Origin of the sequence: Aeromicrobium marinum DSM 15272, from assembly GCF_000160775.2 — a bacterium.
Classification (GTDB): domain Bacteria; phylum Actinomycetota; class Actinomycetes; order Propionibacteriales; family Nocardioidaceae; genus Aeromicrobium; species Aeromicrobium marinum.
The window spans coordinates 1,030,323-1,483,118 of the sequence record NZ_CM001024.1 but is presented as its reverse complement, the minus strand read 5'-3'; the positions used below and the strand labels follow the sequence as shown (position 1 = coordinate 1,483,118).

The 452,796-nt window shown below is 70.9% G+C and carries 430 protein-coding genes, 2 tRNA genes, 3 rRNA genes, 4 pseudogenes and 2 riboswitches (2 of these 441 running past the window's edge); of the genes and pseudogenes, 218 read left to right on the top strand and 221 right to left on the bottom strand.

Features of this window, described 5'->3' with window-relative positions:
• The 12 genes and pseudogenes from mraY to HMPREF0063_RS07520 form a co-directional block, all read left to right on the top strand.
• On the top strand, positions 1–98 hold the 3' end of the coding sequence (mraY, locus tag HMPREF0063_RS07575; protein ID WP_007078075.1) for a phospho-N-acetylmuramoyl-pentapeptide-transferase. The gene continues 967 nt to the left of window position 1, outside the view; 98 of the gene's 1,065 nt are visible here — the last part of the coding sequence; its start codon lies beyond the left edge, outside the window; the stop codon is at positions 96–98.
• Positions 80–1,567 (top strand): UDP-N-acetylmuramoyl-L-alanine--D-glutamate ligase, encoded by a 1,488-nt coding sequence (murD, locus tag HMPREF0063_RS07570; RefSeq protein WP_007078074.1) that lies wholly within the window; start codon positions 80–82, stop codon positions 1,565–1,567. The genes mraY and murD overlap by 19 nt, the downstream gene beginning before the upstream one ends.
• A 4-nt stretch (positions 1,568–1,571) precedes the next feature.
• Complete coding sequence (gene ftsW, locus HMPREF0063_RS07565) at positions 1,572–2,777, top strand: putative lipid II flippase FtsW (RefSeq protein ID WP_007078073.1); 1,206 nt, start codon at positions 1,572–1,574, stop codon at positions 2,775–2,777.
• Between the two features lie 3 nt (positions 2,778–2,780).
• Positions 2,781–3,884 (top strand): undecaprenyldiphospho-muramoylpentapeptide beta-N-acetylglucosaminyltransferase, encoded by a 1,104-nt coding sequence (gene murG / locus HMPREF0063_RS07560; RefSeq protein ID WP_007078072.1) that lies wholly within the window; start codon positions 2,781–2,783, stop codon positions 3,882–3,884.
• Positions 3,881–5,284 carry a UDP-N-acetylmuramate--L-alanine ligase gene (murC, locus tag HMPREF0063_RS07555; RefSeq protein ID WP_007078071.1) on the top strand — a complete coding sequence of 468 codons (1,404 nt, stop codon included), beginning with the start codon at positions 3,881–3,883 and terminating at the stop codon, positions 5,282–5,284. Before murG ends, murC begins: the two co-directional genes overlap by 4 nt.
• A gap of 24 nt (positions 5,285–5,308) precedes the next feature.
• Entirely contained in the window at positions 5,309–6,034 is a 726-nt protein-coding gene (locus HMPREF0063_RS07550) for a cell division protein FtsQ/DivIB (RefSeq protein ID WP_007078070.1), read from the top strand.
• A gap of 152 nt (positions 6,035–6,186) precedes the next feature.
• Positions 6,187–7,164, top strand: a pseudogene (ftsZ, locus tag HMPREF0063_RS07545) (cell division protein FtsZ); the annotation flags it as partial.
• A 174-nt stretch (positions 7,165–7,338) separates the two neighbouring features.
• Positions 7,339–7,986, top strand: a complete 648-nt coding sequence (locus HMPREF0063_RS07540; RefSeq protein WP_007078068.1) for a purine nucleoside phosphorylase YfiH/LACC1 family protein — start codon at positions 7,339–7,341, stop codon at positions 7,984–7,986.
• Positions 7,983–8,687, top strand: coding sequence for a YggS family pyridoxal phosphate-dependent enzyme (locus HMPREF0063_RS07535; RefSeq protein ID WP_007078067.1), 705 nt, complete (start codon positions 7,983–7,985; stop codon positions 8,685–8,687). The genes HMPREF0063_RS07540 and HMPREF0063_RS07535 overlap by 4 nt, the downstream gene beginning before the upstream one ends.
• A gap of 60 nt (positions 8,688–8,747) precedes the next feature.
• On the top strand, positions 8,748–9,215 hold the full coding sequence (locus tag HMPREF0063_RS07530; protein ID WP_040320178.1) for a cell division protein SepF: 468 nt from the start codon (positions 8,748–8,750) through the stop codon (positions 9,213–9,215).
• A 5-nt stretch (positions 9,216–9,220) separates the two neighbouring features.
• Entirely contained in the window at positions 9,221–9,511 is a 291-nt protein-coding gene (locus HMPREF0063_RS07525; protein ID WP_007078065.1) for a YggT family protein, read from the top strand.
• A 106-nt stretch (positions 9,512–9,617) separates the two neighbouring features.
• Positions 9,618–10,406, top strand: coding sequence for a DivIVA domain-containing protein (locus HMPREF0063_RS07520; RefSeq protein ID WP_007078064.1), 789 nt, complete (start codon positions 9,618–9,620; stop codon positions 10,404–10,406).
• A gap of 75 nt (positions 10,407–10,481) precedes the next feature.
• On the opposite strand, the gene ileS is transcribed toward HMPREF0063_RS07520, so the two are convergent.
• Positions 10,482–13,637, bottom strand: a complete 3,156-nt coding sequence (gene ileS, locus HMPREF0063_RS07515; protein ID WP_007078063.1) for an isoleucine--tRNA ligase — start codon at positions 13,635–13,637, stop codon at positions 10,482–10,484.
• A 60-nt stretch (positions 13,638–13,697) separates the two neighbouring features.
• On the opposite strand from ileS, the gene HMPREF0063_RS07510 reads away from it, so the two are divergent.
• The 8 genes from HMPREF0063_RS07510 to HMPREF0063_RS07475 all read left to right on the top strand — a co-directional run bounded on the left by HMPREF0063_RS07510 (position 13,698) and on the right by HMPREF0063_RS07475 (position 20,959).
• Positions 13,698–14,099, top strand: coding sequence for a TraR/DksA family transcriptional regulator (locus HMPREF0063_RS07510; RefSeq protein WP_007078062.1), 402 nt, complete (start codon positions 13,698–13,700; stop codon positions 14,097–14,099).
• 95 nt (positions 14,100–14,194) lie between these two features.
• Complete coding sequence (gene lspA / locus HMPREF0063_RS07505; RefSeq protein ID WP_007078061.1) at positions 14,195–14,665, top strand: signal peptidase II; 471 nt, start codon at positions 14,195–14,197, stop codon at positions 14,663–14,665.
• On the top strand, positions 14,662–15,603 hold the full coding sequence (locus HMPREF0063_RS07500; protein ID WP_007078060.1) for an RluA family pseudouridine synthase: 942 nt from the start codon (positions 14,662–14,664) through the stop codon (positions 15,601–15,603). The genes lspA and HMPREF0063_RS07500 overlap by 4 nt, the downstream gene beginning before the upstream one ends.
• 159 nt (positions 15,604–15,762) lie before the next feature.
• Complete coding sequence (locus HMPREF0063_RS15750; protein ID WP_050760925.1) at positions 15,763–16,737, top strand: PDDEXK family nuclease; 975 nt, start codon at positions 15,763–15,765, stop codon at positions 16,735–16,737.
• Between the two features lie 130 nt (positions 16,738–16,867).
• Positions 16,868–18,091 carry a pyridoxal phosphate-dependent aminotransferase gene (locus HMPREF0063_RS07490; RefSeq protein ID WP_007078058.1) on the top strand — a complete coding sequence of 408 codons (1,224 nt, stop codon included), beginning with the start codon at positions 16,868–16,870 and terminating at the stop codon, positions 18,089–18,091.
• A gap of 6 nt (positions 18,092–18,097) precedes the next feature.
• Positions 18,098–19,051 (top strand): FUSC family protein, encoded by a 954-nt coding sequence (locus tag HMPREF0063_RS07485; protein WP_040320177.1) that lies wholly within the window; start codon positions 18,098–18,100, stop codon positions 19,049–19,051.
• 91 nt (positions 19,052–19,142) lie between these two features.
• The gene (locus HMPREF0063_RS07480; RefSeq protein ID WP_040320176.1) at positions 19,143–20,120 is read left to right on the top strand and encodes a daunorubicin resistance protein DrrA family ABC transporter ATP-binding protein; all 978 of its coding nucleotides are present in this window, start codon (positions 19,143–19,145) and stop codon (positions 20,118–20,120) included.
• The gene (locus HMPREF0063_RS07475; protein WP_007078056.1) at positions 20,117–20,959 is read left to right on the top strand and encodes an ABC transporter permease; all 843 of its coding nucleotides are present in this window, start codon (positions 20,117–20,119) and stop codon (positions 20,957–20,959) included. Before HMPREF0063_RS07480 ends, HMPREF0063_RS07475 begins: the two co-directional genes overlap by 4 nt.
• 23 nt (positions 20,960–20,982) lie before the next feature.
• On the opposite strand, the gene HMPREF0063_RS07470 is transcribed toward HMPREF0063_RS07475, so the two are convergent.
• Positions 20,983–21,396, bottom strand: coding sequence for an iron chaperone (locus HMPREF0063_RS07470; protein WP_007078055.1), 414 nt, complete (start codon positions 21,394–21,396; stop codon positions 20,983–20,985).
• Positions 21,397–21,508: 112 nt separating this feature from the next.
• On the opposite strand from HMPREF0063_RS07470, the gene dnaE reads away from it, so the two are divergent.
• Positions 21,509–25,036, top strand: coding sequence for a DNA polymerase III subunit alpha (gene dnaE, locus HMPREF0063_RS07465; RefSeq protein WP_007078054.1), 3,528 nt, complete (start codon positions 21,509–21,511; stop codon positions 25,034–25,036).
• Entirely contained in the window at positions 25,033–25,560 is a 528-nt protein-coding gene (locus tag HMPREF0063_RS07460; protein ID WP_040320175.1) for a hypothetical protein, read from the top strand. The genes dnaE and HMPREF0063_RS07460 overlap by 4 nt, the downstream gene beginning before the upstream one ends.
• Here HMPREF0063_RS07460 and ybaK read toward each other — a convergent pair.
• Complete coding sequence (ybaK, locus tag HMPREF0063_RS07455; protein WP_040320174.1) at positions 25,504–25,977, bottom strand: Cys-tRNA(Pro) deacylase; 474 nt, start codon at positions 25,975–25,977, stop codon at positions 25,504–25,506. The genes HMPREF0063_RS07460 and ybaK overlap by 57 nt on opposite strands.
• 33 nt (positions 25,978–26,010) lie before the next feature.
• Here ybaK and hisD point away from each other — a divergent pair, with 33 nt between their 5' ends.
• The 5 genes from hisD (at position 26,011) to priA (ending at position 30,522) form a co-directional block, all read left to right on the top strand.
• The gene (hisD, locus tag HMPREF0063_RS07450) at positions 26,011–27,315 is read left to right on the top strand and encodes a histidinol dehydrogenase (RefSeq protein WP_040320173.1); all 1,305 of its coding nucleotides are present in this window, start codon (positions 26,011–26,013) and stop codon (positions 27,313–27,315) included.
• Positions 27,312–28,391 (top strand): histidinol-phosphate transaminase, encoded by a 1,080-nt coding sequence (locus HMPREF0063_RS07445; RefSeq protein ID WP_040320172.1) that lies wholly within the window; start codon positions 27,312–27,314, stop codon positions 28,389–28,391. Before hisD ends, HMPREF0063_RS07445 begins: the two co-directional genes overlap by 4 nt.
• Positions 28,388–28,987 (top strand): imidazoleglycerol-phosphate dehydratase HisB, encoded by a 600-nt coding sequence (gene hisB, locus HMPREF0063_RS07440; protein WP_007078050.1) that lies wholly within the window; start codon positions 28,388–28,390, stop codon positions 28,985–28,987. Before HMPREF0063_RS07445 ends, hisB begins: the two co-directional genes overlap by 4 nt.
• Positions 28,988–28,991: 4 nt before the next feature.
• Entirely contained in the window at positions 28,992–29,624 is a 633-nt protein-coding gene (hisH, locus tag HMPREF0063_RS07435; RefSeq protein ID WP_007078049.1) for an imidazole glycerol phosphate synthase subunit HisH, read from the top strand.
• A gap of 172 nt (positions 29,625–29,796) precedes the next feature.
• Positions 29,797–30,522: a bifunctional 1-(5-phosphoribosyl)-5-((5-phosphoribosylamino)methylideneamino)imidazole-4-carboxamide isomerase/phosphoribosylanthranilate isomerase PriA gene (gene priA / locus HMPREF0063_RS07430; protein ID WP_007078048.1), complete on the top strand. Its 726-nt coding sequence runs from the start codon at positions 29,797–29,799 to the stop codon at positions 30,520–30,522.
• Positions 30,523–30,537: 15 nt separating this feature from the next.
• On the opposite strand, the gene HMPREF0063_RS16570 is transcribed toward priA, so the two are convergent.
• Positions 30,538–31,164, bottom strand: a complete 627-nt coding sequence (locus tag HMPREF0063_RS16570; RefSeq protein WP_007078047.1) for a hypothetical protein — start codon at positions 31,162–31,164, stop codon at positions 30,538–30,540.
• An 82-nt stretch (positions 31,165–31,246) separates the two neighbouring features.
• On the opposite strand from HMPREF0063_RS16570, the gene hisF reads away from it, so the two are divergent.
• The 11 genes from hisF to HMPREF0063_RS07370 all read left to right on the top strand — a co-directional run bounded on the left by hisF (position 31,247) and on the right by HMPREF0063_RS07370 (position 40,751).
• Positions 31,247–32,008, top strand: a complete 762-nt coding sequence (gene hisF / locus HMPREF0063_RS07420; RefSeq protein ID WP_007078046.1) for an imidazole glycerol phosphate synthase subunit HisF — start codon at positions 31,247–31,249, stop codon at positions 32,006–32,008.
• Positions 31,998–33,818 carry an ABC transporter ATP-binding protein gene (locus HMPREF0063_RS07415; RefSeq protein ID WP_007078045.1) on the top strand — a complete coding sequence of 607 codons (1,821 nt, stop codon included), beginning with the start codon at positions 31,998–32,000 and terminating at the stop codon, positions 33,816–33,818. Before hisF ends, HMPREF0063_RS07415 begins: the two co-directional genes overlap by 11 nt.
• Positions 33,811–35,619, top strand: coding sequence for an ABC transporter ATP-binding protein (locus tag HMPREF0063_RS07410; RefSeq protein ID WP_007078044.1), 1,809 nt, complete (start codon positions 33,811–33,813; stop codon positions 35,617–35,619). Before HMPREF0063_RS07415 ends, HMPREF0063_RS07410 begins: the two co-directional genes overlap by 8 nt.
• Before the next feature lie 41 nt (positions 35,620–35,660).
• Entirely contained in the window at positions 35,661–35,999 is a 339-nt protein-coding gene (gene hisI / locus HMPREF0063_RS07405) for a phosphoribosyl-AMP cyclohydrolase (protein WP_211208763.1), read from the top strand.
• Positions 35,996–36,559, top strand: a complete 564-nt coding sequence (locus HMPREF0063_RS07400) for a Trp biosynthesis-associated membrane protein (protein ID WP_040320171.1) — start codon at positions 35,996–35,998, stop codon at positions 36,557–36,559. Before hisI ends, HMPREF0063_RS07400 begins: the two co-directional genes overlap by 4 nt.
• A gap of 209 nt (positions 36,560–36,768) precedes the next feature.
• Positions 36,769–37,959: a glycosyltransferase family 4 protein gene (locus HMPREF0063_RS07395; protein WP_007078041.1), complete on the top strand. Its 1,191-nt coding sequence runs from the start codon at positions 36,769–36,771 to the stop codon at positions 37,957–37,959.
• A gap of 4 nt (positions 37,960–37,963) precedes the next feature.
• Positions 37,964–38,743, top strand: a complete 780-nt coding sequence (locus HMPREF0063_RS07390; RefSeq protein ID WP_040320170.1) for a Rossmann-fold NAD(P)-binding domain-containing protein — start codon at positions 37,964–37,966, stop codon at positions 38,741–38,743.
• Entirely contained in the window at positions 38,743–39,480 is a 738-nt protein-coding gene (locus HMPREF0063_RS07385) for a sugar transferase (protein ID WP_007078040.1), read from the top strand. The genes HMPREF0063_RS07390 and HMPREF0063_RS07385 overlap by 1 nt, the downstream gene beginning before the upstream one ends.
• Positions 39,481–39,533: 53 nt before the next feature.
• Positions 39,534–39,731: an HGxxPAAW family protein gene (locus tag HMPREF0063_RS07380; RefSeq protein WP_007078039.1), complete on the top strand. Its 198-nt coding sequence runs from the start codon at positions 39,534–39,536 to the stop codon at positions 39,729–39,731.
• 19 nt (positions 39,732–39,750) lie between these two features.
• Positions 39,751–40,311, top strand: coding sequence for an RDD family protein (locus HMPREF0063_RS07375; protein ID WP_007078038.1), 561 nt, complete (start codon positions 39,751–39,753; stop codon positions 40,309–40,311).
• Positions 40,308–40,751, top strand: coding sequence for a DUF2752 domain-containing protein (locus HMPREF0063_RS07370; RefSeq protein WP_007078037.1), 444 nt, complete (start codon positions 40,308–40,310; stop codon positions 40,749–40,751). Before HMPREF0063_RS07375 ends, HMPREF0063_RS07370 begins: the two co-directional genes overlap by 4 nt.
• Positions 40,752–40,760: 9 nt before the next feature.
• Here the strand turns inward: HMPREF0063_RS07370 and HMPREF0063_RS07365 are convergent, their stop codons facing one another.
• Positions 40,761–41,162: a DUF4190 domain-containing protein gene (locus tag HMPREF0063_RS07365; RefSeq protein ID WP_083788881.1), complete on the bottom strand. Its 402-nt coding sequence runs from the start codon at positions 41,160–41,162 to the stop codon at positions 40,761–40,763.
• A gap of 103 nt (positions 41,163–41,265) precedes the next feature.
• Here HMPREF0063_RS07365 and trpC point away from each other — a divergent pair, with 103 nt between their 5' ends.
• From trpC to galE, 6 genes are read left to right on the top strand one after another with little or no spacing between them, the layout of a single operon-like run.
• Positions 41,266–42,072: an indole-3-glycerol phosphate synthase TrpC gene (gene trpC / locus HMPREF0063_RS07360; RefSeq protein ID WP_007078035.1), complete on the top strand. Its 807-nt coding sequence runs from the start codon at positions 41,266–41,268 to the stop codon at positions 42,070–42,072.
• Positions 42,073–42,080: 8 nt separating this feature from the next.
• Positions 42,081–43,292, top strand: a complete 1,212-nt coding sequence (gene trpB, locus HMPREF0063_RS07355; protein ID WP_007078034.1) for a tryptophan synthase subunit beta — start codon at positions 42,081–42,083, stop codon at positions 43,290–43,292.
• Positions 43,289–44,086, top strand: coding sequence for a tryptophan synthase subunit alpha (trpA, locus tag HMPREF0063_RS07350; protein WP_007078033.1), 798 nt, complete (start codon positions 43,289–43,291; stop codon positions 44,084–44,086). The genes trpB and trpA overlap by 4 nt, the downstream gene beginning before the upstream one ends.
• Entirely contained in the window at positions 44,083–44,931 is an 849-nt protein-coding gene (gene lgt / locus HMPREF0063_RS07345) for a prolipoprotein diacylglyceryl transferase (protein WP_007078032.1), read from the top strand. The genes trpA and lgt overlap by 4 nt, the downstream gene beginning before the upstream one ends.
• A gap of 10 nt (positions 44,932–44,941) precedes the next feature.
• Positions 44,942–46,888, top strand: a complete 1,947-nt coding sequence (locus HMPREF0063_RS07340; RefSeq protein WP_007078031.1) for an ATP-dependent DNA helicase — start codon at positions 44,942–44,944, stop codon at positions 46,886–46,888.
• 9 nt (positions 46,889–46,897) lie between these two features.
• Positions 46,898–47,848, top strand: coding sequence for a UDP-glucose 4-epimerase GalE (gene galE, locus HMPREF0063_RS07335; protein ID WP_040320169.1), 951 nt, complete (start codon positions 46,898–46,900; stop codon positions 47,846–47,848).
• A gap of 168 nt (positions 47,849–48,016) precedes the next feature.
• On the opposite strand, the gene lexA is transcribed toward galE, so the two are convergent.
• Positions 48,017–48,754: a transcriptional repressor LexA gene (lexA, locus tag HMPREF0063_RS07330; protein WP_040320168.1), complete on the bottom strand. Its 738-nt coding sequence runs from the start codon at positions 48,752–48,754 to the stop codon at positions 48,017–48,019.
• 83 nt (positions 48,755–48,837) lie between these two features.
• Here lexA and HMPREF0063_RS16210 point away from each other — a divergent pair, with 83 nt between their 5' ends.
• Positions 48,838–49,680, top strand: coding sequence for an SDR family NAD(P)-dependent oxidoreductase (locus HMPREF0063_RS16210; protein ID WP_007078027.1), 843 nt, complete (start codon positions 48,838–48,840; stop codon positions 49,678–49,680).
• Here the strand turns inward: HMPREF0063_RS16210 and HMPREF0063_RS07325 are convergent.
• Positions 49,583–50,518, bottom strand: a complete 936-nt coding sequence (locus HMPREF0063_RS07325) for a YihY/virulence factor BrkB family protein (RefSeq protein WP_007078026.1) — start codon at positions 50,516–50,518, stop codon at positions 49,583–49,585. The two genes, HMPREF0063_RS16210 and HMPREF0063_RS07325, sit on opposite strands and share 98 nt — an antisense overlap.
• A gap of 294 nt (positions 50,519–50,812) precedes the next feature.
• Here HMPREF0063_RS07325 and HMPREF0063_RS07320 point away from each other — a divergent pair, with 294 nt between their 5' ends.
• Positions 50,813–51,229, top strand: a complete 417-nt coding sequence (locus tag HMPREF0063_RS07320; protein ID WP_007078025.1) for a LysM peptidoglycan-binding domain-containing protein — start codon at positions 50,813–50,815, stop codon at positions 51,227–51,229.
• Positions 51,230–51,380: 151 nt separating this feature from the next.
• Here the strand turns inward: HMPREF0063_RS07320 and HMPREF0063_RS07315 are convergent, their stop codons facing one another.
• From HMPREF0063_RS07315 to HMPREF0063_RS07300, 4 genes are all read right to left on the bottom strand, one after another.
• Positions 51,381–51,818: a hypothetical protein gene (locus HMPREF0063_RS07315; RefSeq protein WP_040320167.1), complete on the bottom strand. Its 438-nt coding sequence runs from the start codon at positions 51,816–51,818 to the stop codon at positions 51,381–51,383.
• 266 nt (positions 51,819–52,084) lie between these two features.
• Positions 52,085–52,594 (bottom strand): DUF6318 family protein, encoded by a 510-nt coding sequence (locus HMPREF0063_RS15745; RefSeq protein ID WP_211208762.1) that lies wholly within the window; start codon positions 52,592–52,594, stop codon positions 52,085–52,087.
• A gap of 119 nt (positions 52,595–52,713) precedes the next feature.
• A complete protein-coding gene (locus HMPREF0063_RS07305; protein ID WP_007078022.1) occupies positions 52,714–53,973 on the bottom strand; it encodes an alkaline phosphatase family protein in 1,260 nt (419 codons plus the stop codon).
• The gene (locus HMPREF0063_RS07300) at positions 53,970–55,544 is read right to left on the bottom strand and encodes an alkaline phosphatase D family protein (RefSeq protein WP_007078021.1); all 1,575 of its coding nucleotides are present in this window, start codon (positions 55,542–55,544) and stop codon (positions 53,970–53,972) included. Before HMPREF0063_RS07300 ends, HMPREF0063_RS07305 begins: the two co-directional genes overlap by 4 nt.
• Positions 55,545–55,639: 95 nt before the next feature.
• Between HMPREF0063_RS07300 and HMPREF0063_RS07295 the strand changes: the two genes are divergently transcribed.
• On the top strand, positions 55,640–56,323 hold the full coding sequence (locus HMPREF0063_RS07295; protein ID WP_007078020.1) for a type 1 glutamine amidotransferase: 684 nt from the start codon (positions 55,640–55,642) through the stop codon (positions 56,321–56,323).
• A gap of 557 nt (positions 56,324–56,880) precedes the next feature.
• Positions 56,881–57,885 (top strand): esterase/lipase family protein, encoded by a 1,005-nt coding sequence (locus tag HMPREF0063_RS07290; RefSeq protein WP_156794062.1) that lies wholly within the window; start codon positions 56,881–56,883, stop codon positions 57,883–57,885.
• Positions 57,886–57,948: 63 nt separating this feature from the next.
• Here HMPREF0063_RS07290 and HMPREF0063_RS07285 read toward each other — a convergent pair whose 3' ends face one another.
• The 3 genes from HMPREF0063_RS07285 to HMPREF0063_RS07275 all read right to left on the bottom strand — a co-directional run bounded on the left by HMPREF0063_RS07285 (position 57,949) and on the right by HMPREF0063_RS07275 (position 59,920).
• Entirely contained in the window at positions 57,949–58,518 is a 570-nt protein-coding gene (locus HMPREF0063_RS07285) for a Dps family protein (RefSeq protein ID WP_007078018.1), read from the bottom strand.
• A 94-nt stretch (positions 58,519–58,612) separates the two neighbouring features.
• Positions 58,613–59,452, bottom strand: a complete 840-nt coding sequence (locus HMPREF0063_RS07280) for a hypothetical protein (protein WP_007078017.1) — start codon at positions 59,450–59,452, stop codon at positions 58,613–58,615.
• Between the two features lie 45 nt (positions 59,453–59,497).
• Positions 59,498–59,920 (bottom strand): VOC family protein, encoded by a 423-nt coding sequence (locus HMPREF0063_RS07275; RefSeq protein WP_007078016.1) that lies wholly within the window; start codon positions 59,918–59,920, stop codon positions 59,498–59,500.
• A gap of 278 nt (positions 59,921–60,198) precedes the next feature.
• Between HMPREF0063_RS07275 and nrdR the strand changes: the two genes are divergently transcribed.
• The 3 genes from nrdR to HMPREF0063_RS07260 all read left to right on the top strand — a co-directional run bounded on the left by nrdR (position 60,199) and on the right by HMPREF0063_RS07260 (position 65,060).
• Positions 60,199–60,699, top strand: a complete 501-nt coding sequence (nrdR, locus tag HMPREF0063_RS07270) for a transcriptional regulator NrdR (RefSeq protein ID WP_007078015.1) — start codon at positions 60,199–60,201, stop codon at positions 60,697–60,699.
• A 70-nt stretch (positions 60,700–60,769) separates the two neighbouring features.
• Complete coding sequence (locus HMPREF0063_RS07265) at positions 60,770–63,682, top strand: vitamin B12-dependent ribonucleotide reductase (protein ID WP_007078014.1); 2,913 nt, start codon at positions 60,770–60,772, stop codon at positions 63,680–63,682.
• 91 nt (positions 63,683–63,773) lie between these two features.
• Complete coding sequence (locus HMPREF0063_RS07260; RefSeq protein ID WP_007078013.1) at positions 63,774–65,060, top strand: DNA cytosine methyltransferase; 1,287 nt, start codon at positions 63,774–63,776, stop codon at positions 65,058–65,060.
• On the opposite strand, the gene vsr is transcribed toward HMPREF0063_RS07260, so the two are convergent.
• Genes vsr through HMPREF0063_RS16780 form a run of 6 tightly spaced genes read right to left on the bottom strand, consistent with a single transcriptional unit; the run spans position 65,057 to position 68,967 of the window.
• On the bottom strand, positions 65,057–65,431 hold the full coding sequence (gene vsr / locus HMPREF0063_RS07255) for a DNA mismatch endonuclease Vsr (RefSeq protein ID WP_040320166.1): 375 nt from the start codon (positions 65,429–65,431) through the stop codon (positions 65,057–65,059). The two genes, HMPREF0063_RS07260 and vsr, sit on opposite strands and share 4 nt — an antisense overlap.
• Positions 65,432–65,481: 50 nt before the next feature.
• Positions 65,482–66,813: a hypothetical protein gene (locus tag HMPREF0063_RS07250; RefSeq protein ID WP_156794061.1), complete on the bottom strand. Its 1,332-nt coding sequence runs from the start codon at positions 66,811–66,813 to the stop codon at positions 65,482–65,484.
• Positions 66,814–66,841: 28 nt separating this feature from the next.
• Positions 66,842–67,609: a hypothetical protein gene (locus HMPREF0063_RS07245; protein ID WP_007078010.1), complete on the bottom strand. Its 768-nt coding sequence runs from the start codon at positions 67,607–67,609 to the stop codon at positions 66,842–66,844.
• A 7-nt stretch (positions 67,610–67,616) separates the two neighbouring features.
• Positions 67,617–68,072: a hypothetical protein gene (locus HMPREF0063_RS07240; RefSeq protein WP_007078009.1), complete on the bottom strand. Its 456-nt coding sequence runs from the start codon at positions 68,070–68,072 to the stop codon at positions 67,617–67,619.
• Positions 68,069–68,710 (bottom strand): ADP-ribosylation factor-like protein, encoded by a 642-nt coding sequence (locus HMPREF0063_RS16785; protein WP_169309973.1) that lies wholly within the window; start codon positions 68,708–68,710, stop codon positions 68,069–68,071. Before HMPREF0063_RS16785 ends, HMPREF0063_RS07240 begins: the two co-directional genes overlap by 4 nt.
• Positions 68,711–68,730: 20 nt before the next feature.
• The gene (locus HMPREF0063_RS16780; protein WP_007078007.1) at positions 68,731–68,967 is read right to left on the bottom strand and encodes a hypothetical protein; all 237 of its coding nucleotides are present in this window, start codon (positions 68,965–68,967) and stop codon (positions 68,731–68,733) included.
• Positions 68,968–69,071: 104 nt separating this feature from the next.
• On the opposite strand from HMPREF0063_RS16780, the gene HMPREF0063_RS07225 reads away from it, so the two are divergent.
• The 4 genes and pseudogenes from HMPREF0063_RS07225 to HMPREF0063_RS17320 all read left to right on the top strand — a co-directional run.
• The gene (locus HMPREF0063_RS07225) at positions 69,072–70,613 is read left to right on the top strand and encodes an ATP-binding protein (RefSeq protein WP_007078006.1); all 1,542 of its coding nucleotides are present in this window, start codon (positions 69,072–69,074) and stop codon (positions 70,611–70,613) included.
• A 275-nt stretch (positions 70,614–70,888) separates the two neighbouring features.
• Positions 70,889–72,835: a Z1 domain-containing protein gene (locus HMPREF0063_RS07220; protein WP_169309972.1), complete on the top strand. Its 1,947-nt coding sequence runs from the start codon at positions 70,889–70,891 to the stop codon at positions 72,833–72,835.
• A complete protein-coding gene (locus tag HMPREF0063_RS07215) occupies positions 72,832–73,800 on the top strand; it encodes a PD-(D/E)XK motif protein (RefSeq protein WP_007078004.1) in 969 nt (322 codons plus the stop codon). Before HMPREF0063_RS07220 ends, HMPREF0063_RS07215 begins: the two co-directional genes overlap by 4 nt.
• A 39-nt stretch (positions 73,801–73,839) precedes the next feature.
• A pseudogene (locus HMPREF0063_RS17320) lies at positions 73,840–75,096 on the top strand (NERD domain-containing protein); the annotation flags it as partial.
• A gap of 11 nt (positions 75,097–75,107) precedes the next feature.
• Here HMPREF0063_RS17320 and HMPREF0063_RS17315 read toward each other — a convergent pair.
• The 4 genes from HMPREF0063_RS17315 to HMPREF0063_RS07195 are packed head-to-tail and all read right to left on the bottom strand — an operon-like array spanning position 75,108 to position 78,874.
• Complete coding sequence (locus HMPREF0063_RS17315; protein WP_425358306.1) at positions 75,108–75,875, bottom strand: AAA family ATPase; 768 nt, start codon at positions 75,873–75,875, stop codon at positions 75,108–75,110.
• Positions 75,872–76,990, bottom strand: a complete 1,119-nt coding sequence (locus tag HMPREF0063_RS07205) for a metallophosphoesterase family protein (RefSeq protein WP_040320165.1) — start codon at positions 76,988–76,990, stop codon at positions 75,872–75,874. The genes HMPREF0063_RS17315 and HMPREF0063_RS07205 overlap by 4 nt, the downstream gene beginning before the upstream one ends.
• 55 nt (positions 76,991–77,045) lie before the next feature.
• Complete coding sequence (locus HMPREF0063_RS07200) at positions 77,046–77,570, bottom strand: hypothetical protein (protein WP_007078001.1); 525 nt, start codon at positions 77,568–77,570, stop codon at positions 77,046–77,048.
• Positions 77,567–78,874, bottom strand: coding sequence for a vWA domain-containing protein (locus HMPREF0063_RS07195; RefSeq protein WP_007078000.1), 1,308 nt, complete (start codon positions 78,872–78,874; stop codon positions 77,567–77,569). Before HMPREF0063_RS07195 ends, HMPREF0063_RS07200 begins: the two co-directional genes overlap by 4 nt.
• Before the next feature lie 74 nt (positions 78,875–78,948).
• Between HMPREF0063_RS07195 and HMPREF0063_RS07190 the strand changes: the two genes are divergently transcribed.
• The 6 genes from HMPREF0063_RS07190 (at position 78,949) to HMPREF0063_RS16945 (ending at position 84,025) form a co-directional block, all read left to right on the top strand.
• The gene (locus HMPREF0063_RS07190; RefSeq protein ID WP_156794058.1) at positions 78,949–79,437 is read left to right on the top strand and encodes a helix-turn-helix domain-containing protein; all 489 of its coding nucleotides are present in this window, start codon (positions 78,949–78,951) and stop codon (positions 79,435–79,437) included.
• A gap of 92 nt (positions 79,438–79,529) precedes the next feature.
• The gene (locus HMPREF0063_RS07185) at positions 79,530–80,708 is read left to right on the top strand and encodes a T3SS (YopN, CesT) and YbjN peptide-binding chaperone 1 (RefSeq protein ID WP_007077998.1); all 1,179 of its coding nucleotides are present in this window, start codon (positions 79,530–79,532) and stop codon (positions 80,706–80,708) included.
• A 74-nt stretch (positions 80,709–80,782) separates the two neighbouring features.
• On the top strand, positions 80,783–82,438 hold the full coding sequence (locus tag HMPREF0063_RS07180) for an NERD domain-containing protein (RefSeq protein WP_211208760.1): 1,656 nt from the start codon (positions 80,783–80,785) through the stop codon (positions 82,436–82,438).
• A gap of 41 nt (positions 82,439–82,479) precedes the next feature.
• Positions 82,480–82,911, top strand: coding sequence for a MarR family winged helix-turn-helix transcriptional regulator (locus HMPREF0063_RS07175; RefSeq protein ID WP_007077996.1), 432 nt, complete (start codon positions 82,480–82,482; stop codon positions 82,909–82,911).
• Positions 82,912–82,956: 45 nt separating this feature from the next.
• Positions 82,957–83,379, top strand: a complete 423-nt coding sequence (locus HMPREF0063_RS07170; RefSeq protein WP_007077995.1) for an organic hydroperoxide resistance protein — start codon at positions 82,957–82,959, stop codon at positions 83,377–83,379.
• 73 nt (positions 83,380–83,452) lie between these two features.
• Positions 83,453–84,025: a hypothetical protein gene (locus tag HMPREF0063_RS16945; RefSeq protein WP_211208849.1), complete on the top strand. Its 573-nt coding sequence runs from the start codon at positions 83,453–83,455 to the stop codon at positions 84,023–84,025.
• A 15-nt stretch (positions 84,026–84,040) separates the two neighbouring features.
• On the opposite strand, the gene HMPREF0063_RS07160 is transcribed toward HMPREF0063_RS16945, so the two are convergent.
• A complete protein-coding gene (locus tag HMPREF0063_RS07160; RefSeq protein WP_007077994.1) occupies positions 84,041–84,451 on the bottom strand; it encodes a hypothetical protein in 411 nt (136 codons plus the stop codon).
• 305 nt (positions 84,452–84,756) lie between these two features.
• Between HMPREF0063_RS07160 and HMPREF0063_RS07155 the strand changes: the two genes are divergently transcribed.
• The gene (locus HMPREF0063_RS07155) at positions 84,757–85,035 is read left to right on the top strand and encodes a DUF4212 domain-containing protein (protein WP_007077993.1); all 279 of its coding nucleotides are present in this window, start codon (positions 84,757–84,759) and stop codon (positions 85,033–85,035) included.
• Positions 85,032–86,741, top strand: a complete 1,710-nt coding sequence (locus HMPREF0063_RS07150) for a sodium:solute symporter family protein (protein ID WP_007077992.1) — start codon at positions 85,032–85,034, stop codon at positions 86,739–86,741. The genes HMPREF0063_RS07155 and HMPREF0063_RS07150 overlap by 4 nt, the downstream gene beginning before the upstream one ends.
• An 18-nt stretch (positions 86,742–86,759) precedes the next feature.
• Here the strand turns inward: HMPREF0063_RS07150 and HMPREF0063_RS07145 are convergent, their stop codons facing one another.
• The gene (locus HMPREF0063_RS07145; protein WP_040320163.1) at positions 86,760–87,554 is read right to left on the bottom strand and encodes a hypothetical protein; all 795 of its coding nucleotides are present in this window, start codon (positions 87,552–87,554) and stop codon (positions 86,760–86,762) included.
• On the opposite strand from HMPREF0063_RS07145, the gene HMPREF0063_RS15740 reads away from it, so the two are divergent.
• Together HMPREF0063_RS15740 and HMPREF0063_RS15735 are read left to right on the top strand one after the other, a co-directional pair.
• On the top strand, positions 87,553–88,503 hold the full coding sequence (locus tag HMPREF0063_RS15740; protein WP_050760923.1) for an FhaA domain-containing protein: 951 nt from the start codon (positions 87,553–87,555) through the stop codon (positions 88,501–88,503). The genes HMPREF0063_RS07145 and HMPREF0063_RS15740 overlap by 2 nt on opposite strands.
• A 58-nt stretch (positions 88,504–88,561) precedes the next feature.
• The gene (locus HMPREF0063_RS15735) at positions 88,562–90,100 is read left to right on the top strand and encodes a serine/threonine-protein kinase (RefSeq protein WP_007077989.1); all 1,539 of its coding nucleotides are present in this window, start codon (positions 88,562–88,564) and stop codon (positions 90,098–90,100) included.
• A 3-nt stretch (positions 90,101–90,103) separates the two neighbouring features.
• Here HMPREF0063_RS15735 and HMPREF0063_RS07130 read toward each other — a convergent pair whose 3' ends face one another.
• The gene (locus HMPREF0063_RS07130) at positions 90,104–90,679 is read right to left on the bottom strand and encodes a dual specificity protein phosphatase family protein (protein WP_007077988.1); all 576 of its coding nucleotides are present in this window, start codon (positions 90,677–90,679) and stop codon (positions 90,104–90,106) included.
• Positions 90,680–91,253: 574 nt separating this feature from the next.
• Here HMPREF0063_RS07130 and HMPREF0063_RS07125 point away from each other — a divergent pair.
• On the top strand, positions 91,254–92,456 hold the full coding sequence (locus HMPREF0063_RS07125) for an HNH endonuclease signature motif containing protein (protein ID WP_007077986.1): 1,203 nt from the start codon (positions 91,254–91,256) through the stop codon (positions 92,454–92,456).
• A 13-nt stretch (positions 92,457–92,469) separates the two neighbouring features.
• Here HMPREF0063_RS07125 and HMPREF0063_RS17310 read toward each other — a convergent pair whose 3' ends face one another.
• From HMPREF0063_RS17310 to HMPREF0063_RS07100, 6 genes are all read right to left on the bottom strand, one after another.
• Positions 92,470–92,796 (bottom strand): DUF3253 domain-containing protein, encoded by a 327-nt coding sequence (locus tag HMPREF0063_RS17310; protein ID WP_211208804.1) that lies wholly within the window; start codon positions 92,794–92,796, stop codon positions 92,470–92,472.
• A gap of 38 nt (positions 92,797–92,834) precedes the next feature.
• A complete protein-coding gene (locus HMPREF0063_RS07120; RefSeq protein ID WP_007077984.1) occupies positions 92,835–93,158 on the bottom strand; it encodes a putative quinol monooxygenase in 324 nt (107 codons plus the stop codon).
• A gap of 93 nt (positions 93,159–93,251) precedes the next feature.
• Complete coding sequence (locus tag HMPREF0063_RS07115) at positions 93,252–95,147, bottom strand: hypothetical protein (RefSeq protein ID WP_007077983.1); 1,896 nt, start codon at positions 95,145–95,147, stop codon at positions 93,252–93,254.
• Between the two features lie 119 nt (positions 95,148–95,266).
• The gene (locus HMPREF0063_RS07110) at positions 95,267–97,420 is read right to left on the bottom strand and encodes a DEAD/DEAH box helicase (protein WP_007077982.1); all 2,154 of its coding nucleotides are present in this window, start codon (positions 97,418–97,420) and stop codon (positions 95,267–95,269) included.
• A gap of 7 nt (positions 97,421–97,427) precedes the next feature.
• Entirely contained in the window at positions 97,428–98,153 is a 726-nt protein-coding gene (locus HMPREF0063_RS07105) for an esterase/lipase family protein (RefSeq protein WP_040320161.1), read from the bottom strand.
• Positions 98,154–98,163: 10 nt separating this feature from the next.
• Positions 98,164–100,767 carry a DEAD/DEAH box helicase gene (locus HMPREF0063_RS07100; protein WP_007077980.1) on the bottom strand — a complete coding sequence of 868 codons (2,604 nt, stop codon included), beginning with the start codon at positions 100,765–100,767 and terminating at the stop codon, positions 98,164–98,166.
• Positions 100,768–100,846: 79 nt separating this feature from the next.
• Here HMPREF0063_RS07100 and HMPREF0063_RS07095 point away from each other — a divergent pair, with 79 nt between their 5' ends.
• From HMPREF0063_RS07095 to HMPREF0063_RS07085, 3 genes are read left to right on the top strand one after another with little or no spacing between them, the layout of a single operon-like run.
• Positions 100,847–101,650: a dioxygenase family protein gene (locus HMPREF0063_RS07095; protein ID WP_007077979.1), complete on the top strand. Its 804-nt coding sequence runs from the start codon at positions 100,847–100,849 to the stop codon at positions 101,648–101,650.
• 19 nt (positions 101,651–101,669) lie between these two features.
• The gene (locus HMPREF0063_RS07090; protein WP_007077978.1) at positions 101,670–102,458 is read left to right on the top strand and encodes an MBL fold metallo-hydrolase; all 789 of its coding nucleotides are present in this window, start codon (positions 101,670–101,672) and stop codon (positions 102,456–102,458) included.
• Between the two features lie 43 nt (positions 102,459–102,501).
• Positions 102,502–102,918: a (deoxy)nucleoside triphosphate pyrophosphohydrolase gene (locus tag HMPREF0063_RS07085; protein WP_007077977.1), complete on the top strand. Its 417-nt coding sequence runs from the start codon at positions 102,502–102,504 to the stop codon at positions 102,916–102,918.
• An 8-nt stretch (positions 102,919–102,926) separates the two neighbouring features.
• On the opposite strand, the gene HMPREF0063_RS07080 is transcribed toward HMPREF0063_RS07085, so the two are convergent.
• Complete coding sequence (locus HMPREF0063_RS07080; protein ID WP_007077976.1) at positions 102,927–103,301, bottom strand: thioredoxin family protein; 375 nt, start codon at positions 103,299–103,301, stop codon at positions 102,927–102,929.
• A gap of 56 nt (positions 103,302–103,357) precedes the next feature.
• On the opposite strand from HMPREF0063_RS07080, the gene HMPREF0063_RS07075 reads away from it, so the two are divergent.
• Together HMPREF0063_RS07075 and HMPREF0063_RS07070 are read left to right on the top strand one after the other, a co-directional pair.
• Positions 103,358–104,467: a PQQ-dependent sugar dehydrogenase gene (locus tag HMPREF0063_RS07075; RefSeq protein WP_007077975.1), complete on the top strand. Its 1,110-nt coding sequence runs from the start codon at positions 103,358–103,360 to the stop codon at positions 104,465–104,467.
• 100 nt (positions 104,468–104,567) lie between these two features.
• A complete protein-coding gene (locus HMPREF0063_RS07070; protein ID WP_007077974.1) occupies positions 104,568–104,753 on the top strand; it encodes a hypothetical protein in 186 nt (61 codons plus the stop codon).
• Positions 104,754–104,817: 64 nt separating this feature from the next.
• On the opposite strand, the gene cspE is transcribed toward HMPREF0063_RS07070, so the two are convergent.
• On the bottom strand, positions 104,818–105,021 hold the full coding sequence (cspE, locus tag HMPREF0063_RS07065) for a transcription antiterminator/RNA stability regulator CspE (protein WP_007077973.1): 204 nt from the start codon (positions 105,019–105,021) through the stop codon (positions 104,818–104,820).
• 363 nt (positions 105,022–105,384) lie between these two features.
• Between cspE and HMPREF0063_RS07060 the strand changes: the two genes are divergently transcribed.
• Complete coding sequence (locus tag HMPREF0063_RS07060; protein WP_007077972.1) at positions 105,385–107,769, top strand: immune inhibitor A domain-containing protein; 2,385 nt, start codon at positions 105,385–105,387, stop codon at positions 107,767–107,769.
• A 4-nt stretch (positions 107,770–107,773) separates the two neighbouring features.
• On the opposite strand, the gene HMPREF0063_RS07055 is transcribed toward HMPREF0063_RS07060, so the two are convergent.
• Positions 107,774–108,589 (bottom strand): exodeoxyribonuclease III, encoded by an 816-nt coding sequence (locus tag HMPREF0063_RS07055; RefSeq protein WP_156794055.1) that lies wholly within the window; start codon positions 108,587–108,589, stop codon positions 107,774–107,776.
• Positions 108,590–108,743: 154 nt separating this feature from the next.
• Between HMPREF0063_RS07055 and HMPREF0063_RS07050 the strand changes: the two genes are divergently transcribed.
• Complete coding sequence (locus HMPREF0063_RS07050; RefSeq protein ID WP_007077970.1) at positions 108,744–109,202, top strand: hypothetical protein; 459 nt, start codon at positions 108,744–108,746, stop codon at positions 109,200–109,202.
• A 2-nt stretch (positions 109,203–109,204) separates the two neighbouring features.
• Here HMPREF0063_RS07050 and HMPREF0063_RS07045 read toward each other — a convergent pair whose 3' ends face one another.
• Positions 109,205–110,452, bottom strand: a complete 1,248-nt coding sequence (locus tag HMPREF0063_RS07045) for a geranylgeranyl reductase family protein (protein ID WP_007077969.1) — start codon at positions 110,450–110,452, stop codon at positions 109,205–109,207.
• Positions 110,453–110,526: 74 nt separating this feature from the next.
• Here HMPREF0063_RS07045 and HMPREF0063_RS07040 point away from each other — a divergent pair, with 74 nt between their 5' ends.
• Complete coding sequence (locus HMPREF0063_RS07040; RefSeq protein WP_007077968.1) at positions 110,527–111,240, top strand: queuosine precursor transporter; 714 nt, start codon at positions 110,527–110,529, stop codon at positions 111,238–111,240.
• Here HMPREF0063_RS07040 and tgt read toward each other — a convergent pair.
• Genes tgt through HMPREF0063_RS07025 form a run of 3 tightly spaced genes read right to left on the bottom strand, consistent with a single transcriptional unit; the run spans position 111,234 to position 113,541 of the window.
• Entirely contained in the window at positions 111,234–112,436 is a 1,203-nt protein-coding gene (gene tgt, locus HMPREF0063_RS07035) for a tRNA guanosine(34) transglycosylase Tgt (RefSeq protein ID WP_007077967.1), read from the bottom strand. The genes HMPREF0063_RS07040 and tgt overlap by 7 nt on opposite strands.
• 4 nt (positions 112,437–112,440) lie before the next feature.
• Entirely contained in the window at positions 112,441–113,106 is a 666-nt protein-coding gene (locus HMPREF0063_RS07030) for a M50 family metallopeptidase (RefSeq protein ID WP_007077966.1), read from the bottom strand.
• A gap of 9 nt (positions 113,107–113,115) precedes the next feature.
• Positions 113,116–113,541: a tetratricopeptide repeat protein gene (locus tag HMPREF0063_RS07025; protein ID WP_007077965.1), complete on the bottom strand. Its 426-nt coding sequence runs from the start codon at positions 113,539–113,541 to the stop codon at positions 113,116–113,118.
• A 93-nt stretch (positions 113,542–113,634) separates the two neighbouring features.
• Here HMPREF0063_RS07025 and HMPREF0063_RS07020 point away from each other — a divergent pair, with 93 nt between their 5' ends.
• Complete coding sequence (locus HMPREF0063_RS07020; protein ID WP_040320157.1) at positions 113,635–114,807, top strand: DNA recombination protein RmuC; 1,173 nt, start codon at positions 113,635–113,637, stop codon at positions 114,805–114,807.
• Here the strand turns inward: HMPREF0063_RS07020 and HMPREF0063_RS07015 are convergent.
• Genes HMPREF0063_RS07015 through HMPREF0063_RS07000 form a run of 4 tightly spaced genes read right to left on the bottom strand, consistent with a single transcriptional unit; the run spans position 114,779 to position 119,133 of the window.
• Positions 114,779–115,351, bottom strand: coding sequence for a DUF998 domain-containing protein (locus HMPREF0063_RS07015; RefSeq protein WP_007077963.1), 573 nt, complete (start codon positions 115,349–115,351; stop codon positions 114,779–114,781). The two genes, HMPREF0063_RS07020 and HMPREF0063_RS07015, sit on opposite strands and share 29 nt — an antisense overlap.
• Before the next feature lie 50 nt (positions 115,352–115,401).
• The gene (locus HMPREF0063_RS07010; RefSeq protein ID WP_007077962.1) at positions 115,402–116,550 is read right to left on the bottom strand and encodes a cystathionine gamma-synthase; all 1,149 of its coding nucleotides are present in this window, start codon (positions 116,548–116,550) and stop codon (positions 115,402–115,404) included.
• On the bottom strand, positions 116,547–117,923 hold the full coding sequence (locus tag HMPREF0063_RS07005; protein WP_007077961.1) for a cystathionine beta-synthase: 1,377 nt from the start codon (positions 117,921–117,923) through the stop codon (positions 116,547–116,549). Before HMPREF0063_RS07005 ends, HMPREF0063_RS07010 begins: the two co-directional genes overlap by 4 nt.
• Positions 117,924–117,927: 4 nt before the next feature.
• Positions 117,928–119,133 carry a hypothetical protein gene (locus HMPREF0063_RS07000; RefSeq protein ID WP_007077960.1) on the bottom strand — a complete coding sequence of 402 codons (1,206 nt, stop codon included), beginning with the start codon at positions 119,131–119,133 and terminating at the stop codon, positions 117,928–117,930.
• 52 nt (positions 119,134–119,185) lie between these two features.
• On the opposite strand from HMPREF0063_RS07000, the gene HMPREF0063_RS06995 reads away from it, so the two are divergent.
• Entirely contained in the window at positions 119,186–120,763 is a 1,578-nt protein-coding gene (locus tag HMPREF0063_RS06995) for a hypothetical protein (RefSeq protein WP_007077959.1), read from the top strand.
• Here the strand turns inward: HMPREF0063_RS06995 and HMPREF0063_RS06990 are convergent.
• Genes HMPREF0063_RS06990 through HMPREF0063_RS06980 form a run of 3 tightly spaced genes read right to left on the bottom strand, consistent with a single transcriptional unit; the run spans position 120,735 to position 124,118 of the window.
• Positions 120,735–122,012, bottom strand: coding sequence for a DUF6716 putative glycosyltransferase (locus tag HMPREF0063_RS06990; RefSeq protein WP_007077958.1), 1,278 nt, complete (start codon positions 122,010–122,012; stop codon positions 120,735–120,737). The genes HMPREF0063_RS06995 and HMPREF0063_RS06990 overlap by 29 nt on opposite strands.
• The gene (locus HMPREF0063_RS06985; RefSeq protein ID WP_007077957.1) at positions 122,009–122,896 is read right to left on the bottom strand and encodes an N-acetylneuraminate synthase family protein; all 888 of its coding nucleotides are present in this window, start codon (positions 122,894–122,896) and stop codon (positions 122,009–122,011) included. Before HMPREF0063_RS06985 ends, HMPREF0063_RS06990 begins: the two co-directional genes overlap by 4 nt.
• Positions 122,889–124,118: an acylneuraminate cytidylyltransferase gene (locus HMPREF0063_RS06980; RefSeq protein ID WP_050760921.1), complete on the bottom strand. Its 1,230-nt coding sequence runs from the start codon at positions 124,116–124,118 to the stop codon at positions 122,889–122,891. Before HMPREF0063_RS06980 ends, HMPREF0063_RS06985 begins: the two co-directional genes overlap by 8 nt.
• A 227-nt stretch (positions 124,119–124,345) precedes the next feature.
• On the opposite strand from HMPREF0063_RS06980, the gene HMPREF0063_RS06975 reads away from it, so the two are divergent.
• The 6 genes from HMPREF0063_RS06975 (at position 124,346) to HMPREF0063_RS06950 (ending at position 132,514) form a co-directional block, all read left to right on the top strand.
• Positions 124,346–125,542, top strand: coding sequence for a DUF6716 putative glycosyltransferase (locus HMPREF0063_RS06975; RefSeq protein ID WP_007077954.1), 1,197 nt, complete (start codon positions 124,346–124,348; stop codon positions 125,540–125,542).
• Positions 125,543–125,683: 141 nt separating this feature from the next.
• A complete protein-coding gene (locus tag HMPREF0063_RS06970) occupies positions 125,684–126,211 on the top strand; it encodes a hypothetical protein (protein WP_050760920.1) in 528 nt (175 codons plus the stop codon).
• Positions 126,208–128,343, top strand: coding sequence for a YhgE/Pip domain-containing protein (locus HMPREF0063_RS06965; RefSeq protein WP_007077953.1), 2,136 nt, complete (start codon positions 126,208–126,210; stop codon positions 128,341–128,343). Before HMPREF0063_RS06970 ends, HMPREF0063_RS06965 begins: the two co-directional genes overlap by 4 nt.
• A gap of 42 nt (positions 128,344–128,385) precedes the next feature.
• Positions 128,386–129,645, top strand: a complete 1,260-nt coding sequence (locus HMPREF0063_RS06960) for a M18 family aminopeptidase (protein ID WP_007077952.1) — start codon at positions 128,386–128,388, stop codon at positions 129,643–129,645.
• A gap of 184 nt (positions 129,646–129,829) precedes the next feature.
• Complete coding sequence (rpsA, locus tag HMPREF0063_RS06955; RefSeq protein WP_007077951.1) at positions 129,830–131,299, top strand: 30S ribosomal protein S1; 1,470 nt, start codon at positions 129,830–129,832, stop codon at positions 131,297–131,299.
• A 258-nt stretch (positions 131,300–131,557) separates the two neighbouring features.
• Complete coding sequence (locus HMPREF0063_RS06950; protein WP_040320156.1) at positions 131,558–132,514, top strand: helix-turn-helix domain-containing protein; 957 nt, start codon at positions 131,558–131,560, stop codon at positions 132,512–132,514.
• A gap of 96 nt (positions 132,515–132,610) precedes the next feature.
• Here HMPREF0063_RS06950 and HMPREF0063_RS06945 read toward each other — a convergent pair whose 3' ends face one another.
• Positions 132,611–133,927, bottom strand: coding sequence for a class I adenylate-forming enzyme family protein (locus tag HMPREF0063_RS06945; RefSeq protein ID WP_007077949.1), 1,317 nt, complete (start codon positions 133,925–133,927; stop codon positions 132,611–132,613).
• Positions 133,928–134,054: 127 nt separating this feature from the next.
• Between HMPREF0063_RS06945 and HMPREF0063_RS15730 the strand changes: the two genes are divergently transcribed.
• Together HMPREF0063_RS15730 and coaE are read left to right on the top strand one after the other, a co-directional pair.
• Positions 134,055–134,864: an SH3 domain-containing protein gene (locus tag HMPREF0063_RS15730; protein ID WP_007077948.1), complete on the top strand. Its 810-nt coding sequence runs from the start codon at positions 134,055–134,057 to the stop codon at positions 134,862–134,864.
• Complete coding sequence (gene coaE, locus HMPREF0063_RS06935) at positions 134,861–135,463, top strand: dephospho-CoA kinase (RefSeq protein ID WP_007077947.1); 603 nt, start codon at positions 134,861–134,863, stop codon at positions 135,461–135,463. The genes HMPREF0063_RS15730 and coaE overlap by 4 nt, the downstream gene beginning before the upstream one ends.
• Here the strand turns inward: coaE and HMPREF0063_RS06930 are convergent.
• The 3 genes from HMPREF0063_RS06930 to HMPREF0063_RS06920 form a co-directional block, all read right to left on the bottom strand.
• The gene (locus HMPREF0063_RS06930) at positions 135,460–136,422 is read right to left on the bottom strand and encodes a sigma-70 family RNA polymerase sigma factor (protein WP_007077946.1); all 963 of its coding nucleotides are present in this window, start codon (positions 136,420–136,422) and stop codon (positions 135,460–135,462) included. The genes coaE and HMPREF0063_RS06930 overlap by 4 nt on opposite strands.
• Positions 136,423–136,523: 101 nt before the next feature.
• Positions 136,524–138,644, bottom strand: coding sequence for a S9 family peptidase (locus HMPREF0063_RS06925; RefSeq protein ID WP_007077945.1), 2,121 nt, complete (start codon positions 138,642–138,644; stop codon positions 136,524–136,526).
• Positions 138,641–139,951, bottom strand: coding sequence for a DNA polymerase IV (locus HMPREF0063_RS06920; RefSeq protein ID WP_007077944.1), 1,311 nt, complete (start codon positions 139,949–139,951; stop codon positions 138,641–138,643). Before HMPREF0063_RS06920 ends, HMPREF0063_RS06925 begins: the two co-directional genes overlap by 4 nt.
• 86 nt (positions 139,952–140,037) lie before the next feature.
• Here HMPREF0063_RS06920 and HMPREF0063_RS06915 point away from each other — a divergent pair, with 86 nt between their 5' ends.
• The 3 genes from HMPREF0063_RS06915 to HMPREF0063_RS06905 all read left to right on the top strand — a co-directional run bounded on the left by HMPREF0063_RS06915 (position 140,038) and on the right by HMPREF0063_RS06905 (position 143,988).
• Positions 140,038–141,003: a DUF4192 domain-containing protein gene (locus HMPREF0063_RS06915; RefSeq protein WP_007077943.1), complete on the top strand. Its 966-nt coding sequence runs from the start codon at positions 140,038–140,040 to the stop codon at positions 141,001–141,003.
• A 9-nt stretch (positions 141,004–141,012) separates the two neighbouring features.
• On the top strand, positions 141,013–142,494 hold the full coding sequence (locus HMPREF0063_RS06910) for a glutamate-cysteine ligase family protein (protein WP_007077942.1): 1,482 nt from the start codon (positions 141,013–141,015) through the stop codon (positions 142,492–142,494).
• A 222-nt stretch (positions 142,495–142,716) separates the two neighbouring features.
• Positions 142,717–143,988 carry an RNA polymerase sigma factor gene (locus HMPREF0063_RS06905; protein ID WP_169309971.1) on the top strand — a complete coding sequence of 424 codons (1,272 nt, stop codon included), beginning with the start codon at positions 142,717–142,719 and terminating at the stop codon, positions 143,986–143,988.
• 82 nt (positions 143,989–144,070) lie between these two features.
• Here HMPREF0063_RS06905 and HMPREF0063_RS06900 read toward each other — a convergent pair whose 3' ends face one another.
• Positions 144,071–144,298 (bottom strand): DUF7455 domain-containing protein, encoded by a 228-nt coding sequence (locus HMPREF0063_RS06900; protein WP_007077940.1) that lies wholly within the window; start codon positions 144,296–144,298, stop codon positions 144,071–144,073.
• Between the two features lie 157 nt (positions 144,299–144,455).
• On the opposite strand from HMPREF0063_RS06900, the gene HMPREF0063_RS06895 reads away from it, so the two are divergent.
• The gene (locus tag HMPREF0063_RS06895) at positions 144,456–146,528 is read left to right on the top strand and encodes a DNA gyrase/topoisomerase IV subunit B (protein WP_007077939.1); all 2,073 of its coding nucleotides are present in this window, start codon (positions 144,456–144,458) and stop codon (positions 146,526–146,528) included.
• 6 nt (positions 146,529–146,534) lie between these two features.
• Here HMPREF0063_RS06895 and HMPREF0063_RS06890 read toward each other — a convergent pair whose 3' ends face one another.
• Genes HMPREF0063_RS06890 through HMPREF0063_RS06875 form a run of 4 tightly spaced genes read right to left on the bottom strand, consistent with a single transcriptional unit; the run spans position 146,535 to position 151,943 of the window.
• Positions 146,535–147,029: a beta-class carbonic anhydrase gene (locus tag HMPREF0063_RS06890; protein ID WP_007077938.1), complete on the bottom strand. Its 495-nt coding sequence runs from the start codon at positions 147,027–147,029 to the stop codon at positions 146,535–146,537.
• Between the two features lie 9 nt (positions 147,030–147,038).
• Entirely contained in the window at positions 147,039–148,760 is a 1,722-nt protein-coding gene (locus tag HMPREF0063_RS06885) for an MFS transporter (RefSeq protein WP_007077937.1), read from the bottom strand.
• Positions 148,757–149,470 (bottom strand): LppX_LprAFG lipoprotein, encoded by a 714-nt coding sequence (locus tag HMPREF0063_RS06880; protein ID WP_040320154.1) that lies wholly within the window; start codon positions 149,468–149,470, stop codon positions 148,757–148,759. Before HMPREF0063_RS06880 ends, HMPREF0063_RS06885 begins: the two co-directional genes overlap by 4 nt.
• A 4-nt stretch (positions 149,471–149,474) precedes the next feature.
• Complete coding sequence (locus tag HMPREF0063_RS06875; RefSeq protein ID WP_007077936.1) at positions 149,475–151,943, bottom strand: DNA gyrase/topoisomerase IV subunit A; 2,469 nt, start codon at positions 151,941–151,943, stop codon at positions 149,475–149,477.
• A 139-nt stretch (positions 151,944–152,082) separates the two neighbouring features.
• Here HMPREF0063_RS06875 and HMPREF0063_RS06870 point away from each other — a divergent pair, with 139 nt between their 5' ends.
• The 4 genes from HMPREF0063_RS06870 (at position 152,083) to HMPREF0063_RS06855 (ending at position 157,781) form a co-directional block, all read left to right on the top strand.
• Entirely contained in the window at positions 152,083–154,794 is a 2,712-nt protein-coding gene (locus tag HMPREF0063_RS06870; RefSeq protein ID WP_007077935.1) for a bifunctional acetate--CoA ligase family protein/GNAT family N-acetyltransferase, read from the top strand.
• A gap of 76 nt (positions 154,795–154,870) precedes the next feature.
• The gene (locus tag HMPREF0063_RS06865) at positions 154,871–155,449 is read left to right on the top strand and encodes a DUF5998 family protein (RefSeq protein ID WP_007077934.1); all 579 of its coding nucleotides are present in this window, start codon (positions 154,871–154,873) and stop codon (positions 155,447–155,449) included.
• Positions 155,446–156,546 (top strand): alkaline phosphatase family protein, encoded by a 1,101-nt coding sequence (locus HMPREF0063_RS06860; protein WP_007077933.1) that lies wholly within the window; start codon positions 155,446–155,448, stop codon positions 156,544–156,546. Before HMPREF0063_RS06865 ends, HMPREF0063_RS06860 begins: the two co-directional genes overlap by 4 nt.
• Before the next feature lie 35 nt (positions 156,547–156,581).
• The gene (locus tag HMPREF0063_RS06855) at positions 156,582–157,781 is read left to right on the top strand and encodes a cation:proton antiporter domain-containing protein (protein ID WP_007077932.1); all 1,200 of its coding nucleotides are present in this window, start codon (positions 156,582–156,584) and stop codon (positions 157,779–157,781) included.
• On the opposite strand, the gene HMPREF0063_RS06850 is transcribed toward HMPREF0063_RS06855, so the two are convergent.
• Entirely contained in the window at positions 157,760–158,536 is a 777-nt protein-coding gene (locus HMPREF0063_RS06850; protein ID WP_083788871.1) for a hypothetical protein, read from the bottom strand. The two genes, HMPREF0063_RS06855 and HMPREF0063_RS06850, sit on opposite strands and share 22 nt — an antisense overlap.
• 197 nt (positions 158,537–158,733) lie before the next feature.
• On the opposite strand from HMPREF0063_RS06850, the gene HMPREF0063_RS06845 reads away from it, so the two are divergent.
• On the top strand, positions 158,734–159,387 hold the full coding sequence (locus HMPREF0063_RS06845) for a thymidine kinase (RefSeq protein WP_007077930.1): 654 nt from the start codon (positions 158,734–158,736) through the stop codon (positions 159,385–159,387).
• 12 nt (positions 159,388–159,399) lie between these two features.
• Here the strand turns inward: HMPREF0063_RS06845 and sepH are convergent, their stop codons facing one another.
• Complete coding sequence (gene sepH / locus HMPREF0063_RS15725; protein ID WP_007077929.1) at positions 159,400–160,341, bottom strand: septation protein SepH; 942 nt, start codon at positions 160,339–160,341, stop codon at positions 159,400–159,402.
• Between the two features lie 100 nt (positions 160,342–160,441).
• Here sepH and HMPREF0063_RS06835 point away from each other — a divergent pair, with 100 nt between their 5' ends.
• Positions 160,442–161,062 (top strand): trimeric intracellular cation channel family protein, encoded by a 621-nt coding sequence (locus tag HMPREF0063_RS06835; RefSeq protein ID WP_007077928.1) that lies wholly within the window; start codon positions 160,442–160,444, stop codon positions 161,060–161,062.
• Positions 161,063–161,065: 3 nt separating this feature from the next.
• On the opposite strand, the gene HMPREF0063_RS06830 is transcribed toward HMPREF0063_RS06835, so the two are convergent.
• Both HMPREF0063_RS06830 and HMPREF0063_RS06825 read right to left on the bottom strand, forming a co-directional pair.
• The gene (locus HMPREF0063_RS06830; RefSeq protein WP_007077927.1) at positions 161,066–164,509 is read right to left on the bottom strand and encodes a bifunctional proline dehydrogenase/L-glutamate gamma-semialdehyde dehydrogenase; all 3,444 of its coding nucleotides are present in this window, start codon (positions 164,507–164,509) and stop codon (positions 161,066–161,068) included.
• Positions 164,506–165,732 (bottom strand): MFS transporter, encoded by a 1,227-nt coding sequence (locus HMPREF0063_RS06825; RefSeq protein WP_007077926.1) that lies wholly within the window; start codon positions 165,730–165,732, stop codon positions 164,506–164,508. Before HMPREF0063_RS06825 ends, HMPREF0063_RS06830 begins: the two co-directional genes overlap by 4 nt.
• 49 nt (positions 165,733–165,781) lie before the next feature.
• On the opposite strand from HMPREF0063_RS06825, the gene HMPREF0063_RS06820 reads away from it, so the two are divergent.
• The 3 genes from HMPREF0063_RS06820 to HMPREF0063_RS06810 all read left to right on the top strand — a co-directional run bounded on the left by HMPREF0063_RS06820 (position 165,782) and on the right by HMPREF0063_RS06810 (position 168,048).
• Complete coding sequence (locus tag HMPREF0063_RS06820; protein WP_007077925.1) at positions 165,782–166,822, top strand: ferrochelatase; 1,041 nt, start codon at positions 165,782–165,784, stop codon at positions 166,820–166,822.
• A complete protein-coding gene (locus HMPREF0063_RS06815; RefSeq protein ID WP_040320629.1) occupies positions 166,819–167,610 on the top strand; it encodes an inositol monophosphatase family protein in 792 nt (263 codons plus the stop codon). Before HMPREF0063_RS06820 ends, HMPREF0063_RS06815 begins: the two co-directional genes overlap by 4 nt.
• Before the next feature lie 138 nt (positions 167,611–167,748).
• Positions 167,749–168,048: a DUF4193 domain-containing protein gene (locus HMPREF0063_RS06810; RefSeq protein ID WP_007077923.1), complete on the top strand. Its 300-nt coding sequence runs from the start codon at positions 167,749–167,751 to the stop codon at positions 168,046–168,048.
• Positions 168,049–168,066: 18 nt separating this feature from the next.
• Here HMPREF0063_RS06810 and HMPREF0063_RS15720 read toward each other — a convergent pair whose 3' ends face one another.
• Positions 168,067–168,405, bottom strand: a complete 339-nt coding sequence (locus HMPREF0063_RS15720) for a DUF4235 domain-containing protein (protein ID WP_169309970.1) — start codon at positions 168,403–168,405, stop codon at positions 168,067–168,069.
• Between the two features lie 2 nt (positions 168,406–168,407).
• Complete coding sequence (locus tag HMPREF0063_RS06800) at positions 168,408–168,920, bottom strand: DUF3093 domain-containing protein (RefSeq protein WP_007077921.1); 513 nt, start codon at positions 168,918–168,920, stop codon at positions 168,408–168,410.
• Positions 168,921–168,974: 54 nt separating this feature from the next.
• Here HMPREF0063_RS06800 and dut point away from each other — a divergent pair, with 54 nt between their 5' ends.
• The 5 genes from dut to HMPREF0063_RS06770 are packed head-to-tail and all read left to right on the top strand — an operon-like array spanning position 168,975 to position 171,571.
• Positions 168,975–169,463 carry a dUTP diphosphatase gene (gene dut / locus HMPREF0063_RS06795; protein WP_007077920.1) on the top strand — a complete coding sequence of 163 codons (489 nt, stop codon included), beginning with the start codon at positions 168,975–168,977 and terminating at the stop codon, positions 169,461–169,463.
• Positions 169,435–170,097 (top strand): DUF3710 domain-containing protein, encoded by a 663-nt coding sequence (locus tag HMPREF0063_RS06790; RefSeq protein WP_007077919.1) that lies wholly within the window; start codon positions 169,435–169,437, stop codon positions 170,095–170,097. The genes dut and HMPREF0063_RS06790 overlap by 29 nt, the downstream gene beginning before the upstream one ends.
• Positions 170,098–170,106: 9 nt before the next feature.
• Positions 170,107–170,448, top strand: coding sequence for a single stranded DNA-binding domain-containing protein (locus tag HMPREF0063_RS16940; protein ID WP_007077918.1), 342 nt, complete (start codon positions 170,107–170,109; stop codon positions 170,446–170,448).
• A complete protein-coding gene (locus tag HMPREF0063_RS06775; RefSeq protein ID WP_007077917.1) occupies positions 170,441–171,094 on the top strand; it encodes a DUF3159 domain-containing protein in 654 nt (217 codons plus the stop codon). Before HMPREF0063_RS16940 ends, HMPREF0063_RS06775 begins: the two co-directional genes overlap by 8 nt.
• A 9-nt stretch (positions 171,095–171,103) precedes the next feature.
• Positions 171,104–171,571, top strand: a complete 468-nt coding sequence (locus HMPREF0063_RS06770; RefSeq protein WP_007077916.1) for a YflT domain-containing protein — start codon at positions 171,104–171,106, stop codon at positions 171,569–171,571.
• On the opposite strand, the gene HMPREF0063_RS06765 is transcribed toward HMPREF0063_RS06770, so the two are convergent.
• Together HMPREF0063_RS06765 and HMPREF0063_RS06760 are read right to left on the bottom strand one after the other, a co-directional pair.
• Positions 171,555–172,217: a potassium channel family protein gene (locus HMPREF0063_RS06765; protein WP_007077915.1), complete on the bottom strand. Its 663-nt coding sequence runs from the start codon at positions 172,215–172,217 to the stop codon at positions 171,555–171,557. The genes HMPREF0063_RS06770 and HMPREF0063_RS06765 overlap by 17 nt on opposite strands.
• Positions 172,217–172,864, bottom strand: coding sequence for a potassium channel family protein (locus HMPREF0063_RS06760; protein ID WP_342610519.1), 648 nt, complete (start codon positions 172,862–172,864; stop codon positions 172,217–172,219). Before HMPREF0063_RS06760 ends, HMPREF0063_RS06765 begins: the two co-directional genes overlap by 1 nt.
• A gap of 65 nt (positions 172,865–172,929) precedes the next feature.
• On the opposite strand from HMPREF0063_RS06760, the gene HMPREF0063_RS06755 reads away from it, so the two are divergent.
• Positions 172,930–174,135 (top strand): class I SAM-dependent RNA methyltransferase, encoded by a 1,206-nt coding sequence (locus HMPREF0063_RS06755; protein ID WP_007077913.1) that lies wholly within the window; start codon positions 172,930–172,932, stop codon positions 174,133–174,135.
• 215 nt (positions 174,136–174,350) lie between these two features.
• Here the strand turns inward: HMPREF0063_RS06755 and HMPREF0063_RS06750 are convergent, their stop codons facing one another.
• Both HMPREF0063_RS06750 and HMPREF0063_RS06745 read right to left on the bottom strand, forming a co-directional pair.
• On the bottom strand, positions 174,351–175,121 hold the full coding sequence (locus HMPREF0063_RS06750; protein WP_050760918.1) for a tyrosine-type recombinase/integrase: 771 nt from the start codon (positions 175,119–175,121) through the stop codon (positions 174,351–174,353).
• Between the two features lie 50 nt (positions 175,122–175,171).
• Positions 175,172–176,167, bottom strand: coding sequence for an ISL3 family transposase (locus HMPREF0063_RS06745; protein ID WP_007077911.1), 996 nt, complete (start codon positions 176,165–176,167; stop codon positions 175,172–175,174).
• Between the two features lie 88 nt (positions 176,168–176,255).
• Between HMPREF0063_RS06745 and HMPREF0063_RS06740 the strand changes: the two genes are divergently transcribed.
• On the top strand, positions 176,256–177,500 hold the full coding sequence (locus HMPREF0063_RS06740) for an IS256 family transposase (protein WP_040320622.1): 1,245 nt from the start codon (positions 176,256–176,258) through the stop codon (positions 177,498–177,500).
• Positions 177,501–177,528: 28 nt separating this feature from the next.
• Here HMPREF0063_RS06740 and HMPREF0063_RS06735 read toward each other — a convergent pair whose 3' ends face one another.
• Positions 177,529–177,894: a transposase family protein gene (locus HMPREF0063_RS06735; RefSeq protein ID WP_007077909.1), complete on the bottom strand. Its 366-nt coding sequence runs from the start codon at positions 177,892–177,894 to the stop codon at positions 177,529–177,531.
• Positions 177,895–178,267: 373 nt separating this feature from the next.
• Between HMPREF0063_RS06735 and HMPREF0063_RS06730 the strand changes: the two genes are divergently transcribed.
• From HMPREF0063_RS06730 to HMPREF0063_RS16555, 4 genes are all read left to right on the top strand, one after another.
• A complete protein-coding gene (locus tag HMPREF0063_RS06730) occupies positions 178,268–178,558 on the top strand; it encodes a transposase (RefSeq protein ID WP_040320621.1) in 291 nt (96 codons plus the stop codon).
• A 2-nt stretch (positions 178,559–178,560) separates the two neighbouring features.
• A complete protein-coding gene (locus HMPREF0063_RS06725; protein WP_245527746.1) occupies positions 178,561–179,448 on the top strand; it encodes an IS3 family transposase in 888 nt (295 codons plus the stop codon).
• Positions 179,449–179,543: 95 nt separating this feature from the next.
• A complete protein-coding gene (locus HMPREF0063_RS06720) occupies positions 179,544–180,689 on the top strand; it encodes an IS110 family RNA-guided transposase (protein ID WP_040320152.1) in 1,146 nt (381 codons plus the stop codon).
• A gap of 5 nt (positions 180,690–180,694) precedes the next feature.
• On the top strand, positions 180,695–180,919 hold the full coding sequence (locus tag HMPREF0063_RS16555) for an integrase core domain-containing protein (protein WP_007077903.1): 225 nt from the start codon (positions 180,695–180,697) through the stop codon (positions 180,917–180,919).
• A 430-nt stretch (positions 180,920–181,349) separates the two neighbouring features.
• Here HMPREF0063_RS16555 and HMPREF0063_RS06705 read toward each other — a convergent pair.
• A pseudogene (locus tag HMPREF0063_RS06705) lies at positions 181,350–182,530 on the bottom strand (IS256 family transposase).
• A 157-nt stretch (positions 182,531–182,687) separates the two neighbouring features.
• Positions 182,688–183,800: a helix-turn-helix domain-containing protein gene (locus HMPREF0063_RS06700; RefSeq protein WP_245527745.1), complete on the bottom strand. Its 1,113-nt coding sequence runs from the start codon at positions 183,798–183,800 to the stop codon at positions 182,688–182,690.
• Positions 183,801–183,811: 11 nt separating this feature from the next.
• Between HMPREF0063_RS06700 and HMPREF0063_RS06695 the strand changes: the two genes are divergently transcribed.
• From HMPREF0063_RS06695 to HMPREF0063_RS06680, 4 genes and pseudogenes are all read left to right on the top strand, one after another.
• Entirely contained in the window at positions 183,812–184,132 is a 321-nt protein-coding gene (locus tag HMPREF0063_RS06695) for a 2Fe-2S iron-sulfur cluster-binding protein (RefSeq protein WP_007077899.1), read from the top strand.
• A 22-nt stretch (positions 184,133–184,154) separates the two neighbouring features.
• Positions 184,155–185,540, top strand: a pseudogene (locus HMPREF0063_RS06690) (cytochrome P450); the annotation flags it as partial.
• An 11-nt stretch (positions 185,541–185,551) separates the two neighbouring features.
• Positions 185,552–186,754: an NAD(P)/FAD-dependent oxidoreductase gene (locus HMPREF0063_RS06685; RefSeq protein ID WP_007077897.1), complete on the top strand. Its 1,203-nt coding sequence runs from the start codon at positions 185,552–185,554 to the stop codon at positions 186,752–186,754.
• Between the two features lie 84 nt (positions 186,755–186,838).
• Positions 186,839–188,467, top strand: coding sequence for a long-chain fatty acid--CoA ligase (locus tag HMPREF0063_RS06680; protein ID WP_007077896.1), 1,629 nt, complete (start codon positions 186,839–186,841; stop codon positions 188,465–188,467).
• A 527-nt stretch (positions 188,468–188,994) separates the two neighbouring features.
• Here HMPREF0063_RS06680 and HMPREF0063_RS06675 read toward each other — a convergent pair.
• Complete coding sequence (locus tag HMPREF0063_RS06675) at positions 188,995–190,191, bottom strand: PucR family transcriptional regulator (RefSeq protein ID WP_040320150.1); 1,197 nt, start codon at positions 190,189–190,191, stop codon at positions 188,995–188,997.
• A 347-nt stretch (positions 190,192–190,538) separates the two neighbouring features.
• On the opposite strand from HMPREF0063_RS06675, the gene HMPREF0063_RS06670 reads away from it, so the two are divergent.
• From HMPREF0063_RS06670 to HMPREF0063_RS06660, 3 genes are read left to right on the top strand one after another with little or no spacing between them, the layout of a single operon-like run.
• On the top strand, positions 190,539–190,979 hold the full coding sequence (locus HMPREF0063_RS06670; protein WP_245527743.1) for an ABC transporter permease: 441 nt from the start codon (positions 190,539–190,541) through the stop codon (positions 190,977–190,979).
• On the top strand, positions 190,976–192,484 hold the full coding sequence (locus tag HMPREF0063_RS06665) for an aldehyde dehydrogenase family protein (RefSeq protein WP_007077892.1): 1,509 nt from the start codon (positions 190,976–190,978) through the stop codon (positions 192,482–192,484). Before HMPREF0063_RS06670 ends, HMPREF0063_RS06665 begins: the two co-directional genes overlap by 4 nt.
• A gap of 14 nt (positions 192,485–192,498) precedes the next feature.
• Positions 192,499–193,326 carry an SDR family oxidoreductase gene (locus tag HMPREF0063_RS06660; RefSeq protein WP_040320149.1) on the top strand — a complete coding sequence of 276 codons (828 nt, stop codon included), beginning with the start codon at positions 192,499–192,501 and terminating at the stop codon, positions 193,324–193,326.
• Positions 193,327–193,431: 105 nt separating this feature from the next.
• Here the strand turns inward: HMPREF0063_RS06660 and HMPREF0063_RS06655 are convergent, their stop codons facing one another.
• The 3 genes from HMPREF0063_RS06655 to HMPREF0063_RS06645 all read right to left on the bottom strand — a co-directional run bounded on the left by HMPREF0063_RS06655 (position 193,432) and on the right by HMPREF0063_RS06645 (position 196,931).
• Positions 193,432–195,126, bottom strand: coding sequence for an FAD-dependent oxidoreductase (locus tag HMPREF0063_RS06655; protein WP_007077890.1), 1,695 nt, complete (start codon positions 195,124–195,126; stop codon positions 193,432–193,434).
• Between the two features lie 91 nt (positions 195,127–195,217).
• Positions 195,218–195,409: a WS/DGAT domain-containing protein gene (locus tag HMPREF0063_RS06650; protein ID WP_040320148.1), complete on the bottom strand. Its 192-nt coding sequence runs from the start codon at positions 195,407–195,409 to the stop codon at positions 195,218–195,220.
• A gap of 376 nt (positions 195,410–195,785) precedes the next feature.
• On the bottom strand, positions 195,786–196,931 hold the full coding sequence (locus HMPREF0063_RS06645) for an acyl-CoA dehydrogenase family protein (protein ID WP_007077888.1): 1,146 nt from the start codon (positions 196,929–196,931) through the stop codon (positions 195,786–195,788).
• Between the two features lie 157 nt (positions 196,932–197,088).
• Between HMPREF0063_RS06645 and HMPREF0063_RS06640 the strand changes: the two genes are divergently transcribed.
• On the top strand, positions 197,089–197,745 hold the full coding sequence (locus HMPREF0063_RS06640) for a TetR/AcrR family transcriptional regulator (RefSeq protein WP_245527742.1): 657 nt from the start codon (positions 197,089–197,091) through the stop codon (positions 197,743–197,745).
• A gap of 1 nt (position 197,746) precedes the next feature.
• Here HMPREF0063_RS06640 and HMPREF0063_RS06635 read toward each other — a convergent pair whose 3' ends face one another.
• The gene (locus HMPREF0063_RS06635; protein ID WP_007077886.1) at positions 197,747–198,316 is read right to left on the bottom strand and encodes a PaaI family thioesterase; all 570 of its coding nucleotides are present in this window, start codon (positions 198,314–198,316) and stop codon (positions 197,747–197,749) included.
• A gap of 101 nt (positions 198,317–198,417) precedes the next feature.
• On the opposite strand from HMPREF0063_RS06635, the gene HMPREF0063_RS06630 reads away from it, so the two are divergent.
• A complete protein-coding gene (locus HMPREF0063_RS06630; protein WP_211208758.1) occupies positions 198,418–199,125 on the top strand; it encodes a lysophospholipid acyltransferase family protein in 708 nt (235 codons plus the stop codon).
• A 9-nt stretch (positions 199,126–199,134) separates the two neighbouring features.
• On the opposite strand, the gene HMPREF0063_RS06625 is transcribed toward HMPREF0063_RS06630, so the two are convergent.
• Together HMPREF0063_RS06625 and HMPREF0063_RS06620 are read right to left on the bottom strand one after the other, a co-directional pair.
• The gene (locus tag HMPREF0063_RS06625) at positions 199,135–199,806 is read right to left on the bottom strand and encodes a transglutaminase-like domain-containing protein (protein ID WP_007077884.1); all 672 of its coding nucleotides are present in this window, start codon (positions 199,804–199,806) and stop codon (positions 199,135–199,137) included.
• On the bottom strand, positions 199,803–200,882 hold the full coding sequence (locus HMPREF0063_RS06620; protein ID WP_007077883.1) for a BtrH N-terminal domain-containing protein: 1,080 nt from the start codon (positions 200,880–200,882) through the stop codon (positions 199,803–199,805). The genes HMPREF0063_RS06625 and HMPREF0063_RS06620 overlap by 4 nt, the downstream gene beginning before the upstream one ends.
• Positions 200,883–201,007: 125 nt before the next feature.
• Between HMPREF0063_RS06620 and HMPREF0063_RS06615 the strand changes: the two genes are divergently transcribed.
• Positions 201,008–201,628 (top strand): TetR/AcrR family transcriptional regulator, encoded by a 621-nt coding sequence (locus HMPREF0063_RS06615; RefSeq protein WP_211208757.1) that lies wholly within the window; start codon positions 201,008–201,010, stop codon positions 201,626–201,628.
• A gap of 406 nt (positions 201,629–202,034) precedes the next feature.
• On the opposite strand, the gene HMPREF0063_RS06610 is transcribed toward HMPREF0063_RS06615, so the two are convergent.
• The 4 genes from HMPREF0063_RS06610 to HMPREF0063_RS06595 all read right to left on the bottom strand — a co-directional run bounded on the left by HMPREF0063_RS06610 (position 202,035) and on the right by HMPREF0063_RS06595 (position 205,117).
• Positions 202,035–203,411, bottom strand: a complete 1,377-nt coding sequence (locus HMPREF0063_RS06610; RefSeq protein WP_040320146.1) for an IS1380 family transposase — start codon at positions 203,409–203,411, stop codon at positions 202,035–202,037.
• 365 nt (positions 203,412–203,776) lie between these two features.
• On the bottom strand, positions 203,777–204,052 hold the full coding sequence (locus tag HMPREF0063_RS06605) for a helix-turn-helix transcriptional regulator (RefSeq protein WP_083788865.1): 276 nt from the start codon (positions 204,050–204,052) through the stop codon (positions 203,777–203,779).
• Positions 204,053–204,470: 418 nt separating this feature from the next.
• On the bottom strand, positions 204,471–204,833 hold the full coding sequence (locus HMPREF0063_RS06600) for a hypothetical protein (RefSeq protein ID WP_007077879.1): 363 nt from the start codon (positions 204,831–204,833) through the stop codon (positions 204,471–204,473).
• On the bottom strand, positions 204,830–205,117 hold the full coding sequence (locus tag HMPREF0063_RS06595; RefSeq protein ID WP_007077878.1) for a ribbon-helix-helix domain-containing protein: 288 nt from the start codon (positions 205,115–205,117) through the stop codon (positions 204,830–204,832). Before HMPREF0063_RS06595 ends, HMPREF0063_RS06600 begins: the two co-directional genes overlap by 4 nt.
• Before the next feature lie 476 nt (positions 205,118–205,593).
• On the opposite strand from HMPREF0063_RS06595, the gene HMPREF0063_RS06590 reads away from it, so the two are divergent.
• The 6 genes from HMPREF0063_RS06590 to HMPREF0063_RS06565 all read left to right on the top strand — a co-directional run bounded on the left by HMPREF0063_RS06590 (position 205,594) and on the right by HMPREF0063_RS06565 (position 213,445).
• Positions 205,594–206,289 (top strand): RDD family protein, encoded by a 696-nt coding sequence (locus tag HMPREF0063_RS06590; RefSeq protein ID WP_007077876.1) that lies wholly within the window; start codon positions 205,594–205,596, stop codon positions 206,287–206,289.
• Positions 206,290–206,408: 119 nt separating this feature from the next.
• Entirely contained in the window at positions 206,409–209,081 is a 2,673-nt protein-coding gene (acnA, locus tag HMPREF0063_RS06585; protein ID WP_007077875.1) for an aconitate hydratase AcnA, read from the top strand.
• Between the two features lie 112 nt (positions 209,082–209,193).
• The gene (locus HMPREF0063_RS06580; RefSeq protein WP_007077874.1) at positions 209,194–209,721 is read left to right on the top strand and encodes a flavin reductase family protein; all 528 of its coding nucleotides are present in this window, start codon (positions 209,194–209,196) and stop codon (positions 209,719–209,721) included.
• Positions 209,722–209,730: 9 nt separating this feature from the next.
• A complete protein-coding gene (gene dxs / locus HMPREF0063_RS06575; protein ID WP_007077873.1) occupies positions 209,731–211,641 on the top strand; it encodes a 1-deoxy-D-xylulose-5-phosphate synthase in 1,911 nt (636 codons plus the stop codon).
• A gap of 79 nt (positions 211,642–211,720) precedes the next feature.
• Positions 211,721–212,560: a PAC2 family protein gene (locus HMPREF0063_RS06570; RefSeq protein WP_050760917.1), complete on the top strand. Its 840-nt coding sequence runs from the start codon at positions 211,721–211,723 to the stop codon at positions 212,558–212,560.
• 21 nt (positions 212,561–212,581) lie between these two features.
• On the top strand, positions 212,582–213,445 hold the full coding sequence (locus tag HMPREF0063_RS06565) for an acyl-CoA thioesterase (RefSeq protein ID WP_007077871.1): 864 nt from the start codon (positions 212,582–212,584) through the stop codon (positions 213,443–213,445).
• On the opposite strand, the gene HMPREF0063_RS06560 is transcribed toward HMPREF0063_RS06565, so the two are convergent.
• The 3 genes from HMPREF0063_RS06560 to HMPREF0063_RS06550 are packed head-to-tail and all read right to left on the bottom strand — an operon-like array spanning position 213,426 to position 217,677.
• Entirely contained in the window at positions 213,426–215,396 is a 1,971-nt protein-coding gene (locus tag HMPREF0063_RS06560; protein WP_007077870.1) for a CocE/NonD family hydrolase, read from the bottom strand. The two genes, HMPREF0063_RS06565 and HMPREF0063_RS06560, sit on opposite strands and share 20 nt — an antisense overlap.
• 56 nt (positions 215,397–215,452) lie before the next feature.
• On the bottom strand, positions 215,453–216,334 hold the full coding sequence (locus HMPREF0063_RS06555) for a MaoC family dehydratase (protein WP_007077869.1): 882 nt from the start codon (positions 216,332–216,334) through the stop codon (positions 215,453–215,455).
• Complete coding sequence (locus tag HMPREF0063_RS06550) at positions 216,331–217,677, bottom strand: 3-oxoacyl-ACP reductase (RefSeq protein WP_007077868.1); 1,347 nt, start codon at positions 217,675–217,677, stop codon at positions 216,331–216,333. Before HMPREF0063_RS06550 ends, HMPREF0063_RS06555 begins: the two co-directional genes overlap by 4 nt.
• Positions 217,678–217,827: 150 nt before the next feature.
• Between HMPREF0063_RS06550 and HMPREF0063_RS06545 the strand changes: the two genes are divergently transcribed.
• Positions 217,828–219,210 carry an acetyl-CoA C-acetyltransferase gene (locus HMPREF0063_RS06545; RefSeq protein ID WP_007077867.1) on the top strand — a complete coding sequence of 461 codons (1,383 nt, stop codon included), beginning with the start codon at positions 217,828–217,830 and terminating at the stop codon, positions 219,208–219,210.
• On the opposite strand, the gene HMPREF0063_RS06540 is transcribed toward HMPREF0063_RS06545, so the two are convergent.
• Positions 219,197–219,865, bottom strand: coding sequence for a TetR/AcrR family transcriptional regulator (locus HMPREF0063_RS06540; RefSeq protein WP_007077866.1), 669 nt, complete (start codon positions 219,863–219,865; stop codon positions 219,197–219,199). The genes HMPREF0063_RS06545 and HMPREF0063_RS06540 overlap by 14 nt on opposite strands.
• Before the next feature lie 48 nt (positions 219,866–219,913).
• On the opposite strand from HMPREF0063_RS06540, the gene uvrB reads away from it, so the two are divergent.
• Positions 219,914–221,998: an excinuclease ABC subunit UvrB gene (gene uvrB, locus HMPREF0063_RS06535; RefSeq protein ID WP_007077865.1), complete on the top strand. Its 2,085-nt coding sequence runs from the start codon at positions 219,914–219,916 to the stop codon at positions 221,996–221,998.
• 3 nt (positions 221,999–222,001) lie between these two features.
• On the opposite strand, the gene HMPREF0063_RS06530 is transcribed toward uvrB, so the two are convergent.
• Positions 222,002–222,982 carry a TerC family protein gene (locus HMPREF0063_RS06530; protein WP_007077864.1) on the bottom strand — a complete coding sequence of 327 codons (981 nt, stop codon included), beginning with the start codon at positions 222,980–222,982 and terminating at the stop codon, positions 222,002–222,004.
• Between the two features lie 188 nt (positions 222,983–223,170).
• Positions 223,171–224,601, bottom strand: a complete 1,431-nt coding sequence (locus HMPREF0063_RS06525) for an APC family permease (protein WP_007077863.1) — start codon at positions 224,599–224,601, stop codon at positions 223,171–223,173.
• A gap of 98 nt (positions 224,602–224,699) precedes the next feature.
• Here HMPREF0063_RS06525 and HMPREF0063_RS06520 point away from each other — a divergent pair, with 98 nt between their 5' ends.
• Positions 224,700–226,001, top strand: a complete 1,302-nt coding sequence (locus HMPREF0063_RS06520; protein WP_007077862.1) for a cytochrome P450 — start codon at positions 224,700–224,702, stop codon at positions 225,999–226,001.
• Between the two features lie 13 nt (positions 226,002–226,014).
• On the opposite strand, the gene HMPREF0063_RS06515 is transcribed toward HMPREF0063_RS06520, so the two are convergent.
• Together HMPREF0063_RS06515 and HMPREF0063_RS06510 are read right to left on the bottom strand one after the other, a co-directional pair.
• A complete protein-coding gene (locus tag HMPREF0063_RS06515) occupies positions 226,015–226,398 on the bottom strand; it encodes an outer membrane protein assembly factor BamD (protein WP_007077861.1) in 384 nt (127 codons plus the stop codon).
• Between the two features lie 20 nt (positions 226,399–226,418).
• Positions 226,419–227,024, bottom strand: a complete 606-nt coding sequence (locus tag HMPREF0063_RS06510) for an MBL fold metallo-hydrolase (protein ID WP_007077860.1) — start codon at positions 227,022–227,024, stop codon at positions 226,419–226,421.
• 74 nt (positions 227,025–227,098) lie between these two features.
• Between HMPREF0063_RS06510 and uvrA the strand changes: the two genes are divergently transcribed.
• The 10 genes from uvrA to HMPREF0063_RS06460 all read left to right on the top strand — a co-directional run bounded on the left by uvrA (position 227,099) and on the right by HMPREF0063_RS06460 (position 238,387).
• The gene (gene uvrA / locus HMPREF0063_RS06505) at positions 227,099–229,981 is read left to right on the top strand and encodes an excinuclease ABC subunit UvrA (RefSeq protein ID WP_007077859.1); all 2,883 of its coding nucleotides are present in this window, start codon (positions 227,099–227,101) and stop codon (positions 229,979–229,981) included.
• A 9-nt stretch (positions 229,982–229,990) separates the two neighbouring features.
• Positions 229,991–231,937, top strand: a complete 1,947-nt coding sequence (gene uvrC, locus HMPREF0063_RS06500) for an excinuclease ABC subunit UvrC (RefSeq protein WP_007077858.1) — start codon at positions 229,991–229,993, stop codon at positions 231,935–231,937.
• Complete coding sequence (rapZ, locus tag HMPREF0063_RS06495; protein ID WP_007077857.1) at positions 231,938–232,801, top strand: RNase adapter RapZ; 864 nt, start codon at positions 231,938–231,940, stop codon at positions 232,799–232,801.
• Complete coding sequence (locus tag HMPREF0063_RS06490; RefSeq protein WP_007077856.1) at positions 232,798–233,724, top strand: gluconeogenesis factor YvcK family protein; 927 nt, start codon at positions 232,798–232,800, stop codon at positions 233,722–233,724. The genes rapZ and HMPREF0063_RS06490 overlap by 4 nt, the downstream gene beginning before the upstream one ends.
• A gap of 10 nt (positions 233,725–233,734) precedes the next feature.
• Positions 233,735–234,712, top strand: a complete 978-nt coding sequence (gene whiA, locus HMPREF0063_RS06485) for a DNA-binding protein WhiA (RefSeq protein WP_040320609.1) — start codon at positions 233,735–233,737, stop codon at positions 234,710–234,712.
• A gap of 64 nt (positions 234,713–234,776) precedes the next feature.
• Entirely contained in the window at positions 234,777–235,781 is a 1,005-nt protein-coding gene (gap, locus tag HMPREF0063_RS06480) for a type I glyceraldehyde-3-phosphate dehydrogenase (RefSeq protein WP_007077854.1), read from the top strand.
• Between the two features lie 18 nt (positions 235,782–235,799).
• The gene (locus HMPREF0063_RS06475; protein WP_007077853.1) at positions 235,800–236,996 is read left to right on the top strand and encodes a phosphoglycerate kinase; all 1,197 of its coding nucleotides are present in this window, start codon (positions 235,800–235,802) and stop codon (positions 236,994–236,996) included.
• Complete coding sequence (tpiA, locus tag HMPREF0063_RS06470; RefSeq protein ID WP_007077852.1) at positions 236,993–237,784, top strand: triose-phosphate isomerase; 792 nt, start codon at positions 236,993–236,995, stop codon at positions 237,782–237,784. Before HMPREF0063_RS06475 ends, tpiA begins: the two co-directional genes overlap by 4 nt.
• A gap of 13 nt (positions 237,785–237,797) precedes the next feature.
• Positions 237,798–238,034: a preprotein translocase subunit SecG gene (secG, locus tag HMPREF0063_RS06465; RefSeq protein ID WP_007077851.1), complete on the top strand. Its 237-nt coding sequence runs from the start codon at positions 237,798–237,800 to the stop codon at positions 238,032–238,034.
• Complete coding sequence (locus HMPREF0063_RS06460) at positions 238,034–238,387, top strand: RNA polymerase-binding protein RbpA (protein WP_007077850.1); 354 nt, start codon at positions 238,034–238,036, stop codon at positions 238,385–238,387. Before secG ends, HMPREF0063_RS06460 begins: the two co-directional genes overlap by 1 nt.
• Here the strand turns inward: HMPREF0063_RS06460 and pgl are convergent.
• The 6 genes from pgl to tkt are packed head-to-tail and all read right to left on the bottom strand — an operon-like array spanning position 238,384 to position 246,271.
• Positions 238,384–239,055, bottom strand: a complete 672-nt coding sequence (pgl, locus tag HMPREF0063_RS06455; RefSeq protein WP_007077849.1) for a 6-phosphogluconolactonase — start codon at positions 239,053–239,055, stop codon at positions 238,384–238,386. The genes HMPREF0063_RS06460 and pgl overlap by 4 nt on opposite strands.
• Complete coding sequence (locus HMPREF0063_RS06450) at positions 239,052–239,948, bottom strand: glucose-6-phosphate dehydrogenase assembly protein OpcA (RefSeq protein ID WP_007077848.1); 897 nt, start codon at positions 239,946–239,948, stop codon at positions 239,052–239,054. Before HMPREF0063_RS06450 ends, pgl begins: the two co-directional genes overlap by 4 nt.
• Positions 239,948–241,465 (bottom strand): glucose-6-phosphate dehydrogenase, encoded by a 1,518-nt coding sequence (zwf, locus tag HMPREF0063_RS06445; protein ID WP_007077847.1) that lies wholly within the window; start codon positions 241,463–241,465, stop codon positions 239,948–239,950. Before zwf ends, HMPREF0063_RS06450 begins: the two co-directional genes overlap by 1 nt.
• The gene (locus tag HMPREF0063_RS17080) at positions 241,462–243,030 is read right to left on the bottom strand and encodes a glucose-6-phosphate isomerase (RefSeq protein WP_007077846.1); all 1,569 of its coding nucleotides are present in this window, start codon (positions 243,028–243,030) and stop codon (positions 241,462–241,464) included. The genes zwf and HMPREF0063_RS17080 overlap by 4 nt, the downstream gene beginning before the upstream one ends.
• Before the next feature lie 2 nt (positions 243,031–243,032).
• Complete coding sequence (gene tal / locus HMPREF0063_RS06435) at positions 243,033–244,115, bottom strand: transaldolase (RefSeq protein WP_040320144.1); 1,083 nt, start codon at positions 244,113–244,115, stop codon at positions 243,033–243,035.
• Positions 244,112–246,271 (bottom strand): transketolase, encoded by a 2,160-nt coding sequence (tkt, locus tag HMPREF0063_RS06430; protein WP_007077844.1) that lies wholly within the window; start codon positions 246,269–246,271, stop codon positions 244,112–244,114. Before tkt ends, tal begins: the two co-directional genes overlap by 4 nt.
• Before the next feature lie 80 nt (positions 246,272–246,351).
• Here tkt and HMPREF0063_RS06425 point away from each other — a divergent pair, with 80 nt between their 5' ends.
• On the top strand, positions 246,352–247,290 hold the full coding sequence (locus HMPREF0063_RS06425; RefSeq protein ID WP_007077843.1) for a heme o synthase: 939 nt from the start codon (positions 246,352–246,354) through the stop codon (positions 247,288–247,290).
• Here HMPREF0063_RS06425 and HMPREF0063_RS15710 read toward each other — a convergent pair.
• The 4 genes from HMPREF0063_RS15710 to HMPREF0063_RS06405 are packed head-to-tail and all read right to left on the bottom strand — an operon-like array spanning position 247,280 to position 250,503.
• On the bottom strand, positions 247,280–247,930 hold the full coding sequence (locus HMPREF0063_RS15710; RefSeq protein ID WP_425358305.1) for a DUF6989 domain-containing protein: 651 nt from the start codon (positions 247,928–247,930) through the stop codon (positions 247,280–247,282). The genes HMPREF0063_RS06425 and HMPREF0063_RS15710 overlap by 11 nt on opposite strands.
• 7 nt (positions 247,931–247,937) lie before the next feature.
• Entirely contained in the window at positions 247,938–248,828 is an 891-nt protein-coding gene (locus HMPREF0063_RS06415; protein ID WP_007077842.1) for a COX15/CtaA family protein, read from the bottom strand.
• Positions 248,819–249,592, bottom strand: coding sequence for an ABC transporter permease (locus HMPREF0063_RS06410; protein ID WP_007077841.1), 774 nt, complete (start codon positions 249,590–249,592; stop codon positions 248,819–248,821). The genes HMPREF0063_RS06415 and HMPREF0063_RS06410 overlap by 10 nt, the downstream gene beginning before the upstream one ends.
• On the bottom strand, positions 249,589–250,503 hold the full coding sequence (locus tag HMPREF0063_RS06405) for an ABC transporter ATP-binding protein (RefSeq protein ID WP_007077840.1): 915 nt from the start codon (positions 250,501–250,503) through the stop codon (positions 249,589–249,591). Before HMPREF0063_RS06405 ends, HMPREF0063_RS06410 begins: the two co-directional genes overlap by 4 nt.
• Positions 250,504–250,554: 51 nt before the next feature.
• On the opposite strand from HMPREF0063_RS06405, the gene HMPREF0063_RS06400 reads away from it, so the two are divergent.
• Together HMPREF0063_RS06400 and HMPREF0063_RS06395 are read left to right on the top strand one after the other, a co-directional pair.
• Entirely contained in the window at positions 250,555–251,610 is a 1,056-nt protein-coding gene (locus HMPREF0063_RS06400; protein ID WP_007077839.1) for an ATP-dependent DNA ligase, read from the top strand.
• A complete protein-coding gene (locus HMPREF0063_RS06395; RefSeq protein WP_007077838.1) occupies positions 251,607–252,407 on the top strand; it encodes an oxygenase MpaB family protein in 801 nt (266 codons plus the stop codon). The genes HMPREF0063_RS06400 and HMPREF0063_RS06395 overlap by 4 nt, the downstream gene beginning before the upstream one ends.
• Here HMPREF0063_RS06395 and HMPREF0063_RS06390 read toward each other — a convergent pair.
• The 3 genes from HMPREF0063_RS06390 to HMPREF0063_RS06380 all read right to left on the bottom strand — a co-directional run bounded on the left by HMPREF0063_RS06390 (position 252,404) and on the right by HMPREF0063_RS06380 (position 256,415).
• Complete coding sequence (locus HMPREF0063_RS06390) at positions 252,404–253,840, bottom strand: alpha/beta hydrolase family protein (protein WP_007077837.1); 1,437 nt, start codon at positions 253,838–253,840, stop codon at positions 252,404–252,406. The two genes, HMPREF0063_RS06395 and HMPREF0063_RS06390, sit on opposite strands and share 4 nt — an antisense overlap.
• 159 nt (positions 253,841–253,999) lie before the next feature.
• Positions 254,000–255,292 (bottom strand): HNH endonuclease, encoded by a 1,293-nt coding sequence (locus HMPREF0063_RS06385; protein ID WP_007077835.1) that lies wholly within the window; start codon positions 255,290–255,292, stop codon positions 254,000–254,002.
• Positions 255,293–255,362: 70 nt separating this feature from the next.
• Complete coding sequence (locus HMPREF0063_RS06380) at positions 255,363–256,415, bottom strand: DNA polymerase domain-containing protein (protein ID WP_007077834.1); 1,053 nt, start codon at positions 256,413–256,415, stop codon at positions 255,363–255,365.
• 48 nt (positions 256,416–256,463) lie between these two features.
• Here HMPREF0063_RS06380 and HMPREF0063_RS06375 point away from each other — a divergent pair, with 48 nt between their 5' ends.
• The 10 genes from HMPREF0063_RS06375 to HMPREF0063_RS06330 all read left to right on the top strand — a co-directional run bounded on the left by HMPREF0063_RS06375 (position 256,464) and on the right by HMPREF0063_RS06330 (position 266,383).
• Positions 256,464–257,708, top strand: coding sequence for a DUF2786 domain-containing protein (locus HMPREF0063_RS06375; RefSeq protein WP_007077833.1), 1,245 nt, complete (start codon positions 256,464–256,466; stop codon positions 257,706–257,708).
• Between the two features lie 57 nt (positions 257,709–257,765).
• A complete protein-coding gene (locus tag HMPREF0063_RS06370; protein WP_007077832.1) occupies positions 257,766–258,470 on the top strand; it encodes a helix-turn-helix transcriptional regulator in 705 nt (234 codons plus the stop codon).
• The gene (gene sufB / locus HMPREF0063_RS06365) at positions 258,467–259,921 is read left to right on the top strand and encodes a Fe-S cluster assembly protein SufB (protein WP_007077831.1); all 1,455 of its coding nucleotides are present in this window, start codon (positions 258,467–258,469) and stop codon (positions 259,919–259,921) included. Before HMPREF0063_RS06370 ends, sufB begins: the two co-directional genes overlap by 4 nt.
• Positions 259,918–261,057 carry a Fe-S cluster assembly protein SufD gene (sufD, locus tag HMPREF0063_RS06360; RefSeq protein ID WP_007077830.1) on the top strand — a complete coding sequence of 380 codons (1,140 nt, stop codon included), beginning with the start codon at positions 259,918–259,920 and terminating at the stop codon, positions 261,055–261,057. Before sufB ends, sufD begins: the two co-directional genes overlap by 4 nt.
• The gene (locus HMPREF0063_RS06355; RefSeq protein WP_007077829.1) at positions 261,050–261,385 is read left to right on the top strand and encodes a non-heme iron oxygenase ferredoxin subunit; all 336 of its coding nucleotides are present in this window, start codon (positions 261,050–261,052) and stop codon (positions 261,383–261,385) included. The genes sufD and HMPREF0063_RS06355 overlap by 8 nt, the downstream gene beginning before the upstream one ends.
• Before the next feature lies 1 nt (position 261,386).
• Complete coding sequence (gene sufC, locus HMPREF0063_RS06350) at positions 261,387–262,145, top strand: Fe-S cluster assembly ATPase SufC (RefSeq protein ID WP_007077828.1); 759 nt, start codon at positions 261,387–261,389, stop codon at positions 262,143–262,145.
• 5 nt (positions 262,146–262,150) lie between these two features.
• Positions 262,151–263,389, top strand: a complete 1,239-nt coding sequence (locus HMPREF0063_RS06345; protein ID WP_007077827.1) for a cysteine desulfurase — start codon at positions 262,151–262,153, stop codon at positions 263,387–263,389.
• A 25-nt stretch (positions 263,390–263,414) separates the two neighbouring features.
• Positions 263,415–263,876, top strand: coding sequence for a Fe-S cluster assembly sulfur transfer protein SufU (sufU, locus tag HMPREF0063_RS06340; RefSeq protein WP_040320142.1), 462 nt, complete (start codon positions 263,415–263,417; stop codon positions 263,874–263,876).
• Positions 263,873–264,235, top strand: coding sequence for a metal-sulfur cluster assembly factor (locus tag HMPREF0063_RS06335; protein WP_007077825.1), 363 nt, complete (start codon positions 263,873–263,875; stop codon positions 264,233–264,235). The genes sufU and HMPREF0063_RS06335 overlap by 4 nt, the downstream gene beginning before the upstream one ends.
• A gap of 549 nt (positions 264,236–264,784) precedes the next feature.
• Positions 264,785–266,383 (top strand): ABC-F family ATP-binding cassette domain-containing protein, encoded by a 1,599-nt coding sequence (locus HMPREF0063_RS06330; RefSeq protein ID WP_007077823.1) that lies wholly within the window; start codon positions 264,785–264,787, stop codon positions 266,381–266,383.
• On the opposite strand, the gene HMPREF0063_RS06325 is transcribed toward HMPREF0063_RS06330, so the two are convergent.
• The gene (locus tag HMPREF0063_RS06325) at positions 266,356–267,138 is read right to left on the bottom strand and encodes an SURF1 family cytochrome oxidase biogenesis protein (RefSeq protein ID WP_050760915.1); all 783 of its coding nucleotides are present in this window, start codon (positions 267,136–267,138) and stop codon (positions 266,356–266,358) included. The genes HMPREF0063_RS06330 and HMPREF0063_RS06325 overlap by 28 nt on opposite strands.
• Positions 267,139–267,206: 68 nt before the next feature.
• On the opposite strand from HMPREF0063_RS06325, the gene moaA reads away from it, so the two are divergent.
• A complete protein-coding gene (gene moaA, locus HMPREF0063_RS06320; RefSeq protein WP_007077821.1) occupies positions 267,207–268,193 on the top strand; it encodes a GTP 3',8-cyclase MoaA in 987 nt (328 codons plus the stop codon).
• Between the two features lie 3 nt (positions 268,194–268,196).
• On the opposite strand, the gene HMPREF0063_RS06315 is transcribed toward moaA, so the two are convergent.
• Both HMPREF0063_RS06315 and HMPREF0063_RS06310 read right to left on the bottom strand, forming a co-directional pair.
• Positions 268,197–268,409, bottom strand: a complete 213-nt coding sequence (locus HMPREF0063_RS06315; protein WP_007077820.1) for a hypothetical protein — start codon at positions 268,407–268,409, stop codon at positions 268,197–268,199.
• Between the two features lie 10 nt (positions 268,410–268,419).
• Positions 268,420–268,731, bottom strand: a complete 312-nt coding sequence (locus HMPREF0063_RS06310; RefSeq protein WP_007077819.1) for a DUF3099 domain-containing protein — start codon at positions 268,729–268,731, stop codon at positions 268,420–268,422.
• Between the two features lie 33 nt (positions 268,732–268,764).
• Between HMPREF0063_RS06310 and HMPREF0063_RS06305 the strand changes: the two genes are divergently transcribed.
• Entirely contained in the window at positions 268,765–268,980 is a 216-nt protein-coding gene (locus tag HMPREF0063_RS06305) for a dodecin (RefSeq protein ID WP_007077818.1), read from the top strand.
• A 171-nt stretch (positions 268,981–269,151) separates the two neighbouring features.
• On the opposite strand, the gene serB is transcribed toward HMPREF0063_RS06305, so the two are convergent.
• A complete protein-coding gene (gene serB, locus HMPREF0063_RS06300; protein ID WP_050760914.1) occupies positions 269,152–270,375 on the bottom strand; it encodes a phosphoserine phosphatase SerB in 1,224 nt (407 codons plus the stop codon).
• A 59-nt stretch (positions 270,376–270,434) separates the two neighbouring features.
• On the opposite strand from serB, the gene HMPREF0063_RS06295 reads away from it, so the two are divergent.
• From HMPREF0063_RS06295 to HMPREF0063_RS06285, 3 genes are read left to right on the top strand one after another with little or no spacing between them, the layout of a single operon-like run.
• On the top strand, positions 270,435–271,256 hold the full coding sequence (locus tag HMPREF0063_RS06295; protein ID WP_007077816.1) for an ABC transporter ATP-binding protein: 822 nt from the start codon (positions 270,435–270,437) through the stop codon (positions 271,254–271,256).
• A complete protein-coding gene (locus HMPREF0063_RS06290) occupies positions 271,253–271,705 on the top strand; it encodes an NfeD family protein (RefSeq protein WP_007077815.1) in 453 nt (150 codons plus the stop codon). Before HMPREF0063_RS06295 ends, HMPREF0063_RS06290 begins: the two co-directional genes overlap by 4 nt.
• The gene (locus HMPREF0063_RS06285; protein WP_007077814.1) at positions 271,705–272,766 is read left to right on the top strand and encodes an SPFH domain-containing protein; all 1,062 of its coding nucleotides are present in this window, start codon (positions 271,705–271,707) and stop codon (positions 272,764–272,766) included. Before HMPREF0063_RS06290 ends, HMPREF0063_RS06285 begins: the two co-directional genes overlap by 1 nt.
• A 22-nt stretch (positions 272,767–272,788) precedes the next feature.
• Here the strand turns inward: HMPREF0063_RS06285 and HMPREF0063_RS06280 are convergent, their stop codons facing one another.
• The gene (locus HMPREF0063_RS06280; RefSeq protein ID WP_007077813.1) at positions 272,789–273,316 is read right to left on the bottom strand and encodes a YbhB/YbcL family Raf kinase inhibitor-like protein; all 528 of its coding nucleotides are present in this window, start codon (positions 273,314–273,316) and stop codon (positions 272,789–272,791) included.
• Between the two features lie 18 nt (positions 273,317–273,334).
• On the opposite strand from HMPREF0063_RS06280, the gene HMPREF0063_RS06275 reads away from it, so the two are divergent.
• Both HMPREF0063_RS06275 and HMPREF0063_RS06270 read left to right on the top strand, forming a co-directional pair.
• A complete protein-coding gene (locus HMPREF0063_RS06275) occupies positions 273,335–274,147 on the top strand; it encodes a TrmH family RNA methyltransferase (RefSeq protein ID WP_007077812.1) in 813 nt (270 codons plus the stop codon).
• On the top strand, positions 274,144–274,719 hold the full coding sequence (locus HMPREF0063_RS06270; RefSeq protein ID WP_007077811.1) for a 1-acyl-sn-glycerol-3-phosphate acyltransferase: 576 nt from the start codon (positions 274,144–274,146) through the stop codon (positions 274,717–274,719). Before HMPREF0063_RS06275 ends, HMPREF0063_RS06270 begins: the two co-directional genes overlap by 4 nt.
• 256 nt (positions 274,720–274,975) lie before the next feature.
• Here HMPREF0063_RS06270 and def read toward each other — a convergent pair whose 3' ends face one another.
• Positions 274,976–275,587: a peptide deformylase gene (gene def, locus HMPREF0063_RS06265; protein WP_007077810.1), complete on the bottom strand. Its 612-nt coding sequence runs from the start codon at positions 275,585–275,587 to the stop codon at positions 274,976–274,978.
• A 188-nt stretch (positions 275,588–275,775) separates the two neighbouring features.
• On the opposite strand from def, the gene HMPREF0063_RS06260 reads away from it, so the two are divergent.
• From HMPREF0063_RS06260 to HMPREF0063_RS06250, 3 genes are all read left to right on the top strand, one after another.
• Positions 275,776–277,089, top strand: coding sequence for an acyl-CoA dehydrogenase family protein (locus HMPREF0063_RS06260; RefSeq protein ID WP_007077809.1), 1,314 nt, complete (start codon positions 275,776–275,778; stop codon positions 277,087–277,089).
• Positions 277,090–277,103: 14 nt separating this feature from the next.
• Positions 277,104–278,318 (top strand): acyl-CoA dehydrogenase family protein, encoded by a 1,215-nt coding sequence (locus HMPREF0063_RS06255; RefSeq protein ID WP_007077808.1) that lies wholly within the window; start codon positions 277,104–277,106, stop codon positions 278,316–278,318.
• A gap of 71 nt (positions 278,319–278,389) precedes the next feature.
• Positions 278,390–278,836: a MarR family winged helix-turn-helix transcriptional regulator gene (locus HMPREF0063_RS06250; protein ID WP_007077807.1), complete on the top strand. Its 447-nt coding sequence runs from the start codon at positions 278,390–278,392 to the stop codon at positions 278,834–278,836.
• Between the two features lie 3 nt (positions 278,837–278,839).
• Here the strand turns inward: HMPREF0063_RS06250 and HMPREF0063_RS06245 are convergent, their stop codons facing one another.
• Positions 278,840–279,886, bottom strand: coding sequence for a zinc-dependent alcohol dehydrogenase family protein (locus HMPREF0063_RS06245; protein ID WP_040320140.1), 1,047 nt, complete (start codon positions 279,884–279,886; stop codon positions 278,840–278,842).
• Between the two features lie 43 nt (positions 279,887–279,929).
• On the opposite strand from HMPREF0063_RS06245, the gene HMPREF0063_RS06240 reads away from it, so the two are divergent.
• Positions 279,930–280,292: an FKBP-type peptidyl-prolyl cis-trans isomerase gene (locus tag HMPREF0063_RS06240; protein WP_007077805.1), complete on the top strand. Its 363-nt coding sequence runs from the start codon at positions 279,930–279,932 to the stop codon at positions 280,290–280,292.
• A gap of 509 nt (positions 280,293–280,801) precedes the next feature.
• Here HMPREF0063_RS06240 and hrpA read toward each other — a convergent pair.
• Genes hrpA through ypfJ form a run of 3 tightly spaced genes read right to left on the bottom strand, consistent with a single transcriptional unit; the run spans position 280,802 to position 286,032 of the window.
• The gene (gene hrpA / locus HMPREF0063_RS06235) at positions 280,802–284,401 is read right to left on the bottom strand and encodes an ATP-dependent RNA helicase HrpA (protein ID WP_007077803.1); all 3,600 of its coding nucleotides are present in this window, start codon (positions 284,399–284,401) and stop codon (positions 280,802–280,804) included.
• Complete coding sequence (locus HMPREF0063_RS06230) at positions 284,398–285,129, bottom strand: CPBP family intramembrane glutamic endopeptidase (RefSeq protein ID WP_007077802.1); 732 nt, start codon at positions 285,127–285,129, stop codon at positions 284,398–284,400. The genes hrpA and HMPREF0063_RS06230 overlap by 4 nt, the downstream gene beginning before the upstream one ends.
• 3 nt (positions 285,130–285,132) lie before the next feature.
• The gene (ypfJ, locus tag HMPREF0063_RS06225) at positions 285,133–286,032 is read right to left on the bottom strand and encodes a KPN_02809 family neutral zinc metallopeptidase (RefSeq protein ID WP_007077801.1); all 900 of its coding nucleotides are present in this window, start codon (positions 286,030–286,032) and stop codon (positions 285,133–285,135) included.
• Positions 286,033–286,082: 50 nt separating this feature from the next.
• On the opposite strand from ypfJ, the gene HMPREF0063_RS06220 reads away from it, so the two are divergent.
• The 5 genes from HMPREF0063_RS06220 to HMPREF0063_RS06200 all read left to right on the top strand — a co-directional run bounded on the left by HMPREF0063_RS06220 (position 286,083) and on the right by HMPREF0063_RS06200 (position 293,328).
• Positions 286,083–287,369, top strand: coding sequence for a DUF445 domain-containing protein (locus tag HMPREF0063_RS06220; protein ID WP_245527740.1), 1,287 nt, complete (start codon positions 286,083–286,085; stop codon positions 287,367–287,369).
• 81 nt (positions 287,370–287,450) lie between these two features.
• Positions 287,451–287,535, top strand: a tRNA-Leu gene (locus tag HMPREF0063_RS06215).
• A 121-nt stretch (positions 287,536–287,656) separates the two neighbouring features.
• The gene (locus HMPREF0063_RS06210; RefSeq protein ID WP_007077799.1) at positions 287,657–289,042 is read left to right on the top strand and encodes a MoxR family ATPase; all 1,386 of its coding nucleotides are present in this window, start codon (positions 287,657–287,659) and stop codon (positions 289,040–289,042) included.
• Positions 289,035–291,083 (top strand): vWA domain-containing protein, encoded by a 2,049-nt coding sequence (locus tag HMPREF0063_RS06205; protein WP_007077798.1) that lies wholly within the window; start codon positions 289,035–289,037, stop codon positions 291,081–291,083. The genes HMPREF0063_RS06210 and HMPREF0063_RS06205 overlap by 8 nt, the downstream gene beginning before the upstream one ends.
• A gap of 124 nt (positions 291,084–291,207) precedes the next feature.
• Positions 291,208–293,328, top strand: coding sequence for a DEAD/DEAH box helicase (locus HMPREF0063_RS06200; protein ID WP_040320138.1), 2,121 nt, complete (start codon positions 291,208–291,210; stop codon positions 293,326–293,328).
• 15 nt (positions 293,329–293,343) lie between these two features.
• Here the strand turns inward: HMPREF0063_RS06200 and HMPREF0063_RS06195 are convergent, their stop codons facing one another.
• The 3 genes from HMPREF0063_RS06195 to HMPREF0063_RS06185 are packed head-to-tail and all read right to left on the bottom strand — an operon-like array spanning position 293,344 to position 297,280.
• On the bottom strand, positions 293,344–294,948 hold the full coding sequence (locus HMPREF0063_RS06195) for a sensor histidine kinase (RefSeq protein ID WP_007077796.1): 1,605 nt from the start codon (positions 294,946–294,948) through the stop codon (positions 293,344–293,346).
• A gap of 25 nt (positions 294,949–294,973) precedes the next feature.
• A complete protein-coding gene (locus HMPREF0063_RS06190; protein ID WP_007077795.1) occupies positions 294,974–296,386 on the bottom strand; it encodes a VWA domain-containing protein in 1,413 nt (470 codons plus the stop codon).
• A gap of 6 nt (positions 296,387–296,392) precedes the next feature.
• On the bottom strand, positions 296,393–297,280 hold the full coding sequence (locus HMPREF0063_RS06185) for an AAA family ATPase (protein WP_007077794.1): 888 nt from the start codon (positions 297,278–297,280) through the stop codon (positions 296,393–296,395).
• A 59-nt stretch (positions 297,281–297,339) separates the two neighbouring features.
• On the opposite strand from HMPREF0063_RS06185, the gene HMPREF0063_RS06180 reads away from it, so the two are divergent.
• Together HMPREF0063_RS06180 and HMPREF0063_RS06175 are read left to right on the top strand one after the other, a co-directional pair.
• Entirely contained in the window at positions 297,340–297,735 is a 396-nt protein-coding gene (locus tag HMPREF0063_RS06180; protein ID WP_007077793.1) for an SRPBCC family protein, read from the top strand.
• Positions 297,736–297,757: 22 nt separating this feature from the next.
• Positions 297,758–299,053, top strand: coding sequence for a M20/M25/M40 family metallo-hydrolase (locus HMPREF0063_RS06175; protein ID WP_007077792.1), 1,296 nt, complete (start codon positions 297,758–297,760; stop codon positions 299,051–299,053).
• An 11-nt stretch (positions 299,054–299,064) separates the two neighbouring features.
• On the opposite strand, the gene HMPREF0063_RS06170 is transcribed toward HMPREF0063_RS06175, so the two are convergent.
• On the bottom strand, positions 299,065–299,253 hold the full coding sequence (locus tag HMPREF0063_RS06170; protein WP_040320137.1) for a DUF5703 family protein: 189 nt from the start codon (positions 299,251–299,253) through the stop codon (positions 299,065–299,067).
• Between the two features lie 2 nt (positions 299,254–299,255).
• A complete protein-coding gene (locus HMPREF0063_RS06165; RefSeq protein ID WP_007077790.1) occupies positions 299,256–300,230 on the bottom strand; it encodes an aldo/keto reductase in 975 nt (324 codons plus the stop codon).
• A 48-nt stretch (positions 300,231–300,278) separates the two neighbouring features.
• Between HMPREF0063_RS06165 and HMPREF0063_RS06160 the strand changes: the two genes are divergently transcribed.
• Complete coding sequence (locus HMPREF0063_RS06160) at positions 300,279–301,112, top strand: undecaprenyl-diphosphate phosphatase (RefSeq protein WP_007077789.1); 834 nt, start codon at positions 300,279–300,281, stop codon at positions 301,110–301,112.
• 1 nt (position 301,113) lies between these two features.
• Here HMPREF0063_RS06160 and corA read toward each other — a convergent pair whose 3' ends face one another.
• Positions 301,114–302,073, bottom strand: coding sequence for a magnesium/cobalt transporter CorA (gene corA / locus HMPREF0063_RS06155; RefSeq protein WP_007077788.1), 960 nt, complete (start codon positions 302,071–302,073; stop codon positions 301,114–301,116).
• A gap of 61 nt (positions 302,074–302,134) precedes the next feature.
• Here corA and mshC point away from each other — a divergent pair, with 61 nt between their 5' ends.
• Together mshC and HMPREF0063_RS06145 are read left to right on the top strand one after the other, a co-directional pair.
• Positions 302,135–303,373, top strand: a complete 1,239-nt coding sequence (mshC, locus tag HMPREF0063_RS06150) for a cysteine--1-D-myo-inosityl 2-amino-2-deoxy-alpha-D-glucopyranoside ligase (RefSeq protein ID WP_007077787.1) — start codon at positions 302,135–302,137, stop codon at positions 303,371–303,373.
• A gap of 140 nt (positions 303,374–303,513) precedes the next feature.
• Positions 303,514–303,912 carry a hypothetical protein gene (locus tag HMPREF0063_RS06145; RefSeq protein WP_007077786.1) on the top strand — a complete coding sequence of 133 codons (399 nt, stop codon included), beginning with the start codon at positions 303,514–303,516 and terminating at the stop codon, positions 303,910–303,912.
• Here the strand turns inward: HMPREF0063_RS06145 and HMPREF0063_RS06140 are convergent.
• From HMPREF0063_RS06140 to metH, 4 genes are all read right to left on the bottom strand, one after another.
• Positions 303,909–304,775 carry an FHA domain-containing protein gene (locus HMPREF0063_RS06140; protein WP_007077785.1) on the bottom strand — a complete coding sequence of 289 codons (867 nt, stop codon included), beginning with the start codon at positions 304,773–304,775 and terminating at the stop codon, positions 303,909–303,911. The two genes, HMPREF0063_RS06145 and HMPREF0063_RS06140, sit on opposite strands and share 4 nt — an antisense overlap.
• A gap of 1 nt (position 304,776) precedes the next feature.
• Positions 304,777–305,022: a hypothetical protein gene (locus HMPREF0063_RS06135; RefSeq protein ID WP_007077784.1), complete on the bottom strand. Its 246-nt coding sequence runs from the start codon at positions 305,020–305,022 to the stop codon at positions 304,777–304,779.
• Between the two features lie 639 nt (positions 305,023–305,661).
• Positions 305,662–306,516, bottom strand: a complete 855-nt coding sequence (locus HMPREF0063_RS06130) for a PAC2 family protein (protein ID WP_007077782.1) — start codon at positions 306,514–306,516, stop codon at positions 305,662–305,664.
• 19 nt (positions 306,517–306,535) lie between these two features.
• A complete protein-coding gene (metH, locus tag HMPREF0063_RS06125; protein WP_156794188.1) occupies positions 306,536–310,285 on the bottom strand; it encodes a methionine synthase in 3,750 nt (1,249 codons plus the stop codon).
• A gap of 279 nt (positions 310,286–310,564) precedes the next feature.
• Between metH and HMPREF0063_RS15705 the strand changes: the two genes are divergently transcribed.
• A complete protein-coding gene (locus HMPREF0063_RS15705) occupies positions 310,565–311,548 on the top strand; it encodes a variant leucine-rich repeat-containing protein (RefSeq protein WP_050760913.1) in 984 nt (327 codons plus the stop codon).
• Between the two features lie 18 nt (positions 311,549–311,566).
• Positions 311,567–312,208, top strand: a complete 642-nt coding sequence (locus HMPREF0063_RS06115; RefSeq protein WP_007077780.1) for an HAD family hydrolase — start codon at positions 311,567–311,569, stop codon at positions 312,206–312,208.
• Here the strand turns inward: HMPREF0063_RS06115 and HMPREF0063_RS06110 are convergent.
• A complete protein-coding gene (locus HMPREF0063_RS06110; protein ID WP_007077779.1) occupies positions 312,161–313,057 on the bottom strand; it encodes a RecB family exonuclease in 897 nt (298 codons plus the stop codon). The genes HMPREF0063_RS06115 and HMPREF0063_RS06110 overlap by 48 nt on opposite strands.
• Positions 313,058–313,114: 57 nt before the next feature.
• On the opposite strand from HMPREF0063_RS06110, the gene HMPREF0063_RS06105 reads away from it, so the two are divergent.
• The 17 genes from HMPREF0063_RS06105 to HMPREF0063_RS06025 all read left to right on the top strand — a co-directional run bounded on the left by HMPREF0063_RS06105 (position 313,115) and on the right by HMPREF0063_RS06025 (position 330,664).
• Entirely contained in the window at positions 313,115–314,068 is a 954-nt protein-coding gene (locus HMPREF0063_RS06105) for a M50 family metallopeptidase (protein ID WP_007077778.1), read from the top strand.
• An 8-nt stretch (positions 314,069–314,076) separates the two neighbouring features.
• Complete coding sequence (locus HMPREF0063_RS06100; RefSeq protein WP_050761006.1) at positions 314,077–314,970, top strand: tRNA (adenine-N1)-methyltransferase; 894 nt, start codon at positions 314,077–314,079, stop codon at positions 314,968–314,970.
• Positions 314,971–315,046: 76 nt separating this feature from the next.
• A complete protein-coding gene (gene arc, locus HMPREF0063_RS06095; RefSeq protein WP_007077776.1) occupies positions 315,047–316,813 on the top strand; it encodes a proteasome ATPase in 1,767 nt (588 codons plus the stop codon).
• Positions 316,814–316,854: 41 nt separating this feature from the next.
• Positions 316,855–317,280, top strand: coding sequence for a GNAT family N-acetyltransferase (locus HMPREF0063_RS06090; protein WP_007077775.1), 426 nt, complete (start codon positions 316,855–316,857; stop codon positions 317,278–317,280).
• Complete coding sequence (locus HMPREF0063_RS06085; RefSeq protein ID WP_040320135.1) at positions 317,277–318,302, top strand: DUF418 domain-containing protein; 1,026 nt, start codon at positions 317,277–317,279, stop codon at positions 318,300–318,302. Before HMPREF0063_RS06090 ends, HMPREF0063_RS06085 begins: the two co-directional genes overlap by 4 nt.
• A complete protein-coding gene (dop, locus tag HMPREF0063_RS06080; RefSeq protein WP_007077773.1) occupies positions 318,299–319,801 on the top strand; it encodes a depupylase/deamidase Dop in 1,503 nt (500 codons plus the stop codon). The genes HMPREF0063_RS06085 and dop overlap by 4 nt, the downstream gene beginning before the upstream one ends.
• A 40-nt stretch (positions 319,802–319,841) precedes the next feature.
• Positions 319,842–320,036, top strand: a complete 195-nt coding sequence (locus HMPREF0063_RS06075; protein ID WP_007077772.1) for a ubiquitin-like protein Pup — start codon at positions 319,842–319,844, stop codon at positions 320,034–320,036.
• Entirely contained in the window at positions 320,036–320,848 is an 813-nt protein-coding gene (gene prcB / locus HMPREF0063_RS06070) for a proteasome subunit beta (protein WP_007077771.1), read from the top strand. The genes HMPREF0063_RS06075 and prcB overlap by 1 nt, the downstream gene beginning before the upstream one ends.
• Positions 320,849–320,859: 11 nt before the next feature.
• On the top strand, positions 320,860–321,555 hold the full coding sequence (prcA, locus tag HMPREF0063_RS06065; RefSeq protein WP_007077770.1) for a proteasome subunit alpha: 696 nt from the start codon (positions 320,860–320,862) through the stop codon (positions 321,553–321,555).
• 46 nt (positions 321,556–321,601) lie between these two features.
• Positions 321,602–322,963, top strand: coding sequence for a Pup--protein ligase (gene pafA / locus HMPREF0063_RS06060; RefSeq protein ID WP_007077769.1), 1,362 nt, complete (start codon positions 321,602–321,604; stop codon positions 322,961–322,963).
• A gap of 71 nt (positions 322,964–323,034) precedes the next feature.
• The gene (locus HMPREF0063_RS06055; RefSeq protein WP_007077768.1) at positions 323,035–324,006 is read left to right on the top strand and encodes an FKBP-type peptidyl-prolyl cis-trans isomerase; all 972 of its coding nucleotides are present in this window, start codon (positions 323,035–323,037) and stop codon (positions 324,004–324,006) included.
• 12 nt (positions 324,007–324,018) lie between these two features.
• Positions 324,019–324,978 (top strand): helix-turn-helix transcriptional regulator, encoded by a 960-nt coding sequence (locus HMPREF0063_RS06050; RefSeq protein WP_007077767.1) that lies wholly within the window; start codon positions 324,019–324,021, stop codon positions 324,976–324,978.
• Positions 324,975–325,940 (top strand): helix-turn-helix transcriptional regulator, encoded by a 966-nt coding sequence (locus HMPREF0063_RS06045; RefSeq protein WP_007077766.1) that lies wholly within the window; start codon positions 324,975–324,977, stop codon positions 325,938–325,940. The genes HMPREF0063_RS06050 and HMPREF0063_RS06045 overlap by 4 nt, the downstream gene beginning before the upstream one ends.
• Positions 325,941–325,948: 8 nt before the next feature.
• Positions 325,949–326,206 (top strand): Sec-independent protein translocase subunit TatA, encoded by a 258-nt coding sequence (tatA, locus tag HMPREF0063_RS06040; protein ID WP_007077765.1) that lies wholly within the window; start codon positions 325,949–325,951, stop codon positions 326,204–326,206.
• Positions 326,207–326,262: 56 nt separating this feature from the next.
• Complete coding sequence (tatC, locus tag HMPREF0063_RS06035; RefSeq protein ID WP_040320133.1) at positions 326,263–327,036, top strand: twin-arginine translocase subunit TatC; 774 nt, start codon at positions 326,263–326,265, stop codon at positions 327,034–327,036.
• 13 nt (positions 327,037–327,049) lie between these two features.
• Entirely contained in the window at positions 327,050–327,934 is an 885-nt protein-coding gene (locus tag HMPREF0063_RS06030; RefSeq protein ID WP_040320132.1) for a YegS/Rv2252/BmrU family lipid kinase, read from the top strand.
• 9 nt (positions 327,935–327,943) lie between these two features.
• On the top strand, positions 327,944–330,664 hold the full coding sequence (locus HMPREF0063_RS06025) for a DEAD/DEAH box helicase (protein ID WP_007077762.1): 2,721 nt from the start codon (positions 327,944–327,946) through the stop codon (positions 330,662–330,664).
• Here the strand turns inward: HMPREF0063_RS06025 and HMPREF0063_RS06020 are convergent.
• A complete protein-coding gene (locus HMPREF0063_RS06020; RefSeq protein ID WP_007077761.1) occupies positions 330,643–331,566 on the bottom strand; it encodes a 5'-3' exonuclease in 924 nt (307 codons plus the stop codon). The genes HMPREF0063_RS06025 and HMPREF0063_RS06020 overlap by 22 nt on opposite strands.
• Positions 331,567–331,595: 29 nt before the next feature.
• Between HMPREF0063_RS06020 and HMPREF0063_RS06015 the strand changes: the two genes are divergently transcribed.
• From HMPREF0063_RS06015 to HMPREF0063_RS06005, 3 genes are read left to right on the top strand one after another with little or no spacing between them, the layout of a single operon-like run.
• Positions 331,596–332,681: a M24 family metallopeptidase gene (locus HMPREF0063_RS06015; RefSeq protein WP_007077760.1), complete on the top strand. Its 1,086-nt coding sequence runs from the start codon at positions 331,596–331,598 to the stop codon at positions 332,679–332,681.
• Positions 332,678–334,177, top strand: coding sequence for an apolipoprotein N-acyltransferase (gene lnt / locus HMPREF0063_RS06010; protein WP_156794049.1), 1,500 nt, complete (start codon positions 332,678–332,680; stop codon positions 334,175–334,177). Before HMPREF0063_RS06015 ends, lnt begins: the two co-directional genes overlap by 4 nt.
• Positions 334,174–334,908 (top strand): polyprenol monophosphomannose synthase, encoded by a 735-nt coding sequence (locus HMPREF0063_RS06005; RefSeq protein WP_007077758.1) that lies wholly within the window; start codon positions 334,174–334,176, stop codon positions 334,906–334,908. Before lnt ends, HMPREF0063_RS06005 begins: the two co-directional genes overlap by 4 nt.
• 13 nt (positions 334,909–334,921) lie before the next feature.
• On the opposite strand, the gene HMPREF0063_RS06000 is transcribed toward HMPREF0063_RS06005, so the two are convergent.
• The 6 genes from HMPREF0063_RS06000 to HMPREF0063_RS05975 all read right to left on the bottom strand — a co-directional run bounded on the left by HMPREF0063_RS06000 (position 334,922) and on the right by HMPREF0063_RS05975 (position 340,708).
• On the bottom strand, positions 334,922–335,299 hold the full coding sequence (locus HMPREF0063_RS06000; RefSeq protein WP_007077757.1) for an RNA polymerase-binding protein RbpA: 378 nt from the start codon (positions 335,297–335,299) through the stop codon (positions 334,922–334,924).
• Positions 335,300–335,375: 76 nt separating this feature from the next.
• Positions 335,376–336,698: an MFS transporter gene (locus HMPREF0063_RS05995; protein WP_040320593.1), complete on the bottom strand. Its 1,323-nt coding sequence runs from the start codon at positions 336,696–336,698 to the stop codon at positions 335,376–335,378.
• Positions 336,695–337,483: a glycerophosphodiester phosphodiesterase family protein gene (locus HMPREF0063_RS05990; RefSeq protein ID WP_007077755.1), complete on the bottom strand. Its 789-nt coding sequence runs from the start codon at positions 337,481–337,483 to the stop codon at positions 336,695–336,697. The genes HMPREF0063_RS05995 and HMPREF0063_RS05990 overlap by 4 nt, the downstream gene beginning before the upstream one ends.
• Before the next feature lie 48 nt (positions 337,484–337,531).
• Entirely contained in the window at positions 337,532–339,067 is a 1,536-nt protein-coding gene (locus HMPREF0063_RS05985; RefSeq protein ID WP_007077754.1) for a UDP-N-acetylglucosamine 1-carboxyvinyltransferase, read from the bottom strand.
• A gap of 37 nt (positions 339,068–339,104) precedes the next feature.
• Positions 339,105–340,061 carry a DMT family transporter gene (locus HMPREF0063_RS05980; RefSeq protein WP_007077753.1) on the bottom strand — a complete coding sequence of 319 codons (957 nt, stop codon included), beginning with the start codon at positions 340,059–340,061 and terminating at the stop codon, positions 339,105–339,107.
• Positions 340,058–340,708 (bottom strand): MBL fold metallo-hydrolase, encoded by a 651-nt coding sequence (locus HMPREF0063_RS05975; RefSeq protein WP_007077752.1) that lies wholly within the window; start codon positions 340,706–340,708, stop codon positions 340,058–340,060. The genes HMPREF0063_RS05980 and HMPREF0063_RS05975 overlap by 4 nt, the downstream gene beginning before the upstream one ends.
• A gap of 141 nt (positions 340,709–340,849) precedes the next feature.
• Between HMPREF0063_RS05975 and HMPREF0063_RS05970 the strand changes: the two genes are divergently transcribed.
• Positions 340,850–341,737: an alpha/beta hydrolase gene (locus HMPREF0063_RS05970; RefSeq protein ID WP_050760912.1), complete on the top strand. Its 888-nt coding sequence runs from the start codon at positions 340,850–340,852 to the stop codon at positions 341,735–341,737.
• Here the strand turns inward: HMPREF0063_RS05970 and HMPREF0063_RS05965 are convergent.
• On the bottom strand, positions 341,717–342,127 hold the full coding sequence (locus HMPREF0063_RS05965) for a DoxX family protein (RefSeq protein ID WP_007077750.1): 411 nt from the start codon (positions 342,125–342,127) through the stop codon (positions 341,717–341,719). The genes HMPREF0063_RS05970 and HMPREF0063_RS05965 overlap by 21 nt on opposite strands.
• A 41-nt stretch (positions 342,128–342,168) precedes the next feature.
• On the opposite strand from HMPREF0063_RS05965, the gene HMPREF0063_RS05960 reads away from it, so the two are divergent.
• A complete protein-coding gene (locus HMPREF0063_RS05960) occupies positions 342,169–342,957 on the top strand; it encodes an alpha/beta fold hydrolase (RefSeq protein WP_007077749.1) in 789 nt (262 codons plus the stop codon).
• Between the two features lie 114 nt (positions 342,958–343,071).
• A complete protein-coding gene (locus HMPREF0063_RS05955) occupies positions 343,072–344,955 on the top strand; it encodes a hypothetical protein (RefSeq protein ID WP_007077748.1) in 1,884 nt (627 codons plus the stop codon).
• Here HMPREF0063_RS05955 and HMPREF0063_RS05950 read toward each other — a convergent pair.
• The 3 genes from HMPREF0063_RS05950 to HMPREF0063_RS15700 all read right to left on the bottom strand — a co-directional run bounded on the left by HMPREF0063_RS05950 (position 344,949) and on the right by HMPREF0063_RS15700 (position 347,901).
• Entirely contained in the window at positions 344,949–345,341 is a 393-nt protein-coding gene (locus HMPREF0063_RS05950; RefSeq protein ID WP_007077747.1) for a low affinity iron permease family protein, read from the bottom strand. The genes HMPREF0063_RS05955 and HMPREF0063_RS05950 overlap by 7 nt on opposite strands.
• A 77-nt stretch (positions 345,342–345,418) precedes the next feature.
• Positions 345,419–345,997, bottom strand: coding sequence for an isochorismatase family protein (locus HMPREF0063_RS05945; RefSeq protein ID WP_007077746.1), 579 nt, complete (start codon positions 345,995–345,997; stop codon positions 345,419–345,421).
• Entirely contained in the window at positions 345,994–347,901 is a 1,908-nt protein-coding gene (locus tag HMPREF0063_RS15700; protein ID WP_007077745.1) for a glycosyltransferase family 2 protein, read from the bottom strand. Before HMPREF0063_RS15700 ends, HMPREF0063_RS05945 begins: the two co-directional genes overlap by 4 nt.
• Before the next feature lie 154 nt (positions 347,902–348,055).
• Here HMPREF0063_RS15700 and HMPREF0063_RS05935 point away from each other — a divergent pair, with 154 nt between their 5' ends.
• Positions 348,056–348,607, top strand: a complete 552-nt coding sequence (locus HMPREF0063_RS05935) for a DnaJ family domain-containing protein (protein ID WP_007077744.1) — start codon at positions 348,056–348,058, stop codon at positions 348,605–348,607.
• Positions 348,608–348,611: 4 nt separating this feature from the next.
• The gene (locus HMPREF0063_RS05930; RefSeq protein WP_007077743.1) at positions 348,612–349,535 is read left to right on the top strand and encodes a DNA-3-methyladenine glycosylase family protein; all 924 of its coding nucleotides are present in this window, start codon (positions 348,612–348,614) and stop codon (positions 349,533–349,535) included.
• On the opposite strand, the gene HMPREF0063_RS05925 is transcribed toward HMPREF0063_RS05930, so the two are convergent.
• Complete coding sequence (locus HMPREF0063_RS05925; RefSeq protein WP_007077742.1) at positions 349,509–350,099, bottom strand: rhomboid family intramembrane serine protease; 591 nt, start codon at positions 350,097–350,099, stop codon at positions 349,509–349,511. The two genes, HMPREF0063_RS05930 and HMPREF0063_RS05925, sit on opposite strands and share 27 nt — an antisense overlap.
• A complete protein-coding gene (locus HMPREF0063_RS05920) occupies positions 350,099–350,722 on the bottom strand; it encodes an L-threonylcarbamoyladenylate synthase (RefSeq protein ID WP_007077741.1) in 624 nt (207 codons plus the stop codon). Before HMPREF0063_RS05920 ends, HMPREF0063_RS05925 begins: the two co-directional genes overlap by 1 nt.
• Positions 350,723–350,829: 107 nt before the next feature.
• On the opposite strand from HMPREF0063_RS05920, the gene HMPREF0063_RS05915 reads away from it, so the two are divergent.
• Genes HMPREF0063_RS05915 through cobA form a run of 4 tightly spaced genes read left to right on the top strand, consistent with a single transcriptional unit; the run spans position 350,830 to position 355,018 of the window.
• A complete protein-coding gene (locus tag HMPREF0063_RS05915) occupies positions 350,830–351,621 on the top strand; it encodes a phosphoadenylyl-sulfate reductase (protein ID WP_007077740.1) in 792 nt (263 codons plus the stop codon).
• A gap of 17 nt (positions 351,622–351,638) precedes the next feature.
• The gene (cysD, locus tag HMPREF0063_RS05910; RefSeq protein ID WP_040320131.1) at positions 351,639–352,550 is read left to right on the top strand and encodes a sulfate adenylyltransferase subunit CysD; all 912 of its coding nucleotides are present in this window, start codon (positions 351,639–351,641) and stop codon (positions 352,548–352,550) included.
• A complete protein-coding gene (locus tag HMPREF0063_RS05905; RefSeq protein WP_007077738.1) occupies positions 352,550–353,830 on the top strand; it encodes a sulfate adenylyltransferase subunit 1 in 1,281 nt (426 codons plus the stop codon). Before cysD ends, HMPREF0063_RS05905 begins: the two co-directional genes overlap by 1 nt.
• 3 nt (positions 353,831–353,833) lie before the next feature.
• Complete coding sequence (gene cobA / locus HMPREF0063_RS05900; RefSeq protein ID WP_007077737.1) at positions 353,834–355,018, top strand: uroporphyrinogen-III C-methyltransferase; 1,185 nt, start codon at positions 353,834–353,836, stop codon at positions 355,016–355,018.
• Here the strand turns inward: cobA and HMPREF0063_RS15695 are convergent, their stop codons facing one another.
• From HMPREF0063_RS15695 to HMPREF0063_RS05880, 4 genes are read right to left on the bottom strand one after another with little or no spacing between them, the layout of a single operon-like run.
• On the bottom strand, positions 355,019–355,471 hold the full coding sequence (locus tag HMPREF0063_RS15695) for an SRPBCC family protein (protein ID WP_007077736.1): 453 nt from the start codon (positions 355,469–355,471) through the stop codon (positions 355,019–355,021). It abuts the gene before it with no gap.
• Complete coding sequence (locus tag HMPREF0063_RS05890; RefSeq protein WP_007077735.1) at positions 355,468–355,851, bottom strand: hypothetical protein; 384 nt, start codon at positions 355,849–355,851, stop codon at positions 355,468–355,470. The genes HMPREF0063_RS15695 and HMPREF0063_RS05890 overlap by 4 nt, the downstream gene beginning before the upstream one ends.
• Positions 355,844–356,209: a hypothetical protein gene (locus HMPREF0063_RS05885; protein WP_007077734.1), complete on the bottom strand. Its 366-nt coding sequence runs from the start codon at positions 356,207–356,209 to the stop codon at positions 355,844–355,846. Before HMPREF0063_RS05885 ends, HMPREF0063_RS05890 begins: the two co-directional genes overlap by 8 nt.
• Entirely contained in the window at positions 356,206–356,889 is a 684-nt protein-coding gene (locus HMPREF0063_RS05880) for an alpha/beta hydrolase (protein WP_007077733.1), read from the bottom strand. Before HMPREF0063_RS05880 ends, HMPREF0063_RS05885 begins: the two co-directional genes overlap by 4 nt.
• Positions 356,890–357,048: 159 nt before the next feature.
• Here HMPREF0063_RS05880 and sigK point away from each other — a divergent pair, with 159 nt between their 5' ends.
• Genes sigK through HMPREF0063_RS05865 form a run of 3 tightly spaced genes read left to right on the top strand, consistent with a single transcriptional unit; the run spans position 357,049 to position 359,103 of the window.
• Complete coding sequence (gene sigK / locus HMPREF0063_RS05875) at positions 357,049–357,642, top strand: ECF RNA polymerase sigma factor SigK (RefSeq protein WP_245527739.1); 594 nt, start codon at positions 357,049–357,051, stop codon at positions 357,640–357,642.
• On the top strand, positions 357,639–358,334 hold the full coding sequence (locus tag HMPREF0063_RS15690) for an anti-sigma factor (RefSeq protein WP_007077731.1): 696 nt from the start codon (positions 357,639–357,641) through the stop codon (positions 358,332–358,334). Before sigK ends, HMPREF0063_RS15690 begins: the two co-directional genes overlap by 4 nt.
• 46 nt (positions 358,335–358,380) lie before the next feature.
• The gene (locus HMPREF0063_RS05865) at positions 358,381–359,103 is read left to right on the top strand and encodes an alpha/beta fold hydrolase (RefSeq protein WP_007077730.1); all 723 of its coding nucleotides are present in this window, start codon (positions 358,381–358,383) and stop codon (positions 359,101–359,103) included.
• On the opposite strand, the gene gcvP is transcribed toward HMPREF0063_RS05865, so the two are convergent.
• The 10 genes from gcvP to clsA form a co-directional block, all read right to left on the bottom strand.
• Positions 359,090–361,861 carry an aminomethyl-transferring glycine dehydrogenase gene (gene gcvP, locus HMPREF0063_RS05860; RefSeq protein WP_245527753.1) on the bottom strand — a complete coding sequence of 924 codons (2,772 nt, stop codon included), beginning with the start codon at positions 361,859–361,861 and terminating at the stop codon, positions 359,090–359,092. The genes HMPREF0063_RS05865 and gcvP overlap by 14 nt on opposite strands.
• Positions 361,862–361,986: 125 nt before the next feature.
• Positions 361,987–362,081, bottom strand: a riboswitch (glycine riboswitch).
• Between the two features lie 14 nt (positions 362,082–362,095).
• Positions 362,096–362,680 (bottom strand): MerR family transcriptional regulator, encoded by a 585-nt coding sequence (locus HMPREF0063_RS05855; RefSeq protein ID WP_007077728.1) that lies wholly within the window; start codon positions 362,678–362,680, stop codon positions 362,096–362,098.
• Between the two features lie 339 nt (positions 362,681–363,019).
• Positions 363,020–363,481 (bottom strand): bifunctional nuclease family protein, encoded by a 462-nt coding sequence (locus HMPREF0063_RS05850; protein WP_007077726.1) that lies wholly within the window; start codon positions 363,479–363,481, stop codon positions 363,020–363,022.
• Between the two features lie 5 nt (positions 363,482–363,486).
• Positions 363,487–364,185, bottom strand: coding sequence for a transcriptional regulator FtsR (gene ftsR / locus HMPREF0063_RS05845; protein ID WP_007077725.1), 699 nt, complete (start codon positions 364,183–364,185; stop codon positions 363,487–363,489).
• Positions 364,182–364,625 carry an FHA domain-containing protein gene (locus HMPREF0063_RS05840; protein WP_007077724.1) on the bottom strand — a complete coding sequence of 148 codons (444 nt, stop codon included), beginning with the start codon at positions 364,623–364,625 and terminating at the stop codon, positions 364,182–364,184. Before HMPREF0063_RS05840 ends, ftsR begins: the two co-directional genes overlap by 4 nt.
• A 73-nt stretch (positions 364,626–364,698) precedes the next feature.
• The gene (gcvH, locus tag HMPREF0063_RS05835) at positions 364,699–365,076 is read right to left on the bottom strand and encodes a glycine cleavage system protein GcvH (protein ID WP_007077723.1); all 378 of its coding nucleotides are present in this window, start codon (positions 365,074–365,076) and stop codon (positions 364,699–364,701) included.
• 57 nt (positions 365,077–365,133) lie between these two features.
• Positions 365,134–365,853, bottom strand: a complete 720-nt coding sequence (locus HMPREF0063_RS05830; RefSeq protein ID WP_007077722.1) for a DUF881 domain-containing protein — start codon at positions 365,851–365,853, stop codon at positions 365,134–365,136.
• Positions 365,846–366,178, bottom strand: coding sequence for a small basic family protein (locus HMPREF0063_RS05825; RefSeq protein WP_007077721.1), 333 nt, complete (start codon positions 366,176–366,178; stop codon positions 365,846–365,848). Before HMPREF0063_RS05825 ends, HMPREF0063_RS05830 begins: the two co-directional genes overlap by 8 nt.
• Positions 366,175–366,984, bottom strand: coding sequence for a DUF881 domain-containing protein (locus HMPREF0063_RS15685; RefSeq protein ID WP_007077720.1), 810 nt, complete (start codon positions 366,982–366,984; stop codon positions 366,175–366,177). The genes HMPREF0063_RS05825 and HMPREF0063_RS15685 overlap by 4 nt, the downstream gene beginning before the upstream one ends.
• 10 nt (positions 366,985–366,994) lie before the next feature.
• On the bottom strand, positions 366,995–367,579 hold the full coding sequence (clsA, locus tag HMPREF0063_RS05815; protein ID WP_007077719.1) for a cardiolipin synthase ClsA: 585 nt from the start codon (positions 367,577–367,579) through the stop codon (positions 366,995–366,997).
• A 207-nt stretch (positions 367,580–367,786) separates the two neighbouring features.
• Between clsA and HMPREF0063_RS05810 the strand changes: the two genes are divergently transcribed.
• From HMPREF0063_RS05810 to HMPREF0063_RS05795, 4 genes are all read left to right on the top strand, one after another.
• Complete coding sequence (locus HMPREF0063_RS05810; RefSeq protein WP_007077718.1) at positions 367,787–368,404, top strand: superoxide dismutase; 618 nt, start codon at positions 367,787–367,789, stop codon at positions 368,402–368,404.
• 130 nt (positions 368,405–368,534) lie between these two features.
• Entirely contained in the window at positions 368,535–369,560 is a 1,026-nt protein-coding gene (locus HMPREF0063_RS05805; protein WP_007077717.1) for an iron ABC transporter substrate-binding protein, read from the top strand.
• A gap of 125 nt (positions 369,561–369,685) precedes the next feature.
• The gene (locus HMPREF0063_RS05800) at positions 369,686–371,095 is read left to right on the top strand and encodes an ABC transporter permease (RefSeq protein ID WP_007077716.1); all 1,410 of its coding nucleotides are present in this window, start codon (positions 369,686–369,688) and stop codon (positions 371,093–371,095) included.
• Positions 371,092–372,102: an ABC transporter ATP-binding protein gene (locus tag HMPREF0063_RS05795; protein ID WP_007077715.1), complete on the top strand. Its 1,011-nt coding sequence runs from the start codon at positions 371,092–371,094 to the stop codon at positions 372,100–372,102. Before HMPREF0063_RS05800 ends, HMPREF0063_RS05795 begins: the two co-directional genes overlap by 4 nt.
• A 3-nt stretch (positions 372,103–372,105) precedes the next feature.
• Here HMPREF0063_RS05795 and HMPREF0063_RS05790 read toward each other — a convergent pair whose 3' ends face one another.
• The 4 genes from HMPREF0063_RS05790 to HMPREF0063_RS15680 are packed head-to-tail and all read right to left on the bottom strand — an operon-like array spanning position 372,106 to position 375,824.
• Positions 372,106–374,064 carry a bifunctional copper resistance protein CopD/cytochrome c oxidase assembly protein gene (locus HMPREF0063_RS05790; RefSeq protein WP_007077714.1) on the bottom strand — a complete coding sequence of 653 codons (1,959 nt, stop codon included), beginning with the start codon at positions 374,062–374,064 and terminating at the stop codon, positions 372,106–372,108.
• Positions 374,061–374,603 (bottom strand): copper resistance CopC family protein, encoded by a 543-nt coding sequence (locus HMPREF0063_RS05785; protein WP_007077713.1) that lies wholly within the window; start codon positions 374,601–374,603, stop codon positions 374,061–374,063. Before HMPREF0063_RS05785 ends, HMPREF0063_RS05790 begins: the two co-directional genes overlap by 4 nt.
• Entirely contained in the window at positions 374,596–375,282 is a 687-nt protein-coding gene (locus HMPREF0063_RS05780; protein ID WP_007077712.1) for a YcnI family protein, read from the bottom strand. Before HMPREF0063_RS05780 ends, HMPREF0063_RS05785 begins: the two co-directional genes overlap by 8 nt.
• Positions 375,283–375,320: 38 nt before the next feature.
• On the bottom strand, positions 375,321–375,824 hold the full coding sequence (locus tag HMPREF0063_RS15680; protein ID WP_007077711.1) for a hypothetical protein: 504 nt from the start codon (positions 375,822–375,824) through the stop codon (positions 375,321–375,323).
• A gap of 70 nt (positions 375,825–375,894) precedes the next feature.
• Here HMPREF0063_RS15680 and rocD point away from each other — a divergent pair, with 70 nt between their 5' ends.
• Both rocD and HMPREF0063_RS05765 read left to right on the top strand, forming a co-directional pair.
• On the top strand, positions 375,895–377,118 hold the full coding sequence (rocD, locus tag HMPREF0063_RS05770; RefSeq protein WP_007077710.1) for an ornithine--oxo-acid transaminase: 1,224 nt from the start codon (positions 375,895–375,897) through the stop codon (positions 377,116–377,118).
• Positions 377,119–377,134: 16 nt separating this feature from the next.
• Positions 377,135–377,557, top strand: coding sequence for a hypothetical protein (locus HMPREF0063_RS05765; RefSeq protein WP_007077709.1), 423 nt, complete (start codon positions 377,135–377,137; stop codon positions 377,555–377,557).
• 4 nt (positions 377,558–377,561) lie between these two features.
• On the opposite strand, the gene HMPREF0063_RS05760 is transcribed toward HMPREF0063_RS05765, so the two are convergent.
• Together HMPREF0063_RS05760 and HMPREF0063_RS05755 are read right to left on the bottom strand one after the other, a co-directional pair.
• Entirely contained in the window at positions 377,562–378,368 is an 807-nt protein-coding gene (locus HMPREF0063_RS05760; RefSeq protein WP_007077708.1) for a spermidine synthase, read from the bottom strand.
• Positions 378,369–378,375: 7 nt separating this feature from the next.
• Positions 378,376–378,606: an RNA-binding S4 domain-containing protein gene (locus tag HMPREF0063_RS05755; RefSeq protein WP_007077707.1), complete on the bottom strand. Its 231-nt coding sequence runs from the start codon at positions 378,604–378,606 to the stop codon at positions 378,376–378,378.
• A gap of 24 nt (positions 378,607–378,630) precedes the next feature.
• Here HMPREF0063_RS05755 and HMPREF0063_RS05750 point away from each other — a divergent pair, with 24 nt between their 5' ends.
• Entirely contained in the window at positions 378,631–378,999 is a 369-nt protein-coding gene (locus HMPREF0063_RS05750) for an RNA-binding S4 domain-containing protein (protein WP_007077706.1), read from the top strand.
• A gap of 2 nt (positions 379,000–379,001) precedes the next feature.
• Here HMPREF0063_RS05750 and HMPREF0063_RS05745 read toward each other — a convergent pair whose 3' ends face one another.
• From HMPREF0063_RS05745 to HMPREF0063_RS05715, 7 genes are all read right to left on the bottom strand, one after another.
• A complete protein-coding gene (locus HMPREF0063_RS05745; RefSeq protein ID WP_040320578.1) occupies positions 379,002–380,171 on the bottom strand; it encodes a glycosyltransferase family 4 protein in 1,170 nt (389 codons plus the stop codon).
• 88 nt (positions 380,172–380,259) lie between these two features.
• On the bottom strand, positions 380,260–380,841 hold the full coding sequence (locus tag HMPREF0063_RS05740) for an LOG family protein (protein ID WP_007077704.1): 582 nt from the start codon (positions 380,839–380,841) through the stop codon (positions 380,260–380,262).
• Positions 380,838–381,617: an inositol monophosphatase family protein gene (locus HMPREF0063_RS05735; RefSeq protein WP_007077703.1), complete on the bottom strand. Its 780-nt coding sequence runs from the start codon at positions 381,615–381,617 to the stop codon at positions 380,838–380,840. Before HMPREF0063_RS05735 ends, HMPREF0063_RS05740 begins: the two co-directional genes overlap by 4 nt.
• A 31-nt stretch (positions 381,618–381,648) precedes the next feature.
• Positions 381,649–382,491 (bottom strand): amino acid ABC transporter permease, encoded by an 843-nt coding sequence (locus tag HMPREF0063_RS05730; RefSeq protein WP_040320577.1) that lies wholly within the window; start codon positions 382,489–382,491, stop codon positions 381,649–381,651.
• Positions 382,488–383,135 (bottom strand): amino acid ABC transporter permease, encoded by a 648-nt coding sequence (locus HMPREF0063_RS05725; RefSeq protein ID WP_007077701.1) that lies wholly within the window; start codon positions 383,133–383,135, stop codon positions 382,488–382,490. The genes HMPREF0063_RS05730 and HMPREF0063_RS05725 overlap by 4 nt, the downstream gene beginning before the upstream one ends.
• A 72-nt stretch (positions 383,136–383,207) precedes the next feature.
• Positions 383,208–384,089 carry a glutamate ABC transporter substrate-binding protein gene (locus tag HMPREF0063_RS05720; RefSeq protein ID WP_007077700.1) on the bottom strand — a complete coding sequence of 294 codons (882 nt, stop codon included), beginning with the start codon at positions 384,087–384,089 and terminating at the stop codon, positions 383,208–383,210.
• 43 nt (positions 384,090–384,132) lie between these two features.
• A complete protein-coding gene (locus tag HMPREF0063_RS05715) occupies positions 384,133–384,861 on the bottom strand; it encodes an amino acid ABC transporter ATP-binding protein (protein ID WP_156794185.1) in 729 nt (242 codons plus the stop codon).
• 146 nt (positions 384,862–385,007) lie between these two features.
• On the opposite strand from HMPREF0063_RS05715, the gene HMPREF0063_RS05710 reads away from it, so the two are divergent.
• From HMPREF0063_RS05710 to HMPREF0063_RS05700, 3 genes are all read left to right on the top strand, one after another.
• Complete coding sequence (locus tag HMPREF0063_RS05710) at positions 385,008–386,054, top strand: GNAT family N-acetyltransferase (protein WP_007077698.1); 1,047 nt, start codon at positions 385,008–385,010, stop codon at positions 386,052–386,054.
• A 183-nt stretch (positions 386,055–386,237) separates the two neighbouring features.
• Positions 386,238–387,260, top strand: a complete 1,023-nt coding sequence (locus HMPREF0063_RS05705; protein ID WP_040320576.1) for an alpha/beta hydrolase — start codon at positions 386,238–386,240, stop codon at positions 387,258–387,260.
• 141 nt (positions 387,261–387,401) lie between these two features.
• On the top strand, positions 387,402–388,577 hold the full coding sequence (locus tag HMPREF0063_RS05700; protein ID WP_007077696.1) for an IS481 family transposase: 1,176 nt from the start codon (positions 387,402–387,404) through the stop codon (positions 388,575–388,577).
• A gap of 62 nt (positions 388,578–388,639) precedes the next feature.
• Here HMPREF0063_RS05700 and HMPREF0063_RS05695 read toward each other — a convergent pair.
• From HMPREF0063_RS05695 to tyrS, 27 genes are all read right to left on the bottom strand, one after another.
• A tRNA-Pro gene (locus tag HMPREF0063_RS05695) sits at positions 388,640–388,713 on the bottom strand.
• A gap of 17 nt (positions 388,714–388,730) precedes the next feature.
• Positions 388,731–389,582, bottom strand: a complete 852-nt coding sequence (locus HMPREF0063_RS05690; protein ID WP_007077695.1) for a pseudouridine synthase — start codon at positions 389,580–389,582, stop codon at positions 388,731–388,733.
• Positions 389,583–389,682: 100 nt separating this feature from the next.
• Positions 389,683–391,035: a ribosome biogenesis GTPase Der gene (gene der / locus HMPREF0063_RS05685; protein WP_007077694.1), complete on the bottom strand. Its 1,353-nt coding sequence runs from the start codon at positions 391,033–391,035 to the stop codon at positions 389,683–389,685.
• Positions 391,022–391,723: a lysophospholipid acyltransferase family protein gene (locus tag HMPREF0063_RS05680; RefSeq protein WP_007077693.1), complete on the bottom strand. Its 702-nt coding sequence runs from the start codon at positions 391,721–391,723 to the stop codon at positions 391,022–391,024. Before HMPREF0063_RS05680 ends, der begins: the two co-directional genes overlap by 14 nt.
• Entirely contained in the window at positions 391,720–392,388 is a 669-nt protein-coding gene (gene cmk / locus HMPREF0063_RS05675) for a (d)CMP kinase (RefSeq protein WP_007077692.1), read from the bottom strand. The genes HMPREF0063_RS05680 and cmk overlap by 4 nt, the downstream gene beginning before the upstream one ends.
• Before the next feature lie 8 nt (positions 392,389–392,396).
• Entirely contained in the window at positions 392,397–393,473 is a 1,077-nt protein-coding gene (locus tag HMPREF0063_RS05670; protein ID WP_007077691.1) for a prephenate dehydrogenase, read from the bottom strand.
• Entirely contained in the window at positions 393,470–394,213 is a 744-nt protein-coding gene (locus HMPREF0063_RS05665) for a pseudouridine synthase (RefSeq protein ID WP_007077690.1), read from the bottom strand. Before HMPREF0063_RS05665 ends, HMPREF0063_RS05670 begins: the two co-directional genes overlap by 4 nt.
• Positions 394,206–394,850, bottom strand: coding sequence for an SMC-Scp complex subunit ScpB (scpB, locus tag HMPREF0063_RS05660; protein WP_007077689.1), 645 nt, complete (start codon positions 394,848–394,850; stop codon positions 394,206–394,208). Before scpB ends, HMPREF0063_RS05665 begins: the two co-directional genes overlap by 8 nt.
• On the bottom strand, positions 394,843–395,739 hold the full coding sequence (locus HMPREF0063_RS05655; RefSeq protein ID WP_007077688.1) for a segregation and condensation protein A: 897 nt from the start codon (positions 395,737–395,739) through the stop codon (positions 394,843–394,845). Before HMPREF0063_RS05655 ends, scpB begins: the two co-directional genes overlap by 8 nt.
• Before the next feature lie 5 nt (positions 395,740–395,744).
• Positions 395,745–396,113, bottom strand: coding sequence for a hypothetical protein (locus HMPREF0063_RS17265; protein ID WP_040320128.1), 369 nt, complete (start codon positions 396,111–396,113; stop codon positions 395,745–395,747).
• Positions 396,098–396,943: a ParA family protein gene (locus tag HMPREF0063_RS05645; RefSeq protein WP_083788977.1), complete on the bottom strand. Its 846-nt coding sequence runs from the start codon at positions 396,941–396,943 to the stop codon at positions 396,098–396,100. The genes HMPREF0063_RS17265 and HMPREF0063_RS05645 overlap by 16 nt, the downstream gene beginning before the upstream one ends.
• A gap of 45 nt (positions 396,944–396,988) precedes the next feature.
• A complete protein-coding gene (locus tag HMPREF0063_RS05640; RefSeq protein WP_007077685.1) occupies positions 396,989–397,921 on the bottom strand; it encodes a site-specific tyrosine recombinase XerD in 933 nt (310 codons plus the stop codon).
• The gene (locus HMPREF0063_RS05635) at positions 397,918–398,541 is read right to left on the bottom strand and encodes an NUDIX domain-containing protein (protein WP_007077684.1); all 624 of its coding nucleotides are present in this window, start codon (positions 398,539–398,541) and stop codon (positions 397,918–397,920) included. Before HMPREF0063_RS05635 ends, HMPREF0063_RS05640 begins: the two co-directional genes overlap by 4 nt.
• A complete protein-coding gene (locus HMPREF0063_RS05630) occupies positions 398,538–400,208 on the bottom strand; it encodes a CTP synthase (RefSeq protein ID WP_007077683.1) in 1,671 nt (556 codons plus the stop codon). Before HMPREF0063_RS05630 ends, HMPREF0063_RS05635 begins: the two co-directional genes overlap by 4 nt.
• Before the next feature lie 102 nt (positions 400,209–400,310).
• Positions 400,311–401,180 carry a copper transporter gene (locus HMPREF0063_RS05625; protein ID WP_007077681.1) on the bottom strand — a complete coding sequence of 290 codons (870 nt, stop codon included), beginning with the start codon at positions 401,178–401,180 and terminating at the stop codon, positions 400,311–400,313.
• Positions 401,177–402,361 (bottom strand): putative cytokinetic ring protein SteA, encoded by a 1,185-nt coding sequence (gene steA / locus HMPREF0063_RS05620; protein ID WP_040320570.1) that lies wholly within the window; start codon positions 402,359–402,361, stop codon positions 401,177–401,179. The genes HMPREF0063_RS05625 and steA overlap by 4 nt, the downstream gene beginning before the upstream one ends.
• A 56-nt stretch (positions 402,362–402,417) precedes the next feature.
• A complete protein-coding gene (recN, locus tag HMPREF0063_RS05615; protein ID WP_007077679.1) occupies positions 402,418–404,112 on the bottom strand; it encodes a DNA repair protein RecN in 1,695 nt (564 codons plus the stop codon).
• On the bottom strand, positions 404,112–405,029 hold the full coding sequence (locus tag HMPREF0063_RS05610; RefSeq protein WP_007077678.1) for an NAD kinase: 918 nt from the start codon (positions 405,027–405,029) through the stop codon (positions 404,112–404,114). The genes recN and HMPREF0063_RS05610 overlap by 1 nt, the downstream gene beginning before the upstream one ends.
• Complete coding sequence (locus tag HMPREF0063_RS05605; protein ID WP_007077677.1) at positions 405,026–405,841, bottom strand: TlyA family RNA methyltransferase; 816 nt, start codon at positions 405,839–405,841, stop codon at positions 405,026–405,028. The genes HMPREF0063_RS05610 and HMPREF0063_RS05605 overlap by 4 nt, the downstream gene beginning before the upstream one ends.
• On the bottom strand, positions 405,838–406,089 hold the full coding sequence (locus tag HMPREF0063_RS05600) for a hypothetical protein (RefSeq protein WP_007077676.1): 252 nt from the start codon (positions 406,087–406,089) through the stop codon (positions 405,838–405,840). Before HMPREF0063_RS05600 ends, HMPREF0063_RS05605 begins: the two co-directional genes overlap by 4 nt.
• Entirely contained in the window at positions 406,086–407,102 is a 1,017-nt protein-coding gene (locus HMPREF0063_RS05595) for an HAD-IIA family hydrolase (RefSeq protein WP_040320126.1), read from the bottom strand. The genes HMPREF0063_RS05600 and HMPREF0063_RS05595 overlap by 4 nt, the downstream gene beginning before the upstream one ends.
• A gap of 10 nt (positions 407,103–407,112) precedes the next feature.
• On the bottom strand, positions 407,113–407,439 hold the full coding sequence (locus HMPREF0063_RS05590; protein WP_007077674.1) for a single-stranded DNA-binding protein: 327 nt from the start codon (positions 407,437–407,439) through the stop codon (positions 407,113–407,115).
• 82 nt (positions 407,440–407,521) lie between these two features.
• Positions 407,522–408,418: a tetratricopeptide repeat protein gene (locus HMPREF0063_RS05585; protein WP_007077673.1), complete on the bottom strand. Its 897-nt coding sequence runs from the start codon at positions 408,416–408,418 to the stop codon at positions 407,522–407,524.
• A gap of 80 nt (positions 408,419–408,498) precedes the next feature.
• Positions 408,499–408,615, bottom strand: a 5S ribosomal RNA gene (rrf, locus tag HMPREF0063_RS05580).
• Between the two features lie 108 nt (positions 408,616–408,723).
• Positions 408,724–411,827: ribosomal RNA gene (locus tag HMPREF0063_RS05575) — 23S ribosomal RNA — on the bottom strand.
• 342 nt (positions 411,828–412,169) lie between these two features.
• Positions 412,170–413,688, bottom strand: a 16S ribosomal RNA gene (locus tag HMPREF0063_RS05570).
• Together the 16S, 23S and 5S rRNA genes form the textbook arrangement of a ribosomal RNA operon.
• 477 nt (positions 413,689–414,165) lie before the next feature.
• Positions 414,166–415,422, bottom strand: a complete 1,257-nt coding sequence (tyrS, locus tag HMPREF0063_RS05565; RefSeq protein ID WP_007077672.1) for a tyrosine--tRNA ligase — start codon at positions 415,420–415,422, stop codon at positions 414,166–414,168.
• An 86-nt stretch (positions 415,423–415,508) separates the two neighbouring features.
• On the opposite strand from tyrS, the gene HMPREF0063_RS05560 reads away from it, so the two are divergent.
• Positions 415,509–416,156 carry a DsbA family oxidoreductase gene (locus tag HMPREF0063_RS05560; RefSeq protein ID WP_040320125.1) on the top strand — a complete coding sequence of 216 codons (648 nt, stop codon included), beginning with the start codon at positions 415,509–415,511 and terminating at the stop codon, positions 416,154–416,156.
• Positions 416,157–416,217: 61 nt separating this feature from the next.
• Here the strand turns inward: HMPREF0063_RS05560 and HMPREF0063_RS05555 are convergent, their stop codons facing one another.
• A complete protein-coding gene (locus HMPREF0063_RS05555; RefSeq protein WP_007077670.1) occupies positions 416,218–416,811 on the bottom strand; it encodes a DNA-3-methyladenine glycosylase in 594 nt (197 codons plus the stop codon).
• A gap of 9 nt (positions 416,812–416,820) precedes the next feature.
• On the opposite strand from HMPREF0063_RS05555, the gene HMPREF0063_RS16775 reads away from it, so the two are divergent.
• A complete protein-coding gene (locus HMPREF0063_RS16775) occupies positions 416,821–417,372 on the top strand; it encodes a 4'-phosphopantetheinyl transferase family protein (RefSeq protein ID WP_169309957.1) in 552 nt (183 codons plus the stop codon).
• Here HMPREF0063_RS16775 and HMPREF0063_RS05540 read toward each other — a convergent pair.
• The 17 genes from HMPREF0063_RS05540 to infC form a co-directional block, all read right to left on the bottom strand.
• Positions 417,290–418,609: a M1 family metallopeptidase gene (locus tag HMPREF0063_RS05540; RefSeq protein ID WP_007077668.1), complete on the bottom strand. Its 1,320-nt coding sequence runs from the start codon at positions 418,607–418,609 to the stop codon at positions 417,290–417,292. The two genes, HMPREF0063_RS16775 and HMPREF0063_RS05540, sit on opposite strands and share 83 nt — an antisense overlap.
• Positions 418,606–422,469, bottom strand: coding sequence for a Pls/PosA family non-ribosomal peptide synthetase (locus HMPREF0063_RS05535; RefSeq protein WP_007077667.1), 3,864 nt, complete (start codon positions 422,467–422,469; stop codon positions 418,606–418,608). Before HMPREF0063_RS05535 ends, HMPREF0063_RS05540 begins: the two co-directional genes overlap by 4 nt.
• A gap of 48 nt (positions 422,470–422,517) precedes the next feature.
• Entirely contained in the window at positions 422,518–423,915 is a 1,398-nt protein-coding gene (argH, locus tag HMPREF0063_RS05530) for an argininosuccinate lyase (RefSeq protein ID WP_007077666.1), read from the bottom strand.
• A complete protein-coding gene (locus HMPREF0063_RS05525; RefSeq protein ID WP_156794047.1) occupies positions 423,912–424,427 on the bottom strand; it encodes an arginine repressor in 516 nt (171 codons plus the stop codon). The genes argH and HMPREF0063_RS05525 overlap by 4 nt, the downstream gene beginning before the upstream one ends.
• Entirely contained in the window at positions 424,424–425,365 is a 942-nt protein-coding gene (gene argF / locus HMPREF0063_RS05520; RefSeq protein WP_007077664.1) for an ornithine carbamoyltransferase, read from the bottom strand. Before argF ends, HMPREF0063_RS05525 begins: the two co-directional genes overlap by 4 nt.
• Positions 425,362–426,570 (bottom strand): acetylornithine transaminase, encoded by a 1,209-nt coding sequence (locus HMPREF0063_RS05515; RefSeq protein WP_007077663.1) that lies wholly within the window; start codon positions 426,568–426,570, stop codon positions 425,362–425,364. The genes argF and HMPREF0063_RS05515 overlap by 4 nt, the downstream gene beginning before the upstream one ends.
• The gene (argB, locus tag HMPREF0063_RS05510) at positions 426,567–427,559 is read right to left on the bottom strand and encodes an acetylglutamate kinase (protein ID WP_007077662.1); all 993 of its coding nucleotides are present in this window, start codon (positions 427,557–427,559) and stop codon (positions 426,567–426,569) included. The genes HMPREF0063_RS05515 and argB overlap by 4 nt, the downstream gene beginning before the upstream one ends.
• Positions 427,556–428,722, bottom strand: coding sequence for a bifunctional glutamate N-acetyltransferase/amino-acid acetyltransferase ArgJ (gene argJ, locus HMPREF0063_RS05505; protein WP_007077661.1), 1,167 nt, complete (start codon positions 428,720–428,722; stop codon positions 427,556–427,558). The genes argB and argJ overlap by 4 nt, the downstream gene beginning before the upstream one ends.
• A gap of 43 nt (positions 428,723–428,765) precedes the next feature.
• Positions 428,766–429,812, bottom strand: coding sequence for an N-acetyl-gamma-glutamyl-phosphate reductase (argC, locus tag HMPREF0063_RS05500; protein ID WP_007077660.1), 1,047 nt, complete (start codon positions 429,810–429,812; stop codon positions 428,766–428,768).
• 50 nt (positions 429,813–429,862) lie between these two features.
• The gene (gene argG, locus HMPREF0063_RS05495) at positions 429,863–431,311 is read right to left on the bottom strand and encodes an argininosuccinate synthase (RefSeq protein ID WP_007077659.1); all 1,449 of its coding nucleotides are present in this window, start codon (positions 431,309–431,311) and stop codon (positions 429,863–429,865) included.
• Between the two features lie 60 nt (positions 431,312–431,371).
• Entirely contained in the window at positions 431,372–433,855 is a 2,484-nt protein-coding gene (gene pheT / locus HMPREF0063_RS05490; RefSeq protein WP_007077658.1) for a phenylalanine--tRNA ligase subunit beta, read from the bottom strand.
• Entirely contained in the window at positions 433,855–434,958 is a 1,104-nt protein-coding gene (pheS, locus tag HMPREF0063_RS05485) for a phenylalanine--tRNA ligase subunit alpha (protein ID WP_007077657.1), read from the bottom strand. The genes pheT and pheS overlap by 1 nt, the downstream gene beginning before the upstream one ends.
• Before the next feature lie 71 nt (positions 434,959–435,029).
• Entirely contained in the window at positions 435,030–436,076 is a 1,047-nt protein-coding gene (locus HMPREF0063_RS05480) for a sensor histidine kinase (protein WP_007077656.1), read from the bottom strand.
• A gap of 35 nt (positions 436,077–436,111) precedes the next feature.
• Complete coding sequence (locus HMPREF0063_RS05475) at positions 436,112–436,936, bottom strand: TrmH family RNA methyltransferase (RefSeq protein ID WP_007077655.1); 825 nt, start codon at positions 436,934–436,936, stop codon at positions 436,112–436,114.
• A 17-nt stretch (positions 436,937–436,953) separates the two neighbouring features.
• A complete protein-coding gene (gene rplT, locus HMPREF0063_RS05470; RefSeq protein ID WP_007077654.1) occupies positions 436,954–437,346 on the bottom strand; it encodes a 50S ribosomal protein L20 in 393 nt (130 codons plus the stop codon).
• Positions 437,347–437,382: 36 nt separating this feature from the next.
• The gene (rpmI, locus tag HMPREF0063_RS05465; protein WP_007077653.1) at positions 437,383–437,577 is read right to left on the bottom strand and encodes a 50S ribosomal protein L35; all 195 of its coding nucleotides are present in this window, start codon (positions 437,575–437,577) and stop codon (positions 437,383–437,385) included.
• Positions 437,578–438,255: a translation initiation factor IF-3 gene (gene infC, locus HMPREF0063_RS05460; protein WP_007077652.1), complete on the bottom strand. Its 678-nt coding sequence runs from the start codon at positions 438,253–438,255 to the stop codon at positions 437,578–437,580.
• Between the two features lie 299 nt (positions 438,256–438,554).
• Here infC and HMPREF0063_RS05455 point away from each other — a divergent pair, with 299 nt between their 5' ends.
• Positions 438,555–439,538 carry an ACT domain-containing protein gene (locus HMPREF0063_RS05455; protein WP_040320121.1) on the top strand — a complete coding sequence of 328 codons (984 nt, stop codon included), beginning with the start codon at positions 438,555–438,557 and terminating at the stop codon, positions 439,536–439,538.
• Here the strand turns inward: HMPREF0063_RS05455 and HMPREF0063_RS05450 are convergent.
• The 14 genes from HMPREF0063_RS05450 to coaBC form a co-directional block, all read right to left on the bottom strand.
• The gene (locus HMPREF0063_RS05450; RefSeq protein WP_007077651.1) at positions 439,516–440,004 is read right to left on the bottom strand and encodes an SseB family protein; all 489 of its coding nucleotides are present in this window, start codon (positions 440,002–440,004) and stop codon (positions 439,516–439,518) included. The two genes, HMPREF0063_RS05455 and HMPREF0063_RS05450, sit on opposite strands and share 23 nt — an antisense overlap.
• Positions 440,001–440,426: a PH domain-containing protein gene (locus HMPREF0063_RS05445; protein WP_050760909.1), complete on the bottom strand. Its 426-nt coding sequence runs from the start codon at positions 440,424–440,426 to the stop codon at positions 440,001–440,003. Before HMPREF0063_RS05445 ends, HMPREF0063_RS05450 begins: the two co-directional genes overlap by 4 nt.
• Complete coding sequence (hisG, locus tag HMPREF0063_RS05440; protein WP_007077649.1) at positions 440,414–441,259, bottom strand: ATP phosphoribosyltransferase; 846 nt, start codon at positions 441,257–441,259, stop codon at positions 440,414–440,416. The genes HMPREF0063_RS05445 and hisG overlap by 13 nt, the downstream gene beginning before the upstream one ends.
• A gap of 60 nt (positions 441,260–441,319) precedes the next feature.
• Complete coding sequence (locus HMPREF0063_RS05435) at positions 441,320–441,583, bottom strand: phosphoribosyl-ATP diphosphatase (RefSeq protein ID WP_007077648.1); 264 nt, start codon at positions 441,581–441,583, stop codon at positions 441,320–441,322.
• 11 nt (positions 441,584–441,594) lie between these two features.
• Positions 441,595–442,068 (bottom strand): 6,7-dimethyl-8-ribityllumazine synthase, encoded by a 474-nt coding sequence (ribH, locus tag HMPREF0063_RS05430; protein WP_007077647.1) that lies wholly within the window; start codon positions 442,066–442,068, stop codon positions 441,595–441,597.
• A 46-nt stretch (positions 442,069–442,114) separates the two neighbouring features.
• Positions 442,115–443,341, bottom strand: a complete 1,227-nt coding sequence (locus HMPREF0063_RS05425; RefSeq protein WP_007077646.1) for a bifunctional 3,4-dihydroxy-2-butanone-4-phosphate synthase/GTP cyclohydrolase II — start codon at positions 443,339–443,341, stop codon at positions 442,115–442,117.
• Entirely contained in the window at positions 443,338–443,973 is a 636-nt protein-coding gene (locus HMPREF0063_RS05420) for a riboflavin synthase (RefSeq protein WP_007077645.1), read from the bottom strand. Before HMPREF0063_RS05420 ends, HMPREF0063_RS05425 begins: the two co-directional genes overlap by 4 nt.
• Positions 443,973–445,007 (bottom strand): bifunctional diaminohydroxyphosphoribosylaminopyrimidine deaminase/5-amino-6-(5-phosphoribosylamino)uracil reductase RibD, encoded by a 1,035-nt coding sequence (gene ribD, locus HMPREF0063_RS05415; RefSeq protein ID WP_007077644.1) that lies wholly within the window; start codon positions 445,005–445,007, stop codon positions 443,973–443,975. Before ribD ends, HMPREF0063_RS05420 begins: the two co-directional genes overlap by 1 nt.
• Positions 445,008–445,077: 70 nt before the next feature.
• Positions 445,078–445,206: riboswitch (FMN riboswitch) on the bottom strand.
• A 173-nt stretch (positions 445,207–445,379) separates the two neighbouring features.
• Complete coding sequence (gene rpe / locus HMPREF0063_RS05410; RefSeq protein WP_007077643.1) at positions 445,380–446,045, bottom strand: ribulose-phosphate 3-epimerase; 666 nt, start codon at positions 446,043–446,045, stop codon at positions 445,380–445,382.
• A gap of 60 nt (positions 446,046–446,105) precedes the next feature.
• On the bottom strand, positions 446,106–447,392 hold the full coding sequence (locus tag HMPREF0063_RS05405) for an RsmB/NOP family class I SAM-dependent RNA methyltransferase (RefSeq protein WP_007077642.1): 1,287 nt from the start codon (positions 447,390–447,392) through the stop codon (positions 446,106–446,108).
• The gene (gene fmt, locus HMPREF0063_RS05400; protein WP_007077641.1) at positions 447,389–448,312 is read right to left on the bottom strand and encodes a methionyl-tRNA formyltransferase; all 924 of its coding nucleotides are present in this window, start codon (positions 448,310–448,312) and stop codon (positions 447,389–447,391) included. Before fmt ends, HMPREF0063_RS05405 begins: the two co-directional genes overlap by 4 nt.
• 32 nt (positions 448,313–448,344) lie before the next feature.
• The gene (locus tag HMPREF0063_RS05395; protein WP_007077640.1) at positions 448,345–450,267 is read right to left on the bottom strand and encodes a primosomal protein N' family DNA-binding protein; all 1,923 of its coding nucleotides are present in this window, start codon (positions 450,265–450,267) and stop codon (positions 448,345–448,347) included.
• Between the two features lie 90 nt (positions 450,268–450,357).
• Entirely contained in the window at positions 450,358–451,545 is a 1,188-nt protein-coding gene (metK, locus tag HMPREF0063_RS05390; protein ID WP_007077639.1) for a methionine adenosyltransferase, read from the bottom strand.
• Between the two features lie 64 nt (positions 451,546–451,609).
• A protein-coding gene (coaBC, locus tag HMPREF0063_RS05385) for a bifunctional phosphopantothenoylcysteine decarboxylase/phosphopantothenate--cysteine ligase CoaBC (protein WP_007077638.1) crosses the window boundary here: on the bottom strand, positions 451,610–452,796 show its 3' portion. It continues 16 nt past the right edge of the window; the window shows 1,187 of its 1,203 coding nt (coding positions 17–1,203); the start codon falls outside the window, past its right edge — the gene reads right to left on this strand; it ends in the stop codon at positions 451,610–451,612.

Sequence of the window (452,796 nt, the reverse complement as noted above, 5' to 3'; positions counted from 1 at the left end):
CCGAGATCACGATCGTGGTCCGGTTCTGGCTCATCAGCGCGCTCTGCGTCGCGACCGGCCTGGGCATCTTCTACTGGGAATGGGTCTCCGGCCTGTGACCGGGAGCGCGTCCTCAGGACCCGACCCGACCACCCTGGGGCGGGAGTCCTGGGAGGGGGTCCGTGCGGTCGTGGCCGGTCTCGGCGTGAGCGGGTACGCCGCGGCGGACACCCTGCTGTTCCTCGGTGCCGACGTGACCGTGGTCGACGACGTCGAGCCGCAGGGCGCCGCCGCCGAGAAGGCCACGCTGCTGGAGATCCTGGGTGCAGACATCCGCACGGGTGCCGGATCGTCGTCGTCGCTCCCCACCGGTCCCTCCGCGCCGACGCTGGTCGTGACGTCGCCCGGCTGGTCGCCCTCGACGCCGATCCTGGTCGAGGCCGCCGGTCGCGGCCTGCCGGTGTGGAGCGAGGTCGAGCTCGCCTGGCGGCTGCGGGGCGAGGACGCGGCACCGTGGCTCGGCGTGACCGGCACCAACGGCAAGACCACGACGGTGCAGATGCTCGACGCCATCCTGCGGGCCGACGGTCTGCGCAGTGCCGCCGTCGGCAACGTCGGGCGTCCGGTCCTCGAGGCCGTCATGGATCCGGAGCCGTACGACGTGCTGGCGGTCGAGCTGTCCAGCTACCAGCTGCACTGGTCGTCCTCGCTGTCGTGCCGCGCCAGCACCGTCCTGAACGTCGCGCCGGACCACCTGGACTGGCACGGGTCCCACGTGGCCTACGCCGCGGCGAAGGGGCGCATCTACCAGCACGCCCAGGTCGCGTGCGTGTACAACGTGCAGGACCCTGCCACCGAGCAGCTCGTGGTCGACGCCGAGGTGGTCGAGGGGTGCCGGGCGATCGGCTTCACCCTCGGTCTGCCCGGTCCCGGCATGATCGGCCTGGTCGAGGACGTCATGGCCGACCGGGCGTTCGTCGTCGACCGGCAGTCCAACGCCGCCGAGCTCGGCACCCTCGCCGACCTTGCCACGCCGGCCGGTCCGGCCGCACCGCACGTGGTGGCCGACGCCCTGGCGGCCGCGGCGCTCGCGCGGGCCCACGGGGTGTCCCAGCGGGCCGTCCGCGACGGCCTGCGCGGCTTCAGCCCCGACGCCCACCGCATCGCCGACGTCGCGACCATCGACGCGATCCGGTACGTCGACGACTCCAAGGCCACCAACCCGGCGGCGGCGCTCGCCTCGCTGCGGTCCTTCGACCACGTCGTCTGGATCGCCGGGGGACTGGCGAAGGGTGCCACCTTCGACGACCTCGTCGGCACGGCCCGCGAGCACCTGCGCGGCGTCGTGCTCATCGGCACCGACCGCGACGTGGTGCGCGACGCGCTGCGCCGACACGCGCCGGAGGTGCCGGTGATCGAGGTCCTCAACGGCGAGACTGATCTCATGGACCGGGTCGTCGACGCAGCGACGTCGCTCGCGCGCAGCGGCGACGTGGTGCTGCTGGCGCCCGGGTGCGCGTCGATGGACCAGTTCCGCGACTACGCCCACCGCGGGGACGCCTTCGCCGACGCCGTCCGCCGGCGGTGACGGCGTGACCACCGCCGCCGAGCGTCGCCCCGCGCTGGTCGAGGCCGCCCGTCGGACCCTCGACCGCCCGCTGGCCTCGTACCAGCTCGTGCTGGGCACCGGTGCCCTGCTGGTCGGGCTCGGGCTGGTCATGGTCCTCAGCGCCAGCTCGGTGCTGGCCTACCGCACCTACGACAACTCCTACGCGATCGTCATGCGGCAGGGACTGTTCGCGACCCTCGGGCTGGTCGGCGCCGTCGTCGCCGCGAAGATGCCGCTGCACGTCGTCAAGCGGCTCTCCGGGCTGGCGCTGGTCGGGGTGGTCGCGCTCATCGGACTGACCCTGGTGCCGGGCATCGGGGTCGAGGTCGGCGGCAACCGCAACTGGCTGCCGCTGCCGGGCGGTTTCCAGCTGCAGCCGTCGGAGTTCGCCAAGCTGGCCCTGGTCATCTGGATCGCGACCATCTACGCGGGCCGGCAGAAGCGGCTGCGGTCCAAGCGGTCGACCCGGGCGATGATGCTGCCCGTCGTGCCGATCGCCGGCGGCGTGGCGCTGCTCATCGTCGCCCAGAAGGACCTCGGCACGGCCCTGGTGCTGTTCTCGATCCTCGCCGGCCTGCTGTGGTCGGTGGGTCTGCCCGGTCGTCACCTCGCCGCGGTGTTCACCGCGCTGGGGGTGGGTCTGGTCTTCTTCGTGGCGACCGCGCCGCACCGGGTGTCGCGCATGTTGAGCTTCCTCAACCCCATGGCCGACCCCGAACAGGCCGGGTACCAGTCGATCCACTCCATGATGGCGCTGGCGACCGGCGGGTTCTGGGGGGTCGGTCTGGGCGGCAGTCGGCAGAAGTGGGGTTCGCTGCCCAACGCCCACACCGACTTCGTCATGTCCGTCGTCGGCGAGGAGCTGGGCCTGTTCGGGTCCTTCGTCGTGCTGGCGCTCTTCGTGCTGCTGGCGGTCGCGGGCATCCGCATCGCGATGCGCACCACGGACCCGTTCGCCCACTACGTCGCGATCGGCATCACGATCTGGCTCAGCGTGCAGGCCATCATCAACATCGGCATGGTGCTGGGCCTCCTGCCGGTCATCGGCATCCCGCTGCCGTTCATGTCCTACGGCGGGTCGAGCCTGCTGGTCACCATGGTCGCGCTCGGTCTGCTGGCCAACTGCGCCCTCACCGAACCCGGGGCGCGCCGCGCCCTCGCGGCCGGCCGGCGTCCCCGGAGGCGATGAGCCGTGCGCGTCCTGCTGGCCGGCGGCGGTACCGCCGGACACACGTCACCGCTGCTCGCCACCGCCGAGGTGCTGAGCGAGCGGGGTGCCGAGATCACCTGCCTGGGCACCCCCCGAGGGCTCGAGGTCACGCTCATCCCGCGGGCCGGGTACCCGCTCGAGCTGGTGCCGCCGGTCCCGCTGCCGCGCCGACCCGGCGCCGACCTGGCCAAGGTCCCCGTGCGACTGCGGCGCACCGTGGCCGCCGCGACCGACGTCGTCGACCGGGTCCGGCCCGACGTCGTGGTCGGGTTCGGCGGCTACGTCTCGGTGCCGGCGTACCTGGCGGCCCGCCGACGGGGGGTGCCCATCGTGGTGCACGAGGGCAACGCCCGTGCGGGCATCGCCAACCGCCTCGGAGCCCGGTTCACCCCGCACGTCGCGACGAGCTTTCCCGGCACCGACCTGCCCGGCGCCGACTGCATCGGACTCCCGATCCGGCGGCAGATCTCGGGGCTGGACCGTGCCGCCCTGCGGGCGGAGGGACGCCGGCACTTCGGCCTCGACCCCGATCGTCCGACGCTGCTGGTCACCGGTGGTTCGCAGGGCGCCCGGCGCATCAACCTCGCCGTGTCCGGAGCGGCGCGTGACCTCGCGGCCGCCGGCATCCAGGTGCTGCACGCGGCGGGCCGCACCGAGGAGGCCGACCCGAACCGTCGCGACGGCGACCCCCCGTACGTGGTCACCGACTTCATCGACCGCATCGACCTGGCCTACGCCGCGGCCGACTTCATCGTGTGTCGCTCCGGCGCCAACACCGTCACCGAGGTCGCCGCCACCGGACTGCCGGCCGCCTTCGTCCCGCTGCCGATCGGCAACGGTGAACAGGCGCTGAACGCCCATCCGGTGGTCCAGGCCGGGGGAGCGCTGCTGATCGACGACGCGGCCTTCACCTCCGCCTGGGTCGACCAGGCGGTCGTCCCGCTCCTGCTGGACCCCGACCGGTTGCAGCACATGGGACGCGCCGCGGCCGACCTGCTGCCGCGCGACGCCGACGAACGACTGGCCGACCTGGTCGAGGTCGCGGCGGCCGCCGGTCCCCGCCGCCCACGCAGGGGGCCCGGGTGAGGATCGCCGTCCCGTCGACGATCGAGCCGCCGGAGGAGCTCGGCGCCGTGCACTTCGTCGGGCTGGGCGGTGCGGGCCTGTCCGCGATCGCCCGGCTGATGCTCGCGCGTGGTGTGCCGGTCAGCGGCAGCGACGCCCAGCCGTCGGCCGTGCTCGACGCGCTCGCCCGGGACGGCGCGGTGACGCACGTGGGTCACCACGCCGACCACCTGGGCGGGGTCAGCACGGTCATCGCGTCGACCGCGGTGCGCGACGACAACCCCGAGATCGTGGAGGCGCTGCGACGCGGCCTGAGGCTGTGGCCCCGGTCGGCGGGTCTCCGCTCGGTCATGGACGGGCACACCACGGTGGCCGTCGCCGGGACGCACGGCAAGACCACCACGACCGCGATGCTGACCTGTGCGTTGGTCGGGGCCGGCGTCGACCCGTCGTTCGCGATCGGTGCCGAGGTCGCCAGTCTGGGCGCCAACGCCCGGCGGGGCACCGGAGAGGTGCTGGTGGCCGAGGCCGACGAGAGTGACGGGGCCTTCCTCGTCTACCACCCCGCTGCGGCGGTCGTCACCAACGTCGACGCCGACCACCTCGACACGTGGGGCACCGAGGAGGCCTACGCCGCGGCGTTCACCGAGTTCATCGGCACCGTCGCCGAGTTCGTGGTGCTGAGTGCCGACGACCCGGGGGCCCGGGCCCTGGCGGCCCCGGCCGCCGAGCGCGGACTGGAGGTCCTGCTCGCCGGCTTCGCCGACGACGCGGAGGTCCGCGGCACCGACGTCGTCGTGGACGGCACCCGCTCGACGTTCACGGCCTGGCGTGGCCGCGAACGGCTGGGGCCGGTCGAGCTGGCCGTCCCCGGCGACCACTACGTCCAGGACGCCCTGATGGCTCTGGCCGCGGGCCTGCGGCTGGGCGCCGACCCGCACGGGCTGGTGGCCGGCCTGGCCACCTACACCGGGGCCCACCGACGCATGCAGCCGCTCGGCGAGGTCGCGGGGGTGCGGGTCTACGACTCCTATGCCCACCACCCGACGGAGATCCGTGCCGACCTGGCCGCGGCCCGCCAGGTCGCCGGCGACGACCGCCTCGTCGTGGCCTTCCAGCCGCACCTGGTCAGCCGTACCCGGATCTTCGGCGCCGCGATGGGCGCCGAGCTGTCCGCCGCCGACCTGGTCGTCGTGGCCGATCTCTACCTCGCCCGGGAGGACCCCGACCCGCAGGTCGGTGCGGAGCTCGTCGCCGACGCGGTCGTGGGCGTCCCGGTGCTGCTCGGCGGGGCGGTCGCCGACCTGCCGGCCCTCCTGCTCGACCACCTGCGTCCCGGCGACCTGCTGCTGACGCTCGGTGCCGGCGACATCACGACGGCCGGCCCGGTCGTCCTCGACCTGCTCCGCGCCCGCGCATGAGGAACAGGGCATGAGGATCGTCACGTGAGCACCGAGCGGTTCGCCCGTCGCCGGCGCAGCGAACGGCTGCGCCTGGCTCGCCGGGTCGTGCTGGCGCTCTCCGCCACGGTGGCGGTCGGCGCCCTGGTGTGGGTGGTGTGGTTCTCCTCGTGGCTGGCCGTGTCGTCGGTCGAGGTCGAGGGGACCAGCGCCCTCGACCCGGCCGAGGTCGAGGCTGCCGCACAGGTGCCGCAGGGGCGCCCGCTCGCCCGGGTCGACGTCACCGGGGTCGAGGAGCGGGTGCGCGCGCTGCCGCTGGTGGAGTCGGTCGACGTCGGTCGTTCCTGGCCCCGCACGATCACGGTCGAGGTGGTCGAACGCACCGCGGTGGCCTGGATCATGGCCGACGGTGCCATCCGTGGGGTCGACCGGTTCGGTGCGGTGTTCCGCGACTATCCCGAACCACCGCCCGTCACGGCCGTCGAGGTGTCCACCGACGATCCCCGGCGGCGTCAGCAGGCCCTGGAGAGCCTGGGGTCGGTGCTCGCGGAGCTGCGATCGGCCGACCCGGGGCTGGTCGGGCAGATCGCGTCCGCCTCGGCCGAGAGCCAGGACTCCGTGACGTTCCGGTTGGTGGACGGTCGGACGGTCCGGTGGGGCAGCGCGGAGGCCGGGGAGGACAAGCTCACCGTGCTCACGGCCCTGCTCGCCAGCGTGCAGGCCAGCGAGTACGACGTCAGTGCTCCCGAGCAGCCCACGACGCGCGGCTGATCCGCGCCGGTTGCTCGCCCCGGCCCGGCGTGTCGGGGCCGCAGGGTGGGTCGTCGCCCGTACCGTTCTCAGTGGAGCAGGTTGACATAACTATAACCCTCTACCTCAGGGTCATAGTTCGAGCACTCGGAAGCAGTCGGAAGGACGCAGCCATGGCTGTCCAGAACTATCTCGCCGTGATCAAGGTCGTCGGCATCGGTGGTGGCGGCGTCAACGCCGTCAACCGGATGATCGAGGTCGGCCTCAAGGGGGTCGAGTTCATCGCGATCAACACCGACGCGCAGGCGCTGCTGATGAGCGACGCCGACGTGAAGCTCGACGTCGGTCGCGACTCCACCCGCGGTCTGGGCGCCGGCGCCAACCCCGACATCGGCAAGCGTGCGGCCGAGGACCACGCCGAGGAGATCGAGGCCGCCATCAAGGGCGCCGACATGGTCTTCGTCACCGCCGGCGAGGGCGGCGGCACCGGCACCGGCGGTGCCCCGGTCGTGGCCCGCATCGCGCGGTCGCTCGGCGCTCTCACCATCGGTGTGGTCACCCGCCCGTTCAAGTTCGAGGGCCGCAACCGCTCCAACCAGGCCGACGTGGGCATCCAGGCGCTGCGCGACGAGGTCGACACGCTCATCGTCATCCCGAACGACCGACTGCTCTCCATCAGCGATCCCAACGTCAGCCTGCTCGACTCCTTCCGTCAGGCCGACCAGGTGCTCCACCAGGGTGTCTCCGGCATCACCGACCTCATCACCACCCCGGGCCTGATCAACCTCGACTTCGCCGACGTCAAGTCGGTCATGTCCGACGCCGGCTCGGCGCTGATGGGCATCGGTTCGGCCCGGGGCGACTCCCGGGCGGCCGTGGCCGCCGAGATGGCGGTGTCCAGCCCGCTGCTCGAGGCGTCCATCGAGGGGGCCCGCGGCGTGCTGCTGTCGATCGCCGGCGGTTCGGACCTCGGGCTGTTCGAGATCAACGAGGCCGCGGGTCTGGTCAGCGACGCGGTCCACCCCGACGCCAACATCATCTTCGGTGCGGTCATCGACGACGCCCTGGGCGACGAGGTCCGGGTCACCGTCATCGCCGCGGGGTTCGACGGCGGCGAGCCGAAGGTCCGTGACGCCTCGCAGCCGGCCCTGCTGCGCGACCAGAGCCCGACGGCCCCCGAGTCCACCCCCGGAGCCACCTACCTGCCGCCGGACCCGCACCTCGACGGGGCACGTCCGCCCGCGGTCGACGCGCCCCGGCCGACGCTCGAGCCGATGCCCGTGGAGTACGGCGACGACCTCGACGTGCCCGACTTCCTGCGCTGAGTGTTCGCCCGGCGTGTCACCCACGGCGCGGTCGAGGTGGTCGTCACCGACCGGGAGCTCGACCTGGTCGACCAGGGGGACCGGCAGCGGCTGGCCTCCGCGCTGGGCCTGCGGTCCCTCGTGAGGATGCGGCAGGTGCACGGCGCCGAGGTCGCCTGGGCCGATGGCGCGGGTGACGAGATCGACGCGGTCGACGCCCTCCTGGGGTCCGAGCGCGACCGGGGACTGCTCGTGCGGGTGGCCGACTGCGTGCCCGTGGTGATCGCCGCGCCGTCGGAGGGTCTGCTCGGCGTCGTCCACGCCGGCCGCAGCGGCGTGGTCTCCGGGGTCGTCCCGGCCGCGATCGGTGCGCTGCGCGAGCGCGGGGCGTCAGCGGTCCATGCCTGGGTCGGCCCGCACGTCTGCGGTCGCTGCTACGAGCTGCCCGCGGCCCTGGCCGACGAGGTCGCCGCGGCCGTCCCCGCGACCCGTTCCACCACCAGCTGGGGCACGCCGGCGGCCGACCTGGGAGCCGGCGTCGTGGACCAGCTGAACCGGGCCCGTGCCACGGTCCACGACCTGTCGGCCTGCACCCTGGAGGACGACCGGTACTTCTCGCACCGCCGGGGCGATGCCGGCCGGTTCGGCATGGTGGCGGTGCGCCGATGAGTCGGCGCGAGGAGCTGGCCGCCGGTCTGCGGGCCGTCGAGGCGCGCATCGACGCCGCGTGCGCCGGGGCCGGGCGGCGTCGGGCCGACATCACCCTGGTCGTCGTCACCAAGACCCACCCGGCGTCCGACGTCGAGATCCTGGCCGACCTCGGTGTCCGGCACGTGGGCGAGAACCGGCACCCCGAGGCGGGCCGCAAGGCCGAGGAGGTCGCGGCCGACCTCACCTGGCACTTCCTCGGTGCGGTGCAGACCAACAAGGCGGGAGCCGTGACGCGATACGCCGATGTCGTGCACAGCGTCGACCGGCCCAAGCTGGTCGCCTCGTTGTCCCGCGGGGCCGTCGCCGCCGGCCGCGAGCTCGGAGCGCTGGTGCAGGTCGACCTCGGACCGGCCCACGGGCAGGAGTCCGACGGCCGCTCCGGCGCCCTCCCCGCAGAGGTCGAGCGGCTCGCCGCGCTGGTCGCCGACGCCGAGGGCCTGCGTCTGGACGGGGTGATGACCGTGGCCCCCCTGGGGGTGCCGGCGCTCGGGGTCTTCGACGACCTGCGCGAGATCGCCGAGGCGGTGCGACGCGACCACCCCGGTGCCACGACGATCTCGGCGGGCATGAGTGCCGACCTCGAGCAGGCCGTCGCCGCCGGTGCGACACACCTGCGTGTCGGGCGCTCGATACTCGGCGAACGGCCGGCACTCGGGTAATCTCACTGGTGTCATTCAGACACCGGCAGGACCACGCAGCGGTAGGAACAAGGGGCACTCATGGCTGGCGCAATGCGGAAGATGGGCGAGTACCTCGGCCTGGTCGAGCAGGCCGACTACGACGAGATCCTCGACGACGAGCCCGCGCCCGCGGCGCGTGAGCAGCGCACGCCGTCGGTCGTGCGTCCGGCGACGGTCGCCAGCATCGACGAGCGCCGGCGCCCCGCCCCGCGCACCGCCGGTCGCGACCTCTCACGGATCGAGACCGTCACGCCGCGCACGTACAACGACGCGCGGGCGGTGGGCGAGAACTTCCGGGCCGGTGTGCCCGTCATCATGAACCTCTCCGAGATCGAGGTCGATGACGCCAAGCGCCTCGTCGACTTCGCCGCCGGGCTGGTTTTTGCGGTGCATGGTTCCATTACCCGGGTCACCGACAAGGTGTTCCTGCTCAGCCCCGAGAACGTCCTGGTCTCCGACGAGGACAAGCAGCGCATCGCGGGCGGCAGTTTCTACGACCAGAACTGAGATCCATGGCCGGCGTCGCTTCTGCGATCAACTCTGTCCTGTGGGTGGCGATCGTGCTGCTCCTGGCCCGGTTCGTCATCGACTGGGTGCAGCTCCTGGCTCGCAACTGGCGACCCAGCGGTTTCGTGGCGGTGCTGTGCGAGGGCATCTACATGGTCACCGACCCGCCGCTGCGTGCCATCCGGCGGGTGATCCCGCCGGTGCGTCTGGGTGGGGTCGCGCTCGACCTGTCGCCCTTGGTGCTGCTGATCGGGATCCAGATCCTGATGGCCGTCGTCACCGCAACGATGACGTGAGCGACACGCGGCAGCACCACCGGTACTCCTGTGGCAGGTGTGAGCGGCGACGGAGTACGGTGGGCCCGGTAATCAATCGACTTTTCTCCAACCACGAGGTGAACTCATGCCCCTGACGCCCGAGGACGTGCGCAACAAGCGATTCACGCCCGTCCGCCTCCGCGAGGGTTACGACATGGGCGAGGTCGACCAGTTCCTCGACGAGGTCGAGGCCGAGCTCGAGCGCCTCACGGTCGAGAACGACGAGCTGCGGGCCAAGGTGGCGGCTGCCTCCACCGGTGAGCCGACCGGTCTGATCCCCTCCCTGGCCCAGCAGGCCCCGGCCGCGCCGGTCGTCGAACGCGCACCGGAGCCCGAGCCGGAGCCCGAGCCCGAGCCGGAGCCGGTCGCCAAGGCCCCCGAGCCCGAGCCGGTCCGCGCCACGCCGACGGTCGCCGACGCGTCCTCCGCTGCCGCCCGCCTGCTCGAGATCGCCTCCACCAACGCCGACCAGCTGATGGAAGCGGCCAAGGAGGAGGCCGACCGCATCGTCGGTGAGGCCAAGGTCAAGGCCGAGCGACTCACCACCGAGGCGCGCGGCAAGGCCGACCGGGTCGAGACCGACGCCCGCATCCGGTCGCAGAAGCTCGACGACGAGACCAAGGAGCGTCGCGAGCAGGCGATCGCCACCATCGAGCGGGAGCGCTACGAGCTCCAGCGCGAGGTCGAGCACCTGCGCGCCTACGAGCGCGAGTACCGCGCGCGGCTCAAGAACTACTTCCAGAGCCAGCTCGAGCAGCTCAGCAGCGCGCAGACCTCACCGGAGTCCGAGGCCCCGGCAGCAGGAGGTTCCAGCCACGCCGCCGACCCGGCCCCGCGCCGGTTGCGGTCGCTGCTGGGCGACGAGGACGTCTGAGCCGAGCACGCTGCACGTCTCGCACGAGGGGGCCCGATCCGTCACGGATCGGGCCCCTTCTGCGTGCCGGACCGACTACTGCCGGGTGAGGCTGAAGGCGAAACCGAGCTCCTCGTCGTGGAACGCGTGATCACCGTCCAGCCGGTGCACGTCGGTGGCCAGCACCTCGTCGGCGATCAGGTCGAGGTGGGTCCCGACGGCGTCGGCCACCGGCTCCCCACCGGTCCAGGCCAGCGAGATCCGGTCGGTGATGTCGAAGCCCGACGCCTTGCGCGCCTCCTGCACGGCGCGGATGATCTCGCGAGCCCGGCCCGCCCGACGCAGCTCGTCGTCCAGCTCCAGGTCCAGTGCGACCGTCTCACCCTGGTCGTTCACCACCGACCAGCCCTCCCGGGGGCGCTCGGACACGATCACGTCGTCGGGGCCGACCTCGACGTCCTCGCCCTCCACGGTGACGGTGGCGGTGCCGTGGGCGGCCAGGTCGGCGGCGAGCGCGGCGGCGTCGGCCGCCTCCACCGCGGCAGCGACCAGCGGCGTGCGGGGGCCGAACCGCCGGCCGAGTGACCGGAAGTTGCCCTTGGCCGTGTGGTCGACGACGTCGCCGCCCGCCTCGGCCAGCGAGGCGAGCTCGCCGATGTTCAGCTCGTCGCAGACCTGGGCCCGCAGCTCGTCGCCGAGCCGGGAGTGGGCCGTGGACGCCACGAGGGCCCGGCGCAGGGGCTGACGGGTGCGCACCTTCGCCTCGGCGCGGGCGGCGCGACCGAGCTCGGTCACGCGGCGGGCCAGGTCGACCCGGTCGGCCAGACCGTCGACGATCAAGGAGGTGTCGGCGACGGGCCAGGCGGCCAGGTGCACCGACGCGGCCGCGTCGGGGTCGGTGGGTCGCACCACGTCCTGCCACACCCGCTCGGTCACGAACGGCACCAGGGGCGCCATCAGCCGGGTCAGCACGTCGATCGTCTCGTGCAGGGTGGCGAACGCGGCGACGTCGCCGCGCCAGAAGCGACGACGTGAGCGCCGCACGTACCAGTTCGACACGTCGTCGACGAACCTCGCCAGCCGTGCGCCGGCGTCGGCGGTGTCGAAGCGCTCGAGGGCGGCGGTGACGTCCAGCGTCAGCTGGTGCAGCTCGGAGACCACCCAGCGGTCGAGGACCTCACGGTCGGCGACCGCGGGGACCTCGCCGGACGCCGGTGACCATCCCTCGGCCCGGGCGTACAGGGTCTGGAACGCGACCGTGTTCCAGTAGGTCAGCAGCACCTTGCGGACGATCTCGGTGAGCGCGGTGTGGCCGATGCGGCGGGCCGACCAGGCCGACCCCGAGCACGCCATGAACCACCGCAGGGCATCGGCGCCGTGCTCGTCCATCAACGGCATCGGCGGCAGGATGTTGCCCAGGTGCTTGCTCATCTTGCGGCCGTCCTCGGCCAGGATGTGGCCGAGGCAGACGACGTTCTCGTACGAGCTGCGGTCGAAGACCAGGGTGCCGACCGCCATCAGCGAGTAGAACCAGCCACGCGTCTGGTCGATCGCCTCGCAGATGTACTGCGCGGGGTAGGCGCGTTCGAACTTCTCGGCCGACCCGGGCGCGTGCGGGTACCCCCACTGGGCGAACGGCATGGCTCCGGAGTCGAACCACGCGTCGATCACCTCGGGCACCCGGCGGTAGGTGCCGGGGGTGCCGTCCACGGTGAAGGTGACCTCGTCGATGGCCGGCCGGTGGGGATCCAGGTCGGCCAGGTCGCGGCCCGTGAGGTCCGAGAGCTGGGTCAGCGACTCCACGCACACCACGTCGGTGGGGTCGGCGTCGTTGCGCCAGATCGGCAGGGGTGTGCCCCAGTAGCGGCTGCGCGACAACGACCAGTCGATGTTGTTGTCCAACCAGTCGCCGAACCGTCCGTGCTTGATCGTCGACGGGTACCAGGCCGTGTTCTCGTTCTCCTCGAGCAGCCGGTCCTTGACCGCCGTCGTGCGGATGTACCAGGCCGGCAGCGCGTAGTACATCAGCGGCGTGTGGCAGCGCCAGCAGTGCGGGTACGAGTGCTCGTAGTCGAGCCGGCGGAACAGCAGTCCGCGCTCGACCAGATCGGCGACGAGGGCGTCGTCGGCGACCTTGAAGAAGGCCCCGCCCACCATCGGCACGTCGGCGGCGAAGTGCCCGTCGGGGCCGATCGGGTTGACGACCGGCAGGCCGTAGGCCCTCGACACGGCCATGTCGTCGGCGCCGAACGCGGGGGACTGGTGCACCAGTCCGGTGCCGTCGTCGGTGGTCACGTAGTCGGCGAGCACGACGAAGTGCGCGGCCGGCTCGACGGGGAACTCCACGAGGTCGAACGGGCGGCGGTACGTCCACCGTTCCATCGCTCGGCCCTGGATCCGGTCGACGACCGTCCACCCCTCACCGAGCGCGGCCTCGAGGAGGTCCTCGGCCACGACGACCCGGTCGTCTCCGTGCGTGGCGACCACGTAGGTCACCTCCGGCTGTACGGCCACGGCGGTGTTCGAGACCAGGGTCCACGGGGTCGTGGTCCACACCAGCAGGTCGGTCCCCTCCCACGGGCCCGAGGTGAGGGGGAAGCGCACGTACACCGACGGGTCGACGATGGTCTCGTAGCCCTGCGCGAGCTCGTGGTCGGACAGGGTCGTGCCGCAGCGGGGGCAGTACGGGGCGACGCGGTGGTCCTCCGTCAGCAGGCCCTTGGCGTGGATCTGCGCCAGGGCCCACCAGACGCTCTGCACGTACTCGGTGTCCATCGTCCGGTACGGGTGGGCCATGTCGGTCCAGTAGCCCAGCCGGTCGGTCATCTGCTCGAACAGGTCGACGTTGCGCAGCACCGACTCGCGGCACCGGGCGTTGAACTCGGCCACCCCGTAGGCCTCGATGTCGGGCTTGCCGCCGAGCCCGAGCTCCTTCTCGACCGCGATCTCGACCGGCAGCCCGTGGCAGTCCCAGCCGGCCTTGCGCTCGACGTGGTGGCCCTGCATGGTCTTGAACCGGGGGAACACGTCCTTGAAGACGCGGGCCTCGGCGTGGTGGGTGCCCGGGGTGCCGTTGGCGGTCGGTGGTCCCTCGTAGAACGTCCACCGGGGGGCGTCTCGGGTGGCCTCCAACGTGGCCGCGAACGTGCCCTCGGACCGCCAGAGGTCGAGGACGCCCTGCTCCAGGGCGGGCAGGTCGATCTGCGCCGGAACGGCGCGGTAGGAGCGGGGGTCGGCAGGTGCGTGGGTCACACGCTCGATCCTACGGCGGGCGGAGTTGCTTCCGGGGGCCGACCGGTCTACTGTCCCCGCATGCCGAAGACCACGCTCGTCGTCCGCGCCGACGAGGACCCCTGGACCCCCGCCGAGCTGGCCGAGGTCCGTACCGAGCTGCAGGCCGACCTGGCCCGCCTGCACCTGGAGCTCGACCAGACCGCCCGTGACCTGCAGGACCTGCTGCGTGACGGGGTCGACGGCGCGGGCAACGACCAGGCCGACGTCGGCTCCAAGGGGCTGGAGCGTGATGCCGAGATGTCGCTCGCGGCCAACCAGCGCGAGCTGCTGCACCAGACCGAGAAGGCGCTCGACCGCCTCGAGCACGGCACCTACGGCCAGTGCGAGATCTGCGGGGAGCCGATCGGCAAGATGCGGTTGATGGCCTTCCCGCGCGCCACCCAGTGCATGACGTGCAAGCGGCGCGAGGAACGTCGCTGAACGCTCACCAGCCGGACGAGGGACCACCGGACGAGGGACGACCCGGTTCCGGGACTCCCGACGGTGCCGCGGCCGCGCGCAGCCGGGTCGGTCCCGTGTTCGTGGTCGGCGTGCTCCTCGCGTGGGGCATCGATCAGGTCACCAAGGTGCTGGCCGTCGAGCGGCTCGCCGACGCCGACCCGATCGTGCTGGTGCCGGAGGTCCTGTCGTTGACCTTCCTGCGCAATCCCGGCGCTGCGTTCGGGATGGGCGCCTCCATGACGGTCGTCCTCAGCCTGGTCGCGGTCGGTGTCGTGGTGTTCGTGGTCAAGCTGTCGGCCGAGCTGCGTGACCGCACGTGGGCCGTGGCGCTCGGACTGCTGCTGGCCGGTGCGGTCGGCAACCTCACCGACCGGATCTTCCGGGAGCCCGGTCCCTTGCGTGGGCACGTGGTCGACTTCATCGACTACGGCGGCTTCTTCGTCGGCAACATCGCCGACATCTACCTCACCGTGGCGGCCGCGGTCATCATCGTGCGCTCGCTGCAGGGCGTGGGCCTCGACGGCACCCGGGAGCAGGCGAGGTGAGCGGGCGTCCGGCCGGCGAGCACAAGGTCATCTCCGTCCCCGAGGGCCTGGACGGCGAGCGGGTCGATGTCGCGCTCGCCCGGCTGACCGGTCTGTCCCGGTCCCGGGCCAGCGAGCTGGTGGCCGACGGACACGTGCTGCTCGACGGGCATCGGCCGGCCAAGTCCGAGCGGGTGCTGTTCGGGGCGGTGCTCGAGGCGACGATTCCTGCGCCGCCGGTCGTCGAGGTCGTGCCCATCCCGGTCGACGCCCTCTCGATCGTCCACGAGGACGACGACATCGTGGTGGTCGACAAGCCGGTCGGGGTCGCGGCCCACCCGGGTGTCGGCTGGACCGGCCCGACGGTGCTCGGCGCGCTGGCCGCCCGCGGCTACCGCATCTCGACCTCCGGCGCACCGGAGCGTCAGGGCATCGTGCACCGGCTCGACGTGGGCACGAGCGGTCTGATGGCCGTGGCCAAGTCCGAGCACGCCTACACGGTGCTCAAGCAGGCGTTCCGCGACCGGGTCGTCGACAAGACGTACCACTCGCTCGTGCAGGGCCATCCCGACCCGCACACCGGCACGATCGACGCCCCCATCGCGCGGCACCCCAAGCACGACTTCAAGTTCACCGTGCGGGCCGACGGCCGGGCCAGCGTGACCCACTACGCGACCCTCGAGGCCCACCGGTACGCCTCCCTGCTGACGATCAAGCTCGAGACCGGTCGCACGCACCAGATCCGCGTGCACATGGCGGCGATCAAGCACCCGTGCGTGGGCGACCCGCTCTACGGCGCGGACCCGACGCTGGCCGCGCGGGTGGGGTTGGAGCGCCAGTGGCTGCACGCCCTGGGTCTCGGCTTCGACCACCCCCGCACGGGCGAACGGGTCGACTTCGCGTCGACCTACCCGGCCGACCTGCAGGCCGCGCTCGACACGGTCCGCGACCTCGACTGACCCCACCTCCCGCTGACCCCACCTCCCGCTGACCCCACCTCCCCGCTGGGAGTGACGTTTCTGCCCTGAAATCGGCCGATCCGGGGCCGAAACGTCACTCCCAGCGGGGGCTGTGGACAGGAACGGGCCGGAGACGGCCGGCTCGGCGACCATCGCGGGATGGATCCGTGGACCGCATCGATGAGGACGTCCGACGCGCTGGCGGCGGGGTGGTCGGCCAAGGCCCTGCGGGGACCGGCCTGGCAACGGCAGGCCCACGGGGTCGTCCGACCGGCAGGCTCAGGGGGCGATCCCACGATCGAGCGGATCGCCGCCGTGCGGCCGCTCCTCACCGGTGCGTGCGCGATCGGCGGATGGGCGTCGCTGCGGATCCAGGGCAACGAGTGGTTCACCGGTTCAGGACACGACCGGACCGTCCGACGGGTGCTGGTGCACTGCCCGGCGGGTGCGCAGCTGCGGCCGACCCGCGGAGTCGAACCGTGTCGGGCAGGCTTGTACCCCGACGAGTTCCTCGACCTTGACGGGTGGCCGGTATCGACGATGGCCCGAGCGGTGTACGACGAGATGCGGACCGCCCGCGACTTCCGCGAGGCGGTGGTCGCCCTTGACATGGTGCTGAGCACGACCCACGGAGCGCCCCGCACCACGCTCGACCGGGTGGACGCGGTCGTCGCGTCGCACCGCAAGACCCGAGGCATCGTCCAGGCGCGGCGCGCCCTCGGCTGGGCCTCCTGTCGGTCGGCGAGTCCGTGGGAGACCCGGACCAGACTCGTCGCTCGGATCGACGCGGGGATTCCTGCCCTGAGGGTGAACGCACCGTTGTTCGGACCGGGTGGCGAGCTGCTCGGGGTCGCCGACCTGCTCGAGCCCGAGTCCGGTCTGGTGATCGAGAGCGACGGTGCCCACCACCGCGAGGCAGTTCCGCACGCGGAGGACAACGCCCGGGAGGAGAGATTCGAGGACCACGGTCTGGTCGTGGCCCGGGTGTCGGCGCTCGATCACCGTGACCGGTGGTCGCTCGCCGGGCGTCTGGTCACCGCGTGGATGCGGGCCCGACGGACCCGTGCAGCGAGCTGGACGCTCGACGAACCCGTGTGGTGGGGCGACTGGGAGCCCGGCCGTCGCTGGCGCTGACCTCGCCTTCCCGCTGGGAGTGACGTTTCGGCCCTGAAATCGACTGATCTGGGGCCGAAACGTCACTCCCAGCGGGGAGGCGGACGGGGACGAGCGCGTCGCGAGCGGGCGGGGTGGGAGAATCGTCCGCATGAGCCCGTCCGTGCGCCAGTCCGAGAAGTTGAGGGATGTCCTGTACGACATCCGCGGACCCGTCAGTGCGCGAGCCGCCCGGCTGGAGGCCGAGGGCCACCGGATCCTCAAGCTCAACATCGGCAACCCGCAGCCGTTCGGCTTCGACGCGCCCGCCGAGATCCTGCAGGACGTCATCGCGGCCCTGCCCGGGTCGGCCGGCTACTCCGACTCCCGGGGCATCCAGTCCGCCCGTCGGGCGGTGGTCCACCACTACCAGCTGCAGGACGGGTTCCCGCAGATCGACATCGACGACGTGTGGATCGGCAACGGCGTCTCCGAGCTGATCCAGATCGCGTTGCAGGCGCTGCTCGACAACGGCGACGAGGTCCTCATCCCCGTCCCGGACTACCCGCTGTGGACCGCGGTCACCAACCTGGCCGGCGGCCGGCCCGTGCACTACCGCTGCGACGAGTCGAACGAGTGGAATCCCGACATCGCCGACCTCGAGGCCAAGATCACCGACCGCACCAAGGTGATCGTCGTCATCAACCCGAACAACCCGACCGGCGCGGTGTACTCACGCGAGACCCTGACCAAGATCGCCGAGCTCGCGCGCAAGCACGACCTCGTCCTCATGGCCGACGAGATCTACGACAAGATCCTCTACGGCGACGCCGAGCACATCCCGATGGCCAGCATCGCCCCCGACGTGCTGACCCTGACCTTCAACGGCCTCTCCAAGGCCTACCGGGTCTGCGGCTACCGGGCGGGGTGGTTGGTCGTCACGGGGCCCCTGGAGCGCGCCCGTGACTACCTCGAGGGCATCACCCTGCTCGCCTCGATGAGGTTGTGTCCCAATGTGCCGGCGCAGAACGCGATCCAGGTGGCGCTGGGCGGCTACCAGTCGATCAACGAGCTGATCCTGCCCGGTGGGCGTCTGCTGGAGCAGCGCGACACCGCCGTCGCCGAGCTGCGCAAGATCCCCGGCGTCAGCGTGGTCGAACCCCGCGGGGCCCTGTACGTGTTCCCCCGGCTCGACCCCGAGGTGTACCCGATCAAGGACGACCAGCAGCTGGCCCTCGACCTGCTGGAGGCCGAGAAGATCCTCATCACCCAGGGCACCGGCTTCAACTGGCCCGACCCCGACCACCTGCGCATCGTGACCCTGCCGTGGGCCCGCGACCTGTCCGACGCGATCGGCCGGCTCGGCCACTTCCTCAGCACCTACCGCCAGGTCTGAACCGCCGTGATCCTGCCGCCGCGCGCCGCGCTGCGACCGGCGGGGGTGCTGCTCGGCGTCGGCGTGGTCGCGCTCGGGGCCGCCACCGCGACGGGTGGCCGTGGTGCGGCGCTCGGCGTGCTCGTCGGACTGGTGGCCGGTCTTCCCCCTGCGGTCGTCCGCCTGCCGTGGTCGCACCGGTCGGTCCTGATGGCCGCCACGGTCGCCCTGGCGGTGGCGGGGGTGGCCGCCCACCAGCAGGCCCTGCCGGCCGCCGGTCTGGCGGGTCTGGCCGGCCTCGCGCAGATTCCGTCCTCCCGCGCCTCGGCGGGGATCGGCTCGATGCTGCCGGTGGTGGTGGTCGTGACCGCGACGGTCGGGCCGTTGCCCGGCGATCCGGGCGCGCCCTTCGTCGTCGGACTGGTGGCCGGGCTGCTGACCGTGGTCGCCGTCCTGGCCGCGCTGGGGCTGCAGGGACCGGCGCAGCCCGTCGGGATGCAGGTCGCTCGGCGCCATGCGGTGGTCGTGGCCGTCGCCGTGGCCGCCACGACCTACGGTGTGGTCGCGGCTGACGTGTCGCACGGGTACTGGGCCGTGCTGGTGCTGGCCACCGTCGTCAGGCCGTCCGGGGACGAGACGACCCGCCAGCTCCGTGACCGTGTCTCCGGCACGGTGCTGGGTCTGGCCGCGGCCGTGGCGGTCGTGCTGGTCGTGCCCGGTCCGGCGGCCGTCGTGCTGGGTCTCGTGTCGGCGGTGCCGATGGTGGGATGGGCGATGGTGCAGGACACGCGCCGGGCCGCGATCTTCGCCGTGCCCACGGTCGTCCTCGTCGCCTCGTCGGGGCTGCTCGGCCCCTCGGTGGGGCTGGCCGCCGATCGCCTCGTCACCACGGCGGCGGCTGCCGTCGTCGCGATCGCGGCGGCTCTGGCGCTGCACCGCGGGGACCGACGACGTCCCGCGGCGCCGGCCGATGCGTCATGATCAGCCGATCGGCCGATGGATTCTGTCGGCGGAGTACGACAAGGTGCTTGCTGAACGTTCCGGTGGGGACAAACAGAAGGGTTGTCACGTCATGGCTGACATGATCCGGGCCACGGGCCTGGTCAAGCGCTACAAGGAGGTCGAGGCCCTCAAGGGGCTCGACCTGGTGGTACCCGAGGGCAAGGTGCTCGGGCTGCTCGGTCCCAACGGTGCGGGCAAGACCACGGCCGTCCGCATCCTCGCGACCCTGCTCAAGGCTGACGGCGGGTCCGCCGAGGTGGCGGGGGTCGACGTCGCGTCCGACCCGATGGGCGTGCGGTCACGCATCGGTCTGTCGGGCCAGTACGCGGCGGTCGACGAGAACCTGACCGGCTACGAGAACCTCGAGATGGTCGGCCGGTTGTACGGCATGCGCAAGGACCGGGCATCGGCCCGGGCCCGCGACCTGCTGGAGCGGTTCGACCTGGCCGATGCCGGCGACCGCCCGTCCAAGACCTACTCCGGCGGCATGCGCCGGCGGCTCGACCTGGCGGGTGCGCTGGTCAACGAGCCGGCCGTGCTGATCCTCGACGAGCCCACCACGGGCCTCGATCCGCGCAGCCGGCAGCAGATGTGGACCGTCATCCGCGACCTGGTGTCGTCGGGGTCCACGGTGCTGCTCACCACGCAGTACCTGGAGGAGGCCGACGTGCTCGCCGACGACATCGTCGTCATCGACCACGGCCGGGCCATTGCCCGGGGCACGGCCGACGAGCTGAAGTCCCAGACCGGGGGCGAGCGCATCGAGGTCGTCGTCGCCGACCCGGCACGACGGGACGAAACGGCCGCCATCCTGGCCCGCGTCGCCCACGGCGAGGTGCAGGCCACCGAGACCGGCCGCGGCCTGACCGCAGCGGTCGAGGGCGACGGTGCCGGCCGACTGCTGGCGGTGCTCGAGGGCCTGCGCGACGGCAAGATCGACGTCCTCGACGTCGGGCTGCGGCGACCCACCCTCGACGACGTGTTCCTGACCCTGACCGGTCGTCCCACCGAGGACGCCGACGCCCAGACCGAGGAGGTGTCGTCATGACGTCGACGCTGAGCTCCACCACCGAGACCCCCGCGGCGCCCGGGTCGCTGACCCGGGTCGTCACCGACGGCTGGGTCCTGGCCAAGCGCAACGTCATCAAGATCATCCGGGTCCCCGAGATCCTGGTGTTCGTGCTGATCAGCCCGATCATGTTCGTGCTGCTGTTCGCGTTCGTGTTCGGCGGCGCCATCGACCCGGGTGACGGGTCCAACTACCGCGAGTTCCTCATCGGCGGCATCTTCGCCCAGACGGTCGTCTTCGGCGCCACGTTTACCGGCGCCGGCCTGGCCGAGGACATCAGCAAGGGCATCATCGACCGGTTCCGGTCGCTGCCCATGTCGCAGTCGGCGGTGCTGGTCGGGCGCACCACGTCCGACATCGTCTACAACGTGCTGTCGCTCATCATCATGGCCCTCACCGGCCTGCTGGTCGGCTGGCGAGTCCGCGACGGCGTGATCGACATGGTGTCTGGCTTCCTGTTGCTGCTGCTGTTCGCCTACGCCGTCAGCTGGATCATGGCGTGGGTCGGGCTGCTGGTGCCGAGCGTCGAGGTCATCAACAACGCCTCGTTCATCGTCATCATGCCGCTGACCTTCGTCTCCAACGCCTTCGTGCCGACGGACAACTTCAACAGCTTTCTCCGTCCGTTCGTGGAGTGGAACCCGGTGTCGGCCCTGACCCAGGCGGCCCGCGAGCTGTTCGGCAACACGGGGGCGTCGACCTCCGACGCGTGGTCGATGCAGAACCCCGTGCTCTACACGCTGCTGTGGGTCGTGATCATCCTGGTCGTCTTCGTGCCGCTGTCGATCCGGCAGTACAAGGTCGCCAGCAGCCGCTGAGAGGTCGGCCGAGGAGGCCGCGGTCAGCGTCGCTCGCGCTTGCGGGCGGCGTAGGCCGCGGCCTCACCCAGCCGGAACACCGCGATGTCGTGGACCAGCGCGGTGGGCAGGGGCTCGTCGAGCGAGAACCGGATCGCCGTGCGCGCCACGGCGTGCGGCTGCAGGGCCTCGGCGAACCGCGTCAGCACCGGGCCGGGCGGGAACACGTGCAGCGCGGTCCAGTCGTCGTGGCCGGAGAACTGCACCACCACGACGCCGTGCTGGCGGTAGGCGGGCAGGCCATGGCTCAGCACCTCCTCGGCGTCCGGCAGCGCCGCCCGCAGCGTCGCCCGCATCTGCACCAGCCGCGGTGCGACGTCGTAGGACGGCATCGCGGTGATGTAGTCCTCGACCGTCTCGGGGGCCGGCGGTCCGTCGTCGTTCCGGTCGGTGTCCATCACTCCAGTATGGGCGCGCCGGGGCACCCGGCGTGCCGCCCGAACCCGTCGGACCCCTCGCGTAGGCTGGGGTCCTTCCCCGACCGACCCGCCTGAGGAGGCCTCTGTCGCGATGCCGAGTGACTCGTCCTTCGTGCACCTGCACGTCCACACCGAGTACTCGATGCTCGACGGTGCCTCCCTTCTCGACGGTCTGTTCGAGCGCACCGCCGAGCTGGGCATGCCCGCGATCGCCATGACCGACCACGGCAACCTGCACGGCGCGTACGACTTCTACAGCAAGGCACGCGCGCACGGGGTCAAGCCGATCATCGGTCTCGAGGCGTACCTCACGCCCAACACGCACCGCTCGGAGAAGAAGCGGGTGCAGTGGAACAAGGGCGGCGACGACGACGTCGCCGGTGGTGGCGCCTACACCCACATGACGCTGCTGGCCGAGAGCACCGAGGGCATGCACAACCTGTTCCGGCTCAGCTCGCGCTCCAGCCTCGAGGGGCAGTACTACAAGCCACGTGCCGACCGCGAGCTGCTGCACACCTACGCGAAGGGACTCATTGGCACGACGGGCTGCCCGTCGGGCGAGATCCAGACCTGGCTGCGCATCGGCAACTACGAGAAGGCGCGGGAGTCCGCCGCGGAGTTCCAGGACATCTTCGGCAGGGAGAACTTCTTCCTCGAGCTGATGGACCACGGCCTCGACATCGAGACCCGGGTCCGCGACGGCCTGATGCGACTCAAGCGTGACCTCGCCCTGCCGGCCATCGCCACCAACGACTCGCACTACACCCATCCCGAGGACGCCGACGCCCACGACGCGCTGATCTGCGTGTCCTCGGGCAAGACCATCAGCGACCCGAACCGGCTCAAGTTCGACGGTGGTGGCTACTACATCAAGTCCGCCGCCGAGATGCGCTCGCTGTGGGAGGACAAGCACGAGATGCCCGAGGCGTGCGACAACACGCTGCTGATCGCCGAGCGCTGCCAGGTCGAGTTCACCGAGTCCAACGGTGGCTACATGGCGCGGGCCGACGTGCCGGCCGGTCACACCGAGGAGTCCTGGTTCGTCGAGGAGGTCTGGCGCGGCATCCACGCCCGCTACGGCGAGACCGTGTCCGACGAGGTGCGCGAGCGCACCGAGATGGAGCTGCAGGTCGTCCGCGACAAGGGCTACTGCGGCTACTACCTGGTGGTCGCCGACTTCATCGGCTGGGCGAAGGACAACGGCATCCGGGTCGGCCCCGGACGCGGATCCGGCGCCGGGTCCATCGCCGCCTACGCGCTGCGCATCACCGATCTCTGCCCCCTGACCCACGGCCTGATCTTCGAGCGGTTCCTCAACCCCGAGCGTCCGTCGATGCCCGACTTCGACATCGACTTCGACGAGCGCCGGCGCGCCGAGGTGATCCGCTACGTCAGCGAGAAGTACGGCTCCGAGCGGGTCGCCATGATCGCGACGTTCGGTCGGCTGAAGTCCAAGGCCGCCATCAAGGACGCCAACCGGGTGCTCGACTTCCCGTTCGCGATGGGCGAGAAGATCACCAAGGCGCTGCCCGCCGACGTCATGGGCAAGGGGGTGCCGCTGCCCGCGCTGTTCGACGACAAGCACTCCCGCTACGGCGACGGCAAGGACTTCCGCGACCTGCACGCCGCCGACGCCGAGGTCCGCAAGATCTACGACACCGCGCTCGGGCTGGAGGGGCAGATCCGCCAGTGGGGCGTCCACGCGGCCGGCGTCATCATGAGCAGCGAGCCGCTCATCGACATCGTCCCGATCATGAAGCGCGAGCAGGACGGCGCGATCATCACCCAGTTCGACTACCCGATGTGCGAGTCGCTCGGGCTGGTCAAGATGGACTTCCTCGGTCTGCGCAACCTCACCGTGCTCGACGACGCGGTGTCCAACATCAGGTCCAACCGCGGGGTCGACCTGGTGCTGGAGGACCTGACCTTCGACGACCCCGAGGCGTACGCCCTGCTCGGCCGGGGCGACACCCTGGGCGTGTTCCAGCTCGACGGCGGGCCCATGCGGGCGTTGCTGCGGCAGATGCAGCCCGACAACTTCGAGGACATCTCGGCCGTCATCGCGCTGTACCGGCCCGGACCCATGGGTGCCAACAGCCACGTCAACTACGCGCTGCGCAAGACCGGCAAGCAGCCGATCGACTACATCCACCCCGAGCTGACCGAGGCGCTCAAGCCCATCCTCGGCACCACCTACGGCCTGATCGTGTACCAGGAGCAGGTGATGTCGATCGCGCAGGAGCTGGCCGGCTTCACCCTCGGACAGGCCGACAACCTGCGACGCGCGATGGGCAAGAAGAAGCGCGAGGTGCTCGAGAAGGAGTTCGTCGGTTTCGAGGCCGGCATGATGGAGCGCGGCTACTCCAAGGGCGCCATCAAGACCCTGTGGGACATCCTCGTCCCGTTCGCCGACTACGCGTTCAACAAGGCGCACTCGGCCGCCTACGGCGTCATCAGCTACTGGACCGCCTACCTGAAGGCCCGGTACCCCGCGGAGTACATGGCGGCGCTGCTCACCAGCACGCGCGGCGACAAGGACAAGTCCGCCATCTACCTGGGGGAGTGCCGGCGGCTCGGCATCCAGGTGCTGCCGCCCGACGTCAACGACTCGATCGGCACGTTCGCGTCGGTCGGTGAGGACATCCGGTTCGGCCTGTCGGCCATCCGCAACGTCGGTGACAACGTGGTGGCCGGCATCGTCGAGGGTCGCCAGGCAGGCGCCTACACCGACTTCCCCGACTTCCTCGACAAGGTCCCGCTGCACGTGTGCAACAAGCGCATGCTCGACTCCCTCATCAAGTCGGGCGCCTTCGACTCCCTGGGCCACCGGCGCCGTGCCCTCACCACGATCGCCGACGAGGCCGTCGACGCCTACGTCGACCTCAAGCGCAACGCCGCGATCGGTCAGGACTCGCTGTTCGACGGTCTCGACGACGCGTCCAGCGGGATCACCATCTCGGTGCCCGACCAGATGCCGGAGTGGGAGAAGACCCAGCTGCTGGCCTTCGAACGCGACATGCTCGGTCTGTACGTGTCCGACCATCCGCTGCGCGGACTCGAGCACGTGCTGCGCGCCAGCAGCGACTGCTCCCTGGGCGAGTTGATGGTCGACACCGAACGCGCCGACGGGTCCACCGTCACCATCTGCGGGCTCATCACCGGCGTGTCCCGCCGGATGTCCAAGAAGGGCGACACCTGGGCGTCCATCACGGTCGAGGACCTCGAGGGCGGTGTCGAGGTGATGGTGTTCCCTGCCGCGTACGCGCTGGCCTCGCCGGTGCTGGTCAACGACACAGTCGTCGTCGTCAAGTCGCGGATCCGTCGTCGCGACGAGGGCCTGGAGCTGATGGGCCTGGAGGTGACCCTGCCGTCGATGAGCACCAGCGGCTCCGAGGCACCCGTGGCGGTCAGCATGCCGGTGGCCCGCTGCACGGCCGACACGATCGCGCGGTTCAAGCAGGTGCTGGCCGCGCACCCCGGGGCGTCGGAGGTCCACCTGCGGCTCACCGGCACCGGCCCCACCAAGGTGATGCGGCTGGACCGGGCCTACCGGGTGTCGGCGTCGTCGGCGTTGATCGCCGACCTCAAGGAGCTCCTCGGACCGAGCTGCGTCGCATGAGGCGCCTGGTGCTCGTGGCCGTGGTGGCGGCGATCGTCGGGGTTGCGGCCGGTGGCGTGTGGGCGGCGGTCGCGGAACCGGCCGACTGGACGGTCACCGAGCGCGGTCTCGCGATGGGCGAGGACGCTGCCCGTGAGCTCTTCGGCGTCGTCGTCGCCTTCATGGTGGTGGGCCTGGTCGCGTCGACGCTGTTCGGTGTCGTCGCCGGTCTGGTCATTCGCGCAGGACGCTTCGGCGGACAGGCGACCGCCCTGGTGGCCACCGGGGTGCTGGCCACCGGTGCGGGTCTGCTGGCGTGGCAGCTCGGCCAGGCGTGGGGACCGCCCGACCCGGCGGCGGTCACCGGTGTCGGGGTCGGGGACCTCGTGCCCGCCGAGCTCGTGGTCGACACCTGGGCAGCCTTCCTGGTGTGGCCGGTCGGGGCGTTCGCGGGAGTCTTCCTCGTCGCGCTCTCCGCCCGTGGGACGTCAGCGGGCGATCGCGGCCAGGACCCCGTCGGTCAGGCGGACCAGGTCGTCGGCTGACACCTCCACGTCCAGGCCTCGTCGTCCGCCGGAGACGAAGATCGTGTCCCACTGCTGCAGCGACTCGTCCAGCACCGTCGGCAGTCGCCGCTTCTGGCCGACCGGCGAGATGCCGCCGGTCACGAAGCCGGTGACCCGTTCGGCGTCGACAGGGTCGGCCAGCTGGGCCTTCTTGGATCCGAGGGCCGCCGCGAGGGCCTTGAGGTCCAGCGACCGGCTCACGGGCACGACGCCGACGGCCCGCGACGAGTCGAGCGCGACGACCAAGGTCTTGAACACCCGGTCCGGCTCGACCTGCAGCGCCCGGGCCGCCTCGAGCCCGTACGAGGTGGCGCGCGGGTCGTGCGCGTAGGTGTGCAGGACGAAGTCCACGCCGGCTCGGCGCAGTGCCTCGGTCGCAGGGGTGCCGGTGGCCACGGGGCGAGCGTAGTGGCTCCGTAGACTGGGTCCGTGATGCGACGACTCGACCTCCGGGACACTTCCGTGGACTACCGCGACATCGTCCCGCGGGCCGAGGTCGACGTGGAGCAGGCGTTGGCCGTGGTCGTCCCGCTGTGCGACGACGTCCGCACCCGCGGCGAGGCCGCGGTGCTCGACGCGGGGGAGCGTTTCGACGGCGTCCGGCCCGACGCCCTGCGGGTGCCCGAGGACGAGCTGCGACGCGCCCTGGCGGACCTCGATCCCGCGGTCCGTGCCGCGTTGGAGGAGTCCGTCGCCCGCCTGCGACGCACCTGCGCGGCCGAGCTGGAGGAGTCGGTGACCACCGTCGTCGCCGACGGTGCCACCGTCGAGCGGCGGATCGTGCCGATGGACCGCGTTGGCCTGTACGTGCCCGGTGGTCTGGCGCCGCTCGTCTCGACGGTGCTGATGAACGCGGTGCCCGCACAGGTGGCCGGCGTCCGCGAGATCGCGCTGGCCAGTCCGCCCCAGGCGGCCTTCGGTGGCCTGCCCCACCCGACGATCCTCGGAGCGTGTGCCCTGCTCGGCCTGACCGAGGTGTACGCGGCCGGTGGCGCCCAGGCGCTCGCGATGCTGGCGTACGGCACGGTCTCGACCGGCGGCGACGTCGAGCCGGTCAACCTGATCACCGGTCCGGGCAACATCTACGTCGCCGCCGCCAAGCGTCATTTGCAGGGCACCGTGGCGATCGACTCCGAGGCGGGCCCCACCGAGATCGCGATCATCGCCGACGTCACCGCCGATGCCGCGTTCGTGGCGGCCGACCTCATCAGCCAGGCCGAGCACGATCCGATGGCTGCCAGCGTGCTGGTCACCGACAGCGAGGACTTCGCCGCCCGCGTCGACGTGGAGCTCGAGAAGCAGGTGCCGGCGACGACGCACACCGAGCGCATCCGCACCGCCCTCGACGGACCGCAGTCGGCCACCGTGCTGGTGCGCGACATCGAGCAGGCCATCGACGTGGCGAACGCGTACGCCGCGGAGCACCTCGAGATCCAGACCGCGGACGCCGCCGGCGTCGCCGCGCGCATCACCAACGCCGGTGCGATCTTCGTGGGGGCCTTCACCCCGGTGTCGCTGGGCGACTACGCAGCCGGCTCCAACCACGTGCTCCCCACGGCCGGGTGCGCCTGTCACTCCTCAGGGCTGTCGGTGCGGGCCTTCTGCAAGAACATGCACGTCGTGACCTACGACGAGGCGGCACTGCGCGAGGTCGGCGGGCACGTCGTGACCCTCGCGGCGGCGGAGGACCTGCCCGGCCACGGTGAGGCCGTCGCCGTCAGGCTCGCCCGGTGAGCGCACCCTCCTGGGTGCCGCTGCGTGACGAGCTGCGTCACGAGGTGCCCTACGGCGCACCGCAGCTCGACGTCCCGGTGCAGCTCAACGTCAACGAGAACCCGTACGGTCCCAGCGCCGAGACCGCGCGGGACATCGCCGACGCGGTCCACGCCGTGGCCACCTCGCTCAACCGGTACCCCGACCGGGAGGCGACGGTCCTGCGGACGGCTCTGGCCGACTACCTCGGCCACGGTCTCGGCCCCGACCGGGTGTGGGCGGCCAACGGGTCCAACGAGGTCATGCAGCAGATCCTGCAGGCGTTCGGCGGTCCGGGCCGCACGGCGTTGTCGTTCGCGCCGACCTACTCGATGTACCCCGAGTACGCGCGCAACACCCACACCCGGTGGGTGTCCGGACGCCGCGACGACGACTTCGGCATCGACGTCGGTGCCGCGCTCGACCTGATCGCCGACGAGCAGCCGGACGTGGTGGTGCTGACCTCGCCCAACAACCCCACCGGCACGGCGCTCGACCCCGCGCACGCCCGCGACGTGCTGGAGGCGGCGCCGGGTGTCGTCGTCGTCGACGAGGCGTATGCGGAGTTCCGCCGCGCCGGCACCCCCACCGCCCTGGAGCTGCTGGACGAGTTCCCGCGGCTGCTGGTCACCCGCACCATGAGCAAGGCGTTCGCGCTGGCCGGGGGCCGGCTCGGCTACGTCGCCGGGCACGCCGCCATGATCGACGCGCTGCGCATCGTCCGCCTGCCCTACCACCTGTCGGCGGTCACCCAGGCGGCCGCCACGGCCGCCCTGGCTCACGCGGACGAGCTGCTCGCCCGGGTCGACGACCTGCGCCGGGGCCGTGACGAGCTTGCGGCCCGCCTGACCGCCGGCGGGTTCACGGTGGCCGAGTCCGACGCGAACTTCGTGCTGTTCGGCCGATTCGACGACCGCCACGCCGTGTGGCAGGGTCTGCTCGACCGCGGAGTCCTGATCCGCGAGACTGGACCCGACGGATGGTTGCGCGTGTCGGTCGGCACCCCGACCGAGATGGACGCGTTCCACAGAGCCCTGGAAGAGGTGACGCAGCGATGAGCCGCAGCGCACGCATCGAGCGGAAGACCTCGGAGTCGCACGTCGTCGTCGAGGTCGACCTCGACGGCACCGGCCGCCACGACATCTCCACCGGGGTGGGCTTCTACGACCACATGCTGACGGCGCTGGCCCGGCACTCGTTGATCGACCTCACGGTGCGGTCCGAGGGCGACCTGCACATCGACGCCCACCACACCGTCGAGGACACCGCCATCTGCATCGGCGAGGCCCTGCGCGAGGCGTTGGGCGACAAGGCCGGCATCCGTCGCTACGGCAACGCCACCGTGCCGCTGGACGAGGCGATCGCCACCGCGGTCGTCGACGTGTCGGGCCGTCCGTACTTCGTGCACTCCGGCGAGCCCGAGCGGCAGATCACGGTGGTCATCGGCGGTTCCTACAGCGGATCGCTGACGTCGCACGTGTTCGAGTCGATCGCCCACCACGCCGGCATCACGCTGCACGTGACGCTGCTGGCCGGGCGCGACCCGCACCACGTCGCGGAGGCGCAGTACAAGGCGCTGGCGCGTGCCCTGCGCGAGGCGATCGCGCTGGACCCGCGCGAGACGGGCATCCCGTCCACCAAGGGCGCGCTGTAGTCGCGTGACGACCACCGTCGCGGTCCTGGACTACGGCTCGGGCAACCTGCGGTCGGCCGTGCGCGCGGTCGAACGTGCCGGTGCCGAGGTCGTCCTGACGTCCGATCCTGCCGTCGCGCAGGAGGTGGACGGTCTGCTGGTGCCCGGCGTCGGTGCGTTCGAGGCGTGCATGACCGGTCTGCGCGAGGTCGACGGGGTGCGCATCATCGAGCGCCGGTTGATCGCGTCACGGCCGGTGCTCGGCATCTGCGTCGGCATGCAGATCCTGTTCGGCGAGGGCATCGAGCACGGCGTGCGGTCCGAGGGGTGCGGCGAGTGGCCCGGCACGGTCGAGCGGCTGCAGGCGCCGGTGGTGCCGCACATGGGTTGGAACACCGTCGAGCCGGGCGCGGGCTCGGTGATGTTCGCCGGGGTCGAGGCCGAGCGCTTCTACTTCGTGCACTCCTACGGGGTGCGCGACTGGGTGCTCAGCCAGCCGCCGGCGTTCCCGGAGCCGTCCGTCACCTGGACGGCGTACGCCGGCGACCGGTTCGTGTCGGCCGTCGAGCACGGTCCGTTGTGGGCGACGCAGTTCCATCCCGAGAAGTCCGGCGACGCGGGCCGCCGCCTGCTGGAGAACTGGATCGCCACCCTCTGACCCCCCCCTCCCGTCAGGGCGGTGGATTCGCGACCGAATGGGCCCCGGCGGTGTCAGGGTGACCGAAAGAGGCCTCATACGGTCGCCAACCCACCGCCCGGACCTTTCGGTCGCGAATCCACCGCCGCGAGGGGGAGGTGGGGGTGGGGGAGCGGGTCGGTACGATCGCCCGGTGACTCTCGAACTCCTGCCCGCCGTCGACGTCGCCGAGGGGCAGGCCGTGCGCCTGGTCCAGGGTGAGCTCGGCAGCGAGACCTCCTACGGTTCCCCGCTCGACGCAGCCCTGCAGTGGCAGACCGACGGGGCCGAGTGGATCCACCTGGTCGACCTGGACGCGGCTTTCGGCAAGGGCTCCAACCGCGAGCTCCTCGCCGAGGTCGTCGGCCGCCTCGACGTGCAGGTCGAGCTGTCCGGTGGCATCCGCGACGACGCCTCGCTGGAGGCCGCGCTGGCCACCGGGTGCCGTCGGGTCAACCTCGGCACGGCAGCGCTGGAGAACCCCGAGTGGTGCCGCAAGGTCGTCGGCGAGCACGGTGACCGCATCGCCGTCGGTCTCGACGTGCGGGGTCGTACCCTCGCCGCCCGCGGGTGGACCGAGGAGGGTGGCGACCTGTTCGAGGTGCTGGAGCGGCTGGAGCGCGACGGGTGCGCCCGGTACGTGGTCACCGACGTGACCAAGGACGGCACCCTGCAGGGCCCGAACCTCGACCTGCTGCGTCAGGTCACGGAGGTCACCGGCAAGCCGGTCGTCGCCTCCGGCGGCGTCTCGAGCCTCGACGACCTGCGCGCCATCGCCGCACTCGCCGGCACCGGCGTCGAGGGCGCGATCGTCGGCAAGGCCCTCTACGCAGGGGCCTTCACCCTGCCCGAGGCGCTGGCCGCCGTCGCGGCGGTCTGACCCGACGACGACCGGTCAGCAGCCGGATCGGATCAGCCTCGGCTGCTCGCCGCGGGTGACCTCCATGAAGGTCACGGTGTAGGCCAGGTCCATGAGGGACGGGTCGACGTCGAACAGGAACCCGATCCACGCGTCACCGTCCTGCACGTACACGCCCGTCTGTCCGAACCCGGCCGCCGCCGGCTCGGTGGCGCGGTCACCGTAGGCCGCGACGATGTCGCGGTGGGTCGACCCGACCCGGATGCCGGTGTCGGTCGCCAGGGTCGTGTCGCCCAGGACCCCCATGCTGATGATCGTGCCGTCGGCAGAGGACAGCACGTCGACCAGCCCGGTGTACGGCTCTGCCCACGCGAGCGGCCGCACCCCCTCGCACCCCTCCGGCGGGGGCACGTCGACCTCGAACAGGCCGGTGGCAGCGGCCTCGGCCTGGGTCATCCCCACCTCGACCGGACCCACCCGGCCGGGCGCGAGCTCGAGGGGGGCGGTCGGCGGCGACGGCGACGGCGTCGGACTCGGTGTCGGTGCCGGTGTCGTTGCCGTGGGGCTGGCCGTCGGGGTCGGAGTGGGAGCCGGGTCGTCCGGGTCGGACCCGCACGCGGTCAGGACGAGGGCAAGGACCGGGGCGAGCAGCAGGATGCGCATGTCTCGATGGTGGACCACGCAGGCCCCCACGGACAGGGCGACACACGGTCCGCCGCACGGACGGTCCGAGTAGGCTCTCGGGGTGAGTCTCGCCGTCCGTGTCATCCCCTGCCTGGACGTCGACCAGGGGCGCGTCGTCAAGGGGGTCAACTTCACCCGGCTGCGCGACGCGGGCGACCCGGTCGAGATGGCCACGGTCTACGACGCCGAGGGCGCCGACGAGCTGACCTTCCTCGACATCACCGCCTCGTCCGGCGGCCGGGAGACGACGTTCGACGTCGTGGGCCGGACCGCCGAGCAGGTGTTCATCCCCCTCACCGTCGGCGGCGGGGTGCGCACCACCGACGACGTCGACCGGCTCCTCCGGGCCGGCGCCGACAAGGTCGGGATCAACACCGCGGCCATCGCGAGGCCCGACGTCATCGCCGAGATCGCGCACCGGTTCGGCAACCAGGTCCTCGTGCTCAGCGTCGACGCGCGGCGGAGCGAGAGCCAGCCCAGCGGCTTCGAGGTGACCACCCACGGGGGCCGGCAGTCGACCGGGCTGGACGCCGTCGAGTGGGCGCGCCGGGCCACCGAGCTCGGTGCGGGGGAGATCCTGCTGAACTCCATGGACGCCGACGGCACGAAGAAAGGCTTCGACCTGGAAATGATTCGGGCAGTCCGCAGCGTTGTACAGGTGCCGCTGATCGCCAGCGGTGGCGCCGGCCGGCTGGAGCACTTCCCTCCCGCCGTCGAGGCGGGCGCCGACGCCGTCCTCGCCGCCAGTGTCTTCCACTTCGGGGACCTCACCATCGGAGCAGTGAAGAACACCTTGCGCGCCGCCGGCCACGATGTCCGCTGAACCCGCCCTGGACTCCCTCGGAGCCACCGACGACTCCCGCCTGACCCGGCGGGGGCTCGCCGTCATGCGCGTGGGCATCGACCGCGAACGCGGCATGTTCGCGCTCGCCGTGTTCTTCTCCGCCCTGTTCGGCGCCACCACCGTCGCCGACGCCTGGGTGCTCGGCTGGGCCACCGACGAGGTGATCCGGCCCTCCTTCGCCGACGGCGAGATCGTCACCGGGGCCCTGTGGACCGGCGTCGCGCTGTTCATGGCCGTGGCGGTGCTGCGCATGGTCGCCGTCGTGGGCCGCCGCCTGATCGGCGGCATCGTGTTCTTCCGCCTCGTCCGCGGCGACCGACGTGCCGTCACCCGCAAGTACCTCGACCTGCCGCTCGCCTGGCACCAGTCGCACCCCACGGGCCAGCTGCTGTCGAACGCCAACGCCGACGTCGAGGCGACGTGGGGCGTGTTCATGGCGCTGCCGATGGCGATCGGGGTGATCGCGATGCTGGTCGTCGCGATCATCACGATGCTCGCCGCCGACCCGGTGCTGACCCTCGTCGGCCTGGTCGTGTTCCCGCTGCTGTTCGCGGTCAACATCGTCTACCAGCGGTGGCAGGGTCCCCGCATGGCGCGGGCGCAGAGCCTGCGCGGTGACGTGTCCGCGGTCGCCCACGAGTCGTTCGACGGCGCGATGGTCGTCAAGTCGCTCGGCCGCGAGGAGGAGGAGACCGCCCGGTTCGCGGCGGCCAGCGAGCGCCTCCGCGACGCCAACATCGGGGTGGGTCGCATCCGTGCGGTGTTCGACCCGATGCTCGAGGCGCTGCCCAGCATCGGGGTGCTCCTGGTGCTGCTGATCGGCGTCGGCCGGGTCGAGTCGGGGGCGACCGCTCCGGGCGACGTGGTCCAGGTCGCCTTCCTGTTCACGATCGTCGCGATGCCGGTCCGCGCGATCGGATGGGTGCTCGGCGAGCTGCCGCGCAGCGTGGTGGGCTGGAGCCGCATCCGCCGGGTCCTCGACGACCCGGCCTCCATGGCGTACGGCACGCAGCACCTGCCCGGCGACGCCGCGGTCCGTCTGCGCGTCGACGACCTGTGCTTCGTGCACCCCGACGCCGAGCTGCCGGTGCTCAGCGACGTCACCTTCGAGGTGCCGCCGGGCTCGGTCACCGCGGTCGTGGGCTCCACGGGCAGCGGCAAGAGCACCTTGGTCTCGCTCGTCACCCGCCTCGTGGACCCGGCCGACGGGCACGTGCGGCTCGACGACACCGAGGTGCTCGACCTCAGCCACGCCGCCCTGGCGGACGCCGTGGCGCTCGTCCCGCAGTCGACGTTCCTGTTCGACGACTCGGTGCGTTCCAACGTGACCCTGGGGGCCGAGGTCCCGGACGAGGAGGTCTGGGCGGCCCTGCAGACGGTGCAGGCCGATCGCTTCGTGTCGGCGTTGCCGGCCGGTCTCGACACCGAGCTGGGCGAGCGCGGCACGAGCCTGTCCGGTGGTCAGCGTCAGCGCCTCGCGCTCGCTCGGGCGCTCGTCCGCCGGCCACGGTTGCTGGTGATGGATGACGCCACGAGCGCGCTCGACCCCGAGGTCGAGCAGCGCATCCTGCGGGCGCTCGCCGAACGGTCTGCCGGCGGCGACGGCCCGAGCGTGCTCGTGGTGGCCTACCGCAAGGCGACGATCGCTCTGGCCGACGAGGTCGTGCACCTCGACGGGGGCCGGATCGTCGACCGCGGCACCCATGCCGAGCTGGTGGACCGGTCGGTCCGGTACCGCGACCTCGTCAACGCCTACGACCAGGCCCGCGAGGAGGTCGACCATGAGTGAACCCACGCCGGAGCAGGCACCGGCCCGCGAAGGCAGCATGGCGGTCATCCGGCGCGGACTGGCGCTGAGCCCGGCCATCACCGACGGCCTGCGACTCACGTTGTTCCTCGCCGTGCTGAGCACGGCCGGGTCGTCGGTCGTCCCGATCGTCGTCCAGCGGGCGGTCGACTCCGGGCTCGGCGACGCCGGCGGCATCGACTCCGGACGGATCGCCGCCTACGTCGGCATCACCGCCGTCGTGCTGGGGCTGACCGCCTGGGCGGGCTACCTGTCGAAGTACCGGATCTTCGCCTCGACCGAACGCGGACTGACCCAGCTGCGGGTGCGGGCGTTCCGGCACGTCCACGACCTGTCGATGCTGACCCAGAACACGCAGCGGCGAGGGTCGTTGGTCTCACGCGTCACGTCCGACATCGACCAGGTGTCCCTGTTCCTGCAGTTCACGGGCATGATCATGATCATCAGCCTCGCGCAGATGCTGGTGGCCACGCTCGTCATGGCGTTCCTGTCCTGGCAGCTAACCCTGGTCGTGCTGGGTTCCTTCATCCCGCTCGTGCTGGCGCTCCGGTACTTCGCCGCGGCGATGTCCCGCGCCTACGACATCGTCCGGGCCTCCGTCGCCGACCTGCTGTCGACGATCGCCGAGCCCGTGGTGGGCGCCTCGGTCGTGCGGTCCTACGCCGTCGAGCGGCGCACGCAGCAGCGCATCGACGACTCGATCGCCGGCAACTACACGGCCAACGTGAGGGCCCAGACGATCGTCGCGACGACCTTCGCCTCGGCCATCCTCGTCGGGGGTGTCGCCAATGCCGCCGTCCTGGGCATCGGCCTCTACCTCGGGCTGCTCGGCGATCTCACGATGGGCACGGTGATCGCCTTCATCTTCCTCATCACGTTGTTCGTGGGGCCGGCGCAGATGGCCACGCAGGTCATCACGGACGCGCAGAACGCGGTGGCGTCCTGGCGCCGGGTCATCGAGCTGCTGGAGACGCCCGCCGACGTCGTCGACCCCGGAGCCGCCGGTCAGCCGTTGCCGGGCGGCGACCTCGGGGCCCGGTTCGACCACGTCGGCTTCGCCTACCCCGACGGTCCGCCGGTGCTGGTCGACGTCGACGTCACGATCGCGCCCCGCCAGCGGGTCGCGGTGGTCGGCGAGACCGGCTCGGGCAAGACCACGTTCGCCAAGGTCCTGACCCGCCTGATGGACCCCACCCAGGGGTCGGTCGCGCTGGGCCGGGGCGACACCTGGACCGACGTGTCCGAGGTGCCCTTCGCCGACCTGCGCCGGCACGTCGTGATGGTGCCGCAGGAGGGCTTCCTCTTCGACGCCACCCTGGCCGACAACCTGCGGTACGGCCGCCGGGACGCCACCGACGAGGAGCTGGTCGAGGTCATCGCGAACCTCGGGCTGGTCGACTGGTTCGCCGCCCTCCCGCAGGGACTGCACACCCGCGTCGGTCAGCGGGGCGAGGGCCTGTCGGCGGGGGAGCGGCAGCTCGTCGCGCTCGTGCGCTCGGCCCTGGCCGACCCGTCGTTCCTGGTCCTCGACGAGGCGACCAGTGCCGTCGACCCGCAGACCGAGCTGCGCGCGACCCGGGCGCTGGACCGGCTGCTCGACGGTCGCACCAGCGTCACGATCGCGCACCGGATGTCGACGGCCGAGAACGCCGACCGGGTCCTGGTCTTCGACGCCGGTCGCCTGGTCGAGGACGGCACCCACGCGGAGCTGGTCGACGCCGGTGGCGTGTACAGCCGGCTGCACACCAGCTGGGTCGCGCAGGCAGCCCTCGGGGCCTCCTAGTGGCGGCCGTGGACCCGCCGGTCCGTGGGAGGATCGACGGCGTGACCTCACTCGACCCGGCGGTGGCCGCCCGACTCAAGACCGATGCCGACGGTCTGGTCGCTGCCGTCGTGCAGGACGTCGACAGCCGCGCCGTGCTGATGGTCGGGTGGATGGATCCCGAGGCGCTGCACCGCACCCTCACCACCGGGCGAGCCACGTTCTGGAGCCGCAGTCGCGGTGAGTACTGGGTGAAGGGCGAGACCTCCGGCCACACCCTCGCCGTCCACGAGGTCCGCCTGGACTGCGACGGCGACACCGTCCTGGTCGTCGCCTCGCCGGCCGGCCCCACCTGTCACACCGGCGCCACGACGTGTTTCGACGCCGATCGGCTGCTGTGAACGCCCGGAGGCTGTACGGCCCGGTGGTCCTCGGACTGGTCCTCACCGGCGGGGGCGCCTGGCTCGCCGCCCGCCGGCCCTGGAGCACCACGGTGGTCGGTGACGGTGATGCCGTGGGCAGCACCTTCACCCTCGCCGGCTCGGAGACCGTTCCGGTGGTCGGCGCGCTGGCGTTGGTCGTGGCCGCCGCGGCGCTCGGGGTGCTGTCGACGTCCGGGTGGGTGCGGCGGGTGGTCGGGCTGGTGGTCGTCGCAGCGGCCGCCGGAGGAGCCGCGAGCACGTTCGCCGGCCCCGACGCGCTGGTCGAGGAGCGTCTGCAGACCGTCGCGGCCTTCACCACCGGAGATCCCGTCGTGACCGACCCGACGGCGTGGCCGTGGGTCACCGCCGTGGCCTTCGTGGCGGCCGCGGTGCTGGGGGTGCTGGTGGTCCTGCACGGCCATCGGTGGCCCGCGATGAGCAGCCGGTACGACCGCACCGACGCCGTCGCGCGACCGGTCGAACCGACGGGTACCGACCTGTGGAAGGCCCTCGACGACGGGCGCGACCCGACGCTCTGACCGACGCTTTGTTACGCGGCGAGTCGTCTTGATGACGCGTGAACACGTTTCGTCCTGATGAAGAGTTGGGGTCGCGGGCCGAACTCGCCCCGCCGTCGGCTGGTGCCGTGACAGCATGGTTGCTGCGACGGCGGGGACCGTAACTCGCGGTGACCGATCTCGTTACTCAAGTTGCGGAAGTGATGACGGCCGAATAAGGGGCAAGTTGTATGCGGATGTTGGTCCACGACTTCAGCGGGCACCCGTTCCAGGTGCAGCTGAGTCGGGAACTCTCCCGTCGTGGCCATGACGTCGTCCACTCCTCCTGTGCGGGCTACGTCTCCGGCAAGGGCCACCTCGTGGCCGGGCCCGACGAGTCGCTGACGTTCGAGACCGTCGGCGACGGTGTCGTCCTCGCGAAGGACCAGTTCCTCAAGCGTCTCCTGCAGGAGGTGCGCCTCGGGTTCGAGCTGGTGCGTCACGTCCGGCGGGTCCGTCCCGACGTCGCCCTGATGTCGAACGTGCAGATCCCGACCCTCACGATCTTCGCCCTCGCCATGATGGTGACCCGCACGCCGTGGGTCCTGTGGCACCAGGACGTCTACTCCGTGGCCATGCGGTCGTTCGCCGGCGCCAAGCTGTCGCGCTCGTTCCGGTACGTGGCGGGCGGTGTCGCCGTCGCGGAGCGGTGGTGCTCGCGCCGGTCGTCCGCCGTCGTCGCGATCGCGGACTCCTTCGTCGAGGTCCACCGTCAGTGGGGCACCGCCGACAAGGTCACCGTCATCCCGAACTGGGCGCCCCTCGACGAGATCGTCCCCCGGGAGCGCAAGAACGACTGGTCGGTCGAGCACCGCCTCGACGACACCCTCACCCTGCTCTACTCCGGCACCCTCGGGCTGAAGCACGACCCGGCGCTGCTCGTCTCGGTCGCACGCCGCGTCCGCGAGGCCGGCCGCGACGTCCGCCTGGTCGTGGTCAACGAGGGTCCCGCGGTCGAGGTCATTCGCGCCGAGGCCGCCCGCCACGACGTGCCGGTCACGCTGCTGCCGTTCCAGCCGTACGAACGACTCCCTGAGGTGCTCGCCAGCGGCGACGTGCTGGTGGTGCTGTTGGACCAGCAGGCCGGCGCCTTCTCGGTGCCGTCCAAGACGCTGTCGTACCTGTGCGCGGGCCGGCCGATCCTGGGCCTGATGCCGGCGGAGAACCTGGCGGCCGACCTGGTCGCCGGCGTCGGCGGCGGCGTGTTCGCGCCCGCCGAGACCGCGATGGACGACGCCGCCACGTGGGTCGCGGAGCTGCTCGGCGACCCGGAGCGCCGCGAGCGCATCGGCGCCGATGCTCGAGCCCTCGCCGAACGTGAGTTCGCGCTGTCCGACTGCGCCGACCGCTTCGAGCGCATCCTCACCGCGAGCGGACGGTAGGACCATGGACAGCCGGCCGACCCTCGACGTGGACGCCACCCCCTCGGCCCCGCAGGGCTCCGACGGAGTCACGGCTCCCACGACGGTCACCGTCGTCGTCGGACCCCGGACGCGCCTCGGCGCCGCGGTGGCCGCCCGTGCCGCGGCCGCCGGATCCGCGGTGCACCTGCTCGCCCGTGACCGCGCCGAGGCCGGCGAGCTGGCCGTGGGCGGCTCGTCCGTCGTCGTCGCGGGTGACACCCTCGACCTTCCCGCCGGTGCGGCGCTGCGGGTCGTGGTCTGTGCCCTCGGTCCCGTGCACCCCGGCTCCCCGGCCGTCGCCGACGTCTCCGACGCGGTCCGCCGTGACGTCGACACCGTCCAGCGACTGATCGACGCCGCGCACGGGTCGCCCGTGCACGTGGTGCTCGTGTCGTCCATCATCGCCGTCGCGCCCGACGAGTCGCGTCGGTCGTACGGGGGATGGAAGGCCGTGGTCGAGGCCGAGCTGCGTCGCATCGTCGGGCAGCACCCGGGCGCCGGCCTGTCGGTCGTGTACCCGGGCCGGATCAGCGACAGCACCGGCCGGTCGTTGCTGCACACCACGTACACCCGTCTGGCGGCGGCCATCGACGCGCTGCTCGACGGTCCACCGACCTCCCGGGTGGCGGGCCTCGACGCCCGCCTCTGGCTGCTGGTGCACGGCCTCGTCGTCGCCGCCGGCTCCCTGTTCCCCGGTCGTGCCGTTCGTCGTGGCCACGACCGATCCCTGCCTGACTCGACGAGTGAGAGGCGACCGGCCTGATGAAGATGAAACGTGCCCTGGACCTGGTGCTGGTGCTGTGCGGCGCCATCGTGTGGGTGCCGGTCCTCACCGTCGCGGCCCTCGCGGTGCTGATCGGCACGGGGCGGCCGGTGCTGTACCGGTCGATGCGTCGCATCGACGACGGCCAGGTGGTCCGGATCGTCAAGTTCCGCACGATGGTCAAGAACGCCGAGAAGCTCGTCAACCGCGACGTCGTGCCGGTCGAGAACCAGGTCCGGTTCCTCAACATCCCGGCGGACTCGCCGCTGTACACCTCGGTCGGCCGGCTGCTCGAGCGGTGCGGCATCACCGAGCTGCCGCAGTTCGTCCACGTGATCCGTGGGCAGATGAGCATCATCGGCAACCGCCCGCTGCCCGAGAACGTCATGCGCTGCCTGCGTGAGGAGTACGCCGACGCCGACGACCGGTTCCTCACCAAGGCCGGGCTCACCGGCCCCGCCCAGCTGGTCGGTCGTGACGTGCTCACCGACGCCGAGCGGCTGCGGCTCGAGGGTGCGTACTGCCGTGCGTGCATCCAGGGCTACTCCGTCCGCCTCGACCTGGCGATCCTGCTCGCGACCGTCGGCATCGTCATCGGCATCAAGAAGGGCCTGGACTACCAGGGTGTCCTCGACCTGATCGAGCGGCACTCCCGCCGGCGCCGCACCGTGGAGATCCGTCGTGCCGAGCGGGCGCTCCCCGCGACGGTCGACGCCGCGGAGGTCGCCGGTCAGTGACCGGTTCCTGACGGTAGGCTGGGACCGCACCCCCGAACCTCAGGAGCCCTCGCATGTCGCACGGATCGTCGCCCGCGTCCTGGACCGCTGTCATCGTCGCCCTCGTCGGCACCACGATCGGCGGGATCGCCCTGATCCCCGACCCCAACTGGGTCCTGTTCACCATCGGCACCGTGATCGCCCTGCTCGCGGCGCCGCTCGGCAAGATCATGTCCTCGGCCGGATTCGGCCAGGACCGCTCCACCCACTGACCTGTTGAAGGGGGCCGACATGTCGGACCAGTACCCGCAGTACCCGCAGTACCCGAACGACCCGAACGCCAGCACCCCGTACCCCGGGGCGCAGCCCGCTCCGGCCGGTGCGGGTCCGGTGTACGCCGGCTGGTGGATCCGCGTCGGTGCCTCGGTCATCGACGGCCTGATCGCCGTGGCCGTGGCGATCGTCCCGGTCGTGGTGGGTCTCGTCATGGCCTTCAGCGACCTCGAGATCGACCCCGTGACCGACGAGGCCACCGGCACGGTCGACCCGTTGGGCATCCTCGTGCTGGTCATCGGTGGCCTGGTGTTCTTCGGCTTCGACATCTGGAACCGTGGCGTCCGCATCGGCACGCGCGGTCAGAGCCTGGGCAAGCAGCTCGTCGGTGTCCGCACCCTGCGCGCCGACACCGGCGCGGTGCTCGGCGGCGGGATGGGCTTCCTGCGCTGGCTGGTGGCGTTCGGCTTCGGGTTCATCCCGTTCGGTCAGCTCGTCGACGTGCTGTGGCCCCTGTTCGACCCCCGCAAGCAGACCCTGCACGACAAGGTCATGAGCTCGGTGTCCGTCCGGTCGTGACCACCGCCCCGACGGGAGCGTCGGTCCGGCCGGCCGAACGGTCGCGGGCCGCGCTCCTGCGGGCGCCGGTGCTCCTGGGGGCCGGTGGCCTGCTGGGCGCGGCGGCCCTGCACGTGCGTGATCCGCACGAGTCGGGATCGTGGGGGTACTGCCCGTTCCTGCTGCTCACCGGGCTGCCGTGCCCGGGGTGCGGAGGCATGCGGGCCGTCAACGACCTCACCCACGGTGACGTGGTCGGGGCGCTCGGCAGCAACGCGATGGCCGTCGCCCTGGTGGCCTTCCTCGCGATCTCGTGGCTGGTGTGGACCGCCCGCCGGGCCCGTGGCCACGACGTCCCCCTGGTTCCCGTCAGGCCGCGCGGCGCGACGGTCGCCTTCGTCGTCGTGCTGGCGTTCGGGGTGTTCCGGTTGACCCCGTGGGGCGTCGGCCTGCAGCCCTGAACGGCGCGCTCAGTCCAGCGAGAAGTCGAGCGTCAGCACACCGGTGGAGTACAGGACGATGCTGACCAGCGAGAGCACGATCGAGATGCTCCCGAGCACGACACCTGCGGTCGCCATGCCGCTGCCGTCCTGCCGACCGCCGGACGCGGTGATCTCGTTCCGCGCCAGGCTTCCGAGCACCAGGGCCGGGATGCCGGCGAACAGCCCGCAGCAGATGAGGCCGACGATGCCCAGGATCATCGACCACAACGCCTTGCCGTTGGTCTCCGGCACGGCGGCGGGAGGCTGCGGCGGGTGGCCGCCGGGTGGGGGATGTCCGCCCGGCGGCGGAGGGGTCGATCCGTGGTGCGGCGGCGTGCCGCCGTAGGGGTCGTGGTCCCCGGTGCCCGGGGGCGGCTCGTTCGTCGTCATGTCCCGAGCATAGAGAGGCGCGACGGCCGGACGAGACCCGTGTTCGGGTGCCCTCACCCCGGGTCTACTCTGGATCAGAAGCGTTCATCGGTCAGGAGGTGTCATGTCCGTTCTCGACGAGATCCTCGAGGGTGCCGCCCTCGACCTCGAGCGGCGCATGGCCGAGACGTCCCTCGACCAGCTCAAGGAGCAGGCCGCCCGCCAGCCCGAGTCCCTGGACCCCATGCCGGCCTTCCGCGCCGACGGTGTCTCGGTCATCGCCGAGGTCAAGCGGTCCAGCCCCAGCAAGGGCGCCCTGGCCACCATCAAGGACCCGGCCGCCCTGGCGTGCGACTACGCCGCCGGCGGTGCGGCCGCGATCAGCGTGCTCACCGAGGAGCGACGCTTCGGCGGCACGCTCGACGACCTGCGGGCCGTGCGTCACCGCGTCGACGTGCCGGTGCTGCGCAAGGACTTCATCACCACCTCGTACCAGCTGTGGGAGGCGCGCGCCGCGGGCGCCGACCTGGCCCTGCTGATCGTCGCGGCGCTGCCACAGAACGCACTCGAGAGCCTGGTCGAGCGGGCCCGCTCGATCGGCCTCACCCCGTTGGTCGAGGTGCACGACGCCGACGAGATCGCCCGTGCGCTCGACGCCGGCGCCGACCTGATCGGCGTCAACGCCCGCAACCTCAAGACCCTCGAGGTCGACCGCGACACCTTCGCCCGGGTCGCCGACCTGATCCCCGACCACGTGGTCCGGATCGCGGAGTCCGGGGTCCGGGGCCCCCACGACGTCATCGAGTACGCCAAGCACGGCGCGCACGTCGTGCTCGTCGGTGAGACGCTGGTCCGGGACGCCGACCCGCGCGCGTCGGTGGCCGACCTCGTCGCGGCGGGCGCCCACCCCGCCCTGCACCATCGGAGCTGAACCACCCCATGAACTACTCCCAGCCGGACGCGTCCGGCCACTTCGGCCGGTTCGGCGGGCGCTTCATGCCCGAGGCGCTCGTGGGTCCGCTCGAGGAGCTCGCCCAGGCGTGGGTCGAGGCCCAGGCCGATCCCACGTTCACCACCGAGCTGGCCCGGATGATGCGCGAGTACGCCAACGTCCCGAGCCCGCTGTACGAGGCCAGCCGGTTCTCCGAGGCCGCCGGTGCCCGGATCCTGCTCAAGCGTGAGGACCTCAACCACACCGGGGCCCACAAGATCCGCAACGTCATGGGCCAGGCGCTGCTGGCGAAGCGGATCGGCAAGCCCCGGGCGATCGCCGAGACGGGGGCCGGTCAGCACGGCGTCGCGTCGGCCACCGCCTGCGCGTACCTCGACCTCGACTGCGTCGTGTACATGGGAGAGGTCGACACCGAGCGGCAGGCACTCAACGTCGCCCGCATGCGGATGCTGGGCGCCGAGGTCGTCTCGGTCACCACCGGCAGCCGCACCCTGAAGGACGCGATCAACGAGGCGCTGCGCGACTGGGTCAGCAGCGTCGACCACACCTCGTACCTGTTCGGCACCGCCGCCGGACCCCACCCCTTCCCGACGATGGTGCGCGACCTCGCCCGCGGGATCGGTGACGAGGCCCGCGAGCAGGTGCTGGCACTCGACGGCCGCCTGCCCGACGCCGCCGTCGCCTGCGTGGGCGGAGGGTCCAACGCCATCGGCCTGTTCACCGCCTTCGTCGACGACGCCGACGTGCGCCTCGTGGGTGTCGAGGCCGGCGGGGACGGTGTCGAGACCGGCCGGCACGCCGCGACCATCGGCGGGGGTGAGGTCGGGGTGCTGCACGGTGCCCGCTCCTTCCTGCTGCAGGACGCCGACGGGCAGACCGCTGAGTCGCACTCCATCTCGGCCGGCCTCGACTACCCCGGCGTCGGCCCCGAGCACTCGCACCTGGCCGACATCGGGCGGGCGAAGTACATCGCCGCCACGGACGCCCAGGCCATGAGCGCCTTCGATCTGCTGTGCAAGACCGAGGGCATCATCCCGGCCATCGAGTCGGCCCACGCGCTGGCCGGCGCCCTGACCCTGGCGCAGGAGCTCGGTCCCGACGCCACGATCCTGGTCAACCTGTCGGGCCGTGGCGACAAGGACGTCCACACCGCGGCCGAGTACTTCGGTCTGCTCGACGAGCCCGCCGGGTCGGCATGACGTCGATCGACGACCTGTTCGAGCGCACCCGTGCCGAGAACCGGGCCGCGCTGGTCGGTTACCTGCCCGCCGGGTTCCCCACCAAGGAGACGTCGATCGCGGCGATCCGCGCGATGATCGACGGCGGGGTGGACCTCGTCGAGGTCGGCCTGCCCTACAGCGACCCGGTCATGGACGGACCGACGATCCAGGCCGCCGCCGAGATCGCGCTCGCCGCGGGCAGCCGGACGGCAGACGTCTTCGACGTCGTGGCCGCCTCGGCCGCGACCGGCACCCCCACCGTCGTCATGACCTACTGGAACCTGGTGGAGCGCTACGGCGTCGACCGGTTCGCCGACGAGCTGGCCGCTGCCGGTGGTGCCGGCATGATCACGCCCGACCTGATCCCCGACGAGGGGGCCGAGTGGGACGCCGCGTCCCGCGCCCACGGCCTGGACCGCGTCTACCTCGTGGCGCCGTCGTCGACCGACGCGAGGCTCGCGATGACGGCCGAGGCCGCCAGCGGGTTCATCTACGCCACCGCCGTCATGGGCGTCACGGGCCAGCGCCAGCAGACGTCGAGCCTCGCGCCGGCACTCGTGGCACGCCTGCGTGAGGTCACCGACAAGCCGGTCGGCGTCGGCCTGGGGGTCAGCAACGGCGCCCAGGCCCGCGAGATCGCCGCCTACGCCGACGCCGTGATCGTCGGCTCCGCGATCGTGCGGTGCCTGCTGGACGCCCCCGACGAGGCCAGCGGCATCGCCGCCGTGCGAGAGCTGGCCGCCGACCTGCGTGACGGAGTGGAGCGAGCATGACCCCCCAGACCCTCGTCCAGTCGATCCCCAGCCCCTCCTCGGGCGTCTGGGAGATCGGCCCGTTCCCGCTGCGGGCCTACGCGCTGGGCATCATCATCGGGGCCCTGCTGGCCATCTGGATCGGTGAGCGCCGGTTCCAGGCGCGCGGCGGCAAGGACGGCGTCATCAGCGACGTCGCCATCTGGGCCATCCCGTTCGGCATCGTCGGCGCCCGCATCTACCACGTGGCGACCGACCCCCAGCTGTACTTCGGCGACGGCCAGAGCGCGGTCGACGCGCTGAAGATCTGGCAGGGCGGCCTGGGCATCTGGGGCGCGGTGGCCGGCGGCGCCCTCGGCGCCTACATCGCGGCCCGCCGGGCGGGCGTCTCGTTCGCCGCCGTGGCCGACGCGATCGCGCCCGGTCTGCTGGTCGCGCAGGCCGTGGGCCGGCTCGGCAACTACTTCAACCAGGAGCTGTTCGGCCGCCCGACCGAGCTGCCGTGGGCGCTGGAGATCGACCCCGAGAACCGCCCGGCCGGATTCCTGGAGTTCGCGACCTTCCACCCCACGTTCCTGTACGAGCTGCTGTGGAACCTGGCCGCAGCCCTGCTGCTGGTGCTCATCGACCGTCGGGTGAGGCTCACGGGCGGGCGGGCGTTCGCGCTGTACGTGATGTTCTACACCGCCGGCCGGTTCTGGATCGAGATGCTGCGCATCGACACCGTCAACGAGATCGGGCCGTTCCGCCTCAACGTGTGGACGTCGATCGTGGTGTTCGTGCTGGCTGCGGCGTTCTTCTGGTGGTCACGCCGCCGGGGTGCACCTGTGGACCGGTCCGAGCCGTCGACGACCCCGGCCGACTAGCCTGACGCGCATGCCCGAAGCGCCCTCCCACCCGGCTCCCACGGTGGCTGCGGTGCTCGCCGCCGCCGTCGACTCCCTCGGCGGAACCCCCCGCGACGGCCAGCAGCGGATGGCCGAGGAGATCGCCGGAGCGTTCACCGACGGCCGTCACCTGCTGGTGCAGGCCGGCACCGGCACCGGCAAGTCGTTGGCCTACCTCGTGCCGAGCCTGCTGCACGACCAGCGGGTCGTCATCGCGACGGCCACCCTCGGCCTGCAGCACCAGCTGGTCGAACGCGACATCCCGGCGCTGAAGGAGGCCGCCCGCGCCACCCTGGACGAGGTGCCGCACCACGCGGTCGTGAAAGGCCGGGCCAACTACGCCTGCCTGCACCGGGTGCGCGAGGGCGCCCCGGACGACCAAGGGGTGCTGATCGAGGTGCCCGAGGGCACGCTGGGCGCCGAGGTCGTCGAGCTGCGGTCGTGGGCCGAGCAGCAGGCCGCCGACGGGCACACCGGCGACAAGGACGCGGCTCCGCCGCACAGCGACCCGGCGTGGCGACAGGTCAGCGTCACCCATCGCGAGTGCCTCGGAGCCTCCCGGTGCGCGTACGCGGGCGAGTGCTTCGCCGAGCTGGCCAAGGAGGACGCACACCGAGCCCAGGTGGTGGTGACCAACCACGCGATGCTCGCGATCGACGCCATCGACGGCGTGCCGATGCTGCCGGAGTACGACACCGTGGTGATCGACGAGGCCCACGAGCTGACCGCCCGGGTGACGCAGGCGTCCACCGACGAGCTCGATCCCGGCCTGGTCGAGCGAGCTGCCCGCCGGGCCCGCTCGCACGTCACCGAGGACACCGCGGCCGACGACCTCAGTGATGCCTCGGAGTCGTTGTCCGACGTGCTGACCCGCACCGAGCCGGGCCGCATCGACAGCCTTCCGCAGCCGCTGGCCGAGGTGCTCGCGTTCGTGCGCGACACCGCCCGGGCCTGCCTGTCGGCGTTCACCAAGGAGACCGGCGGCACCGAGCCGGATCCGGGACGCCAGCAGGCGAGAGGCCTGGTCGACGACGTCCGGCGGATCGCGGAGCGGATGATCGCCGCGGGCGACACCCAGGTGGTGTGGAGCAGCGACGGTCGTGGCGGCCCCCGGCTGCACGTGGCGCCGATCGACGTCGCGGCCAGCCTGCGGGACAAGCTGTTCGCCGACCGCACCGTGGTGCTCACCAGCGCCACCCTGACCGTGGGTGGGGGGTTCGACCCGGTGGCCCGCAGCCTGGGGCTCGCCCCCGGCGGCGACGACTGGACGGGGGTCGACGTCGGGTCGCCGTTCGACTACGCCCGGCAGGGCATGCTGTACGTCGCCAAGCATCTGCCGCCGCCGGCGCGCGACGGCCTGGGGGAGGCGCAGATCGCCGAGATCACCGAGCTCATCGAGGCCTCGGGCGGCCGCACGCTGGGCCTCTTCTCGTCCCGCCGTGCCGCAGAGACGGCCGCCGAGGCGGTGCGGGAGCGGCTGCCCGACCTCGACATCTGGTGCCAGGGCGATGCCCAGCTCAGCGAGCTGGCCCGGCGCTTCGTCGCCGAGCCGAGCACCTGCCTGTTCGGCACCCTGAGCCTGTGGCAGGGCATCGACGTGCCCGGCGACACCTGTCAGCTGGTCATCATCGACAAGATCCCGTTCCCGCGGCCCGACGACCCGCTGATGAGCGCCCGGCAGCGGTTGGTCGAGAAGGGCGGCGGCAACGGCTTCATGGCGGTGGCGGCGTCGCACGCCGCCCTGCTGCTCGCGCAGGGCGCGGGCCGGCTGATCCGGCGCACCACCGACAAGGGCGTGGTGGCCGTGCTCGACCCCCGGCTCGTGACGGCGCGGTACGGCTCCTTCCTCGCGGCATCGCTGCCGACCATGTGGCGCACGACCGACCGCGACGTGGTGCTGTCGGCACTGCGGCGCCTCGACGCCGACGCTGGCTAGGGTGGCGTGATGAGCATCCTGGTCACCGGCGGCGCCGGCTACATCGGTTCGCACGTCGTCAGGGCCCTGGGGCTGGCCGGCATGGACTGCGTCGTGATCGACGACCTCTCCAGCGGGCACGCGGAGTTCGTGCCGGACGAGGTGCCGCTGGTGCAGGCGAGCCTGCTCGATGCCGCCGCCATCACCCGGGCGATGACCGACCACTCCGTGGAGGCCGTGATCCACCTGGCCGGCTTCAAGTACGCCGGTGTCTCGGTCGACCGTCCGCTGCACACCTACCAGCAGAACGTGCAGGGCACGGTGCTGCTGCTGGAGGCGATGGAGGCCAACGGCGTCGACGCGTTGGTGTTCTCCTCCAGCGCAGCGGTGTTCGGCACGCCCGACGTGGAGCTGGTCACCGAGGACACCCCGACCCGGCCGGAGTCCCCGTACGGGGAGAGCAAGCTGATCGGCGAGTGGCTGATCGCCGACGTGGGCCGGTCATCGGGTCTGCGGCACACCTCGTTGCGGTACTTCAACGTGGTCGGGTCGGCCGTGCCGGAGCTGTACGACACCAGCCCGCACAACCTGTTCCCGCTGGTGATCAAGGCGTTGCGGGAGGGCCGCACCCCTCGCATCAACGGCACCGACTACCCCACGCCCGACGGCACGTGCGTGCGCGACTACATCCACGTGGCCGACCTGGCCGAGGCGCACGTGGTCGCGGCCCGGCGCCTGGTGGAGGGCGAGACCCTCGAGGCGGTCTACAACCTGGGCAGCGGGTCGGGCGTGTCGGTGCGCGAGATCATGGACGCCGCGGCCGCCGCGACGGGCATCGACTTCGAACCCGAGATCGGGCCGGCCCGGCCGGGCGACCCGGCCCGGATCGTGGCCACCGGCGAGCAGGCGGCCCGCGACCTGGGTTGGGAGAACCGGCACACGGTGCACCAGATGTTCGCCAGCGCCTGGAACGCCGGCTGACCGCTGGAGGTTTGTGGTTTCGAGGGCGCTCGTTCCTCGCGCCACCTCAACCACCGAGCAGGCCGACCACTCGGTGGTTGAGGTGCGAGCGTGCGAGCCTCGAAACCACCGACGCGACCACTCGGTGGTTGAGGTGCGAGCCTGCGAGCCTCGAAACCCCCGACCGGCCTACACGCGGCGCAGGACCGCGGTGACCTTGCCGAGGATCGTGGCGTGGGTGCCGTCGATGGGGGAGTAGTCGTCGTTGTGCGGCAGCAGCCACACCTGACCGTCCTTGCGCTGGAACGTCTTGACGGTGGCCTCACCGTCGAGCATGGCGGCGACGATCTCGCCGTTCTCGGCGACCGGCTGCTGGCGGATGACGACGTAGTCACCGCTGCAGATGGCCGCGTCGATCATGGAGTCGCCGGACACCTCGAGCAGGAACAGCGTGCCGTCGCCCACGAGCGACTTCGGCAGCGGGAAGATCTCCTCGACGCGCTCCTCGGCGAGGATCGGACCACCGGCGGCGATGCGTCCCACGATCGGGACGTAGGTCGCCTCGGGGTGGGCGTCGTCGATCCCGGTCTCGTCGTACGAGGACGCGGAGGCGCTGCTGACGGCATGGCGTGCCGCGCCGCCGTCGGGCAGGAAGATCTCCATGGCGCGAGGGCGGAACGGATCGCGGCGGATGTGCCCCATCTTCTCCAGCTGCTTGAGCTGGTGCGACACCGACGAGGTGCTGACCAGCCCCACCGCCTGCCCGATCTCGCGCATGCTCGGCGGGTAGCCCCGCTTCTCGACCTCGTCGCGCAGGAACTCCAGGACCCGGCGCTGCCGCGCGGTGAGCCCGTTGGCGTCGGCGGGACCGTCGGGGAGCTCGGTGACCGCGGCGTCGGTTCCGGGGGTGTTCTGCTCGTCGCTCATGCCCACAGGCTAGTACCGAAGGTGCGTTCGATCAAACACATGTTCGAGCGTGTCGCGGGGACTCGTCCACTAGGGTGACGGCCATGCCTCGCCCTCTCGTCACCCCGTCCCAGCCCCGGTCCGCCCTCGTGACGGGCGCCGCGCGGGGCATCGGCCGGGCCGTGGCCGCCGAGCTGGTGACCCGCGGCTACCAGGTGGTGGTCACCGACGTCGACGCTGCCGACGCCGCACGGACGGCGGCCGAGATCGGCGCGGTGGAGGGGTTCGCCCTCGACGTCACCGACGAGCAGGCCAACCGTGCCGCGGCGGCCCGCACGGCAGCGATCGCGCCTCTGGGCGCCTGGGTGTGCAACGCCGGCGTGCTGTTCGAGGGCGACCTGGTCGATCTCACGTCCGACCAGATCCGGCTGCAGTTCGACGTCAACGTCCTGGGGGTGGCCTGGGGTGTGCGGGCGGCCGCCGAGGTGTTCCGGCAGCAGGCGGCGAGCGGCGTGACCGGGGGAGAGATCGGCATCCTGGCCTCCCTCAGCGCCCACGCCCCGGTGCCCGGCCTGAGCGCCTACGCGGCCACCAAGGCCGCGGTGCTGTCGCTGGCGACCTCGTTGGCGACCGAGCTGTTGCCCGACGGGATCGGCGTGCACGCGGTATGTCCCGACGGGGTGGCCACGGCGATGGTCGACGGCATGGTGCCCGGTGGCGGCGCTCGTCAGGCGCTCGCCGGCGGCGTGATGCTGACGCCCGAGAAGGTCGCGACCTCGCTGGTCGACATGTTCGGGACCAAGCGGGTCTACCGGACGTTGCCGGCGTGGCGCGGCGTGCTCGGCCGGCTCATGTCGACGATGCCCGGGCCCGCTCGACCGCTGGATCGTCTGTCCCGTCGGATCGGTGCGCACCGGCTGCGGCGGGCGGAACGCCGGGGTCACTGAGGTCGTCCTCGGACTCCAGCACCGCTTCCTCGCGGACCGACTCGATCGAGGCGCCCAGCAGCATCGCGAACAGCCCGGCCCACAACCACAGCAGCAGGATCACCACGCCGGCCAGCGCGCCGTAGGTCTCGCCGTAGCTGCCGAAGTTGTCGACGTAGAGCGAGAACCCGAGCGACACGACCAGCCACAGCGCTGCCGCGACCACCACGCCACGGTTCACCAGGGGAGTGGCTTGTTCGTCGGTGCGGTCGGGGGCGAGCCGGAACAGCACGCCGACGCCGACGACCAGGGCGCCCAGCAGCATCGCCCACCGTCCGGCCTCGAGCGCGATGCGCAGACCGGGCACGTCGATCAGGGCGTCCAGCACGGCCGGCGCGACGGCGACGAGGGTGATCGTGACGACGAAGAACAGCAGCGCGCCGGCGGTGAGTCCGAGGGAGAGCAGCTTGCGCTTGATGAAGCTGCGGGTCTCGGGGAACCCGAACATCTCGTTGACGGCCGTCACCAGGTTGCCGACGCCGCCGCTCGCGCTGTACAGCGCGAGCACGACGGCCAGTGCCAGACCGAACCCGAGCGACCCGCCGGAGCTGTCGGCGAGCGACTCCATCTGACCGGTGATGAGGGAGGCGGCATCGGCGGGCAGGGCGTCGCCGACGGCCTGGGTGTGCCGGGTCAGGGTCTCCGGCGAGACGACGAGGCCGTAGGTCAGGATCCCCGCGATCATCGCCGGGAACAGTGACAGGAAGGCGTAGAACGCCACCCCGGCCGCCAGCAGGGACGCCTGTCGCGACGACGCCTGCTTCCACGCGGTGGTCAGGATGCTTCGCAGTTCTCCCATGCATCGACCGTACCCATCGACGTGCTCCTGCACCGCTCGGTGAGCCCGAACCGTGTGGTGTGGACCACAAGTTTCGGGCATCGCTGCAGGTCAGACGGCATGCAGTACGGCTCTAGAAAGTTTGTTCGATCCACCTCTTCACTTTTGTCGGTGGTGTCCCGTACTGTCGTTCACGTGTTCGATCGAACGCGTGTTCGTGCCTCTTGATCCTTCATCGGACCAGGTCGGATGACACGCGGGCCGTGTTCGGCCGAGCACGCCACTCTTCGTCTCACTTCCCCCACGGAGGCCACCATGAGCAGCATCCACGCCGAACTCCCGTTCACCTTCCGGCCGGCGCGTGCCCACGACGCACCGCGCCAGGAGCGGCACCTGCGGGCGGTCGCCCAGGTCCAGCCGGCGGCCCCCGCCGAGCTGCGGCTGACCCGCCGGGGCCGGGTCGCGGTCGTGCTGGCCGCCCTCATGGTCATCGCGGCCCTGGCCGTCACCTTCGGGTCGTCCACGGCGGCCACCGATGCCTCCGGTCGCATCGTCGAGACCACCATGATCACGGTGCAGCCGGGCCAGACCATGTGGAGCATCGCGGCGGCGGCCAACCCCTCGGGCGACGTGCGCGACACCATCGACGACATCGTCCGGCTCAACTCCCTGCCCAACGCCTCGGGTCTGCAGATGGGCACGTCCCTCGCGGTCCCGGTCTACGGCGACTGATCCTCGCGGTCCCGGCCCGGGTGGGGAAGCCCGCACGGGACCGCCAGGTACCTCCGCAGCCCCGGACTCGACCCGAGTCCGGGGCTGCCCCACGTCCGACGCCCGGGCGGTAGGTGAGCAACCGATCCGCTCGAGTGGCGGTAGGTGCGGCTCAGGGGCGGACGAGGACCGGGGCTGCCTCGGCGACCTGCAGCGACGTGGCCGGGCCGGCCGCGGTGATTGGCGCGGACAGCGTCTGCCACGCACCACCGTTCACCCGATAGGTGACCCGGTACGTGACGTCGACGCTGGCCTGCACGGCATCAGCCGCCCGCCGGTAGCGGTGCGTGACGTCGGCCGCCGGCCAGGGCCGTCCAGGTCCAGCCGTCGAGCTGCTCGTGCCGTCTCCGTGGTTCCACCGGTACTGCGCGGGGGTTGCGACGAGGTCGACGGTGAAGCCCAGCAGCGACACCGTCCGCTCGAAGTCGGCCGGCACGGTGTGCAGGATCGTGTCGGCATTCACGAGGGTCCGGGTGCCGGGCTGGATCTGCACCGTCAGCGCCGGGAGCCCGACCTCCCGGACGGCCCGCTCGACATCCGCAGGCGTCACCTCCGGCTCGTCCGCCTCATCGTCGCGCGGGATCGTGAAGCAACGCTGCGTGCCTGCTTCCGGCAAACAGTTGGCGTCGACCGGCTGCGGTGGAGGGTTCGGCCTAGCAATTGGCTGGAAGGGCCCTTCGCGGGGCCCCAGGCCTTCGGATTCTTGGACGCCTTCTAGTTGAACGGCTGGGTGGGTCGTTCCAGGCGTCACGTCGATTCCGCTCTCGCCAAGAGCGGCCGTTCCGCCTTGGAGGGCGAGGATTAGGAGCACCGAGATCACTTCGGATCTCCCAAGAACAGCTGGGTCGTGGACCAACCGGCGTCAGTTAGCACTGCTCCGAACGTGAGTCGTTCGGATGTTCGTGACGTGGCCTCGGGTTCCGAGCTTGATGTGGCTGTGTATTGGCCCTCGTTGATCTGCACGTCTGTGCTGGCCAAGGTCTCGATGCCGTCGTCTCGAATGGTGATCGTGCCAAGGCTCCAAGCACCTCCGGATATGGCGCCGCCGTCGGCGTAGGTGTTTCGGAAGAGTTCGACATATCGAGCGCATCCTTCGCAACTCGGATCCGTCAACTCCTCCAGTTCGTCGACATCCCCCGTCACCGCCGCGTAGTTGAGCACGTCGACGTAGTAGGTCACGAACGCTGCCGCACCCTCGACGGTGTTCTCCCGTGCCTGGTCGGGCATCGGCGGGGGAGTCGCCGTCGACGAGGGCGTCGGCTCGGGTTCTCGCGGCACCGGGTCGTCGCCCCCGCACCCACCGATGAGGATCAGTCCACTGATCACCGTCGCCACTGCTCGCCACATGGTTCCCCCGAACGCCCGCTGGCTGTTGCCCGCGAACATAGCGGTGCCGGGGCCGTCCTGTCAGCCCCCGACCACCGCCTGTGGACGAGGGCAGTGCCTCAGAGGCGGCTGACGCCGTCGTACCCGCCGGGAGGCGCACCGAGGCCGAAGACCTGACCGACGGTCGGGGCGACGTCCATCGTCGTGGCCGGAGCGCTCAGCACCGCGGGCGAGATCTTGCCGCCGGCGATGAAGAACGGGATCGGCGACGTGGCCGGGTGGCCGTGGTTGCCGGGGATCGGGTTGTCGATCAGGCTCGGGTCGGAGAAGCGCCAGCCGGCCTTGCAGAACACGACCAGGTCGCCCACGTTCGGGCCCAGCCGCAGCTCCTCGGGCAGGTGCACCGACAGCACGCCGGTGGTCTCGAGCGCGACCCGCCTGGCCTCGGTCATCGACGCGGCCTTGCCCGACGCCGGCCCGATGTAGGTCAGCAGGTCGGCGCCGCCGTTGTCGGCGAACGCGAACTGTCCGTCCAGCAAAGGGTTGCCCTTGAAGGCGCCGTTGAGGGTGACGACCTTGTTCAGGTCGCTCCAGTCCATCGAGTGGTCGGCCAGCACGACCAGCGTCGTGTCCTTCCACCGGCCCAGCAGCTTCAGCCAGTTCACGAACGACCAGATCTGCGCGTCGGTGGAGGCCAGCGCCAGCTTGCGGGTCAGCTGCAGGGAGGTGCCGGTGAGGTCGGCGTGACCGAGCCGGTCGATGTCGCCGAGGTTGCAGAACACCATGTCGGGATCCGCGGTCAGCACCATCGTGCGCAGCGCGCTCATCGTGAAGACGTCGAGCGCGTGGTTGGTGATCGGCAGCAGCGGGAACGGCTCCCACCGGTAGGTGGCCCGGGTGCCGAAGATCTCGAACAGGTAGTCCTTGCTGAGCACCGTGCCGGTCTTCTTGCCGGCCTGGTTGAGCCGCTCGATGACCGTCGGGAAGACCAGGTCCTCGGGACGGTTCATCTCCCGCACCTCGCCGAGGGCCGGGTCGTAGATCTCGTTGGCCGGCACGCCGGTGCGGTCGGGCCGCACGCCGGTCATCATCATCGTGTGGTTGGGGATGGTCTCCAGGATCGGCAGCGCGCGGGCGTTGGGGAACCAGCGGCCGCTCGTCTTCAGCTCCTGCAGGCGCGGCATGTAGCCGCCGAAACCGATCTCGTCAGGGCGCGCGCCGTCGATGACGAGCACGTACACGCGCTTCTTCGCGCCGATCGGGCCCAGGAGCGCGTTGGCCCACGGGGCACCCGACGCGCCGGAGATGACGACCGCGCCTCCGCCTGCCGCAGCAGCGCGGATGAAGGTCCTGCGCCCGAGTCCGCCGACGCCGCTCATGCCGCACCTCCCACGGTCGGTGCAGAGACTTTCTGGACGCGTTGGGTCCCTGCCTCGACGGAGTACGACGTCGACCAGGCGGCGGTGGCCTGCGGGTCGGCGCGGTCACTGATGACGTACCAGTCCATCTGCAGCCTGGACGGCGTCACCTCCAGCACCGAGTAGCCGTGGCTGTCGAAGTCGAGGTACTTGATGTGCCGGTTGGCGGTCTTGATCGCGGTCTCCACGCCCACCGACACCGACCGCGGCGGGGCCCCGACGATGTCCTTGAGGTTGTTGCTGGTGACCGACGAGCACACCAGTTCGGTGCCGATGTTGGTCGAGAACGGCGCCAGACCCGGGTTGACCGGCAGCTCGCACGCCCACCCGGAGTGGATGTCGCCGGTGAGGAAGACGGTGTTGATGATGCCGTGGTCGGCGAGGAACTCCAGCACGCGGCGGCGCTCGACGGTGTAGCCGTCCCACTGGTCGGTGTTGTACGCCTGGCCCTCCACGGGCAGCAGCCCGGCGAAGTCCACCAGGGCGTCGCGCACCTGGTTGGGCAGCGGGGGGAACAGCACCGGCGTGATCATCACGGGGTTGCCGATCAGCTTCCACTGGGCGTCGGACTCCACCAGCCCGGACTCCAGCCAGCCCAGCTGCTCGTCGCCGGCGATCTTGCGGTTCGGCGCGTCGGGGATGGGGGTGAAGTCGAACGCGCCGCCAGGGGCGGAGCGGTAGGTGCGCAGGTCCAGCATCGACAGGTCGGCGAGCTGGCCGAACCGGAACCGCCGGTACAGCTGGTAGCCGTCGCCGATGGCCGACGTGCCCGACATGCGCACGGGCATCCACTCGTCGTAGGCGCGGAAGGCGGCCTGACGGCGGGCCTCCCAGTCACCCTCGGTGGCCGGGTCGTGGTTCTCGGCGCCGCCGATGAACGCGTCGTTGGCGGTCTCGTGGTCGTCCCAGGTGCAGATGAAGGCCGCCGAGGCGTGCAGCGTCTGCAGGTCGGGGTCGGACTTGTAGGTGGCGTGTCGCTGCCGGTAGTCGTCGAGCACGAGGATCTCGTGCTCGGGCTGCTGCGGTCGCACGACGACGTTGCCCTGACCGAGGCCGTACTCGCCGTTGGCGTACTCGTAGATGTAGTCGCCGAGGTGGATCACGGCGTCGAGCTGCTGACCGGCCAGGTGGCGGTAGGCGCTGAAGAAGCCGGCCTGGTAGTTCGCGCACGACACCACGCCGAACCGCAGCTTGCCGGTGGCGGTCTCGTCGGCGGGCGCGGTGCGGGTGCGGCCGATGGGGGAGTTCTGCCCGTCGGCCACGAACCGGTACCAGTAGGTGGTGCCGGGGGCGAGGTCGGTCGCGTCCACCTTGACCGTGTGGTCGCGGTCGGTGCCGGTGGTCACGGTCCCGGACTTCACGATCGAGCTGAACGCCTGCGAGGTGGCGACCTGCCACGTCACGGAGGTGTCGGGGCCGACCCCTGATCCGGGGAGCGCTTCGGGCGTCGGGGTGACCCGGGTCCACAGGACGACCGAGGTGGGCAAGGGGTCACCGGAGGCCACACCGTGGCCGAACATGATCTGCGTCACACATCGTTAACGACGCATGCGTCCCGGGGTGACGCAACGGATGCCGAACGTTGGGTGACGGCTCGGTTCGCCCGATCGTCGGGGAGACTGGGCGCATGCTGGTCCACGTCGTCTCCGACGCCACCGATCGTGAGGGCGGCCACGTCACGGCGAGGTTGCGGGCCCTCGGCGCGGATCTCGTCGACCTCGACCGCGACGGCCTGCCCGAGCCGGCCGAGTGGGTGCCCGGCGACCTGCTGCTCCTGCTCGGTTCCGAGCGGTCCGCCCATGATCCGGCCCACGTGCACCCGGTCGTGGCCGAGTCACGGCTGGTGCGCGCGTCGCTCGCAGCGGGGGTGCCGGTGATGGGCATCTGCTACGGAGCTCAGCTGATCGCCCGGGCCCTCGGCGGCACGTCGTGGGCGATGGACGCTCCCGAACTGGGCTGGCAGCGCATCGACACCCTCGACGACGAGCTGTGCCCGCGCGGGCCGTGGGGTCAGTTCCACCACGACACGTTCGCGCCGCCGCAGACCGCCCGGGTCCTGGGGTCCACGTGGCACGGTCCGCAGTGCTTCGTCGACGAGACTCGTGGTGCGCGGGTCATCGCCTGGCAGTTCCATCCCGAGGTGACGCCGGAGACCTACGCCCGCTGGGTCGAGGACTCCGCGGCCAAGGTCCGAGCCGCGGGCGTCGACCCGGCGGCGTTGGTGCGTCAGGCGAAGGAGTTCGAGCACACCTCGCGGACGGCCGCCACGGCACTCGTCGACGCCGCCCTGCGCTACCTGACGGTCCACTGACCCTTCCCCGCGCACCCTCGCAAGCTCGCGCAGCCTCGGTGGTTGAGGTGCTGCGAGGAACGAGCAGCCTCGAAACCACACCCCTGGTCGCCAGGGCGAGGAACGAGCAGCCTCGAAACCACACCCTTGGTCGCCAGGGAGCGCAGCGACCGTGACGGCGGAGCCCGAGGCGACCCACTCACGCGAGGTTCGCCTCGCTGCGCTCACGTCCGCTCGTTCCTCGCGGACTGGCGAACGGATGCATCGCGGTCGCCAGGGAGCGGAGCGACCGTGAGGGCGAGGAACGAGCCCGAGGCGACCCACTCACCTGGGGTTCGCCTCGCTGCGCTCACGTCCGCTCGTTCCTCGCGGACTGGCGAACGCAACCCGTGCGGTCGCCAGGGAGCGGAGCGACCGTGAGGGCGAGGAACGAGCCCGAGGCGACCCACTTACGCAAGGTTTGCCTCGCTGCGCTCACGCCCTCGTTCCTCGGGCTGGCGAACGTCAGGGCGACTCCGCTCACGTGACCCCGGTCACGGGTGGTCGTTGATCAGGTGATCGTCGACCCGGAGGACCTCATGACGCGCAGCACCCCGATCCGCCCCCGTCCCACGCGCCGGTGGGCGGCCGCAGCCGGCCTGCTGGTCGCCGCGACGCTGGCCGCACCGACGGCCGCCGTCGGCTCGGAGTCCTCCGACGGGACCCCGCCGCTCACCGTGCCCGCGGCGACGGCCGCCGCGGCGATGAGCTGTCACGGCAACCTCGCTGCCGGATCGCAGGCTCCCGTGCTGTTCCTGCACGGCACCACCTCGACGTCGAAGGCCAACTGGTCGTGGAACTGGGCCAAGGCCATGAAGTCCGCCGGGCGCGCCTACTGCCTGCTGGACTCGCCGAACGGCGCCACCGGCGACATCCAGGTGTCGGCCGAGTACGTGGTGCACGCGATCCGCACGATGCGCGCCCGCGCCGGCCGGCCGATCAGCATTGTCGGCCACAGCCAGGGCGGCATGGTGGGCCGGTGGGCGCTGAAGTACTGGCCCGACACCCGCGCGATGGTCGACGACTACGTCGGCCTGTCGAGCTCCAACCACGGCTCGACGTCCGGGGTGGGCCTGTGCCTGATCCAGGGCGGCTGCTCGGCGGCGAACTGGCAGCAGAGTGCCGGGTCGAACTTCCTCGCCGCGCTCAACGACGGCCCCGAGACGTTTCCGGGCATCGACTACACGGTCATCGGCACCCGCTACGACGAGATCGTCGCCCCGCCGACGCCGTCGTTCCTGGAGCCGGCGCCGAACGTGACGAACACGATGGTGCAGGACCTGTGCCCCCTGCAGATCGTGGAGCACTTCGGCATGGCCTACGACAACGCGGCCTGGCTGATCGGCATCGACGCGTTGACGAACCCGGGTCCCGCGCAGCTCGACCGGGTGTCGCGGGCGACCTGCTTGCGGCCGACCATGCCGTCGGTCAACCTGCTCACCTTCGGCCTCGACGTCGTGTCGGCGCTGGGGGTCACGGCGAAGAACACGATCGGCGCAGAGACCGTCCCGGCCGAGCCCGAGCTGCGCGACTACGCCCGGTAGTGCCTCCACGTACGGAAGCCCGCCACCCTGCGTGAGGGGGCGGGCTTCCGAGCATGAGGTGGGTCAGTCGGTGACGTCGGCCGCTTCACCCGCGGCGTCGGCGGCAGCCTGCTCGCTCTCGGCACCGTCGGTGGACAGGCCACCGGTGGTGCTCTCGAGGTGGGCGCGGATGAACCACTGGAACAGCTCGAGGCTGCTGATCTGCGCGATGAGCAGGTCCTCGGTGATCGGGTCGAGGTCGGCGGTGGCCGCCTGCGCCTTGCGGTGGTCCCCGATGAGCTGGGTGTAGACCATCTCGAGGGCGCCGAGGTGTTCATTGGTGGTGCCGCGGGCGATCGAGTAGTCGTCCCAGCTGCGGCCGGCCACGATGGAACCGGGGGTGCCCAGCGGGGGAGACCCGAGGGTGGCGATGCGCTCGGCCGTCTCGTCGACGAAACCGCGCACCTCCTCGACCTGCGGGTCGATCATCTCGTGCACGGCGATGAAGTGGGGACCCACGACATTCCAGTGGACGTGCTTGAGGGTGAGAGCCAGGTCGTTGAGGGCGTGCAGGCGCTCCTGCAGGATGCCCGCGACCTTCTCGCCCTCAGCCTGGCTGAGACCGGGAACGGTGAAACGGGGAGAAGTAGTCATAGTTCGAACGTACTACCCACTTCGGACGACGCAAATCAGCGAAGCGCGAGATCGTGCCGAAGATGTACCAGCCTCAGGGGGCAGGGCAGCAGGCTCAGGACGAACTCCCGCAGGCCTCGGCCACCGACTCCTCCAGCGGGCGGTTGTCGACCTCGCGCGGCTCCAGCTCCTCGGTGGACGTGAGGCGCTCGATCAGCGCGGTGACGAGGGTGACGTCGCCATCGGGGTCCTCGGCCGGGGTGATGACGCCGTCCCGCGCCAGGACGCAGGGGTCGTGGCCGTAGACGTCGGTTGTGAATCCCCACGAGTAGGAGCCGAGACCACCGAACAGCTCGGTGGTGCCGATCGCCGCGCTCCGCACGATCACCACGGGACGCGCTGCGTCGGCCCCGCCCAGGTCGACCACGGCGACCGTCTCGAGGCGTGCCATGGTGGCGAACTCGGTGGGCTCGGCCGCCCAGCGGGCGCTGACGATCCGCATCGGCCCGGTCGGTTGGGTGTCGGCGGCGAAGTGGTCGACGAACTCCTGCGTGTACGGAAGATCGGAGTCGAACTGCTCGAACCCGGCGATGTAGTTCTGCATTGCCGGCGGCACGCCGGCTGCGAGGTGCTGGGGCAGCACGTCCCCGTTCGGGGGCGAGTCCCACCACCGCTCGTCGTGGGCGTCGACCGCGAGGTCCAGCGCCCACTGGCTGTTCGCGAGGAACACCGTCGGATCGACGTCTGCCGGCGGCACGGGCGGGTCGACGCTGGTCGGATCGACCTCCGGTAGGTCCCGCAGCTCTGCGACCGCCTCGGCGAAGGGCCCGCTCGCCGCCGCGAGGTCGTCGGCCCCGCCGGAGGATGGGACGCCGGCGGGTTCGTCGTCCGACGAGCAGGCGGCTGCCGTCAGGACCAAGCAGGCGACAGCGACGGCGATGGAGAGGCGGTTCATGGTTCCCCCGAACGATGGATGCTGCGGTGGCGCGAGCCTACGCGCTCACTCCTGTGCTGCGGCTCCGTTGACCAACCAGGTGATGCCGAACTTGTCGTCGAGGATTCCGAACGGGTCGCCCCACGGCGCGACGTGGAACGGTTCCTTGACCTCGCCGCCCTCGGCCAGGGCGGCGAAGGTGCCGCTCAGGTCGTTGGCGGGATCGGTGGTGCTGAGACACACCGAGACCGTCGTGCCGGCGGTCGGATCGGGCATGCCCGGGGGAGTGTCGGAGGCCATCAGCACCAGGCCGGCGTCGGTGGTCAGCTGACCGTGCATGATCCGGTCGGCGATGGCCGGATCGTCGCTCATGCCGGAGTCGCCGAACGTCAGGAGCTCCAGAGACCCGCCGAGGGCGTCGCGGTAGAACTCCAGCGCCTCACGGGCCGTGTCGTGCAGGTGCAGGTAGGGGTTCAGGTTCATGCTCATGGGCTCATCATGCTGCGTGTCGCGGGTCACGTACAGCCCCTGACCTGCACTGATGCGCCGAACCGGCAGAACTGTCAGATCAGGCTGGCAGAGTGCTTGCACCGGGCCGACCGGCAGCGTACGGTTGCCCCTACATGTAGTACTTACATGCATGTAGTTCTCCACATCTAGTGCACAGGTGCACGGCGGTACTCCACAGGAATCCGCGGTCGTCCACCGGGTACGCACAGGTTTCCCACAGTTTCATCCACCTCACCACCGCCTCGAGGAGGTCCGCCATGCACTGTCCCTTCTGCCAGCACACCGACACCCGGGTGCTCGACAGCCGGGTCGCCGACGAGGGCGGATCCATCCGTCGCCGCCGGGCCTGCTCGGCGTGCGAGAAGCGGTTCACCACCACCGAGCAGATGCAGCTCATGGTCCTCAAGCGGTCCGGCACCACCGAGCCGTTCGTGCGCGACAAGGCCATCGCCGGCGTCGCCAAGGCATGCAAGGGCCGTCCGGTCTCCACCGACGACCTCGCCCGCCTCGGTCAGTCCGTCGAGCACACGCTGCGGGCCTCGGGCTGCCCCGAGATCGAGGCGCACCAGGTCGGTCTGGCCATCCTCGAGCCGCTCAAGGCACTCGACGAGGTCGCCTACCTGCGGTTCGCGAGCGTCTACAAGGCGTTCGACTCCGCCGACGACTTCGCCGCCGAGATCGCCACCCTCATGGCCAGCGCCGCCGACGGCGAGCTGGCCGAGCACACCGCCCGCACGGGCGATCAGCACCAGAACTGAACACCCCGCACCACCCAGAACGCACACAGCACCGCCACCACCGCACGCCACATCACACAGGAGCAGTTCCATGACGGAAACGGTCAACGGACCCACCGGGTCCTCCCGCAAGGCAGGCGCACGCAAGGGTCTGTCCCTGCAGCGCGTCTACACCACCGAGGGCGTGCACCCGTACGACGCCGTCACGTGGGAGCGCCGCGACGTCGTGCAGACCAACTGGAAGACCGGCGAGCACGTCTTCGAGCAGCGTGGCGTGGAGTTCCCCGACTTCTGGAGCGTCAACGCCTCCACGATCGTCACCACCAAGTACTTCCGCGGCGCCGTCGGCACCCCCGAGCGTGAGCAGAGCCTGCGCCAGCTGCTCGACCGGGTCGTGCTCACCTACACCCAGGCCGGCCGCGACCACGGCTACTTCACCACCGAGGCCGACGCCGAGGTGTTCGAGCACGAGCTGACCCACATGCTGCTGCACCAGGTGTTCAGCTTCAACAGCCCGGTGTGGTTCAACGTGGGCACGTCCAGCCCGCAGCAGGTGTCGGCGTGCTTCATCCTCGCGGTCGACGACTCGATGGACTCGATCCTCAACTGGTACCGCGAGGAGGGTCTGATCTTCAAGGGTGGCTCCGGTGCGGGCCTCAACCTGTCGCGCATCCGTTCGTCCAAGGAGCTGCTCCGCTCCTCCGGCGGCACGGCGTCCGGTCCGGTCTCGTTCATGCGCGGTGCGGACGCGTCGGCGGGCACCATCAAGTCCGGCGGCGCCACGCGTCGCGCGGCCAAGATGGTCGTGCTCGACGTCGACCACCCCGACATCGCCGAGTTCGTGGCCACCAAGGCGCGCGAGGAGGACAAGATCCGCGTCCTGCGCGACGCCGGCTACGACATGGATCTCGGCGGCGCCGACATCACCAGCGTGCAGTACCAGAACGCCAACAACTCGATCCGCGTCAACGACGAGTTCATGCGCGCGGTCGAGGACGGCACCGAGTTCGGCCTGCGCGGCCGGATGACCGGTGAGGTCATCGAGACCGTCGACGCCCGCAGCCTGTGGAACGACATCGCCGAGGCCGCGTGGGCGTGCGCCGACCCGGGCATCCAGTACGACGGCACGATCAACGACTGGCACACCTCGCCCGAGGCCGGCCGCATCACCGCGTCCAACCCGTGCAGCGAGTACATGCACCTGGACAACTCCAGCTGCAACCTGGCCAGCCTGAACCTGCTGAAGTTCCTCAAGGACGACGGCTCGTTCGACACCGAGACCTTCGTCAAGGCCGTCGAGTTCATCATCACCGCGATGGACATCAGCATCTGCTTCGCCGACTTCCCGACCGAGGCGATCGGCGACACCACGCGCGCCTACCGCCAGCTGGGCATCGGCTTCGCCAACCTCGGCGCGCTGCTCATGGCGTCGGGCCTGGCGTACGACTCCGACGGTGGCCGCGCGCTGGCCGGCGCCATCACCTCGCTGATGACCGGCACGTCTTTCCGCCGTTCGGCCGAGCTGGCCGGTGTGGTCGGCCCGTACGACGGCTTCGCGCAGAACGCGTCGGCGCACGAGCGGGTCATGCGCAAGCACCAGGCCGCCAACGACGAGATCCGCACGCTGCACTCGATGGACATCGCGGTGCACCGTGAGGCCGCCAAGCAGTGGGCCGACAACCTCAAGATCGGCGAGAAGAACGGCTGGCGCAACAGCCAGGCGTCGGTGCTGGCGCCCACGGGCACCATCGGCTTCATGATGGACTGCGACACCACGGGCATCGAGCCGGACTTCAGCCTGGTCAAGTTCAAGAAGCTCGTCGGTGGCGGCTCGATGCAGATCGTCAACCAGACGATCCCCGCGGCCCTGAAGAAGCTCGGCTACGCCGGCGAGACCATCGAGGCGATCGTCGAGTACATCGCCGAGAACGGTCACGTGGTCGACGCGCCGGGCCTGAAGACCGAGCACTACGAGGTCTTCGACACCGCGATGGGCCAGCGCTCCATCAAGCCGATGGGCCACGTGCACATGATGGCCGCGTGCCAGCCGTTCCTGTCCGGCGCGATCAGCAAGACGGTCAACCTGCCGGAGTCCGCCTCGGTCGAGGAGATCAAGGACGTCTACTTCCAGGGCTGGAAGCTCGGCCTCAAGGCGCTCGCGGTGTACCGCGACAACTGCAAGGTCGGTCAGCCGCTCAGCGACGGCAAGGAGGCCAAGTCCTCGGGTGACACCAAGGTCGAGGTCAAGGAAGTCATCGTCGAGAAGCCGATCCGCCGCAAGATGCCGCGCTCGCGCCAGGCCATCACCACATCGTTCGCCGTGGGCGGCGCCAAGGGCTACATGACCTCGGGCGCGCTCGAGGACGGTTCGCTCGGCGAGATCTTCCTCAAGCTGGGCAAGCAGGGCTCGACCCTCGCCGGCATGATGGACGCCTTCAGCATCGCGATCAGCATCTCGTTGCAGTACGGCGTGCCGCTCGAGACCTTCGTGCAGAAGTTCACCAACATGAAGTTCGAGCCGGCCGGTCTGACCGACGACCCGGACGTCCGCATGAGCCAGTCGATCATGGACTACACGTTCCGTCGCCTGGCCCTGGACTACCTGGACTTCGAGGCCCGTTCGGCGCTCGGCATCCACTCGGCCGAGGAGCGTCAGCGCTACCTCGACACGGGCAGCCACCAGCCGACGATCTCCGACGGCACCACGGCAGCCGAGCTCATCTCCGACGATGTGGTCGCCAGGGAGCGCAGCGACCGTGAGGGCGAAGCCCGAGGCGACGACTCCGCGGTCGCCAGGGAGCGAAGCGACCGTGAGGACGAAGTCCGAGGCGACGCAGGCGCCAAGCCCGCCCCCGCCACCGCCCACACCAGCGCCGAGCTGATGGAGGCCATCACCGGCGCCGCCGTCGACTCCCCGCTGTGCATGACCTGCGGCACCAAGATGCGCCCCGCCGGCTCCTGCCACGTGTGCGAGGGCTGCGGCAGCACCAGCGGCTGCAGCTGAGCGAGCCGTGTCGGCGGACGGTCCTCCCGGACCGTCCGCCGACACGCGTTCAATCCCGTCCGATGTCCGACCGCGCGAATAGGCTTCGAACATGAGCTCGAGCACTCCGAGATTCACCTTCATCGACTTGTTCGCCGGGATCGGCGGGTTCCACGCCGCCCTCTCCGAGCTGGGCGGAGAGTGCGTCTACGCGTCTGAGATCGATGAGGCAGCCGCGAAGATCTATCAGCACAACTGGAACATGCCGGTGGCTGGCGACATCGTGCCGGAGACCGATCCGGTCGTGAAGGTTCCGCCGCACGACGTCCTGGCTGCGGGGTTCCCGTGTCAGCCGTTCTCCAAGTCTGGCTTCCAGCGAGGCATGGACGAGGCGCGCGGCACTCTCTTCTGGAACATCCTGCGGATCCTGGAGGAGCACCGTCCGTCGATCGTGCTGCTCGAGAACGTCCGCAATATTGCTGGGCCCCGCCACACCCACGAGTGGGACGTCATCATCAGCTCGCTGAGGGATCTCGGCTACCAAGTCAGTTCGACCCCGGCCGTCTTCTCCCCGCATCTGCTCCCGCCGTGGATGGGTGGCAGTCCGCAGATCCGTGAACGCGTCTTCATCGTCGGCACCTACGTCGGCGATGATCGTGCTCAGGACGAGATCGAGCCAGTGGTGGTGAACCGACCGATCGAGGGCTGGAACCCGCAGGACTGGAAGCTGTCGGACATCCTCCAGGACGAGAGCGAGATCGCCGATCGCGCCAACTACGACCTGACGGCCACCGAGCAGCACTGGGTCCACGTCTGGTCCGAGTTCGTACTGCGGCTTCGTGCTGCCGGCGTGGAGAAGCTCCCGGGGTTCCCGGTGTGGGTAGATGCCTTCATCCATTCCGACGATCTGGTGATCTCACCGGAACTTCCTGCATGGAAGAAGAACTTCCTCCGCAAGAACGCCGAGTTCTACACGGAGCACTCAGCCATCCTCGACCCCTGGTTGGAAGAGTTTGACGACCTGGCAGACCTTCCTGCGTCGCGCCGGAAGTTCGAGTGGCAGGCGCAGGATTCTGCTTCCCTAGAGGACTGCATCATGCACTTCCGCCCGTCCGGCATCCGCGTCAAGCGGCCGACCTACGTACCTGCCCTGGTCGCCATCACCCAGACGACGATCCTCGGCAAGCCTCTTCGCCGCATCACTCCTCGCGAGGCGGCCCGTCTGCAAGGGCTGCCGGACTGGTTCGATTTCCCTGGTCAGCCGGATGCACTCACCTACAAGCAACTTGGCAACGGCGTCAACGTTGGCGTCGTGTCCCACGTCGCGCGTGCTCAGATGGAGCGCTCGGGCGATCAATGGGCCAGTGTGCTCGAGGCTGCTTCGAAAAACACCGACTAGTCAGGCCGCCGGACGAGTAGTTCGATCCGGTCCGCAGCCTCCGCCGGGTCCTCGTGCTCCCAGACCCGGATCACAGTCCACCCGTGTCGTGTGAGTAGCTCGTTGGTGTTGGCGTCGCGGTCGCGATTCCGCTGGACCTTCCACTCCCACCATTCGCGATTGGTGATGGGCTGGGTGTGGTGTTCCGGACAGCCGTGCCAGAAACAGCCGTCCACGAACACAGCCACTCTGGCTCTGGTGAATGCGACGTCGATGCGACGGCGCCGGTTGCCGGGCACATGTTTCTGCACCCGGTAGCGAAGTTCGCGACGGTGCAGCTCTCGACGTAGCGCGAGTTCGGGCGCCGTGTCTGCCCGCGCGAGCTTCGACATCCGTCGGGAGAACTTTCCACCCGGGGAGACCCGACCGGGTTCCTCACCGCTCATCTGACCGGCAGTGGCAGGTGTGCGACGTGGAACCGGGTGCCCTCGGCCTTTGCCGTCTGGAGCACGTACTTGGGCCTGCGCGGCGATCCGTCTGTCTGGCGCCCCTGCGACATGACGGTCACCAGCCCTTCCTCCTTCGCGAGCTCGAACGATCGGCCGTCCTCGAAGAAGAAGGCGTCCAACCGGGCGGGGACGAAGGCGACCTTTGAGCGTCGTTCGTACGCCGCAGGACGTGATCGCGGCTTCGGAGGTCTACCGTTGGCAACCCGAAATTCTCGCTGCCACTCTCGGAACTCACCGTCATCCAGGACGGTGGTCCCTTCGAGCACGAGCAGACCGAACCCTCTGGTCTTCAGACAGGTGTCGATCGCCTCACAGGCGTTGAGGATGGCCGCTGGTGAGTCGTCGCCGTGGCACTTCAGGTCCCAGATCTCACCGAGGCTGTAGTCGAAGACCGTGTTTTCCACGGTGGTGGGGCCGCCGCCAAAGCCATTGACAAGGGCAGGGAGAGCGATGTGCTCGAAGTAGAAGCCTCGCCACTCGTCCTGGGCCCAGTGCCTCGATTCCGCCGCATGCATCTCCTCGACGCTCCTGCGTCCGTCCATTCGCACAGGTACGGCGTCAGCCACCACAGCAAGAAGTGCCTGCGCCTCCTTGGCGGGGGAGGAGAACATCCCACCGACGACGGGAGAATCAGCCTTGAGCCTGCGTTCGGCTCCGATCAGGACACGGTTGAGACCCTCGAGCGTGATGGTGCTGCCGGTCGACCAGCACGAGTCGTCCCATGACCCTCCGAGGTGATTGACGAGAGCCTCCGCCAGACGGGGCTTGTCGAGGGTGACGTCAACGGGCGCACCCAGGCCGTCGGCCAGGTCGGTGAGGACGGACTTCCTCTCCTTGCTGCCCGGACCGAGGGTCTGCGGGGGACCGTCGGTCAGCGAGCTGATGCGGGTGACAGCCTCGAGCTTGCTCCGGGCAGGGACCGGATGCCGTGAGGAGCTCCCTTGCGAGAGCGTCTCGCGCCGCTTCACCTCTCGGTGCGTGCCGCTGAGCAGCCTGTTCAGCCCGACCAGCGTGATGGTGTGGCCGGCAGACCAGCAGTCAGGTGTCCATGCCATGCCGAGAAGGGTCGAGATCTGTCGCGCGAGCTCGGGCTTGTCTGCGTCGGTGTCGACCGTCAGACCCAGCGCTGCGGCCAGGTTGACCAGCAAGGTCTTCCGTTCCTTGCTGCCCGGACCCAGGCCCTCTGGAGGCGCACCGACCAACGCGCTGAGACGAGTCACCGCCTCCAACTTGCTGTCAGCCGGGACGAAGTCGTTGACACTCACGATCCGGAGCACATCACACCGTGGCTACTCAAGAAACGTCAGCGCCGAACTCGATCTCGTATGTGAAGGTGACGCTAGTCCGGCGCACCTCGGAGGAGCGGAACTTTCCGCCTGCTTTGGCCAGAAGGTGTCGTGCCTCGATCACGGCATCGATGGTGCGGCTGGCCTCCTGCGTCATGTTCACCTTGACGGTCCTTTTCCTGAGCGTGTTCGTGGGGTGCGCGCGCGCGACTACCAGCTGATGCAGGGCGATGTCGTCGTCGAGTCCCGCACGTTCCAGGAGATCCCGGGCCGTCTCAATGTCTGGTGCCGCGCTACCCGTGAGCTCATCGATGATGCTGGCGGACGCCACGAACGATTCGAGCCGCTTCCGGTTCCCCTCGCCCTTCAAACTGCCCCGCGGGACGACGAGACCAGCTTCGACCCGCATCTCGAGGTTGTGCTTCTCGTCGCGGGCCGAGATCACCGAGACCTTGGAGGCACCGAGAACTTGGCAGAGCTGGACGATGAGGTGCGACTTCCTGATGCCGATCTGGTCCTCGGCGTCGTCGATCCTGAAGTAGGAAAGCGGATTGAATGGGTTCTGGACGAGGACAGCCCCGGCCTCCAGCAACCCTCGTCGTTGCAGGTCAAGGACGAGCTGCCCGGCACTACGTTCGGGCTGGCTCGAGACGAAAGCGACATCGCCGTTCCTGGTGACCTCGGAGGTTTCCTCAAAGTCGACCTGTTCGTAGTCCTGAGGACTACGAACAATGATGATGCGCCGTTCCTCAGGACGGTCCGGAAGTGTGGTCAAGGTTCTCTCATCTCCGTAGCTGGAACTTGAGCCAGTCGACAATCCGCTGAACTACTCCGCCCCGCGACGGCGTCACCTGCCTGGTGATGGAGTTGTACCGCGGGACGGGGGCCGTGAGCAGTCCCTCGACATCGGCGGCGGCGACCCGCACGTGGGAGGCGTCGCAGATCACCTCGAGAGCCGTCGTGAGCACAGAGATGGGGACATCTGTCCGAGCAACCAGGGCGATCCGAAGGTCAGTGGGTCGGGCGGAGGGGACGGTCTCCACCACAGGCACCTCAGCGACGCGGAAGTCTGCGCGGTGCGTGCTGGTGGAGGAGGCCTCGAACAGGAAGTCCTCTGCCACCCGGCGTGCACCGCGTTCACTTGCAGAGACCAGCCGCCCGTCGAGGACCACGATGGTGTCGGCGCGGGGGTCAGCAGGCTGCAACGACAAGATGTACGCCGGCTTCTGGGCGCTCATTTGAGAGCTGTACGGATGGTGATGATCGCTCTCGACTGGTCGGCGTGCTTCAACAAGTTTGCTGCTACGAGGTCCTTTGCTCCGACCAGCTTGAAGAGCGTCTTCACCCGCACGTGGTTGAGCAGGTGCTCGTATGTCTCAGAGGTCTGCGGCTCGGCCATGTCCGCGTGGCTCACGACCAGGACAGTGCGCCGCTTGAAGTCCAATCCGCCGTAGAAGTTTGCTGCGGATCTGGCCGTCTCGTACCCGTCGTCGGTGAGCACGGCCTCGGCCGAAATGGCGAACACGACGAGGTTGGCGGCCTTGGCAGCCGACTTCCACTGCTTCCTGGAACTAGGGTCCCCTGACACGTCGTGGATGGTGAGAGCCACTTCGTGCTTGCCCAGTCGAGTCGTTGAGTGCTCCGTCTCGAGAAAGTTTGTGGGGCGGACGACATCGGGGACCCGGCCGTTGACGAGCAGCTGCACCAGCGACGACTTGCCTGACCCACGCGGACCGAGAATGGCCACGGTCTTCTGCTGAGCGGGCTTCTTCTTGCCGCTGTTCTTGCTCGCGTTCCTCTTCTTGTTCTTCTCGTTCTCGTCGTACAGCAACTTTGCGACGGCCACACCGATGGTGACCACGGGCGGGGCAAGCAAGATCAAAGGGAACGGCATACCTACTTCACCCCAGGGAAGGTCTGTCGAATGATGTCGACCAGCTGCTGGGCATGTGCCTGGTCGAGCTGGACCGACTGACTCACCTTGCCGGAGATGGCACGGCCGTCCGAGCCGTAGGTGTCCAGCTGCAGGATCCGCTCGCCGTCGGCCTGGAAGCTGCGCCACCCGCAGTCCGTCTCCTGGTGAAGAGAAATCCGGTCGGCCGACACGTGTTGCATGCTCCGCAGCCTCGCCATGATGTGATCCTAACCACTGGTCGTCGTGCATCCTGAGCGTTTGCCACGACGTGGAAGGCTCCTCGGAATATGCTACATGCATAGAACTGCTCAGAACGGAGAACATGTCGGACGACAGCATCAGCATCAGGCCGGGCGTGGGGATGCTCAACCTCTTCCCGCACATGAAATATCAGCCCTGGTACGCGCTGGGAGAGCTGGTCGACAACGCCATCCAGAGCTACGTTGCCAACCGCGACGCTTTGCGCGACGTCGAGGGCCCCGAATACCAGCTGAGGATCGACATCGAGATCGACAGGGCCGACGGTGGTTCGATCAGCGTCCGCGACAACGCAGCGGGCATCTCCGGCGTGGACTGGCCTCGAGCATTTCGGGTGGCAGACCCGCCTGCCGACCAGAGCGGCCTGTCGCAGTTCGGGGTCGGCATGAAGGCAGCGTGCTGCTGGTTCGCCCGACGGTGGTCGGTGCGGTCAACCAACCTGGGGGAGCGGACCACCCGCAAGGTGGATTTCGACGTACCTGCGATCGTCGAGTCGCGCAACGAGAGCCTCGACGTCGAGGAGACGGCGGAGGCCGCGGAGGTGCATTTCACCGAGGTCCGGATGGAAGGCCTCTACCGAGTTCCGCAGACGAAGACCTTGGGCAAGATCAAGGAGTACCTGGGCGGCATCTACCGTCAGTTCATCCGCAATGGCGACGTGCTCATCACGTTCAACGGTGAGCCGCTGGTGTTCGCTGAACCTCCGATTCTCGAGGCGCCCGACTGGCGGACACCTGATGGGGACGATCATGTCTGGCGCAAGGAGGTCGACCTGCGGCTCGCGTCAGGCCGACGTGTCCAGGGTTTCGTCGGGATCCGCGAAAAGGGCGCCACCGCCACCGCTGGCATCGCCCTGTTCTACCGAAACAAGGTCGTCACCGGAGCCGGCGAGGAGACCTACCGGCCGGAAGTCATCTTTGGCCGGTCCAACAGCTTCCGGTCGCAGCGAGTCTTCGGCGAGATGCACATGGACGACTTCAACGTGACCTACACCAAGGACGCCCTCGTCTGGTACGAGGAGGAGGACGAGTTCCTCGCCGAGCTCAAGGCCGAGCTTGACCGGGAACCTCAGCCGATCTTGAGACAGGCCGAGAACTACCGGTCGCGCAAGCCTGTCATCGTCCCGACCGATGAGGCACAGCGCATTCTCGACACGATCGTCAAGACCTTCGAGCAGGCTCCGGACATCAACTATTCACCGCATCCGGTCGTAGAGTTTCCCCCCAGCGCGGAATCGGACGGAATCCCCGAGCCGCTCTCGTCGACCGAGGTCATGCAGGTCGACCGCGAGCTCACCATCGACGTGGTGGGCAAGCGGTGGAAGGTGACCTTCCAGCTTGTCGCCGACGAGGCCAACCACGACTGGCTCTCGGTGTCAGAGCTGGGCGGTGTAGAACCAGCCGTGACGATCAAGGTGAACCAGGCGCACCCCTTTATGCGGGCCTACTGCGAGCTGCCGGGAGATCAGCTCGAGCCGGTCTGGCGGGTGGCCATCGCGATGGGTCTTGGCCAGGCCATCGCTCGAAGCAGTGGAGCCAGCATGCCGGGACTGGTGACGAAGAACGCGAACGTAGTCCTCCGCAACTACCTCTCGACGAAGGCGTGACCGACATGACCGATGACCAACAACACGTCGAAGTTGTCCCCGCCGCTGCGGCCGACCCACTGGCCTCGTGGGCGCCGACGATCGGACCCGAGACGACCTCACTGGTCCAGACCGCGCTGTCGGACGACGCCACACGCGCCCAGGTCCTGACCCAGACGCGGTCGATCCTCGCGAGGTGCGTGGATCCCGCCTCGGGGCAAGCGCAACCGAGGACTGGCCTGGTCGTCGGATATGTGCAGAGCGGCAAGACGCTGTCCTTCACGACTCTGACTGCCATGGCGCGGGACAACGGGTTCCCGCTCGTGATTCTGCTCGCCGGCACGAAGATCAGCCTGCACAGCCAGACGGCGGACCGACTGGTGAAGGACCTGCGAGTTGAGCGCGACGGCGGTCTGAGCCCGTGGTTCCTTCTGAGGAACCCTGACGCGACCTCGCTTCGCGCGAACGAGATCGCCACGCACGTCAAGGCCATGACCAATCCCAAGACACCCGAGATGTTCCGGCGCACCACGGTGGTCACGGTCATGAAGAACACCACCCGCCTGACGAACGTCCGCGACCTGCTGGCTCTGCTCGGCAACTACGGGGTGCCGATCGAATCACTGCCGGTGCTGGTCATCGACGATGAAGCCGACCAGGCCGGAATGAATGCCGGCCGCGTCGTCGACGGGGTCAAGGAAGAGACAGCGACCTACGCATCGATCCTTGGTCTGCGGGACGCGGCACCGAACAGCTCGTACGTGATGTACACGGCCACTCCCCAGGCTCCGTTGCTCATCAGCCTGGCGGATGCCTTGTCCCCGGATCATGTCAACGTGCTCTCCCCGGGTCTGGGCTACACGGGCGGCAAGTACTTCTTTGACGACCACCGTGGGTCCTTCGTGCGCACCATGAACGACGCAGAGGTAGCAGACGCGTTGGACTCGGCCGCCGCGGAGCCGCCGGAGCCGCTCAAGAGCGCCTTCGCCACCTTCTTCCTCGCCAAGGCGATGCTGCCCCACGAGCAGATGGTCTCGATGCTCGTGCACCCGTCGCACGGCGTCGAGATGCACACCATCTACGGACAGTTCGTCGAGACGCTGCGGTCCAGCTGGGCCGACCTGCTCGCGAGCCGGAGCATCGACCGCGACGAGCTGGTCGACGCCTACTTCCGTCCCGCGTACGACGACCTTGTGTCCACTGCCCAGCGCGAGGTCCCGCCGCTCGACGAGCTGCTGGAGTCGATCCACTGGTGGATGGGAGCCACCCAGGTTCGGGTGATCAACTCTGATCCGACGAACGCCGACGACCTCAACTGGGCGACGGCGCCGGCATGGATCGTGATCGGTGGTAACAAGCTCGACCGCGGATTCACGATCGAGGGGCTGGCCGTCACCTTCATGCCGAGAGGTGTTGGTGTGGGCAACGCCGACACCATCCAGCAGCGAGCGCGCTTCTTCGGCTACAAGGCGAGCTACGGCGACCTGTGTCGGGCGTGGCTGCCCGTGAGCCTGGCCGACTCCTACGAGCACTACGTCGAGCACGAGGAGCACCTGCGAGCCGAGCTCAAGAAGGCCGAGCTGGCCGGGATGAGCCTGAAGGACTGGACCCGCCAGATGCTGTTGGATCCGACGTTCAAAGCCACCCGCAAGGCCGTCATCGAGCTCCCGTACCTGCACAGCCGCTTCCGCGGCGGGACGTGGAACGCGGTCGACCGGATCGGGGACCTCGGAGCCATGGCTGGTGTCAACCGCGATCGGCTCCACCGTTTCAACGCGCAGCACGGCGGGGACGTGGTCGACGATCCACGGGACCAGCGGACCACCGAGTACCGGAACCAGGTGTACGAGACCTCCCTGGCGGCGGTCGTCGACGAGCTGCTGATCGACTGGCAGGGCACAGTCGAGGACCAGGTCCTGGTCCAGCAGCTGTGCCTGGTGCTGAAGGCGCGGCTGGATGACCGGCCGAACCTGGGGGCTCAGATCTACCTGATGGACGGTCTGCGCGAACGTTCGCGGTCACTGGCGAGTGACGGCGCCGCGGTGTCGAACCTCCAGCAGGGCAAGGCGCCCAACGGCCCCTACCAGGGCGACCGGGAGTTCTTCTCCGACGAGCTCTTCAGCCTGCAGGTGCACAACGTGACAGGCAAGAGCGGTCCGGCGTGGAACGCCATTGGCCTGAACTTCCGACTGCCGCACGATCTTGCTGGCGGCGCGCTGATTCAGCTCGACGGGGATCTATGACGACGGGGCAGGAGCTGGTCGCCGCGCTCCAGTCGATCAGGTCCAGCGCGGAGCAGGGCTTCGACGTGGTCGACGTTCCCAGCGCGCCCGGGTTCAAGATCGGTCGCGACGTGGACAACGCCGTGGTGCTCCTGACCCCAGCGGACACCAACCCCGAACCGCCGACGCAGCTGTGGCGGTTGTCGCTCGACCCCAGCATCACGCTGGCGGTGCGGTTCGCCGATGGAACCGTCGAGCAGGGGAGCTTCGGCTTGATGCGGCTGCGGCTCGGGGAGGCAGAGTACCTGGAGCCGTTCCTCCACGTCGTCGCCAACCTGGTCGAGGTCATCGGGCCCGACCCTGCACCGGGCGAGGTGAGCATCGCCATGCGTCGCCTCGTCCACCTCTTCGATGCCAGCCCCAACCCGCGCGGCAGCGTGCTCGGCCTGTGGGGTGAGCTGTTCGTCCTGTGCGCGAGCCGCGACCTGCCGGCGACCATCGATGCCTGGCACGCCAGCATCGACGACGCATTCGACTTCGCGGCCAACGGCAGCAGGCTCGAGGTCAAGACGACCACCAAGTCCGAGCGGCGACACATCTTCTCGCTCCACCAGCTGCTGCCAGTTGTCGGAGCCACGGTTACGATCGCGTCGATCATGACCACGGAGACCGCCGCGGGCACGTCCGTCGACGACCTCATCAAGCGCGTCAAGAGCCTGCTCGCAGCAGATCCAGTCCGCCAGATGCGGGTCCACGAGGTGGTCGCCGAGACTCTCGGGGCCGAGTGGGCCCGCCACGTGTCACACCGGTTCGACGAGGAGCAGGCCGCCGAGAGCCTGGCCTTCTTCTCCGCGAGCGACGTCCCGCGCGTGGGCGAGGTGCCACCCCAGGTCACCGGAGTCAGCTTCACCGCAGACTGCAGCGGTGTCAAGGTCGAAACGAGCCCGCACGGCCTCGCTGCGTTGATATCGTCACAGGACGCCTGACGGCGACAGGATCGATGACTTCACACGGGCGGGGGAACGGTGCGGGCTGACTCAGGTCGTTGGACCGAGGTCACCCCGTCGCGGTTCGTCCACGAGCGCGAAGGCCTGGAGTTCGTCCGAGACAACCTCCCGTCGTCGGAGCCCTACCACGCGTGGTCCAACTTCGAGTTCATCGACAAGGACGGCCGGCAGTACGAGGTCGACCTGCTGGTCCTGGGGCCCGCCGGCCTGCACCTCGTGGAACTCAAGGCATGGGCCGGGCGGATCACCGGCAACGACTACGACTGGCTTGAGCACAACCCCGGGCTTGCCCACCCAAAGCGACGCGGCAACCCCTTGGGCCTCACCAGCACGAAGGCCAAGGCGCTGAAGGAGTGGCTCGAACGGGCCGCGAAGAGGCTCGGGCACAACGTCGAGATCCCCTTCGTGCACGAGTCACTGTTCCTCCACGGCGCGGCGGTTGACGCGCGTGGCCTCCCGGAGAACGTTCGCCAGCTGGTGTTCGGGCGCGACGACGCCACGAACAACGGCATGCGGCGGATCGTCGTCGACCGCCTTGGCATGCCGCCGCGGCGTGGCGGCCCGCTCGGGTCGCCGCAGCGCAAGTCGCTCGAACGGCTGCTGACCGAGATCGGCCTCCGCCGACGCTCCCGCGAGATCAAGGTCGGCCAGTGGGTGCTGGACGACGAGCAGCTCGGTTCGGGCTGGGGCTGGGTGGACCACCGGGCTCATCACGCCACGTTCGGCGACCAACGTGCACGAGTTCGCCGGTGGTTCGTGCCCGAGGGCTCCGGCGCCGGCGAGGTGGCACTGGTCCAGCAGGCGGCACGCCGTGAGTACGAGCAGCTGTACGGACTGAGCCACCCGGGCCTCGTGGCACCGACGGAGTACCACGAGATGGAGGGCGCGGCGGCAGGCCTGGTGTTTAAGGACGTCGAGGGCGCAGTCCCGCTCAGCACCTGGGTGGACGGCGACGGTGCCGCCGCGACCATCGAGGTCCGGCTGCATGTTGTCCGCGAGCTCGCCGAGGTCATCCGGTACGCCCATGGCCACGGACTGGCCCACCGCGGTCTGGACCCGTCGTCGGTCTCCGTCTGCCCGCAGGCGTCAGGCATGCCCCGGGTTCTGGTGCGCGACTGGCAGAGCGCGGGGTCTGCCGATGCGGCGTCGAGCACCACCACCCATCACGCTCGTGATCTCGCAGACCACGCTGCGGAGTCTGACCGTGTGTATGCCGCGCCCGAGGTGCTGCGCGGGATGACGGTCGACCGCCGACTCGCCGACGTGTTCTCCGTCGGCGCGCTGTCCTACCTCGTCATCACTGGGAAGGCTCCCGCCGCTGACGAAGCGAGCCTGCGGGCCAGGCTCGAGTCAGACGAGGGCCTGATGCTGTCCGCCGACGTCGACTCACCACTCGAAGCGCTGGAGGACGCCGTGTGGAGCGCGACCTGCCCGCGGGTCCACGAACGCTGCGCCGGCATCGACCAGTACCTCACCGAGCTGGACCAGGTCCTCAACGACATCACCAGCCCGCCGGAGGACAGCGGACTCGTCGACCCAGTGGAGGCGGTCCCCGGCGATCTGGTGGCGGACGACATGATTGTCGTCCGCCGGCTGGGTGAGGGCTCGACCTCGATCGCCCTGCTGGTCGAGCGGGAGGACGGACAGCAGGCGGTGCTGAAGGCCGCCCGCGACGACAACAAGGCTGAGCGACTCAAGGAAGAGGCCGCTACGCTCGAGCGGGTGCCGCCGTCCAACCTGGTGGCCCGCCTGATGGAACCTGTGCTCGATATTGGCGGACGCACGTCCCTGCTGATCGAGCTGGCAGGAGAGCAGTCGCTGTCGGCCGAGATCTCCCGGCACGGGCCGGCGTCGACGTGGGTGGGCTTGACCGCCTTCACCTGCCGGTGGCCCGAGCTGGACTTGAACTCGCGGATCAGCCCCAGCGCCTCAGGGATCGAGCTCTTGCCCACCTCGTTGGGGCCGCACACCAGGGTGACGCCGGTGTCGGCGAACTCGACCGTCGACTCGGTGATGCCGCGGTAGTTCGTGAGGGTCACACGGTGCAGCCTCATGCGGCACCTCCGCTGAGCCGGTAGAGCAGGCCGAGCGCGTCGCGGGCGGCCTGACCGCCCGCGCCCTCGGTGCGACCGGCCTCGGCCAGCTCGTCGACGGCGTCCTTGGCCCAGCCGGTGAGCCCGAGGTCGCCGACCTCGCCGTCGGCCGGCAGCACGGCCACGTCGGTGTGGCGGTCCCAGTGCTCGATGCTGCCGAACAGATTGCCGTGGTGCTCCAGCCGCAGGTCGAGCCGGGCCTTGTCCTGCAGGCTCAGCGTGCCGGTCAACCGCAGCTTGACGGCCCGGCGCTCCGGATGGGGGAGCGCCGTGAGCCGGGCGTCGAGGTCGTCGACGTCGGCGCGGGAGCTCAGCTCGGCCTCGACGACGTCGAACGCCCACTGCCCCACGTCGTGAGTGGTGACGACCGGGTCGCCGTCGCCGAGCTCGACGACCAGCACGTGGCCGGGGTCCTGCTCGCGATGGCGGGTGACCTCGGGGGTGCCGGGGTACCAGGTGTGGGCCGCGACCTGGCGGCGCGAGTGGTGGTCGCCCAGCACGCAGAAGTCGATGCGGCCAGCGGCCGCAGCAGCCTCGACGTCGGCGACCTTCACCGACTTCAGATCGCCGGAGTCGGCCGTCCAGTCGGCGCCGTGGCCGACGACGATCCGCACGCGGGTCGCGTCGGGATCGACGCCGGCGATGGCGTCGTTCACCAGATCCGACAGCGGGGCCTTGCTGAACCACGGCGCCGCGACGACGTCGACGCCGTCGGCGACCTCGAGCAGCCCGGGTTCGGTGAAGACGTGCACGTTGCCGGGGCGCTGGCGCTCGAACTCCTCGGACAGGTAGATCGACCCGGCATCGAGGGGGTCGTGGTTGCCGGGCAGCAGCCACACCGGCACGGGCATCTCGCCCATGGCGGTCAGCGCACGCGCGACCACCGTGCGGTCGAGCTGGTTGGACTCGAACACGTCGCCGGCCACGACCACGAACTGCGCACCCTCGGCCGCAGCGATCTCGCCGATGCGTCGGATTGCGTCGATGCGGGCCTGGCGGTAGCGGTCGCGCGCCTCGGCGGGCAGGAAGTGGGCCGTCATGCCGAGCTGCCAGTCGGCGGTGGCGAGGAACTTCACCCCGGTCATGCTAGGCGCCGATCCCGGTGCGGTCCGGGAGACGAGGCCGGGCCGCTCACGTCGTCTCCAGCTCACGGGTCAGCAGCGACATCTCGACCAAGGACAGGGTCGTGGACGCGGACTGCCACTGGGGGCTGAAGTCCAACGCATCAACGTCGCAGTCGTCGTCGGAGAAGACGCAGTCGTTCCACTGGGTCCCCACCGCCGCGTACTCGACCATGGCCGCGTCGAGATGGTCGACGACGTCCGTCCCGCACTGGGCGTCGACCGACGGCATCTGGCGTGCCGCGATCGAGGCCGCCCGCACCAGCGTGCCGTACTCGTTCAGGTTGACGCCGACGCTCACCGCACCGTCAACGGCCTGGACCGCCTGCAGGTAGGGCTGGGTGCCGGCCGCACAGGCCTCGTACGCCGCCCGTTCCGCGACCTCCTTGGCGATGCGGTCGGCCTTGCGCTCGGCGCGGCGTTCGTCGCGCTCCGCCTGCTCGCGGCGGTCCTCGACGACCAGCCAGCCGGCGGTGGCGCCGCCGCCCACCAGGACGACGGCTGCGGCCAGGGCCGCGACATGCTTGCGCTTCATGAAGTTCCTCGATCTCGGGACGGGGGAGTGGGACGGTTGCGGTCACGGTTGCGCGACATGCGGGCGCTGCCCATGACCTCGAGCTTGGCGATGCGGCTCTGGTCCTCCCAGGCCCCGTCGCGGGCCTGCTGCCACAGCCGCTGGGCGGAGCGGTCGACGTCGAGCAGCTCGTCCCACCGATTGCGGGGGATGAGCTCCTGCCAGCGGCTGAGGAACCGGGAGATGTTGGCCACGATCCGGCCGACCTCGTCGGTGTCACCGGCCTGCATCGCGGCCACGGCGGCCCGCTTGCGACGCAGCGCCCGCTGGAGCACCACCTCGGCCGTCACGTCGCGGTCGACCTGCGGGTGGGGATCGCCGGGGCGGGCCACCCGCGCCCACACCGAGGTGCTGGCGGAGTGCTCGGTCAGGTCGTCGGCGAACACCCAGTCCAGGTGCACCTTGGCGACCTTGCGACGCCCGGGTCGGCTCACAGTGTGCGGGCTGACTTGCAGCACCAGCGAGCGCGAGTCGCCCGGGCGCAGGCCACCGATCGTCACCTGACTGCCGTCGCCGGCGGCGTGTACGGCGACGTCGTTGACGACCTGCAGTCCGGCCATCGAGCTGCCCGGCACGATCGTCAGGCGGCACTGGAGAAAGCGCTGGGCCGCGAGGTCGCCGCACTCGGCCGTGATGGCGCCGACGGCGGTGTCGGCCTCCTCGGCGAAGTGCTGCTCCCCGGTGCCGCCCCGGGACACGGCACCGAGGAGAGTCTCGTCGTAGCCCAGCCCCATGCCGAGGGTCGACGTGGTGACCCCTCGATCGAGGTGGCGGGCGGTGAACGTCTGCAGGGCGTCGGGATCGACGACCCCCTGGTTGGCGTGGCCGTCACTGATGAGCAGCACCCGGGCGTCCCCGTCGAGCAGGGTCGCCTGCCGGAGTCCCTCGATCAGGCCGCCGGCGAGGTCGGTGCTGCCGCCGGGGCGGACCGCGTCGACGGCGCGCAGCACCGCGGCGGGGTCGGTGACCGGTCCGGCGTTCACGGCCACCTCGACGTGCTGATCGAAGGTGACGAGCCCGAAGCTGTCGCTCGGCGACAGCGCCTCCACCACCTGGCGCAGGGCGCGCTTGGCGTGGTCCAGGCGGGCGCCCGACATCGAGCCGCTGCGGTCCAGGACGACGACCAGGCGGGTCGGCAGAGCGTCCTCACGCGTCGGCAGGGCGGGGGCCTCCACGTCGACCAGCACGTAGGCGTCGTCGTGGCTGCCGAGGTTCTCGGCCATCCACCCGTACTGGTCCTGGTTCAAGCGCGTCGTGATCCTCATGACGACCCCTTTCCGGTAGGCTATGCCGTGAGCATAATGCTCGGCACGGACAGAATGATGCAAGGAGCATAATTGTGTCAAGTGAGAGATCCTTCGGACGCGTCGTCGTGGAGTACCGCAAGCGCCGGGGCATGACCCGGTCACAGCTGGCCGAGCGCTCCGAGCTGTCGTACCCGTACGTGTCGCAGATCGAGACCGGGCTGCGCAAGCCGTCGCGCAAGGCGGCCGCCAAGATCGCCGAGGCCCTGGGCATGAGCCCGATGGAGCTGGAGGCTGCCATTCCGCGGGACGAGGACGACCCGGAGGAGGTGCTGCAGGCACAGCGATTTTCGGACAACCTGATCGACGGAGTCCGGATGGGCGGCGTGGCCTCGAGCCTGTCCGCCGAGGTGTCCGGAGCGCCGCCCCGACGCAGTCGGCTGTCCACGCGCGAGGACCTCATCTGTCAGCTGGTCGACCTGGTGGAGGAGTTCGACGCCGACCACCGGCTCGACGTCCTCGCCGAGGTCCAGAAGCGCGCGATGGAGCGCATCATGTCCGAACGGCAACAGCGCCGGCCCTGACCGACATCCGCCCAGAAGTTATGCATCAGGCATTGATTTGTCGGCGATGCCCTCTAGGCTGAGCGCATCAGCGGACGAGCCGGAGGTGCGACATGGACGAGTCGGAGCAGGTGGAGGAGAGGTCCTCCCGCGGATCGGGCGTCGACGACGCGGTGGAGACCGCGTGGCGCGCGTTCCGCCGGGCGCTGGCCGACGGTCTCGCTGCGGGACGGGACAGTGACGTGGAGCTGCGGCCCGAGGCCGAGGTCGACTGCACGGTCCTGCAGATCACCCGTGGTGACGACGGGCTCGAGCTGTGGTGGCGCGGCGACGACGACGTCGAGGAGCCGTACGACCTCGACGGCCGGGCCGACCTGGTGCTGCTCGACCTGGGTTTCGAGTGGCTGTCCGACACGTCCGTGCTGATCGTGCCCGAGCGTGAGGTCGACCGGCTGGCACACGCCGCGAGCGTGGTGCTGCGCGACCTGTGGCAGGTCGTCCACCCCGCGTTCGTGCAGGTCACCGGCCTCGACCTCGGTCTCGGCGGGATGCCGGAACCGGACGCCGAGGAGCCGGCGCTCCCGGCCATCGTGCGTCCCAGCACGATGGCCGACCTCACGTACTGGGTCGACCTCGCGCTGGGGGAGGAGTTCGGCCATCCGCCCCACAAGAACCGCGACGGCCACATCCCGGTCCGGGGCGAGGACGGCGCAGCCGTCTGGATCACGGTGCGCAGCCGCCGCTCGGTCGAGGTGTGGACGATCCTCGCCACCGAGGTCGGCTTCGGCAAGGCGCACCGCGCCGTCGACCGGCTCTCGCGCCGGCACCCCCAGGTCCGGTTCTTCCTCGACGCCGACACCCTGATCGCGTCCGCGTCGGTGTCGGCCCAGCCGTTCGTGCCCGAGCAGCTGGTGGGGGCGATGAACGGCATGCTGCGGATCAGCCGGGGGCACGCAGGCCTGCGGCACGAGCTGCTGCGCAAGCGGCGGCGTCGCGAGGCCGCAGAGCACCCGGACACCGATCTGATGCTTCTCTTCTCCAGCATCTGGACCAACGACGTCGATGCGGACCGCCTGGCCCTGCGCCTCTCGGGCAGCGACATCCCTCGGTTGCGCCGATGGGCGACACTCGCCGACGCGATGGCGCTCACTGCTGCCGATGCCCAGCGACCGAGCCGTGCGGAGTCGGTCATCGACGCGCGCGAGAGGTCGGCGCGCAAGTGGCGCCGGGTCGCGCGGGTCTGCCGCAGGGTCGCCAACCAGGAGCTCGCTCGCCGGCGGCCGGCGTCGTGACCGGCGGACACGCGACGGTCGGCCCGCGGTGTTGCGGCGCCGATCCGTCCACCCGCGGTGCGAGGATCTGAGCCATGAGTGGACCGATGTTGTGGCCCCAGGACCCGAACTTCGTGAACGCCACGGAACGGCGCGTCTGGACCGCACTGCGCGACCAGCTCGGGCCGCGCGACCTGCTCATCGCCAACCAGGCCTTCACCACCCGCGCCCGGGACCACGAGCTGGACATCGCGGTGGTGCTCGACGGCTCCGGGGTGGTCGTGGTCGAGGTCAAGGGAGGCTCGGTCTGGTGCGAGGACGGGCACTGGTGGCAGGCGCACCGCGGGGGCGACCACCGGATCGACCCGGTCGGCCAGGCCAAGACGGTCAAGCACGTCCTGCGCGACTGGGTCGAGGAGTCGTCGGCGTGGATGGGCCGCCGGCGCATCCGGTGGGCTCACGCGGTCGCCTTCCCGCACTCCGAGTTCGACCGCAGATTCGGCACCCCCGACTGCAGCCGCGACATGGTGATCGACCGCGACGACCTGGGCGAGATCGCCACCCGGCTCCGCAACCTGCTGGCCGTGCAGGACTCCGGCTACCGCGTGCCGGACCCCTCGGACGCCCTGGCGATCCACGACGCCCTGGCCGGCCGCTTCACGCCGAAGCGGCTCACCAGCGCCACGATCGAGGAGGCCGTCGCGCACCGCGACGAGCTGGTCGAGCGGCTCAGCGCCGAGCAGGCCAACATCCTCGACGCCACGCAGGCCCTCACCCGGGTCGAGGTGCGTGGGGGAGCCGGCAGTGGCAAGACCTGGCTGGCGGTCGAGCAGGCCCGTCGGCTGGCGGCCTCCGGTCTGCGGGTCGCCCTCCTGTCGTACACGCGCGGACTCAGTGAGTGGATGCGCCGCCGGGTGTCGACCTTCGTCCCGACGGACCGCCCCGCCTACGTCGGCACCTTCCACGACATCGGGGCGATGTGGGGCCACCAGGTCGACCGCGACAACAACGACCAGCACTTCTGGGAGGTCGAGCTCCCGGCGACCCTGCTCGACCTCGCCGGCCGGCAGCCGGTCGCGGAGCTGTTCGACGCGATCGTGATCGACGAGGCGCAGGACTTCGCCGACGACTGGTGGCCGGTGGTGCTGGAGGCGCTCAAGTACGAGGACGACCGGCTCTACGTCTACTCCGACGAGGGCCAGCGGATCTTCCAGCGGTTCGGCAAGCTGCCGGGCGGGCTCGTGCCGCTCGTGCTCGACCGCAACCTGCGCAACACCAAGGAGATCGGCGAGGCCTTCGAGCCCATGGTGCCCAACCGCATGCGGCTGGGCACCGAGTCCGGGCCGGCGGTGCGGTTCGTGCCGTGCGCCCGCGAGGACGCGTCGTCCATCGCCGACGACGAGGTCGAACGGCTGCTCGACGAGGGGTGGCAGCCCTCCGACCTCGCGCTGCTCACCACGCAGTCGCGCCACCAGGAGCAGCTCAACCGCCTCGAGCAGGGGCAGGACGCCTACTGGGCGTCGTTCTGGGACACCGACCAGGTCTTCTACGGCACCGTCCTGGGGTTCAAGGGGCTGGAGCGGCCGGCGGTCGTCGTCGCCGTCAACGACACCGCCGACCTGGCCCGCGCGAAGGAGCGGCTGTACGTCGGGCTCTCGCGCGCCCGTGACCACCTCGTGGTGTGCGGCGATCCGGAGATGATCGAGCGCTTCGGCGGTCCCGAGGTGCTGCGGCGGCTGCAGGGGGAGTAGTCGGGGTTGTGCACAACCAAGTTGTGTGCAACGGTTGTGACATGACCACGGTACGACTCGACGACCAGCTGTGCTTCGCGCTGCACGCGGCCTCGCGGGCGCTGACCGGCGCCTACCGCGAGCCGCTCACCCGGCTCGGTCTGACGTACCCGCAGTACCTCGTGCTGATGGCGCTGTGGGAGTCCGACGGGCCGTCCGTCACGGAGCTCGGGCTGCGGCTCAAGCTCGACAGCGGCACCCTGTCGCCGCTGCTGAAGCGGATGCAGGTGCAGGGGCTGGTCGAGCGGCGCCCGTCGGCCGCCGACGAACGCCGCGTCCACGTGCACCTCACGGCTGCCGGCCGCGAGCTCGGCGACCACGCCGAGAGCGTGCAGCAGTGCCTGGTCGAGACGATCGACCTCGACGACTCCGAGTTCGCCACCCTGCTGACCCTCGCGCGCCGCGTCGCGTCGCTCGACCACACCAGCGCCTGACCCACCCCTTTCCTGCACGATCCATCCACCACCAGGAGGAACACCATGGATGCCCTGTACACCGCCGAAGCCCTCGCCACCGGAGGCGGCCGCGACGGCCACGTCCGCACCAACGACGGCCAGCTCGACCTCGACCTCGCCGTCCCGAAGGACATGGGCGGCGCCGGGGGAGCGGCCAACCCCGAGCTGCTCTTCGCGGCCGGCTACGCCGCGTGCTTCCACGGCGCGCTGCAGGCCGTCGCCCGCTCCGAGAAGGCCACCCTGGGTGACTCCTCGGTCGGCGCGAAGGTCAGCATCGGCTCCGACGGCAAGGGCGGCTTCGAGCTGGCCGTGACCCTCGAGGTCGTCATCCCGGACCTGCCGCACGACGAGGCGCAGGCGCTGGCCGACAAGGCCCACCAGGTGTGCCCGTACTCGAACGCGACCCGCGGCAACATCGAGGTGAACGTGGTCGTCTCCGACGACTGAACCTCGCTCCACCTGACGACACCACACCTGCACCGGCAGGTGTGGTGTCGTCGTCGGTGGGTACCGTGCGGACATGCGCATCCTTCGCCACCCCGTCAAGAAGCTCACCCTCGCCGCGGCCTTCGCCGGCGGCTACGTGCTCGGTGCCAAGGCCGGGCGTGAACGGTACGAGGAGATCGTGCGGCTCGCGCAGCAGGCCAAGGCCGACCCGCGCGTGCAGCAGGCCGCCGACCGCGCCGAGGACCTCGCTCGTGAGGCCGCCGCCAAGGTCTCGGACGACCCCCGCGTCGAGGACGTCGTCGACACGGTGAAGGGCGCCGCCGAGGACGCCGCGGAGAAGGCCACCGACACGGTCGAGCAGGCCAAGCGCACCGCCGCCGCCCGTGTCGAGGACGCCAAGTCCAAGGCCACCCAGACGGTCGAGGAAGCGACCGATCAGGCGTCGAAGAAGGCCGACGAGGCGAAGGCGAAGGCGGCCGCCCCGAAGAAGGCCCGGGCGCGCCCCGCCCCGAAGGCCGAGGTCAACCCGTTGCTGGCCGACGAGCACGTCGAGACCGCCGAGGAGGTCGTCTTCAGCTCCGGCCCCGACGTGGAGGAGTCGATCGACGAACGGATCGACCCCGAGACCGGCGACGCCAAGGGCTGAGCCCCCGCGGGGTCGTCAGGCCTCGCGCGCCAGCTGCACGGCGGCGACGCCGGCCAGCACGCCACCGCCCAGCACCAGCACGATGCCCGGACCGGGCATCCAGCCGCCGAAGCCGACGGTGTCGACGATGCGGGCCAGCTGCCAGACCGGCAGGGCGACGGCGACCCCGGCCACGATCGCGGCCTGCAGAGCGGCGAGCCGGCGCAGCGGCAGCAGCGCCCCGCCCAGGCCCAGCATCGCGGCGTAGAAGGTCCAGATGCCGGGGCCCCCGGCGCCGGAGAGGTTGCCCAGCTGGGTGCTCACCCACGGCATGAACGACCCCACCATCACCAGGGCCGTCGCCGCGCCGAGACGCTTGCGTCCGGGGTGGATCGGCTGTCGGGTGGTGGTCCGGGTCGACGCTCCGGTCAGTCCGCTGCTGCTCATGATCCGACGATAACCGCCCTCGCCGCCGGGTCAGGGGGCTTGCGAGGTGCGCAGGGCCGTTCGTCGTCCGACGGTCGGTCGGTGGGGCGCGACGGGCGGTCGGTCGGCGGCGACGAGCGGTCGAACGGCAGGCTTTCGTGGACCCTTGGGGCGGTCCGTGAGCCGCTGGTCGAGCCATCCGCGCCGTTCACAGACCCGTGTGATCCAGGCCACGTTTCTACCTTGACCGGGTTGCTGCCCGCTTGCTTGGTTCATCCTGGCGGCCGTCTCGTCCGCTCGCTTGCTGACAACGATCGGAGCAATTCATGGATGAAGCGTCGCGCCAGGAGTACTGGCGCAGCAACCTCAGGCTGATGGCGGTCCTGCTGACCATCTGGGCGCTCGTGTCGTTCGGGGCCGGGATCTTCCTCGCCGACGCGCTGAACAACGTCGAGATCGCCGGGTTCCCACTCGGCTTCTGGTTCGCCAACCAGGGCTCGATCCTCGTCTTCCTCGGGCTGATCGCCGTCTACGTCTGGCGGATGGACAAGCTCGACGCGAAGTACGGCATCGAGGAAGAGGACGCGGAGGTTCACCACTCATGACCGAGATCCAAGCGTGGACCCTCGTCTTCGTCGTCGCGACGTTCGCCGTCTACATCTACGTCGCCTACTCCAGCCGGGTGTCGGACACGGCCGGCTTCTACGTGGCCGGTGGCGGCATCCCGGCTCCGGCCAACGGTGCCGCGATCGCCGCCGACTGGATGAGCGCAGCGTCGTTCATCTCGATGGCCGGCCTCATCGCCCTGACCTACAACGGCTACTCCGGGTCGGCGTTCCTCATGGGCTGGACCGGCGGCTACGTGCTGCTGGCGATGCTGCTGGCGCCGTACCTGCGCAAGTTCGGCAAGTACACCGTGCCGGACTTCGTGGGTGACCGTTACAACGAGTCGGCCCGTCTGATCGCGGTCGTCGCCGCGATCGTCATCTCCCTCGTGTACGTCGTCGGCCAGATGGCCGGCGTCGGCGTGGTGTTCAGCCGGTTCCTGGCCGTCGACACCTCGGTCGGCGTGCTGATCGGCATGGCGATCGTGTTCTTCTACGCCGTGCTCGGCGGCATGAAGGGCATCACCTGGACCCAGGTGTGCCAGTACTCCGTGCTGATCGTGGCCTACCTGATCCCGGCCGTGGCGATCTCGACCCAGCTGACCGACATCCCGGTCCCGCAGATCGGCTTCGGCCAGATCCTGACCGAGCTCGAGGCACTGCAGAGCGAGCTCGGGTTCGGCGAGTACACCTCGGCGCTGACCGGCAACAGCCAGCTCAACATGTTCCTGCTGACGGCGACGCTGATGTTCGGCACGGCCGGCCTGCCGCACGTGATCGTGCGGTTCTACACCGCCAAGAGCGTGCGGGCGGCCCGGTACTCGGCGCTGTGGGCGTTGTTCTTCATCGCGCTGCTCTACACGACGGCCCCCACCGTCGCGGCGTTCTCGAAGTTCAACATCCTGAGCGACTCCCAGGCGGGAACGTTGGCCGACCAGTCGTGGTTCGAGACCTGGACCAACGCCGGGCTGGTCACCGGCCTCGACGGTGGAGCCGTCACCGACCTCAATGGCAACGGGGCGATCGACTTCGCCGGTGGGGCCGGCAACGAGGTGCTGATCAACAACGACATCCTCGTGCTCGCCTCGCCGGAGATCGCGGGACTGCCGGCGCCGATCGTCGGACTCGTGGCAGCCGGTGCACTGGCAGCGGCGCTGTCGACCGCCTCCGGTCTGCTCCTGGTGATCTCGTCGTCGGTCGCCAACGACGTCTACCACAAGCGGATCAACCCGCTGGCGGACGAGAAGAAGCAGCTGGTGGTGGCGCGGATCTCGATGGCCGTCGCGGTGCTGGTGGCCGGCTGGCTGGGCATCAACCCGCCCGGGTTCGCAGGCCAGGTGGTCGCCTTGGCCTTCGGTCTGGCGGCGGCCAGCTTCTTCCCGATGCTCGTGCTGGGCATCTTCTGGAAGAAGTGCACCGCTGCCGGTGCGGCATCGGGCATGGCCGTCGGCCTGGTCGTCACGATGGCGTACTTCATCTGGACGCTGCCGAGCGAGTCCGCGCCCATCTTCCTGGGCAACGACCCGCTCTACGACATCGCCCCGGTGGGCTTCGGAGCGATCGGCATGGCGTTGAACTTCATCGTCACCGTGGTCGTCTCGCAGTTCACCAAGGAGCCGTCGGCGATCATGCAGGCCGTGGTCGAGGAGGTGCGCTACCCGGGCAAGAGCGAGCTCATCGTGAAGCACGCGGAGGGCGAGATCTGAGCCCACCCGTGCGGTGACTCAGTCGCCCAGCTGCCGGCGGAGTTCCTCGAGCACGTGCTCGGGGAACTCCGCCGTGCGGCGGCAGCGCTCCACGAGGTACACGATCTTGTTGAGGCGGGCGCCGGGCAGCTCCAGGGTCCTGGCCTCCAGGGCAGGCCGCAGCACGTTGCGGTCGAACGTCCCGTCGCTGGGCTCGTCGACACCGCGCCACTGCGCGAAGGCGGCCTTCAGCCGGCCGTGGGACACCACGCCGTGGTCCGGCGAGAGCGCCACCGCGATCGCCGCGACCAGCCAGCTGTCGTCGTGCTGGAGCGAGTCGACGCCCAGCTGCACCGTCCCGGAATCGGCCCGGGGGCTCGGGAGCCGGTCGAAGTGTGCCGTCACGCACACCTGCAGGTCCGGGTAGCGCAGGTCGATCCGAGTGCCGCTCTCGGTCAACGAGATGCTCTGACCCGGCGCCGGGCTCGTCACGTCGCCGTGCGGCGGCGTCAGCTCGACCACGGCACCGTTGGCCCGCTGTCCGCGGTGCACGACGGGCTGGCCGGCGGTGGCGCGCACGACGAGGGCGGGGTCGCTCACGTACGGCAGTCGCAGCATCAGGAAGGTCGAGCCGTCGGTCTCCACCGTCTGCACGGGCTCGGCCTCGGGCAGGTTCATCCGGCGCACCACGACGAACGTGCCGCCCGGATCGAGCGAGGCGGTGCCGGACCGGGTGCCGGCCGACCAGGTGATGCGCAGCACCGGACCTCCTCCGTGGAACGTGTTCCGCCGCGCCTCGACGTGGGCGCGCTCGGACTCCGAGGATGATGTCATGACCAGCACCCTCTCCGGACTCCTGACCAGTCTGATCGGCCTGCTCGTGTTCGTCGCCGTCGTGGCGGTGGCCCTGCGGGTCGCGCAGAGCGTCTTCGGCACGGACACCAAGAAGGCCGCGGCGACCGAGGTCGCTGCCAAGCTGGTGTCGTACCCCACCGGATCGGCCGGCGTGCTGCGTCGCCGCTTCGTGCGGGCACTCACCGGTCAGCACGTCATCATGCCCAGCGGCGAACGGTTGGCCTTCAGCGAGCTGACCGTGCGACTGGCCCCGGAGGACGTGGACCGTCTCGACCCCGACGGCGACCTCGACCGGCTGGGTGCCGACGGGGCGACGGTCTACCTCGCGCATTCCCGTCGCGAGGGGTGGGCCGTGCCGGACGAGGTGACCGTCACCGTGCAGGTCGACCCCGGACTCCGGGCCGGATGGGTGCCGCCGGCCCGTGGGACCCGCTCCGCCCGCGCGTCGGACCGTCCTCCGCGCGGGTTCGGCTGGGACGTCATGGTCGGCCCCGGACCCGACCCCGACGTGGCGGCTGCCCGGCCGCGGCCCCGCCCGGCGGACCACACGGCGCGGTTCCCGGCGGACTCCACCGTCGCCGTTGCAGGGGTTCTGCGACTGCGCCGGGGTGACGACGTCGTCTCGGTCCCGGCCGGAGTCGACGCCGTGCTGGGGCGCCACGCCGCGAGCCCGCTGGTGCTCGACGACCCCGAGGTCTCCTACCGCCACGCGGCCGTGCGCCTGCGGAGCGGGGACTGGCAGGTCAAAGACCTCGGCAGCACCAACGGCACGACCGTCGACGGCGAACGGGTCGGCGACGGGCAGTGGACGACCCTCCGCGACGGCGCCGAGCTGCGGCTCGCCGGGGTGCGCGTCACGGCCACGACGACACCCTCGAGCGACGCGCAGGGGACGGTCCATGTCGAGGGCCTCACCACGCGCCGGTGACAATGGCTGGACGGGCCGCACCACCGCGACCCGTCCGGTGACCGGGAGGAGCAGCGCGATGTCCGACCCGTCGGTCACGTCACCCGTGCCCGGGGTCGCCGACGCCCGCTTCGAGCTGCTGGCCCGGATCGGTGCGGGCAACCACGGCGTGGTGTTCCGGGCGAGGGACCGCCAGCTGGGTCGCGAGGTCGCCGTCAAGCGGTTCTCGCACGTCCTCACCGACGACCCGCGCGCCATGCGCCGCATCACTCGCGAGGTCGAGACCCTGGCCCGGGTCTCACACCCCAACGTCGTCACCGTCCACGACCTGGTGAACCTCACCGACGGCGACGGTGAGGTGACCCCGCAGCTGGTGATGGAGCTGGTCGAGGGCACCTCCCTGCGCCAGCTGCTCGCCGACCGTGGGCCGAGTCCGAGGTCGGTGCTGGTCGTACGTGGCGTGCTCGAGGGACTCGTGGCCTGCCACGCCGCCGACATCCTGCACCTCGACATCAAACCGGCCAACGTGCTGGTCACCCCCACCGGTGGCGTGAAGATCGTCGACTTCGGCATCGCCCGGGCGGCGTCCGACGCCACCGCCACGATCGCCGGGACCCCGCCGTACATGGCTCCCGAACAGTCCGACGGGCGCGCCGACGAGCGCAGCGACATCTACTCGGTCGGCTGCCTGCTGTACGAGTGCCTGACCGGTCGGTCGCCGTTCGAGGGCACCATGTCGGCGCAGCTGATGGCGCACCGCCACGATCCGCGGCCCGATCCACGGGCGTTCGCCCCGAACGTCGGGGCCGAGCTGGCTGCGGTGGTCATGCGGGCGATGGCGATCGACCCCGCCGACCGCTACGGCGACGTGCGGCAGATGCTCGCCGCGGTGACGGCGGTCGGTGTGCCGGCGGCCGGGCCTCCGCCGATGCCGACCGGCCCCGCGCCGGACGACGTGCGGACCGGCCACGTCGCGCCCGTGCCGGCGCCCGCTCCGTCACCCCCGCCGTACCCGTCGCCGGTGCAGGCGTCCCCCGTGACCCGGTGGAGCAAGCTCGGCACCTACGGCGCCGGTCTGGCCGTGTGCGCGTTCGTCGTCGCGCTCGTGCCCGGGCTGGTGTGGGGCCTGTCATGGATCGTTCCGGGGGAGTACCGGCCGGGTGCGTGGTCGGACGCCAACGGCACCGCCTGGTGGTTGCTCGCCGTGGCCGTCGCACTGCTGGTCCTGCGGCGCAGGGACGGCTTCGTGACCGACCTCGGTGGGCCCGCCGTCGGTGCGACGAGAACCGGGAGGGTGCTGGCCGACGACGCCGGACGCAGCATCCGGGCGGCTGCGAGAGCGGCAGCTGCCGGCTCGCTGCCGATGCTGTTCCCCGTCTATGTGTGGGCGCTGGCGCTGGCGGTCGGTGCGGCCGGGCTGACCTTCCCGTCCGACGTGTTCGGGACCGCGGGCGGGATCTTCTGGGTGCTGCTGCCGGTGGCTGCCGCCGTGCTGCTGGTGCGGGGCGCGGGCCGCATCCGCTTCCGCCTCGGGTCGCTGGTCCTGTCGGTGCTCTACTTCGGTGCAGCGGCCGCGGCCGTGGTGTTCTTCCTGGCGTACCCGGGCTTCAGCGGCTGAGACTCAGCGCCCCATCACGTGCCGGAGGGACACGGGGTGCCGGCGGCGCCACTCGGTCAGCGCGGCCCGCTCGTCACGGCGTTGTGCCGCAGGAGTCCCGGTCCGCTCGTGGTGCCACCGCAGCGCCTGCTCGGCGTAGAAGGTGTGGGCGATCAGTCGGGCGCTGCGGATCCGACCGATCGCCTCGACCGGGTCCCATCCCTCGGCCAGCAACAGGGCGAAGCCGAGTGAGGGCCCGCGGTTGACCCCGGCATGACAGTGGGTGAGGACGACGGCGGCAGGGTCGAGCAGAGCGGTCTGCAGGTGCTCGACCGCCTCGTCGAACCACTCGTCCGGAACCTCCTGGCCGGCGTCGTCCATGGGGTGGTTGAGGTAGTCGACCGCCGGGTGTCGGCGCCACCGGACCGCGTCGTCGAGCTCGGACCGGCAGTCGACCACGTGGGTCAGGCCGTGCTCGACCAGCTCGTCGGCCTGCTGACGCGCGAGGTCGGAGCGGTGGATCGACAGGTCACCACCGATCCACACCCGATCGGTCACCGCACTCACGGTGGCGAACTCGAAGCTCGGTCGATCGGCCATGCCCGATGGTAGGCCGTGGCGGCGCGTCGCGATGCGGTCGCCAGGGAGCGCAGCGACCGTGAGGGCGAGGGACGAGCCCGAGGCGGACAGTCACGTGGGGTTCGCCTCGCTTCGCTCACGCCCTCGCAAGCTCGGGCTGGCGAACACCTGGTCGCGACGGCGCGGTGGTTGAGGTGCTGCAAGGAACGGGCAGCCTCGAAACCACGCCCCTCATGGTCGCCAGGGAGCGGAGCGAGCGTGAGGGCGGAGCCCGAGGCGACGCTCACGCTGGGTTCGCCCCGCTGCGCTTACGCCCTCGCAGGCTCGGGCTGGCGAACGCGTGGTGGCGTGTTCTCGGTGGTTGAGGTGCTGCGAGGAACGAGCAGCCTCGAGACCACGCCCCCTCTGGTCGCCAGGGAGCGGAGCGAGCGTGAGGGCGGAGCCCGAGGCGGCGGGTGGCGCAAGGTTCGCCTCGCTTCGCTCACGCCCTCGCAGGCTCGGGCTGGCGAACACCTGGTCGCGACCCTGAGCGGGACCTGATGGCCGGGTTTGCGGGCAGAAAGTGGGTGTCAGTGGTGACGTCTAGGTTGGATGTATGGACATCGGGGAGCGTGAGGCGGCGGGGCATCTGACCGTGCTGGCGCGGGCCCGCGCCCGTGCCGAGGCCTCCGAATGGGTCGCGATGCTGCGGTTCCGTGACACCGAGTGTGTGCGGGTGCGGGAGCTGGACGGGGTGGTGCGGCAGCGGGTCGAGCGCGACGGCGTGGTGTGGTCCATCGGTCAGGCGTTGGGGTTGTCCGAGTCCCAGGTGATGAACCGGTTCGCGGTCGCTGATCGGGTGGTCGAGGACGCACCATCGGTGTGGGCGGCGTTTCGTGCCGGGATGGTCGATGGTGCCCGGGTCCGCGAGATCGGTCTGACCCTGGACAAGCTGGTCCGCACCGAGTCGAAGGCCCGCCTGGACGCGAAGGTCGTCGCCTACGCATCCGGTCACACGGTGGCGGAGTTGCGGGCGTGGTTGCGGCGGTTCGTCCGCCGGGTCGAGGGCGACCTCGCGGTCGAACGTGCGGAGGAGGAGCGCAAGCACCGGTGTGTGGAGGTCCGCCACACCGATGACGGGATGGCGTGGTTGACCGCGTACCTGCCGTCCCACGTTGCTGCTGCGATCGACAAGCGCCTGACGAAGGAAGCCATCGCGTTCGGTGCTGACGACCCGCGGACGAAGGCCCAACGCCGTGCGGACCTGTTCGCGGCGTGGCTGACCACCAACGAGTCCGGTCAGGCGGCCATGGGTGCTGATGTTGCGGTCACGGTCACCGCCGACATCCTCGCCGGTGCCCGTGCGGGGTTCGCCGAGGCGGCCGACGGGTCGTGGGGTGTTCCCGCACAGTGGATCACCGACCTGGCGCTGAACCTGGCCGAGCACGGTGGGGCGTTCTGGCACCGGATGGTGTTGCACCCGGTGACCGGGGACGTGCTGGCTCATGAGTACCACGGCCGCTACGCCCCCGAGATCCTCGCCAAAGCGATCAGGTTCCGCGACGGGGTCTGCCAGGCCCCCGGATGCCTGGTACCGGCTGACCGGTGTGACCTGGACCACCGCAGACCCTGGCCCGCAGGGGACACCTCGGGCGACAACATGTGGGCGCTGTGCCGGCGGCACCACTCGATGAAGGGCCACGGGGTCCTGCGCTGGGTCCTGCCGCACGAACCCGACCCACCACCAGTCACCAGGTACCTGACCTCCGAGATCTACCTCCCCATCACCACCCACCTCGAATACGTCCCCGCCGCCTGACCGCGGGGGTGCGTCACGGCGTCCTGCGGATACGGATCGGACCCTTCGCGGTGGACGGGTCGACCACGTGGCCGGCCTGGGTGATCTGGACCCTTCCGGCCTCGACGAGTCGTCGGGCTGCGCGTCGAGCCGGTTCCATCAGCTCGCGCCACTGCTCCCCGCCGACCTGGCGTGCCGCCTCGGAGGGGCAGATGGTCGCGTCGTCGGCCCGGGCGTCGAGCAGGGTGAGGATGGATGCCTCGAGTGCCCGGTCGGTGGGCGAGACACCTCGCCTGCGGCACGCCGCGCTGCAGTACCGGACGTCGGCCCAGTCGCGCTCCCACTTCTTGCGCCACGAGATGGTGCGCCCGCACGCCGTGCAGATCTTGTCCGGCGGGCTCAGTCGACGCTCATCTCACCCATGAGGTTCCAGCCGTCCTGGCCGATCTCCTCGCTCACGATGCGCGGGGTCGCGGCCAGAGCCTGGGGGAGGGTCGCCATGGCGGTGGCGAAGTGCTCGCTGTTCACGTGGGCGCCGCCGGCCTCCCCGTCACGGAACGCCTCGACGAGCACGAACTCGTTCGGGTCCTCGACGCTGCGGGACCACTCGAACCACAGGTTGCCCGGCTCGGCGCGGGTCGCCTCGGTGAACGGGGTGGCGAGGTCGATCCAACGGTCGGACCAGTCGGGCCTGACCTGGAACTTGGCGACGATGAAGATCATGCGACCCATCCTGACAGACCGGGGCGAGCCCGCAACGCCGACGGCCGGGCAGGTCCCGAAGGACCCACCCGGCCGCCGAGCGGTCGTGCGGTGTCAGGCCAGCGCGTCGAGCGGCAGGAAGCCGACGATCTGGTCCAGCAGGTCGGCGACGACCGGCAGGGTGGTCACCTCGGACGTGACCTGGTCGACCAGGTCACTGACCGACGCGTTCAGCTCTGCGGCGGCAGCGTTCGGCTCCGACAGCGGGTCGAGCAGCGTGCCCAGGCCCACCGGCAGCGGGTTGTCGAACAGCGCCACACCCGTACCGAGCAGGAAGTTGACGACCAGGCAGCCCTGTCCGAGAGGCGACTCGCTCGCCGACCAGGTGCCGGTGCCGAGGTACTCCATCGTCCTCGGCTCCGTGGTGTTGATGCCGCTGAGGAACGGCTGCACCCACACCGGGTACCCGTTGGGCTCGTTGGTCGCCGTGTCGACACCGATCGGCGCGGTGGCCACGTTGGCCAGGGCGTCGTCGTTGAACCGACCCTTGATCAGGTAGAGCGGCCCGCCCACGAGGGCTCCGAGGGGGCCGACCTGCGGCACCTCCGGCAGCAGGTCGGACTTGGTGACCGTGTACCCGTTGTCCTCGTTCGGGGTGAACCGGTCGACCTCGTCGCCGGAGCTCGCCGAGTTGGCGACGCACGCCCCGCCGCTGAGGCGCAGCGAGGAGTACAGGTGCAGGAAGACGCCGGCCTGGGCCGTGGCCCCGGTCGAGATCTGCAGGCCACCGGGGGCCGACGACGGGTCGATCTGCAGACCGTTCAGCAGGCTCAAGGACGTGCGTGCCTGACCGTTGCCCACACTGACCTCGGTCGCCAGGATCGAGGCGAGGTCGATGCCCTGGGCGGCTGCGCCGGCAGCCAGCTGGGCGAGCAGGTCACCGTAGACCGAGTCGTTGACCGTACCCAGGGAGAACAGTGCCCGGGTGCTGCCGTCGACCGTCGCGGTGGCCACGAAGGCCTTGGTGTCCAGGTCGAACACGCCGAACACGTTGTCGCGGTCACCTGCGGTGGACGGCTTGTTGATGACCATGACGCGCGGCGTGCAGCCCGAGGCCGGGTCGCACGGGACAGCCGTGGCCGGGAGGCACGAGCTCGGGTCACCGGCGCAGGCGGCCGGATCGCTGGGCAGGGCGAACCCGCCGGACGGCAGGCCGTAGAAGGTCTGCCGCGAGCCGGTGCCCTGGTAGACCGCCGCCGACTTCTGGCCGATCGAGAAGGTGAACTCCGCGGGCACGATGTTGGCCGAGACCGCACCGGCCCCGAGGATGTCGGTGAAGTTCGCCTGCCACGGCCGGTAGTCGAAGGTCTGCGTGATGACCTGGTCGCCGGGGGCCGGGGCGGCGTTGGTGAAGCCGCCGGCACCGTTGGAGACCGGCGTGCCCGTGGCGCAGCCGCCGAACAGGCCCGTCTTGACCTTGTTGGTGTGGGTCGTGGTGACGGTGTAGATGCCGGCCGGCTGGCCGGTGAGGTCCAGCGTCGTCTTCAGCCCGTGGAACGCGCCCGCGTCGGGGAAGTCACCCCGGTAGTTCGTCGACGACGGCCCCGGGTTGTCCGTGCGGGGCTGGTTGGTCGGCGAGGTCAGGAAGGCGCCGAGGCTCGTGTCGCGGACCGGACTCGTGAGATCGGTCAGCGTGACGCCGCCGGGTCCGGTGACCTTGAGCGTGGTGCGGGGCGAGTTGCCGTTCGGCTGGTCGCCGCGGCAGGCCGTGAGGCCCAGTGCGACCGCAGCCGCGCTCTGCGGTGCGAAGGCCGCGCCCGAGCTGCCGCGGTAGAAGGTCATCGCGGTGCGGTCGACGTCGACCGTGACCGAGCTGCTGCGCACGACCGGCGGGTCGCCGGCCTCGGCGGGGGAGACGGTGGTGGCGGCAGAGGCGCCCCCCGTCGCGACGGACAGGGAGGCTGCCACCAGGGTGGCGGCCACCATGCCGGGGAAGATCGTCCTTCTCATGAACTGTGCTCCTTGGGTCTCCCCTCCCAGCAACGGAACCTAGGGCCACGGGATCGAGGTCCGTGACCTTTGTCACGAGAACCATCCGAAAGGACCACCCTTGCAGGCGGGAACGCCGCCTAGCGGCGCAGGCGCAGCAGCTGTTCGAGGTCCTCGTCGCTGAGCTCGGTGAGGGCGGTCTCGCCGGTGTTGATGACGGCGTCGGCCAGGGCCCGCTTGCGCTCGATGAGGTCGGCGATGCCGTCCTCGACGGTGCCGCCGACGGTGAGGCGGTGCACCTGCACCGGCTTGGTCTGGCCGATGCGGTGGGCGCGGTCGGTGGCCTGGTCCTCGACCGCGGGGTTCCACCACCGGTCGTAGTGGATGACGTGGTCGGCGGCGGTCAGGTTGAGGCCCGTGCCGCCGGCGCGCAGCGACAGCAGCAGCACGGGCAGGTCGCCGGCCTGGAACTCGTCGACCATGCGCTGCCGCTGGCCGACCGGTAGGGACCCGTGGAGGAACCGGTGGGACACCTCGCGCTCGGTCCAGTGGTCGACCAGCAGCTCGCCCATGCGGACGTACTGGGTGAACACCAGGGCGCGGCCGTCCTCGGCGACGATCGTGTCGACGAGGTCGTCGAGCACGTCGAGCTTGGCCGACGCGCCCCGGTGCTCGACGAGGGCGGGGTGGTCGCACACCTGCTTGCACCGCGTGATCAGCGCCAGCACCTGGCCGCGGCGCTGCATCGAGGTGGACTCCCGCACGCGCTGCATGCCGGCCGCCACGGTCTGCTCGTACAGACGGGCCTGGGCGGACCCGAAGGTCACCGCCAGGTCGGTGACCGTCTTGGGCGGCAGGTCCGGCGCGATGCCCGGATCGGTCTTGCGCCGGCGCAGCACCAGCGGACGCACGAGCGTGGCGAGCTCGTCGGCGGCGATCTGGCTGCCCGCCTCGACCGGTTGCGCGAACTGCCGGCGGAACGCGGCCCGGGTCCCCAGCAGCCCGGGCGTGGTCCAGTCGAGGATCGACCACAGCTCCTCGAGGTCGTTCTCGACCGGCGTGCCGGTGAGCGCGACCCGGACCAGTGAGGGGAGCGACCGCACGGCGGTGGACGTGGCGGCCCGTGAGTTCTTGACGTGCTGGGCCTCGTCGGCCACGACCATGCCCCACGGCGTCCCGGCCAGGGTCTGCACGTCGGCGCGCAGGGTGCCGAACGTGGTGAGCACGACCGCCCCGGCAGGAATCTCGGCCAGGGTGCGGCCCGGTCCGTGGAAGGTGCGGACCTCGACCGTCGGTGCGAACCTGGCGAGCTCGCGCGACCAGTTCCCCAGGACCGAAGCGGGACACACGACGAGGGTCGGTCGGGTGGTCACCGCCGCCGATCGGTGCAGGTGCAGGGCGATCAGCTGGACGGTCTTGCCCAGGCCCATGTCGTCGGCGAGGCAGCCGCCCAGGCCCAACGACGTGACCAGCTCGAGCCAGCGGAATCCCTCGGCCTGGTACGGCCGCAGCGTGGCCTGCAACCCCGCGGGCACCGGGACCGGGGCGAGGTCGGTGGCACCGGTGAGCCGGTCGCGGACGCGGTCGAGCCAGTCGTCGAGCTCGACGGGAACGGTCCGACCCGCGACCCGGACCCGGCGGGTGGCCAGGGCGCGGAGCGCCTCGACGGCGGTGACCTCGGCCCCCTCGCCGACGCAGTGTGCGGCGAGCTCGGCCGGGTCGATCTGCACCGGCCGGCCCAGGACCTCCACGACGCCTCCGCCCGCAGCACGGATGCGGTCGAGGTCGGCAGGGGTCAGCGGCTCGCCCTCGAGCGTGGCCCGCCACCGGACCGTGAACGTGGCGCCGGGACCGAACCCGGCTGCGTCGTCGCCACCGTGCAGCACGGCGGCGAGGTCCAGCTCGCGGACGACGTCGGTGATGTGGTCGACCGAGACCGACCGCAGTGCCAGCTGGGTGACCACGAGGCCGTCCGCCAGGGCCAGGTGCTCGTCGCGGGTGATCCCGACCGCGGGGTCGTCGAGATGCCGGGCCACCCGGTCGGCGGCCGGCCACCACCGGGCGAGCGCCTGGATGCGCTCGAGCACGTCACGCCGGGTGGTGGCCAGGGGATGGTCGCGGTCGGCGTAGGCGTCGGCGGCCGGGACCTCGTCGGGGCCGACGAGCACCCGCACCTGCGGCCCGGACGGGCCGTCGTCGACGGCCAGACGGACCGGGGTGCCCTCGACGCGTGCCGGCACGCGACGGTGGACGATGCCGTCCCACAGGCTCAGCTGCGGGTCGGAGTCGGTCACCCGTCGATCATGCCGCGCGGCTGAGACAGTCGCGGTGGAGCCGGTCGGCGACGACCCGGAAGACGTCGAGGTCGAAGCCCATGGCGAGATGCGCGGCCCGGACGTGGACGTTCTCGGCGTCGGGGCCCTCGTCCTCGTCCCGCACGCGGCAGGCCGATCCGTCGAGCACGCCGTCGGTGAGGCTGTAGACGGCCGTCATGGGGACGTCGAGAGGCATCGCGTGCCGGGCGGCGCCCTCGTCGGTGAGGTCGTCGGCGACCGCGGGGTTGAGCAGGCGGAACCAGCGGATGATCCACGCGGCACCGTCGCGCCCCCGGATGGGCGTGCCGAGCGTGACGACTCGGCGGACCAGCTCGGGCCGCCGCCGGGCCAGCTCGCGGGCGTACACCCCGCCGAGGCTCCACCCGATCACCGTGATCGGCCCGTCCGCCGCGAGGGTCTCGGCGTGCGCCTCCAGCACCGGCTCGTCCTCGGGCCGGATGCCCAGGTTGAGCCCCAGGCCCCATCCGGCGGTGCGGTAGCCCAGCTCGTCGAGGTACCGGCGCAACGGCAGCGTGGTCGCGTCGCCGGCGGTGAACCCGGGGATGACCAGCACGGTGTGGCCGTCGCCGCGGGGGCTGGTGCGGGTGACCTCCCCGGCGCCCCGCGCCAGGCCGAGCAGCGTCACCGGCATCGCGGCCAGCTCCAGGGCCAGTCCGACGGGTCCGGGACTCCACGGGATGCTCACGTTCACGGCGTCGATCCTAGGCGCGCAGGCGCACGAGGCGGGCCAGATCGGTGTCACTGAGCTCGGTGAGCGCCATCTCACCGGCGTTGACGACTGCGTCGGCCAGGGCCCGCTTGCTGGCGATCAGCTCGGCGATGGACTCCTCGATGGTGCCTTCGCTCATGAGCCGGTGCACCTGGACGGACTTGGTCTGGCCGATGCGGTGGGCGCGGTCGGTGGCCTGGTCCTCGACCGCGGGGTTCCACCACCGGTCGTAGTGGATGACGTGGTCGGCTCGGGTCAGGTTGAGCCCGGTGCCGGCCGCCTTGAGCGAGAGCACGAACACGGGCGCCTCGCCGGCGCTGAACTGCTGCACCATCCGCTCCCGACGGGGGATCGGGGTCCCGCCGTGCAGGTAGAAGTGGTCGATGCCTCGGTCGGCGAGGTGGCGCGAGAGCAGGTGGCCCATCCGGGCGTACTGGGTGAACACGAGCGCCGCGCCGTCCTCGGCGACGATCTCGGGCAGCAGGTCGTCGAGCAGCAGCAGCTTGCCCGAGCGGCCCGTCAGCCGGCCCTCGGTCTCCCGCAGGAACTGGCCGGGGTGGTTGCAGATCTGCTTGAGCTGGGTCAGCAGCTTGATGATGAGGCCGCGTCGGTGGATGCCTGACGCCGACTCGATCTGCGCCATCGTCGCGCGCACGGTGGCCTCGTAGAGCCCGACCTGTTCGCGGGTGAGGTTCGCCCGGTGGTCGGTCTCGAACTTCGGGGGCAGCTCGGGCGCGATCCCGGGGTCGGACTTGCGCCGGCGCAGCACGAAGGGGCGGATCAGGCCGGAGAGCTCGGCGGCCAGCTGCGGGTCGCGGCCGGACTCGATCGGGCGCGACCACTGGTGCCGGAACTCCTCGGGCCCGCCGAGCAGGCCGGGGGTGGTCCAGTCGAGGATGGCCCAGAGCTCGCCGAGGTTGTTCTCCACCGGGGTGCCGGTGAGTGCCAGCCGCGCGGCGGCGTCGATGGAGCGCAGGGCCTGCGCCGCCCGCGAGCGCGGGTTCTTGACGTTCTGGGCCTCGTCGGCCACGAGCAGTCCCCAGCGCTGCTCGGCCAGGTCAGCGGCCGACGACCGCATCGTGGCGTAGGTGGTGATGACGAACCCGTGGGTCAGCCCGTCCAGCGACCGGGTGGGGCCGTGGAAGCGGCGCACCGGCTCGCCCGGCGCGAACCGGGCGATCTCGCGCTCCCAGTTGCCCAGCACCGACGCCGGGCAGACGACGAGGGTCGGTGCCGGCGTGACGGTGACCCGCTGCAGGTGCAGCGCGATCAGCATGACCGTCTTGCCCAGGCCCATGTCGTCGGCGAGGCACCCACCCAGACCCAGGCCGACCAGCTGACTCATCCACCGCAGACCCTGCAGCTGGTAGTCGCGCAACGTCCCCTGGAGGTCGGCCGGCTGCCGGTCCGGCAGCAGGTCGCGATCGGCGACGGCCAGTCGCCGGCGGACGTCGTCGAGCCACCCGACGGTGTCGACGTCGGTCAGCTCGCCGTCGATCTCCAGCCGGCCGGTGATCGCGGCCCGCAGGGCCTCGGCCTGGCTGACACCGCGGTGACGCTGGTCGAGGGCGCGGCGGATCCGCGCCCGGTCGACCATGACCCACCGGTCGCGCAACCGCAGGAGTCCCCGGTGCTCGGACGCGAGGAGGTCGAGCTCGGCCTCGCTGAGCACGTCGTCACCGAGGGCCACCTGCCAGTCGAACCGGAACAGCTGGCCCGAGGTGAACGCGGCCGGTCGGTCGTGGCCCGACCAGGTGCGATCCGCCGGGTGCTCGTCGTCCGGACCGGGCTCGAGCCCCACCACACCGCGCGTGTCGAGGTCGCGGACGAGCTCGGCGGGCCAGCGGATCTCGACCCGGTTGGCCATCAGGTTGGTGGTGAGCGCGGGATCGCCGAGGGCCGAGAGCTCGTCGGTGGAGACGGTCGTGGCGCCGCGGGAGTGCGGGTCGGCCAGCCGCGCCGCCGGGGCCCATCGCTGGCCGAGCCGCTCCAGCATCGCGAGCGTGGGCGTCCTGGCGTCGACGACGATGGGTCGTTCCGGACCGGCGAACAGGTCGGCGGCGTCGAACGGGGCAGCGGCCGCGGCCCGCGGCCGGATGCGCAGCCGGACCACGCCCGACTCGGCATCGGTCGGCTCGTCGAGGAAGGTGACGACCAGGGTGAAGCCGAACTCCGTCTCGGTCCGCCGGGGCCGGATGCCGGGCTCGTCGCCCTGCGGGGTCAGGGCGACCGCGGGTGCGTCGACGGCGAGGGCCTTGAGGAACGCGAACACGTGGCGCTGGCCGGTGGCTGCGTCAGGCCCGATCGCTGCGCCCGCGGCGCGCAGCTGGTCGAGGTCCGAGCCGCCCGGTGCGCCCAGCCGGCCGGTGGCCATCAGGCGCAGGGCCAGGATCGCCGGGGTCGCCCACGCGCGGGCCGACGGATCCGCCGACATGGCCCGGATGCCGTGGCTCAGGGCACCCACCGCGTCCTGGGCGCTGGCCTCGTGCGGACCGTCGGGGGAGTGGAACACGAACCGGGAGTCGCCGGGCGACTCGGCCTCCCGGAACTCGACCCGATGTCTCAGCAGCGCGCGCAGGTCCGTGCGGGTGGGCATCCGTCCATGGTGACGCATGGCCGGTCACGCCGGTGCTCCGGATGGTATGGTTGAACCCTCAACTAGATGGGATCCGCTCGTGAGACACCTCGAGGCGCGGCTGCGCCCCAGCCCCCGGATGCCGGTCCTGTTCATCGGGCACGGCAACCCCATGCACGCCATCTCCGACAACGCCTTCACGCGGCAGTGGGCCGCGCTCGGTGCCGAGCTGCCACCCGCGCAGGCCATCGTGGTCATCAGTGCCCACTGGCAGACGCCGGGCAGCACCCGGGTCACCGACGCCCCCCGCAACCGCGTGATCTACGACTTCGGCGGGTTCCCCGACGAGCTCTCGCAGGTCCGGTACGACTCGGCCGGCGACCCCGAGGTCGCGCGCATCCTGACGCACCACCTCGCGGAGTACGAGGCGCAGCTGGATGCGCAGTGGGGCCTGGACCATGGGACCTGGTCGGTGCTCACCCACCTCGCGCCCGCGCCCCAGGTCCCGGTCCTGCAGATCAGCATCGACGCCGCCATGCCGCTGCCGGCGCTGCACGACCTGTACGCACGGCTGCGCGACCTGCGACACCGTGGGGTGCTGTTCATCGGCAGCGGCAACATCGTGCACGCCCTCGGACGGGTGCGGTGGGAGGGCGGTGGCCCGTGGGACTGGGCCGAGGAGTTCGACGCGGTCACGGCGGAGGCGATCGCCGAACGCCGGGTGGACCTGCTCACCGATCCGTTCGGGCACTGGCCTTCTGCCCGGATCGCGGTGCCGACCGACGACCACTACCGCCCCATGATCGCCGCCCTGAGCCTGCTGGAACCGGGGGAGGAGACCCGCTTCTTCAACGAGCAGATCGATCTGGGCTCGATCGGGATGAGGTCCTTCGTCACGGCGTGAACCCTGAGAGGATCGCCGCATGACCGACACGCGCATCACCCACATCGGCGGTCCGACGACCCTCATCGAGACCGGCGGGTGGCGGATCCTCACCGACCCGACCTTCGACCCGCCGGGGCGCCGCTACTTCTTCGGGTGGGGGACCACGTCGCGCAAGCTCGTCGGACCCGCGCTGGAGCCGGGGGACCTCGGGCCGATCGACGCCGTGCTCGTCAGCCACCACCACCACGGCGACAACCTCGACCCGACCGGCCGCGAGCACCTCGACCGGTGGGGCACCGTCTGCACGACGGTCAAGGGCGCACGGGCCCTCGGTGGGGGCGCGGTCGGCCTGGCGCCGTGGGAGACGACGACCCTGTCGGCGCCCGGCAAGGACGACGTCACCGTCACCGCCACCCCGTGCCGCCACGGTCCCGTCGGCAGCGACCCGATCACCGGGCCGGTCATCGGGTTCGCCCTGGCGTGGCCGGGCCAGGAGCACGGAAGCCTGTGGGTCACCGGCGACACGGTCCTGTACGACGGTCTGCGTGCCGTGCCGGAGCGGCTCGACATCGGCACCGTGGTGCTGCACCTCGGCTCGGTCCGGTTCCGGTACCTCTCGGGCTGGCTCCGGTACACGATGGACGCCCGCGAGGGCGTGGAGCTGCTCGACCTCGTCCAGCCGCGTCACGTGGTCCCCGTGCACTACGAGGGATGGTCACACTTCCAGCAGGGTCGCGGACCGGCCGAGGCCGAGCTGGCGTCCTCGGCCCACGCGGACCGGGTGGTGTGGCTGGGCCCCGGGGAGGCCTGCGACCTGTCCGTCTGACGGCCCACCAGCGGCAGGTCCCCCGGCTCGGTACGGTGTGGCCATGCCGGGCCCCGCGAGACGCAGACTCGTGGTCGGAGCCGTGATCGTGGACGACCTCGACGCGCCGACCCGGCTCCTCGCCGCCCGCCGACTCTCCGGACCGTCGCCGGTGGCCGGCCGGTGGGAGTTCCCGGGCGGCAAGGTCGAGCCCGGGGAGTCGCCCCAGGAGGCGCTGGTGCGTGAGCTGCGCGAGGAGCTCGGCTTCACGGCGCGACTCGGTCGCGAGGTGCTCAACCCCGAGGCGGCCACCTGGCCGATCGCCGAACGGTTCGAGATGCGGATCTGGTTCGCGGTGCCGGCCGACGGTGTGCCGACCCTCGGTGAGGTGCACAGCGAGATCCGCTGGCTGGCGTGCGACCGCATCGGCATGCTGGACTGGCTCGACGCCGACGTGGCCGTGCTGCCGCACCTGTTCTGAGCCGGGGCTCAGCCCTCCTGCTCGGCCTCCGCGGCCGCCACCTTGGCGCGCACGTCGTCCATGTCGAGGTCGCGCACGGCCTGGATCACGTTCTCCAGCGCGGGTGCGGCCAGGGCGCCGGGCTGCGCGTAGACCAGGACGCCGTCGCGGAACGCCATCAGGGTCGGGATCGACGTGATCTGCGCCGCCTGGGCGAGCTGCTGCTCGGCCTCGGTGTCGATCTTGCCGAAGACCACGTCGTCGTGCTGCTCGCTGGCGGCCTCGAAGACGGGCGCGAACTGCCGACACGGTCCGCACCACGACGCCCACCAGTCGATGAGGGTGATGCCCTCGCCGGACAGCGTCTGGTCGATGTTCTCGTGGGTCAGGGTGATGGTGCTCATGGGAAGGTCCAGCGATCGGGCTGGCGGCATTATTCCCCCCTTGACAGGATCGGGACATGATCGAACGACGCACCCTGATCACCGGCGGCCTCGGCCTGGTCGCGCTCGCGGCCTGTGGCGGAGGGGAGGACGCGCCCAGCCCCGGCGCCTTCTCGTCCGACGTGCCGACCACGCCGACGACCGAACCCCCGATCGACCCACGGATCGCGGGCACCGTCGCGTCCGGTCTCAACGTGCCGTGGGGCATCGCCTTCACCGCCGGCGGCGCCGCCTTCGTCTCCCAGCGCGACACCGGGGTGATCGTGCGCATCGACGGCGAGTCCGAGGGTGCGGCCGTCGAGCCGGTGGGCGAGGTGCCGGGAGTGGCGCTGACCCCGGGGTCGGGCGAGGGCGGACTGCTGGGCCTGGCGGTCGACCCGGCCGACGACGACGTCCTCTTCGCCTACTTCACGACCGCGCAGGACAACCGCATCGTCCGGTTCGACCTGTCGGGCGGCACCCTGGGCAGCCCGACGCCGATCCTGACCGGCATCCCCAAGGCGAACACCCACGGAGGCGGCCGGTTGCTGTTCGACGCCGACGGTCACCTGCTGGTCGCCAGCGGCGACGCGCAGCAGGCCCCGCAGGCGCAGAACCCGGACTCGCCGCTCGGCAAGATCCTGCGCATCGACACCGAGGGCCGCCCCGCGCCGGGCAACCCGGACGGCACCGCGGTGTGGTCCCTGGGTCACCGCAACGTCCAGGGCCTCGCCTTCGACGCCGACGGGCGGCTGTGGGTCAGCGAGTTCGGCCAGAACACCTTCGACGAGCTCAACCTGATCCGACCCGGCGGTAACTACGGCTGGCCCGAGGTCGAGGGCACCGGCGGGACGGGCGACCAGATCGACCCGGCCGTCACCTGGGCGACCGAGGACTGCTCACCGGCGGGCCTGGGCATCACGCGGTCGACCGCCTTCGTGGCGGCCCTGCGCGGGCGGTGCGTGTGGGCGGTGCCGCTGCAGGGTGAGCTGGCCGGCGAGCCGCAGCGACTCTTCGCCGGCGAGCTCGGTCGGGTCCGCAACGCCACCGTGACGCCCGGCGGGGACCTGTGGATCTCGACCAGCAACACCGACGGCCGTGGGGATCCAAGCGGTGAGGACGACCGGATCCTGCGCGTCACGCTCTGAGCGAGGGGTGCCGAACACTACCGGCGCGTAGGGGTTCACCCGTGCCGAACATGAGGGTAACCTCAGGTTCGTACCAGCCGTCGACCCCGAAGGACCTGACATGGACGAGAGCGACTTCCAGATCACCCGCGGCGACGTGACCCTGGCGGCCGACCGCTGCGGCGCCCGGCACGCGAACCCCCGGACCGTGACGCACCCGTCGGTTCGTCGCGTCGCCGACCTGTCCTACCTGTCCGGGGCCGGCGAGTTCGGCGAGCACGCCTGGGACGAGGGCGGCCACGCCTGACCCCGGCCCGACGACAGGAGGCCCCGTCCGCGATGCGGACGGGGCCTCCTGGGGTTCAGCTGGGTCAGAGCGGACGGATGTTCGCGGCCTGCAGACCCTTCTGGCCCTGCTCGACGTCGAACTCGACCTTCTGGTTCTCGTTCAGCGAGCGGTAGCCCGAGGACTGGATCGCGGTGAAGTGCGCGAACACGTCCTCGGAGCCGTCGTCGGGGGCGATGAAGCCGAAGCCCTTGTCGGCGTTGAACCACTTGACGGTTCCGGTAGCCATACCTGTTTCTCCTTCGAGCGAAGACCGACGTGGCCCTTCCACGGCGGCGGTCGCAACGTTCACGTTCACCCGAAAGCACCACCAGCGCCTCACGGCACCCGAGATTTCCCACGGCCAAACATTCACACCAATGCAACTGCGTCAAGCCTAGACGACGAACCCCGCCTCCGGGGAGGGCGCCGGCGGGGTCGGTCCGTGAATGTTGTGTGACGTCGCCCCCTGCCGGCATGGTTCGGACGAACTAGTTCGTCATGACCAGATGGACCGCAAAGTCAAGACTGTCGTTCACCCAAAAATCTCCTTACGTTGTGGATCGGCACCCACGAGACCCGTCGGGTGCGACCTATCAGGGGGATACACCACATGTTGCGAGTGATCTCAGGCCTAGCAGGCCTCGGGCTCGTCGTCTCGCTGGGCCTGACCCAGGCGAGCGCGAGCACCCCGGTCTCCGGACCGCCCACCACGGCGGCCGGCGACCGCGACCAGCACGACCTCCCACATCCGCTGGAGGACAAGCGTCAGGCCCTGCGTGAGGCCGCGGTCGCCGCCGTGGTCTCCGGCGACGCCCGGCCCGAGCAGCGCGGCGGCAGCACCGTCGTCAAGGTCGGTGAGGCCGCGCGGCCCGCCGATGCCGCACTGAGCGCCAACGAGAACGCGCCACGGGCCCAGCGGTCGCGCGCTGCGGGCGCCCGTCGGGTCGACCAGTACGTCGAGCTCACCCAGGAGCGCGCCGACAAGGTGTTCGTCATCCTGGCCGAGTTCGGCGACGAACGGCACCCGGACTTCCCCGACGGCGACACCGACCCCGGCACGGCCGGTCCCGAGCGGTTCGACGGCCCCCTGCACGACACGATCGCCGAGCCGGACCGGTCGGTGAACAACTCCACGGTCTGGCAGCCCAGCTACGACCGGGCCCACTACGAGCAGCTGTACTTCGGGACCGACCGGGAGTCGGTCAAGACCTACTACGAGAAGCAGTCGTCGGGTCGTTACACGATCGACGGGCAGGTCTCGGACTGGGTCAAGGTCCCGTTCAACACCGCACGCTACGGGCGCGAGGACGCCACCACCTGGAACCTCATCGCCGACGCGGTCGAGGTGTGGTTGGCCGATCAGCAGGCAGCCGGTCGGACCCCCGAGCAGATCGCGGCCGACCTGGCCGCCTACGACGTGTACGACCGGTACGACTTCGACGGCGACGGCGTCTTCGAGGAGCCCGACGGCTACATCGACCACTTCCAGATCGTCCACGCCGGTCCCGGCGAGGAGGACGGCGACCCGTCGTACGGCGAAGACGCCATCTGGTCGCACCGCTGGTACGCCTTCCTCACCGACGCCGGACTGACCGGACCGGCCGACAACCGGCTCGGCGGCACCCAGATCGGCGACACCGGCCTGTGGATCGGTGACTACACGGTGCAGCCTGAGAACGGCGGGCTGTCGGTGTTCGTGCACGAGTACGGCCACGACCTGGGTCTGCCCGACGCCTACGACACGTCCGGTGGCGGCGACAACAGCAACGAGTACTGGACCCTGATGGCGCAGAGCCGGCTCGGAGCCGAGGGCGAGGCGCTCGGCGAGCGGGCAGGCGACCTCGGCGCGTGGGAGAAGCTGCAGCTCGGCTGGCTCGACTACGCGGTCGTGCAGCCGAAGGACTCGCAGATCCTCGAGCTCGGTCCCCAGCAGTACAACACCGACAAGCCGCAGGCGGCCGTGATGCCGTTGCCCGCCAAGGAGGTCACGCGCGACAACGGGGCGCCGGCGACGGGGGAGCTCCAGTTCTTCTCGGGGTCCGGGGACGACCTGGCGAACGCGATGTCCACGTCGGTCGACCTCACCGCGGCGTCGTCGGCCACTCTCACCGCGAGGATCCGCTACGAGATCGAGGTCGGCTACGACTACGCCTACGTGCAGGCGTCGACCGACGGCGGGGCGACGTGGACGGCGCTCGACGGCACCATCGACGGGCAGCCGATCGGCCTCGACACGTCGGGACGTCCCGGCATCGACGGTGAGCAGGCGTCCTGGGCGGACCTCGTCGTCCCGCTCGACGCCTATGCCGGCCAGCAGGTGGACCTCCGGGTCCACTACAAGACCGACGGAGGACTCGCCCTGCCCGGGCTGTTCCTCGACGACGTGACGGTCTCGGCCGACGGCGAGCCCGTGCTCACCGACGGTGCGGAGACAGGTGGCGAGGCGTGGGTCCTCGACGGGTTCGAGATCGTCGGAGCCACGTCGACCGAGGAGTTCGACCACTTCTACATCGCCGGCAACCGGACGTACGTCGACTACGACCAGTACCTGCGGACGGGGCCGTACAACTTCGGGTTCGCCGACACCCGACCGGACTGGGTCGAGCACTACGCCTACCAGCAGGGGCTCCTGATCTCGTACTGGGACACCTCGGTGGCCGACAACAACACCAGCCAGCACCCCGGCACCGGCCGCAACCTGATCATCGACTCCCGTCCGGAGCCGATCGTCAACCAGGCCACCGGCGCGCCGTGGCGTGCTCGCATCCAGGTGTACGACGCCCCGTTCTCGACCAAGGGCGCCGACTCGATGACCCTGCACACGAACGGGGTGCCCTCGCTGATCCGCGGTGAGGCACCGGAGCAGCTGTTCGACGACACCGATCCGTACTGGTTCGCCGCCCTGCCCAACCACGGGGTCAAGCTGCCGGGCGTGGGAGTGAAGATCCGGGTCCTGCAGGAGAGGGGAACCTCCGTGCGCGTCCGCTTCTACTAGGGGTTCAGAGCGCGTAGTCGACCACGAGCGGAGCGTGGTCGGACCAGCGTTCGGCCCAGCTCTCGGCCCGGTCCACCGCGGCGGTCGTCGCCGCGGTGGCCAGGTCCGGGGTCGCGATCTGGTGGTCGATGCGCCAGCCGGTGTCGTTGTCGAAGGCCTGGCCGCGCATCGACCACCAGGTGTAGGGGCCGTCGACGTCGCCCGCGAGGCGACGTGGCACATCGACCCAGCCCAGCTCGTCGAACCAGCGGTCGAAGTGGGCCCGCTCCTCGGGCAGGAACCCGGCCTTCTTCAGGTTGCCCTTGGCGTTGCGGATGTCGCGGGGGGTGTGCGCGACGTTGAGGTCGCCGGTGAGGAGTCCGTGCGTGCCGGAGGCGGAGATCTCGGCCATCCGGGCGCCGGTCCGTTCCAGGAACCGGTACTTCTCGTCCTGACGAGGGGTGCCCGCCTCGCCGGAGTGCACGTAGGCCGAGACCACGGTGAGGACCGATCCGTCCGCCAGCGGCACGTCGGCCTCGATCCACCGGCCCGAGTCGTCGAAGAACGCGTCGCCGTTGCCGACCCGGACGGCCACGGGCTCGACCCGGCTCAGCACCGCGACGCCGGCGCGGCCCTTGGCCGCCGCCTCGGTGTGCGCGACGTGGTAGCCGGTGCCGGCGAGCAGCTCGCGCACGAGGGCGTCGGGGGCGCGGACCTCCTGCAGGGTCACGACGTCGGCGTCGCGACCGGCGAGCCACTCGGCCAGGCCGCTGGTCTGACCCCGTGACTTGTTCCAGGCGGCGCGGACGCCGTTGACGTTGACGGTGGCGATGCGGAGCACGGCGTCCACCCTAAGGGGGGCCCGGAGGCGACTACTCAGGTGCCACGGGCGACTACTCAGTCCGGCCGGGATGCCGCAGAAGCCGCCCGCCGGCGCCTGCGCTTGGTAGGTTCGGAACGCACTCTCATCCGGCTCTCAGGAAACAGGTACTCACGTGGACTTCAAGGCATTGGGCAAGTTCGAGCAGGGCGCACTCGTCGCCGGCGGTGTGTCGCTGATCCTCAGCTTCTTCGACCGCTACCTGCGGATCAGCTTCGACACCGGCATCTCCGGCATCGGCGGCACCTTCGGCTCCAACGCGTGGACGAGCTACGCGACGCTCGGCATGCTGCTGATCGTCGCGGCGACGGCCGTCGTCGCCGTCAAGGCCTTCGCGGCCACATCGCTGCCCGACGGGGTGCCGTGGAACCTCGTCGCGTTCGCCACGGCGACCCTCGGCACGATCCTCATCGTCCTGCGCGCGATCACCGCCGGTGACGGCGTGGGCCCGGGCTGGTCGGGCTACCTGCTGTTCCTCAGCACGATCGCCCTCAGCGTCATGACCTTCCTGTCGTTCCGGGCCTCCGGCGAGAAGGTGCCGGAGATCAAGAAGGACACCCCGCCGGCTGCCTGACGTCAGCTGGTGAACGGGGGCCGGTCGTCGAGTCGCACCGACAGACGGCCGGCCCACCGCCACGCCCGGGCGACGACGTCCCGGTCGTCCTCGGTGATCAGGTTGCCCATGACGCGCAGGGCCACGGTCATGAGGGCGGTCGAGCGCATGCCGACCGGCCCCGCCGCCGGCAGCAGCCGGGGCACGGTGAGCAGACCGGCCAGGCGACGGGCGATCGAGAACGCCTCGCCGTAGTGGGTCGTGAGCAGGTGCGGCCACGCGACGTCCAGCCGTGACTCGTGCGCCAGGAGCTCCGCGCCGACGCGGCCGGTCTCCAGGCCGTAGTCGATGCCCTCGCCGTTGAGCGGGTTGACGCAGCCGGCGGCGTCGCCGACCAGGATCCAGTTGGGCCCGGCGACGCCCGACACCGCTCCGCCCATCGGCAGGAGCGCGCTGGTGGGGGCGCGCAGCTCGTCGGCGAGATCCCACTCGGTGCGCCGCAGGGTCGCGTAGTACTCCATGAGGGGCCGGATCTGCAGGTCCGCCGGGCGCTTGGCCGTGGCGAGTGCGCCGACGCCGAGGTTCACCTCACCGTCGCCCAGGGGGAAGATCCAGCCGTACCCGGGCAGCAGCTCGTGGTCCTCGCCCCTCAGCTCCAGGTGCGACGAGATCCAGGGATCGTCGCTGCGGGTGGACTTGACGTAGGAGCGGCCCGCGACCCCGTAGGCGGTGTCGCGGTGCCACTCGCGGCCGAGCACCCGGCCGAGCGAGGACCGGACACCGTCGGCGACGACGAGCCGGTCGCAGGCGATGGTGTGCGGTTCGCGCTGCTTGCCGACCACGAAGTGCACGGCCGTGACCCGACCGGAGGCATCGCGGTCGACGTCCGTGGCCCGCGCCAGGTCGGCGGGGACGGCACCGGCGTCCAGGGCCACCTGGCGGATCTTCGCGTCGAGCTCGGTGCGGGGGACCGCCGAGCCGTGGTCGGGCAGCGATCCGCCGGGCCACGGCAGGAGCAGCTCGACGCCGAACCCGGCGGCCCGCAGCCCGCGGTTGCGCGTGTGCGACCGGGTCCAGTCACCCAGACCGAGCCGGTCCAGCTCCGCGATCGCGCGAGGGGTGAGGCCGTCGCCGCAGGTCTTGTCGCGGGGGAAGGCGGCGGCATCGGCCAGCACGACGTCGAGGCCGGCCCGGGCGGCCCACGCGGCGGCCGCCGCACCGGCAGGCCCGGCGCCGACGACGAGGACGTCGGTGCGGGTGGGCAGGCTCATGCCCCGATTCTCCCAGACGGTCCCGATCCCCGCCGTGCGCGGGCGAGGCGTCGGGGCCGTGGGATGATCGGCCCATGAGTTCTCAGGCAACCTCACCAAAACCTGACGTCCGGTTCGCGTCCCGCGGTTCGAGCCACTTCGACGTCCTGCTCGCCGTCTTCTGCGTCGTCCTGGTGGTGTCGAACATCGCCGCCACCAAGGGCATCGAGTTCGGGGTCGGGTCGTTCGACCTCGGATCGGTGCAGATCCTGCCGATCGTCACCGACGGCGGCGCGATCCTGTTCCCGTTGGCCTACATCCTCGGCGACGTGATCTCCGAGGTGTACGGGTTCCGGGCGGCCCGCCGGGCGATCTTCACCGGTTTCGCGATGGCCCTGCTCGCGGCGGGCACCTTCTGGCTGGTCGAGCGGGCGCCCGCGGCCGCGTTCTACGAGAACCAGACCGCGTTCGAGAGCGTCGCCGGGCCGGTCGGGCAGATCGTGCTCGCCAGCGTCGTGGGCTACGTCGTCGGTCAGCTCCTCAACTCGTGGGTGCTGGTGCGGATGAAGGCCCGGACGGCCGAGCGGGGGCTGGTCGCCCGGCTCGCGACCTCCACCGGCGTGGGTGAGGTGGCCGACACCTTCCTGTTCTGCGCCATCGCCGCCAGCGCGATCGGCATCACCTCGACCGGCGTGTTCTGGAACTACTTCGTGGTCGGGGTGATCTACAAGATCGGTGTCGAGCTGCTGGTCATGCCGCTCACCATCAGCCTGATCGCGTGGCTCAAGCGCCGCGAACCCAGCTACTGACCGCGGCGCGGGTAGTACCGGGCCAGCGTCTCGGCCTTCAGGTCGGCGTACGTGCCGTCCGCGACGGCCTCGCGGATGCGGTCGACCAGTCGGACGATGAAGCGTTCGTTGTGGATCGTGCCGAGGGTGTTGCCGATGAACTCGTCGGTCTTGAACAGGTGGTGCAGGTACGCGCGGGAGTAGTGGGCGCAGGTGTAGCAGTCGCACTCGGCGTCGATCGGGTCGAAGTTGCGCTTGTTCGCCGCCACCTTGAGGTTGAACTGCCCGTCGGAGCCGTACATGCGTGACGACCGGGCGACCCGGGACGGTCCGACGCAGTCGAAGGTGTCGCACCCGGCCTCGACGGCGGTGAACAGGTCGTCCGGTTCGCCGATGCCGAGCAGGTGGCGGGGACGGTCGTCGGGCAGCTCCTCGGTGACCCACCCGATGATCGTGCCGAGGTTCTCCTTCTCCATCGCCCCACCGATGCCGAAGCCGTCGAACCCGAGCGGCACGAGGTCGCGGGCGGCCTGCCGGCGCAGGTCCTCGTACTGCGCGCCCTGCACGACCCCGAACAGCGCCTGGTAGGGCTTGCCGACCCGCTCCTCGGTGAGCCGGCGGTGCTCCTCGACACAGCGGACGGCCCACGCCTGGGTGCGGGCGAGTGCCTCCTCCTGGTAGCCGCGGGTGTTCATGAGGGTCGTGAGCTCGTCGAACGCGAAGATCACGTCGGCGCCGAGCTCGTGCTGGATCCGCATCGAGATCTCGGGGGTGAACCGGTGCCGGCTGCCGTCGAGGTGGCTCTTGAACGTCACGCCGTCGTCGTCGACGTGGGCGAGCCGCTCCTTGCCGGGCGCGATCACCTCGTCGGAGGTGACGCCGGTGGCGTCCATGGCCAGCGTCTTCTTGAACCCGGCGCCCAGACTCATCACCTGGAACCCGCCGGAGTCGGTGAAGGTCGGACCGGGCCAGTTCATGAACCGTCCCAGTCCGCCGGCTTCGTCGACCACGTCCGACCCCGGCTGCAGGTACAGGTGGTAGGCGTTGGCCAGCAGGGCCTGGGCGCCCAGCTCCCGCATCTGCTCGGGCAGCACCGCCTTGACGGTGGCGCGCGTGCCGACGGGGACGAAGGCGGGCGTCCGGACCTCGCCGTGCGGGGTGGTCAGCGTGCCGGTGCGGGCGCGGCTGTCGTTCGCGGTGTGGTGGACGGTGAACACCGGTTCATCCAACCACCCCGGCGGCGACGCCGACCGCGGCCAGGCCGGGCACCAGCAGCAGCGCGTTCCACACCCCGGCCGGCAGGCGGGTGAGTCGGGCGAGGACGTCGGCGTCGGTCGTGCGGGAGCGGCGACGTCGCCGGTGGCCCCACAGCTCGACGACGGTGCGGGGTCCGGCCAGCAGCAGGAACCACGCCAGCACCAGCACCACCGGTTCGCGGACCTCTACGGTCGCGTACCTCACCAGCGCGACGACGGCGCCGCCCGCGACGACCACGACGAGGAGCCCGAACAGGTTGCGGACGTGCACGACGACCGCGACCAGCGTGCCGAGCGCGATCCACAGGGCCAGGTCGACCCGGCCCGTGCCGACCGCCAGGGCGAGGGCGAGGCCGACGACCGACGGTGCGGGGTAGCCGGCCGCCGCGGTCGCGATCATGCCGGGTCCGCGCGGTCGTCCCCGCGAGACGGTCAGACCCGAGGTGTCGGCGTGCAGCCGGATGCCGGTGAGCCGGCGTCCGGTCAGCACGGCGACGGCAGCGTGACCGGTCTCGTGGACGAGGGTCGCGGCGTGCCGGGTCCAGTGCCACAGGCCGGGCACCAGCACCAGGGCTGCGGCCAGCAGGACGGCGGCCAGCTGCGGACCGTCGAGACCGTCGGGCAGCGTCATCCCGCGAGTCTAGGAGGACCCTCCGCGCAGCCGGTCGCCCAGAACCAGCCCGCCGAAGGTGGGGTCCGGACCAGCACCGACCAGCTCGACCCGCGTCGCGTCGCGACCGGACGCGCCGAGTGCTCCGGCGATCCGGTGCTGCGTCGCGCCCTCGGCGTGCCGACTCTGCCGGTCGAGGCTGAGCCCGAGCGCCGTGCGGGCCCACGCGCTGGTGGGCTCGAGCTCGACGAGGCGGCGGAAGGCGTCCTCGGCGAGGGTGAGGTGGGCGGCGGCGAAGTGGGCGCGGCCCAGCAGCTCCCAGGCGCCGGCGTGGTCGGGGGAGGCCGTGGTGACGTGCTCCAGCAGGCGGACGGCCTCGCGCGGGCGGCGGGACGCCACCAGCTCCTCGGCGCGGCGGTAGGCGTCGTAGGCGTCCGGCGTCGTGTGGTCGGTCATCGTGCCTCCTCGGGGTGGTCGACGACCTCAACATCTCGAGGCACGCAGATGTTCCTCCACGGAACTGTCGGTGCCGGCGACGACCATGGACCCATGGATCCCGTGCTCGTCCTGCTCCTCGGCCTGCTGGTCGGCCTCGGCCTCGGGGCGGTGGTCGGCTGGTTGTTCGGCCGTTCCGCAGGCTCGGCCCCTGCCGACGCCGCGCTCGACCTGGTGGCCGCGCGGACCTCTGCGGCAGCGCTGCGCGAGCAGCTGGAGCACCAGCGCGAGGAGCTCGGTCGTCGCGCGGCTGACGACCGGTCCGAGAGCCAGGTGCTGCAGGCCCTGGCCCCCGTCACCGAGACGCTGCGCACGATGCAGGCCAAGGTCGCCGACCTCGAGCAGCAACGGCACACCCAGCACGGCGAGCTGCAGGAACAGATCCTGGCCACCCGCGCGAGCGCCGAGCAGTCGCGCGCCGCCGCCGCCCACCTGGCCGCGGCGCTGAGCAACAACTCCACCCGCGGCGTGTGGGGCGAGGCCCAGCTGCGGTCGCTGGTGGAGTCGGCCGGGCTGCTCGACCGGGTCGACTTCACGATGCAGACCACGATCACCGCGGAGTCCGGCAGCCGTCGTCCCGACATGGTGCTGCGGTTGCCCGGCGGCAAGTCGATCGCGGTCGACGCCAAGGTCCCGTACAGCGCCTACATGCAGGCCCACGACCTGGACGGGTCCGGCGACCCCGATGCCGCCGACCGCCGTTCGGCCCTCCTGTCCCGGCACGCCGGTCAGGTGCGGGGGCACGTCGACGCGCTGGCGAGCAAGACCTACTGGAGCGGCCTCGACGCCAGCCCCGAGTTCACCATCGCCTTCATCCCCACCGAGCCGCTGCTGGCCGCCGCCCTGGCCCAGGACCCGACCCTGCTGGACCACGCCTTCGCGCAACGTGTCGCGCTGGCGTCACCGGTCAGTCTCTGGGCGGTGCTCAAGACGGTCGCCTTCACCTGGCAGCAGGACGTGCTCACCGAGGACGCCAAGCAGCTGTTCGACCTCGGCAAGCAGCTGCACTCGCGGCTGTCGACGATGGCCGAGCATGCCGACAAGCTGCGCCGGTCGATCGAGGGCACGGTCAGCAGCTACAACCAGTTCGCCTCGTCGCTGGAGTCCCGCGTGCTGGTCACGGCCCGCAAGCTGGACGGCCTCGACGAGTCGCGGGTCATCGGTACCCCCGGCGTCATCGAGACCTCGCCGAGACCGCTCACCGCACCTGAGCTCGTGCCCGAGTGAGCGCCACCACGGCGACCCAGACGTAGCCGGGCCACAGCGCCAGCCGCTCGGTCGCACCGATCGCCCACGAGCCGTCGACCGCGACCGTGCCGACGAAGGCCGCCACGCCGATCGCCGACAGCGCCGCCACCGCCGTGGTGGCGTGCGCGAGGCGGGGCTGCGACGCGACCAGGCTGCGGCCCATGAACGCCAGGGCCAGCGGCTGGGCGAGGAAGATCGGCAGGGCCACCAGGCCGTGGAGTGCGCCGTTCTCGTTGACCGTCACCAGGCCGACGCCCACCGAGCCGGCACCCGAGACGCACCACAGCGCCACGGCGGTCGTGCCTGCCCGCCCGGGGAGGTGGCGCCGGGCGAACAGCAGCGCGCCGAGCGCGAGGGTGCAGCCGAACCAGATGAACGCCGGGTTCATGACCGGGTGGCCGGGGGAGCACAGCAGGTCACCCCGGACGGTACGGCACGCGGTGTTGCCGAGGTCGCTGATCGTGCTGCCGACGAACGAGTAGTCCGCCGAGGCCCGCAGGCCCACCAGCACCTCGACGAGCACGTACAGGGGCTGCAGGGTCCAGGCCAGGACCCCCGCGCGCGTCGACGGACTCAGGTCAGGGCCTGCTCGAGATCGGCGAGCAGGTCGGCGGTGTCCTCGATGCCGACCGACAGCCGCACCAGGTCGTCGGGCACCTCCAGGGCCGATCCGGCGGTGGACGCGTGGGTCATCGCGCCGGGGTGCTCGATCAACGACTCGATGCCTCCCAGACTCTCGGCCAGGGTGAAGACCTCGGTCCGGCGGCAGAGGTCCAGGGCGGCCTCGCGGCCCCCGGCGAGCCGCAACGACACCATCCCGCCGAACCGGCGCATCTGGCGCGCCGCGACCGCGTGGCCGGGGTGCTCCGGCAGGCCCGGGTACAGCACGGAGGCGACCGCCCGGTGCCCCTGCAGGAGGTCGACGACCGCCTCGGCGTTGGTGCAGTGCTGCTCCATGCGGACCGCGAGCGTCTTGGCGCCGCGCAGCGTCAGGAAGGCGTCGAACGGCCCGGGGACCCCACCGGCACCGTTCTGCAGGAAGGCGAACGCGGCGTCGAGCTCGGGGTCGTCGGTGACCAGGACGCCGCCGACCACGTCGGAGTGCCCGCCGATGTACTTGGTGGTGGAGTGCAGGACGACATCGGCTCCCAGCGCGAGCGGCTGCTGCAGGTACGGGGACGCGAAGGTGTTGTCGACGACCAGGCGGATGCCGGCCCGGCGGGTCACCTCGGCGAGCGCCTCGACGTCACCGATGTTCAGCAGCGGGTTGGTGGGGGTCTCGATCCACACCGCACGGGTCGTCGGCGTGAGAGCCGCCCGCACCGCGTCGACGTCTCCCACCGCCACGGGAGTGTGGGTGACGCCCCACTGGCTGAAGACCTTGTCGACCAGCCGGAAGGTCCCCCCGTACGCGTCGTCCGGGATCACCAGGTGGTCCCCGGGGCGCAGCAGGCTGCGCAGGGCACAGTCGGTGGCGGCCATCCCGGAGGAGAACGCGCGCCCGTGCGCGCCGCCTTCGAGAGCGGCCAGATTGGCCTCGAGCGCCGTCCGGGTGGGGTTGCCGGTGCGGGCGTACTCGTAGCCGCCGCGCATGCCGCCGACGCCGTCCTGGGCGAAGGTGGAGCTGGCGTAGATCGGCACGTTGACCGCGCCGGTCAGCGGGTCCGGCTCGTGGCCGGCGTGGATGGCGCGGGTCGCGAAACCGCGTCGACGCTCGCTCATACGTGCACCCCCAACAGGTCGTGACGGGTCAGGACGCCCAGCGGCTTGCCGTCCTCGACCACCATGACCGCGTCGCTGTCGCGCAGCATCGTGATCGCGGTGTCGAGGTCCTCGCCGGAGCCGAGCAGCGGTAGCGCCGGCTCCATGTGCGCCGAGACCGGGTCGGTCAGGGAGGCGCGACCCTCGAACACCGCACCGAGCAGAACCCGCTCGCTGACGCTGCCCGCCACCTCGCCGATGACGACCGGCGGCTCGGGGCCGACGACCGGCATCTGCGACACCCCGTACTCGTGCAGGATGCCGATCGCGTCGCGGATCGTCTCCTGCGGGTGGGTGTGGACCAGGGCGGGGATGTCGCCGGACTTGCGGCGCAGGATCTCGCCGACCGAGGGCCGGTCGGTGCTGCCGTCGAGCGGCTCGCGCAGGAATCCGTACGAGCTCATCCACTCGTCGTTGAAGATCTTCGACAGGTAGCCGCGGCCGCCGTCGGGCAGCAGCACGACCACGACGGCGTCGGGACCCTCCCGCTCGGCGACCTGCAGGGCCGCCACGGCTGCCATGCCGCAGGAGCCACCCACGAGGAGGCCCTCCTCGCGGGCCAGCCGGCGGGTCATGTCGAAGGAGTCGGCGTCCGAGACGGCGATGATCTCGTCGGGCACGTCCGGGTCGTAGGCGCTGGGCCAGAAGTCCTCACCCACCCCCTCGACCAGGTACGGCCGCCCGCTCCCCCCGGAGTACACCGAGCCCTCCGGGTCGACACCGACGACGGTGACCCGTCCGTCCGAGACCTCCTTGAGGTAGCGGCCGACCCCCGTGATCGTGCCTCCCGTCCCGACCCCGGCGACGAAGTGCGTCACCGTCCCGTCGGTGTCGGCCCAGATCTCTGGGCCCGTGGTCTCGTAGTGGCTCTGCGGTCCGGCCGGGTTGGAGTACTGGTCGGGCTTCCACCCGCCGTCGGTCTCGCGCACCAGCCGGTCCGAGACGTTGTAGTAGCTGTCGGGGTGTTCCGGCGGCACGGCCGTGGGACACACCACGACCTCCGCGCCGTAGGCCATCATCGTGTTGCGCTTGTCGAGGCTCACCTTGTCGGGGCACACGAAGATGCAGTGGTAGCCGCGCTGCTGGGCCACGAGCGCCAGCCCCACACCCGTGTTGCCCGACGTCGGCTCGATGATCGTGCCTCCGGGCCGCAGGGCGCCGGACTTCTCGGCGTCGTCGACCATCTTGACGGCGATCCGGTCCTTGGCGCTGCCGCCGGGGTTCAGGTACTCGATCTTGGCGGCGACGAGCCCGGACCCGGGGGAGGGGACGTGGTTCAGACGCACCAGCGGGGTGCCGCCGATGAGGTCGACCACGTGGTTGGCGATGCGCATGTCGTCATTGTTGCACCGGCGCGGGCGTGCTCGTCCGGCTCGGTGCGAGCAGCAGGAAGGTCGCCAGCGCCGCGGCCACGACCGCCACGGTGACGACCAGCCCGTTCAGACCGACACCCGTGCCGTAGGCCACGACGAGGATGACGGCGACGGCGGCCCACACCGGCAGGGAGATCCCGTGGGCGTGCCGCGCGAGGGCGTCGAACACCAGCAGGTGCACGACCGCCAGGCACGATCCGGCGAGCGCGAACAGCCACAACCGGTCGGCGACCGCCTCGTAGCGGTCACCGCCGACCAGCACCAGCGCGAGCCGGGGCAGCAGCGCCGTGGCGAGGGTGGCGAGGGCACCGAGACCCGCCACGAGACCGACCGCCACCCACCGGGCCCGGGTCGTCGTGGCCCGGGCGAGAGCCGGGTACACGACGACACTGATGAACTGGGGGAAGAACAGCGCGGCCTTGGCGAGGATGACTCCTGCGGCGTACAGCCCGCTGTCCTCGCGTTCGAGGATCGTCCGGGCGACGATCGCGTCGAGGTTGCTGAGCACGAAGTACGCCAGCAGTGCCTGGGCCGCCAGCAGGGTCTCGCGCAGGAAGGGGCGGTGGTCGGTCCGTCCGGTCGAGCCGCCCCGCAGCAACGACCCGGCCGCCAGCAGCGGCAGCCAGGCGCCGAGCGCCACCCCGGTCATCGCGGCGGTGACGCTGGGATCGACCAGCAGTGCCCCGACGCCTCCGACCAGCCGGCCGAGCCCTCCGGTCAGGTAGACGACGGTGAGCATGCCCCACCGCTCACTGCCCTGCGCGATGCCCATCTGGGCTCCCATCAGGGTCAGCGGGACCAGCGCGGCGCCGCACATCAGCGCGGGCCAGACCGAGTCCAGCCGCAGGGCCGGGGTGAGGGCCAGCGTCACGAGGCCGACCCCGAGGCCGGTGAGCACGGCGAGGACCACCGCGACCCGGGCGACGCCCCCGACGACCACGGACGTGTCGCCGCCGGCGACCGCGAGTCGTCGGGCGGAGGACGCCTGCAGGGCCAGGGACACGACCGTGCCGACCAGCAGGACGGCGAGCAGCGCGGTCAGCGCTCCGAGGTCGCTCACGTCGAGCAGCCGGGCGCCCGCGAGGGTGAACCCGTACACGGCGACGTTCATCCCGATCATCCCCGTCGCCACGAGGGTGCCGCTGGAGAGCAGCTGGCGCACGAGTCTCACCGGATCACCCTATGCGCGGTCCGGGCAGGTCGCCCGCGGCTAGGGTGGCCCGATGGCACGCCTGTGGGACCTGGTCGTCGTCCAGTGGTGCGTGGTGCTGGCGCTGCTGGTCGGGCTTCCGTGGTCGATGTCCGGCTACCTGCTGACCGGGCGGATGGTGTGGGTGCCCCGTCCCGAGGTGCGTCGAGCCGACCTCTGGGGCGCCGGTGAGACCCAGCTGCGGGCCCTGCCGTCCGACGCCCTCGCGGCGCTCGCCGGCACCGCGATCGACCCGATGGTCGTGCAGCGCGTCGTCCTGTGGGCGGCGTTGGCACTCGCGGGCCTCGGCGCGGCGCGGCTGGTCCGCGACCTGGGGGTGGGTCCGATGCTGGCGACGGCGACGCTCGCCGTCTGGAACCCCTACGTCGCCGAGCTGCTGGTCACCGGTCGCTGGCCGGAGCTGGTCGCCTACGCCGGGCTGCCGTGGATCGTCGTGGCCGTCCGGCACCCGACCGGTGTCCGCTGGGCCGTGCTCACCCTCGCCCTCGCCGCCGCGGCGCTCACACCGGCCACCGGGATCGTCGGCCTGCTGCTCGCCGTCGCCGCGGGGGCCGGCCGGGCGGGGGTCTTCCGTCCCCTCGTGCTCGCCACCGTGCTCAACGCCCCGTGGGTCGTGGTCGCCGTGCTCGCCGACCGGTACCCGCGGACGCCCGACCTCGACATCGGCACCGAGGCGCCCGGCCCGGTCACGGCGCTGCTCGTGGTCGTCGGGGTCGTGGGGCTCGTCGGGGCGGTGCGGCTGGTGCGCACCGACCTGCCGCTGGTCCGGGCGCTGGGTGGTGCGGCCGTCGTCGGCGCCCTGATCGCGTCGGTGGACGCCCTCGCCGCGGGAGCGGTCTCCGACGCCGTCGACGTGTTCGGTCCCGCGGTCCTCCTGCAGGACGCCGGGATGTTCCTGGTCCTGGCCGTGCCGTTCTGCCTGGTGGCGTTCGGCCACGGGGTGGGGTGGCTGACCCGGCTGGTCGAGGAGCGTGTCGTCGACCACCGATGGGCGGTCGCACCGGCGGTCATCGCCGTCGCGTTGCCGTTGGCCGCGCTGCCGGCGCTGTTCGACGGTGTCGACGACCGGGTCGAGCCCGTGGAGTACCCGGCCGACTGGACGGCGGCGCGGGTCGCCGTGGCGGCGTCGCCGGTCGACGGGGACATCCTCGTGCTGCCGTTCTCGGCCCTGCGGGAGCACGAGTGGAACGCCGGACGGACCGTGGTGGACCCGGCAGGCCTGTTCTTCGACCGGGTCACCCTCACGCCGACGACCGGTGTGCCGGCCGCGGACGCCGTCCGTGCGTTGCTGGAGGCGGGTGCACCGGCAGCGGAGTTCGCCGCGGCGGGGATCGGCATCGTGGTGCTCGACCCTGCCGCGGCTCCTGCCGTCGGCGGCCCGGAGCCGGTCCTGCTGACCGGCGCCAGGGAGGTCCCCACGGGCGAGGTCGGCCTGCGGGTCTTCGAGCTCGACGGCGCGACGCCGGCGGACCGTACGGAGGACCGCGAGGTGCTGTGGGCCGCGTGGGGTCTGGCCGGGGCGTTCGTGCTGGTCGCGCTGCTGCGCGTGGTGGGCGCCTCGTTCAGCCGGCTCCGGTCGGCACGGGTCTGAACCGCCGGCTGATCATCCAGCGCGACCGCGCGACCTTCAGGGACACCCACACGACGGCGTGCTCACCCAGGCCCTGCCACGTCGACCGCTCCTGGCTGAAGGCCAGGTTGCGGTAGAACATCAGCTTGGCCCGGTGGACGAGGGTGTCGGCCTCCACGACCAGGGGCGCGAGCCCCTCGGCCGATCGGAGCCGTACCAGGTCCTGCAGGTCGTCCAGCCAGGTCGCCGCCGTGGCCGGGTGGAAGTAGTTGTCGTCCAGCCACTGCGGGTCCGGCGTGCGGAAGCGTCCGGCGACCAGCTCGTCGCCGGACTGCAGCACCCCGCTGCCCTCGAAGACCAGGTTGATCTGTCGCGCGTCGACGCCGAAGTCGTCCAGGGCCAGCACGGGCACACCCATCGCGACGGCCTCCAGCAGGGCCGTCGAGCTCACGGTGACCAGCCCCGTCGCACGGCGGAGGTGGTCGGACATCGGGCCCGACTCCAGCAGCAGGTTGGGCGGCAGCGGCCCGTCCTCGGCAGCGAGGTCGACCATCAGGTCGTCGTACGGATGCTGCTCGTCGTGGGTCTGTGCCTCCCCGGGCCGGGCCCGGACCTTCACCACGACCCGCAGCCGCGGATGGGCGACCGCCGTGTCGGCCAGACGCCGCAGCAGGTGCATCCGTTCGGCGCGGGTCGACGGCACCATCGCCTGCGCCGCGAACACGATGCTGTCGCGGGGGACGGTGTCATCACCTGCTCGTGCGGTCGGGCCGTCGTGCAGGAACGGCAGGGTTGCGAGCGTGAAGCGGTGGCGCAGGCCCAGTCCGGCTGCGGCGACCTCGAAGTCGCGGACCTCGCGGCGGCTGTGCAGGACGAACAGATCGGCACCGCGGCGGAAGCCGAGCCCGAACGGCAGGACCGGGACAGCGATCCCCGGGAGTCCGCTGACGACCACCGGCCGCCTGGGCCCGGCGGGCATCGCCAGCTCGACGGCCGCCTGCACCGCGAGCCCCCGAGCGGCCGCGACGAACACGTCGGGCTCCTCGGCGAGCAGCTCCCGCAGACGGTCGAGGCTGACCCGCTCGAGGTCGTCCGGGCCGAAGCGGGTCCCGGCCAGGGCTTCCACGACCTGACGGTGCGAGGGCTCGGCCGTGCCGCGGGCCATCACCAGTCGGACGTCCCACGTCGGCGGGAGCCGGCCGGCGAGCGCGGCCCCCCACTTGACGTACGAGTCGGAGTCGACCAGGACGACGGCCCGCGGCCCGCTCACGTGGCGGGGGTCGCCACCGGCCGGCGCAGCCGCTTCATCGGCGCCTCCTCGCCGGGCATGATGCGCTTGACGCCGTCGCCGAAGGCCATCTCGAGGATCCGGATGTCGCGCACCAGGCTCATGAACCCGTGCGGCTCCAGGCTCGCGGCCTGGTCCGAGCCCCACATGGTGCGGTCCAAGGTGATGTGGCGCTCGACCGCGCACGCCCCCATCGCCACCGCCGCGAGCGAGATCTGCAGGCCGGGTTCGTGACCGGAGTACCCCACCGGGACGCCGTAGCGCTCCTGCAGGGTGTGGATCATCCGCAGGTTCGCCTCCTGCGCGGGCAGCGGGTAGGTCGACGTCGCGTGCATCAGCACGAGCCGGTCGGTCGAGAGGATCTCGACGGCGATGTCGATCTGCTCGATCGTGCTCATGCCGGTCGACAGCACGATCGGCTTGCCGGTGGCGGCGAGCGCGCGCAGCAGGTCGAGGTCGGTCACCGAGGCCGAGGCCACCTTGTGCGTCGGCACGCCGAGGTCCTCGAGGAAGTCGACCGAGGGGACGTCCCACGGCGACGCGAACCACGCGACACCCTTGCTGCGGGCGTACTCGTCGATCTCGCGGTACTGCTCCTGCTCGAACTCGACCCGGTACCGGTAGGCCAGGTAGGTCATCTCGCCCCACGGTGTCTCGCGGATCGTGTCGCGCATCGCCGGAGGGGTCGAGATCTCCGGGGTCCGCTTCTGGAACTTGACCGCCTGTGCCCCCGCGAGCGCCGCGACGTCGATCAGCTTCTTGGCGACCTCGATGTCGCCGTTGTGGTTGATGCCGATCTCGCCGATCACGTACGTCGGGCGCTTGGGCCCGACGATCTCCTCACCGATCAGTTGCCATTCAGCCATGGTTGCGTCCCTCTCTGGTGCTGCTCTCGTGTGACGTGGTCCCCGCGAGCACGCGGTCGGCGAGCTCGCGGACGACTCCGTCGCCACCATGGCGTCGGAGCACGATGTGGGCTGCGTGCAACGCAGCGGGATGGGCGTCGGCGACGGCGACCGGCCACCCGACCAGACGCAGGCAGCCGATGTCGTTGACGTCGTTGCCGAGGTAGGCGATGTCCGACAGCGCGATGCCGTTCTCGGCCGCCCAGGCGCGCAGGGCCGTGGGCTTGTCGTCGCAGCCGTGGATGACGTCGACACCGAGCTTGGCGGCCCGGGCCGCGACGACGCCGTTGGTCTCGCTCGACAGGATCAGCATCGCGATGCCGGCCTTGCGCAGCATCGACACCCCCATGCCGTCGGAGCGGTTGACGGTGACCGACTCGACCCCGAACTCGTCGACCGTGACCCGGTCGCTGGTGTGCACCCCGTCGAAGTCGGTGACGACGGCGCGGGCCCGCAGCGGTGTCGGCCGGTGTGCCTCGCGGTGGGCGAGCACCAGCTCGGCCAGTCGCAGGTCGTCGGGCGTGTCGATCTCCAGCGCGTCGGCGGCGTCGACCTCGACCATCCGGACGCGACCGAAGAAGCGGTGACCGTGCTCGAGGAAGCCCCGGGTCCGCAGGACGTAGAACGCACCGGTCTCGACGAACTCGGCCTCACGGTCCTGACGGCGCGCGCGGGTCGTGGTGTCGTGGTTGACGCCCACCGGTCCGTCGGGGCCGTCGCGCCACAGGTGGGCGTGGGAGCGGGCGACGCTGAACGCCACGTCGCACTCGCCGGTGCGCACCAGGGCGATCGCGCGGTCGACGTCGGCAGGGGTGATGAACGGGCTGGTGGCCTGGACGAACACCGTCACGTCGGGGACGGAGCCGTAGCTGCCCAGCTCGTCGAGAGCGTGTCGCAGGGCCGACTCCGAGCTGGCGCTGTCGCCGGCCAGGTGCCGGGGACGTTCGATGACCAGGGCGCCGTAGCCGCGACCCGCGTCGGCGATCTCCTCGTCGTCGGTCGAGACGATCACCGCGTCGATGCCGCCCACCTCGCGCAGGGTGCGGACGGCACGCCCGACCAAGGGTTCACCGCCCAGTTCACGCAAGTTCTTGCGGGGGACGCCCTTGGAGCCGCCCCGGGCCGGGATGATGGCGCAGACCCCGCGCCGGACCGCGGCCGGCGGCTCCTGACCGGAGGGCACGGGAGGGTGTGCCGGTGCCAGCTGGCTCAACGGGACTCCTCATCGACGTGCTGCGGTGGGCAGGTGCGTTCCCGGGGGACGCTAGGCACGGATCGCGACCCGGTGGTGAACGAGATGACAATGGCGTCCGAACGTCTGGGGGGCCGTCGGGCGTCGATCGGAGAACTTCGGGTGAACGACGCCGTCCGCGCTGGAACGGCAGGACGACGGCGTCCTACGGTGACCCGGTGACCGTCTCGGGGAAGCCGCCGCAGGTGCTGCTGGTGGCGGCGTTCGACAGCCAGCTGAAGTGGTGCGCACCGCTGCGCACGGCCCTGGAGTCGCGCGGCATGGTCTGCACCACCGTCGCGCCCAGCGACGTGTCGTCGGCGTTGTCCGACCAGCAGGTCGCCGACGCGGGTTTCGCGGCGGTGGAGCCCATGAGCTGGGCCGCGATCGTGCGGGCCGCGGCCGGCAGCGACGTCGTGGTGTGCTCGCTGGCCGGGCCCCTGGTGCAGCGCCTCTGCCGGGACCTGGCCGCCCTGCCGCTGCCCGCGCCCGGTCCGGTGCTGGTGTCGGGGTGGGTCGGGATCATCATCGAGAAGATCACGGCCGGGTACCTCGACCGCGCCGGCACCGACGTGGTGGCGGTGAACTCCGGGGCCGACCTGGCGCACTTCTCGCAGGTCGCGGCGGCGCTGGGGTTCCCCGACGACCACCTGCTCCTGGCCGGCCTGCCGTTCCTGTCCACCGCGCCGGCCCCGGTGCGCCGGTCCGGGCCGCCGCGCACCGTCCTGTGGGCCGACCAGCCGACCGTCCCGACGTCCAAGGCCGAGCGGCGCTACGTCTACGAGCGGCTGATCGACTACGCGCGACGCCATCCGGACCGCGAGGTCCTGCTGAAGCCGCGGCACCGACCGGGGGAGGACACCTTCCACCGCATGAAGCACCATCCGGCGGACCTGCTGGCCGGCGTCGACCTGCCGCCCAACCTGCGCCTGGACTACACGCCGATCACGACGCTGCTCGAGCGGGTGGACCTGCTGCTCACGGTCTCGTCGACGGCGTGCCTGGAGGCGGTGGACCGTGGCGTCCGGGTGGCGCTCGTGGCCGATCTCGGGGTGCACGAGCGGTACGGCAACCAGGTGCTGATCGACAGCGGGCTGCTGCGCACCTTCGAACAGGTCGGCGACGACGACCTCGGCACGGTGTCGCCGGCCTGGCGCGAGAGCTACTTCGCCGGCCGGGACCGCCCACCGGCGGAGGTGGTGGTGGACCGGGTCGAGAAGCTGCTCGCCAGCGAGGAGCGACCGTCGCGGGCCGTCTGGGACAGCTCGTACGTGCGGGGCGTGTGGGCGGCCCGCGCCGCGGTGGGAGGGTCCGACGGGCCGCCGCGGCGCTCGCGTCCGGTCCGCCTGCTGATCCGCCTGGCCCGCCGGTTCTGACCCGCCGGTCGGCCGACACCGGATCGACACCTTGTCACCCGGAGTTACCGCCGGTGGTGACCCTTCTGCGTGCTCTCCTGTGTCCGGAGGGTTGCCGCGGAGTTTCACACCTAGGGAGGGTGTGACACGCGGATCACACACATGAGGGAAAACATCGGAGCCGGTGCCGCCTTGGCACTGGTCGCCGCAGGCACGGTCCTGCTCGGCGAAATGCTCGGTCTCGAGCTCACATCGGTCGCGCTGCTCGGCGTGGCCCTCGGCGGGGCCGTCGGGCTCGTGCCGGACCGGTCGCACACCGAGCGCGTGCTCGGCTTCGTGGCCGGCCTGCTGGTCGCCTGGGCGGGGTACGGCGCCCGCGCGGGCGTCCTGCCCGACAGCGACCTCGGTCGGGCCGTGGCCCTGGCCGGAGTCGTCCTGGCCGTGACGGTCGTGACCGTCGTCTCGGCCGGTCGCCTGCCGCTGTGGAGCCTGCTGACGGGCGTCGCCGCCCTGGCCGGTGCCTACGAGTTCACGTTCACGGCGAACACGCCGCTGTTCACCACCGAGTCGGTCAGCGCGGTCACGGCCGTCCTGCTGGCCGCAGCCGTCGGCACCGTCGCCACCGGCCTCACCGTGGGACGCGACGCGTCCGACCGGTCCGACCACCGCGCCCAGGAGGTCGCCCGATGAACAGCACCACGCCCCGCCGCCTCGCCTGGAGCATCGGCACCACGGCCTGCCTCGTGCTCGCCGCCTCCGCGGCACCGGCCACGGTCGCCGGCGCCTTCGCCGCCGACAGCATCGACGGCGACGTCGCCGTCACCAGCACCGAGACCGTCTCGGTCCGCATGGACGCGTCGGGCACCGTCGTCAACGCCCGCGTCTACGAACAGCTCGTGCTGTCGGGGCGCGGATCGGTCGACATCAGCAACCCGGTCCCCGGCGGACTGCGCAACCTCGACGGCTTCGGCGGCTGGGAGGTCCGCGACGGCGTCCAGCGCGTCACCGCCGACGTCTCGGGCACCCAGCGCTACCGGTCGGTCGCGGACTACGACGGCGACCTTCCGGTCGAGATCGACGTGGACTACCGCCTCGACGGCAAGGACGTCGACGCATCGGACCTGGTCGGCGCGTCCGGCGACCTGGAGGTCTCGTACTCGGTGCGCAACATGACCGCCGAGCAGCAGGAGGTCGTCTTCCTCGACGGCTCGGGCCAGGAGCAGACGCGTCTGCAGGCGGTCGTGATCCCGATGGTCGGTTCGCTCACCACGACCCTGCCCTCGAACTTCACTGAGGTGCGGTCCGCCGAGGCCAACGCGGCCGGTGACGGCAAGGGCGGCACGTCGCTCTCGTTCACCATGACGCTGTTCCCGCCGATCGGGTCCGACCGCGCGACCTTCGGCTACACCGCACGGATCAAGGACGGCGTCCTGCCGGACGCCAACATCTCGCTGCTGCCGGTCAACCCGCTGGAGAGCCCGTCGTTCTCCGGCGGTGCCGACAGCTACGCCGCCGGTGCCGCGACCGGCGCCGACCTGACCGCCGGCGCCACCACGATCGACGGCAACCTGCTGAAGATCCGCGACGGGGCCGCCGACCTGGTCGCCGGCCTGCTCCAGCTGCGCGACGGTGCGGGCGAGCTCAACGCCGGCCTCGCCGGCACGGCCGCACCGGGGGCCCAGGCCCTCGCAGCGGGCGCGGTGAAGCTGCGCGACGGTGCCGGTCAGCTCAGTGCAGGCACCGGCGACCTGACGGCCGGGGCGAACAAGCTCAACGCCGGCGCCGGGGCCCTGGCGCAGGGCCTGAAGGACGCGGGCGCCAAGGCGCCGGCGCTCCTCGGCGGGCTCGAGGAGCTCAAGGCCGGCCTGACCCTGGTCGACAACGGTCTGACCACGCTCAACGGACAGGTCGTCCCGGGTGCCGGCCAGATCAACACCGGGGCGACGCAGCTGCTCGGTGCCCTCGACGCCCAGCTGCTCGCCGGGCTCGACGGTGCACTCGGTGCGCTCGCCGCGGCCGGTGCGTCGGCCGCGGACCTGCCGGACTCGCTCGAGAAGGCCACCATCCAGGGCAACGTCGCCGGGGCCGTGGGCGCCATCACCCAGGTGCGTGGCGGACTCGACACCACCGTGCGCGGCGGTCTCACCCAGATCCAGGGCGGGTCGGCCCAGATCAGGGACGGGGTCGACGCGCAGACGTCCGCGGGAGCGGCGGCGACCGACGGCACGCTGAAGAACGGCCTCGCCCGGCTGCTCGGCGGGGTGGGGCTGCTGCAGACCGGCGGCAACGACCTGCTGGCAGGACTCGGTCAGCTGTCGGCGGGCGCCAACCAGCTGTCGGCCGGAACGGGCGACCTCGCCGCAGGTGCCGGCAAGCTCGATGCCGGCGCGGGCACGCTCGCCGCAGGCACGGGTGACCTCTCGTCCGGCGCCGGACGTCTGGCCGACGGTCTCGGCGACGCCGCTGATGGTTCGGGACGGCTGGCCGACGGTCTCGCCACCGCGGCCGGGAGCGCTCCGGCGCTGCCGGAGGGCGCCCAGACCCTCTCGGACCAGGGCACGTCACAGCTGATCAACGTGGGCAACGCGACCGCGATGGACTACGGCCTGAAGTACGCGCTGATCGAGGCGAGTGCTGCACGGGCGGGGTCGGCCCAGCCGTTCGGTGCCCCCGAGGGGGCGACGGCGCTCGCCGCCTGGCGGATGACGCTGGCCGGTGAGTCGGGCGAGGGCTCGGCCAACGTCACCCGCGGCATCGCCGCCGCGGTGCTGATCGCCGCGGGGCTCGGTGTCGCCGCCCTGCGTCGGCGGCCGACGGCCTGACCGATCCGGGACCAACCGTGCGGCCGGCCCTAGGCTGGCCGCATGGTTGATCCCGCCCAGGACCTGTGTCGCTTCGTCGATGCGTCGCCCAGCCCGTTCCACGTCTGTTCGACCGTGGCGGACGAGCTGACCGCGGCCGGGTGGCAGCTGCTCGACGAGCGGGAGCCGTGGCCGGCCGCGTCCGGCCGGTACCTCGTCGTCCGCGGCGGCTCGCTGGTGGCGTGGTCGACCGAGTCGTCCACCGGGCCGGCGGACGCGTTCCGCATCGTCGGCGGCCACACCGACAGCCCCAACCTGCGGCTGAAGCAGCACCCCGACCGCGGCTTCGACGGGCTCGGCGTCGTGGCGCTCGAGCCCTACGGCGGAGCCTGGCTGCACACGTGGCTCGACCGTGATCTGGGCCTCTCCGGGCGCCTCGCGCTGCGGGACGGCACCACCCGCCTGGTGCACGTCGACGACCCGGTGCTGCGCGTGCCGTCCCTGGCCATCCACCTGTCCGCCGCGCGCCGGGAGATCGAGGTCGACCCCCAACGGCATCTCGACGCGATCTGGTCGGGCGCCCGGCACCGGGGCGACGTCGTCGCGTGGGTGGCGGGGACGGTCGGCGTCGACCGTGCCGACGTGCTCGGCTTCGAGCTGATGGCGCACGACACGCAGCCGAGCCGGCTCGTCGGGGCCGACCGCGAGTTCGTGGCCGCGCCGCGCCTCGACAACCAGGTCACCTGCTTCGCGGGGATGCGCGCGCTGACCGCGACCGCGCCGGTGCAGGGCATCCGGCCCGTGCTCGCCCTGTTCGACCACGAGGAGGTCGGCAGCACCTCGGAGCGTGGTGCCCAGTCCGACCTCCTGGCCACCGTGCTCGAGCGCATCGTGCTGGCCGCCGGTGGCACGCGGGACGACTACCACCGCGCCGTGGCCGCGTCGGTGTGCGCGTCGGGCGACATGGCCCACGCCACCCATCCCAACCACGCGGACCGGCACGAGCCGCAGCACCGGATCACCGCCGGCGGGGGACCGGTGCTGAAGATCAACCAGAACCTGCGCTACGCCACCGACGCGCGTGGCTCGGCGGCCTTCGCGCTGGCCTGCGAGTCCGCCGGCGTCCCGCTCCAGACGTACCTGCACCGGGCCGACCTGCCGTGCGGGTCCACCATCGGCCCCCTCAGTGCGGCCCGCACCGGCATCACGACGGTCGACGTGGGAGCGCCGCAGTGGGCCATGCACTCGGTGCGCGAACAGATGGCCGCCGCGGACGTCGACCTCTACACCCGTGCGCTGACGGCGTTCCTCGCTCCGACGTGACCGTCCGCCCCGGGTTCACGGCGTCGACCGCCGGACGTTAGTCTGGTAGGTGCGCTGGTGACCTGTGCGTGTCTCGGACCGAGCAGGCGCGTGCTCGCACTGTCCGTCGATTCCTCGGCGGGCTGCGATCCAAGGGGAATCGGCCGTCACAACTCATCCATCCATCCATCGGAGCCCATCCTTCATGACTTCCAGCATCGCAACTCCTTCTGCGGCACCGCAGGTTGCGGTCAATGACATCGGCAGCGCTGAGGACTTCCTCGCCGCCATTGACAAGACCATCAAGTACTTCAACGACGGCGACATCGTCGACGGCACGATCGTCAAGATCGACCGCGACGAGGTCCTGCTCGACATCGGCTACAAGACCGAGGGCGTCATCCCCTCGCGCGAGCTGAGCATCAAGCACGACATCGACCCCAACGAGGTCGTCGCCCTGGGCGACACCGTCGAGGCCCTCGTCCTCCAGAAGGAGGACAAGGAAGGCCGTCTGATCCTGTCCAAGAAGCGCGCGCAGTACGAGCGCGCCTGGGGCGACATCGAGAAGATCAAGGCCGAGGACGGCGTGGTCGAGGGAACGGTCATCGAGGTCGTCAAGGGCGGCCTCATCATGGACATCGGGCTCCGTGGATTCCTCCCCGCCTCGCTGGTCGAGATGCGTCGTGTGCGCGACCTCGACCCGTACATCGGTCAGAAGATCGAGGCCAAGATCATCGAGCTCGACAAGAACCGCAACAACGTGGTCCTGTCGCGCCGTGCCTGGCTCGAGCAGACCCAGTCGGCGGTCCGTCAGAACTTCCTCACCGAGCTGAAGAAGGGCCAGGTCCGCAAGGGCGTCATCTCGTCCATCGTCAACTTCGGTGCCTTCGTCGACCTCGGCGGCGTGGACGGACTCGTCCACGTGTCGGAGCTGTCATGGAAGCACATCGACCACCCGAACGAGGTCGTCCAGGTCGGCGACGAGGTCACCGTCGAGGTGCTCGACGTCGACATGGACCGCGAGCGCGTCTCGCTGTCGCTCAAGGCGACGCAGGAGGATCCGTGGCAGCACTTCGCCCGGACCCACCAGATCGGCCAGATCGTGCCCGGCAAGGTCACCAAGCTGGTCCCGTTCGGTGCGTTCGTGCGGGTCGAGGAGGGCATCGAGGGCCTGGTGCACATCTCCGAGCTGGCCGAGCGTCACGTCGAGATCCCCGAGCAGGTCGTGCAGATCGGCGACAGCGTCATGGTCAAGATCATCGACATCGACCTGGAGCGTCGTCGCATCTCGCTGTCGCTCAAGCAGGCCAACGAGACCGAGGCCGCCGTCGCCGACGACTTCGACCCGACGCTGTACGGCATGACGTCGTCCTACGACGAGCAGGGCAACTACATCTACCCCGACGGCTTCGATCCCGAGACCGGCGAGTGGCAGGACGGCTTCGAGGAGGCGCGTGCCACCTGGGAGAAGCAGTACGCCGAGGCGCACGAGCGCTGGGAGGCCCACAAGAAGCAGATCGCCGACTCCGAGAAGGCGAGCATCGAGGCCTCGGAGGCGTCGAACTACTCCTCGGAGGCTGCCGCTGACGAGGGCGCCGACTCGGCCGGAGCCGGCTCGCTGGCCTCCGACGAGGCCCTGCAGGCCCTGCGGGAGAAGCTGACCGGCGGCGAGTGACCTCTCGCTGATCGATCGACCTGGACCCCCCGGCCTCGGCCGGGGGGTTCAGTCGTCCCAGGCGTGGCTGCGCGGGCCGGGACGCGAGCCGAGGCCGTCGTGACGGATCGTGGCACCGAGGGGGACGAGGACGGCGAGGAGCAGGAACAGCAGGAGCAGAATCATGGCAGTAATTCTTCGCCACGCGGGTTCCTGCCACCAGAGGCAGGAATGCCATGGTTGATGGATATTCTGCCAAGGCTGTGTCATGGTGAGGGCATGACGACTGTCGCGGTGATCGTGTCCGACGGCCTCGAGCCGTTCGGCCTGGGCGTCCTGGCCGAGGTGTGGGGCGAGGGCTACCACCCCGAGGACGAGAACCCGGTGTTCGACTTCCGCGTCTGCACCGAACGACCGGGGGCCGTCGCCACCGAGTACGGGTTCGAGATCGTCGTGCGGCACGACCTGGCGTCGGTGGCCGACGCGGACGTCGTGGCCGTGGCCGCGAAGCGCGACCGCCGGCGGGAGGAGCCGGCCGTCTCGCAGGTGCTGCGGGAGGCGCACGACCGGGGGGCGGTCATCATCGCCTCGTGCAGCGCGGTGTTCACCCTCGGCGACGCCGGTCTGCTCGACGGCCGCCGGTCGACCACCCACTGGAGGTACGGCGCCGAGCTGCAGGAGGCCTTCCCCCGGACCACGGTCGACACCGACGTGCTCTACATCGACGACGGTGACGTGGTGACCGGGGCGGGATCGGCAGCGGGCATCGACGCCAACCTCCACCTGATGCGCCGCCTGCACGGCTCACGCACGGCCGCCACGGCCGCCCGCCGCATCGTCGTGCCGCCGCACCGCGACGGCGGGCAGGCGCAGTTCATCCGCACGCCGCTCGGGCTGACCGAGTGCGACACGCTCGGTCCGTTGCTGGCCTGGGCCGGTGAGCGGCTCCACGAGCCCCTGCCCGTCGAGCGACTGGCGGCGCAGGCCCACATGTCGGCCCGGACCTTCGCCCGTCGCTTCCGCGACGAGACGGGCACCACGCCGCTGCAGTGGCTCACCTCCCAGCGGGTGGCACTCGCCGAGGAGCTGCTCGAGAACTCCGACCTGTCGATCGAGCAGATCGCGCACCGGGTCGGGTTCGGCAACGCCGCGACGCTGCGCCACCACTTCGCCGGCTCGCGTGGCACGTCGCCGCAGGCGTACCGGCGCAGCTTCGGCTGTCTCGACGCCTCCTGACCCGCCTCACCTTCCCGCTGGCAGTGACGTTTCTGCCCTGAATCGGGCGAATTCGGGGCCGAAACGTCACTGCCAGCGCGGAGGTGACGGAGTCGCTCAGGCGAGGTCGGTGCGGCGGACCTTGCCGGTCGCGGTGCGGGGCAGCGCGGGGACCTGCCCGTACTCCTTCGGACGCTTGGCCGGGGCCAGGTGCTCCTCGGCCGCCTGTCGCAGCTGCTGCTCGTCGGCGTCGCCGACCCACACCGCGCACACCCGCTGGCCCCAGCGGTCGTCGGGCCGGCCGAAGACGGCGATCTCGACGACCCCCGGAACCGTCTCCAGCACGGCCTCGACCTCGGCCGGGTACACGTTCACCCCGCCGCTGATGACCAGGTCGGTGCGCCGCGCGTCGAGGTACACGTAGCCGTCCTCGACCCGGCCGAGGTCGCCGACGGTGAAGGCGGGACCGTCCGGGGTATCCCGCCACGCCGCCGCGGTCTTCTCCCGGTCCTCCCAATAGGTGAAACGTGCCCACGGCGGGACGGCGCACCACAGCAGCCCGTCGTCGTCGACGGTGATCGTGCGGCCCGGTCGCGGCCGACCGAGGGTCCCCGGGCGTGCGTGCCACTCCGCGGCGCTGCACGCGGTGAACTGCCCCTCGGTGGAGCCGTAGAACTCCCACACGGTCTGTCGCCCGAAGGTCTCGTGCGCGCGTCGCCTGATCGCGTCCGGGCACGGTGCGCCGGCGTGTGCCACGAGCCGGAACGACGACGGGTCGAGGCGCGTCCCGGTCGCGTCCTCGTGGGCGAAGAGCCGCTGCAGGTGCGCGGGAACGCAGAACATGGTCGTGGGGCGGACCGCGGAGACGGCGGCGACCATTGCGCCCGGCTCGAACCGCGGCAGCACCGCGACGGATCCGCCGGCCAGCAGGGTGCCGGTGGCGAACCGCAGGGGAGCGGAGTGGTGCAGCGGCGACACCACCAGGTTGACGTCCTGGTCCGAGAACCCCCAGAGGTCACGCTCCTCCAGACCGGCCGCCGCCGCGGCCGGACCGTCGAGGAGGCCCGACCAGACCCCCTTGGGTCGGCCGGTCGTGCCGGAGGTGAAGTGCATCGGGCGGCAGCGTGGCCAGGGGTCCAGGTCGACCTCGGCGGTCCCGTCGAGCGCGGTCAGTCCGGCGTCGTCGTCGAGGACCAGGGCAGGACGCACGTCCGAGACGATCGCCTCCCGCTCCGAGGAGGTCAGGCGGGTGTCGAGCGGGACCGGCACCACACCGGAGCGACAGGCCGCCAGCACGAGGTCGACCATCAGCGGGGAGCCGGGGACCGCCACGACGACCCGGTCGCCGGTACCGACCCCGGCCGACCGCAGGCCGGCCGCGAGCCGCCGCTGCCGCGCCTCGCTCGTCGCGGCGTCATGGATCTGCGGCTCCACGGGTCACCTCCGGGTGAGATCGGTCACAGGCCCCCGCCTGTGGGTTGCGCCGAGGCGGATCGACGGCCGCCAGTATGCTTCACTCGTTGGTCGGTACGACGTCCCCCACCGCGAAGCAGGTATTTCTGTGGCTTCCAGCCACCGCAGTCCCCAGCCCGCCTTCTGGCGCCTCCAGCTCTCCCGGGCTCTCCTGCCGACCCTGGGCCTCGGCGCGCTCGCCGTGGCCTCGGCCGCGGTGGTGGTGCAGAGCCCCGAGCTGCCCGAGGCCGCGCCCACGTCGACTTTGGTCCGCACGGTCTCCGAGCCGGTCGAGGTCAGCCGTAGCGGTGAGCGCCCCCAGCTCGAGAGCGATGTCGTCGCCGCCCAGAAGATCCAGGGCCAGCTGTTCGTCCGGGGACTGACCGACGTGCGTGCGGGGGCCGCGGCCGACTCGCCGAGTCTCGCGCAGGTCGACGTCGGCCAGACCGTCGACGTGACCGGTGTCGTCGAGGGCGAGTGGACCCAGGTCATGCACAACGGCCTGCCGCGGTGGGTAGCCACCGCGACGTTGTCGGCCACCGAGCCGCTGGGCACCGCACCGTGCGCCGCCGGGTCCGCCGTCGAGCGCGGCCTGCAGCCCGACACCGTCAAGGTGTACCGCGCCGTGTGCGCACGGTTCCCGCAGATCGGCCGCTACGGCGGCCGCGGGGGCGGCGGGGAGCATGCCACCGGTCGTGCCCTCGACATCATGGTCAGCAGCGACGTCGGCACCCAGATCGCCGACTTCGTGCGGGCCAATGCCCGCGAGCTCGGCGTCAGCCAGGTCATCTGGCGTCAGCGCATCTGGACCCAGCAGCTGGCCGGCGGCGGGTGGCGTCCGATGAGCGACCGGGGCAGCGCGACGGCGAACCACTACGACCACGTGCACGTCACGACCTACGGCAACGCCGCGTCGTGAGGCTGCGGGTCGGACTGACCGGCGGCATCGGCTCGGGCAAGAGCACGGTCTCGCGCCTGTTGGCCGACCGCGGCGCTGTGGTGGTCGACTACGACCTGCTGGCGCGTGAGGTCGTCGAGCCGGGCTCGCCCGCCCTGACCCGGATCGCCGAGCGGTTCGGCGCCGACGTGCTCGCCGCCGACGGCACCCTCGACCGGCCGGCCCTCGGCTCCGTCGTGTTCGCCGACGCTGCCGCCCGCCGCGACCTGGAAGCCATCACGCACCCCGCGATCCGCGACCTGGCGGCGCTCCGCGAGGCGCAGGCCCCCGCTGACGCGGTCGTGGTGCACGACAACCCCCTCCTGGTCGAGATGGGCGCCCACGTCGCCTGCGACGTCGTCGTGGTCGTCGACCTGCCGGTCGAGGTCCAGCTGCGACGGCTCGTGGAGCTGCGGGGCATGACCGAGTCCGAGGCCCGCGCGCGCATCGCCGCACAGGCGTCGCGGGACGACAGAGCCGCTGTCGCCGACCACCTGGTCGACAACAGCGGCTCCGAGGCGGAGCTGGTCGCCACAGTCGGGGGTCTGTGGGACCGGCTCACGCTCGAGGGCGGCTCCTAGGCCGCCAGGTCCGGATCGGCGACCCGCCGCAGCTTGGCGAGCGCCTCCCGCTCGAGCTGGCGCACCCGCTCGGCGGAGATGCCGTGCCGCTTGCCGATGTCGGCGAGCTTCTGCTGGCGGCCGTCGAGCAGCCCGTAGCGGGCCCGCACGATGTCGGCCTCGCGCTCGCCCAGGTGGTCGATCAGCTGGGCGATCATGCCGCGGGTGGCGTCGGACATCATCGACGAGTCCGGGCCGGGGGCGGTCTCGCGGGCGATCAGGTCGCCCAGCGAGGTGTCGCCGTCCTCGTCGACCGGCGTGTCGAGGCTGACGTGGTCACGGCCCCACGAGAGCAGGTCGATGACGCGGTCGACGTCCATGCCGAGCTCGGCGGAGATCTCGGCCGGCTCGGGGTCGTAGCCCAGGGTGCGTTCGAGATTGCGCCGGGCGGCGGTGACCTGGTTGAGCTCCTCGACCACGTGCACGGGGAGGCGCACGACCCGGGCCTGCTGGGCGATGCCGCGCGTGATCGCCTGGCGGACCCACCAGGTGGCGTAGGTGGAGAACTTGAAGCCCTTGACGTAGTCGAACTTCTCGACCGCGCGGATCAGACCGGTGTTGCCCTCCTGCACCAGGTCCAGCATCGGCATCGCCGACCGGCCGTACTTGCGCGCGATGGACACCACGAGGCGCAGGTTGGCCTGGATGAACTCCTGCAGCGCCCGCTCGCCCTCGGCGGCGATCCACTCCAGCTCCTCGGCCGTGGCACGCTTCGGCGCCCCGCCCTTGGCACGGCCGACGCGGCCGGTGTCGAGCAGGTGGCGCGCGAACAGCCCGGCCTCGATGGTCTTGGACAGCTCGACCTCGCGGCCGGCGTCGAGCAGGGGGGTGCGGGCGATCTCGGCCAGGTACATCCCGACGCTGTCCCGGCCCTCGCCGTCGCGTGAGCGGGGGTGCGTGGACGTGGTGCTGTTGCTCATGAAGCGCCTCCCAGCGTTGTCTCTGTACGGGGTCAACGCGTCGCAGAGGCCGGGGATTCCGCTCTCAGACGTTTCTTAGCACGCCGGTCCAAGCGACTGGGCTACGCCGCCCCGGCGGTGTCGATGATCCACGCCAGCTCGAAGGCCCGCTCATGCCAGGAGGCGTAGCGACCGCTGACGCCGCCGTGACCGGCGTGCATCTCGGTCTTCAGCAGGACCGGCGCGGACCCGGTGGCCGTCTCGCGCAGCCGCGCGACCCACTTGGTGGGTTCGACGACGTGCACACGGGTGTCGTGCAGGCTGGTGACCGCGAGGATCGAGGGGTAGGCGGTCGCCCGGATGTTCTCGTACGGCGTGTACGACTTCATGTACGCGTACACCTCGGGGTCGGCCAACGGGTTGCCCCACTCGTCCCACTCGATCACCGTCAGCGGCAGCGACGGGTCGAGGATGGTGGTCAGCGCGTCGACGAACGGCACGTTGGCCAGGATGCCGCAGAACGCCTCGGGGGCGAGGTTCGCCACGGCCCCCATCAGCAGGCCACCGGCGCTGCCGCCCTCGGCGACCAGGCGATCGGCGGCCGTCCACCCCTCGTCCACGAGGTGCCGGGCGGCGGCCACGAAGTCGGTGAAGGTGTTGCGCTTGTGGCCGAGCTTGCCGTCGTCGTACCAGGCGCGGCCCATCTCGCCCCCGCCGCGTACGTGCGCCACGGCGAACACGAAGCCACGGTCGAGCAGGGACAGGCGCATCGCCGACATCGCCGGGTCGATGCTGATCTCGTAGGCGCCGTACCCGTAGAGCAGACCCGGCGCCGTCCCGTCGCGCGGCGTGTCGGCCCGGGCGACGACGGAGACCGGCACCTGCGTGCCGTCCGGGGCGGTGGCCCAGGTGCGGTGCTGCACGTAGTCGGCGGGGTCGTAGTCGCCGAGCACGGTGGCCTGCTTGAGCAGCACGGTCTCGAAGGTGTCGGGGTCGAGGTCGTACACCGTCGACGGCGTGACGAAGGACCCGAACCCGATCCGCACCAGCGGCTGGTCCCACTCGGCGTTGCCGCCCACCCCGCACGAGAACAGCTCCTCGGCGAACTCGACCTCGCGCAACGGGCCGAAGCCCTCGTCGGTGATCGCCAGCACGCCGATGCGGGTCATGGCGGCCCGGCGGTAGGACACGAAGAGGTGACGGGCGAACACGTCGACGTCCTCCAGTCGCAGGGAGGGGTCCGCACCCACGACGACCGTGCCCTGGGCGGCGCGGGTCAGCTCGCCGGCCAGCGCGAGGGCCATGGGCACCGACACCAGCTCGAAGTCGGCGGCCCCGTCGTTGTGCAGGACCAGCAGCACGTCGGCGTCGCCCACCACGGCGTGCTCGACGGAGTACTCGACCCCGTCCCGCCGGGGCATCACCACCCGGAACTCACCCTCCGGGTCATCGGCGGGGAGCAGCCGGGCCTCGCTCGTGATCTTCGACGACGACCCGATCACGAGGTACTTCTCGGACTGGGTGCGGCCCACGCCGGTGAAGTACCGCTCGTCGGGCTCCTCGTGGACCAGGGTGTCGTCGCCGGTGTCCCCGAGGCGGTGCCGCCAGACCTGGTGGGGACGCCACGCGTCGTCGACCGTGGAGTAGAACAGGTGGGTGGCACCGGCCGACCACGTGGCGCCCGCGGCGGCCCCGACGATCTCGTCGGGCAGGACCTCGCCGGTGTGCAGGTCCTTGACCCGGATCGTGTACCGCTCGTCGCCGGTGACGTCGACCGACCACGCGAGGTAGCGGTCGTCGTCGCTGAGACTGAACGCTCCGAGCGAGAAGAACTCGTGCCCCTCGGCCTCGACGTTGGAGTCCAGCAGCACCTCCTCGTCCGGGATCGTGGTGCCGGCGTCGAGGACCGGGGGAGTCCAGTCGGCCGGGTCGGCGATCGGACAGCGGGCGCGGATCCCGTACTGCTGGCCCTCGACCGTGCGGGTGTAGTACCACCAAGCGCCGTGGCGGACCGGCACCGACAGGTCGGTCTCCTGCGTGCGGGCCTTGATCTCGTCGAAGATCGTCTGCCGCAGGTCGGCGAGGTGGACGGTCCGGTCGGCGGTGTGCTCGTTCTCGGCCTCGAGGTGGGCCAGCACCTCGGGGTCCTCGATGTCACGGAGCCACTCGTAGTCGTCGACCACGTCGTCGCCGTGGTGGCTGCGGACGACCGGACGGCGGGGCGCGACGGGGGGCTGGGTCATGCCCCGACCGTATCGCCGTGCCCCCGAGCCAGCGCGGGGTCGTCGGCCCGGAAGGTGTGCACCGGCCCGGGCCCGGTGAACCGCGTCTCGAACCGCACGGTCACCCGCCCGAGCCCGGCGCCCCACACCCACCCGTCGCCGTGCGTGGTGTGGTGGACGTCGACGCCGGGCAACCAGCCGTGCTCCCCGTGGCGCCGCTCCTCGCGGCTCGGACCGGGATCCGGCTCGGGTTCGGGCTCGTCCGGCGCGAAGAGGTCCTCCTGGACCCAGTCGGCGAGACCGCTGACCCCGACGCCGATCAGTCGCACGCCACCGCCGAGGTCCTCGGCGTCGAGCAGCGCCCGGGCGGTCGAGGCCAGCAGCCGGGCCTGGTCGGTCGGACCCGCCAGGGTCGTCGACCGGGTGTGGGTGGAGAAGTCGTGCATGCGCACCTTCAGGGTGACGGTGCGGCCCGAGAGCCCGTGGCGACGCAGCTTCGCCGCGACCCCACGGGCCATCGTGTCGGCCACCGCCTCCAGCCGGGCGCGGTCGGTCACGTCGGTCTCGAAGGTGTCCTCGACGCTGACGGACTTCACCTCGCGGTCGGCGACCACCGGCCGGTCGTCCTGCGCGCGGGTCAACCGGTACAGGGAGCGGCCTGCGGCCTGACCGAGCAGCCGCACCAGCTCGTCGACCTCGTGCCGGCGGGCGTCCTCGACCGTCACGATGCCCACCCGCCGGAGCCGCTCGCCGGTGGCCGGACCGACGCCGGGGATCGCCGTGACCTGCATCGGCCCCAGGACGTCCAGCTCGGTGCCTGGCTCGACGAGGTACACGCCGTCGGGCTTGCGGATCTCACTGGCGATCTTGGCCATGAGCTTCGACGACGCCACCCCCGCGGACGCCGTGAGGCCGCCGGTCAGCTCACGGATGTCGCGGCGGATCTGCTCGACCGTGTCCAGGACGCCGGCGGGGTCGAAGTCCTCACCGGCGGCGAGGTCCACGAAGGCCTCGTCGAACGACAGCGGCTCCACCAGGGGGGACGCCTCCCGCAACCGGCCCATCACCTGGTCGCTGGCCCGCTGGTACGCGTCGAACCGCCCGGCGAGGAACGCCGCGTGCGGGCACCGGGACCTGGCCTCGGCCGTGCTCATCGCGGACCGCACCCCGTGCACCCGCGCCTCGTAGGAGGCGGTCGCCACGACGCCGCGTCCGCCGACACCGCCGACGACCACCGGCCGTCCGCGCAGCGACGGCTTGTCCCGCTGCTCCACCGCCGCGAAGAAGGCGTCGAGATCCAGGTGCAGGATCGACGCGGTGGACCTCATCGGCCCATTGTCCACACCGGCGCGGGGGTCCACAGCCCGCTGCCGGCCGTTGCCGGGGCCGGCGGTCGGGCGGTTGCGTGGTCGGCATGAGCGAACCGTCGACGACCTACACCGCACACGACGTCCCCGACCTGCTCGCGGCGCTGCCGACGATGTTCGGGTTCACGCCCGAGGAGTCGTTCGTCGCGATCGCGACGTCGGGACCGCGACGACGTCTCGGGTTCCGGATGCGGCACGACATCCCGGCGCCCGAGGGGGTCGGCTCGTCCGCCGCCCTGATCCTGCGGCACCTCCACCACCAGCCGGCCGACGGGGTGATCCTGCTGGCGGTCACGGAGCAGGTCGAGGTCGCGGCGGCGCTGATGCACCGGGTCGTGGTGGGGCTCGACCCGCGGATCCAGCCGGTCGTCGTGGCCTGGGCGGACGGTGATCGGTACTGGGAGCCGGGTCCGGACTGCCCCCGTGAGGGCATCGCCTACCGCAGCTCCCGGCACCACCTGTCGGTCGTCGCCGCGATCGCCGCCGGCCAGGAGATCCTGCCCGACCGGCAGGCTCTGGTCGACCGCTTCGCCGCCTGCGACGGCGAGGTGTTCGACCGGATGGTCGCGGTCACCGAGCGGGTCATGGCCGACGACCTGCCGCTGGTCGGCGACGACCCGGACCTGGTGTCGGCCGCGCTTCCGCTGATCGACCCCGTCGTGGCGCACGCCCTCGACCGGGCCGACCGCCTGAGCGACGTTGACTGTGCGCGCCTGGGACTGTGGGTGTCGTCGATCGTGGTCCGCGACGAGCTGTGGGGCCGCATCGACCACGACGGCGCTCGGGACTGGCTGCGGATCTGGACCGACGTCGCGGGGCGCGTCGTGCCACCCTTCGAGCCGGCCGTGCTGTGCCTGGCCTCGTTCTCGGCGTGGCTGGTCGGCGACGGGGCGCAGGCCCTCATCGCGGCGGAACGGGCGCTCGAGGCCGATCCGGAGTACTCGATGGCCGGGCTGATGATCGACCTGTTGCAGGGTGGTGTGCCCCCGTCGGCGTGGACCGGTTGGTCCTAGAGTGGGCTGATGGGCCAGGACGTCGACGACCGTGAGTTCACCGGCGAGGACCGCACCCGCTACCGCGCGAAGGTGCGGCGCTGCCTCGACGTGTTCGCCCGGATGCTGACCGAGCGGGACTTCTCCGTCGGTCGCCCGCAGGTGGGCATCGAGATCGAGTTCAACCTCGTTGACGAGCACGGTGACCCGGCGATGAAGAACGTGGAGGCGCTGGCGGCCATCGCCGACGACGACTTCCAGACCGAGCTGGGTCTGTTCAACATCGAGATCAACATCCCGCCGAGCCGGATCGCCGGGGACGGCCTGGCCCGACTGGAGTCCACCGTCCGGGCCGACCTCAACGAGGCGCAGGCCAAGGCCGGTCAGGTCGGTGCCGGTCTGGTCATGATCGGCATCCTGCCCAGCATCCGCGAGCAGCACTTCAACCGTGGCGTCATCTCGGCCAACCCGCGCTACCACCTGCTGTCCGACCAGATCGTGGCCGCGCGGGGTGAGGACATCGAGATCGTCATCGACGGGGTCGACCGGCTCGCCACCACCTCGGACACGATCATCCCGGAGGCGGCGTGCACCAGCACGCAGCTGCACCTGCAGGTCGACCCCGAGGACTTCGCGGCCACGTGGAACGCGGCCCAGGCGATCGCCGGCGTGCAGACGGCGGTGGGAGCGAACTCGCCGTTCCTGCTGGGCCGCCAGCTCTGGCACGAGACGCGCATCCCGTTGTTCCAGCAGGCGACCGACACCCGCAGTGACGAGCTGAAGTCCCAGGGGGTCCGCCCCCGGGTGTTCTTCGGTGAGCGGTGGATCACGTCGGTCTTCGACCTGTTCGAGGAGAACGTGCGCTACTTCCCGGCCCTCCTGCCGATCGTCGACGACGAGGACCCGGTGGACGTCCTGGAGGCGGGCGGACTCCCGACCCTCGGCGAGCTGCGGCTCCACAACGGCACGGTCTACCGGTGGAACCGTCCGATCTACGACATCGCGGACGGCCGCCCCCACCTGCGCATCGAGAACCGCCTGCTCCCGGCCGGCCCCACCGTCGTCGACACGATGGCCAACGCCGCCCTCTTCTACGGGCTGGTCAAGACGTTGTCGGCGGGGGAGCGGCCGGTGTGGTCCCAGCTCAGCTTCGGTGCCGCGGAGGAGAACTTCCACCACGCGGCCCGGTCGGGACTCGGGGCCGACGTCTACTGGCCGGGGGTCGGCACGGTGTCGGTCGGGGAGCTGACCCTGCGCCACCTGTTGCCGCTGGCCGCTGCCGGTCTCGACGAGCTCGGCGTCGACGCCGACGTCGGCGGACGGCTGCTCGACATCATCGAACAGCGCTGCGTCACAGGACGCAACGGGGCCACGTGGCAGATCGCTGAGTTCGACCACCACCTCCGGGTGTCGGGGGACCGGACAGCGGCGATGCGGGCCACGACCCTGGCCTACGAGTCGTTGATGCACGGGGGCGAACCGGTCCACACCTGGGCGGTCAGCGGCCGCTGAGGGTGCGGTGGCAGGTGGTCAGGCAGCCTCTGGCACACTGGTCGCAGAGGTTGACCACAGGCCTCTTTGTTGCGCCCTTCGACCGAACGGGAGGTTGACGTGCCGAGTACTCCCACGCCCGCGTCAGCGATTCGTGCGGTCGGCAGGCTGATCCCCAAGGGACGCAAGGACACCCCGCCGGCACCTGTCCCCGCCGCTCCCCGTTCTACCCCGGAAGAGACCGTGACCCAGGCCCCCTCGACGAAGAAGACCCCCGCCGCCAAGAAGGCGCCCGCACAGAAGACGGCGGCAGCCGCCAAGAAGGCGCCCGCGAAGAAGGCGGCCGCGGCCAAGAAGGCCCCCGCGAAGAAGGCGCCCGCGAAGAAGGCTCCGGCCAAGAAGGCCGCCGCGGCCGAGACCACGATCGAGGTCGTGGCGCCCGCGGTCGACGCCCAGGGCAAGAAGATCCTGCCCGACATCCCCGACGAGGTCTTCGAGAAGGACCTCAAGACCGACCCCACGCTCAAGGAGGACGAGTCCTCGGCCTTCACGCTGTCCGCGGCCGACGAGTCCGACGAGCCCGTGCAGCAGGTCATGGTCGCGGGTGCGACCGCCGACCCGGTCAAGGACTACCTGAAGCAGATCGGCAAGGTCTCCCTGCTGACCGCGGGCGAGGAGGTCGAGCTGGCCAAGCGCATCGAGGCCGGACTGTTCGCCGAGGAGAAGCTCGCCAAGGGTGGACGCATCTCGCCGAAGATGCGCGAGGAGCTGGACTGGATCGTCGTCGACGGTCGTCGGGCCAAGAACCACCTGCTGGAGGCCAACCTGCGGCTCGTCGTCTCGCTGGCCAAGCGGTACACCGGTCGCGGCATGCTCTTCCTGGACCTCATCCAGGAGGGCAACCTCGGCCTGATCCGGGCGGTCGAGAAGTTCGACTACACCAAGGGCTTCAAGTTCTCCACCTACGCCACGTGGTGGATCCGCCAGGCGATCACGCGCGCCATGGCCGACCAGGCACGGACGATCCGTATCCCGGTCCACATGGTCGAGGTCATCAACAAGCTCGCCCGGGTGCAGCGTCAGATGCTGCAGGACCTGGGTCGCGAGCCCACCCCCGACGAGCTCGCCAAGGAGCTCGACATGACGCCCGAGAAGGTCGTCGAGGTCCAGAAGTACGGCCGCGAGCCGATCAGCCTCCACACGCCGCTCGGCGAGGACGGCGACAGCGAGTTCGGCGACTTGATCGAGGACTCCGAGGCGATCGTCCCCGCCGATGCGGTGTCGTTCACGCTGCTGCAGGAGCAGCTGCACGCGGTGCTCGACACCCTCAGCGAGCGCGAGTCCGGCGTGGTGTCGATGCGGTTCGGCCTGACCGACGGCCAGCCCAAGACGCTCGACGAGATCGGCAAGGTCTACGGCGTGACCCGTGAGCGGATCCGCCAGATCGAGTCCAAGACCATGAGCAAGCTGCGTCACCCGTCGCGCTCGCAGGTGCTGCGCGACTACCTGGACTGAGTCACATCCCGCCGCACGACGAAGCCCCCGGACCGCATCGGTCCGGGGGCTTCGTCGTACTGTCTCAGATCTCGGTGCCGGCTCAGATCTCGTCGTTGTGAGCCGTGGCGGGCGTCGACGCGAGCTTGCCGGACTCGTCGTGGATCGTCACCGCGACGTCGCGCAGCTTGTCCTCGTGGGCTCGGGCGTGGTGGGCGCAGAACAGCAGCTCTGCACCGCCGGTCAGTTCGACGCGTACGTAGGCCTGGGCCCCGCACCGGTCACACCGGTCGGTGGCGGTCAAGGCCGGGCGTTCAGCGAGAGTCGTCACGGTGGCCTGCTTTCCTCGGTCTGGTCGAACCTTTCGGCGTGTTCAACATCCAACCACGGGGGGCTATTCCTCGCCGGTGGAGGTGACACATCCCATACATACTCGCGGGCGGCTCCAAACCGGCGAAGGCGCGCTCGGCGCCGCGTGTCACGTCCCCGTGAATTCTGCCGCCGCCGATAGGCTGGGCGGACCCGCAGGACCGCCGCAGGAGGACCCCATCAGCACGTACGACGCCCGCAACCTTCTCGTGCTCGAGGGCCTGGAGGCGGTGCGCAAGCGTCCCGGCATGTACATCGGATCCACCGACACCCGCGGGTTGATGCACTGCGTCTGGGAGATCATCGACAACGCGGTCGACGAGGCGCTCGGCGGGCACTGCCACCACATCCGCGTCGTGCTCCACGCCGACGGGTCGGTGGAGGTGCACGACGACGGGCGCGGCATCCCGGTCGACACCGAGCGCAAGACCGGCCTGACCGGCGTCGAGGTCGTCTTCACCAAGCTGCACGCCGGCGGCAAGTTCGGTGGCGGCTCCTACGTGGCGACCGGCGGCCTGCACGGTGTCGGCGCGTCGGTGGTCAACGCGCTCTCCGAGCGGCTGGAGGTCGAGGTCGACAAGGGTGGCGCGACCTGGGCGATGGCCTTCACCCGCGGCGCCCCTGAGGGCCCGCTGACCAAGATCGGCAAGGTCGCCAAGACCCGCACCGGCACGCGGATCCGCTACTGGGCCGACCCGCAGATCTTCATCAAGGGGGCCGAGTTCTCGTACACCGACCTGGTCACCAGGTCCCGGCAGACGTCGTTCCTCGTGCCCGGTCTCGAGATCGTGATCCGCGACGAGCGCACCGACGAGGTGCGGGAGGAGACCTTCCTGCACTCCGGTGGCATCGCGGAGTTCACCGAGTTCCTCGCGACCGACGAACCGGTCACGCCGGTGCTGCGGCTGCAGGGCGAGGACACCTTCACCGAGACCGTGCCGGTGCTGGACGAGCTCGGCCACATGAGCCCGCAGGACGTCGAACGCTCCCTCGGCGTCGACGTGGCGCTGCGCTGGGGGACCGGCTACGAGACCGACGTGCGGTCGTTCGTCAACATCATCTCGACCCCCAAGGGCGGCACCCACGTCCAAGGATTCGAGCGCGGCATGACCCGCACCTTCAACGACGTGCTGAAGACCACCCGGCTGCTGAAGTCCGGGGACCAGGACGTCACGAAGGACGACGTCCTGGAGGGCCTGACCGCCGTCGTCACGGTCCGCCTCGCCGAACCCCAGTTCGAGGGCCAGACCAAGGAGGTGCTCGGGACCCCGGCGGTCACCAAGATCGTCAACCAGGTCGTCTCGCGGGAGCTGAAGACCTTCCTCGCGTCCACGAAGGCCGCCGACAAGGCCAAGGCGCGCCTCGTGATGGAGAAGGTCGTGGCCGCGTCGAAGACCCGGCTGATGGCGCGGCAGCAGCGCGACACCCAGCGTCGCAAGAACGCCCTGGAGTCCAGCGCCCTGCCCGCCAAGCTGGCCGACTGCCGCTCCGGCGACGTCGACCGGTCCGAGCTGTTCATCGTCGAGGGTGACTCGGCGCTGGGTACGGCCAAGTCGGCCCGCGACTCCGGCTTCCAGGCCCTGCTGCCCGTGCGCGGCAAGATCCTCAACGTCCAGAAGGCCAGCATCGGCGACATGCTCAAGAACGCCGAGTGCTCGTCGATCATCCAGGTGGTCGGCGCGGGGTCGGGCCGGACCTTCGACCTCGACGCCGCGCGTTACGGACGCATCATCTTCATGGCGGACGCCGACTCCGACGGTGCCCACATCCGTTGCCTGCTCGCGACCCTGTTCTTCCGGTACATGCGACCTCTCGTGGAGGCCGGACGGGTCTACACCGCCGTGCCGCCGCTGCACCGCATTGAGCTGTCCGCGCCGAAGAAGGGCCAGGACAAGTACGTCTACACCTACTCCGACGCCGAGCTGCAGCGGACCCTCGCCCAGCTGACCAAGAAGGGTGCGCGGTGGAAGGACCCCGTGCAGCGGTACAAGGGCCTGGGCGAGATGGATGCCGACCAGCTGGCCGAGACGACGATGGACCCGCGCCACCGCACCCTGCGCCGACTGACCGTCGACGACGCCGAGGAGGCCAGCGCGGTCTTCGAACTGCTGATGGGCAACGAGGTGGCCCCCCGCAAGGAGTTCATCGTGCAGGGTGCCTACGATTTCGACGCCGACCGCATCGACGCCTGAGCCCGTTCACTCGACCGGCGAGAGCAGTCCTGAGTCGACGTCGTAGAGGAACCCGCCCACGGCGACGTCTGGGCGGACCAACGGGTGGCTGCGCACCCGTTGGACGTCCGCGCGGATCGTCGCGTGCTGGTCGTCGACGGCACCCAGGCTCATCCACGACGCGTCGGTACCGGCCGCACGGCCGAGCCGGGCCTTCAGCTCGTCCTCGCTGGCCGACGCCATGGCGCACCGGGTGTGCTCGATGATCATCACGCGGTCGACCTGCAGCAGGTTGACGCCCAGCACGATCGCGACCAACGCCTGGTCGGTGACCCGGCCGCCGGGATTGCGCAGGATCTTCGCGTCGCCGGGTGACAGACCGATCATGCCAAGCGGATCGATGCGGGAGTCCATGCAGGTCACCATCGCGACGCCGGCCCGGGCGATGCCGTCGAAGCCGGCGAGGTCGAAGGTCTCGGCGAAGGAACGGTTGGCGGCGAGGAGGTCGTCGAAGTCAGCCATGGCGGCAGATTAGCGGGCGGGTTCGCGCACCGGACGCAGGAGTACCACGGCGAGCAGCGCCGCGAGCGTCGCGCACACCGCCGCGCCCAGGAACACGGCGTGCAGCTGGGCGATCCCCGCGTCGCGCAGCGCGTCGCGATAGGCGGCGCAGGCTGCCGCGGCACCGCCGCACAGCTGCTCGGCGCTCGGCACGTCGTCGGAGGCCGCGTAGAAGGCCCGCAGGCCGATCGTGGTGAGCGCCGAGATGCCGATCAGCATGCCGACCATCCGGGCCACGACCAGCAGGGCGCTCGCGAGCCCGTGCACCGCCGCCTCGGTGTGGTCGAGCAGGACCGCGTTCACCGGGGCGATCGCCAGACCGAACCCGAGACCGCAGACGACCAGGGACACCGTCTCCAGCGGGCTCTCGAGCGAGGTCGCGTCCCACGTCGCCATGTGGGCGAAGGCGGCGGCGCTCCCCACCATGCCGGCGGCCGTCACGACGTGGGCCGGGACGCGCCGCAGCAACAGTCCGCCGAGGACGGCGCCGACCGGCAGGGCCACGAGGAACCGGACCAGCACCAGCGCGGCGTCCAGCTGGGAGTCCGGGTACACCGTCAGGCGGGCGAAGAACGGGATGTCCACGAGCGCGGCGATCAGGGCGGAGCCGACGAGGAAGGAGACCACCAGCGCACCCCACGCCGGGCGTGCGGCCAGCGCACCCCGCGGGACGAGCGGCTCCGGCGCCCGGCGTTGGCGCAGGACGAATCCGACCAGGGCCGCCACCGCGACCGGCACGAGCCACGGCGCGGCGGGGGAGAGGGCGTCGGTCTCGGGCTCGGCGGACGCGAAGGTGACGATGACGGCGCCCAGCGCGACCGTCAGGAGGGCGGCCCCGACCAGGTCGGTCTGTCGGGCCAGGCCGAGCCAGCCCCTCCAGTCCAGCAGCGGTCGGGTCGCCCACACCTGGCGTGCGACGAACGCGGCGAGCAGGACGTAGAGCGCGAGCGCCAGCGGCGTCGCCCACCGTGACTCCCCGGCGACGGGCAGGAAGGCCAGCCCCGAGGTGACGCCCGTGGTCAGTCGGTCCGGCTCCACCATGACCACGAGCAGGACGACGAGCGAGAGCGAGGCCAACCCGATCCCGACGGGGTCCCGCACGCGCGCCGGTGCGGCGACCGGCTCCACGGACCGCAGCTGCAGCAGGGCGGCGCCGAGCACCAGACCGACGGCTGCGTTGAGCCAGAAGATGTCCCGCCAGTCACCCACGGAGAGCACGACGGCACCGTAGAGGGGTCCCAGCACGCTGCCGAGCTCCTGCACCGCGCCGACCACCCCGAGGGGCAGGCCGCGCCGCTCCGGCGGCCAGATGTCGGCCACGAGCGCCAGCGTCGGCGGGATGAGGCCGCCGCCGCCGATGCCCTGGATGAGACGTCCGACCACGATCGAGTCGAGGTCGTACGCCGCCGCCGTCACGAGCGAGCCCAGGGCGAACACCACGAGCGACCCCAGCAGCACCGGGATGCGCCCGCGCAGGTCGGAGATGCGTCCGATGAGCGGGAGCACCGCCACGTAGCCGAGGAGGAAGCCGGAGATGATCGGCGCGGCGCGCTGCAGCTGGTCGACGGCCAGTCCGCTGGAGCTCATCATGTCCGGCAGGGCCAGGACGACGACATAGGTGTCGGCCGCGGCGAAGCCGATGGCGACCGCGGCGAGGGCCAGCAGGGCGCGAGGCGCCGTGCCGGGGGTCACGACCCGCCGGGCCGTCCGGGTGCGGTGATGTCGGCCGGCTCGTCGGAGGCCTGGAGGGTGATCGTGTAGGTCACGTCGCCCGCGCCGGGGTAGAACGGACCGCTGATCGTGGCGTCCCTCAGCTCGTCGTCGTCGGACAGCCGGAACGTGACGTCGAAGGTGCCGTCGGGGTCCGCCGACGGCAGGAACCGGGCGATGACCTCACCCGACAGCGTGCCGGAGATCGACGTGAGGACGTCCTCGCCGTCGCGGGACCGGTCGGTCCCGGTGATCGTGACCTCGGTCAGCACCGAGGCGAGCCCGCCGCCGGCGGTGCCGACGAGGTTGGCGGGATCCGGGGCGCCGAGGGTCTCGGGGTCGATCGAGAGGAACACGGGGGAGAAGCCGGTCTTGGCGAAGACCTCGCCGCCGGTCGCGACGACCTCGGCGTCCAGGCTCGCGCCGCCGGTGACCACCGTGACGTCGCCCTCGAAGGCGGGCGAGTGGTTGCCGAAGCCCTTGGCCGACTTCAGGCCCGTGACGCCGGTCGGGAGGGCGTCGGTCGAGATCGACACGTCGAGCCGCTCGGCGTCGTCGAGGACCTGCTGGGCCGCGGCGAGCCGCTCCGCGAGGCCCGAGGTGTCGACCCCGGACTCCTCGGTGTCCCCACCGCCGCTGCACGCGGTGACGACGAGGGCGGCGAGGACGGCGATGATCAGTCGGATGCGCACCGGTTCAGTCTCGCACGGAGGCCGGCTCGAGGGGCGCCACGCCGGGAGGCCCCGCCACCGCGAGCAGCGGCTGCGGCACGGGGACGCCTGAACCGTCCCGTCGATCGCTCACCGGCGGCAGGTCCACGGGTGACCCGCTGCTGGCGCAGCCCCGCGGCTCGCCGTCGCCGACCCACGCGAGGATCACGGCGTCCTCGCCCTTCAGCAGCCGGTGGCAGCGCACACCCCCGGTGGCTCGGCCCTTCGGCGGATACAGCTCGAACGGACTGACCTTGGCGCTGCCGGCCTGGGTGCCCGGCAGGGCCGAGGCGCTGCCGGACACCGTCACCACGTGGGCGGTGCCGGGGGCGGCGACGGCCCCGAAGGCCACGACGGAGGCGCCCGGTGCCAGCTTGACGCCGGCGACACCGCCGCCACCACGCCCCTGAGGGCGGACCGCGTCGGCGCCGAAGTGCAGCAGCTGCGCGTCCGAGGTGACGAAGGCGAGCTGTTCGGTGCCGGTGACCAGCGGTACCGCACCGACCACGGCGTCCCCGTCGGCCAGGCCGATGAGGTCCCACTCGTCGCGGTTGCTGAGGTGGTCGGGCTTGACCCGCTTGACGACTCCCTGCCGGGTGCCGAGGGCCAGGCCGGGCACGTCCTCGGCGAAGGTCATGAGGGCGAGGGGGCGGTCGTCGAGCTGGACGACCTCGGACACCGGGACGCCTCCCTGCAGCGACGGCGCGCCCGCGGTGGCGGGCAGGGCCGGCAGGTCGAGCACACCGATCCGGCGGACCCGCCCTCCGGCGGTGACCACACCGATCTCCCCGCGGGCCGTCGTGCGGACGGCCGACACGATCACGTCGTGCTTGGCGCGACCCCCGTCGGTGCCGATCGGCCGGTCGTCGCTGGTGCGGGCGAGCAGCCCGGTCGACGACAGCAGCGCCCAGCACGGGTCGTCGGCCACCTCGACCGGCGTGGCCGCGGTGACCGTCTGACCCGCCGACTCCAGCAGGATCGTGCGGCGGGGGGTGCCGAAGGTGGCCGCCATCTCGGCGAGCTCGTCGCCCACGACACCGCGCAGCACCGTCTCGTCGCCGAGGATCGCGTCGAGCGCCTCGATGGTGCGACGCAGCTCCTCCATCTCGCTCTCGACGACGATGCGGTCGTAGCGGGTGAGCCGGCCGAGGGTCAGGTTGAGGATGTACTCGGCCTGGGGCTCCGACAGGTCGAACACCGACCTCAGCCGGTCCTTGGCCTCCCCGCGGTTCTCGCTGCTGCGGATGAGCTGGATGACCTCGTCGATGTCGACCAGCGCCAGGAGCAGCCCCTCCAGCAGGTGCAGCCGGTCAGCCGCCATGGCCCGCCGGAACGTGCTGCGGCGACGCACCACGTCGTAGCGGTGCTCGAGGTACACGTCGAGCATCTGACGCAGGCCCAGCGTCCGGGGCTGGCCGTCGACGAGGGCGACGGCGTTGATGCCGAACGACGTCTCCATCGGTGTGAAGCGGTACAGCTGCTCCAGGATCGCCTCGGGGACGAAGCCGTTCTTGACCTCGATGACGATGGAGAGTCCCGAGTGCCGGTCGGTGAGGTTCTTCAGGTCGGCGATGCCCTGCAGCTTCTTGGACTGCACGAGCTTCTTGACGGCCTCGATGACCTTCTCGGGGCCGACGTTGTACGGCAGCTCGCTGATGACGATGCCCTTGCGCCGTCCGACCTGCTCGACCCGCGCGGTGGCGCGCATCTTGAACGAGCCGTTGCCGGTGGCGTAGGCGTCGCGCACGCCGTCGAGCCCGACGATCTTGCCGCCGGTGGGCAGGTCCGGACCCGGGATGAAGCGCATGAGGTCGTCGAGGTCGGCCTCGGGGTGCCCGATCAGGTGGCGCAACGCCTGGACGACCTCGACGAGGTTGTGCGGGGCGATGTTCGTGGCCATGCCCACGGCGATGCCGGAGGCACCGTTGACCAGCAGGTTCGGCAGGGAGGCCGGCAGCACCACCGGCTCGGTCTCGCGGCCGTCGTAGTTGGGGCGGAAGTCGACGGTGTCCTCGTCGATCGAGGCGGTCATGGCCTGGGCGGCCGGGTCCATCCGGCACTCGGTGTACCGCATCGCGGCCGGCGGGTCGTCGGGGGAGCCGAAGTTGCCGTGCCCGTCGATGAGCGGCACGCGCATCGACCACGGTTGCACCAGGCGGACGAGGGCGTCGTAGATGGCACTGTCACCGTGCGGGTGCAACCGACCCATGACGTCGCCGACCGGTCGGGCGCTCTTGACGTGACCGCGGTCGGGCCGCAGGCCCATGTCGTCCATCATGAACAGGATGCGTCGCTGGACGGGCTTGAGCCCGTCGCGGGCGTCGGGCAGGGCGCGGGAGTAGATGACCGAGTACGAGTACTCCAGGAAGCTCGCGCGCATCTCCTCACGGATGTCGGTGTCGACGATGTGCTCGTCGAACTCCTCGACCGGTTCCGTCCGCGTGCCTCGAGCCATGTCGTCCTTCCCGTCCCTTCCTCGACCGACGTCTCCCGGTGCCCGGTCCCCGTCGCCCCAGCATTCTCGCTGGTCAGGCCCGCGGACCCGTGCTGCCACGCCGTCCTCCGGCCGGCGCCCCACCCGCTAGGTTGGACCCGTGACGGACGACGCCCCGACCGACGACGTGCACCCGGTGCGCGACTGGGAGGCCGACGTCCTGCTCCGGGACGGCCGGGTCGCCCAGCTCCGGCCGATCGTGCCGGCCGACGCCGACGACTTCGTGGCCTTCTACGACCGGGTCTCGGCCGAGTCGAAGTACTTCCGGTTCTTCGCGCCGTACCCCACCTTGACGAACCGCGACGTCAAGCGGTTCACCGAGGTCGACCACGACCGGCGGGTGGCGTTCGTCGTGACCCTCCACGGGCAGATCATCGCCGTCGGTCGCTACGACGCCGTGTCCGACGAGGAGGCCGAGATCGCCTTCCTCGTCGAGGACGCGCACCAGGGCCGTGGCATCGGCCAGCTGTTGCTCGAGCACCTGGCCCAGGCCGGTCGCGAGCGCGGGCTCCAGCGGTTCCACGCCGACGTGCTGCCGTCCAACGTCCGCATGCTGCAGGTGTTCCGCGAGATGGGCTACACGTTGCGGGCCGAGCTCGCCGACGGGGTCCAGCAGCTGTTCTTCGAGCTCGACGCCACCGACACCTCGGTGGGCGTCATGCGGGCGCGTGAGCAGCGCGCCGAGGCGGCCTCCATCGAGCGGATCTTCAACGCCACCAGCATCGCCGTGGTCGGCGCGAGCCGGCGGGCCGACTCGATCGGCCAGGCGATGGTGCGCAACCTCGTCCTCGGCGACTTCTCCGGCGCGGTGTACGCCGTCAACAGCAGCGCCGAGGCCGTGTCGGGTCTCCCGGCGTACAAGACCGTGCAGGACATCCCCGGCGAGGTCGACGTCGCGATCGTGGCGGTGCCGGCCGAGTCCGTCGCCGACGTGGTCCTCGACTGCGCCGCCAAGGGCGTGCACGGGCTAGTCGTCATCTCCGCCGGATTCGCCGAGGAAGGGGTCGAGGGTCGCCGCCGCCAGCGGGCCCTGGTCGGACTCAGTCGTTCCTACGGACTCCGGCTGATCGGGCCCAACTGCCTCGGGGTCATCAACACGGCTCCGGGCGTGCAGCTCAACGCCTCGCTGTCACCGGCGATGCCGCCGCAGGGTCGCGTCGGGTTCTTCTGCCAGTCCGGTGCGCTGGGCACGGCGATCCTGGAGTCGGTGTCCCGGCGCGGTCTGGGGCTGTCCACCTTCGTCTCGGCGGGCAACCGCGCGGACGTCTCGGGCAACGACCTGCTGCAGTACTGGCAGGAGGACGACAGCACCGAGGTCGTCCTGCTGTACCTGGAGTCCATCGGCAACCCCCGCAAGTTCTCGCGCATCGCCCGGCGGGTCTCGTCGACCAAGCCGATCGTCGCGGTCAAGTCCGGACGGTCGACGCAGGGCGTCCCGGTGGGCCACACGGTGCGCCGCACCTCGGCGCCCCAGTCGGCCGTCGACGCGATGTTCCGTCAGGCCGGCGTGATCCAGGTCGACACCCTCGACGAGATGTTCGACGTCGCGCAGGTGCTGGCCCACCAGCCGCTGCCGCGGGGCAACCGGATCTCGATCGTCGGCAACTCCGACGCGATGGCGCTGCTGGTGGCCGACGCGGGCGCGGCGGCCGGGCTCAAGGTCGCCACACCGGTGTCCCTGGGAGCCACCGCCGGTGCCGACGACTTCGAGGCCGCCATCGAGAGCGCTCTGGCGCACCCCCAAGTCGACGCGCTCGTGGTGGTCTACATCCCGCCCCTCAACACCACGGGGGAGGAGGTCGCCGACGTCCTGGCCGCCATCGGGGAGCAGTCGGACAAGCCGATCGTGTCGACCTTCCTCGGCAGCGAGGGTGTTCCCGAGCTCCTGCGGGTGCCCGACCTCGCCGGCGGGTCCGCCGGCCGTGGTTCGGTGCCGTCGTACTCGGCCCCGGAGTCCGCCGTGCGTGCGCTCGCCAGGGTGGTCAACTACGCCGAGTGGGCGGCCCGCGAGCACGGGGAGTTCCCCTCGGGGCAGGAGCACCGCACCGGCGACGCCCGTGCCCTCGTGTCGCAGGTGCTCGAGATCGCCCCCCGCGGCGCGATCCTGTCGACCGAGCAGGTGCACGCCCTGCTGGACTGCTACGGCATCGACCTGTGGACCTGGATCAACGTGCACACCCGCGAGGAGGCGGTCGCGGCCGGCGAGCGGCTCGGGTGGAACGTCGTCCTCAAGGCCGGCAGCGAGCACCTCCGCGCCCGCCCCGACCTGACCCACGTCTGGCGCTCGATCCACGACCCGGCCGGCATGGTCGAGGCCTGGGACAACCTGACCGACTGGGTCGGGACCCGGTCCGACACCCGCTTCTTCGTGCAGCGCACCGCGCCGGACGGCGTGCCCGTGTCGTTCAGCGCCGGCGAGGACGGACTGTTCGGACCGCTGGTGTCCTTCGGCCTCGCGGGGGCGCCCAGCGAGCTGCTCGGCGACCGTGCCTACGGCATCCCGCCGCTCACCGACGTCGACGCCGAGCAGATGGTCGCCAACCTGCGGTCGGCACCGCTGCTGTACGGCTACCGGGGCTCCGAACCGGTCGACGTCGCGGCGATCCAGGATGTCGTCCTGCGGCTCGCCGCGCTCAAGGACGACCTGCCGGAGGTCGCCGAGCTCGACCTCGAGCCGGTGCTGGTCCGAGCCGACGGTCTCACCGTGCTGAGCGCCCGGGCCAAGGTCATCCCGACCGACGACCGTCGGGGTGAGTGGTACGTCCGGCGGCTCAGCCGGACGTCCGGGCCGGGCGATACGGTGGGCGGATGAGCGAGCGTCAGCGAGCGAACGATGGGGTCCTCATCGGATTGCGCCCGTACCGTGCCCTTCCGACGGGGGTGGGCCGATGAGCGCCGACCGCACCGACGAGCTGTTCGCCGCCGTGTCCCGCGCGGGGTACTACCCCGAGATCGTGGCCGGCGGTCTGCACGACGCCGTGGCCGGCGAGCAGGTCCGGGCCTTCGTGGCCCATCACGAGCCGACCTTCGACCGCGACGAGATCCGGCGACACATGACGGTCCTGGTGCTCACCCCCTCGCGCGTGGTGCTCGTCCACACCGACGAGCACCCGCCGGACGACCTGCTGCCCAAGCCCTACACCTCCACGACCTCCGAGGCCGTGCCGTTGGCCCAGATCCGCTCGGTCGTCGTCACCCGCATGGTGGCGACCGACCACGCGCAGCTGGAGGAGGCGCTCCTCACGATCGGGTGGGGGGCGGTGTCCCGGCTCGACCTCGAGCCGGCCCGCTGCGACGACCCCGAGTGCGAGGCCGACCACGGCTACACCGGCACCTCCACCGGTGACGACTTCTCGCTGCGGCTCGCCGCTGCCGCCGACGGCGGGCAGGCCGTCGTGCAGCTGTTGGACTTCGCCCGTCACCTGTCGGCCGCCACGGCCGCCGGCACCGCGGTCGGCCACGCGTGATCGTTCCCGGTCCCGGTCAGCGGCACTCGATCGAGCAGATCTGGCCGTCGGTCGCCGGAGCGCTCGGCGTCGAGGGCTTCGACAACCCGCTCGGGCTGCCGCCCGCGCGTCGCTACGTCCTGGTGCTGGTCGACGGACTCGGCGAGACGCTGCTGCGTGAGCACGCCGAGCTGGCGCCGTTCCTCAGCTCGCAACCGTCCGTCCCCGACCTGGTGTGCGGGGTGCCGTCGACCACCGCCACGTCGTTGACCTCCCTCGGCACCGGTCGGCGGGCCGGCGAGCACGGCGTCGTCGGGTACACCGCCCGGGTCCCCGAGACGGGCGCCCGCATCAACTCCCTCACGTGGGACCAGGACGTGGACCCCCTCCGGTGGCAGCCGTACGGCACGATCCTGGAGTGCATGGGAGCGGCCGGGGTGGCCGTCGGCACCGTCAACGACGCCCGCTTCGAGGGGTCCGCGCTCACCCTCTGCAGTCAGCGCGGCATCCCGTTCCACGGCGTCAAGTCCGTCTGGGAACGTCTCGACGTGGTGCTCGACGTGGTCGAGACCGCCGACCGGGCCGCGGTGTACGCCTACGAGTCGCGGCTCGACCACACCGGCCATGCCCACGGGTGCACCTCGCAGGAGTGGCGCGACATGCTGGTGACGGTCGACCGGGAGCTGGCCGAGCTGCGGGCCGAGCTGCCCGCCGACACGACCTTGGTCGTCACCGCCGACCACGGCATGATCGACCTCCCGGCCGAGGGCCGGTTCGACGTCGACGCCCATCCGCGGCTGCTCGACGACGTCGACCTGCTGGCCGGGGAGGCGCGGTTCCGGCACGTCTACACCCGGCAGCCCGAGGCGGTCGCCGAGCGGTGGCGCGCCGAGCTGGGCGACCGGGTGCTGGTGCGGCGTCGCGAGGACGCCGGCGACTGGTTCGGACCCGTGCGCCCCGAGGTGTCGGGACGCATCGGCGACGTCGTGGTGGCGGCGCTCGACGACTTCGCCGTCTTCAGCTCGCGCGAGTTCGCGCTGGAGATGATGATGGCCGGTTTCCACGGGTCGGTCACCGAGGCCGAGCTCCGGATCCCGCTGGTGGTCGCGACCGGCTGACGTGTGCCCCGGGGGCGACGGGGTACCTGCCGGAGGTGCTGGACCTTCTGCTGCTCGTCGTGGGACTGCTGGGGCTGGTCGTCGCCGTGCTGTCCCGGACGCTGCGCCGCCTGCCGTTCTCCGAACCGTTGGTGGCGCTCGGGGTCGGACTCCTGCTCGGCCCGTCGGTGACCGGAGCTCTCGACGTGCCGTCGGTCGTGGCGGAGCCGGGACCTCTGCACGAGGGTGCCAGGGTGCTGCTGGCCGTCTCGGTCATGGCGGTCGCGCTGAGGTACCCGGTCTCGGTCCTCGCCCGACGGGCCCGTCCGCTGGTCTGGTTGCTCCTGGTGGCGATGCCGGCCATGGCGGTGGTGTCGTCGGTGGTGAGCGGCTGGATCCTGGGCGTCTGGCTCGGGACCGCCGCACTGATCGGTGCGGCGATCTGTCCCACGGACCCCGTGCTCGCCTCCAGTGCGGTGACCGGCGAGCCCGCCGAGCGTGACCTGCCGGCGGCCGACCGGGAGATCCTGTCGGTGGAGTCCGGCGCCAACGACGGACTCGCCCTGCCGTTGGTGCTGGGTGCGGTCGCGATCGCCGGCCCCGCGACGGCGGGTGCGGCGGCCGTGGAGTCCCTGCGCCAGGTGCTCGGTGCGGTGGTCATCGGTGCCGTGATCGGCTGGCTCGGTGGACATGCCCTGCGCCGGGGCGAGCAGCGCGGAGCCACCGCCCACGGCCCCGCCCTGATCCTCACCCTGGTGCTGGCGCTGGCCATCCTGGGCGCTGCCGGGCTGACCCACACCGACGGCGTCCTCGCGGTCTTCGTCGGGGGGCTGGTGTTCAACCTCGTCAGCTCGGCCACGGAGCGGACGTCGGAGGTCGCGATCGACGAGGCCGTCAACCGCTTCGTCGTGCTGCCCCTGTTCGTGGTGCTGGGTGCCTCCGCGCCCTGGCAGGACTGGTGGGACCTGGGGTGGCGGGGTCCGGCACTCGTCGTGGCCGTACTGGCCCTGCGTCGCGTCCCGGTGCTGCTGCTCCTGGCGCGCCCGCTGGGGCTGCCGTGGAGGGACGCGCTGTTCGTCGGCTGGTTCGGTCCGGTCGGGGTCTCGGCGATCTTCTACCTGACGCTCGAGGCCGAGCGTCTCGACCTGCCCCCGGTCGTCCTCGCGGCGGGTTCGCTCGTCGTCGTGGCCAGCACCGTCGCGCACGGGCTGACCGCGTCCCCGGGGCGCGCGCTCTACCGGTGGTCGTCGCGGTAGGCCGTCACCACGTCCACGGAGCGGCCGGGGAGGAAGTCCTGCTCCAGACGCCTGGACAGCTCCCGCAGGCCGGCACCGAGCATGCGTCCGGCCAGGCGGATCTCGGCCGAGTCCGAGCGTGCGGCGGCGTCGACGAGGTCGGGGACGACCGACAGCTGCTCCGCGAGGCGGACGGTGGGGTCCTGCTCGCGGAAGTAGTAGGTCTCGGCGTACTGCATCAGGTCCATCTCGACGGCCGTCACCCCGGCCTGGATCTCGGTCAGCAGGCTCGTGACCACGGCGGGGTCGCCGTCGGCGAGCGTCTCATCAGCCCCGACCTCGGCGAGGATGCCGAGCCTGCGGGCCAGGGTCCGGCGTCGTCCCAGGGCCGGGTACACCTGCAGGACCCACGAGATGATCGCGGTGAGCAGCACGAACCCGACCAACGCCTGGGCCGGCACGGCGATCCGCAGCGGTCCGGCCACAGGAGTGAGTTCGCTGAGGCCCAGCGTCGTCACGGCGACGGCGGACACGGCGACGGCATCGAGCAGGCCCGGGTCGGCGGCCGGCCCGCGGGTGAACCCCTCAGGGAGCCGGGGCAGGTACACCAGCGCGAAGCCGGCGACGACCAGAGCCGTCCACGTGGCGGCGGTCAGCACCATGGCAGCGGGACCCGCGAGCTCGGTGGACCTCGACCGCCGGCCGGAACCGCGACCGGCCCGCCACGTCAGCACGAACACCCTGCGGGCGATCGTGCCGAAGCCGCGGGGTGCCACAGGGTGGCGAAGATGTCGTGCAGCGCCACCAGGACCAGCAGGCACCCCACGGTCGTGCAGGCGACCGTCGTCACGAGCTCGCTCCGGCGTCGACGCGCATGCGGTGCACGTACCCGGAGGGCGCCACGGGAACCCCCTCACCGGACGGTAATCTGCAGGGGCCGGCGACGGGCCGACCGGCCGGAGGAGGGACGAGCGTGGCGCAGCTGAACTTCTACAGCGGCACGATGGACTGCGGCAAGAGCACCCTGGCGCTGCAGCTGGACCACAACCACCGTGCCCGTGGCCGGGTCGGACAGGTCTTCACCTCGCACGACCGGGCCGGCACCGCGACGCTGTCGAGCCGACTCGGTCTGTCGGTCACCGCGCTCGAGGTCACGCCGGAGTTCGACTTCTGGGACCACGTGGTGGGCGGGCTCACCCACGGGGGCCGCATCGACTACCTCGTGTGTGACGAGGCGCAGTTCTACACCCGCCGGCAGGTCGACGACCTCGCCCGGGTCGTCGATGAGCTGTCCGTGGACGTGTTCGCCTTCGGCATCCTCACCGACTTCCGCACGCGCCTGTTCGAAGGCTCCTCGCGGCTGGTCGAGCTCGCCGACCACGTCCACACCCTCCAGGTCGAGGCGTTGTGCTGGTGCGGCCGACGCGCCACCCACAACGCCCGCACCGAGAACGGCGCCATGGTGACCGAGGGCGAGGTCATCGTGGTGGGTGACGTGGAGGCCCAACGGGCCCCTGACGCGTCGGTCGGCTACGAGGTCCTGTGCCGCCGCCACCACCGCCGCCGCCTGACGGCAGCATCGGCCCACGCAGCGGCCCTGTCGCCGGACGTGCTGCCGTTCGACTGAGCCGCGCGGCGGTCAGGCGTCCTTGCCGCCGAACATGATCTCGTCCCAGCTCGGCACCCGACGACGCTCGTGCTTCTTGCGGTTGCGGCCGTCCTCGTCGTCGGCCGGGTCGTGCGCGTCCTGGCGCTCGGCAGGCTCCGGCTCGACGCGGCTGTCGGGCAGGGACAGCTGGTGGTCGGACGGGTCGGTCAGGTCCGCGAGCGAGAGCTGACCCTGGGCGCGGCGGTCGCGCGCCTCCTTGAGCGACGCGACGGGCGCGTGGAGCGCCAGGTCCTCGGCCGCCGTCTCGGCGGCCACCTCGGCGGCCGTGACGACCGGTTCGGGGCGGACGGCGTCGGCGATCGCCATGTCGGAGCTGTCGGGCAGGGCGACGTCGCCGACCAGGTCGTGCGCGGCCTCGTCGGCGGGCAGGACGTAGCGGCTCTTGACGTCGAACAGGAAGGTCGCCGCGGTCTCGGCGCCCGAGGGCCGGACGGTGACGGTCCAGCGGCCGTCCTCGCGTCGCCAGGCGTCCCACTCGACGTCCTCGGGCACCCCGCCGGTGGCCACGACGTGCTCGTCGACGAGGGTGCCCATGGCCACCCCGGCACCGCCGACGTGCTTGCGCCGGATCGGGGTCGTGCGGGCCTGCTCGCACATGTACTGACGCTCGGCCAGCACCGGCGCGGCGAAGCCGGCGATGCGCTCGACCGGCACACCGGCCGAGTCGGCGACGGACGCGGGTGACTCCCCGCGGCGGATCCGGGACTGGATGTCGCGTGGGCTGAGTGAGCTCTCCATGGTGATCTCCATCTGGCCGTCGGCACGGCCCGATCGGGTGCGAGCGGCGGCCAGGTCGAGCAGGCGCCGGAGCCGGTCGTCGACCGGGAGGCTGAACTGCTCGCCGGTCCGGGGGTCGCGAGCCAGGAGGTGCGTCCCGTCGTGGCTCAGCCGGTCCGGACCGAGTTCGCGCATGATGTCGCCTCCGATCGCTCTTCGGTCATTGTCACCTGTGCGCCCGACGTTTCGGCGGCGGCGCGCCGGTCGCGCAGGGGCGGCGCGATACGGTCGGCCCGTGTCCACGACCTGGCTGCTGGTCCTCGATCTGGTGGGGATCGCGGTGTTCGCGAGCACCGGCGCGCTGGTGGCGGTGCGCAAGGAGCTCGACGTGTTCGGCGCCCTGGTCCTCGGCATGATCACCGGGCTCGGCGGTGGCGTGCTGCGTGACCTCCTCATCGGGGCGGTGCCGCCCGCGGCCCTGGTCGACTCGCGCTACCTCGTCGTGCCGGCCGTCACCGCGGCCGTCGTGTTCTGGTTCCATCCCACGGTCGGCCGGATGGAGAAGCAGATCGAGGTGCTGGACGCCGTCGGCCTCGGGATCTTCTGCGTCGCCGGGGCGGTGAAGGCGCACGAGGCCGGACTCGACGTGTTCGCCGCCGCGGTCCTGGGTCTGCTCACCGCGATCGGCGGCGGCATGATGCGTGACGTCCTGGCCGCCCGCGTGCCGGTGATCTTCCGCGAGGAGCTCTATGCCACCCCGGCCTTCGCCGGGGCGCTGCTCGCCGCGATCGTGCACGACCAGGGGTGGCCGGTGGGGTGGTACGCCGCGGCCGTGGGGGTGGCCGTCGTGTGGCGGCTGCTGGCCCTGACGCGCGGCTGGGTCGCGCCCCTGCCGCCCGGCACCGACCGCGGTTGAGCGTCAGGCCCGGTCGAACAGGTCGTCGTAGACGTCGACCGGGTGCCCGAACCGATGGTTCGTGATCGTCACCGACTGCTCGCGCAGGAACGGCAGCGCCTCGACCCGGCCCGACTGCGTCACCGGGTCGGTGTAGAAGGCGACGTCCGGGTCGCCGTCGACGGCGCGTGCCGCGACGCGGTGGTCGGCCCCGACGAGTCGGACCCGCTGCGGCCGGTCCTCGGACAGCCGTGCCGTCCAGGCCGCCCCGGACTCGATCCGGCTCGGGACGTCGAGCCCGCGGGGGAGCGGCAGGTCCGAGCTGACGGTGACCGGTGCGCCGGCGCGTCGCGCGGCGAGCAGCACCCTCAGGAGGTCGCGCAGCCCGTGCTCGGTGCTGGTGCCCCCGGAGCGGCCCCACTCGGCCCGCACGGTGACCGGCACCGGGAGGTAGCGGAACACGTTGTGCTCGCAGGCCAGACCGGACACGTCCTTGGCCACGCCGAACTCGCGCTCCCAGGCGACCTGGTCGGACTCGGCGGCCGCGGAGAGCCACTGCATCTCCTGGCTGGTGACCATCGGCGACATCGCGCTGAGCAGGTGCGTGACCTCGGCGGAGATCTCGGTACGACCCCGGGCGGCCCGCAGCGGCCGGGGTTCCCATCCACCCAGCCGGGTGAGGTAGTTGGGCCCGCCGGCCTTGGCGGTGGCGCCCACCGACGAGCGCTTCCACCCGCCGAAGGGCTGCCGTTGCACGATGGCGCCCGTGATGCCGCGGTTGACGTAGAGGTTGCCGGCCTCGACCCGGTCGACCCACGTGCGCACCTCGTCGACGTCGAGTGCGTGGATGCCGGCGGTCAGGCCGAAGTCGGTCGCGTTCTGCCACGTGATCGCGGTGTCGAGGTCGGGCGCGTGCATCAGTCCCAGGACCGGTCCGAAGTACTCGGTGCGGTGGAACTCGCTGCCCGGCCGCACCCCCACGCGGACCCCCGGTGACCAGAGCCGCCCCGTGTCGTCGAGGCGGCGCGGCTCGATGAGCCAGGACTCCCCGTCGCCGAGGCGCGTCAGGCCGTCGGTGAGCTTGTCCCCCGGAGGCTCGATCAACGGGCCCATGACGCTCGTGGGGTCCTCGGGATGTCCCACCACCATCGAGGTGACGGTGTCGACGAGCTGCCGCCGGAACCGCTCGGAGGTGCCGACGCTGCCGACCAGGATGCCCAGCGACGCGGCGGAGCACTTCTGGCCGGCGTGACCGAAGGCGCTGCGCGCGAGGTCGGCCACCGCGAGGTCGAGATCGGCGCTCGGTGTGACGACGAGGGCGTTCTTGCCGCTGGTCTCGGCGAGCAGCGGGAGGTCCGCGCGCCACGAGCGGAACAGGGCCGCGGTCTCCCAGGACCCGGTGAGGACCACCCGGTCGACGTCGGAGTGCGAGATCAGCGCCTTGCTGAGCGGTCCCTCGGGCAGCGCCACGTAGCGCAGCAGGTCGCGGGGGATCCCGGCCTGCCACAGTGCCTCGACGACCACCGCGACGCACCGGGGCACCTGCGGCGCCGGTTTGATGATGACCCCGCTGCCCGCAGCGAGGGCCGCCAGGACGGACCCTGCGGGGATGGCGACGGGGAAGTTCCACGGAGGGGCGACGACGGTGAGCCCGACCGGGACGAACCGGGCGCCGTCGACGACCTCGAGGCGGCGCAGGGACTCGGCGTAGTAGTGCGCGAAGTCGATGGCCTCGCTGACCTCGACGTCGGCCTCGGCGACCGTCTTGCCCGCCTCGGCGGCCATCACGGTGACGAGATCACTGCGGCGCGCGGCCAGGGCGTGGCCGGCCTGGTGCAGGAGCCAGGCGCGGACCTCCGGGGTGCGCGCCTGCCAGTCGGCCGCCGCGGCGCGCGCGGAGCGGATGACGGTCTCCAGACCGGCGGGGCCGTGGACGGCACTGTCGGCGACCGTGACGGTGCCCACCTGGGTGTAGGACGCCCGGGCCAGCGCGCGGCCGGCCCACTCGCGGTTGCCGGCGACGGACGGGTCGGTGTCGGGGGTGTTGCTGAAGGCCCCGGCATCGGACCGGCGGCCCTCGTCCCGGCGGTCCTGGACGCGTCGGGGCGTCGCGTCGAGCCCGCCGATGGCGGCCACGGAGGCGCGGAACCGTGACTCCTCCAACGCGAAGGCGTCCGGCTCCCGGGCGATCCTGAAGGCCGACGACATGAAGTTGTCGGGACTGGCGTTCTCCTCGAGCCGGCGCACCAGGTACGAGATCGCCGTGTCGAACTCGTCGGGGTGCACGACCGGGGTGTAGAGCAGCAGGGCGCCGATGTCGCGGCGGGCCGCGGCGGCGGGCCCCGCGTCCATCCCCAGCAGCATCTCGACGTCGACCGCGTCGCGCACGCCGCGGTCGCCGGCCAGCAGCCAGGCCCAGGCGAGGTCGAAGAGGTTCTGACCGGCGACCCCGACGCGCATGGCCTGGACCCGGTCGGGGCGGATCGCCAGGTCGAGCAGGCGCTTGTAGGTGGCGTCCGTCTCGACCTTCGACCCCCAGGTCGCGAGCGGCCAGCCGTGGATCTCGGCGTCCACCCGCTCCATCGCCAGGTTGGCGCCCTTGACGATGCGCACCTTGACCGGCTTCCCGCCGCGGAGGTGGCGCTCGTAGGCCCAGGTCTGGAGCCGCCCCAGCACCTGCAGGGAGTCCGGCAGGTAGGCCTGCAGCACGATGCCCGCCTCGAGGTCCGGGAACCGGTCGAGCGCGCGGGTGAACACGGCCAGTGTCAGGTGGAGGTCGCGGTACTCCTCCATGTCGAGGTTGACGAACGTCGGCACGGCACCGGAGGCGGCCGTCTCGTACAGGGGGACCAGCTGGTCGACGACCCGGTCGACCGTCTGCTCGAACGACCAGAGCGACAGCTGGCTGGCGACGGCCGACACCTTGACCGAGACGTAGTCGACGTCGTCGCGCTGCATGAGGCCGGTGACGGCCTCACGACGACGAGCCGCCTCGGCCTCGCCGAGCACGGCCTCGCCGAGCAGGTTGAGGTTGAGCCGGTCGCCCCGGGACCGAAGCTTTGCGATGGTTCGCGTGAGCGGGCGGTCGCGGACGTCGACCACCAGGTGGCCCACCAGCCGGCGCAGCACAGCGGTGGCGCGGCCGACCACGAAGGCCGGGAACAGCCGGGAGAACAGGGCGCCCAGACGCAGCAGGACGCGTTGGCTCCGCGGGAGGAAACCGGGCACGGACCGGGCCAGCCGCCGCAGGTTGGCCGCGGCGACGCGGGGGTCCTCGGGTCTGATGACCCCGTCGACGAAGCCGATCGTGAAGGAGAGACCGTCCGGGTCGGCCAGCAGGTCCGCCAACCGGCGGGCCGCCGGATCGGCACGCTTGCGGGCGACGCGGGACCCGGTCCACTCGCGGACCAGCTCCACGGCACGGTCGGGCAGGGTCGCGCTGTCGGGCGGTGCGGGGGCGTCGGTCATGGCGTCTCCAAGCCTAGTGCCGGTGCGGACGACGTCGCGCCACGTGGGGGCGGGTGGAAGGACCAGGCCACGGCCGCCGCGAGGAGGCCGGCCAGCAAGGGGACGCCGAAGGCCGTGGAGGCTCCCCAGGCGGACGGGGCGTGGTCGACGACCCAGCCTGCGGCCGCGGCTCCCGGGGCCACCCCGATGGACAGCCCGAGCGTCGTCCAGGACAGGGCCTCGGTCAGGCGGGCAGGAGGCACGAACTGCTGCACCAGGTGCATCGCGGCGACCAGCGTCGGCGAGATCGCTGCGCCGGCGACGAACATGCCGATCGCCAGCAGCAGGACGCCGTCGAGGAACAGCAGCGGCACGAAGGTCAGGGCGAGCACCGTGACGGTGACCCGCAGCCGCGCCACCACGTCGACAGGGCTGGGCAGGAGGCCGACGGCAATGCCGGCGGCCAGGCTGCCGGCCGCCCAGACGGCCAGCACGACCCCGGCCGTGCCCGGCCGGCCCTGCTCGTCGGTGAACGCCACGACGATCACCTCGGTGGAGCCGAACACGATGCCGATGCCGACGCTGGCCGCGACCACGGGCCCGAGCAGGCGCCGGTCCAGCGGCGCCCGGCCACCGGACCTGCGCCGCACGACCGGCGGCTCGGTCCGTCGCTGACCGGCCAGGAGCAGCGAGCCGGCGCACCCGGCGGTCGCGGCGGTCACGAGCCCGGCGTACGGCGAGACCTGGAGGGTCAGGAAGGTCGCGAGCACGGGGCCGACGATGAAGACGACCTCGTCGAGCACCGCCTCGAGGGCGTAGGCGGTGTTGAGCTGTTGACGACCCTCGACGAGGTGGGTCCACCGGGCCCGCACCATGTTGCCGGTCTGCGGGGTGGCAGCACCGGTGAGCGCCGCGGCCAGGTGGGTCCACGGGACGGCCACGCCGGCCTCGAGGGCCACGACCACGGCCGTCATGCCCACTCCGTAGACCACAGCACTGACGACCAGGACCGGCCGCTGGCCCCACTCGTCGAGCAGACGCCCCTGCACCGGCGCCATCACGGCGGCGGCGAACACGTACGCCGCCGCGACCGTGCCGGCCAGCGCGTAGGAGTCGGTGGCGCGCTCGACGACGATGACCAGGGCCAGACCGACCATCGACAGCGGCAGGCGCGCGACCGTGCCCGTGACACTGAACAGGGCGGCGCCCGGCAGGGAGAGGACGACGCGGTACGGCGATGCCATGCTGTCCCTCCCGATGTCGGCACGCCCACTGTAGTGAGACGATGGGTCCATGCCCGTGCAGCCCCTCGACGCCCTGCTCATCGTCTCGTTCGGGGGTCCGGAGGCTCCCGAGGACGTGGTCCCCTTCCTCGAGAACGTCACACGCGGCAAGAACATCCCCCGCGAGCGGCTGGAGGAGGTCGGCGAGCACTACTTCGGGTTCGGCGGTCGCAGCCCCATCAACGACCTGAACCGTGCGCTCATCACCGCCGTCGAGGCCGACCTGGCCGCCCACGGCATCGATCTGCCGGTCTACTGGGGCAATCGGAACTGGGACCCGTACCTCGCCGACACCCTGCAGCAGATGGCCGACGACGGGGTGACCGATGCGGCCTGCTTCGTCACGAGCGCCTACTCGTCCTACTCCGGTTGCCGGCAGTACCGCGAGGACCTGTTCGAGGCGGTCCAGGACCACCCGGTGACCCTGCACCGGTTGCGCCACTACTTCAACCACCCGGGATTCGTCGGCCCGTTCGTCGAGGCGACCCGCGCAGCACTGGCCGAGGCTCCGCAGGACACGCGGCTGGTGTTCGTCACGCACTCCATCCCGGAGTCGATGAACGAGGCCAGCGGCGGACCCGGGGCCCGCGCCTACGAGACGCAGCACCAGGAGGTGGCGCGTCTGGTGGCCGAGTCGGTCGGGGCCGACCGGCACGACCTCGTGTACTGCTCCCGGTCGGGTCCGCCCCAGGTGCCGTGGCTGGAGCCGGACGTCAACGACCGCCTGGAGACCCTCGCGGCCGAGGGCGTCACCTCCGTCGCCGTGGTCCCCATCGGGTTCATCTCCGACCACATGGAGGTGGTCTACGACCTGGACACCGAGGCCCGGGCCACGGCCGACCGGCTCGGTCTGCGGTTCGTCCGGGTCGCCACCCCCGACGACGCCCCCGCCTTCGTCGCGATGGTCCGCGAGCTCGTCGAGGAGCGGGCGGCTCAGCTGCGCGGCGAGGACCCGGAACGCGCCACCGTGGGCGATCTGGGTGTCTCGTCCACGGCCTGCTCGACGACATGCTGCCTCAACGCCCGGTCCTCGCGCACCGCGCTCGCGTGAACGCCGCCCTGCTCGAGCTGGCCGTGTCGACCGGCCGTGAGGCCGCCGACTTCATCAGGCACCGCCGGCCCGCCGGCCGGGTCGACGTCGCCGCGACGAAGTCCAGCGCCACCGACGTCGTCACCGAGATCGACCGGGCGACGGAGGAGCTGATCCGCGAGCGCATCCTGGGGTCCCGGCCCCACGACGGGTTCGTCGGCGAGGAGGGTCAGGACGTCGCCGGATCCAGCGGCGTCGACTGGGTGGTCGACCCCATCGACGGCACCGTCAACTTCGTCTACGGCATCGCGGCCTACGCCGTGTCGATCGCCGCACGTCGCGACGGCCGGGTGGTCGCCGGGTACGTGGTCAACGTGGCCTCGGGCGAGCAGTGGGCGGCCGAGGTGGGCCAGGGAGCGTGGTGGCTGGACGGTGACGAGCGTCGGCCGGTGGTGGCGCCCGACCCGCCGACCCTCGACCGGGCCCTGGTCGCCACGGGCTTCTCCTACGATCCGCGGACCCGTGCACGCCAGGGGGCAGCGGTGGCCTCCCTGCTCCCGCAGGTGCGCGACATCCGGCGGGCCGGAGCGGCCGCGCTGGACCTGTGTGCCGTGGCCGACGGCCGGGTCGACGCGTACGTCGAGCAGGGGCTGCACGCCTGGGACCTGGCCGCCGGGGGGCTGGTCGCGAGCGAGGCCGGCCTCACGGTCACCGGTCTGGACGGACCCGCGGACCAGCGGCTCGTCGTGGCGGCCCACCCGGAACTGATCGGGGAATTTCTGGCCGCCGTCCGTGCTTGTGGCTTCTGACCCTCCAGCCCTTGCGGAGGTGTGCAACAATCGCCCGGCCGAGCACGCACGATCCCACACCGATCGTCGACGGCGCGGTCACGAGACTGATTTCGACCGTGCCCCCACCCATGGGGCACGCACCTGCTGGAGGAACCCATGGCTACCGACTACGACGCGCCCCGCAAGACCGAGGAAGAACAGTCCGAGGACTCCATCGAGGAGCTGAAGGCACGTCGGCACGAGAAGAACTCCGGCAAGGTCGACGAGGACGAGGTCGAGGCGGCGGAGTCCTTCGAGCTCCCCGGGGCGGACCTGTCCCACGAGGAGCTCGCCGTGCAGGTGGTCCCCAAGCAGTCCGACGAGTTCACCTGCAGCTCGTGCTTCCTGGTGCACCACCGCAGCCAGCTGGCCGAGGAGTCCAAGGGCCGGCTCGTCTGCCGCGACTGCTCCTACTGAGCGGTCCTGCCCCGACGCCTACTTGCGGGGCTTCATCTTCGGCGGTCGCTCACCGGTCGACCTGACCCAGTACACCGCCGCCTGACGTCGGGCGACGACCTTGACGACCTCCACGAGCGCGCCGCCGACCAACGCCCACGCGATGGCCTCCTTGACGTCGACGTCGGGGTCACCGTCGATGGTGGGAGGCTTGCGCCCCGTCAGCATGCGCCACGCCCCGGCGGACGCGACCGGGGCGAGCACCCCGGCGGCGATCATCGAGCTGCGGTCGATGATCGTCCAGGCCGCCTTGCCGGACGTCTTCGACGTGGGGGCAGGGGACTGCGGTGTCGTGGGCTTCGAACGCTTGCGGGCCACCGTCATGCGCCTCCGTCGTCGTCGGTCCGGCCGGCTGCCGGGTCCGGGGTCGTCCCAGTCTGCCTGATGCGCTCGACGGCGGCGGCGAGGGCGTCGGGGTGACGCGAGCCCAGCAACCAGTACGGCGTGGGATCACGGGGATCGGTGATGTCGACCCGCACCCCGCGGTCGATCCACGGGCGGGTCACCAGCAGGGCCCGGCCGTGGGCCCCGGGCCCCATCAGGTGTCGGTAGGCGGCGCGGTCCAGCGTCGTGACGGCGCCCAGGTGCTGCGGCTCGATGCGCGCGGGCCCGGCCCGCAGGTGCTCGTCGACACCGATCTGCAGCGATCCCCAGGCGGCGAGACCGGCGCCGAGGACCGCGCCCACCACGACCGTCACCCCTGCCGCCACCAGCAGCGGCGCCAGGACGAGCACCAGCCAGCCGCACGTCAGGGCGAACCCGGCGACCGCCGCCCACCACGACAGGGACGGACTCAGGCGCTCGCGGTGACCGGCAGGTGGGGAGGACGACACCGTGCCAGTCTCCCAGTGGGCTCGGGGCGCGCGCCGCGGGGCTAGGGTCGAGCCATGGTCGACATCGCGCTCACCCGGCTCGATCCCGGGGTCCCGCTGCCCGCCTACGCGCACCCGGGCGACGCCGGCGCAGACCTGGTCACGACCGTCGACGCCGTCATCGGCCCGGGCGAGCGTCGACTGCTCCCCACCGGCCTCGCGATCGCCCTGCCCACCGGCTACGCCGCGTTCGTCCATCCGCGCTCGGGTCTGGCCCTGCGGCACGGGGTGTCGGTGGTCAACACCCCCGGCACGATCGACTCCGGCTACCGAGGGGAGATCTCGGTCGTGCTCATCAACCACGACCTGACCGAGCCGGTGCGGCTGTCCCGGGGCGACCGGATCGCCCAGCTGGTGGTGCAACGGGTGGAGCACGCGGTGTTCCACGAGGTCGACGCACTCGACCGCACCGGGCGTGGTGCCGGGGGATACGGTTCCACGGGTGGTCACCTGGCCACCGAGGAGGAGGTCCGACATGGCGCTGCGCCGCCGCAAGGCAACTGACACCGAGACCACGACCGAGGAGCCGGTCGCTCCTGAGGTGGTCCCCGGACCCCGCGCCGCCGGCCCGTGGGACGCCAGCGAGCGCGCCGGCGACGAGGCGCCGGGCTACGTCGACCTGGGGGCCCTGAAGGTCCGCGTCCGGATGGGACTGAACATCCAGATGCCGACCGACGGTGACGCCGGCACGATCGGCTCGGTCGTGCTCGTCACCAACGACGCCGGCCTGGAGCTGCGGGCCTTCGCCGCGCCGCGCTCGGGCGGGCTGTGGGACGAGGTCCGGGCCGACCTCACCGCCGAGGTGGACCGGCTCGAAGGCGAGCACGAGGAGGTCGAGGGTCCGTTCGGCACCGAGCTGCGCATCCGCGTCCCGGTGACCCTGCCGAGCGGAGAGGCCGGGTTCCAGCCGAGCAGGATCGTGGGCGTCGACGGACCCCGTTGGATGCTGCGCGGCACGTTCCTCGGCTCGGCCGCACTCGACCCGGAGTCCGACGAGCTGCTCGCCGACGCGCTGCGCGACGTCATCGTCGTCCGCGGTGACGAACCGCGTGCCGTGCGCGAGGCCCTCCTGCTGACCCTGCCCTCCGGCGCCGTCCGCCAGGAACCGGGCGACGACGACACTCCCCGGGCGACCTAGGCTCCCGCCGTGAGCGGACTCGTGCGCAGGACCCTCGACCGGGTGACCTCCGGCCCGCCCGTTCCGGACGCACCGTTCCCGGCCCGGCCGGCCCGCCCGGTCGTGTCGGTCCGTGGCCGGGTGGACGCCGTCCGGACCCGTGAGGTCGACGGCGCCGGATGCCTCGAGGTCGACCTGCGCACGGCCGACGCGATGTTCGCCGACACGGGCGGCGTCGTGCGACTGGTGTGGCTCGGACATCGACAGATCGCCGGCATCGTGGTCGGTCGCGGACTCACCGCGCACGGCCGGGTCGGCCGCCGCGGCGACACCGCCACCATCCACCAGCCGAAGTACGTGCTCGATGTCTGAGCGCACGCCGTCCGTCCCGTCGCACGAGACGGTCGAGGAGCTCGTCCGGGCCCAGCTGTCCGCCGCCCTGGGCGGTCGCCGGGGCATCGTCGAGAGCGCGGCCCCCACCATCGCCTTCACGGTGGCCTGGATCATCAGCTCCGACCTGCGCCTGTCGCTGACGATCAGCATCGGGCTCGCGGTGGCCCTGCTGGTCCTGCGGCTGGTGCAGCGCAGCACGGTGCAGTTCGTGGTCAACGCGCTGTTCGTGATCGCGATCGCCGCGGTGTTCGCGGCCCGGTCGGGGGAGGCGCGGGACGTCTTCCTGCCGGGCATCCTCTACAACGGCGCCTACGCGGTGGTGCTGGTGTTCTCGATCCTGGTCGGATGGCCGGTCGTCGGGTTCCTCATCGGCAGCCTGACCGGCGACGCGACGTCGTGGCACCGCCAACCGGCCCTGGTGAAGCTGTGCCAGCGCCTCACCTGGCTGCTGGCGCTGCCGTGCATCCTGCGGGTGCTCGTGCAGTACCCGCTCTACGCCGCCGACCAGGTGGCCCTGCTGGGAACCTCCAAGGTGGTGCTGGGCTGGCCGCTGCAGGTGGCTGCGCTGCTGGCGATGGCGTGGCTGCTGCGCCGTGACTCCATCCCGTTGGAGGAGCGCGGCTAGGCTCGCGGCGTGTCCTCCATCTTCTCGCTGACCCACCCGCAGAGCCTCGGTGTCCACGACGAGTACGTCGACGCCCAACGGGCCGTCGACCACCTCGCGGACCACGGGTTCCCGGTCCAGCACGTGCTGATCGTCGGCACCGACCTCAAGCAGGTGGAGCGCGTCACCGGTCGGTTGACCACGGCGCGGGTGGCCCTCGGCGGCGCCCTGTCGGGCGTGTGGCTGGGGCTGTTCGTCGGGCTCCTGATCGGCTTCTTCGCTCCGGACGGCGACTGGTGGAGGATCGTCGGGACGGCCACCCTCCTCGGCGTCGGGTTCGGCTCGATCTGGGCGCTGCTGGGCTACGCGGCCACCCGGGGGCAGCGGGACTTCAGCAGCGTCAAGACCGTCGTGGCGAGCCGTTACGAGGTGCTCGTCGAGCACGCCCACCTCGGCGAGGCCCAGCAGCTGCTCGCCGGCGTCACTCCGCCGGACTGAGCAGACCGGCCAGGGACGTCTCGGCTCCCTCGGCCGTGACGAACAGCAGCTCGTCGCCCGCCGCCAGGACGCGGTCGGGGGTCGGCGTCAGGATCGTGGTGTCCCGCAGGACCGCCACGAGCACGGCGTGCTCGGCGAACGGGACGTCGGAGACCGTGGCCCCCACGTAGGGCGAGTCCGGACGCATCGTGATCTCGACCAGGTGCGTGTTGCTCTGGCGGAACGTGAACAACCGCACCAAATCACCGATCGCGACGGCCTCCTCGACCAGCGCGGCCATCAGGCGCGGGGTCGACACGGCCACGTCGACCCCCCACGACTCGCTGAACAGCCACTCGTTGCTCGGGTGGTTGACCCGCCCGACGGTCCGGGGCACGGCGAACTCGGTCTTCGCCAGCAGCGAGACCACGAGGTTGACCTTGTCGTCGCCGGTCGCGGAGATCATGACGTCGCACGTCTCGAGCCGGGCCTCCTCGAGGGACGACAGCTCGCACGCGTCGGCGAGCAGCCACTGGGCACCCGGGACGACGTCGGAGCGGATCGACGTGGGGGACTTGTCGATCAGCAGCACGTCGTGACCGTTCTCGAGCAGCTCGGCCGCGACCGAGCGGCCGACCGCACCGGCGCCGGCGATGGCGACCCGCATCAGACCGCCTCTCCGCCGTGCTGCAGCACGCGGTGGACCGCCTCGGCGTCGTCCTCACGCAGGAACAGGCTCAGGTGGTCGCCCTCCTGGACGACCAGGTCGCCGCGGGCCAGGACGCCGGCACCGTGCCTCGTCACGAAGGCCACCCGGACCCCCGCTGCAGCCTCCAGCGCCGAGACCGTCCGCCCGATCCACGACACCGGCGCGTACACGGCGTCGAGCCGCAGCTGGCCCGAGGGATCCCGCCACGCCGGCTCGGAACCGGCCGGGAGCAGCCTGCGCAGGACCTGGTCGGCCGCCCACGGGACCGTCGCGACCGTGGGGATGCCCAGACGCTCGTACACCTCGGCGCGTCCGGCGTCGTAGATGCGGGCGACGACGTTGCGCACCGCGAACTGCTCCCGGGCGACACGGGCGGAGATGATGTTGGAGTTGTCGCCGCTGGAGACGGCCGCGAAGGCGTCGGCCCGGTCGGTGCCCGCGCGCCGCAGCACCTCGCGGTCGAACCCCATGCCGGCCACGGTCAGCCCGCCGAAGTCGGGCCCCAGGCGGCGGAACGCCTCGGGATTGGAGTCGATCACGGCCGTGCTGTGCCCGCGGGCGGACAGGTTGCGGGCCAACGAGGACCCCACTCGTCCGCATCCCATGACCACGACGTGCACGCCCCGACGCTACACCGCGACCGCCCGGCACCGGGGTCTACGATCGCCGCATGCCCGTCGTCGAGGTCGGTCCCGTCGCCCACGGCGGCCACTGCGTCGCCCGTCTGGACGGGCAGGTGGTGTTCGTGCGCCACGCCCTGCCGGGCGAGACGGTCAGGATCGAGGTCACCGAGTCCTCGCGGACCTTCCTGCGCGCCGACGCGGTCGAGATCATCGAGGCGTCGCCTCACCGGGTCGTCCCGCCGTGCCGCTGGGCGGGGACCTGCGGCGGCTGCGACTTCCAGCACGCGACGCCGGCCCACCAGCGAGAGCTGCTCACCGCCGTGGTGGCCGAACAGCTGCAGCGGCTGGCCGGGATCACGTGGGAGGGGCAGGTCGAGGCGGTGGCGCCGGATCTCGGGTGGCGCACGCGGGTCACGTGGGCGGTCGACGGGGCAGGCCGGGCCGGTCTGCGCCGGCACCGGTCGCACGAGGTGGTGCCGGTCGACCGGTGCGAGATCGCCCACCCGGGTCTGCCCGACGTGCACCTGCAGGAGTGGGACGACGACCGGGTCGAGGCGATCGTGTCCTCCGCGGGCCATCGCCTGCTCGTCACCGACGCCACCGTCGAGGACGCCCTCGAGGCCGCCACGGACGGCGTCGTGGCGGTCGACGGCGTGGTGAGGGCCGGATCGGCCGCGCTCACCGAGGTCGTCGAGCACCACGAGTTCCGGGTGACCGGCTCGGGCTTCTGGCAGGTCCACCCCGCCGCAGCCGGGACCCTCGTCGATGCCGTCATGGCTGGAGCAGCCGTGCGGCCCGGCGACGTCGTGGCCGACCTGTACGCCGGGGTGGGGCTCTTCACGGCCTTCCTCGCCGACGCCGTCGGTCCGGACGGGCTCGTGCACTCGGTCGAGGCCGACCCCGTGGCCGCGCGCGATGCCCGCCGCAACCTGCACGACGTGGCGCAGGTCCGTCTCCACGCCGCCACCACCGAGCGAGCCCTGAGGGACGGGCTGGTGGGGGACCGCGCCGACGTGGTCGTGCTGGACCCGCCTCGCGCCGGCGCCAAGCGGGTCGTGGAGGCGGTGGCGGCGCTGGGGCCCCGCACGGTCGTGCACGTCGCCTGCGACCCCGCCGCCCTCGCGAGGGACCTGGCCGGGTTCGCGGCAGCCGGCTACCGGCTGGCCGACCTGCGAGGTTTCGCGCTCTTCCCGATGACGCACCACGTCGAATGCGTCGCTCTGCTCATCAAAACCGGCTCTGACCTGCGGTGATGTAATTCCGCGGCCCCGGACTGAAGCCCCGAAAATCGCCCGGAGGGCTCACTTTGGGCTCGCTTTGCGAAATTCGGCCCGGACTCTGGCCTGCTACGACGACGGGCGCCCGCCGGCTTACGGGCGAGCCCGGGAACACGCAGAACTGCCCTCAGACAGGCGTAGGGCGCGTCTGGGGGCCGGTTGGGGTGGAAGCCTCGGCCGGAGGAAAGTCCTCAGACCTCGCGTGATGGCCCGCCGTTGTCCTTGGACCCAGGGGCGAGCCGCTCCGTGGCCTCCCGATAGTCGGGGACCACGAGTTTGCGGTTGATGTAGTGACGCTCGGTGATCACCTTCGAGGTGTGGCCGAGATGGTGCATCGCTGCTTCGGCGTCGTATACCTCGTCGATCTCGGTCGCGACAGTCCTCCGGAAGGAGTGAGGCGTGACGTCCCGCAGCACTGCCACATCCGCGTAGTCGTCGAGAAGCCGAATGTGACGGAGGCGTCCCTGGATGTTCGTGGAGTGATGCCAAGTGCCGTTGCGGGTGATGAACACCGCATCAAGGTCGTTGGAGGGCTGCGCAAGCTTGCGGTGGCGCAGGAGGGCGGCTGCCCATTCCGGCAATGCGATCGGGCGGATCGCGGCGTCGGTCTTGCCGTAGTCGACCCGCTTTCCTTTGGATGTGATCTGGCCGTTGACCATCAGCCAGGGAAACCAGGTGTCGTCGTCGCGACGCTCGGTCGGTGCAGTGAGTTCAATGTCAGACCAGCGCAGCGCGAGTAGCTCACCGATCCGCATGCCGGTGGCGATGAGCATGTCGACGATGTCAGGCAGGTCAACGCTCTTCGGGCCGTTCCGTTTCTCGGCGTTGGCCCACTCCCGGATGGCTGCTCGCACGGCGTCCAAGTCCTTGACCGGTACAGGCTTCTTCTTGTTTCGCGGAACCGGCACGGACGGGACCGCGGTAGCCGGGTTGCCGTTGAGTGCCTCGTGGAAGATCGCCATGTTGAATGCTCGGATGAGGGCTCTTCGAGGTTCAGCGTGGTGAGGGGTGTTCACGCCGCCATCGGCGTCGGCGTGTAGGCCATGATTCTGGATCGGTAGTTGTCGTGGTTGCGGTACCCCCTGCCGGCGCGCTTGAAGGTCTTGGCGTTGAGGTTCGCGGCCTCGGTGCGGGCGTTGGTGAGCCGGGTGCGGCAGAAGGTCAGCAGTTCGCGTCGCCACGCCTTGAGCGTCTTCAGCAGCCGTTCGGCCTCGGGCAGCTTGCTCGCCCTCACCGCCTTCTCCAGCGCCGCCCATTCGCGGTGGAAGTCATCGATGTGGCGGGTGGCGAGCAGTTGCCGCACGTGTTCCTTGATGCCCCATGCGAGTGCGAGCTGGTGGTCGGCATCGAGCACCTGAGCGAGTCGGTCGCGTTGCCGGGTCGAGAGCCGGTGGGAGGACGCGAGGAGGAGCTTGCGGTAGCGCCACGCCGCGTCGACCTTCCGGCCCCGGCGCTGCTCGGTTTCCCAGATCCGGCGGCGCCGCACGGAGGTGACCAGGTCGTTCGCGAGCCGGACCACGTGCCAGTGGTCGGCACTGATCTTCGCCTTCGGGAGGCTCTTGCGGATCGCAGCGCGGAACTCACTGGACATGTCCATGGCCACGTACTCGATCCGGCGGCGCCACCACCGCGGCCGGGCCGCGATCCACTGCTTGACCGCGGGGCCGCGGCGGCCATCGACGACGTCGAGGATCGCGCCGGTGTCCAGGCAGGTGAGCATGATCGACCACGGCTCGACCCGCGTCACCGAGCCGTCGTGGTCGCGGACGTAGCGCACCCGGCGGAACCGGTGCTCATCGACCCCCAGTCGCTTGACGAGGCGCTGTTCGGGGATCGTGGTCAGGTCGACGGTCCCGGTCAGCAGGCCCATCACGGTCGGCCACGACAGGCCCGACTCCACCGTGAGCGCGTGCACGCTGCGCGGCTCGGCCCGCAACCCGGAGAGGGTCTTCTCGGCCAGCCGGGTGGGGGGTGTCAGATGGTCTGTGTAAGCGGTCGGTGCCAGCAAAGGAACGATGATGACTGCTGTGACCGAAGGAACCGGGCGACCGGAGTACAAGAAGGCCGCTGCTCAGCGGCGTGCTGATCGGGCCGATCTGCCGGGCGCGAAGGCCGCGGCCGAGTTTGCCGCGTCGGGTGCGCTGGACGGGCTGTTCGCCAAGATCGATGCCGGTGAGATCGAGCTGACCGGCGACGGTGGCTTCATCCCGGGCCTGATCAAGGCCACCCTCGAGCGTGGCCTCCAGGCCGAGCTCACCTCGCATCTGGGCTACGAGAAGGGTGCGCCCGAGGCGTCGGCGGTGCCGAACTCGAGGAACGGCACGACGCCGAAGAAGGTCGCCACCCAGACCGGGGACGTCGATCTGGCGATCCCGCGCGATCGCGATGGGTCGTTCACCCCGGTCCTGGTCCCGAAGGGCTCGCGGCGCCTGTCGGGGCTGGACGAGATGATCATCAGTCTCTACGCCGGCGGGATGACGGTGCGCGACATCGGCCACCACCTTGCCTCCACGATCGGTACCGAGCTGTCCCACGAGACGATCAGCAACATCACCGACGCGATCGCTGAGGAGATCCTCGAGTGGCAGGCCCGGCCACTCGATGCGTTCTACCCGGTGGTCTACCTCGACGCGATCGGAATCAAGCACGTCCTGGGGATCTGGATCCAGGACAACGAGGGCGCGAAGTTCTGGGCCGGCGTGTGTGCCGAGCTCGCCAACCGCGGTGTGCGCGACGTCCTCATCGTGTGCTGCGACGGCCTGGTCGGCCTGCCTGAGGCGATCGAGGCGACCTGGCAGCACGCGACTGTGCAGACGTGTGTGGTGCACCTGATCCGGGCGTCGATGCGGTTCGTGTCCTACAAGGACCGCAAGACCGTCGCGGCTGCGTTAAAGCCGATCTACACCGCGTCGAACGACAAGTCGGCCCGCGAGGCGTTCGGAGCGTTCCAGGACTCAGTCTGGGGCAAGAAGTACCCCCACGCCGTGGCGACCTGGGACAACGCCTGGGAGCGGTTCATCCCGTTTCTGGCGTTCCCGCCCGAGCTGCGCCGCGTGATCTACACGACCAACAGCATCGAGTCGTTGAACTACCAGCTCAGGAAGGTCACCAAGAACCGCGGCCACTTTCCCAACGACGAAGCTGTGGTCAAGCTCCTGTGGCTGGCGATCTGCAACATCGAAGACAAGCGCGCCCGTGAACGGGCCAAGGAACGTGGCAAGCCAGCTGGCCAGCGCAAGGCGGCCGGACGACTCGTCGAGGGCCAGGTCGTGACGAACTGGAAGCAAGCGCTGGGACAGCTCGCGATCGCCTACCCCGACCGCATCAACACCTACCTGTAAGAGAAATCAACCACCAGGAATCGATCGTTTACACAGGAATCTTGACAAGCTCCCGGGTGGTGAACCGGGCCCGGAACGGCAACTCGTCGGTCTCCTCCACGAACGTGCGCCGCGAACAGGCGCCCTCGGCGCAGACGAACCGGCGCTTGCGGACCCGCACCGTCACCACAGTGCCGCCACACGGCACGTCCTTGACGACCTGGACCGGACGAGCATGGACCCGCCCCGAGATCACGCCGCAGTCCGGGCAGCCGCCCTCCACAGCCGTGGCTTCGACCAGCACCCACCGGCCCGACGCCTCGTCGGGATCGACACGGCCGGCGGACAGCACCCGGTAGCCGGGCAGGTTGAACAGAATCGACGCCGCGTCAGCGTCATGCGTAGGCTTGAACAAGCTCGTGGTCCTCGCTGCTGGATGTCTCGACAACACCCATGCTTGCGCAGGGCCACGAGCCCTTCTTCAGCAGGCCACCACGCTCAAGTTCGAAGAGCCCGGATGAGGACACTGCGGATCCGCTTGCGCATGTCTGCCGAAACACCTGAGCTGTCCAATGCAGCCTGAATGATCACCGGCCGGACGTGGCGTAGTTGATAGGCGCCCAGTGGGTGTTCGGTCTTGTCGCGATCCAGAACCCAACGTACGTGGGAGCGGTAGTACACGAGCGTCTCCGAGCTGGGCCCACCTTCCGTCAGCTCCATCTTGTCGAACCAGAGGTCGAGTTGAGGTTCCCCCCCGGACCGTAGAGGCATCCACAATGAGGATCGAGATGCCAGAGAAGCGGAAGAAGTACGACCGGGAGTTCCGTGAGGGAGCGGTCCGGATCGTCGAAGAGACCGGGAAGCCGATCGCGCAGGTCGCACGTGACCTGGGCGTGGTCGAGGGCACGTTGGGCAACTGGGTCAAGCAGGCCCGGGAGTCGCGTGATGGCTCGTCGAGCCTGTCCAAGGAGGATTACGCCGAGCTCCAGCGGCTGCGTGGCGAGGTCGCGGAGCTTCGGATCGAGCGTGATGTCCTCAAGCGATCCGTGGTCCTGTGGGTGAAGGAGGCGACGAAGTGAGCGTGGCACGCTTCATCGCCGACCAGAGGACGCTGTACCGGGTGCCGCACACCGTGACCTGCCTGCTGCTCGGGGTCAGCCTTGCGTGGTTCTACAAGTGGCGCGACCGGGCGCTGGGGCCGGCCGCCGCGAGTGGCTTGTTCACCATCATGGACCGGCGCCGCGACACCATCGACCGCGCCGTGCGGGTGATGTTCACGCGTAAGCGCGGCCTGCACGGCTCCCCGAGGTTGCACGCTGATCTGCGTGATGACGGGTGGGAGGTCAGCGAGAAGACGGTCGCGGACTCGATGCGTCGCCAGGGGCTCGTGGCGCGGCGGATCAAGCGTAGGAACGGGCTTACGCGCCAGGACAAGACCGCCCCGAAGTTCCCCGACCTGATCAAGCGGGACTTCACCGCTGACCGGGCCAACGCCCGGTGGGTGGGCGACATGACGGAGATCCCCACCGCGGGTGGGAAGCTCTATCTGGCGACCGTGATCGACCTGTACTCCCGTCGTCTGCTCGGCGCCGCCACCGGCCTGCATCCCGACGCCGAGCTCGCGTGCGCGACGATCAAGATGGCCGTCGCTGCCCGTGGTGGCGTGGATGCGGTCAACGGCTCGAAGTGGCGCGAGGACGAGTCCCAGCGGGTCATCTTTCACACGGACAGGGGCTCGACCTACACGGCGAACTCGTTCACCCGGTTGTGCCGCCAGCTCGGGGTCCGGCAGTCGATGGGCCGGGTCGGTTCGTGTTTCGACTGCGAGCATCGTGACTGCGCCATCACCTGGGGTCTGACCCTTGCTTACGACCGGCCCTGCGGGTGCCCTCGCGTTGACGTGTCGGCCCCGGGTGGTGGCGTTCACCAGGCTGCTGGCCGGGTGGGCAGTGACCTGATAGGAGCCTGACTCGACCAGGGCCTCATCGCAGTCCTGTCCGCCCACTCCGGCCAGCTGAGCCATGGACAGCCCGCCCGGAAATGCGAGAGAGGATCCACAGCCCGATGCCCAGCATGCAGCTTCGCCGTGACGATGTCATCGTCGGCGTCGACACCCATAAGGACAATCACGTTGCGGTCGCGATCGATGGCCTCGGCGGCCGACTCGGCGACATCATCGTGCCCACGACGATCGCCGGGTTCGAGGAGTTGCTGGCATTCTGCTTGGCCTTCGTTGGGTCCGCCGGTCGCCTGATCGGGTTCGGCATCGAGGGCACCGGTTCCTACGGCGTCGGTCTGGCCCGCTATCTGCGCAACCAGGGCCACGATGTCCACGAGATCGCCCGACCGGCGCGGGCCGCAGAACGTCGACTCGCGGGCAAGAACGACACCATCGACGCCGAGCACGCCGCACGGCAACTGCTGGCCGGGCACGGCTTGTCGACACCCAAGACGGCCGACGGCGCGGTCGAGACCATCAGACTGGTCAAGATCGCCTACGACGGCGCCGTTCAGGCGCGCACCACAGCAATGATCACGCTCAAGGCGACTCTTGCGACCGGAAGCGAAGCGCTGCGTGCGGAGCTGGAGAAACTCACCGATCACAAGCTCGTCACCGCCTGCGCGGCGTTGGAGGGCCCGACCCCTCTGCCGCCCGTCCGGCGCGGAGCACCAGCCGTCGTCGTGCCGACCGACCCCGACGCGGCGATGCGCCACGTGCTGGCGTCTATGGCCCAGCGCTGGCTGGCACTGCACGAGGAGGCCAAGGCTCACGCCGCCTCACTGAAGGCGCTCACCGCGGCCGCCGCGCCCCAACTCGTCGAGGCCGTCGGCGTCGGCTACGACACCGCGGCGCAGATGCTGATCACCGCCGGCGACAACGCCAACCGCATCAAGTCCGAGGCTGCGTTCGCCAAGATGTGCGGCGCTTGCCCGATCCCGGCCGGATCAGGGAAGACCAACAGCCGGCATCGCCTGTATCGCGGCGGGAACCGCCAGGCCAACGCCGCGCTCTACCGAGTCATCATCGTGCGCATGCGATGGCACCAGCCGACTATCGACTACGTGGCCCGTCGCACCGCCGAGGGACTGTCGAAGCGGGAGATCATCCGTTGCCTCAAGCGCTACCTCGCTCGCGAACTCTTCCGACTCCTGCCGGCACCGGACACGGCCGCCAATCCAATCGGCGAGGAGATCGAAATGGCTGCCTGATCGACTTGACGATCTATAGGAGCATCAACGCCGCAGCGGAGGCGTTCTTCTCGAGCTTGGAGTGGGAGGTCCTCTCACGCCACGAGTTCGAGAACACCCGCCAGGCCCAGGCCGTCGTCCTGGACTGGTGCTACGGGTTCTACAACCACGAGCGCCGGCACAGCGCTGCGGGCATGATGAGCCCCGTCAGCTACGAGAACACCGCGGCCCCCAACCGGGAAGCCGCATAGAGAAGCCCTCCACGATTCGGGGGGAACCACATCACGACCAATACCGAACGCTCGTCGACGTCGAGGTAAAGACGGTCGCCCGCGCCAGGTACAGAGTCGACAGCACCTGAGAGAAGTCCTTGCCAGCCGCTCCCTCACGGACCGGGCGCCGGCCGTCAGGGTCTGCTGCCACGCATGAGTGGCAACTGAGGTGCGCGGATCCGATGGAAGGGCGCCATGTAGGTACGGTCAACTCCCCGGAAGTGGTGTAAGCGCTGATCTCTCGAGTGGGGTTGGTTAGAAGGGCTGCCCGTCGGGGTTGAGGATGACGGGCTGGGGCTCGGGCCTCTTCGCTGTCGGGGTCGTAGAAGTCGCCGGGCCAGGGCGCAGGTTGCCGTGTTCGTCCCGCCAGCCGGGGATGCCGCCGGCGACGAGGATGGCGATGTCGTGCTCATGCTGCGGGATCCAGTTCGGGCAGCTCGGCGCCGCCTTGGGCGCTTGCACGGGCGCGGGCGAGGACGTCGAGGCGGAGGTAGCGGCGGCCTTCGCCGATTCGTCGTGCTGCTCAGCGAGCACGGCGCCAACCAGCTCGGACCACCGAGTCGCGGTCAGATCTGATCGAACAATCCCAACGAGCGGCTCAACCGCGAGATCCGCAGGCGCCAGATCTCCTTGGGGGAGTCGGTGCACGCGAGCACGTCGGCACGGGCGCATCGAGGTGGTCGGCCACATCGGCAGCTTGTCGACCAGGCCGTCGAGGACCCGGTCGCACTGGGCGTGCACGGCTTCGGCGTCGGGCTGGTCTTAGACGCCGTGCAGTGGCGCCTTGACCCAGCCCAGTTGGCTTTCGGGTAGGTGGCCGTCAGGTTCGCGGCGTAGTGGGTGTGACAGCGCTGCCAGGCTGCGCCGGGCAGGTTCGCGCGATCGCCTCGACCAAGCCAGCACGGGCATCAGAGGTGACCAGCAGCACCCTGTCCGGCCCAAAGGTCAGCCGCGGGCGACCAGGTCGGCGAAGAACCCATTCCACGTGGCGTGAGTCTCCGAGGTGGCGACCTTGATGCCGAGGATCTTACGGTGCCTGTCGGCGTTGACCCCGGTCGCCACCAGCACGACGGCGTTGACCACGCGTCCGTTCTCGGTGACCTTAATCGTCAACGCGTCCGCGTCCAGGAACGTGAGCGGCCCTGATTCGGTCAGCGGGCGGGTGCGGAACGCCGTGACCTGCTCGTCGAGGTCGGCGGCCATCCGGGAGACCTGCAATTTCGACAGGCTGGCGATGCCGAGCGCTGCACCAGCTTGTCTATCCGACGGGCGGAGACCCCGAGCAGTTAGCAGGTTGCGACCACGCTGATCAGCGCCGCCTCTACCCGCTTGCGACGCTCGAGCAGCCACTCGGAGAAGTTGATCCCTGGCGGAGTTTGGGGATCGCGACGTCGATGGTGCCGCCCGGGTGTCCCGGTGCCGGTAGCTGTTGCGGGAGCTAACCCGCTCCGGCGAGCTGGTGCCGTACTCGGCGACACAGACCGCGTCGGCTTCGGCTGACAGGAACGCGTTGATCACCGTGGTGAGCAGGTCCCACATCAGATCCGGCGACGCGACCGACGGACCGTTGTCGAGCAGCTGGCAGGGCAGAGAGTTTGACTAGCGGTCATCGTGATGGGTCCTCTCCAGAGGTTGTGGAAGGTTCACTCGACGAATCAGGCAGTGGCCGCGTCTACGTCCCGGCGACATGCGTGGCAACGATCACGTGGACCGCGTTAAGCAACTATCAGGGACCTCAACTGCATCCTCACCCCGGTCCGCGTCGGCCCACGTTGCGGAACTCGCTTGGCGACTGCCCGGTCCAGCGCCTGAAGGCGTTGGAGAAGTTCGCCAGGTCGCTGTAGCCGAGATCAACCGCGATCTGACTGATCGTCAGGGAGTGGTCGAGCAGGCGGACGATGGCCCTCTCGCGTAGCAGGGATTGTCGAACCTCGCGGAAGGTCGTGCCCTCGTCGTCAAGTCTTCTTTTCATGGTGCTGGTGGAGAGACCGAGGAGTGCCGCAATGTCCTGGCTGCTGCTGCGTCCGGGATCCTCCTCGAGCAGTCGCCTCACGCTTTCCGTGACGCTGGTGGCGCTCGTGTTCCGCTCGAGCGTGCGGCGCAGCTCGGCGATGGCCAGGCGGTAGGCGACTGGGTCTGGGAATCGGCAGCGGGCCTGAAGGGTCTCGGCGGGCACGTCGATGAAGGATGCGTGTGCGTCGAAGGCCAGGCGTCCGGTCAGGAGGTCTGCGGGGTTCTCCGGAAACCGGGGGGCCTTCCAGGCCAGATGCAGCGTGACGCTCGGCAGCGGGCCGGCCAGCATGTCGAGCAGCCGAAGCAACGCCGCGCCACCGTAGGTAATGACCAGGCAGTCGAGATCGGGATCCCCGGTGTGGCCGCTAAGGCCCACCGTCAGGCTGCGTTGGCCCTGGTGGAAGTGGGGGCGAAGGGCGCCGGAGATGACGGGCAGGTACCCGAGCAGCTCGAAGACCTCGGTCACGGATCCAGCACTGACCAGGGGAAGGCTTAACGGGCCGAACGAGGTCAACTGGGCCCTCTCGGCGAATGCGAGCCCGAGCTGGGTGGCGCCTTCAGGGTCGAGGTCGGGGTAGACCTCTCGGAACCACCGGATCGGCACCTGTCGGTCGTGCCGGACCAGCTCCAACTCGGAGGTGCCCTGGTGGTCGATGATCCGCCGAAAGTGGGCCACGGCGCCGGGCTCGAGGGCGTCGCTGTTCAAGAGCTGGACGAACGCCAGCGGAGGAACCCCGGGCTCGTGAGCCTTCACGCTGCCTCCTGAGCCGAAATCACAACATATTGACGCGGGTGACCATAGCCCCAGCATCACCAGAGCGCAAACACTTGGCTCACGTTCGAGCAAGGAGTTGTTTCATGTCAGTTGTCACCTTCATCTCCCACGAAGGGGAGAAGCACGAGGCACCCCTCGAGGAGGGTGCGTCCCTCATGCAGATCGCCGTCGACAACATGGTGCCCGGGGTAGACGGTGACTGTGGCGGGGAGGCCGCGTGTGGCACGTGCCACGTGATCGTCGATGACCAGTGGGTCGCCGAAGTCGGCCGTTCGGGTCCGGTCGAGGAGGAGATGCTCGCCATGAACCCCGAGCGCGAGCCGAGCTCCCGGCTGTCGTGCCAGATGCGGCTGAGCGAGAACTTGGACGGCCTCGTCGTCCGACTCCCCGAGTTCCAGATGTGACTGTCGAGAGGAAGACCGCACCATGACGACCCTGACTACCGTGACCGACGCCGTGACTGAGCGAGCTCAGTCCATTGTCCCGATGGCGATCCAGATCCGCGGGGCGCACCTGTATGACAAGGCCCGTCGCTTCGTGACACGGACCAATGGACAGAAGATCTTCGTCGAGGAGCCCATCCCCCCCGTGGAAGACATCGCCCTCGCCGACATCGACCTGAGCAACCCATTCCTGTACCGACAGGGCAAGTGGCAGTCGTACTTCGAGCGGGTGCGCAACGAGGCCCCCGTGCACTTTCAGGCCAAGAGCCCTTTCGGTCCTTTCTGGTCGGTCACCCGACACGCCGACATCATCGCAGTCGACAAGGACCATGAGACCTTCTCCGCGGAGCCCTTCATCATCATCGGCGAGCCCCCGCGATTCATGGATGTCGCCATGTTCATCGCGATGGACCCGCCCAAGCACGACCGCCAGCGCGCTGCCGTCCAGGGCGTCGTAGCTCCCAAGAATCTGCGGGAGATGGAGGGGCTGATCCGCTCGCGCGTCCAGGAGGTGCTGGACGATCTCCCGATCGGTGAGCCCTTCAACTGGGTCGACCGTGTCTCGATCGAGCTCACCGCGCGCATGTTGGCAACCTTGCTCGACTTCCCCTACGAGCAGCGCCGCAAGCTCGTCGAATGGTCAGACTTGGCCAGCTCTATGGAGCAGGCCAACGGCGGTCCCTCGGACAACGATGAGGTGTTCCGCGGATTTGTCGACGCAACGCAAGGGCTGAGTGCCCTGTGGCGCGACAAGGAGGCGCGGCTCGCGGCCGGCGAGGAGCCGGGCTTCGACCTGATCACGATGCTGCAGAGCAACGAGGACACCAAGGACCTGATCGATCGTCCGATGGAGTTCCTGGGCAACCTCGTCCTGCTCATCGTCGGCGGCAACGACACCACGCGGAACTCCATGAGCGGCGGTGTCCTCGCACTGAACCGGTTCCCCGACCAGTTCGAGAAGCTCAAGGCCAACCCCGACCTCATCCCGAACATGGTCTCGGAGATCATCCGCTGGCAAACACCCTTGGCCTACATGCGCCGCGTGGCCAAGAAGGACACGATGCTCAACGGACAGTTCATCCGCAAGGGCGACAAGCTCGTCATGTGGTACGCCTCGGGCAACCGCGACGAGCGCGTGTTCGACCGGCCGGACGACCTGATCATCGACCGCAGCAACGCTCGCAACCACATCTCCTTCGGCTTCGGTGTCCACCGGTGCATGGGCAACCGACTGGCGGAGATGCAGCTGCGGATCCTGTGGGAGGAACTGCTGCCGCGCTTCGAGAAGATCGAGGTCGTCGACGAACCGGAGTACGTCCAGTCCAACTTCGTGCGCGGCATCAGCAGGCTGATGGTCCAGCTGACGCCCAAGACCGACGCGTGACCGAGGGGAGGGCCCTGGTCGTCGGTGCCAGCCATGCCGGTGTCCAGGTGGCGGCCGGACTCCGGCAGGAGGGCTGGGCAGGAGAGATCGTCGTGGTGGGTGACGAGCCGGCGCTACCCTACCAACGTCCTCCTCTCTCCAAGGCCTACCTCGCTGGCAAGAGCAGCCTGGACGAGCTTGCCATCCGCAAGGCGGAGTTCTACGACAAGCACAACATCCGCCTCGTGCAGTCGACGGTCACCCAGGTCGATCGTGCGGCGCGACAATTGGTGCTGAGCGACGGTCAGACGATGGCGTACGAAGGTCTGGCCCTGTGCACGGGAGGCCGGGCGCGCAGCCTGTCCGTGCCCGGCATCGATCTACCGGGCATCTTCTACCTGCGGACCTTCGCGGACGTCGCGTCGATCCGGGCTTCCGCGGCCCCAGGGCGCCACGCCGTGATCGTCGGCGGCGGGTACATCGGCTTGGAGACAGCCGCATCCCTGCGGGCACTCGGTCTGGAGGTGACGGTCCTGGAGGCCGCCGAACGCGTGCTCGAGCGGGTCACGGCACCCGAGGTCTCGTCGTTCTACGAGCGCGTCCACCGCAACGCCGGTGTCGTTATCCGGACGGGCGCCCTCGTCGAGGCCATGGCAGGCGACAACCACATCCGAGAGGTGGTCCTGGCCGGCGGAGAGCGGATCCCAGCCGACCTCGTCATCGTCGGTGTGGGCCTGGTCCCCAACACCGAGTTGGCCGCCGAGGCGGGCCTGCAGGTCGAGGACGGGATCGTGATCGACGACCTGGCTCGCACCAGCGACCCTCGAATCGTCGCCGCCGGTGACTGCGCCAGCCACCGCATGGCTCGTTACGACCGACTCGTCAGGCTGGAGTCCGTGCCCAGTGCCGGGGCGCAGGCCAAGACGGCAGCCGCGACACTGTGCGGCAAGGAGCGCCCAATCGCAGCGCTGCCCTGGTTCTGGTCCGACCAGTACGACCTCAAGCTGCAGATAGCCGGCTTGAACACCGGCTACGACGACCTCGTTCTGAGCGGCGACCCCACCCGTGATCGCGACTTCACCTGCTACTACCTCCAACAGGGCCGGCTCCTGGCCGCGGACTGCGTGAACCGACCGCGGGACTTCATGAAGGCCAAGCAGGTGATCAGTCAGGGGCTCGACGTCGACCGGGACCAGCTCAAGGCCCTCGTCGCACCCTGACGTCCCGTCTGTCGGCCCACCCGACGCGCCCCCCTGCCGACGCGTCCCAGGCTGCGAATCGCACCACTACCCGAAGGAACCTCGATGCAGAGCACCATGATGAACATCCCCCTCACGACCGCCGCGATCCTGCGGCACGGTTCGCGCGTGCACGCTAGGGCACGCGTCCGTACGCTCCAGCCGGACGGCTCGGTCAAGGTCGGCACGTTCGCGGACGTGGGTCGCCGGTCGGCGCAGCTGGCTCACGCCCTGCGCGCCTGTGGTGTGACGGGCGACGAGCGGGTCGCGACCCTCATGTGGAACAACCAGGAGCATGTCGAGGCCTACTGCGCCGTGCCCTCGATGGGCGCGGTCCTGCACACTCTCAATCCTCGCCTGGCCCCCGAGCAGCTGGTCTACATCGCCAACCATGCCGACGACCGGGTGGTGCTCGTAGACGGCACCCTGGCCCCCCTCCTGGCGGCGATCCTGCCCCAACTCGCCCAAGTGCGCACCGTGGTGGTGACGGGCGGCGTCGACCTCGCGCCGCTGCAGCGTGACGGCCTCACCGTGGTGGACTACGAGGACTTCATCGCCAGCCAGCCGGAGACATTCGACTGGCCGGAGGTCGACGAGCTCTCCGCCGCCGCGATGTGCTACACCTCCGGCACGACCGGCAACCCGAAGGGCGTCGCCTACAGCCACCGGTCGACATTCCTCCACTCGATGGCGGCGTGCGCCGCCGACGGGCTGAGCGTCGGCGCTGATGATGCGATCTTGGCCATCGTCCCGATGTTCCACGCCAACGCCTGGGGACTGGTCTACGCAGCTCTGATGGCCGGAGCCGACCTGGTCATGCCCGACCGGTTTCTCCAGGCAGAGCCGTTGGTCCGCCTTATCTCCAGTGAGTGCCCCACGGTCGCCGGTGCCGTGCCGACGATCTGGAGCGACGTGCTCAACTACCTCGAGGCCAACCCCGGGCACGACATCTCCTCGTTGGGGCTGGTGGCATGCGGAGGCTCGGCTGTGCCGCTGCACCTGATGCAGGTCTTCCAGGCGAAGTACGGCGTGCAGATCGTCCAGGCCTGGGGGATGACGGAAACCTCGCCACTGGCAGCCATCGCACGGCCTCCGGCGTCGGTGAGCGGTGACGAGCACTGGGCGCTGCGGGCCTCGCAGGGCCGGCCGGTCGCCGGGGTCGAGCTGCGCCTGGTCGACGACGAGGACAACGAGGTGCCGCACGACGGCGAGTCGGTCGGTGAGATCCAGGTGCGTGGCCCGTGGATCACCGGAGCGTACGTCGGCGATGAGGACACGGAGAAGTTCGACGACGGGTGGTTGCGGACGGGAGACGTCGGTCGCATTGACGATCGCAGCTTCGTCACCCTGACCGACCGCGCGAAGGACGTCATCAAGTCGGGCGGCGAGTGGATCTCCTCGGTGGAGCTCGAGTTGCTGCTCGCAGGTCACCCCGACGTGCTGGAGGCGACGGTCATCGGCGTGCCGGACGAGAAGTGGCAGGAGCGCCCTCTCGCCGTGATCGTGGTGCGCGAGGGCACCAAGGTGGCCCCCTCGCAGCTGCGGGCCTTCCTGGAGGGCAAGGTGGCCAAGTGGTGGCTGCCCGAGCGTTGGTGCTTCGTGTCCGAGGTGCCCAAGACATCGGTTGGCAAGTTCGACAAGAAGGTGCTCCGTGCCCAGCACGCAGCCGGCGTCCTCACGGTCGTCGAGGTCTGAACTCATTGATGGAGGTGAGGCGCAGACGGGAGCAGGTCGCTTGTCTGCGCCCCGGGGCCCATCGGTCACTGGCGCGACGAGACGAACATGCTGGGGATGCGTCCTGGCGGATGCTGTCGACGCCCTTCGCGAGCTGATCGGATCACAGGATTGCGGTCCACGATCAGCTGCTTGGGGTGCTGCAGCACAAATCCGCCGTTGCGACCGGGCTGTTCGGTCGGCTTGACACCGGGGGCAGGGCCCCGCCCGCGTCGACAAGCCACAAGACGCACCACGCGTGGACACCTGGGCAAGGCGACAACTACGACGGGGGCCGCGCTCACAGCTGCTGTCACCCCCAGGCAGCAAGGGTCCCGGCCCAACGCTGGACCAGGATCCTGTGGCGCTGCTGGCACGACCAGGAGCCCAACAACCCCGACCCATACGGCCGGCTCAACGTCCCCCTGCCGGAGGCCGCGCGACATAGGGTTATGAGCGCGTGTCCTACTCCGCCGGGCCTGACACTGGCCCGCGTGACGTTGCCCAGGTCAATGTGCCAACTGCCCGTCGTGACTCAGTTCCAGGTGACGCAGGGCGAGCGCCACCTCGCTGCTCCTAGGTGCGAGATCCCGGCCCAGGAGGCTCGTCGCCTTCTGGAGACGGTAGCGGATGGTGTTGCGGTGTACTGACAGCTCTGTTGCCGTCCGATCGACGCTGCCGCCCAGAGCCAGATACCTCGCAACGGTCTGCCGGAGGCTGGCCTCGTGGTCCGAGGGGCCGCCCAGGCCGCCCAGTGTGCGCCGCACGAAGTCGTCCACCTCCTGGTTGCACCCGAGGAGAACGAGTGCCTCGTGATCGGCGTAGAGGAAGACACCCCGCTTGTCGGGTTGCACAACGTCCAGGGTGCGCCGTGCCTGGTGGTGCGAGGATGCGAAACCAGCCAGTCCAGGTCTGCTCGGCCCGACAACGACGCGCAGATCTCCGGCGCGACTGTTGGAGAGCGCAAGTTCCGCGTTGGGGGCTAGCAGTCGACTCGTCGAAGCCCACATCCACGCCTGGCGTCCGCCCGGACGCACCACGAGCGGCGCGCGCAGCCCGGCGACTGCCGCCAGCTGTCGGCACGATTCCTCGAGCGACTCGACAGAGTCCTGCTCCTTGCCAGCGGCCAAGACAAACGCGGTGTGGTAGCCGCTCATGGGGTATCCGCCAAGCTCCGAGGAGACCCACCGGCTGTCCAGTGCCTCACCGTCCAGCACCCGGGAGACCGTCTCCATCCAGCGAGCGTTCCGCCCGATCTCAATGCGACGGCGTGCCTCGTGGTACACCCGGCTGGTTTCGTTGACCGAACGATCGATCCACTCGGACGCTCGCTCCCACAGGAAGATGAGCAGATCCGTGCGCTCGGATCGCGCGTCGTCGATCTCGGCGATCAGCTCTGTGGTGTAACTCCACGTGCTCTGCTGTGCGATGCGGTACATCCGGTTGAGGGTGTCGAGCGGGAGCGACGTCTGGGCAGATCCGCGAGCGATGTGCACGGCGGCAGGGACGAGGGTGAAGGCAATCCGCGGCTGGGTCAGTTGACCGAGGAAGCAGATCCAGTGCTCGCGGATCGCCTCTTCGATCTCGTCGGGGAGGCCGGGGCGGGACGCCAGCTCTGGGATCTCCTCGAGGATCTTCTGGGCGGTGCGCTCCACCCAGGCGTCCACCTGGCTGGCGTTCGACTCGTCGAGGACGAACCGGGTCACCCATTCCTCGACCCACGGCAGCGGATGTGTTGGCATCGGGCTCCTCGACTGGAGTGGACGGTCCACCGACCGCCTCGGTTGTGCAAATCTACAAGAATGAGTCGCGTTTTCGGCGCCTTTGACGAGAGGAGTGCCGCGCCAAGCCTATGTAATCGTGGTCACATCTCGACGAGCCGAAAGGGTGAGCGCATGGACACGCGGGTCGGCACTGCCGCGACAGGAGCGTTGCCCAGGGTTGTTCGAGTGATGCAGGTCGAGATGGCGCGTCGTCCAGGGGGTCCGCCTCAGCGGTGCTACGGCAGGGCCACCCCGTGGTCGGCCAAGGTCACCTTGGGCCGCGTCGCCCAGTGGTGACGACGACTCCCTCCCCGGACGCTGTCCGGTGGCAGGGACCATCCGGCTTGACGCCAGGCTCGCGGAAGATCGCCAAGGAGGCCATGGGGTCGAGCATCTTCGTCCGAACCCTAAGTACGTTCGGGGACTTCTACACGTTCTCGGGCAACGTCTTCAGGCAGATGTTCACCCGCCGGTTCCAGTTCCGCGAGTTCGTGTCGCAGGCTTGGTTCATCACGACCGTGTCCTTTGGGCCGGCTCTCCTCGTTGCGATTCCCTTCTGCGTTGTCATCATCTTCCAGGTCAACCAGCTCCTCATCCAGATCGGTGCCGTCGACCTCGCGGGAGCGGGCGCGGCCGTGGCGGTGGTCCGCGAGATCGGACCCATCGTGAGCGTCCTGGTGGTGGCCGGCGCCGGTCCGGGCACCGTCACCGAACTCGAGGAAGTGTCATGAACGCCCCGTCCGCACCCACCCTGGAGATCCGTCGTCCCGCCGACGGCGAAGCACTCCGTTCGGTCCCGATCGTCGACCGCGACCGCGTGTGCGCCGCCGCCGAGGACCTGCGCGCGGCACAGGTCGCGTGGCGGGACATGGGTCCTGCTGTGCGAGCCCACTGGCTACGCAAGTGGCGGGGCTGGATCCTCGACCACACCGATGAGCTCACTGACCTGCTTGTCGCAGAGACCGGCAAGGTCCGCCCTGATGCGTTGGTGGAGACAACCGGCTCGTGCGAGTTCATCTCTTTCTACGCCGACCATGCGAAGGAGTTTCTCTCCCCCGAACGAGTGGGGGCAGGAGGGCTGCTCAGCCTTTCCAAGCGGCTGACCCGCAGCTACCGGCCCTACCCATTGGTCGGACTGATCATCCCGTGGAACTTTCCGATCACCCTCTTCCTGATGGACGCAGCGCCTGCGCTCGCAGCGGGGTGTGCGGTGCTGACGAAGTCGTCCGAGATGACCCCACTGACCTGTGCGCGCGTCATTGAGGGGTGGCACGAGATCGGCGCCCCGCCGGTCCTCCGGCACGTCGCCGGGGCGGGGGAGACCGGAGAAGCGGTGGTCGAGGCTGTCGACTTCGTCCAGTTCACGGGTTCGACGGCGACGGGTCGTCGGGTGGCCACGCGCTGTGCTCAGCTGCTCAAGCCGGTCAGCCTGGAGCTGGGAGGAAAGGACGCTGCCATCGTGCTCGAGGACGCCGACCTGGATCGGGCCGTGCACGGGATCGTCTGGGGCGGCATCTTCAACTCCGGTCAGGTCTGCATCTCGGTCGAGCGGGTCTACGTGGTGGACGCGGTCTATGACCGGTTCGTGGAGAAGATGGTCGCGGCCGTCGGAGCGCTGAAGCAGGGCTCTCGAGTCCGCGACGACGTCGGCGCCATGGTGACCCGGACGCAGGTGGACACGGTCGAGCGGCATGTGCGGGAGGCCCAGGAGTCCGGTGCGCGCGTGCTGGTCGGCGGGGCGCGGGGCGACGATGGCAACTTCTTCGCGCCCACGCTGCTGGTCGACGTCGACCACAGCATGGCCTGCATGACCGAGGAGACGTTCGGGCCCACGCTGCCGGTCATGCGGGTGGCTGACGAGGCCGAGGCGGTGGTCCTGGCGAACGATTCCGAGTACGGGCTCTCGGCCACCGTGTGGACACGTGACGTCGCCCGCGGTCGCCGTATCGCCGGCCAGCTCGAGGTCGGCGCAGTCAACATCAACGACGTCTTCAGCAACCTCTTCGCTGTGGAGCTACCCCACAGCGGCTGGAAGTCCTCGGGCCTGGGAGCACGCCTCGGCGGCGCGCAGGGTCTGCGCAAGTACTGCCGGGTCCAGGCCATCACCGAGCCGAGGTTCCCGCTGACCACTAAGGAACTCACCTGGTACCCGTACTCCGCACGGCGTACGGCAATCGCCGCCCGAGTGCTGCGCCTGGCCGCCGGCCGTGGCCTGCGCCAGCGACTCGGGCTTTGAAAGGAACAGCAGCCATGACGACAACGAACGCGCGACGAGTGGTCGCCATCACCGGGGGTGCCCGGGGAATCGGCTACCACACCGCAGAAGAGCTCATCCGGCGCGGACACCGGGTGGCTATCGGCGACATCGACGAGCGCCAGCTCAAGGTGGCCGCCGAGGAGCTGGGCCTCGACGTCGCGGTGCGTCTTGATGTGACCGACCCGGCGTCCATCGAATCGTTCCTCGACGTGACCGAGGAGGCGCTGGGGTCCGTCGACGTCTTCATCAACAACGCGGGCGTCATGCCGACGGGGCACGTGCACGAGGAGGCCGACGAGGTCACCCGTCGGCAGGTGGAGATCAACGTGCTGGGAGTCATCTTCGGTACCAAGATCGCCCTGCAGCGGATGCTGCCCCGGCGCCACGGCCACATCATCAATACTGCCTCATTGGCCGGGGAGCTCCCGGTCCCGGGGCTCGCGACCTACTGTGGCACCAAGTTCGCAGTCATCGGGTTCACAGAGGCCGCCCGGCAGGAGTACCGCAGGTCGGGCATCACGCTGTCCACGGTGCGTCCGACCTTCACCAACACTGAGCTGGTCTCGGGGACGAGCGGGGCGAAGGGCATGCGCAACGCGGAGCCGCAGGAGATCGCGCGCGCTACCGCCGACCTCATCGAACGCCCGCGACCTTTCGTGCGAGTCACACGTGTCGCGGGGACGATGGTGGCAGCGATGAAGTTCGTTCCCGACCGGGTCGCAACCCAGCTCGGGGCGATGCTCGGGACCGACACCGTCTTCCTCGACCGCGTAGATGCCGCGGCGCGTCAGGCCTACGTGGAGCGGGTCGGTCGCAGCTGATGCGACCGGCGTAATCTCGCGCCACGGAGCCATCCGGGACGACCGCGAGCGGCGTGAGCCGCTCGCGGTCGTGTTCGTATGCTGCCCTGGGCTCACGCCGGGTGCTCACGCTCGGTGCTGGTCGCGCTCGGCGACGGACGCTTCTGGGTGGGTGAAGGCCGGCCGCTCCGGCTCGATGGCGGAGAGCTGCTGGTAGTCGGCGCCCAGCGGGGGACGTTGGTCCGACTGGCCCTTGTTGGGCCACAAGGAGGCGGCCCGCTCGGCCTGCGCGGTGATCGTCAGCGAGGGGTTGACGCCCAGGTTCGCCGAGATGCTGGAGCCGTCGACGACGAAGATCCCGTCGTGGCCGTAGAGACGGTGGTAGGGGTCGATGACCCCTGTTTCCGGGGAGTCTCCGATCGCGCATCCGCCGATGAAGTGAGCGGTCATGGGGATGTTGGCGATCTCCCCTGTGGATCCGCCGGCGACGCCGTTGATCTTCTCGGCGACGCGACGGGTGGCCTCGTTGCCGACGGGGATCCAGGTGGGGTTGGGTGCCCCGTGGCCGGGTCCCGAAGTGATCGTGTGGCGACCGAGGCGGGTCTTCCTCGACCGCACCGTGATGGAGTTGTCCAGCGTCTGCATCACCAGCAGGATCACCGTCCGCTCGGACCACCGTCGCGGACTGAACCACGTCAGGTGCGAGGGCTGGGTCGCGATCGTCCGCAGCCAGCGCCACCACCGAGGGCCGCGGCCGTCCCCATCGGTGAGGGCGGTCTGGAGCAGGGACATGGCGTTGCTGCCCTTGCCGTAGCGCACCGGCTCGATGTGGGTGAACTCGTCGGGGTGGATCGAGGACGTGATGGCCACCCCACGCGTGAAGTCGCTGGATCGATCGCGGGACTTCGCTCCGAGGATCGACTCGGAATTGGTGCGGGTCAGCGTGCCCAGCCGGTCGGAGACGTGAGGCAGCGAGCCAGTGGCCTTGAGCCGGTGGAGCAGCTTTTGGGTGTTGTAGGTACCCGCCGCAAAGACGACGTGGTCGGCCGTGAGAGATTGCCGGTTGCGGCGTCGGCGCAAGGATCTGCCGGTGCGGACGGCGTCGACAACGTACCCGCTTCCCTTGTGCGGGCGCACGTCGACCACGGTGGTCAAGGGACGGATATCGGCCCCGAGCTTCTCCGCGAAGTACAAGTAGTTCTTGTCCAGGGTGTTCTTCGCCCCGACCCGGCACCCGGTCATGCACGACCCGCACTGGGTGCAGCCGGTACGGCGCGGCCCCGACCCGCCGAAGAACGGGTCTGGCACCTCCTTGCCGGGCTCGCCGAAGAAGACGCCGACGGGGGTCAGCGTGAAGGTGTGCTCCACTCCCATGTCGCGCGCGACCTCGCGTAGCACCTCGTCCGAAGGGGTCACGTGCGGGTTCTGTGTGACACCCAGCATCTGCCGTGCCGTCTGGTAGTGCGGGTCCAGCTCGGCATGCCAGTCGGTGATATGCGCCCACTGTCGATCGTTGAAGAACGGGGCAGGGGGTTGATAGAGGGTGTTCGCATAGTTGAGCGACCCGCCGCCGACCCCGGCGCCCGCCAAGATGACGACGTCGCGCAGCAGGTGGATACGCTGAATGCCGAAGCAACCGAGCCGTGGCGCCCAGACGAACCGACGGGCGTCCCAGGAGGAGGCGGGCAGGTCGTCGGTGTCGTAGCGTTTGCCCGCCTCGAGCACCCCCACCCGGTACCCCTTCTCCGCCAAACGCATGGCGGTCACCGAGCCACCGAAGCCGGAGCCGATGATCAGCACGTCGTAGTGGGTCGAGGTCATAGGATGTGGATCCTTCCGTGCGGGGTTCGACGTGAGCGGCGCAGCGGACCGGCAGTTCGGTCGATCTGACGGGTCTGGGTGCAGGCGGCGGTCAGCAGATTTCGGCGTACGAGAGCAGGGCGTCGTTGAGGACGGCGGCGCCGAGCTGCGGCGATGCCGGGTTCATCGTCTCGAGACGGCTGCCGAGGAAGAAGGAGTCCTCGGTCGGGTCGGGGACGTCGCTGACGATGAGCTTGTAGCTGAAGGGACCGGGGAGCAGAGCGCCGACGGATGGGAGACCCACCGGGTCAGCATTGAATCTAGGAGCAGTGAGGCGTAACCGACGGCCGCGAGCTGACCAACTGTGCAGCGTCATCCCGGTGTGACTGTCGACAAGGGCGCAGGGCATCTTGATGAACATGGCGAAACCGCCGTCATCGAGCCGCGCGATGCGGTGCATCTTGGTCTCGGGCTTTCAGCGGCGAGGAACACGCGGTAGACCAGGTCGACTCGCTGGCTCATGTCACTCCTGTCAGACGATGCCTGTCGAGGGTGTCATGTCGGTGGAATGGACGTCTTGTGCTGTGCGCACAGCGCGGAGGATCCCGGCAGGGCTCGGCGCACAACACCCGGCCCGCCGGTTTCCCGCTCCGGCGGTGCTGCCGGAGCGGGTCCGGTGCTCACAGGGACCGGCTGATGATCTCCTTCATGATCTCGGAGCTGCCGGCGTAGATCTGCGAGACGCGCATGTCCGCCCAGACGCGGGCGATGGGGTACTCGTTCATGTACCCGTAGCCGCCGTGCAGCTGGAGGCAGGTGTCGGCGACGCGCTGCGCTCGTTCGGAGCACCACAGTTTCACCATGGCGGCGGTGGGGATGTCCAAACCCTCGCCGACGTGGAGCTGGATGCACTCGTCCACGAAGGACCGTGCCACGCGAGCCTCTGTTGCGACCTCTGCCATCTTGAACTTGGTGTTCTGGAACCCCCAGATCGGCCGTCCGAAGGCTGTTCGGTCGCGCACGTAGGCCAGTGTCTCGGCCAGGCAGAACTCCATGGCCGCGACGTTCGAGACCGCGACGAGCAGCCGCTCCTGGGGCAGTTGCTGCATGAGCTGCACGAAGCCTTGGCCCTCGGTGAGGCCCAGCAAGTTGGTGACCGGGACACGGACGTTGTCGAAGAAGAGTTCCGAGGTGTCCTGCCCCTTCATCCCGATCTTGTCGAGCACCCGACCGCGGGAGAAGCCCTCCGCGCTGGTGGGGACCAGCATCAGCGAAATGCCGGCGGCGCGGTCGTCCGGATCGGTCTTGACCACGGTGAGCACCAGGTCGGCCTGCGAGCCGTTGGTGATGAAGGTCTTTGAGCCGCTGACGACGTACTCGTCGCCCTCGCGCGCCGCCTTGGTCTTGATGTTCTGCAGGTCCGAGCCTGTCCCGGGCTCGGTCATCGCGATCGCGCCGACGACCTCGCCGGACGCCATCTTGGGTAGCCAGTGCTGCTTCTGCTCCTCCGTGCCGTATGCGAGCAGGTAGTGGGCGACGATTCCGTTGTGCAGGGACGCTCCCCACGAGCTGTCGCCGACCCGTGCCTGCTCCTCGATCAAGATGGCCTCGTGGGCGAAGGTGCCACCGCCGCCGCCGTACTCCTCGGGGATCGACAGGCAGAGCAGGCCGACGTCACCAGCGCGGTTCCACAGTTGCCTATCGACGTGCTTGTCGGCGATGAACGTCTCGATGTGCGGCTTGATCTCCTTCTCACAGAATGTGCGCGCAAGGTCACGGACGTAGTCGAGGTCGTCGTCCATCCAGGGGGAGCGGCGTGTGGTCACGGGGAGCCTCCAGCGAGTTGGGTACAGGGTGTACCCATTGGACCATAATGTAGCCACTGGGTACAGGGTGTCCCATGGCACGCCGCCCGACATGGTCAGGGTCCGCCTTCGGCGCCCCCGGCGTAGGCTGCGGTCTGTGGTCGAGATAGGGCGATGGGTGGATTCGACGGTGCGGCGCCGGACTGCCCGCGACGATGAGGTCCGCGACCGCCGGCGGCGTCACGTGGCCAGCGCTGCTCTGCAGGTCGTCGATGAGACGGGCGCGGACGCGGGAACGGCGCAGATCGCCGAGCGGGCTGGGATTCCGAGGCCGCACGTCTACCGCTACTTCGCCAGCCGCGAGGACCTCGATAACGAGGTGGTCCGCCTCGCGGCGCAGGACCTCATCCAGCGGGTCCGCCCGCACCTCGCTCGTCGGGGAACGCCCGCACAGGTCGTCGAGGGGCTGGTGCGCGCCTGCGCGACCTGGGCCGATGCCCACCCCCATCTCTACCGCTTCTTGGCGGCTCGGGGGCAGAGCCGCACCCTGCACCGCGCTCGGATGGGTCGTTCGCGTCTGCTGGACGAGATTGCCTTAGCGGCACGGGGCTACACCAATTCGGGGGACGAGTCATTCCCTGAGGGCATCCTCGTTGGTGTGATGGGGATGGTCGACGCCACGGTCATCTGGTGGCTCGACCAGCGCGACGAGACCCTGGACGTGATGGTGCGGCGTCTATCCCGCCACGTCACCCTGGTGCTCCAGGACGCCCTGGCTTCCCACGGCATCCAGCTCGACCCGACGGTCGAGCTGGAGCCCTTCATTGGCGAGTGAGTCAGGAGCGCTTCGCGGGAATGCCCTGTTCGAAGTGCTCGACGTCAACGATGACGAACGTCGCGTGCGCCGACGCGACCTGCCGGCCGCCTTCATCCGATGCCGCAGCGTCGACGTGGAGTCGCCGCCCCGCCTGGTCCCGGACTCGCGCAGTGAACTCGTATCGCACCCCCAGCAGCACGGGACGGAGGTACTCCACGGTCAGCGACCTCGTCACAGCGAGCTCGCCGACACGGTAGAGGAGGAACCCGAAAAGGTCGTCGAAGGCGGCGGCGACCAGACCGCCGTGGGTGATCCCTGGTGCTCCCTCCTGGCGATGGTCGAAGCGATGCACGGCCCTCACGCCGTACTCGGTGGCATCGACCTCCAGTGCGAGGCCGGCTGGGTTCTCCTTTCCGCATCCCGCGCAGGTGGGGGAGTGCGAGGGTAGGCGGCCCATCGCCGTCGGCGTGGGCCGCGACATGGACTGAATCCACGCATCCAGCGTCGACGCCGTGCCCCCGTCGAGACCCATCTCACCGCCCGCGGCGGAGGGCTCGGTGTCGTAGTCGCTTATCACGGCATCGCTCATCGGGGGCTCCTCACGCTCCAGGACCACAGTCGCATGAAGACATTTTCGCATGTTTGTCCTCAGGGCAGACAATCGGGCGGCCGGTGTCTACAATTGCTGAGGTGCGAACAACCTCGAGCGTCGAGCGCCGGCCGACTCATGATGACCGGCGTGGCCCCGCTTGGTGGCTGGCAGTGGCGGTCTGCAAACCGGTCCTGATGGTGCTGCGCCGCCCGGATTGGCGCGGGGTTGCGGGCCTTCCCCGGGTGGGCGGGGCGGTGCTGGCCGCCAACCATGTCTCGTACCTCGACCCGTTGCTGGTCGCGGAAATGGTCCTGGCCGAGGGGCGGGTGCCCCGGTTCCTGGCCAAGGACAGCCTGTTCGGCCGACCGGTCGTGGGAAGGTGGTTCCGCGCCGCCGGCCACGTCGAAGTCGACCGCGTCGCGGGACGCGCCGCGTACAAGGAGGCGGTAAGGGCGGCGCGCGACGGGAGGCTCTTGCTGGTGTACCCCGAGGGTTCCATCACCAAGCGCGAGGATGGTCTGCCGATGCCGCTGAAGTCAGGGGCGGTGCGGATCGCTCTGGAGGCATCGGTACCTCTCGTGCCGGTCGCCCAGTGGGGGGCGCAGGAGATCCTGCCCGCCTACAGCGGGAGGTTGCGCTGGGGGTGGCGACGACGTGTGAGCGTGCTTGTCGGACCGCCGATCCCGCTGGAGGACTTGCGGAACCTGGAGTCGGCACGTGCCATCGAGGTGGGTCGTCGACGGCTCGAGGACACCCTCACTTCGATGGTGTGCGAGCTGCGCGGGGCCGACACACCGCGGCGGTGAGCTAGGCGTTCACGTGCCGAAGCGGGGATCCTCGGGGCGCGGCATGTTGGAGCCGCGCACCATGGCGGGTCCGTAGGTGTCCAGCAGCGTCGCCATGAGCTCGTCGAACGGCAGGTCGACGAACATTCCTCGTTCGCGGACGTACTCCATGTGACGTCGGCCGGCGCCGTCGGCTGCGTGGAGCAACGCATCCCGCGACCCGTCGAACTCCAACGGGGGTACGCCGAAGCGACGGCACAGTTCGGAGTTGAAGGCCGGCGACCCCTTGCGCCACTGCCCGTCGACATACACCGCGCTCCATCCGTGGAAGACGAATAGATCGGTGCCCATCAACTCCAGCAGAGCCGCGCTGTTGAGGTGATTGCGCACGTCGGAGAACCCGAGTACGGCCGGGATTCCCGCAGCGCGCAGGCTAGCGGTGAGCAGCACCGCCTTGGGCACGCACCAGGTCGGGCCACCGTCGATGATCGCGCTGGCCAGGTAGTCCGGGGGATCGGCGGAGACGCTATAGGGGTCGTACCGAAGTCGGTCGCGGACTACAGCGAACAGCCGCCCGATCCGCTCTCGCGGATCTTGGACACCCCGCACCACGGACGTGGCGAAGTCGCGGACGTCGGGGTGGTCGCTGTTGACAAACCGGCTCGGGGCGAGGGCCTCTCGTGGGTCGAGTTCGCCCCTCATCGGGCGCCGGTCCGGAGGTCCTGGGGCGCAGCCGCGGTCTTGAGGGCGGTGACGAGGTCCCGCTCGAGCGAGGGTAGTCCGGCGGCCGCGAGAGCGGCCTGCTCCACCCGCCCTTGTGCTGGGCCGTTCCCACGGGCCAGCGACGCGACGAGGGACCATGTCTCCGCGCACAGGTGCGCGGCGGCGGCGACCTCGCTCGCTCGGGCGTCCCCGGTCAAGCGTGCGATGTCGGCGGCGCCGCTGGACAGCAGTCGGCGGAAGAGCCCGCCGCCGGTTCCGGCCTTCTCGACGAAGGCGCTGAGCCCTTGGAGGACCAGGTCCAGGACATCGTCCGGGAAGACTTCCGGCCAGTGAGCGAGGTCCTCGGCGAAGAGATCGACGGCAGCCAGCCCGGTGGCCCCGACCGCCGAATCCCTTCCGGTGACGATAGTGGGGCCGCTGGACGTGGTCATCGCTTGCGCCGCCTGGGCGAACGCCGTCTGCGCGATCTCGGCCAGGTCGGGCAGCCGGTCGGGCCAGGCGATGTCGAAGTAGGTGTGGCGCGTCGGGACGGGGAAACCCTGGGAGGAGCGGGCTCGGGCCAATGCCGAGTAGGGCACGAGCTGCACCTCGTCCCGGTCGTTGTCGACGACGTGCGCGAGCTGCTGCTCGTCGTCGTAGCCGATGACGACGATGTCGTGGCGGCTCATCTGCAGGCGTACGCGGAGGTAGGGGAGCTCCGCGATGTCGGCCCACACCAGGGCCGGACGGCCGTCTCGCACGGCGTCGCGCACCCACGTCCAGCCCTCCTGCGGGTCATCCGTCGCGCGCACGGAGACCTCGGCGCCTAAGCGCCTCGGGAGGTCAGTCTCCAGGTCGCCTCCCCGGCCCACGAGGTACACCGGTGGCATGAGCGCCGCATCCCTGACGTAGGAGAGGTCCAAGGCTCCGCTCAGGGCGAAGACGAGGCCCTCATCAGGAGGACCGCCCCAGCCCAGTCCGGCCCACTCCAGGAGGTCCCGCATGGCTCCGGAGCCGCAGTGCCCGCCGCGTCGGTGCGGGTAGGTGACCACTTCGGTGCCGCTCGAGCTGACCATGAGACTCTTTCCTGGAGACAAGTAGCGAGTTGTGTCCGAACTTAGGACATCATCGTCTAATTGTCACGGCGGTGGTCTGCCCGACACCGGTCCGCGGACGGACAGTTGTCGATACTCTGTCCACCGTGTCGTCCCCCTCCATGCGAGCGCGCTACCGCGAGCACGTCCGTGCAGAGGTGTTGGAGACTGCCCATGACCTGATCGCTGAGCGGGGCTGGGATCGGGTGCGCATGAGCGAGATCGCCCAGGCTGTGGGTATCTCGCGCGCCCTTCTGTACAAGGAGTTCGGCGACAAGCCCGGTTTGGGTGAAGCCGTCGCCTTGAGGGAGGCAGCGCGTTTCATCGAGGGTATCGAGGGCGTGCTAGCGCATCACGGCTCCGACGCTGCCGGCGGCCTTGCGGCGTCGGTCGGCTTCGTGCTGGAGGAAGCAGAGAACAGTCCCCTGCTCCGAGCCGTCTTAATCTCCAACCGCGATGCCCTACCCTCCGCGACTGGCATCCTCCCGCTGCTCACCACGTCGGTGCGGCTGCTGGAGCTCGCTTCCGGCTCCCTGGCTCAGTGGCTCACCTCCCACGTGGCCGGTCTGCGGGAGGATGAGGTGTCCGACGCCGCCGAAGCTCTGGTGCGGCTCACCGTAAGCCATCTCGCGCTGCCCACCAGGTCTCGCGTGGACACAGCCCGGAGTATCACCGAGGTCGGACTCAGGTATCTCGGGCTCTCCGGCACACCTGAGCAGGGGTCGTGACCTGACGGTTGCTTAGGTGACGGTGTCGCCGACGACCCGAGAAGCAGTAGGTGGTAAGTGGAATGGTGCGGACTGCGTCTCCGCGGGGACCGGATTCAGACACACCCAAGACTATGCAGGCGACCTGGACCGGCTGACGCTCAGCAGCGCTCAATTTGACCTCCCTTCTGGGCTGGTTTCCTCCTTGAACAGCTCGACCGCACCCAGCGATCTTGGGTTCGGTCTCGAGCTCGGCGGTCCGCTTGTCCGCGGTCGTCAGCTCAGCCCGGATCCACCACCGTTGGTTCGTGAGTGGTGATCTTTGGTGGATCGGGGTGGGGACCGGCTCGTGGGCGTGGTTGACCTGCCGGTCGTTCCCGGCTCTTCCACTTCGAGGTCCTCGGTCGCGCCCGCTGGGGCTGGGTGGTCAGGTCGTCGTGTTGGGTGGGGCGGTCGCGACGGCGTGCAGGGTCTCCCAGTTGTAGGCCCAGGGCCACTGGATCGGGAGGTGCAGGTCGTGCCGGCGGCTGGTGGAGGCGATCCGGCCGGCGACTCTGATGATCTTGCGGCGCAGGGTCGCCCAGCGGGCCTTGGCAAGGTCGGCGGCGACCGCGGCGGCGCGGGCGAGGTTGAACGCGATCACCGCCAAGGAGACCCAGGCAGCGTTGGCGCTGTACTTGCCCGACGGCAGGTGCGCGAGCGCGTTGTCCTTCAACTCGGCGATGGTCTGCTCGACGATCGCGTGGTCACGGTGCCGCTGGTCGGCCTCGACCATCTCGAGGGTGCTGTTGGTGATGAAGGCGTGGTGGCGGTAGGTCGCGAACAGTTCGCCCTGCTCGGTGCCATCGCTGGCCAGGCGTTGGAGCCGCTTGACCCGTCGCACGACCAGCCTGCAGGTCACGTTCTCGGCCTTGCGGCGGCCGGTGAACGCGGTGAACGGCACCTCGGCGACCTCGGCGTCAGAGATCCAGCGTTGCTCGACTTCCTCCCAGATCGCGTGGGGATACCTGATCGGCTGCCAGGCGTCCTCGTTGATGCCGCCGATCGCCGCGGTGACGGTCTTGGTCATCCGGGCGGTGACGGAGAACCAGGTCTTGGCGCGGATCGCGGTCCCGACGAACGCCCACCCGTAGTAGGCCGAGTCGGCCCGACACAGGATCCGGCTCTTCACACCCGCAGTGCGGGCCGTGCTGATGGCCTGGGCCAGCAATCGGCCCGCGCCCTTGGCCGAGGCGGTGCTGCCCTTGCGGAGCCTGGCCCGGGCGATCACCGGCGCGGCCAACGGGGTGGAGATCGTGGCGAGTTGGATGTTCAGCCCCCGCACCCCGGTGTAGCCGTAGGCGGCGGCCTGCTTGGCGTAGCCGTGCACCTCGCGGATGGTGTCGTCGAGGTCGATGCACGCGAACCCCTCGACGTTCTCCGCGCCGGCGATCAGCCCGGGCACCCGAGCGGTCAGGCCCGTGAGGAGATCTCCGCCGACGGCGTCGAGCTGCTGCACGTGCCCGTGGGTGAAGGAGCGCAGGAACGCCCCCAACGTCGAGGGCGATCGCACCCCGGAGAACAACTTCGGCATCCCGCCGTGGCGCAGCAGGTCCAGGTCATCGATGCTGTCCGCGCCCGCCAGCATCCCGCCCACCACGCTGGTCGCCTTCGCCGTCGCGTTGGCCGAGTCGACGCTCAACTGGTCATCGAGGAGGTCGTACAGTCCGGCCGCTTCGGCCAGCCGGAGCACCGGCACCAGGCCCGCGTCCGACACCACGTTCGGGTCATCGAAAACGGGCCGGACCGTGTGAGAGGCTTTCACTTACGAGGTGTCCCTTGCTCGGTGTCGAATCGGTCCTTCAGCAAGCCCGATTCTCCCGCCCAGCAAGGGCATTCTCGTTCTACGCCACGCTCACACCGGCACTCTCATCGGTGGATCCGGGCTCAGGGGGAACCACAGAACGCGACCGCCTCCGCTTTGCGTCTGAAGGTCTTGCGGCGCTGCCGCCCCTCGGGATCTCGATAGTTCACAACGTAACGAGGGCTCCCGTCCGCTGGCCTACCGGGACTAATGCTGGCCATGGCTGTCCTTGGCAGAGTCCGACCGGGTGACCAGCATTGATGACGAGCACCTGCGGCCTGCTGGCGCTGGAACCGATTCCGGCTGAGGCTGATGGCCTCTCGGTATCACTGATTCTCCTCGAGTTGCACCGTCCAATTGATCACGGTTGCTGCCCGCCAGCGCAGATGCTTTCCGACACGGAAGCCGGCCGGGCCGTAGCCCGTCGTCCGCCATGAGTAGATGGTCTGCTTGGTCACACCAAGGTAGGACGCGACATCGTCGATGTCCCACAGCTCTTGGGCGTCGACCAGCCTGGGTTGCCGGCTGCCGCGGCCTCCGCGCCGACGCGGCCCAAAGATTCCCGGTTCCATAGCCGGCACGTTCGAGTTCGTTGCCATCATCAAGCCCCTCCTCGCGGCGTTGACGGACAGTTGGTCTACGGGCACCTATGTCCGACGGCGGCATGGGAGCGATCACGTCGGTGGAAATGATGCGACAGCAAGATGGCTCGGGCATCGCGGCGGTGGTCGCCGGACCGTGCGATGCCAGGCTGGAGGCTCGGGCAACCGAGGCGGGCCGCGACCTACCTAGGGAGCCCCCTGAGGACCGTGTGGCAGGGGATGGCGCTACCCAAATTTGTACCGGATTTGTAACAGGCGAGCGGCTACCAACAGCAAACGCCGCCGAACGACCAAAAGGTCGCTCGGCGGCGTTTCTGCAGGTCAGCGGCTGTTCTTTGCGGTCGTTCGGCGTTGCTGAATGACCGCAGCCGGAGGCCCGGTTAGATGTCGTAATAGAGATCGAACCGATCAAAGCGTGTTAGGCCCAGTCGGTTGTCGGGTCGAAGTTCAGGGCTGGGTCCTGGACCTCGTGGAGCAGGCGAGCGACCTGAAGTTGGTCACCAACCCAGCGACAGATGAGGACGTGCCTTGGCTTGCGGACCCGACCTCCAGCGCTGTGCATGATGCTCTGGGAGAGGTGCCAACTGAGGACGTCGCCGGGCAACTCGGCACGCTTCTTGAATCCGAGGCCGTCAGGGCCTTGTGCGGCGTGGGCGATCGCGGCGGCGACGAGCGCCGCGTAGCGGGCTTCCGCTGCGGCACCGAAGGTCTCGAACGACCACTCCAGCGCGTGTGCGATGTCGTTCTGGGCAGAGCCCGAGATGTGAGGCTCGGTCTTCACTGCACCGGCGTGCCCTGGGACAGACGTGGGCTCAGCCCGTTGATGAACGAGGGGAGTTCCTCGACCGCGACGGCTGTGAACCGGCCGTTGTCCAGATCATCAAGCCCGGTCTGAACTGCCTCGCGGAACGCCTCGACCTTAGCGCCGTGCGCTCGCCGGTCCGCTTCCATCTTCCGGAGCGCGAAGTCAACGACTTCGGCCGCGTCCTTCGCCTCGCCGCTCTCGACGACAGCAGCAACGTACTCTCGACCGTGCTCGCTGAGCGGGACATTCTGCGTGGCCATCAGGGCACCTCCTCACCTGATTCTAGCCCGACCGGGCGCGAAGACAGAGCAAGCAAGGGGCGCGAGGGTCTCGGCCGATCCAAGTTGCGTGGTTCGGCTCCGTGCGTTCGTCTCGGTCGTGCTTTCCGCCTTACGCTGGGAGTGATGTCCGCGCTTGGGTTTGCGCTCGCTTGTGACCGTGAGGGCCTGCTGACACGAGGGCTCGGAATGGGCTCGCTTTGATTCGCAAACCCTTGCAAGTGACTCCTGTCGAAAGCAGCGTCTGGAATCGTCATCGCTGCAGGTCAGAGGCCATTTTCTGTGGTCATTCGCAGTCGAGCGCAAACATGCGCAATCCCGCGTAATAACGCCGACGTGTTCCCGATGACGCACCACGTCGAGTGCGTGGCGGTGCTGGTCCGTCAGGAGGAGGCGGTCGGGTGACGCGCGGGTGACGCATCCGTGACACCACCGGGGGCAGGGGTCATGATGGACAGGTGAGCAATCTCGAGGTCGACGTCCCGGTCGGGCTCACGCTGCGGCAACGTCGACGCGACGCCCTCGGTCAGGACGCGGTCCTGTTCTGCCTGGCCTTCTCGGCGGGTGCTGCGGTCTACGCGGCCGCCCGGATGGTCGCCGACGGTCCTGACACGTTCTGGTCGATCGGCCTGTCGGAGGGCCTCGTGCTCAGCGGGCTGATCGCCGGCGAGATCTTCCTCCTCTGGAACAACGGTCTCCGGCAGGGCCGGCGCGGCCACAGCATCGGCAAGCACCGACACCGCCTGCGGGTCGTCGACGCCGGGACCGGCCGTCCGACGGGTCCGCTCCGCGGACTGGCCCGTGGGCTCGTGATGGTCGGTCTGCTCGACCTCGCGCTCGCCGCGGTGCCGATCGGTCTGCCCACCGTCCTCCGCTCGCTCACGCCCGAACCCTGGCGGGTCGGCGGATTCGCCTACCTCGCGCTGATCGTCCTCATCGTGCCGTTGTTGCTGCCGACCGACCGTGGGGTCGCCGACCGTGTCCTGCGCACCCGGGTCGAGATCGCCTCGGGGGCGGGCGCCAAGACGTCGCCGCGCCGGCGGACGGCCCTGCGGTGGCTCGACGTCGTGGCGATCGGCGGGGTCCTGGCGGTCACGAGCGCGTACATCGCCTTCTTCTGGCCCCTGATCTGGCGCGTTCCGTCCCTCTGGTAAAGTATCTTGATGTCAAGATAAATGTACGAGCCGGTCCCGGAGTTAGGCACACCTGACCTCGGTCGGCCCCTCCACCTCGGGGCAGGATGGTCCCGAACCGCGGCCCAAGGAGAGCACCCATGTCCGTCGACAGCTTCAACGCCAAGGATTCGCTGCAGGTCGGCGATACCTCGTACGACTACTACCGCCTCGACGCGGTCACCGGCGACGGGCTCGACGTCGCCTCCCTCCCGTTCAGCCTGAAGATCCTGCTCGAGGCGCTCCTGCGCACCGAGGACGGCGCGGACATCACCGCCGCCGACATCGCCGCCCTCGCCGGCTGGGACGCCTCGGCCGAGCCGAGCAAGGAGATCCAGTTCACCCCCGCGCGCGTGATCATGCAGGACTTCACCGGCGTGCCGTGCGTCGTCGACCTCGCCACGATGCGCGAGGCGATGGCCGACCTCGGGGGAGACCCGAGCAAGATCAACCCGCTCGCACCGGCCGAGATGGTCATCGACCACTCGGTCATCGCCGACGTGTTCGGCACGCCCGAGGCGTTCGAGCGCAACGTCGAGATCGAGTACGAGCGCAACAACGAGCGGTACAAGTTCCTCCGGTGGGGCCAGGGCGCGTTCGACGACTTCAAGGTCGTCCCGCCGGGCACCGGCATCGTGCACCAGGTCAACATCGAGAAGCTCGCCCGCGTGGTGTTCGACAAGGACGGCACGGTCTACCCCGACTCCTGCGTCGGCACCGACTCCCACACCACGATGGTCAACGGCCTGGGTGTCGTCGGCTGGGGCGTGGGCGGCATCGAGGCCGAGGCCGCGATGCTCGGCCAGCCCATCAGCATGCTGATCCCGCGGGTCGTCGGCTTCAAGCTCTCCGGCGAGCTGCCGCAGGGCGCCACCGCCACCGACCTCGTGCTCGTGATCACCGAGATGCTGCGTGAGCACGGCGTGGTCGGCAAGTTCGTCGAGTTCTACGGATCCGGCGTCGGCGCCGTCCCGCTGGCCAACCGGGCCACGATCGGCAACATGAGCCCCGAGTACGGCTCCACCATCGCGGTGTTCCCCATCGACGACGAGACCACCAAGTACCTGCGCCTCACGGGGCGCACCGAGGACGAGATCGCCCTCGTCGAGGCCTACGCCAGGGCCCAGGGGCTGTGGCACGAGGCCGACCACGAGCCGCGGTTCTCGGAGTACCTCGAGCTCGACCTCGGTGACGTCGTGCCGTCGATCGCCGGCCCCAAGCGGCCGCAGGACCGCGTGTCGCTGACCGAGTCGGCCACGTCGTTCCGTACCGCCCTGGCCGACTACGCCGGCTCGTCGGACGCCTCGAACCCGCAGGCCGTGACCCTCGAGGACGGCACGTCGTTCGACCTCGACCACGGCGCGGTCACGATCGCCGCCATCACCTCGTGCACCAACACCTCGAACCCGTCGGTGATGATCGGTGCCGGCCTGCTGGCCAAGAAGGCCGTCGAGAAGGGCCTGCAGCGCAAGCCGTGGGTCAAGACGACGCTCGCTCCGGGTTCCAAGGTCGTCACCGACTACTACGAGAAGTCCGGCCTGAACGTCTACCTCGACAAGCTCGGCTTCAACCTCGTCGGCTACGGCTGCACCACCTGCATCGGCAACTCCGGTCCGCTGATCCCCGAGGTGAGCCAGGCCGTCAACGACGGCGACCTCGCGGTCACCGCCGTGCTGTCGGGCAACCGCAACTTCGAGGGCCGCATCAATCCCGACATCAAGATGAACTACCTGGCGTCGCCGCCGCTGGTCATCGCCTACGCGCTGGCCGGCTCGATGGCCGTCGACCTGTTCAACGACCCGCTGGGTCAGGACCAGGACGGCAACGACGTCTTCATGGCCGACATCTGGCCCACCCCGGCCGAGATCGAGGACGTCATCGCGAGCTCGATCGACGCCGACACCTTCAGCCGCGAGTACGCCGACGTCTTCGCCGGCGACGAGCGCTGGCAGAACCTGCCGACCCCCGACGGCGACGTCTTCGAGTGGGACCCGGACTCCACCTACGTCCGCAAGGCGCCGTACTTCGACGGGATGGCCCTGGAGCCGTCGCCGGTCACCGAGGTCACCGGAGCCCGCGTGCTGCTGAAGCTGGGCGACTCGGTCACGACCGACCACATCAGCCCCGCCGGCGCCATCAAGAAGGACAGCCCGGCCGGTGCCTACCTGTCCGAGCACGGCATCAGCCCGCGCGACTTCAACTCCTACGGCTCCCGCCGCGGCAACCACGAGGTGATGATCCGCGGCACCTTCGCCAACATCCGGTTGCGCAACCAGCTGGCACCGGGCACCGAGGGCGGCTACACCCGCGACCTCATCGGCGACGGTGAGGTGACGTCGGTGTTCGAGGCCTCCGAGGCCTACATCGCCGCCGGCGTCCCCCTCGTGGTGCTGTCGGGCAAGGAATACGGTTCCGGCTCCTCGCGCGACTGGGCCGCCAAGGGCACGGCGCTGCTGGGCGTGAAGGTCGTCATCGCCGAGTCCTACGAGCGGATCCACCGGTCGAACCTGATCGGCATGGGTGTGCTGCCGCTGCAGTACCCGGCGGGCGAGTCGGCCGAGTCGCTGGGCCTGACGGGGGAGGAGACCTTCGACTTCTCCGGCATCACGGCGCTGAACGACGGCTCGATCCCACGGACGGTGAAGGTCGCGGCCACCGCGGCGGACGGTTCGGTCACCGAGTTCGACGCGGTCGTGCGCATCGACACCCCGGGTGAGGCGAACTACTACCGCAACGGCGGCATCATGCCGTACGTGCTGCGCTCGCTCCTCTGAGCATCCGCCTCCCCGCTGGGCGTGACGTTTCGGCCCCCAGAACGCCGTTCTGGGGGCCGAAACGTCACGCCCAGCGAGGGCGGTGGGGCTGGGTCGCGCCTAGGCTGATCGGGTGACGATCCACTCCGACCACCCGTTCCGCACGCCGGACGAGGGCCGTGACGCCCTGCGTCAGGTGCGGGGCCGGATGGCCGCCCCGGCGACGGTCTGGGCCACGGGATCCGGCCGCGACCGGGTCGGCCTGACGGTGTCGTCCGTCCTGGTGGCCGAGGGTGATCCGGCGCACGTCATCGGTCTGCTCGACCCGATCGCCGACCTCACCGAGCGACTGGTCGACGGCGGCTCCTTCACGGTGAACGTGCTGGCGGCGGGACAGGAGTTCCTGGCCGGGGTCTTCGCGGGCCACGAGCCGGCGCCGGGAGGCCCGTTCACGCAGGGGGAGTGGACCGACGGCCCCCACGGTCCGGTGCTGGCGGGAGCCGCCGGCCACCTCGGCGCCGACGTGACCGCGTGCGACCAGCAGGTCGGCTGGTCGGTCCTGGTCGACGGGGTGGTGCGCCACGCGGAGGCCCAGGACGTCGAGGCACTGGTGCACCTGAGGGGAGCCTTCCGGCGGGTGACGGCACAGCCCGGTCGGTAGAGTGAGTTCATGCCCACGTCACCGGATCGACCCCGAGGAGTCCTGGCGGACGTCCGCGGCCCGGCCGACCTCAGGACCCTCGACGCCGCGCAGCTGGACCAGCTCGCTGCCGAGATCCGTGAGCTGCTCATCACCTCCGTCGCGGCCCGCGGTGGCCACCTCGGGCCCAATCTCGGGGTCGTCGAGCTGACCCTGGCGATCCACCGGGTGTTCGAGTCACCCGCCGACCGTGTCATCTGGGACACCGGTCACCAGTCGTACGTGCACAAGATGGTCACCGGTCGCGCCGACCGCTTCGGCGAGCTGCGCACCGAGACCGGGCTCTCGGGCTACCCCGCGCAGGCGGAGTCCGAGCACGACTGGGTCGAGAACAGCCACGCCTCCACGAGCCTTTCGTACGCCGACGGGCTGGCCCGCGCGAACGAGCTGCTCGGCTCGGACCGACACGTCGTCGCCGTCATCGGCGACGGCGCCCTCACCGGCGGCATGGCCTGGGAGGCGCTGAACAACATCGCCGCCCACCGTGACCGGCGGCTGGTCGTCGTCGTCAACGACAACGGTCGCTCGTACACCCCGACCGTCGGCGGCCTCGCCAACCGGCTCACCGGCATCCGCACCAGTCCGGGGTACGAGCCGGCCCTGAAGACCGTCAAGGACGTGCTGACCACCCGGGGCGGACCGATCGGGCCCGCGGCCTACGAGGCGCTCCACGCGATCAAGAAGGGCGTCAAGGACGCCCTCGCCCCCCAGGGCATGTTCGAGGACCTGGGCATCAAGTACCTCGGACCGGTGCACGGTCACGACCGTCCGGCGGTGGAGCGCGCCCTCGCCGCTGCGCGCGGGTTCGGCGGGCCCGTGCTCGTCCACGTCATCACGACCAAGGGCCACGGCTACGACATCGCCGTCGAGAACGAGAACGACCAGATGCACCAGGCGCCGCCGTTCGACCGCGAGACCGGTGACGCGGTGGCCGTCGCTCCCGCCGGGTGGACCTCGGTGTTCCGTGACGAGATCGTGCGGATCGCCGACGAGCGCACCGACGTCGTCGGCATCACCGCCGCGATGCTCTACCCCGTCGGCCTCGACGCCTTCGCTGACAAGTTCCCCGACCGGGTGTTCGACGTCGGCATCGCCGAGCAGCACGCCGTCACCTGCGCCGCCGGGCTGGCGATGGGCGGTCTTCACCCTGTGGTCGCCGTCTACGCCACCTTCCTGAACCGCGCCTTCGACCAGGTGCTGCTCGACGTGGCCCTGCACCGCTGCGGGGTCACCTTCGTGCTCGACCGGGCGGGCGTCACCGGTGACGACGGAGCCAGCCACAACGGCATGTGGGACCTCTCGCTCCTCCAGCTCGTCCCGCGCCTGCACCTGGCGGCGCCCCGGGACGGCACCCAGCTGCGCGAGCTGCTCCGCGAGTGCGTCGACATCGACGACGCCCCGTCGGTCGTGCGGTTCGCCAAGGGGCCGGTGGGCGCCGACATCGACGCGCTCGAGCGGGTCGGTGGAGTCGACGTGCTGCGGCGCGACGCCGACCCCGAGGTGCTGCTCGTCGGCATCGGCTCGATGGCCGGCACCGCGCTGGCCGCGGCCGAGCTGCTGGCGGCCGAGGGGGTCGCCTGCACCGTGGTCGACCCGCGCTGGGTCAAGCCGCTCGACCCGGCGGTGGTCGAGCTCGCCGGCGAGCACCGCCTGGTGGTCACCGTCGAGGACAACGGGCGCCAGGGCGGCGCCGGCTCGACGATCGCCCGTGCCGTGGCCGACGCCGGTCTGCAGCAGCCCGTCCGGGTCCACGGCGTCGAGCAGGAGTTCCTCCACCACGCCAAGCGCGACGTCATCCTCGAGCGGCTCGGCCTCACGCCGCGTGCCGTGGCCGACGACACCCTGGCGGCCGTCGCCGCACGGAATGCGGCGCAGGGCTGAGTGGTTGACCGTGCAGTGGCCGAAACGACGTGACCTGAACCAGCGGCACCCCCATGCGGCAGCGCCCGGGGAGGGCCCGGTGCTGATCCACGCGCTCGACGGGTTCCTCGGAGCCGGGTCGGCGACGCGCATCGCCGCGGAGGCCCTGCACTCCGGCGAGGGCGAGGTGCTGCACTCCTTCGACATCGAAACGATGTACGACTACCGCGCGCGCCGACCCCTGGTGCGGTTCTCCCAGGACCGCTACCTCGACTACACCGAACCCCGCCTCGAGATCGTGCTGGAGCACGACCAGGCCGGCCGGCCGTTCCTGCTGCTGGCCGGACCCGAGCCCGACTTCGGGTGGGAGCGGTTCGCGGCCGAGACCCGCGACGTCATCGAGACGTTCGGGGTGCCGCTGACCCTCGGTCTCGGAGCGGTCCCGATGGGGGTCCCGCACACGCGGCCGTCGCTGATCACGGCGCACGGCACCCGGCCCGAGCTCGTCGACCGCACCAACCTGTGGTCCGCGGAGATCACCGTGCCGTCGTCGGCGCAGTCGATGTTGGAGTACCGCCTCGGCACGTGGGGCCACGACGCGGCCGGCTACGTCGTCCACGTGCCGCACTACCTCGCCCAGGTCGAGTTCCCCAGCGCGGCGCTGGCCCTGCTCGACGCCGTCGTCGAACGGCTGGACCTCAAGGTCGACACCAGCAGCCTGCAGGCCAAGCAGGAGAGTGCGCTCGTCGAGATCGAGCAGCAGATCTCCGCGCAGGACGGCGGCGCCCTGTTGGCGGGCCTCGAGGAGCAGTACGACGCCTTCTCCCGCGGTGCGGCCCAGTCGCTGCTGGCCAGCGACGAGGAGCTGCCCAGCGGCGACGAGCTGGCCGGTCAGTTCGAGGAGTTCCTCGCCCGGCAGCGCAAGGACGACGACAGCTAGGCCCGACGTTAGGGTGGGGCCGTGCCTGCATCGTTGAAGGAAGTCATCGGTCTCCTGGAGCTCGAGCAGCTGGAGGTCGGCCTGTACCGGGGCTCGCAGCCCGCAGGATCCTCGCTCAAGCGGGTCTTCGGCGGCCAGGTGGCCGCGCAGGCCCTGATGGCGGCCCAGCTCACCGTGCCCGAGGACCGGTTCGTGCACTCGTTGCACCTGTACTTCATCCTCGGGGGCGACCCGAGCATCCCCATCGTCTACGACGTCGAGAACGTGCGCGACGGCCGGTCGTTCACGACCCGTCGCGTCGCGGCCCGTCAGCACGGCGAGATCATCTTCTACATGACCGCGTCCTTCCAGGTCGAGGAGGACGGTTACGACCACCAGGACGCGATGCCGCCGGTCCCGTCACCCGACGAGGCCACACCGCTGCTGCAGATCATCGAGATGCGTGGTCCGGAGGCCGTGGAGCACTGGAAGCAGGAGTGGTCGTCGTTCGACCTGCGCTACGTGGGCGACAACCGCGCGGCGGACGACCCGCAGCGCGACCTCACCCCGGTCGCGCAACGCCTGTGGTTCCGCGGCGACGGCGAGCTGCCGGCCTCGCGGCTGATCCACAACGCCGCCTTCACCTACATCAGCGACCTGAGCCTGCTCGGAGCGAGCCTGGTGCCGCACGGACAGTTCATCGGGTCCGAGAAGGTCCAGCCGGCGTCGCTGGACCACACCATCTGGTTCCACCGCCCCATCGCGGCCGACCAGTGGCTGCTCTACGACCAGACCTCGCCGTCGGCCTCGGGCGCCCGCGGGCTCAGCACGGCGCACGTGTTCGCCGAGGACGGCACCCTGGTCGCCACCGTCGCGCAGGAGGGTCTCATCCGCCGAACCGGGTGAGGGCTCCCAGCAGTGAGGTGAGCAGGTCGGCGCGTGGCGGGGCGGCGTCGACCGACGCGAGGGTGTCGCGGACGGCGTCGACCGTGGCGGCGTCGATGCCTCCTCCGGCGCGGGTCAGGGTGACCTGCGACGGGTGCTGGACGCCGGTGTGGATCGTCGTCACGGCCAGGCTGCTGAGCAGCTGTGGCAGCGGCGAGAGCAGGTGGGGGACGTCGAAGGACTGGACCGAGACGCGGAGGCGGTCGCCGGCGGGGATGACGGCGCCGGTGGGGAAGACCTCGACGTCGATCGGGGCGATCTCGCCGGGTTCGAGGGTGCGGCGGGACTCGGCGGTGAACGGGTGCCACGGCTGGACGATCTCGCCGTCGATGCGCACCGACCGCTGCTCGTCGAGCTCGCCGAGGCTGATGACCTGCCAGCCGCCGGTCAGCCGCTCGACGCGTCCGCCGGCGTCCACCCGCGAGACGCTGACGGCCAGCAGCCCGTCGCCGGAGGTGCTGGAGACGTGCAGGCGGGTGTTGATCGGGCCGAGGAGCGGGAGGTCCTCGGTCATGGGGGGTGTCTCGAAGACGGCGCCGGTGAGGTCGTTGAGCCGGTTGTCGGTGTCGCAGGGGTTCGCCGGCAGCAGCAGTCCGGTGACGCCGGCGGTCCACTGGCGGGTGGAGCGGGAGCACAGGCCGGCCACGGGGATCGGCAGCAGCGTGCTGGTGCCGTCGGCCACGGGGCCCTGGGTCAGCTCGCCGCCGCCGAGCAGGGGCGTGGAGGTGCCGGACAGGCGGAAGACCTCGGCGGTCTGGTCGGTCAGGTAACCGTCACGCTGCTTCCACTGCTGCGAGCCGAGCTCGAAGTAGGTGAAGTCGGGGATGTCGGAGTCCAGGGTGGGGTCGGGCAGTCCCTTGACGTGGTGGTCGAACCAGCGCAGCTGCAGCTCACCGAGGGTGCCGTAGCCGGCGTCCTCCAGACCTCGGCCGGCCGACGCCTCGAGGTGGTCCCACGGACCCAGCACCATCTTGACGTCCACGCCGCGCTGGTCCAGCTCCTGGAAGATCAGCGGGGTCCCGCGCTGGAAGACGTCGTAGTGGCCACCGACCAGGAACGTCGGCACCTCGACCGTCGGCACCGCCTGCAGCAGCGTCGACCGCTCCTCGTAGAACGGCCCGTCGTGGGCGGTCTCCCCGCCGAGGATCGCGCCGCCGAGCAGCTCGGCCGAGCCCGGGACGCCCTGGCTGAGGCGCGACACGTAGGTGCGGAAGGTCTCCTCCGGCGGGACCGTGCCGCTGCTGGGGGGCACGAGACCGGTCAGGTTGACGAGCCCGAGCCACAGCGGCATGAACGCGGAGTTGAGCTGACCCCCGGACGCCACGATGTCGCGGTACACCTCGCCGCCGGGGACCTGCGGGAAGATCGCCTTCAGCCCCTCAGGCTGCTGGCCCGCGGCGAACAGCTGGCTGATGCCCATGTACGACGGGCCACTCATGCCGACGGACCCGTTGCTCCACGGCTGGGCCGCGGCCCACTCCACGACCTCCGCGGCGTCCAGCTGCTCCCGCTCGCCGAACACCTGCCAGACGTCGGGGGAGCTGCCGGTGCCGCGCGCGTCGACGGTCACCTGCACGTAGCCGCGCTTGACCAGCTTTTTGGGGTCGGCACCGCCCAGCGTCGCACCGCTGGGCGACCCGAGCACCGTCTTGCTGTAGGCGGTGATGGTCACGATCACGGGCAGGGGAGTGGTGACCACCTGGCCGTCGGCGTCGACCGGACGGACCACGTCGGCCAGCAGCGACACCCCGTCGGACATGGGGACCCGCACGTCGGCGGTGGTGGCCGTGGACGGGTGGTCCTCGGCACGGGGCACCCACCCGGGCGTCTCGGCCGAGGCCGGTGCGGCGACGGACAGGAAGCCGGCCACCAGGGCCAGCGCGATGATCAGGCGAGCAGGACGTGACGACATGGTTCTCCCTCGGTCACCGGGTCCAACGAGAGAGGGTGACGCAGGTTACCCCCGCGTCACTTCCGAGGGGTGACGCGCCCGACCAGGTGCGTGGCCGGCTTGCGGCTGTCCCGCACGCCGAACGTCGTGACCTTGCGGCTCGTCCGCGAACCGAACACCACCGTCGCCGGCAGCAGGATCGGCTTCTTGAACTCCACGTCGACGGTGAACGCGTCGGGCAGCTTGTTCTGCAGCGTCGCCAGGGCCTGGGCCTTGGTCCACATGCCGTGCGCGATGTTCGACGGGAACCCGAACGCCTTGGCGGTGAGCGGGTAGAGGTGGATGGGGTTGCGGTCGCCGGACACGGCGCCGTAGCGCCGGCCCAGGTCGCCGGCGAGCTTCCAGTGCACGACGCCCTCGGGCGCCTCGACGCCCGCCAGAGGTGCCTCGGTGGTCTCGCGGCCCGATCCCTTGCCGCGCGAGAACAGCGTCGTCACCTCGTCCCAGACGACCTCGCCCTCGACGGCCACGGTCGTGACGACGTCGATCAGTCGGCCCTTGGGGTGCGGTCGCAGGTCGGCAGCGCCCACGGCCACGTCGAAGGTCTCGTCGACGCCGATCGGGCGGTGTTGGGTGATGCGGTTGCGCAGGTGGACCAACCCCATCGGCACGAACGGGAAGGCCGTGTCGGTCATGAGCGCCATGTGCAGTCCGAAGGCGGCCATGTGCGGGTAGGTCGGCGGCAGCGTGCTGCCGCGCGCGAACCCGCACACCTCGTTGTACGTCTCGAGGTGCTCCCGGTCGGTCACGACACCGCGCCGCTCCAGCAGGCCTCCGGGTGCGGTCGTCCCGGTGTGCCGGACACCCGGCAGCCCACCGACCAGCGGCAGCGCCGGGAGGGCCGCCTTCAGCATGAGGGGCAGCGTGGCGGGGGCCCGGTCGTAGACGCGAGCGGTCACGACGCACCCAGCAGCATCTGCCCGTTGACACCGATCACGTTGCCGCTGACGGCGCCCGTGCCGGGGCTCGCCAGCCAGGCGATGGTCTCGGCCACGTCGACGGGCAGGCCACCCTGCGACATCGAGTTCATCCGTCGTCCGGCCTCGCGCACGCCCAGCGGGATGGTCTTGACCATCTCGGTCTCCATGAAGCCCGGCGCGATGACGTTGGCGGTGATGCCGCGGTCGGCGACGCGGGCCGACAGGGACTCGATCCAGCCGATGACGCCGGCCTTGGCGGAGGCGTAGTTGGTCTGCCCGTTGTTGCCCGCGATGCCGGCGATCGACGCGATGCCGACGACCCGGCCGCCGTCGTTGAGCAGCCCCTGGTCCAGCAGGTGGTCGGTGATCCGCTGCGGCGCGCCCACCGAGATGTCGACCACGAGCTGCCAGTTCTCGGACTTCATGTTGCGCAGCCGCTTGTCGCGGGTGATGCCGGCGTTGTGCACGATGATGTCGATCCCGCCGTGGTGCTCCTTGACGTACGCGGCGATCGTCTCGGGTGCGTCGTCGGCGGTGATGTCACCCACGATGTAGCCGCCACCGAGCTCGGTCGCCAGCGCCTTGAGGTCGGCCTCCAGCGGCGGGACGTCCAGACCGATCACGGTGGCACCGTCGCGGGCGAGCACCCGCATGTCGGCCTCGCCGAGACCGCGGGAGGCACCCGTGACCAGGGCGACCTTGCCGGCCAGCGGCTTCTCGAGCTCCTTGACGGTGGGCGCCGAGGTGATCCCCGTCGTCCCGACCCGGACGACCTGGCCGGACACGTACGCGGACTTGGGGGAGAGCAGGAAGCCCAGCGTGGACCCGAGGGCCTTCTCGGCGCCCTTCGCGACCAGCACGAGGTTGACGGTGCTGCCACCGCCGATCTCCTTGCCGAGCGAGCGGGTGAAGCCCTCGAGGGCCCGCTGGGCGATCGCTGCGCCCTCGCTCGCGGCCTCGGACGGCAGGGCACCGATGACGACGACGCGCGCGTTGGGGGCCACCTGGCGCAGCACCGGGGTGAAGAACTCCTGCAGCGCCACCAGACCGGCGGCCGAGTCGATGCCCGAGGCGTCGAACACCAGGCCCTTGTAGGTCTTGCTGCCCGCCGCGACACCCGTCGCCTCGATCTTGGCGGACTTCAGTGCCGCGGTGACGGCCTTGGCGACCGCACCGTTTGTCGCGCTGCCGGTGAGGACCGTGCCCCGGACGAGCGGACCGCCGGTGTACCGCTCCAGGTAGGGCGGGTTGGGCAGTCCCAGGTTCTTGACGAGGAACTTGCCGATGGGGTTGTGGGCCAGATCCTGGTAGCGATCGCTCATGCCGGGGTGTGTCCTATCTCTCGAATACCGTCGGTATCTGAATGCGACACCTGACTGTAACCTCGGGTGACAACGCCAGTCCACCTGCCGTGGACGAGGCACGCGTCACGTCACGCACCATCATCGTCGATCCCGACCGAGGAGCACGCCATGGCCGAGAGCACCCCCGCCAAGAAGGCACCCGCCAAGAAGTCGCCTGCCAAGAAGGCCCCCGCGCAGAAGGCCGCCGTCAAGGCCGCCGAGGCCGCCGGCGCCGACACCGTGCGCAGGGTCGCCGTCATCGGTGGCAACCGGATCCCCTTTGCCCGGTCCAACACCGTCTACACCGCCGCGTCGAACCAGGACATGCTGACCGCGGCGCTCGACGGCCTGGTCGACCGGTTCGGTCTGGAGGGTGAGCGGGCGGGCGAGTTCGTCGCCGGCGCCGTGCTGAAGCACAGCCGCGACTTCAACCTCGCGCGCGAGACGGTCCTGGGCTCCAAGCTGTCGCCCGACACGCCGGCCGCTGACATCCAGCAGGCCTGCGACACCGGCATCCAGGCGGCCATCCAGGTCGCCAACAAGATCGCCCTGGGCAAGAACGAGTTCGGCATCGCCGGCGGCTCCGACACCACGTCCGACGCGCCGCTCGCGGTGGGCGACAAGCTGCGTCAGATCCTGCTCGAGGCCAACCGCGCCAAGGACAACAAGGGGCGCCTCGCGGCCATCGCGAAGATCCGTCCGGCCTACCTCGCGCCGGACCAGCCGCGCAACGCCGAGCCGCGCACCGGCCTGTCGATGGGCGACAGCCAGGCGATCACCACGAAGCAGTGGGGCATCACCCGCGAGGCCCAGGACGAGCTGACCGTCGCGAGCCACCGCAACCTCGCCGCGTCCTACGAGGAGGGCTGGCAGGACGACCTGGTCACCCCGTACCTGGGCGTCGAGCGCGACAACAACCTGCGTCCGGACTCCTCGCTGGAGAAGCTGGCGAAGCTCAAGCCGGTGTTCGGCCGCGGCGAGGGCGCGACCATGACGGCCGGCAACTCCACGCCGCTGTCCGACGGCGCGTCGGTGGTCCTGCTGTCCTCCGAGGAGGAGGCCGAGAAGCGCGGCTGGACGCCGCTGGCGTACCTGACCGACTACGAGACGGCGGCCGTCGACTACGTCAGCGGGGCCGAGGGCCTGCTGATGGCGCCGGTGTACGCCGTGTCCCGCATGCTCCAGCGCACGGGCCTGTCGCTGCAGGACTTCGACTTCTACGAGATCCACGAGGCGTTCGCCGGCCAGGTGCTGACGACCCTCGCGGCCTGGGAGGACGCCGACTACTGCAAGACCAGGCTCGGGCTCGACCAGCCGCTCGGGTCCATCGACCGCAGCAAGCTGAACGTCAAGGGGTCGTCGCTCGCCGCGGCGCATCCGTTCGCCGCCACCGGCGGCCGGATCGTGGCCAACCTGGCCAAGCTGCTGAACGAGAAGGGTCCGGGAAGCCGCGGCCTGATCTCGATCTGTGCCGCGGGCGGCCAGGGCGTCGTCGCGATCATGGAGGCGTGAGGCGCGCGTCGCCCTTCGCCATCGCCACGGCGCTGCGCACCATGTAGGGCTCCAGGTCGTCGAACGAGACCCGGTCGGCGACCGGGAGCCCCCGGTCGTGCTGGCGCACCGAGATCTGCAGGTGCGCGAGGTTCAGTGCCCCCAGCCCCTGGGTGTAGAAGAGATTCGCGAGCAGCGTGGGGTCGGGGACGTCGAAGTCCCCGGCCTCCGCCCCGCTCGTCAGGGTCCGGACGACGGGCGCCAGGCAGGCGTTCATCGCGCTGCCGAGCGCGATCATCGCCGGGGCGCCGACCTCCTCCATCAGCTCCGAGCCCCGTCGACGCAGCAGCGTCTGGGCGCAGTCGACGAAGGCCGGGTGGTCGATGCCGAACGCCAGGAAGCCGTGGACCAACCGGCCCAGCCGCGCCTCCGGTGACGCGGTCTCGTCGACGGTCGCGCGCAGGTGGGCGGCCAGCTCCTCCAGGTAGCCCACGAGCGTCACCGCGAAGAGCTCCTCCTTGCCGGAGAAGTGGCGGTAGATGATCGCCCGGTTGATCCCCACGGCGCGGGCGATGTCGTCGATCTGGGCGTCGCGCACCCCGCGCTCGTCGAACAGGGCCCGGGTCGCGTCGATGATCTCGCGGCGGCGTGCCGCGCGGCGCTCGTCCACTCCCATCAGGCCATCGTAGTGGTCCTGTCGGCGGCGGCCCGTAGGCTCGGAGACATGAGGCCAGTGTCCGAGCTCCAGCGACAGGTGGCGCCCATCGAGGTCGTCTCGGACTACCGGCCGGCGGGCGACCAGCCGGCCGCCATCGCCGAGCTGAGCCGGCGGATCGCCGAGGGCGCCCAGGACACGGTGCTGCTCGGCGCCACCGGTACCGGCAAGACGGCCACCACGGCGTGGCTGGCCGAGCAGATCCAGCGTCCGATGCTGGTGATGATGCCCAACAAGCTGCTCGCGGCCCAGTTCGCCAACGAGCTGCGTGAACTGCTGCCGAACAACGCGGTCGAGTACTTCGTCTCGTACTACGACTACTACCAACCCGAGGCGTACATTGCGCAGAGCGACACCTACATCGAGAAGGACTCCTCGGTCAACGAGGAGGTCGAACGCCTCCGGCACTCCGCCACCTGGTCGTTGCTCACGCGCCGTGACGTGATCGTCGTCGCCACGGTGTCCTGCATCTACGGCCTCGGTTCGGCGCAGGAGTACCTCGAGCGGATGATCGGCTTCAAGGTCGGTGAGGAGATGCCGCGCGAGCGTCTGCTGCGGACCCTGGTCGAGGCCCAGTACGTGCGCAACGACGTCGCCACGACCCGCGGCACCTTCCGCGTCAAGGGCGACACCGTCGAGATCTTCCCCGTGTACCAGGAGCACGCGGTCCGGGTGGAGTTCTTCGGCGACGAGATCGAACGCCTGATGACCCTGCACCCCCTCACCGGGGAGGTGCTCAGCGACGACACCGAGCTCTACGTCGGGTCGGCGACGCACTACGCCGCCGGTCCCCAGACGATGCAGCGAGCGATGGGCACCATCCGCCTCGAGCTGGAGGAGCGGCTCGCCGAGCTCGAGGGCGCCGGCAAGCTCCTGGAGGCGCAGCGTCTGCGCATGCGCACCACCTACGACCTGGAGATGATGGAGCAGGTCGGCACCTGCGCGGGCATCGAGAACTACTCGCGGCACATGGACCAGCGAGGGCCCGGCACCCCCGGTCACTGCCTGCTCGACTACTTCCCCGACGACTTCGTCCTGGTCGTCGACGAGTCGCACGTCACGATCCCGCAGATCGGTGCGATGTACGAGGGCGACATGTCCCGCAAGCGGTCGCTGGTCGAGCACGGCTTCCGTCTGCCCAGTGCCATGGACAACCGGCCGCTCAAGTGGGACGAGTTCCTCGACCGCATCGGCCAGACCGTCTACCTCTCGGCCACCCCCGGCAGCTACGAGATGGGCCGCACCGGCGGGGACGTCGTCGAGCAGATCATCCGGCCCACCGGTCTGATCGATCCCGAGGTCGTCGTGAAGCCCACCTCGGGCCAGATCGACGACCTGATCGGCCAGATCCGGGAGCGGACCGAGCGCGACGAGCGGGTGCTGGTCACGACCCTGACCAAGAAGATGTCCGAGGACCTCACCGACTACCTGCTGGAGGCGGGCATCCGCACCCGGTACCTGCACAGCGAGGTCGACACCCTGCGACGGGTCGAGCTGCTGCGTGAGCTGCGGATGGGCGAGTACGACGTCCTGGTGGGCATCAACCTGCTGCGGGAGGGGCTCGACCTCCCCGAGGTCAGCCTGGTGGCGATCCTCGACGCCGACAAGGAGGGGTTCCTGCGGTCGGGCCGCTCCCTGATCCAGACCATCGGTCGTGCGGCGCGCAACGTGTCGGGCCAGGTCATCATGTACGCCGACCGCATCACCGACTCCATGGCCCAGGCGATCGACGAGACCAACCGCCGACGTGAGAAGCAGATCGCCTACAACCTCGAGAAGGGCGTCGATCCCCAGCCTCTCCGCAAGCGGATCGGCGACATCACCGACATGCTCGCCCGCGAGGACGCGGACACCGAGACGCTGCTGGCCGCCACGGGCGACAAGCGGCGTCGCGGCGCCCCGGTTCCCCTGGGCGAGCCGTCCGCCGACCGGGGCGGCCTGCCGTCCGGCGAGCTCGCCCAGCTCATCGAGCAGCTGAGCGAGCAGATGCGGGCCGCCGCCGCCGAGCTGCAGTTCGAGGTCGCCGCCCGCATCCGCGACGAGGTCAGCGACCTGAAGAAGGAGCTGCGCTCGATGCTGCAGGCCGGGGCCTGAGGGTCAGACCTTGGCGCGGTCCTTGGTCTTGAGCAGGCTCGCCACGGTCGTCACGACCAGCACCCCGAGGATCACGAGCAGCGAGGTGCCGGTCGACACCTCGTAGACCGCCACGTGCTCGCCGCCGTTGATGAACGGCAGGGTGTTCTCGTGCAGGGCGTGCAGGATCAGCTTGACGCCGATGAACGCCAGGATGATCGACAGCCCGTACGACAGGAAGACCAGCCGCTCCAGCAGGCCACCGATGAGGAAGAACAGCTGTCGCAGGCCGAGCAGGGCGAACGCGTTGGCCGTGAAGACCAGGTACGGCTCCTGGGTGAGGCCGTAGATGGCGGGGATCGAGTCGAGGGCGAACAGCAGGTCGGTGAGACCGATGGCGACCAGCGTCAGCAGCATCGGGGTGACGAAGCGCTTGCCGTTGATCTTCGTCAGGAGCTTGTCGCCGTGGTACTCGTCGGTGGTGGGCAGCACCTTCTTGACGAACCGGATCAGCCGGCTGTCCTGCTGGTCCTCGGCGTGGTCGTCGGTCATGTGGTCGCGGATCAGCTTCACCGCGGTGAAGATCAGGAACACGCCGAACAGGTAGAACACCCAGGCGTACGCGTTGATCGCCGCGGCACCGAGGGCGATGAAGATGCCGCGCATCACCAGCGCCATCGCGATGCCGATCAGCAGCACCTTCTGCTGGAACTCCCGCGGCACGGAGAAGCTCGCCATGATGATGACGAAGATGAACAGGTTGTCGACGGACAGGGCCTTCTCGGTGACGTAGCCGGCGAAGAACTCGCCCCCGTACGTCGATCCCCAGATGCCGAACACGATGAAGCCGAACACGATCGACACCGCGATGTAGAACGCCGACCAGAAGCCCGACTCCCGCAGGGTGGGGGCGTGCGGCGTCCGCACGTGGGCGTAGAAGTCGAACACGAAGAAGCCGGCGATCACGGCGATGGTGACGAGCCAGGTCAGCAGGGACACATCCATGGGACTACCTCCGGTGGGGACGGGGAAGGGACCGGAGGTCTCTCCCGCCGAACCGGACCACGGTCGACCGCCGTTCCCGGACCGACGTGGTCGATCGTGATGACGGGAACGATGCAAGGGTGGGGATACTCCCCTCCTCGATCATTGAAACACACGCCCGGTGGTGTCGCCGGGGGCCGAGAGCGAGGTCACGGGATCTCGTGCGGCGGGATGTCCTCCGGATCGAACTCGGCATGGACGCCGGTGGCCCGGTTGACCGCCAGGGTCGCGACCCACAGCAGGACGCCGATCACCAGCAACCAGCCCGCGATGACGTACTGCTGGCTGTCCCGGCCGGAGTAGGGGAGCACGAGGTAGAAGCACGAGATGGCCCCCAGCACGGCGATGGGCGTGCGGGTGCGGAAGTGCTCGTGGTCGACCGGGTCGCGGCGCAGGACGAGGACCGCGACGTTGACCACGGTGAACACCGCCAGCAGCAGCAGCGAGGTCGTCCCACCCAGCAGCGCGACCACCGAGCTGTCGGGGTCTGCACTGACGAACGTGATGAGACCGAGGCCGATCACCGTCGTGAACACGATGGCGGCCCACGGGGTCCGGCGCCCCGGGTGCACGTGACTGAGGAACTTCGGCAGCACGCCCTGCTTCGACATGCCGTACAGCAGGCGGCTGGCCATCATCATGTTGATCAGCGCGGAGTTGGCTACGGCGAACATCGAGATGACCGGCAGCAGGTCGCCGATCGGGAAGTCCGGTGCGGCGGTCTGCACGACCGTGACCAGCGGGGTCTCGCTGTTCGCGAGGTCGCCGACCGGCACGATCGCCACGGCCAGGATCGAGATCAGCACGTAGATGACGGCGGCCAGACCCAGGCCGGTGAGCATCATCCGGGGGAAGATGCGCACGGGGTCCTTGGTCTCCTCCGCCATGTTGACCGAGTCCTCGAAGCCGACCATCGCGAAGAACGCCAGCGAGGTCGCCGTGGTGATCGCGACCCAGGTGTTCTTGTCGTCGGGGGAGTCGAAGGCGACGACCGCGTCCCAGTTGGCCTCGTTGCCCACCACGAAGTACAGCCCGATGAAGATCACGAGGAGCAGGCCCGACAGCTCGACCAGGGTGAGCACCACGTTCGTGCCGACGCTCTCGGCGACGCCGCGGAAGTTGATGAACATCACCAGCAGCAGGAACCCGAGGGCGATCACGAGCAGGGCCGGGTCGGCGGGGTCGGGAGCCTCGCCGCCACCGAAGGCGGTCAGCATGTTCACGGCGAACGCGCGAGACGCCGTCGACGCCGACGTGATGCCGGAGCTCATCACGGTGAACAGCACGATGAAGGTGACGAAGTGGATGCCGATCGCCTTGTGCACGTAGAGCGCGGCGCCGGCGGCGCGCGGGTACTTGGTGACCAGCTCCAGGTAGCTGAAGGCGGTCAGCGTGGCCACGCCGAACGCCACCAGGAACGGGACCCAGGCGGCCCCACCGACCTCGCCGGCCACCTGCCCGGTCAGCGCGTACACGCCGGTCCCGAGGATGTCCCCGACGATGAACAGCAGGAGCAACTTGGGGCCCATCACCCGCTTCAGCTCGGTCTGCCCGGTCTGCTCAGGTGTGGTCGACGCCATGACGGTTCCCCCGATCCATCGACGGATGTTCCGCCGTTCGTCGCACCACCGTGGCGTGAATGTCAGGGCCGCGCAAGCATCCGTAGTAGTTTCGTGCCGTGTCTCAGGTCAGAGCGCGGCTGTCGTCGCTGGTGTCGGGGTGGATCAGCGAGTTCGTCGTCCGTCGCATCCGCAAGAAGGGCATCGACCTGTCGAGGCTCTCGTTCATCCCCGCGGAGACCAAGATCCCCCTGCAACGCGTGGGCATGGACCCCCTGCCGCAGATGCAGCAGTGGCGTGAGCAGCAGCCGATGCGCCGGCTCGACCTGCCGTTCGACTTCACGGCCTACCTCGTGACCGGGCACGAGCAGACGCGCGCGGTCCTCACCGATGCGCAGCACTACTCCACCGACATCCGGCACCTGTTCCTCGGCGACGGTCCGGCGACGTCGGACGATATCGGGGGTCTCGGGTTCACCGACCCGCCGGTGCACACCCGGCTCCGCAAGATCATCACGCCGGAGTTCACGATGCGCCGTCTCGCCCGTCTCGGGCCGGCGATCGAGACGACGGTCGACCGCCAGCTCGACGTGCTCGGAGCGGCCGCCGCGGGTGGCGTGCCCGTCGACCTCGCGGAGCACCTCGCCTTTCCTGTCCCCTTCCAGACCATCTGCGACCTGCTGGGTCTGGACTACGAGGACAGGGCCACCTTCGCCGGTCTCGGCAGCGCCCGGTTCGACGCCACCAACGGTGCTGCCGCCGCCTTCGGCGCCGTCTCGGCCCAGCGGGAGTTCCTGTTCGACGCGGTCGCCCGCCAGCGGGTCGAGCCGGGACCCGGTCTCATCGGGCAGATCATCCGGTCCGAGGGCGACGCGATCACCGACGTCGACCTCGCCGGTCTCGCCGACGGCGTGTTCACCGGCGGGTACGAGACCACGGCCGGCATGATCGCGCTCGGCACGATCGTGCTGCTGCGCGACCCGGCCTACGCGGCCCTGGTCCGGGAGGGAACCCCCGAGGACGTCGACCGGGTGGTCGAGGAGCTCCTGAGGTACCTGGCGGTCGTGCAGGTCGCCTTCCCCCGGTTCGCGCGTCGCGACATGGAGCTGTTCGGCACGCGGGTCAAGGCCGGCGACGTCATCCTCGCCTCGCTCAGCGCTGCCAACCGCGACCCCGCCGCGGCCGGCGGGCGTCCCGAGGAGTTCGACCCCCTGCGGGTGCCGACCAGCGGCCACCTCGCGTTCGGGCACGGCATCCATCGCTGCATCGGCGCCGAGCTGGCCCGCATGGAGCTGCGCGAGGTCCTGCCCCAGCTGCTCCGGCGCTTTCCCGACCTCGCCCTCGCCAAGCCCGAGAGCGAGCTGTCGTTCCGCCAGCTCAGCTTCGTGTTCGGGGTCGACGAGCTCCCCGTGACCCTCTGAGCCCCGGACCGGGTCAGGTGGGGACGGCGTCGTCGACGGGCGCGGTCTCGCACTGACCGAGGGTGATCGCCTGGTACCGGCGGAACTCCTCGGAGGTCCGGAAGGCCTCCACGTACTCGTCGGCGGGCAGGTCGGCGTAGTACTGCACCGCTTCCAGCAGGTCGTCGGCGACCGGGTCGTCGCTGAGGTCCGCGTAGTCGCGGGCCGGTTCGAGGGCCTCGCGGAACAGCTCGATCGTGCCGTCGACGTCGCCGGTGTTGAAGGCGTCGATGCCGGCACGCACCAGCTGGCAGGTCGTGTCGCCGGCCCGGTCCGGATCTTCGGCCGGTGCGTCGGTGCCCGTGCTGCAGGCGGTCAGCGCGACCGCGACGAGCATCATCCCGGCGGCCGTCCTCATGCTCCGAGCCTAGGCGCGGTTCACCATCCCCGCTCGCGCCACTCGGCCAGGTGCGGCCGCTCGGCACCGAGGGTGGTCCCCGCGCCGTGGCCCGGGTACACCTGCGTGTCGTCGTCGAAGCGGTCGAACAGCTCGCGCTCGACGTCGTCGATCAGTCGGGTGAAGTCCTCCGGCGACCAGGTCTTGCCGACGCCACCGGGGAAGAGCGAGTCGCCGGTGAACAGGTGCACCACCCCGTCGGGGTCGTCGTAGGCGAGCGCGATCGAGCCCGGCGTGTGACCGACCAGTCCGATGACCTCCAGCTCGCAGGACCCGACCCGCACCCGGGCGCCGGTGCGCACCCGGACGTCGACGGGGACCGGCAGCTCGTCGGCATCGGCCTCGCCCGCGACGGTCTCGGCCCCCGTCGCCGACACGACCTCGGCCAGGGCCTGCCAGTGGTCCCCGTGCCGGTGGGTCGTGACCACCCGGGCGAGACCTCCGTCACCCACCAGGTCGAGCAGCCGGTCGGCGTCGTTGGCGGCGTCGATCATGACCTGTTCGCCGGTGGTCGTGCAGCGCAGCAGGTAGGCGATGTTGTCCATCGGACCGACGGACAGGGGCGTGATCTCCAGCGAGTCGCTCATGGGGCCAGCCTGCCAGAGGTCGGCGGGCCTCCGCTCGACACGAAACTGTCGGGACCGCTCGTTAGGATCGTGCGGTGCCTCCTGTCAAGCGTGCCTCGACCGACACGATCGTCATCCGCGGTGCCCGTGAGCACAACCTGAAGGACGTCTCGCTGGACCTGCCGCGGGACTCCCTCATCGTGTTCACGGGGCTGTCCGGCTCCGGCAAGTCGTCCCTGGCCTTCGACACGATCTTCGCCGAGGGCCAGCGACGGTACGTGGAGTCGCTGTCGGCCTACGCCCGGCAGTTCCTCGGCCAGATGGACAAGCCCGACGTCGACTTCATCGAGGGGTTGTCGCCCGCGGTGTCGATCGACCAGAAGTCGACCTCGCGCAACCCTCGGTCGACCGTCGGCACCATCACCGAGGTGTACGACTACCTGCGGCTGCTGTACGCGCGCGCCGGCCGTCCGCACTGCCCCGAGTGCGGTGAGCCGATCAGCCGTCAGACGCCGCAGCAGATCGTCGACCGCATCCTCACCTCGCCCGAGGGCACCCGGTTCCAGGTGCTCGCCCCGATCATCCGCGGTCGCAAGGGGGAGTACACCGAGCTGTTCCGCCAGCTGCAGTCGCAGGGGTACAGCCGGGCCGTGGTCGACGGGTCCCTGCACAACCTCGCGGACGAGCCGCCCACGCTGGCCAAGCAGAAGAAGCACACGATCGACGTGGTCGTGGACCGCCTGCAGGCCAAGCCGAGCGCCCAGCAGCGGCTCACCGAGTCGGTCGAGACCGCGCTCGGCCTGGCCGACGGACTCGTGATCATCGACTTCGTCGACCTCGCCGACGACGACCCCGGGCGGACCCGCCGCTTCTCCGAGAAGCTGGCCTGCCCCAACGACCACCCGCTGGCCGTCGACGAGCTGGAACCGCGCTCCTTCTCGTTCAACGCCCCGTTCGGTGCCTGCCCGGAGTGCCACGGGCTGGGCACCCGCATGGAGGTCGACCCCGAGCTGGTCGTGCCCGACCCGGGCAAGAGCATCGACGAGGGTGCCATCACGCCGTGGTCGTCGGCCCACGTGTCGGAGTACTTCGGCCGACTCATCGACGCCCTCGGCACCGAGCTGGGGTTCAGCACCGGCACGCCCTACGGCGACCTGCCCGCGGAGGTGCAGCAGGCCCTCATGCACGGGCACCCCACCCAGGTCCACGTCACCTACACCAACCGGTACGGGCGCAAACGGTCGTACTTCACGACCTTCGAGGGCGCCATCTCGTACCTCGAGCGCCGGTACGCCGAGACCGAGTCCGACACCAACCGCGAGCGGCTCGAGGGCTTCATGCGGGAGGTGCCCTGCCGGGTCTGTCACGGCACGCGGCTGAAGCCGGTCATCCTGGGGGTCCGGCTCGACTCCGCCGAGTTCGGCCCGAAGAACATCGCCGATGTCGCCGCCCTGTCCATCGCGGAGGCGGCCGAGTACCTCAGCACGCTCGACATGACCGACCGCGAGCGCCAGATCGGCGAACGCGTGCTCAAGGAGATCAACGAGCGGCTCCGCTTCCTGCTCGACGTCGGCCTCGACTACCTGTCGTTGGACCGAGCCGCCGGGTCGTTGTCCGGCGGGGAGGCCCAGCGCATCCGCCTGGCCACCCAGATCGGTGCCGGGCTCGTCGGCGTGCTCTACGTCCTCGACGAGCCCTCGATCGGCCTGCACCAACGCGACAACCGCCGACTCATCGACACCCTGATCAGGCTGCGCGACCTCGGCAACACCCTGATCGTCGTGGAGCACGACGAGGACACCATCGCCGTGGCCGACTGGGTCGTCGACATCGGCCCCGGCGCGGGGGAGCACGGCGGCCAGGTCATCGTGTCGGGACCGGTCAAGAAGCTGTTGGCCAGCAAGGACTCGCTCACCGGCCAGTACCTGTCGGGTCGCCTCAGCATCCCGGTGCCCACCGAGCGTCGACCCCGCACCCCGGGTCGTGAGCTCACGGTCCACGGGGCCCGCGAGAACAACCTGCACGACATCGACGTCACGTTCCCGCTCGGACAGCTGGTCGCCGTCACCGGCGTGTCGGGGTCGGGCAAGTCGACGTTGGTCAACGACATCCTCTACTCCGCCCTGGCCCGCCGGGTGTACGGCGCCCGCACCATCCCCGGGCGGCACCGCGACATCACGGGGGTCGAGGAGGTCGACAAGGTCATCCACGTCGACCAGTCACCGATCGGCCGCACCCCTCGGTCCAACCCGGCCACCTACACGGGGGTCTTCGACCACGTCCGCAAGCTGTTCGCCCAGACGCCCGAGGCCAAGATGCGGGGCTACCAGCAGGGCCGGTTCTCCTTCAACGTCAAGGGCGGTCGGTGCGAGTCGTGCGCCGGCGACGGCACCTTGAAGATCGAGATGAACTTCTTGCCCGACGTCTACGTGCCGTGCGAGGTCTGCCACGGCGCGCGCTACAACCGCGAGACCCTCGAGGTGCACTACAAGGGCAAGACCATCGCGGACGTCCTCGACATGCCCATCGAGGAGGCCGTCGAGTTCTTCGAGGCCATCCCGGTGATCGCCCGCCACCTGCGCACGCTCGTCGAGGTCGGTCTGGGCTACGTGCGCCTGGGTCAGCCGGCCACCACGTTGTCCGGTGGCGAGTCCCAGCGGGTCAAGCTGTCGGCCGAGCTGCAGAAGCGCTCCACCGGACGCACCGTCTACGTGCTCGACGAGCCCACCACGGGCCTGCACTTCGAGGACATCCGCAAACTCCTCGGTGTGCTGCAGAAGATCGTCGACACCGGCAACTCCGTCATCGTGATCGAGCACAACCTCGACGTCATCAAGACCGCCGACTGGATCATCGACATGGGACCCGAGGGCGGCAACGGCGGCGGACGGGTCGTCGCCGAGGGCACGCCCGAGCAGGTCGCGGGCGTCGGAGCCAGCCACACCGGACGGTTCCTCGCGCCGTTGCTGACCTCCTAGGCTGACGGCGTGGCCGACCCCGCGACCTACCGACCCCGGCCGGGGGAGATCCCCACCGAGCCGGGGGTGTACCGCTTCCGCGACGAGGGCGGCCGGGTGATCTACGTCGGCAAGGCCAAGTCGCTGCGGCCGCGGCTGTCGTCGTACTTCGCCGACCTCGCCGGACTGCACGAGCGCACGCGTCGGATGGTCACGACGGCCGCGTCGGTCGAGTGGACCGTGGTCGGCACCGAGGTCGAGGCGCTCCAGCTGGAGTACACGTGGATCAAGGAGTTCGACCCGCGGTTCAACGTCAAGTACCGCGACGACAAGTCCTACCCCTGGCTCGCCGTGACCGTCGGCGAGGAGCATCCGCGGGTGCAGGTCATGCGGGGCACCCAGCGCAAGGGCGTCCGGTACTTCGGTCCCTACTCGCACGCCTGGGCCATCCGCGACACCGTCGACACGCTCCTGCGGGTCTTCCCGATGCGGTCGTGCTCCGCCGGGGTGTTCCGTCGCGCTGCCGCGATCGGTCGTCCGTGCCTGCTGGGCGACATCGGCAAGTGCGCGGCGCCCTGCGTCGGCCGGGTGTCGGCCGACGAGCACCGGGCGATCGTCGACGACTTCATGGCCTTCATGGCCGGCCAGACGGCGGGGTTCACCGCCCGCATCGAGCGCCGCATGGTCGAGGCGTCGGAGGCGATGGAGTACGAGCTCGCCGCGAAGCTGCGGGACGACCTCGGCGCCCTCGAGAAGGTGCTGGAGAAGCAGACGGTCGTGCTCGGCGACGGCACCGACGCCGACGTCCTGGGCTTCGAGGACGATCCCCTCGAGACGGCCGTGCAGATCTTCTCGGTGCGGGGAGGCCGGATCCGGGGCCAGCGGGGCTGGGTCGCCGACAAGGCCGAGGACGTCACCTTCGCCGACCTGGTCGAGCGAGCGGTCATGACCCTGTACCAGGACGCCGACCCCGGCGCGGTGCCGCGCGAGGTGCTGGTCCCGGAGCTGCCCGCCGACCACGAGGCGCTCGCGCAGCTGCTCGGCGAACGTCGAGGCGGCCCGGTCCGTCTCCGCGTCCCCCAGCGGGGGGACAAGCGTCAGCTGATGGAGACGGTGGAACAGAACGCCAAGCAGGCCCTCATGCGGCACCGGCTCAAGCGCAGCAGCGACCTCACCACGCGGAGCCTCGCCCTGGAGGAGATCCAGGCAGCACTGGACCTGCCCGACGCGCCCCTGCGCATCGAGTGCTTCGACATCTCCAACCTGCAGGGCACCGAGATCGTCGCCTCGATGGTGGTGTTCGAGGACGGGTTGCCCAAGAAGTCGGAGTACCGACGATTCGTCGTGCGTCACGAGGGCCAGAGCGACGTGGCCGCGATGCACGAGGTCGTCCGGCGACGCTTCGAGCGGCTGGTCGCCGCACGGGCGGGTCTGGAGGAGGGCGAGACCGAGGGCGGCATCGACCCCGAGACGGGCCGACCACGCCGGTTCGCCTACACGCCGAGCCTGGTGGTCGTCGACGGCGGACCACCCCAGGTCGAGGCGGCTCGCCGGGCCATGGCCGAGGTCGGCATCACCGACGTGGCCCTGTGCGGGCTGGCCAAGCGCCTGGAGGAGGTCTGGCTGCCGCGCGACGAGCACCCGGTGATCCTGCCGCGCACCAGCGAGGGTCTCTACCTGCTGCAGCGGGTCCGGGACGAGGCCCACCGCTTCGCGATCACCCATCACCGCGGTCGGCGCAGCAAGTCGATGGTCGACTCGGTCCTCGACGACGTCGCCGGACTCGGTCCCACCCGCCGCAAGGCCCTGATGCGGCAGTTCGGATCGTTGAAGCGACTGCGGGCCGCGACGGTCGAGGAGGTCGCGCAGGTACCCGGGATCGGTCCGGCTACGGCACAATCCATCGTGCAGGCCGTGGCCGCCGCCGCGCCGACCACGGCGGTCAACACCGCCACCGGCGAGATCGTGGAGGACTGAATGAGTCGACTCACCGAGTTCGTGCTGGTCACGGGGATGACGGGGGCCGGTCGCGGCACCGCGGCCAAGGTGCTGGAGAAGCTGGACTACTACGTCATCGACAACATCCCGCCCGCACTGCTGGAGCAGGCCGTCACGACGGTCGAGGCGTCCGACGACATCGACCGGCTCGCCGTGGTCGTCGACGCCCGGTCGAGATCGTTCTTCGGCGACCTCGTCGACGTGCTGGAACGTCTGCGCGACCGCGGCGCCGACGCCAAGATCCTCTACCTCGAGGCCGCCGACGAGGTCCTGGTGCGTCGACAGGAAGCCGCCCGGAGGCCGCACCCGCTGAGCCTCGAGGGTCGGTTGATGGACGGGTTCGACCGCGAGCGCGAGCTGTTGCGGCGGGTCCGTGGCCGTGCCGACATCGTCGTCGACACCAGCCGCCTCAACACCCACCAGCTGGGTCAGCGGTTGCGGGCGGCGTTCGAGAACCCCGACGGCGGCCGGTTGCGGGCCTCGGTCATGTCGTTCGGCTTCAAGTACGGCATCCCGATCGATGCCGACATGGTCGCCGACATGCGGTTCCTGCCGAACCCCTACTGGGAGCCGGAGCTGCGACCCATGAGCGGCTTGGACGATCCGGTCCGCGAGTTCGTCCGGAGGCAGCCCCGGGCCGAGGAGTTCCTCGACCAGTACGAGGCCCTCGTCGCCCTGCTGACCGACGGCTACGTGCGCGAGGACAAGCACTTCCTCTCGATCGCGATCGGCTGCACCGGGGGGCGCCACCGCAGCGTCGCGATGTCCGAGGCGTTCGCGGAGCGGTTGAGGGCGCGGGGGGTCAAGACGCTCGTCGTGCACCGCGACCTGGGGCGCGAGTGAGCCCCCGGGTCGTCGCCCTCGGTGGTGGTCACGGACTCGCGGCCAGCCTCACGGCCCTGCGCCGGGTCACCACCAAGCTGACGGGGGTCGTGACGGTGGCCGACAACGGCGGGTCCTCCGGACGGCTCCGGCGGGAGCTGGACATCCTGCCGCCGGGCGACCTGAGGATGGCCCTGGCGGCGCTCAGCGGCGACGACGAACGCGGCGAGCGCTGGGTCGGGGTGCTGCAGCACCGGTTCGGCGGCGACGGCCCGCTGGCCGGGCACGCCCTCGGGAACCTGCTGATCGCCGCCATCTGGGACATCCTCGGTGAGCACGTCGCCGGCCTCGACCTGGTGGGGGAGCTGCTCGGCTCGCAGGGCAGGGTCCTGCCGATGGCCGCCGTCCCCCTGGACATCGAGGCCGACGTCCACCTCGACGCGGCTCCGGACCGTCTCACCGTGGTGCGCGGCCAGGCCGAGGTCGCCACCGTCGCCGGTCAGGTCGTGGCGGTGCGGCTGGACCCCGCCGACCCACCGGCCTGTCCCGAGGCCGTCCAGGCGGTCACCGCCGCCGACTGGGTCGTCGTCGGGCCGGGCTCCTGGTTCACCAGCGTCATGCCCACCCTGCTGGTGCCGGCGCTCCGCGACGCTCTCGTCTCCACCTCGGCGCGACGGCTTCTCGTCCTCAACCTGGCCGGCGACGCCGAGACCGCCGGGATGCGGCCCACCGACCACCTGGAGGTGTTGGCGGCCCATGCCCCGGACCTGCGGCTGGACGCCGTCCTCGCCGACTCGTCCATGGTCGACGACCACCTGGGCCGGGCGGCCGGCGAGCTCGGCGCCGAGCTGGTCGTCGCCGACGTGGCCCGCGCACGAGGTGTCGACCAGCACGACCCCGGCCGGCTCGCGGGGGCGTTCTCGAGACTGCTGGGGCAGGCATAGAGTGGCCGTCATGGCGATGACGGCACAGGTGAAGTCCGAGCTGGCGGCCACCACCGTCACCAAGGCGTGCTGCCGCAAGGCGGAGGTCGCCACGATCCTGCGCTTCGCCGGTGGCCTGCACCTGGTGGCGGGGCGGATCGTGGTCGAGGCCGAGCTCGACACCGGTGCGGCCGCGCGCCGGCTCCGCAAGGACATCGCCGAGCTGTACGGGCACCCGTGCGAGGTGCTGGTGATGCAGCCGGCCGGCCTGCGCAAGCAGACCCACTACGTCGTCCGGGTCGCCAAGGACGGCGACACCCTCGCCCGCCAGACCGGGCTCGTCGACGCCAGCGGTCGCCCGGTCCGCGGGCTCCCGCCGCAGGTCGTCTCCGGAGCGTCCTGCGACGCCGTGGCGGCGTGGAGAGGCGCGTTCCTGGCCCACGGCTCGCTCACCGAACCGGGCCGGTCGTCGTCGCTGGAGATCAGCTGTCCCGGCACCGAGGCCGCTCTCGCGCTGGTGGGTGCGGCCCGCCGGCTGGGCATCGTCGCCAAGGCCAAGGAGGTCCGTGGCCTCGACCGCGTGGTCATCCGCGACGGCGAGGCCATCGGTGCCCTGCTGACCCGCCTCGGCGCCCACGAGGCGCTGCTGGCCTGGGAGGAGCGCCGGATGCGCCGTGAGGTGCGGGCCACGGCCAACCGCCTGGCCAACTTCGACGACGCCAACCTGCGACGCTCGGCCCGCGCGGCTGTCGCCGCGGGCGCCCGCGCGCAGCGTGCCCTCGAGCTCCTGGGCGACGACGTCCCCGACCACCTGCGGCTCGCCGGCTCGTTGCGCGTCGAGCACCGCCAGGCGAGCCTGGAGGAGCTCGGTCAGCTGCACGAGCCGGTGCTCACCAAGGACGCCATCGCGGGACGCATCCGCCGGTTGCTCGCCATGGCCGACAAGCGCGCCGAGGAGCTGGGCGTGCCCGGCACCGAGGCCGGCCTGGACGACGCCGACGAGGACTGACTCGCCGGTAGCGCGGCCGCTTCGTTAGAGTGGGCCGACCCTCCACCACGACCCCAGGAGAGACGTGACTGTACGCGTTGGCATCAATGGCTTTGGCCGCATCGGCCGCAACTTCTTCCGAGCAGCGCGAGCCGCCGGCGCCGACTTCGAGATCGTCGCGGTCAACGACCTGACCGACAACAGGACGCTCGCCACGCTGCTGAAGTACGACTCGATCCTGGGCCGCCTCGACGCCGACGTCACCTTCGACGACGAGTCCATCACGGTGGGCGGTCAGCGCATCGCGGCGTTCGCCGAGCGGGACCCGGCGAAGCTCGACTGGGCGGGCGCCGGGGTCGACATCGTCATCGAGTCCACCGGTTTCTTCACCGACGCCACGAAGGCCAAGGCGCACGTCGACGGCGGGGCCAAGAAGGTCATCATCTCCGCCCCGGCGAAGAACGAGGACATCACCGTCGTCATGGGCGTCAACCACGAGCTGTACGACCCGGCCGCTCACACCGTCATCTCCAACGCCTCGTGCACGACCAACTGCCTCGCACCGATGGCCAAGGCGCTCAACGACGCCCTGGGCATCGAGAAGGGCCTGATGACGACGATCCACGCCTACACGCAGGACCAGAACCTGCAGGACGCCCCGCACTCGGACCTGCGCCGCGCCCGGGCCGCCGCGATCAACATCGTCCCGACCTCCACGGGCGCCGCCAAGGCCGTCAGCCTCGTGCTGCCCGAGCTCAAGGGCAAGCTCGACGGCTACGCGCTGCGGGTGCCGGTGCCCACCGGGTCGGCCACCGACCTGACCTTCACCGCGAGTCGCGAGACCACGGTCGAGGAGGTCAACGAGATCATGAAGGCCGCCGCCGACGGACCCATGAAGGGCTACCTGACGTACACGTCGGACCCCATCGTGTCGTCCGACATCGTCACCGACCCCGCCTCGAGCATCTTCGACTCCGGCCTGACCAAGGTCATCGGCGACCAGGTCAAGGTCGTCAGCTGGTACGACAACGAGTGGGGCTACTCCAACCGTCTGGTCGACCTGGTCACCCACGTCGGCTCGTCCCTCTGAGCAGCGTCGGTCCCGCCGGTGAAGACGCTCCACGACCTCGGTGACCTGCGCGGACGACGCGTGCTGGTCCGCAGCGACCTGAACGTCCCGCTCGACGGGTCGACGATCACCGACGACGGCCGGATCCGGGCGAGTCTGCCGACGCTGCAGACTCTCCTCGACGCGGGCGCCCGTGTCCTGGTCACGGCCCACCTGGGCCGGCCGAAGGGCGAACCCGACCCGGCCCACTCGCTGCGGCCCGTGGCCGACCGCCTGTCCGAGCTGCTCGGACGACCGGTCGGTTTCGCGGCCGACACCGTCGGGCGGGAGGCCCAGCGGGCCAGCGCCGAGCTGTCCGACGGCGAGCTGGTGGTGCTCGAGAACGTGCGGTTCAACGCCGGCGAGACCTCGAAGGACGATGCCGTGCGCGGGGCCTTCGCCGACGAGCTGGCGGCGCTGGCCGACCTGTTCGTCTCCGACGGTTTCGGCGTCGTGCACCGCAAGCAGGCGAGTGTGTACGACGTCGCGTCCCGGCTGCCCGCCGCCGTCGGCGGTCTGGTGCAGACCGAGGTGGAGGTCCTGCAGCGCCTCACCTCGACGCCCGAACGGCCCTACGTGGTGGTGCTCGGAGGCTCGAAGGTCTCCGACAAGCTCGGCGTCATCGACCATCTCCTCGACAAGGCCGACACGCTGCTGATCGGCGGGGGCATGGTCTTCACCTTCCTGGCCGCACAGGGGCACGACGTGGGGTCGTCCCTGCTGGAGACCGACCAGGTCGACATCGCCCGGGGCTACCTCGACCGGGCCGCCGCCCAGGGTGTCGAGCTGGTCCTGCCCACCGACATCGTCGTGGCGCCGGCCTTCGCGGCCGACGCGCCGGCCACCGTCGTGGACGCCGGCTCGATCCCGTCCGACCAGATGGGGCTGGACATCGGGCCGGACTCGGCCGCCCGGTTCGCGCAGATCATCACCAGCGCCCGCACGGTGTTCTGGAACGGGCCCATGGGCGTGTTCGAGTTCCCCGCGTTCGCCGACGGCACCCGTGCCGTGGCGGACGCCCTCACCCGGACCGACGGCCTGTCGGTCGTGGGCGGCGGAGACTCCGCCGCCGCCGTACGGGCGCTGGGCTTCACCGACGACCAGTTCGGTCACATCTCGACGGGCGGTGGAGCGAGCCTGGAGTACCTCGAGGGCGCCACGCTCCCCGGCCTGTCCATCCTGGAGGACGTCTCATGACCCGCACCCCGCTGATGGCCGGCAACTGGAAGAGCAACCTGAACCACCAGGAGGCCGTGGTCCTGGTCCAGAAGCTGGCGTGGACCCTGCAGGACAAGAAGCACGACTTCGCGCGGGCCGAGGTCGTCGTGATCCCGCCGTTCACCGACCTGCGCAGCGTGCAGACCCTCGTGGACGGCGACCACCTGGGGCTCGGCTACGGCGCCCAGGACGTCTCCGAGCACGACGGCGGCGCCTACACCGGCGAGATCTCCGCTGCCATGCTGGCCAAGCTGGGATGCGGCTACGTGGTCGTGGGGCACTCCGAGCGCCGCGAGCACCACGACGAGTCCGATCAGGTCGTCAACACCAAGGCCGGGCGGGCCCTGGCGGCCGGCATCACGCCGATCGTCTGTGTCGGGGAGGGCCTGGAGGTCCGCCGAGCGGGCGAGCACGTCGCGCACACGCTGGCCCAGGTCGACGGATCCCTCGCGGGATTCACCCCCGAGCAGGTCGCCGGCCTGGTCATCGCGTACGAGCCGGTGTGGGCGATCGGCACCGGTGAGGTGGCCACCCCCGAGGACGCGCAGGAGGTCTGCGAGGCCATCCGGGGACGTGTCGCGGAGACCTTCTCGTCGGAGGCCGCCGCTGCGGTGCGTATCCTGTACGGCGGATCGGTGAAAGCGGCGAACGTCGCGGCGATCATGGCGAAGTCCGACGTCGACGGCGCCTTGGTCGGCGGGGCCAGCCTCCAGGCGGAGGAGTTCGCCGGGATCGCCCGGTTCTACGCCCTGCCCCCCGTCTCCTGAGGAAAGCCCCACCGTGATCCTGATCTTCTCGATCGTCCTGACGCTCAGCAGCCTGCTGCTGATCGTCCTCGTGCTGATGCACAAGGGTCGTGGGGGCGGCCTGTCCGACATGTTCGGTGGCGGCGTCTCCAGTTCTCTCGGGGGTTCATCGGTCGCCGAGCGCAACCTCGACCGGATCACCGTCGGCATCGCCGTCGTGTGGGCCGTGTCGGTGATCGCCCTCGGCCTGTTGTTGAAGGTGAGCAACTAATGGCAGCAGGCGCCATCCGCGGCAGCCGGATCGGCTCGGGCCCCATGGGCGAGGCCGAGCGCGGCGAGGCCGCACCCCGTCAGCGCGTCGTCTACTTCTGCATCCACGACCACGAGACGGTGCTGAACTTCTCGGTCGAGGCCGAGGTGCCGGAGACCTGGGACTGTCCGCGCTGCGGCATGCCGGCCAGCCCCGACAGCGACAACCGGCCCACGGCGCCGAAGACCGAGCCGTACAAGACGCACCTGGCCTACGTGAAGGAACGTCGCAGCGACGACGAGGCGCAGCAGATCCTCGCCGAGGCGATCGACCTGCTGCGGTCGCGTCGCAAGTCCGGCGAGGTCATCTTCTAGCCTGCTGACGCCTCGTCGTCGGTGAGCCAGAGCGTCTCGCCGCGTCCACGGACGCCGCGGGCGGGCGTCTCGTCGACCGTCCCGTCGTCGGCACGAGCGCGTGCCACGGCCGCTGCCTTCTCCGCACCCGACACGAGGAACCACACGGCCTCGGTGTCGTTGAGCGTCGGGAACGTCAGCGTGAGTCGCACCGGCGGGGGCTTCGGGGAGTCGAACACCTCGGCGACCGGCCGCTCGGTCTCGTGCAGCTGGGGGAAGCCGGGGAACAGCGACGCCACGTGACCGTCGGGCCCCAGGCCCAGCAGCACGAGGTCGAAACCGGAGGCAGGCAGGGTGGCGGCATATGCGTCAGCCGCTTCCCGGGCCGACCAGGCGCAGTCGTGCGCGCCGAAGGCGTGGACGTGCGCGGCCGGGACGCCGAGGCGGTCCAGGAAGGCGTCGCGTGCCTGCTGGTCGTTGCGGTCGGTGTGGCCGTCGGGCACGAAGCGCTCGTCACCCCACCAGAAGTCGACGTCCGACCAGTCGACGCCGGCGGCCGACAGCTCGCGGTACGCGGCCACGGCGATCGTGCCCCCGGTCAGGGCGACCCGGGGCCTGCGGCCGGTCGCCTGGATGTCGACGAGCCGTTGCTCCAGGCGGCGGGCGATCCGCTCGGCGAGCGACGTCACGACGACGCCTGCAGGTGGGCGAGCGTCTCGGCGTACACCTCGTCGGCGTCGAGCCGGCGCAGGTCCTCGGCGAGCAGCTCGGCGAGTCCCCGTGCCGCCAGGGGCACCTGTCGCGAACGGGACCCCGGGACGCTGAACTCGCCCGACGACGCGTCCAGACGCTCGATCCGGATGTCGCCCGCCTCGGTCTGCAGCACGACGGAGGTGATCTGCTCGTCCGTGGTCGGTCGTCGTCGTACCGGGACCCCGAGGCGCAGCTCCAACCAGGCGATCAGCAGGGCGGCCACCGGGTTGGACCCGTGGGCCGTCACCTCACCTCCGGTGACCCCGGCCGGGGACTGGTCGACGGCGGCGGCGAGCAGAGCACGCCACGGCGTGAGACGCGTCCAGGACAGGTCGGTGTCGCCCGGGGTGTAGGTGGTGGCCCTCAGCGCCCGCACGGGAGAACCGGTCGACTCCGCGTCGGTGAGCCGGCGGCGCGCCAGTCGGCCGATCGGGTCCTCCGCCGGCCGGACGGGCGCCCGGCTCGGCCACCACACGACGACGGGGGAGTCCGGGAGCAGCAGCGGCAGCGCGACCGACTCGGCGTGCTGGGTCAGCGGGCCCGACATGCGCAGCAGCAGGGACTCACCGGACGCACTCTCGCCCACCCGCACCGTGGCGTCCAGGCGAGGTGCACCGCGACCGTCGCCGAGGATCACGCCGATGACGCGCGCCGGGTGCTCGCGGGCCACCTCCGTGGCCGCCTTGAGGGCGCCGGCGACGTACTCCTCGTCGGTGACGACCAGCAGCGTGAGCACCATGTCCATCGCGGGGCTGCCGGCTGCCACCCGGGCGCGCACGAGGGCCTTGGCGATCTCGGCGGCATCGGTCTGCTCGAGCGTGATCTCCATCAGGGCCTCCGCCAGGTGCGTCCGTCGACGGCGAGCATCTCGTCGGCCGAGGGCGGGCCCCAGGTGCCGGCCGGGTAGGTGTCGATGTCCTCGCGGTCCTTCCAGTGCGCGATGACGGGGTCGAGGATCCGCCACGCCATCTCGACCTCCTCGTGCCGCGGGAAGAGGGGCGGGTCGCCGAGCAGCACGTCCAGGATGAGGCGTTCGTAGGCCTCGGGACTGCTCTCGACGAACGACCCGCCGTAGGCGAAGTCCATGTTCACGTCCCGGATCTCCATCTGGGTGCCGGGCACCTTGGCGCCGAACCGCAGGGTGACACCCTCGTCGGGCTGGATGCGCATGACGAGCGCGTTCTGGCCGAGGTCCTCGGTCTCGCCGGACCCGAAGGGGGTCGCCGCCGCTCGCTTGAAGACCACGGCGACCTCGGTGACGCGTCGTCCGAGTCGTTTGCCGGTGCGCAGGTAGAACGGCACGCCGGCCCACCGGCGGGTCTCCACGTCGATGCGCATCGCGGCGTAGGTCTCGGCCCGCGAGTCGTCGGGGACGCCGTCCTCCTCCAGGTAGCCGGGGACGGGAACCCCACCGGCCCAGCCCGCCACGTACTGCGCCTGCGCGGTGTGGAGGTCCATCCGGTCCGGGGTGCGGGCCACGGCGAGGATCTTCTGCTTCTCGGTGCGCAGGGCGTCGGCGGTGAACGAGATCGGCTCCTCCATGGCCACGAGCGCCAGCAGCTGCAGCAGGTGGTTCTGGATCACGTCGCGGGCCGCGCCGATGTCGTCGTAGTAGCCGGCACGGCTGCCGATGCCCATGTCCTCGGCCATGGTGATCTGCACGTGGTCGACGTAGTGGTTGTTCCAGACCGGCTCGAACATGCCGTTGGCGAACCGGAACGCCAAGATGTTCTGCACCGTCTCCTTGCCGAGGTAGTGGTCGATCCGGAAGATGCTCTCGCTGTCGAAGACCCCGCCGACCAGCTCGTTGAGTTCCTGGGCCGAGGCGAGGTCGTGGCCGAAAGGCTTCTCGATGACGACCCGGCGCCACCCGGTGTCGGAGTGCGCCAGTCCGTGCCGGTCCAGGGCGGCCACGACCGTCGGGAAGAGCCCCGGTGGGATCGACAGGTAGAACGCGTGGTTGCCGCCCGTGCCCTGCTGCTCGTCGAGCTCGGCGATCGTGGCTCCCAGCTCCTCCCACGAGGCGTCGTCGTCGAACTCGCCGGGGACGAACCGCAGGCCGTCGGCCAGCTGGCGCCAGACGCTCTCCCGCCACGGGGTGCGCGCTCCGGCCCGGGCCGCCTCCCGGAAGGTCTCGGCGAAACCGTCGGTGCCGATGTCCCGCCGGGCGAACCCGACGAGCGCGAACCCGGGCGGCAGCAGGCCCCGGTTGGCCAGGTCGTACACGGCGGGCAGCAGCTTGCGCTGCGCGAGGTCCCCGGTGATGCCGAACATGACCAGGCTGCAGGGCCCGGCGATGCGGGGGAGCCGGCGGTCGCGCGGGTCGCGCAGGGGGTTGGCCGTCACGCGAGGATCGCTGCCAGCCGGTCGAGGTCGCGCGGGACGTCTGTCAGGTGCAGGCGCAGGACGGGCCGGTCGTGGCCGCGCAGGACCTGGGCGTCGCCCTCGGCCTGTGAGGCCAGGAACGACCCGAAGGTGAACTCGCGCCCCGGTACCGGCAGGTCCTCGACCGGCTCGCCCGTGATCTGCAGGAAGACCCCGTTGGGGGTGCCGCCCTTGTGGTACTGGCCGGTGGAGTGCAGGAAGCGTGGACCCCAGCCGAACGTGACGGGTCGCCCCGTGCGCCGGGCCAGACGGTCGCGGACCGCGGCGAAGTCGGCGTGCTCCCAGCGGTCGAGGTAGACCTGCACGGCGAGGTAGTCGGTGTCGCCCAGCCGGTCGAGCAGCTCGGCCACGGCGCTCCCGACGTCACCGGTCGACGACCCGTGGACCTCGATGCGCTCGTCGGTGAAGTCCGCCGTCGACGTCTCGGCGGAGCCCTCGAGCAGACCACGGGCCGCGGCCTTGGCGCTCTCGACGTCGGGCTGGTCGAACGGGTTGATGCCCAGGATCTCGCCCGCGACCGACGTCGCGACCTCCCACAGCAGCATCTGCGCGCCGAGCGGCAGGTCGATCGACGCGGCGTAGCCCGAGGCGCCGACCGGACCGTCGGCGTCGCCCAGGGTCACGGTCACGGTGTCGGGCAGGGGCGTCGCGATCTCCGGGGCGGAGGCGTCGGCGACCACCACGGGCAGCACGCCGCGACCTCGCTTGCCGGTGGACTCCGCGACGAGCTGTTCGATCCAGTCGCCCAGACCGGCGCCGGTGTGGTCGAGCAGGACCAGCTTCTCGACGTCGTTGTCGGCGGCGACCCCCAGGAGCGTGCCCAGGCGCAGGGCCCGGTTCTCCACGGAGTCACCGAAGAACTCGGCGTGCACCGACGCCGCGTCCTCCAGGAGAGCGGCGAGCGGCACCCCGGCCAGCCCGCACGGCACGAGGCCGAACGCGGTCAGGGCCGAGTAGCGGCCGCCGACGTTCGGGTCGGCACGGAACACGCGGTAGCCGGCCGCCGTCGCCTGCTCGTCGAGCGGCGAACCGGGATCGGTGACCACCACGAGGTGGCGGGCGGGGTCCAGACCCGCGTCGGTGAAGGCGGCCTCGAAGGCTCGCCGGGCGCTGTCGGTCTCCACCGTGCCGCCGGACTTGCTGGACACCACCACGACCGCCCGCTCGAGCCGGTCGGCCAGGGCCGTGCGCACCATGTCGGGGTGCGAGGAGTCGACCACGGTGAGCTCGACCCCGGCCGCCCGGCAGATCACCTCGGGCGCGAGCGACGACCCGCCCATGCCGCACAGCACGACGTGGTCGAGACCGTGGTCCCGCAGCTCGGTGCGCAGCGACGCGATGCGGGGGAGCAGGGGTCGCGAGGTGCGGGCGAGATCGATCCACCCCAGTCGCCGGGCGGCCTCCTCGGCGGCGGGCCGCCCCCAGAGGCTCGCGTCGTGGGATCCCAGCCGGGAGGCGAACGACTCGTCGACCAACCGGCGCAGGACCCGCTCGTAGGAGCGCACCGGCGCGGTGAACGCGACCATGGTCAGGCCTTCTCGAGAGCGACCCGGACGGTCTCGACCAGCTCGTCCCAGGAGTCGTCGAACTTCTGCAGCCCCTCGGTCTCGAGCCGGCGCACGACGTCGTCGTAGGAGATGTCGGCCGCCTCGAGGGCGTCGATGACGGCGCGAGCCTCCGCGGCCCGACCGCTGACGGTGTCGCCCTCGACCTCGCCGTGGTCCGCGAACGCGAGCAGGGTCTTCTCGGGCATCGTGTTGACGGTGTCCGCGACGACGAGCTCGGAGACGTAGAGCGTGTCGGGGTAGGCGGTGTCCTTGACGCCGGTGGAGGCCCACAGCGGACGCTGCGGGTTGGCTCCGGCGAGCGCGGCGAACCGCTCGCCCCCGAACACCTCCTGGTAGGCGGCGTACGCGAGACGGGCGTTGGCGAGCGCCGCACGGCCCCTCAGCTCACTGCCCTCGGGCAGCTGCGGATCGACGTCGCTGTCGACGCGGCTGACGAAGAAGGACGCCACCGAGTGGATGCCCGAGAGGTCGCGACCCTCGGCCGCCGCCTGCTCCAGCCCGTAGAGGTACGCGTCCATGACCTTGCGGTACCGGTCGAGGGAGAAGATCAGCGTCACGTTCACGCTGATGCCCTGGGCGATGGCCGCCGCGATCGCGGGCAGCCCCTCCTCGGTGGCGGGGATCTTGATCAGCAGGTTGGGCCGGTCGACGCGGTCCCACAGGCGGCGGGCCATCGCCACGGTCGCCTCGCTGTCGCGCGCGAGGGCCGGCTCGACCTCGATCGAGACCCGGCCGTCCACGCCGCCGGTGGCCCCGTGGACCGGAGCCAGCACGTCGCAGGCCTGCTGCACGTCGGTGGTGGTGAGCTCGAAGATGGTCTCGTCGACCGAGGCACCGGACGCCTTCAGCTCGGCGACCTGTGCCGCGTAGCGCTCACCGTCGGCCAGTGCCGCGGCGAAGATGGTCGGGTTGGTGGTCACGCCGACCACGCAGTGCTCCTCGACGAGTCGAGCCAGGTTGCCGGAGGCCAGCCGCTCGCGCGACAGGTCGTCGAGCCAGATCGAGACGCCGGCGTCGGACAGGGCCTTCATTCGTGCGTTCATGGTGCTCCTTGCTCCGCGAGAGGCGCGGTGGGTCGGGCGAAGAACGGGACGCCCCCGGTGTGCTGGGCGGCGCTGATGGAGTCGTGGGCGGCGGCCGCCACTGCGGACGCCGTGATCCCGAACTCGTCGTAGAGCCGGGCGAAGTCGGCGGAGGCGCCGAAGTGCTCGAGGCTGATGATGCGGCCGGCGTCCCCCACGACGTCGCGCCAGCCGAGGGACACCCCGGCCTCGACGGCGACGCGTGCACGGACCTGCGGGGGGATCACGCTGTCGCGGTACCCCGCGTCCTGCCGCTCGAACCACTCACGGCACGGCATCGAGACCACCCTGGCCGAGACGCCCTCGGCGGCCAGCAGGCCGCGGGCCTCGACGGCCAGCTGGACCTCGGACCCGGTGGCGACCAGCACGACATCGGGATCGTCGGCGTCCAGCAGCACGTAGGCGCCCCGGGCGGTCAGGGACGCATCGCCCCACGTCTCGCCGTCGGCGTCGCCGCGGGGGAAGACCGGCAGGTTCTGGCGGCTCAGGGCCAGGGCGGCCGGACGCTCGGTCTGCTCCACGACGGCCTGCCAGGCCGCGACCGTCTCGTTGGCGTCGGCGGGACGCACGACGTCGAGGCCGGGGATCGCTCGCAGCGACGCCAGGTGCTCGACCGGCTGGTGGGTCGGTCCGTCCTCGCCGAGCCCGATGGAGTCGTGGGTCCAGACGTAGGTGACCGGCAGCTGCTGGAGCGCGGCCAGCCGGACGGCCGGCCGCATGTAGTCGCTGAACACCAGGAAGGTGCCGCCGTAGGGGCGGGTCGGGCCGTGCAGGGCGATGCCGTTCAGGATCGAGCCCATCGCGTGCTCGCGGATGCCGAAGTGCAGGACCCGGCCGTACCAGTCGCCCTGGAACTTGCCGGTGGACCGCTCGGGCGGCAGGAACGAGGGCTGGCCCTTCGGGGTGGTGTTGTTGGAGCCGGCGAGGTCGGCCGAGCCACCCCACAGCTCGGGCAGGACCGGCGCCAGCGCACTCAGCACGTCACCGGACGCGACGCGGGTGGCCACGCCCTTCTCGCTCGCCTCGTACGTGGGCAGGGCGTCGGTCCAGCCGTCGGGGAGCCGGCGGGCTGTCAGCCGGTCGTACAGCTCGGCCTGCTCGGGCGACGCCGCCCGCCAGGCACCGAACTGCTCGTCCCACGCGGCGTGTGCCGCGGCGCCCCGGTCGCGGGCCGACCGGGTGTGCGCGATGACGTCGTCCTCGACGACGAACGACCGGTCCGCTGGGAACCCGAGCAGCTCCTTGGTGGCGGCGATCTCGTCGTCGCCGAGGGCCGAGCCGTGCGAGCCGCCGGTGTTCTGGGCGTTCGGTGCCGGCCACGCGATGATCGTGCGCAGGACGATCAGGCTCGGCCGGTGGGTCTCGGCGGCCGCTGCGGCGTAGGCGTCCCAGAGGGCCTGGACGTCCTCGGCGTAGCCGTCGGCGCCGCCGGTCCAGTCGACGGTCTGCACGTGCCAGCCGTAGGCCTCGTGGCGGGCGGCGACGTCCTCGCTGAAGGCGACGTCGGTGTCGTCCTCGATCGAGATCTTGTTGTCGTCGTACAGCACCGTGAGGTTGCCGAGCTGCTGGTGGCCGGCCAACGAGGCAGCCTCGCCCGAGACGCCCTCCTGGACGTCGCCGTCGGAGGCGATGACGTAGACCCGGTGGTCGAAGGGGCTCTCCTGCGACTCCGGGTCGTACAGACCGCGTTCGCGGCGAGCGGCCATCGCCATGCCGACCGCGTTGGCGATGCCCTGGCCCAGGGGACCGGTGGTGACCTCGACGCCGGGGGTGTGGTGCACCTCGGGGTGGCCGGGCGTCTGGGCGCCCCAGGTACGCAGGCTCTTGAGGTCGTCCAGCCCCATCGGGTAGCCGGCCAGGTACAGCTGCACGTACTGGGTGAGGCTGGAGTGACCGCACGACAGCACGAACCGGTCACGTCCCGCCCAGTGCGGATCGGCCGGGTCGTGGCGCATGACCTTCTGGTAGAGCAGGTAGGCCGCGGGAGCCAGGCTCATGGCGGTGCCGGGGTGGCCGTTGCCGACCTTCTGCACGGCGTCCGCGGCCAGGAGACGGGCGGTGTCGACGGCGCGTGCGTCGAGCTCGGACCAATCGAGGACAGCGGGGACAGACGACACTCAGGACTCCTGGGGAATGGGGAGCGTCACCCGGAGCGGGCGACTCCGACGACTCGAGCCTACTCGCGTGGCTTAGACTGGTGCACGTGAGTCTCGTCGAGCCCGAAGCGGCAGCCTCCGGTACCGACCGGCCGCAGGCCAAGGACATCGTCCTGTCGTACGTGGCGCTGATGAAGCCCCGCATCATCGAGCTGCTCCTGCTGACCACCGTCCCGGTGATGTTCCTCGCCGCGCAGGGCGTGCCGCCGCTGTGGCTCGTCGTCGCCACCATCGTCGGCGGCACCCTCTCCGCAGGCAGCGCCAACGCGCTCAACTGCGTGGTGGACGCCGACATCGACACCAAGATGCGCCGCACGGCCCGGCGGCCGCTGCCGCGCCACCAGGTCACGACCCGGCGGGCGCTGATCTTCGGACTGGTCCTCGGCGTGGTCTCGACGCTCTGGCTCGGGCTGCTGGTCAACTGGCTCTCCGCCGCGCTCGCCCTGACCGCCAACGTCTTCTACGTCGTCGGCTACACCATGATCCTCAAGCGCCGGACCTCGCAGAACATCGTCTGGGGCGGCGCGGCCGGCTGCTTCCCGGCCCTCATCGGCTGGACCGCCGTCACCAACGAGCTCGCGTGGGCGCCGGTCGTGCTGTTCCTGGTGGTGTTCTTCTGGACGCCTCCACACTTCTGGTCGTTGGCCATGAGGTACCGCGAGGACTACTCCGCCGCCTCGGTGCCGATGCTCCCGTCGGTCACGACCTCTCGCGAGGTCGGCCGGCAGATCGTCATCTACTCCTACGTCATGGTGGCCACCTCGCTGGCCCTGTGGCCGGTGGCCGGCACCGGGTGGTTCTACCCCGCCGTCGCGACCGTGCTCGGCATCGTCTTCCTGGTCGAGGCGCACGACCTGTCGTCGCGCGCCAAGGACACCGAGGACCTCAGCATCATCAAGCCGATGCGGCTCTTCCACTTCTCCAACGCCTACCTGGCGCTGTTGTTCGTCGCCGCGGCGGTCGACCCGTTCATCGGGTGAGGCTGTACCCCGCCACGTCGATCAGGAAGTACGCCGTCACCAGCGCCCCGAGGTAGAAGGTCGACACGGCGGCGGCCACGGCGATCCGCGCCGCGACGGCTGCTGTCCGCGTGGCGTTGAAGGCCACGGCGGTCGCCCACGCGAGGGCGGCCTCGGCCGGCAGGACGTAGATCGCGATGCCGGCGACGCGCGTGGTGTCGCCGATCGGCTCCCAGAGACCGAGCGTCGGAGCAGCGAACTCCGCTCCGGCGAAGACCAGCACGGCGAACAGCGCCGACCGCCCCGGCCGCGCGCCGGCGAGAGCGAGCGCGATGAACAGGGGAGCGACCCACATGCCCGCCATCGCCAGCGGGATGACGTCGTCGACGCGCAGGCCGCCCGTGTCGGGGAACGCGAGGATCCCGAGCACGTCGGCGAGCACCCAGTCCGGCACGACCTGGAACACCGACACGCCCGCGAGGAACAGGGCCAGGGCCTGCAGCTCCGGCCGGCCGTCACGGTGGGCCGCGAGCGGGAGCAGCACGACGTAGGCGACGACGCAGCCGAGGACTCCCCAGCCCTTCGCAGGGGCGTCCAGCGACAGCACCACCCCGCCGGCGGCGAAGAACAGGACGTGCAGGGCGAGGACGGTGCGAGGCATCACGCCGTCACGCTAGCGCCCTGGCACCTGCCTCGCTGCGCACTCCGGCCATCAGCCTCGTCGCGGCGGCGACGAGCACGGCTGCCCCGACGAGATGGGCCGCCACGAGCGCGACGGGCAGGTCGGTGAGGTACTGCACGTAGCCGATCGCGCCCTGGGCGAGCTCGACCGCGAGCAGCACGATCGCGGCTCGGCGGGCGGCCGTGGACCACACCGCCCGGACCACCAGCACCGTCACGAGGACCAGCGCCCACACCGACAGCGCGTGCAGACGGCTCCAGGCCGCCGGGTCGAGACCGTTGCGGGGCGAGTCGGCATCGCCGGCGTGCGGGCCGCTGCCGGTGACGACGGTCCCGAGGTAGACCGCGACCCACATCAGCACGACGGCGAGGACGACGAGCCGGTGGGCGCTGACCGGCACGCGGGTGCGGTCCTCCCCACGGACCCACCCGACCAGCACCGTGGAGGCGGTCACGAGACCCAGCGACAGGATCAGGTGCAGCGACACGATCCACGGATTGAGGTTGGTCAGCACGGTGATGCCGCCGATGACGCCCTGGAACGGGATGCCGAGGGCCATCACGAGGACGAGCCGTCGCATCGCCGGGGTCGATCCGGCCCAGCGCACCACGGCGACGAAGGTGGCCACGGCGACGGCGATCAGCACGTAGGTGAGCAGCCGGTTGCCGAACTCGATGATGCCGTGGATGCCCAGCTCACCCTGGGGCACGAAGGAGTCCTCGGTGCACCTCGGCCAGGTCGGGCAGCCCAGACCGGATCCGGTCAGGCGCACGAGTCCACCGGTGAGGATGATGACGGTGTTCGCGACCAGGGACGCCCACGCCCACCCGAGGACGAAGGCGCGGTCCGGGGCACGGAACCGGGCGATCACTCCCATCGGAACGTCCGGGAGGTGACGGCGCCGGCGACCAGCGCCCAGACGGCGAGGACCACGACCGGGGCGACGCCCACGCCGTCACCGGCGAAGGCGTCCCGCAGGCCCTGGCCGAGGGCACCCGACGGCAGCAGCTCGAGTCCGCGCTGCACCCCCTCGGGGTAGCGCGACAGCGGGACGATCAGTCCGCCGCCGACCAGCAGCAGGATGTAGACGAGGTTGGCAAGGGCGAGGGTGGCCTCGGCCCGCAGCGTGCCCGCGATCAGGAGGCCCAAGGCGCCGAAGGCCGCCGTGCCGAGCCCCGCCAGGGCGAGCAGCCACAGCCAGGCCGTGGCTCCGCCCTCCGGCTGCCAGCCCAGCGCGAGGGCGGCACCGACGAGCACCACGAGCTGCACCAGCTCCACCACCACGACCGCGAGGACCTTGGCGACGAGCAACCCCGAGCGCGGCAGGGGAGAGGCGCCGAGCCGCTTCAGCACCCCGTACCGGCGGTCGAACCCCGTGCTGATCGCCAGTGACGTGAACGAGGTCGAGAGCACCGCCAGGGCGAGCACACCGGGCGCGATGATGTCGATCGTGCGCCCCTCGCCGAGGTCGACGATGCTGCCGGCGCGGGTGCCCATGACGAGCAGCAGCAGGGGGATCACGAGGGTGACGAGGATCTGCTCGCCGTTGCGAGCCAGCAGCCGCAGCTCCATGGCGGTCTGCGACCGCACCATGGCGCGGGTGGAGGCCGCGCCGGGCCGCGGCGACAGGTCGAGGCTCATCGCAGGGTCCTCCCGGTGAGGTCGAGGAACCGGTCCTCGAGGGTCTGACGCTCCACCAGCACCGACTCCGCCAGGACGTGGTGGCTCGCGCACCAGGCGGTGAGCGTCGCCAGCAGCGCGGGGTCGACCTCACCGGTGAGGACGTAGGCGCCGGGCGCACGCTCCTCGACCTTGGTGTCGGCCGGCAGGGCCGCCATGAGACTGATGACGTCCAGGCCCGCCCGGGCCCGGAAGCGGATGGTGTTGCCGGCGCCGGTCGCGGCGAGCTCGGCCGGGGTGCCCGAGGCGATGACCCGGCCGGCGTCGACGATGTGGACCTGGTCGGACAACGCCTCGGCCTCGTCCATGAAGTGGGTCGTGAGGACCGTCGTGACGCCGCTCGCCCGCAGCTCCTCGATGAGCTCCCAGGTGGCGCGCCGTGCCTGGGGATCGAGCCCCGCCGTCGGTTCGTCGAGGAACACGAGCTCCGGTCGCCCGACGACGGCCATCGCGAGGCTCAACCGCTGCTGCTGTCCGCCGGACATCCGGCGGTACGGCGTGGACCCGCAGGCTGCCAGGCCGAGGCGCTCCACGAGCGGGTCGACGGCCAGCGGGTGCGCGTGCAAGGAGGCGACGTGGGCCAGCATCTCCCGCGCACGGACCCCCGACCAGGCACCGCCGGCCTGCAGCATCACGCCGATGCGGGGACGGAGCTCGGCGGAGCCGGGGGTACAGCCGAGCACGCTCACGCGCCCCTGCTGCGGACGGCGGAACCCTTCACAGGTCTCGATGGTCGTGGTCTTGCCGGCTCCGTTGGGTCCCAGGATCGCCGTGACGGTCCCGGCGGCGACGGTGAGGTCCAGTCCGTCGACGGCGGTGACGCCGCGGTAGCGCATCACGAGACCGGAGATCTCGACGGCAGGGGCTGACACCCCGACATTCTAGGCGTGACGTGCACGGGCTCGCCTCCTAGGCTGACCTGCATGGACCTTCCGGTGATGCCACCGCTCGTGCCGATGCTCGCCAAGTCGGCCGCGCGGGTGCCCGGCGGTGATGCCGGCATGCTGTTCGAGCCCAAGTGGGACGGCTTCCGGTGTCTGGTGTTCCGTGACGGCGACGAGGTCGAGCTCGCCAGCCGTTCGACCAAGTCGCTCGCGCGGTACTTCCCCGACGTCGTGCAGGCGGTGCTGCGCCAGCTGCCGGAGCGCTGCGTGGTGGACGCCGAGATCGTGGTCGCCGTCGGTGACCGGCTCGACTTCGACACTCTGAGCGCCCGGATCCACCCGGCGGCCAGCCGCGTGGACCACCTCGCCGAGCAGACGCCCGCCCGTCTGGTCGTGTTCGACCTGCTCGCGCTCGGCGACGAGTCCTTGCTCGACACCCCGCTGGCACAGCGGCGGTCGCGGCTGGAGGACGCCCTGGCCGGCGTCGGTGCGCCGGTGCACCTCACCCGCACCACGACCGACCCGGCCGAGGCCGAGCAGTGGTTCGCCGCCTTCGAGGGTGCCGGGCTCGACGGCGTCATGGCCAAGTCGCTGACCTCCGTCTACGTGCCCGGCGGCCGCACGATGATCAAGGTCAAGCACGCCCGCACCGCCGACGTGGTCGTGGCCGGCTACCGGCCGCACAAGAACTCCACCGAGGACTCGCCGCTGCTGGGCTCGATGCTGCTGGGCCTATACGCCGGCGACGGGACGCTCCGTCACGTCGGGGTGTGCGCGTCCTTCACCGCCGCCCGCCGGGCCGAGCTGGTCGAGGAGCTCGCCGGCGACGTGGTCGACCTGTCCGACCACCCGTGGGGCGATCTGGAGATGGGGCAGAACCGCTGGTCGGCCGGCAAGGACCTGTCGTTCGTGCCGTTGGCGCCGGTGCGGGTGGCCGAGGTCGGCTACGAGCACATGGAGGGCCCGGGGGACACCGCCCGCTTCCGGCACACCGCTCAGTTCAAGCGGTGGCGCCCTGATCGTGAGGCCACCTCGTGCACGTACGCCCAGCTCGAGGAGGTCGTCGGGTACCGGCTCTCCGACGTGCTGACGTGATCGGCGACCTCGACGACCTCCCGACACCCCTGCTCGCCGCCGCGGCAACCCCCTACGTCGCGGTGTCCGGCGCCGCCAACGTCGTGATGCAGCTGGCCCGCCCGGCCATCGGGTACGCGGTCAAGGACAGCGTCGTGACCGAGGGGAGCCTGTTCGGCAACCCGTCGCGACGACGACGGACGACTGTCGGGTTCCTCGCCGTCGCCGTCCACGGGTCCGCGGCCGAGCGCGCCGCGTTCCGTGCCGCGACCAACGGGTCCCACGCGCGGGTGCCGGGAGCGTTCGACCCCGAGCTCCAGCGCTGGGTGGCCGCCTGCCTCTTCCATGGCTTCGAACAGGCACGGGAGGCCGTGCACGGACCGTTGGGCTCCGACCGCGAACGGTTCTACGCCGAGGGGGCGATCTTCGGCGCGATGCTGCAGATGCCCGCCTCGTGGTGGCCGGCCGATCGCGACGCCTTCGAGGACTACTGGCGTGAGGGCCTCGCGGCGACGTCGATCGACGACCCGGTCCGCGACTACCTCCTGCGGGTCGTCCGGCTGGAGTACATCGACGGTCGGGTCCCCGCGGCCGTCGTCCGTCGCCGGCTCCACGTGACCGCCGGCTTCCTGCCCGAGCATCTGCGCCAGGAGATGCGACTGCCGTGGTCGGCGGCCGACGAGCGTCGCTTCGACCGCTTCTCCCGGCGCCTCGCCCTCGTGGTGCGCCACCTGCCTGCGGGTGCACGGGGCTTCCCGTTCACCCGGTCGATCGACGACGTGCGCCGGCGGATGGCCACCGGCGAGCCGATCTTCTAGCAGCCGACCCCGGTGAGGTCGTCGTCCAGCAGGGGACCGACGTCGATCGCCGAGCAGTAGCGGGTGCTCAGCAGGGCGTCACGCTGCAACGTCACGGGGGCCCAGCGACCCTTGCCGGTCGGCTCCAGGTAGCGGAACGACGTCGCCAGCAGGGCTTCGGCCGGCTCGTCCTTGAGCTGGTGGCCGAGCCAGGCCTGCACGTAGACGCTGGTGAGCGCCTGGCCGAACCGGCTGGCGGGCAGCACGTAGGGGATGTCGGTGTACTCCAGGTGGGTGGAGGCACGCGGCACCACCAGCAGGGCGTCCTGTCCGGCCGCCTGCCAGGCGTCGAACCCGCTGGCGCGTTCACGTCCGGGAACGGGCTGACCCGGGGCGGGCAGGAGCGTGTCGCCACCGGAGAGCGCGGCGGGGGAGACCGTGAAGCCGTACTCGGACTGGACGGCCAGGGCGGGCACCGACGGGACGGCGCCGTCTGCCTGCAGCTTGTCGAGCGCCACGACGGTCGCCACCCGCTCATCGGTGCCCTGCACCTTGGACACGGCGGACCCGCCGAGCGAGTGGCCCACGATCGCCAGCCGGGTGGTGCGGCCGGGGGTCGCGGCCGCCGGGTCGGGGCTGCTGTCGAACTGCTCCCACACGGGGTTGAAGGCGTTGACGGGTGCTCCGGCCGACGCGGGGTTGGCGTAGGGGGCGGTGGGGGTCGACAGGAAGAAGTCGATCGCGTCCTCGGTGCCCTTGACGAAGTTCGCCTCCTGCTGGAAGGGCACGCCCGGGCACCCCGTCATCTCCGTGTCCTGCGCGGGCGCCAGCGGGTTGCAGAAGGGGAAGATGCTGCCCGTGGTGTGCGGCAGGGTCTCGCTGGACCCCTGGCCCTGCACGTCGTAGACCAGGACGACGTAGCCGCGTTCGGCGAGGTCCTGGGCCAGCCAGGCGTACATGCCGGCCGAGCCCTGCACCGATCCCGGTGTCACCACGACGCCGGGGAAGGGACCGGTGAGCGGGGCTCCCGTGTACGGGTCGGTCGCGCCGGGCTTGGGCGTGTAGACGGTGCCCCGCAGCAGGGCTCCGAAGCGGTTCGTGAAGGCCACCGGGGTCGCGACCCCGCGGGTGCCGGCCCAGCCGGCCCGCAGCGGGTTGCCGACGTTCCACCCGGGGACCAGGGTGCCGGCGGTGAGCGACAGCCGGGTGGGCGTCACCGCCTGCGCCGCGAGCTGGGCGGCGGACAGCAGCCCGATCTGCCGGACGAGCGCCGGCAGGTAGTTGCCGTTGCGCAGCTGCCCACCCGGGCCGGTGATCCGGCCGTAGGCGTCGGCCATGTTGGCCAGGTCGTCGACCACCGACGGTCCGGGCGCAGGGGTCGTCGCGGCCCCCGCCTGGACGGGTGCGGCCACGAGGGCCATGGCGGTTGCGACCGCGGCGATGGTGCGTCTCACTGGGTGCCTCCCGGCGACCCTCCCGCGAGCAGGCTAATGGCTGCGTCCGTGACCGGCAACACACTGACAGGCAAGTCAGTCAGATGGGGATGGGCTCGCTCCCTATCCGGTGCCGCACACAGGCCGGCAAGCCAGCCTGTGTCCCTCCGCGTGTGCGGGCTATGCGGCGCGGGGTCTGAGTTTGAGGTGTCGGGTGTGGCGTAGTGGCCGGCGTTGGGGGTCGATCCTCGACGGGGGGATGACCTCGACGACTCCGTCGGGGGCGAGTCGCGCTGACCAGTCGTCGTCGTGCAGGAGGTGGTGGTGGACGAAGCAGAACAGGGCACCGTTGTCGACGGAGGTCTCGCCGCCCTGGCTGAACGGGGTCAGGTGGTGGGCCTCGCACCAGGCCGGTGGTCGGTCGCAGCCCTTCCAGGAGCAGCCACCGTCGCGCTTGGCCAGCGCGATGCGTTGGTAGCGGTCGTGCAGTCGTTTCGCGAGGCCGTGGTCGAGGATCCGGGAGGACCCGTCGAGCACGAGGGGGATGAGCTGCGCGTTGCACGCGAACCGGCGGGTCTGGGCGGCGGACATCTGGTCGCCGGTCGACAGGGTGGCGGTCGCGACGCGGTCGGTGAGGTTCTTGAGGTCGATGTTGACCGTGACGGTCGCGGCGAGACCGCCGGCGGTGGCCACGGCGCCGGTGGGGAGGTGCTCGATGAGCTCGCAGAACGCGTGGCCGAGGCGTTGGTCGGCCGGGCGGCGGGTGGCTGCTTCGTGGGGGTGGTCGTCGGCGGGGAGTCCGTCGCGCTGGCGGCGAGGTGCGGCGAGTCCTTCGAGGGCGGTGCGGAGCATCTGGGCTTGCGCGTCGGGCAGCTGGCCCTGGATCCGGGTCATGCCGTGGCCGGCGATCAGGAACCGCAACCGGGTGCAGTCGTACGCCCGCCGCTCCTGGGCTTCGAGCTGTCGGCCGAGGATCTCGTCGGCGCCGTCGGGGTCGATGACCTCGATGATCCGGTTCGCGAGGCGGCGCAGGTCGTCGGCCGGCAGCGCCGGTGCGTGCTCGAGCAGGACGTCCTCGGCAGCGTGGCGGGGGTCGGCGTCGATCCAGTCGGGCAGCTGGTCGACCGCCCGCAGGATGGTCCCGGCCTGCGTGGTGGACAGGTCACCGGCAGCCCACGCGGCACGGGTGCGCTCGCACTCACCCGGCGCCAGCCGCGACAACGCCACCAGGGCCGCGGCCTCACGCTTGCCCAGCCCGGTCGTCGCGGCCAGCCACGCGGTGGTCGAGGTGTGACCACCCGCGCGCGCCAGACCACGGGTCTCGGCAGCCTCCGCGAGCCGCACGGTCACCGCATCGAGCGCAGCGCGAGCACGCTGGACTTCCCGCGTCATCACCTCGACCTCGCCGTCGGACAACTGCCACGGCTCCACTGCACCGCACGAGGCGGGGAGCTGGGAGAGTGTCTCGAACATGTGTTCTATCGTACCGGGGTGCGGTCAGTCTGACAAGAGATTATTCCTCTGATCACAAGAAAAAACACACTCAATCGGAGGGCTCGGACCGAGCCTTGCTCGGCTGCACGCGTTTCGGCTCGCCCGGCATCTTGGGATACTCCGGGGGGTACGGCATCTCGGTCGGGTCCTCGCGCCACAGGTCGAGCAGGGGAGTGAGGTCGTGCGCGATGTCGTCGATCGCCGCCCAGGCATCGCCGCGTGACGCCAGCAACGCAGGAACCGTGTGCAGGGTGAACTCCCGCGGGTCGGTGAGCCCGGCCAGCTCCTGCCAGGTCACCGGCATCGACACCGGGGCGCCGGGAGCCGGTCGCAGGCTGTAGGCCGAGGCGATGGTGCGGTCGCGACAGTTCTGGTTGAAGTCGATGAACACGTTGTCGCCGCGCTCCTCCTTCCACCAGGCGGTGGTGACGCCCTCCGCCGTGCGGGCGAGCGCGCGGGCCAGACCGATCGCTGCGTGGCGCACGTCGGTGAAGGTCCAGCGGGGCTCGATGCGGACGTACACGTGGATGCCCCGCTTGCCGCTGGTCTTGGCGAACGCCGTGATGCCCAGCCCGGTCAGCAGCTCCTGCGCCACCCCCGCGACCCGGACGGCGTCGGCGAAGGTGGCGCTGCCGTGCGGGTCGAGGTCGATGCGCAGCTCGTCGGGGCGGTCGTTGTCCGTGCGGCGGGTGGGCCACGGGTGGAAGGTGATGGCGCCCATCTGCGCCGCCCAGACCGCGACGGCGATCTCGGTCACGCACATCTCGTCGGCCGGCCGGCCGGAGGGGAACAGCACGCGGGTCGGCTCGACGTACGAGGGAGCGCCCCGCATCATCCGCTTCTGGTAGAACGCGTCGCCGTGCCCGTCGGCGCGGGTGGCCATCACCATGTCCTCCCGCACGCCCTTGGGCCAGCGCTCCAGCGCCACCGGCCGGTCCTGCAGGGCCCGCATCAACCCGTCCGCCACGGCGACGTAGTACTCGGCGACCATCAGCTTGGAGACGGCGGGGGAGTCGTCGGTCGCCTCGAAGATCTCCCGGCCGGGACTCGAGACCCGGACCGCCCGTCCGCCCGCCTCGATCTCGACCGCGTCGCTCGCCATGGCGTCACTCTAGGACCGGGTGTCGGTGCGACTTGGCAGGATGACGCCATGGGTCAGGAGAGTCGTCGCCGTCGCGAAGCGCGGCGTCGGTCGAACCAGCGTCCCGGTGCCGACGGCATCGCCGCGCTGCTCGACCTCGCCGTCCGGCACGCCGTGCACGCTCCGGCTACCGCCGGCCCGCACATCCGGGTGCTGCACGACCTCGGCGCGGCGCCGCCGGTCGTCGACGAGGTGGTCGCCAGGATCGGCGCGGCGTGGGAGCAGGGATGGCAGCCCCGTGACCTGCTCCACGCGTCCCGGCGACACACCACGGCTGCTGCCACACGCTGGCTGTCCAGGGCGATCCTCGTCGAGTCGCACCGGTCCGGCGCGCCGCACCGCGCACCGCGGTCGTGGCTCGACCAGCTGGACGTCCTCGAGTCCTCCGTGACCCCGGCCGCTGATGAGCTACTGCCGAGCACCGACCACCCCGACCAGGCCGCGTGGCTGGCGGCGCTGGTCACCCTCGACCTGCTCCGGGGGCTGCCCCGGGTGCGGGTCGTCGACGCCGTCCCGTCGCAGTGGGATCGGCTCGGTCGACCGTCGACGGTGCCGGAGACCGGCAGGATCGACGCCCGGCAGGCCAAGGCGCTGACCACCGTGCGGGCCCTGCTGGCCAAGGCGGAGTCGACCGACTTCGCCGCCGAGGCCGAGGCCTTCACCGCCAAGGCGCAGAGCCTCATGACCCGGCACGCGCTCGACGAGGCGCTGATCACCGCCGACATCGAGGGGGGCGTGGTCGTCCGGGCGCGGCGGATCCTGGTGCACCACCCGTACCCGGTCGAGAAGGCCTCCCTGCTCGACCAGGTGGCGCGCGCCAACCGCACCCGGGCGGTGTGGGACGAGTTCGCCTCCAGCGTCACGGTCGTCGGCGTGCCGACCGACCTCGACCAGGTCGAGATGTTGTTCACCTCCACCCTCGTCCAGGCCACCCGTGCTATGACCCACGCCGGCCAGGCCGCCGACAGCGCACCGGTCGACCGTTCATCGTCGTTCCGCAAGTCCTTCCTCGTCGCCTACGCCCAGCGCATCGGGCAACGCCTCACCGTCACGGCCGAGGAGGCGACGGCCTCGTACGGGTCGGCTCTGGTGCCCGTCCTCGCCCGGCAGGGCGAGGCGGTCACCGCCGAGTTCGAGCGACTGTTCCCGCGGGTCACGACCACGTCCCGCCGTCGTTCGTACGACCGGCGGGGGTGGGACGCCGGCACCCGGGCCGCCGACGACACCGTCCTGCCGTCCGCGATGCTCGAGTAAGGCCATCCTTCGTTGAAACACCGGAATCAATAACGTCACACTGGTGTTGTGAAAAACATGCGAGCACCGGAGCGGACGTCGACCGACGACGCACCGACGCGTGCGCGCGTGGCCGACACCGTCCTGCGACTGGGACCTGCCACGGCGACCGTCGTGGCGGACCACCTGGGCCTCACCGCACCGGCCGTGCGGCGTCACCTCGACCAGCTCGTGGCCGAGGGTCTGCTGGAGTCCCGCGAACAGCGTGTCGTCGGCCCCCGCGGCCGCGGCCGCCCGGCGAAGGTCTTCGCCATCTCCGACGCCGGACGTGACCAGTTCGCGCACTCCTACGACGACCTGGCCGTCCAGGCCCTGGAGTTCCTCGCCGAGACCGGCGGCGACGACGCCGTGAGCCGGTTCGCCCGCGCCCGGCTGCAGCCGTTGGAGCAGCGGCTCGGCGAGCACCTGCAGGGCTCGAGCCCCGAGGACCGGCCCGACCGGCTGGCCGAGGCTCTCACGGCCGAGGGCTTCGCCGCGTCCGTCGGCCAGACCCCGGCCGGCACCCAGATGTGCCAGCACCACTGCCCGGTCGCCCACGTGGCCGAGGAGTTCCCGCAGATGTGCGAGGCCGAGGCCGAGATGTTCTCCCGGCTGCTCGGCACCCACGTCCAGCGGCTCGCCACCATCGCCCACGGCGACGGCGTCTGCACCACCCACCTGCCGCACGCCCGACCATCACAGCCCCGCCCCGCCCGATCCACCGCAGAGAGGTTGCCCTCATGACGACCACGTCAGAGACCACCACCCCCACCGGGACCAACGCCATCGAGGCGGCGAACCCCGGCCTCAAGGACGTCGGCCGGTACGAGTTCGGCTGGTCCGACAAGACCGACGCCGGCGCCACCGTGCAGCGCGGCCTCAGCGAGGACGTCGTCCGCAACATCTCCGGCCTCAAGAGCGAGCCGGAGTGGATGCTGCAGCAGCGACTCAAGGGCCTCAAGCTCTTCGGTCGCAAGCCCATGCCCACCTGGGGCTCGGACCTCGGCGGCATCGACTTCGACAACATCAAGTACTTCGTGCGGTCCACCGAGAAGCAGGCCGCCACGTGGGACGACCTGCCCGAGGACATCAAGAACACCTACGACCGGCTCGGCATCCCGGAGGCCGAGAAGCAGCGTCTCGTCTCCGGCGTCGCCGCCCAGTACGAGTCCGAGGTCGTGTACCACTCGATCCGTGAGGACCTCGAGGCCCAGGGCGTGCTGTTCCTCGACACCGACACGGCCCTGCGCGAGCACCCGGAGATCTTCCAGGAGTACTTCGGCACCGTCATCCCGGTCGGCGACAACAAGTTCTCCGCCCTCAACACCGCGGTGTGGTCCGGCGGCTCGTTCATCTACGTGCCCAAGGGCGTCCACGTCGACATCCCGTTGCAGGCGTACTTCCGCATCAACACCGAGAACATGGGTCAGTTCGAGCGCACCCTGATCATCGCCGACGAGGACTCGTACGTGCACTACGTCGAGGGCTGCACGGCGCCGATCTACAGCTCGGACAGCCTGCACTCGGCCGTGGTCGAGATCGTCGTGAAGAAGGGCGCCCGCGTCCGGTACACGACCATCCAGAACTGGTCGAACAACGTGTACAACCTGGTCACGAAGCGGGCCGTGTGCGAGGCCGGCGCCACCATGGAGTGGGTCGACGGCAACATCGGCTCGAAGGTCACCATGAAGTACCCGGCCGTCTACCTCATGGGTGAGGGCGCTCGCGGCGAGACGCTGTCGATCGCCTTCGCCGGCGAGGGCCAGCACCAGGACGCCGGCGCCAAGATGGTGCATGCCGCACCGAACACGTCCAGCTCGATCCTGTCCAAGTCCGTCGCCCGTGGCGGCGGCCGGACGTCGTACCGCGGGCTGCTGCAGGTGCTCGAGGGCGCCCACGGCTCGGCCAGCACGGTCAAGTGCGACGCCCTGCTCGTCGACCAGGTGAGCCGGTCCGACACCTACCCGTACGTCGACGTCCGCGAGGACGACGTGACGCTCGGCCACGAGGCCACCGTCTCGAAGGTCAGTGACGACCAGCTCTTCTACTTCATGTCGCGCGGCATGGGCGAGGACGAGGCGATGGCGATGATCGTGCGCGGTTTCGTCGAGCCGATCGCCCGTGAGCTGCCGATGGAGTACGCCTTGGAGCTCAACCGCCTCATCGAGCTCCAGATGGAGGGTGCTGTCGGATGACCGCGACCATCACCGACGCGCTGGAGCACGTGGAGTCACACCTGCATCCCGAGCCGTCGTACGACCTGGCGGCCCACCCGGTGCCCACCGGCCGTGAGGAGATCTGGCGCTTCACCCCGCTCAAGCGGCTGCGCGGACTCCTCGACGGCGCGGCGTCCGACGCCCACCTGCAGATCGACTCCGACCTGCCCGCCGGCGTCACCATCACCGCCATCAGCACCGACGAGGCCGTGGCGATCGGCGGGCTCGCACCGTTCGACCGGCTCGCCGCCCTCGCGGTGCAGAACGCCGGGGGAGCGCTGCTCGTCGACGTCGCCGCGAACGCCGAGCTGGACGCCGCCGCCCGCATCACCCTGCGCGGCTCCGCCGCCGACCAGCTGGTCTGGGGGCACGTGGTGGTGCGCATCGGCGCCCACGCCCGCGGCACGCTCGTGCTGGACCACCTGGGCAGCTCCACGTACGCCGCCACGACGACCTACGTGGTCGGTGACGGCGCGGCGGTCGACGTCATCTCGGTCCACGACTGGGACGACGACGCCGTCCACGCCGGTCAGAACGGCATCACCGTCGGCCGTGACGCCACGATCCGGTTCTTCGAGTTCAGCCTCGGGGGCGACCTGGTGCGCACCAGCACCAACGTCGAGTACGCCGGTCCCGGGGGCACGGCCGAGCTGCTCGGGGTCTACCTGGCCGACGCGGGCCAGCACATCGAGCACCGCCTGTTCGTCGACCACACGGCGCCCAAGACCCGCAGCAACGTGCTCTACAAGGGCGCGCTGCAGGGCCAGGACGCGCACACGGTCTGGGTCGGCAACGTGCTCATCCGCAAGGTCGCCGAGGGCATCGACACCTTCGAGCAGAACGACAACCTGATCCTGACCGACGGCGCGACCGCCGACTCGGTCCCCAACCTGGAGATCGAGACCGGCGAGATCGCCGGGGCCGGCCATGCCAGCACGACCGGCCGGTTCGACGACCAGCACCTGTTCTACCTGCAGAGCCGGGGCATCCCGGAGGACGAGGCGCGACGTCTGGTCGTCCGCGGGTTCTTCCACGACATCATCCGTCGCATCCACGTCGAGGACCTCGCCGAGCGCCTGGTCGCGGCCGTGGAGGAGGAGCTGGCCGATGTCTGAGTCCCACGCAGTCACCGGAACGGTCGTCGCCCAGCTGGGCGACGTGCCGGACGGCGGCGTGCTGGCCGTGACGGTCGGCGGCTGCGAGCTGGCGCTCGTGCGTGACGGCGACGAGGTCTTCGCCCTGCGCGACGAGTGCTCGCACGCCGCCATCGCGCTCTCGGAGGGCGACGTGGAGGGCCGGACCATCGAGTGCTGGCTCCACGGCTCCCGCTTCGACGTCACCTCCGGCGCGGCCCTGAACCTCCCGGCGGTCGAGCCGGTCCCCACCTACCCCACCACCGTCGAGGACGGCGCCGTCCTGGTCGTCCTTCCTGAGGAGAACTGACATGGCAACTCTGGAGATCAAGAACCTCCACGTCTCGGTCAACACCGACGACGGACCGCAGGAGATCCTGAAGGGCGTCGACCTCACGGTCCGCTCCGGCGAGGTCCACGCGATCATGGGCCCGAACGGGTCGGGCAAGTCCACGCTCGCCTACTCCATCGCGGGTCACCCCAAGTACGACGTCACCGAGGGCGAGGTGCTGCTCGACGGTGAGGACATCCTGCAGCTGAGCGTCGACGAGAGGGCACGCGCCGGACTGTTCCTGGCGATGCAGTACCCGGTCGAGGTGCCCGGCGTCTCGGTCGCCAACTTCCTGCGGACGGCCAAGACCGCCGTCGACGGCGAGGCGCCCAAGCTGCGCACCTGGATCAAGGACGTCAACGCCGCCCTCGAGCGGATGACCCTCGACCCGACCTTCGCCCAGCGCAACGTCAACGAGGGCTTTTCCGGCGGCGAGAAGAAGCGCCACGAGATCGCCCAGCTGGAGCTGCTCAACCCGAAGTTCGCCGTGCTCGACGAGACCGACTCCGGCCTCGACATCGACGCCCTGCGGGTCGTCTCCGACGGCGTCAACCGGTTCAGCGGCCAGGGTGACCGTGGCGTGCTGCTCATCACGCATTACACGCGGATCCTGCAGTACATCAGCCCGGACTTCGTGCACGTCTTCGTCGCCGGCCGTCTGGCCGAGACCGGTGGGCGCGAGCTGGCCGACCAGCTCGAGGCCGAGGGCTACGACAAGTACACGCGCGCCGGGGTCTGATCACCATGGGCAGCTTCGACGTCGAGCGGGTGCGGGAGGACTTCCCGATCCTGCAGCGCCGCCTGGCCGGGGACCTGCCCCTGGTCTACCTCGACAGCGCCAACACCTCGCAGAAGCCCCGCCAGGTCGTGCAGGCCATGGAGGAGCACTACCTGCAGCACAACGCGAACGTGGCACGGGCGATGCACCAGCTGGGGGCCGAGGCCAGTGAGGCGTTCGAGGCGGGCCGTACCAAGGTGGCCGAGTTCATCGGTGCTCCGCGGCGCGAGGAGGTCGTGTTCACCAAGAACGCCTCCGAGGCGTTGAACCTGGTGGCACGGGTGCTCGGCGACGCCGGGCGCATCGGCGCCGGTGACGAGGTCGTCATCAGCCAGATGGAGCACCACTCCAACATCGTGCCGTGGCAGCAGGTGACCGAGCGGGTGGGCGCCACGCTGCGCTGGTTCGGCCTCACCCCGGACGGCCGGCTCGACCTCACCCCCATCGACACCCTGATCACCGAGCGCACCAAGGTCGTCTCGGTCACCTGGGTGTCCAACATGCTGGGGACGATCAACCCGGTCGACGTCATCATCGCCAAGGCGCGCGAGGTCGGCGCCCTCGTCGTCATCGACGCCTCCCAGGCCGTCCCGCAGATCCCCGTCGACATGGCGGCGCTGGGGGCCGACTTCGTCGCCTTCACCGGTCACAAGCTGGTCGGCCCCACCGGCATCGGTGTGCTGTGGGGGCGCTACGACCTGCTCGCCGAGCTGCCGCCGTTCCTCGGCGGCGGCGAGATGATCGAGACCGTCACGATGGAGCGCACCACCTACGCCGCACCGCCGTCCCGCTTCGAGGCCGGCACCCCGCCCATCGCGCAGTCCGTCGGGCTCGGGGCAGCCGTCGACTACCTGTCCGCGATCGGCATGAAGCAGGTCGCCGAGCACGAGCAGGCAATCACCGCCTACGCGCTCGAGCGCATGCAGGAGGTGGCCGGGCTGACGGTCATCGGTCCGGCCGAGCCGGTCGACCGCGGGGGAGCGATCAGCTTCACCCTCGACGGCATCCATCCGCACGACGTCGCCCAGCTGCTCGACAGCCGGGGGGTCGCCGTCCGGGCCGGCCACCACTGCGCCAAGCCCGCGCACCAGGTGTTCGGGGTGCAGTCCACCACCCGCGCCTCGTTCTACCTGTACACGACCGAGCAGGAGATCGACGTCTTCGTCGATGCCCTGCGCCACACCCAGAGCTACTTCGGCGCCTGAGGGGGAGTGGACCATGACTGACGCGATGAACGTCGACTCGTTGTACCAGGAGATCATCCTGGACCACTACAAGAACCCGCACGGCGCAGGACTGCGCGAGCCGTTCGAGGCCGAGGTGCACCACGTCAACCCGACGTGCGGGGACGAGATCACCCTGCGGGTCCACCTCGACGGCGAGACCGTCGCCGACGTCTCGTACGCAGCCGAGGGGTGTTCGATCAGCCAGGCCTCGGTGTCGGTGCTGAACGAGCTGCTCATCGGCCGGTCCGTCGACGACGGCATGGCGGTGCTGGCCGCCTTCACCGAGCTCATGCAGGGCAAGGGGCAGGTGGAGCCGGACGAGGACGTGCTCGAGGACGGCATCGCGTTCGCCGGCGTCGCGAAGTTCCCGGCGCGCGTCAAGTGCGCGCTGCTGGGCTGGATGGCTTGGAAGGACGCGGTGTCGCAGGCACTCGTCACCACCACGACCACAGGAGACACACCATGACCACCGACCACAGCGACCTGCCCGACGTCAGCACCGCGCCCGCGGGTGCCACGACGACCGAGGACGTCATCGAGGCCATGAAGGACGTCGTCGACCCCGAGCTCGGCATCAACGTCGTGGACCTCGGGCTCGTCTACGGCGCCGAGGTCGACGAGCACAGCAACACCGTGCTGTCGATGACCCTCACGTCGGCCGCGTGCCCGCTCACCGACGTCATCGAGGACCAGACCCGCGCTGCGCTCGACGGTCTCGTGAACGACTTCCGGATCGAGTGGGTCTGGATGCCGCCGTGGGGCCCGGACAAGATCACCGACGACGGCCGCGAGATGCTGCGCGCCCTCGGCTTCAACATTGGTTGAGGCCGATTCCCGGCCCTTGGTCTCGAGGCTCCTCGCAGAGCTCGTCGCACCTCGACCAACGAGGTGACGTTCCGGTGGTTGAGGTGCGAGCTTGCGAGCCTCGAAACCACCTCGACCACCCACGTGACGTTCCGGTGGTTGAGGTGCGAGCTTGCGAGCCTCGAAACCACCTCGACCACCGAGGTGACGTTCGCCAGCCCGAGCCTGCGAGGGCGTGAGCGCAGCGAGGCGAACCTCACTTGGGAGTCCGCCTCGGGCTCGTACCTCGCCCTCACGGTCGCTGCGCTCCCTGGCGACCACAGGGTTGCGCAGCGAGGCGAACCTCATCTGAGAGTCCGCCTCGGGCTCGTACCTCGCCCTCACGGTCGCTGCGCTCCCTGGCGACCACGGGGTTGCGCAGCGAGGCGAACCTCACCCTGCAGGATTCGGTGATCGTCCACCTGCGCCCGTAGACTGGCCGCATGAGGACCCCGCAGCTCGAATGATTCCGGCGACGCGTCGCGTCGCCTCTTCGCTGTGCCCTTCTCACCCTCTGCAGGAAGTCCTCGCATGCTCACCGTCAGCAACGTCGAACTGCGCTTCGGCGCCCGTGTCCTCATGTCGGACGTCTCGTTCCGGGTCGACAAGGGCGACAAGGTGGGTCTGGTCGGCCGCAACGGCGCCGGCAAGACCACCCTGACCCGCATGCTGTCCGGCGACGGCCAGCCCGCGGCGGGCAGCATCACCTCCTCGGGCAAGATCGGCTACCTGCCGCAGGACCCCAAGAGCGGCGACCTCGCCACCACCGCGCGCGACCGGATCCTGGGTGCACGCGGGCTCGACGAGGCGCTCACGGCGATGCGCAAGGCCGAGATCGACATGGGCTCCCCGGACCCGGCGACCGCAGAGAAGGCCATGAAGGCCTACACCCGGGCCGACGCGGCCTTCTCCGCCGGAGGTGGGTACGCGGCCGAGTCCGAGGCCACCACCATCGCGGTGAGCCTGGGCCTCCCCGACCGGGTGATGGACCAGCCGCTGTCGACCCTGTCCGGCGGTCAGCGCCGCCGGATCGAGCTGGCGCGGATCCTGTTCTCCGACGCCGACACGCTGCTGCTCGACGAGCCCACCAACCACCTCGACGCCGACTCCGTCGTGTGGCTGAGGGGATTCCTCAAGGCGTTCTCCGGCGGCATCGTGATCATCAGCCACGACGTGGAGCTGATCGAGGAGACCGTCAACAAGGTCCTCTACCTCGACGCCAACCGCGCCACGATCGACATCTACAACATGGGCTGGAAGTCGTACCTCAAGCAGCGCGAGGCCGACGAGCACCGGCGCAAGCGCGAGCGTGCCCTGGCCGAGAAGAAGGCCGACCACCTGGTGACCCAGGCCAACAAGTTCCGCGCGAAGGCGTCCAAGGCCGCCACGGCCCAGCAGATGCTGCGTCGGGCCGAGCAGCTGATGTCCGGGCTCGAGGGCGAGCGCGCGAACGACAAGGTCGCGCACATCAAGTTCCCGAAGCCCGCGCCCTGCGGCAAGACCCCGCTCATGGCCGAGGGACTCAGCAAGTCCTACGGCTCGTTGGAGATCTTCACCGACGTCGACCTGGCGATCGACAAGGGCAGCCGCGTCGTGATCCTGGGGCTCAACGGCGCCGGCAAGACCACGCTGCTGCGCATGCTGGCCGGTGCGCTCACCCCCGACACGGGCGAGATCCAGCCCGGTCACGGCCTCAAGATCGGCTACTTCGCGCAGGAGCACGAGACGCTCGACACCTCACGCACCGTGCTGGAGAACATGCAGATGTCGGCTCCCCAGCTGACCGACACCGAGGCGCGCAGCGTGCTGGGCTCCTTCCTGTTCAGCGGCGACGACACCGCCAAGCCGGCCGGCGTCCTCTCCGGTGGCGAGAAGACCCGCCTGGCCCTGGCGAGCCTGATCGTCTCCAGCGCCAACGTGCTGCTGCTCGACGAGCCCACCAACAACCTCGACCCTGCCTCCCGCGAGGAGGTGCTGCGGGCCATCCGCACCTACGAGGGCGCGATCGTGCTGGTGTCGCACGACGAGGGTGCGGTGCTGGCGCTGGAGCCCGACCGGGTCCTGCTGCTGCCCGACGGCGACGAGGACCTGTGGTCCGACACCTACGCGGATCTGGTCGCGCTGGCCTGATCCCGCTCCGCCTCGACCTGCTCGAGGTCGGGCCGGCCGTCGCGCTTCTCGATCCTCGCGAACCAGAAGTAGCCGACGAGCGCCAGCAGGGCGAAGAACCACCACTGGAGCCCGTAGAAGAAGTGCGGCCCGGAGCCGAGATCAGGCTGCGGCTCGGCCTCGAGGCCGACCTGCTCCGGTGACTGCTCCTGCAGGTTGAGGTACCCGCTGCGCAGCTCGTACGGGACGTGGTCGGCCAGGCCGGTCGAGCTGATCGCGCGGACCTGCCCGTCGTCCACGCTGGTCGCGCTGGGCCCGGCCCCGTTGTCGACCCGCAACCATCCGGTGGCCCTGACGGTCCCCGACACGGCCGGCGGCACGTCGTCGGGGCGGGTGTTGGTCCGCTGGGTGACCATGAAGCCGCGGTTCACGAGCACGGCCGTGCCGTCGTCGAGGAGCAGGGGTGTGACCACGTCCACACCCGGACGCCCGTCCCGGCTGACGAACTTGACCGTGATCTCGTGGATCGGGTCGTAGGTGCCCTCCACGGTCACGCGTCGCCACTCGTCGGCGCGCGACACGCCCGTGCCGGCGGGCGCGACCTGGTCGAGGGGGACCGGATCGGCGGCGAAGTACTCCTGGATCGCTGCCGTGCGTGCCTCCCGGTCGTCCATCTTGCCGAACTGCCAGAACCCGAGCTGGATGCTGACGCCAGCGAGGGCGATGACGAAGACCGCGAAACCGAGCCAACGGGCGCTCAGGAGGAACCGGTACACACCCCTACGGTAGTCGTCCGACCCACACATGCCCGGCGGGGGCGAGGCCCGGGCCGTAGACTCGACAGATGCACCTGGTCGACCTGCACGGACGCGTCGCGACGGACCTTCGCGTCTCCCTCACCGACCGCTGCAACCTGCGGTGTCAGTACTGCATGCCCGCGGAGGGTCTGGACTGGATGCCGACCGAGGAGACGCTCACCGACGACGAGCTGAACCGCCTCATCGCCATCGCCGTGGAGCGCCTGGGCGTCACCGACGTGCGGTTCACCGGCGGAGAGCCCCTGCTGCGCCGCAGCCTGCCGTCGATCATCGCGGCGACGGCCGCTCTGCCCTCCCGACCGCGGACGGCCATCACGTCCAACGGCCTCGGACTCAAGCACACCGCCCGTGCGCTCGCCGACGCCGGCCTCAACCGCGTCAACATCAGCCTCGACACGATCGACGCGGCCATCTTCGAACAGATCACCCGCCGCAACCGTCTGCACGACGTCATGGCCGGTCTGGAGGCCGCTCGCGAGGCGGGCCTGTCGCCGGTCAAGGTCAACGCCGTGCTGCTGCGTGACGTCAACGACCACGGCGCTGCCGACCTGCTGCGCTGGTGCATGGAGAACGACTACGCGCTGCGGTTCATCGAGCAGATGCCGCTGGACGCCCAGCACGGCTGGAGCCGGGCGGCGATGGTCACCGCCGACGAGACCCTGGCGATGCTGTCGAAGGAGTTCGACCTCCAGCCCCTGGACGGTCGGGGCTCGGCACCGGCCGAGCTGTTCTCGGTCGACGGTGGCCCGCACTCCGTGGGCATCATCGGATCGGTCACGCGTCCGTTCTGCGGCGACTGCAACCGGGTCCGGCTCACCGCCGACGGCCAGGTCCGCAACTGCCTGTTCGCGCGGGACGAGTCCGACCTGCGGGCCGCGATGCGCGGAGGCGCCGACGACGAGCAGCTCGCGCAGGCCTGGATCACCGCGATGGCGGGCAAGCTTCCCGGTCACGGGATCGACGACCCCAGCTTCCTGCAGCCGACCCGACCGATGTCGGCCATCGGCGGTTGACGGTCAGAGACTGACGGTCTCGCGGTAGAAGTCACGGGCGTCGAGGAACCCGCGCAACGTCGGCTCGTGCGCGTCGCAGGCCAACCAGACCTTGCGCCGGTCCGGGGTGTGCAGCTTCGGGTTGTTCCACCGCACCTCGTGGGCGGCCGGAGCCGTGCAGCCCTTGGACGAGCAGATCAGCTCGTCCGGGCCGGACGTGTCGTCGAACAGGGTCACCGTGCTGCGCTCACAGGGCGTCGCGTGGCGCCGGTGCCTCGATCGGGGTGGCCTCCATCGGCACGAACGAGTCGCCCTTGCCGGTGGTGCGGCGCACGCCCGCGTTGGCGAGCACGACCGACACGTAGGGCAGGACCACGGCGCCGACGACCAGCGTCCAGCGCAGCCATCCCTCGGTCACGACCGCGCCGACGAAGCAGATCGTGCGGATCGCCATCGAGATGGCATAGCGCTTCTCCCTCGACCCCTGCTCGGCGCTGGCCGGCTCCGGGGCGTTGGTGATCAGGGCAACCTGTTCGCGTCTCACCGGGGTGGGCTTCACCCCTTCAGCCTACGCGGGGAGCATGATGGTCGCATGAGCAACCGCACCTACCGCGTGACCGAGATCGTCGGCACCTCACCCGTCGGCGTCACCGAGGCGATCGAGAACGGCATCCAACGGGCCGGCCAGACCCTGAGGCACCTGGACTGGTTCGAGGTCGAGGGGATCCGTGGGCAGATCACCGACACCTCGGTGTCGCACTACCAGGTCACCATGAAGCTGGGCTTCCGCCTCGAGGACGACGAGTAGGGCGCGTGCGCCTGGTGGTTGAGGTGCGAGGGCGCCCAGCGCCCGAGCCGTCCCTCCGGTGGTTGAGGTGTGAGGGCGCTCAGCGCCCGAGCCTCGAAACCACCTCGCGTCGTTTCACTCCGGGGCGGCTGCGCCGCGTGACGTTCAACGTGGTCGGACGCTCCGCTCGTTTCACTCGCTGCGGTCCGCCTCATCCGCCTCATCCGCGGCCTCGACCTCCTCGCGGGTCACCCCGAGCAGGTAGATGATCGTGTCGAGGTAGGGCACGTTGACCGACGTGCGGGCCTGGTCGCGCACCAGCGGCTTGGCGTTGAACGCGATGCCGAGCCCCGCGGCGGCCAGCATGTCCAGGTCGTTGGCCCCGTCCCCGATGGCGACGGTGTTCTTGACGGGGATCCGCGCGGCAGCGGCGAACTCACGCAACGCCTCGGCCTTGCCGGCCCGGTCGACGACCCGCCCGAGCACCCGGCCGGTCAGGCGCCCGTCCTGCACCTCGAGGTCGTTGGCGGCGTAGTAGTCGATGCCCAGCTCGGCGGCGATCCGCTCGATGATCGGGGTGAACCCCCCGCTGACCAGGGCGAACCGGTAGCCGAGCCGTTTGAGGGTGCGGATCATGGTGCGGGCACCCGGCGCGTACTGCAGCGACGCGTAGACGTCGTCGAGTGCGGTCGCGTCGACACCGCGCAGCAGGGCCACCCGCTGGTGCAGCGACTCGGCGAAGTCCAGCTCGCCGCGCATCGCCGACTCGGTGACGGCCGCGACCTCCTCCTCGCACCCGGCGTGGGCGGCGATCATCTCGATCACCTCGCCCTGGATCAGGGTCGAGTCGACATCCATCACCACGAGGCGCTGCGCGTGTCGCAGGATGCCGTTCTCCTGCACGGAGATGTCGACACCTCGCTCGTGCGCGACGGTCGCGAGGGTCATCTGCAGGACGTCGGGGTCGGCGCCGGACACCTCCATGCGGATGGCCGTCACGGGGTACCTCGCCATGCGGACGATCCGGTCGATGTTGCCGCCGTCGGTCCGGATCTGCGCCGTGACCGCCGCCATCGCGTCGGGCCGGAGGGGATGACCGAGCACCACCACCTGGGCGCGGCCGACACGACGGGGCCGGTTGTCGCCGCTGCCGCGCTCGACCGAGACGTCCAGGCCCAGATCGGCTCCGGCCCGGCGGACCGCGGCCTCGAGTCCGACCAGGTCGGCCGGCTCGGTCACCAGGACGCTGAGGATCAGTCGTCCCCGCACGACCAGCTGCTCGACGTCGATCACCTCGAGGTCGAAGCCCCCCAGCTCGGTGAACAGGCGGGTCGAGACGCCGCTGGCGTCGGGGCCGATCAGCGTCACGAGGACGGTCGGCGCGGTGAGCCGGGCGACCGGCACGTGGGTGGTCATCGGCACGAGGCTAGCGCGATAGGTTGGGACCACGACCACAGGCGCTGGAGGTGTGTTCGATGAAGGCGGCGATCAAGCTGTCCCACGTGAGCGTCGTGCGCTCCGACACCACGCTGCTGGATCGCGTCGACTGGACGGTCCACGAGGGTGAACGGTGGATCGTCCTCGGGCCCAACGGCGCCGGCAAGACGACGCTCCTGCAGATCCTGGGTGCGTCCGGATTTCCCACCAAGGGGCGGGCGTCGATCCTCGGGGAGCGACTCGGTCGCGTCGACGTCTTCGAGCTGCGGACCCGCATCGGCCACACCAGCACCACGATCGCCGACCAGATCCCTGCCACGGAGTCCGTGCGGGACGCGGTCCTCTCGGCCGCCCACGCCGTCCTCGGCCGCTGGAACGAGCAGTACGACGATCTCGACGTGCGGCAGGCCGACCAGATCATGGGCGAGATGGGTGTCGCCCGACTGGCCGACCGCACCTTCGGCACGCTGTCTGAGGGCGAGCGGAAGCGGGTCCTCATCGCCCGGGCTCTGATGACCGACCCGGAGCTGCTCCTGCTCGACGAGCCCGCCGCCGGCCTCGACCTCGGTGCCCGTGAGGACCTGCTCGCGAGCCTGCAGACCCTGGCCGCTGACCGCTCGGCGCCGGTCCTGGTGCTGGTCACCCACCACGTCGAGGAGATCCCGGTGGGATTCACCCACGTGCTGATGCTCCGGGCCGGTTCCGTGGTCGCGGCCGGGCCGCTCGAGTCGACGCTGACCGCCGAGAACCTGGGCCGCACCTTCGGCACGCGCGTGGACCTCACCTACGACTCCGGTCGGTACGCTGCCCGTAGGGCCCAGTACGGGCGTCGCGCCGCTCGCGAGGAGGTCGGACCATGATCGACTGGATCAACGACAACACCTGGGTGGTGTGGATCGCGATCGCGACGGTCCTGGCGCTGGCCGAGCTGGCCAGCCTCGAGCTGGTCCTGCTGATGTTCGCGGTCGCTGCGCTGGTCGCGGCCGGGGCATCCGCCCTTGGTGCCCCGGTCTGGCTGTCGTTCATCGTCTTCGGCGGCGTGTCCGTGCTGCTGCTGATGTTCGTGCGGCCCCGGTTCACCCGTCGTCTGCACGACGGACCCACGCTTACGGTGGGTCACCACAACCTCGTCGGGCGCACCGGCGTGGTCGACGAGCCCGTGACGGACCGATCCGGCCGGGTCACCATCGACGGCCAGCTCTGGACGGCTCGCCGGTCGGTCGTGTCGACACCCCTGGACGTCGGGACCGAGGTCACCGTCGTCTCCATCGAAGGGGCCACCGCCATCGTGGCCGGAAAGGACGCCTGATGTTCGCATCAGCCATCACCATCTTCGCCTTCCTGCTGCTGATCCTGGCGATCGCCGTGGTCGTGATGTCGTTCAAGATCGTCCCGCAGCAGCGGGCCGGCATCGTCGAGCGACTCGGCAAGTACCGCACGACCCTGGACTCCGGGCCGCACCTGATCCTGCCGTTCCTCGACCGTCTGCGGTACATGATCGACCAGCGCGAGCAGGTGTTGTCGTTCCCGCCGCAGGACGTCATCACCGAGGACAACCTGACGGTCTCGATCGACACGGTGATCTACTACACGGTCAACAACCCCGTCTCGGCGACCTACGAGATCGTCAACTACATCGAGGCCATCCACCAGCTGACCATGACGACGCTGCGCAACATCATCGGCGGCATGACGCTCGAGCACGCCCTGACCGGTCGCGACCAGGTCAACCGCACGCTGGGCGCCGAGCTCGACGCCGCCACGAGCCGCTGGGGCATCAAGGTCAACCGGGTGGAGCTCAAGAGCATCGACCCCCCGCCCACCATCATCGACGCGATGGAGAAGCAGATGCGGGCCGAGCGTGACCGGCGCGCCGTCATCCTCACCGCCGAGGGCGAGCGCCAGGCGGCGATCCTGACCGCGGAGGGCCAGAAGCAGGCCCAGATCCTGACCGCGGAGGGCCAGAAGCAGGCGGCGATCCTCGAGGCCGAGGGCGAGCGGCAGTCCGCCATCCTCAAGGCCCAGGGTGAGGGTCGCGCCATCGAGACGGTGTTCCAGGCCATCCACGACGGCAACCCCGACCAGAAGCTGCTCAACTACCAGTACCTGCAGACCCTGCCGAAGATCGCGAACGGCGAGAACGCCTCGACCTGGATCATCCCGGCCGAGCTGACCGCGTCGTTGGGTCAGCTGGGCGGGATCATCGGCAAGGTGCCGGTGGACGGTGGGGGCAGCAGGCGACGCGTCGACCTCGACGAGCAGATCTCGGCGTCGGACTTGGCGCAGTCGACCGACACCAGCGAAGCCGTCGAGGAGGCGCTGGAGGCCGCGCGGGCCGCCGAGACGAAGGCACCCCCCACGGCGGAGTAGCTCCGCCGCGGGGTGCGGCGGCTCAGTGCCGGTAGGTGCCGTGGATGATCGCGCGCCCGAGCGTCTTGAACGCCAGGTTGAACCCGGCGTAGGCCGGCGTGGCGGTGGAGTCGACGCCCAGGGTCTCCTCGCCGACGGCGTGCACGACGAAGAAGTAGCGGTGGTCCTGGTCGCCGGCCGGGGGAGCGGCGCCCATGAAGTTGGCGCCTCCGCCGTCGTTGCGCAGGTGGAAGGCACCGCCGGGCAGCGTGTCGTCCGACGCGCCGGCCCCCGTGTCGAGCGAGGTCACGTCCGCCGGGATGTCCACGGCGACCCAGTGCCAGAACCCGGACACGATGGGGGCGTCGGGATCGAAGCAGGTGACGACGAACGAGCGGGTGCCGGCAGGGGCGCCGGACCAGCTCAGCTGGGGTGACGTGTCGCCGTGGGCGTTGACCTGGTCGTCCTTGAGGGGGGCGCCGTCGGTGACGTCCTCGCTGGTGACGGTGAAGGTCTCCGCGGCGGGCAGCAGGGGGTAGGGATCGGGGGTGACGGGGCGTTCGAGACTCATGACTCCTAACCTAACCGCGTGGCCCAGATCGTTCGACTCGATGACCCGTCCGACCCGCGGCTGCACGACTACACCGAGCTGAGGGACGTGAGTCTGCGGCGGCGGCTGGAGACCGAGCGGGGACTGTTCATCGCCGAGGGCGAGAAGGTCGTGCGCCGAGCGGTGGAGTCCGGACACGCGCCGCGGTCCTTCCTGATGGCCCCGCGTTGGATCGACGGGCTCGGCGACGTCATCGACGGCACCGACGCGCCCTGCTACGTGCTCGAGGAGTCGGTCATCGAGCACCTCACCGGCTTCCACGTGCATCGCGGAGCTCTCGCGGCGCTGGAGCGGCCGCCCGCAAGGCCGGCCGCCACGGTGCTGGCGGGCGCCCGGCGGGTGGTGGTGCTGGAGGACCTCGTCGACCACACCAACGTGGGGGCGATCTTCCGCAGCGCTGCCGCCCTGGGGTGGGACGCCGTGCTGCTGTCGCCGCGGTGCGCCGACCCGCTGTACCGCCGATCGATCAAGGTGTCGATGGGGGCGGTGTTCCGTCTCCCCTGGGCGCGGGTCGACGACTGGGCGTCCACCCCCGAGCTGCTCGCGGACGCAGGCTTCACGGCTGTCGCGATGACGCTGGGTGAGGGAGCGGTACCGATCGACGAGGTCGACACGGATCGACCCCTGGCGCTGGTGGTGGGGTCGGAGGGGCACGGCCTCACCCGGCACTGGGAGAGCGCGAGCCCGGTCCGCGCCACCATCCCGATGGCCGAGGACATCGACTCCCTGAACGTCGCGGCGTCGGTGGCGGTGGCCTGCTGGCAGCTCCGGGGCCCTAGTCTGCGCACATGAGTCAGCAGCGGCGGGTCCGTCGGGCCGTGGCCAGGACCATCACGCGCGTCATGCGCTACGAGATGGTCGGGGAGGTTCCACCCACCGGGATCCTGGTGGGCGCGCCGCACACCTCCAACTGGGACTTCATCACCATGCTGCTGGTCATGTGGCACGGCGGGGAGCATCCGCGGGTGCTGGTCAAGCAGCAGCTGTTCCGCGGCCCGCTCGGCTGGGTCATCCGTGGCCTCGGAGGGGTGCCGCTGGACCGCGAGAACCCGGCCGGCGTCGTGCGGGAGCTGGTCGACGAAGCCAGGTCGGGGGAGTCGTTCCGGCTCGTCGTGGCCGCCGAGGGCACCCGCTCACGGGGGACGCACTGGAAGTCCGGCTTCCTGCGGCTCTCGCGGGAGACGGGTCTGCCGGTGAGCCTGGCGTTCTTCGACCCGCCGACGCGCACCATGGGATTCGGGCCGACCTTCCACGCCAGTGACGACGTGCGGGCCGACATGGACGTCGTGAGGGATTTCTACGCCGACAAGCTGGGCATCCGGCCGCGCAACGCGACACCGCCGTTGCTGCGCGAGGAGGACTGACCCCCACGCCGCGGGTCGCCTCGGGCTGCGCCCTCACGGTCGCTGCGCTCCCTGGCGACCGCAACCGGTGCCCTCACGGTCGCTGCGCTCCATGGCGAACGCAAACCGGTGTTCGCCAGTCCGAGGAACGAGGGCGTGAGCGCAGCGAGGCGAACCCCTCGCGAGTCTGTCGCCTCGGGCTGCGCCCTCACGGTCGCTCCGCTCCCTGGCGAGCACTTGGGGAGCGGAGCGAGGCCTGGCGACCACCTCTGTCGTCTCAGGCGTCCTCGCGGTGCCGTGCCTCCGCGGGGCTGGCGGTCACGGGCCAGTCGTCGGGGTAGTCCTCGGCGACCTCACGGTGCGTCTTGTACAGCTTCTTCCGGGACCGTTCGGGGACCCGGTCGCCGAAAACCGTGCCGAACAGGTGGTCGGTCTCGTGCTGCAGGCAGCGGGCCAGGAGGCCGGAGCCCGTGAACTCGACGGGCTCACCGTGCTCGTCGAAGCCACTGACGTGGGCGGCATCGGGGCGCGCGCAGGTGGTGAAGGCGCCGGGCAGCGACAGGCACCCCTCGTCGTCGTCGTCGAGGCGCCGGTCACCGAGCGCCGGCAGGGTGAGCACGGGGTTGCAGACCACGCCGGTGACCCGCTCGCTGTCCTCGTCGGGGCAGTCGAAGACGAAGACCTTCAGGTCGACGCCGACCTGGTTCGCCGCGAGGCCGACCCCGTTGGCGGCGTACATGGTGGCGACCATGTCGCGCACGAGGACCCGCAGGTCCTCGTCGAACGTGGTCACGTCGGCCAGCTCGCGGTGCATGACCGGGGTGCCCCAGCGGGTGATCGGGCGGACGGATCCGCCCTCAGGGAGGGGACGGGACTGCGGGTCGGGCACAGCGGGACCTCACGACGGAGCGAACGGGACGACCTCACGGTATCGGAGGCGCGACACGGGATCGCGGGAAGTGCTGGCCGCCGCACGTGATTCCGGATACCATCGGTATGCCAAAGTGCAACTGCGAGTTACGCTTTGGTGAGCACCCGGCGGGCACCACGTCCGACCGACCGTCCCAAGGAGAACCAGTGGCCTCTCGCAAAGACCCGATGGGCATCGGCCTCGCGGTGTTGAACCGCATCGCCAGCTCGCCCGCGATCGACCGGCTCGGACTGCGCAAGCAGGCCGAGAGCGCCGTCTACCACGGCACCCGGACCGGCTTCCAGGCCGCCGGAGCAGCGGCTCGCACCTTCAAGCGCGTCAAGGGCTCCGGCAAGCCCGTCCGCCAGCACACCACCGCCGACAGCGGGGTCTTCGACCTCTCGCCCACCGAGGACCAGCAGATGATCGTGGGCGTCATCAACGAGTTCGCCTCCGAGGTCCTGCGCCCGGGTGCCGAGGCCGCCGAGGCTGCCGACTCGACCACGGCAGAGGTGCTGGCCCAGACCACCGAGTTCGGGCTCAGTCTGCTCAACGTGCCCGAGGACCTCGGTGGTCTCTCGGAGGAGCGGTCGGCCATCACCGGCGTGCTGGTCGCCGAGGCGCTCGCCGAGGGCGACATGGGGCAGGCCGTCGCGTGCCTCGCCCCGGCCGCCGTGGCCACCGCCATCTCCCTGTGGGGCTCCGACGAGCAGCAGCAGACCTACCTGCCCGCCTTCACCGGCGAGGACGTCCCCGTCGCCGCCCTGGTGGTGGCCGAGCCCCGGCCACTGTTCGACCCCTTCGAGCTGAGCACCACCGCGACGCGGACCGGCGACGGCTTCGTCCTCGACGGCCTGAAGTCCGGTGTGGTCCGCGGCCTGGACGCCGAGCTGTTCATCGTGGCCGCCCAGCTCGACGGTGCGCCCGCCCTGTTCGTGGTGGAGGCGCCCACCGCCGGCGTCAGCGTCGCCGCCGACCCGTCCATGGGTCTGCGCGCCGCGGGCCTGGCCCAGCTCAAGCTCGACCAGGTCTCGCTGCCGGCCTCCGCGCTGCTGGGCGAGGGCACGCTGGACGACTACCGCGAGTGCGTCCGCCTGTCCCGCCTGGGCTGGGCCGGTCTGGCCCTCGGCACCGGCAAGGCGGTACTGGACTACACCAAGGACTACGTCGTCGGCCGGGAGGCGTTCGGTGAGCCGATCGCGTACCGGCAGTCGGTGGCCTTCATGGTGGCGAACATCGCCATCGAGCTCGAGGGCATGCGCCTGGTCACGCTCCGGGCCGCGTCGCGGGCCGAGCAGGGCCTGCCCTACGCCCGTGAGGTCGCGCTGGCGCGTCGTCTCACCAGCGAGTACGGCATGAAGATCGGCACCGACGGCGTCCAGCTGCTCGGTGGTCACGGCTTCGTCAAGGAGCACCCGGTGGAACGGTGGTACCGCGACCTGCGGGCCGTCGGCCTGATGGAAGGAGCAGTCCTCGTCTGAGGGCGGAACACACCATGATCAATCTCGAGACACCCAAGAAGTTCCGCACCTTCGTCGACCAGGCCAACCAGGTCGCCGACAACTTCCTGCGCGCCAACTCGCGCAAGTACGACCTCGCCGAGCACTCGTACCCCAAGGAGCTCGACCTGCTCGCCTCGTTGATCGACGGCATGAGCGATTCCGGTCAGGGCCAGGGTGCCGGCGCCGCCGGTGTCCGCCGGGACGAGGACGAGGCCGGCAAGGGCAAGGTCAAGAACGGCACCAACATGTCCTCGGTCCTCTCGGTCATCGAGATGTGCTGGGGCGACGTCGGCCTGCTGCTCTCGATGCCTCGCCAGGGCCTGGGCAACTCCGCCATCGCCTCGGTCGCGACCGACGAGCAGCTCGAGCGGTTCAAGGGCACGTGGGCGGCCATGGCCATCACCGAGCCCAGTTTCGGCTCGGACTCGGCCGCCATCACCACGACCGCGGTCAAGGACGGCGACCACTACATCCTCAACGGCGAGAAGATCTACGTCACGTCCGGTGAGCGCGCCGACACCGTGGTGGTGTGGGCGACGCTCGACAAGAGCCTGGGTCGCGCGGCCATCAAGTCCTTCGTGGTGCCCAAGTCGCTGCCCGGCATCCGGGTGGAGCGGCTCGAGCACAAGCTCGGCATCCGGGCGTCCGACACCGCGGTGATCCTGCTGGAGAACTGCCGGGTGCCGGCCGAGAACCTGTTGGGCAGCGCCGAGGTCGACGTCAAGCAGGGGTTCGCCGGTGCCATGGCGACCTTCGACAACACCCGTCCCCTGGTGGCGGGCATGGCGGTGGGCCTGGCCCGTGCCGCGCTCGAGGAGGTCCGCTCGCTGCTGGACGCCGCCGGTGTCGAGATCGACTACGACCGGCCCGCCCAGTCGCAGTCGTACGCCGCCGCGACCTTCATCGCGATGGAGGCCGACTGGGAGGCCGCGCTCCTGCTGACGCTCGAAGCGGCGTGGCTGGCCGACAACCGCAAGCCCAACTCGATGGAGGCCTCGATGTCCAAGGCCAAGGCCGGCCGGGTGGGCAACGACATCACCCTGCGGTGCGTCGAGCTGGCGGGCACGCTCGGCTACAGCGAGACGTCGTTCCTGGAGAAGTGGAGCCGCGACTCCAAGATCCTCGACATCTTCGAGGGCACCCAGCAGATCCAGCAGCTGATCATCGCGCGCCGGCTGCTGAACCTGTCGTCGTCGCAGCTGAAGTAGCACCTCGGCACCGACACCGACGCGAGGGGCATCCGTACGGGTGCCCCTCGCGCTGTCGGTAGGGTCGCTCCATGACCAGCCAGCGTCCGTTCGACGTCGAGTACGAGCTGACGCGGCTCACCCAGCGGCTCCGGCGCCGGTCGATGCGGATCGTCGAGCAGCTGCACCCCGAGCTCGACTACGGGACCTACCTGTTCTTCCTCGGCATCTGCGAGGCACCGGGCGAGGTGCGGGGCGCCGACCTGGCGGAGAGCTTCGGTGTGCACAAGTCCACGGCGAGCCGCGCGGTGTCGACGCTGGTCCGACTGGGCCTGGTCGAGCAGACACCGGATCCCCTCGACGGCCGCGCCCGGCTGCTGACCCCGGCCGGGCCGGCCCTCGCGCAGCTGAACGCTGCCCGCACCGACGTCCAGCGTCGCCTCGAGGAGCTCTTCAGCGGCTGGGACGCTGACGACGTGGCCGCTTTCACCGACCTGCTGCACCGGTACAACGACGCCGCCGACGCGACGCTCGACTGACGCTCAGATCGTCAGCATCGTCTTGATCGCCGTCCGCTCGTCCATCGCGCGGTAGCCCTCGGCGACCTGGTCGAGCGGCACCGTGAGGTCGAAGACGGCTCCCGGGGCGACGGTGCCGTCGAGCACGTCGGGGAGCAGCTCGCCGAGGTAGGCGCGGACCGGGGCGATGCCGCCGGCGATGCCGATGTTGCGGCCGAACATCGCCGGGACGTTGAGCTCGACGTCGTGGGGGACGCCCACGTAACCGATCCTCCCGCCAGGACGGGCGCAGGCGATCGCCTGCGCCATGCTGTCCTTGGTGCCCACGCACTCCAGCACGTGGTCGGCGCCGATGCCGTCGAGCATCTCGCGGACGGTCTTGGCGCCCTCCTTGCCACGCTCGGCGACGATCTCGTCGGCACCGAAGGACCGGGCCACCTGCTGGCGGTCGTCGTGGCGGGACATGGCCACGATGCGTGCGGCGCCGAGTCGCTTGGCCGCGAGCACGGCGCTGAGTCCGACAGCACCGTCACCGACGACGGCGACGGTGCTGCCGGCCTTGACGCCGGCCGAGACGGCGGCGTGGTGACCGGTGGGGAACACGTCCGAGAGGGTCAGCAGGTGCGGGATCATCTCCGCACTGGGCTCCGACGGGGTCGCGACGAGGGTGCCGTCGGCCCAGGGGATCCGGACGAACTCACCCTGACCGCCGTCGACGTCGTGGCCCTGCTTGTCCCGCAGACCCCACATGCCGCCGTTGGTGCACGACGTGTGGACACCGCGCTCGCACAGTGCGCAGGTGTTGTCGGAGAAGGTGAACGGCGCGATGACGAAGTCACCGGGCTGCACGGTCGAGACGTCGGCGCCGACCTGCTCGACGATGCCCACGAACTCGTGTCCGATGCGTTGCGGCTTGCGCACGTCGTGGACGCCTCGGTACGGCCACAGGTCGGACCCGCAGATGCAGGAGGCGACCACGCGAACGACGGCGTCGGTGTCGAGGACGAGGGCAGCATCGGGCACGTCGTCGAGGCGGATGTCGCGGGGCGAGTGCAGGAGTGTGGCGCGCATGGGGCCCATTCTTGCGCGTCGACGGGTGTGGAAGGATCGCAGGATGACATCCAAGCCTGAAGTGGACTTCATCGAGGGCCCGGCGCCCACCGAGCTGCAGATCACCGACCTGGTCGTCGGCGACGGCCCCGAGGCCGTGGCCGGCGGGGTCGTCGACGTGCACTACGTCGGCGTCGAGTTCGACACCGGCGAGCAGTTCGACGCTTCCTGGGACCGCGGACAGTCCGCGAACTTCCCGCTGCCGCAGCTCATCGGCGCCTGGCAGCAGGGCATCCCCGGCATGAAGGTCGGCGGTCGTCGCCAGCTGGTGTGCCCGCCCGAGCTGGCCTACGGGCCGGCCGGTGGCGGTCACCGCCTGTCGGGCAAGACCCTCATCTTCGTGATCGACCTGCTCGGCGTCGGCTGACGTCAGGTTCGCCTCGTAGGCCCTCGTTCGCCAGGGAGCGGAGCGACCGTGAGGGCGAGGAACGAGCCCGAGGCGTTCACTCACGCGAGGTTCGCCTCGCTGCGCTCACGCCCTCGCAAGCTCGGGCTGGCGAACGCGCGGTCGCGTGTTCTCGGTGGTTGAGGTGCTGCGAGGAACGAGCAGCCTCGAAACCACGCCCCCGTGTGGTCGCCAGGGAGCGGAGCGACCGTGAGGGCGAGGAACGAGCCCGAGGCGCTCACTCACGCGAGGTTCGCCTCGCTGCGCTCACGCCCTCGCACGCTCGGGCTGGCGAACGCGCGGTCGCGTGTTCTCGGTGGTTGAGGTGCTGCGAGGAACGAGCAGCCTCGAAACCACGCCCCCGTGTGGTCGCCAGGGAGCGGAGCGACCGTGAGGGCGAGGAACGAGCCCGAGGCGCTCACTCACGTGGGATCGTCGGATTCGTCATCGCGGCCGACGCCGCCGGGACCCTCGGCTGGTACTGAGCGCGGTCAGAGGGCGTCGACGAGCGCGGTGACCCGCTTGACCGACACCGGGAACGCCGTGCGGAGCTGTTGCGCGAGCAGGCTGACCCGCAGCTCCTCCAGCGCCCATCGGACGTGCTGCACGTCAGGCGCCAGCCGTGCCCAGGTGCCCAGCCCGGCGGTCCTCTCGTGGAACCGTGCCTCCAGCTCCTGCGCCGCAACCAGGTCGTCGGTCAGCGGGGTGTCGAGACGACGTCTCGCCGCCTGGAGGTAGACGGGAAGTCGCCGCAGCTGCGCGGTCCCGGCATCACGGATGAAGCCCGGGTGGACCAGCCACGACAGCTGCACCCGGACGTCCTCGCCGGCCTCGGTCTTCGGGAGCGGTACGAGCTCGCCGTAGGCCCGCAGGACGTCGAGAGAGGTCCGCACGGCACGTTCGGTCTCGTCGAACATCTCCCCCCGGACCCACTCGCGGAGGGCGTCGTACGACCGCTCGTCCCGAACCGGACCGCCGTGCCGGACGACGAGGGCGTCGAGCGCGGCCAGCCAGCACTCCTCGATGACGGCGGCGGCATCACGGTGGGGCCCGGTCGAGAGCAGGAGCTTGGCATGCAGGTCCAGGGTCCGTCCGATGCCGGGCACCGGTGAGGGAAGGGCGAAGGACAGGAGGCGTGCCTGCCCCCGCACCATCGCCGCCGTCTGCTCGGCCTCGGAGTCCAGGATCCGCAGGGCGACGCTCGACCCCTCGTCGACGAGCGCCGGGTAGCCGGTCACCTGACCGGCGCGGAGCGTGGGTTCGAGGGTCCCGACCTCCCAGCGCCGCAGACCGGTGCGCTCCTCCTGCCGCGCCACCGCGGTGAGGTCCGCCCGCAGGTGAGTGGTGAGCTGCTCGCGCAGGGCCGACAGGTTCTTGCCGCGGGCCAGCTCGCTGTCGCCGTCGACGACCCGGAAGGTGACGCGCAGGTGGTCCGGAAGGGCGGACACGTCGAAGTCGTCGGCGTCCACGACCGTGCCGTTCAGCAGGCGCATCTGTCGGGCCAGCTCGGCCGTCAGGTCATCCGATCCCGGGTCCATCGCCGCGACCAGCCGCGGAGCGAACTGACCGGCCGGCACGAACTCGCGACGCAGTCGCTTGGGCAGCGACCGGATCAGCTCGGTGACCAGCTCGACCCGGTGCCCCGGCACGTGCCAGGCGAAGGCGCGGTCGTCGACGGCCAGCAGACGGGCGAGCGGCACGTCCACCGTGACCCCGTCGACGTCGGCGCCGGGCTCGAACGCATAGGTGAGGGGGTACGACTCGCCGTCGGAGTGCCATTCACGAGGGAACTCCGCGTCGGCGTCGGGGGAGTCGGCGAGCAGCATCTCGCGGGTCAGGTCGAGCAGGTCGGGGGAGTTGCGGCGGGTCTTCTTCCACCAGGCGTCGAAGTGGCGCACCGACACGACCTCGGCCGGGATGCGCTCGTCGTAGAACGCGCACAGGGTGTCGTCGTCGGCGCGCAGGTCACGCCGACGCAGCCGGTCCTCCAGCTCGTCGACCTCGGTCACGAGGGCCTGGTTGCGGTCCCAGAAGTGATGGTGGGTGCGCCACTCGCCCTGCACCAACGCGTGGCGGATGAACAGCTCGCGCGAGACCTCGGGGTCGATCCGGCCGTACTGCACCAGACGGTCGGCCACCACGGGGAGGCCGTAGAGCGTGACCCGCTCCCGGGCCATGACCGCTCCGCGCTTGATCGACCAGTGGGGCTCGGCGTACTGCCGCTTCACCAGGTGCGCGGCGGCCTCCTCGATCCACTCCGGCTGCACCCTGGCGACCGAGCGGGCCCACAGGCGGTTGGTCTCGACCAGCTCGCCGGCCATCACCCACGCCGGCGGCTTCTTGGCCAGGCCGGAGCCGGGGAACACCATGAACCGCGCCCCACGGGCGCCGGCGAACTCCCGCCCGTCGGGCTCCCGCAGCCCCACCTGCGAGAGCAGTCCCGTCAGCAGGGCGCGGTGCACCAGGTCGGGATCCGCGCCGGTCGGTCCGGGCTTGAGCCCCATGTCCTTGGCCGTCCGCCGCAGCTGGGTGTGGACGTCCTGCCACTCCCGGATCCGCAGGTAGTGCAGGAACTCCGCCTGCACCTGCTTGCGGAACTTGCTGTGCGACTGCTGGTCGTGCAGCTCGCGCAGATAGGACCAGAGCGACAACCACGACAAGAAGTCGGAGTCCGGCTGCCGGAACCGGGCGTGCTTCTCATCGGCGGCCTGCTGCTGCTCCAGCGGACGCTCGCGCGGGTCCTGGATCGACATCGCCGCGACGATGACGAGCACGTCGCCCAGGCACCCGAGGCGGTCGGCCGCCAGCAGCATGCGCGCCAGCCGTGGGTCGACGGGCAGCCCGGCCATCGTCCGGCCGAGGCGGGTCAGGCGGTCGGCCGCACCTCGCCCAGGTGCCAGCGCACCCAGCTCGCGCAGCAGCGCGATCCCGTCGGCGACGGCACGCGAGTCCGGCGGGTCGAGGAAGCCGAACTCACGGATGTCGCCGAGGTCGAGCGAGGCCATCTGGAGCATGACGGAAGCCAGGTTGGTGCGCAGGATCTCGGGGTCGGTGAACTCCGGCCGACCGTCGTGGTCCTCCTCGGAGTACAGCCGGATGCAGATGCCGTCCGCCACGCGACCGCACCGCCCGGCCCGCTGGGCGGCGCTGGCCTGCGAGATCGGCTCGATCGGCAGGCGTTGGACCTTGAGACGTTGGCTGTAGCGCGAGATGCGGGCCAGGCCGGGGTCGACGACGAACCGGATGCCCGGGACGGTCAGTGACGTCTCGGCGACGTTGGTGGCCAGCACGATCCGCCGGCCGGAGGTCGGGCCGAAGATCTTCTGCTGGTCGTGCGCGGCCAGCCGCCCGTAGAGCGGGAGGATCTCGGTGCGGGGGTACTGGCGCCCGGCGAGGTGGTCGGCGGCGTCTCGGATGTCGCGTTCGCCCGGCAGGAACACGAGGATGTCGCCGTCGCGCGGCAGCTCGTCGATCGCGGCGGTGATGCCCTCCAGCAGGTCGCCGGAGTCGCTCTCGTGCAGGGGTCGGTAGCGGACCTCGACGGGGTAGGTGCGCCCGCTGACCTCGATGACCGGGGCGTCGAACAGGGCGGCGAACCGATCGACGTCGATCGTCGCCGACGTGATGACGACCTTGAGGTCGGGTCGACGGGGGAGCAGCTGGTGCAGGTACCCCAGCAGGAAGTCGATCGACAGCGAACGCTCGTGCGCCTCGTCGATGATGATCGTGTCGTAGCGCCGCAGGTCGCGGTCACCGTGGATCTCCGCGAGCAGCAGTCCGTCGGTGACCAGCCGAACCTGAGTGTCGCGGCTGCTCTGGTCGTCGAACCGCACCGCGTAGCCGACCTCGGCGCCCAGCTCGACGTCGCACTCGTCGGCGATGCGGCGGGCCACCGAGCGCGCAGCCAGACGCCGCGGCTGGGTGTGGGCGATCGCGGTGCGCCCGAGCCCCAGCACGATCTTGGGCAGCTGGGTGGTCTTGCCCGATCCGGTCTCACCGGCCACGACCACGACCTGGTGGTCACGGATCGCGGCACCGATCTCGTCGCGGCGTGCCGAGATCGGCAGCGCGTCGTCGAACTCCAGCCTCATCGCAAGCCGATCTGGTCGGCCAGGGCGAGGTAGCCCACGAACGCCACGACGTCGAGCAGCGTGTGGGCCACCACGAGCGGCATGACACGGCCGGTGCGTTCGAACCACCAGCCGAACACCAGCCCCATGACCACGTTGCCCAGGGCCTGGCCGAAGCCCTGGTACAGGTGGTAGGTGCCGCGGATCAGGGAGCTGAGCACGATCGCGGGCCAGGGACCCCAGCCGAGCTGCCGCAGCCGGGTCTGCAGGTAGCCCACCATCACGACTTCCTCGAGGAGGCCGTTCTGGAGTGCGGCGAGCACGAGGATGCCGACCGTCCAGAGGTACACGGTGTCCGGCGCCGGCACGATCTCGGCGGTGACTCCGAGCGCTCTTCCGGCGAAGTACAGGCCGAGCCCGGGAATCCCGATCACGGCGGCGAGTCCGGTGCCGACCAGCAGGTCATGACGCGGGCGGGTGCGGTCGAAGCCGATCGGCCGGCCGGCCAGGAGGTACAGCGCCAGGAGCACCGGCAGCACGCCGAAGCCGATGCTCAGCAGCTGCAGGGTGAGGTCCAGCCACTGGCGGTCCGCACGGGTGGCGTTGAGTGTGGCGGTGGACTCACGCAGACCACCATCGGTCAGCTTGATGACCAGGCTGAGCACGGCGTACACGGCGGACTGCCCCAGGGACAGGCCGAGCACGATCCAGACCTCGGCCCGCAGCCGGGTGGGTGAGGGGGTGGACACGACCTAGAGGTCGTCCGTCTCGAAGGTGTTGCACACGTTGGCGGTCCCCTGCTCGTACCCGGACAGGAACCAGCGCTGCCGCTGGTCGCTGGAGCCGTGGGTCCAGGTCTCGGGGTTCACGGTGCCGCCGCCGAGGTTCTCCTGGATGTTGTCGTCACCGACGGCTTCTGCCGCCGACAGCGCCGACGCGATGTCGGCATCGGTCAGGGGTTCGATCAGCGCGACGCCGCCGTCGTCCTGCGTGTCGGCCGCGTGGTGCGCCCACACGCCGGCGAGGCAGTCGGCCATCAGCTCGACCCGCACGCCGCTGCTGGTCGGTCCGGTCGACCGGTCGGCCTGGGCCTGCGCCAGGTAGCCGAGGATGTGCTGCACGTGGTGCCCGTACTCGTGCGCCACGACGTACATCTGCGCGAGCGTGCCTCCGTCGGCCCCGAACCGGCCGCTGAGGTCGTCGAAGAACCCGGCATCGATGTAGATGCGCTCGTCGGTGGGGCAGTAGAACGGGCCGGTGGCCGACGACGCGGTGCCGCACGCCGACTGGGTGCTGCCCGAGAAGATCACGGTGGTGGACTCACGGAACTGCACGCCGACATCGGCGGGCAGGGCGTCGGTCCAGTAGTCCTGGACGCTGTTGACGGTGCCGACGATGCGGCACACGTCGGAGCGGTTGGCGTCGGCACCGGTCTCGCACTCCGACACGTCGACGCTGCTGCCGGAGCTGCTGCCGGACAGGACCTGGGAGGGATCGAACGGCAGACCGCCGGCTCCGCCGCTCCCGGTGCCCCCGAGGAACAGGTACACCAGCAGCAGCACGACTCCGCCCACGCCGCCCCCGGCGATGGCGCCGCCCTTGCCGCCCAGCACCTGGCTGGTGTCGAGCCGGGCGCTGTCGTTGAAGGTCACCCGGGCATTCTACGGCGGTGCCGGTTCCGGCATCTGGGTACTGTGCCGAGGTGAGCGACACCATGGCCGACAGCGCCGAGACCTCGTCCTTCGCGATGCCGGCCGAGCTGTCGGGCGCCGACCTCGAGCGGCGGCGCGGGCTGCGCCGGATGCGGATCGTCGCGACCTCCCTGCTCGGCCTGGCGGCCGTCGTGTTCCTCCTCACTCGCGACGGGGAGGGCGCGTGGGGCTACGTCAACGCCGGTGCCGAGGCGGCGATGGTGGGGGCCATCGCCGACTGGTTCGCGGTGACGGCGCTGTTCAAGCACCCGTTGGGTCTGCCGATCCCGCACACCGCGATCATCCCCAAGCGCAAGGAGTCGCTGGGCGACAGCCTGCAGGAGTTCGTGGTCGACAACTTCCTGCAGTCCGACGTGGTGAGCGAGCGGATCATGTCGGCGAGGGTCGCGTCCCGGGCCGGGGCCTGGCTGGCGGACGCCGGCCACGCCGAGCGGGTGGTGCGCTCGGGCTCGCGGATCGCCGCCCACGGCCTGCGCCGGATCTCCTCGGACGACGTCGCGGCCCTGGTGCAGGAGGCGCTGGTGCCGAAGCTGGAGGCCGAGGAACTGAGCCCGGTCGTCGGTCAGCTGCTCGGCGAGGTGGTCGAGGAAGGTGCCCACACCGGGCTGGTGGACCTGGTGACCGGCGAGCTCCACCGGTGGTTGGTGTCGCACGAGATCGAGGTCGCCGCCCTGGTGGAGCAGCGCGCCCCCTGGTGGACACCGCAGTGGGTCGACGAGCGAGTGTCACAGCGGCTGCATCTCGAGGCGGTCACGTGGGTCAAGGAGATCCACGACGGCCTGCACCACCCGGCCCGCCGGACCCTCGACCGCTGGCTGGCGACCCTCGCCCACGACCTGCAGCACGATCCGGACACACGGGAGCGTGCCGAACGGTTGAAGAACCGCCTGCTCACCCAACCCCAGCTGATCAGGTCGTCGATCTCGATCTGGGACTCCCTGCGTGGAGCGCTCATCGAGGCCCTGCACGACGACGACGGCCTGCTGCGCCGCCGCGCCATCGAAGAGGTCCAGGCCTTCGGTCGCCGTCTCGAGTCCGACCCCCGCATCTCCGGCCGGCTCGACGAGATCGCCGCAGAGGTGGCCTCCTACACCGTCGAGCACTACGGCCACGAGCTGGCGACCGTCATCTCCGCCACGGTCAAGCGGTGGGACGGGGTCGAGACGTCCCGGCGCATCGAGCTGCACGTGGGCCGCGACCTGCAGTTCATCCGCATCAACGGCACGGTGGTCGGCGGACTGGCCGGTCTGGTCATCCACACCCTCACGCACCTCTGACAGGCCCGCGGCCCGCGTGCCGGCGGAAGCCGCAGGTTTGCTAAGGTTGCCGCTGCTGCACCGCGCGTTGCACGAGCGCATGTCCGGGTGGCGGAATGGTAGACGCGCTAGCTTGAGGTGCTAGTGCCCTTTAACGGGCGTGGGGGTTCAAGTCCCCCCTCGGACACTCAAGACCCTCACACTCTCGCCGGTGTGGGGGTTTTGTTCGTCGTGGGGCAGCAGCCTGGCGTCCCGCGTGCTCGCCAGTTCGTCCTGCGGCTGTGGCCTCGCGCAGTAGCGTTTGATCCGTGACTGCACCCACCATGACCACCGTCGGCGAGCTGCGGGCCTCGGGCCACGAGGCGAAGACCCTGCGGGCCGAGATCCGTGACAACCTGCTGGCTGCCCTGGCCGAGGGACGCGATCCGTGGCCTGGGCTGCACGGCTTCGAGGCGACGGTGATCCCCCAGCTCGAACGGGCGCTGATCGCCGGGCACGACATCGTCCTGCTGGGGGAGCGCGGGCAGGGCAAGACCCGGCTGCTGCGCACGATGGTCGGGCTGCTCGACGAGTGGTCGCCGGTGATCGAGGGATCGGAGCTGGGGGAGCACCCCTACGAGCCGGTCATCGCCGCCAGCATCCGCCGCGCCGCCGAGCTGGGCGACGACCTGCCGATCACGTGGCGGCACCGCGACGAGCGCTACGCCGAGAAGCTCGCCACGCCCGACACGTCGGTCGCGGACCTGATCGGTGACGTCGACCCCATGAAGGTGGCCGAGGGGCGCAGCCTCGGTGACCCCGAGACGATCCACTTCGGCCTGATCCCGCGCAGCCACCGCGGCATCGTCGCCATCAACGAGCTGCCCGACCTCGCCGAGCGCATCCAGGTCGCGATGCTCAACGTCATGGAGGAACGCGACATCCAGATCCGCGGCTACGTGCTGCGGCTGCCGCTCGACGTGCTGGTCGTCGCCAGCGCCAACCCGGAGGACTACACCAACCGCGGCCGCATCATCACGCCGCTGAAGGACCGGTTCGGCGCCGAGATCCGCACCCACTACCCGACCGAGCTGGCCGACGAGGTCGCCGTGATCCGACAGGAGGCCGACCTGGTCGCCGAGGTGCCCGACCACCTGGTCGAGATCCTGGCGCGGTTCACCCGTGCCCTCCGCGGCTCCAGCGCCGTCGACCAGCGCAGCGGCGTCAGTGCCCGCTTCGCCATCGCGGGCGCCGAGACCATCGCCGCCGCCGCCATCCACCGGGCCACCCGGCAGGGCGAGCCGGAGGCCGTGGCCAGACCGGTCGACCTGGAGACCGCCGTCGACGTGCTCGGCGGCAAGATCGAGTTCGAGTCCGGCGAGGAGGGCCGCGAGGACGAGGTGCTCGACCACCTGCTGCGCACCGCCACCGCCGAGACCGTGCGGGCGCACCTGCGAGGGGTCGACTTCGGCCTGTTGGTCGACGCGATCGAGGCCGGAGCCATGATCACCACCGGCGAGCAGGTCACGGCCCGCGACTTCCTCGCCGGTCTGCCGGCGCTCGGTGAGTCCGAGCTGTACGACGAGGTCTGCGAACGACTCGGCGCGACGAGCGACGGCCAGCGCGCCGGCGCGATCGAGCTGGCCCTCGAGGGGCTGTACCTGGCCCGCAAGGTCAGCAAGGACTCCGGCGGCGGCGAGACCGTGTATGGCTAGGCCCAACCGGCGCCTCACGCGCGACTCCCGGTACGGCCGGTACGACGGCGGCCCGGACCCGCTGGCCCCGCCCGTCGACCTGTCGGAGGCGCTGGACGCGATCGGCGAGGACGTCATGGCCGGGTACTCACCCGAACGGGCCATGCGGGAGTTCCTCCGACGCGGCGGCCGCGACCAGTCCGGTCTGGACGACCTGGCCCGCCGGGTCGCCGAGCGCCGCCGCGAGCTCACCGAGCGGCACCACCTCGACGGGACCCTCGACGAGATCCGCGAGCTGCTCGACCGCGCCGTGCTGGCCGAACGGGCCCAGCTGGCACGCGACGTCGAGATGGACGACACCGACCGGGCGCTCGCCGAGATGCAGCTCGCCAACCTGCCCACCTCGGCGGCAGCCGCCGTGAGCGAGCTGAACGACTACCGGTGGAGCAGCAGCGAGGCTCGCGAGGACTTCGAGAAGATCAAGGACCTGCTCGGGCGCGAGATGCTCGACCAGCGGTTCGCCGGCATGAAGGACGCCCTCGAGAACGCCACCGACGAGGACCGGGCCGCCATCACCGCGATGCTCGACGACCTCAACGCCCTCCTGGAGGCGCACGCCAGGGGCGACGACACGACCGAGCAGTTCGCCGCCTTCATGGACACCCACGGACAGTTCTTTCCCGAGAACCCGACCACGGTCGAGGAGCTGCTGGATGCGCTGGCCCAGCGGTCCGCCGCGGCCCAGCGGATGCGCAACTCCATGAGCCAGGAGCAGCGCGACGAGCTCGATGCGCTGTCGCAGCAGGCCTTCGGGTCACCGGAGCTGATGAACTCCCTCGCCCGGCTCGACGGCACCCTGCAGGCGCTGCGACCGGGGGAGGACTGGGGCGGATCCGAACCGATGGACGGCGAGCAGGGCCTCGGCCTCGGTGACGGCACGGGCGTGTTCCAGGACATCGCGGACCTGGATGCGCTGTCCGACCAGCTGTCCCAGTCGTACGCGGGTTCGGCGATGGACGACCTCGACCTCGACTCGATCGCCCGCCAGCTGGGCGACGAGGCAGCCGTCGACGCCCGGACCCTGCAACAGCTGGAACAGGCCCTGCGGGACTCCGGCACCATGAAGCGCGGCACCGACGGACATCTCAAGCTCACCCCCAAGGCGATGCGCCTGCTCGGCAAGGCACTGCTGCGAGACGTGGCCCAGACGCTGTCCGGACGACAGGGCAACCGTGACGTCCGGCAGGCCGGAGCCGCGGGCGAGCGGTCGGGGGCCACCCGGGAGTGGGCCTTCGGCGACACCGAACCGTGGGACGTCACCCGCACCATCACCAACGCGATCGTGCGCTCGGCCGGCGAGGGCACCGCCACCTCCGGCGGGGTGCGCATCGAGATCGGCGACGTCGAGGTGCAGGAGACCGAGGCGCGCACCCAGGCCTGCGTCGCGCTGCTGGTCGACACGTCGTTCTCGATGGCGATGGACGGCCGGTGGGTGCCGATGAAGCGCACCGCGCTGGCCCTGCACACGCTCATCACCAGCCGGTTCCGCGGCGACGACCTGCAGCTCATCGCCTTCGGCCGCCATGCCGAGGTGATGGACATCGAACAGCTCACCGGGCTCGATGCGATGTATGCCAAGGGCACCAACCTGCACCACGCGCTGCTGCTGGCCAACCGGCACTTCCGCAAGCATCCGAACGCGCAGCCGGTGCTGCTGATCGTCACCGACGGCGAGCCCACCTCGCACCTGGAGACCAGCGGGCACGTGTTCTTCGACTACCCCCCGCACCCGCTGACGATCGCCTATGCGGTCCGCGAGCTGGAGAACGCGATGCGGCTCGGCGCCCAGACCACCTTCTTCCGCCTCGGCGAGGATCCCGGTCTGGCCCGGTTCATCGCCTCCATGGCGCAGCGCGTGGGCGGCACGGTCGTGGCACCGGAGCTCGACGACCTCGGTGCCGCGGTCGTGGGCTCCTACCTCGGGGCCAGGCACCCCGGGGGAGCGCCCGGAGGCGGATTCGGTGGGATGTTCGGCGGGGGACGGGGCTTCTGGGCCGGCTGAGCGCTATGCTGGACGGGCACCGACCGGCACGGCCGCTCGTCGATCGACCATTTCTCGACGCAGCGCAGCCCGTCAGGCGCAGCAGGACCACGACTCGCGTGGCCTGTACGCAGTGGAGGATTCCTTGGCCAGACGAGGCCAGCGCCCCTCGGGCGCGACCCGCACCGCCCCGCGTGACCAGCGGCGAGCCCGCGACCAGCAGGGCATCCTGCCCGTGCTCGCGCGGGCCGTGCGCGAGGTCGAGAACGCCGTCGACCGCGGGCGCGTCTCGCCGCAGTCACGCACCAAGTTCCAGGTCGTGGCCCTGTTGGCCCGTGAGGAGCGCAGCCGCGTCAAGGTCGCGGACGACCTGTCCGACGGCCAGCGGGCGGAGCAGCTGAAGCGGCTCGACGGCATCGGCACGATCCTGGCCAAGTCCGCGGCTCGCGAGCCCGACCTGTTCGAGCTGCTGGGCGAGGACGCCGTCGTCACCGATGCCGCCAAGGCGCTGCGCCGCGAGATGATCGCGGCCGCCGGTCATGAGCCCGAGCCGGAGCCGGAACCGGCGCCCGACGAGGCCGGGCCGGCGCCCGACAAGCGGGTGGTGCCGCAGTCGGTCATCTCGCGCCAGCTCGCCAATCCGTTCCTCGCTCCCGACTTCTCCGCCGCACCGCCGCCGAAGGTCGAGGTGCAGCGGCTCGCCGGGTGGGAGCTGCTCGGCCCGCTGCTGTCGGCCTTCGAACGCGCCGCCGGTGGCGCCTCGGCCTGCATGGACCTGCCCGAGCCGACCGCCGCGGGCAAGCCGACGGGCCTGCCGCTCATGCACCACCAGGGTCAGCTGGTGGCCGCGGCCGCCGCCGGCCACCGCACGTTCCTGCTCGCCGACGAGCCGGGTCTCGGCAAGACGGCTCAGGCGCTTCTGGCGGCCGAGGCCGCCGACGCGTACCCGCTGCTCGTCGTCGTCCCCAACGTCGTCAAGACCAACTGGGCGCGCGAGGCCCAGCTCTGGACGCCGAACCACCCGGCCACCGTGATCCAGGGCAACGGCGACAACATCGACGGGTTCGCCGACATCGTCATCGTCAACTACGAGGTGCTCGACCGCCACGTGGGCTGGCTCGGCGACCTGGGCTTCCGCGGCATGGTGCTCGACGAGGCGCACTTCATCAAGAACAAGACGTCGCAGCGCTCGCAGCACGTCCTCCAACTGTCCGAACGCATCCGCAGCTGGACCCCGCGTCCCCTGCTGATGGCGCTCACGGGCACCCCCCTGATCAACGACATCGACGACTTCCGAGCCATCTGGCAGTTCCTGGGGTGGATCGACGAGAAGAAGCCCCGCGCCCAGCTGATGGCCACGCTGGAACAGACCGGGCTGACGCCGCTCGATCCGGGCTTCTACCCGGCGGCCCGCTCACGCGTCATCGACCTGGGCATCGTGCGTCGTCGCAAGGTGGACGTGGCCGCCGACATCCCCGCCCGACGCATCGCCGACCTGCCCGTGGAGCTCGACGGTCAGGCCGGTCGGTCGATCCGCGAGGCCGAGCGGGAGCTGGCGAGGCGACTCGTCGCGCGCTACCGCACGGCGCTGGAGACACGGTCCGCCGGTGTCGTCGTCGACGGCATCGACCACGACCTGGTCCGCCAGGTCGCCACGTGGGAGAGCGACGACTCCAGCTCCAGCGACGAGAACGTCTTCTCCATGCTGCGTCGCATCGGTCAGGCGAAGGCCGTGCCCGCCGCCGACTACACCGCCCAGCTGGCGCGCAACGTCGGCAAGGTCGTGTTCTTCGCCAAGCACGTCGACGTCATGGACGTCGCCGAGCAGACCTTCGCCAAGGCCGGACTCCGGTACGCGTCGATCCGGGGCAACCAGACGCCGTCGGTGCGCCAGCAGAACATCGACGCGTTCGTCGAGGATCCCGACGTCGCGGTCGTCGTGTGCTCGCTCAGCGCCGCCGGAGTGGGCCTGAACCTGCACGTCGCCTCGAACATCGTGCTGGCCGAGCTGTCGTGGACCGACGCCGAACAGACCCAGGCCATCGACCGGGTGCACCGCATCGGTCAGGAGGAGCCGGTCACGGCGTGGCGCATCATCGCCGCCCAGACCATCGACACCAAGATCGTCGAGCTCATCGACTCCAAGGCCGGACTCGCCGCCCGTGCTCTCGACGGGTCCGACGAGGAGGTCGGATCGGCGGTCGACCTGCAGGTCGAGGCCCTGGTCGGCCTGCTCACCGAGGCGCTGGCGGCCGAGCAGTTCTGACGCCGGCGGCTCGCGCTACAGCGACGCCGTCCAGATGATGGTCGTACCGGCGCCACCGGACACGATCCGCAGACCGCCGCCGCGGGCGGTCGCTCGATCCTCCAGGTTGGCCAGGCCGCTGCGCCGCGGCGACGAGCCGAGTCCGACCCCGTCGTCGGCGACCGTGACCTGGATCTGTGAGCCCGCGATCGCGACCTCGATGTCGATCGCGCTCGCCTGGGCGTGCTTGACGGCATTGGTCAGCGCCTCGCCGATGACCGCCTCGACGTCGCGGGCCAGGTCGGGGTCGGTCAGCAGGTCGATCGGTCCGTCGAAGGCGACGGTCGGACGCCGTCCCATGTGGTCGCCCAGGCGGTTCACGACCGCCAGGATGCGACCGCGGGGGCTGCTCGCGGCACGCTCGACGTCCTGACTCATCGCGAAGATGCTCTGCCGGATCTGGGTGATGGCGCCGTCGATCTCCTGCACATGGTCGGTGATGCGGGCCGCCGTGCCGGGGTCGAGGCCGGAGGCGGTGGCCTGCAGGCTGAGCCCCGTGGCGAACAGCCGCTGGATCACGTGGTCGTGCAGGTCACGAGCGATGCGGCTGCGGTCCTCCAGCATGGAGACACGGCGGCGGTTGCGCCGGGCCTCGGTGCGGTCGAGCGCGACGCCGACGTGACTCGCGAACGAGCTCACCATCGTCAGGTCGCGCGGACGGAACGCGCCCTTGGTCGCGCAGCGGCTCACCACGAGCGCGGCGCCGGGGTGGTCGGACCCCACGAACGGCGCGATGAGGGCGCTGTGCGCCATCAGCCCGCCGCCGTCGTGGATGCGCGCACGTCGCGACGAGATGGCCTCGGCCACGGGATGCCCGGCCGCGTCGTGTCGAGACCCCTGCAGGGCCGCCGCACCCTCTCCCAGGGCGAGGTCGACGACCAGCGAGCCGGTCTGCTCGTCGCGGCGATGGATGCTGACCGTGTCGGCCTCCGCCAGGTCCAGCACGGTCTGCAGCAGCTGCATCACCGGGTCGCCGTCGTCGTCCGAGAGCAGGTCACGGGTGGCGTCGGCGAGCGCCAGCGACCACTTCTCACGGTGCTGGGACTCCTCGAACTGCCGTGCGTTCGCGATCGCGATGCCGGCGGTGGCGGCGAGGCCCTCGGCCAGGCTCTCGTCGTCGGCGGTGAAGGCCCCGCTGCGGCTGTCGGTCAGGTACAGGTTGCCGTAGACCTCCGAGCGGACGCGGATCGGGACGCCCAGGAAGCTGTCCATGGGCGGATGGTGCGCCGGGAACCCGCTGGACCGCACGTCCGCGGCGATCCGCGGGATCCGGACGGGCCGAGGGTCGTCGATCAGCGCGCCGAGCAGGCCCTTGCCGGCCGGCAGGTGTCCGATCTGCTCGGCGGTCGGCTCGTCCATGCCCACGTGGATGAACTGCTCGAGGCCACCGTCGTCACCGATGACGCCCATCGCCGCATAGCGGGCGTCGATCAGCTCGGTGGCCATCTCCACGATGCGGCGCAGCACCGTGTCGAGGTCGAGGTGGCTGGTGACCGCGTGGTTCACCCGGATCAGGTCGCGCAGCCGTGACTGCGAGACCAGGTCCTCGACCGCTGCGTCGTGCTCCTCCCCGGACGTCATGTCGTCACTGTAGGTCGGGCGGGGATCAGACCGGCAGCAGCCGCGAGACGAAGCGTTCGAGCTGGTCCATGGTGCGGCACTCGTGCATCTCGACGACCTCGGCGTACTCCGGTGCCACGGAGTCGCCCAGTCCCCACTTGGAGGTGTGCTCGGGATTGAGCCAGAAGGTGCGCTTGGCCCGCAGCGCGATCTCGTGCAGGGCGTCCAGCCGGGGGTTCTGGTTGTTGTTGCGTCCGTCTCCAAGGATCAGCACGGACGTCCGAGGGCCGACGACGTCGAGGTGGTCCGCCACGAAGTCACCGAACGACTCCCCGTAGTCGCTGCTGGTGTGCCACTTGGTGATCCGCGCCTCCTCGGAGATCCGGCGGCGGGGGTCGTCGCCGCCGTCGTGCACCAGGTCGGTCACCTCGTCGACGGTGTTGACGAAGGCGAACACCCGCACCTTGCTGAACTGGTCGCCCAGAGCCCTCACGAGCAGCATCGTGAACCCCGAGAAGCCGGCGACGGATCCCGACACGTCGCACAGCAGCACCAGCTCCGGCCGGGTGGGGTGCGGAGGCGCGAACACGGGACGCAACGGGACACCGCCGGTGCCCATGGCCCGGCGCAGGGTGCGGCGCATGTCGATGCGGCCGCGGTGCGCTCGTCGCCGGCGCGCTGACAGCCGGGTGGCCAGCTTGCGCGCCAACGGTTGGACCGCGGCCCGCAGCTCGGCCAGCTGCCGGGCGTTCGCGCTGAGGAACTCGACCTGGCCGGCACCCTGTCGCACCGCGTGACGGGTGACCAGCTCCCGTCCGCGCAACTCCGCGGTGCGGCGGCGGGCCTCGGCCTCGACCATCGCCCGGAAGGCGTCGACCGACCGACGCACCTCGTCCCGGCCCAGCCGGTCGGTGACGTCGCCCTCGCCCGCGCCCTGACCGCCACTGCCCTGGCCCCCGCTGCCCTGGCCCTGACCTTGACCCTGGCCGGCCCCGCGTGCGGCCTCGGCACCGGCGATGAGCGTCTGCGGCCGCATCCGGTCGAGTGTCTGGTAGGCCGACCAGCCGCCGGACTGCCCGGCCGGCCCGCCCACCTCACCGAGCAGCTCGACCGCGATCTCGGCGATCTGCTGCATCGTGCGCAGGTCGGCCTCGGCCAGCGCCATCGTGAGCAGGTCGCGCAGGTCCTCGACGCCCAGGTCCGAGGCGTCCTGTGCCGCCGAGGACACTCCGACCCCGGCAGGGAAGAACACGTCGAACGTCATGTCGAAGACGTCCCGCTGCCCGCCCCGCCGCACCAGCGCCGACGCCAACCCCTCGCGGAGCCGCTCGCGATGGTCCAGGCCCAGGGTGGCGGCGACGGCCGCGGCGTCGACGGTCTCGCTCGGACCCGCGGGGATGCCCTTGCTGCGCAGCGCTCCCACGAACTCCACCAGCCGCGCCGACAGGTCGTCGGTCATCTCCGATCACGCACCGGCGCTGAGGACCGCGTCGAGGTCGAGCTTGGCGCGAGCCTTCGTCAGGTCGTCCTGGTGCTTGAGGATCACGCCGAGGCTGTCCGACACCACCTGCTCGGACAGCGTCGACGCGCCCAGGGCCACCAGGGTGCGGGCCCAGTCGATCGTCTCGGCGACCGACGGAGCCTTGCGCAGCGGCAGCGCCCGCAAGGCCCCGACGACCCGCACGACGGAGTCGGCCAGGGCGGCGTCGAGCTCGGGAACCTTCAGGCGGACGATGCGCTCCTCGAGCTCGGCGTCCGGGAAGTCGACGTGCAGGAACAGGCAGCGGCGACGCAGTGCCTCCGACAGCTCACGGGTCGCGTTCGACGTCAGCACCACGAACGGCCGCCGGGTCGCGACGATGGTGCCGAGCTCGGGCACCGTCACCTGGAAGTCGCCGAGGACCTCCAGCAGGAGGCCTTCGATCTCGACGTCCGCCTTGTCGGTCTCGTCGATGAGCAGCACGGTCGGGTTCGGGTTGCGGATGGCCTGCAGCAGCGGCCGGGGGAGCAGGAACTCCTCGCTGAAGATGTCGGTGCGCGCCTCGTCCCACGACTCGTCGCGGCCGGCGGTGATGCGCAACAGCTGCTTGGCGTGGTTCCACTCGTAGAGCGCCCGCGCCTCGTCGACGCCCTCGTAGCACTGCAGTCGGATGAGCTCGGCTCCGGAAGCGGCGGCCACCGCCCGTGACAGCTCGGTCTTGCCGACGCCAGCCGGACCCTCGACCAGGAGCGGCTTGCCCAGCTCGCTGGCGAGGAACACCGTGGTGGCGACCGCCTCGGACGCGAGGTAGCCGACCTCGGCGAGCCGGGACACGACGTCGTCGACCGAGGTGAAGGGGGTGGTCGGTGCCATGGGCTGGTGTCTCCCGTGCTCGACGGGCCGATGGCCCGGTTGATGCCTACCATCGTGCCGTGGCCCTGATCGAAGTCGTGCGCGAGGTCCCCCTGTCCGTCGACGAGGCGTGGGGGCGGCTCACCGACTGGAGTCGGCACGGTGACCACGCCCCGCTCACCAGCATCGAGCTGACCCCGACGGGGTTCAACGCCCGCACCGGGCTCGGCCGTCTCGGGTTCGACGACCCGATGGACGTGGTGCAGTGGGCGCCGCCGCACCACTGCCGGATCGAGAAGCGGGGCCGGGTCGTGCTGGGATGGGCCGAGATCACGGTCGAGGAGATCGCCTCCGGGTCCCGCGTGCGCTGGGTCGAGGAGATCCACGTGCGCGGTGTGCCCCGGTTCGCCCGCCGGATCGAGGCCGCCGCCGGTCGCCGGCTGTTCAGTGGCGTCATCGACGAGCTGCTCGCCTGACGGCCGCGCGTACAGTCGGGGCATGACCTACGAGCCTGCGTCCGAGGTCGTGGAGATCTGCCGCGACCTGATCCGCATCGACACCTCGAACTTCGGTGACGACTCCGGACCCGGCGAGCGCAAGGCCGCCGAGCACGTGGCGGCACTGCTCGCCGAGGTCGGCATCGAGTCGGAGGTCCTTGAGTCCGAACCCGGGCGGACCAGCGTCGTCGCCCGCTGGGGCAACCAGGACTCGTCCCGTCCCGGGCTGCTCGTCCACGGACACCTCGACGTCGTGCCCGCGCAGGCCCAGGACTGGCAGGTCGACCCGTTCGCGGCCGAGATCGTCGACGGCTACCTGTACGGCCGGGGCGCGGTCGACATGAAGGACTTCGACGCGATCTGCCTGTCGGTGGTGCGCGCACGACAGCGCGCCGGCGCCGTGCCCGACCGTCCGATCACCCTGGTGTTCACCGCCGACGAGGAGGCCGGCGGAGTGCTGGGTGCGCACTGGATGGTCGAGCACCGTCCCGACCTGTTCGAGGGCTGCACGGAGGCCGTCGGCGAGGTCGGTGGGTTCTCCACGGAGGTCGGTGGTCAGCGGCTGTACCTCATCGAGACCGGCGAGAAGGGCATCGCGTGGCTGCGGCTCACCGCTCGCGGCACCGCCGGACACGGGTCCATGCAGGCCCCCGACAACGCCCTCACCCACCTGGCGAGGGGCCTGGTCGCCATCGGGGAGCACGAGTGGCCGGCCTCTCCGGGCCCCTCGATGGAACTGTTGTTCGCCAAGGTCCGCGAGCTCACCGGCTCCGACGCGACCGACCCGGACGTCCTGCTGGAGCACTTCGGTCCGGCCGTCCGGATGCTGGGTGCGGGCGTCCGCAACTCCACGAACGCCACGATGCTGCAGGCCGGTTACAAGCACAACGTGGTCCCCGGGGAGGCGGTGGCCTACGTCGACGGCCGGTACCTGCCGGGTCACGGCGAGACCTTCCTCTCCGAGGTGCAGGCGGTCGTGGGGGACCGGGTCACGGTCGAGCCCCACATCAGCGACATCGCCCTGGAGTACCCGTTCGAGGGCGATCTGGTGGACGCGATGACCGTCGCCCTGCACCGTCACGACCCGACCGCCCACGTGGCGCCGTTCGTCATGTCCGGCGGAACCGACGCCAAGGCGTGGAGCAAGCTCGGCATCACGTCCTACGGGTTCGCCCCGTTGCGGCTGCCGGCCGACCTCGACTTCACCGCCCTGTTCCACGGCGTCGACGAGCGGGTGCCGGTCGACGCCCTCGAGTTCGGCTGCCGGGTCTTCGACGAGTTCCTCGACCTGGCTTAACCAGCGCCAGGTCAGTACAGGGTGCTGCGCATCCGGATGATCTTGCGGCGCAGGGTCACGGTCCGGTGGCCGGTGCGGTCCTTGCGCAGCCGGTCGAGCTCCCACCCGTGGTACTCGGCCGCCTCGGTCAACATCCGGCACACCGCATGGCGCGACTTCGACCGGTCGATCGTCAGGTTCCAGAACTCGTACTCGACCACGCTCACTCCTTCTCCGCCGAACTGAGGGCCTCGCCACCGGAGACGTCGGTGAGGGCCTGCCGGATCTCGGGTGGCACCTCGACCGCCTCGGCGGCGAGCGTCTCGACGAGCTGGGCGGTGGTGCGGGCACCGACGACCACCGAGGCCACGGCGGGCCGGTCACGGACCCAGGCGAGGGCGATCTGCGCGGGTGAGGCGCCCAGGCCTTCCGCCGCCCGGGCCAAGGCCTCGACCACCCCTGCACGATCGGGGGTCAGGTACGGAGCGACGAACTGCTCCCACCGCGGGTCGGCGCCGCGCGAGTCTGCCGGCGTGCCGTTCCGGTACTTGCCGGTGAGCACCCCGCGGCCCAGCGGCGACCAGGCGATGAGGCCCATGCCGAGGTGCTGCAGCGCCGGGACGACGTCGACCTCGGCCTCGCGCCGGAGCAAGGAGTACTCGACCTGGGTGCTGACCAGGGGCACACGGGCCGGCCGACCCGCGAGCGTCGCATGGCCCAGAGCGGTCTGCCACCCGGTGAAGTTGGAGATGCCGACGTAGCGCACCCGGCCGGAGGTCACCGCGTGCTCCAGGGCCGCGAGGGTCTCGTCGAGCGGCGTGGAGTCGTCCCAGCGGTGCACCTGCCACAGGTCGAGGTGGTCGGTGCCCAGCTGGCGCAGGGAGAGGTCGAGCTGGTCGAGGACCGTGCCGCGGGACGCGTCGCGGACGACCTCGCCGTCGCGTCTGGTCAGTGCGCACTTGCCCGCCAGCACGACCCGGTCGCGAGTCCCGGTGGAGGCCAGGACCCGACCCAGCAGCTCCTCGCAGGCGCCGTCGCCGTAGATCGGTGCGGTGTCGACCAGCGTGCCGCCGGCGTCGACGAAGGTCGTCAGCTGTTCGGCCGCCTCGTAGTCGTCGACCCCTGCACCCCACGACATCGTGCCGAGCGCCATCCGGGACACCCGGAGCCCGGAGTGACCGACCTGACGCAGCAGCATGCGCACAGGCTAGCCAAGGACGCACGGACCGGTGGGTAGGCTCGCGCCGTGGATTTCCTTCAGGCCGTCGTGCTCGGCACCTTGCAGGGCTTGACGGAGTTCCTGCCGATCTCCAGCAGCGCGCACCTGGCGATCTTCCCCAAGTTCTTCGGCTGGGACGATCCCGGTGCGGCCTACACCGCCGTGGTGCAGATCGGCACCGAGGTGGCGGTCGTCCTGTACTTCTGGCGTGACATCTGGACCATCGGGTCCGGGTGGGTGCGGGGGCTGTTCTCCGCCAGGGCCCGGGAGGCCTTCGAGTGGCGGATGGGCTGGTTCATCATCGTCGGGTCGCTGCCGATCGTGGCACTCGGTCTGGCCCTGGAGGACCTGATCGACAACGAGTTCCGCAATCTCTGGGTCATCGGGACCATGCTCATCGCGTTGGGACTCGTCCTCGGCGTCGCCGAGCGGATCGGTCGCAACGCCAAGCCCATCGAGGATCTCTCGTGGGGTCACGCCGTGCTGCTCGGCGCAGCCCAGGCCGCCGCCCTCGTGCCGGGCGTGTCGCGTTCGGGCGCCACCATCTCGATGGGGCTGATCCTGGGCTACGAGCGGGCGGCGGCGACGCGGTACGCCTTCCTGCTGGCGATCCCGGCCGTGGTCGGCGCGGGTCTGTACAAGCTCAAGGACATCCCCGGCGGTGACAACGCCTACGGTGTCGCACCGACCGTCGTCGGCACGCTGGTGGCGTTCGTGGTGGGTCTGGCGGTGATCCACTGGTTGCTGAGGTACGTGAGCACCCACTCGTACGCACCGTTCGTCGCCTACCGGGTCGTGCTCGGTTCGGTCGTCCTCGTGCTGCTCGGCGCGGGTGTCATCACCGCCGACGTGGCCATCTGACCTACAACCAGCCCGACTGCTTGAACCGGCGGTAGATGTAGGCGCAGATCCCGGCGATCGCGGCGAGGCAGAGCGGGTAGCCGTAGGTCCAGGTGAGCTCCGGCATGTGCTCGAAGTTCATGCCGTAGATGCCGGCGATCGCCGTGGGCACCGCGAACATGGTGGCGCCGGCGGTCAGCTTGCGCATGTCCTCGTTCTGTTGGACGCTCAGCTGCGCCAGGTGGGCGTTGAGGGCGTTGTCGAGCAGGTGGTCGACCGCGTCGATCGCGTCGGCCGCGCGCGACAGGTGGTCGGCGATGTCGCGGAAGTACGGGCGCGCGTCCTCGGGCGCTGCCGACGTCGCGAACCGGCTCATCGGCTCCCGCAGGGGCTGGACCGCACGCCGGAACTCCAGTGCCTCGCGCTTGAGGCGGTAGATGCGGGTGGAGTCGCTGGTGCGTTGCGGCGAGAACACCGAGCTCTCGACCTCCTCGACGTCCAGCTCGAGCTCGGCCGCCGCCTCCTCGTACCGGTCGACGATCGCGTCCACGACGGCGTGCAGTGCAGCCGTGGGCCCGTGGGCGAGGGCGTCGATCATGCTGTCGGCACGCTGTCGCGACGCCCTGAGGTCCGGCCCGCCGTGGCGCACCGTCAACAGGTAGTGGGCCCCCAGGAAGATGTTGACCTCGTGGGTCTCGATGTCGTCGTCCTGGTAGGACACCGTCCGCAGCGACATGAACAGGTGGTCGGCGTACCGCTCCACCTTCGGCCGCTGGTGCGCCTCCATCGCGTCCTCCACCGCCAGGGGATGCAGGTCGAGGCAGGCGGCGACGCGGTCCAGCTCCTCCTGCTCGGGGTGGTTGATGCCGATCCAGATGAAGTCGTCGGCCTCGAGGGTCGCGATGACGGCCTCCAACGAGGCCGAGTCGTGCTCGGTGTCCTGACGGTGACCGCCGCGGTACACGGCCGAGTCGATGATCATGACTCCATGGTGCCCCGGCACCGTCGTCCCGGGAGCGGGCCGCGCCGGATAGTGTCGGGCCATGCGTGCCTGGACCAGCCCTGATGTCCCGTCACTGGACTCGTCCGGCTGGGGCGAGGGTTCGCCGGTCCGCGTGCACGACTCGGCGAGCGGGTCGCGGGTCACGGTGGACCCGGACTCGCACGCCCGCCTGTACGTCTGCGGCATCACCCCGTACGACGCCACCCACCTCGGGCACGCCGCCACCTACCTCGCGTTCGACCTGCTCCAACGAGCCTGGCGTGACCGGGGCCTCGACGTGACCTACACGCAGAACGTGACGGACGTCGACGACCCACTGCTGGAGCGTGCCACCGCGACCGGCGTCGACTGGGTCACGTTGGCCGAGGCGCAGACCGAGCTGTTCCGGCAGGACATGACGGCGTTGCGCATCATCTCCCCGGACCACTACGTCGGGGCGGTGGAGTCGATCGACCTGGTCGTCGACCTCGTCGACCGGCTCACCGGGGCCGGGGCGACCTATCGCGTCGACGACGACCTGTACTTCGACGTGCACGCGGACGCCGGCTTCGGGTCGGTGTCGGGGCTCGACGAGGCCGCCATGCGTGCGGTGTTCGCCGAGCGGGGCGGCGACCCGGACCGGCCGGGCAAACGCCACCCGCTCGACTGCCTGTTGTGGCAGGCGGAGCGTCCGGGTGAGCCCGCTTGGGACACTCGCCTCGGCCGCGGTCGACCCGGTTGGCACATCGAGTGCGCGGCGATCGCCCTCGAGCACCTCGGCACCACGTTCGACGTGCAGGGTGGCGGCAGTGACCTGCTGTTCCCGCACCACGAGATGTCCGCCTCGGAGGCGGCCGTCGCCACCGGTCTGCCGTTCGCCGGGGCGTTCGTGCACACCGGCATGGTGGGCTACCAGGGCGAGAAGATGAGCAAGTCCAAGGGCAACCTGGTGCTGGTCTCGCGTCTGCGTGCCGACGGTCACGACCCGATGGCGATCCGTCTGGCCCTCCTGGCGCACCACTACCGCACCGACTGGGAGTGGCACGACGACGAGATCGTGGTGGCCGAGCAACGACTCGGCGCCTGGCGCTCGGCCGTCCACCGCACCGTGGCACCGGCGGGCGACGCACTGCTGGCCGAGGTTCGCGCCGCCCTGAGCGACGACCTCGACGCACCCCGGGCGCTGGCCGCGGTCGATGCGTGGGCGGCCGACGACAGCCCCGGTGCCGCGTCCGCCGACCCGCAGGCCGGGCGCACCGTCCGCACCGCGGTCGACGTGCTGCTGGGTGTGTCGCTCTGACCGTGCCGGGTCGGGGGAGGCCGTGGGTGTGGGGCGCCACCCCGGGCGAGGTCGTACGCGACCACCCCAGCGGACGGCACGCGGCACCGGACGCCGTCTGACTGGTCCGCGCCGTCACCGTCGACGCCGACCCCGACACGGTGTTCCTGTGGTTGTGCCAGCTGAGGCGCGCTCCGTACAGCTACGACCTGATCGACAACTTCGGCGTCCGCAGTCCTCGCCGCCCCGATCCGTCCCTGACGGACCTGGCTGTCGGTCAGAAGGTGATGCGGGTCTTCGTGCTGACGGCCTTCGAGCCCGGCCGGAGCATCACCATCGCGCCTCGCCCGGGTACCGCCTCACGGATGTTCGGCGACCTGTCGTCGAGCTACGAGACGTACGTGGACGACGCCGGCCGCACGCGGTTGGTCGGCGTGCTCGACGTGCCCCGGGGGAGCAGACCGGGCAACGGCGTCTTCCAGCACGCCGTCGCGTGGGGAGACCTGGTGATGATGCGCAAGCAGCTGCGCACCCTCGCCCGGCTGGCGGCGTCGACCTAGAAGCTGGGTCCCGTGCGGTTCGGTGGCGTGGGTTGGGTCCGCTGTCGCCCCAGCTCGCCGCCGATCCGGCCGCCGTACGGACGTCCGTGGTCGGCGTACTCGTCACGGACGTAGGACATGCGCCACGAGCCGAGCTGCAGGCGAGCTCCCGTGCGCAACGTCTGTCGAGGCAGCTGCCGTCCGGCGACCGTGCTGAGGATCGTCTCGCTCCTCGCGACCAGGACGTACTCGTCGTCGTCGGTGCACATGATCTCGGCCTGGAGCCCGTCGGTCCCGTGCAGCACCAGGTCGCACGACGCGTCGCTGCCGATGCGGGTGGTGCCGCGGGGGAGCAGGAACTCGCTGATCGGGCCGGGGAAGCGTGGATCGGTGACGTCGCAGAAGTACAGGCGTGGGGCCCCACCACCATCGGGGTCGTGGGTGGTCGTCACGGGTCGCAGTCGCTTCGGGCGCAGCATCATGGGCGGCCACACCGTTCCGGGGGGCAGGGTCACGCCCTCGAGCAGCACCGGCGCACGCCTCCGCCTGCGCTGCGCAGCGGCCAACCCGGCCGCCGCCCGGAGGTTCTCGATCCGCAGGTGGCGCGAGCGGGTCAGGAACCGCTGCCACCACGGGGTGCGGACGGCGCCGAGGACGACCGCGAGCCCGTACGGCCCGCCCACCGCGAGGGTGAGGTCGTGCTCGGCGAGCTCGGCCGCCCACCGGCGGACGCTCGCGTTCGGCATGCCTCCGACCACGGCCTCCAGCCCGTCCGCCCGGACCTCGATGTGCCGGCCGGCCGCCCTGACGGTGCCGCTGATCCGGTGCGGGCCGTCCTGGACGTCGAAGGTCAGGTCGGCGTCGAGCCGGACCTGGGACGCCACGTCAGCCTCGGTGCGGGTCGGCGCCGGGGAGCTGGTCGTCGCTGGTGGTGATGCGCAGCGTCCCGTTGAGCTTCCACGTGGCGCGTGGTGCCTCCGGGCCGGTGTCGCGGGGCACCTCGACGGCCATGTCGATGAACTCGTAGTTCACCGCGGCGCCCTTGCCCGTGAGGTAGGCCCACATCTCCTGCCCGAGGTCGGTCCAGTCGGTGACGGGACGGGGTCCGTTGGGGGCTTCGCTGGTGCTCACGTCATGCTCCTCGGTCCGCGGGGCGAGGTGTGCCGCCCTCTGTCCGAGCGTCGCACCTTCGCCCCACGGCGCAACTCAGCCGGCCAAGCCCGGGTGACCGGGGAGCGAGGTTCGCCCCGCTGTGGTGGTCGCCAGGGAGCGGAGCGACCGTGAGGGCGAGGGACGAGCCCGAGGCGCCCACTCACGTGAGGTTCGCGAGCATGTGGTCGCCAGGGAGCGCAGCGACCGTGAGGGCGGAGCCCGAGGCGACACTCACGTGGGGTTCGCGAGCATGTGGTCGCCAGGGAGCGCAGCGACCGTGAGGGCGGAGCCCGAGGCGACACTCACGTGGGGTTCGCGAGCATGTGGTCGCCAGGGAGCGCAGCGACCGTGAGGGCGAGGAACGAGCCCGAGGCGGACACTCACGCGAGGTTCGCCTCGCTTCGCTCACGCCCTCGCAAGCTCGGGCTGGCGAACACCTGGGTGGCGTGTTCTCGGTGGTTGAGGTGCTGCGAGGAACGAGCAGCCTCGAAACCACGCCCCTGGTGGTCGCCAAGGAGCGGAACGAGCCCGAGGCGACACTCGCGTGGGGTTCGCCTCGCTGCGCTCACGCCCTCGCACGCTCGGGCTGGCGAACACGCGGTCGCGCGAGCAGGCGTTTCAGCCGTCGGTGCCGTCGACGCCGCGGCGGCGCAGGTAGCGCTCGAACTCGCGGGCGATCGCATCGCCCGACGCCTCGGGCAGCTCGCTGGTGTCCCGCTCGGACTCCAGCGCCTGCACGTACTCGGCGATCTCCTCGTCGCGCTCGGTCAGCTCCTCCGCGCCACGTTGCCAGGCCTCGGTCATCTCGGGCAGCACGCCCTGGGGGAGAGGCACCCCGATGGCGTCCTCCAACGCCCCGAGCAGCGCCAGCGTCGCCTTCGGACACGGCGGCTCCGCCAGATAGTGGGGCACCGCTGCCCAGAGTGACACCGAGGGCAGGCCGGCCAGCCTGGCCTCGTCGGCCAGGGCGGCATTGATACCCACCGGACCCGCGTACCGCGACGGTGCCGCGCCGAGCCGCGCGCGCCGGGTCTCGTCACTGGCGGATCCGCTGACCGGCACCGGGTGCGTGTGTGGCGAGTCAGCGAGCAGCGCCCCCAGGGTCACCACCTCGCTGACCCCGGCGAGGGAGGCGACGCCCAGCACGGTGGAGCAGAAGCCGCGCCACCGGAAGTTGGGCTCCGGGGCACTCAGCAGCAGCACGTCGCGTCCACCGTGCGGCGGACGGGCGTGGTAGATCGTCGGCGTCGGCCACACCAGCTCGGAGTCGCCCGCCTCGTCGCGGTGGATCATGGGACGGGTCACCTGGAAGTCGTAGTAGTCCTCCGGGTCGAGCTCCACCAGGACCTCGGCGTCCCACTCGTCGATCAGGTGCGCCACGACGCCCGAGGCGGCCTCGGCGGCGTCGTTCCACCCCTCGAAGGCAGCCACCATCCACGGGTCGCGCAGCGGGGGGATGTCGTCGAGGCTCACCTCGTCAGCGTAGTCCGGACTACTCGTCCTCGGTCCGGTAGCCCAGGTTCGGCGAGAGCCACCGCTCGGCCTCCGTGACGGTCCAGCCCTTGCGACCGGCGTAGTCCTCGACCTGGTCGCGGCCGATCCGGCCCAGGACGAAGTACTGCGACTCCGGATGGGAGAAGTACAGGCCGCTCACCGACGCGCCGGGCCACATCGCCATGCTCTCGGTGAGCTCGATCCCGGTGTTCGCCTCGACGTCGAGCAGCTCCCAGATCGTCTGCTTCTCGGTGTGCTCGGGGCACGCCGGATAGCCGGGAGCCGGACGGATGCCGTCGTACTTCTCGCCGATGAGGTCCTCGTTGCTGAGCGCCTCGTGGGGGGAGTGCGCCCAGAACTCCTTGCGGACCCGCTCGTGCAGCCGTTCGGCGAACGCCTCGGCCAGACGGTCGGCCAGTGACTCCAGCAGGATCGCGTTGTAGTCGTCGAGGTTCTTCTTGAACTCCTCGATCTTCTCGCCGATGCCGACACCAGCGGTGACCGCGAACGCGCCCACGTAGTCACGCAGGCCGGTGTCCTTCGGTGCCACGAAGTCCGCCAAGGACTTGCGGGCCGAGCCCTCACGACCTTCACCCTGCTGGCGCAGCTGGTGCAGCGTGGTCAGGACCGCCGACCGGGACTCGTCGGTGTACACCTCGATGTCGTCGCCGGGAACCTGGCTCGCCGGGAACAGACCGAACACGCCGTTGGCCCGGATCCACTTCTCCTCGACCACCTGGTCGAGCATCTGCTGCGCGTCCTCGTAGAGCTTGCGGGCCGCCTCGCCGGTCGAGGGGTTGTTGAGGATGTCGGGGAACCGACCGCGCATCTCCCAGGCGTTGAAGAACGGCTGCCAGTCGATGTAGGGCCTCAGCTCGGCCAGCGAGTAGTCGGTGAGGGTCTTCACGAACTGCGTGGCGTCGCCGTGCCGGTGGTCGCACCCCGGACCGGAACAGAGGTCGCGTGCCTGCTGCAGCAGCAGACGGGGACGCGGCGGCTGGTAGCCGGTCCAGTCGATCGGCGTGGCCTTCTCGCGGGCGACGGCGATCGGCAGCAGCTTCCGGGTGTCCTGCCGGGCGGCGTGCCGCTCCCGCAGCGTCACGTAGTCGGCGGTGGTCTCGGCCAGCAGCTTCGGTCGCTGCTCGTCGGAGAGCAGGGCCGCGACCACCGGGACCGACCGGGAGGCATCCTTCACCCAGATCACGGGCCCGTGGTACTTCTCGGCCACCTTGACCGCCGTGTGGGCCCGCGAGGTGGTGGCGCCGCCGATCATGAGCGGGATCTCGAACCCTTGGCGCTCCATCTCGACGGCGAAGTTCACCATCTCGTCGAGCGACGGGGTGATCAGGCCGGACAGCCCGATCACGTCGGCGCCCTCGGCCTTGGCCGCGTCGAGGATCTTCTGGGCCGGCACCATGACGCCCAGGTCGACGACGTCGTAGTTGTTGCACTGCAGCACGACGCCCACGATGTTCTTGCCGATGTCGTGCACGTCGCCCTTGACCGTGGCCATGATGACCTTGCCGTTGCTGCGCTCGGCGTCCCCGGGCTGCTTCTCGGCCTCGATGAACGGGATCAGGTAGGCCACGGCCTTCTTCATGACCCGGGCCGACTTGACCACCTGCGGCAGGAACATCTTGCCCTCGCCGAACAGGTCACCCACGACGTTCATGCCCGCCATCAGGGGTCCCTCGATCACCTCGATCGGGCGACCGCCCCGGGCGCTGATCTCGGCGCGCAGCTCCTCGGTGTCGGACTCGGCGAACTCGTCGATGCCCTTCACCAGCGCATGCGTGATCCGCTCACCGACCGGCAGGGACCGCCACTCCTCGGTCGCGACCTCCTTGACGGACCCGTCGCCGGCGAAGTCCGCCGCGATGTCGAGCAGACGCTCGGTGCTGTCCTCGCGGCGGTTGAGGATGACGTCCTCGATCCGCTCACGCAGGAGCTCAGGGACCTCGTCGTAGACCTCGAGAGCCCCGGCGTTGACGATTCCCATGTCCATGCCGGCACCGATGGCGTGGTACAGGAACACCGCATGGATGGCCTCACGCACGGGGTTGTTGCCGCGGAAGGAGAACGAGACGTTCGAGACGCCGCCGGAGACCAGCGCTCCGGGCAGGTTCTGCTTGATCCAGCGGGTCGCCTCGATGAAGTCGACGCCGTAGTTGGCGTGCTCCTCGATGCCCGTCGCCACCGCGAACACGTTGGGATCGAAGATGATGTCCTCGGCCGGGAACCCCACCTCGTCGACCAGGATCCGGTAGGCCCGCTCACAGATCTGCCGGCGACGTTCGAGGTTGTCGGCCTGACCCTCCTCGTCGAAGGCCATGACGACGACGGCGGCACCGTACTTGCGGCACAGCCGTGCCTCACGGACGAACTTCTCCTCGCCCTCCTTCATCGAGATGGAGTTGACGATGGACTTGCCCTGCACACACTTGAGCCCGGCCTCGATGACCTCCCACTTGGAGGAGTCGATCATGGTGGGCACCCGGCAGATGTCGGGCTCGGTGGCGACCAGCTTCATGAACCGGTCCATGGCCTCGACGCCGTCGATCATGCCCTCGTCCATGTTGACGTCGATGACCTGGGCGCCGGCCTCGACCTGCTGGCGGGCGACCGCGAGGGCCGTGGTGTAGTCGCCGGCCTTGATCAGGTTGCGGAACCGCGCCGAGCCGGTGATGTTGGTCCGCTCGCCGACGTTGACGAACAGGGTGTCCTCGACCACGGTGACCGGCTCGAGACCCGACAGCCGCAGCGCCGGTGTGGTGTCGGGAACCGGGCGGGGCGTCGAGCCGTCGACCTCACGCGCGATGGACGCGATGTGGGCCGGTGTCGTCCCGCAGCAGCCGCCGACCATGTTGACGAAGCCCGCATCGGCGAACTCCGAGACGATCGCCGCGGTCTGGTCGGGCTCCTCGTCGTACTCGCCGAACGCGTTGGGGAGTCCGGCGTTGGGGTAGCAGCTCACGAAGGTGTCGGCGACCCGCGCCATCTCGGCGATGTAGGGACGCATCTCCTGGGCACCCAGGGCGCAGTTGAGTCCGACGAGCAACGGCTTGGCGTGCCGGATGGAGTGCCAGAACGCCTCGGTGACCTGGCCCGAGAGGGTGCGTCCCGACGCATCGGTGATGGTGCCGGAGATGATGACGGGCCAACGGCGGCCCAGCTCCTCGTAGACCGTCTCGACCGCGAAGATCGCGGCCTTGGCGTTGAGCGTGTCGAAGATCGTCTCGATGATGATGACGTCGGAGCCGCCGTCGAGCAGACCGCGCGTCGCCTCCTTGTACGCGTCGACGAGCTCGTCGTAGGTCACGTTGCGAGCACCCGGATCATTGACGTCCGGTGAGATGGACGCCGTCCGGCTGGTGGGCCCGAGCGCCCCGGCGACGTAGCGCGGCCGGTCGGGGGTGCGCTGGGTCATGGCGTCGCACTCGCGGCGGGCCAGTCGGGCCGACTCCAGGTTGAACTCGTACGCGAGGTCCTGCATGCCGTAGTCGCTCAACGAGATGCAGTTCGCGTTGAACGTGTTGGTCTCGATCATGTCCGCGCCGGCCTCGAGGTACTCGCGGTGGATCCCCGCGATGATCTCGGGCTGCGTCAACGTCAGCAGGTCGTTGTTGCCCTGCACGTCCGACGGCCAGTCGGCGAAGCGCTCGCCGCGGTAGCCGGCCTCGTCGGGCCGGTCCCGCTGGATCGCCGTCCCCATCGCTCCGTCGAGCACGAGGATGCGCTCGCGCAGCATGCGGGTCAGGTCGTCGGTGGCGTCAGGACGCCACTGCTGTTCGTGGTTCACGCGATTCCTCGAGAGTCAGGGAAGGGTCTGGTCACGGGAACCTCCGGCCGGCAGCGGGCTCGCGTGGGCGTGATGGAGAGATTCGCCCACCAGTTTCTCACGCGTCACATCCGGAACCAACCGGTTGCGTGTTTTCGGGCCCGTCGGGGGACCCGGTGGCCTAGGCTGACCGATGGTCCCGTCACGATGGCGTCGACCACCCGAATCCCCACGGAGGAACCGCACACCATGGCCGACGACGACCTGCAGGCGGAAGCCGCGAACCCCGAGACCTCCTCGCAGCGGCTCGGAGAGCTGGCGGCCAAGCATCCGGACCTGTGGGAGACCATCGCGGCCAACCCGTCCGCCGACGAGGGCGTCCTCTACTGGCTGAAGACGCGCGGCGGCGACCAGGTGGCTGCCGCCATCGCCGCCCGCGAGGCAGGCACGGGCGAGGACGCCCCGGCCGAGGACGTTGCTGCTGAGGACGTTGCTGCTGAGGACGCCGCCGCTGAGGAGCCGGCTGCCGACGAGGCGACCGCTGAGGACGCTCCCGTCGAGGAGACCGCGACCGACGAGGCTGCCGTCGATGAGGTGCCGGTCGAGGAGACCGCGGCCGACGAGGTCCCCGTCGATGCCGACAGCAGCAACGACGCCGCCGACGGCGACACCGTCGTCGCGTTCGAGGACGACCCCGCCGACGAGAACGCGGTCGACCCCGAGGACGAGAAGTCCGGGTCCGGCACGTGGCTGGCCGTCGCCGTGGTGGTGGCGCTCCTGGTCGGCCTCGGCACCGTCTTCGCCGTCACCGGTGGCAACGACGACGACGACGTCGCGGCCTCCGACACCGCCACGAGCGAGCCGGCGGGCGAGAGCGACGATCCGGCGGCGGGCGACGACAACGATGCCGAGCCCAGCGACGACCCGGCCGACCAGGCTGCTGCGTTCTGTGCGGCGATGGACGACCTCCAGGCCGCCAGCGCCGACATCCTGCGCCAGGCTGCGTCGACCACCCCCGACCAGATCACCGAGCTGTCGGGCCCGCTGGAGGACGTCGCCGCGGGCTACGAGGCACTGGCCGCCGACGGTCCGGAGGAGATCGTCCCCGACGTCGAGCTGCTGAGCACCTTCTACCGCGCCGTGGCCGACGACCCGGAGACCACGCCGGACACCACCGGCCTGCGGGAGGCGTCGCAGCGTGTCGAGGCGTACGCCACGTCGACCTGCGCGTAACCACGGGGAGGGGGCGCCATGACCTGGCCGGCAGCGGTGCTGTGGGACCTGGACGGGACCCTGGCCGACACCGAGCCGCTCTGGATGGCCGCCGAGCACGCCCTGGCGGAACGGTTCGGCCGGGTCTGGACCGAGGAGGACGCGCTAGCGCTCATCGGCAGTGACCTGATGACCGCCGGCGAGCACCTGCGCCGACACTTCGACGCCGACATGACCGCGGCCCAGATCGTCGACTTCCTGGTGCAGCGGGTGGGTGCGGGCCTGCAGGACGGTGTCGCCTGGAGACCCGGTGCCAAGGAGCTGGTCACGGCGTTCGCGGCCGCCAAGGTGCCGCAGGCGTTGGTGACGATGTCCTACGCCGTGCTGGCCGAGCCCATCGCCCGGCAGCTGCCCTTCGCCGCGGTCGTCACCGGCGATGCCGTGAGCCGGGGCAAACCGCATCCCGAGCCCTACCTGACCGCGGCGGCCCAGCTGGGCGTCGACGCCGCGGCCTGCCTCGCGATCGAGGACTCGGTCACCGGCGCCGCCTCCGCGACGGCAGCGGGGTGCGAGGTGCTCGTGGTGCCGCACATGGTGAGGGTGCCCGACGGACCACGACGGCGCACCCTGCCGTCACTGGCGGGGACCACCCCCGACACCCTGCGCACCCTGTTCGCCTGAGGCGACCGGGCCCTCGATCTGCAGCAGGGGCAGGGGCGGTGGGGTGCCTCCCCACTCGGGGCAGAGCGACTGGTGCGCGCAGAAGCCGCACAACGCGCTGCGGCGGGGCCGGAACTCCCGGCGCTCGGTGGACGCCGTGATGGCGTCCCAGAGGGCGCGGACCTTCCGCTCGGTGGCGAGCAGGTCGGACTCTGTCGGCGTGTACTGCAGCACCTGGCGGTCGCCCAGGTACATCAGCTGCAGCAGCGTCGGCAGCACGCCGCGACTGCGCCAGACCACGAGCGCGTAGAACTTCATCTGGAACAACGCGGACGCCTCGAAGCGCGGGTCGGGGGACCGGCCGGTCTTGTAGTCGACGATCCGTATCCGCCCGTCGGGTGCGACGTCGAGCCGGTCGACGATGCCGCCCAGGGTCACCGCGTCGTCGAGCACGTGCTCCACGCGCAGCTCGCGGGCCGCCGGCTCCAGCCTGGTAGGGTCCTCGAGGGCGAAGTAGCTGCCGAGCAGCTCCGCGGCCGAGGCGAGCCACGCCGCCTGGTCGTCCGGCCGGCCGGCGTCGAACAGCTCCTGGAGCCGCTCGTCCTCGGCCTGCAGGGTCTGCCAGGCGTCGGGCAGCATCGCGGTCGCGGCCTCGAGGGTCCGCGCCTCCGCCGGTGCGTCGTAGAGGTGCTCCAGGACCGCGTGCACCAGGGTGCCTCGGGCCATGACCGGGCTGGCCGGCTCGGGCAGCCGGTCGATGGTGCGGAACCGGAACAGCAGCGGGCACGTCTGGAAGTCGCCGGCCCGGCTCGGGGACAGCCGCGCCCGGAACACCGCAGGGGTCGGGTCGTCGGCCACGAAGTCGTCCATGGGTGCACCGTAGCGACACGCACGGACAGCGGACGGGTGCCGCGATAGGTTGACGCCATGACCGGCGAGACGCGCAGGCCCGGGCCTGCTGGTGCGTTCCGCATCGGTCGGGTGCTGGGCGCGGGCATCTTCGTGCGGCCGGGTCTGGTCGTCATGGGCGCCGCCCTGGTCCTGTTGCTCGGCCCGCGGTTCGAGCGCTCCGGCACCGACGACCCGTACCTGGTCGCGTTCGCGCTGATCGTCGCGCTGTACGTCTCGGTGCTCCTGCACGAGATCGCCCACGTGGTCGTGGCGCGGTCGTACGGCATGGACGTCGCCTCGGTGACCCTGCACCTGCTGGGGGGCGAGACGCTGATCGAGGGCGAGAGCCGGTCGGCCCGCCAGGAGCTGCTCACTGCGGGCTCCGGTCCACTCGCGTCGCTCCTCGTCGGTCTGGCCGCACTCGGCGTCGCGGGCGCGGCCGGGGACGGGACGGCGTCCACCGTGTGGTGGTCGATCGGCTGGGTCAACGTGATCGTGGCGGGCTTCAACCTGCTTCCCGGTCTGCCGCTCGACGGGGGGCGGGTGCTGCGAGCGATCATCTGGGCCGTCACGGGCCGAGAGCTCACCGGCATCCGCGTGGCCGCGTGGATCGGCCGGGTGGCGGCCGTCGCCGCCACCGTGTTCGGCGCCGTCCGGGCCGCAGCCGGTGGGGCCGCCGGGTACCTCGACCTCGCCGTCGCGGGTCTGGTCTCCGTGTTCCTGTGGCAGGGCGCCTCCCAGGCGCTGCGTGTCGCGGACCGTGCCGGACGCATCGAGTCGCTCGTGGCCTCCCGCCTCGCCGTCGACGTGGACGACCGGGACACGTCCGACCTCCCACGGCTGCCGTCCGACCTGGGCGGCGTGGCCCTGCTCCGCGCCATCACCCGGGTCCCGGCCGACACCTACCTGCTGGTCGATCCCGACGGGCACGACGTCGGCCTGCTCCGTCGCGACGACCTGTCCGACGCCTACCGAGAGGGATCCCCGTGACCACCTGGATGCGCAGCGGACCGCTGGTCGAGGGGGAGTGGGTCAGGCTCAGCGACGCCAAGGGCCGCAAGCACAACCTGCGGCTCGAGGCGGGTCGCGAGTTCTCGACCAAGAAGGGCCAGATCCGTCACGACGACATGATCGGGCGGCCCGAGGGGATCATCATCGGGTCCAGCCTCGGCGGCGAGTACCAGGTGTTCCGGCCCCTGCTGTCGGAGTACGTCGTGGCCATGCCCCGTGGCGCCGCCATCATCTACCCGAAGGACGCCGCCCAGATCGTGACGATGGCGGACATCTTCCCCGGTGCCCGCGTCGTCGAGGCCGGTGCGGGCTCCGGCAGCCTCACCGCCTACCTCCTGAGGGCCGTCGGCCCCGACGGCCACCTCGGCTCCTACGAGCTGCGCGAGGACTTCGCCGAGGTCGCCCGCCGCAACGTCGGGCAGCTGGTGGGGGAGCACCCGGCGTGGACCCTCACCGTCGGCGACGTCCGCGAGGACATGACCGAGACCGAGGTCGATCGGCTGATCCTCGACATGGTCGACCCGTGGACCTGTGTCCCCCTGGCTGCCGAGCGGCTCGTGCCCGGCGGGATCGTCTGCGGCTACGTCGCCACCACGACCCAGCTGTCGCGGTTCGTCGAGACGATCCGCGCGCACGGCGGGTTCACCGAGCCGCACGCCTGGGAGACGTTGCAGCGCGACTGGCACCTCGAGGGCCTGGCGGTCCGTCCGGCCCACGGAGCGGGCGCCCACACCGCCTACCTCGTCACCGCCCGGCGGATGGCACCCGGCGAACGGTCGCTCGGCCGGACCCGGCGCCCGGCGCCCGGCGCGTACGGACCGGAGTACCACGGCCCGCGGCCGCCCGGCGAGGAGTCGTCCGGCGACGTCATCAACACGTAACGCCACCGCTCCCCGCAACGTCCTGCGGACGACCGCCGAACGGGTAGGGTCGTGGACACGAGCAGGAGGTGTGCTGATGTTCGACGACCAAGCCCCCACTGGAGGTCCCGGAGCGGCCCAGGCCGCGGCCGAGCTGGCCTACCTGCGTGCCGAGGTCGAGCACCTCCGCCGCCGCCTCGCGGGCGAGCGTTCGGGTGACTCCCGCTCCGGCGAGGTCCGCTCCACCGACCACCGGCTCGGCGACCTCGAGACCCGGCTCGCCGCCACCTCGGCCCAGAACGAGCGGCTGAGTGCGACCCTGCGCGAGGCGCGCGACCAGATCGTCACGCTGAAGGAGGAGGTCGACCGGCTGGCCCAGCCGCCGACCGGTTTCGGCACCTTCCTGCAGCTCAACGAGGACGACTCGGTCGACGTGTTCACGGGCGGACGGAAGCTGCGCGTCGTCGTCAGCCCGGCCGTCGACCGTGAGGCCCTCCGCCAGGGTCAGGAGGTCATCCTCAACGAGGCCATGAACGTCGTCGCCGCGCTGGCCTTCGAGGAGGTCGGTGAGGTGGTCTCCTTCAAGGAGGTGCTGTCCGACGGCGCCCGGGCCCTGGTCATGGGCAATGCCGACGAGGAACGCATCGTGCGTCTGGCCCACTCCCTCGACGGGGTCAAGCTGCGCCCCGGCGACTCCCTGCTGCTGGACTCCCGATCCGGGTACGTCTACGAGCGCATCCCCAAGAGCGAGGTCGAGGACCTCGTGCTCGAGGAGGTGCCCGACATCGACTACGACTCCATCGGTGGTCTGCGGGGCCAGATCGAGTCCATCCGCGACGCCGTCGAGCTGCCGTACCTGCACCCCGAGGTGTTCATCGAGCACGAGCTCAAGCCGCCCAAGGGCGTGCTGCTCTACGGACCTCCCGGCTGCGGCAAGACGATGATCGCCAAGGCGGTCGCCGCGTCGCTGGCCAAGAAGGTCTCCGAGCGCACGGGCGAGGAGGGACGGTCGTTCTTCCTCAACATCAAGGGCCCCGAGCTGCTCAACAAGTACGTGGGCGAGACCGAGCGGCACATCCGGCTCGTCTTCCAGCGCGCGCGGGAGAAGGCCAGCGAGGGCACTCCGGTCATCGTGTTCTTCGACGAGATGGACTCGCTGTTCCGCACCCGCGGATCCGGTGTGTCCTCCGACGTCGAGAACACCATCGTGCCGCAGCTGCTCAGCGAGATCGACGGCGTCGAGGGCCTGGAGAACGTCCTGGTCATCGGTGCGTCCAACCGCGAGGACATGATCGACCCGGCGATCCTGCGCCCGGGTCGTCTCGACGTGAAGATCAAGATCGAGCGCCCCGACGCCGAGTCCGCCCGGGACATCTTCAGCAAGTACCTCACCACGACGCTGCCGCTGCACACCGACGACCTCGCCGAGTGGGGTGGTGACCGCCAGGCGTGCGTCGACGGCATGATCCAGCGCACCGTCGAGCACATGTACACCGAGTCCGAGGACAACCAGTTCCTCGAGGTGACCTACGCCAACGGTGACAAGGAGATCCTGTACTTCAAGGACTTCAACTCCGGAGCCATGATCCAGAACATCGTGGACCGCGCGAAGAAGATGGCGATCAAGGACCTGCTCGACCACGGCGACCGGGGCCTGCGCGTCCAGCACATGCTGCAGGCCTGCCTGGACGAGTTCAAGGAGAACGAGGACCTGCCCAACACCACCAACCCCGACGACTGGGCGCGGATCTCGGGCAAGAAGGGCGAGCGGATCGTGTTCATCCGCACGCTCATCACCGGCAAGGGCGGCAACGAGCCGGGACGGTCGATCGACACCGTGGCCAACACCGGCCAGTACCTCTGACCGTACGGTTCCGTGTCGCGCCCTACGACGGTGACGACGCGGTGCTGCTGACGGCCGAGGTGCAGGCCGAGTACGGCCGTCGCTACGGCGGCTCGGGCGACGTCTCCCCGATCGACGCCGAGCACTTCCTCGCGCCCCACGGGGTCTTCCTGCTCGGCCACGTCGGCGACGAGCCGGTGGCCATGGGAGGGTGGCGCCGTGGGGGACCGGCCGGTGACGGCGACGGCGAGCTCAAGCGCATGTACGTGCGGCCGGCCTGGACCCGCCGGGGCGTGGCGCGGCTGCTCCTCGCCGAGCTCGAGCGCTCGGCCGTCGAGGCCGGACTCACCCGGCTGGTGCTCGAGACGGGCACGGCGCAGCCGGAGGCGATCGCCCTCTACCGGTCCTCGGGCTACCGCGACGTCCCCGCGTTCGGCTTCTACGCCGACTACGACGACAGCGTCCATCTGGCGAAGGAACTGAGGTGAACGGCTCCGGACGGTGGGTGCTGCCCGACGTCGCCCGCGGGGTCGCCATCACCGCCATGCTGATCGCCCACGCCGGACCGTTCGTGAGCGGCGCGGGCCGGCCGGCCCTCGACACCATCGCCCGCCTCAGCGACCTGGCCTCACCGCTGTTCAGCCTGGTCATGGGCATGGCTGCGGCGATCGTGCTGGCCCGCGACCGTCACGTCCCCGGCTTCCTGTGGCAGCAGGCGGTCCGGGGGCTGGTGCTGATCGGTCTGGGTGCCTGGATGGACCAGTGGGGCACCTGGATCGCCATCGTGCTCAGCAACCTGGGGATCACCCTGCTCGTCGGGTCGCTGGTCCTCGTGCTGGGCGCGTGGGTCACCGCGGTCACGGCCGTGGCGGTGTTGGTGGTGAGTCAGCCGCTCCTGGAGTCGGTCGCACGAGCCGCGGGTCCCCTCGACTACTACGCCACCGACCTCGAGAGCTACCTGCTGCGGTGGACGGCGCTCGACCCCTACTACCGCCTGGTCAACCTGCTGCCGTTCTTCCTGGTCGGTGCCCTGCTGGCCCGGTGGGGCTACGCAGGTCGGCCCGACGTCCGGGTCTCCGGTGCCATGGTCGTGGCCGGCGTCGTGGGCGCGGCCGTTCTCACGACGTCACGGTTCCCCGCGCCGGAGGCTCGGGTGTCGGGCACCTATGCGGACACCGCCCACGACGTCACCCAGGTGCTCGTCGCGGTCGGCGTGATCGGGCTGGCGCTCGCGTGGCGACCCACGGCGGCCGTGCTGCGACCCTTCGCGCCGATCGGGGTCGTGGCGCTGTCGCTCTACGTGGCGCACGGCGCCGTCGTCGCCCTGCTGGCCGACACCGTGTACGCCGACACCGGGGGCCGGCCCGCGCCGGGCACCGTGGACTGGACCACCTTCGTGGTGTTCGTCGGAGGATTCCTGCTGCTGTCCTGGGCGTGGGGCCGGTGGATCGGGCGAGCCCCGATCGAGTGGGCGCTCGGGTTCGTCACCCGCCGTAGGGTGAGGGCATGACCGTCAGGCGGGTGCAGGGCAGTGAGGTCGAGTACGGCATCACGGTGCAGGGCCAACCGACCGCGAACCCGATGGTGGCGTCGACCCACGTGGTCAACGCCTACGCCGCGGCCCACGGTCTGACCCGACGGGCCAGGTGGGACTACGAGGAGGAGAGTCCGCTGCGGGACGCCCGCGGGTTCGACCTCAGCCGGCCCGACGCCGATCCGTCGCAGCTGACCGACGAGGACATGGGCCTGGCCAACATCATCCTCACCAACGGCGCCCGGTTGTACGTCGACCACGCCCATCCGGAGTACTCCAGCCCCGAGGTCACCTCGCCCCGCGACGTCGTGGTGTGGGAGAAGGCGGGCGAGGAGGTCATGCGCGCGGGCGCCGAGCTGGCCGCCGCGATCCCGGGCACCGCGCCGATCGTGCTGTACAAGAACAACATCGACAACAAGGGCGCCTCCTACGGGTCGCACGAGAACTACCTGATGCGGCGTGACGTGCCGTTCGAGACGATCGTCGACCACCTGACGCCGTTCTTCGTCTCCCGACAGATCGTCTGCGGCGCCGGGCGCGTGGGGCAGCGGCAGGACGGCAGCGTCCACGCCTTCCAGATCAGTCAGCGGGCCGACTACTTCGAGGTGCCGGTGGGGCTGGAGACGACCCTCAAGCGACCCATCATCAACACGCGCGACGAGCCGCACGCCGATCCCCGCAAGTACCGCCGGCTGCACGTGATCATCGGTGACGCGAACTGTTCGGAGATCTCGGTCTACCTGCGGCACGGCACCACGTCGCTGGTGCTCGCCATGATCGAGGCCGACGTCCTGCCCGCCGGTCTGGCCCTGCAGAACCCGGTCGCAGCGCTGCACCAGATCTCCCACGATCCCACCCTGCGGCGCACCGTCGAGCTGGCCGACGGCCGCACGGTCACCGCGTTGCAGCTGCAGGGGGAGTACCTGCAGCACGCCCGCGACTTCGTCGCCCGCCACGGCAGCGACCCCGAGACCGACGACGTGCTGGCCCGGTGGGAGAGCGTGCTGGTGCGACTCGGGCGGGACCCGTACGAGTGTGTGCGCGAGCTGGACTGGGTGGCCAAGCTGGCCCTCCTGGAGCGCTACCGCGAGCGCGACGGGCTCGACTGGGACCACGCGAAGCTGCACCTGGTCGACCTGCAGTACCACGACGTGCGGCTCGAGCGAGGGCTCTACCACCAGCTCGTCCGCACCGGCCGCATGGAGCGCCTCGTCACCACCGAGGAGGTCCGTGCCGCGGTCACCGCGCCCCCCACCGACACCCGGGCCTACTTCCGCGGCATGTGTCTCCAGCGCTTCTCGACCGACATCGCGGCCGCGTCGTGGGACTCGGTGATCTTCGACCTGCCGGGCTACTCCTCGCTCCAGCGGGTGCCCACCATGGAGCCCCTGCGGGGCACCGCCGAGCACGTGCGGGAGCTGTTCGAGAACAGCAGCACCGCCGCCGAGCTGTTCGAGGCCATCACGGGTCGCTGACGGACACGCCCTGCTCGCCCGCGGGGGATAGGGTGGCGGTATGTCCGAGCAGCAGCACAAGAACACCCGCAAGGCCGACGAGACCGACGAGCAGGTCGACACCACCGAGGTCGACGTGCAGGCCAAGGCCAAGCTCAACGACGACGTCGACTCCATCCTCGACGAGATCGACGGCGTCCTGGAGGAGAACGCCGAGGAGTTCGTGCGCAGCTTCGTGCAGAAGGGCGGGCAGTGATGCTCCCGGAGGCGTTCCACACCCCCGGTTCGTCCTCGTTCACCGACTTCCTCCACCAGCACGCACCCGACCTCGTCCCGGGCCGCGAGACCGGCCCCGGCTCCCTCGAGGGGATCACCCACGGCACCACGATCGTCGCCGCCACGTTCCCCGGAGGCGTGGTCATGGCCGGCGACCGTCGGGCGACGATGGGCAACGTCATCGCGCAGCGCGACATCCAGAAGGTGTTCGCCACCGACGAGTACTCGTGCGTCGGCATCGCCGGGACGGCCGGCATCGCGGTCGAGATGACCCGGCTGTTCCGGGTCGAGCTGGAGCACTACGAGAAGATCGAGGGCACGGTGCTCTCCACCGACGGCAAGGCCAACCGCCTGGCCACCCTGATCCGCGGCAACCTCGGCATGGCCATGCAGGGGCTGGCCGTCGTGCCGTTGCTCGCCGCCTACGACCTCGACCACGGCGTGGGCCGGATCTTCGCCTTCGACGTCACCGGCAACAAGAACGAGGAGCGCACCTTCCACTCCGTCGGGTCGGGCTCGCTCTTCGCGCGGGGCTCTCTGAAGAAGCTCTACCGCGACGACCTGTCCGAGTCCGAGACCGTCACCGCCGTGATCCAGGCCCTCTACGACGCCGCCGACGACGACTCCGCCACCGGCGGGCCCGACATGGCTCGTCGGATCTTCCCCATGGTCGCCGCGATCACCGCCGACGGCTTCCGCGCGTACCCCGACGACGAGACCGCCGCCATCGCCGACCAGGTCGTGGCGGCCCGCCTGCGTGCGCCCGACGGCCCGTCGGCGCCCCTGACCTGAGAGGACGCGCCATGACCGCACCGTTCTACGTCTCGCCCGAGCAGATCATGAAGGACCGGGCCGACTTCGCGCGCAAGGGCATCGCCCGGGGTCGCAGCGTCGCCGTGGTCCAGTACTCCGACGGCATCGTGTTCGTGGGGGAGAACCCCTCACGGGCGCTGCACAAGATCAGCGAGATCTACGACCAGATCGGTTTCGCCGCCGTCGGTCGCTACAACGAGTTCGAGAACCTGCGCATCGCCGGCGTCCGCCTGGCCGACCTGCGCGGGTACTCCTACGACCGCAGGGACGTGTCGGGCCGCGGACTGGCCAACGCCTACGCCCAGACCCTCGGCACCATCTTCTCGTCCGGCGTCGACAAGCCGTACGAGGTCGAGATCTTCGTGGCCGAGCTGGGGACGTCGACCGAGAGCGACCAGATCTACCGCCTCACCTACGACGGGTCGGTCGCCGACGTGCGCGGGTGGGGCGTCATGGGTGGCACCACCGAGCCGGTCGAGACCTGGTTCGAGGAGCACTTCACGCCGGGCCTCGACCTCGCCGCGGCCGTCCGCCTGGCGAGGGCCGCGCTGGGACACGACGCGGAGTCGCCGCGCGAGGTCCCGGCCGAGTCGCTGGAGGTGGCCGTCCTCGACCGCACCCGCACCCAGCCGCGCAAGTTCAAGCGGCTCGCACCGGCCGCCGTGGCCGACGCGCTCGACGTCTGAGCCGGTCGTCCCGCGACGTGCTCCCTCCCCGACTACGCTGAGGGGCATGGACCGGCGCATCTTCGGCATCGAGAACGAGTACGGCGTCACCTGCTCGTTCAAGGGCCAGCGGCGGCTGTCGCCCGACGAGGTGGCCAGGTACCTGTTCCGGCGGGTCGTGTCCTGGGGTCGCAGCAGCAACGTCTTCCTGCGCAACGGCGCCCGCCTGTACCTCGACGTCGGCAGCCACCCGGAGTATGCGACACCGGAGTGCGACGACCTGGTCGACCTGGTCACGCACGACCGCGCCGGCGAGCGGATCCTCGAGGGCCTGATGCTCGACGCGCAGCAGCGTCTGGCCGAGGACGGCATCGAGGGCGACATCTACCTGTTCAAGAACAACACCGACTCGGCCGGCAACTCCTACGGCTGCCACGAGAACTACCTCGTCGGACGCGACGGCGAGTTCAGCCGGCTGGCCGACATCCTCATCCCCTTCCTGGTGTCCCGGCAGATCATCTGCGGCGCGGGCAAGGTGCAGCAGACACCGCGCGGCACGATCTTCAGCGTCAGCCAGCGGGCCGAGCACATCTGGGAGGGGGTCTCCAGCGCCACCACCCGCTCCCGGCCCATCATCAACACCCGCGACGAGCCGCACGCGGACGCCGAGCGGTTCCGCCGGCTGCACGTCATCGTCGGCGACTCGAACATGAGCGAGACCACGACCCTGCTGAAGGTCGCGACCACCGACCTGGTGCTCCGCATGATCGAGGCGGGCGTGTCGATGCGTGACATGACCCTGGACAACCCGATCCGGGCGATCCGCGAGATCTCGCACGACATGACCGGGCGCCGCAAGGTCCAGCTGGCCAACGGGCGCGAGCTGTCCGCCCTGGAGATCCAGGCCGAGTACTTCGGCAAGGCGGCGGAGTTCGTCGACCGGTACGGCATCCACGACCCGGTCGTCGACCGCGCCATGGACCTGTGGGAGCGGACCCTCAAGGCGGTGGAGTCCGAGGACCTGTCGCTTGTGGAGCGCGAGATCGACTGGGTCGTCAAGTACACCCTGCTCGACCGCTACCGCACCACCCACGACCTGGCCTGGTCCGATCCCCGCATCGCCCAGCTGGACCTGGCCTACCACGACATCCGGCGCGACCGCGGCCTGTACTACCTGCTCGAACGCAGGGGAGCGGTCGCGCGGGTCACCGACGACCTCGGCGTCTTCACGGCCAAGAGCGTGCCCCCGCAGACCACGCGGGCCCGGCTGCGCGGCGACTTCATCAAGCGGGCCCAGGAGCGGCGCCGGGACTTCACGGTCGACTGGGTCCACCTCAAGCTCAACGACCAGGCGCAACGCACGGTCCTCTGCAAGGACCCGTTCCGTGCCACCGACGACCGGGTCCAGCGTCTCATCGACGGGATGTGACGCGGGGCGCTTGGCCGAGCGGGTTAGGCTGACCGTCGTTTGCCCGTCCACCCGACCCTTGAGGTGCCCTCGTGCGTCGTAACCTGCTCATCGCCCTGACCACGGTCGTGGCCCTGGCCGCTGTCGTCCTGTTCGCCCTGAACCCGTTCGCGGCCGACGAGGACACCGCAGAGGCATCGAACGACAGCGCGTCGCTGGAGGACGTCACCGTGACGTCCGGCGACTCCCCGGAGGTCACCGTCGACGGGGCCATCGAGGTGGGCGCCGACGAGACCGCCACCCGGACCCTGGAGGAGGGCGACGGCGTGGAGCTGTCCGAGGGCGACTTCGCCCGCGTCCGCTACGTCCTCGTGCACGGACGGACCGGCGAGACCCTCGACTCCTCCTTCCCCAGTGACAGCTCGGCCGTCTTCGAGCTGAACACCGACACGACCATCCCCGGCATCGCCGAGGGACTGGCCGGTCAGGCCGTCGGGAGCACGGTGCTGGTGGCCTTCGGTCCCGACAAGGGGTTCGGCGCCAACGGGGTGCAGTTCGGCCTGGAGGGCGACGACGCCGTCGTCATGTACTTCGAGATCGTCGGCGGGGTCGACATCGACGACGTCCCGACGGCGGCCGAGGGTGCCACCGCCGAGGTTCCGGGCACCGTGCCGCCGCTCACGTTCGACGGTGACGTCCCGGCCGGCTTCGACGGCGCGGCCGAGGGCGTCGCCCCCACCGCCGAGGAGCAGGCGTACCTGCCCATCGAGGGCAGCGGCGAGGTGGTGGAGGCCGGCGACGGCGTCATCGCGGAGTACGTGGGTCAGGTCTACCCGACCGGTGAGGTCTTCGACACCTCCTGGACCCGCGACGAGCCGTTCGGCTACCAGGCCGGGGTCGGTCGGGTCATCCCGTGCTGGGACGACCTGCTGGTCGGCCAGAAGGTCGGCAGCCGCGTCATCGTGACCTGTCCCGCCGAGGTCGCCTACGGCGACCAGGACCGCGGCGCGATCAAGGCGGGCGACACGCTGATCTTCGCGGTCGATCTCCTCGCCCGTTTCTGACATCCTCATCGGGTGGCCGCACGCAAGACCGAGAGGTTGATGAACCTCATCTTCCTGCTGCTGTCGACCCGTCAGTTCCTGCCGAAGGACCAGATCCGCGACGCCATCGCCGACTACCGGTCGGCGGGTGACGCTGCCTTCAACCGCATGTTCGAGCGGGACAAGGACGACCTGCGGGAGCTCGGGATCCCGGTCGAGATGGGGTCGCACGACGCCTTCTTCGCCGACGAGGTCGGCTACCGGATCCCTCGGGAGAGCGCCGAGCTGCCCGACCTGGACCTCACGCCGGAGGAGTCGGCCGTGATCGCGCTGGCGACCCAGGTGTGGGAGCACGCCGGACTGGCGGCCGAGTCCACCGCGGCCCTCGTCAAGCTGAAGGCGGCCGGCATCGACGTCGACACCCGTGCGGTCCGGATGGCCGAGCCGCGCCTGGCCGCCGACGAGGAGTCGTTCGACGCGATGTGGGACGCCGTCACTCGCAGGGTCGAGGTCGAGTTCGACTACGCGAAGGTCGGCGAACCGGCCGGACGCCGCCGGGTCCAGCCCTGGGGGATCCTCTCGTGGCGCGGGCGGTGGTACGTCGGAGGATTCGACCTCGACCGGCAGGCGCCCCGGTTGTTCCGCCTGACCCGCGTGACCGGGGAGGTCACGCCCGTCGGCAGCCACGGGTCCTACGAGGTCCCCGAGGGCACCTCGATGCGTGACCTCGCCCGCGCCCTGTTCCCGCCCGAACCCACCGGGTCGGCGGTCGTGCGGGTCCGCGCGGGCCGGGCCCAGACGCTGCGCCGGACCGCCACCGCGACCCGACCCGCCCGGGACGGCTTCGACGAGCTCGAGGTCCCGTACTCGTCCGCGCGCGAGCTGGCGGCCGAGATCGCGTCCTACGGTCCCGACGTCGTCGTGGTGGGGCCGGCGGACGTCCGCAGCGCCACGGTGGACCGGCTCCGGGCAGCCGCGGGGGACCGGCGATGAGCGCCTCGGGACGACAGGTGCAGCGCATGCTGGCCCTGGTGCCCTACCTGCAGGCCAACGACGGCATCCCGGTCACGCGGGTCGCGGCCGAGTTCGGGGTGAAGCCCCAGGTCATCCGGGCCGACCTGCGGCAGCTGATGTTCACCGGCGTCGGCGAGTTCGCGGGCGAGCTCATCGACGTCGACTTGTCCGCCCTCGACGAGGACGGCGTGATCTTCCTGCGCGACGCCGAGTTCATGACGCGGCCCCTGCGGGTCAACGCCCGCGAGGCCGCGGCGCTCATCGTGGCCCTGCGCACCCTGCGGGCGACCGCCGACACCGAGGGCGCGCGGGTCATCGACAGTGCGCTGTCCAAGCTGGAGCACGCGGTCGGAACGACGGTGGAGGCACCCGTCGACGTCGTGCTCGAGCCGGTCGACCCCCAGGTGCGGTCCACGATCTCCGCCGCGCTGGCGGAGGGCCGCAGGATCCGCCTGGTCTACGCCACCGTCTCCAGGGACGAGCAGACCGTCCGTGAGATCGAGCCCCGCCGACTCTTCACCGAGGACGGTCGGGCGTACCTCGAGGCCTGGTGCCTCCTCGCCGGCGACATCCGCTTCTTCCGCCTCGACCGGATGGTCGACGTCAGCCTGCTGGACGCGCCGGTGGAGCACCACCGGCCGGTCCCCACGGATCTGCCGGAGCGGATGTTCGTGGTGGGGGAGCAGACGCCGTCGGCCGTGCTCGACCTGGCCCCGGCCGCGCGATGGCTCGTCGACCACTACGACGCCCAGGTCCTCGACGACCAGGACGAGACGTGGCGGGTGCGGTTGTACGGTGGGGACACCGACTGGCTGTGCCGGCTGGTGCTGCGCAACGCGGGGGCCGTGACGGTCGTCGAGCCGGCCGACCTGGCCGACCTCGTCGGGCACCGGGCCGGCGCGGCGCTGGCGGCGTACGATGGACCCGAACCCACGACCTAGGAGTGGACATGCCGAATCTCGGCACCGCAGAAGTCATCATCATCCTGGCGATCGTCGTGCTGCTCTTCGGAGCCAAGCGACTCCCCGAGCTCGCTCGTGGATCGGGTCGTGCCCTGCGCATCTTCAAGACCGAGGTCAAGGGCCTGACCGACGATGACGACGAGTCGACCGACGTGACCCAGCGTCCCTCGGCGATCGAGCGTCCTACCACGCCGGAGAGCGACGAGGACCGCCGCGCCGCGGAGGCCAAGCGCGAGCAGGGCTGACCCCCGTGTGGCCCCTCCGGTCCGGACCGCCCGAGGCGGTCGCGGACGGTGGCTCCATGCCGCTCATGTCCCACCTGCGTGAGCTGCGCAACCGGTTGTTCAAGGGCGTGCTGGCGATCGTGGTCGGCACCGTCATCGGCTTCGTGTTCTACGAGCCGATCCTGCAGTTCCTCACGCAGCCGTACAACGCGATCGCACCGGACCTCATCGGCCGGGGGATCGACACCAGCCTGGTCATCACCGGCATCGGCGGGGCCCTGCAGTTCCAGCTCAAGATCTCCGTCGTCGCCGGGATCCTCATGGCCAGCCCGGTGTGGATCTGGCAGATCTGGGCCTTCGTGCTCCCGGCGATGCACCGGCACGAGCGCCGGTGGGCGCTGCTGCTCACCGGCACCGGGGTGCCGCTGTTCATCGCCGGCGCCGCCTTGGCCTACGTGGTGCTGCCCAAGGCGATCGTCGTCCTGATCGGCTTCGTGCCCGACGGCTTCGAGAACCTCGTCAGCGGTGCGGAGTACTACGACTTCGTGCTGCGCATGATGCTGGTGTTCGGCGTCGCCGCCGAGATCCCCCTGGTGGTGATCCTGCTCAACCGGCTCGGCGTGGTCAGCAGCCAGCAGCTGGTCGCCGCCCGGTCGTGGACGATCATCGGCATCTTCGTCTTCTCGGCGATCGCGACCCCCAGCACCGACCCGATCTCGATGCTGTTCCTCGCCGTGCCCATGTCGGTGCTGTACCTGATCTCCGAGACGATCGCCCGGATCACCGACCGGCGCCGGGCCCGGGCCGCCGGCGAGGAGCTGGCGGACGACGAGCTGTCGAGTCTCGATTGATGCTCCGCCCGTGATGCGCTGCGCGCTCGTCGTCAACCCGCACTCGGGTCGGCGACGCGGTGACGAGGTCGCGGCCGCCGCGCACACCCGGCTCACCGCGGCCGGTGCCGAGGTCGTGGTCGTCCGAGGCGCGGACACCTCCGGGGCCCGCGCCCACCTCGAGACCGTGATCGCGGGCGGCCTCGACGCCGTGGTCGTGGTGGGGGGCGACGGCGCGCTGCACGCGGTGCTCGACCTCGTGGTGCGGCACGACCTGCTGCTGGGGCTCCTCCCGGCGGGCACCGGCAACGACACGGCCCGCTCCACCGGCATCCCCGTGGGTGACGCGACGGCGGCGGTCGACATCGTCCTGGCCGGTCACGAGCGGAGGCTCGACGTGGCCCGCACCGGGGAGGGCGTCCACGTCATGACGGTGGTCGCCTCCGGCTTCGACTCCAAGGTCAACGAGCGCGCGAACGCGATGCGGTGGCCGCGCGGCAACATGCGCTACAACCTGGCCATCGTCGCCGAGCTGAGGGCCTTCAGCCCTCTGCCGTTCTCGATCACGCTCGACGACCGGGTGATCGAGCGCGAGGCCATGCTGGTGGCCGTCGGCAATGGTCCGTCGTTCGGGGGAGGCCTGCGGATCTGCGAAGGCGCCGCGATGGATGACGGCCTGCTCGACGTGTGCATCATCAATCCCGTCAGCAAGGCCAAGCTGCTGCGGGTGTTCCCGCGGTTGTACCGGGGGACCCACGTGTCCCTGCCGGAGTTCGAGCGGCACCGGGTGCGGTCGGTGACGCTCTCGTCACCCGGCATCGTGGCCTACGGGGACGGGGAACGCCTCGGTGCCCTGCCGGTGTCGGCCGAGGTGGTGCCGGGCGCCGTGCGCCTGCTGTCGCCTGTGCCGTCCCCGTAGGCTGGACCCATGTCGAGCCCGTCGGAGCTGTACGCCCGTGCGCGGGCCGACCGCCAGTACCCGCACCTCGCGGAGTTCCGTGGCGCGTACCCCTTCGCCCTGGACCAGTTCCAGGTCGACGCGTGCCGCGTGGTCGAGGACGGGCACGGCGTCCTGGTCGCCGCGCCCACCGGGTCGGGCAAGACGATCGTGGGGGAGTTCGCGGTCCACCTGGCCATCGCCACGGGCCGCAAGTGCTTCTACACCACCCCCATCAAGGCCCTGTCGAACCAGAAGTTCCACGACTTCGGCGAGCGCTACGGCGAGGAGAACGTCGGGCTGCTGACCGGCGACAACAGCGTCAACGGCGAGGCGCCGGTGGTCGTCATGACCACCGAGGTGCTGCGCAACATGCTCTACGCCGGCTCCCGCACCCTGGACGGGCTCGGGTTCGTCGTCATGGACGAGGTGCACTACCTGGCCGACCGGTTCCGCGGCGTGGTGTGGGAGGAGGTCATCATCGGCCTCCCGGAGTCGGTGGCGATCGTCTCGCTGTCCGCGACGGTGTCCAACGCCGAGGAGTTCGGCGACTGGCTCACCGAGGTGCGCGGTGACACCGTCACGATCGTCGAGGAGCGCCGGCCCGTGCCGCTGCACCAGCACGTCCTGGTCGGCCGGCAGATGTTCCCCTTGTTCGAGTCCGCCGACGAGGGGCCCCGCGTCAACCGCCAGCTCGAGCGGTTCGCCCGCGAGGACTGGCAGCTCGGCCGCATGCACCAGGGTCGCCCCAAGAAGGGCGGCCACCGCCCACGGACGCGCCACCGCACCCCGAGCCGGGTCGAGCTGGTCGAGAAGCTCGCGGCCGAGGGACTGCTCCCGGCCATCTGCTTCGTGTTCAGCCGGGCCGGGTGCAGCGCCGCGGTGCAGCAGCTCTCGGACGCCCGGTTGATCCTCACCACGCCCGACGAGCGGCAGGAGATCGAGGCCACCGTCGACGCGGCGTGCGCCCACCTGCCCGACGAGGACCTACACGTGCTGGGCTACCACGAGTTCCGCGAGGCACTGGGGCGCGGCGTGGCCGCCCACCACGCCGGCATGCTGCCGACGTTCAAGGAGTGCGTGGAGCTGTTGTTCAGCCGCGGACTCGTGCGGGTCGTGTTCGCCACCGAGACCCTCGCGCTGGGCATCAACATGCCGGCCCGGTCCGTCGTCATCGAGAAGCTCTCGAAGTGGAACGGCGAGACCCACGCCGAGATCTCGCCGGGGGAGTACACCCAGCTCACCGGCCGCGCCGGCCGCCGGGGCATCGACGTCGAGGGGCACGCGGTGGTCCTGTGGCAGGCCGGGCTCGACCCGCGGCAGGTCGCGGGCCTGGCGTCGACCCGCACCTATCCGCTGAACTCCTCGTTCATGCCGTCGTACAACATGGCGGTCAACATGGTCGGCCAGGTGGGCCGGTCGACCGCGCGCCAGCTGCTGGAGCAGTCGTTCGCCCAGTTCCAGGCCGACCGTGCCGTGGTCGGCCTCGCCCGGCAGATCCGCAAGGCCGAGGACGCGCTCGAGGGGTACGCGGAGTCCGCGACCTGTCACCTCGGTGACTTCATGGAGTACGCGTCGATGCGGCGCGAGATCAGCGACATCGAGGCGGCGGGCGCCAAACAACGGCGGGCTGCCGAGCGCGACGACGTGGCCACGTCGCTGCAGGCCCTGAAGCGCGGCGACATCATCCAGGTCCCGACCGGTCGGTGGGCCGGCACCGCGGTGGTCCTCGACCCCGGCGCGCCCACGGACCGCGAGGGCCCTCGTCCGATGGTGCTGACCGCCGGACGGCACGCACGACGTCTGGCGCTGGTCGACTTCACCGTCCCGGTGGAGCCGGTCGGGCAGCTGCGCATCCCCAAGCACTTCAACCCCCGCAACCCCCAGTCCCGCCGTGACCTCGCCGCGCTGCTGCGCGACCGCACCGTCGACCTCCGACCGCACCATGCCCGCGCCCGTCGTGAAGGTCCCAGCGGCGTGGACCCCCGGATCACCGAGCTGCGGCGGCTCATCAAGGAGCACCCCTGCCACGGGTGCCCGGACCGCGAGTCGCACGCCCGCTGGGCCGAGCGCTACCTGAAGCTCGAACGGGACACGGTGGGTCAGCGCCGACGGATCGAGACCCGCACCAACACCGTCGCCCGGCAGTTCGACCGGGTGTGCGAGGTCCTGGACGTCCTCGGCTACCTCGAGGGCGACACCGTCACACCGGCCGGTCAGCGCCTGCAGCGCCTGTACGGCGAGCTGGACCTGGTGGTGAGCGAGTGTCTGGCGCGGGGCGTCTGGGACGGCCTCGAGCCGTCGGACCTCGCTTCGGTCGTCAGCGGACTCACCTACACTTCCCGGGTCGTGGAGGACGCGCCGCCGCCCCGCTTCGGCAGCCGGCGTGCGCGTGAGGTCGCCGACGAGATGACCGAGCTGCACGGGGAGCTGGCCCACCTCGAGCGCCAGCACCGACTGCGGTTCCTGCGCAGCCCGGACTTCGGTTTTGCCGAGGCCGTCGGACGGTGGGTCGACGGCGCCTCCCTCGACGAGGTGCTGGGACTCACCGACCTCGCCGCCGGCGACTTCGTGCGGTCGATGAAGCAGCTCATCGACGTGCTGGCACAGGTCGCGGTGGCCGCGGGGGACTCACCCGTGCGCTCGTCGGCCCGGCGGGCCCTGGAGCAGCTGCGCCACGGCGTGGTGTCCTACAGCTCGCTCTCGGCCTGAAGGGCCGTCAGCACGCGGTCCGCGGCGCCGCCCAGCCCCCACGTGGTGGCGAACTCCCGGAACTCCTCGACCTGCCCGGACGTCAGGCGGGGGAGGGGGGCCACCTCCGGGAGGTCCAGGTCGCGGCGCACGGCCACGACCTGCCGCGCCGCGGCGACGTAGTCGGCCTGCTCCACGAGGGACCGGCGCGGCCGAGGGGTGATCGCGGTGGACGGGTCCTGGGCGGCGGCCAGGATGCCGTCGAGGTCGCCGAAGGCCCCCAGCAGGGCGGCAGCGGTCTTCTCCCCGATGCCCGCCACTCCGGGAAGCCCGTCCGAGGCGTCACCCCGCAGCACGGCGTAGTCGACGTAGCGGGCCGCGTCGATGTCGTACTTCTCGCGGATCCAGGCCTCGTCGACCTCGTCCAGCTTTGACACTCCCCGGGCGGTGTACAGGACCCGGTGAGCGGCCGCGTCGTCGACGAGCTGGAACAGGTCCCGGTCGCCGGTGACGACGTCGACCGGACCGTCCCAGCGGTCGACCAGCGTCCCGATGACGTCGTCGGCCTCGGCGTCCGGAGCGCCGACCACCGGGATGCCGAGCAGGGTGAGCGCCTCGGCGATCAGGGGGACCTGGGGGGACAGGTCGTCGGGGGTCTGTTCGGCGTCCGACGACCCGTCGGCCAGTCGCTGCGTCTTGTAGGTGGGGACGAGCTCGACCCTCCACGCGGGGCGCCAGTCGTCGTCCCAGCAGGCCACCACCGCCTCGGCGCCCTCGCGGTTGACGAGGGTCGCGACGAAGTCGACGAGCCCGCGGACGGCGTTCACCACCGTGCCGTCGGGAGCCTTCAAGGTGTCGGGCAGACCGAAGAAGGCCCGGTAGTAGAGACTGGCGGTGTCGAGCAGCAGCAGACGGCCGGGCATGGCCTCAGGGTAGTGGCTAGGCTCGCCCCATGAACCGTGTCGCCCGCATCCAGCAGCTCGCCGTCGACCGGGACCTGGACGCGGTGCTGGTCACGCCCGGCGCCGACCTGCGCTACCTCACCGGCTACGCGGCCAAGCCGTTGGAGCGCCTCACCTGCCTGGTGGTGCGTCGCACCGGCGATCCGGTCCTCGTGGCGCCGGAGCTGGAGGTCGCGGCCGCCCGCGCCGCCGGCACCGATCTCGAGATCGCGGCGTGGAGCGAGACCGACGACCCGTTCGCCCTGGTCGCGTCCCTCCTCCCGGGAGCCCGGGCGATCGCCCTCGACGACCAGATGTGGGCCTCGCGGGTGCTGGGTCTGCGCGACGCGATGCCCGAGGCGCGGCAGACCCTGGCGGGTCCGCTCATCGGCGAGCTCCGGATGCGCAAGGACGCTGCCGAGATCGCCGCCCTGCGCGAGGCCGGTGAGGCGATCGACCGGGTCCATCTCCGGGTGTCCGAGTGGCTGCGCCCCGGCCGCAGCGAGCGCGAGGTCGGCCGCGACATCGCGGCCGCCATCGTCGAGGAGGGACACGCGCAGGTCGACTTCGTCATCGTCGGGTCCGGACCCAACGGCGCGTCGCCGCACCACGAGGTCTCCGACCGGGTCATCAGGACCGGCGATCCGGTGGTGGTCGACATCGGCGGCACGACAGCGGCCGGCTACTGCTCGGACTGCACCCGCAACTACGTGGTGGGCGACGAGCCGCCCGCCGCCTACCTCGAGGCGTACGCCGTGCTGGAGGCGGCCCAGGCGGCCCAGCGGTCGGCGGCAGGCCCCGGGATGCCGGCCGAGGAGGTCGACCGGATCGGTCGGGCCGTGATCACCGAGGCGGGCTACGGCGACCTGTTCATCCATCGCACCGGTCACGGGATCGGCACCGAGACCCACGAGGAGCCCTACATCGTCACGGGCAACACCAGGCTCCTCGAGCCCGGCATGGCCTTCTCGATCGAGCCCGGCATCTACCACGAGGGGCAGTTCGGTGCGCGGATCGAGGACATCGTGGTCTGCACCGACGACGGCATCGAGGTGCTGAACACGACGGACCGCGGCCTGGTCCGGCTCCCCGCGTGAGGGCCGCTCCGGCCGCAGGGGTGGCCGCGACCGCTGGTGTCGTGTCCTCCCTGGCCTTCGACCCGGTCGCCGCACCGTTCGCGATGCTCGTCGCGCTGGCCGTGCTCATCGCCGTGCTGCGAGCGGTCCCGGACGTCTCGTGGCGTGGGGTCGTCCTCGTGGGTCTGGCCTTCGGTCTGGGATTCATGGTCCCGCTGGTGGTGTGGATGCGGGCGGTCAGCGACGGCGCCTACGTCGGGCTGGCCGTCGGCGAGGCCGTGCTGGTGATGGTCGTCGTGCTCGTCATGAGGGCCGTGGCCACCGCTCCCGGCTGGCCCGTCTGGACTGCCGCGGCCTGGACGGCCGGCGAGGTCCTCCGCGGTGGCTTCCCGTTCACCGGTTTCCCCTGGGGGCGGCTGGCCCACACCGCCATCGACACGCCGTTCGAGGCCTGGGTGCGGGTGCTCGGGATGACCGGCCTGACGTTCCTCATGGCGCTGACCGCTGCCGGGCTGGTGGTCCTGGCCACCGGTCCAGGCGGTCGGCACCGCGCCGGTGCCGCGGTCACGGTCGCGGCCTCGGTCGCCGTGGGTGCCCTGCTGCCGACCGGGCTGGCCTCTCCTGCCGGGACCCGACAGGTGGCGATCGTCCAGGGCGGTGTGCCCGGGGAGTTCCTCGACTGGCCCCGCGGCGAGATCTTCACCCTCCACGCCGACGCGACCGAGCGCCTGGTCGACCGGGTCGCCACGGGGGAGTCCCCGGCGCCGGACTTCGTGCTGTGGCCCGAGAACTCCACCGACATCGACCCGAACTTCGACCGGAGGGTCAGGGAGCGGATCGAGCAGCTCGCCGACGACCTCGACGCGCCGATCCTCGTCGGGGGCATCTTCGACGGGCCGACCGTCGACACGTCCTACAACGCCGGGGTCGTGTGGACGGCCGACGGCCCGGGGGACCGCTACGTCAAACGCAAGCCGGTGGCGTACGGGGAGTACGTGCCGTTCCGCAGCTCCCTCGGCAGCCTCGTGCCCCGCATCGACCGGGACATCCCCCGCGACATGCTGGCCGGCGAGACCTCCGGGGCGCTCGACATCGGGAACACCCGCATCGGGGACACCATCTGCTACGACATCGCCTACGACGGTGTGGTGCGGGACGCCGTCGACGACGGCGCCCAGCTGATCGTGGTCCAGACCAGCAACGCGGCCTTCAGCAACACCGCCCAGCCCGAGCAGCAGTGGGACATCTCGCGCCTCCGGGCCATCGAGACGGGCCGCTTCGTCCTCGTGCCGTCGACCAACGGGATCAGCGGCGTGGTCGACGCGACCGGCACGAGCGTGCAGCGGGCCCCGTACGACACCCCCACCGTCATCGACGCCGAGGTCACCCTCGCGTCCGGCCTGACCCCGGCCGTGAGGTGGGGCGGGTGGATCGAGGCCGCGATCGTGCTCACCGCCCTGGCGGGCTGGGCCATGGCGATCGTCCGGCGCCGCGACGCGGGGGCGGTCCCCGCGTGAGCGTGGTCGTCGTGGTCCCGACCTACAACGAGGTCGAGAGCCTGCCGCGACTGCTGGACGCCCTGGCGGTCCACCTGCCGCAGGCGGACGTGCTGGTCGTCGACGACAACTCCCCGGACGGCACCGGCGTCGTGGCAGCGAGCCTCGCCCGCCGCGAGCCGGGCATCCACGTCCTGCACCGGCCGGCGAAGGACGGTCTGGGGCACGCGTACCGTGCCGGCTTCGCCTGGGCCCTGGCTCGCGACTACGCGATCGTCGTGCAGATGGACGCGGACGGTTCGCACCGTCCGCAGGACCTGCCGGCGCTCGTGGCGGCGGCCGAGGCGGGCACCGACCTGGTGATCGGGTCGCGGTGGGTCCCGGGCGGCGGGGTGCGCAACTGGCCCTGGTACCGGCGGGCCATCTCGCGCGGGGGCACGCGGTACGCGCGCCGGATGCTCGGCCTGCCGGTCGCCGACGCGACCGCCGGGTTCCGGGCGTTCCGTCGTCTCACCCTCGAACGGATCGACCTGGAGGCGGTCGCCTCCCAGGGCTACTGCTTCCAGATCGACATGACCCGGCGGGTGCTGGCCGCAGGGATGCAGGTCGTCGAGCTGCCGATCCTGTTCGTCGAACGTGAGCGGGGGCGATCCAAGATGAGTGGAGCGATCGTCCGTGAGGCCCTGTGGCGCACGACGCTGTGGGGCCTGCAACGACGAAGGACCCCCGATCGGATCGAGGGTCCTTCCTAGGAGCGCGCCTGGATCAGGCGGACTTGCGCTTGCCGCGCCGGTGCAGGTGCGGCGGACCGATCTCGCCGGAGCGCAACAGCTCCAGCCGTTCGGTCAGGATGTCCTCCAGCTCGTCGACGGAGCGACGCTCGAGCAACATGTCCCAGTGGGTACGGACGTGCTTGGTCTCCTTGACCTCCGGGACGCTGCCGTCGGTCCGACGACCGACGATGCCGGTGCGGGGGTCCTCCCACTCAGCGGGGACCTCGGCCTCGTCCGCCATGGTCACGGTGAAGGTGCGGCCGTCGGGCAGGGCGTACTCGACATCCTGCCGGGGTGCCATCTCGACACCACGTTCGTCCTCGAAGCTCTGGGCACCGAGACGCGCGCCGCGCAATGATCGTTCTGCCATCGCCGTCTCCTCTCTGTTGTCCTGTCCAACGTACGGCACCCGTGTGAGATTCCCCTGAGTCCCACCGGGTGCGTCGTCAGGCGACGACCTCGTCGGCCCGGTCCCCGGTGGGACCGGCGAGGGTCAGCAGGAGCGCCAGACCGGCCCCCAGCACCAGCATGATGCCGATGATGCCCCACCGGTCGTCGCCACCGATGAGCACGAACAGGCCGAACAGCACGGGGGAGAGGAAGGAGGCCGCCTTGCCGGTCATGGCGTAGAGACCGAAGAACTGACCCTCACGGCCGACGGGGGTCAGTCGCATCAGGAACGTGCGCGACGCGGTCTGCGCCGGCCCGACGAACAAGGTCAGGAGCAGGCCGAAGATCCAGAACATCAGCGGTCCGTCGACGAACAGCAGGACGGTGGCGACCACGAGCATGGCGGCCAGGGAGGTGGTGACCACCACGCGCGGGCCGAGCCGGTCGTCGATGCGCCCGGCCGCCACCGAGGCGGCCGCTGCGACCACGTTCGCCGCGACCCCGAAGATCAGCACGTCGTCGACGCCGATGTCGTACACCGAGACCGCGAGGATCGCCCCGAAGGTGAAGACGCCGGCCAACCCGTCGCGGTACAGGGCGCTGGCCACGAGGAACAGGACGGTGCGCCGGTCCTCGCCCCACAGCACGACCACGTCGCGCCACAGAACCCGGTAGGACTCCAGGAATCCGGTGCGGTCGACCGGACTGACCTCGGCCGGCAGCTCAGGGACCCGGAACAGCAGCGGCAGGGAGAACACCAGGAACCAGCCGGCAGCCAGCAGGGCGATGAGCCGGATGTTGAACCCGTTCTCGGTGGGGAGACCGAACAGCCCACCGTCGCCCACCACGAAACCGAAGTAGCAGATCAGCAGCAGGACGATGCCGCCCAGGTACCCGTAGGCCCAGCCCACACCGGAGACCCGCCCCACGGTGGCCGGGGTCGACACCTGGCGCAGCATCGCGAAGTACGGCACTTGCGCCAGCTCGAACACCACGACGCCGACCGAGATGAGCACGAGCCCCAGCCACAGGAACGACGGGTCGTCCTCGACGAGGAACATCAGGGCCGTCAGGGCGACGACGGTGAACGTCAGCACGGCGAGCGAGCGCTTGCGGCGCCCCGCGGCGTCGGCCCGCTGGCCGGTGACCGGAGCGAGCACGGCGATCACCAGTCCGCCGGCGCCGACCGCCCAGGCCAGCCACGTGCTCGCCGAGATCGGACCTTCGAGATCCTCACCGACCGAGTCGGTCAGGTACACCGAGAACACGAAGGTCACGATCACCGCGTTGAAGGCCGCGGAACCCCAGTCCCACAGGCTCCAGGCCCGGACCTGTGCCGGCGTGGCTCCCAGGCCGACCGCGGGGGACGTCGCGCTCACGGGGTCGTCCACTCGCCACGGTCGATCAGGACGGCCCGCAGCACGTCGGTGCGATCGGTGAAGATCCCGTCGATGCCCAGGTCGAGCAGCTCGGTCATGTGCTCGGGTTCGTCGACGGTCCACACGTGCAGCGGCAGGTCCAGGGCTCGACAGCGGCGGACCAGCCGGCGGCTGATCAGCGGCAGGCCGCTCCATCGCCGAGGCAGGCTCACGCAGTCGGCGGCAACCGGCCAACGGCGCAGGACTGATGTCGGGAGCAGCACGACCAGCGCTGCCTCCCGCTGTGACGCGGCGGTGACCACCTCGGGGAGCCGGGCCCGGATCCGGCGCAGCCGGGCGTGGTCGAAGCTGGCCAGGCAGACGCGCGCGCCGGTGCCGGTCCGGTCGATCAGGTCGCACGTGGGGTCGACCGCGTCGTCGGCCTTGACGTCGATGCTGAAGGCGGCGTCCGGGAACTCGGCCAGGAGGACCTCGAGCCGCGCGAACGGCTGACGGTCGTCCAGCAGCAGCTCGTCGAGGTCGGACGAGGTGACCTCGCTGATGCGGACGTCACGACCCGTCAGCCTCGACAGTCGACCGTCGTGACTGGCGTACACCACGCCGTCGCGGGTCACGTGCACGTCGGTCTCGAGGATGGAGTAGCCCAGCTCGACCGCGTGGCGGAAGGCGGCGAGGGAGTTCTCGATCCCGAGGTTCTCGCTCACCAGGGCACCGCCCCGGTGGGCCATGGCGCGGGGCGCGGGCCGGTCCAGGAATCCGAGGACGGCTCCGTTGCTGGTCGTCACACGTCCACGGTAGGGCGTCGACGGGCCGCCGGCCGACCGGGGCGGCGATCAGATGTCGCGGAAGGTCTCGATCCGCGCACCGAGGGCGTTGAGCCGGTCGGCGAGGTCCTCGTAGCCCCGGTTGATCACGTACACGCTGCGCAGCACCGAGGTGCCCTTCGCCGCGAGCATGGCCAGCAGGATCACCACGGCGGGCCGCAGGGCCGGCGGGCACACCACCTCGGTCCCGCTCCAGTGGGTGGGGCCGTCGACCAGCACGCGGTGGGGGTCCAGCAGCGTGACCCGGGCACCCAGCTTGTTGAGGTCGGTCAGGTAGATCGCGCGGTTCTCGTAGACCCAGTCGTGCAGCATCGTCTGACCCTGGGCCGTGGCCGCGATGACGGCGAAGAACGGCAGGTTGTCGATGTTCAGCCCGGGGAACGGCATCGGGTGGATCTTGTCGATCGGCGCCCGGAGCTCCGAGGGATGGGTGGTGATGTCGACCAGACGGGTGTGACCGTTCTCGGCGGGGTACTCGTCGGTGCGCTCGTAGACGAAGCCCATCTCCTCGAGGAGGGCGAGCTCGATCTCCATGAACTCGATCGGCACCCGGCGCACCGTGATGCTGGACCGGGTGACGATCGCGGCGGCGATCAGGCTCATCGCCTCGATCGGGTCCTCGCTCGGTGCGTAGTCGACGTCACAGTTGATGTGCGGGCGACCCGTGACGCGCAGGGTGGTGGTGCCGATGCCCTCGATGCCCACGCCCAGCTTCTCGAGGAAGAAGCACAGGTCTTGGACCATGTAGTTGGGGCTGGCGTTGCGGATGACGGTCACGCCCTCGCGCCGCGCCGCGGCGAGCAACGCGTTCTCGGTGACCGTGTCGCCGCGCTCGGTCAGCACGATGGGTCGCTCCGGGGCCGGGCCGGCCGCGGCCGTGGCGTGGTAGCTGCCCTCGGTGGCGACGACCTTCAGCCCGAACGGACGCAGGGCCGTCATGTGCGGCTCGACGGTACGGGTGCCGAGGTCGCAGCCGCCGGCGTACGGGAGCTCGAAGTCGTCCTCGCGGTGCATCAGCGGGCCGAGGAACATGATGATGCTGCGGGTGCGCCGTGCCGCGTCGGCGTCCATCGCCGCCAGGTCGAGCTGCGCCGGCACGACGAGCTCGAGGTCGTTGTCGGCGTTGAGCCAGCGGGTGCGGACCCCGATCGACCCCAGGACCTCCAGCAGGCGGTTGACCTCCTCGATGCGCGCCACCTTGCGCAGGACCGTGGTGCCCTCGTTGAGCAACGACGCACACAGCAGCGCGACGCCGGCGTTCTTGCTGGACTTGACGTCGATCGTCCCCGACAGGGTGCGACCGCCCTCCACCCGCAGGTGGCTCGGGCCGGAGGTGCCGACGCTGACCAGCTCGGAGTCGAGCGCCTTGCCGATCCGGGCCAGCATGTCGAGGGTCAGGTTCTGCTGACCCTTCTCGATCCGGTTCACGGCACTCTGACTGGTGCTGAGCTCGGTCGCGAGCTGGGCCTGGGTCAACCCGGAGTGCTGGCGGGCGTCACGGATCAGGGTGCCGATGCGGGAGAGGTAGTCGTCGCTGGTACTCACGGCGCCAGCGTATCTCAGTTGTGAGATACGACAAGCATCATCGCGGTGTGACGTCACGCGGTCGCAGCGCCAGCGCCACGAGGACACCCGTGACCGCCAGACCACCGCCGACCAGCCCCAGTACGCCCACCTCGACGTCGGGGTCGAGGATCTCCACGAGCTCGGCCGTCACGACCTGGCCGGCGATCATGCAGAGGCCCAGCACGAGGACGCCGTACTGCTGGACGGTGATCGCGGCGATGACGATGAAGGTGATCCCGAAGACCCCGCCGAGGTACAGCTCGGGGGAGGCCGGCAGACCGTCGATGCGCCCGTCGACGCCGAACGAGACCGCCAAGAACACCAGCAGGGCCAGGGTTCCGACCGCGAAGTTGTTGGCGGTGGTCACCAGCGGGCCACCGACGGCCGACACCCGCCCGTTCAGGGCGTGCTGCAACGCCTGCGCCGCCCCGGCGCCGAGGGCGAGGGCGGCCAGACCGACGGTGACGGCGACCGAGGCGGTCGAGATCTGGTCGAAGGCCTTGACCAACACACCCGCCACCGCGAACACGGCGGCGACGACCCGTGCGGGCGAGGCGTGCTGACGACCACCGGGCCCGTACCCGAGGTGGTCGACCGCCAGCGACCCCAGCGACTGTCCTGCGGTGAAGGCGACGATGAACAACGCGACACCGATGACCCCGACCGCGATGCCCTGGCTGGCGACGAAGTAGGCGCCGCTGAGGCCACCGAGGAGCTCGGGCCACCGGATCCGGCCCTGCCGCAACCCCTCGCGCAGCCGTGCCGACGACGCCCGGCCCGCGGGCAGGCCGAACACCACCAGCGAGATGACCGCCAGGCCGGACCCGAAGCTCACGACCGCGGCCAGGGCGCCGGCCCGCAGCCCCTCGCCGATCTCCTGGGCCAGGACCCCGTTGACACGTGACTGCAGGGCGACGGCGGCCCCCGCGATCAGCATCAGGGGCACACCGGCCGCGGCGGGCAGCCGCGTCACCGGTGCACCGTGGTCGATCCGTGCTGGGGGAGTCGTCGCAGGTCGCCGATGCCGCTGTGGCCGACGACGTGGTTCCAGTAGATGTCGTACGCCAGGTCCGAGACGGTGCGGTCGTGGATCGGCAGGGCCACGGAGGGGGCCACCCGGCGCGCGAAGTCCACGGTCTCGCTCACCTTGGCCCATGGTGCCGCCAGGGGCAGGGCGAGGACGTCGACCCCGCCGGGTGCCGTCGCATAGCTGTCGCCGGGGTGGAGGAATGTCGGCTCGTCCGGTGCCGTCACCAGGACACCGACGTTGGCGACCCGGGGGAGTGTGGGCAGGATCTCGGCGTGCCGTTCGCCCACGCCGGTCAGCACGAGCCCGCCCACCACCACGGCGACACCGTCTGCCGTGGTGCGCCAGCGGTCGTCGTCGAGCGTCTCGACGGTGCCCGGGTCGGCCATGAGGATCGCGTCCGGGTTCTGATCGATCAAGGCACCGATCCGCTCCCGGTCGAGGTGGTCGGCGTGCTGGTGGGTCACGACGATCGCCGCGAGGCCGGTGAGACCGAACACCTCGTCCACGCTGAAGGCGCCGGGGTCGACGAGGACGCGGGTCTCGGCTGCCTCGACGAGGACGGCGGCGTGGCCGTAGCGGGTGATCTGCACCCGCCCATGATGCCGTCCGGTGAGGTTCCGTCCCCGCTGGGCGTGACGTTTCGGCCCCGAATCCGGCCGATCCGGGGCAGAAACGTCACTCCCAGCGGGTGGGTGACCCGTCCGGGGGCGCCTCGGTGACGAATGGGGGGCATGGGTCTCTACGCCGATCTGAACGCCTGGCTGACCGGGGCGACCGCCCGGTGGACCGTCCGCTACGGCGAGGACCTGCGGCACGGCGGCCAGGGCGTCGCCGATCCCGAACGGTGGACGGTGCCGACCCGCCACGGTCGCGTCCGCTGCGAGCTCTACCGCCCGCCGGGCCGGCCCAGCGGCCCGGTGCCGGTCCTGGTGCACCTGCACGGCGGGGCGTTCATCATGCGGCACCCGGGGATGGACGACTTCTGGTGCCGCCACGTCGCGGCCCGCGCCGGTGTGGCGGTCGTCAACGTCGACTACGAGGTGGCACCGCGACGTCGCTACCCGGTGGCCCACGAGCAGACCCACGACGCGATCGTGCACGTCCAGCGGCACGGCGTCGACCGAGGTCTCGACGGGGACCGGCTCGCGGTGAGCGGTTTCAGCGCCGGCGGCAACCTGGCCGCGTCGGCCTGCCTGCGGGCGCGCGACGAGCAGACCTTCACCGCTCGGCTGCAGCTGCTGGCCGTGCCGTCGCTCGACGTGGTCACCACGGACAAGCCGTCGACCGTCGCGCGACCGATGATCTCGCCCCGCATGGTGGGCCTGGTCCGTGCCGCCTACTTCAAGGACGCGTCGCGGCGCGCAGAGCCGTACGCCTCTCCGGCCTTCGCGACCGACCTGCAGGGTCTGCCGCCCGCCATGGTCCTCACGGCGGAGTACGACGCCCTGCGGGCCGAGGGGGACACCTACGCGGAACGGCTCGCCGCGGCCGGTGTGCCCGTCGACCACCTCGTCGTCCCACGACGCGACCACTACTTCCTCGACGGGACGGACCCGGCACAGGCCCGGGGCCTGCTCGACGCGATGTCCGACCGGGTGTCAGCGGCCCTGCACGGGTGACCTGCGCGGGAACGCGCCGGTGCACCACAGGGCCCACAGCACCAGCACGGGCTGGAAGAACAACCGCGTGAGGCGGGCCCGGTCGGTGTCGAGGCCGAAGGCGTCGGTCCCGCTGGTGTACTGCGCGATGTTGCCGGGGAACACTGCCACGAGGAACGCCGCGACGACCCACCCCACCATCACCCGTCGACGGATGGCGAGGAAGAGCGCGACACCGAGCCCGATCTCGACGACGCCGGAGGCCACCACGACCAGGTCGACGTCCAGAGGCACCCACCCGGGCACCTGCGCACGGAAGTCCTCCCGGGCCCAGAAGAGGTGCGAGAAGCCGGCGAACAGGAAGAACGTGCCCAGCAGGTAGCGGGCGTAGCGGCGGAGGGCGTCGTGCATGCGCCGAGCATCGCACAGGCCCCCGCGCCTAGGCTGGGGCCGTGAACGCAACGCCGACCCTGCACGACACGCTGGTGGGCGAGTCCGGTCCGACGGTCGTGTTCCTGCACGGCCTGTTCGGGCAGGGCCGCAACTTCACGGCGATCGCCAAGGCCCTCGTGCCGGACTTCCGCAGTCTGCTGGTCGACCTGCCCAACCACGGACGGTCCGGGTGGACCGACGACGTCGACTACGAGCACGTCGCCGACCTCGTCGCCGACCACCTCCGCGAGGGGGTCGCCGCCGAGGCCCCCGTGCACCTGGTCGGGCACTCGATGGGCGGCAAGGTCGCGATGGTCCTGGCCCTGCGCCACCCCGACCTCGTCGACCGGCTCGTCGTGGTCGACATCTCGCCGGTCGACAGTCCCGAGAGCAGCGAGTTCGCGCACCTGCTGGACAGTCTGGCCGCCGTCGACCTGTCCACCCTCACCCGGCGCGGGGAGGCCGACGAGCGTCTCACCGGGCCGATCGGCGATGCCCGGGTCCGAGGGTTCCTGCTGCAGAACCTGCGGGAGAGCAACGGCGCCTTCGCGTGGCAGGCCAACCTGGCGGTCCTGCGCGACGGCCTGGCCGAGATCGGTGACTTCCCCCGTGTCGACGGAGTCTTCGAGCGCCCGGTGCTGTGGATCTCGGGGGAGCGGTCGCCCTACGTCCAGGACGCCCACGAACCGGAGATGCGGCGGCTGTTCCCCCTGACCCGACTGGTGACGATCAAGGGCGCCGGCCACTGGGTGCACGCGGAGGAACCGGACACCTTCGTGACGGCTCTGCGGGTGTTCCTCACCGGCTGATCCACAGCCGGTGACGGCACGACGTGCCGTCCACAGGCCGTCGCCCGGTGCTGGCGGCCGGTGCCTCCTGTCGGGCCCACTGGGACCTCCACCGTCCCCGTCCAGGAGTCCGCCATGCGACCTGCCGACCCGTCCCGCGCCTCGCGCACGCTGTCCACCCACCTGGCCGTGTGCCTCGTCCTCGCCGGCCTGGTCCTGGCCGTCTCGTGCCTGCCCGCGGCCGGGCAGGCGCATCCGGCCGGCGCAGGCCTCGAGCGCGGGACCAACGTCTGGTACGGCCACGTCCTCGGGGGAGAGGGGGAGCGGTGGTACTGCGGTGACCCGTCCGCCGGGGGACGCTTCCTGCGCGAACCGTTCCACGAGCCGGGCACCGGCTACGGCACCGTCCAGCACACCACCGAGTGGACGCCCGCGTCCGACGGGGGCCGGCCGATGGCACCGGAGGCCGTGCGCACGATGGCTCATCTGCTCGCCACCCACGCCGCCACCGACGACGACCACACGGCGGCAGCTGCCGCCTGGGCGATCCGCACCTTGAGCGTCTCCGGTGGGGGCACGGGTGACCCCACCCCGGCCGGGGACGACCTCGCCGCAGCCGGTCAGGCGATGATCGACGACTCCACGGCCCGACGCGGCCCGTACGTCGTCACCCCGGTCCTGGAGGTCGGCCCGTCCGGCACGACGGCCACGGTGACTGACTACACCGCCCGCTCGAAGTCCACCGGCGTCGCCGTCGGGGGAGCACCCACGCTGGTCGTCGAGGGTCCTGCCGTGTTCGCCTCGACCGGCACCACGACGACCGTGGGTGACGGCTCACCGGTCGACCTGGTGTCGACCGGCACCGGTCCGGTCCGGGTGGTCGCGACCGTCACCGGCCTTCCGTCGGACCGGTTGGCGTTCCGGGTACCGGCCGACCCGTCGTTCCAGCGCATGCTCGTCGCCGGCCAGGTCGTCGACGTGACAGGGGCGGCGACGGGTGAGGTGCGGGGGTTCGACGACGCGGCCGTGACCCTGACGTCCACGATGCTGCTGGAGGGCAGCACGCCGCAGTTCCCGGTCTCGGGCGACGATCCCGCTGCCGTCTTCGCCGCCGCGGTCCAGCCCGGGGCGCGCGTGGTCGACGCCCTCTGGCTCGACGGCGCGCTGTGGCGAGAGGACCTCTCCGTGGGATTCACCGGCACCGTCACCGCCGAGCTGGTGCGCCTGCCACCGGCGGACGGCGCGGGTGCGGCCCAGGATCCACCGGTGGTGGCCACCGTCACGGTCGAGGTCGACACCACCGACGACGTCCACTGGGAGTCCACGGCCGACGGGGGCCGACGCACACGTCGCGACGCCCCGTACCTCACTCCCGCGGTGACGATCCCCGCGGACGCTCGGCCGGGTGAGCGGTTCAGCTGGCGCCTCGGGGTGCCGGAGTGGTCGGACGTGACCCACTTCGGGGTCGCCCGTCAGCCGGCGGTCGTGGTCGATGCCGGCGTCGTGACCGAGACCACCACGATCGACCGGGGGCGGCCGCGCTTCACCACGCAGGTCTCCTCCTCGACGGTGACCCTCGGTGAGTCGGTCAGCGACCACATCGCCGTGGCGGGCCTGTGGAGCGGCATCGACGGGCACGGGAGGCCGGCCGCGGTCGAGGTCGTCTGGGCCGTCCACGGACCGTACCCCCGGCGGCCCGACCTGACCGAGACGTGTGACCAGGCCCTGCTGGCAGGTCGCGGATCGATCATCGTCCATGGCGACGGTGAGATCGAGACGCCGGCCTTCACGCCCGCCGCACCCGGGTGGTACACGTTCGTCACCACGTCGGTGCAGACCGACCAGAACCACGCGGCCACCACGCCGTGCGGAGAGCCCGCCGAGACCTTCCGTGTCGACGCGCCCGTGGCAGCGGCACTGCCGCACGTGGGTGCCTCGGAGATGGTGGGGTGGCTCGCGGTGGCCTCGTGCGGCTGCTTCGGCGCCGGAGCCCTGCTCCTGAGGGTCGGGCGTCAGTGACGCTCCTCCAGGCCGACGGCGGCCCGCAGGCGGGCGGCTGCCTCGCGCAGGTCGGGGTCGGCCTCGCCGCGTGAGTCCATCAGGGCGGCGAGCGCCTCGGCGATGACGTTGAGCTTCTCCTGGGCCGCTTCCTCGGCCCGCCGGCTCGCGTTCTCCAGCAGGACGAGCAGCAGCAGCGACACGACGCTCGCCACCGTGTGGATCGCCACCTGCCACTGCTTGAGGTCGACCCACAGCGGCACGCTGGCGAACCACAGCACGACGACACCGGCGCACACGAAGAAGAACGGTGCCTGACTGACCCGCAGGTAGGCGCCCTCCACGAACCGGTCGAACGACGACCTGTCGTCGTCACTCAGGCGGGCGTCGGATGCCGAGTTGTCCATGGGTGCAACGTAGCCCGCGGTGCGGTGCAGGACCTCTTCCCGCCTTCGGTGAAAGATCCCCGATAATGCACATTATGTCAACTTGCGGAGATCCGACGGCAGGGGTCCGACCAGACCACGTCCCCTGCCGCCACCACCGCCGCCGTCCGCCCCGGCGCCTCCTGGTGGTGCCAGTACAGGTTGGTGTGGGCGATCACGTCGGCCGGCGGCGGCGCGCCCCAGTCGGTGAAGTCCTCCGTCGTGTGCGCGTCGCCGACGAGGGTCACGTCGTATCCGCGGGTGAAGGCGCCGTGGATCGTCGACCGGACGCAGGCATCGGTCTGCGCCCCGGCGACGACGAGCGATCCGACCTCGGCGGCAGCGAGCACCTGCTCCAGGTCGGTGGCCTCGAAGGCGTCACCGAACTGCTTGTGCACCGCCGGCTCGGACGCGCGCGGCCGCAGCTCGGGAACCCACTCCCACGCCGGACTCCCCCGGACGAGCTCGTCGTCGGCGTGCTGGACCCACACCACGGGCACGTCTGCCGCCCGCGCGCCGGCCACGAGGTCGGCGATGGTCCCGACGACCCGGTCCCGCTCGAACGCCTGTTCGACCACACCGTTCTGCACGTCCACCACGACCAGCGCGACAGCATGACGACCCGGCAACGCGCTCACGGTCTCTCCCCTCGGACGACGGGAACGAGCCTACGCCGCCGAGCGATCGAGCGGTGGCGTGGCGCGACCGAGGGCGGCAGGTGGGAGCGTTGCGCGGCGATGCTGTTGAACGGTGCTGCCGCATGGCCCGCCCCCTGCAGCAGCAGGAGTCCGGCGACGAGAGCGGCTCCCCCGCTGGCGTGGGTCGAGGCGAGGGCGGCCATGACCACGCACCACCCGGCGACGATGCACTCCAGCGTGTTGTGGCGGAGGGCGCGAGCGACCCCGAAGGTGCCGGCGCGGACCTTCGGGGTCCTGAGGAAGACCCCTTCCCGGGCCACGGCCGCCCTGGCCGAGGCCCGGGCCACGGTGATGCCGAGGGCCAACCACAACCCGAAGACTCCGACGGAGTCCCGCCAGCTCGTCCTGCCCACCCGGCGCACCGAGGCGATCGCGCGCAGGGAACCGATCGCGACGACGGCGACGACGGCCGCCAGCAGCACCCCGGACAGCCGGCGGACCAGCAGGTCCCCGCCGGTCGCGAGGTCGACGGCCGCGATGCTGAGGAAGCCGAGGAACGCGAGGGCCGCGAGGTCACCGAGCCACTGCAGTCCCCCGCTCACGTAGGCCCACCGTTGGGCCGGGGTCAGCCGGTTGGTCGCGCTCCTCGGGCCGGGGAGCAGCGACCGTCCGTGCATCCGCAGGATCTGCACGCCGCCGAAGCACCAGCGGTAGCGCTGGCGCTTGAGCGACTCGAAGGTCAGCGGCATGACCCCCTGTCCGTAGGCGCGATCGAGGTGGACTCCCCTGCCGCCCCGTCGGAGCAGGCGCAGGGAGAGCTCGGCGTCCTCGGTGATGCACCACTCGTCCCAGCCGCCCGCCGCCTCGAGCTCACTGCGCCGTACCAGTCCCATGGTGCCGCCGAAGATCGCTCCGTTGCGCTCGTTGCGTGACCGCTGTGAGACGGAGAAGAAGTACGCGTACGAGTGGTGGAGCCGGCGGAAGTACGACGACGCCCCGCTCCCCCGGTAGTCCTGCGGGGTCTGCACGAAGCTGACGTCGGAGAAGCCGAACCACGGGGCGCAGTCGGTCAGGAAGTCGGGGTCGACGAGATAGTCGGCGTCGACGACACCGATGACCTCTGCACGGTCGTCCGTACGGGTCAGGGCGTGGTTGAGAGCACCGCTCTTGTAGCCCGGCCAGTTCTCGAGGTGCACGAACGTCACCCGGTCCTGCCGGTCGCACCAGGACTGCACGGGGCGCCACAGGGCGGGGTCGGTGGTGTTGTTGTCGACCAGCAGGACCTCGTAGTCGTCGTAGTCCAGGTCGACCAGCCGCTGCAGCGTCTCGATCACCATCTCCGGCGGCTCCTGGTGCGTGGGCACGTGGATGCTGACGAAGGGGCGGACGGGACGGCCGTCCCGGCGGAGCTGGCGGGGGTCGCGGGTGGGCCGCCACCGGTGCCGGGCTGTGACGTCCACCAGCTCCCAGGCGCAGGCCAGGCCGATCAGCGCCACGAAGACCTCGACGCACCAGAGGGCCAGGCTCGCCGCTGTCGTCCACGGCCCCAGGTCCGCGGTCAGGGTCCACCGGAGCACCGCGGCGAGGTACAGGACCGTGGCGTCGACACTCAGCACCCACGCCACCGTCCCGGCAAGGGTCCAGTCGCGCCGCACCCAGCCCCAGGGAAGGAAGGACCACGCGACGACCGCACCGACCAGGACACCGTGCCGAGGGTCGTCGGTCCACCACGCGACCGGCACCGCGACCACCCCGGCCGTACCGCCGACAGCGATCGCGAGGCGCACCGCCGGCCTCAGCCGCGCCCGGGGCTCCGGGCCGAGCACCACGAGTCCCATGGCGACCACCAACCACACGAGCACCACCAGCACGGCCGGGGTCAGGGCTCCCCACGGGTCGTACATCAGGGGTCAGCCGTGGGCGGATCGGCTGGACATGGCCGAGATGCTAGCCGAGCACGGCCACGCCCCGAGGCCGATCAGGGCCTCCGTCCGTGTGAGCCCGGTCTCGCCGGGGAGCCCCGCGTGACTCCCCCGGTAACCTGGTCGGGAGGACATCATGGACGACCACCGGCGCCGCGCCGCCCACTACCGCTCCGACCCCGACAGCCTGGCTGACGAGGAGGCGGAGCAGGATCCTGCACGCGGGCGACGGGTCGAGGACACCGCGTTGTGGGTGGATCTGCAGATCCGTGCGGCGATCGAGCGCGGCGAGTTCGACGACCTGCCCCTCGCGGGCAAGCCGCTGCCGAACCTGACCACGACGCACGACCCCGACTGGTGGGTCAAGCAGCTGATCGAACGCGAACGCATCACCGGAGTGCTGCCTCCGGCGTTGCAGCTGCGCAAGGACGACGCAGTCCTCGACGACCTGCTCGACCGTCAGACCCGCGAGGAGTCGGTCCGGAGCCTCGTCGAGGAGTTCAACGCGCGCATCGTCGAGGCACGCCGCCAGCTGACGGGCGGCCCACCGGTCATCACTCCCCTGCGCGACGTCGAGGCCGAGGTGTCCGCCTGGCGGGAGCGCCGGCGCGCGGCCGTCGCCACGGCGCCCACCACGACCGACCGCCCGGTGGGACGCAGGTTCCTGCGTCGCCGGCGACGCGGGTAGCGGGGTGCCCGACGAGGCGGTCGAGGCAGTCGTCGACCTGGGATTCCGTGCCGACCTGCGCCGGAGCCTGGCCCTCCTGCGTCGCGGTTCGGCCGATCCGACGATGCGGGTCCTGCCCGACGGCACGACGTGGCGGACCTCGCGGATGGAGTCCGGTCCGGTGACCTACGCGCTCCGACAGGTCGGGCCGGACCGGATCAGTTGCTCGGCGTGGGGGCCGGGTGCCGCGGAGCTCGTCACCGGCATCCCCGACCTGCTGGGAGCCCGCGACGACCCGGACGGCTTCGTCCCGCGCCACCCGTTGCTGGTCGACGCGTTCCGGCGCTTCCCCGGGCTGCGCCCGCCCCGCACGGGCCGGGTCGTCGAGGCGCTCGTCCCGGCGATCATCGAGCAGAAGGTCGTCGGTCTCGATGCCTTCGCCGGGTGGCGACGCCTCCTCCTCCAGTACGGCACGCCCGCGCCCGGGCCCGCTCCGGCCGGGATGCGGGTGGTCCCGACCACCGAGGGGTGGCAGGCGATCGCGTCGTGGGACTGGCACCTGGCCGGGATCGACCCGCGCCGGGCGCGCACCGCGATGGGCTGCCTCCAGGTCGCGAACTCCCTCGAACGGCTCGGTCGCGACCCGGACCCCTCGGTGCTGTACCGCGGCCTGCGCAGCCTGCCCGGCGTCGGCGTGTGGACCGCCGCCGAGGTCGGAGCCCGGGCTCTCGGAGATGCCGATGCCGTGTCGATCGGCGACTACCACCTGCCGAAGGTCGTGGGGGTCCCCCTCACCGGCTCGCCCCTGCCCGAGGACCGGGTCGAGGAGTTCCTCGAGCCGTGGCGGCCCCACCGCTGGCGGGTCGTCCGTCTGCTCGAGCTCAGCCCGCTGGCCACCGCGCCCCGTCGAGGGCCCCGCATGTCACGGGTCGACCACCGCAGGATCTGACCGAGGGGCGAGCAGCCAGGCGGCCAGCGCCCCGCCGACTCCCCCGAACAGGTGACCCTCCCAGGAGACGCCCGGCGTCCCGGGCAACGCTCCCCACAGCACCCCGCCGTAGACGAGCAGGACGCCGACACCGATGAGGATCTGGCCCACGCTCCGGGTGAAGACCCCCCGGACGACCAGGTGAACGAGCCAGCCGAACACGAGGACGGAGGCACCCAGGTGGATCGTGTTCGAGCCGCCGACCACCCACGTGCCCAGTCCGCCCACGAGCCACACGACCGCCGTCACGGCGACCCACGTGCGCAGGCCCGACAGCAGCAGGAGGAATCCGAGCACGACCAACGGCAGCGTGTTGGCCACCAGGTGCCCCCAGCCGACGTGCAGGACCGGTGCGAACACGATCCCGAGCAGCCCCTCGTCGCTGCGTGGCCTCACCCCGAAGTCGTCCAGCGAGCCGCCGAGCAGCGTGTCGACCAGCTCGATCACGTAGAGGACCGCGACGAACGCCGCGATCACCGCCAGGGCGTCCAGCGCGACGGTACGTCGGCCGTCCGGCGCGGCCACTACTGGAACGGACCGACGTCGCCGGCGCCCTCGCGCAGCACCTGCGCATGACCGTCGGACAGGTCGACCACCGTGGTCGGACGACCGACCACCTCGTCGCCGGCGTCGACGACCGCCTCGATCCGGCCGTCCAGCGCCTCGGCGATCTCCCACGCGGTCGTCATCGGGTCGGTCTCGCCGGGCAGGATCAACGTCGACGACAGCAGCGGCTCCCCCAGTGCCGTGACCAGGGCCTGCGTCACGACGTGGTCGGGGATCCGTACCCCCACGGTGCGCTTCTTGGCCTGCAGCAGCCGCTTGGGCACCTCGCGGGTCGCGGGCAGGATGAACGTGTAGGGCCCCGGTGTGGCGGCCTTCACGGCCCGGAAGACGGCGTTGTCGACCTGCACCACGTGCCCCAGCTGGGCGAAGTCGTGGCAGACGAGCGTGAAGTGGTGCTTGTCGTCGAGGTCCCGGATCGAGCGGATGCGGGTCAACGCGTCGGCACTACCGATCTGGGCGCCGAGCGCGTAGCCCGAATCGGTCGGGTAGGCGATCAGCCCGCCGGAGCGGATGATCTCGACCGCCTGCTCGACGTTGCGCGCCTGCGGGTTCTCGGGATGGATGTCGATGAACCTGGCCATGGGACGAGCCTACGCGCCAGCATGCGGACAGCCACGGGGATGCGGGAACACGCGCCCTACGCTTGGGCGTTGCCACGAATGAATCCCGGAGCTGCGAGGAGGTCGACATGGACACGATGGGACTCGCCGAGCGCCGCGAGCGGCAACGGGAGCACGACCGCGCCCGCGACCAGCACCACGAGGACCGCGAGGCCGGCCTGCGACCCATCCGGTCGGCCGCCGAGCTGCGGGCCGTGGCCGACGACGCGGAGCAGCGGCTGGCCTCGGCCAGCACCGACGAGGTGCTCGCGTGGGTGGCCGAGGAGTTCGGCTACCGCACCGCGGTGGCCTGCTCGATGGCCGACGCCGTCCTGCCGGCCGTCGTGGCCGACCACCTGCCCTGGGTCGACACCCTGTTCCTCGACACCGGGTACCACTTCGCCGAGACGTTGGGCACCCGCGACGCCGTGGAGTCCAGCATGCGGCTGTCGATCGTCGACGTCCGCGCCACCCGCACCGTGGCCGAGCAGGACGCCGAGTTCGGGCCCGCGCTGCACGACCGCGACCCCGCCCTGTGCTGCCAGATGCGCAAGGTCGAGCCGCTCGCGGCGACCCTCGGCACCTACGAGGCCTGGATCACCGGCGTACGACGCGACGAGGGCCCCACCCGGGCGGACACCCCCCTGGTCGGCTGGGACGCGAAGAACCAGCTGGTCAAGATCAACCCGCTGGCAGCGTGGACCTTCGACGACGTGCTGGACTACGCCCGCGACCACCAGATCATCGTGAACCCGCTGGTCAACGACGGCTACCCGTCGATCGGCTGCGCCCCCTGCACCCGCCGGGTCGCCCCCGGGGAGGACCCGCGAGCCGGCCGCTGGGCCGGGATGGACAAGACCGAGTGCGGCCTGCACACCTGATCGACGAACCAGGACCCATGACCGATAACCCGAACCGCCGACTCACCCAGCTGCAGTGGCTGGAGTCCGAGTCGATCCACATCATCCGTGAAGTCGTCGCCGAGTTCGAGCGGCCCGTCCTGCTGTTCTCCGGCGGCAAGGACTCCGTCGTCATGCTGCACCTCGCGGTGAAGGCCTTCTGGCCGGCACCCGTGCCGTTCGCCGTGATGCACGTCGACACCGGGCACAACTTCCCGGAGGTGCTGCAGTTCCGCGACCGCACCGTCGATCGGCTCGGGCTCCGCCTCGAGGTCGCGAGCGTCCAGGACTACATCGAAGACGGCCGCCTGCGCGAGCGCAGCGACGGCACGCGCAACCAGCTGCAGACCCAGCCGCTGCTCGACGGCATCACCGCGGGCAGGTTCGACGCCGTCTTCGGCGGCGGACGGCGGGACGAGGAGAAGGCCCGGGCCAAGGAGCGGGTGTTCAGCCTGCGGGACGAGTTCGGTCAGTGGGACCCGCGCAACCAGCGTCCCGAGCTCTGGAACCTCTACAACGGCCGGCACCGCGCCGGAGAGCACGTGCGCGTGTTCCCCCTCAGCAACTGGACCGAGCTCGACGTCTGGCAGTACATCGGCCAGGAGAAGATCGACCTTCCGCCGTTGTACTACGCGCACGACCGCGAGGTCTTCGAGCGCGACGGCATGCTCGTGGCCGTCAGCGACGTCTCCCGTCCCCGCGACGGCGAGGTCGTCACGACCCGGCGGGTCCGCTACCGCACCGTGGGCGACATGTCGTGCACCGGCGCGGTGGCGAGCGACGCCGACACCGTCGAGGACGTCATCGTCGAGGTCGCCGCGACGCGCCTGACCGAGCGGGGCGCCACCCGCGCCGACGACCGGGCTTCCGAGGCCGCCATGGAGGATCGCAAGAAGGAAGGCTACTTCTGATGCGGACACTGCTGCGTCTGGCCACGGCCGGATCGGTCGACGACGGCAAGTCCACGCTGGTCGGCCGGCTGCTCTTCGACTCCAAGTCGGTCCTCGCCGACCAGTTCGACGCCGTCGAACGGGTCAGCCGTGACCGCGGGCTGGCCACGGCGGACCTCGCCCTGCTGACCGACGGTCTGCGGTCCGAGCGTGAGCAGGGCATCACCATCGACGTCGCCTACCGGTACTTCGCCACCGCCGAGCGGTCGTTCATCCTGGCCGACTGCCCGGGCCACGTGCAGTACACGCGCAACACCGTGACGGGCGCCAGCACCGCCGACGTCGTGGTGCTGCTCGTCGACGTGCGGCACGGGATCCAGGAGCAGACGCGGCGCCACCTCGCGGTGGCGTCCCTGCTGCGGGTCCCCCACGTCGTGGTGGTGGTCAACAAGATCGACCTGGTCGACTACGACCAGGCCACCTACGCGGCCGTCGCGGAGCAGGTCCTCGCTGCAGCGGGCGAGCTCGGGCTCACCGACGTGACCACCATCCCGGTGTCCGCCCTGGTGGGCGACAACGTGGTCGATCGGTCGGCGCACACCCCGTGGTACGACGGTCCGTGCCTGTTGGAGCACCTCGAGCAGCTCTCCCCCGTCGGCGACCCGCAGTCCGAACCGCTGCGCTTCCCGGTGCAGGTCGTCATCCGCCCGCAGAGCGCCGCGGACGAGCGGTTCCGTGACTACCGGGGCTACGCCGGGCAGATCGCGTCCGGTCTGGTCCGCGTCGGCGATCCCGTCACCGTGCTGCCCAGCGGGCGCACGACCACCGTCGCCGGCATCGACACCGCGGACGGCGAGCTGGCCGAGGCGTTCGCGCCGCAGTCGGTCACGCTGCGGCTGACCGACGACGTCGATGTCGCACGGGGCGACCTGGTCGTCACGTCCCGCAGCGTCCCCCGGCTGACCCAGGACATCGACGGCACCGTCGCGTGGCTGGCCGAGCACCCGCTGACCGCCGGGACGAAGGTGCTGCTCAAGCACGGCACCCGGACCGTGCAGGCCCTGGTGAGGAGCGTCGGCGGACGGCTCGACCTCGACACCGCCGACCTCGTGCCGTCGGACTCCCTGGGCCTCAACGACATCGGCCACGTGACCCTGCGGCTCGCCTCCACGATCCCGGCCGAGGAGTACCTCCACTCGCGCAGCACCGGGGCCTTCCTGCTGGTCGACGGCCAGGACGGCGGCACGCTCGCCGCCGGCATGGTGGGCGACGCCCTCCTGTCGTCGGTCGCGACGGGCTGAGACGTGAGCTTCCCGCTCACCCTGCACGTGTCGGGCCGCCGCGTCGTGGTGGTGGGTGGCGGTCTGGTCGCGACCCGGCGCGCCACCGCGCTGCTGCGCGCGGGCGCGGACGTCGTGGTCGTGTCACCGGAGGTGTCCGACACGCTGGCCGCCTCCATCGGCCGCAACGACATCGAGTGGCTGGCACGGAGCTACGACGACGGCGACCTCGACGGTGCCTGGCTCGTGCAGACCGCCACCGGTGATCCCGGGGTGGACGCCCGCGTGGCGGCCGAGGCCGAGCGTCGACAGATCTGGTGCCTGAAGGGCGGTGACCCCGACGCGTCGACGGCCTGGGCCCCGGCGGTCGCGCGGGTCGACGACGTGACGGTCGCGGTGAGCGGTGGCGGCGACGCCGGGCGTGCCGCGGCCCTGCGCGACGCGGTCGCCGCAGCGCTACAGAGCGGGGACCTGCCCCTGCGCCACCGGACCCATCACCCCGAGGGCTTCGTCGCCCTGGTCGGCGGAGGGCCCGGCGACGCCGACCTGCTGACCACCCGGGGCCGGCGGCTGCTGGCCCAGGCCGACGTGGTCGTGACCGACCGGCTGGGACCGGTGTCGGTGCTCGAGGAGCTCGCCCCCGACGTCGAGGTCGTCGACGTCGGCAAGATGCCGGACCACCATCCCGTGCCGCAGGACGAGATCAACCGGATCCTGGTCGACCGGGCCCGCCGGGGGCTGGTCGTGGTGCGGCTGAAGGGTGGCGACCCCTACGTCTTCGGTCGCGGCGGTGAGGAGCTGCAGGCGTGCGAGGCGGCCGGGGTGCGCGTCGAGGTCGTCCCCGGCGTCACGTCGGCGATCGGTGTCGCAGCGGCCGCGGGCATCCCGGTCACCCACCGGGGCGTCGCGCAGGGTTTCAGCGTGGTGACGGGTCACGAGGCGCTGGGCGAGCTGCCCTCCCGCGCCTCCCACACCATCGTGCTGCTGATGGGCGTCAGACGACTCGCCGACACGGCGGCCCAGCTGATCGCCGCCGGTCACGAGCCGACCACCCCGGCGGCCGTCATCGAGCGTGGCTGCACCCCCCATCAGCGGGTCACCACGGCCACGCTCGACCGCATCGCCGCCGAGGCGGCCGCGGTGGGCGTCGGGGCGCCCGCGATCACCGTGATCGGCGACGTGGTGGCCCTCTCCCCGCACTGGCGCTGATCAGCCGGCGTCCACCACGCGGCCGAGCTGTCGTCGGGCCTGCCACATCACCACGTGGTGCGCCGCGACGAACCCCGGACGCAGGATCCGTGAGGTGCGGCGCATCCACGGGCGCGTCACGGTGACGTCCCACTCCACGACGACGCGGCTCGTGCTGGGCGCGGTGGCGACCGCCGTGAGGACACCCCGACCGACGAGGTCGCCGTCGGCGCGGAACCGCATCGTCGCGGGCGGGGTGATCCGGAGGTCATGGACCCGGATCCGCAGGCGGTAGCCCAGGACGCTGCGGACGACGAGCTGCAGCGAGTCCTCGTCGGGCCGGCTGCTGGACACCGAGCGCCACCAGGCGGCCGGGTCGTCGGACTCGACCAGCTCGTTCAGCACGCCCCAGACGTGGTCCCGGTCGTGGTCGAAGGTCCACCGGGTGACGAAGGAGAAGTCCGCCGGGGTCACGGGTCCCGCGTGCGGCGCAACCAGGCCAGACCGACCACCGGCAGCACCAGGGGGATGAACAGGTAGCCGGCGCCGAAGTCCGACCAGACCGTGGCGTCGGGGAACAGGTCGTCGTCGACCACCGTGAGCAGCCCCACGCCGAGCACTCCCGCCAGCTCGAAGCCGACGGTGGCCAGGGCCGCCCGGCGTCGGTCGGTGGCCAGGGCCCAGGTGGCCGCGACGTACACGACCCCGGCGACCGCCGACAGCGAGTACGCGACCGGAGCCTCGCCGGCCCTCGTCGAGAGCTGGTAGATCGACCGGGAGGCCGCGGCCACGGCGAACACTCCGTACACCGCGACGAGGGCGCGACCGAATCCCGCGGACGTGGGCTCAGACATAGCGGCCCTGCCAGATGCCGAGCAGCCGGATCGTGAGGACCGAGACGGTCAGCATCGCGACCACCACCACGCCGGTCCCCCACCGGGACTTCTCCGCGATGCCCCAGACCACCGCGGCGGGAGGGATCACGACGACGGTGACCAGGTAGGAGATGAACAGACCACCCTCGACGTCGCGCTCCGTACGGCCGAGGGCGATCGATCCCCCGACCAGCAGCGCGATCAGGACGATCTGGAGGACGCCGGCGGCGTAGAAGAGCGGGTTGCTGAACGGTTCGTCCCGCAGGGTGTGCCACGCGGCGAACAGGGCCACGGCCAGCGCCAGCGCAGCCACGCCGTAGGCGATCGGATCGTTCACGCAGGTCCTTCGAGGCTCTCCCCGGCTCCGGGGTGCGACGCCTCCCCTCGGGGGGGCGTCGCCGACAGGATGTCCGCCACGGAGTCTTTCACGAAGTCGTTCCAGGTCGACACACGGCGGAACATGAAGTGACCGGCGCCCGGCAGGGACTCCCACGAGGCGCTCGCCGCCAGGGGCCTGGCCCGCTCGACGAACTCGCGGGACAGGGGCGCCGAGGTCCACCGGTCGCGGCTGCCGTGGATGACCCGGAGGTGCCGGTCCTGCAGGGCGCCCACCGGCTCGTCCTCGGGCAGCCACGGCGCGAGGCCGACGACCCCGACGACGGCCGGGTGGTCGGCCACCCGGCAGGCGGTGCGACCCCCCATCGAGTGGCCCACGATGACGACCGGCACGTCCACGTGCTGCTCGGCGAGGAGGTCGAGGGTCTCCCGCGCGTCACGGACCGGCGACGGCGAGGTGAGGTCGTTCCAGCCGCGTTCCCGGTACTGCAGCAGGTGGGTGGCGAGGTGCTCCTGCTCCGCCCACCCGCGCAGCCGCTTGGTCATGGCGGCGATCCGCCACCAGCTGGCGTGCTTGTCCTCGACCGCCTCGCGGTTCTCCTGCTGCCCCCCGTGCAGGAACAGCACGGCCGCACGAGGACGGTCGGGAGAGGCGTAGGGGTCGATCCGCAGGGGTGTCACGGCGCCATGCTCACATGCGGGCCATCACGGTGCACGTCGAAACGCCCCGGAAACGTAGGATGTGAGCACGGTCGCAGGATCTTCCTCGCACCAGCCACCCATCCTTGACGAAGGCAGCCGCGAATGACTCGTAGAAGACTCTTCGGAAAGGTGGGCGACGTGAGCGAAACGGCACCCCGTGCACTGAGCTCGGTGCCACAGGCCGCACCGGTCGTCGACCTCGACGACCTGCTGGTCCAGGTGGCCCGTGGCGACGAGAACGCGTTCGCCGCCTTGTACGACGCCCTGTCGTCATCGGTCTTCGGACTCGCCCGACGTGTCGTCCGCAATCCCGCCCGAGCCGAGGAGGTGAGTCAGGAGGTGTTCATGCAGGTGTGGCAGACCGCCGGTCGTTTCGACCCGGCGCGAGGCAAGGCCAAGTCGTGGGTGCTGACCCTGGCCCACCGGCGAGCCGTCGACGCCGTCCGGCACGACCAGGCCGCCACCGACCGCGAGAACGCCTACGACTGGAGCGCCGGACCCGACCACGACCAGGTCACCGACCAGGTCATGGTCAAGTTCGAGCACGAACAGGTGCGCCGGTGCATGCAGAGTCTCACTGACCTCCAGCGCGAGGCCGTCAACCTCGCGTACTTCCAGGGCTACACCTACGCCGAGGTCGCCACGCTCCTGGAAGCGAACCCGGCGACCGTCAAGACCAGAATGCGGGACGGACTCGTCCGCCTGCGCGATTGCATGGGAGTGAGCGCATGAGTGCCGACATCCACGCGCTCCTCGCTCCGTACGCGCTCGATGCCCTCGACGCCGACGAGCGAGCGCGTTTCGAGAGCCACCTCGACGGTTGCCCGTCGTGCCTGGACGAGCTGGGAGGGTTCCTCGAGACGGCCGTCCGTCTCGCCGACTCCTCCCCCGTCTCGGCACCCGACGCGCTGCGGGAGCGTCTCCTGACCCAGATCGCGGCCACGCCGCAGGAGCGGCCCACCGTGGTCGGACTCCGGTCGCGTCGCGTGCCGGCGTTCCTGCCCCGGCTCGCCGTGGCTGCGGCGCTGCTGGTGGCCGCGGGCACCGGTACGGCGTACGTGATGGAGCACGAGGAGGTCGTCGAGATCCGTGCCGAGCAGTCCCGGTACGAGCAGATCATGACGGCCCAGGACAGCGCCGAGACCGTGGCCCGGCTCGACGACGGCACCTCGGTGCGCATGATCCACTCCACTCGGGCCGACGCTGCGCTGCTGGTCGTCAAGGACCTGCCGACCATCGAGGACGGCTCGTACCAGCTGTGGGCGCTGAAGGGCAACACCGCGGTGTCCCAGGGCGTCTTCGACGACTCCTCGGTGCTGCTGGTGGAGGACATCGGCGACGCCGACCGGGTCGCGATCACCGTGGAGCCGCGCGGAGGTTCCGACCGGCCGACCACGGCGCCGATCGCGTCGATGGACGTCTGACCCCCGCACGACCGTGCCCAGTCCGCTCGTCCTGATCTGCCCTGCCATGGCGGTGCCGTCGGGGTTCTACCGCCCAGTGGTGGAGAGCTTCGAACGGCACGGCTGGGAGGCGGTCGCCCTGCCGCGGCGTGGGTTCGAGCACTGCACCCCACGGGCGTCACGGCAGCAGGACTGGTCCTACGACGACGAGATCGCCGTGGTGGCGGAGGCCGTGGCCGACCACCGGGCCGCCGATCCGGACCGCCCGATCATCCTGCTCGGCCACAGTCTCGGCGCGCAGCTGGCGGTGGCGCACGACCTGCAGCGACTCCCCAGCGACGGCCTCGTCCTGGTCGGGGCCTCCGTCCCGCACTTTCGCCGGTATCCGTTCGGCGGGCTCCCGGTGCTCGCCATGGCCCTGGCGGTGCGCCCCCTCACGAGCGCCTTCGGATTCGTCCCCCGGCCGGCCTTCGGGGGGCCCGGCGCCACCACCCTCATGCGGCAGTGGGCGCGCTGGGCGGTCACGGGCCGGCCGCCCTTCGCCGTTCCCCGCCGGGTCACGACGCCGTCGCTGGTGGTGAAGCTGCAGGGTGACGCCTACGCCGTGTCCGCCTCGACCGACGCGTTCGTCGACCAGTTCCTCGAACCGGCCTCCACGACCCGCTCGACCTACCTGCGCAGCGAGGCACCGGACGGCGGCACCACCGAGCACGTCGGGTGGGTCCGGACGCCGGACCCGGTCGTCGAGCGGGTCACCCGCTGGTGGGAGCCCGCCCTCAGCTCTCGCTGAACGCCTCGATCGGAGGGCAGCTGCACGTCAGGTTGCGGTCACCGTAGGCCTGGTCGATCCGGCCCACCGGCGGCCAGTACTTGTCGTCGGTCGAACCGGCGGGGAACACCCCGTCGGCGACCGAGTACGGGTGCGACCACTCCAGCAGCTCACGCGCCGTGTGGGGCGCGTTGACCAGCACGTTGTCGTCGGGGTCGAGGTCCCCGGCGACCAGCTGGTCGATCTCCGCCCGGATGGCCAGCATCGCGTCGCAGAACCGGTCGAGCTCGGCCAGGTCCTCGGACTCGGTGGGCTCGATCATCAACGTCCCCGGCACGGGGAAGCTCATCGTCGGAGCGTGGAACCCGTAGTCGATGAGTCGTTTGGCCACGTCGTCGATCGTCAGTCCGGCGGACTTGGTCAGACCGCGCAGGTCGAGGATGCACTCGTGGGCGACCAGCCCGCCGGCTCCGGTGTACAGCACCGGGTAGGCGTCCCGGAGCCGCGCGGCCACGTAGTTGGCCGACAGGACGGCGACCGAGGTCGCCTCGGTGAGTCCGTCCGCACCCATCATCTCGATGTAGGCGTACGGGATCGGCAGGATCCCGGCCGAGCCGAACGGGGCCGCGCTGATGGCGCCGATGCCCTCACGCCGCTCCGGGTCCGGGTGCAGCGGGTGTGACGGCAGGAAGGGCAGCAGGTGCGCAGCCACGGCCACCGGGCCCACCCCGGGCCCACCGCCGCCGTGCGGGATGCAGAACGTCTTGTGCAGGTTCAGGTGGGACACGTCACCGCCGAACTCGCCCGGGCGGGCGTGCCCGACCAGGGCGTTCAGGTTCGCGCCGTCGACGTACACCTGCCCACCGTGTGCGTGCACCACCTCGCACAGCTCGGTGATGCCGTGCTCGTACACCCCGTGGGTCGACGGGTAGGTCACCATGATGGCGGCCAGGTCGTCGGCGTGCTTCTCGCACTGGGCCCGGAGGTCGTCCAGGTCGACCTCGCCGTCGTCGGTCGACCGGACGACCACGACGCTCATGCCGGCCATGACCGCTGACGCCGCGTTGGTGCCGTGGGCCGAGCTCGGGATGAGGCAGACCGTACGACCCACGTCACCGCGGCTGCGGTGGTAGGCGCGGATCGCCAACAGGCCGGCGAGCTCACCCTGCGAGCCCGCATTCGGCTGGATCGAGACCCCGGCGTAGCCGGTGACCGACGCGAGCCAGGACTCCAGGCGGTCGATGAGGGTGATGTAGCCCCGGGCGTCCTCGGCCGGGACGAACGGGTGCAGGTCGGCGAATCCGGGGTAGCTGATCGGCTCCATCTCCGCGGTGGCGTTGAGCTTCATCGTGCAGGACCCCAACGGGATCATGCCGCGGTCGAGCGCGTAGTCACGGTCGCTCAGCTTCTTGAGGTACCGCAGCATCTGGGTCTCACTGCGGTGGTCGGAGAACACCGGGTGGGTCAGGATGCGATCGGTCCGCAGCAGGGTCTCGGGCAGCCTCGACGCACCGGAGGCCGGCGCGCCGGGCACCCCGAAGGCCGACCAGACCGACTCGAGGTCGGCATCGGTCGTGGTCTCGGCCGTGGTGACACCGACGTGGTCGGCGTCGACGAGCCGGAGGTGGACCCCGGCCCGCCGGGCCGCGGCGACCACCTGGTCGGCGCGGCCGGGCACGCGGGCCACGACCGTGTCGAAGAACTCCGCAGACACCAGGTCGATGCCGCCGGCGGAGAGACCGTCGGCCAGCCGGGCGGCCCGGGCATGGGTGTGCTCGGCGATCTGCCGCAGCCCTTCCGCACCGTGGTAGACCGCATACATCGACGCGGTCACGGCCAGCAGCACCTGGGCGGTGCAGATGTTCGACGTCGCCTTCTCGCGGCGGATGTGCTGCTCCCTCGTCTGCAGGGCCAGGCGGTACGCGGGTCGGCCGGCGCCGTCGACCGACACGCCGACGAGACGACCCGGCAGGTGTCGCTCCAGGCCGGCGCGCACGGCCATGTACCCCGCGTGCGGGCCACCGTAGAACATCGGCACCCCGAAACGCTGGCTCGACCCGACCGCAACGTCGGCGCCCAGCGAGCCGGGCGAGGCCAGGAGGACCAGGGCGAGCGGATCGGCCACGACCACCGCGAGACCACCGGCGGCGTGCGTCGCCTCGATCACGTCCCGCGGGTCGGTGACCGCCCCGTCGCTGCGCGGGTAGGCGATGATCGCGCCGCCGCAGTCCTGCACGGGGAGCCCGTCGCGCAGGTCCGCCATCACCAGGTCGATGCCGAGGGCCTCGGCCCGGGTCGCGATGACGGCGATCGTCTGAGGATGCAGACCCTCGTCGACCACCACCGGCGCATCGTCACGTCCGCGCACGGCCCGCCGGATCAGCGTCATCGCCTCGGCGGCCGCGGTTCCCTCGTCGAGCAGCGAGGAGTTCGCCGTCGGCAGCCCCGTGAGGTCGCCGACCATCGTCTGGTAGTTGAGCAGCGCCTCCAGGCGACCCTGCGAGATCTCCGGCTGGTAGGGCGTGTAGGCGGTGTACCAGGACGGATCTTCCAGCACGTTGCGCCGGATGACCGGCGGCGTGACCGTCGGGTGGTAGCCCAGACCGATCATCGCGACCCCGGGCACGTTCTGCGCCGCCAGCTCGCGCAGGCCCAGCAGCGTGTCCTGCTCGGACGTCCCCACCGCGTCCAGATCGACCTCACCGGCCGTGCGGATGCCGGCGGGCACCGCGGCCCTCATCATGGCGTCGAGGCTGTCATGACCGACGCGGCGGACCATGGCGTCGACGTCGCGGGCGGTGGGGCCGATGTGGCGGTTGACGAACGGTGTCACGGGAGGGCTCCAGACGGGTCGAGGGGATACACCCCTCCCCTTCTGTCACGCACGGCTCGCTCCAGAATCGCCTCGCCCGCGTGGTCCTGGGTGCCTGAGAGGTTCCGGGGAGGAATTGCCCCTTCGGCGCTGCCCTGGGTGGGTCAGTCTCTCCCACGCGTCATCATCAGCACGGTCAGCCTAACCCACGTCGCGCGCGCGGCGCCGTGCAGCCAGCTCGTCGGCCGCCCCGGTGGACGGGTCCTCGGCACGCTCGCTCGGCAGCTCCAGGAGAGACCCCTCGATCTCCTTCCACACACCGCCGATGGCGATGCCGAACACTCCCTGACCACCCTGGAGCAGGTCGATGACCTCGTCGGCCGACCGGCACTCGTACACGCTGGCGCCGTCACTCATCAGGGTGACCTCGGTCAGGTCGTCGGTGCCGCGCTCCCGCAGGTGCTCGACGGCCGTGCGGATCTGCTGCAGCGAGACCCCGGCGTCGAGGAGTCGCTTGATGATCTTGAGCAGCAGGACGTCGCGGAAGGAGTAGAGGCGCTGCGTGCCCGACCCGGTCGCGGAGCGGACGCTCGGCTCCACGAGCTTCGTGCGGGCCCAGTAGTCCAGCTGGCGATAGGTGATGCCGGCCGCGGAGCACGCGGTGGGACCGCGGAAACCGGTGTCGACCGGCATCGGCGCCAGGTCGTCGGTGAACAACAGACCCTGGTCTCCGGCCTTCGCCACGGCGACGCCGGTATCCGTGCTCTCGTCGCGAGGTTCGATCATGACACCGGCCTTCCGAACGGGGTGAGGTGCAGCCTACCGCGGCGCGGTGACGCCGGGGGCTCCCTCGGTAGTCTCAAGGTAAGGGTGAGACTTGGCCGGGTCAACGACCGAGCGTCCGGCGCGGCGTGTCGCAACCCTTGAGGGCCGCTCGAGGGTTGGACCACTCGGTGGTGGAGGTGTGAGGGGACCCCGCGCCCGAGCCTCGAAACCATTGTCCCCGCGCCACCGCTCGGTGGTTGAGGTGCGAGGGCGCCCCGCGCCCGAGCCTCGAAACCACCATCCCCGCGTCGGGCGTGCACCTCACCGGGTTTCGTGGCTCGTCGCAGAGCTCCTCGCACCTCAACCAAAATCTTCGGGCTCGATCTCGTCGAGGAACTCACGGAACTTCTCGACCTCGGCCTCCTCCTCGGAGGTCGACACGATGCCGGCGTCGTCCAGCACGTCCTCGGCGCAGAAGATCCGGGCGCCGGCCCGCAGGGCCAGGGCGATCGAGTCCGACGGCCGCGCACTGACGACGGCACCGGAGGCGAACCGCAGCTCGGCGAAGAACACCCCGTCGGTGACGTCGACGATCTCGACCCGGTCGAGCTCGTCGCCCAGCGCGACGACCAGCTGGTTCATCAGGTCGTGGGTCAACGGGCGGACCGTCTCGGTGCCCTGGTGGGCGTACGCGATCGCGGACGCCTCCACCGCGCCGATCCAGATCGGCACGAACCGCGAGCCCTCGGCCTCCCGCAGCAGCACCAGCGGCTGCTGGGTCGGCATCTCGACCCGGACCCCGACGACCTCGACCTCGCGCACCGCGATCAGCGACCCTGCAGTCCGTGTCGCACCAGCAGGGTGTGCAGGCGCACCGACAGCGCCGCGAGGTCGGCGGTGACCCGTTGTGCGTCGTCGCCTGCGCGTGGGTCCAGGACCTGACGGATCAGGCTGACCTCACGGGTCGCGGCCGCCCGGAACGGCCGGAGATGACGGGGTTCGACCCCCAGCTGGGCGAACTCCCCCGCCAGGTTGGCCACGGCGAGGTCGTCACCGTCGTAGTACGTCTGGTTCGGTCGGCGCTCGATGACCCCGTGCGCCTCGAGCTCGTCGAGGACGTCGCCGTCGATGCCGGCCGCCTCGAGCAGGTCGGCGCGCGTCAGCCGGACCTGGCTGGGCTTCTCGGAGAAGGTGGCGGCGTCGGGCAGGTCGTCGGCCGCGAGGGCCACGCTCGGCGACCAGCGTCCGGCCGAGGGGACCCGGCCGTTGTCCATGTCGTCGAGGACCTCGCGGATGTGGCTCAGCGGCCAGAAGGCATCCCGCTGCTGGCGCAGGATGAAGCGCAGACGCTCGACGTCGGCGAACGAGAACTTGCGGTACCCCGAGGAGGTGCGTTCGGGCTCCAGGAGCCCCTCGGACTCCAGGTACCGGATCTTGGTGATGGTGAGATCAGGGAACTCGACCCGCATCTCGTCGAGCACCTTGCCGATGCCCAGACGCGCGATCTCGGGCATCGGCTCGGTCATGCGCCGCCTCGCAGGGCCCCTGCGAAGTAGATGAGGCGGTACTTGCCGAACTGGACCTCGTCGCCACCGGACAGGACGACGTCGCCGTCGATCCGGTCGCGGTTGACGTAGGTGCCGTTGAGGCTGCCGAGGTCGGCGACGGTGAACCCCACGTCGGTGCGGCGGAAGACCGCGTGCCGACGCGAGACGCTGATGTCGTCGAGGAAGATCGCGCTGTCGGGATGCCGTCCGACCGAGATGTCGTCGGAGTCGAGCAGGAACCTCGCGCCGGCGTCGGGACCACGCTGCACCAGCAGCATGGCGCTGCCGGCGGGCAGGTTCTCGACCGCGGAGATGTCGGTGGCGCTCATCTCCTCGGTGTCGTGGTCGACGACGGGGATGTGCGACGTGTGGTCGCTCATCGGCCCGGAGACGCCGGACTCGTCAGCAGGCGAGGACATCCCTGATCACTCCTGGTCGGCTCGGACGGGCGATGGGTCCAACCTAACACTCCGGGAGGTCTGCGGACGATGACTACGCCGACGTGATGGCGGTGTAGCGCTCGGCCGTCAGGAGGCCGGCCGTCGGGTCGTCGTCGGTGACCCGCAGCTTCAGCAACCACCCCTCGCCGTAGGGGTCGGAGTTGATGACCTCCGGCCCTCCGTCGAGCGCGTCGTTGCGGGCGATCACCTCGCCGGCCACGGGGCAGAAGATGTCGCTGACGGACTTCGTGGACTCCAGCTCGCCCACGACGGCGCCTTCCTGGAGGACGTCGCCGACCGCGGGCAGCTCGACGTAGACGATGTCGCCCAGGGCGTCCTGGGCGTAGTCGGTGATCCCGATGGTGACGACGTCGTCGTCGACGCGCACCCACTCGTGCTCTTCGCTGTAGTACAGGTCCTCGGGGATCACGGCTGCTCCTCGGCCACGGGCGTCAGGGACGCGGTCAGGGCGCGTCCGGGTCGCAGGTCACGACCCCGGACGAGCGTACTCGGGGGTCACCGGGTCGACCAATGCGGTGATGGTGACCGATTCGACCAGGCGGACCGCGAGCCGGGCGTCGCGGCCGGCGAACCGGTCGGCGATCCCCCCGCGGATCTGCAGCGCCGACGCCATCGTCTCGGCATCGCCGATGGCCTCGATGACGAACGGACGCTCGACGAGACGACCACCGACGCGCACGCCGTCGGTGTCGTCGCCGAACCAGGTCTGCGCGACGACACGGGCGGTGCCATTGATGACGATCACCTCGGCGCCGGCATCCCTCAGCTCCTGCACGGTGTCGAGCAGCAGTCCGGCGTCGACGGTGCCGGACGGGTCCGCCACGGTGATCCGCACCCCGGGCCCGGTGGCGCCCACCCGGCCGGCCAGGATCGAGAGCTCCTCGCTGCGCCGCCGGGCCTCCGCCTCGGCCGTCGCCGACTGGTCGGTGGAGGACAACAGGTCGCTGCGGGTCTGGCTCAGCTCGCCGATCTGCTCCCCCAACCGGCTGTTGGCCGCCTCCAGGGACTTGAGCAGCTCCACCAGCTCGACCCCTCGCACCGAGGAGAAGGCCTCTCCGTCGTCCTGACGGACCTGGACGGTCAGGGCGAAGGCGAAGGTGCCCAGCAGGACCGCGACCAAGACCTGTCGGGCGATCGGGCGCCGCCGTGCCGCCCCTCCCACTGGATGCTCCTCGACCTCAGGCACGGAAGATCCTCCTCCGGATGGCGGCGGCGTTGGCGAAGATCCGGATGCCGAGGACGACGACCACACCCGTCGAGAGCTGCGACCCGACCCCCAGCTGGTCACCGAGGAAGACGATGAGTGCGGCGATCACCACGTTGGAGATGAAGGAGATGACGAACACGCGGTCGTCGAACCGCTTCTCGCCCAGGGCCCGTACGGCCCCCACGACGGCGTCGAGCGCCGCGATGATCGCGATGGGCAGGTACGGCTGCAGCGCGAGCGGCACCGTGGGCTGCAGCAGCAGGCCGGCCGTGACGCCGACGACGAGGCCGATGACCGGGATCATGGGGCGCCTCCTTCCACTGCGGCCACCGAGACCGTGGTCCGACTGACGGGCGCGGCATCCAGCCGCAGGTCGTCGGCAGGCGACAACCCGAAGACCAGCGTGCCACCCAGCTCGCGGCGTTCCCAGTACCGACCCTCACCGCTGTCGAGGAAACGTTCGGCGAGCGTGTCGGAGGCACCGATCGCCTCGATCGTGTAGGGCGGACCGACGGAGCGGAAGTTGACGGTCAGGGTGCCGCCGGCGGAACGGATCGAGGTCAGGGCACCGATGCGCTGGCCGTTGAGCGCGACGGCCTCCGCCCCCACCGCCCACAGCGTGTTGACCACGCCGCGCAGCTCGGCATCGCTGACGTCGCCGTCGCCGGGATCGATCGAGATGACGATCCCGGGGCCGGTCACCTCCGACGCCCCGGTGAGGAGCCGGGCCCGCTGGCCGGTCTCGGTGGTGTCGTCGGCGGCCTGCAGGTCCTCGACCTCCGCCGACAGCGCCGCAGCCTGCGCCTCCCGCGTCTCCAGCTGGGCCTGCCGAGCCCGCACGTCGGCGATCAAGGTCTCGCGGGTCGCCTCGCTGGCGGGCCGGTCGCGGTAGTTCTGCACGGCGGTGATGGTGACCATGAGGGCGAACACCGTGACCACCACGGCCGTCCCGAACCCGTTGACGGTGCGCGACCGGGAGTAGCGACCGTCACGGACGAGGTAGTAGTCGTCGTCGAGAGCACGCTCGGCGATCTGGTCGAGCAGGCCGACGGACTCCTGGCTGTACGGGGTGCGCGGCTCGACCGGGTCGTCGCTGCGGGAGGTGGCCATGGCGACCCGCTCAGCCGGCCACGCGCTCGGTGCTGGCGAGCAGCTTGCGGACCTGGAACGCGTAGAGCACGCCTCCCCACCAGTACAGACCCACGCCCCAGATCGCGAACGCCCAGCCGAAGACGTTGGCGAGGTCGGCGACCGTGCCCGACCCGTCCCCCAGGAGCAGCAGCGGGAAGGCGTACAGCAGGCCGGCCGTGGCCGCCTTGCCCAGGAAGTGCACCGGCAGCGAGCTGTAGCCGCGGGTGCGCAGGAACGGTACGAGGCTGAACAGGAAGACGTCGCGCAGCGGCAGGGCGACGGCCAACCACCAGGGGATGATCTCGCGCAGCCCGAGGCCGACGACCACGGCCAGGATGTACAACCGGTCGGCCACCGGGTCGAGGATGGCGCCGATCTTGGAGGTCTGACCGAGGCTCCGCGCCAGCTTGCCGTCGAGGTAGTCGGTGATGCCGGAGACGACCAGCACCACGAGCGCCAGCTCGTCGGCCTCCGGGCCGAGGACCAGCCACAGGAACACCGGGACGAGCAGCAGCCGGACGAAGCTGAGGAGGTTGGGGATCGTGAAGACCCGGTCCTCGCCCGTCGTCGCCACGGTGCCTCATTCCTCTACCGAGTGCGCATGCCGCCGACCGGCACACCGTCCACGGTCAGCCTAGGTCATCGGGACCGCCCGCACGGGGTCCGGATCGTGAGTCGCGACGGGGGTGGCCTTGCTCTCACGGCGCCGAGTGCCAAGATGGAGGAGAACGGACGTCAGCACATCCCCGGGCCCAGCGTGGCCCGAACCCGAGGAGGACACGTGGCCGACTACACCCTGCCCGAGCTCAACTACGACTACGGCGATCTGGACCCCCACATCTCCGGCAAGATCATGGAGCTGCACCACTCCAAGCACCACCAGAACTACGTCGGTGGGCTCAACACGGCCCTGGAGAAGCTCGAGGAGGCCCGCGCGACCGAGAACTACGGCGCGATCGCCGGCATCGAGAAGAACCTCGCGTTCAACCTCGGCGGCCACATCAACCACTCGATCTTCTGGAAGAACCTCTCCCCCGACGGCGGCGACAAGCCCACCGGGGAGCTGGCCGCGGCGATCGACGAGAACTTCGGCTCGTACGACGCGTTCCGGGCCCACTTCGAGCAGGTGGCCCTGACGATCCAGGGGTCCGGCTGGGCGATCCTCGCCTGGGACTCGCTCGGACAGAAGCTCCTCGTCGTCCAGCTCTACGACCAGCAGGCCAACATCCCGGCGACGCTGATCCCGATCACCCAGCTCGACATGTGGGAGCACGCCTTCTACCTCGACTACCTCAACGTCAAGGGCGACTACGTCAAGGCGTGGTGGAACATCGTCAACTGGGCCGACGCCCAGGAGCGGTTCACCGCGGCGACGACCGGCGGATCCATCATCTTCTGATCCACCCCCGCCCGACCCGGCCGGTGCCCGGCGGACCCCTCGGTCCGTCCGCGCACCGGCCGTGGTCTGCCCGGCCGCGACTCCGATGTTAGGCTCGCCTCGCCTAAGCACGCCCGACCCGAGGAGTTTCATGACCTCCGCACGTCCCCGCCTCCTGCGATCCGCCCTCGTCCTGACGAGCAGCCTGCTGGTGCTGACCGCCTGCGGATCGGACCCCGACGACACCGCGTCCGGCGATGCCCTGGTGGTCTACGTCGGCCGTGACGAGGAGCTGGTGTCGCCGCTCATCGAGCAGTTCACCGAGGAGACCGGCATCCAGGTCGAGGCCCGCTACGCCGGCACCACCGAGCACGCCGCGACGCTGATCGACGAGGGTGACCGCACCCCGGCCGACGTCTTCCTGTCGCAGGACGCGGGCGCGCTCGGCGCCCTGGCCGACGAGGGACTCCTGCGCGAGCTGCCCGCCGACATCACCGGCGCGGTGCTCCCCGAGTTCACCTCGACCGACGGCTCCTGGGTCGGCATCACCGGCCGCGCCCGCGTCATCGCCTACGACGGCGAGGAGCTCTCCGCCGACGAGGTCCCCGGCACCGTCGCGACGTTCGCCGAGCCCGAGTGGAGCGGCCGGGTCGGGTTCCCGCCCGGCAACGCGAGCTTCCAGGCCTTCGTCACGGCGTACCGCGTGGCCGAGGGCGACGACGCCGCCCGCGCCTGGCTCGAGGGCATGGAGAGCAACGACCTGCAGGAGTACGAGAACAACGTCGCGACCCTCACCGCCGTCGACGACGGCGCCCTCGACATCGGCCTGATCAACCACTACTACTGGTTCCGGGCCGCCGACGAGGTCGGTGCCGAGAACATGCGCGCGCAGCTGAAGTTCGCCGACCCGGGCGACCCGGGCGCCCTGGTCAACGTCACCGGCGCCGGTGTCCTCTCCGACGACCCGGACGCGCTGGCGTTCGTCGAGTACCTGATCTCCGAGACCGGACAGGCGTACTTCGTCGAGAACACCTTCGAGTACCCGCTCGTGCCGGGCGTCGCCGCGCCGGAGGGACTGCCGCCGCTGCAGGACCTGGAAGGACCGGACATCGACCTGTCCGACCTGGCGGACCTCGCCGCCACGGTCACCATGATCGAAGGGGCCGGACTGCTCTGAGTACCCCGCCGGCCACGACGCGACCCCCGCTCCCCCTGCTGCTCGCAGCGGGGGCGGGGGCTCTCGTCGCGTCGGTCCCGCTGTGGTACCTGCTGGTCCGGGGCATCGACGTCGGCTGGTCGGACGTGGCCGACACGGTCTGGCGTGGCCGGACCCTCTCCCTCGTCGTCCGCAGCCTGGGCCTCACCGCCGCCGTGTGCGCCTCCTGCCTCGTCATCGGGATGGCGACGGCCTGGGCCACCACCCGCCTGCGCCTCCCGGGCGGAGCCGCATGGCTGATGCTGGCCGCCCTGCCGCTGGCCGTCCCGTCGTACGTGTCGGCCTACGGGTGGCTCGCCACCTTTCCCGGGTGGAGCGGCTTCGTGCCGTCGTGGCTCATCCTCACCGCGGTCAGCACGCCGTACGTCACCCTCCCGGTCGCCGCTGCTCTGCGCAGCGCCGATCCCGCTCCGGCGGAGGTCGCCCGGTCGCTCGGCCGCGGCCCGACCGAGGCGTGGCGCACCGCGACCCTCCCCCAGCTGGCGCCCGCCGCCGGTGCCGGAACCCTGCTCGTCGCGCTCTACGTCCTGTCGGACTTCGGTGCCGTGTCGATGTTCCGCTTCCCGGTCTTCACCTTCGCGATCCAGCGCCAGTACGAGTCGTTCATCGGTCGTGACAGCGCCGTCGTCCTGGCCCTGATGCTCGCCGTCATCGCCCTGACGCTGGTCGCCGGGGAGAGACGCCTGCGTGGCCGGGGCGAACGGTGGCGGACCGGATCGGGCGTCCGGCGTCCGCCTGAGCCGATCGACCCCGGCCGGTGGGCCGCACCCGTGATGGCGGGAATGTTCGTCCTCCCGGTGATCGCCCTGGTGGTCCCCGTGGTCGCACTGTTCCGGCGTCTCGGCGAGGGCACCTCCCGGTCCCTGCAGTGGGACGAGCTGGTCGCAGCCGTCGTCGGCACCGTGGGCGTGTCGGCCGCGGCCGCGCTGGTGGTGCTGCTCCTGGCCATCCCCATCGGTGCACTGGCGGCCCGGTACCGCGGCCGCGCCGTCGCGGCGGTCGAGACCGGCGGCTACACCGGACACGCGCTGCCCGGCATCGTGGTCGCCCTGTCGCTCGTCTACTTCTCGCTACGGATCGTGCCCGACCTCTACCAGACCACCGCGGTCCTCGTCTTCGCCTACGCCGTGCTGTTCCTGCCCAAGGCGATCGGCGCCACCCGCGGTTCGATCTCGTTGGTGTCCCCCCAGCTGGCCCTGACCGCGCGGTCGTTGGGGCGCGGCCCGGTCGCCGCCCAACGGTCCACCACCTGGCGGCTCGCCTCCCCCGGCATCGCCGCCGGGGCGCTGCTCGTCATGCTGACGGCCATGAAGGAGCTGCCGGCGACGCTCATCCTCCGTCCGACCGGCTACGAGACGCTGGCCACCGAGATCTGGAGCCGCACCAACGCCTCGGCCTACGGCGCCGCTGCGCCCTATGCTCTGGCCCTGCTGGTGCTGGCCGCCCTGCCGGCCTTCTGGCTGTCGCGACCCCAGGCCTGGGAGGGACCCCGATGACGTCCGACCTCACCGTCAGCGGCCTGCACGCCTCCTACGGCTCCAACGCCGTCCTGCACGGCGTCGACCTCAAGGTCGGCCGGGGCTGCCTCACGGCCGTGCTCGGACCCAGCGGCTGCGGCAAGAGCACCCTGCTGAGGGTCGTGGCCGGGTTCCACCGTGCAACCTCTGGCATGGTCAGCGTCGGGGACCGGCTCGTCGACGACGGGCGACGGGTCGTGCCCCCGGAGCGCCGGCGCATCACCATCGTGCCGCAGGACGGGGCCCTGTTCCCCCACCTCACCGTCGCCGCCAACGTGGCCTACGGTCTGGCCCACGACCCGGGCCGGGCCTCCCGGACCGCCGAGATGCTGCAGCTGGTGGGCCTGCAGGACCTGGGCGACCGGTACCCGCACGAGCTGTCGGGCGGACAGCAGCAGCGGGTCGCCGTGGCCCGGGCGCTGGCTCCGCGGCCGGCGTTCGTCCTGCTCGACGAGCCGTTCTCGGCCCTCGACGCCCACCTGCGTGAGGTGGTCAGGCGCGACGTCCGGGACCTGATCCGTCTGGAGGGTGCCACCGCGGTCCTGGTCACCCACGACCAGGGCGAGGCGCTCTCGTTGGCCGACGACGTCGCCGTGATGCGCGACGGCGTGATCCTGCAGCAGGCCACCCCGCGCGAGGTCTACACCCGGCCCGCGGACGCCTGGGTGGCCGCCTTCGTCGGCGACGCGATCGTGCTCGACGCCCGGATCGAGGCCGACGTGGCCCACACGGTGCTGGGGCCGATCGGCGTGGACGGCCCCGTGCGCGGCCACCGGGTGGTCCTGCGACCGGAACAGCTCACCCTCGGGGACCACGGCGCCGATGCACGGGTCCGAGGCGTGGAGTTCCGCGGTGACAGCTCCCTGGTCCAGGTGCACCTCGGGACGGGGCAGGACCTGCTGGTGCGGCACCACGGCCCGCCCCCGCGCCCGGACGACACGGTCCGGGTCAGCGCCCGCGGCACGGTCTGGTCGGTGCCGGACTGACCTCTAGGGGTCCCGGCGGCGCCCGTGGGCCGCGAGGTCCCTGAGGTGGGCGTTGTACGCCTCCAGCGCAGCATCGTCGTCCCGGTCGGCCGCGCGGTCGAGCCGGCGCGCGTCGCGGACGTCGCTGCGGATCCACTGCACGAACAGCGCGATGAGGACCAGCAGCAACGGCACCTCCCCGAGCGCCCACGAGACGCTGCCGCCGAGGTACTGGTCGTCGAGCAGGTCGGTGGAGTAGGGACGGTCGATGGTCTGCCAGTAGGAAGCAGCCAGCACGGTCGAGGCCGACATGATCGCGATCGAGAAGAACGCGTGGAACGGGACGGTCACGATCAGCAGGGCGAACCGCACGAACGGGGCCAGGGCTCTCGGCGAGGGATCGACACCGACCAGGACGTAGTAGAACAGGGTGCCGACGCCGAGGAAGTGCAGCTCCATCGCCGCGTGTCCGAGGTGGTTGGACATCAGCCACCCGAACGCCGGGGTGAAGTACAGCCCGTAGAGGCTGCCGATGAACAGGACCGGCGGGACCAGCGGGTGGGTCACGGCTCGCGACCAGCGCGAGTGCAGGAAGCCGACGAGCATCGAGCGCGGCGACACCTCGCCGGGCTGACGCGGCCCGGGCAGCGTCCGCAGGGCGAGGGTCATCGGTGCCGCGAGCACGAGGAAGATCGGCGCGACCATCGACAGCAGCATGTGACTGACCATGTGCGCGCTGAAGAACACGTGGGAGTACGTGCCGAGTCCGCCGAACGTCGCCCACGCGATGACCAGCATGCCCAGTCCCCACGCCACCGACCGGCCCACCGGCCACCCGTCGCCCCGGCGGCGCAGCACCATGACGCCCCGCACGTAGAGAGCGACACCGAGCACCACGATCGCGATGCCCACCCCGTTGCCGTTGACGCTCGTCAGGAACTGCCCGACCGACGGCGCGGGAGGCATCGGACCGCCCAACAGCTCCTCGGCCGGCGTCTGCAGGATCGCGCCCACCGGAGGCGCGGTGCGGGCGAGGCCGATCGACACGCCGATGGTCGTGGCCATCAGCAACAGCTCGCCGGTGGCGAGCCGCGCGAAGCCGGCGCCGGAACGCTGCAGCCGACGGCGGTGCAGCCAGCCGAACACCCCCAGGGCCGTGAACAGCAGGATCTTCACGATCACCAGCGCGCCGTAGGTGCTGGTGAGGACCTCCTCGAGGGTGCGGAACCGGGTCGAGGCGTTCACGACCCCGGACAGGCCGACCGCCGCGAAGGCCCAGGCGGCCAGCACGGAGTACCGGGCGACCGCGGGCCCGGTGCGCTTGCTGCCGCGGGCGTTGACCCACGCGAGCGCCGCGAGTCCTCCGACCCAGGCGGCGATGCCCACGATGTGCAGGAACATGCTGGTGGTCGCGAGGGTGTGCGAGCCGCTGGAGGCGGAGTGCCCGGTGAAGGCGACCGGAGCGGTCGTCGCGAAGGCGAGCCCGAGCAGCAGGGCGAGGGTGCGGACGCCGATCGTCCACCGCAGCGCCACGGCCAGCACCAGGGCGCCGATCCCCTGCAGCCAGATCCCCCGGCCGGTCGGGTCGGCGGCGAAGCCGGTGATGACCGGCCAGCTGAGACCCGAGAGGGGCCGGGCGAACACCTCGGCGGCGGTGAGGACCAGCAGCACGAAGGACGCGACGGCCCACACCCCGGCGGCGCGACGGGCCAGACCCACGGCGTCGACGGCGAGACCTTCGACCACGTTCCTGCCGCCCGGCAGCAGGAAGACCGCAGCCAGGAGGAAGCCGATCGTGGCGACCGCTGTCGCCTGCGTCAGGATCGTGAGGAGCGGAACGCCCCAACCGACCACGGAACCGGCGTCGGGGATGCCCTGCGGTGCGTCCTGGGGTGAGCCACCGCCGACCGACAGCACGACCACCATCGCACCCAGGCCCAGCAGCAGTCCTGCGGTCGTCAGACGGACCCGGGTCGCGGTCACCTGGCGTCCTCGCGGCGACGGACCAGGGGCCAGGCGATGAGTCCCACGGCCACGGCGGCTGCTCCCGCACCCCACGCGATGTGTCCGCGGTGCCGGTGCAGGTAGGACTCCTCCGAGACGGGGGCAGCCGCGCCAGCCGCGGGCTCGGCGCCGGTGAGCAGCTCGAACGTCACCGTGCCCTCGACGGGGTGCCCGTCGGCCGACACGACCCGGTACGACAGCGCATAGCTGCCTCGCAGCGGGAGGTCGGGCACGTCGGCGGTGACGGTGGCGTCGACGATCCGGGGCTCACCGAGGTCCACGGCGGTGCCGTCGGGCGCGGTCAGGGCCAGGAACGCCGGTCGGGCGACGTTCTCGTTGAACGAGACGGTGACCTCGTCGGGCGCCTCGGTCAGGCTCGAGCCGTCCGCGGGGTCCGACGAGACCAGGCCGGCATGGGCCTCGGCCGGGAGCGTCGTGAGCGCCAACGGCGCGACGAGTCCGAGCACGAGCAGCACCCACGCTGCTCGTGCTCGGACCGGCTGTCGTTGATCAGGCACGGTGTCGATTCTGCCGGACCGCGACCAGCAGCGCTCCCAGAGCGACGAGCACGGCGACGCCCGCCAACGCCCGGGAGGCGGTGTCGGAGGCGTCCCCGGTGTCCGCGGACGCCGTGTCGACGTCGTCCGCGGTCTCGGCGGCCGCGAGCGCGAGGACGGGCGCCGGGTACTGCGGCTCGTCCTCGCCCTCGTCCGCGACCTCGGCCCAGTCGGCGATCTCACCGTCGGCGTAGGTCTGCTCGGCGGTGAAGGTGATCCGGTCGGCGTCGGGGAACGGGCCGCCCGACAGGGCGAATTCGTCGAACTGACCGACGCCGATGCCCTCGCCGGTGGCGGTCCACGTGATGGTGCGGATCGCCTCGGAGACCGTGAAGTCACCGACCTCGACCGGCTCGTCGAGGGTCTCGACCTCGGTCTCGACCGTCCAACCGGGCTTGGCGCCGGCGGTGACGAAGGCGAACGGGGCGTCGGCGGGCAGGGTCACGACCAGCTTCGTCGTGGCGGCGGTGTCGGACTCGTTGGGCACGCGGAACGTGACCTTGCCGAACCCGCCGGGACTGGCGTCGGTCGACGAGACCGACACGTGGGCCCCGGCCGGGACGGCCGCCAGCAGCAGGGCCGTGGCAGCCACGACGGGGGTGATGAGCGCAGCGCGCAGCCGCGAGGTGTTTCGTTTCACAGGATGTCCTTCGGATGAGAGATGTCAGGGGGTTCGCGTCAGACGAACCGCACCGGAGGACCTCTCATGCCGCGGTCGAACAATCGGGACAAGCCCTCGCCGCAGAGGCCGGAGAAGGGGACCGCGGCGGCGGGGGTGGCGGTGACCTCGGGGAGCCGGAGGGTCAGGACGAGCCCCGGGGCGAGACGGGTGACGAGCGACCAGGCGAAGGACTCGCCCCGGCGCAGCACGACGGCGCTGACGGCGGTGGCGACCACGTGGGTGGCGAGCATCGCCGCCGAGGAGCCGGCCACGTGGTCGGTCGCGACGACGTGCAGTCCCGCCTGCGCGAGGACCAGCAGACCCACCAGCTGCCCGGTCGTGAGCCGGCGACGAGCCAGCGACCAGGTCACGGCGGCGGCCGCCAGGAACACGACCGCGGCTGCCGAGGGGCTCACGCCGCCACCGGCGGACCCGTGAGCCAGCACCGCGGTGGCGGTGCACACCGACGCCGCACCGGCGGTGCGGGCCAGGCGCAGGGGCACCGCGGTCGGGGAGCTCACCGGGTCATCCTACGAAGCCTGCGAACGTCCCCGACGCCCCGGGCCACCGTCGGTCCGTAGGGTGGAGCACATGGCCACCGACCTGCGTACCGACCTGACCACCGCGTCCGTGATCGAGCTCGACGACGCGTGGGGCGCGCACAACTACCACCCGCTCCCGGTCGTCATCAGCAGCGGCGAGGGCGCGTGGGTGACCGACGTGGAAGGCCGCCGGTACCTCGACTTCCTCTCCGGGTACTCCGCGCTGAACTTCGGGCACCGTCACCCCGACCTGATCCGGGCCGCGCACGAGCAGCTCGACCGCCTGACCCTCACCTCGCGCGCGTTCCACAACGACCGGTACGGCGCCTTCTGCCGCGACCTCGCCGCGCTGACCGGCACCGACACGGTGCTCACCATGAACACCGGTGCCGAGGCGGTGGAGTCGGCCATCAAGGTCGCCCGCAAGTGGGCCTACGAGGTCAAGGGCGTCGCCTTCGACGCCGCCGAGATCATCGTCGCCGCGGGCAACTTCCACGGCCGGACGACCACGATCGTCTCGTTCTCCGACGACCCGGCGGCCCACGACAACTACGGCCCGTTCACTCCCGGCTTCGTCACCGTTCCGTACGGCGACGCCCAGGCGGTGCGGGACGCGATCGGCCCCAACACCGCGGCGGTCCTCATGGAGCCCATCCAGGGCGAGGCGGGGGTCGTCGTGCCGCCGGCCGGGTTCTGGGCCGACGTGCGCGCCACGTGCACCGAGAACGACGTGCTGATGATCGCCGACGAGATCCAGTCGGGGCTGGCCCGCACCGGCACCTTGTTCGCCCTCGACCACGAAGGGGTCCGCGCGGACCTCTACACGCTCGGCAAGGCCCTCGGTGGCGGGATCATCCCCGTGTCGGCCGTCGTCGGTCGCGGAGACGTGCTGGGGGTGCTGAAGCCCGGCCAGCACGGATCCACCTTCGGCGGGTACCCCGTCGCGGCCGCTGTCGGCCACGCCGTGGTCGACCTGCTGGCGACCGGCGAGTTCCAGGCCAGGTCCACCGAGCTGGGCGCCCACCTGCATGCCCGGCTCGGCGAGCTGGTCGGCCACGGGGTGGCCGCCGTCCGCGGCCGCGGCCTGTGGGCGGGCGTCGACATCGACCCGATGTACCGCACCGGTCGGGAGGTGTCGATGGCCCTGCGCGACCAGGGCGTGCTCTGCAAGGAGACCCACGAACGCACCTTGCGCATGGCTCCCCCGCTGGTCATCTCCCGTGACGAGATCGACCGGGCGGTCGACGCGCTGGCCGCCGCGCTGCAGGCCTGACGGCCGGGGCACCACCGTGATCGACCTGCTGCTCATCGTCGTCAGCGGCGTCGCCGTGGGCATCGTGACGGTGGGGCTCATCGGGGCCTTCCGGGTACGGGGCGTCCGCCGGAGGCACCGTGAGCGGGTCGCCGCCGTGCGTCCCACCCACAGCGGTGCCGCGGCCCTGTTCGGCATCGCCTCCCAGGGCCGGCACCAGAGCCCCGGCCCCGGCACCCTCGCGGTGGGACCGGATCAGCTGGCCTTCGTCCAGGTGTGGCCGGAGCGCCAGGTGCTGGTCGACCGCGCGCAGATCACGTCGGTCACCTCCACCCGGCACTTCCTCGGCCGGACGGTCGAGCACGACCTGTTGCTCGTCACCTGGGACTCCGGCGGCCAGGGTGACGCTGCAGCCTTCGACGTCACCGACCTGGACGGCTGGCGGTCCCGGCTCTCCTGACCGCTCATCCGAAGTGGGCCGCACCACCGGGCGGCGCCGGCGACGGGGCGGTGTCGGCGTCGCTGAAGGCGGTGCCGCCGCCGAACCGGTCGCGCGTCTCGCGCGGGTCGAGGACCCGGTACGGCAGCGGCGCGCCGGCCGCCCGGCGGGCCAGGTCGCGCCACGGCACCGCGGCGGTCGACGCGACCAGCAGGACGTTGCCGGACCGGCGGCCCTTCAACGTCGCCGGTTCGCCGCTCGCCACCACGGTCCCGAACTCCTCGCCCACCCCGGCCAGCACCCGCCTGAGCCAGGGGAACGGCGCCCGGTCGGCCAGGTTGAGCAGCACCAGTCCCCCACCCACCAGCACGCGCGCCACGTCGGCGAGGAACTCACGGGTGACCAGCTCGGCCGGGACCTGCGCGCCGTCGAAGGCGTCGAGCACGACCACGTCGGCCCAGTCGTCGCGCATCGCGGCGATCCCGGCCCGGCCGCCGACCGGACGCACCTTGATGCCGCTGCGGTCCGGCAGGGGCAGCCGCGCGCGCACCAGGTCGGTGAGCTCCTCATCGGGCTCCAGCACGACCTGGGCCGTGCCGGGGCGCGTCGCTGCCACGTAGCGCGGCAGGGTCATCGCCGCTCCTCCGACGTGCACGACCCGCAGCCGGTCCGGCGTCTCGATCACGTCGAGCACGTCGGCCATGCGGCGGACGTACTCGAACTCCAGGTGCAGGGGGTCGTCGAGGACGACGTAGGACTGCTCCGTGCCGTCGACCCGCAGGGTCCACCCGCCCGGCCTCGCCCGGTCAGGGACGAGCTCGACGCCGCGCACCCCGCGATCAGCCCACCCGCAGCCGGCGGGGCCCGCCGGGGAGGTCGATCTGCACCACGGCTCCCCGGGTCAGCTGGCGCCCCCGCCGGGTCTCGGTCTCACCGTCGACCGACACGTCGCCACTGCCGATGATGGCTGCGGCCTGCGCTCCCGACTCCGCCACGTCGGCGAACTTCAACAGCTGTCCGAGACGGATCATGTCGCCGGTGATGCTCACGGTCTCGGTGTCGTCGGTCATCGGGCCAGCCTAGAGTCTGGTCACATGGAGACCAGCACGGTGCGTACCGACGCCTGGGTGTGGGCCGTCCGCCTGTTCTCGAGCCGTGCCGCCGCCACGGCCGCCTGCAAGGGCGGGCACGTCCATGTCAACGGTCATCGAGCCAAGCCCGCGCAGCCGTTGCGGGTGGGCGACCGGGTCGAGGCCACGACGCCCGGCGGACCCCGGGTGGTCGTGGTGACGCGACTCATCGCCAAGCGGGTCGGCGCCCCCGTGGCCGCAGGGTGCTTCACCGACCACTCCCCACCGCCACCGCCGAAGGCCGAACGGCCGATCGCCCCCCGCCGCGATCCCGGGGCCGGGCGTCCGACCAAACGTGATCGCCGCGCGATCGACCGGCTGCGCGGCCGCTGACCTCAACGGCGTGCGCGGTCCCTCCGACGCAGGAGGCCGAGCGGGAACGGTTCCTCGGGCTGGTCGACGGCGACCGCGGCGGAGTAGTGACCCACCAGCTCACCGCAGAGGGCCGACCACCGCCGGCCCATCACCGACCGGCGGGCAGCCACGCCGAAGGCGCGACGCTTCGACTCGTCACCCACCAGGTCGAGCACCCGGGCCCGCATCCCGGCGAGGTCACCGGGCGCGTACAACCAGCCGGTGCGGCTCTCGTCGACCAGGTCGACCGGCCCGCCCTTGGCGACCGCGACGACCGGAACCCCCGACGCCAGACCCTCCTGCACGACCTGGCAGAACGTCTCGGTCTCCCCCGGGTTGACCAGGACGTCGAGGGCGGCCATGTGGCGGGCGAGGTCTGCTCCGTGGAGCATCCCGGTGAAGTGGGCCCCGGGCAGCAGGCCCTCGAGTCGACTGCGCTCCGGCCCGTCCCCGATGACGACCAGCCGGGTGCCCGGGAGCCCGTCGAGGGCCGCGAGGTCGGCGACCTGCTTCTCGGGGGCGAGGCGCCCGACGAAACCGATCAGTCGCTCCCCCGACGGCGCCAGCTGCTGCCGCAGGGCGAGGTCGCGGCGGTCGGGCGTGAACAGGTCGGTGTCGACGCCTCGACGCCACACCGCGATCCGTTCGACGCCGTGCGCCTCCAACGCGGCGACGGCCGAGGTCGAGGGCGCGAGGGTGACGGTGGCGCGGTCGTGGATGTCGCACACGCGGCGCCAGAACAGCTTCTCGGCCCAGGGCATCCCGTAGCCGGCGGCGTAGCTCGGCACGTCGGTCTGGTAGACCGCCACGATCGGGATGCCCAGCTCGCGGGCCGCGAGGGTGGCTCGCCACCCGAGCACGAACGGGGAGGCGAGGTGGACGACGTCGGGCCCGAACTCGCCCAGCAGCCGCACCAGGCGTCCCGCCCCGCCGGTGGCGACCCGCACGTCGGAGTACATCGGCAGCGACCAGGCCGGCACGGTGACGACCCGGGCACCGAAGACCTCGCTGGGGACGTCCCCGGCGGCGTCGGGGACGATCACGACGACCTCGTCACCTCTCCGTTGCAGGTGCTCGAGCACGTGCAGCACGGAGTTGACGACGCCGTTGGTCTGGGGCAGGAACGATTCGGCAACGATGGCGATCCTCATGACCACGACGCTGGCGCACCCACCTGTCCGGTCGGCGACGCGCGGGTGACGTGTCGCCCAACGGAGGGTGCGCGGACCGTGAGTCACCTCACGCCCGGAGGTCGCCCTCCTTGAGGCCCCAGCCGGCCGGCGCGGCCAGCCGGTCCAGCAGGTCGTCCAGGTCGTCCCCGAAGCTGAGGATCGTCGCGTGCTCGGGGCTGACGAAGCCGGCCCGCACCATCTGCTCGACCGTCGCACGGAACGGCTGCCAGAAGCCGCCGACGTCCAGCAGTCCGCATCGCTTGGCGTGGATCGAGAGCTGGGCCCACGTCCACTGCTCGGTGATCTCCTCGATCGTCCCGGCGCCACCGGGCAGGGCCAGGAAGGCCTCGCCCCGCTCGGCCATCAGGGCCTTGCGGGCGTGCATGGAGTCCACGACGTGCAGCTCGGTGACGCCCCGGTGGGTCAGCTCGCGATCGTCGAGCGCTCGGGGGATGACCCCGACCACGCGACCCCCGGCCTCGAGCGCGGCGTCGGCGAGCGCTCCCATGAGTCCGACCCGTCCCCCGCCGTAGACCGTCGTGATGCCGCGCTCTGCCAGCGTCCGGCCCGTCGTCCGCGCCGCCTCGAGGTACGCGGGGTCGTCACCGAACCGCGACCCACAGAAGACGGTGACGCTGCCGGGGCTCACGACCCGGCTCCCTCGAGCGACCGGGCGAGCTCGCCGACCGCCTCGGCCGGTCCGGCGACCGACCACGTGACGCCGTGGGCGACCACCTGGCGGGCCACGCCGCCGGCCCCCTGCACGATGGCGGCCCCCGGGTACCAGTCCCACTCCGGGGTCGTGTGCTGGAACCAGCACCCGAGCCGTCCGGTGGCGACACCCACGAGGTCCATCGACCCCGACCCCAGCATCCGGATCGTCGCCGGCCGCGCGGCCGCCCGCAGGAACGGCTCACGGATCTCGTCCCGCTGCACCCCGGCGGGGTGCAGGTAGGTGGCCGCGCTCAGGTGCGAGAGGTCGGCCGCCGCGTCCAGCAGGTCGACCGGGGTGCCGTTGACCGTGGTCGGCAGCTCGGGGCCCCCGACGACGACGGTGCCGCTCCCGTGGTGGGCCACCGCGCCGAGCACCAGGTCGTCACCGTCGAGCAGGGCCAGGGCCGAGCACCAGTAGTCCGAGCCGCTGGCGAAGTTGTAGGTGCCGTCGACCGGGTCGATGACCCAGCGTCGACCCGTCGTGCCGGTGTGCGAAGCGCCCTCCTCCCCCAGGATCGCGTCGTCCGGGTGCGCCTCCACCAGCCGCCGCACCACGAGGTCCTCGGCCGCGTGGTCGGCGGCCGTGACCACGTCGGACACCGACGTCTTGCGGTTGATCTCCAGACCGGGCTCGCGGCGCATCCGGGCGGCCAGGGCGGCCGCATCCGTGACCAGGGCGTGGGCGAGCAGGGCGTCGTCGTCGACCGTCACGACTCCAACCTAGTGCCCTCGCGACCCGGCGTCAGAACCCTCCCTGGGCCCCCGGTCCACCGATCGCAGCCACGGCCGCCCCCTCCTTGCTGCTGAGTCGCTTCTGCAGCCAGGTGGCGAACAACGACAGCAGCAGGTTCAGCACGATGTAGATCGCGGCGAGCACCAGCGCGGTCTGCAGCCGGTTGCCGAACTCGTTCCAGATCTGGCGGCCCGCGTAGGTGAGCCCCGGGGCGACGATGTAGTAGCCGAGGCTGGTGTCCTTGAGCGCGACGATGCACTGGCTGACCAGCGCCGGGAGCATGATCTTGATCGCCTGCGGCAGCTGGACGATGCGCATGACGGCGTTCTTGCGCAGGCCCAGGGCGTAGGCCGCCTCGACCTGACCGGTCGGGACCGCGTTCATGCCGGCCCGGAACGTCTCGGCCAGCACCGAGCCGTTGTACAGGATCAGACCCACCACGAGCGGCGCGATGATGTTGGTGCTGAAGCCGTACAGCGACCACACGAAGAAGATCAGCATCAGCAGCGGCACGGCCCGGAAGAACTCCACCACCACCCAGCACGGCCATCGGACGACGCGGTGGTCCGACAGCTTCCCGGCGGCGAACACCACCCCGAAGAGCAGCGCACCCACGATGGCCAGACCTGCCGCCCGCAGGGTCTCCAGCAGGGACCGGCCGATGACCTCGAGGTAGGCCGGGGTGACGAACGGCTCCCACAGGTCGTAGTCCAGCTGGCCCGTGGTCTCCATCCGCCAGTACACGACGACCGCGAGCGCGACGAGCGCCACGACCGTGACGATCGACAGGATGCGGTAGGTGCGCAGAGCACGCGGCCCGGGCGCGTCGAACAGGACGCTCGCCTCGGTCATCGGGTCACCGCCCATCGCCGCTCGAGCGCCGCAGCTGCGGCCGAGATGATCGCGACGATGACGATGTACCCGGCGGCGAACCCGACGAAGATCATGACCCGCTCCGAGGCGTTGTCGCGCAGCATGCCGTTCATCCGGAAGGTCGCCTCGGCGATCCCGAAGGTGGCCGCCAGCGAGGTGTTCTTGGTGAGCGCGATGAACACGCTGGCCATCGGCGGGACGACCAGCCGCACCGCCTGCGGCAGCACGACCTGCGACATCGTGGTGGCGAACGGCATGCCGATGGCCCGGGCCGCCTCCGCCTGACCGATCGGCACCCCGTTGATGCCCGAGCGGATCGCCTCGCACACGAAGGCGGCGGTGTACACGCCCATCGCCAGGGTGATGTTGCCGAAGAAGCCGAAGTCGATCCCGACGCGGGGCAGGCCGTAGTAGGTCAGGAGGATCAGGACCAGCAGCGGGGTGTTGCGGAACAGCACCACGTACACCGAGCCCAGCCGGCGCAGCACCGACACCGGACTGACCCGGGCGACACCGATGAGCACGCCGACCACGAGGGCCAGGGCGCTCGAGGCGAGCAGCAGCTTCACCGTCTCGGTGAAGCCGAGCCAGAACTGGTCGACGTTGTCGATCAGGACGTCCACGCGTCAGCTCCCGTCACAGCAGGGGGAATCGGTGCGTGGGGGCGGGCGGACCCGCCCCCACGCACCGGTCGGTCAGGGACAGTCGTCGAGCTCGGGCGGGGTGCCGGCCTCGCCACCACCCTTGCCCAGGGTGTTGTCGAACGCGTCCTCCCAGGTGCCGTCGTCGTAGGCAGCCTCCAGCACCTCGTTGATGAACTCGCACAGCTCGGGGTGGTCGAGCCCGTAGCCGATGCCGTAGCGCTCCTCCGAGAACGGGTCGCCGACCACCTTGAGCTGGTCGGGGTTCTCGGCCGCGTAGCCGAGCAGGATCGCGGCGTCGGTGGTGACGGCGTCGACCGATCCGTTCAGCAGCTGGTCGGTGCACTCGGAGTAGGTGTCGAACGGGGCCGGCTGGGCGCCGTACTCCTCCTCCACCGTCTTGATCGACGTCGAGCCGGTGACCGAGCAGACGATCTTGCCGTCGAGGTCCTCCGGACCGGAGATGCTGTCGTCGTCGGCGGCGACCATGAGGGCCTGACCGGTCACGTAGTACGGGCCGGCCTGGCCGACGATCGTGCGGCGGTCGTCGGTGATCGAGTAGGACGCGATCACGAAGTCGACCGTCCCGCTCTCCAGGAAGGGCTCACGGTTGGACGAGATCGTCTCGACCCACTCGATGTCCTGCGAGTCGATGCCGAGCTTCGAGGCGAGGATCTTGCCCATCTCGGGGTCGAAGCCGCTCGGGACGTCCTGCGTCGCACCCTTGAAACCGATGCCGGGCTGGTCGAACTTGACACCGATCTTCACGGTGCCCTGTTCGTTGAGCTCGGCCATGCGGGTGCCGGCGTCGAACGAGACCTCCTCGGCCTCGACCTCCGAGCCGGTGTCGTCGCTGCCGGCGTCGCCGCAGGCACTGATCGTGAGCAACGCGGCAGCGGCGATCGCCGCCCAACGCGTGGTGGTGGTGAACTTCATCGTGCGTCCTTCCCCTCGATGGTGATGTGGTGGGTGGTGGGGTTCAGTGCTTCAGGATCTTTCCGAGGAAGTCCTTGGCACGGTCCGAGCTCGGGTGGGAGAAGAACTCCTCGGGGGTGTTCTCCTCGACGATGCGGCCGTCGGCCATGAAGACGACCCGGTCGGCCGCGGTCCGGGCGAAGCCCATCTCGTGGGTGACCACGATCATCGTCATGCCGCCCTTCGCCAGGTCCGTCATCGTGTCGAGGACCTCCTTGATCATCTCGGGATCGAGGGCGGAGGTGGGCTCGTCGAAGAGCATGACCTGGGGATCCATCGCCAGCGCCCGGGCGATGGCGACGCGTTGCTGCTGCCCGCCGGAGAGCTGGGCCGGCATCTTGTGGGCGTGCGCGTCGACCCCGACCCGCTCGAGCAGCTCGTGCGCGCGCCGCTCCGCGTCGGCCTTCTTCTGACCGCGGACCTTGATCGGCCCGAGCGACACGTTCTCCAGCACCGTCTTGTGGGCGAAGAGGTTGAACGACTGGAACACCATGCCCACGTCGGCGCGCAGGGCGGCGAGAGCCTTGCCCTCCTCGGGCAGCCGGACCCCGTTCACCTCGATGACGCCCTCGTCGATCGTCTCGAGCCGGTTGATGGTCCGGCAGAGCGTCGACTTGCCGGATCCGGACGGACCGATGACGACGACGACCTCCCCGGGGGCGACGGTCAGCTCGATGTCGGTGAGCGCCTGAACGGAGCCGAAGAACTTCTGCACTCCGTGCATGGCCACCATCGGGGTGTCGGACATGCCTCAACCTAGACGCGTGGCGGGGGTCACCCGCAAGACTCACCGGCCGTCGCAACCGAAACGACACCTGGCCGGGCCGATCTGCCGACCTCGTCCCCGCTCGGGACCGGTCCGTGGAAAACTCTGCTGGGATGACTCCCGCCGACGAGCAGGCCACCCCGACCGAGCCCCGACTTCCCGGGCTGCCCGAACCGTGGACGGCGCGCCCGCCCACGCACGGCGACGTCGAGGCGCTGGTGGCGCTGCGCCACATCGACGAGCTCCAGGGCACCGGAGAGGCGCACGTCGACCCCCGGGGCATCGAGAACGAGGTGGCCGGCGAGGCCTCGTGGACCCGCAGGCAGTTGGTGGCCGTCGGACCGGACGACGTGCCGCGTGCATGGATCACTGTCCACGACCGTGCGGCCGGCCGGGCCCTCGTGTGGGGGTACTTCGACCGCGACGTCGACGTCGTCGACCAGATCGCACAGGCCTTCTACACCTGGGCGGAGGAGGCGGCGCTGCTGATGGCCCGCCTCCGCGGCACCGCCGAGACCCGGCTCGACGAGAGTCCTTTCGGTGGTGACGAGCGCCAGGCCGGCTGGCTGCGCGATGCCGGGTACACCAAGCGCCGCACCTGGTTGCACATGCAGCGGCCCGTCAGCGCCGATGACGCGGGCCTGGAGCCGCGGGAGGGCGTGCTGGTGCGGACGGTCGAGAAGCACGAGAACGGGCTGCCCGTCGCCGCTGACCTGCAGACGGTCCACCACATGCTGGAGACCTCCTTCGAGGACCACTTCAACAACTATCGGGAGTCGTTCCCGGAGTTCGTCCAGCGGATGCGCGAGGAGCCCGGCCACCGGTGGGACCAGTGGTGGTTGGCGTACGTCGTCGACGAAGACGGGGAGTCGGTCCCCGCCGGCACCGTGGTCTGTTCCGTGCTGCCGGGCAAGGACGGAGGTCCCGAGGGGACCTACGTGGAGTACATCGGGGTCAATCGGCACGCACGGGGCCGGGGCGTGGCCAAGTCGCTGCTCGGCGAGGTGATCGCCGACGCGGCCCGCCGCGGGCGCGACCGGGTCGGCCTGGAGGTCGACGACGACTCCCCCACGTCCGCCGACCAGCTCTACCTCTCGCTCGGGTGGACGACCGAGTACGTCACCGACTCCTGGTTCAAGGACCTGACGCTCGACGGCTAGGGCAGTGGCCCGGGCGGCGATCCACCGAGCGGGTCGACAGCCCCGCTCCGGTGTAGAAGCATCGGTCGTACATCTGACGGAGGGGTCTTCATGCCGATCGGGTTCGCCGTGACCCTTGGCCTCTTCGCCCTCTGCACCGCGGCCGCTCTCTTCCGAACCCGGCACTTCGGCAGAACTGTCTACATGACCACGGTGGTGATCAACGAGCTGCCACAGGTCGCCTCGCTCTGCCTGATCCTCTCGGCGGGACTGGCGTGGGTCGAGGGTGATCTGGTCGGTGGGCCCGGCCTCGTCCTGTCAGTGCTCACCATGGTCGTCCTGACCGGGCACGTGGAGCTGGCCCGGCGCGGCATCAGCGCGGGTTCCGCGGTGGGTCGTGCCCTGACCGACGCAGGAATCACTGCAGCGACCGCCAGCAGGGTCAGGCTCCTGCGGCCGCTGCTCGCGCCCTTGCCGATCCGCCCGAGGAGCGTGCGGCGGGTGCGCAACGTCGCCTACGGCCCGCACCGTCTCCAGCGTCTGGACGTCTACCGTCGCCGAGGCGCGGCCGTCAGGGGGACCCTCGTCTACCTGCACGGAGGCGGGTACTCCTCCGGGCGCAAGCACTGGGAGGCACGTGCCCTGCTCCACCACTTCGCGTCCGAGGGCTGGGTGTGCATCAGTGCCGACTATCGCCTGCGGCCGGGAGCTGGCATCGCCGATCATCTGGACGACGCCCGTTCGGTGGTGACCTGGGCCCATGCCCACGCCGGTGACCACGGTGGTGACCCCGGCACGCTCGTCATGGTGGGCAGCTCGGCCGGCGCTCACCTGACCGCGCTCTGCGCCCTGACCCAGGAGGACCAGCCGGATCGCGGCGCCAGCCGGATCGATGCCGCCGTGGGACTGTACGGCTACTACGGGCCGTATGACGGAGCAGATCGGTCCGCCGGGCCGGTCTCGTCGCCTCTCCGTCTGAGGGCAGCCAGTGCTCCACCGTTCTTCTTGGTGCACGGCGACCACGACTCCTGGGTGCCGGTCGAGCTGGCTCGCGAGTTCGTCCGGCACCTGCGCGCCGATTCGCGCCAAGCGGTCGTCTACGCCGAACTGCCCGGAGCCCAGCACGGTTTCGACCTGTTCCGGTCCTGGCGCTTCACCGCCGTCCTCACCGGACTCGATGCCTTCGTCCGCAACCTCCCCGGGTCCGCGCGGACAGGGCCCGGGTGACCTCGACGGATCAACTGTCGTGCGGTGTTTCCGTGGTGAGACTGCTGTGTTCTTGAACGTCGGGCTGACAGTGTGCTGGTTCAGGACATCGGAGACAGATCTCTCAAGACATAGGAGACACCTACTGGTCGATGCTCGAGGATGTCGAAGGCTCGCCTGGTCATCACCGCGTTGTTCGTCGAGCACCAGTCGCCTGCGGAGGTCGCCGCCCGCTACGGGGTGCACCGCTCCTGGGTCTACAAGCTCAAGGCCCGCTACGAGGCCGAGGGTGAGGCCGCGTTCGAACCCCGCTCCCGCCGGCCGAAGACCTCACCGACCGCGACCCCGCCGGAGGTCGTGCAACTGATCATCGCCCTGCGCCACGACCTCGCCAGACGCGGCCTCGACGCCGGCCCCGACACCATCAGGTGGCACCTGACCCACCACCACGGACTCACCGTCTCCGCCGCGACGATCAGCCGCCACCTGCTCCGCGCGGGACTCGTGACCCCCGCACCGAAGAAGCGCCCCAAGTCCTCCTACGTCCGGTTCGAAGCATCACTGCCGAACGAGACCTGGCAATCCGACTTCACCCACTACCGGCTCACTACGGGCACCGATGTCGAGATCCTGACCTGGCTGGACGACTGCACCCGCAAAGCCATCCGCGTCACCGCCCACCGCGCCGTGACCGCGATCATCGTCCGCGACCAGTTCCGCGAAGCCATCAGAACCGCCGGAATCCCAGCATCGACGCTCACCGACAACGGCATGGTCTTCACCGTCCGACTCGCCGGCCACGGCCGCCGCGGCGGACGCAACTCCTTCGAGCAACAACTACGCGACTGGAACGTCATCCAGAAGAACTCCCGACCCGGCCACCCCACCACCTGCGGCAAGGTCGAGAGATTCCAGCAAACCCTGAAGAAGTGGCTCCGCGCGCAACCCGACCAGCCCGCCACGATCGACCAGCTGCAGACCCTGATCGACCGGTTCCGCACCGACTACAACACCACCCGACCCCACCGATCACTGCCGCACCGAGCCACCCCCGCGGCCCTGTTCGAGACCATGCCCAAAGCCCTGCCCGGAGCCAGCAGAGACGCCGACACCCACACCCGAATCCGCCACGACCGCATCGACAAGACCGGCTGCGTCACCCTGCGCGTCGACGGAAAACTCCGCCACATCGGCATCGGCCGACCCCACGCCCGAACCCACGTCATCCTGCTCATCCACGACCTGCACGTCCGCGTCATCGCAGCCACCACCGGCGAACTCCTACGAGAACTCACCATCGACCTCAGCCGGGACTACCAACGAAAAGACCCCCAATGACAAACACCCGAACCCACAATCCGTGGGTTCGGGTGTCCGCCATGTCCTGAGACATCACAACGTCGGGCTGACAGGATTTGAACCTGCGACCCCCTGACCCCCAGTCAGGTGCGCTACCAAGCTGCGCTACAGCCCGTTCAACCGTCGGTCACTCTATCGCAGGGTCGCGGCGTCTCCCCCACCCGGCTCGGTGGTCAGCGGCAGGTCACGCCGGCTGGTGAAGCGGCGCTCACCGCCGTCGACCGGATCGGTGAAGGACACCTCGTGCGCCAGCAGCTGCAGGGGCGTGCTGAAGTCGTCGACGTCGACCTCGAGGACCGCGGGATAGAGCGGGTCACCGACGATCGGGATCCCCAGCCCGCACAGGTGGGCCCGCAGCTGATGGGTGCGTCCCGTCCTCGGCGTGAGCCGGTAGACGCCCAGGCCGCCCACCACCGCATCGAGCTCCACGAGGGTCTCGGCGTTCGGCTGCGCGTCGGGGTCGACGGTGACCTGCCAGGCCCCGCGGTCCTTGCGCAGGTGGTTGCGCACCGTGAGCGGGAGCTCCAGGTCGGGTCGCAACGGCGCGAGCGCACGATAGGCCTTGTGGACCCTGCGGTGCTGGAACATGCCCTGGTAGGCGCCGCGCCACCGCCGCTCGGTCGTCAGCACCAGCACGCCTGACGTCACGCGGTCGAGGCGGTGCACCGGCGACAGCTCCGGCAGCCCGAGCTCGTCACGCAGCCGCACCACCACGCTCTGGGCGACGTGCCGGCCCCGCGGGATCGTCGACAGGAACGCCGGCTTGTCGACCACCACCAGCCGCTCGTCCCGGTGCAGCACCGTCAGTTCGCCCGGAACCACCGGCTCCGCGCGCAGGTCCCGATGGAACCAGACGAAGGTGTGGGGCCTGTAGGGGTCGGCGTCGTGGACGACGGCCCCCTTGGCGTCGACGAAACGCCCGCCGGCCAGCATCCCGGCCACGTCGACCCGATCGGGCAGCTTGTCCCGCAGCCAGCCGCCCATGGTCGACCACGGTGGCGGCGCCGACGGGTCGCGGTCAGGTGTCCGCACCCACGCCGCGCCCAGTCCGTGCCGGGCCGGCAACGGTGACCGGGGCGGCACGTCAGCGGCGCTTGCGCTTCTCGCGAACGCGCTGGGTGATGTGGATCGGCGACCCCACGAACCCGAACTCCTCGCGCAGACGGCGCTCGATGAACCGCAGGTACGGGTCCTCGACCTTGCCGGACGTGAACAGCACGAAGGTGGGCGGCGAGATGCTCGCCTGGGTGCCGAACAGGATCTTCGGCTGCTTGCCGCCACGCACCGGGTGCGGGTGCTCGGCCACCAACCGCCCCAGGAAGGCGTTGAGGTGACCGGTGGGCACCCGGGTCTCCCAGCCGTCGAGGGCCGAGTCGAGGGCACGGACCAGGCGGTCGACGTGCCACCCCGTCAGGGCCGCGATGTTGATGCGCGGCGCCCACTGCACCTGCACCAGCTCGCGCTCGATCTCGCGGTCGAGGTAGTACCGACGTTCCTCGTCGACCTGGTCCCACTTGTTGAACGCGATCACCAGCGCCCGGCCGGTCTCGGCGACCGTGGAGATGATGCGGGTGTCCTGCTCGGTCAACGGCTGGCTGGCGTCGATGATCATGACCGCCACCTCCGCGCGCTCGATCGCGGCGCTGGTCCGCAGGCTCGCGTAGTACTCGTGCCCGGAGGCGTCCCGCACCCGGCGCCGGATGCCGGCGGTGTCGATGAACGTCCAGAGCCCTCCCCCGAGCTCCACCAGCTCGTCGACGGGATCGACCGTGGTGCCGGACGCGTCGTCGACGACCACGCGTTCCTCCCCCGCCAGGCGGTTGAGGAGACTGGACTTGCCGACGTTGGGCTTGCCGACGATCGCGACCCGGCGCGGGCCCTCGGGGGCGTCGAAGTCCTCGGGCGGGGCATCGGGCAGCACCCCCAGGATCGCGTCGAGCATGTCGCCACTGCCCCGGCCGTGCAGGGCCGAGACGGGGAACGGTTCACCCAGACCCAGGTTCCACAGGGACGCGGCCTCCGCCTCGGTGCGCTGGTCGTCGACCTTGTTGGCCGCCAGGACCACCGGTTTGCCGGCCGCCCGCAGGATCTTGACGACGGCCTCGTCGGAGTCGGTGATGCCGATCGTGGCGTCCACCACGAACAGCACCGCGTCGGCGACCTGGACCGCGATCTCGGCCTGGGCGGCGATCCGCTCGGCCAGACCACGTGCATCGGGGTCCCAGCCCCCGGTGTCGACCACCGTGAACGTCCGACCGTTCCAGGTCGCCTCGTAGGCCACCCGGTCGCGAGTGACGCCCGGGACGTCCTCGACGACCGCCTCACGTCGACCGATGATGCGGTTGACCAGGGTCGACTTGCCGACGTTGGGTCGCCCGATCACGGCCAGGACCGGCAGGGGTCCGTTGGGGATGTCGTCGTGCTCAGACGCCGGCATCGGCGTTCTCCTCTACGGGTAGGGGCCCGGGCAGGGTGCGGCCCAGGTCGTCGGCCGTCCGCGCCACGTGCGTGGCCAGGTGCTCACGGATGCGTCGGTCGGCATCAGCCACGGTACGCGCATCCCGCGGCCAGGGTCGCGCCACCAGTCGCAGGGGCTTGCCGAGGACGAGATCCAGGCGGGCTCCGGGTGCGGGTCTCGCGTCGACACCGGCACCGCGGTCACGCGTGCCGAAGACCGCGACCGGCACGATCGGGGCGCCGGAGACGAGGGCCAACCAGGCGGCTCCCGCCTTCGTGGTGGCGACGTCGCCCGCGCCCCTGATGCCCTCGGGGAACACGACCACGACCTGGCCGGCCTCCAGGGCGGCCGCTGCGCGCCGCAGGGCCCCGACGTCGACCTCCTCACGGCGGACCCGGATCTGACCGGCCGCGCGCAACAGATGGCGTGTGCGGCCCTCGAACGCCTCACTCTTGGTCATCGTGTGGGCGATCCGCGGCAGCATCGCCGTGACCAGCGGACCGTCCAACCAACCGATGTGGTTGCTGACCACGATCGCCGGGCCCTGCCGCGGCACGTGCTCGACGCCCACGACGCGCACGTCCCACCGCCGGCGCATGTACGCGGCGAAGAACGGCTTCAACAGCCGGTGGACCGCCTCTGGCATGCCGTGGGGAGCCCGGCTCATCGGACCTCCTGCACGAGACCGACGATCGTCTCGACCACCTCGGCCAGACCGAGGTGGGTGCTGTCGATCTCCACGGACCCGTCAGCACGCGTCAGCGGCGAGGCCGCCCGGGTCGAGTCGATGCGGTCGCGCCGGGCCAGGGACTCCGCGGTACCGGCCGTGTCCGTGGCACCCGTCTCGGCCGCACGCCGTGCCGCCCGCGCCGCGGGGTCGGCCACGAGGTAGATCTTCACGGGAGCGTCCGGGGCCACGGTGGAGCCGATGTCGCGGCCCTCCACGACGATGCCGTCGGCGGCGCACCCCGCGATGACCGAGCGCTGCAGCTGCACCAGCAGCCCACGCACCGCCGGGACGGTCGCCACCGGGCTCACGTGGGCGGTCACGTCCTCCCCGCGGATCTGGACCGACACGTCCGTGCCGTCGGCGTGGATCGTCGGCGCGCCCGGATCCGTGCCGGACACGATCCGCACGGCGGGCGCTGCCTCGGCGACCGCCGAGGCGTCACCCGTGTCGACGCCACGCTGCAGCAGCGCCCACGTGACGGCGCGGTACATCGCCCCGGTGTCGAGGTAGGCGAAACCCAGTCGCTGAGCCACCCCGCGGGCGGTGCTGGACTTGCCGGAGCCGGACGGACCGTCGACGGCCACGACGAAGGGGCTGGACACGTGGATTCCTAACGGTAGGCGGACCAGCCGCGGGCCGTGAGGGAGCGCACCAGGTGGTCGGCGCGGTCCTCGGCCACCTCGACCTCGACGAGCCCGACCGGCCGGCCGTACTCGTGATCGATGCGGATGTCCTCGATGTTCACGTCCGATTCTCCCGCATGCGTCATCAGACGCGACAGCTCCCCGGGGCGGTCGGCGATCTGCACGTGGACCACGGCGTGCTCGCGGGCCCGGTCGCCGTGCTTGCCGGGGATCCGGCGGGTGCCCGCGCGTCCGGCATCGAGCACGTCGGCGAGTCGGCCACTGAGGGTGGGGCCGCCCGCGTCGAGGGCGTCGAGCACGCGATCGAGGTCGCCGCGCAGCATCGTCAGCACCTCACGGACCTCGCCGGCGTTGCTGCCCAGGATGTCCAACCACAGTCCGGTCTCGCTCCCGGCGACACGCGTGACGTCCCGCAGACCGGGGCCCGCGAGGTCGAGGTGCGAACGTGGCGCGCTCGCCAGCAGACCTGCGGTGAGCACCGAGACCACGTGCGGCACGTGGGACACCAGCGCCACGGCCCGGTCGTGCGCCTGCGGCGTCATCGTCATCGGCACGGCACCCACCGCCGTGGCCAGCCCGGTGAGCCGGCCGACCGCGTCGTCGGTGCTGTCGGCGTGCGGCACCACCGCCCAGGGTCGCCCCTCGAACAGCCGCGGTGCGGCGGCCATCGGGCCCGAGCGCTCCGTGCCGGCCATCGGGTGTCCACCGACGTACCGCGCCGCACCGGGGTGCCCCGTGACTCCTGCCGCGATGTCGCTCTTGACGCTCGCCACGTCGGTCACCACCGCGGTCGGGAACTCCTCGAGGAGCGCCAGCACGGTCGCGGCGGTGGACGCCGGTGGCACCGCGACCACGACGATCCTCGGCGCGTCGACAGGGTCCACCGTGCCGGCGCCCAGCTGTGCTGCCACCTCCGCGGTCGCCGGGGTCAGGTCGCGCAGGTGGACGTCGGTACCGAGATCGGACAGTGCGAGCGCCACCGACGTGCCGATCAGCCCGCAGCCGACGACGAGGACCGGGCCGTCGACCCGATGGGCGGTCATGACGCCACGCTGTCCAGCAGCGCCCCGAGCTCGTCGCGGGTGAGGTCCCGGGCTCGCCCCGATCCCAGCCCGGCCAGGCGCAACGGACCGAAGGCGGTACGCGTGAGCTCGACGACGGGGTGACCGACCTCGGCCAGCAGCCGCCGCACGATGCGGTTGCGGCCCATGTGCAGGTCCAGCTCCACCAGCGAGCGGCCCTGCGAGGTGTCCTTGATCCGGAACCGGTCGACGGTCGCGGGGCCGTCGTCGAGCTCGACCCCCGACTTCAGACGGGTACCGACGGCGGGGTCGACGACGCCCTCGACCAGCGCCACGTAGGTCTTGGTGAACTCGAACGAGGGATGGGCCAGGCGATGGGCCAGGTCGCCGTCGTTGGTCATCATGAGCAGGCCCGAGGTGTCGGTGTCCAGCCGGCCCACGTGGAACAGCCGTTCGGTGCGGTCGGCCAGCAGGGACCGGAGGTCGGGTCGGCCCCGTTCGTCGGCCATCGAGGTCACGACGCCGCGGGGCTTGTTGAGCAGCACGTAGACGTGGTCGCTCGGGGGCGGCAGCCGACGTCCGTCGACGTGGATCACGTCGGTGGCGGGGTCCACACGGATGCCCATCTGGGTCGTGATCTCGCCGTTGACCTCGACGTGCCCCTCGGCCATCAGCTGCTCGCAGCGCCGGCGGCTCCCGAGTCCTGCCTGGGCGAGAACCTTCTGCAGGCGGATCCCGTCGGTGGAGAGCTCGTCACTCATCGGCCGGCACCTCCGCGGGCGAGGCATCCGTCGTCGGGGCCGGGGTCTCCGGCACGGACTCGTCCTCCATGTCGTCCAGCTCGGGCAGCATCGGGGCGATCTCGGGGAGGTCGGCGAGGCTGCCGAGCCCCATCCGCTCCAGGAAGTAGCTCGTGGTCCGGTAGAGGATCGCCCCGCTCTCGGCGTCGGTGCCCGCCTCCTCGATCAGCCCTCGGGTCACCAGGGTGCGGACGACCCCGTCGACATTGACCCCACGGATCGCGGAGATCCGCGACCGACTGATCGGCTGCCGGTACGCGACGACCGCCATGGTCTCCAGGGCCGCCTGCGTCAGGCGGGCCTGTTGGCCGTCGAGGACGAACCGCTCGACAGCAGAGGCGTACTCCTCGCGGGTGTAGAAGCGCCACCCTCCCCCGACCGGACGCAGGTCGAACCCTCGACCGGCCTCCCGGTACTCGGCCGCCAGCAGTTCCAGTGCGTCGTGGACGTCCTGCGGCGGGTGGCCGACGGCCTGGGCGAGGGTGAGGTGGTCCAGCGGCTGGTCGGCGACCATCAGCACGGCCTCGAGGGCAGGCCTCAGCTCGAGCATCTCCAGCTCCAGCTCGTGGGGACCGCGGGGCAGAGGTGCGTCAGGCATCGGATTCCTCCGGGTCGTCGGGGGTGGAGGGGTCGTCCAGCCCCGGGTCGAGCAGGTCGGCGGGCACCACGTGCACCTCGCCGGTGTCGGGTGGCGCGTCGAACTCCACGCCCACGTCCACCTCGCCGTCGTCCGAGCCGGTCCACCGCAGGTGCAGGTCCCCCAGCGGGCTCGCCTGCTCGAACGCCACCATGCCCTCACGGAACAGCTCGAGCAGCGCCAGGAACCGGGCCACGCGGGTCATGAGGTCCGGGGCGTCGGAGGTCAGCGTCCGGAAGGTCAGCGTCCGTTCGCGGCGCAGCCGGTCGACCACCAGATGGGCCTGCTCACGCACGCTCACCTGAGGGGCGTGCAGGTGGGCCAGCGAGAGTACCGGCACCGGGGCGGGGGTGAAGGCTGCCGCCGCGAGCCGAGCGAGGTCGTCCGGGGTGACCGAGATCAGCACCTCCGGCAGGAGCGCGGCGAAGCGTGGCTCCAGGCCCACGGCTCGGGGATGCCGGTGCTCCTCGGCGGCCAGGCGTCCGGCCAGATGGCCGGCGACGACCTTGAAGGCGCGGTACTGCAGCAACCGGGCGAACAGCAGGTCCCGGGCCTCCAGGAGGGCGAGATCCTCCTCGTCCTCCACCTCGGCCTGCGGCAGCAGCCTGGCCGTCTTCAGGTCCAGCAGCGTCGAGGCCACCAGCAGGAACTGGGTCGTCTGCTCGAGGTCACCGCCGAGCTGTCCGATGTAGGCGATGAACTCGCCGGTGACCTGCGACAGGGCCACGTCGGTGACGTCCATCTGGTGCTTGGAGATCAGCTGGAGCAGCAGGTCGAAGGGGCCTTCGAAGTTGACCAGGTTCACCGAGAACCCGGCGGTGGTCTCCTCGGCCGTGTCGGAGGAGGACATGGGGCTCACGTGCTCCCGAGGCGGCGGACCAGGTCGCTGTCGGCACCACCGTGCTCGAGGTCCTCCAGCGCGGCGGCGAGGGCGGCACGCACGAGGCGACCGCGGTCGACGTTGCGGCCCAGGACCGACCGCACGGTGAGGCGCGCCTGCTCGAGCGCGAGCAGCTCGTCGGCGGTGACGTACACGGTGATCTTCTCGTCGTGGCGCACGCGCCCGCTGGGAGCCGGTGCGTCGTCGGCCGGTGCGTCGTCCGCCGGAGGACCGGCCTGCTTCGGCGTCGTGGCCCGGAACAGCTCATCGGCGCCCGGCATGGGCGGGCGAGCACCCGGACGCTTGCCGGCACCGCCGGCGGGTGGGGTCACGCGGCGGGGCATCTCACCAGCACTTCCCGGGCGAGCTGCCGGTAGGACGTGGCCCCGGGCGAGGTCGTCGCGTACTCGGTGATCGGCTCACCGGCCACGGTGGCGTCGGAGAACTTGATCGTGCGGCGGATGACGGTGTGGAACACCAGGTCGCCCCACCCCTCGACCAGGGTCTGCAGCACCTCTCGACCGTGCAGGGTGCGACCGTCGAACATCGTGCCGAGCAGACCGATGATCTCCAGGTCGGGGTTGGTCCGCTCACGCACCTTCTCGATGGTCTCCTTGAGCAGCGCCACACCCCGCAGCGCGAAGTACTCGCACTCCAGCGGGATGATCACCCCGTGCGCGGCGGTGAGGGCATTGACGGTGAGGAGACCGAGCGACGGCTGGCAGTCGATCAGCACGACGTCGTAGTCGTCACGGACGTCACGCAGCACCCGGGCCAGCACCTGCTCACGGCCGACCTCGGTCACCAGGCGCATCTCGGCGGCCGACAGGTCGATGTTCGACGGGGCCAGGTCGAGGCCGGGGACGCTGGTGGGCACGATGATGTCCGGCAGCTTCAGCTCGCGGTCCATCAGGACGTGGTAGATACTCTGGTCGAGCTCGTGGGCGTTGAACCCCAGACCCACGGTGAGCGACCCCTGGGGGTCGAAGTCCAGCAGCAGGACGCGACGGCCGGTCTCGACCAGAGCAGCACCCAGGTTGATCGTCGTGGTGGTCTTGCCCACGCCGCCCTTCTGGTTGCACATCGCGATGACGGTGGCGTGGCCGGGCTTCCGCGGGGCCGGGTCGTCGAACACCGGCATCGGGCGTCCGGTGGGACCCAGGTCCTGGCTCATCTGCACCCCTTGTTCGTCCGCGGTTGGATCCCGGTCACTGTACCGTCACCGCACCGCCCGAGGATGCGCAGTCGCATACACCTCGCGCAGTCGTTCGACGGTCACCAACGTGTAGATCTGGGTGGTCGTCACCGAGGCGTGGCCGAGCAGCTCCTGCACCACCCGGACGTCGGCGCCACCGTCCAGCAGGTGGGTGGCGAACGAGTGCCGCAGGGTGTGGGGCGACACGTCGGTCTCGACCCCCGCGCGGCGAGCCGCGCGGGTCAGGACGGTCCACGCGCTCTGACGCGACAGGCGTCCTCCACGGGAGTTCAGGAACAGCGCCGGACTGGCCGCCGTCGAGGAGAGCGCGACCCGTGCCCCCACCAGGTAGTCCCCGATCGCGGTTGCGGCGAAGCTGCCGACCGGCACGATCCGGTGCTTGCCGCCCTTGCCGCGCAGCAGCAACGTGCTCTCGTCGAGGTCGAGGTCGTCGACGTCGATGCCCACGGCCTCGGAGATCCGCGCCCCCGTGCCGTAGAGGAGCTCGAGCAGCGCGCGGTCGCGCTGGGCCAACCGGGTGCCGGGCGCCCCGGCAGCGTCGAGGATGGCCTCGACCTGCTCCAGCGCCAACGCCTTGGGCAGCCGCTGGGCGGGCCGGGGCGGCTTGACCGCTCCGGCGACGTCGGTCGCGACGAGCTGTTCGCGCAGCCAGAACCGGTGCAGGCCGCGCACGGTCACCACGTGCCGGGCGACACTCGCGGCACCGAGCGGACCGGTGAGGTCGTCGCCCGTCCGCAGCAGGGCGACGAACCCCAGCAGGTCCGCCTCGGTGATCTCGTCGGGCTGCTCGCGCCCGATCTCCGCGAGGTAGCCCAGGTAGCGACGCAGGTCCCGCCGGTACGACAGCAACGTGTTGTCGGCGAGTCCGCGCTCGACCCCGAGATGGGAGAGGTAGTCCGCGACGGCCTGGCCGACCGTGACGGTCGCCCCGGTCATCGCGAGCGCCGCACCTTCTCGGCGAGGATCGCGGCGACGGTCAGGCCGTTGGTGATCCGCATGGCCAGCACGGCGTCGACGGCGTCGTCGAGGTCGACCCACCACTGGAGCATGTCGGCCTCCTCGCCCTCACGCACCGTGCGGTCGGCCTCGGCCACCCCCGAGAGGCCCGTGGCACGGAAGACCAGCAGGGTCTCCGAGGTGTAGCCGGGCGACGAGCGGGTGGTGAGCAGCGGCTCCCAGTGCTCGGCGACCAGATCGGCCTCCTCGGCGAGCTCGCGAGCGGCTCCCACCTGGGGCGACTCGTCCTCGACGTCCAGGATGCCGGCAGGGAGCTCGATCATGCGGTGGCCCACGGCGTGCCGGAACTGCTCGACGAGCATGATCCGGCCCTCCGGGTCCACCGCCAGCACCCCGACCGCGCCCCGGGGCTGCACGACCGCCCGCGACAGCCGCTCCCCCACCGGCGACACGATCGTGTCGACCCGCATCTGCAGGTATGAGCTGTCGAAGTGGGTGACGGAGGAGTCGACCGGCCAGGTGGCAGGGACGTCGGCCAGGTCGGCCGGCGCGAGACGACCCGGCAGGTGCGGGTGGGCGCTGTTCGCTCCGCCCGTCACGGAGCCACCGGCGCGTCGACCGGCAGCCTGGTCTCCCGCTGACGCTGCAGGGCGGCGGCCACCAGTCCGGCGAACAACGGGTGGGGCCGGGTCGGACGCGACCGCAGCTCCGGGTGGGCCTGGGTGGCGACGTAGAACGGGTGCACCTCGCGCGGGAGCTCGACGAACTCGACGAGCGTGCCGTCCGGCGAGGTGCCGCTGAAGACCAGCCCCGCCTCCTCGATCTGCTGCCGGTAGGCGTTGTTGACCTCGTAGCGGTGCCGGTGACGCTCCTCGATCTTGTCGCTGCCGTACAGCTCCGCGACGACGCTGCCCGGTGTCAGCGCGGCCGGGTAGCGGCCGAGCCGCATGGTGCCACCCAGGTCACCGGCGCCCTCGACGAACGCCTGCTGCTCGGCCATCGTGGCGATGACGGGCTGGGGGGTGTCGGCGTCGAACTCCGTCGAGCTGGCCTGCTCGATGCCCGCCTCGTGGCGGGCGAACTCGATGACCATGCACTGCAGGCCCAGGCACAGGCCCAGGACCGGGATCCGGCGCTCACGGGCGTAGCGCAGGGCCCCGATCTTGCCCTCGATGCCCCGGATCCCGAAGCCGCCGGGCACACAGATGCCGTCGACGTCCCCCAGGTGCTGGGCCGCCCCGCTCTCGGTGGCGCAGTCGTCGGACGGCACCCAGCGCAGGACGACTCTCGTGTCGGCCGCGAATCCGCCGGCCCGCAGGGCCTCACCGACCGACAGGTAGGCGTCGGGCAGGTCGATGTACTTGCCGACCAGCGCGATCGTGACCTCGTCCGCCGGGTGGTGGACCCGTCGCAGCAGGGCGTCCCACTCGGTCCAGTCGACGTCGCGGAACGGCAGGTCGAGGCGGCGGACGACGTACGCGTCCAGCCCCTCGCTGTGCAGCACCCGGGGGATGTCGTAGATCGACGGGGCGTCGCTGGCGGTGACCACGGCCTCGTCCTCGACGTCGCACATCAGCGAGATCTTGCGCTTGACGCTGGTCGGTATGGGCCGGTCGGACCGGCACACGATCGCGTCGGGCTGGATGCCGATCGACCTCAGGGCGGCGACGGAGTGCTGGGTGGGCTTGGTCTTGAGCTCCCCGGACGGCCCGATGAACGGGACGAGCGAGACGTGCAGGAAGAAGACGTGGCCGCGACCGATCTCGTGGCGGACCTGACGGGCCGACTCCAGGAACGGCTGGCTCTCGATGTCGCCGACGGTGCCACCGATCTCGTGGATCACCACGTCGACGTCAGGACCGCCCATCGAGAGCATCCGGTCCTTGATCTCGTTCGTGATGTGCGGGATGACCTGGACGGTGTCGCCGAGGTAGTCGCCGCGACGCTCGCGGGCGATCACGTCGGAGTACACCTGCCCGGTGGTCACGTTGGCCCGACCGACCAGGTCCTCGTCGAGGAAGCGCTCGTAGTGACCGATGTCGAGGTCGGTCTCCGCCCCGTCGTCGGTGACGAACACCTCACCGTGCTGGAACGGGTTCATGGTGCCCGGATCGACGTTGAGGTACGGATCGAGCTTCTGCATCGTGACCCGGAGCCCCCGGGACTTCAGCAACCGCCCGAGGCTGGAGGCCGTGAGCCCCTTGCCGAGCGAGGATGCGACGCCTCCGGTGACGAAGACGTGCCTGGTGACCGCGCTACCTGCCAAGGTGACTCCCGTGGATCGATGCCCCCGACGGGGCAGGTGGACTTCTGTCCACGGGATTTCAGTCTACCGGTGCGCGGCGGGACCCGTCGACCGACACGCACATCAGTCCGGCAACGCACCGTCGGCGCTGCGGCTGGTGCCCCATGAGCCGTACTCCCCGGCCGAGGCGCGCGCGAGGGCCAGCACGGCCACCGCCCGGCCCGCCGCGGTGTCGGTGACGTCGACAGTGGCGAAGCCGCTCGAGGCGTCGCTGGCCCGCGCCTGCGTCAGGACACCGTTCTCCAGGCTGGTGAGGGCCGGTCCCACGAGGGCCGCACCGCGGCCGGCCGCGGCGAAGGCGCTGGTGAAGTCGGCCAGGATCGACCCCCGTGCGTTGCCGGCCGGGCTGGTGCCCGTGACCACCAGGACGAGGTCGGCCCGGTCCGCGGGGGCCGAGGCCAGATCGATCAGACCGCCCTCGACGAACGCGGCACGGATCGTGGCGGCCGGGTCGTCCAGGGACAGGTCGTCGCGACCCACGAGCGCGCGGGCGAGAGCCGCACCGATGCGGCCGTAGCTGTCACCCGTCGCGTCGAGCCCCTCGACCCCGGCTGCCGACTCCTGCGCGACGCCCTCGGCGAACTGCCGGTTCGACGCGTCGAGCAGCTGACCGGTCAGGGCCACCTCGCCCACGACCGTGGCTCCCGCCTGGTCGAGCGCCGCCGTGAGCCCCTCGACCTCGGCCGAGCGGGCGCCGGGCGCCGTGACCACCAGGACGCGCGCGTTCGTGAGCGTGCCGTCGAGCAGGGCTCCCGACGTGCGCGCCGCGTAGGCGTTCTCGAACGCGACCACCGCCGGATCGATCCGGGCATCGGTGGTGGTGTCGGAGCCGGAGCCGTCGTCGGCCAGCAGTCCGGCCCCCAGACCCAGGCCGGCCGCCAGCGCGAGGAAGACGGCCGCCAGCGACACCAGGTGGTAACGGAAGTTGATCACGGAAGCAGTCCTTCGAGGGCCGAGGTGAGGTCGGAGAGGCGGTCCCCGAGCGTGGAGTAGAGGTCCGACCCGGCCGAGGTCGTGCCGATCGCGACCCCCACGGCGACCAGGCCGGCCAGCAGGAGCAGGGCGACCGGCCACCACGAGATCCGGCCCGTCGTCAGGTGGTGGACGGCCTTGGCGTCCATGATCTTGGCCGCGGCGCGCAGGCGGACCACGAAGGCGGGACCGATGAGTCCCGAGCCCTGTTCGAGGAAGTCGACCAGCGTGGGCGGCGCGCCGGCGTGCACGATGATCGCCGCGTGGTTGGCGTCGGCCAGCAGGATCGCGAGGTCGGTGTCGGCGCCGCTGGCCACGAACCGGACGACGTCGGGGCCGTGCTTCTCGAGCCGCTCGGGGTTCTCGATGCGGCCCGACGCCGTGGTGACGACGACCTCGCGCGCACTCCGCAGCGCCGCGGAGGACAGCGCGTCGACCCCACCCACGACGATGGTCGGGGCGTAGCCGGCCTTCAGGATCACGTCGGCCCCTCCGCCGGCACCGATCAGCACGGGGTCGCGGTCGAGGATGAACCGGCGCAGGCCGGCGAGGTCGGCAGCGGCGTCGAACCCGTCCGAGACCACGACCGCCGGCCGGTCCTTGAGCCTCGTGCTCACCCGCGGGATCCGTACCCCTTCGAGCAGCATCGCGTGCTCGCGTCGCAGGTGGTCGGCCGCGTTGACGGCCAGGATGTCGAGCTGGGTGCTCAGGTCGGTCGACGCGGCGCTCAGGTCGGCGCGGGCCCGCTGGGAGTCCTGCGCGATCCCGCTGGCGACCAGCACCCCGTCACGGAAGATCTTGCCCTCGTGGATCCGCAGGTGGTCACCACTGCGGACCCGGGCCACCAGGCCCTGCCCGACCTGGTCGACCAGGGCGATGTCGTGCTCGGCCAGCAGCTGGGGGCCCAGGTTCGGGAACCGGCCACTGGCGGAGACGGCGAGGTTGACGACGGCCGCCACCTTGGCCTGGATGAGTCGTTCCGCGTCGGACTGCTGCAGGTCGACCCGGTCGATGACGGCGATGTCGCCGGGCCGCAGCCCGGCCGTGAGGTCGCCGCCGGGCCGGACCAGGCGTGCTGGACCGGTGATGCCGGGCTTGCCGTCGTCGCTGGCCGCGGGTCGGGACTTCGTGAAGAGGGACATCACCGGCCATCGTGCCACGCAGGAGCCGCGGATCCGGGGACGCCGACGGCGTGCCGTCAGCGCCCCGCCAGGCCGAGCAGCTCGCGGGCGTGTGCCTGCGCCGAGGTGGAGTCCTCCTGGCCGGCGAGCATGCGGGCGAGCTCGTCGACCCGGTCCTGCCCGGACAGCCGGACCACCGAGCTGCTGGTCACGTTGCCGTCGTCGTCCCTCAGCACGCGGAAGTGGTGCTGGGCGAACGCCGCGACCTGGGGCAGGTGGGTCACGGCGATCACCTGTGCGTGGTCGGACAGCGCCGCGAGCCTGCGCCCGACCTCCACCGCGGCCTTGCCGCCGATGCCGGCATCGACCTCGTCGAAGACCAACGTCGGCACGGTCGAGCGGTCGGCGAGGACGACCTCGATCGCCAGCATCAGACGCGACAGCTCACCGCCGCTCGCACCCTTGTGCAGCGGACGGGCACCCGCTCCGCTGTTCGCCGCGAACAACAGCTCGACCTCGTCGATGCCGTGCGGACCCGGCTCGCGGTCGTCGAGGACCCGCACCTCGACCGTCAGCCGGGCGGCCGGCATCGACAGCTGGGCCAGCTCGGTGTCCACCAGGGCACCGAGTCGTGCGCCCGCCGCGGCACGGACCTGGCTCATCGCTCGGGCGAGGTCGCGGACCGTCACGGTCAACCGGTCGTGCTCGGCGCGGAGCTCGACGATCGTGTCGTCGTCCCCGTCCAGCTCGGTGAGTCGGGCGGCGCCCTCCTGCGCCCAGGTCAGGACGTCGTCGACGGTCGGACCGTACTTGCGAACCAGTCCCTGCAGGGCTCCCCGGCGGTCCTGCACCTGGGCCAGCCGGCCCGGGTCGATGTCGATGCCGGCCGAGTACCCGGCCAGGTCGGTGCCCAGCTCGCTCACCAGGATGGCTGCCTCGCGGGCACGGGCCACCAGGTCGTCCAGGGTCGGGTCGTGCTGGGCGACCGCCTCGAGCGCCGAGGTCGCCGCCGCGAGCTCTGCGCCCGCACCGGCGTGCGCCTCCGCGCGCTCGGCGTCGCCCACCAGGAGACCTCGGGCCTCGTCGGCGGCCAGCGCCAGGGACTCGGCATGGGCCAGCCGGGTCTCCTCCGCGCGCAGCTCGTCGTCCTCTCCCGCGACGGGCGCGACCTGCTCGATCTCCTCGAGGCCGAGGCGCAGGGCGTCCGCCTCGCGCGCCCGCTCGGCCGCCTGATGGGTCAGCTCGTCGAGCCGGCGGTCGATCTCGCGCCACCGGGCCCAGGCCGGGTCGTACCGGGACCGGAGCGCAGCCAGCTCGTCCCCGCAGAAGAGATCGAGCGCGGCGCGCTGCTGCGTCGGACGCAGCAGACGGTGCTGGTCGGACTGCCCGTGCACGGCGACCAGCTCGTCGGTGATCTCGGTGAGCAGCGCGGCCGGAACGGTGGCTCCACCGGCGTGCGCCCGGGAGCGTCCCTTGGCCGAGACTGACCTGGCCACGACGACGGTGTCGTCGACCGACCCGCCCGCCTCCTCGACCGCGGCCCGGACCCGGCCCGCGGTGCCCACCGAGATCTCCGCCTCCACGCGGGCCTGCTCGGCCCCGTGCCGCACGAGCCCGGGGTCGGCACGGTCGCCGCGCAGCAGGCCGAGCGCCGTGACGACCATGGTCTTTCCCGCTCCGGTCTCACCGGTGATGACCGTGAAGCCGGCGTCGAGCTCGAGCTCCGCCTCCTCGATGACACCGAGCGAGCGCAGCGCCAGATGGTGCCACATCAGTCCGATCCTCCCGCCAGACGGCGGGCCGCAGTGCCCCGCCAGCCCTCGACCGGGAGGTCGAACTTGCGGACCAGGCGGTCGGCGAACGGCTCCGGGCCGAGCCGGGCCAGCCGCACGCGGTGCCGGCCACGACGGACCTCCACCCGGGCCCCCGAGGGCAGGTCGGCGGCTCGGCGTCCGTCGCACCACAGCACTCCGGTGGACTGGTCGCCGACCACCTCGACCGCCACGGTGGAGTCCGGCGACACCACCAGGGGTCGGGCGAACAACGCATGGGCGCTGATCGGGACCATGAGCAGTGCCTCGACCTCGGGCCAGACGATCGGGCCCCCGGCGCTGAAGTTGTAGGCCGTCGAGCCGGTGGGGGTGGCGCAGACCACCCCGTCGCAACCCCAGCGCGAGACGGGGCGGCCGTCGATCTCGACGACCACCTCAAGCATCCGCCCGCGCGACGCCTTCTCGATCGAGGCCTCGTTGAGGGCCCAGTTGGTCGCCACCGACGTCCCGCCGACCGACACGTCGACGTCCACGGTGAGCCGGTCCTGCACCGTGTAGTCGCGAGCGACCACCCGGCGGACGACCTCGTCGAGGTCCTCGGCGTCCACCTCGGCGAGGAAGCCCACGTGGCCGAGGTTGACCCCGAGCACGGGGGTCTCGGCGTCGCGACACATCTCGGCCGCGCGCAGGATCGTGCCGTCCCCGCCGAGCACGACGGCGACCTCACAGCCGGCGGACGCGCCCGTGCCCTCCGGGACGACCTCGACGTCGGTCAGCCCGGCCGACGCGAGGATGCCGGCGTCGACCTCCAGCACCCGGATGGCCAGTCCGGCCGTCCGCAGCCGGGCGGCGAACGACGCGGCGTGCACCGCTGCCTCCGGACGGGCCGAGTGCACGATCACCAGCACACACCTCATGGGGTCACCTCCAGCGGGCCGGCCTCGACCACGGCGACGGCCGCCGCCTCGTCGGGCGCCGGGGCATCGGTGCGCAACCAGCAGAAGTACTCGACGTTGCCGGCCGGACCCGGCAACGGACTGGGAGCCAGGGCCCGGGTGCCCCACCCCTGCGACCGGGCGGCCAGGGCGACGCGGTGCACGCTCTCGGCGTGGAGCGCCGGGTCACGGACGACACCCCCGCGTCCCAGCCGATCCCGTCCGACCTCGAACTGCGGCTTCACCATCAGCACGATGTCGCCGCCCGGCTCGCACAACGCCGTCAGCGCGGGCATCACGACCGTCAGCGAGATGAAGGACAGGTCCGACACCACCAGGTCGACTGGTCCCCCGATGTCCGAGGCAGTGACGCTCCGGATGTTGGTGCGGTCGTGCACCCGCACCCGGTCGTCGGACTGCAGCGACCACACCAGCTGTCCGTACCCCACGTCGACGGCACAGACCTCGCGGACCCCCCGCCGCAGGAGCACGTCGGTGAATCCGCCGGTCGACGCGCCTGCGTCGAGGGCTCGGCGGTCCCGTACGTCCAGTCCGAGCGGCTCGAAGACCTCGAGCGCGCCGAGCAGCTTGTGGGCGCCCCGTGAGGCGTAGGTCGGACCCTCGGACTCGCGCACGAGCACCGCGGCGTCGGTGGCCACCTGCGTCGCCGGCTTCGTCGCGGTGGCGCCGGCGACCGACACGGCGCCGGCCGAGATCAGCGAGGAGGCGTGCTCGCGGGACCGGGCCAGCCCGCGCCGGACCAGCTCCGCGTCGAGGCGGACACGCCGGGTCATGGCTCCCGGTCCTCGCGACCGGCCGTGGAGAGGATGTCCCGGAGGATCCCGTGCACCCGGTCGAAGCGTGCCGCGTGCTCGGTGACCTCGACCGTGTCGAGGTCACGCAGCCCGTCGAGCGCCTCGTCGACCTCGGGGTGCCCGGTGGGAGGGAGAGCGGGGCGCGAGACGTCCGGCTCCGGCTCCGCCCCCACGTCCGTCATCGGCCCCATGTCCGTCGGCCCCGTGTTCATCGGCCCCATGTTCATCCGTCCAGTGTCCCATCGAGGGCGGGCGCCCGGCCGGTGCGGTCGGCCGTGGACCAGGCGAGCCCCAGCACGGCGCGGACAGCCTCCACCGTGCCCGTCTCGCCCGCGGTCAGCACGACGGTGCCGCGGTCGAGCGTCGCCTCGGCGCGGCCGCACCGTGCCGAGCCGGCTTCCACCGTGACCGGGGGGTGCGGCGCGTGCAGACCACCCAGGTCGGGCGCCACGAAGGTCGGGCGGTGCCCCGACGGAAGGGCGGCTGCGTCCCGGAGCGTCGCGACCCCCGTGAGCACGAGCAGGCTGGCGATGTCTCGGCCGATGGCCCCGTCGATGTCGGTGTCGGGCCGGTCGCCCACCATCAACGGTCGCTCGGACCCGAGCCGGCCGGTCGTCTCGTCGAAGAGGGCTCGCTCCGGCTTCCCGGCGACCACAGGTTCCGCGCCCGTGGCGGCCCTGACGACCTGCACGAGCGCACCGTTGCCCGGCGCGATCCCCCGGGGCGTCGGCACCGTGAGGTCCAGGTTGCTCGCGAACCACGGCACACCCGCCTGCACGGCGTACGACGCCTCGGCGAGGTCCCGCCACCCGACGTCCGGGTGGTAGCCCTGGACGACCGCCGCCACCTGGTCGTCGAAGGCGTCGACACACCGCAGACCGTGGCCCGCCAAGGGTTCGTGGAGGCCTCGGCCGCCGACCACCAGGACCGTCGCTCCGGCCGGCACCGCCTCGGCCACCAGCCGTGCCACCGCCTGGGCCGCCGTGACCACGTCGACCTCGCTGACCCCCGGCATGCCGAGCTCGGTCAGGTGCTTCGCGACCTCGAGGGCCGTCCGAGACGCGTTGTTCGTCACGTAGGCGACGGGCACACCGGCCGTCCGCACCCGGGCGATGGCATCGGCCGCGCCCGGTACGGCATCGGGTCCGACATAGACCACTCCGTCGAGATCGAGCATGACCAGGTCGAACCCGGCCACCAGCGGCTCCCGGGTGGCCGCCGGCCACACTGCTGTCGTCACCGGGCCGAGGCTACCCGGACACTCGCCTGCACCGTCGCACGTCCACGTCGACACGACTGGCGGAGCCACTCCCCGCGCGGAAGAACCGCCGGTGCAGCTCCCCCTCGACCTCCACCTCGACCCCCGGATCCAGGCGTGCCACCAGGCGCCGCGCAGCGGCGGTCCACGCGGTGCAGTCGATCGTGTCGACCAGCTGCTTGGAGCGGCGCCTCATGGCGGGGCTGCGTTGCACGACGAGTCGGAACGACACCACCTCGTCACCGCTGGGCAGGCGGCGTGTCTCAGGTGCCGACGACACCCGACCGGTCAGACGGACGAGGTTCACGGGTTCGGTCATGCCACCACCGTCCCGAAGTCCAGCAGCCGTCACCAGGGCGCGGGCGGTCCCTGTGGACCCCCCGGCCGCTGTGGACGCGGGCTCATTCCAGCTCGTCGAGCCGTTCCTGTGCGTCGGTCAGGGCGTTGCCGTCAACGGCCACCGTCCGGTGGAACCAGGTGACCGCGTCCTCGCGCCGCCCCGCGGCGAGCAGGGTGTCCGCGTACGCGTACCTCAGCCGAGCCACCCAGTCCGCGCGGGACTTGGTGTGCAGCGGCTCGGTCTCCAGCAACCGCAGGGCGGCCTCCACCTGACCGAGATCGCGCCGCGCGCCGGCCACGACGATGCTGAGCTCGACCTGGCCGGCATCGTCCAGTGCGGACCGGATGGCGGGAGTGTCGTAGGCGATGGCCTTCTCGGGCCGCTTGAGGGCCCGCTCACAGTCAGCCATCATCGGTGCGTAGTACTGCTGACCGTTCATCCGGCGGGCAGCACGGAACTCCGCCAGTGCGTCGCCGAACTTGCCGGCTGCATAGGCGGTCTCGCCGCAGGCTTCGCGGATCATGCCGTTGCGGTTGGCACGCGCCCGTGCGGCGAGGGCGTGCAGGTGCGCCGTCTCGGGATCCTCGGCCATCAACAGGCCGGCCATCACCAGATGTCTGGCCACCTTGTCGACCAGCTTCTCGGGCAGACCCTGCAAGGCCTGCCGGGCGTGCTTGTCCAGATCGCTGGCACTGACGTCGTCCGGGATGGGCGGGCCGTCGTAGACCTTCTGCTCGGCCGTGCGCTCGGGCTCACTGCGCGCGTCGCGGCGCGGCGGCCGTCCTCGACGATCACCATCGGGCTTGCCCCGGCGATCACCATCGGGCTTGCCCCGGCGATCACCATCGGGCTTGCCCCGGCGGTCACCGGCAGGCCGTCCGCGACCGGAGGACGACGGCCGTCCGCCACCGGACGCGGGACGGTTGCCCTCGCGCCGGGGTCCTCGAGATTCACTCATCGAGCTCGTCCTTCCCACACCCACCCAGGGGTGAAATGCAGCGAGGCCGCTCCCGAAGGAGCGGCCTCGCGCTAATGATTGTCCGGCGACGTCCTACTCTCCCACACAGTCTCCCATGCAGTACCATCGGCGCTGAAAGGCTTAACTTCCGGGTTCGGAATGTAACCGGGTGTTTCCCTTTCGCCATGGTCGCCGAAACTCTATGGAGATATCAATCGTAGCCTCACCGGCTCACGAGGAGCCGGAGGGCAACGGTTCCCGATCATATCTCGGGAACCTCACAGTGGACGCGGTCATACTTTGTAAGAAACAAGCCCTCGGCCTATTAGTACCGGTCAGCTCCATGCATTGCTGCACTTCCACTTCCGGCCTATCAACCCAGTGGTCTGCTGGGGGCCTTACCTGGTAAACCAGTGGGAAACCTCATCTTGAAACGTGCTTCCCGCTTAGATGCTTTCAGCGGTTATCACTTCCGAACGTAGCTAACCAGCAGTGCTCTTGGCAGAACAACTGGCACACCAGAGGTTCGTCCACCCCGGTCCTCTCGTACTAGGGGCAGCCTTTCTCAAGTTTCCTACGCGCGCGGCGGATAGGGACCGAACTGTCTCACGACGTTCTAAACCCAGCTCGCGTGCCGCTTTAATGGGCGAACAGCCCAACCCTTGGGACCTGCTACGGCCCCAGGATGCGACGAGCCGACATCGAGGTGCCAAACCATCCCGTCGATATGGACTCTTGGGGAAGATCAGCCTGTTATCCCCGGGGTACCTTTTATCCGTTGAGCGACGCCGCTTCCACTTGCCAGCGCCGGATCACTAGTCCCGACTTTCGTCCCTGCTCGAGCTGTCACTCTCACAGTCAAGCTCCCTTGTGCACTTACACTCGAAACCTGATTGCCAACCAGGCTGAGGGAACCTTTGGGCGCCTCCGTTACATTTTAGGAGGCAACCGCCCCAGTTAAACTACCCATCAGGCACTGTCCCTGATCCAGATAATGGACCTAGGTTAGATATCTAGTACAGTCAGAGTGGTATTTCAACGATGACTCCACCTGAACTGGCGTCCAAGCTTCACAGTCTCCCACCTATCCTACACAAACTGAACCAAACACCAATACCAAACTATAGTAAAGGTCCCGGGGTCTTTCCGTCCTGCCGCGCGTAACGAGCATCTTTACTCGTAGTGCAATTTCGCCGAGTCCATGGTTGAGACAGCGCCCAAGTCGTTACTCCATTCGTGCAGGTCGGAACTTACCCGACAAGGAATTTCGCTACCTTAGGATGGTTATAGTTACCACCGCCGTTTACTGGGGCTTAAGTTCTGTGCTTCGCTTGCGCTAACACGTCCCCTTAACCTTCCAGCACCGGGCAGGAGTCAGTCCGTATACGGCGTCTTTCGACTTAGCACGGACCTGTGTTTTTAGTAAACAGTCGCTTGGGCCTGGTCTCTGCGGCCTTCAACGCTTCTCAGAGCAAGTCTGATAACGCATCCGGCCCCCCTTCTCCCGAAGTTACGGGGGCATTTTGCCGAGTTCCTTAACCATGGTTCACTCGATCACCTTAGTATTCTCTACCTGACCACCTGAGTCGGTTTGGGGTACGGGCGGCTTTGAATCTCGCTAGATGCTTTTCTCGGCAGCATAGGATCACTCACTTCGACTAAAACGTCTCCGCATCGGCTCTCAGGCACATGAGTGACGGATTTGCCTATCACTCGCCCTACGACCTTGCCCCGGGACAACCATCGCCCGGGATGAGCTACCTTCCTGCGTCACACCATTGCTTGCCTACTACCAGCTTGGGTCGTGCGCTCTGCCGGCCAATGACTCCGAAGAGTCTGGAGGCCGGTTTCGGGCACTTAGCATCACTGGATTCAGCATGGGCGATTCAACGCCGGTACGGGAATATCAGCCCGTTGTCCATCGACTACGCCTGTCGGCCTCGCCTTAGGTCCCGACTTACCCAGGGAAGATTAGCTTGACCCTGGAACCCTTGGTCATTCGGTGGAGGAGTTTCTCACTCCTCATTCGCTACTCATGCCTGCATTCTCACTCGTGTGGCGTCCACGGCTGGGTCACCCCGCCGCTTCACTCGCCACACGACGCTCCCCTACCGATCCATGCGCCTGGACCACGAAGGCCTGGCTATTGCATGAATCCCATAGCTTCGGTGGATAACTTGAGCCCCGCTAAATTGTCGGCGCGGAATTACTTGACCAGTGAGCTATTACGCACTCTTTCAAGGGTGGCTGCTTCTAAGCCAACCTCCTGGTTGTCTCTGCGACTCCACATCCTTTTCCACTTAGTTATCGCTTTGGGACCTTAGCTGATGGTCTGGGCTGTTTCCCTCTCGACAATGGAGCTTATCCCCCACTGTCTCACTGCTGCGCTCTCACTTACCGGCATTCGGAGTTTGGCTGAATTCAGTAAGCTTGTAGGCCCCCTAGTCCATCCAGTGCTCTACCTCCGGCAAGAAACACGCAACGCTGCACCTAAATGCATTTCGGGGAGAACCAGCTATCACGGAGTTTGATTGGCCTTTCACCCCTATCCACAGGTCATCCCCCCAGTTTTTAACCTAGGTGGGTTCGGTCCTCCACGCGGTCTTACCCGCGCTTCAACCTGCCCATGGATAGATCACTCCGCTTCGGGTCTAGATCCAGCAACTCAATCGCCCTATTCGGACTCGCTTTCGCTACGGCTACGGCTCTCGCCTTAACCTCGCTACTGAACGCTAACTCGCAGGCTCATTCTTCAAAAGGCACGCTGTCACAGTTCCGAAGAACCGCTCCAACGGATTGTATGCACATGGTTTCAGGTACTATTTCACTCCCCTCCCGGGGTACTTTTCACCTTTCCCTCACGGTACTAGTCCGCTATCGGTCATCGAGGAGTATTTAGGCTTAACGGGTGGTCCCGCCAGATTCACACCGAATTTCAGGGGTTCGGTGTTACTCGGGGTGACGCAAAAGAGCCATGAGCTTACGTGTACGGGGGTCTCACCCTCTGTGCCGCGACTTTCCAGTCGGCTTTCACTTCACTCATGGTTTGTGACTCTTTGCTCGTTCGGCAGAACGAGCCATGCGGCCCCACAACCCCCCAGTGACAACGCCTGCCGGCTATCACATCACTGAGGTTTAGCCTCTTCCGGTTTCGCTCGCCACTACTACCGGAATCACTGTTGTTTTCTCTTCCTGTGGGTACTGAGATGTTTCACTTCCCCACGTTCCCTCCAAACGCCCTATGTGTTCAGGCGCAGGTACCTGGACTTTCCTCCAGGTGGGTTTCCCCATTCGGACATCCCCGGATCACAGGTCGGTTGTCACCTTCCCGGGGCTTTTCGCAGACTCCAACGTCCTTCATCGGCTCTCGATGCCAAGGCATCCACCATGTGCACTTAGTAGCTTGTTGTTACTACAAAGATGCTCGCGTCCACTGTGAAGTTCTCAAAATACGATCGGTCCCGCATACGGGTCCCGCGCCTGCCAAGACCGTAGTCCTGGCGGTTCGCGGAGTATGCGGTCCGAGAAACCACCTCTTGACGAGCTGATCCCTCAGGACCCAACAGTGTGCCTGATTCAGTGAAGTCTTTCGAGCGAGGTTCCACGCCCTTGCGGGCAGTACTGACACTCTTGGCCTTCACCAAGCCAAATAGTCGACGATCCACTAGTGAGCTGGGCCGCATCAACACATTCGGCTGATAAACGCCCCAATGGACAACCAGGCTTGCGCCGGCTGCCAAGTGCTCCTTAGAAAGGAGGTGATCCAGCCGCACCTTCCGGTACGGCTACCTTGTTACGACTTCGTCCCAATCGCCAGCCCCACCTTCGACAGCTCCCTCCGTAAACGGTTGGGCCACTGGCTTCGGGTGTTGCCGACTTTCATGACGTGACGGGCGGTGTGTACAAGGCCCGGGAACGTATTCACCGCAGCGTTGCTGATCTGCGATTACTAGCGACTCCGACTTCATGGGGTCGAGTTGCAGACCCCAATCCGAACTGAGACCGGCTTTTTGGGATTCGCTCCACCTTGCGGTTTCGCAGCCCTTTGTACCGGCCATTGTAGCATGCTTGAAGCCCTGGACATAAGGGGCATGAAGACTTGACGTCATCCCCACCTTCCTCCGAGTTGACCCCGGCAGTCTCCTATGAGTCCCCACCATTACGTGCTGGCAACATAGAACGAGGGTTGCGCTCGTTGCGGGACTTAACCCAACATCTCACGACACGAGCTGACGACAGCCATGCACCACCTGTATACCGACCACAAGGGGGGCTACATCTCTGCAGCTTTCCGGTATATGTCAAACCCAGGTAAGGTTCTTCGCGTTGCATCGAATTAATCAGCATGCTCCGCCGCTTGTGCGGGCCCCCGTCAATTCCTTTGAGTTTTAGCCTTGCGGCCGTACTCCCCAGGCGGGGCGCTTAATGCGTTAGCTGCGGCACGGAGACCGTGGAAGGTCCCCACACCTAGCGCCCAACGTTTACGGCATGGACTACCAGGGTATCTAATCCTGTTCGCTCCCCATGCTTTCGCTCCTCAGCGTCAGGTAATGCCCAGAGAACCGCCTTCGCCACCGGTGTTCCTCCTGATATCTGCGCATTCCACCGCTACACCAGGAATTCCGTTCTCCCCTGCATACCTCTAGTCTGCCCGTATCGGAAGCACGCTCAGGGTTGAGCCCTGAGTTTTCACTCCCGACGCGACAAACCGCCTACGAGCCCTTTACGCCCAATAATTCCGGACAACGCTCGGACCCTACGTATTACCGCGGCTGCTGGCACGTAGTTGGCCGGTCCTTCTTCTGCGGGTACCGTCACTTTCGCTTCGTCCCCGCTGAAAGAGGTTTACAACCCGAAGGCCGTCATCCCTCACGCGGCGTTGCTGGATCAGGCTTTCGCCCATTGTCCAATATTCCCCACTGCTGCCTCCCGTAGGAGTCTGGGCCGTGTCTCAGTCCCAGTGTGGCCGGTCACCCTCTCAGGCCGGCTACCCGTCAATGCCTTGGTGAGCCGTTACCTCACCAACTAGCTGATAGGCCGCGAGCTCATCCTTCTCCGCCGGAGCTTTCCACCTCAGAACATGTGATCCGAGGTCGTATTCGGCATTAGCCATCGTTTCCAATGGTTATTCCGAAGAGAAGGGCAGATTGCTCACGTGTTACTCACCCGTTCGCCGCTCGTGTACTCCCGAAGGAGCCTTACCGCTCGACTTGCATGTGTTAAGCACGCCGCCAGCGTTCGTCCTGAGCCAGGATCAAACTCTCCGTTGAAAGTGCACCGACTTGCGCCGGCTTACTGCAACATCAGTTCAACCTGACAAACTATTTGCTGACAAATAAATTGTCGGAATTGATTCCATCGAGATCAGCGAGCCGAAGCTCACTGACGGGTCTCGACGGGGTACTACTAATTAATCTCGTCGACTTTTGGCACACTGTTGAGTTCTCAAGGATCAGACGCTCACCGCGCCTGGGCCGTTTCCGGCTTGCGCTGCGGGGCAACTCGTCTAACTTACACGGCGCGCCTACCAGGGTCAAACCCGGGTGGGGCTTCCATGTCACTCGCCGTTGTCAGCGACCAGTTTCCGGATCTGAGATCCTGGCGTTGGCCGTTTCGGTTGGAGTGGCTACTCGCTCCGAGCGCCCGGCCTGCTGGCCTTGCGCTCCGTCGTGCTGAGCAACAAGAAGAACATTACGCAGACGTTCCAGTCAGGTCAAATCGACGCCGTGTGACGCGCGCCACAAGCATCACGGGGCGAGCTTGACGCCTGCAACCGCACGCTTTCCGCGCCTCAACACCGTCCATCCGCCGGCGAGTCGCGGCGCGTCGGCCACCGGTGCGTCCGGATCGTCCACCCGCTGGTTGTTCATGTAGGCGCCACCTTCCAGCACGGTCCGGCGGGCCGCCGATCGGCTGTCGACCAGACCGCAGGCGACCAGGGCGTCGGTGACCGACGCGTCGGCCGGCACGGTCGCCACTCCCGCCTCGGTGAGCGCGGCGGCGAGGGTGGCCTCGGGGAGGTCCGACAGCTCGCCCTTGCCGAACAACGCCGAGGCCGCGTGCTCGGCAGCCTCGGCCTCGGCCGCCCCGTGGACGATCGTGGTCAGCTCGCGGGCGAGCCGGCGCTGTGGCACCCGGCGGCCGGGCGCCTCGGCGTGCTCGGCCATCAACGCGTCGATCTCCGACAGCTCGAGGAAGGTGAACTGGGCGAGGTACTCCCCCACCTTGGAGTCCTCCGCCTGGATCCACGTCTGGTGGAAGGCGTAGGGACTCATGAGGTCGGGGTCGAGCCAGATCGTGCCCGACTCTGTCTTGCCGAACTTGGTCCCGTCCGCCTTGGTGATGAGGGGGGTCGCGAAGGCGTGCACCCGGTCCCCGTCCGCCCGGCGGACCAGCTCGACGCCGGCTGTCAGGTTGCCCCACTGGTCGCTGCCGCCGGTCTGCAGCACGCACCCGTGGCGTCGGTGCAGCTCGAGGTAGTCCAACGACTGCAGCAGGACGTAGCTGAACTCGGTGTAGCTGATGCCCGACTCCAGCCGGCTGCTGACGACGTCGCGGGCCAGCATGCGGTTGACCGGGAAGTGCTTGCCGATGTCGCGAAGGAAGTCGATCGTGTTCAGCTGGCCGGTCCAGTCCAGGTTGTTGACGACCGTCGCGGCGTTGTCGCCGTCGAAGTCGACGAACCGCGTGACCTGCGCGCGGATCCGGTCGACCCAGTCGGCGACGGTCTCACGACTGTTCATCGACCGCTCGCCCGACTCCTTGGGGTCTCCGATCAACCCGGTGGAGCCCCCGACGAGGATCAACGGACGGTGACCGGCCAGCTGCAGCCGGCGAGCCGTGAGGATCTGCAGCAGGTTCCCGACGTGCAGGCTGGGCGCCGTGGGGTCGAAGCCCACGTAGTACGTGACCGGGCCCGCCGACAGCGCCTCCCGGAGCGCCTCGATGTCGGTCGAGTGCGCCACGAGCCCGCGCGCCACGAGGTCGTCCAGTACGTGGGTCACGAGGTCTCCAGCCAGTCGTCGTTCGGGTCGCCGTCATTGTGTCGCACCACCGGAATAGCCCCGGACACGGCGTGGTTGGGGACGACGTGGACACCCCCGTGCGAGTTCAGGTCTGGTCCGACGTCGCGTGCCCCTGGTGCTTCGTGGGCAAACGCCGGTTCGAGGCGGCCGTGGCACGGTTCGACGGTCAGGTGGAGGTCGAGTACCGCAGCTTCGAGCTGTCCCCCGAGACGCCCGTCGACTTCGACGGCAGCTCGGTGGACTTCCTCGTGCGGCACAAGCGCATGCCGCCCGAGCAGGTGCGTTCGATGCTCGCCGACATGACGCGGGTCGCCGCCGACGAGGGCCTGGCGTTCGACTTCGACACCGTGCGGCACACGAATACCCGCCGGGCCCACGAGCTGCTCCACCTCGCCAGTCGCGCAGGGCTCCAGGTCGCCATGAAGGAACGCCTGCTGGCCGCCTACTTCGAGGAGGGCCGCCACGTCGGCCGGATCGACGACCTGGCCGACCTGGCCGCCGAGGTGGGTCTGGACCGCGACGACGTCGTCGCGGCGCTCACCTCGGGACGGCACGCGGCCGACGTGACCGCCGACATCGAGCAGGCCCACGAGTACGGCATCTCCGGGGTGCCGTTCCACGTCGTCGACGGCCGGTTCGCCGTCTCGGGCGCGCAGTCGCCCGAGACCTTCCTCGCTGTCCTGCAGCGCGCCCGTGACGAGGTCCCCGCATGAGCCGGCCGCCCTGGGAGCAGGTCGGGCAGGACGACGGCACCACGTGCGTCGACGGGGTGTGTCAGGTGCCCGAGGTCCCGGACGACGCCCGTGGGGAGCGCCGGTAGGCCGACACGGTCGGGTCGCCGGTGACCCAGAACCGCCACGGCAGGTCGGCCGCGCGGGACACCCCGACGCGAGGACCGCTGGAGATCGGCGGCGGGCCGACCGGTGGACCCAGCCGCACGGCCCCGGTCCGCACGTCGGCACCGCGGTCCTCCAGAGTGATCCCGAGCGCCGCGGCCAGGTTGCCGGGTCCTCGGGCCAGACGCGCCGGCCCCACGTCGCCGCGCCGCTGCTCGGCGAGGGCGTGTCCGGCGACGACCCGACCGGCCCGCAGGAGCACCGCCGCCGCGCGGTCTGTCGGTCCGGTGACGATGTTCGCGCAGTGGTGCAGCCCGTACGAGCGGTAGACGTAGAGGCGCCAGGGCGGGCCGTACATGATCTCGGAGCGAGGGGTGCGGGTGAACGCGTGCGACGCCGGGTCGTCGATGCCGCCGTAGGCCTCGACCTCCGTGATCACCACCGTGACACCGTGCGCCGAGAAGGCTCGGCCGAGCAGACCTCGCGCACGCTCCACGACGGCCGGCTCCTCCACCGTCCGACCGTACGTCACGATGGCTCCATGGGGACGGTGGCGGTGACCTGGTGCAGTGCCCGCGGGCCCGATCCCCTGCCGCGGGCAGTGGCGGCGTGGTGCGGGACGGACGAGGGCACGGTGACGGTCGGCCGACTGTGCCCGCGGTGCGGCTCGAGCCGCCACGGCGCCCCGGTCGCCGCGGTGCGGAGCCGACCCGCGCCGTGGGTGTCGGTGTCACGCCACGGGGGGCTGGTCCTGGTCGCCGTCACGGACCTCGGCCCCGTCGGGATCGACGTCGAGACCGACACCGCGGTCGCGTTCGAGGGCGTGCCCTGGACGGTCGCCGAGGCCGTCCTGAAGGCTCACGGGACCGGCTTCGCCACCCGTCCCGACGGACCGGGCCTGCGAGCACTCGTCGCCGGCTGCCAGGTGGTGGGGCTGACGGCCCCTCCGGGCACGGTCGCGACCCTGGCCGTCCTGACGAGCTCTCCCCCGGGCGTCCGGGTCGAGCACCTCAACCGGGCAGGGGCGGCAGGGTCGGGTCGTTCAACCACGGCTCCATCGACGCCGCCGCCGGAGCACCGATCAGGTCGGTGACCAGAGCGGCGAAGTCCTCGGTGGTGACCGAGCCGTGGGCGTGCCGGGTGGTCCATGCCCGCAGCAGCCCGAAGAACGCCTCGTCACCGACGTGCCCCCGCAGGGCGTGCAGCGCGAGCGCGCCTCGCTTGTAGACCCGGTCGTCGAACATCAGGTCCGGTCCGGGATCGACGAGCACGAGGTCCTGACGCAGTCCCGACAGACGACGGTGGTGCGACCGCGCGTGGGCGTCGGCGGACTCGCCGCCGCTCTCCTCGGACCACAGCCACTCCGCGTAGCAGGCGAAACCCTCGTGCAGCCAGATGTCCCGCCAGTGGCGGATCGTGACGCTGTTGCCGAACCACTGGTGGGCCAGCTCGTGGGCGATCAACCGTTGGGCGGACCAGTCGCGCCGGACGAGGTTGGCCCCGAAGATCGAGAGACCCTGGGCCTCCAACGGGATCTCGAGGTCGTCGTCGGTCACGACCGCGGAGTAGGCGGAGAACGGGTAGTCGCCGAAGCGGCTCTCGAAGAAGGACATCATCGCCGGCTGACCGCCGAACGCCTGGGTGACCGCGGCGGCGCGACCGGGCACGCACCAGCTGCGGACCGGGACGTCGGACCCCGCCGGCGGGTGGTCGACCTGCACGTAGCGGCCGACCTGGAGGGTCGCGAGGTAGGTCGCCATGGGCGCGGTCGGTTCGAACTGCCAGGTGGTGGAGCTCGCGCGGCGCCGCTGGCCGGTCGAGCTGCTGTTGGTCAGCACCGTGTAGCCCTGCGGTGCCGTGACCTCGAACTCGTAGGTGGCCTTGTCGTCCGGGCGGTCGTTGCACGGGAACCACGACGGTGCGCCGTGGGGCTGGGACGCGACGATCAAGCCGTCGGCGAGCTCCTCCCACCCCGCCTCACCGTCGGGACCCGGCATCGGTCGGGGCGAGCCCGCGTAGCTCACCTCGACGGTGAACGGGGTGTCGGCGGGGATCGTCGCCCGGGGCCGGACGACGAGCTTGTGCCGCCGCAGGTCGTACTTGGCCGCGGGCTGCCCGTCGACCCGGACCTTGTGCACCCGCAGACCGAACAGGTCGAGCTCGAAGCGGTCGAGGCGTTCGACCGACCGGGCCGTCAGCGTGGCCCGTCCGGACAGCTGGTTGCCCTCCAACGTGCAGGTGAGCACGAGTCGGTAGTGCTCGACCCCGAACCGGGGATCGCCGTGACCGGGGACGTAGACGTCGTTGGGTGTCCTGCGGCCCGACGTCACGGGGCGGACTCGGTCCAGGGACCGATCGGGTTGCCGATCCACCGTGTCTTGTGGGGGACGGTCTCGCCCCTCATCACCAGCGACACCGGTCCGATGGTGCAGTGCCGGCCGAGCCGGGCGGCCGGCAGCACGACGCTGTGCGGGCCGAGCGTCGCTCCCGCCTCGAGCGTCACGGAGTCCATGCTGAGTATCCGATCATGGAACAGGTGGGTCTGGACCACGCACCCCCGGTTGACGGTCGCACCCGACTCGATCGTGATCAGGTCGGCCTCGGGCAGCCAGTAGGTCTCGCACCACACCCCGCGACCGACCCCGGCCCCGAGCGACCGCAACCACAGGTTCAGCACCGGTGTGCCCGAGACGTGCCGCGCGAACCAGGGTGCGGCCAGCACCTCCACGAACGTGTCCGCCAGCTCGTTGCGCCACACGAACCAGCTCCACAGGGGATGGTCCCCGACCCGGACGCGGCCCACCAGCAACCACTTGGCGACGGTGGTCAGGAGCGCCGCGACGGCGCCCACGGTCACCAGGACGAGACCGGCGGCGGAGGCCGCAGCCCACCAGCCGGCCCGGTCGGCGATCACCAGGAGGACCACCACGACGGCGGACGCCGCACCCACGTGCAGCAGGACGGGGACGGCACGGGCCAGCTCGACGAACCCGCGGGCGACGCGCAACGATCGCGAGGGCCGGAACGTCCGGGAGTCGTCGCCGGTACCGACCGCCCGGCGCAGCTGTGTCGGTGGACTGCCCAGCCACGACGTACCGGCCTTGGCCTTGGCGCGACGCGGGGCCGCCGACAGCACCGCGACCAGCCCGCCCTTGGGCACCTTGCGTCCGGGCGCGGTCATGCCGGAGTTGCCGACGAACGCGCGTCGGCCGATCTTGACCCGCTCGATCCGCAGCCAGCCCCCGCCGAGCTCGTACATGCCGAGCATGGTGTCGTCGGCGAGGAACGCGCCGTCGCCGACCGACGTGAGCTGCGGCAGCATCAGGACGGTCGACGCCTCGACGTCCCGGCCGATGCGGGCCCCGAGCCGCCTGAGCCACCACGGCGTCAGGAGCGAGGAGTACAGCGGGAACAGCCAGGTGCGGGCCTCGTCGAGCACGCGCAGCACCGTCCACGCCTGCCACGCCACCCGCCCGTCGACCGGATGGACGCCGCTGACCAGCCGCACCGAGGCGAGCCGGACCACGCCCCAGACGAGCACTGCGAGGCAGACGAAGCCGACCACCGCGCCGACCGGCGCCCACAGCGTCACGGCCCCGACCACGCCGGTCCACGTGGTGGGTGTCTGCGCGACTGCGGCGACCACGGCCAACCCCACGGCCACCGCGACGACGGGCAGTCCGGCCACGACCAGTCCGGCGACGCCGTAGGCCACGGCCCAGACGTTGCTGCGCGGGGCCGGCGAGGCGTCGGCCGGTCCTCGGGCCTCCCCCACGGCGACCGCCGGCGCCCCCGACCAGAACTCGCCGGCCGGTACGGTCCCGAACACCGCCGACCCCGGCGCCACCTCGGCGCCCTCCCCGACGTGGGCCCCGTCGCAGAGCATGCTCCGGGCCCCGATCCGCGCGCGTTCGCCGACGTGGACGGTACCGACGTGCAGCCGCCCGCCGTCGATCCAGTGGCCCGTGAGGTCCACCTCGGGCTCGATCGAGCAGCCGTCGCCGAGCGTCAGCAGACCCGTGACGGGCGGCAACGCGTGGAGGTCGACCCCGCGGCCCACGCGACACCCGAGCAGTCGCGCGTAGGTGCGCATCCACGCCGCCGAACCGATGCCGGTGGCGCCGATCTCGTCGACGACCCGCTCCGCGAGCCACAGCCTCAGGTGGATCCGGCCGCCGCGGGGATAGGACCCCGGGCCGACCCCCCGCAGGATCCACCGCACGGCGGCGGCGGCCAGCAGGATGCGGCCCGGGGGCGAGATCAGCAGGAGGACGCCGAGCCCGACGAGCGGCACCGACACCTCGGGCAGGACCTCCCACGCCGGCCACGCGGTGGCGACGACCAGCCCGACCCCGATCCAGGTCGCCCACCGCAGACCGCTGATCGATCGCAGGGCCACGGTGGCGAGGACCTGTCCGGCCTGCGTCTTGGGCGGGACCGGGCGGACCCGGTCGTTGGTGCGTCCTGTGGACGCGCCCATCGCCTCGAGGGTCGTGGCCAGGTCCCCCAACCGCGGGTGCTCGTACACGTCGGCGACCGTGACGTCGGCGAACTGCTCCCGCAGGCGGGCGACCAGCTGGGCGGCCGACAGGCTGCCGCCGCCGAGGGTGAAGAAGTCGGCCTCCGGGCCCTCGGCCGCGGCCCCCAGGATCTCCAGCCAGAGGTCGCGCAACCAGGCCGCGGTGCCGGTCAGCCCGGCGTCGGCCGTGGCCACCGGCAGCGGCCAGGGCAGGGCGTCGCGGTCGACCTTCCCCGAGGTGCGGGTCGGCCAGACGTCGACCGTGGCCAACCGGGGGACGAGCGCGGCCGGCAGCACGCTCCGCAGGTGCACGGTCGCCGCTGCGAGGTCGAGGTCGCCGCCCGTCTGCACGTAGCCGACCAGGACCCGGTTGCCCGCCGCGGTGGTGCGGACGGCGGCCGCGGCCGCGACCACCCCGGGGAGCCCCAGGAGGGCGCTGTCGAGCTCACCCAGCTCGATGCGACGGCCACCGAGCTTGATCTGCTCGTCGGCGCGTCCGACGAAGATCAGTCCGGCCGGATCGTTCACCACCACGTCGCCGCTGCGGTACGCGCGGTCCCAGCCGAGGGTCGGCATCGGGGCGTAGACGGCGGCGTCCTTCTCCGGATCGAGGTAGCGGGCCAGCCCGACGCCTCCGATGATCAGCTCGCCGGACTCCCCGGGGGCGACCGGCCGGCCCTGCGTGTCGACGACGGCGAGGTCCCACCCGGCCAGCGGCAGTCCGATGCGCACCGGGGGCTCGGTGCCGAGCCGGGCGGCGCACGCGACCACCGTCGCCTCGGTGGGCCCGTAGGTGTTCCACACCTCGCGCTCGTCGGTGGCCAGCCGGGCGCCGATCTCCGGTGGGCAGGCCTCGCCGCCGAGGATCAGCAGCCGCACCCCGTCGAGGGCACCCGGTGGCCACAGCGACACGAGGGTCGGGACCGTGGACACCACGGTGATGTCGTTCGCCACCATCCAGGGCCCGAGGTCGGTACCGCTCTTGACCAGCGAGCGGGGCGCCGGCACGAGGCAGGCTCCGTGCCGCCACGCCAGCCACATCTCCTCGCACGAGGCGTCGAAGGCGACCGAGAGTCCGGCCATGACCCGGTCGCCGGGGCCCAGCGGAGCGGCGCGGCAGAACAGGTCGGCCTCGGCGTCGACGAAGGCGGCAGCGCTGCGGTGCGTCACGGCCACACCCTTCGGGCGTCCGGTCGAACCCGAGGTGAAGATGATCCACGCGTCGTCGCCCGTGCCGGGGTCGCGCAGGTCGGACCCCGGTCCGCGCACAGCAGGTCGCCGTGGCACGACGGTGACCCCGTTGCCGATCACCGCGGCCACGGCAGCCTCGTCGAACACCGTCCGTGCCCGGGCGTCGGGGTCGTCCACGTCGACCGGGACGTAGGCGGCCCCGGCGACCAGCACCCCGGCGATCGCCACGTACAGGTCCACCGTGCCGGAGTCGATCCGGATCCCGACCCGGTCGCCTGCCGCGATGCCGTGCCCGGCCAGCTCGGCCGCCAGCTCCTCCGCGGCCTCCAGGAACTCCCGGTACGTCAGGACGACGGCACCGTTGTCGACCGCCGGATCGTCACCGAACCGCTCGACCGTCAACCGCAGGACGTCGACCAGGGTGCGGGGCTCGGTCGCCTCGGAGGATCGGCGCAGGGCGAACTCGTCGGTCACGGGCACCGGCGCATCCTGTCGGTACCCGGTGAACGAGACATGAACGCGGGCGGGTCAGGCCAGCCGGGCGCGCAGCTCGGCCAGCTGTTCGGTGACCCGCGCCGGAGCGGTGCCGCCACGGGCGTCACGCGACGCGAGGGACCCCGCGACGGTCAGCACCTCCCGCACCCCCACCGTCAGGTGGGGTGAGATCGCGGCGAAGTCCTGGTCGGTGAGGTCCCACAGCTCGATGCCGCGCTCCTCGCACGCCTGGACGCAGGCTCCCGAGATCTCGTGCGCGGTGCGGAAGGGCACCCCCTCGCGGACCAGCCACTCCGCCACGTCGGTCGCGAGCGCGAACCCCTGCGGGGCCAGCTCCTGCAGCCGGGCGGTGTCGAAGGCCAGGGTGGCGATCATGCCGGTGAACGCCGGCAGCAGCACCTCCAGGGTGTCGACGGAGTCGAAGACCGGCTCCTTGTCCTCCTGGAGATCGCGGTTGTAGGCCAACGGGAGGGCCTTGAGCGTCGCGAGCAGCCCCGTGAGGTTCCCGATCAGCCGGCCGGACTTGCCCCGTGCCAGCTCGGCGATGTCGGGATTCTTCTTCTGCGGCATGATGCTCGAACCCGTGGAGTAGCCGTCCGACAACGTGACGAAGCCGAACTCCTGGGTGTTCCAGAGGATGATCTCCTCGGCGAGGCGCGACACGTCGATGCCGATCTGGGCCGTCACGAAGGCGAACTCGGCCACGAAGTCGCGGGCAGCCGTCCCGTCGATGGAGTTGGCCGCCGATCCGGTGAAGCCGAGGTCGGCTGCGACCTTCTCCGGGTCCAGGCCCAGGGAGGTGCCGGCGAGGGCGCCGGACCCGTACGGTGACTCCGCACCCACCCGGGCGTCCCACTCCGCGAGCCGGTCGAGGTCGCGCACCAGCGGCCATGCGTGCGCCAGCAGGTGGTGCGACAGCAGCACCGGCTGGGCGTGCTGCAGGTGGGTGCGTCCCGGCATCGCGACACCCAGGTGGCGCTCGGCCTGGCCCTTGATCGCCAGCACGAGCTCGCGCAGGAGCTGGGCGACCTGCCGTCCGTGGTCCCGCAGGTACATGCGGAACAGGGTGGCCACCTGGTCGTTGCGGGACCGGCCGGCCCGCAGGCGACCACCGAGCTCGGGCCCGAGCCGCTCGATCAGGCCTCGCTCCAGGGCGGTGTGGACGTCCTCGTCGTCGGGCCGGGCAGCGAAGGCGCCCGAGGCCACGTCGGCCTCGAGCTCGTCCAGACCCTCGGTCAGGGCCGCGACCTCGTCCTGCGTGAGCAGACCGGCCGCGTGCAGCACCCGGGCGTGCGCCCGCGACCCCGCCAGGTCGTAGGGGGCGAGCCTCCAGTCGAAGTGCGTCGACCGCGAGAGCTCGACCAGCTCGGGCGAGGGCCCGGTCGAGAAGCGTCCGCCCCAGAGTCGGTTCTGGTCGTCCGGTGCGTTCACGGGTGCTCCTTGGTGGGTGGTTCGGTGAGGGCGGTGAAACGACGGGCGACCTCGGCACCGCCGGTGGGGTCGCGACAGATCAGGACCACCGTGTCGTCACCCGCGATGGTGCCGAGCAGGTCGGGAAGGTCGGCATGGTCGACGGCCGAGGCCAGGTACTGCGCACCGCCGGGAGGGGTGCGCAGGACCACGAGGTTGGCCGAGGACTCGGCCGAGACCAACAGCTCGCGGGCGATGCGCGCCAACCGGGCGGACGACACGGCCGACTCCCCCGCCGGCCGGGGCGTGCGGTCACCGCCTTCGGCCGGGACGGCGTACACCAGTCCGCCGTCCGCGTGGCGCACCCGGACCGCCTCGAGGTCGACGAGGTCGCGCGAGATCGTCGACGGGGTCGCCTGCACACCCTGCTGCTCGAGCAGGTCCGCGAGCTCGCCCTGCGAACGGACGGGGTGCCGACTGAGGAGGTGGCCGATCAGCTGCTGTCGGGCAGCCTTGGTGTCGGGGACGCTCATCGCCCGTCCCGGGCCCATTCCAGCAGCTGGACGAGCACGGCCTTCTGCGCATGCAGCCGGTTCTCGGCCTCGTCCCACACCACACTCCGGGGACCGTCCAGGACCTCGTCGGAGATCTCCAGGCCCCGGTAGGCCGGCAGGCAGTGCAGCACGATCGCGTCGGGCGCTGCCAGCTGCAGTGCGGCCGAGGTGACCGCGTACGGGGTGAAGATGCGCAGTCGCTCGGCCTTGGTCTCCTCGTGTCCCATCGACACCCAGGTGTCGGTGACGACGACGTCGGCGCCTGCGAGGGCCTCGGCGGGATCAGTGGTGACGAGCACCGATCCTCCCGTGCCAGAGGCGATCTCCTCGGCCCGGGACACCACCTCGGGGGCCGGCTGGTACCCCGCGGGCGCCGCGACGCGCACGTGCAGACCGGCCACGGCGCCACCGAGGACGTAGGAGTTGCCCATGTTGCACGCACCGTCGCCGAGGAAGGCCACCGTGAGCCCGGCGAGCCGGCCCTTGTGCTCGAGGATCGTCATCCAGTCCGCGAGGATCTGGCACGGGTGGAAGTCGTCGCTCAGCGCGTTGACGACCGGCACGCCGCTGTGGGCGGCCATGTCCTCCAGATCGGACTGGTGGTAGGTGCGCCACACGATCGCGCTGACCATCCGGCCCAGGACGCGGGCGGTGTCGGTGACCGACTCGCCCCGGCCGGCCTGGGTCGTGCCGGCGTCCATCACCAGGGCCGAACCACCGAGGTCGGCGATGCCGACCGCGAACGAGACCCGGGTGCGGGTCGACGACTTGTCGAACATGACGGCCACCGTCTGCGGTCCGCTCAGCGGCTTCGACGCGTACGGCTCGGCCTTGAGGCGCAGCGCCAGCTCGAGCAGGTCGGACTGCTCCTGCGGACTGAGGTCGTCGTCGCGCAGCAGGTGACGCAGGCCCGTCACCCGGACACCTCGTCGAAGAGGCGCCGGAGGGTGGCGACGGCGTCGTCGGCCTCGTCGGAGGTGAGGACGAGCGGCGGCGCGAGCCGCAGCCGGTTCGGCGCCGGTGCGTTGACCAGCAGACCGGCGTCGAAGGCGGCCGACGTGACCTCGGCCGCGACGTCGCGGTGCAGGACGACGCCGCGCAGCAGACCTCGGCCGCTCACGTGGTCGACCAACGGGTGGGACCGCAGTCCCGCCGCGAGTCGTTCCCCCGTCTCGCGGACGTGGTCGAGCAGACCGTCGCCCTCGATCGTGTCGATGACGGCCAGCGCAGCCGCGGCCGACACGGGATTGCCGCCGAAGGTGGTGCCGTGCTGACCGGGTCCGAGCAGGGTCGCGGCCTCGCCGAGGCCGATCATCGCCCCGATCGGGACCCCGCCCCCGAGCCCCTTGGCCAGGGTCACGAGGTCGGGCACGACGCCGGAGGCGGTGTGACCGAACCAGTCGCCGGTGCGGCCCATCCCGGTCTGGATCTCGTCGAGCCACAGCAACGTGCCGTGCTCACGGGTGATGCGCCGGGCCGCCCGGAGGTAGTCGGCCGGGGGGTCGACGACTCCGGCCTCGCCCTGGATGGGCTCGATGATCACCGCTGCCACGGTCTCGTCGACGGCAGCGGCCAGTGCCACCTCGTCGCCGTAGGGCACGAACGAGACGCCGCCCGGGAGCGGCTCGAAGGGCTCGCGGTACGCCGCCTTGGAGGTCAGCGCGAGCGCGCCCATGGTCCGTCCGTGGAAGCTGCCCTCCGTCGCGACGACCCTGCCGCGTCCGGTCCGCCGGGTGGCCTTGAAGGCCGCCTCGTTCGCCTCGGCGCCGGAGTTGGCGAAGAACACCCGCCCGTCGTGCCCGAGCAGGCCCAGGAGCCGCTCGGCCAGCAGCACCTGCGGCTGGGAGATGAACAGGTTCGAGACGTGGCCGAGGGTCGTCAGCTGACGGGTCACCGCCTCGACCACGGCGGGGTGGCCGTGGCCGAGCGCGTTCACCGCGATCCCGCCGAGCAGGTCCAGGTAGCGGTTGCCGTCGACGTCCCACACCGAGGAGCCCTCGCCACGGGCGAGGACCCGGGGCGGGGTGCCGAAGGTGTTCATGACGGCGTCGCCGTACCGCTGCGTCCACTCCTGCCCGGTGACGGGCGTGCCCGCGAATCCCGAAGGCCGTGCGGTCGTCATGACGCCCCCTTCGCCGGGCCCGAACCCTTGTCGACGCTCGTCGTGTAGAGCGCCGTGCGCAGGCGGGTGGTGGCGCCGGGGACGACCTGGGTACCGACGCCTTCGTCGGTGAAGATCTCGAGCAGGACCGAGTGCGGTTCGCGACCGTCGATCACCGTGGCCCGCTTGACGCCCTGCTGCACGGCGGTCAGGCACGCGGTCATCTTGGGGATCATCCCCGTCGCCAGCTCCGGGACGATCTCGGCGAGCGACTCGGGACTGATCTCGCCGATGACGTCGGTGGAGTTCGGCCAGTCGGCGTAGAGACCTTCGACGTCGGTGAGCACGAGCAGCTTCTCGGCGCCCAACGCGACCGCCAGTGCGGCGGCCGCGGTGTCGGCGTTGACGTTGTGGACCTGACCGTCGTCGTCGGGTGCCACGGTCGACACCACGGGGATGCGGCCCGCGTCGATGAGGTCGAGCACGGCCTCGGGCCGGACGCCCTTGACCTCGCCGACCAGACCGATATCGGTCGGGACCCCGTCGATGACGGGCGTGCTGCGACGGGCCGTGAACAGGCCACCGTCCTCGCCGGACAGCCCGACGGCGAGGTCGCCGTGCTGGTTGAGCAGCCCGACCAGCTCGCGACCGACCTGGCCGGTCAGCACCATGCGCACGACCTCCATCGTCTCCGGCGTCGTGACCCTCAGTCCGCCGCGGAACTCCGACTCGATGCCGAGCCGGTCGAGCATCGCGTTGATCTGGGGGCCGCCACCGTGGACGACGACCGGCTTGAAACCGGCGAGCCGGAGGAACACGATGTCCTCGGCGAACGCCTCCTTGAGGGTGTCGTCGGTCATGGCGTTGCCGCCGTACTTCACCACGATCACCTTGCCGTGGTACTTCTTCAGCCACGGCAGGGCGTGCGCGAGGGTGGCGGCCTTGGCGGTCGCCTTCTTCCAGTCGGCCGGGTCCCACTCGTGGTCGGGGCCGTCGATGTCGTCAGTCATGAGGAGTACGCCGAATTCTCGTGGACGTAGGCCTGGGTGAGGTCGTTGGTCCAGATGGTGCCCGAACGGTCGCCGGACTTGAGGTCGATCGTCACCGAGACCGCACGGGCCTCGAGGTCGATGGTGTCCGGGGACTCCCCCGGACCGCTGGATCGGCAGACCCAGACGTCGTTGAGCGCGACGTCGAGATCGGCCGGGTCGAAGGCCGCCCGGGTCGTGCCGACCGAGGCGAGGATGCGTCCCCAGTTGGGGTCCTTGCCGAAGATCGCGCACTTGAACAGGTTGCTGCGGGCCACGGCGCGGCCGACCTCCAACGCGTCGTCCTCGGTGGCCGCCCCGACCACCGTGATGGCGATCTCGTGGTCGGCCCCCTCGGCGTCGGCGAGCAGCTGCATCGCCAGGTCGTGGCACACCGTGGTCAGCGCGTCGGTGAAGGACTCCGGGTCCGGGGTCACGCCCGACGCGCCGCTCGCCATCAGCAGGACGGTGTCGTTGGTCGACTGGCAGCCGTCGGAGTCGAGGCGGTCGAAGGTGCGTGCCGTGGCCGCCCGCAGCGCGGCGTCGGCGGTGGCGGCGTCGAGGTCGGCGTCGGTGGTGACCACCACGAGCATCGTGGCGAGAGCCGGCGCGAGCATGCCCGCCCCCTTGGCCATGCCACCGATGGTCCAGCCCGCGGCACCGACGTCCTCGGCCCGGGCCGTCGCCTGCTTGGCGACGGTGTCGGTGGTCATGATGGCGGTCGCTGCCGCATTGCCACCGTCGCCGCTGAGGTCGTCGAGAGCTGCGCCGACACCGCCGAGGAGGGCGTCCCGGTCGTTCAGGAGCCCGATCAGACCGGTCGAACAGATCTGGACGTCGACCGCACCCACCCCGAGCCGGTCGGCGACGAGCTCGGCCGTGCGGTGGGTCGTGGCGAAACCCTCGGCGCCGGTGTAGCAGTTGGCACCGCCGGAGTTGATGGCCACCGCCGCGGCCCGGCCGCCCTTGATGGCCTCCTCGCTCCACAGCACAGGGTTGGCCTTGCACCGGTTGCCGGTGAAGACGGCCGCGGCCACCTGCGACGGGCCCTGGTTGACCACGACGGCCACGTCCGGTGCCCCCGTGGACTTGAGCCCGGCCGCGACGCCGGCCGCGACGAAGCCCTGGGGCGCGGTGACGCTCATGCGGACGCCTCGTCGGGCCCGATGCTGACGTGCTGACGCTCGTTCATGGTGCCGTTCCGATCGTGGAGAGACCCGTGGTCTCGGGAAGACCCAGGGCGAGGTTCATGGACTGGATCGCGCCGCCGGCGGTGCCCTTGACGAGGTTGTCGATCGCCGACACGACGACGAGCCGCCCGACGCGGCGGTCGATCGCGACCTGGATCTGCGCGGTGTTGGCGCCGAGGGTCGCCGCGGTGGTGGGCCACTGACCCTCGGGCAACAGGTGCACGAACGGTTCGTCGTCGTAGGCGGCCCGGTAGGCGGCCCGCACCGCCTCGAGGTCGACACCCGCCGCGAGGCGGGCCGTCGTGGTGGCGAGGATGCCGCGCGCCATCGGCACGAGGGTCGGCGTGAACGAGATGGTCACCTCGTCCGCCCCCGCGAGGCGGAGGTTCTGCATGATCTCCGGGACGTGACGATGGGTGCCGCCGACCCCGTAGGGAGACGCCGCGCCGAGACCCTCCGACGCCATCAGGTGGGGCTTGGGCGCCTTGCCGGCGCCGGAGTAGCCGTTCGCCAGCACCGCGACGAGGTCGGTTGCCTCCACGAGACCGGCGGCGACGGCCGGCTGGATGCCGAGGGTGATGGCGGTGACGTTGCAGCCCGGCACCGCGATGCGGTCGACCCCGCCGAGCGCGTCGCGCTGGTGGCCGGCGCCGACGATGAGCTCGGGGAGACCGTAGGGCCAGGTGCCGGCGTGCTCGCCACCGTAGAACTCGGTCCAGTCGTCGGCCGACCGGAGCCGGTGGTCGGCGCCGCAGTCGATGACGAGCACGTCGTCGCCCAGCTCGGCCGCGATCGCGCCGGACTGACCGTGGGGCAGACCCAGGAACACCACGTCGTGGCCGGCCAGGGTCTCGGCCGTGGTGGGCTGCAGCACCCGGTCCGCGAGCGGCACCAGGTGCGGCTGGTGGGCGCCCAGCGCGGTGCCCGCGCTGGATGCGGCGGTGAGGGCGCCGATGCGGACCTGCGGGTGCGACAGCAGGAGCCGGAGCACCTCACCGCCGGCGTATCCGCTCGCACCGGCGACGGCGACGGTGATCGTGGTCATCGGTCCACCTTTGCAGAAGTCGGGTCGTGGGTGTGGGAAGGGTTGCGTGGTCAGTCGGTGCCGAGCTCCATGGCGGCGGCGTCCAGCAGCTGCTCGCCGGCGGACTCGCCACCGGTTCCCTCGGCGGCCGGGTTGGCCTCGATCCGGGTCGCCCCGCCGGCGGGGAGCTCGCCGAACAGGGTGCCGTTCTCGACCAGCACCTGACCCTGGTCCAGCGGCTGGGCCGCGTACATCTCGAGCTTGGCCCGGGAGTCGGCGATGTCCAGGTTGCGCATCGTCAGCTGACCGATGCGGTCGATGGGGCCGAACGAGGCGTTGTCGGTGCGCTCCATGGAGAGCTTGTCGGGGTGGTACGAGAACGCCGGACCCTGGGTGTCCAGGACCGAGTAGTCCTCACCGCGCCGCAGCCGCAGGGTCACGTCGCCGGTGATGAGCGAGGCGATCCACCGCTCGATCGACTCGCGCAGCATCATCGCCTGCGGGTCGAGCCACCGACCCTCGTACATCAGCCGTCCGAGCCGGCGACCGTGCTGGTGGAAGTTGGCGATGGTGTCCTCGTTGTGGATCGCGTTCAGCAGGCGCTCGTACGCGATGTGCAGCAGCGCCATCCCGGGCGCCTCGTAGATGCCGCGGCTCTTGGCCTCGATGATGCGGTTCTCGATCTGGTCGGACATGCCCAGACCGTGCCGACCACCGATGACGTTGGCCTGGTGGACCAGCGCGACGGGGTCGCCCCCGAACGCGTCGCCGTCGATCGCCACCGGCCGACCCTCGCGGAAGGAGATCGTGACGTCCTCGGTGTCGATGTCGACCGCCGGGTCCCAGAACTTGACGCCCATGATCGGCTCGACGGTCTCGAGCGACACGTCGAGGTGTTCCAACGTCTTGGCCTCGTGGGTGGCGCCCCAGATGTTGGCGTCGGTGGAGTACGCCTTCTCCTGGCTGTCCCGGTACGGCAGGCCCCGCTCGACGAGCCACTGGCTCATCTCGGTGCGTCCGCCCAGCTCGGCCACGAAGGCCGCGTCGAGCCACGGCTTGTAGATGCGCAGCTCGGGGTTGGCGAGCAGGCCGTAGCGGTAGAAGCGCTCGATGTCGTTGCCCTTGAACGTCGACCCGTCGCCCCAGATGTTGACGTCGTCCTCGTGCATCGCCCGCACCAGCAGGGTGCCGGTGACCGCGCGGCCGAGCGGGGTGGTGTTGAAGTAAGTGCGGCCGGCCGACCGGATGTGGAAGGCTCCGCACGCCAACGCCGCGAGCCCTTCGTCGACCAGGGGTCGCTTGCAGTCGATGGCGCGGGCCAGCTCGGCGCCGTACTGCATGGCCCGTCCCGGCACCCCCGCGATGTCCGGCTCGTCGTACTGCCCGATGTCAGCGGTGTAGGTGCAGGGGACGGCTCCCCTGTCCCGCATCCAGGCGACGGCGACGGAGGTGTCGAGACCTCCGGAGAAGGCGATGCCGACGCGCTCGCCGACGGGAAGACTGGTCATGACCTTGGACATGACACACATTCTTGCACACTGCTGCAAGTTCTTGCGCCCAGGGTCGGGCCCAGGGTCGGGTCAGGCCCGCAGCGTGGCACCGAACTCGCGGGTGACCGCGTCGACCGCAGCATCGCGGACCGTACGGATCTCCTCGTCGCCCAGGGTCCGGTCGGGAGCCCTCAGCCGCAGGGAGAAGGCGAGCGAGACACTGCCGTCGGCCACCTGGTCGCCGTCGTACACGTCGAACAGACGCACCGACTCGATCACCGGGTGGGCGGCCCGCAGGACCGACAGCACCCGGCCGGCGGGCGTGCCCCGCTCGACGACGAAGGCGAGGTCCTCCTTGGCCACCGGATAGGTCGAGAACTCCGGTCGGGGACCCAGGGCGGGAGCGGCGGCGACGAGCGCGTCCAGGTCGAGCTCGGCGGCAGCGACCCGCCCGGAGAGTCCGTGGGCGGCGACGACCTGCGGGTGCAGCTCGCCGGCATGGCCGATGACCGTCCCGTCGACCGACAGGGACGCACAGCGGCCGGGGTGCCACGGTGCGTGCTCGGTCGCGGCGACCTCGAGCTCCACGTGCAGGCTCTCGGCGACCCGGCGGGCGACGGAGATCGCGTCCGCCCAACCGGCTGCGCGACCGGGGCCGGCCCATCCGGACCCGACCCGCTGACCCAACATGACCAGGCCCACGTGATGGGGCTGGTCGGGCAGGGCGGCGTCGAGCAGCTCGACCTCCGCCGGGGTGGGCCTGGAGTCGACGCCGTAGACGGGGGCGGGCACCAGGGTCTCGGCGGGCAGGAAGACCCGTGCCGTCTCGACGATGGAGACGTCGGCGTGACCTCGGCCGACGTTGAGTGCCGCGGCACGCAGCAGGCCCGTCAGCAGGGTCGTGGTGAGCCCGGGCTCCTCGGCCGACAACGGGTTGGCCAGCAGCACCTGGCGGCGACGCGGATCGTCCTCGGGCAGCCCGAGGCGGTCCAGATCGGCAGGTCCGGCGAAGGGGAAGGTCTTGACCTCCACCAGCCCGGCGGTCGCCAGCGCCCGGCTCGCCCGGCGGCGCAGCTGCTGCGACCGGGTGAGGCCGCGGCCGGCCGGCGCCGTCGGCAGCACCGACGGAACCTGGTCGTAGCCGACGACCCGGAGGACGTCCTCGACGAGGTCGTGCGGATCGGTCAGGTCGAAGCGCCAGGTCGGCGGCGTCACGGTGATGCGACCCGCGTCGTGCGACACGTACCCGCCACCGGCGGCCAGGGCTGCGACGGCGACCTCGGCGCTGATCGGCACACCGCTGATGCGGGCCGGCAGGTCGTCGTCGATCGTGACGGCCCGGCGGGGAGCCGGCTCACCGACCACCGTGAGGCCCGGGCCGACGACTCCCCCACCGAGCTCGGCCAACAGGTCGGCGACCCGTTGCGACGCCGCTGCGGACAGGGCGGGGTCGACGCCGCGCTCGTTGCGCCGCGAGGCCTCGGACCCCAGCTTGTGGCGCCGGGCGCTGCGCGCGATGACCGCTGGATCGAAGTGGGCGGCCTCGATGACGATGTCGGTCGAGGTGGGGTCGATCTCGACGCGGGCCGCACCCATGACCCCCGCGATGCCCACGGCACCGTCGTCGTCGGCGATGACCAGGTCGTCGGGGTCCAGGGCGCGGTCGACGTCGTCGAGCGTCGTCACGTGCTCGCCCGGACGCGCCCGGCGCGCGACCAGCGGACCCGTGACCTTCGCGAGGTCGTAGGCGTGGTTGGGCTGGCCGAGCTCGAGCATGACGTAGTTGCTGACGTCGACGGCCAGCGAGATGGACCGCATGCCGGCCTGTTCGACGCGGCGTGCCATCCACCGCGGGGTGGGGCGGGTGGGGTCGAAGCCGGTCACGACCCGGGCGGTGAACACCGGGCAGGCATCGGCGTCGCGCACCTCCACCGGGTGCGCCTCACCGGTGGCCGGCCGCAGGTCCGGAACGGGATCGACGAACGGGACGTCGAACGCCAGGGCCGTGTCGCGGGCCACGCCCCGGAGTGACAGCGCGTAGGCCCGGTCGGGGTTGACCTCGAGGTCGAGCACCTCTCCCCCGAGCTCCAACAGACTGACGGCGTCGTCGCCGGGTGCGGCCGCATCGCCCGGCAGCACGATGATGCCCTCGCCGTCGGCCGGCAGCCCCAGCTCGGCGGCCGAGCAGATCATCCCGTCCGACACGTGGCCGTACGTCTTGCGTGCAGCGATCGCGAACCCGCCGGGCAGCACGGCACCGGGCAGGGCCACCACGACCAGGTCACCGACACCGAAGTTGTGGGCACCGCAGACGATGCCCCGACCCTCGGCAGAGCCGTCGTCCGGACCGCCGGGTCCCACGTCGACCCGGCACCAGTTGATCGTCTTGCCGTTCTTCTGCGGTTCCGGGGTGAGCTCCAGGACACGACCGACGACCAGCGGCCCGGTCACGGCGGCACCGATGATCTCCTCCAGCTTGAGGTCGAACGCCGTGAGCCGGTCGGCGATCTGCTCGGTGGTCGTGCCGGCCGGCAGGTCGACCATGGACCGGAGCCACTCGACGGGCACGCGCATCAGAGATCACTCCCGAACGGCTGGGTGAAGCGGATGTCGCCGTCGAACAGGTCGCGCAGGTCGGCGATGTCGTAGCGGCCGGTGATGGTCCGGTCGAGACCGATGCCGAACGCGAAGCCGGTGTACCGGTCGGTGTCGACGCCGCAGGCCGTCAGGACCCGCGGGTTGACCACCCCGCAGCCGCCCCACTCGACCCACCCCTCGCCCCGACAGGTGCGACAGGTGGCCACCAGGTCGGGCTCACCGTGACAGACGTAGCAGAGCAGGTCCATCTCGGCGCTGGGCTCGGTGAACGGGAAGTACGACGGACGGAACCGGGTGGTCATGCCGTCGCCGTACACGGCCTGCGCGAAGTGGTCGAGCGTGCCCTTGAGGTGCGCCATCGTGAGGCCCTCGTCGATCGCCATGCCCTCGACCTGGTGGAACACCGGCGAGTGGGTGGCGTCGAGCTCGTCGGTGCGGAACACGCGACCGGGACACACCACGTAGATCGGTGGGGTCCGGGTCAGCATCGTGCGCGCCTGCACCGGTGACGTGTGGGTCCGCAGGACCATCGCCGCGGCCGCGGGATCGACGAAGAACGTGTCCTGCATCGTGCGCGCAGGGTGGTCCGGTCCGAGGTTCAGGGCATCGAAGTTCAGCCACTCGGCCTCGACCTCGGGACCCTCGGCGACCTCCCACCCCATGGCGACGAAGATGTCGGCGACGTGCTCGGAGATCGTGGTGACGGGGTGCCGCGCCCCGACCGGTTCGGCGATCGGCGGCAGGGTGACGTCGACGGTCTCCTCGGCCAGGATGCGAGCCGCCTCGACCTCCTCGAGCTCCGCGGTCCGCCCGGCGAGCGCCTGCGCGACGGCACCGCGCGCCTGTCCGACCCGCTGCCCCGCCTCCTTGCGCGCCTGCGGCGGCAGCGCACCGATCTCACGGTTGGCCAGCGCCAGTGGCGACCGGTCACCGGCATGGTCGATACGGACCTGCTTGAGCTCGGCGAGCGTCCCGGCCCCGGCGACGGCCTGCACCGCCTCGTCCCGCATCCGCGCCACCTCGTCGGGGTGCAGCGGGGTGACCTCGACGGGGTCGTAGTCGGAGTTGGGCGCAGACATGCAGACCTGTGCTTCCTGAAGGTGGGGGCGGCGGAACCCGGTCAGTCTAGTGAGGACACGGCCCGCGCCGGTCAGGGCACCGGGTCGGTGAGGGTGTCGGGCTCGTTGACCGGGAGCCAGACGCTGATGTCAGCTCCGCCGCCCTCGGCATCGTCGATGTCGACCCGACCTCCGTGCTGGTCCACGATCCCTCGCACGATGTACATCCCGAGGCCGCTGCCCGCCCCGGGCCCGGACCGCCAGAAGCGGCTGAACACCCGCATCCGCATCTCCTCGGGGATGCCGGGACCACGGTCGACCAGGTGCAGCCGGACGCCCGGACGGCCGTCCACGACCTCCTCGGCGACCGCCAGCGAGGCGAGCCCGTGCCCGTGTCGCTGGGCGTTCTCGACGAGGTTGGTCACGACCTGCACGAGCCGGTCGTCGTCGCCCCAGACGACGGGGACCCTTCCGAGGTCCAGCGCCCACCGGCCGTCACCACCACCGGCCGTCACCCCGCGCAGCACCCGGCCGATGAGGTCGTCGAGCCGGACCGGACCGCGCTTCAGGGTGAGCCGGCCCGCGTCGATCCGGGCCGCGTCCAGCAGCTCGGTGATCAGGCGGCTCAGCCGGTCGGCGTCGGCGTCGACGGTCTCCAGCATGAAGCGCCGCTGCTCCTCGGAGAACTGGTCCCACTTGGACAGCAGGGTGGCGGTGAACCCCTTGATGCCGGTGAGCGGAGACCTCAGCTCGTGCGCGACCGTGGCCACCAGGTCGGACCGCTCCCGGTCACGGTGGTTGCGGGCACGGGCGCTCCTCACGCTGAGGATGACGCGCTGCACCGCTCCGCCGGGCCGGTCCCGCACGAGCGCCGCCGTGACCAGGTACTCGCTGCCCCGCGGTGAGTACCAGGACTGCTCGGTGATGGTGGTCCGGGTGGACAGTCCGTCGTACGGCCGCGTGCAGGCCATCCAGGTGTTGCCGTTCAGGTCGTCGAAGGGCATGGCCTCGTCGAGCGGCATCCCGAGCATCTCGTCACCCGTGGCACGGGCCAACGACCTGATCCGGTCGTTGACGTACGCGACCCGACCATCGGGTCCGGCGATGATGACGCCGTCCGGGAAGTCGTCGAGGTCCACCCTCCGAACCTAGCCGCTCGCGGCGCCGGCGGCTGTCACGACAGCCGGGAGCGGGCCGTGGTGTAGAGGCAGACCGCTGCCGCCGTGGCGAGGTTCAGGCTCTCGGCCCGGCCGAAGATCGGGACCGCGACGACATGGTCGGCCCGCCCGCGCGTCGCCTCCGGCAGACCCCACGCCTCGTTGCCCATGAGCCACGCGGTCGGCGCCGCGAGGTCGAGGGAGGGATCGAAGAGGTCGACGTCGCCTGCACCGTCGGCGGCCAGCACCTGCAGGCCCGCCGACTGCAGTGCGGCGAGGGTGCCCTCCACGTCCCGGTCGATGACCAGAGGGAGATGGAACAGGCTGCCGACCGTCGCCCGGACGCTCTTGGGGTTGTAGGGGTCGACGCTGTCGCCGGTGAACACGACCCCGTCGGCGCCGGCCGCGTCGGCGCACCGGATCACGGCACCGGCGTTGCCGGGGTCCCGGATGTCGGCACACACGACGAGGAACGTCGGAGACCGGTCGAGCAGCGCCTTGAGCGGCCGGTCGACCATGGCGCACCGGGCGACGACCCCCTGGGGCGCGACGGTGTCGGTGAGGGCGTCGAGCACGTCGGGCGCCACGACGTGCCATACGACCTCGTCACGGCGGGCCGCGGTCACGAGGTCGTCGTGCTGGTCGGTGGCCTCACTCGTCGCGAAGACCTCGATGACGGTCCCGCGGTGGTCGGCACCGCCGTGGGCGAGTGCCTCCCGCACGGCCTGCGGGCCCTCGGCGAGGAACTCGCGCTGCTCGGCCCGGAACGCACGAGTGGCGAGCCGCCTGGCGTGCTTGACCCGTCCGGACCGGACGGTCAGCTGCTCAGGCGTGCTCGCCACGCGTGGTGTGCCGCGGGTCAGACCGCGGCGTCGTCCTTCGGCGCGTTGACGTCGGCCGGCAGGTTGTCCTTGGCCAGCTGCACCAGGGCCGAGAACGCTGCGGGCTCGTGGACCGCGAGCTCGGCCAGGTTCTTGCGGTCGACCTCCACACCCGCGGCCTTGATGCCCTGGATGAAGCGGTTGTAGGTCATGCCCTCGGCGCGGACCGCAGCGTTGATGCGCTGGATCCAGAGGCGACGGAAGTCGCCCTTCTTCGCCTTGCGGTCACGGTAGTTGTAGACGTGCGAGTGGATGACCTGCTCTTTGGCCTTGCGGTAGAGCCGCGACCGCTGACCGCGGTAGCCCTTCGCGCGCTCGAGAGTCTCGCGGCGCTTCTTCTGTGCGTTGACAGAACGCTTGACGCGTGCCATGTCAATTCTCCTTCAAACGATGGGGGATGTGAGCGGTCAGAGACCGAGCAGCTTCTTGACCTTCTTGGTGTCGGCCTTCGAGACGTCCGTCGTGCCCTCGAGGCGGCGGGTGCGGCTCGAGGACTTGTGCTCCAGGAGGTGGCGACGGTTGGTCTGCTCACGACGGAGCTTGCCGCTCCCGGTGAGCTTGACGCGCTTCTTCATGCCCGAGTGGGGCTTGAACTTCGGCATTTATGCCTCCATGTCTGGGTCGAGGTTCTCGGAACGTCGACGGGGCTTCTTGGGTGCCGCGTTGCTGTGGGCGGCCTCGCGGTGTGCCTTGTCGGCGGCCTCCTCGGCCTCCTTCTCGGCGGTCTTCTCGGCGGTGACCTTGGCCTTCTCGGCCTTGACCTCCGCGATGGCCTCGGACTTCTTCTTCAGCGGTCCGAGCACCATGGTCATGTTGCGTCCGTCCTGACGCGGGTGGCTCTCGATGAAGCCGAGATCCTCCACGTCCGCGGCGAGCCGCTGCAGCAACCGGAACCCGAGCTCGGGACGGTGCTGCTCGCGACCGCGGAACATGATCGTGATCTTGACCTTGTCCCCCGCCTTCAGGAACCGCACGACGTGACCCTTCTTGGTGTCGTAGTCGTGCTGGTCGATCTTCGGACGCAGCTTCATCTCTTTGATGACGGTGTTGGTCTGGTTGCGCCGGGACTCGCGGGCCTTCTGGGCGGCTTCGTACTTGAACTTGCCGTAGTCCATCAGGCGGCAGACCGGCGGTCGCGCCGTCGGCGCGACCTCGACGAGGTCGAGGTCGGACTCCGCAGCCAGGCGCAGGGCGTCCTCGATGCGGACGATGCCGACCTGTTCGCCACCGGGTCCGACGAGCCGGACCTCCGGGACGCGGATGCGTTCGTTGACGCGCAACTCTGTGGTGATGGGTCCTCCTGGGGTTCGAGAGGAGGCCCGGGAATGACGAAGGCCTCCGTGAGAAACGGAGGCCACCGGACAGCGCCGCTGCAGCACCTGAGTGCCGTCGCGTCACTGGTCGGCCGGACGAACCGGCCGGATACCCCGGGATCTCGCGATCTCGCAGGTGGGAGGGGGCCTCCACTTCGCCTGCCAGCGTAGCAGCCATCACCGGTCGCGAGAAATCGTCGACGACCGTGACCGGCCCGTCATGCGATCGAAGCGGTCCCGCAACACGGCGGACCGACGATGGTCGCATGGCCTGGCGTGTGCGGACGACCCTGCAGGACCGGCCCGGCATGCTGGCCGGCGTCGCGGCCGCCTGCGGCGACGCCGGGCTCAACATCGTGGCCATGCAGGTCTTCGGCGGTGGCGCCGACGTCACCGACGAGTTCGTGGTCGAGGCGCCGCCCGGGTGGGACGACCTGGCCGTCGCCGGGGTGTTCGCCGCGGCCGGCGGCACGGGGGTGGCCGTCACCCGGGTGGAGGTCGACGGCGTGGTCGACGCACCCACCCGGTACCTGCGGGGGGTCCACGAGATCCTCGAGGAGGGCCGCGACGTCGAGGAGGTGCTCCGGGAGCTGCTCGAGACCGAGCCGCCGGACGTGCTCGACTACGCGGGTCATGACGTCCTGGACCTGACCCGGCGCAACGGCAGCGTCCTGCGGATCAGTCGCGCGGTCGCGTTCACCCCGGCCGAGAGGGCGCGCGCGCAGGCCCTGCTCTCGTTGGTCAGCGACGCCGGTGTCGACCTGCCCCTGATCGCGCCGAGTCCGTTCCATCCCCTCCCCCTGGTGCGGGAGGCGACGCTCGCCGACATCGACAACGTCGCGGCCCTGCACGGGCGGTGCAGCGCGGCCACCCTGTACGCGCGCTACCAGGCACCGCTGCGGATGCCGATGACGACCCGCATGGCACGGCGGCTCGTCATCCCGGACACCGGGACCGCGTGGATCGCGCAGACGGGGCTCGACGTCGTCGGGCACGCCGTCCTGGAGTGCGTCGACCAGGCCTGGACCTGCCAGATCCTGGTGGAGGACGCGTGGCAGGGCCGCGGCATCGACTCGATGCTGGTCAAGCAGGCCGCGGCCGCGGTGCTGGCGGGCGGCGGCGACCAGGTGGTGCTGCTGTCGGCCGGCGCGAACGATGCCCTGCTGCGCGCCGTCGGGAGCGCCGGCTACGTCGCCCGCGTGGAGCGGCACGACGACCTGGTCCGCATCACGGTGCCCCTTCGTCGGTAGGCGAGGTGGCACGCACCCAGGCGGTGCCGCGGTCGGTGCGCACCAGGCGGTCACCTGCCGCGATGTGCTCCAGGTCGTCGGTCTCGACGACCAACGAACCGCGGGAGCCGAGGTCGAGCACCATCGCCGACGCGCCCTCGGCGATCGCCGAGCGGGCGGCGGCCTGCCCGTAGACCGGGACCGGTCGGGCGCCCGTGTTCCAGGCGGCCATGGTGGCCACGCTGCGGAAGGCGAGGAGGGCGGTGCGCCCGTCGGCACCCGTGAGGAGCACGGCGGCCATCTCGGCGTCCTTGTCGCCGTCGGTCGGCACGTCGCCGGCCAGGGCCACGATCGGCACGAACACCCGGGCGGCGCCGAGGCGTCCCAACGTCTCGACGGGGTCGTCGACCACGGAGGCGAGGTCGGGGTCGACCCGTCCGTCGTCGCCGGGGAAGGCCGGTTCGGCCAGGGAACGGTCGTGACTCACGCGGCGAGCTCACGCAGACGCCGCACCGCCGCCGACGCCTGCGGACCGTCGGTGCGCTGGATCGCGAACAGCATCACGCGGGCGTCGTCGATGGTCAGCAGCGTGGGCCAGGGGTCGCCCTCCTTCATGGAGATGCCGGCCACGGCGGCCCAGTGGAAGTCGTGGCTGCGGTAGCCGTTGACGATGCGGATGCCGGCCTCGTCGGCGACGACCCGGGATCGTCCGACCCCGTGCAGCACGACGAGCACGCCGCCGAGGGTGAACGCCAGGGTGACCAGCTCGGCCGTCGTGAACTCGATCGTCTCCGGCAGCGACACACCGATGACCACCGTCATGACCAGCAGGACGGCGGCGACGCCGTACGCGACGTACCGGGCCCCGCCCGGCCGCACGGTGAGCAGGGCCGCCATCAGATGCGGCACGCCAGGATGTCGGTCACGATGATGCCGCGGGCACCGATCGCGTACAGCTCGTCCATGACCTGCTGGGCGGCGTCGCGCGGCACCATCGAGCGGACCGCGAACCAGCCCTCGCGGTGCAGGGGCGACACCGTGGGCGACTCGATGCCCGGTGTCAGCTCGACCGCCCGGTCGACCTGGGCGCCGTCGATGTCGTAGTCCATCATCACGTAGGTGCGGGCGACGATGACGCTGTCGAGACGACGCCGGAAGACGTCGAGACCCGGGGTGGACGCAGCGCCCCGCCGGGTGACCACGACGGCCTCGGACTGCAGGATCGGCTCGCCGAACACCGCCAGTCCGGCCTGCCGCAGGGTGGTGCCGGTCTCGACCACGTCGGCGATGGCGTCGGCGACTCCAAGACGGATCGAGGTCTCGACCGCTCCGTCGAGTCGCACCACGTCGGCCTCGACACCCCGGGCCGCGAGGTGGGCCCCGACGATGCCCGGGTACGACGTCGCGATGCGGCGCCCGGCGAGCTGCTCGACCGCGGCCGGGCCACCTTCCGGTGCGGCGAACCGGAACGTCGACGCGGCGAAGCCGAGGGTCATGACCTCGTCGGCCTCGGCGCCGGAGTCGAGCAGGAGGTCCCGACCGGTCACCCCGACGTCGAGCGTGCCCTGGCCGACGTAGATGGCGATGTCGCGGGGCCGCAGGTAGAAGAACTCGACGTCGTTGGCCGCGTCGACGACCACCAGGTCCTTGGTGTTGCGACGCTGGCGGTATCCGGCCTCCGCCAGCATGAGGGCGGCGGCCTCGGACAGCGCGCCCTTGTTGGGAACAGCGACCTTCAGCATGTCTGGGACCTCACGGGGCGAGCGGCGGACGGGACGGTGCGGGGCGGCCGGGGACCCGGCTCACAGGTGGGCGTAGACGTCGTCGAGCGACAGGCCGGCGGCGATCATCATGACCTGGGCGTGGTACAGCAGCTGGCTGAGCTCCTCGGCGGCGCGCTCGGCCCCCTCGTGCTCGGCGGCCATCCAGGACTCGGCGGCCTCCTCGACCAGCTTCTTGCCGATCGTGTGTACGCCGGCGTCGAGCTCGGCGACGGTGCGGGAACCGGCCGGGCGGTTCACGGCCTTGTCGCTGAGCTCGCTGAACAGCTGCTCGAAGGTCTTCATCGCGGGCCAGTCTAGTCGGCGAGCGTCCGCAGGACCGACCAGGTCGCCAGTGCAGCCTCGGTGGCCTCGCGTCCCTTGTCCTCGGGGCTGCCGGGCAGTCCCGCGCGGTCCAGCGCCTGCTGTTCGGTGTCGCACGTCAGGAGCCCGAACCCGACGGGGACGCCGGTGTCGAGCGCGACCCGCGCCAGCCCATCGGTGGCCGCCGCGCACACGTACTCGAAGTGCGGCGTCCCCCCGCGGATGATGACGCCCAGGGCCACGACCGCGTCGAAGCCGGCGCGGGCGTGCGCCAGGCTCAGCAGCGGCAGCTCGAACGAGCCGGCCGCGCGCACCAGGGTCACGTCCGTGACGCCGGCGTCGGCCAGCGCGCGCTGCGCACCGCCGACGAGGCCGTCCATGACCACCGTGTGCCAGCTGGAGGCGATCACGGCGACCCGCGCACCAGCGGCATCGACCTGCAGGCTCGGCGCCCCGGCCCCGCTCATGCCAGCACCGGCCCGACAGATCCGACGTTCACTCGCTGGCGCTCGCTCATGCCGTCTCCTCCGGGACGAGGGCGGGCAGGTCGTGGCCCATCCGCTCGGCCTTGGTCTGCAGGTACCGCAGGTTGTGCTCCGTGGGAGCGATCTGCAGAGGCAGCCGCTCGGTGACCGACACCCCGTAGGCCTCCAGCGCGGCGGTCTTGCCGGGGTTGTTGGTCAGCAGCCGCACCGACGTGATCCCGAGGTCCCGCAGGATCTGGGCCCCCGCGGCGTAGTCGCGCTCGTCCTCGCCGAACCCCAGGTCCAGGTTGGCGTCGACGGTGTCACGTCCGGAGTCCTGCAACGCGTACGCCTGCAGCTTGTGCAGCAGCCCGATGCCACGGCCCTCGTGCCCCCGCAGGTAGATCACCACCCCCGACCCCTCCGCGCTGATCTCGGCGAAGGAGGCCTGCAGCTGAGGGCCGCAGTCGCAGCGCTGCGAGCCGAACACGTCGCCGGTCAGGCACTCGCTGTGCACCCGGGTGAGGACGTCGGTCGTGCCGAGCTCCCCGTAGACCAGCGCGACATGCTCGGTCCGGTCGATGCGGTCGAGGTAGCCCAGCGCCGTCACCTCGCCGAACTCCGTCGGGAGCACCGTCGTGGCCAGTCGTTCGATCTGCGTCTCGTGGCGCCGCAGGTACGACTGCAGGTCCTCGATCGAGACCAGGGCCAGGCCGTGCTCGTCCGCGAACTCCCGCAGCTCCGGTGCCCGCTTGAGGGTGCCGTCGTCGTTCATGACCTCGCCGATGACGCCGGCCGGTGTCAGTCCCGCCAGCCGGGCGAAGTCGACCGCCGCCTCGGTGTGGCCGGGGCGCTCGAGCACTCCCCCGGGCTTGGCCCGCAACGGCACGATGTGGCCCGGCTGGGTGATCTCGAAGGGCTCCGTGGCCGAGTCGGCCAGCACCCGGCAGGTCCGGGCGCGGTCCGACGCCGAGATGCCGGTGGTGACGCCGTCGCGGGCGTCGATCGACACGGTGTACGCGGTGCGCAGCCGGTCGCGGTTGTGCGGCGTCATCAACGGGATCGCGAGCCGGTCGAGGATGTCGCCGGTGATCGGCGCACAGACCAGGCCGCTGGAGTACCGGACCAGGAAGGCCATCAGCTCCGGGGTGGCCTTGCTGGCCGCGAAGATGATGTCGCCCTCGTTCTCGCGGTCCTCGTCGTCGACGACCACGATGGCCTTGCCGTCGCCGATGTCGGCGATCGCCCGTTCGATGCTGTCCAGTCGCACGCTCATGCGTCGTCTCTCTTCCTGTGCTCGAGCAACCGCTCGACGTACTTCGCCAGCACGTCGACCTCGAGGTTGACGGGGCTGCCGGGGGTCAGGGTGCCGAGCGTCGTGTCGGCGATGGTCGTGGGGATGAGGGACACCGAGAACCAGCACCCGTGCTCGGGGTCGTCGTCGACGACCTCCACCACGGTCAGCGACACCCCTTCGACCGTGATCGAGCCCTTGCTCACCAGGTAGCGCGCCAGCGCGGCGGGCACCGTGAACCTCAGAACCTCCCAGTTCTCGCTGGCGGTGCGGTCGACCAGGCGGCCCGTGCCGTCGACGTGGCCCTGGACCAGGTGACCACCGAGCCGGTCCCCTGCCGCCATCGCCCGCTCGAGGTTCACCTCGGAGCCGACCGTCAACGCACCGAGGGAGGTCCGGTCGAGCGACTCGGCCATCACGTCGGCCGAGAAGGTCGAGGGCTCCGGGGCCTCGGGCCGTGAGGCGACGGTCAGGCAGCAGCCGTTGACCGCGATCGAGTCGCCGTGGGCGGCGTCCGCGGTGACGACCGGGCCGCGCACGGTCAGCCGGACGGAGTCGCCCAGCCGCTCGACGGCGGTCACGACGCCCTTCTCCTCCACGAGTCCGGTGAACATCAGGCGTAGGTCTCCCTCGGTGCGGGACCCGGCGTGCCGATGATCCGGATGTCCGGACCGATCCGGGTCAGGTCGGTGATGTCGATCGGTCGCAGGTCGGCCAGCGTGGTGGCCTCGCCCTCCAGCGCCGCTCGGCCCGAGCCCAGCATCGAGGGTGCGATGTACCCGATCACCCGGTCGATGAGGCCGGCGTTCCAGAAGGCTCCGGCGAGTCGTGGACCGCCCTCGAGCCAGACGTGTCGGATGTCGCGCTCGACCAGGGTCGACAGGACCGCGGCGGGATCCCTGCTCGGCACCTGCAGGGTCGGCGCGACCCGGTCGAACACGCGGTAGTAGCTCGGGATGGTCGTCTCGCCCACGACGACCCGGAGCGGCTGGCGCTCACGGGCGACGGGCAGGTCGTCGGTGCCGCGGACGGTGAGCCGGGGGTCGTCGGCCAGCACGGCACCCGTGCCCGCCACGATTGCGTCGCACTGGGCCCGGAAGACCTGGACGTCGCGGCGCGCCTCGGGGCCGGTGATCCACTGGCTGGAGCCGTCGGGCGCCGCGCTGAGTCCGTCCAGGGTGGCGGCGTACTTCCAGGTGACGAACGGCCGTCCCCGGGTGACGGCGAACCGCCACGCACGGTTGAGCGGCTCGACCTCGTCGCCCAGGATCCCGGTCTCGACCTCGAGGCCGGCCCTGCGCAACGCCTCGACCCCACCGGCGGCGACGGGATTCGGGTCGGTCTCGGCGACGACCACTCGCGCCACCCCGGCCCCGACCAGCGCCTCGACGCACGGACCGGTGTTGCCGTGGTGGGCGCAGGGCTCGAGCGTCACCACCGCGGTGGCCCCCCGTGCCCGTTCGCCGGCGGCGGTCAGCGCCTCCACCTCGGCGTGCGCCCCGCCGGGAACGGTCGTACCGGCCGAGATCTCCTCACCGTGGACGTCCAGCAGGACGCAGCCGACGGTGGGGTTGGGCAGGCAGCTCCCACGGTCGCGGGCCAGGTCGAGGGCGCGCCGCATGGCGCGGATCTCGTGCTCGCTGGCCATGCTGTCCTCCGGTGGTCGTGAACTCACGTCACCGGGGTTCGGCGTGCGGGGCGCGGGCGCGCTGCACGTCGGCGTGCGCCTCTCATCCGGACTTTCACCGTCGGTACCGGAGTTCCACCGGTTCAACCTCACCCCCGGAGGGGTTCGGGTCGCGGACTGTCACCGCCGGTTCGGAATTGCACCGACCCCGGAGCACGCGAGCGTTGGCTCGTGGCACCAGTCTACCCACGCCCGCCGCCCCCTGCGGCGGTAGGTGGGCAACCGATCACCCCGTCGAGCGGTAGGTGGGCAACCGAATCCGGACGTCGTCCGGTTGCCCACCTACCGCCGTCGGGTCGGTGAGGTTGCCGACCTACCGCCGGCAGAGCGGGGTCAGTGCCGGCAGGCGGCCACGGCCCGCTCGCGCAGGGCCTGCACCATCTGCTCGGGGTCATCGGCGCCGAAGACGGCGGATCCGGCCACGAAGGTGTCGGCGCCGGCGTCCGCGCAGCGCTCGATCGTCCCCAGCGAGACCCCGCCGTCGACCTGGAGCCAGACGTCACCCCCGACACGGTCGAGCAGCTCGCGGGCCCGCCGGATCTTCGGCAGGCACAGGTCGAGGAACGACTGCCCGCCGAAGCCCGGCTCGACCGTCATGATCAGCACCATGTCCAGCTCGGGCAGCAGGTCGGCGTACGGCTCGATCGGGGTGGCGGGCTTGAGCGCCATCGACGCCCTCGCGCCCTTCGCGCGGATCTCGCGGGCCAGCCGCACCGGGGCGGCCGCGGCCTCGACGTGGAAGGTGACGCTGCGCGCACCGGCCTCGACGAACCCGGGGGCCCAGCGGTCGGGGTCGGCGATCATGAGGTGCGCGTCGATCGGCTGCGCCACGACCTTGGCCAGCGACTCGATCACGGGCGCACCCAGGGTCAGGTTCGGCACGAAGTGGTTGTCCATGACGTCCAGGTGCAGCCAGTCGGCACCGGGGATGCGGGCACACTCGTCGGCGAGATGCGCGAAGTCGGCGTTGAGGACGCTGGGGGTGATGCGGACGGCCATGGCGACGACCCTAGTGGGCAGCCGTGGTGGCGTGCACGGGCAACGAGTCGCGTGACCGGGTCATGCCGACCTCCGCACGAGCGCGCAGAACATGGCGTCCGTGCCGTCGATGTGCGGCCACCACTGGTGGGTGGACAGGACGGACACGTCGTCGCGGCCGCCGGTGACGGCCGTGACGACGTCGGTGGTCTCACGGACGTGCGGCGAACACGTGGCGTAGACGACGACCCCGCCGGGGCGCACCAGCTCGAGCGCGCGCGTCAGCAGCTCCTCCTGAAGCGGCACGAGCAGGTCGAGGTCGGCCTCGGTGCGGCGCCACCGCGACTCGGGCCGACGACGCAAGGCGCCCAGCCCGGTGCACGGGGCATCGACGAGCACCCGGTCGAACGACCCCGCCTCCCACGGCCCGGCCCGTCCGTCGTGCACCGTGACCTCCACGTTGTCGAGCCGGCGCACCCCCAGCCGGACCAACTCGGCACGGTGCTCCTGCACCTCGTTGGCCACCAGCACGGCGCCGCGCTCCCGGGCGAGCGCCCCCAGGAGGGCCGCCTTGCCACCGGGGCCGGCGCACACGTCCAGCCAGCGACCGTCCGCACCCTCCAGCGGCGCGTCGGCCAGCGCGAGGGCGACCAGCTGCGACCCCTCGTCCTGCACCCCGGCCCGTCCGTCCCGGACCTCGGGGATCGATCCCGGGTCCCCACCCTCGTCGAGGATGCGTGCGTGCGGCGAGAGCAGACCGGGAGTGCCCGGCAACGACTCCGGCTCGCACAGGCCCGGACGCGCGACGAGTGTGACCCGGGGCGGGACGTTGTCCGCGGTCAGCAGCTTGGTGATCTGCGCGGCGTGGCCCCCGAGGGCGGTGCGCAGCGCGCGCACGATCCACACCGGGTGGGAGGTGCGCACCGCCAGCGCCTCGTCGGGTCCGAGACCCTCGGTGACCTGCTCCACCCAGGCATCGAGGTCCTGCGCACCGATGCGGCGCAGCAGCGCGTTCACGAATCCCACCGGCTTGTGGCCGATCTCGCGCCGGACGACGTCGACCGTCGTCGAGACGGCTGCGTGGGCCGGCACCCGCATCGAGAGCAGCTGGTGCGCCCCGAGGCGCAGCGCGTCGAGGACCGGCGGGTCGATCGAGGCGAGGTCACGCCCCGACACCTGCCGAATGATCGCGTCGTAGGTCCCCTGCCGCCGCACGGTGCCGTGGACGAGCTCGGTGGCGAAGGCCGCGTCCCGTCCCTCGAGGTGGTGTTCGTCGAGCATCGCGGGGAGGACGAGGTTCACGTAGGCGTCCCGCTCGTCCACCGCTCGCAGCGCGTGGAAGGCGATCGCGCGCACCGGATCGGTCATGCGAACGCCGCGTCCGGACCGAAGGTCAGGCCGCGGGCCCAGTCGGCGGCCGGCATGAGTCGCTTGCCGACCGCCTGCACGTCGCCCAGCACGAGGTCGGTCGTGGTGGTGCCGACGCGCACCTCGTGCTTGGAGACCCCGATCCGTCCCGGAGGGAGCGTCCGGTCGTCGCTCACCACGGCCGGACCGATCTTCACGCGGTCCTCGCCGAGCACGGTCCACGCGCCGGGGCTGGGGGTGCAGCCACGGATCTGCCGGTCGACGGCGAAAGCGGACCTGGCCCAGTCGACCCTGGCGTCCTCGGTCGAGAGCTTGGGGGCGTAGGAGACGTGGTCGTCCGCCTGCGGGTGGGCGGCGATGTCGCCCGCCTCGATGTGGTCCATGGCGTCCACCAGCAGGCGGGATCCCTCGTGGGCGAGTCGGTCGAGGAGCGTGCCCGCCGTGTCGTCGGGGCGGATCCGCTCGGTGATGACACCGAGCACGGGCCCGGCGTCCAGCGCCTCCACGATGCTGAAGACCGAGGCCCCGGTGACCTCGTCCCCCGCCATGATCGACCGCTGCACCGGCGCCGCCCCGCGCCAGGCCGGCAGCACCGAGAAGTGCAGGTTGACCCACCCCCACGTCGGGACGTCGAGCGCCGCCCGGCGCAGCATCGCGCCGTACGCCACGACCGGGCAGCAGTCCGGAGCCAGCTCCACCAGCCGGGCGTGGAAGTCGGGCTCCGCCGGGGTGAGGGGCTTCAGCACCTCGATGCCGTGCGCCTCGGCGGCCACGGCCACCGGCGACGGCGCAACGGTCCTCCCCCGTCCCGACCGGGCATCCGGACGGGTGACGACCGCCACCACCTCGTGCCGGCTGGCGACGAGGGCCTCGAGGGCGGGGACGGCGGTGTCGGGTGTTCCGGCGAAGACGAGTCTCACATCGGCCGAGTCTAGGTGCTGGGCCCGCGTGGTCAGATCTGCTGCGGGTCGATGCGCACCCGGGGCCCGGCGAGCTTGGCCGCCGACCGCTCCGCCTGCACCGCCTGCAGCGCCTGGGACAGCTCCGCGCCACGACGTCGGGGGGCCCGCAGCACCAACCGGTGCAGGTCGTCGTCGAGCGGCACGGGTCCGAGCACCTCGGTGTGTTCGGGCCACGACGCCGCGACGAGGTCGGCCAGGACCTCCTGCGGCGCGTCGACCGTCGCCAGCCGGCCGGCCGGTGGGAGGTGGGTGGCCGCGCGGTCCTGCAGCTCCCGCTCGGCCAGCCCGCGCGGGTCGGTGCGGACCAGCGCCTGCAGCACGGTCGAGTCGCCCACCGCGAGGCACCGACCGTCCGGCCGGGCGAGGGCCAGGGCGTTGAACCATCGTCGGTGCGACTCCTCGACGACCCGGACGTCGTCGCGGGCCAGCATCAGCCAGGTGTCGAGCAGCACGACCACCGCGTATCCGTCGGTCACCGGCGGTTCGGCCCCCGGGGTGGCCAGCACCAGGGCGGTCGGGTCCTCGACGGTGGTCAGCACGCTCGCTCCGCCCGAGGTCACGACGGTGCGCTGAGGGAAGGTGCGCGCAAACTCCTCGGCGGTCCGCAGGTGTCCCACCACCCCCGACCGCCACGTGGTGCCTCCGCACGTGCGGCACCGCCACGGATCGCTGCGTGAGCACCACCGGCACACGGGGTCGGCACTGGACGAGGTCTGGTGCACCGGACCCTCGCAGGTCCGGCACCGCGCGGGCCGCCGGCAGTCCTGGCACGACAGCGCCGCACGGTAGCCGCGGCGCGGCACCTGCACGAGCACCGGACCGTCGGCCGCCCTGATCGCGCGGACGACCCGCTCGGGCAGCCGCACCGGCCCCGCGCCACGCTCGTCGGCATCGACGACGTCGACGCGAGCCCAGGCGCGCCGACGGTCCGCCAGGTCAGCGGTCCGGTCCTCGGCCCACCCGGAGGTGACCAGTGACTGGGCCTCGACGCTGCGACCGTGGGCGACCAGGAGCACCGACGCGTCCTGCTGGACCGCCCGGAGCAGCAGGACCTCGCGGGCGTGGGGGTAGGGGGCGCGGGGTTCGGCGAACAGGTCGTCGCCGTCGTCCCACATGACGACCAGCCCGACGTCGTCGACGGGGGCGTAGGCGGCGGCACGGGTCCCCAGCACGATGCGGACGTCACCACGCGACAGCGCCAGGAACGACCGGTGGCGGCGCTCGGCCGACTGACCGGCCGTGAGCTCGACGTACGCACCGGGACCCAGCACCTCGGCGAAGGCCACCGACCACCGGTCGACGTCGGCCTGGTCGGGGACGCAGACGACCACGCCTCGACCGGCGGCCACCTCGGCGGCCGCGGCCCGGGCCACCCGACGCGGGACGTCGTCGCCGGGCAGGGCGGCCCAGACCGACCGTCCCCGCACCCGGTCCGCCGGGTCGGCGGCGGGAACCGAGGGGGTGGGACGCGCTGCCGACTCGGCCCGCGCGTGGCGCGGCGGGACGGCCAGACGCAGCACGTCGGCCAAGGTTCCGGCGTACCGGTCGGCCACGGCCCGCGCCAGGTGGAGCACGTCCGGGCGCAGCACCGGTTCCGGCGAGACCACGGTGTCGATGTCGGCCAACCGTTCGACCTCGGAGATCTCGACCCGCTCGACGACGAACCCGGCCACGCGCCGCCCGGCGAAACGGACCTTCACGCGGCACCCCGGGACGACCTGCTCGTCGAGGTCGGCCGGCACGCGGTAGTCGAACGGCCGGTCGAGGTGGGCCAGCGGGACGTCGACGACCACCCGCGCCACCGGGAGTCGCGAGGCCGCCGCCCGGGGCCGCGGTCCGGCGCGTGACGCCGGGGCCCGACCTGCCGCCGGGACGTCGATCAACGCCAGCTGATCGGCGTCGGCGGTCGTCACAGGGTGAGTTCTACCAGCCGCCACCGACGACGACCGCGGCCCCCGCCGTGAGGCAGGGGCCGCGGTCGTGGATCCGGTGGACCGGGTGGATCAGAGGCCGGCGGCCGCGCGGAGTGCGTCGGCGCGGTCGGTCTCCTCCCACGGCAGGCCCGGACGACCGAAGTGTCCGTAGGCCGCCGTCTGGGCGTAGATCGGACGCAGCAGGTCGAGGTCCCGCACGATCGCGCCGGGACGCAGGTCGAAGACCTCGAGAACCGCGTCGCGGATCGTGTCGACCGGGACCTTCTCGGTGCCGTAGGTGTCGACGTAGAAGCCGACGGGGCGGGCCACACCGATGGCGTAGGCGACCTGCACCTCGACCTTGGTGGCCAGGCCGGCCGCGACGATGTTCTTGGCGACCCACCGCATGGCGTAGGCGGCCGAGCGGTCGACCTTGCTCGGGTCCTTGCCGGAGAACGCGCCACCGCCGTGCCGGGCGTAGCCGCCGTAGGTGTCGACGATGATCTTGCGGCCGGTGAGCCCGGCGTCGCCCATCGGTCCGCCGATCACGAACTTGCCGGTCGGGTTGATGTGCAGGCGGTAGTCCGAGGAGTCGATGTCGTACTGCGACAGCACCGCGTCGATGACGTGCTTCTTGATGTCGTCGGGCAGCTGGTGCTCGAGGTCGACGCCCTCGTCGTGCTGGGTGGACAGCACGACGGCCTCCACCCGGACGGGCTTGTCGTCGTCGTCGTACTCGATGGTGACCTGGGTCTTGCCGTCGGGACGCAGGTAGGGCAGCGTGCCGTCCTTGCGGACCTCGGTCAGCCGCTCCGCCAGGCGGTGCGCGATCGTGATCGGCAGGGGCATCAGCTCAGGGGTCTCGTCGACCGCGAAGCCGAACATGAGGCCCTGGTCGCCGGCACCCTGCAGGTCGAGCGCGTCGGTGGCTCCGCCGACCCGCGTCTCCTCCGCCTGGTCGACGCCCTGGGCGATGTCGGGCGACTGCGCGTCGAGGGTGACCTGCACGGCGCAGGACTCACCGTCGAAGCCCTTGACCGAGGAGTCGTAGCCGATCTCCAGCACGCGGTCGCGGGCGATTCGGGCGATGTCGACGTACGCCTTGGTCGTGACCTCGCCGCCGACCAGCACCATGCCGGTGGTCACGAAGGTCTCGGCGGCGACCCGGCTGCGCGGGTCGTCGGCCAGCAGGGCGTCGAGGATGCTGTCGCTGATCTGGTCGGCAATCTTGTCCGGGTGTCCTTCGGTGACGGACTCGGACGTGAAGAGGCGGCTCACACAATCTCCTGTGGTGGTCGAGGGAACATCGGCAGTCTAGTCATGGTGACCGGGATGTGGACGGTCATCCCATCCGGCGGACGACGTGGTCCCAGATCACGTGCGCGAGCTCGGACTTGGGGCCGGGCGCGACCGGATGGGTGTCGCCGGCGTCGGTGAGGATGACGGCCTCGGTGTCGTCGCGCCCGAACACCTTGCCGGCGCTGACGTCGTTGACGACGAGCAGGTCGCAGCCCTTGCGGGCCAGCTTGCGCAGGCCGTGCTCGACGACGGTGCCCTGGTCGTCTCCGGTCTCGGCGGCGAAGCCCACGACCACCGGGGTCCGCCCGGTCCGGGACCGCACCAGCTCGGCCAGGATGTCCGCGTTCTCGGTGAGCTCGATCGTCGGCGTGGCACCGTCGTCGCGCTTCTTGATCTTCGAGGCCGCGTAGGACGTGGGGCGGAAGTCCGCCGGAGCCGCAGCCATGACCACCGCGTCCGAGCCCTCGACCCGTTCCAGCACGGCGAGGCGCAGGTCCTCGGTGGTCACCACCGGGACGACCTCGACCCCGGCCGGGTCGGGCAGGCCCACGTTGGCCGCCACCAGCGTCACGCGGGCGCCCCGGGCCGCCGCAGCCTCGGCGAGCGCGTACCCCTGCAACCCGGACGAGCGGTTGCCCAGGAACCGCACCGGGTCGAGGTACTCGCGGGTGCCTCCCGCGGAGATCAGCACCCGGCGACCGGTGAGGTCGGCTGGCCGACCCGCCAGCGCGGCGAGGCAGGCGGCGTAGATCTGGGCGGGCTCCGGCAGTCGCCCCGGTCCCGTGTCGCTGCCGGTCAGGCGGCCGACGGCCGGGTCGAGCACCGTGGCACCCCGCGACCGGAGGGTGGCGACGTTGGCCACCGTGGCCGCGTGGGTCCACATCTCGGTGTGCATCGCCGGCGCGAACACCACCGGGCAGCGGGCCGTCAGGAGGGTGTTGGTGAGCAGGTCGCCGGCCAGTCCGTGGGCCGCCCTGGCCAGGGTGTTGGCGGTCGCGGGTGCCACGACGACGAGGTCGGCCTGCTGACCGATCCGCACGTGGGGCACGTCGGAGACGTTCTCGAACACCCCGGTCTGCACCGGCCGCCCCGACAGCGCCTCCCAGGTGGCCCGGCCGACGAACTCCAGCGCGGACTCCGTCGGCACCACCTGGACGCCGTGTCCGGACTCGGTGAACAGGCGCACCAGCAGCGCCGCCTTGTAGGCGGCGACTCCCCCGGAGACACCGA

Bases quoted from the DNA above. Each gene is read 5' to 3' on its own strand.
- HMPREF0063_RS05705 (WP_040320576.1), top strand. From the start codon at position 386,238: ATGACCACGGTGGTGATCAACGAGCTGCCACAGGTCGCCTCGCTCTGC.
- HMPREF0063_RS06530 (WP_007077864.1), bottom strand. From the start codon at position 222,982: ATGGATGTGTCCCTGCTGACCTGGCTCGTCACCATCGCCGTGATCGCC.
- prcA (WP_007077770.1), top strand. From the start codon at position 320,860: ATGACCGCACCGTTCTACGTCTCGCCCGAGCAGATCATGAAGGACCGG.
- HMPREF0063_RS16210 (WP_007078027.1), top strand. From the start codon at position 48,838: ATGCCTCGCCCTCTCGTCACCCCGTCCCAGCCCCGGTCCGCCCTCGTG.
- HMPREF0063_RS06960 (WP_007077952.1), top strand. From the start codon at position 128,386: ATGGTTGATCCCGCCCAGGACCTGTGTCGCTTCGTCGATGCGTCGCCC.
- HMPREF0063_RS06290 (WP_007077815.1), top strand. From the start codon at position 271,253: ATGATCGACTGGATCAACGACAACACCTGGGTGGTGTGGATCGCGATC.
- HMPREF0063_RS06665 (WP_007077892.1), top strand. From the start codon at position 190,976: ATGAACGCCCCGTCCGCACCCACCCTGGAGATCCGTCGTCCCGCCGAC.
- HMPREF0063_RS06175 (WP_007077792.1), top strand. From the start codon at position 297,758: ATGACCTACGAGCCTGCGTCCGAGGTCGTGGAGATCTGCCGCGACCTG.
- HMPREF0063_RS07365 (WP_083788881.1), bottom strand. From the start codon at position 41,162: ATGACGACGAACGAGCCGCCCCCGGGCACCGGGGACCACGACCCCTAC.
- HMPREF0063_RS06605 (WP_083788865.1), bottom strand. From the start codon at position 204,052: ATGATGGCAACGAACTCGAACGTGCCGGCTATGGAACCGGGAATCTTT.
- HMPREF0063_RS07490 (WP_007078058.1), top strand. From the start codon at position 16,868: ATGAGCCCGTCCGTGCGCCAGTCCGAGAAGTTGAGGGATGTCCTGTAC.
- HMPREF0063_RS07010 (WP_007077962.1), bottom strand. From the start codon at position 116,550: ATGAGCGAGCGTCGACGCGGTTTCGCGACCCGCGCCATCCACGCCGGC.
- HMPREF0063_RS06020 (WP_007077761.1), bottom strand. From the start codon at position 331,566: ATGCCCGGCCGTCTGCTGCTGCTCGACACCGCCAGTCTCTACTACCGG.
- HMPREF0063_RS05855 (WP_007077728.1), bottom strand. From the start codon at position 362,680: ATGATCGAACCTCGCGACGAGAGCACGGATACCGGCGTCGCCGTGGCG.
- HMPREF0063_RS05710 (WP_007077698.1), top strand. From the start codon at position 385,008: ATGACTCCCGCCGACGAGCAGGCCACCCCGACCGAGCCCCGACTTCCC.
- HMPREF0063_RS07155 (WP_007077993.1), top strand. From the start codon at position 84,757: ATGGATGAAGCGTCGCGCCAGGAGTACTGGCGCAGCAACCTCAGGCTG.
- HMPREF0063_RS07475 (WP_007078056.1), top strand. From the start codon at position 20,117: ATGACGTCGACGCTGAGCTCCACCACCGAGACCCCCGCGGCGCCCGGG.
- HMPREF0063_RS06190 (WP_007077795.1), bottom strand. From the start codon at position 296,386: ATGACCGACGACCTGTCGGCGCGGCTGGTGGAGTTCGTGGGAGCGCTG.
- HMPREF0063_RS06875 (WP_007077936.1), bottom strand. From the start codon at position 151,943: ATGGCTCGAGGCACGCGGACGGAACCGGTCGAGGAGTTCGACGAGCAC.
- ribH (WP_007077647.1), bottom strand. From the start codon at position 442,068: ATGAGCGGGGCCGGGGCGCCGAGCCTGCAGGTCGATGCCGCTGGTGCG.
- lgt (WP_007078032.1), top strand. From the start codon at position 44,083: ATGACCCCCCAGACCCTCGTCCAGTCGATCCCCAGCCCCTCCTCGGGC.
- tatC (WP_040320133.1), top strand. From the start codon at position 326,263: ATGCCGCTCATGTCCCACCTGCGTGAGCTGCGCAACCGGTTGTTCAAG.
- HMPREF0063_RS06100 (WP_050761006.1), top strand. From the start codon at position 314,077: ATGCGCAGCGGACCGCTGGTCGAGGGGGAGTGGGTCAGGCTCAGCGAC.
- sufC (WP_007077828.1), top strand. From the start codon at position 261,387: ATGGCAACTCTGGAGATCAAGAACCTCCACGTCTCGGTCAACACCGAC.
- steA (WP_040320570.1), bottom strand. From the start codon at position 402,361: ATGTCCCTCTTCACGAAGTCCCGACCCGCGGCCAGCGACGACGGCAAG.
- HMPREF0063_RS05920 (WP_007077741.1), bottom strand. From the start codon at position 350,722: ATGGCCAGGTTCATCGACATCCATCCCGAGAACCCGCAGGCGCGCAAC.
- HMPREF0063_RS06285 (WP_007077814.1), top strand. From the start codon at position 271,705: ATGTTCGCATCAGCCATCACCATCTTCGCCTTCCTGCTGCTGATCCTG.
- HMPREF0063_RS06355 (WP_007077829.1), top strand. From the start codon at position 261,050: ATGTCTGAGTCCCACGCAGTCACCGGAACGGTCGTCGCCCAGCTGGGC.
- HMPREF0063_RS07385 (WP_007078040.1), top strand. From the start codon at position 38,743: ATGAAGATGAAACGTGCCCTGGACCTGGTGCTGGTGCTGTGCGGCGCC.
- HMPREF0063_RS06595 (WP_007077878.1), bottom strand. From the start codon at position 205,117: ATGGCCACGCAGAATGTCCCGCTCAGCGAGCACGGTCGAGAGTACGTT.
- HMPREF0063_RS07215 (WP_007078004.1), top strand. From the start codon at position 72,832: ATGACGACGGGGCAGGAGCTGGTCGCCGCGCTCCAGTCGATCAGGTCC.
- serB (WP_050760914.1), bottom strand. From the start codon at position 270,375: ATGACCACCCACGTGCCGGTCGCCCGGCTCACCGCGCCGACCGTCCTC.
- HMPREF0063_RS06280 (WP_007077813.1), bottom strand. From the start codon at position 273,316: ATGAGTCTCGAACGCCCCGTCACCCCCGATCCCTACCCCCTGCTGCCC.
- HMPREF0063_RS06015 (WP_007077760.1), top strand. From the start codon at position 331,596: ATGAACCGTGTCGCCCGCATCCAGCAGCTCGCCGTCGACCGGGACCTG.
- HMPREF0063_RS07530 (WP_040320178.1), top strand. From the start codon at position 8,748: ATGGCTGGCGCAATGCGGAAGATGGGCGAGTACCTCGGCCTGGTCGAG.
- HMPREF0063_RS06165 (WP_007077790.1), bottom strand. From the start codon at position 300,230: ATGCTGCTGCGTCAGGTCGGTCACTCCGGGCTCCGGGTGTCCCGGATG.
- pheS (WP_007077657.1), bottom strand. From the start codon at position 434,958: ATGTCTGCGCCCAACTCCGACTACGACCCCGTCGAGGTCACCCCGCTG.
- sufD (WP_007077830.1), top strand. From the start codon at position 259,918: ATGACCGCGACCATCACCGACGCGCTGGAGCACGTGGAGTCACACCTG.
- HMPREF0063_RS05665 (WP_007077690.1), bottom strand. From the start codon at position 394,213: ATGAGTGACGAGCTCTCCACCGACGGGATCCGCCTGCAGAAGGTTCTC.
- HMPREF0063_RS06335 (WP_007077825.1), top strand. From the start codon at position 263,873: ATGACCACCGACCACAGCGACCTGCCCGACGTCAGCACCGCGCCCGCG.
- HMPREF0063_RS06375 (WP_007077833.1), top strand. From the start codon at position 256,464: ATGGGTCAGGAGAGTCGTCGCCGTCGCGAAGCGCGGCGTCGGTCGAAC.
- HMPREF0063_RS06330 (WP_007077823.1), top strand. From the start codon at position 264,785: ATGCTCACCGTCAGCAACGTCGAACTGCGCTTCGGCGCCCGTGTCCTC.
- HMPREF0063_RS15685 (WP_007077720.1), bottom strand. From the start codon at position 366,984: ATGGCCACCTCCCGCAGCGACGACCCGGTCGAGCCGCGCACCCCGTAC.
- HMPREF0063_RS05670 (WP_007077691.1), bottom strand. From the start codon at position 393,473: ATGACCGCCCATCGGGTCGACGGCCCGGTCCTCGTCGTCGGCTGCGGG.
- HMPREF0063_RS05730 (WP_040320577.1), bottom strand. From the start codon at position 382,491: ATGACCGAGGCGAGCGTCCTGTTCGACGCGCCCGGGCCGCGTGCTCTG.
- HMPREF0063_RS06970 (WP_050760920.1), top strand. From the start codon at position 125,684: ATGAGGGAAAACATCGGAGCCGGTGCCGCCTTGGCACTGGTCGCCGCA.
- HMPREF0063_RS06410 (WP_007077841.1), bottom strand. From the start codon at position 249,592: ATGAGCCTCGACCTGTCGCCGCGGCCCGGCGCGGCCTCCACCCGCGCC.
- HMPREF0063_RS05750 (WP_007077706.1), top strand. From the start codon at position 378,631: ATGGAGACCAGCACGGTGCGTACCGACGCCTGGGTGTGGGCCGTCCGC.
- HMPREF0063_RS07535 (WP_007078067.1), top strand. From the start codon at position 7,983: ATGAGTCGGCGCGAGGAGCTGGCCGCCGGTCTGCGGGCCGTCGAGGCG.
- HMPREF0063_RS06730 (WP_040320621.1), top strand. From the start codon at position 178,268: ATGCCAGAGAAGCGGAAGAAGTACGACCGGGAGTTCCGTGAGGGAGCG.
- trpB (WP_007078034.1), top strand. From the start codon at position 42,081: ATGAACTACTCCCAGCCGGACGCGTCCGGCCACTTCGGCCGGTTCGGC.
- HMPREF0063_RS07510 (WP_007078062.1), top strand. From the start codon at position 13,698: ATGCCGAAGACCACGCTCGTCGTCCGCGCCGACGAGGACCCCTGGACC.
- HMPREF0063_RS06450 (WP_007077848.1), bottom strand. From the start codon at position 239,948: ATGGAGATCACGCTCGAGCAGACCGATGCCGCCGAGATCGCCAAGGCC.
- galE (WP_040320169.1), top strand. From the start codon at position 46,898: ATGAGCATCCTGGTCACCGGCGGCGCCGGCTACATCGGTTCGCACGTC.
- HMPREF0063_RS05425 (WP_007077646.1), bottom strand. From the start codon at position 443,341: ATGAGCGTGCGACTGGACAGCATCGAACGGGCGATCGCCGACATCGGC.
- rpmI (WP_007077653.1), bottom strand. From the start codon at position 437,577: ATGCCGAAGTTCAAGCCCCACTCGGGCATGAAGAAGCGCGTCAAGCTC.
- HMPREF0063_RS06295 (WP_007077816.1), top strand. From the start codon at position 270,435: ATGAAGGCGGCGATCAAGCTGTCCCACGTGAGCGTCGTGCGCTCCGAC.
- tal (WP_040320144.1), bottom strand. From the start codon at position 244,115: ATGAACGCACGAATGAAGGCCCTGTCCGACGCCGGCGTCTCGATCTGG.
- HMPREF0063_RS16570 (WP_007078047.1), bottom strand. From the start codon at position 31,164: ATGCGCATCCTGCTGCTCGCCCCGGTCCTTGCCCTCGTCCTGACCGCG.
- rocD (WP_007077710.1), top strand. From the start codon at position 375,895: ATGGCCACCGACCTGCGTACCGACCTGACCACCGCGTCCGTGATCGAG.
- HMPREF0063_RS07390 (WP_040320170.1), top strand. From the start codon at position 37,964: ATGGACAGCCGGCCGACCCTCGACGTGGACGCCACCCCCTCGGCCCCG.
- arc (WP_007077776.1), top strand. From the start codon at position 315,047: ATGTTCGACGACCAAGCCCCCACTGGAGGTCCCGGAGCGGCCCAGGCC.
- HMPREF0063_RS05950 (WP_007077747.1), bottom strand. From the start codon at position 345,341: ATGGACAACTCGGCATCCGACGCCCGCCTGAGTGACGACGACAGGTCG.
- HMPREF0063_RS07280 (WP_007078017.1), bottom strand. From the start codon at position 59,452: ATGAACCGCCTCTCCATCGCCGTCGCTGTCGCCTGCTTGGTCCTGACG.
- HMPREF0063_RS06115 (WP_007077780.1), top strand. From the start codon at position 311,567: ATGACCTGGCCGGCAGCGGTGCTGTGGGACCTGGACGGGACCCTGGCC.
- HMPREF0063_RS06925 (WP_007077945.1), bottom strand. From the start codon at position 138,644: ATGACCCAGCCCCCCGTCGCGCCCCGCCGTCCGGTCGTCCGCAGCCAC.
- HMPREF0063_RS05915 (WP_007077740.1), top strand. From the start codon at position 350,830: ATGGACACGATGGGACTCGCCGAGCGCCGCGAGCGGCAACGGGAGCAC.
- HMPREF0063_RS07120 (WP_007077984.1), bottom strand. From the start codon at position 93,158: ATGATCTTCATCGTCGCCAAGTTCCAGGTCAGGCCCGACTGGTCCGAC.
- HMPREF0063_RS07305 (WP_007078022.1), bottom strand. From the start codon at position 53,973: ATGAGCGGCGTCGGCGGACTCGGGCGCAGGACCTTCATCCGCGCTGCT.
- dxs (WP_007077873.1), top strand. From the start codon at position 209,731: ATGCCCACGTCACCGGATCGACCCCGAGGAGTCCTGGCGGACGTCCGC.
- acnA (WP_007077875.1), top strand. From the start codon at position 206,409: ATGTCCGTCGACAGCTTCAACGCCAAGGATTCGCTGCAGGTCGGCGAT.
- nrdR (WP_007078015.1), top strand. From the start codon at position 60,199: ATGCACTGTCCCTTCTGCCAGCACACCGACACCCGGGTGCTCGACAGC.
- sufU (WP_040320142.1), top strand. From the start codon at position 263,415: ATGAACGTCGACTCGTTGTACCAGGAGATCATCCTGGACCACTACAAG.
- metH (WP_156794188.1), bottom strand. From the start codon at position 310,285: ATGCTGCGCGAGCGCATCCTCGTGCTCGACGGAGCGATGGGGACGGCG.
- HMPREF0063_RS07100 (WP_007077980.1), bottom strand. From the start codon at position 100,767: ATGCCCACCCGCACGGACCTGCGCGCGCTGCTGAGACATCGGGTCGAG.
- HMPREF0063_RS06890 (WP_007077938.1), bottom strand. From the start codon at position 147,029: ATGGCTGACTTCGACGACCTCCTCGCCGCCAACCGTTCCTTCGCCGAG.
- HMPREF0063_RS07025 (WP_007077965.1), bottom strand. From the start codon at position 113,541: ATGACCGACCACACGACGCCGGACGCCTACGACGCCTACCGCCGCGCC.
- argG (WP_007077659.1), bottom strand. From the start codon at position 431,311: ATGTCCAAGGTCATGACCAGTCTTCCCGTCGGCGAGCGCGTCGGCATC.
- HMPREF0063_RS06000 (WP_007077757.1), bottom strand. From the start codon at position 335,299: ATGGCAGAACGATCATTGCGCGGCGCGCGTCTCGGTGCCCAGAGCTTC.
- HMPREF0063_RS05645 (WP_083788977.1), bottom strand. From the start codon at position 396,943: ATGAGCCAGGACCTGGGTCCCACCGGACGCCCGATGCCGGTGTTCGAC.
- HMPREF0063_RS05955 (WP_007077748.1), top strand. From the start codon at position 343,072: ATGCGACCTGCCGACCCGTCCCGCGCCTCGCGCACGCTGTCCACCCAC.
- HMPREF0063_RS06655 (WP_007077890.1), bottom strand. From the start codon at position 195,126: ATGACCTCGACCCACTACGACGTGCTGATCATCGGCTCCGGCTTCGGT.
- HMPREF0063_RS06760 (WP_342610519.1), bottom strand. From the start codon at position 172,864: ATGGGATGCGGACGAGTGGGGTCCTCGTTGGCCCGCAACCTGTCCGCC.
- HMPREF0063_RS06765 (WP_007077915.1), bottom strand. From the start codon at position 172,217: ATGCGGGTCGCCATCGCCGGCGCCGGTGCGGTCGGCCGCTCGGTCGCG.
- mshC (WP_007077787.1), top strand. From the start codon at position 302,135: ATGCGTGCCTGGACCAGCCCTGATGTCCCGTCACTGGACTCGTCCGGC.
- HMPREF0063_RS06185 (WP_007077794.1), bottom strand. From the start codon at position 297,280: ATGGCACCGACCACCCCCTTCACCTCGGTCGACGACGTCGTGTCCCGG.
- HMPREF0063_RS07170 (WP_007077995.1), top strand. From the start codon at position 82,957: ATGGATGCCCTGTACACCGCCGAAGCCCTCGCCACCGGAGGCGGCCGC.
- HMPREF0063_RS06750 (WP_050760918.1), bottom strand. From the start codon at position 175,121: ATGGCGATCTTCCACGAGGCACTCAACGGCAACCCGGCTACCGCGGTC.
- HMPREF0063_RS15750 (WP_050760925.1), top strand. From the start codon at position 15,763: ATGGATCCGTGGACCGCATCGATGAGGACGTCCGACGCGCTGGCGGCG.
- rpe (WP_007077643.1), bottom strand. From the start codon at position 446,045: ATGGCCGTCCGCATCACCCCCAGCGTCCTCAACGCCGACTTCGCGCAT.
- hisG (WP_007077649.1), bottom strand. From the start codon at position 441,259: ATGCTGAAGGTCGCTGTTCCCAACAAGGGCGCGCTGTCCGAGGCCGCC.
- HMPREF0063_RS06195 (WP_007077796.1), bottom strand. From the start codon at position 294,948: ATGACGTCCGGGGAGGAGCACGACGCAGCGGTCGAGGACCTGGTCTCG.
- cspE (WP_007077973.1), bottom strand. From the start codon at position 105,021: ATGGCTACCGGAACCGTCAAGTGGTTCAACGCCGACAAGGGCTTCGGC.
- HMPREF0063_RS06025 (WP_007077762.1), top strand. From the start codon at position 327,944: ATGTCGAGCCCGTCGGAGCTGTACGCCCGTGCGCGGGCCGACCGCCAG.
- HMPREF0063_RS06965 (WP_007077953.1), top strand. From the start codon at position 126,208: ATGAACAGCACCACGCCCCGCCGCCTCGCCTGGAGCATCGGCACCACG.
- HMPREF0063_RS06205 (WP_007077798.1), top strand. From the start codon at position 289,035: ATGGCTAGGCCCAACCGGCGCCTCACGCGCGACTCCCGGTACGGCCGG.
- HMPREF0063_RS07150 (WP_007077992.1), top strand. From the start codon at position 85,032: ATGACCGAGATCCAAGCGTGGACCCTCGTCTTCGTCGTCGCGACGTTC.
- pafA (WP_007077769.1), top strand. From the start codon at position 321,602: ATGGACCGGCGCATCTTCGGCATCGAGAACGAGTACGGCGTCACCTGC.
- argC (WP_007077660.1), bottom strand. From the start codon at position 429,812: ATGACCACGATCACCGTCGCCGTCGCCGGTGCGAGCGGATACGCCGGC.
- HMPREF0063_RS07415 (WP_007078045.1), top strand. From the start codon at position 31,998: ATGTCCGCTGAACCCGCCCTGGACTCCCTCGGAGCCACCGACGACTCC.
- HMPREF0063_RS05755 (WP_007077707.1), bottom strand. From the start codon at position 378,606: ATGACCGACGACACCGAGACCGTGAGCATCACCGGCGACATGATCCGT.
- HMPREF0063_RS07030 (WP_007077966.1), bottom strand. From the start codon at position 113,106: ATGACGCTGCCCGACGGTCTCGACGGTCCGCAGCTGGCCGCCGTCCTG.
- hrpA (WP_007077803.1), bottom strand. From the start codon at position 284,401: ATGAGGCTGGAGTTCGACGACGCGCTGCCGATCTCGGCACGCCGCGAC.
- HMPREF0063_RS07195 (WP_007078000.1), bottom strand. From the start codon at position 78,874: ATGAGGATCACGACGCGCTTGAACCAGGACCAGTACGGGTGGATGGCC.
- HMPREF0063_RS05890 (WP_007077735.1), bottom strand. From the start codon at position 355,851: ATGTCTGAGCCCACGTCCGCGGGATTCGGTCGCGCCCTCGTCGCGGTG.
- HMPREF0063_RS05610 (WP_007077678.1), bottom strand. From the start codon at position 405,029: ATGAGGTGTGTGCTGGTGATCGTGCACTCGGCCCGTCCGGAGGCAGCG.
- pheT (WP_007077658.1), bottom strand. From the start codon at position 433,855: ATGCGCGTGCCCGTCGAGTGGCTCCGGTCCATGGTCGACCTGCCGGCC.
- HMPREF0063_RS06415 (WP_007077842.1), bottom strand. From the start codon at position 248,828: ATGGGAGTGATCGCCCGGTTCCGTGCCCCGGACCGCGCCTTCGTCCTC.
- HMPREF0063_RS06030 (WP_040320132.1), top strand. From the start codon at position 327,050: ATGCGCTGCGCGCTCGTCGTCAACCCGCACTCGGGTCGGCGACGCGGT.
- HMPREF0063_RS07480 (WP_040320176.1), top strand. From the start codon at position 19,143: ATGGCTGACATGATCCGGGCCACGGGCCTGGTCAAGCGCTACAAGGAG.
- HMPREF0063_RS07080 (WP_007077976.1), bottom strand. From the start codon at position 103,301: ATGAGCACCATCACCCTGACCCACGAGAACATCGACCAGACGCTGTCC.
- HMPREF0063_RS06985 (WP_007077957.1), bottom strand. From the start codon at position 122,896: ATGGCTGAATGGCAACTGATCGGTGAGGAGATCGTCGGGCCCAAGCGC.
- rpsA (WP_007077951.1), top strand. From the start codon at position 129,830: ATGACTTCCAGCATCGCAACTCCTTCTGCGGCACCGCAGGTTGCGGTC.
- HMPREF0063_RS17080 (WP_007077846.1), bottom strand. From the start codon at position 243,030: ATGGTCGCGTTCACCGCGCCGGTGCGCTCCTACGAGCGGGTCCTGCGC.
- HMPREF0063_RS06755 (WP_007077913.1), top strand. From the start codon at position 172,930: ATGCCCGTCGTCGAGGTCGGTCCCGTCGCCCACGGCGGCCACTGCGTC.
- HMPREF0063_RS07285 (WP_007078018.1), bottom strand. From the start codon at position 58,518: ATGACTACTTCTCCCCGTTTCACCGTTCCCGGTCTCAGCCAGGCTGAG.
- HMPREF0063_RS06810 (WP_007077923.1), top strand. From the start codon at position 167,749: ATGGCTACCGACTACGACGCGCCCCGCAAGACCGAGGAAGAACAGTCC.
- HMPREF0063_RS07320 (WP_007078025.1), top strand. From the start codon at position 50,813: ATGAGCAGCATCCACGCCGAACTCCCGTTCACCTTCCGGCCGGCGCGT.
- HMPREF0063_RS05700 (WP_007077696.1), top strand. From the start codon at position 387,402: ATGTCGAAGGCTCGCCTGGTCATCACCGCGTTGTTCGTCGAGCACCAG.
- HMPREF0063_RS07395 (WP_007078041.1), top strand. From the start codon at position 36,769: ATGCGGATGTTGGTCCACGACTTCAGCGGGCACCCGTTCCAGGTGCAG.
- HMPREF0063_RS07085 (WP_007077977.1), top strand. From the start codon at position 102,502: ATGCCGGGCCCCGCGAGACGCAGACTCGTGGTCGGAGCCGTGATCGTG.
- HMPREF0063_RS06525 (WP_007077863.1), bottom strand. From the start codon at position 224,601: ATGGCGTCGACCACACCTGAGCAGACCGGGCAGACCGAGCTGAAGCGG.
- HMPREF0063_RS07525 (WP_007078065.1), top strand. From the start codon at position 9,221: ATGGCCGGCGTCGCTTCTGCGATCAACTCTGTCCTGTGGGTGGCGATC.
- HMPREF0063_RS06865 (WP_007077934.1), top strand. From the start codon at position 154,871: ATGAGCGCCGACCGCACCGACGAGCTGTTCGCCGCCGTGTCCCGCGCG.
- HMPREF0063_RS05590 (WP_007077674.1), bottom strand. From the start codon at position 407,439: ATGACCGAACCCGTGAACCTCGTCCGTCTGACCGGTCGGGTGTCGTCG.
- HMPREF0063_RS07070 (WP_007077974.1), top strand. From the start codon at position 104,568: ATGGACGAGAGCGACTTCCAGATCACCCGCGGCGACGTGACCCTGGCG.
- dut (WP_007077920.1), top strand. From the start codon at position 168,975: ATGGTCGACATCGCGCTCACCCGGCTCGATCCCGGGGTCCCGCTGCCC.
- HMPREF0063_RS07240 (WP_007078009.1), bottom strand. From the start codon at position 68,072: ATGAGCGCCCAGAAGCCGGCGTACATCTTGTCGTTGCAGCCTGCTGAC.
- HMPREF0063_RS15690 (WP_007077731.1), top strand. From the start codon at position 357,639: ATGAGTGCCGACATCCACGCGCTCCTCGCTCCGTACGCGCTCGATGCC.
- HMPREF0063_RS06345 (WP_007077827.1), top strand. From the start codon at position 262,151: ATGGGCAGCTTCGACGTCGAGCGGGTGCGGGAGGACTTCCCGATCCTG.
- der (WP_007077694.1), bottom strand. From the start codon at position 391,035: ATGCCGGCGTCTGAGCACGACGACATCCCCAACGGACCCCTGCCGGTC.
- HMPREF0063_RS07410 (WP_007078044.1), top strand. From the start codon at position 33,811: ATGAGTGAACCCACGCCGGAGCAGGCACCGGCCCGCGAAGGCAGCATG.
- HMPREF0063_RS07380 (WP_007078039.1), top strand. From the start codon at position 39,534: ATGTCGCACGGATCGTCGCCCGCGTCCTGGACCGCTGTCATCGTCGCC.
- HMPREF0063_RS06695 (WP_007077899.1), top strand. From the start codon at position 183,812: ATGTCAGTTGTCACCTTCATCTCCCACGAAGGGGAGAAGCACGAGGCA.
- whiA (WP_040320609.1), top strand. From the start codon at position 233,735: ATGGCGATGACGGCACAGGTGAAGTCCGAGCTGGCGGCCACCACCGTC.
- HMPREF0063_RS15740 (WP_050760923.1), top strand. From the start codon at position 87,553: ATGACCAGCACCCTCTCCGGACTCCTGACCAGTCTGATCGGCCTGCTC.
- HMPREF0063_RS05935 (WP_007077744.1), top strand. From the start codon at position 348,056: ATGGACGACCACCGGCGCCGCGCCGCCCACTACCGCTCCGACCCCGAC.
- argJ (WP_007077661.1), bottom strand. From the start codon at position 428,722: ATGAGCGTCACCGCGCCCCAGGGCTTCGTCGCGGCCGGCGTCGCGGCC.
- prcB (WP_007077771.1), top strand. From the start codon at position 320,036: ATGCTCCCGGAGGCGTTCCACACCCCCGGTTCGTCCTCGTTCACCGAC.
- HMPREF0063_RS06660 (WP_040320149.1), top strand. From the start codon at position 192,499: ATGACGACAACGAACGCGCGACGAGTGGTCGCCATCACCGGGGGTGCC.
- ftsR (WP_007077725.1), bottom strand. From the start codon at position 364,185: ATGACCGAGCCGATGCCCGAGATCGCGCGTCTGGGCATCGGCAAGGTG.
- HMPREF0063_RS06545 (WP_007077867.1), top strand. From the start codon at position 217,828: ATGGCCGAGAGCACCCCCGCCAAGAAGGCACCCGCCAAGAAGTCGCCT.
- HMPREF0063_RS06370 (WP_007077832.1), top strand. From the start codon at position 257,766: ATGCGAGCACCGGAGCGGACGTCGACCGACGACGCACCGACGCGTGCG.
- HMPREF0063_RS06515 (WP_007077861.1), bottom strand. From the start codon at position 226,398: ATGAGGACGGCCGCCGGGATGATGCTCGTCGCGGTCGCGCTGACCGCC.
- HMPREF0063_RS06620 (WP_007077883.1), bottom strand. From the start codon at position 200,882: ATGGTCAGCTCGAGCGGCACCGAAGTGGTCACCTACCCGCACCGACGC.
- HMPREF0063_RS07375 (WP_007078038.1), top strand. From the start codon at position 39,751: ATGTCGGACCAGTACCCGCAGTACCCGCAGTACCCGAACGACCCGAAC.
- HMPREF0063_RS06075 (WP_007077772.1), top strand. From the start codon at position 319,842: ATGTCCGAGCAGCAGCACAAGAACACCCGCAAGGCCGACGAGACCGAC.
- tatA (WP_007077765.1), top strand. From the start codon at position 325,949: ATGCCGAATCTCGGCACCGCAGAAGTCATCATCATCCTGGCGATCGTC.
- HMPREF0063_RS06775 (WP_007077917.1), top strand. From the start codon at position 170,441: ATGTCTGAGCGCACGCCGTCCGTCCCGTCGCACGAGACGGTCGAGGAG.
- HMPREF0063_RS07180 (WP_211208760.1), top strand. From the start codon at position 80,783: ATGAGTGGACCGATGTTGTGGCCCCAGGACCCGAACTTCGTGAACGCC.
- corA (WP_007077788.1), bottom strand. From the start codon at position 302,073: ATGATCATCGACTCGGCCGTGTACCGCGGCGGTCACCGTCAGGACACC.
- cysD (WP_040320131.1), top strand. From the start codon at position 351,639: ATGACCGATAACCCGAACCGCCGACTCACCCAGCTGCAGTGGCTGGAG.
- HMPREF0063_RS07005 (WP_007077961.1), bottom strand. From the start codon at position 117,923: ATGCGCATCGCCAACCACGTGGTCGACCTCATCGGCGGCACCCCGCTG.
- HMPREF0063_RS06045 (WP_007077766.1), top strand. From the start codon at position 324,975: ATGAGCGCCTCGGGACGACAGGTGCAGCGCATGCTGGCCCTGGTGCCC.
- HMPREF0063_RS06915 (WP_007077943.1), top strand. From the start codon at position 140,038: ATGAGCGAACCGTCGACGACCTACACCGCACACGACGTCCCCGACCTG.
- HMPREF0063_RS07060 (WP_007077972.1), top strand. From the start codon at position 105,385: ATGTTGCGAGTGATCTCAGGCCTAGCAGGCCTCGGGCTCGTCGTCTCG.
- HMPREF0063_RS07265 (WP_007078014.1), top strand. From the start codon at position 60,770: ATGACGGAAACGGTCAACGGACCCACCGGGTCCTCCCGCAAGGCAGGC.
- HMPREF0063_RS07200 (WP_007078001.1), bottom strand. From the start codon at position 77,570: ATGAAGCGCAAGCATGTCGCGGCCCTGGCCGCAGCCGTCGTCCTGGTG.
- HMPREF0063_RS06245 (WP_040320140.1), bottom strand. From the start codon at position 279,886: ATGCGCGCCACACTCCTGCACTCGCCCCGCGACATCCGCCTCGACGAC.
- rapZ (WP_007077857.1), top strand. From the start codon at position 231,938: ATGAGTCGACTCACCGAGTTCGTGCTGGTCACGGGGATGACGGGGGCC.
- HMPREF0063_RS06820 (WP_007077925.1), top strand. From the start codon at position 165,782: ATGCCCGTGCAGCCCCTCGACGCCCTGCTCATCGTCTCGTTCGGGGGT.
- HMPREF0063_RS06540 (WP_007077866.1), bottom strand. From the start codon at position 219,865: ATGGGAGTGGACGAGCGCCGCGCGGCACGCCGCCGCGAGATCATCGAC.
- HMPREF0063_RS05905 (WP_007077738.1), top strand. From the start codon at position 352,550: ATGCGGACACTGCTGCGTCTGGCCACGGCCGGATCGGTCGACGACGGC.
- HMPREF0063_RS07325 (WP_007078026.1), bottom strand. From the start codon at position 50,518: ATGGGAGAACTGCGAAGCATCCTGACCACCGCGTGGAAGCAGGCGTCG.
- HMPREF0063_RS05405 (WP_007077642.1), bottom strand. From the start codon at position 447,392: ATGACCGATCCGGTGCGCGCGATCGCCTTCCACGCGCTGCGAGCGGTG.
- gcvP (WP_245527753.1), bottom strand. From the start codon at position 361,861: ATGGTCCGCCGCGTCGGTCATGACAGCCTCGACGCCATGATGAGGGCC.
- HMPREF0063_RS05805 (WP_007077717.1), top strand. From the start codon at position 368,535: ATGACCTCCGCACGTCCCCGCCTCCTGCGATCCGCCCTCGTCCTGACG.
- HMPREF0063_RS06105 (WP_007077778.1), top strand. From the start codon at position 313,115: ATGACCGGCGAGACGCGCAGGCCCGGGCCTGCTGGTGCGTTCCGCATC.
- HMPREF0063_RS07090 (WP_007077978.1), top strand. From the start codon at position 101,670: ATGACCGACACGCGCATCACCCACATCGGCGGTCCGACGACCCTCATC.
- HMPREF0063_RS05525 (WP_156794047.1), bottom strand. From the start codon at position 424,427: ATGAGCGTCCCCGACACCAAGGCTGCCCGACAGCAGCTGATCGGCCAC.
- HMPREF0063_RS05865 (WP_007077730.1), top strand. From the start codon at position 358,381: ATGGCGGTGCCGTCGGGGTTCTACCGCCCAGTGGTGGAGAGCTTCGAA.
- HMPREF0063_RS05795 (WP_007077715.1), top strand. From the start codon at position 371,092: ATGACGTCCGACCTCACCGTCAGCGGCCTGCACGCCTCCTACGGCTCC.
- HMPREF0063_RS06460 (WP_007077850.1), top strand. From the start codon at position 238,034: ATGGCAGCAGGCGCCATCCGCGGCAGCCGGATCGGCTCGGGCCCCATG.
- HMPREF0063_RS06550 (WP_007077868.1), bottom strand. From the start codon at position 217,677: ATGAGCGATCGCTACCAGGATCTGGCCCACAACCCCATCGGCAAGTTC.
- HMPREF0063_RS06920 (WP_007077944.1), bottom strand. From the start codon at position 139,951: ATGAGGTCCACCGCGTCGATCCTGCACCTGGATCTCGACGCCTTCTTC.
- lexA (WP_040320168.1), bottom strand. From the start codon at position 48,754: ATGAGCGACGAGCAGAACACCCCCGGAACCGACGCCGCGGTCACCGAG.
- HMPREF0063_RS07275 (WP_007078016.1), bottom strand. From the start codon at position 59,920: ATGAGCATGAACCTGAACCCCTACCTGCACCTGCACGACACGGCCCGT.
- HMPREF0063_RS05680 (WP_007077693.1), bottom strand. From the start codon at position 391,723: ATGAGCCGGGCTCCCCACGGCATGCCAGAGGCGGTCCACCGGCTGTTG.
- HMPREF0063_RS07175 (WP_007077996.1), top strand. From the start codon at position 82,480: ATGACCACGGTACGACTCGACGACCAGCTGTGCTTCGCGCTGCACGCG.
- HMPREF0063_RS07220 (WP_169309972.1), top strand. From the start codon at position 70,889: ATGGCGCGGGACAACGGGTTCCCGCTCGTGATTCTGCTCGCCGGCACG.
- HMPREF0063_RS15710 (WP_425358305.1), bottom strand. From the start codon at position 247,930: ATGCCTCGCACCGTCCTCGCCCTGCACGTCCTGTTCTTCGCCGCCGGC.
- dnaE (WP_007078054.1), top strand. From the start codon at position 21,509: ATGCCGAGTGACTCGTCCTTCGTGCACCTGCACGTCCACACCGAGTAC.
- HMPREF0063_RS07040 (WP_007077968.1), top strand. From the start codon at position 110,527: ATGAGTTCTCAGGCAACCTCACCAAAACCTGACGTCCGGTTCGCGTCC.
- HMPREF0063_RS16945 (WP_211208849.1), top strand. From the start codon at position 83,453: ATGCGCATCCTTCGCCACCCCGTCAAGAAGCTCACCCTCGCCGCGGCC.
- HMPREF0063_RS06305 (WP_007077818.1), top strand. From the start codon at position 268,765: ATGAGCAACCGCACCTACCGCGTGACCGAGATCGTCGGCACCTCACCC.
- HMPREF0063_RS05455 (WP_040320121.1), top strand. From the start codon at position 438,555: ATGGCCTGGCGTGTGCGGACGACCCTGCAGGACCGGCCCGGCATGCTG.
- HMPREF0063_RS15705 (WP_050760913.1), top strand. From the start codon at position 310,565: ATGGCCGACGACGACCTGCAGGCGGAAGCCGCGAACCCCGAGACCTCC.
- HMPREF0063_RS06380 (WP_007077834.1), bottom strand. From the start codon at position 256,415: ATGGCGAGCGACGCGGTCGAGATCGAGGCGGGCGGACGGGCGGTCCGG.
- HMPREF0063_RS07045 (WP_007077969.1), bottom strand. From the start codon at position 110,452: ATGAGCCTGCCCACCCGCACCGACGTCCTCGTCGTCGGCGCCGGGCCT.
- HMPREF0063_RS05585 (WP_007077673.1), bottom strand. From the start codon at position 408,418: ATGAGTGAATCTCGAGGACCCCGGCGCGAGGGCAACCGTCCCGCGTCC.
- argB (WP_007077662.1), bottom strand. From the start codon at position 427,559: ATGACTGACGACATCGACGGCCCCGACCACGAGTGGGACCCGGCCGAC.
- HMPREF0063_RS05600 (WP_007077676.1), bottom strand. From the start codon at position 406,089: ATGAACATGGGGCCGATGAACACGGGGCCGACGGACATGGGGCCGATG.
- HMPREF0063_RS06995 (WP_007077959.1), top strand. From the start codon at position 119,186: ATGGCACGCCTGTGGGACCTGGTCGTCGTCCAGTGGTGCGTGGTGCTG.
- HMPREF0063_RS17265 (WP_040320128.1), bottom strand. From the start codon at position 396,113: ATGCCCCGCCGCGTGACCCCACCCGCCGGCGGTGCCGGCAAGCGTCCG.
- HMPREF0063_RS07520 (WP_007078064.1), top strand. From the start codon at position 9,618: ATGCCCCTGACGCCCGAGGACGTGCGCAACAAGCGATTCACGCCCGTC.
- HMPREF0063_RS05745 (WP_040320578.1), bottom strand. From the start codon at position 380,171: ATGAGGATCGCCATCGTTGCCGAATCGTTCCTGCCCCAGACCAACGGC.
- HMPREF0063_RS06240 (WP_007077805.1), top strand. From the start codon at position 279,930: ATGACATCCAAGCCTGAAGTGGACTTCATCGAGGGCCCGGCGCCCACC.
- HMPREF0063_RS07075 (WP_007077975.1), top strand. From the start codon at position 103,358: ATGATCGAACGACGCACCCTGATCACCGGCGGCCTCGGCCTGGTCGCG.
- HMPREF0063_RS05840 (WP_007077724.1), bottom strand. From the start codon at position 364,625: ATGTCCTCGCCTGCTGACGAGTCCGGCGTCTCCGGGCCGATGAGCGAC.
- HMPREF0063_RS06250 (WP_007077807.1), top strand. From the start codon at position 278,390: ATGACCAGCCAGCGTCCGTTCGACGTCGAGTACGAGCTGACGCGGCTC.
- HMPREF0063_RS06255 (WP_007077808.1), top strand. From the start codon at position 277,104: ATGATCAATCTCGAGACACCCAAGAAGTTCCGCACCTTCGTCGACCAG.
- HMPREF0063_RS06720 (WP_040320152.1), top strand. From the start codon at position 179,544: ATGCCCAGCATGCAGCTTCGCCGTGACGATGTCATCGTCGGCGTCGAC.
- tpiA (WP_007077852.1), top strand. From the start codon at position 236,993: ATGACCCGCACCCCGCTGATGGCCGGCAACTGGAAGAGCAACCTGAAC.
- HMPREF0063_RS06625 (WP_007077884.1), bottom strand. From the start codon at position 199,806: ATGAGGGGCGAACTCGACCCACGAGAGGCCCTCGCCCCGAGCCGGTTT.
- HMPREF0063_RS07125 (WP_007077986.1), top strand. From the start codon at position 91,254: ATGGACATCGGGGAGCGTGAGGCGGCGGGGCATCTGACCGTGCTGGCG.
- HMPREF0063_RS06635 (WP_007077886.1), bottom strand. From the start codon at position 198,316: ATGAGCGATGCCGTGATAAGCGACTACGACACCGAGCCCTCCGCCGCG.
- hisB (WP_007078050.1), top strand. From the start codon at position 28,388: ATGAGCCGCAGCGCACGCATCGAGCGGAAGACCTCGGAGTCGCACGTC.
- HMPREF0063_RS06110 (WP_007077779.1), bottom strand. From the start codon at position 313,057: ATGGACGACTTCGTGGCCGACGACCCGACCCCTGCGGTGTTCCGGGCG.
- HMPREF0063_RS06790 (WP_007077919.1), top strand. From the start codon at position 169,435: ATGGCGCTGCGCCGCCGCAAGGCAACTGACACCGAGACCACGACCGAG.
- HMPREF0063_RS05690 (WP_007077695.1), bottom strand. From the start codon at position 389,582: ATGGGCGGCTGGCTGCGGGACAAGCTGCCCGATCGGGTCGACGTGGCC.
- HMPREF0063_RS06910 (WP_007077942.1), top strand. From the start codon at position 141,013: ATGGGCCAGGACGTCGACGACCGTGAGTTCACCGGCGAGGACCGCACC.
- HMPREF0063_RS06560 (WP_007077870.1), bottom strand. From the start codon at position 215,396: ATGTCGTCACGTCCTGCTCGCCTGATCATCGCGCTGGCCCTGGTGGCC.
- HMPREF0063_RS07295 (WP_007078020.1), top strand. From the start codon at position 55,640: ATGCTGGTCCACGTCGTCTCCGACGCCACCGATCGTGAGGGCGGCCAC.
- HMPREF0063_RS17315 (WP_425358306.1), bottom strand. From the start codon at position 75,875: ATGAGGCTGCACCGTGTGACCCTCACGAACTACCGCGGCATCACCGAG.
- HMPREF0063_RS07130 (WP_007077988.1), bottom strand. From the start codon at position 90,679: ATGGCCGATCGACCGAGCTTCGAGTTCGCCACCGTGAGTGCGGTGACC.
- HMPREF0063_RS06950 (WP_040320156.1), top strand. From the start codon at position 131,558: ATGACGACTGTCGCGGTGATCGTGTCCGACGGCCTCGAGCCGTTCGGC.
- HMPREF0063_RS05640 (WP_007077685.1), bottom strand. From the start codon at position 397,921: ATGACCGGGGCGACCGTCACGGTCGGCCAGGCCGTCGCGGACTACCTC.
- HMPREF0063_RS07160 (WP_007077994.1), bottom strand. From the start codon at position 84,451: ATGAGCAGCAGCGGACTGACCGGAGCGTCGACCCGGACCACCACCCGA.
- vsr (WP_040320166.1), bottom strand. From the start codon at position 65,431: ATGTCGAAGCTCGCGCGGGCAGACACGGCGCCCGAACTCGCGCTACGT.
- HMPREF0063_RS06270 (WP_007077811.1), top strand. From the start codon at position 274,144: ATGAGTCAGCAGCGGCGGGTCCGTCGGGCCGTGGCCAGGACCATCACG.
- HMPREF0063_RS06400 (WP_007077839.1), top strand. From the start codon at position 250,555: ATGGACCTTCCGGTGATGCCACCGCTCGTGCCGATGCTCGCCAAGTCG.
- HMPREF0063_RS07290 (WP_156794062.1), top strand. From the start codon at position 56,881: ATGACGCGCAGCACCCCGATCCGCCCCCGTCCCACGCGCCGGTGGGCG.
- HMPREF0063_RS15700 (WP_007077745.1), bottom strand. From the start codon at position 347,901: ATGTACGACCCGTGGGGAGCCCTGACCCCGGCCGTGCTGGTGGTGCTC.
- HMPREF0063_RS06680 (WP_007077896.1), top strand. From the start codon at position 186,839: ATGCAGAGCACCATGATGAACATCCCCCTCACGACCGCCGCGATCCTG.
- HMPREF0063_RS06510 (WP_007077860.1), bottom strand. From the start codon at position 227,024: ATGAGCGACTCGCTGGAGATCACGCCCCTGTCCGTCGGTCCGATGGAC.
- HMPREF0063_RS05970 (WP_050760912.1), top strand. From the start codon at position 340,850: ATGGGTCTCTACGCCGATCTGAACGCCTGGCTGACCGGGGCGACCGCC.
- recN (WP_007077679.1), bottom strand. From the start codon at position 404,112: ATGTGGCACCATCTGGCGCTGCGCTCGCTCGGTGTCATCGAGGAGGCG.
- HMPREF0063_RS06825 (WP_007077926.1), bottom strand. From the start codon at position 165,732: ATGGCATCGCCGTACCGCGTCGTCCTCTCCCTGCCGGGCGCCGCCCTG.
- HMPREF0063_RS07145 (WP_040320163.1), bottom strand. From the start codon at position 87,554: ATGACATCATCCTCGGAGTCCGAGCGCGCCCACGTCGAGGCGCGGCGG.
- HMPREF0063_RS07020 (WP_040320157.1), top strand. From the start codon at position 113,635: ATGGATCCCGTGCTCGTCCTGCTCCTCGGCCTGCTGGTCGGCCTCGGC.
- HMPREF0063_RS05605 (WP_007077677.1), bottom strand. From the start codon at position 405,841: ATGACCCGGCGTGTCCGCCTCGACGCGGAGCTGGTCCGGCGCGGGCTG.
- HMPREF0063_RS07115 (WP_007077983.1), bottom strand. From the start codon at position 95,147: ATGAGAAGGACGATCTTCCCCGGCATGGTGGCCGCCACCCTGGTGGCA.
- HMPREF0063_RS06930 (WP_007077946.1), bottom strand. From the start codon at position 136,422: ATGAGCAACAGCACCACGTCCACGCACCCCCGCTCACGCGACGGCGAG.
- scpB (WP_007077689.1), bottom strand. From the start codon at position 394,850: ATGCCTGACGCACCTCTGCCCCGCGGTCCCCACGAGCTGGAGCTGGAG.
- sufB (WP_007077831.1), top strand. From the start codon at position 258,467: ATGACGACCACGTCAGAGACCACCACCCCCACCGGGACCAACGCCATC.
- HMPREF0063_RS05715 (WP_156794185.1), bottom strand. From the start codon at position 384,861: ATGGTGGCCATGCACGGAGTGCAGAAGTTCTTCGGCTCCGTTCAGGCG.
- HMPREF0063_RS05420 (WP_007077645.1), bottom strand. From the start codon at position 443,973: ATGTTCACCGGACTCGTGGAGGAGAAGGGCGTCGTGACCGCCGTCGAG.
- HMPREF0063_RS05515 (WP_007077663.1), bottom strand. From the start codon at position 426,570: ATGACGACCGCACGGCCTTCGGGATTCGCGGGCACGCCCGTCACCGGG.
- HMPREF0063_RS06830 (WP_007077927.1), bottom strand. From the start codon at position 164,509: ATGACCGACGCCCCCGCACCGCCCGACAGCGCGACCCTGCCCGACCGT.
- HMPREF0063_RS15735 (WP_007077989.1), top strand. From the start codon at position 88,562: ATGTCCGACCCGTCGGTCACGTCACCCGTGCCCGGGGTCGCCGACGCC.
- HMPREF0063_RS05435 (WP_007077648.1), bottom strand. From the start codon at position 441,583: ATGAAGACCTTCGAGCAGCTGTTCAGCGAGCTCAGCGACAAGGCCGTG.
- sepH (WP_007077929.1), bottom strand. From the start codon at position 160,341: ATGCGCGAACTCGGTCCGGACCGGCTGAGCCACGACGGGACGCACCTC.
- HMPREF0063_RS07260 (WP_007078013.1), top strand. From the start codon at position 63,774: ATGAGCTCGAGCACTCCGAGATTCACCTTCATCGACTTGTTCGCCGGG.
- murD (WP_007078074.1), top strand. From the start codon at position 80: ATGGGTCTCCGGCCTGTGACCGGGAGCGCGTCCTCAGGACCCGACCCG.
- HMPREF0063_RS05655 (WP_007077688.1), bottom strand. From the start codon at position 395,739: ATGTCCTCCTCCGACACGGCCGAGGAGACCACCGCCGGGTTCTCGGTG.
- HMPREF0063_RS07460 (WP_040320175.1), top strand. From the start codon at position 25,033: ATGAGGCGCCTGGTGCTCGTGGCCGTGGTGGCGGCGATCGTCGGGGTT.
- HMPREF0063_RS07340 (WP_007078031.1), top strand. From the start codon at position 44,942: ATGCCCGAAGCGCCCTCCCACCCGGCTCCCACGGTGGCTGCGGTGCTC.
- HMPREF0063_RS16780 (WP_007078007.1), bottom strand. From the start codon at position 68,967: ATGGCGAGGCTGCGGAGCATGCAACACGTGTCGGCCGACCGGATTTCT.
- HMPREF0063_RS16775 (WP_169309957.1), top strand. From the start codon at position 416,821: ATGGGGACGGTGGCGGTGACCTGGTGCAGTGCCCGCGGGCCCGATCCC.
- HMPREF0063_RS07470 (WP_007078055.1), bottom strand. From the start codon at position 21,396: ATGGACACCGACCGGAACGACGACGGACCGCCGGCCCCCGAGACGGTC.
- HMPREF0063_RS07185 (WP_007077998.1), top strand. From the start codon at position 79,530: ATGGACGAGTCGGAGCAGGTGGAGGAGAGGTCCTCCCGCGGATCGGGC.
- HMPREF0063_RS05965 (WP_007077750.1), bottom strand. From the start codon at position 342,127: ATGCACGACGCCCTCCGCCGCTACGCCCGCTACCTGCTGGGCACGTTC.
- uvrB (WP_007077865.1), top strand. From the start codon at position 219,914: ATGAGGCCAGTGTCCGAGCTCCAGCGACAGGTGGCGCCCATCGAGGTC.
- HMPREF0063_RS07225 (WP_007078006.1), top strand. From the start codon at position 69,072: ATGTCGGACGACAGCATCAGCATCAGGCCGGGCGTGGGGATGCTCAAC.
- trpC (WP_007078035.1), top strand. From the start codon at position 41,266: ATGTCCGTTCTCGACGAGATCCTCGAGGGTGCCGCCCTCGACCTCGAG.
- HMPREF0063_RS06385 (WP_007077835.1), bottom strand. From the start codon at position 255,292: ATGTTCGAGACACTCTCCCAGCTCCCCGCCTCGTGCGGTGCAGTGGAG.
- trpA (WP_007078033.1), top strand. From the start codon at position 43,289: ATGACGTCGATCGACGACCTGTTCGAGCGCACCCGTGCCGAGAACCGG.
- moaA (WP_007077821.1), top strand. From the start codon at position 267,207: ATGCACCTGGTCGACCTGCACGGACGCGTCGCGACGGACCTTCGCGTC.
- HMPREF0063_RS05720 (WP_007077700.1), bottom strand. From the start codon at position 384,089: ATGAAGTTCACCACCACCACGCGTTGGGCGGCGATCGCCGCTGCCGCG.
- HMPREF0063_RS05825 (WP_007077721.1), bottom strand. From the start codon at position 366,178: ATGATCCCGGTCATCGGCCTCGTCGTCGGCGTCACGGCCGGCCTGCTG.
- dop (WP_007077773.1), top strand. From the start codon at position 318,299: ATGACCGTCAGGCGGGTGCAGGGCAGTGAGGTCGAGTACGGCATCACG.
- ribD (WP_007077644.1), bottom strand. From the start codon at position 445,007: ATGGCCAGCGAGCACGAGATCCGCGCCATGCGGCGCGCCCTCGACCTG.
- rplT (WP_007077654.1), bottom strand. From the start codon at position 437,346: ATGGCACGCGTCAAGCGTTCTGTCAACGCACAGAAGAAGCGCCGCGAG.